The 461373-nt window shown below is 60.3% G+C and carries 395 protein-coding genes, 6 tRNA genes, 44 pseudogenes and 1 other annotated feature (2 of these 446 only partly in view); of the genes and pseudogenes, 242 read left to right on the top strand and 203 right to left on the bottom strand.

The genetic code is table 11. From position 1 onward, the window contains the following. The 11 genes in view from B0G80_RS08190 to B0G80_RS08140 are tightly spaced (at most 55 nt apart) and all read left to right on the top strand, a layout consistent with a single transcriptional unit that may run on beyond the window. On the top strand, positions 1-706 hold the 3' end of the coding sequence (locus tag B0G80_RS08190; protein WP_116117653.1) for a phage tail length tape measure family protein. The gene continues 2132 nt to the left of window position 1, outside the view; 706 of the gene's 2838 nt are visible here — the last part of the coding sequence; its start codon lies beyond the left edge, outside the window; it ends in the stop codon at positions 704-706. 20 nt (positions 707-726) lie between these two features. After that, positions 727-2988: a DUF456 domain-containing protein gene (locus tag B0G80_RS08185; protein WP_147309843.1), complete on the top strand. Its 2262-nt coding sequence runs from the start codon at positions 727-729 to the stop codon at positions 2986-2988. After that, complete coding sequence (locus tag B0G80_RS08180; protein ID WP_116117651.1) at positions 2985-4463, top strand: hypothetical protein; 1479 nt, start codon at positions 2985-2987, stop codon at positions 4461-4463. Before B0G80_RS08185 ends, B0G80_RS08180 begins: the two co-directional genes overlap by 4 nt. Positions 4464-4484: 21 nt before the next feature. Then, positions 4485-5363 (top strand): hypothetical protein, encoded by an 879-nt coding sequence (locus tag B0G80_RS08175; protein WP_116117650.1) that lies wholly within the window; start codon positions 4485-4487, stop codon positions 5361-5363. Next, positions 5360-7258, top strand: a complete 1899-nt coding sequence (locus B0G80_RS08170; protein WP_116117649.1) for a glycosyl hydrolase family 28-related protein — start codon at positions 5360-5362, stop codon at positions 7256-7258. The genes B0G80_RS08175 and B0G80_RS08170 overlap by 4 nt, the downstream gene beginning before the upstream one ends. 8 nt (positions 7259-7266) lie before the next feature. Continuing rightward, positions 7267-7512, top strand: coding sequence for a hypothetical protein (locus B0G80_RS08165; protein ID WP_116117648.1), 246 nt, complete (start codon positions 7267-7269; stop codon positions 7510-7512). 48 nt (positions 7513-7560) lie between these two features. After that, positions 7561-8172: a lysozyme gene (locus B0G80_RS08160; RefSeq protein ID WP_116117647.1), complete on the top strand. Its 612-nt coding sequence runs from the start codon at positions 7561-7563 to the stop codon at positions 8170-8172. Then, a complete protein-coding gene (locus B0G80_RS08155) occupies positions 8169-8573 on the top strand; it encodes a hypothetical protein (RefSeq protein WP_116117646.1) in 405 nt (134 codons plus the stop codon). The genes B0G80_RS08160 and B0G80_RS08155 overlap by 4 nt, the downstream gene beginning before the upstream one ends. A gap of 53 nt (positions 8574-8626) precedes the next feature. Then, a complete protein-coding gene (locus B0G80_RS08150; RefSeq protein ID WP_116117645.1) occupies positions 8627-8968 on the top strand; it encodes a phage holin family protein in 342 nt (113 codons plus the stop codon). Further along, complete coding sequence (locus B0G80_RS08145; RefSeq protein ID WP_116117644.1) at positions 8965-9387, top strand: hypothetical protein; 423 nt, start codon at positions 8965-8967, stop codon at positions 9385-9387. The genes B0G80_RS08150 and B0G80_RS08145 overlap by 4 nt, the downstream gene beginning before the upstream one ends. A 55-nt stretch (positions 9388-9442) precedes the next feature. Next, entirely contained in the window at positions 9443-9658 is a 216-nt protein-coding gene (locus B0G80_RS08140; protein ID WP_147309842.1) for a hypothetical protein, read from the top strand. Between the two features lie 363 nt (positions 9659-10021). Here B0G80_RS08140 and B0G80_RS08135 read toward each other — a convergent pair whose 3' ends face one another. Next, complete coding sequence (locus B0G80_RS08135) at positions 10022-10630, bottom strand: hypothetical protein (protein WP_147309841.1); 609 nt, start codon at positions 10628-10630, stop codon at positions 10022-10024. A 108-nt stretch (positions 10631-10738) separates the two neighbouring features. Here B0G80_RS08135 and B0G80_RS08130 point away from each other — a divergent pair, with 108 nt between their 5' ends. Together B0G80_RS08130 and B0G80_RS08125 are read left to right on the top strand one after the other, a co-directional pair. Further along, positions 10739-11530: a DNA adenine methylase gene (locus tag B0G80_RS08130; RefSeq protein WP_116117641.1), complete on the top strand. Its 792-nt coding sequence runs from the start codon at positions 10739-10741 to the stop codon at positions 11528-11530. A 239-nt stretch (positions 11531-11769) separates the two neighbouring features. Continuing rightward, positions 11770-12813, top strand: coding sequence for an acyltransferase (locus B0G80_RS08125; RefSeq protein ID WP_116117640.1), 1044 nt, complete (start codon positions 11770-11772; stop codon positions 12811-12813). A 92-nt stretch (positions 12814-12905) separates the two neighbouring features. On the opposite strand, the gene B0G80_RS08120 is transcribed toward B0G80_RS08125, so the two are convergent. Both B0G80_RS08120 and B0G80_RS45745 read right to left on the bottom strand, forming a co-directional pair. Beyond that, on the bottom strand, positions 12906-13274 hold the full coding sequence (locus B0G80_RS08120; protein WP_116117639.1) for a hypothetical protein: 369 nt from the start codon (positions 13272-13274) through the stop codon (positions 12906-12908). Next, on the bottom strand, positions 13267-13428 hold the full coding sequence (locus B0G80_RS45745; protein ID WP_171991629.1) for a hypothetical protein: 162 nt from the start codon (positions 13426-13428) through the stop codon (positions 13267-13269). The genes B0G80_RS08120 and B0G80_RS45745 overlap by 8 nt, the downstream gene beginning before the upstream one ends. 380 nt (positions 13429-13808) lie before the next feature. On the opposite strand from B0G80_RS45745, the gene B0G80_RS08115 reads away from it, so the two are divergent. The 4 genes from B0G80_RS08115 to B0G80_RS08100 all read left to right on the top strand — a co-directional run bounded on the left by B0G80_RS08115 (position 13809) and on the right by B0G80_RS08100 (position 18276). After that, positions 13809-14135 (top strand): hypothetical protein, encoded by a 327-nt coding sequence (locus B0G80_RS08115; protein ID WP_116117638.1) that lies wholly within the window; start codon positions 13809-13811, stop codon positions 14133-14135. A 488-nt stretch (positions 14136-14623) separates the two neighbouring features. Then, complete coding sequence (locus tag B0G80_RS08110; protein ID WP_116117637.1) at positions 14624-15340, top strand: hypothetical protein; 717 nt, start codon at positions 14624-14626, stop codon at positions 15338-15340. After that, positions 15337-16950: a hypothetical protein gene (locus tag B0G80_RS08105; RefSeq protein ID WP_220377453.1), complete on the top strand. Its 1614-nt coding sequence runs from the start codon at positions 15337-15339 to the stop codon at positions 16948-16950. Before B0G80_RS08110 ends, B0G80_RS08105 begins: the two co-directional genes overlap by 4 nt. A gap of 456 nt (positions 16951-17406) precedes the next feature. Continuing rightward, entirely contained in the window at positions 17407-18276 is an 870-nt protein-coding gene (locus B0G80_RS08100) for a TIR domain-containing protein (protein ID WP_116117636.1), read from the top strand. Between the two features lie 842 nt (positions 18277-19118). Here the strand turns inward: B0G80_RS08100 and B0G80_RS45195 are convergent. The 4 genes from B0G80_RS45195 to B0G80_RS08080 all read right to left on the bottom strand — a co-directional run bounded on the left by B0G80_RS45195 (position 19119) and on the right by B0G80_RS08080 (position 24522). Beyond that, positions 19119-20045, bottom strand: a complete 927-nt coding sequence (locus B0G80_RS45195) for a hypothetical protein (protein ID WP_147309840.1) — start codon at positions 20043-20045, stop codon at positions 19119-19121. Between the two features lie 408 nt (positions 20046-20453). Next, a complete protein-coding gene (locus B0G80_RS08090; protein ID WP_116117634.1) occupies positions 20454-21728 on the bottom strand; it encodes a YiiX/YebB-like N1pC/P60 family cysteine hydrolase in 1275 nt (424 codons plus the stop codon). A 490-nt stretch (positions 21729-22218) separates the two neighbouring features. Then, positions 22219-23517: a lysophospholipid transporter LplT gene (gene lplT / locus B0G80_RS08085; protein WP_106279524.1), complete on the bottom strand. Its 1299-nt coding sequence runs from the start codon at positions 23515-23517 to the stop codon at positions 22219-22221. A 201-nt stretch (positions 23518-23718) separates the two neighbouring features. Continuing rightward, positions 23719-24522, bottom strand: a complete 804-nt coding sequence (locus B0G80_RS08080) for an inositol monophosphatase family protein (protein WP_106279526.1) — start codon at positions 24520-24522, stop codon at positions 23719-23721. Between the two features lie 407 nt (positions 24523-24929). Between B0G80_RS08080 and B0G80_RS08075 the strand changes: the two genes are divergently transcribed. Both B0G80_RS08075 and cysE read left to right on the top strand, forming a co-directional pair. Then, positions 24930-25748, top strand: coding sequence for an RNA methyltransferase (locus B0G80_RS08075; protein ID WP_116119572.1), 819 nt, complete (start codon positions 24930-24932; stop codon positions 25746-25748). Between the two features lie 208 nt (positions 25749-25956). Next, positions 25957-26790, top strand: coding sequence for a serine O-acetyltransferase (gene cysE, locus B0G80_RS08070; protein WP_116117633.1), 834 nt, complete (start codon positions 25957-25959; stop codon positions 26788-26790). A gap of 172 nt (positions 26791-26962) precedes the next feature. On the opposite strand, the gene B0G80_RS08065 is transcribed toward cysE, so the two are convergent. The 4 genes from B0G80_RS08065 to B0G80_RS08050 form a co-directional block, all read right to left on the bottom strand. Then, positions 26963-27760 (bottom strand): UDP-2,3-diacylglucosamine diphosphatase, encoded by a 798-nt coding sequence (locus B0G80_RS08065; protein ID WP_106279530.1) that lies wholly within the window; start codon positions 27758-27760, stop codon positions 26963-26965. 46 nt (positions 27761-27806) lie between these two features. Beyond that, positions 27807-28301, bottom strand: coding sequence for a peptidylprolyl isomerase (locus B0G80_RS08060; RefSeq protein WP_106279532.1), 495 nt, complete (start codon positions 28299-28301; stop codon positions 27807-27809). A gap of 143 nt (positions 28302-28444) precedes the next feature. Next, positions 28445-29026: a peptidylprolyl isomerase gene (locus tag B0G80_RS08055; protein WP_116117632.1), complete on the bottom strand. Its 582-nt coding sequence runs from the start codon at positions 29024-29026 to the stop codon at positions 28445-28447. Positions 29027-29074: 48 nt separating this feature from the next. Then, positions 29075-29839 (bottom strand): tetratricopeptide repeat protein, encoded by a 765-nt coding sequence (locus B0G80_RS08050; RefSeq protein ID WP_116117631.1) that lies wholly within the window; start codon positions 29837-29839, stop codon positions 29075-29077. A gap of 239 nt (positions 29840-30078) precedes the next feature. Between B0G80_RS08050 and cysS the strand changes: the two genes are divergently transcribed. The 6 genes from cysS to B0G80_RS08020 all read left to right on the top strand — a co-directional run bounded on the left by cysS (position 30079) and on the right by B0G80_RS08020 (position 37071). After that, a complete protein-coding gene (cysS, locus tag B0G80_RS08045) occupies positions 30079-31476 on the top strand; it encodes a cysteine--tRNA ligase (protein ID WP_106279538.1) in 1398 nt (465 codons plus the stop codon). A 47-nt stretch (positions 31477-31523) separates the two neighbouring features. Then, a complete protein-coding gene (locus tag B0G80_RS08040) occupies positions 31524-32573 on the top strand; it encodes a DNA-3-methyladenine glycosylase (protein WP_116117630.1) in 1050 nt (349 codons plus the stop codon). 124 nt (positions 32574-32697) lie between these two features. Further along, positions 32698-33669 (top strand): acetyl-CoA carboxylase carboxyltransferase subunit alpha, encoded by a 972-nt coding sequence (locus B0G80_RS08035; protein ID WP_074283028.1) that lies wholly within the window; start codon positions 32698-32700, stop codon positions 33667-33669. A 48-nt stretch (positions 33670-33717) separates the two neighbouring features. Next, positions 33718-35151, top strand: a complete 1434-nt coding sequence (gene tilS, locus B0G80_RS08030; RefSeq protein WP_116117629.1) for a tRNA lysidine(34) synthetase TilS — start codon at positions 33718-33720, stop codon at positions 35149-35151. Positions 35152-35535: 384 nt separating this feature from the next. Then, positions 35536-36786, top strand: a complete 1251-nt coding sequence (locus B0G80_RS08025; RefSeq protein WP_106279546.1) for an aspartate kinase — start codon at positions 35536-35538, stop codon at positions 36784-36786. A gap of 191 nt (positions 36787-36977) precedes the next feature. Beyond that, positions 36978-37071: transfer RNA gene (locus tag B0G80_RS08020), tRNA-Ser, on the top strand. Between the two features lie 537 nt (positions 37072-37608). On the opposite strand, the gene B0G80_RS08015 is transcribed toward B0G80_RS08020, so the two are convergent. The 8 genes and pseudogenes from B0G80_RS08015 to B0G80_RS07980 form a co-directional block, all read right to left on the bottom strand. Continuing rightward, on the bottom strand, positions 37609-37896 hold the full coding sequence (locus B0G80_RS08015) for a PAAR domain-containing protein (RefSeq protein WP_116117628.1): 288 nt from the start codon (positions 37894-37896) through the stop codon (positions 37609-37611). 9 nt (positions 37897-37905) lie between these two features. After that, positions 37906-38946 (bottom strand): T6SS immunity protein Tli4 family protein, encoded by a 1041-nt coding sequence (locus tag B0G80_RS08010; protein WP_116117627.1) that lies wholly within the window; start codon positions 38944-38946, stop codon positions 37906-37908. A gap of 11 nt (positions 38947-38957) precedes the next feature. After that, on the bottom strand, positions 38958-40895 hold the full coding sequence (locus B0G80_RS08005) for an alpha/beta hydrolase (protein ID WP_116117626.1): 1938 nt from the start codon (positions 40893-40895) through the stop codon (positions 38958-38960). A gap of 10 nt (positions 40896-40905) precedes the next feature. Next, complete coding sequence (locus B0G80_RS08000; RefSeq protein WP_116117625.1) at positions 40906-43596, bottom strand: type VI secretion system Vgr family protein; 2691 nt, start codon at positions 43594-43596, stop codon at positions 40906-40908. Between the two features lie 468 nt (positions 43597-44064). Next, positions 44065-44976, bottom strand: coding sequence for an amidohydrolase (locus tag B0G80_RS07995; RefSeq protein ID WP_116117624.1), 912 nt, complete (start codon positions 44974-44976; stop codon positions 44065-44067). Between the two features lie 157 nt (positions 44977-45133). After that, positions 45134-46318: a porin gene (locus tag B0G80_RS07990; protein WP_116117623.1), complete on the bottom strand. Its 1185-nt coding sequence runs from the start codon at positions 46316-46318 to the stop codon at positions 45134-45136. 63 nt (positions 46319-46381) lie between these two features. Then, entirely contained in the window at positions 46382-48697 is a 2316-nt protein-coding gene (locus B0G80_RS07985; protein ID WP_258878860.1) for a glycoside hydrolase family 31 protein, read from the bottom strand. A gap of 23 nt (positions 48698-48720) precedes the next feature. Continuing rightward, positions 48721-49509, bottom strand: a pseudogene (locus B0G80_RS07980) (MFS transporter); the annotation flags it as partial. A 688-nt stretch (positions 49510-50197) separates the two neighbouring features. On the opposite strand from B0G80_RS07980, the gene B0G80_RS07975 reads away from it, so the two are divergent. Next, on the top strand, positions 50198-50545 hold the full coding sequence (locus B0G80_RS07975) for a hypothetical protein (protein ID WP_106279555.1): 348 nt from the start codon (positions 50198-50200) through the stop codon (positions 50543-50545). A gap of 160 nt (positions 50546-50705) precedes the next feature. Here B0G80_RS07975 and fabI read toward each other — a convergent pair whose 3' ends face one another. After that, positions 50706-51497: an enoyl-ACP reductase FabI gene (gene fabI / locus B0G80_RS07970; RefSeq protein ID WP_116117621.1), complete on the bottom strand. Its 792-nt coding sequence runs from the start codon at positions 51495-51497 to the stop codon at positions 50706-50708. Between the two features lie 246 nt (positions 51498-51743). On the opposite strand from fabI, the gene B0G80_RS07965 reads away from it, so the two are divergent. From B0G80_RS07965 to B0G80_RS07945, 5 genes are all read left to right on the top strand, one after another. Continuing rightward, the gene (locus B0G80_RS07965) at positions 51744-53585 is read left to right on the top strand and encodes an extracellular solute-binding protein (protein ID WP_258878955.1); all 1842 of its coding nucleotides are present in this window, start codon (positions 51744-51746) and stop codon (positions 53583-53585) included. 35 nt (positions 53586-53620) lie between these two features. Beyond that, a complete protein-coding gene (locus B0G80_RS07960; RefSeq protein WP_106279561.1) occupies positions 53621-54658 on the top strand; it encodes a microcin C ABC transporter permease YejB in 1038 nt (345 codons plus the stop codon). After that, a complete protein-coding gene (locus B0G80_RS07955; protein WP_116117619.1) occupies positions 54658-55764 on the top strand; it encodes an ABC transporter permease in 1107 nt (368 codons plus the stop codon). Before B0G80_RS07960 ends, B0G80_RS07955 begins: the two co-directional genes overlap by 1 nt. Further along, positions 55761-57395 carry an ABC transporter ATP-binding protein gene (locus tag B0G80_RS07950; RefSeq protein WP_116117618.1) on the top strand — a complete coding sequence of 545 codons (1635 nt, stop codon included), beginning with the start codon at positions 55761-55763 and terminating at the stop codon, positions 57393-57395. Before B0G80_RS07955 ends, B0G80_RS07950 begins: the two co-directional genes overlap by 4 nt. Positions 57396-57532: 137 nt before the next feature. Continuing rightward, on the top strand, positions 57533-58198 hold the full coding sequence (locus tag B0G80_RS07945; RefSeq protein WP_116117617.1) for a C40 family peptidase: 666 nt from the start codon (positions 57533-57535) through the stop codon (positions 58196-58198). A 112-nt stretch (positions 58199-58310) separates the two neighbouring features. On the opposite strand, the gene B0G80_RS07940 is transcribed toward B0G80_RS07945, so the two are convergent. Then, the gene (locus tag B0G80_RS07940; RefSeq protein ID WP_116117616.1) at positions 58311-59261 is read right to left on the bottom strand and encodes a patatin-like phospholipase family protein; all 951 of its coding nucleotides are present in this window, start codon (positions 59259-59261) and stop codon (positions 58311-58313) included. Between the two features lie 406 nt (positions 59262-59667). Between B0G80_RS07940 and gltX the strand changes: the two genes are divergently transcribed. The 7 genes from gltX (at position 59668) to B0G80_RS07905 (ending at position 62593) form a co-directional block, all read left to right on the top strand. Next, positions 59668-61077 (top strand): glutamate--tRNA ligase, encoded by a 1410-nt coding sequence (gltX, locus tag B0G80_RS07935; RefSeq protein WP_116117615.1) that lies wholly within the window; start codon positions 59668-59670, stop codon positions 61075-61077. A gap of 122 nt (positions 61078-61199) precedes the next feature. Further along, positions 61200-61275: transfer RNA gene (locus tag B0G80_RS07930), tRNA-Ala, on the top strand. 155 nt (positions 61276-61430) lie between these two features. Beyond that, a tRNA-Glu gene (locus tag B0G80_RS07925) sits at positions 61431-61506 on the top strand. A gap of 95 nt (positions 61507-61601) precedes the next feature. Beyond that, a tRNA-Asp gene (locus B0G80_RS07920) sits at positions 61602-61678 on the top strand. Positions 61679-61739: 61 nt separating this feature from the next. Beyond that, positions 61740-61815: transfer RNA gene (locus B0G80_RS07915), tRNA-Glu, on the top strand. 94 nt (positions 61816-61909) lie between these two features. Next, positions 61910-61986 (top strand) — tRNA-Asp (locus B0G80_RS07910). Between the two features lie 142 nt (positions 61987-62128). Next, positions 62129-62593 carry a GNAT family N-acetyltransferase gene (locus tag B0G80_RS07905; RefSeq protein ID WP_106279573.1) on the top strand — a complete coding sequence of 155 codons (465 nt, stop codon included), beginning with the start codon at positions 62129-62131 and terminating at the stop codon, positions 62591-62593. Positions 62594-62629: 36 nt separating this feature from the next. On the opposite strand, the gene B0G80_RS07900 is transcribed toward B0G80_RS07905, so the two are convergent. Further along, the gene (locus tag B0G80_RS07900) at positions 62630-63529 is read right to left on the bottom strand and encodes a helix-turn-helix domain-containing protein (RefSeq protein WP_116117614.1); all 900 of its coding nucleotides are present in this window, start codon (positions 63527-63529) and stop codon (positions 62630-62632) included. A gap of 174 nt (positions 63530-63703) precedes the next feature. Between B0G80_RS07900 and rraA the strand changes: the two genes are divergently transcribed. Both rraA and B0G80_RS07890 read left to right on the top strand, forming a co-directional pair. Beyond that, positions 63704-64198 (top strand): ribonuclease E activity regulator RraA, encoded by a 495-nt coding sequence (gene rraA / locus B0G80_RS07895; protein ID WP_116117613.1) that lies wholly within the window; start codon positions 63704-63706, stop codon positions 64196-64198. 100 nt (positions 64199-64298) lie between these two features. After that, positions 64299-64700 carry a gamma-glutamylcyclotransferase gene (locus B0G80_RS07890; RefSeq protein ID WP_116117612.1) on the top strand — a complete coding sequence of 134 codons (402 nt, stop codon included), beginning with the start codon at positions 64299-64301 and terminating at the stop codon, positions 64698-64700. Between the two features lie 217 nt (positions 64701-64917). Here B0G80_RS07890 and aceB read toward each other — a convergent pair whose 3' ends face one another. Both aceB and B0G80_RS07880 read right to left on the bottom strand, forming a co-directional pair. Further along, positions 64918-66528, bottom strand: a complete 1611-nt coding sequence (aceB, locus tag B0G80_RS07885) for a malate synthase A (protein WP_116117611.1) — start codon at positions 66526-66528, stop codon at positions 64918-64920. 82 nt (positions 66529-66610) lie between these two features. Further along, a complete protein-coding gene (locus B0G80_RS07880; protein ID WP_116117610.1) occupies positions 66611-67426 on the bottom strand; it encodes a haloacid dehalogenase type II in 816 nt (271 codons plus the stop codon). A gap of 151 nt (positions 67427-67577) precedes the next feature. Here B0G80_RS07880 and B0G80_RS07875 point away from each other — a divergent pair, with 151 nt between their 5' ends. Both B0G80_RS07875 and B0G80_RS07870 read left to right on the top strand, forming a co-directional pair. Beyond that, positions 67578-68480: a LysR family transcriptional regulator gene (locus B0G80_RS07875; RefSeq protein ID WP_106279585.1), complete on the top strand. Its 903-nt coding sequence runs from the start codon at positions 67578-67580 to the stop codon at positions 68478-68480. A 191-nt stretch (positions 68481-68671) separates the two neighbouring features. Further along, complete coding sequence (locus tag B0G80_RS07870) at positions 68672-69106, top strand: universal stress protein (protein ID WP_012433480.1); 435 nt, start codon at positions 68672-68674, stop codon at positions 69104-69106. Positions 69107-69352: 246 nt separating this feature from the next. On the opposite strand, the gene aceA is transcribed toward B0G80_RS07870, so the two are convergent. The 3 genes from aceA to B0G80_RS07850 form a co-directional block, all read right to left on the bottom strand. Then, positions 69353-70657 (bottom strand): isocitrate lyase, encoded by a 1305-nt coding sequence (aceA, locus tag B0G80_RS07865; protein WP_106279587.1) that lies wholly within the window; start codon positions 70655-70657, stop codon positions 69353-69355. Positions 70658-71118: 461 nt separating this feature from the next. Next, positions 71119-72759 (bottom strand): DEAD/DEAH box helicase, encoded by a 1641-nt coding sequence (locus tag B0G80_RS07855; RefSeq protein ID WP_116117608.1) that lies wholly within the window; start codon positions 72757-72759, stop codon positions 71119-71121. Between the two features lie 533 nt (positions 72760-73292). After that, entirely contained in the window at positions 73293-73562 is a 270-nt protein-coding gene (locus B0G80_RS07850) for an acyl-CoA-binding protein (RefSeq protein ID WP_116117607.1), read from the bottom strand. A gap of 399 nt (positions 73563-73961) precedes the next feature. Here B0G80_RS07850 and tsaB point away from each other — a divergent pair, with 399 nt between their 5' ends. The 4 genes from tsaB to B0G80_RS07830 are packed head-to-tail and all read left to right on the top strand — an operon-like array spanning position 73962 to position 77497. After that, on the top strand, positions 73962-74783 hold the full coding sequence (tsaB, locus tag B0G80_RS07845) for a tRNA (adenosine(37)-N6)-threonylcarbamoyltransferase complex dimerization subunit type 1 TsaB (protein WP_116117606.1): 822 nt from the start codon (positions 73962-73964) through the stop codon (positions 74781-74783). Further along, positions 74780-75274: a ribosomal protein S18-alanine N-acetyltransferase gene (gene rimI / locus B0G80_RS07840; protein ID WP_012433475.1), complete on the top strand. Its 495-nt coding sequence runs from the start codon at positions 74780-74782 to the stop codon at positions 75272-75274. Before tsaB ends, rimI begins: the two co-directional genes overlap by 4 nt. After that, positions 75261-76475, top strand: a complete 1215-nt coding sequence (locus B0G80_RS07835; protein ID WP_116117605.1) for a uracil-DNA glycosylase family protein — start codon at positions 75261-75263, stop codon at positions 76473-76475. The genes rimI and B0G80_RS07835 overlap by 14 nt, the downstream gene beginning before the upstream one ends. Continuing rightward, complete coding sequence (locus tag B0G80_RS07830; RefSeq protein ID WP_116119571.1) at positions 76472-77497, top strand: DUF1853 family protein; 1026 nt, start codon at positions 76472-76474, stop codon at positions 77495-77497. Before B0G80_RS07835 ends, B0G80_RS07830 begins: the two co-directional genes overlap by 4 nt. 7 nt (positions 77498-77504) lie before the next feature. Here the strand turns inward: B0G80_RS07830 and thiD are convergent, their stop codons facing one another. After that, the gene (gene thiD, locus B0G80_RS07825; protein ID WP_116117604.1) at positions 77505-78311 is read right to left on the bottom strand and encodes a bifunctional hydroxymethylpyrimidine kinase/phosphomethylpyrimidine kinase; all 807 of its coding nucleotides are present in this window, start codon (positions 78309-78311) and stop codon (positions 77505-77507) included. Between the two features lie 59 nt (positions 78312-78370). Then, entirely contained in the window at positions 78371-79678 is a 1308-nt protein-coding gene (lplT, locus tag B0G80_RS07820; protein WP_106279598.1) for a lysophospholipid transporter LplT, read from the bottom strand. A gap of 221 nt (positions 79679-79899) precedes the next feature. Here lplT (B0G80_RS07820) and alr point away from each other — a divergent pair, with 221 nt between their 5' ends. From alr to B0G80_RS07805, 3 genes are all read left to right on the top strand, one after another. Then, positions 79900-80970 (top strand): alanine racemase, encoded by a 1071-nt coding sequence (gene alr / locus B0G80_RS07815; protein ID WP_106279600.1) that lies wholly within the window; start codon positions 79900-79902, stop codon positions 80968-80970. A 102-nt stretch (positions 80971-81072) separates the two neighbouring features. Then, a complete protein-coding gene (gene radA, locus B0G80_RS07810) occupies positions 81073-82449 on the top strand; it encodes a DNA repair protein RadA (RefSeq protein ID WP_116117603.1) in 1377 nt (458 codons plus the stop codon). Positions 82450-82592: 143 nt separating this feature from the next. After that, entirely contained in the window at positions 82593-82871 is a 279-nt protein-coding gene (locus B0G80_RS07805; protein WP_116117602.1) for a DUF2866 domain-containing protein, read from the top strand. A 208-nt stretch (positions 82872-83079) separates the two neighbouring features. On the opposite strand, the gene B0G80_RS07800 is transcribed toward B0G80_RS07805, so the two are convergent. After that, entirely contained in the window at positions 83080-84381 is a 1302-nt protein-coding gene (locus B0G80_RS07800) for a CaiB/BaiF CoA-transferase family protein (protein WP_258878859.1), read from the bottom strand. Then, the gene (locus B0G80_RS07795; protein ID WP_116117601.1) at positions 84356-86308 is read right to left on the bottom strand and encodes an ATP-binding cassette domain-containing protein; all 1953 of its coding nucleotides are present in this window, start codon (positions 86306-86308) and stop codon (positions 84356-84358) included. The genes B0G80_RS07800 and B0G80_RS07795 overlap by 26 nt, the downstream gene beginning before the upstream one ends. 134 nt (positions 86309-86442) lie before the next feature. Between B0G80_RS07795 and B0G80_RS07790 the strand changes: the two genes are divergently transcribed. After that, positions 86443-86922 carry a glutathione peroxidase gene (locus B0G80_RS07790; RefSeq protein WP_106279607.1) on the top strand — a complete coding sequence of 160 codons (480 nt, stop codon included), beginning with the start codon at positions 86443-86445 and terminating at the stop codon, positions 86920-86922. 11 nt (positions 86923-86933) lie between these two features. On the opposite strand, the gene cls is transcribed toward B0G80_RS07790, so the two are convergent. From cls to dapC, 6 genes are all read right to left on the bottom strand, one after another. Continuing rightward, the gene (cls, locus tag B0G80_RS07785) at positions 86934-88385 is read right to left on the bottom strand and encodes a cardiolipin synthase (protein ID WP_106279609.1); all 1452 of its coding nucleotides are present in this window, start codon (positions 88383-88385) and stop codon (positions 86934-86936) included. A gap of 388 nt (positions 88386-88773) precedes the next feature. Further along, a complete protein-coding gene (gene prmB, locus B0G80_RS07780; protein WP_116117600.1) occupies positions 88774-89658 on the bottom strand; it encodes a 50S ribosomal protein L3 N(5)-glutamine methyltransferase in 885 nt (294 codons plus the stop codon). A gap of 16 nt (positions 89659-89674) precedes the next feature. Beyond that, complete coding sequence (gene dapE / locus B0G80_RS07775; RefSeq protein ID WP_116117599.1) at positions 89675-90814, bottom strand: succinyl-diaminopimelate desuccinylase; 1140 nt, start codon at positions 90812-90814, stop codon at positions 89675-89677. A 212-nt stretch (positions 90815-91026) separates the two neighbouring features. Next, positions 91027-91392 (bottom strand): ArsC family reductase, encoded by a 366-nt coding sequence (locus B0G80_RS07770; RefSeq protein WP_012433461.1) that lies wholly within the window; start codon positions 91390-91392, stop codon positions 91027-91029. Continuing rightward, positions 91392-92219 (bottom strand): 2,3,4,5-tetrahydropyridine-2,6-dicarboxylate N-succinyltransferase, encoded by an 828-nt coding sequence (gene dapD / locus B0G80_RS07765; RefSeq protein WP_012433460.1) that lies wholly within the window; start codon positions 92217-92219, stop codon positions 91392-91394. The genes B0G80_RS07770 and dapD overlap by 1 nt, the downstream gene beginning before the upstream one ends. 70 nt (positions 92220-92289) lie before the next feature. After that, complete coding sequence (gene dapC, locus B0G80_RS07760) at positions 92290-93507, bottom strand: succinyldiaminopimelate transaminase (RefSeq protein WP_116117598.1); 1218 nt, start codon at positions 93505-93507, stop codon at positions 92290-92292. Positions 93508-94035: 528 nt separating this feature from the next. On the opposite strand from dapC, the gene B0G80_RS07750 reads away from it, so the two are divergent. The 5 genes from B0G80_RS07750 (at position 94036) to def (ending at position 102883) form a co-directional block, all read left to right on the top strand. Next, the gene (locus B0G80_RS07750; protein WP_116117596.1) at positions 94036-95031 is read left to right on the top strand and encodes a DMT family transporter; all 996 of its coding nucleotides are present in this window, start codon (positions 94036-94038) and stop codon (positions 95029-95031) included. 148 nt (positions 95032-95179) lie between these two features. Next, positions 95180-98698, top strand: a complete 3519-nt coding sequence (smc, locus tag B0G80_RS07745) for a chromosome segregation protein SMC (protein ID WP_116119569.1) — start codon at positions 95180-95182, stop codon at positions 98696-98698. 116 nt (positions 98699-98814) lie between these two features. Then, the gene (locus B0G80_RS07740) at positions 98815-100095 is read left to right on the top strand and encodes a cell division protein ZipA C-terminal FtsZ-binding domain-containing protein (RefSeq protein ID WP_116117595.1); all 1281 of its coding nucleotides are present in this window, start codon (positions 98815-98817) and stop codon (positions 100093-100095) included. A gap of 191 nt (positions 100096-100286) precedes the next feature. Next, positions 100287-102353 (top strand): NAD-dependent DNA ligase LigA, encoded by a 2067-nt coding sequence (gene ligA / locus B0G80_RS07735; protein ID WP_116117594.1) that lies wholly within the window; start codon positions 100287-100289, stop codon positions 102351-102353. Then, entirely contained in the window at positions 102350-102883 is a 534-nt protein-coding gene (gene def / locus B0G80_RS07730) for a peptide deformylase (RefSeq protein WP_012433453.1), read from the top strand. Before ligA ends, def begins: the two co-directional genes overlap by 4 nt. 124 nt (positions 102884-103007) lie before the next feature. Here def and B0G80_RS48010 read toward each other — a convergent pair whose 3' ends face one another. The 3 genes from B0G80_RS48010 to map are packed head-to-tail and all read right to left on the bottom strand — an operon-like array spanning position 103008 to position 108707. Beyond that, positions 103008-105281 (bottom strand): pseudouridine synthase, encoded by a 2274-nt coding sequence (locus B0G80_RS48010; protein WP_116117593.1) that lies wholly within the window; start codon positions 105279-105281, stop codon positions 103008-103010. Between the two features lie 6 nt (positions 105282-105287). Further along, positions 105288-107867 carry a [protein-PII] uridylyltransferase gene (locus B0G80_RS07720; RefSeq protein WP_116117592.1) on the bottom strand — a complete coding sequence of 860 codons (2580 nt, stop codon included), beginning with the start codon at positions 107865-107867 and terminating at the stop codon, positions 105288-105290. Positions 107868-107897: 30 nt separating this feature from the next. Further along, on the bottom strand, positions 107898-108707 hold the full coding sequence (gene map, locus B0G80_RS07715) for a type I methionyl aminopeptidase (protein ID WP_116117591.1): 810 nt from the start codon (positions 108705-108707) through the stop codon (positions 107898-107900). Between the two features lie 473 nt (positions 108708-109180). Between map and rpsB the strand changes: the two genes are divergently transcribed. From rpsB to B0G80_RS07635, 16 genes are all read left to right on the top strand, one after another. After that, the gene (rpsB, locus tag B0G80_RS07710) at positions 109181-109933 is read left to right on the top strand and encodes a 30S ribosomal protein S2 (RefSeq protein WP_012433448.1); all 753 of its coding nucleotides are present in this window, start codon (positions 109181-109183) and stop codon (positions 109931-109933) included. 205 nt (positions 109934-110138) lie between these two features. Then, the gene (gene tsf, locus B0G80_RS07705) at positions 110139-111020 is read left to right on the top strand and encodes a translation elongation factor Ts (protein ID WP_116117590.1); all 882 of its coding nucleotides are present in this window, start codon (positions 110139-110141) and stop codon (positions 111018-111020) included. Positions 111021-111241: 221 nt separating this feature from the next. After that, a complete protein-coding gene (gene pyrH / locus B0G80_RS07700) occupies positions 111242-111955 on the top strand; it encodes a UMP kinase (protein ID WP_012433446.1) in 714 nt (237 codons plus the stop codon). 100 nt (positions 111956-112055) lie between these two features. Beyond that, a complete protein-coding gene (gene frr, locus B0G80_RS07695; protein ID WP_116117589.1) occupies positions 112056-112616 on the top strand; it encodes a ribosome recycling factor in 561 nt (186 codons plus the stop codon). Positions 112617-112679: 63 nt separating this feature from the next. Then, positions 112680-113462 carry a polyprenyl diphosphate synthase gene (gene uppS / locus B0G80_RS07690; RefSeq protein ID WP_116117588.1) on the top strand — a complete coding sequence of 261 codons (783 nt, stop codon included), beginning with the start codon at positions 112680-112682 and terminating at the stop codon, positions 113460-113462. Beyond that, a complete protein-coding gene (locus tag B0G80_RS07685) occupies positions 113456-114277 on the top strand; it encodes a CDP-archaeol synthase (RefSeq protein WP_116117587.1) in 822 nt (273 codons plus the stop codon). The genes uppS and B0G80_RS07685 overlap by 7 nt, the downstream gene beginning before the upstream one ends. Positions 114278-114287: 10 nt before the next feature. Beyond that, positions 114288-115493 carry a 1-deoxy-D-xylulose-5-phosphate reductoisomerase gene (locus B0G80_RS07680; RefSeq protein WP_106279639.1) on the top strand — a complete coding sequence of 402 codons (1206 nt, stop codon included), beginning with the start codon at positions 114288-114290 and terminating at the stop codon, positions 115491-115493. Between the two features lie 7 nt (positions 115494-115500). Then, the gene (gene rseP, locus B0G80_RS07675; RefSeq protein ID WP_116119568.1) at positions 115501-116886 is read left to right on the top strand and encodes an RIP metalloprotease RseP; all 1386 of its coding nucleotides are present in this window, start codon (positions 115501-115503) and stop codon (positions 116884-116886) included. Between the two features lie 67 nt (positions 116887-116953). Next, entirely contained in the window at positions 116954-119257 is a 2304-nt protein-coding gene (gene bamA, locus B0G80_RS07670; RefSeq protein WP_106279641.1) for an outer membrane protein assembly factor BamA, read from the top strand. A gap of 61 nt (positions 119258-119318) precedes the next feature. Further along, positions 119319-119840 (top strand): OmpH family outer membrane protein, encoded by a 522-nt coding sequence (locus B0G80_RS07665; protein WP_181196514.1) that lies wholly within the window; start codon positions 119319-119321, stop codon positions 119838-119840. A 74-nt stretch (positions 119841-119914) separates the two neighbouring features. After that, the gene (gene lpxD / locus B0G80_RS07660) at positions 119915-121015 is read left to right on the top strand and encodes a UDP-3-O-(3-hydroxymyristoyl)glucosamine N-acyltransferase (RefSeq protein WP_116117586.1); all 1101 of its coding nucleotides are present in this window, start codon (positions 119915-119917) and stop codon (positions 121013-121015) included. A gap of 228 nt (positions 121016-121243) precedes the next feature. Next, entirely contained in the window at positions 121244-121708 is a 465-nt protein-coding gene (gene fabZ / locus B0G80_RS07655) for a 3-hydroxyacyl-ACP dehydratase FabZ (RefSeq protein ID WP_012433437.1), read from the top strand. 118 nt (positions 121709-121826) lie between these two features. Then, positions 121827-122615: an acyl-ACP--UDP-N-acetylglucosamine O-acyltransferase gene (gene lpxA, locus B0G80_RS07650; RefSeq protein WP_106279797.1), complete on the top strand. Its 789-nt coding sequence runs from the start codon at positions 121827-121829 to the stop codon at positions 122613-122615. A 3-nt stretch (positions 122616-122618) separates the two neighbouring features. After that, positions 122619-123788 carry a lipid-A-disaccharide synthase gene (gene lpxB / locus B0G80_RS07645; protein WP_106279647.1) on the top strand — a complete coding sequence of 390 codons (1170 nt, stop codon included), beginning with the start codon at positions 122619-122621 and terminating at the stop codon, positions 123786-123788. Then, the gene (gene rnhB, locus B0G80_RS07640) at positions 123785-124531 is read left to right on the top strand and encodes a ribonuclease HII (protein WP_116117585.1); all 747 of its coding nucleotides are present in this window, start codon (positions 123785-123787) and stop codon (positions 124529-124531) included. Before lpxB ends, rnhB begins: the two co-directional genes overlap by 4 nt. A 74-nt stretch (positions 124532-124605) precedes the next feature. Then, positions 124606-125391, top strand: coding sequence for an RNA methyltransferase (locus B0G80_RS07635; RefSeq protein WP_116119567.1), 786 nt, complete (start codon positions 124606-124608; stop codon positions 125389-125391). 154 nt (positions 125392-125545) lie between these two features. Here B0G80_RS07635 and B0G80_RS07630 read toward each other — a convergent pair whose 3' ends face one another. After that, positions 125546-126361 (bottom strand): pyruvate, water dikinase regulatory protein, encoded by an 816-nt coding sequence (locus B0G80_RS07630; RefSeq protein WP_012433432.1) that lies wholly within the window; start codon positions 126359-126361, stop codon positions 125546-125548. Positions 126362-126905: 544 nt separating this feature from the next. On the opposite strand from B0G80_RS07630, the gene ppsA reads away from it, so the two are divergent. From ppsA to B0G80_RS07615, 3 genes are all read left to right on the top strand, one after another. After that, the gene (gene ppsA / locus B0G80_RS07625) at positions 126906-129311 is read left to right on the top strand and encodes a phosphoenolpyruvate synthase (RefSeq protein WP_116117584.1); all 2406 of its coding nucleotides are present in this window, start codon (positions 126906-126908) and stop codon (positions 129309-129311) included. Between the two features lie 166 nt (positions 129312-129477). Then, positions 129478-129933: an NfeD family protein gene (locus B0G80_RS07620; protein WP_116117583.1), complete on the top strand. Its 456-nt coding sequence runs from the start codon at positions 129478-129480 to the stop codon at positions 129931-129933. Positions 129934-129994: 61 nt separating this feature from the next. Beyond that, positions 129995-130927, top strand: coding sequence for an SPFH domain-containing protein (locus B0G80_RS07615; RefSeq protein ID WP_106279656.1), 933 nt, complete (start codon positions 129995-129997; stop codon positions 130925-130927). A gap of 317 nt (positions 130928-131244) precedes the next feature. Here B0G80_RS07615 and smpB read toward each other — a convergent pair whose 3' ends face one another. Beyond that, a complete protein-coding gene (smpB, locus tag B0G80_RS07610; protein ID WP_012433428.1) occupies positions 131245-131691 on the bottom strand; it encodes an SsrA-binding protein SmpB in 447 nt (148 codons plus the stop codon). A 100-nt stretch (positions 131692-131791) separates the two neighbouring features. Between smpB and B0G80_RS07600 the strand changes: the two genes are divergently transcribed. Next, positions 131792-132229 carry a type II toxin-antitoxin system RatA family toxin gene (locus B0G80_RS07600; RefSeq protein WP_106279658.1) on the top strand — a complete coding sequence of 146 codons (438 nt, stop codon included), beginning with the start codon at positions 131792-131794 and terminating at the stop codon, positions 132227-132229. Further along, positions 132226-132558, top strand: a complete 333-nt coding sequence (locus B0G80_RS07595; RefSeq protein ID WP_116117582.1) for an RnfH family protein — start codon at positions 132226-132228, stop codon at positions 132556-132558. The genes B0G80_RS07600 and B0G80_RS07595 overlap by 4 nt, the downstream gene beginning before the upstream one ends. A 43-nt stretch (positions 132559-132601) precedes the next feature. Here B0G80_RS07595 and B0G80_RS07590 read toward each other — a convergent pair whose 3' ends face one another. Next, positions 132602-133579: a DMT family transporter gene (locus B0G80_RS07590; protein WP_116119566.1), complete on the bottom strand. Its 978-nt coding sequence runs from the start codon at positions 133577-133579 to the stop codon at positions 132602-132604. Between the two features lie 271 nt (positions 133580-133850). Here B0G80_RS07590 and guaB point away from each other — a divergent pair, with 271 nt between their 5' ends. From guaB to B0G80_RS07570, 4 genes are all read left to right on the top strand, one after another. Next, positions 133851-135311, top strand: coding sequence for an IMP dehydrogenase (guaB, locus tag B0G80_RS07585; protein WP_106279664.1), 1461 nt, complete (start codon positions 133851-133853; stop codon positions 135309-135311). Between the two features lie 6 nt (positions 135312-135317). Beyond that, the gene (locus B0G80_RS07580) at positions 135318-136055 is read left to right on the top strand and encodes a hypothetical protein (RefSeq protein ID WP_116117581.1); all 738 of its coding nucleotides are present in this window, start codon (positions 135318-135320) and stop codon (positions 136053-136055) included. Between the two features lie 193 nt (positions 136056-136248). Beyond that, positions 136249-137832: a glutamine-hydrolyzing GMP synthase gene (guaA, locus tag B0G80_RS07575; protein WP_116117580.1), complete on the top strand. Its 1584-nt coding sequence runs from the start codon at positions 136249-136251 to the stop codon at positions 137830-137832. Between the two features lie 222 nt (positions 137833-138054). Continuing rightward, a complete protein-coding gene (locus tag B0G80_RS07570; protein WP_116117579.1) occupies positions 138055-139359 on the top strand; it encodes a site-specific integrase in 1305 nt (434 codons plus the stop codon). A 682-nt stretch (positions 139360-140041) separates the two neighbouring features. On the opposite strand, the gene B0G80_RS07565 is transcribed toward B0G80_RS07570, so the two are convergent. Continuing rightward, the gene (locus B0G80_RS07565) at positions 140042-140503 is read right to left on the bottom strand and encodes a porin (RefSeq protein ID WP_309568747.1); all 462 of its coding nucleotides are present in this window, start codon (positions 140501-140503) and stop codon (positions 140042-140044) included. Between the two features lie 2145 nt (positions 140504-142648). Here B0G80_RS07565 and ltrA (B0G80_RS07560) point away from each other — a divergent pair. Together ltrA (B0G80_RS07560) and B0G80_RS07555 are read left to right on the top strand one after the other, a co-directional pair. Further along, the gene (gene ltrA / locus B0G80_RS07560; RefSeq protein WP_116119565.1) at positions 142649-143953 is read left to right on the top strand and encodes a group II intron reverse transcriptase/maturase; all 1305 of its coding nucleotides are present in this window, start codon (positions 142649-142651) and stop codon (positions 143951-143953) included. 265 nt (positions 143954-144218) lie between these two features. Beyond that, on the top strand, positions 144219-145469 hold the full coding sequence (locus B0G80_RS07555) for an IS256 family transposase (RefSeq protein WP_116117577.1): 1251 nt from the start codon (positions 144219-144221) through the stop codon (positions 145467-145469). A 26-nt stretch (positions 145470-145495) separates the two neighbouring features. Here the strand turns inward: B0G80_RS07555 and B0G80_RS46755 are convergent. The 3 genes and pseudogenes from B0G80_RS46755 to B0G80_RS07540 form a co-directional block, all read right to left on the bottom strand. After that, positions 145496-145612 (bottom strand): annotated as a pseudogene (locus tag B0G80_RS46755) (IclR family transcriptional regulator); the annotation flags it as partial. Between the two features lie 5 nt (positions 145613-145617). Then, complete coding sequence (locus tag B0G80_RS07545; RefSeq protein ID WP_116117576.1) at positions 145618-146208, bottom strand: dimethylsulfonioproprionate lyase family protein; 591 nt, start codon at positions 146206-146208, stop codon at positions 145618-145620. 11 nt (positions 146209-146219) lie between these two features. Beyond that, a complete protein-coding gene (locus tag B0G80_RS07540) occupies positions 146220-147152 on the bottom strand; it encodes a DMT family transporter (protein ID WP_116117575.1) in 933 nt (310 codons plus the stop codon). Positions 147153-147432: 280 nt separating this feature from the next. On the opposite strand from B0G80_RS07540, the gene B0G80_RS07535 reads away from it, so the two are divergent. The 4 genes from B0G80_RS07535 to hutG all read left to right on the top strand — a co-directional run bounded on the left by B0G80_RS07535 (position 147433) and on the right by hutG (position 152145). Further along, positions 147433-148326: an N-formylglutamate amidohydrolase gene (locus B0G80_RS07535; RefSeq protein WP_181919927.1), complete on the top strand. Its 894-nt coding sequence runs from the start codon at positions 147433-147435 to the stop codon at positions 148324-148326. A 69-nt stretch (positions 148327-148395) separates the two neighbouring features. Continuing rightward, positions 148396-149397 carry a LysR family transcriptional regulator gene (locus B0G80_RS07530; RefSeq protein ID WP_116117573.1) on the top strand — a complete coding sequence of 334 codons (1002 nt, stop codon included), beginning with the start codon at positions 148396-148398 and terminating at the stop codon, positions 149395-149397. Between the two features lie 177 nt (positions 149398-149574). Then, positions 149575-151188, top strand: coding sequence for an L-glutamate gamma-semialdehyde dehydrogenase (gene pruA / locus B0G80_RS07525; protein WP_116117572.1), 1614 nt, complete (start codon positions 149575-149577; stop codon positions 151186-151188). Between the two features lie 153 nt (positions 151189-151341). Further along, positions 151342-152145 (top strand): N-formylglutamate deformylase, encoded by an 804-nt coding sequence (gene hutG, locus B0G80_RS07520; protein ID WP_116117571.1) that lies wholly within the window; start codon positions 151342-151344, stop codon positions 152143-152145. Between the two features lie 84 nt (positions 152146-152229). Here the strand turns inward: hutG and B0G80_RS07515 are convergent, their stop codons facing one another. From B0G80_RS07515 to B0G80_RS07500, 4 genes are read right to left on the bottom strand one after another with little or no spacing between them, the layout of a single operon-like run. Next, positions 152230-153159, bottom strand: coding sequence for an electron transfer flavoprotein subunit alpha/FixB family protein (locus B0G80_RS07515; protein WP_116117570.1), 930 nt, complete (start codon positions 153157-153159; stop codon positions 152230-152232). Next, the gene (locus tag B0G80_RS07510; RefSeq protein ID WP_116117569.1) at positions 153159-153908 is read right to left on the bottom strand and encodes an electron transfer flavoprotein subunit beta/FixA family protein; all 750 of its coding nucleotides are present in this window, start codon (positions 153906-153908) and stop codon (positions 153159-153161) included. The genes B0G80_RS07515 and B0G80_RS07510 overlap by 1 nt, the downstream gene beginning before the upstream one ends. Continuing rightward, on the bottom strand, positions 153905-154561 hold the full coding sequence (locus B0G80_RS07505; RefSeq protein WP_220377451.1) for a HutD family protein: 657 nt from the start codon (positions 154559-154561) through the stop codon (positions 153905-153907). The genes B0G80_RS07510 and B0G80_RS07505 overlap by 4 nt, the downstream gene beginning before the upstream one ends. Continuing rightward, positions 154548-155735, bottom strand: a complete 1188-nt coding sequence (locus tag B0G80_RS07500; RefSeq protein WP_116117567.1) for an FAD-binding oxidoreductase — start codon at positions 155733-155735, stop codon at positions 154548-154550. The genes B0G80_RS07505 and B0G80_RS07500 overlap by 14 nt, the downstream gene beginning before the upstream one ends. Positions 155736-156054: 319 nt before the next feature. Between B0G80_RS07500 and B0G80_RS07495 the strand changes: the two genes are divergently transcribed. Next, positions 156055-157728 carry an electron transfer flavoprotein-ubiquinone oxidoreductase gene (locus B0G80_RS07495; RefSeq protein WP_116117566.1) on the top strand — a complete coding sequence of 558 codons (1674 nt, stop codon included), beginning with the start codon at positions 156055-156057 and terminating at the stop codon, positions 157726-157728. 37 nt (positions 157729-157765) lie between these two features. On the opposite strand, the gene betI is transcribed toward B0G80_RS07495, so the two are convergent. Further along, positions 157766-158431, bottom strand: coding sequence for a transcriptional regulator BetI (betI, locus tag B0G80_RS07490; RefSeq protein WP_116117565.1), 666 nt, complete (start codon positions 158429-158431; stop codon positions 157766-157768). Between the two features lie 494 nt (positions 158432-158925). Here betI and B0G80_RS07485 point away from each other — a divergent pair, with 494 nt between their 5' ends. The 7 genes from B0G80_RS07485 to B0G80_RS07455 all read left to right on the top strand — a co-directional run bounded on the left by B0G80_RS07485 (position 158926) and on the right by B0G80_RS07455 (position 169691). After that, entirely contained in the window at positions 158926-160002 is a 1077-nt protein-coding gene (locus B0G80_RS07485) for an ABC transporter ATP-binding protein (protein WP_116117564.1), read from the top strand. A 147-nt stretch (positions 160003-160149) separates the two neighbouring features. Continuing rightward, entirely contained in the window at positions 160150-161424 is a 1275-nt protein-coding gene (locus tag B0G80_RS07480; protein WP_116117563.1) for an ABC transporter permease, read from the top strand. A gap of 5 nt (positions 161425-161429) precedes the next feature. Next, on the top strand, positions 161430-162269 hold the full coding sequence (locus B0G80_RS07475; RefSeq protein ID WP_116119564.1) for an ABC transporter permease: 840 nt from the start codon (positions 161430-161432) through the stop codon (positions 162267-162269). Between the two features lie 58 nt (positions 162270-162327). Beyond that, positions 162328-166089, top strand: a complete 3762-nt coding sequence (putA, locus tag B0G80_RS07470; RefSeq protein WP_258878858.1) for a bifunctional proline dehydrogenase/L-glutamate gamma-semialdehyde dehydrogenase PutA — start codon at positions 162328-162330, stop codon at positions 166087-166089. Positions 166090-166269: 180 nt separating this feature from the next. Then, a complete protein-coding gene (locus tag B0G80_RS07465) occupies positions 166270-167349 on the top strand; it encodes an ABC transporter substrate-binding protein (protein WP_116117562.1) in 1080 nt (359 codons plus the stop codon). A 273-nt stretch (positions 167350-167622) separates the two neighbouring features. Beyond that, a complete protein-coding gene (locus B0G80_RS07460) occupies positions 167623-168675 on the top strand; it encodes a proline racemase family protein (protein ID WP_116117561.1) in 1053 nt (350 codons plus the stop codon). Positions 168676-168722: 47 nt separating this feature from the next. Continuing rightward, positions 168723-169691 (top strand): Ldh family oxidoreductase, encoded by a 969-nt coding sequence (locus B0G80_RS07455; protein ID WP_116117560.1) that lies wholly within the window; start codon positions 168723-168725, stop codon positions 169689-169691. 40 nt (positions 169692-169731) lie between these two features. Here B0G80_RS07455 and B0G80_RS07450 read toward each other — a convergent pair whose 3' ends face one another. Beyond that, the gene (locus B0G80_RS07450) at positions 169732-170931 is read right to left on the bottom strand and encodes a Xaa-Pro peptidase family protein (protein ID WP_258878954.1); all 1200 of its coding nucleotides are present in this window, start codon (positions 170929-170931) and stop codon (positions 169732-169734) included. A gap of 292 nt (positions 170932-171223) precedes the next feature. After that, entirely contained in the window at positions 171224-172147 is a 924-nt protein-coding gene (locus B0G80_RS07445) for a LysR substrate-binding domain-containing protein (RefSeq protein ID WP_116117558.1), read from the bottom strand. A 271-nt stretch (positions 172148-172418) separates the two neighbouring features. Between B0G80_RS07445 and B0G80_RS07440 the strand changes: the two genes are divergently transcribed. Further along, positions 172419-173681: an SRPBCC family protein gene (locus tag B0G80_RS07440; protein ID WP_116119562.1), complete on the top strand. Its 1263-nt coding sequence runs from the start codon at positions 172419-172421 to the stop codon at positions 173679-173681. Positions 173682-173688: 7 nt separating this feature from the next. Next, complete coding sequence (locus B0G80_RS07435; protein WP_116117557.1) at positions 173689-174828, top strand: hybrid-cluster NAD(P)-dependent oxidoreductase; 1140 nt, start codon at positions 173689-173691, stop codon at positions 174826-174828. A 340-nt stretch (positions 174829-175168) separates the two neighbouring features. Here the strand turns inward: B0G80_RS07435 and B0G80_RS07430 are convergent, their stop codons facing one another. Next, positions 175169-176113 carry a LysR family transcriptional regulator gene (locus B0G80_RS07430; RefSeq protein WP_116117556.1) on the bottom strand — a complete coding sequence of 315 codons (945 nt, stop codon included), beginning with the start codon at positions 176111-176113 and terminating at the stop codon, positions 175169-175171. 107 nt (positions 176114-176220) lie between these two features. Here B0G80_RS07430 and B0G80_RS07425 point away from each other — a divergent pair, with 107 nt between their 5' ends. Continuing rightward, entirely contained in the window at positions 176221-177732 is a 1512-nt protein-coding gene (locus tag B0G80_RS07425; protein WP_116117555.1) for a CoA-acylating methylmalonate-semialdehyde dehydrogenase, read from the top strand. 249 nt (positions 177733-177981) lie between these two features. On the opposite strand, the pseudogene B0G80_RS07420 reads toward B0G80_RS07425, so the two are convergent. Together B0G80_RS07420 and B0G80_RS07415 are read right to left on the bottom strand one after the other, a co-directional pair. Beyond that, a pseudogene (locus B0G80_RS07420) lies at positions 177982-178711 on the bottom strand (IS6 family transposase). A 257-nt stretch (positions 178712-178968) separates the two neighbouring features. After that, positions 178969-179430 (bottom strand): Lrp/AsnC family transcriptional regulator, encoded by a 462-nt coding sequence (locus tag B0G80_RS07415; RefSeq protein ID WP_374954966.1) that lies wholly within the window; start codon positions 179428-179430, stop codon positions 178969-178971. Positions 179431-179623: 193 nt separating this feature from the next. On the opposite strand from B0G80_RS07415, the gene B0G80_RS07410 reads away from it, so the two are divergent. From B0G80_RS07410 to B0G80_RS07380, 7 genes are all read left to right on the top strand, one after another. Then, a complete protein-coding gene (locus B0G80_RS07410; RefSeq protein WP_116117554.1) occupies positions 179624-180463 on the top strand; it encodes a transporter substrate-binding domain-containing protein in 840 nt (279 codons plus the stop codon). Positions 180464-180508: 45 nt separating this feature from the next. Then, on the top strand, positions 180509-182038 hold the full coding sequence (locus B0G80_RS07405) for an amino acid ABC transporter permease/ATP-binding protein (RefSeq protein WP_116117553.1): 1530 nt from the start codon (positions 180509-180511) through the stop codon (positions 182036-182038). Beyond that, the gene (locus B0G80_RS07400) at positions 181999-183234 is read left to right on the top strand and encodes a Xaa-Pro peptidase family protein (RefSeq protein WP_309568746.1); all 1236 of its coding nucleotides are present in this window, start codon (positions 181999-182001) and stop codon (positions 183232-183234) included. The genes B0G80_RS07405 and B0G80_RS07400 overlap by 40 nt, the downstream gene beginning before the upstream one ends. A gap of 23 nt (positions 183235-183257) precedes the next feature. Continuing rightward, on the top strand, positions 183258-184388 hold the full coding sequence (locus B0G80_RS07395; protein WP_116117551.1) for a Xaa-Pro peptidase family protein: 1131 nt from the start codon (positions 183258-183260) through the stop codon (positions 184386-184388). Between the two features lie 562 nt (positions 184389-184950). Continuing rightward, positions 184951-186186, top strand: a complete 1236-nt coding sequence (locus B0G80_RS07390; RefSeq protein ID WP_116117550.1) for a diaminopropionate ammonia-lyase — start codon at positions 184951-184953, stop codon at positions 186184-186186. An 11-nt stretch (positions 186187-186197) separates the two neighbouring features. Next, complete coding sequence (locus tag B0G80_RS07385; protein WP_116119561.1) at positions 186198-187385, top strand: M20 aminoacylase family protein; 1188 nt, start codon at positions 186198-186200, stop codon at positions 187383-187385. Between the two features lie 42 nt (positions 187386-187427). Beyond that, positions 187428-188849 carry a M20 family metallopeptidase gene (locus tag B0G80_RS07380; protein WP_116119560.1) on the top strand — a complete coding sequence of 474 codons (1422 nt, stop codon included), beginning with the start codon at positions 187428-187430 and terminating at the stop codon, positions 188847-188849. 321 nt (positions 188850-189170) lie between these two features. Here the strand turns inward: B0G80_RS07380 and B0G80_RS07375 are convergent, their stop codons facing one another. The 4 genes from B0G80_RS07375 to B0G80_RS07355 all read right to left on the bottom strand — a co-directional run bounded on the left by B0G80_RS07375 (position 189171) and on the right by B0G80_RS07355 (position 193257). Beyond that, positions 189171-190226 (bottom strand): carbon-nitrogen hydrolase family protein, encoded by a 1056-nt coding sequence (locus tag B0G80_RS07375; protein ID WP_116117549.1) that lies wholly within the window; start codon positions 190224-190226, stop codon positions 189171-189173. Positions 190227-190417: 191 nt separating this feature from the next. Further along, positions 190418-191332: a molybdopterin-dependent oxidoreductase gene (locus B0G80_RS07370; protein WP_258878857.1), complete on the bottom strand. Its 915-nt coding sequence runs from the start codon at positions 191330-191332 to the stop codon at positions 190418-190420. A 288-nt stretch (positions 191333-191620) separates the two neighbouring features. Further along, positions 191621-192259, bottom strand: coding sequence for an FMN-binding negative transcriptional regulator (locus B0G80_RS07365; protein WP_116117547.1), 639 nt, complete (start codon positions 192257-192259; stop codon positions 191621-191623). 302 nt (positions 192260-192561) lie between these two features. Further along, positions 192562-193257, bottom strand: a complete 696-nt coding sequence (locus B0G80_RS07355; protein ID WP_116117545.1) for a B3/4 domain-containing protein — start codon at positions 193255-193257, stop codon at positions 192562-192564. A 44-nt stretch (positions 193258-193301) separates the two neighbouring features. Here B0G80_RS07355 and B0G80_RS07350 point away from each other — a divergent pair, with 44 nt between their 5' ends. Next, positions 193302-193919: an XRE family transcriptional regulator gene (locus tag B0G80_RS07350; protein WP_116117544.1), complete on the top strand. Its 618-nt coding sequence runs from the start codon at positions 193302-193304 to the stop codon at positions 193917-193919. A 211-nt stretch (positions 193920-194130) separates the two neighbouring features. Beyond that, positions 194131-194523, top strand: a complete 393-nt coding sequence (locus tag B0G80_RS07345; RefSeq protein WP_116117543.1) for a tautomerase family protein — start codon at positions 194131-194133, stop codon at positions 194521-194523. Between the two features lie 947 nt (positions 194524-195470). Here B0G80_RS07345 and B0G80_RS45740 read toward each other — a convergent pair. Next, positions 195471-195659 (bottom strand): hypothetical protein, encoded by a 189-nt coding sequence (locus B0G80_RS45740; RefSeq protein ID WP_181920027.1) that lies wholly within the window; start codon positions 195657-195659, stop codon positions 195471-195473. Between B0G80_RS45740 and B0G80_RS07340 the strand changes: the two genes are divergently transcribed. Continuing rightward, complete coding sequence (locus B0G80_RS07340; protein ID WP_408967982.1) at positions 195589-196554, top strand: alpha/beta fold hydrolase; 966 nt, start codon at positions 195589-195591, stop codon at positions 196552-196554. The two genes, B0G80_RS45740 and B0G80_RS07340, sit on opposite strands and share 71 nt — an antisense overlap. Before the next feature lie 217 nt (positions 196555-196771). Beyond that, positions 196772-197186, top strand: a pseudogene (locus B0G80_RS07335) (VOC family protein). Between the two features lie 417 nt (positions 197187-197603). Here the strand turns inward: B0G80_RS07335 and hmpA are convergent. The 4 genes and pseudogenes from hmpA to B0G80_RS46750 form a co-directional block, all read right to left on the bottom strand. Continuing rightward, on the bottom strand, positions 197604-198788 hold the full coding sequence (gene hmpA, locus B0G80_RS07330) for an NO-inducible flavohemoprotein (protein ID WP_116117541.1): 1185 nt from the start codon (positions 198786-198788) through the stop codon (positions 197604-197606). 337 nt (positions 198789-199125) lie between these two features. Beyond that, entirely contained in the window at positions 199126-200358 is a 1233-nt protein-coding gene (locus tag B0G80_RS07325) for a YbfB/YjiJ family MFS transporter (protein ID WP_116117540.1), read from the bottom strand. 414 nt (positions 200359-200772) lie between these two features. Next, positions 200773-201465: a substrate-binding domain-containing protein gene (locus B0G80_RS07320; protein ID WP_258878953.1), complete on the bottom strand. Its 693-nt coding sequence runs from the start codon at positions 201463-201465 to the stop codon at positions 200773-200775. Between the two features lie 60 nt (positions 201466-201525). Beyond that, positions 201526-201666: pseudogene (locus B0G80_RS46750) on the bottom strand (LysR family transcriptional regulator); the annotation flags it as partial. A gap of 232 nt (positions 201667-201898) precedes the next feature. Between B0G80_RS46750 and B0G80_RS07310 the strand changes: the two are divergent. Further along, positions 201899-203077, top strand: a complete 1179-nt coding sequence (locus B0G80_RS07310; RefSeq protein WP_116119559.1) for a PLP-dependent transferase — start codon at positions 201899-201901, stop codon at positions 203075-203077. A gap of 166 nt (positions 203078-203243) precedes the next feature. Here B0G80_RS07310 and B0G80_RS07305 read toward each other — a convergent pair whose 3' ends face one another. Next, positions 203244-204314, bottom strand: a complete 1071-nt coding sequence (locus B0G80_RS07305; protein ID WP_116117537.1) for a nitronate monooxygenase family protein — start codon at positions 204312-204314, stop codon at positions 203244-203246. Positions 204315-204406: 92 nt separating this feature from the next. On the opposite strand from B0G80_RS07305, the gene B0G80_RS07300 reads away from it, so the two are divergent. Then, complete coding sequence (locus tag B0G80_RS07300) at positions 204407-205276, top strand: LysR substrate-binding domain-containing protein (protein ID WP_116117536.1); 870 nt, start codon at positions 204407-204409, stop codon at positions 205274-205276. A 147-nt stretch (positions 205277-205423) separates the two neighbouring features. Here B0G80_RS07300 and B0G80_RS07295 read toward each other — a convergent pair whose 3' ends face one another. Both B0G80_RS07295 and B0G80_RS07290 read right to left on the bottom strand, forming a co-directional pair. Beyond that, the gene (locus tag B0G80_RS07295) at positions 205424-206932 is read right to left on the bottom strand and encodes a tannase/feruloyl esterase family alpha/beta hydrolase (protein ID WP_181919926.1); all 1509 of its coding nucleotides are present in this window, start codon (positions 206930-206932) and stop codon (positions 205424-205426) included. 649 nt (positions 206933-207581) lie between these two features. After that, positions 207582-208259: an MOSC domain-containing protein gene (locus tag B0G80_RS07290; protein WP_116117534.1), complete on the bottom strand. Its 678-nt coding sequence runs from the start codon at positions 208257-208259 to the stop codon at positions 207582-207584. Positions 208260-208371: 112 nt separating this feature from the next. Between B0G80_RS07290 and B0G80_RS07285 the strand changes: the two genes are divergently transcribed. Beyond that, positions 208372-209331 carry a LysR family transcriptional regulator gene (locus B0G80_RS07285; RefSeq protein ID WP_116117533.1) on the top strand — a complete coding sequence of 320 codons (960 nt, stop codon included), beginning with the start codon at positions 208372-208374 and terminating at the stop codon, positions 209329-209331. A 45-nt stretch (positions 209332-209376) separates the two neighbouring features. Here the strand turns inward: B0G80_RS07285 and B0G80_RS07280 are convergent, their stop codons facing one another. From B0G80_RS07280 to B0G80_RS07265, 4 genes are read right to left on the bottom strand one after another with little or no spacing between them, the layout of a single operon-like run. Then, positions 209377-210402 (bottom strand): nitronate monooxygenase family protein, encoded by a 1026-nt coding sequence (locus B0G80_RS07280; protein ID WP_116117532.1) that lies wholly within the window; start codon positions 210400-210402, stop codon positions 209377-209379. A gap of 4 nt (positions 210403-210406) precedes the next feature. Next, complete coding sequence (locus tag B0G80_RS07275) at positions 210407-210961, bottom strand: cytochrome b (protein WP_116117531.1); 555 nt, start codon at positions 210959-210961, stop codon at positions 210407-210409. Between the two features lie 40 nt (positions 210962-211001). Next, the gene (actP, locus tag B0G80_RS07270; RefSeq protein WP_116117530.1) at positions 211002-212675 is read right to left on the bottom strand and encodes a cation/acetate symporter ActP; all 1674 of its coding nucleotides are present in this window, start codon (positions 212673-212675) and stop codon (positions 211002-211004) included. Further along, complete coding sequence (locus B0G80_RS07265) at positions 212672-212983, bottom strand: DUF485 domain-containing protein (protein ID WP_116117529.1); 312 nt, start codon at positions 212981-212983, stop codon at positions 212672-212674. The genes actP and B0G80_RS07265 overlap by 4 nt, the downstream gene beginning before the upstream one ends. Positions 212984-213387: 404 nt before the next feature. Between B0G80_RS07265 and B0G80_RS07260 the strand changes: the two genes are divergently transcribed. The 3 genes from B0G80_RS07260 to B0G80_RS07250 all read left to right on the top strand — a co-directional run bounded on the left by B0G80_RS07260 (position 213388) and on the right by B0G80_RS07250 (position 215432). Next, positions 213388-213969 (top strand): superoxide dismutase, encoded by a 582-nt coding sequence (locus tag B0G80_RS07260; RefSeq protein ID WP_116117528.1) that lies wholly within the window; start codon positions 213388-213390, stop codon positions 213967-213969. A 100-nt stretch (positions 213970-214069) separates the two neighbouring features. Beyond that, positions 214070-214966 (top strand): S9 family peptidase, encoded by an 897-nt coding sequence (locus B0G80_RS07255; protein ID WP_116117527.1) that lies wholly within the window; start codon positions 214070-214072, stop codon positions 214964-214966. 226 nt (positions 214967-215192) lie between these two features. Beyond that, positions 215193-215432 (top strand): hypothetical protein, encoded by a 240-nt coding sequence (locus tag B0G80_RS07250; protein ID WP_116117526.1) that lies wholly within the window; start codon positions 215193-215195, stop codon positions 215430-215432. Positions 215433-215471: 39 nt separating this feature from the next. Here the strand turns inward: B0G80_RS07250 and mdeB are convergent. The 7 genes and pseudogenes from mdeB to B0G80_RS07205 all read right to left on the bottom strand — a co-directional run. Further along, positions 215472-217930: pseudogene (mdeB, locus tag B0G80_RS07245) on the bottom strand (alpha-ketoglutarate dehydrogenase); the annotation flags it as partial. Between the two features lie 194 nt (positions 217931-218124). Further along, positions 218125-220041: a bifunctional diguanylate cyclase/phosphodiesterase gene (locus B0G80_RS07240; protein ID WP_116119558.1), complete on the bottom strand. Its 1917-nt coding sequence runs from the start codon at positions 220039-220041 to the stop codon at positions 218125-218127. Positions 220042-220374: 333 nt separating this feature from the next. After that, positions 220375-221385, bottom strand: coding sequence for a site-specific integrase (locus tag B0G80_RS07235; RefSeq protein ID WP_309568744.1), 1011 nt, complete (start codon positions 221383-221385; stop codon positions 220375-220377). Continuing rightward, complete coding sequence (locus tag B0G80_RS07230; protein WP_220377449.1) at positions 221382-222413, bottom strand: tyrosine-type recombinase/integrase; 1032 nt, start codon at positions 222411-222413, stop codon at positions 221382-221384. The genes B0G80_RS07235 and B0G80_RS07230 overlap by 4 nt, the downstream gene beginning before the upstream one ends. Positions 222414-222782: 369 nt before the next feature. Further along, positions 222783-223808, bottom strand: coding sequence for an IS110 family transposase (locus tag B0G80_RS07225; RefSeq protein WP_116117525.1), 1026 nt, complete (start codon positions 223806-223808; stop codon positions 222783-222785). Between the two features lie 613 nt (positions 223809-224421). Continuing rightward, the gene (locus B0G80_RS07215; protein ID WP_116117524.1) at positions 224422-225438 is read right to left on the bottom strand and encodes an IS110 family transposase; all 1017 of its coding nucleotides are present in this window, start codon (positions 225436-225438) and stop codon (positions 224422-224424) included. Between the two features lie 183 nt (positions 225439-225621). Then, positions 225622-226863 (bottom strand): site-specific integrase, encoded by a 1242-nt coding sequence (locus tag B0G80_RS07205; protein WP_116117523.1) that lies wholly within the window; start codon positions 226861-226863, stop codon positions 225622-225624. Positions 226864-227418: 555 nt separating this feature from the next. Between B0G80_RS07205 and B0G80_RS07195 the strand changes: the two genes are divergently transcribed. Beyond that, complete coding sequence (locus B0G80_RS07195; RefSeq protein WP_116117521.1) at positions 227419-228960, top strand: IS3 family transposase; 1542 nt, start codon at positions 227419-227421, stop codon at positions 228958-228960. A 340-nt stretch (positions 228961-229300) separates the two neighbouring features. On the opposite strand, the pseudogene B0G80_RS07190 reads toward B0G80_RS07195, so the two are convergent. The 9 genes and pseudogenes from B0G80_RS07190 to B0G80_RS07155 all read right to left on the bottom strand — a co-directional run bounded on the left by B0G80_RS07190 (position 229301) and on the right by B0G80_RS07155 (position 236864). Then, positions 229301-230399 (bottom strand): annotated as a pseudogene (locus B0G80_RS07190) (IS5 family transposase). A 76-nt stretch (positions 230400-230475) separates the two neighbouring features. Continuing rightward, positions 230476-231132 (bottom strand): aminotransferase class I/II-fold pyridoxal phosphate-dependent enzyme, encoded by a 657-nt coding sequence (locus B0G80_RS07185; RefSeq protein ID WP_258878856.1) that lies wholly within the window; start codon positions 231130-231132, stop codon positions 230476-230478. Next, positions 231119-231223, bottom strand: a pseudogene (locus B0G80_RS48005) (hypothetical protein); the annotation flags it as partial. The gene B0G80_RS07185 and the pseudogene B0G80_RS48005, both read right to left, overlap by 14 nt. Then, positions 231217-231537, bottom strand: coding sequence for a hypothetical protein (locus B0G80_RS46745; protein WP_258878855.1), 321 nt, complete (start codon positions 231535-231537; stop codon positions 231217-231219). The gene B0G80_RS46745 and the pseudogene B0G80_RS48005, both read right to left, overlap by 7 nt. A gap of 18 nt (positions 231538-231555) precedes the next feature. Then, positions 231556-233139, bottom strand: coding sequence for a class I tRNA ligase family protein (locus tag B0G80_RS07175; protein WP_116117518.1), 1584 nt, complete (start codon positions 233137-233139; stop codon positions 231556-231558). Between the two features lies 1 nt (position 233140). Beyond that, positions 233141-233443 carry a cupin domain-containing protein gene (locus B0G80_RS07170; RefSeq protein WP_258878854.1) on the bottom strand — a complete coding sequence of 101 codons (303 nt, stop codon included), beginning with the start codon at positions 233441-233443 and terminating at the stop codon, positions 233141-233143. Positions 233444-233492: 49 nt separating this feature from the next. After that, entirely contained in the window at positions 233493-234272 is a 780-nt protein-coding gene (locus B0G80_RS07165) for a phytanoyl-CoA dioxygenase family protein (RefSeq protein ID WP_116117516.1), read from the bottom strand. A 40-nt stretch (positions 234273-234312) separates the two neighbouring features. Continuing rightward, entirely contained in the window at positions 234313-235542 is a 1230-nt protein-coding gene (locus B0G80_RS07160) for an MFS transporter (RefSeq protein ID WP_116117515.1), read from the bottom strand. After that, the gene (locus B0G80_RS07155; RefSeq protein WP_258878952.1) at positions 235539-236864 is read right to left on the bottom strand and encodes a lysine N(6)-hydroxylase/L-ornithine N(5)-oxygenase family protein; all 1326 of its coding nucleotides are present in this window, start codon (positions 236862-236864) and stop codon (positions 235539-235541) included. The genes B0G80_RS07160 and B0G80_RS07155 overlap by 4 nt, the downstream gene beginning before the upstream one ends. Before the next feature lie 441 nt (positions 236865-237305). Between B0G80_RS07155 and B0G80_RS46740 the strand changes: the two genes are divergently transcribed. After that, positions 237306-237857, top strand: coding sequence for an ATP-binding protein (locus tag B0G80_RS46740; RefSeq protein WP_258878853.1), 552 nt, complete (start codon positions 237306-237308; stop codon positions 237855-237857). Positions 237858-237872: 15 nt separating this feature from the next. Here the strand turns inward: B0G80_RS46740 and B0G80_RS46735 are convergent. The 3 genes and pseudogenes from B0G80_RS46735 to B0G80_RS07135 form a co-directional block, all read right to left on the bottom strand. Next, positions 237873-238019: pseudogene (locus tag B0G80_RS46735) on the bottom strand (adenylyl-sulfate kinase); the annotation flags it as partial. 189 nt (positions 238020-238208) lie between these two features. After that, the gene (locus B0G80_RS07140) at positions 238209-238664 is read right to left on the bottom strand and encodes a hypothetical protein (protein ID WP_147309839.1); all 456 of its coding nucleotides are present in this window, start codon (positions 238662-238664) and stop codon (positions 238209-238211) included. A 6-nt stretch (positions 238665-238670) separates the two neighbouring features. Beyond that, positions 238671-240152, bottom strand: coding sequence for a glycosyltransferase (locus B0G80_RS07135; RefSeq protein WP_116119556.1), 1482 nt, complete (start codon positions 240150-240152; stop codon positions 238671-238673). Between the two features lie 164 nt (positions 240153-240316). Here B0G80_RS07135 and B0G80_RS07130 point away from each other — a divergent pair, with 164 nt between their 5' ends. Then, positions 240317-241048 (top strand): IS5 family transposase, encoded by a 732-nt coding sequence (locus B0G80_RS07130; RefSeq protein ID WP_408967697.1) that lies wholly within the window; start codon positions 240317-240319, stop codon positions 241046-241048. On the opposite strand, the gene B0G80_RS07125 is transcribed toward B0G80_RS07130, so the two are convergent. The 14 genes and pseudogenes from B0G80_RS07125 to B0G80_RS07065 all read right to left on the bottom strand — a co-directional run bounded on the left by B0G80_RS07125 (position 241032) and on the right by B0G80_RS07065 (position 258370). After that, positions 241032-241670, bottom strand: a complete 639-nt coding sequence (locus B0G80_RS07125; protein ID WP_116117512.1) for an HAD-IA family hydrolase — start codon at positions 241668-241670, stop codon at positions 241032-241034. The genes B0G80_RS07130 and B0G80_RS07125 overlap by 17 nt on opposite strands. 90 nt (positions 241671-241760) lie before the next feature. Beyond that, positions 241761-243008: an aminotransferase class III-fold pyridoxal phosphate-dependent enzyme gene (locus B0G80_RS07120; RefSeq protein ID WP_116117511.1), complete on the bottom strand. Its 1248-nt coding sequence runs from the start codon at positions 243006-243008 to the stop codon at positions 241761-241763. Between the two features lie 13 nt (positions 243009-243021). Then, a complete protein-coding gene (locus tag B0G80_RS07115; RefSeq protein WP_258878852.1) occupies positions 243022-244383 on the bottom strand; it encodes a GMC oxidoreductase in 1362 nt (453 codons plus the stop codon). Positions 244384-244508: 125 nt separating this feature from the next. Then, on the bottom strand, positions 244509-244784 hold the full coding sequence (locus B0G80_RS46365; protein ID WP_220377448.1) for a hypothetical protein: 276 nt from the start codon (positions 244782-244784) through the stop codon (positions 244509-244511). Further along, positions 244781-245944 (bottom strand): hypothetical protein, encoded by a 1164-nt coding sequence (locus B0G80_RS07110; RefSeq protein WP_220377447.1) that lies wholly within the window; start codon positions 245942-245944, stop codon positions 244781-244783. Before B0G80_RS07110 ends, B0G80_RS46365 begins: the two co-directional genes overlap by 4 nt. 10 nt (positions 245945-245954) lie before the next feature. Then, positions 245955-247295 (bottom strand): MFS transporter, encoded by a 1341-nt coding sequence (locus tag B0G80_RS07105; protein WP_116117510.1) that lies wholly within the window; start codon positions 247293-247295, stop codon positions 245955-245957. Beyond that, entirely contained in the window at positions 247292-248272 is a 981-nt protein-coding gene (locus B0G80_RS07100; RefSeq protein ID WP_116117509.1) for a sulfotransferase, read from the bottom strand. The genes B0G80_RS07105 and B0G80_RS07100 overlap by 4 nt, the downstream gene beginning before the upstream one ends. 241 nt (positions 248273-248513) lie before the next feature. Further along, a pseudogene (locus B0G80_RS45735) lies at positions 248514-249125 on the bottom strand (IS6 family transposase); the annotation flags it as partial. Between the two features lie 1049 nt (positions 249126-250174). Continuing rightward, positions 250175-251309, bottom strand: a pseudogene (locus B0G80_RS07090) (IS3 family transposase). A gap of 127 nt (positions 251310-251436) precedes the next feature. After that, positions 251437-252608, bottom strand: a protein-coding gene (locus tag B0G80_RS07085; RefSeq protein WP_408967696.1) for an IS3 family transposase whose coding sequence is annotated in 2 segments (ribosomal slippage) — positions 251437-252377 and positions 252377-252608 — 1173 coding nt in all. Because the reading frame shifts where the segments join, the coding sequence is not laid out codon by codon here. Then, positions 252265-252381: a sequence feature (AL1L pseudoknot), on the bottom strand. (Overlaps the previous gene by 117 nt.) A 115-nt stretch (positions 252609-252723) precedes the next feature. After that, positions 252724-253568: pseudogene (locus tag B0G80_RS07080) on the bottom strand (IS30 family transposase); the annotation flags it as partial. Positions 253569-253800: 232 nt separating this feature from the next. Continuing rightward, positions 253801-255522 carry a nodulation protein NodU gene (nodU, locus tag B0G80_RS07075; protein ID WP_116117506.1) on the bottom strand — a complete coding sequence of 574 codons (1722 nt, stop codon included), beginning with the start codon at positions 255520-255522 and terminating at the stop codon, positions 253801-253803. A 13-nt stretch (positions 255523-255535) separates the two neighbouring features. Further along, positions 255536-256165 carry a nodulation methyltransferase NodS gene (nodS, locus tag B0G80_RS07070; protein ID WP_116117505.1) on the bottom strand — a complete coding sequence of 210 codons (630 nt, stop codon included), beginning with the start codon at positions 256163-256165 and terminating at the stop codon, positions 255536-255538. 192 nt (positions 256166-256357) lie between these two features. Continuing rightward, the gene (locus B0G80_RS07065; protein ID WP_116117504.1) at positions 256358-258370 is read right to left on the bottom strand and encodes a carbamoyltransferase; all 2013 of its coding nucleotides are present in this window, start codon (positions 258368-258370) and stop codon (positions 256358-256360) included. Between the two features lie 491 nt (positions 258371-258861). On the opposite strand from B0G80_RS07065, the gene B0G80_RS07050 reads away from it, so the two are divergent. Further along, positions 258862-259809 (top strand): LysR family transcriptional regulator, encoded by a 948-nt coding sequence (locus B0G80_RS07050; RefSeq protein ID WP_116117503.1) that lies wholly within the window; start codon positions 258862-258864, stop codon positions 259807-259809. 58 nt (positions 259810-259867) lie between these two features. On the opposite strand, the pseudogene B0G80_RS07045 reads toward B0G80_RS07050, so the two are convergent. The 5 genes and pseudogenes from B0G80_RS07045 to B0G80_RS07025 all read right to left on the bottom strand — a co-directional run. After that, positions 259868-259984 (bottom strand): annotated as a pseudogene (locus B0G80_RS07045) (IS3 family transposase); the annotation flags it as partial. 213 nt (positions 259985-260197) lie between these two features. Next, on the bottom strand, positions 260198-260494 hold the full coding sequence (locus B0G80_RS07040; RefSeq protein ID WP_116117502.1) for a hypothetical protein: 297 nt from the start codon (positions 260492-260494) through the stop codon (positions 260198-260200). A 1-nt stretch (position 260495) separates the two neighbouring features. After that, positions 260496-261869, bottom strand: coding sequence for a carboxyl transferase domain-containing protein (locus tag B0G80_RS07035; protein WP_116117501.1), 1374 nt, complete (start codon positions 261867-261869; stop codon positions 260496-260498). An 85-nt stretch (positions 261870-261954) separates the two neighbouring features. Beyond that, positions 261955-263295, bottom strand: coding sequence for an amidase family protein (locus B0G80_RS07030; RefSeq protein WP_116117500.1), 1341 nt, complete (start codon positions 263293-263295; stop codon positions 261955-261957). Between the two features lie 36 nt (positions 263296-263331). Continuing rightward, positions 263332-265020, bottom strand: coding sequence for an NAD(P)/FAD-dependent oxidoreductase (locus B0G80_RS07025; protein ID WP_116117499.1), 1689 nt, complete (start codon positions 265018-265020; stop codon positions 263332-263334). Positions 265021-265551: 531 nt separating this feature from the next. Between B0G80_RS07025 and B0G80_RS07020 the strand changes: the two genes are divergently transcribed. Continuing rightward, positions 265552-266118, top strand: a complete 567-nt coding sequence (locus tag B0G80_RS07020; RefSeq protein WP_220377446.1) for a hypothetical protein — start codon at positions 265552-265554, stop codon at positions 266116-266118. 332 nt (positions 266119-266450) lie between these two features. Next, positions 266451-267346: pseudogene (locus tag B0G80_RS48000) on the top strand (LysR family transcriptional regulator). Positions 267347-267443: 97 nt separating this feature from the next. On the opposite strand, the gene B0G80_RS45185 reads toward B0G80_RS48000, so the two are convergent. The 4 genes from B0G80_RS45185 to B0G80_RS06990 form a co-directional block, all read right to left on the bottom strand. Then, the gene (locus B0G80_RS45185; protein ID WP_147309837.1) at positions 267444-267785 is read right to left on the bottom strand and encodes a hypothetical protein; all 342 of its coding nucleotides are present in this window, start codon (positions 267783-267785) and stop codon (positions 267444-267446) included. Beyond that, a complete protein-coding gene (locus tag B0G80_RS07005) occupies positions 267757-268095 on the bottom strand; it encodes a hypothetical protein (protein ID WP_147309836.1) in 339 nt (112 codons plus the stop codon). The genes B0G80_RS45185 and B0G80_RS07005 overlap by 29 nt, the downstream gene beginning before the upstream one ends. Positions 268096-268421: 326 nt before the next feature. Further along, positions 268422-269648, bottom strand: a complete 1227-nt coding sequence (locus tag B0G80_RS06995) for an ATP-grasp domain-containing protein (protein WP_116117495.1) — start codon at positions 269646-269648, stop codon at positions 268422-268424. Positions 269649-269659: 11 nt separating this feature from the next. After that, the gene (locus tag B0G80_RS06990; protein ID WP_116117494.1) at positions 269660-270358 is read right to left on the bottom strand and encodes a hypothetical protein; all 699 of its coding nucleotides are present in this window, start codon (positions 270356-270358) and stop codon (positions 269660-269662) included. Positions 270359-270766: 408 nt separating this feature from the next. On the opposite strand from B0G80_RS06990, the gene B0G80_RS45725 reads away from it, so the two are divergent. The 3 genes and pseudogenes from B0G80_RS45725 to B0G80_RS06975 all read left to right on the top strand — a co-directional run. Further along, entirely contained in the window at positions 270767-270937 is a 171-nt protein-coding gene (locus B0G80_RS45725; protein WP_181919924.1) for a hypothetical protein, read from the top strand. 75 nt (positions 270938-271012) lie between these two features. After that, positions 271013-271945 (top strand): LysR family transcriptional regulator, encoded by a 933-nt coding sequence (locus B0G80_RS06980; RefSeq protein WP_116117492.1) that lies wholly within the window; start codon positions 271013-271015, stop codon positions 271943-271945. A 288-nt stretch (positions 271946-272233) separates the two neighbouring features. Then, positions 272234-272728 (top strand): annotated as a pseudogene (locus B0G80_RS06975) (IS30 family transposase); the annotation flags it as partial. 31 nt (positions 272729-272759) lie between these two features. Here the strand turns inward: B0G80_RS06975 and B0G80_RS06970 are convergent. The 13 genes and pseudogenes from B0G80_RS06970 to B0G80_RS06915 all read right to left on the bottom strand — a co-directional run. Continuing rightward, a pseudogene (locus B0G80_RS06970) lies at positions 272760-273567 on the bottom strand (DDE-type integrase/transposase/recombinase); the annotation flags it as partial. Positions 273568-273842: 275 nt separating this feature from the next. Then, positions 273843-274328, bottom strand: a complete 486-nt coding sequence (locus B0G80_RS06965) for a hypothetical protein (protein WP_116117491.1) — start codon at positions 274326-274328, stop codon at positions 273843-273845. A 77-nt stretch (positions 274329-274405) separates the two neighbouring features. Then, positions 274406-274705, bottom strand: a complete 300-nt coding sequence (locus tag B0G80_RS06960) for a ferredoxin family protein (RefSeq protein ID WP_116117490.1) — start codon at positions 274703-274705, stop codon at positions 274406-274408. Continuing rightward, positions 274702-274874: pseudogene (locus tag B0G80_RS46730) on the bottom strand (FAD-dependent oxidoreductase); the annotation flags it as partial. The gene B0G80_RS06960 and the pseudogene B0G80_RS46730, both read right to left, overlap by 4 nt. Further along, a pseudogene (locus B0G80_RS06950) lies at positions 274875-274973 on the bottom strand (nitrogen fixation protein FixA); the annotation flags it as partial. A gap of 14 nt (positions 274974-274987) precedes the next feature. Next, entirely contained in the window at positions 274988-275326 is a 339-nt protein-coding gene (nifW, locus tag B0G80_RS06945; RefSeq protein ID WP_116117489.1) for a nitrogenase-stabilizing/protective protein NifW, read from the bottom strand. Between the two features lie 42 nt (positions 275327-275368). Beyond that, positions 275369-276505, bottom strand: coding sequence for a homocitrate synthase (gene nifV / locus B0G80_RS06940; RefSeq protein WP_116117488.1), 1137 nt, complete (start codon positions 276503-276505; stop codon positions 275369-275371). 568 nt (positions 276506-277073) lie between these two features. Next, positions 277074-277256 carry a hypothetical protein gene (locus B0G80_RS06935; protein WP_258878850.1) on the bottom strand — a complete coding sequence of 61 codons (183 nt, stop codon included), beginning with the start codon at positions 277254-277256 and terminating at the stop codon, positions 277074-277076. Between the two features lie 126 nt (positions 277257-277382). Then, positions 277383-278243 (bottom strand): homoserine O-succinyltransferase, encoded by an 861-nt coding sequence (locus B0G80_RS06930; RefSeq protein ID WP_258878849.1) that lies wholly within the window; start codon positions 278241-278243, stop codon positions 277383-277385. Positions 278244-278259: 16 nt separating this feature from the next. Then, the gene (locus tag B0G80_RS46725; RefSeq protein WP_258878848.1) at positions 278260-278919 is read right to left on the bottom strand and encodes a glycosyltransferase family 2 protein; all 660 of its coding nucleotides are present in this window, start codon (positions 278917-278919) and stop codon (positions 278260-278262) included. 82 nt (positions 278920-279001) lie between these two features. Beyond that, positions 279002-279382: pseudogene (locus B0G80_RS46720) on the bottom strand (glycosyltransferase); the annotation flags it as partial. Further along, a complete protein-coding gene (gene nodB, locus B0G80_RS06920) occupies positions 279366-280058 on the bottom strand; it encodes a chitooligosaccharide deacetylase NodB (RefSeq protein WP_116117486.1) in 693 nt (230 codons plus the stop codon). The pseudogene B0G80_RS46720 and the gene nodB, both read right to left, overlap by 17 nt. Then, the gene (locus tag B0G80_RS06915) at positions 280055-280636 is read right to left on the bottom strand and encodes a NodA family N-acyltransferase (protein WP_309568769.1); all 582 of its coding nucleotides are present in this window, start codon (positions 280634-280636) and stop codon (positions 280055-280057) included. The genes nodB and B0G80_RS06915 overlap by 4 nt, the downstream gene beginning before the upstream one ends. A gap of 1188 nt (positions 280637-281824) precedes the next feature. On the opposite strand from B0G80_RS06915, the pseudogene B0G80_RS06905 reads away from it, so the two are divergent. The 5 genes and pseudogenes from B0G80_RS06905 to B0G80_RS06885 form a co-directional block, all read left to right on the top strand. Next, positions 281825-282286, top strand: a pseudogene (locus B0G80_RS06905) (LysR family transcriptional regulator); the annotation flags it as partial. 34 nt (positions 282287-282320) lie between these two features. Further along, positions 282321-283343: an IS30 family transposase gene (locus B0G80_RS06900; protein ID WP_116117484.1), complete on the top strand. Its 1023-nt coding sequence runs from the start codon at positions 282321-282323 to the stop codon at positions 283341-283343. Between the two features lie 43 nt (positions 283344-283386). After that, a complete protein-coding gene (ltrA, locus tag B0G80_RS06895) occupies positions 283387-284724 on the top strand; it encodes a group II intron reverse transcriptase/maturase (RefSeq protein ID WP_258878847.1) in 1338 nt (445 codons plus the stop codon). Beyond that, complete coding sequence (locus B0G80_RS06890; protein ID WP_258878846.1) at positions 284715-285881, top strand: IS110 family transposase; 1167 nt, start codon at positions 284715-284717, stop codon at positions 285879-285881. The genes ltrA (B0G80_RS06895) and B0G80_RS06890 overlap by 10 nt, the downstream gene beginning before the upstream one ends. 315 nt (positions 285882-286196) lie before the next feature. Continuing rightward, positions 286197-286505, top strand: a complete 309-nt coding sequence (locus tag B0G80_RS06885) for a transposase (protein ID WP_116117482.1) — start codon at positions 286197-286199, stop codon at positions 286503-286505. Between the two features lie 20 nt (positions 286506-286525). Here B0G80_RS06885 and B0G80_RS06880 read toward each other — a convergent pair. Continuing rightward, positions 286526-287724, bottom strand: a protein-coding gene (locus tag B0G80_RS06880) for an IS3 family transposase (protein ID WP_116119551.1) whose coding sequence is annotated in 2 segments (ribosomal slippage) — positions 286526-287409 and positions 287409-287724 — 1200 coding nt in all. Because the reading frame shifts where the segments join, the coding sequence is not laid out codon by codon here. Positions 287725-287996: 272 nt separating this feature from the next. On the opposite strand from B0G80_RS06880, the pseudogene B0G80_RS06870 reads away from it, so the two are divergent. The 5 genes and pseudogenes from B0G80_RS06870 to B0G80_RS06845 all read left to right on the top strand — a co-directional run bounded on the left by B0G80_RS06870 (position 287997) and on the right by B0G80_RS06845 (position 292652). Next, positions 287997-289184, top strand: a pseudogene (locus B0G80_RS06870) (IS701 family transposase). A gap of 1149 nt (positions 289185-290333) precedes the next feature. Next, positions 290334-290792 (top strand): hypothetical protein, encoded by a 459-nt coding sequence (locus B0G80_RS46715; RefSeq protein ID WP_258878845.1) that lies wholly within the window; start codon positions 290334-290336, stop codon positions 290790-290792. 79 nt (positions 290793-290871) lie between these two features. Continuing rightward, a pseudogene (locus B0G80_RS47780) lies at positions 290872-291012 on the top strand (ATP-binding protein); the annotation flags it as partial. Positions 291013-291352: 340 nt separating this feature from the next. Continuing rightward, positions 291353-291973, top strand: coding sequence for a helix-turn-helix domain-containing protein (locus tag B0G80_RS06850; protein ID WP_258878844.1), 621 nt, complete (start codon positions 291353-291355; stop codon positions 291971-291973). A gap of 358 nt (positions 291974-292331) precedes the next feature. Beyond that, positions 292332-292652 (top strand): hypothetical protein, encoded by a 321-nt coding sequence (locus B0G80_RS06845; protein WP_116117480.1) that lies wholly within the window; start codon positions 292332-292334, stop codon positions 292650-292652. Between the two features lie 29 nt (positions 292653-292681). On the opposite strand, the pseudogene B0G80_RS47995 reads toward B0G80_RS06845, so the two are convergent. Beyond that, positions 292682-292855 (bottom strand): annotated as a pseudogene (locus B0G80_RS47995) (hypothetical protein); the annotation flags it as partial. Positions 292856-292870: 15 nt separating this feature from the next. Next, on the bottom strand, positions 292871-293224 hold the full coding sequence (locus B0G80_RS06835) for a reverse transcriptase domain-containing protein (RefSeq protein WP_116117479.1): 354 nt from the start codon (positions 293222-293224) through the stop codon (positions 292871-292873). A gap of 163 nt (positions 293225-293387) precedes the next feature. Between B0G80_RS06835 and nifA the strand changes: the two genes are divergently transcribed. Then, positions 293388-295265 carry a nif-specific transcriptional activator NifA gene (gene nifA, locus B0G80_RS06830; RefSeq protein ID WP_258878843.1) on the top strand — a complete coding sequence of 626 codons (1878 nt, stop codon included), beginning with the start codon at positions 293388-293390 and terminating at the stop codon, positions 295263-295265. A 637-nt stretch (positions 295266-295902) separates the two neighbouring features. On the opposite strand, the pseudogene B0G80_RS06825 reads toward nifA, so the two are convergent. The 14 genes and pseudogenes from B0G80_RS06825 to B0G80_RS06765 form a co-directional block, all read right to left on the bottom strand. Beyond that, positions 295903-296876: pseudogene (locus B0G80_RS06825) on the bottom strand (IS5 family transposase). 104 nt (positions 296877-296980) lie between these two features. Then, positions 296981-297718 carry an IclR family transcriptional regulator gene (locus B0G80_RS06820; RefSeq protein WP_116117477.1) on the bottom strand — a complete coding sequence of 246 codons (738 nt, stop codon included), beginning with the start codon at positions 297716-297718 and terminating at the stop codon, positions 296981-296983. Positions 297719-297729: 11 nt separating this feature from the next. Continuing rightward, positions 297730-298209 carry a hypothetical protein gene (locus tag B0G80_RS06815; RefSeq protein ID WP_116117476.1) on the bottom strand — a complete coding sequence of 160 codons (480 nt, stop codon included), beginning with the start codon at positions 298207-298209 and terminating at the stop codon, positions 297730-297732. Beyond that, on the bottom strand, positions 298206-298532 hold the full coding sequence (locus B0G80_RS06810) for a ferredoxin (RefSeq protein ID WP_116117475.1): 327 nt from the start codon (positions 298530-298532) through the stop codon (positions 298206-298208). Before B0G80_RS06810 ends, B0G80_RS06815 begins: the two co-directional genes overlap by 4 nt. A 10-nt stretch (positions 298533-298542) precedes the next feature. After that, positions 298543-298842: a ferredoxin family protein gene (locus B0G80_RS06805; RefSeq protein ID WP_018423212.1), complete on the bottom strand. Its 300-nt coding sequence runs from the start codon at positions 298840-298842 to the stop codon at positions 298543-298545. Then, on the bottom strand, positions 298839-300149 hold the full coding sequence (locus B0G80_RS06800) for an FAD-dependent oxidoreductase (RefSeq protein ID WP_116117474.1): 1311 nt from the start codon (positions 300147-300149) through the stop codon (positions 298839-298841). Before B0G80_RS06800 ends, B0G80_RS06805 begins: the two co-directional genes overlap by 4 nt. A gap of 11 nt (positions 300150-300160) precedes the next feature. Continuing rightward, a complete protein-coding gene (locus B0G80_RS06795) occupies positions 300161-301264 on the bottom strand; it encodes an electron transfer flavoprotein subunit alpha/FixB family protein (protein ID WP_116117473.1) in 1104 nt (367 codons plus the stop codon). Then, positions 301261-302109, bottom strand: a complete 849-nt coding sequence (locus B0G80_RS06790) for an electron transfer flavoprotein subunit beta/FixA family protein (RefSeq protein ID WP_116119549.1) — start codon at positions 302107-302109, stop codon at positions 301261-301263. The genes B0G80_RS06795 and B0G80_RS06790 overlap by 4 nt, the downstream gene beginning before the upstream one ends. A 34-nt stretch (positions 302110-302143) precedes the next feature. Then, on the bottom strand, positions 302144-302482 hold the full coding sequence (gene nifW, locus B0G80_RS06785; protein ID WP_116117472.1) for a nitrogenase stabilizing/protective protein NifW: 339 nt from the start codon (positions 302480-302482) through the stop codon (positions 302144-302146). 5 nt (positions 302483-302487) lie between these two features. Continuing rightward, positions 302488-302640, bottom strand: a complete 153-nt coding sequence (locus B0G80_RS45720) for a hypothetical protein (RefSeq protein ID WP_181919923.1) — start codon at positions 302638-302640, stop codon at positions 302488-302490. Continuing rightward, a complete protein-coding gene (gene nifV, locus B0G80_RS06780) occupies positions 302637-303773 on the bottom strand; it encodes a homocitrate synthase (protein ID WP_116117471.1) in 1137 nt (378 codons plus the stop codon). Before nifV (B0G80_RS06780) ends, B0G80_RS45720 begins: the two co-directional genes overlap by 4 nt. Positions 303774-304169: 396 nt before the next feature. Continuing rightward, positions 304170-304320: pseudogene (locus B0G80_RS46705) on the bottom strand (2Fe-2S ferredoxin); the annotation flags it as partial. Positions 304321-304343: 23 nt separating this feature from the next. Continuing rightward, positions 304344-304718: an iron-sulfur cluster insertion protein ErpA gene (gene erpA / locus B0G80_RS06770; protein WP_102630859.1), complete on the bottom strand. Its 375-nt coding sequence runs from the start codon at positions 304716-304718 to the stop codon at positions 304344-304346. Positions 304719-304909: 191 nt separating this feature from the next. After that, positions 304910-305606: pseudogene (locus tag B0G80_RS06765) on the bottom strand (aminotransferase class V-fold PLP-dependent enzyme); the annotation flags it as partial. A gap of 210 nt (positions 305607-305816) precedes the next feature. Between B0G80_RS06765 and B0G80_RS47990 the strand changes: the two are divergent. The 18 genes and pseudogenes from B0G80_RS47990 (at position 305817) to B0G80_RS06680 (ending at position 316627) form a co-directional block, all read left to right on the top strand. Next, positions 305817-307093, top strand: a pseudogene (locus B0G80_RS47990) (sigma 54-interacting transcriptional regulator). Between the two features lie 254 nt (positions 307094-307347). Next, a complete protein-coding gene (nifB, locus tag B0G80_RS06755) occupies positions 307348-308943 on the top strand; it encodes a nitrogenase cofactor biosynthesis protein NifB (protein WP_116117470.1) in 1596 nt (531 codons plus the stop codon). Between the two features lie 41 nt (positions 308944-308984). Beyond that, positions 308985-309179 carry a 4Fe-4S binding protein gene (locus tag B0G80_RS06750; RefSeq protein ID WP_090811334.1) on the top strand — a complete coding sequence of 65 codons (195 nt, stop codon included), beginning with the start codon at positions 308985-308987 and terminating at the stop codon, positions 309177-309179. Between the two features lie 50 nt (positions 309180-309229). After that, positions 309230-309637 (top strand): iron-sulfur cluster assembly accessory protein, encoded by a 408-nt coding sequence (locus tag B0G80_RS06745; protein ID WP_116117469.1) that lies wholly within the window; start codon positions 309230-309232, stop codon positions 309635-309637. A gap of 15 nt (positions 309638-309652) precedes the next feature. After that, positions 309653-310234, top strand: coding sequence for a hypothetical protein (locus B0G80_RS06740; protein ID WP_116117468.1), 582 nt, complete (start codon positions 309653-309655; stop codon positions 310232-310234). Further along, positions 310231-310923, top strand: coding sequence for a 4Fe4S-binding leucine-rich repeat protein (locus B0G80_RS06735; RefSeq protein WP_116117467.1), 693 nt, complete (start codon positions 310231-310233; stop codon positions 310921-310923). Before B0G80_RS06740 ends, B0G80_RS06735 begins: the two co-directional genes overlap by 4 nt. Beyond that, the gene (locus tag B0G80_RS06730; protein WP_116117466.1) at positions 310916-311296 is read left to right on the top strand and encodes a nitrogen fixation protein NifZ; all 381 of its coding nucleotides are present in this window, start codon (positions 310916-310918) and stop codon (positions 311294-311296) included. Before B0G80_RS06735 ends, B0G80_RS06730 begins: the two co-directional genes overlap by 8 nt. Beyond that, positions 311293-311568 carry a nitrogen fixation protein NifZ gene (locus tag B0G80_RS06725; RefSeq protein ID WP_116117465.1) on the top strand — a complete coding sequence of 92 codons (276 nt, stop codon included), beginning with the start codon at positions 311293-311295 and terminating at the stop codon, positions 311566-311568. Before B0G80_RS06730 ends, B0G80_RS06725 begins: the two co-directional genes overlap by 4 nt. After that, on the top strand, positions 311565-311777 hold the full coding sequence (locus B0G80_RS47765) for a hypothetical protein (RefSeq protein WP_309568741.1): 213 nt from the start codon (positions 311565-311567) through the stop codon (positions 311775-311777). The genes B0G80_RS06725 and B0G80_RS47765 overlap by 4 nt, the downstream gene beginning before the upstream one ends. 35 nt (positions 311778-311812) lie before the next feature. Next, positions 311813-311935 carry a hypothetical protein gene (locus tag B0G80_RS47760; protein WP_309568740.1) on the top strand — a complete coding sequence of 41 codons (123 nt, stop codon included), beginning with the start codon at positions 311813-311815 and terminating at the stop codon, positions 311933-311935. A gap of 23 nt (positions 311936-311958) precedes the next feature. After that, positions 311959-313103: pseudogene (locus B0G80_RS06715) on the top strand (cysteine desulfurase family protein). A gap of 41 nt (positions 313104-313144) precedes the next feature. After that, entirely contained in the window at positions 313145-313363 is a 219-nt protein-coding gene (nifT, locus tag B0G80_RS06710; protein WP_116117464.1) for a putative nitrogen fixation protein NifT, read from the top strand. A 1-nt stretch (position 313364) separates the two neighbouring features. Next, positions 313365-313643 (top strand): hypothetical protein, encoded by a 279-nt coding sequence (locus B0G80_RS06705; protein ID WP_116117463.1) that lies wholly within the window; start codon positions 313365-313367, stop codon positions 313641-313643. Further along, positions 313630-314793, top strand: coding sequence for a DegT/DnrJ/EryC1/StrS aminotransferase family protein (locus B0G80_RS06700; RefSeq protein ID WP_116117462.1), 1164 nt, complete (start codon positions 313630-313632; stop codon positions 314791-314793). Before B0G80_RS06705 ends, B0G80_RS06700 begins: the two co-directional genes overlap by 14 nt. A 10-nt stretch (positions 314794-314803) precedes the next feature. Then, the gene (locus tag B0G80_RS06695) at positions 314804-315646 is read left to right on the top strand and encodes an SIR2 family protein (protein WP_116117461.1); all 843 of its coding nucleotides are present in this window, start codon (positions 314804-314806) and stop codon (positions 315644-315646) included. Between the two features lie 55 nt (positions 315647-315701). Further along, positions 315702-315989 (top strand): annotated as a pseudogene (locus tag B0G80_RS06690) (2Fe-2S iron-sulfur cluster-binding protein); the annotation flags it as partial. A gap of 16 nt (positions 315990-316005) precedes the next feature. Continuing rightward, complete coding sequence (locus B0G80_RS47985; RefSeq protein WP_116117460.1) at positions 316006-316209, top strand: FAD-dependent oxidoreductase; 204 nt, start codon at positions 316006-316008, stop codon at positions 316207-316209. A gap of 46 nt (positions 316210-316255) precedes the next feature. Beyond that, positions 316256-316627, top strand: coding sequence for a hypothetical protein (locus B0G80_RS06680; RefSeq protein ID WP_116117459.1), 372 nt, complete (start codon positions 316256-316258; stop codon positions 316625-316627). Here B0G80_RS06680 and B0G80_RS06675 read toward each other — a convergent pair. The 4 genes and pseudogenes from B0G80_RS06675 to B0G80_RS06660 all read right to left on the bottom strand — a co-directional run bounded on the left by B0G80_RS06675 (position 316613) and on the right by B0G80_RS06660 (position 318522). Further along, positions 316613-316963 (bottom strand): hypothetical protein, encoded by a 351-nt coding sequence (locus tag B0G80_RS06675; RefSeq protein ID WP_147309835.1) that lies wholly within the window; start codon positions 316961-316963, stop codon positions 316613-316615. The genes B0G80_RS06680 and B0G80_RS06675 overlap by 15 nt on opposite strands. A gap of 24 nt (positions 316964-316987) precedes the next feature. Beyond that, a complete protein-coding gene (locus tag B0G80_RS06670) occupies positions 316988-317224 on the bottom strand; it encodes a zinc ribbon domain-containing protein (RefSeq protein WP_105512117.1) in 237 nt (78 codons plus the stop codon). A gap of 18 nt (positions 317225-317242) precedes the next feature. Then, complete coding sequence (locus B0G80_RS06665) at positions 317243-317692, bottom strand: hypothetical protein (RefSeq protein WP_116117457.1); 450 nt, start codon at positions 317690-317692, stop codon at positions 317243-317245. A 157-nt stretch (positions 317693-317849) separates the two neighbouring features. Beyond that, positions 317850-318522, bottom strand: a pseudogene (locus B0G80_RS06660) (OmpW/AlkL family protein). Positions 318523-318707: 185 nt separating this feature from the next. Between B0G80_RS06660 and B0G80_RS06655 the strand changes: the two are divergent. The 7 genes and pseudogenes from B0G80_RS06655 to B0G80_RS46695 form a co-directional block, all read left to right on the top strand. Continuing rightward, a pseudogene (locus B0G80_RS06655) lies at positions 318708-319019 on the top strand (oxygen-independent coproporphyrinogen III oxidase); the annotation flags it as partial. 478 nt (positions 319020-319497) lie between these two features. After that, positions 319498-320394 (top strand): ubiquinol oxidase subunit II, encoded by an 897-nt coding sequence (gene cyoA, locus B0G80_RS06650; RefSeq protein WP_116117456.1) that lies wholly within the window; start codon positions 319498-319500, stop codon positions 320392-320394. A gap of 3 nt (positions 320395-320397) precedes the next feature. Further along, on the top strand, positions 320398-322404 hold the full coding sequence (gene cyoB / locus B0G80_RS06645) for a cytochrome o ubiquinol oxidase subunit I (protein WP_116117455.1): 2007 nt from the start codon (positions 320398-320400) through the stop codon (positions 322402-322404). Between the two features lie 3 nt (positions 322405-322407). Then, entirely contained in the window at positions 322408-323016 is a 609-nt protein-coding gene (gene cyoC / locus B0G80_RS06640) for a cytochrome o ubiquinol oxidase subunit III (protein ID WP_116117454.1), read from the top strand. Further along, a complete protein-coding gene (gene cyoD / locus B0G80_RS06635; RefSeq protein WP_116117453.1) occupies positions 323017-323349 on the top strand; it encodes a cytochrome o ubiquinol oxidase subunit IV in 333 nt (110 codons plus the stop codon). A gap of 105 nt (positions 323350-323454) precedes the next feature. After that, positions 323455-324537, top strand: coding sequence for a fatty acid desaturase (locus B0G80_RS06630; protein WP_258878842.1), 1083 nt, complete (start codon positions 323455-323457; stop codon positions 324535-324537). A gap of 59 nt (positions 324538-324596) precedes the next feature. Continuing rightward, positions 324597-324857, top strand: a pseudogene (locus B0G80_RS46695) (transposase); the annotation flags it as partial. Positions 324858-324954: 97 nt separating this feature from the next. On the opposite strand, the gene B0G80_RS06620 reads toward B0G80_RS46695, so the two are convergent. From B0G80_RS06620 to B0G80_RS06610, 3 genes are all read right to left on the bottom strand, one after another. Then, entirely contained in the window at positions 324955-325518 is a 564-nt protein-coding gene (locus tag B0G80_RS06620) for an ankyrin repeat domain-containing protein (protein ID WP_116119548.1), read from the bottom strand. Between the two features lie 76 nt (positions 325519-325594). Further along, positions 325595-326203, bottom strand: a complete 609-nt coding sequence (locus B0G80_RS06615; protein WP_116117450.1) for a hypothetical protein — start codon at positions 326201-326203, stop codon at positions 325595-325597. 36 nt (positions 326204-326239) lie between these two features. Beyond that, positions 326240-326659: a group II truncated hemoglobin gene (locus B0G80_RS06610; protein WP_116117449.1), complete on the bottom strand. Its 420-nt coding sequence runs from the start codon at positions 326657-326659 to the stop codon at positions 326240-326242. A gap of 377 nt (positions 326660-327036) precedes the next feature. Here B0G80_RS06610 and nifH point away from each other — a divergent pair, with 377 nt between their 5' ends. The 13 genes and pseudogenes from nifH to B0G80_RS06540 all read left to right on the top strand — a co-directional run bounded on the left by nifH (position 327037) and on the right by B0G80_RS06540 (position 338436). Next, complete coding sequence (gene nifH, locus B0G80_RS06605) at positions 327037-327918, top strand: nitrogenase iron protein (RefSeq protein WP_116117448.1); 882 nt, start codon at positions 327037-327039, stop codon at positions 327916-327918. Between the two features lie 103 nt (positions 327919-328021). Then, positions 328022-329485 carry a nitrogenase molybdenum-iron protein alpha chain gene (gene nifD, locus B0G80_RS06600; protein ID WP_116117447.1) on the top strand — a complete coding sequence of 488 codons (1464 nt, stop codon included), beginning with the start codon at positions 328022-328024 and terminating at the stop codon, positions 329483-329485. A gap of 62 nt (positions 329486-329547) precedes the next feature. Next, a complete protein-coding gene (gene nifK, locus B0G80_RS06595; RefSeq protein ID WP_116117446.1) occupies positions 329548-331107 on the top strand; it encodes a nitrogenase molybdenum-iron protein subunit beta in 1560 nt (519 codons plus the stop codon). Between the two features lie 16 nt (positions 331108-331123). Next, positions 331124-331473, top strand: a pseudogene (locus B0G80_RS06590) (hypothetical protein). Positions 331474-332072: 599 nt separating this feature from the next. After that, positions 332073-333590, top strand: a complete 1518-nt coding sequence (nifE, locus tag B0G80_RS06580; protein ID WP_258878841.1) for a nitrogenase iron-molybdenum cofactor biosynthesis protein NifE — start codon at positions 332073-332075, stop codon at positions 333588-333590. A 49-nt stretch (positions 333591-333639) separates the two neighbouring features. Beyond that, positions 333640-335031, top strand: coding sequence for a nitrogenase iron-molybdenum cofactor biosynthesis protein NifN (gene nifN / locus B0G80_RS06575; protein WP_116117445.1), 1392 nt, complete (start codon positions 333640-333642; stop codon positions 335029-335031). A gap of 22 nt (positions 335032-335053) precedes the next feature. Beyond that, positions 335054-335467 (top strand): nitrogen fixation protein NifX, encoded by a 414-nt coding sequence (gene nifX / locus B0G80_RS06570; RefSeq protein ID WP_105512104.1) that lies wholly within the window; start codon positions 335054-335056, stop codon positions 335465-335467. After that, a complete protein-coding gene (locus B0G80_RS06565) occupies positions 335460-335945 on the top strand; it encodes a NifX-associated nitrogen fixation protein (RefSeq protein WP_116117444.1) in 486 nt (161 codons plus the stop codon). Before nifX ends, B0G80_RS06565 begins: the two co-directional genes overlap by 8 nt. A gap of 24 nt (positions 335946-335969) precedes the next feature. Beyond that, the gene (locus tag B0G80_RS06560; protein WP_105512102.1) at positions 335970-336170 is read left to right on the top strand and encodes a CCE_0567 family metalloprotein; all 201 of its coding nucleotides are present in this window, start codon (positions 335970-335972) and stop codon (positions 336168-336170) included. A gap of 25 nt (positions 336171-336195) precedes the next feature. Further along, positions 336196-336513, top strand: a complete 318-nt coding sequence (gene fdxB / locus B0G80_RS06555; RefSeq protein ID WP_116117443.1) for a ferredoxin III, nif-specific — start codon at positions 336196-336198, stop codon at positions 336511-336513. 4 nt (positions 336514-336517) lie between these two features. Further along, positions 336518-337078, top strand: coding sequence for a nitrogen fixation protein NifQ (locus tag B0G80_RS06550; RefSeq protein ID WP_116119547.1), 561 nt, complete (start codon positions 336518-336520; stop codon positions 337076-337078). A 312-nt stretch (positions 337079-337390) separates the two neighbouring features. After that, positions 337391-337879, top strand: a complete 489-nt coding sequence (locus tag B0G80_RS06545; protein ID WP_309568739.1) for a hypothetical protein — start codon at positions 337391-337393, stop codon at positions 337877-337879. A 53-nt stretch (positions 337880-337932) separates the two neighbouring features. Then, positions 337933-338436, top strand: coding sequence for a DUF2325 domain-containing protein (locus tag B0G80_RS06540; protein ID WP_258878840.1), 504 nt, complete (start codon positions 337933-337935; stop codon positions 338434-338436). Between the two features lie 408 nt (positions 338437-338844). On the opposite strand, the gene B0G80_RS06535 is transcribed toward B0G80_RS06540, so the two are convergent. From B0G80_RS06535 to B0G80_RS06520, 4 genes are all read right to left on the bottom strand, one after another. Then, positions 338845-339633, bottom strand: coding sequence for an ABC transporter permease (locus B0G80_RS06535; RefSeq protein WP_116117441.1), 789 nt, complete (start codon positions 339631-339633; stop codon positions 338845-338847). 3 nt (positions 339634-339636) lie between these two features. After that, positions 339637-340551, bottom strand: a complete 915-nt coding sequence (nodI, locus tag B0G80_RS06530) for a nodulation factor ABC transporter ATP-binding protein NodI (RefSeq protein ID WP_116117440.1) — start codon at positions 340549-340551, stop codon at positions 339637-339639. Positions 340552-340823: 272 nt separating this feature from the next. Continuing rightward, positions 340824-342182 (bottom strand): chitooligosaccharide synthase NodC, encoded by a 1359-nt coding sequence (gene nodC / locus B0G80_RS06525; protein WP_116117439.1) that lies wholly within the window; start codon positions 342180-342182, stop codon positions 340824-340826. A 54-nt stretch (positions 342183-342236) separates the two neighbouring features. Beyond that, positions 342237-342713: a polysaccharide deacetylase family protein gene (locus B0G80_RS06520; protein WP_258878839.1), complete on the bottom strand. Its 477-nt coding sequence runs from the start codon at positions 342711-342713 to the stop codon at positions 342237-342239. Between the two features lie 1202 nt (positions 342714-343915). Between B0G80_RS06520 and B0G80_RS47980 the strand changes: the two are divergent. The 3 genes and pseudogenes from B0G80_RS47980 to tnpC (B0G80_RS46690) all read left to right on the top strand — a co-directional run. Then, a pseudogene (locus tag B0G80_RS47980) lies at positions 343916-344110 on the top strand (reverse transcriptase N-terminal domain-containing protein); the annotation flags it as partial. A gap of 110 nt (positions 344111-344220) precedes the next feature. Further along, positions 344221-344541: a reverse transcriptase domain-containing protein gene (locus tag B0G80_RS47975; RefSeq protein WP_408967695.1), complete on the top strand. Its 321-nt coding sequence runs from the start codon at positions 344221-344223 to the stop codon at positions 344539-344541. Between the two features lie 135 nt (positions 344542-344676). After that, positions 344677-345764 (top strand): annotated as a pseudogene (gene tnpC, locus B0G80_RS46690) (IS66 family transposase). Here tnpC (B0G80_RS46690) and B0G80_RS46355 read toward each other — a convergent pair. From B0G80_RS46355 to B0G80_RS06490, 3 genes are read right to left on the bottom strand one after another with little or no spacing between them, the layout of a single operon-like run. After that, positions 345678-346550, bottom strand: a complete 873-nt coding sequence (locus B0G80_RS46355) for a helix-turn-helix domain-containing protein (RefSeq protein ID WP_258878838.1) — start codon at positions 346548-346550, stop codon at positions 345678-345680. The pseudogene tnpC (B0G80_RS46690) and the gene B0G80_RS46355 overlap by 87 nt on opposite strands. A gap of 6 nt (positions 346551-346556) precedes the next feature. Next, on the bottom strand, positions 346557-347756 hold the full coding sequence (locus B0G80_RS46685; protein WP_258878837.1) for a recombinase family protein: 1200 nt from the start codon (positions 347754-347756) through the stop codon (positions 346557-346559). Further along, positions 347743-347943, bottom strand: a complete 201-nt coding sequence (locus tag B0G80_RS06490) for a hypothetical protein (RefSeq protein WP_116117435.1) — start codon at positions 347941-347943, stop codon at positions 347743-347745. The genes B0G80_RS46685 and B0G80_RS06490 overlap by 14 nt, the downstream gene beginning before the upstream one ends. 375 nt (positions 347944-348318) lie before the next feature. On the opposite strand from B0G80_RS06490, the gene B0G80_RS06485 reads away from it, so the two are divergent. Together B0G80_RS06485 and B0G80_RS46680 are read left to right on the top strand one after the other, a co-directional pair. Further along, the gene (locus tag B0G80_RS06485) at positions 348319-348447 is read left to right on the top strand and encodes a transposase domain-containing protein (protein ID WP_116117434.1); all 129 of its coding nucleotides are present in this window, start codon (positions 348319-348321) and stop codon (positions 348445-348447) included. Between the two features lie 1389 nt (positions 348448-349836). Next, positions 349837-350010 (top strand): annotated as a pseudogene (locus B0G80_RS46680) (IS5/IS1182 family transposase); the annotation flags it as partial. Here B0G80_RS46680 and B0G80_RS06470 read toward each other — a convergent pair. Together B0G80_RS06470 and B0G80_RS06465 are read right to left on the bottom strand one after the other, a co-directional pair. Beyond that, positions 349967-350707, bottom strand: coding sequence for a GntR family transcriptional regulator (locus tag B0G80_RS06470; protein WP_116117431.1), 741 nt, complete (start codon positions 350705-350707; stop codon positions 349967-349969). The pseudogene B0G80_RS46680 and the gene B0G80_RS06470 sit on opposite strands and share 44 nt — an antisense overlap. 247 nt (positions 350708-350954) lie before the next feature. Continuing rightward, entirely contained in the window at positions 350955-352568 is a 1614-nt protein-coding gene (locus B0G80_RS06465; RefSeq protein ID WP_258878836.1) for a pyridoxal-phosphate dependent enzyme, read from the bottom strand. Positions 352569-353464: 896 nt separating this feature from the next. Here B0G80_RS06465 and B0G80_RS06460 point away from each other — a divergent pair. The 7 genes and pseudogenes from B0G80_RS06460 to B0G80_RS06430 all read left to right on the top strand — a co-directional run bounded on the left by B0G80_RS06460 (position 353465) and on the right by B0G80_RS06430 (position 359963). After that, on the top strand, positions 353465-353923 hold the full coding sequence (locus B0G80_RS06460) for a ParB N-terminal domain-containing protein (RefSeq protein WP_181919919.1): 459 nt from the start codon (positions 353465-353467) through the stop codon (positions 353921-353923). A gap of 725 nt (positions 353924-354648) precedes the next feature. Further along, a complete protein-coding gene (locus B0G80_RS06455; RefSeq protein ID WP_258878835.1) occupies positions 354649-356031 on the top strand; it encodes a PLP-dependent cysteine synthase family protein in 1383 nt (460 codons plus the stop codon). Positions 356032-356152: 121 nt separating this feature from the next. Further along, positions 356153-356452, top strand: coding sequence for a hypothetical protein (locus B0G80_RS06450; protein ID WP_116117428.1), 300 nt, complete (start codon positions 356153-356155; stop codon positions 356450-356452). Positions 356453-356580: 128 nt separating this feature from the next. After that, positions 356581-357357: an ABC transporter substrate-binding protein gene (locus B0G80_RS06445; RefSeq protein WP_116117427.1), complete on the top strand. Its 777-nt coding sequence runs from the start codon at positions 356581-356583 to the stop codon at positions 357355-357357. A 64-nt stretch (positions 357358-357421) separates the two neighbouring features. After that, a pseudogene (locus B0G80_RS06440) lies at positions 357422-357886 on the top strand (ABC transporter permease); the annotation flags it as partial. Between the two features lie 58 nt (positions 357887-357944). Next, positions 357945-358727 carry an ATP-binding cassette domain-containing protein gene (locus B0G80_RS06435; protein WP_116117426.1) on the top strand — a complete coding sequence of 261 codons (783 nt, stop codon included), beginning with the start codon at positions 357945-357947 and terminating at the stop codon, positions 358725-358727. A gap of 84 nt (positions 358728-358811) precedes the next feature. Next, on the top strand, positions 358812-359963 hold the full coding sequence (locus B0G80_RS06430) for an IS110 family transposase (RefSeq protein ID WP_116117425.1): 1152 nt from the start codon (positions 358812-358814) through the stop codon (positions 359961-359963). A 430-nt stretch (positions 359964-360393) separates the two neighbouring features. Here the strand turns inward: B0G80_RS06430 and B0G80_RS06425 are convergent. The 3 genes and pseudogenes from B0G80_RS06425 to B0G80_RS06415 all read right to left on the bottom strand — a co-directional run. Further along, a pseudogene (locus B0G80_RS06425) lies at positions 360394-360519 on the bottom strand (IS5/IS1182 family transposase); the annotation flags it as partial. 229 nt (positions 360520-360748) lie between these two features. Then, positions 360749-362137 carry an MATE family efflux transporter gene (locus tag B0G80_RS06420; protein ID WP_258878834.1) on the bottom strand — a complete coding sequence of 463 codons (1389 nt, stop codon included), beginning with the start codon at positions 362135-362137 and terminating at the stop codon, positions 360749-360751. Between the two features lie 840 nt (positions 362138-362977). Then, positions 362978-363222: pseudogene (locus B0G80_RS06415) on the bottom strand (transposase); the annotation flags it as partial. Between B0G80_RS06415 and B0G80_RS06410 the strand changes: the two are divergent. The 6 genes and pseudogenes from B0G80_RS06410 to B0G80_RS46345 form a co-directional block, all read left to right on the top strand. Beyond that, positions 363210-363815: pseudogene (locus B0G80_RS06410) on the top strand (transposase); the annotation flags it as partial. The pseudogenes B0G80_RS06415 and B0G80_RS06410 overlap by 13 nt on opposite strands. After that, positions 363791-364147 carry an IS66 family insertion sequence element accessory protein TnpB gene (gene tnpB, locus B0G80_RS06405; protein WP_090812713.1) on the top strand — a complete coding sequence of 119 codons (357 nt, stop codon included), beginning with the start codon at positions 363791-363793 and terminating at the stop codon, positions 364145-364147. The pseudogene B0G80_RS06410 and the gene tnpB (B0G80_RS06405), both read left to right, overlap by 25 nt. A gap of 30 nt (positions 364148-364177) precedes the next feature. After that, entirely contained in the window at positions 364178-365758 is a 1581-nt protein-coding gene (gene tnpC, locus B0G80_RS06400; RefSeq protein WP_116117423.1) for an IS66 family transposase, read from the top strand. After that, positions 365671-366027 carry a type VI secretion system-associated FHA domain protein gene (locus tag B0G80_RS47970; RefSeq protein WP_408967975.1) on the top strand — a complete coding sequence of 119 codons (357 nt, stop codon included), beginning with the start codon at positions 365671-365673 and terminating at the stop codon, positions 366025-366027. Before tnpC (B0G80_RS06400) ends, B0G80_RS47970 begins: the two co-directional genes overlap by 88 nt. Next, on the top strand, positions 366021-366617 hold the full coding sequence (locus tag B0G80_RS47965; RefSeq protein WP_220377444.1) for a PP2C family serine/threonine-protein phosphatase: 597 nt from the start codon (positions 366021-366023) through the stop codon (positions 366615-366617). The genes B0G80_RS47970 and B0G80_RS47965 overlap by 7 nt, the downstream gene beginning before the upstream one ends. Then, positions 366553-366816 carry a hypothetical protein gene (locus B0G80_RS46345; protein ID WP_220377479.1) on the top strand — a complete coding sequence of 88 codons (264 nt, stop codon included), beginning with the start codon at positions 366553-366555 and terminating at the stop codon, positions 366814-366816. Before B0G80_RS47965 ends, B0G80_RS46345 begins: the two co-directional genes overlap by 65 nt. On the opposite strand, the gene istB is transcribed toward B0G80_RS46345, so the two are convergent. From istB to B0G80_RS06355, 8 genes are all read right to left on the bottom strand, one after another. Beyond that, positions 366813-367583: an IS21-like element helper ATPase IstB gene (istB, locus tag B0G80_RS06390; RefSeq protein WP_116117422.1), complete on the bottom strand. Its 771-nt coding sequence runs from the start codon at positions 367581-367583 to the stop codon at positions 366813-366815. The genes B0G80_RS46345 and istB overlap by 4 nt on opposite strands. Beyond that, positions 367580-369214, bottom strand: coding sequence for an IS21 family transposase (istA, locus tag B0G80_RS06385; RefSeq protein WP_116116776.1), 1635 nt, complete (start codon positions 369212-369214; stop codon positions 367580-367582). The genes istB and istA overlap by 4 nt, the downstream gene beginning before the upstream one ends. 454 nt (positions 369215-369668) lie before the next feature. Further along, positions 369669-371123, bottom strand: a complete 1455-nt coding sequence (locus B0G80_RS06380) for an MmgE/PrpD family protein (protein ID WP_116117421.1) — start codon at positions 371121-371123, stop codon at positions 369669-369671. A gap of 77 nt (positions 371124-371200) precedes the next feature. After that, positions 371201-372055 carry an ectoine/hydroxyectoine ABC transporter substrate-binding protein EhuB gene (ehuB, locus tag B0G80_RS06375; RefSeq protein WP_116117420.1) on the bottom strand — a complete coding sequence of 285 codons (855 nt, stop codon included), beginning with the start codon at positions 372053-372055 and terminating at the stop codon, positions 371201-371203. Positions 372056-372389: 334 nt separating this feature from the next. After that, a complete protein-coding gene (locus tag B0G80_RS06370; protein ID WP_243856931.1) occupies positions 372390-373091 on the bottom strand; it encodes a GntR family transcriptional regulator in 702 nt (233 codons plus the stop codon). Between the two features lie 188 nt (positions 373092-373279). Beyond that, the gene (locus B0G80_RS06365; protein ID WP_258878833.1) at positions 373280-374449 is read right to left on the bottom strand and encodes a pyridoxal-phosphate dependent enzyme; all 1170 of its coding nucleotides are present in this window, start codon (positions 374447-374449) and stop codon (positions 373280-373282) included. 3 nt (positions 374450-374452) lie between these two features. Next, on the bottom strand, positions 374453-375481 hold the full coding sequence (locus tag B0G80_RS06360; protein ID WP_116117419.1) for a succinylglutamate desuccinylase/aspartoacylase family protein: 1029 nt from the start codon (positions 375479-375481) through the stop codon (positions 374453-374455). Between the two features lie 20 nt (positions 375482-375501). Then, positions 375502-376698: a M24 family metallopeptidase gene (locus B0G80_RS06355; protein WP_116117418.1), complete on the bottom strand. Its 1197-nt coding sequence runs from the start codon at positions 376696-376698 to the stop codon at positions 375502-375504. 218 nt (positions 376699-376916) lie between these two features. On the opposite strand from B0G80_RS06355, the gene B0G80_RS06350 reads away from it, so the two are divergent. The 15 genes and pseudogenes from B0G80_RS06350 (at position 376917) to B0G80_RS06275 (ending at position 392673) form a co-directional block, all read left to right on the top strand. Further along, positions 376917-377804 (top strand): transporter substrate-binding domain-containing protein, encoded by an 888-nt coding sequence (locus B0G80_RS06350; protein WP_116117417.1) that lies wholly within the window; start codon positions 376917-376919, stop codon positions 377802-377804. A gap of 28 nt (positions 377805-377832) precedes the next feature. Further along, positions 377833-378483, top strand: a complete 651-nt coding sequence (locus tag B0G80_RS06345) for an amino acid ABC transporter permease (RefSeq protein WP_106285449.1) — start codon at positions 377833-377835, stop codon at positions 378481-378483. Continuing rightward, positions 378480-379145, top strand: a complete 666-nt coding sequence (locus B0G80_RS06340; RefSeq protein WP_116117416.1) for an amino acid ABC transporter permease — start codon at positions 378480-378482, stop codon at positions 379143-379145. Before B0G80_RS06345 ends, B0G80_RS06340 begins: the two co-directional genes overlap by 4 nt. Before the next feature lie 63 nt (positions 379146-379208). After that, positions 379209-379985 (top strand): amino acid ABC transporter ATP-binding protein, encoded by a 777-nt coding sequence (locus B0G80_RS06335; RefSeq protein WP_258878950.1) that lies wholly within the window; start codon positions 379209-379211, stop codon positions 379983-379985. 217 nt (positions 379986-380202) lie between these two features. Next, positions 380203-381348, top strand: a complete 1146-nt coding sequence (locus B0G80_RS06330; RefSeq protein WP_116117414.1) for a porin — start codon at positions 380203-380205, stop codon at positions 381346-381348. 483 nt (positions 381349-381831) lie between these two features. Further along, positions 381832-382644 carry an Asp/Glu/hydantoin racemase gene (locus B0G80_RS06325; RefSeq protein WP_116117413.1) on the top strand — a complete coding sequence of 271 codons (813 nt, stop codon included), beginning with the start codon at positions 381832-381834 and terminating at the stop codon, positions 382642-382644. Positions 382645-382764: 120 nt separating this feature from the next. Further along, on the top strand, positions 382765-383652 hold the full coding sequence (gene ehuB, locus B0G80_RS06320; protein ID WP_116117412.1) for an ectoine/hydroxyectoine ABC transporter substrate-binding protein EhuB: 888 nt from the start codon (positions 382765-382767) through the stop codon (positions 383650-383652). 345 nt (positions 383653-383997) lie between these two features. Then, on the top strand, positions 383998-385179 hold the full coding sequence (locus B0G80_RS06315) for a PLP-dependent aspartate aminotransferase family protein (protein ID WP_220377443.1): 1182 nt from the start codon (positions 383998-384000) through the stop codon (positions 385177-385179). A 534-nt stretch (positions 385180-385713) separates the two neighbouring features. After that, entirely contained in the window at positions 385714-387132 is a 1419-nt protein-coding gene (locus B0G80_RS06310) for an MmgE/PrpD family protein (protein ID WP_116117411.1), read from the top strand. Positions 387133-387256: 124 nt separating this feature from the next. Further along, positions 387257-388033 carry a hypothetical protein gene (locus B0G80_RS06305; protein ID WP_258878832.1) on the top strand — a complete coding sequence of 259 codons (777 nt, stop codon included), beginning with the start codon at positions 387257-387259 and terminating at the stop codon, positions 388031-388033. 249 nt (positions 388034-388282) lie between these two features. Continuing rightward, the gene (locus tag B0G80_RS06300; protein WP_116117410.1) at positions 388283-389050 is read left to right on the top strand and encodes an ABC transporter substrate-binding protein; all 768 of its coding nucleotides are present in this window, start codon (positions 388283-388285) and stop codon (positions 389048-389050) included. 318 nt (positions 389051-389368) lie between these two features. Further along, positions 389369-389542, top strand: a pseudogene (locus B0G80_RS06295) (transposase); the annotation flags it as partial. 688 nt (positions 389543-390230) lie between these two features. Beyond that, entirely contained in the window at positions 390231-391001 is a 771-nt protein-coding gene (locus B0G80_RS06285; protein WP_116117408.1) for an ABC transporter substrate-binding protein, read from the top strand. Positions 391002-391251: 250 nt separating this feature from the next. After that, positions 391252-391947, top strand: a complete 696-nt coding sequence (locus tag B0G80_RS06280; RefSeq protein ID WP_116117407.1) for a hypothetical protein — start codon at positions 391252-391254, stop codon at positions 391945-391947. Positions 391948-392211: 264 nt separating this feature from the next. Next, a pseudogene (locus tag B0G80_RS06275) lies at positions 392212-392673 on the top strand (hypothetical protein). 180 nt (positions 392674-392853) lie between these two features. Here B0G80_RS06275 and B0G80_RS45715 read toward each other — a convergent pair. Further along, a complete protein-coding gene (locus tag B0G80_RS45715) occupies positions 392854-393147 on the bottom strand; it encodes a hypothetical protein (RefSeq protein ID WP_181919918.1) in 294 nt (97 codons plus the stop codon). A gap of 299 nt (positions 393148-393446) precedes the next feature. On the opposite strand from B0G80_RS45715, the gene B0G80_RS06265 reads away from it, so the two are divergent. From B0G80_RS06265 to B0G80_RS06245, 4 genes and pseudogenes are all read left to right on the top strand, one after another. Continuing rightward, positions 393447-394631, top strand: a complete 1185-nt coding sequence (locus B0G80_RS06265) for an EAL domain-containing protein (RefSeq protein WP_181919917.1) — start codon at positions 393447-393449, stop codon at positions 394629-394631. Between the two features lie 25 nt (positions 394632-394656). Beyond that, positions 394657-394854: pseudogene (locus B0G80_RS06260) on the top strand (LysR family transcriptional regulator); the annotation flags it as partial. 681 nt (positions 394855-395535) lie between these two features. Next, entirely contained in the window at positions 395536-396723 is a 1188-nt protein-coding gene (locus B0G80_RS06250; protein ID WP_181919916.1) for an EAL domain-containing protein, read from the top strand. 281 nt (positions 396724-397004) lie between these two features. Further along, positions 397005-397214: a hypothetical protein gene (locus B0G80_RS06245; RefSeq protein WP_116117404.1), complete on the top strand. Its 210-nt coding sequence runs from the start codon at positions 397005-397007 to the stop codon at positions 397212-397214. A 129-nt stretch (positions 397215-397343) separates the two neighbouring features. Here B0G80_RS06245 and B0G80_RS06240 read toward each other — a convergent pair. Next, a pseudogene (locus tag B0G80_RS06240) lies at positions 397344-397730 on the bottom strand (IS21 family transposase); the annotation flags it as partial. Positions 397731-397904: 174 nt separating this feature from the next. Here B0G80_RS06240 and B0G80_RS45710 point away from each other — a divergent pair. Beyond that, positions 397905-398345, top strand: a complete 441-nt coding sequence (locus B0G80_RS45710; protein WP_181919915.1) for a hypothetical protein — start codon at positions 397905-397907, stop codon at positions 398343-398345. Between the two features lie 275 nt (positions 398346-398620). Here the strand turns inward: B0G80_RS45710 and B0G80_RS47960 are convergent, their stop codons facing one another. Both B0G80_RS47960 and B0G80_RS06225 read right to left on the bottom strand, forming a co-directional pair. After that, complete coding sequence (locus B0G80_RS47960; protein WP_181919914.1) at positions 398621-398977, bottom strand: DUF5372 family protein; 357 nt, start codon at positions 398975-398977, stop codon at positions 398621-398623. A 78-nt stretch (positions 398978-399055) separates the two neighbouring features. After that, the gene (locus tag B0G80_RS06225; RefSeq protein WP_220377442.1) at positions 399056-400489 is read right to left on the bottom strand and encodes a glycerophosphodiester phosphodiesterase family protein; all 1434 of its coding nucleotides are present in this window, start codon (positions 400487-400489) and stop codon (positions 399056-399058) included. 538 nt (positions 400490-401027) lie between these two features. Here B0G80_RS06225 and B0G80_RS06220 point away from each other — a divergent pair. Then, the gene (locus B0G80_RS06220) at positions 401028-402140 is read left to right on the top strand and encodes an IS110 family transposase (RefSeq protein WP_116117401.1); all 1113 of its coding nucleotides are present in this window, start codon (positions 401028-401030) and stop codon (positions 402138-402140) included. A gap of 370 nt (positions 402141-402510) precedes the next feature. Here the strand turns inward: B0G80_RS06220 and B0G80_RS46665 are convergent, their stop codons facing one another. The 3 genes from B0G80_RS46665 to B0G80_RS06205 all read right to left on the bottom strand — a co-directional run bounded on the left by B0G80_RS46665 (position 402511) and on the right by B0G80_RS06205 (position 405159). Continuing rightward, positions 402511-402855: a hypothetical protein gene (locus B0G80_RS46665; RefSeq protein ID WP_258878975.1), complete on the bottom strand. Its 345-nt coding sequence runs from the start codon at positions 402853-402855 to the stop codon at positions 402511-402513. Between the two features lie 550 nt (positions 402856-403405). Further along, the gene (locus tag B0G80_RS06210) at positions 403406-403945 is read right to left on the bottom strand and encodes a LacI family DNA-binding transcriptional regulator (RefSeq protein WP_116117400.1); all 540 of its coding nucleotides are present in this window, start codon (positions 403943-403945) and stop codon (positions 403406-403408) included. A gap of 14 nt (positions 403946-403959) precedes the next feature. Beyond that, positions 403960-405159, bottom strand: coding sequence for a hypothetical protein (locus B0G80_RS06205; protein WP_181919913.1), 1200 nt, complete (start codon positions 405157-405159; stop codon positions 403960-403962). A 224-nt stretch (positions 405160-405383) separates the two neighbouring features. Between B0G80_RS06205 and B0G80_RS06200 the strand changes: the two genes are divergently transcribed. The 12 genes from B0G80_RS06200 (at position 405384) to B0G80_RS06145 (ending at position 418440) form a co-directional block, all read left to right on the top strand. After that, positions 405384-408194: a TonB-dependent receptor gene (locus B0G80_RS06200; RefSeq protein WP_116117398.1), complete on the top strand. Its 2811-nt coding sequence runs from the start codon at positions 405384-405386 to the stop codon at positions 408192-408194. Between the two features lie 59 nt (positions 408195-408253). Further along, positions 408254-408991, top strand: coding sequence for a MotA/TolQ/ExbB proton channel family protein (locus B0G80_RS06195; protein ID WP_116117397.1), 738 nt, complete (start codon positions 408254-408256; stop codon positions 408989-408991). Between the two features lie 2 nt (positions 408992-408993). Beyond that, positions 408994-409392 (top strand): biopolymer transporter ExbD, encoded by a 399-nt coding sequence (locus B0G80_RS06190; protein WP_116117396.1) that lies wholly within the window; start codon positions 408994-408996, stop codon positions 409390-409392. A 9-nt stretch (positions 409393-409401) separates the two neighbouring features. Next, on the top strand, positions 409402-410109 hold the full coding sequence (locus B0G80_RS06185) for an energy transducer TonB (protein ID WP_116117395.1): 708 nt from the start codon (positions 409402-409404) through the stop codon (positions 410107-410109). Positions 410110-410155: 46 nt separating this feature from the next. Beyond that, positions 410156-410878: a DUF1868 domain-containing protein gene (locus tag B0G80_RS06180; RefSeq protein ID WP_181919912.1), complete on the top strand. Its 723-nt coding sequence runs from the start codon at positions 410156-410158 to the stop codon at positions 410876-410878. A gap of 44 nt (positions 410879-410922) precedes the next feature. Continuing rightward, entirely contained in the window at positions 410923-412239 is a 1317-nt protein-coding gene (locus B0G80_RS06175; protein WP_116117393.1) for an extracellular solute-binding protein, read from the top strand. A gap of 97 nt (positions 412240-412336) precedes the next feature. Further along, positions 412337-413182 (top strand): carbohydrate ABC transporter permease, encoded by an 846-nt coding sequence (locus B0G80_RS06170; RefSeq protein ID WP_116117392.1) that lies wholly within the window; start codon positions 412337-412339, stop codon positions 413180-413182. 2 nt (positions 413183-413184) lie between these two features. Then, on the top strand, positions 413185-414102 hold the full coding sequence (locus B0G80_RS06165; RefSeq protein WP_116117391.1) for an ABC transporter permease subunit: 918 nt from the start codon (positions 413185-413187) through the stop codon (positions 414100-414102). Further along, positions 414099-415229: an ABC transporter ATP-binding protein gene (locus B0G80_RS06160; RefSeq protein WP_116117390.1), complete on the top strand. Its 1131-nt coding sequence runs from the start codon at positions 414099-414101 to the stop codon at positions 415227-415229. The genes B0G80_RS06165 and B0G80_RS06160 overlap by 4 nt, the downstream gene beginning before the upstream one ends. An 85-nt stretch (positions 415230-415314) precedes the next feature. After that, positions 415315-416091 carry an inositol monophosphatase family protein gene (locus B0G80_RS06155; RefSeq protein ID WP_116117389.1) on the top strand — a complete coding sequence of 259 codons (777 nt, stop codon included), beginning with the start codon at positions 415315-415317 and terminating at the stop codon, positions 416089-416091. Positions 416092-416171: 80 nt separating this feature from the next. After that, entirely contained in the window at positions 416172-417341 is a 1170-nt protein-coding gene (locus tag B0G80_RS06150; protein ID WP_258878831.1) for an ROK family transcriptional regulator, read from the top strand. A gap of 184 nt (positions 417342-417525) precedes the next feature. Next, positions 417526-418440: an HTH-type transcriptional regulator ArgP gene (locus tag B0G80_RS06145; protein WP_116119539.1), complete on the top strand. Its 915-nt coding sequence runs from the start codon at positions 417526-417528 to the stop codon at positions 418438-418440. Between the two features lie 259 nt (positions 418441-418699). Here the strand turns inward: B0G80_RS06145 and B0G80_RS06140 are convergent, their stop codons facing one another. The 4 genes from B0G80_RS06140 to B0G80_RS06125 all read right to left on the bottom strand — a co-directional run bounded on the left by B0G80_RS06140 (position 418700) and on the right by B0G80_RS06125 (position 422300). Then, complete coding sequence (locus tag B0G80_RS06140) at positions 418700-419938, bottom strand: sodium:solute symporter (protein WP_116117388.1); 1239 nt, start codon at positions 419936-419938, stop codon at positions 418700-418702. Continuing rightward, positions 419925-420878 carry a fatty acid desaturase gene (locus B0G80_RS06135; protein ID WP_116117387.1) on the bottom strand — a complete coding sequence of 318 codons (954 nt, stop codon included), beginning with the start codon at positions 420876-420878 and terminating at the stop codon, positions 419925-419927. The genes B0G80_RS06140 and B0G80_RS06135 overlap by 14 nt, the downstream gene beginning before the upstream one ends. Before the next feature lie 635 nt (positions 420879-421513). Continuing rightward, complete coding sequence (locus B0G80_RS06130; RefSeq protein WP_258878830.1) at positions 421514-421771, bottom strand: hypothetical protein; 258 nt, start codon at positions 421769-421771, stop codon at positions 421514-421516. Positions 421772-421862: 91 nt separating this feature from the next. Beyond that, on the bottom strand, positions 421863-422300 hold the full coding sequence (locus B0G80_RS06125) for a helix-turn-helix domain-containing protein (protein ID WP_116117385.1): 438 nt from the start codon (positions 422298-422300) through the stop codon (positions 421863-421865). Between the two features lie 133 nt (positions 422301-422433). On the opposite strand from B0G80_RS06125, the gene B0G80_RS06120 reads away from it, so the two are divergent. The 11 genes from B0G80_RS06120 (at position 422434) to B0G80_RS06070 (ending at position 431498) form a co-directional block, all read left to right on the top strand. Next, positions 422434-422694 (top strand): helix-turn-helix domain-containing protein, encoded by a 261-nt coding sequence (locus B0G80_RS06120; RefSeq protein ID WP_116117384.1) that lies wholly within the window; start codon positions 422434-422436, stop codon positions 422692-422694. Positions 422695-422760: 66 nt separating this feature from the next. Further along, positions 422761-423639, top strand: a complete 879-nt coding sequence (locus B0G80_RS06115) for a ParA family protein (protein WP_116117383.1) — start codon at positions 422761-422763, stop codon at positions 423637-423639. Next, on the top strand, positions 423636-425408 hold the full coding sequence (locus B0G80_RS06110) for a ParB N-terminal domain-containing protein (protein ID WP_116117382.1): 1773 nt from the start codon (positions 423636-423638) through the stop codon (positions 425406-425408). The genes B0G80_RS06115 and B0G80_RS06110 overlap by 4 nt, the downstream gene beginning before the upstream one ends. Further along, positions 425408-426058: a hypothetical protein gene (locus B0G80_RS06105; RefSeq protein ID WP_116117381.1), complete on the top strand. Its 651-nt coding sequence runs from the start codon at positions 425408-425410 to the stop codon at positions 426056-426058. Before B0G80_RS06110 ends, B0G80_RS06105 begins: the two co-directional genes overlap by 1 nt. Further along, positions 426051-426542: a hypothetical protein gene (locus B0G80_RS06100; RefSeq protein ID WP_116117380.1), complete on the top strand. Its 492-nt coding sequence runs from the start codon at positions 426051-426053 to the stop codon at positions 426540-426542. The genes B0G80_RS06105 and B0G80_RS06100 overlap by 8 nt, the downstream gene beginning before the upstream one ends. 164 nt (positions 426543-426706) lie before the next feature. Then, positions 426707-428146 carry a hypothetical protein gene (locus tag B0G80_RS06095; protein ID WP_258878829.1) on the top strand — a complete coding sequence of 480 codons (1440 nt, stop codon included), beginning with the start codon at positions 426707-426709 and terminating at the stop codon, positions 428144-428146. 170 nt (positions 428147-428316) lie between these two features. Then, complete coding sequence (locus B0G80_RS06090; protein ID WP_116117378.1) at positions 428317-429390, top strand: PFL_4669 family integrating conjugative element protein; 1074 nt, start codon at positions 428317-428319, stop codon at positions 429388-429390. A 133-nt stretch (positions 429391-429523) separates the two neighbouring features. Next, positions 429524-429895, top strand: a complete 372-nt coding sequence (locus B0G80_RS06085) for a hypothetical protein (protein ID WP_258878828.1) — start codon at positions 429524-429526, stop codon at positions 429893-429895. 131 nt (positions 429896-430026) lie between these two features. Continuing rightward, on the top strand, positions 430027-430596 hold the full coding sequence (locus tag B0G80_RS06080; protein WP_102630931.1) for a single-stranded DNA-binding protein: 570 nt from the start codon (positions 430027-430029) through the stop codon (positions 430594-430596). An 83-nt stretch (positions 430597-430679) separates the two neighbouring features. Beyond that, a complete protein-coding gene (locus B0G80_RS06075; RefSeq protein WP_244201167.1) occupies positions 430680-430946 on the top strand; it encodes a hypothetical protein in 267 nt (88 codons plus the stop codon). Between the two features lie 249 nt (positions 430947-431195). Further along, on the top strand, positions 431196-431498 hold the full coding sequence (locus B0G80_RS06070) for an HU family DNA-binding protein (protein WP_258878827.1): 303 nt from the start codon (positions 431196-431198) through the stop codon (positions 431496-431498). 54 nt (positions 431499-431552) lie between these two features. On the opposite strand, the gene B0G80_RS06065 is transcribed toward B0G80_RS06070, so the two are convergent. From B0G80_RS06065 to B0G80_RS06055, 3 genes are all read right to left on the bottom strand, one after another. After that, positions 431553-432782, bottom strand: coding sequence for a hypothetical protein (locus B0G80_RS06065; RefSeq protein WP_116117375.1), 1230 nt, complete (start codon positions 432780-432782; stop codon positions 431553-431555). Continuing rightward, positions 432783-433655, bottom strand: a complete 873-nt coding sequence (locus B0G80_RS06060; RefSeq protein ID WP_116117374.1) for a hypothetical protein — start codon at positions 433653-433655, stop codon at positions 432783-432785. Positions 433656-433935: 280 nt separating this feature from the next. Next, entirely contained in the window at positions 433936-435120 is a 1185-nt protein-coding gene (locus B0G80_RS06055) for a conjugal transfer protein TraB (protein ID WP_258878826.1), read from the bottom strand. Positions 435121-435754: 634 nt separating this feature from the next. Here B0G80_RS06055 and B0G80_RS06050 point away from each other — a divergent pair. Continuing rightward, positions 435755-438169, top strand: a complete 2415-nt coding sequence (locus tag B0G80_RS06050; RefSeq protein WP_116117372.1) for an AAA family ATPase — start codon at positions 435755-435757, stop codon at positions 438167-438169. Positions 438170-438316: 147 nt separating this feature from the next. Further along, the gene (locus B0G80_RS06045) at positions 438317-442159 is read left to right on the top strand and encodes a hypothetical protein (protein WP_116117371.1); all 3843 of its coding nucleotides are present in this window, start codon (positions 438317-438319) and stop codon (positions 442157-442159) included. 600 nt (positions 442160-442759) lie between these two features. Here B0G80_RS06045 and B0G80_RS06035 read toward each other — a convergent pair. Next, a complete protein-coding gene (locus tag B0G80_RS06035) occupies positions 442760-443110 on the bottom strand; it encodes a DUF3085 domain-containing protein (RefSeq protein ID WP_102631016.1) in 351 nt (116 codons plus the stop codon). 160 nt (positions 443111-443270) lie between these two features. Here B0G80_RS06035 and tnpA point away from each other — a divergent pair, with 160 nt between their 5' ends. From tnpA to tnpC (B0G80_RS06020), 3 genes are read left to right on the top strand one after another with little or no spacing between them, the layout of a single operon-like run. Continuing rightward, entirely contained in the window at positions 443271-443663 is a 393-nt protein-coding gene (gene tnpA / locus B0G80_RS06030; RefSeq protein ID WP_258878825.1) for an IS66-like element accessory protein TnpA, read from the top strand. Continuing rightward, positions 443660-444004, top strand: a complete 345-nt coding sequence (gene tnpB / locus B0G80_RS06025; RefSeq protein WP_116117369.1) for an IS66 family insertion sequence element accessory protein TnpB — start codon at positions 443660-443662, stop codon at positions 444002-444004. The genes tnpA and tnpB (B0G80_RS06025) overlap by 4 nt, the downstream gene beginning before the upstream one ends. Before the next feature lie 30 nt (positions 444005-444034). Beyond that, positions 444035-445588 carry an IS66 family transposase gene (tnpC, locus tag B0G80_RS06020; protein ID WP_116117368.1) on the top strand — a complete coding sequence of 518 codons (1554 nt, stop codon included), beginning with the start codon at positions 444035-444037 and terminating at the stop codon, positions 445586-445588. Between the two features lie 44 nt (positions 445589-445632). On the opposite strand, the gene B0G80_RS06015 is transcribed toward tnpC (B0G80_RS06020), so the two are convergent. The 8 genes from B0G80_RS06015 to B0G80_RS05980 all read right to left on the bottom strand — a co-directional run bounded on the left by B0G80_RS06015 (position 445633) and on the right by B0G80_RS05980 (position 453699). Beyond that, a complete protein-coding gene (locus B0G80_RS06015) occupies positions 445633-447954 on the bottom strand; it encodes an SNF2-related protein (RefSeq protein ID WP_116117367.1) in 2322 nt (773 codons plus the stop codon). 120 nt (positions 447955-448074) lie between these two features. Continuing rightward, positions 448075-448686, bottom strand: a complete 612-nt coding sequence (locus tag B0G80_RS06010; protein WP_116117366.1) for a hypothetical protein — start codon at positions 448684-448686, stop codon at positions 448075-448077. A 291-nt stretch (positions 448687-448977) separates the two neighbouring features. Next, positions 448978-449259, bottom strand: a complete 282-nt coding sequence (locus B0G80_RS06005) for a hypothetical protein (protein ID WP_258878824.1) — start codon at positions 449257-449259, stop codon at positions 448978-448980. A 98-nt stretch (positions 449260-449357) separates the two neighbouring features. Next, entirely contained in the window at positions 449358-450506 is a 1149-nt protein-coding gene (locus tag B0G80_RS06000; RefSeq protein ID WP_258878823.1) for a DUF6094 domain-containing protein, read from the bottom strand. Positions 450507-450560: 54 nt separating this feature from the next. Beyond that, a complete protein-coding gene (locus B0G80_RS05995) occupies positions 450561-451121 on the bottom strand; it encodes a DUF3275 family protein (RefSeq protein ID WP_116117365.1) in 561 nt (186 codons plus the stop codon). 281 nt (positions 451122-451402) lie between these two features. Continuing rightward, positions 451403-451987: a hypothetical protein gene (locus tag B0G80_RS05990; protein WP_116117364.1), complete on the bottom strand. Its 585-nt coding sequence runs from the start codon at positions 451985-451987 to the stop codon at positions 451403-451405. A 90-nt stretch (positions 451988-452077) separates the two neighbouring features. Then, on the bottom strand, positions 452078-452497 hold the full coding sequence (locus tag B0G80_RS05985) for an antirestriction protein (RefSeq protein ID WP_116117363.1): 420 nt from the start codon (positions 452495-452497) through the stop codon (positions 452078-452080). A gap of 515 nt (positions 452498-453012) precedes the next feature. Beyond that, positions 453013-453699: a DUF3577 domain-containing protein gene (locus B0G80_RS05980; RefSeq protein WP_116117362.1), complete on the bottom strand. Its 687-nt coding sequence runs from the start codon at positions 453697-453699 to the stop codon at positions 453013-453015. On the opposite strand from B0G80_RS05980, the gene B0G80_RS45175 reads away from it, so the two are divergent. Beyond that, positions 453698-454114, top strand: coding sequence for a hypothetical protein (locus B0G80_RS45175; protein ID WP_147309834.1), 417 nt, complete (start codon positions 453698-453700; stop codon positions 454112-454114). The two genes, B0G80_RS05980 and B0G80_RS45175, sit on opposite strands and share 2 nt — an antisense overlap. Here B0G80_RS45175 and B0G80_RS05975 read toward each other — a convergent pair. Then, positions 454107-454331 carry a helix-turn-helix domain-containing protein gene (locus tag B0G80_RS05975; RefSeq protein ID WP_116119537.1) on the bottom strand — a complete coding sequence of 75 codons (225 nt, stop codon included), beginning with the start codon at positions 454329-454331 and terminating at the stop codon, positions 454107-454109. The genes B0G80_RS45175 and B0G80_RS05975 overlap by 8 nt on opposite strands. 194 nt (positions 454332-454525) lie before the next feature. On the opposite strand from B0G80_RS05975, the gene B0G80_RS05970 reads away from it, so the two are divergent. Beyond that, positions 454526-454945 carry an ACT domain-containing protein gene (locus tag B0G80_RS05970; RefSeq protein WP_116117361.1) on the top strand — a complete coding sequence of 140 codons (420 nt, stop codon included), beginning with the start codon at positions 454526-454528 and terminating at the stop codon, positions 454943-454945. Positions 454946-454999: 54 nt separating this feature from the next. Here B0G80_RS05970 and B0G80_RS05965 read toward each other — a convergent pair whose 3' ends face one another. The 6 genes from B0G80_RS05965 to B0G80_RS05940 form a co-directional block, all read right to left on the bottom strand. After that, the gene (locus B0G80_RS05965; RefSeq protein WP_116117360.1) at positions 455000-455830 is read right to left on the bottom strand and encodes a nucleotidyl transferase AbiEii/AbiGii toxin family protein; all 831 of its coding nucleotides are present in this window, start codon (positions 455828-455830) and stop codon (positions 455000-455002) included. Positions 455831-455861: 31 nt separating this feature from the next. Next, positions 455862-456887, bottom strand: a complete 1026-nt coding sequence (locus tag B0G80_RS05960) for a type IV toxin-antitoxin system AbiEi family antitoxin (protein WP_116117359.1) — start codon at positions 456885-456887, stop codon at positions 455862-455864. Positions 456888-457029: 142 nt separating this feature from the next. Continuing rightward, positions 457030-457506 carry a TrbG/VirB9 family P-type conjugative transfer protein gene (locus B0G80_RS05955; RefSeq protein WP_116117358.1) on the bottom strand — a complete coding sequence of 159 codons (477 nt, stop codon included), beginning with the start codon at positions 457504-457506 and terminating at the stop codon, positions 457030-457032. Next, the gene (locus B0G80_RS05950; RefSeq protein WP_116117357.1) at positions 457503-458837 is read right to left on the bottom strand and encodes a TrbI/VirB10 family protein; all 1335 of its coding nucleotides are present in this window, start codon (positions 458835-458837) and stop codon (positions 457503-457505) included. The genes B0G80_RS05955 and B0G80_RS05950 overlap by 4 nt, the downstream gene beginning before the upstream one ends. Before the next feature lie 2 nt (positions 458838-458839). Beyond that, entirely contained in the window at positions 458840-459820 is a 981-nt protein-coding gene (locus B0G80_RS05945) for a TrbG/VirB9 family P-type conjugative transfer protein (RefSeq protein ID WP_258878822.1), read from the bottom strand. 41 nt (positions 459821-459861) lie between these two features. Next, positions 459862-460608, bottom strand: a complete 747-nt coding sequence (locus tag B0G80_RS05940; RefSeq protein WP_116117355.1) for a VirB8/TrbF family protein — start codon at positions 460606-460608, stop codon at positions 459862-459864. Positions 460609-460683: 75 nt separating this feature from the next. Between B0G80_RS05940 and B0G80_RS05935 the strand changes: the two genes are divergently transcribed. Further along, complete coding sequence (locus B0G80_RS05935; RefSeq protein WP_116117354.1) at positions 460684-460950, top strand: hypothetical protein; 267 nt, start codon at positions 460684-460686, stop codon at positions 460948-460950. 2 nt (positions 460951-460952) lie between these two features. Here B0G80_RS05935 and B0G80_RS05930 read toward each other — a convergent pair whose 3' ends face one another. After that, on the bottom strand, positions 460953-461373 hold the end of the coding sequence (locus B0G80_RS05930; protein ID WP_116117353.1) for a type IV secretion system protein. It continues 608 nt past the right edge of the window; the window shows 421 of its 1029 coding nt (coding positions 609-1029); its start codon lies beyond the right edge, outside the window; the stop codon is at positions 460953-460955.

The following is a 461373-nucleotide window of genomic DNA, read 5'->3' as shown; positions in this document are numbered from 1 at the left end:
GCAGTACAAGGGCGGTGCGCTGTCGATCACCGACTATTACACGCTGGATCGCAATCTGCTCGCCCAGGCCGCGACCGATCATATCGACGCCGCGAACCGGGAAGCTGCGCTGATCGCGCAGGGCATGAACAACCGGAACTTGAGTGCCGTGCAGCGCGCACAGCTTGCCAATCAGGAACGCAAGGTTCTTGCTGACGGCGGCAAGGCCGTCGAGGAATTCTTCCAGAAGGTAGCGCAGTCGGCCGCGCAGGAAGACGAGGTGTGGGACAAATACGGCAAGTCCCAGCTCGATGCGATGCAGAAGCAGATCGACTCGGCGAACCAGCAGGGGCAGTCGCTGCAGGATCAGATCGACACCTTCGGCATGACGAAGGCCGCGATCGATGGCCTGAAGGCATCGCGTGCTGACGACACTGTGGCCGCGCTCGAGCAGGGGCGTGCGATGCGCTGCTGCAGGGCAATCTCGCCGACACGAAGTCGTGGGACGAAGCGATCGCGAAAGCAAAGTCACTTTCGACTGCGCTGCATGGGGTTGCGAGCGATCAGGCGACGCTCGACGATCTGGCGCAGGCAAAGAAACAGCAGGACGATCTGGTTAAGAGCTGGCAGAGCACGATTGATGGCATCGGGACCGATTTCCACAACGGTTTCCTGCAAATGCTCACGGACGGCAAAAACGGTTGGTCGAGCTTCACGAAGTCTCTGAAAAACACCTTTGAGACGACGGTGGTTGATGAGCTGTACAAGTCGTTTGCAAAGCCTTTCGTCGTCAGCGTGATCGCGCAGATTGCTGGCATTGCCGGCGGCAGCGGCGTGCAGAACTCGATCCTGCAGAACAACGGGATGGGCGGAAGCAGCACGCTGAACAATCTGCTGTCGAATCCGTACGGCACGTACAACAACCTGTCGAACGGCTATAACACCTTGATGGGGTGGATTCAGGGATACGGTGGGGCATCCACGGCGCTCGGTGCATCGGCGATCGCCGGTGCGGGCACGGGCGCATTGTCGGGTGGCGGCGTCCTGTTGGGTGGATTGGGTGGTGGCATAGGTGGAGACGCGGCCGCGAGTGCTGGCGGCTATGCGTCCGCGCTCGGCTCCAATGCCTATGGATTCACCGCAGGCGAGGCGGGCAGCGGTCTTGGTGGCACGCTTGGATCATCTGCCGGGCTGATGTACGGCGGCGCCGGCCTGCTGGGCGGTCTGGCTGGGGGCGCCCTGTTCGGGAATAAGGGGTATTCGAACCTTGGTGGATCCCTCGGCGCGATGGGCGGTCTGGCAATCGGGGCGTCGTCGGCGGTGGCTGGCACCGCAATCGGTGCGTCACTGGGCTCACTGGCCGGGCCGATCGGCGCCGTTGTCGGGATGGTATTGGGATCGCTGGTCGGCTCTTTCATCGGTGGCGGGGAGACTCGCTATGGCGCTGACTATACGATCGACAGTAACGACAACATCACCAAGGTGCGCGGCCCGTCTGGCGGAGATCCGGCTGCAACGGATGTTCAGGCCTCGATCAAAAACACGTATGACTCGATCAAGTCGCTGGCCTCGCAACTGGGCGGGTCGATCGACGGGTTGGGGCAGTATTCCGCGACATATGAAATCAGCCCGCAGAAAGGCAATTCGTTCGTGGCGGCTGGCTTCGGCGATCTGAACACCGACGTCAACCGTCAGGATCTGAATGGCGTCAAGGATTCCACGACGGTGCTGAACGACTTCAGCCTGCAGTTGCAGCGCTCCGTTGTCGACTCCCTGCAAAAGGCGAATCTGGACACGCCGTATGCCGCCGTGCTGCAGGGCGTCGATGCGTCGAAGCTGTCGGCCGATGACATCACCTCGTTGCTGAGTGAGCTTAACTCGTTGAAGACGCTTTTCGATTCCATCCAGAAGATGGGCGACGACTTCAACAATCTCAAGAACGCTTCGGTCGATGCGCAAACGGCGGTGCTGAATCTGTCCGGTGGCGTGGACTCCTTCAATACGAGCGCGACGTACTTCTATCAGCATTTCACGTCGGCAGCCCAGCAGGCCGATGATGCGTCGAAGGCCGTGACGGATCAGTTGGCCGCGCTCGGCTATAGCGGTATTCACACGCGGGATCAGTTCCGGGATCTTGTCGAGTCTCTCGACTTGTCGACGGCGGCAGGCCAGCAGGCTTACGCATCACTGCTTGCGCTGGCGCCTGCATTCGACAATGTTGTTAGCTCCTACGAATCCGCGGTGGCCTCTGCATACAGCACCCAGTCGCAGGCGCTGCAATCGTTCAAGGATCAGGTCGACCAGTTTCGCCAGTCGCTCACAACTGGCGATCTGTCAAGCGCGTCGCCGGAGCAGGAATACGCAGAAACGCGCCAGCGCTTCGAGGATATGTATGGCAAGGCGATCGGCGGGGACGCCACCGCGCAGGCCGGCCTCACCTCGGCCGCACAGGATTTCCTTAATGCGTCGAAGGCGTACAACGCGAGTTCGGGCCAGTATCAATCCGACCTTGCGGAAGTCATTCAGTCGATGGACTACGCCAGCTCTTCAGCGGACGCCCAGCTCGATCAGTTGAAAGAGATGGTAAAGGGCATCGTCGACGTGAACACGTCGGTGCAGACCGTGGCCCAGGCGATCGCAAGTCTGCAGGCATGGACGTCGGTCAACGGCTCGCATGCGTCCGGTCTTTACCGCGTGCCGTTCGACGGTTATATCGCCGAACTGCACGCGGGCGAACGGGTGCTTACCGCGAATGAAGCACGATCGCTGGATGCGCGCTCGCCCGCCATGCAGGCGGTCGATTTCACGCGATACCAGTCGAGCGCCAACGATCCACTGCTGCAGGAGCTGAAGGCATTGCGGGAGCAGAACGCGAAGCAGGCGGAAGCAATCGCAAAGTTACTTGCCGCACAGCTCCAGCAGGCCGACGCGATCGCGCGCGACGGGTCGGAAAAAATGGACCAACAGACTGCGGTGCTGCAACAGCAAAGGAGGCCAGGCCAGCAATGATCATCGCAATGGAGGCAGATGCATATCACCTGCCGACCGGGCAGGTGCATACCTGGTATTTGTCGGAGGCCGGCTTCATGACGCGGCCTGACGACGTGCCGCCGAACGTCTATTTCGAGCCGGTTATCAAAACAGCGCCCACGCTTGACCGGCTGCTGTTCGATGGGGCGGCGACGTTTGGTGCGACAAAGGTGACCGTCGGCAATGTGCTGCTGGTGAATCAGGATGGTCATCTCGATGATCTGGCCACCGACTATGCGTTCTCCGGGCGGCGTTTCGCCGTCCGGATGGGCGAGCTCACCGTGCCGTACTCGCAGTGGGCGGTGGTGATGACCGGCACGCTGTCGGACGTTTCAGTGCAGGACACCGGGCTCTCGGTCGTGATTGAGGACAGGCTCGCCGACCTGACGATCGCCAATCGTCCCAAATATCTTGGCAATAACGTGCTGCCATCGGGAATAGAAGGCACGAAGGATGATCTGAAAGGGCAGTTCAAGCCGCGTGTCTATGGGTCAGTGCTGAACGCCACGCCAAAGTGCGTGAACACGTCGAAGCTGATCTATCAGGTCAGCGACGCAGCGTGCGCCGTGACTGCTGTGTATGACAACGGCGTCGCGCTCACGCGTGGCGCGGACTATGCGAGCACGGACGACATGCAGGCAACGGCGCCAGCGCCCGGGCAATTCCGCTGCACAGTTGGCTTCTTCCGGCTCGGCAGTGCGCCCGCTGGCACGGTCACCTGCGACGCACAGGGCGTGCGCACCAGTGCCGCAGATCTGCTCGTCGCCATCGCGCGTGACGCAGGTGTGCCCGACGCGGACATTGTGATGACGGATGTCGCCGCGCTTGATGCATTGAACAGCGCGGTGACTGGCGTTTGGGCTGATGCGGATGCGACGCCGCAATCGTTGATGGACACGATCGCGGGCTCAATCGGCGCGTGGTACGGATTCGACCGTTTGAGCCGTCTGCGTATGGGGCGGCTCGACGCGCCAGCGGGCACGCCAGTCGTCGCGTGGGGCCAGGAAACGCAGATGGCGCTGACCGTCCGTGCTGCGGGCGTGCCGGCGTGGAGCGTCGCTGTGAACTATGCGCGCAACTACACAACACAGACTGACGTTGCTGCGGCGTCAGCGCGGACGGTAGCGTGGCTCGCGCAGGAATACCGAACGTCGACCAGCGAAGACCCGGCAATCAAGGTGCCGTGGCCGCACGCGGACGAGCTGAGCTTCGATACAGGGCTCGCGAATGAACTGGACGCCGTTGCGGAATCACAGCGGCGTCTTGCTTTATACGGCGTGCGGCGTCTCACGCTCGACATCGACGTGCCCGTAACCGAGCTTGGCGAAGTGGATCTGGGGGACGTCGTGGCACTCGATACCCCGCGCTTTGGACTGCACGGCCGGCTCTTTCGCGTGATCGGGGTCAATACTGGTTTCACTCACGGCCGCGCTGCGCTCGTGCTGTGGGGCTGAACCGTAACAAGGGACAAGCGCATGGCAAAACTCATGCTGGGGTTTCCGAACCAGACGGACGCCGGGGTGCTTTCGGGTGGCGCATGGCAGGTGCCGCTCACGAACCTGCAGGACCCACGTCTGTCACGTGTGACTCGTAGCACAACAGCGCTGATGGCTGATACGCAGTTCGATGTGGACCTGAAGGTGTCGCGCAAGGTGTCGATGTTCGCGATGATTCGGCACAACCTGACACTCAATGGACGCTATCGGATCCGCGTGTCGCGCGATCCGGATTTCAACACGTCCGTGTTTGACTCAACGCTCAGCTCTCCGCTTTATGGCTCAGTGTGGCGGCAGGCATGGCCACGGCTCTACAGCCCGTCGATGCTTGACTGGGAAGATCCGAACTGGTGGGACGGGCGGCTACCGGAGGACCAGCGCAAGAGCTATCCCGCGCTGATTCTATGCGTGATAAAGACGCCTGTCTTCGGCCGCTACGTCCGATTCGAATTCTCTGACGAGGGCAATCCAGATGGGTATCTCGAATTCGGCCGTGTGTTCGTGTCGCAGGCGTGGTCGCCGACGAATAACGCGAGCTACAACCCGCAGCTTGGCTGGGAGTTCGATACCACGATGGATAGGGCAGTCGACGGGACGCCGTATTTCGAGCGGCGCAACGGCCGGCGCGTGCAGAAATTCTCGCTCGACTGGCTCTCCGACGACGAAGCGTACGGCCGGGTGTTCGAAACACAGCGGGCAGCAGGCATCGACCAGGAGCTGCTGTTTGTGTGGGACAGCGACGACGCGATCAATCTGCTGCGGCACTCCTTTCTTGCCCGCATGCGGCAGATCAATCCGCTACAGCTTTCGTTCCTCAACAACCATACCAATGCCTTCGAGCTCGAGGAAATTCGATGAGCAAAGTAACTTTCCCCCTGACCGGACATCAGTACTCCGACGACGGCAGTACCGATCGTGACATGCTTGACGGCGGGCATACAGAGTATCTGTTGCCGATGCTGCAAGAAACGGTTGAGACCGCCCAGTCAGCGGTTGATGCGCGGGCCTCGGCGTTGGAGTCAGCAAGTCAGGCTAGCGATCATGCGCAAGCCACCGCCCATGATGCAGCGATGGTAGCGCAAGATCGTCAGGCTGCTGAAGCGGCAGCTGCAGCAGCTCATGCGGACGCGGCGACTGTCAGCATTCCACTGCTGACCGGCAACGCGGGTCGCGTGCTTGGTGTTGCAGGGGACGGAGCATCGATGGTGTGGGAGGACATGAGTCCGTACACCAGAGACGCGGAGCTGGCTGACCCTGCCAGGGGCGTCAAAATGGTCGCACACGCCGTGGACGATCGGGACCTGGCAGACCCAGAAAAAGGCGTATCGATGGTTGCGCACGCTGCCGACGATCGCCTGATCGCAGCACCGAGCGGCGCATCATTGGTCGGCTTTAAAGGTGCATTGGCCGGCTCGGTTGCGCGAACGGTGGCAGATGATCTCAATGACGGGTTCGCTAACCCGAAGCGCTTCGGCGCAAAAGGTAACGGCAGCGCTGACGACACGGCAGCAATTCAATCGGCGATCGATGTACTGGCCGCAGCTGGTGGCGGTGTGATCCGTTTCCCCAACGGCAATTATTTCTGCAACGTCGTGCTCAAGGATGGCGTGCATCTGGTCACTGGTGCGGAGCATTTCGGTTATCTGGCTCAGGTAGGTGGTCCGATTGCCGGAGTCACACTGTCGCAAGCAGCGCCAGGTTTTGTGGTTGACACTCCGGCCACCCTGAAGCGGGGCGTACTGAGCGTTAAGGGCATCAACCTTCAGGGTCTAGGTGCAGCCTATGCCGGTGGAGGTGTGCGCTTCCAGGGAACCAGGTGGGGAGCGATCAAGTGCTGCTCGGCCAATGGTTTCGCCGATCAGGCCTTTCTCCATAGCAACGGCTGGGGAGTGGTATTCGAAGATCTGCTGGCCACCAACTGTCTCCTCAATCCGACTCGCACTGGTGTTGTTGGGGTTCTGGAGACGCATGGCACGGATGACTTTATCAATAGAGTCGAGATGGCCGGGCAGTCTGCCGCCACTGTGACCGACGCTAATCTTTTTCGGGCAGCGATTGCTGTCTATGGCGCTAACAGCTTCTTGAGCAATGCTGTTGGGGAGCAAGCGGATCGTGGGATCTACATCGGCCCTCAGTCCGGAGCTGGCCATCGTATGGCGTTGTGTCGCGGTGATAGTAACGGTGGCGTGGGATTCTGGATTGATGGCAATGTGATCGGCTCGGTTTGTACGGCCTATAACAATAGCTTGGCAGGTTCAGGCCTTTACTCTGGCTTCTATGCCAGCGCAACATCGAGTGGCTGCAAGTTCTCTTCCTGTAGATCGGATGGTCACGACGCGACGATCCCGCAGAAGTACGGCTATGAGGACTATGTCAGCAATTCGAACGCCAACGTCCGCAACAGCTACATTGATTGCGGCGGCTTCTACAACACCTCGGGCCTGTTTCTGACGCAGGGATTTCTCGGCTCCGGTGTGGTCAATCCGCCTCAAGCCATCCGCCCAGCCGATGGAACAACGATAGTCGATGTGACAGGCACGAGCCTCGTGGTATTCGCAGGCTATGGCACGGCGACGACTGTGACCAATTTCACGGGGGGCGCGGAAGGGGACACGATCCGCGTGCTCGGTGATGCGCAGGTCACGATCGCCAATGGCTCGGGTATCAACACGCCCACCGGTGCGGCTGTGGCCCTTGCGGATAAGACGATGTACACGTTCACACAATACAACGGCGTCTGGTACATGGGATAGGAAATGTAATGCGTTCAATTGAAGCCGCAATCATGGAGGCGATCCCGCAGGACAAGTGTCTGCACGTCATTTTTGGGATGCTTATTTTTGCGATCGGGCACTTCGTCACCTGGCAGGTCGGTATTGCCTGTGTGGCAGCGGTCGGAATTCTCAAAGAGGTGCTGGATCACTTCACCGGCGGAGACGTATCCGTCTGGGATGTCATTGCAACCCTGACAGGCGGATTGATCGGGCTCGTCTGTTTCGCCAGATAGTCCGCCGACAAATCAGATTTTTTTCGACCACCTTCGGGTGGTTTTTTTATGGCCGTTCCGATCCCGTATCGGCGCGGCCTTTTTCATTGGGGGCTGCACTTGAACGAGGACCTGAAATATTCCGACCAGGGCATGTCGCTCACGGAGAACGCAGAGACGCTTGTCCTGTTCGCGTATCCGGATCCAGCGTCGCCGCTCGCCAAGGCCCTGCAGGCGCGGGGGCTATGGCAGCGGGTGCTCGCTGGTGGGGCGATTCCACCCGATCTCGGCTCCCTGAACGGTGCGCCGTGGACGGGCGGCTGGGGTCATACCGGCCCGGACGTCAGGCCCGGCATGGTGATCACGCGCGACATGGCCGTCGACTGGTTGCGCGCGGACGTGCGCGGAGCCGAAGCCGTGGTGAAGCGCGACGTCAAAGTTGCTTTGAACCAGGAGGAATACGACGCGCTCGTCGACCTCGTGTTCAACATTGGCAGCGGCAATTTCGACGCATCGACGCTTTTGCGCAAGCTGAATACCGGCGATACAGACGGCGCAATTGCCGAATTCGCGCGTTGGAATCTGGCGGGCGGCAAGGTGCTTGGGGGGCTGGTCAAGCGGCGCGAAGCAGAGCGCGTGCTGTTCCGGCTCGGCGCAAATCACGCGAGGGCCGCCGCATGAAAGACGATGCCCTTGCGAGATTCATCTATGCATACCTCGCGGTCTATATCGCTATTGCTGCATTTACCGCGCCGTGCTCGGCGACGTCGGTGATGCTCACGCGTGATGGCTTCTGGGGGTACGCGGTGACGGTGGGGACTGCTGCACTTGCCCTTGTAGCGGCCGCCGACGTCGCGATCAACGACTGGTTGCCGGAACGATACATATTCCACTGGGCTCGGGCCCGCCGGCACTGGTTGTACGCGATAGCGGCGGCCTGTTATGTGACGCCGTTGTTCGCGGCGAGTGCGTACTTCGTCAATGCGGCGCAGGTCTTTTTTTACGTGGGCATGGCGCTGTTCGGGCTGGTGCTCGGTTATCGCGAAACACAGGCAAAACGGGGGATAACGTGCGCCGATTGATTCAATGGGGTTGGGGAGCGTGCGCGCTGCTCTGGGCAGCAGCGGCTTACGCGATGGTGCGGCAGACCGAGACGGCCCTCGCTGATGGCCTGGCGGGCATTCAGGGCGCGTCGCTTGTGCTGGCGATCCTGCTGGCACTCATTGGCGGGACGGCCAGTACGTTCCAGCGATTCGCCTCGAGCGATCCACCGGCGCGGTCGGCTCTGGTCGAGATCGGCAGTGTCATCACCGCGTCGATCGTTGCCGGTCTGTCCGCTTTCTTTTTTTGCGAGTGGCGAGAGTGGTCAGCGCCGCTCACCGCACTCGTGATCACACTGGCGAGCTGGGGCGGAAAGCGCGTGCTGGATCAGGCGCTTGATGCCGGCCTTCGCCGCATTCAGAGAGAAAAACCATGACGGACATTGTTGGCCGTATTGCGCTTGTCGTTGTCGGCCTGATCAGCGTGGTGCTGGCGATCGCGTGCACGGTGGAGTTTTTCGAGTTGCGCAGTGCACGCTCGGACTTTGTGAAGGCACAGCAGAAGGCGCAGGCGGACGATCAGTCGATAGGCACGCTTCGCTCGCAGCTCGCGACGTCGCAGGCGGATCTGGCTGCAGCGGCGTCGGGTGTGCAGGCCTGTTCGGCATCGATCACGCAGGCGGCTTCCGAGGCATTTACTGTTCGGGCGGCAGCAGCAGCGGCGCAAGCGGAGGCGGCGACGCAGGCGCAGTTATACCAGCGTCAGATCAACGCACTTTCCCAACGGATTCAGGATCCATCCAACCAGTCGGAGACATGCGATGCGGCATTCGATCGTTTGCGCGGCGCTCTGTAGCGCGCTGCTCGTTGTGCCCGGTTGCGGCACATCGCCGCCGGCACCAATTTCGCCGGTGGTCCACACCGAAACCATACAGGCAAAAATCGAGGTGCCAGTTCCGTGCATCGACTCGGTGCCGGATGCGCCTGGTTTCCTGTTCGATACCGAGTTGCTCGCACCGCCCAACGGTTCGGCTGTTGACAGGGTCTGGCGGGATCATCTTCAACGCAAGCAATGGCAGGGGCAACTTGAGGCGCTGCTGGTCGCGTGCGTTGGTGCGAAGAAATAAAAAAGAAGCCCGCCGGCGGACCACCGGCAGGCTCAAGGCATTTGAGGGATGGAATTCGCCACCAACGTTCCCTCAAACGGTCCGAGGCGCAGTGAGTGTAGGGCCCTGGCAGAACGTTCAGCACAGGAAGTGCGGGACAGGACAAACCAATGGCGGAAGAGGCCAACAAAAAAATGGGCCGCTGTGATGCACGAGCCGAAGCATCCGGGGATCAGCCGTCTGCATCGGCGATTCCAGGAGAGTTGTCGTACGCGTAACTAGTAACAGCGGGACGGGACCACGTATTGGCGGGATGGTCAACAACAAGATAACCCATCTGAGACTGATGGGCTAAAACGTCAGGGACGACCGAATGTGCCGTGACTAATGGCAGACGGGCGCTTGCATTGAACGAGCGTTCGCCTGCGCCGCCAAAATCGTTTGGTAACCGTTGATTTCCTCCAGAGCATTCTGGTAGACCGCATCGGCAACGTTATATAGCCCAATTTGACGGTCGCAACCTAGCCCAAGTACGGCCGTGGCCCGGCAGTCCCTCAAAGCGCCCGCTGCAGAGTTTCGTTTCTGCATTGCGTCTAACAGGTTGGCTCCCAATGCTTGCATGTCGAAGCCCCGAGTCATCGCTGCAATGCGCTGCTCCGAATCCGAATGCTGTTGAGAAGATACGCAGTCCATATGAAACTGAGCCTGAACGTGGGAGGCGACGACGATCGCCAAACAAGTTGCGCCTTGCATTACGAACTTCGACATTTTTAACATGGCGATGACCTTAGACGTAACGAGGCGCCTCACGCTTGCAGCGCCGCTTGGCGAGCGTATATGTGTAGGCGTCAGCGGGGAAAAATTGACGGAACTGGACAACGTTTTGTCGTTGAGCGGGGTCATTCGCTCAAGTTTGAAAAGCGAAGAAAAGTAACTTTGACCGGGCTTCGCCGCGCGGGAAAAGACAGGGCGACCGGGGGCATGTTGCCGCATGTCCCCGGCCACCTTTCCACTGCACCAGCCAGTGAATTAGCCAAAGGCCCTGACACCTACCGGTAGGCGGGCCGAATTCTAACCGAAAAAGAAAAGGCGATTCCAAATATGGCAAACCCTATCGTTCCCTGGATCGGCGGCAAGCGCCGTCTTGCAGACCATCTGATTCCGCGGTTCCCAAAGCATGAGTGCTATGTCGAGGTGTTCGCGGGCGGTGCGGCACTGTACTTTCTCCGGCCGCCGGCAGCCGTCGAAGTTATCAACGATATCAACGGCGATCTGATCAATCTATATCGCGTCGTGCAGCACCACCTCGAGGAGTTCGTGCGCCAGTTCAAATGGGCACTCACGAGCCGACAGGTGTTCAGATGGTTGCAGGAGACGATCCCGGAAACCCTCACCGATATCCAGCGCGCAGCCCGCTTCTATTACCTGCAGCACAACTGTTTCGGCGCAAGGATTGAGGGTCAATCATTCGGGACGGCCACCACTACGCCGCCCGGTCTGAACCTGCTGCGGCTCGAAGAGACGCTGTCGGCTGCGCACCTTCGGCTTTCCAACACATTCGTCGAGCACTTGGATTGGAAGACGTGCATTGACCGATACGATCGGCCGCATACGCTGTTCTATCTGGATCCGCCGTACTGGGAGACCGAAGGCTACGGTTTGCCGTTTCCCTATGAGGAGTACGTCGCCATGGCGGCTCGACTGCGCAACTTGAAAGGCAAAGCGATCATCAGCCTGAATGATCATCCGGCGATCCGTCAGGCCTTCGAGGGGTTCCACATCGAAACTGTCGACATCAAATACACCGTTGGCGGTGGCGGGAAGGAGGCAGCGCGCACGGAGGTGATCATTTTCAGTTGGGACGATGCGGCGGATCCAGCTGGCTTGTTTTGATTGAGGACACGCCGTATGCAGGGGCGCTCGTGCACGTCCCAGTGATGCCGTCGAGCGTTGCCTTTTCGCTTGGTGGCGCCACTCGCCGGGCTTGCCGCGCGGGTTGATTTCGGTCAAAACGATGTCTTTATAAGCCGTGTCTTACCAGTCCTTGCCGCTGGGCAAGATCATGCATCTGATGCCCGTGCTCATCTTCGCCAGTCGCGGAGGGCACAGGCCCAACGCACGACGGCGATGAAATGAAAAAAATCGAACAGATTCAATATCTGCGGGCTCTCGCAGCTCTCCTTGTGGTCGCATACCACGCGCCGGCCACGATCGCAGGGTTCAGTGACTCGCTTCCCCAATTGAGCGTTGGAGCGTTCGGGGTCGACATATTCTTCGTTATCAGTGGGTTCATCATGGGATCGCTCGGCGAAACCGGCCAAGGAGGGAGAGTCGATTTTCTTCTCAAACGGATCGTCAGGATTGTTCCAATGTATTGGCTGGTCACGCTGGTGACCGTTGGATTAGCGTTCATTGCGCCTCATCTCATGCGTTCAACGGTGGTTGATATCTCCAGCATTGTCAAGAGCCTTCTGTTTATCCCTCATTTCTCGCTCGGCCATCCCGGCAGTATTTGGCCGATCGTAGTTCCCGGATGGACATTGAGTTATGAGATGTTTTTTTATGCGGTTTTCGCGCTTGTTATATCTGGTACTCAAATATCGAGAGCGACACTTTTGTCCGTGGTGTTCGTCGCTTTGATTATTGGCGGGCTAGCTATTCGTCCTTCAGACCCGATTGCGCTAACGTACACAAGCACCCTGCTATTTGAGTTTGTAATGGGCCTTTGGATTGCGATTGCTTATCGGCGAGGCGTGCTCCCATCGCACAGACTTGCCTGCGTACTCGTTGTCGTCGCGGTCCTGCTGCTTTGGGGTAGCGGCACTGCGTACCGTGGCATCAACAAGGGAGTTCCGGCTGCCGCGATCGTGCTCGGGTCGCTCGTCATCCTGAATCGTTCTAGATGGCCGCTGCTCGGGTTAATTGGCGACGCCTCTTACTCAATTTATCTGATGCAATTTTTCTCGTTTGGGGTAACCAGAGCGCTTTGGGTGGCATCCGGAATCGGGTCGTCCGAGCCGTTGTACGGTGTGTTTTATGTTGCGTTTTCCTCTGTGGGATGCATTGTCACGGGCGTGGCAACGTATTGGTTTGTAGAGCGCCCGATTACAGCGTATTTGGGTGGAATAGTTCGCCGCCGCAGTATGCATCAGTTGCGCCTGCCGAGCAGTGGTTAGCAGGGCGACGGTCCGCTGCGCACCGATATGAGACATTCCCACGAAGCATTGCAAGCCCGCCTTGAGCGGGCTTCGTATGCAAGGCTTTCTCGTTACTTCGAGAGCTTCTTTCGGAGCAAGTCGGTCATCTTCGCCTTGGCTCGAACAACGAATTGGTCTTCCGTTTCGTCGGGCAATGGGATTCCGAGAGACTGGCTCAGTTCGTCCGTAAAGTCTTCACTTTGCACGATTTCTTTCACGCCTTGAGCAAAGCTTTGCTCGGTTTCCTTCCCCCCAAAAATCGCAGCGGCGTCGCTGATTCCCGCAATGGTGGAGGTCAGGTTGCTTTTCAGTGCAAGTGCCGTACTCTGAAGCGCAGTCGCTCCCTGTTGAGATTTTAAAAACTCTTTGAAGCTCTTCTTCTCGCCGTCTTCGATAGCGAGTTTTTCAGTGATAGGCAGATTCGGCTTGAAGTTAGGCATTGGCTTTTCCGTCCTTGTTTGCTTTGAAGAAAGCGCGGAACATTGCTTCGAAGGTATCTACCACTGCCTTGATAATTGCTTCCTTGGCAGACTCTGGGAGCTTGTTCCAAAGTCCCATAATCATGCTGAAAAGCTTTGCTAGAAACTCGAACATCGTCTATATCCCCGTGTATGGTGCACTCACATTCTAGCGGCTTTGCTGTGGCGAGGGCGACGTGTCATCAAACACGGCGAATGACCGAAACCCGTTCAAGTTCCGCCACACGTCGCCGTCGAGCATGCGTCGCCTCCTGGCCGATTGTCGCCGGATGAACGCGATCGAACTGGACTGCGTTGGTCGGCTGAAGCGCTGAACGGGGAGGTTTCGTAAGCTACGGATCTGCTACAGCATGGGTAGCCATCTATATCTGACGGGCCTTGCGCCTGTCATTCCGCCCCCTGAACTATGGACGATTTCAAGCGGCCGAAGCGGCGCCTGGTTATACTATATCGTCGGGAAAACCGATTTACGATATCTCTTATGGGGAGCATACAATGGGACGTTGGACGCAGAATCAGGCCGAGGCAGTACACATTTCGCGCATTTCACAGGAGCTGCCGATTGTGGGCATTGTCCGAGTCTTCTTTAAGAACGGACAGACGGTCGAAGGTGCACTTCGCGGCATGCACACTGGGAACAATGCGGGGGAGGGAGGTGTTTGGCGGTACAGGGCAGGCATCGAACTCGAAACCTTGAAAAGGCAAAAACTCGACGTCGATCTTCTCGATGTGTCCTCCGTCGTGAGCGCTTGGGATGATCTCTCCGAGGAATATGAGCGCAACGGCCTGATCAAAATCATCGATTTGCCGAAGAACGGCTAATCAACGGACGAGAATGGAGACGTTGACGTGGCTACCTCGCGACGCGGCGAGTGGTTAAAATGGATGGTCAATTAATCCACCCTTTTGAATTTAAAAGAAAATAGACGGCCTGCAAAGCCGTTTCGGCCGCTGAATCTCACTAACCTTCGTGCCCGCAAAGCAACTTTGGACGTCCCAGTTCGACCCACTACAGCCTCTCAACTGGGCACGAGCGCAACGGCCGCTTTGTACTGCATCAGCGCCGCCGGCGTGCCCTCAGCAAAGCTGAGCGTAACGCACATCGTTAGTTCCCCCCGTCTCCCCCATCGACCCAATATAGATAGTCCGTCCGGCTTTCATCGATACTGGTGGGACTGGCAGCGCTATGCCACAGAGCAACACATTTTGGCAGGATCGGACGACCTAAGCGTGAGTGTATTAGATTAGAATCAGCTGCCTGCAGGTGTGCAAATCCAGTCGTGTGAAACGGGCATCCCCAAAAACCAAGAATGAAAATTGATCAATATTATCAGAGGCTTAATAAGAAATCGCAGGCTATTTTTACTGCGACGCTTGAGCGGCCTGAGGTACTTGCTAAGGGACACAGCGCCGCGCTTGACTTATACCGCTTGAGATCCTGTATCGACGGCGACGAAGCTACGATGCTTGACGTTGTATGTACCCAATTTGAAACGAGTTGCTTAGCCCTGACATACGGCTTGTACCGATCAGCGTTTACATCGCTTCGGCTAGCACTCGAATTTGGACTGGGCGCATTGCATTTCTCAACGAACAAACTAGCATATCGCGAATGGCGCAATGGACTCACGGAGGCCGACATAAAATGGGCAACAATCAATAGTGAAGATTCTGGCGTATTTTCACAGCGATTTGCTTCGGCTTTTTTCCCCGCGTTAAACGAGCACATGGGAGATTACAGGAAACGTGCCGCCCAAGTTTATCGGAAATTATCGGAGTATGTGCACGGGAATAACGCTACGTGGAAGGCAACTGGCCTTGCACTTTCATACAATTCGGTCTTGCATGATTCGTTCCTTGCGCATCTGAAGGAGGTTAGCGAGATTATTATCTTTGGTATTTGTTGTCGCTTTCTGAGTGAGTTAACTCCCGCTCAGCTTGAGGAAATTGAGCCGATTTTGATACCAACATTCGCGTATATAGAACCTATCCGAACTCTTCTCGGCGGCCCGAAGGATAGCAAATGAACGAATTTTATCTCAGAACAGAAAGCATTAAAGCAGATGAGATTTTTGATCTATTTGTTGCCGGCAAAGAAGATCTCAATATCATCAAAGCACTTCGTTCACCAGAGCCGTGTATTCTAGAGGGCTCCCGAGGCACTGGAAAATCATTCTTGATGCGAATTGCGCAGCAAGAAATTGATGCAAGTGAAAATACTTGTGTGCCGGTTTTTCTGTCATTCAATGTCAGCTCACTAATAAATACGGACGACGCGCATCAATTTTATCATTGGATGCTGGCGAAATCGCTTAGGGCCTTGCTGAACGCCTTGAAGAAAAAAGGTTTCGCAGTTTCAACATTTAGTGCAGGGCTCCTGAGCAGAGATGAAATGGACGACGGGGAGGCCATCGAGAGAAATCTTGAGAAACTCGTTAAGGAATTTGAGGCGTCCTACAAGAGCGGTGCCTCGGTGAATATTGACGCGTTGCCAGATATCGAAGAAGTGAAAGAGGCAATTCAAGAAATCTGCGTCGATAATGGCATTAGTCGAGTTTATTTTTTCTTCGACGAAGCCGCTCACGTTTTTCGCCCGGAGCAGCAGCGACAATTTTTCAGCCTATTCAAGGATCTACGCTCCCCCTATATTACATGCAATGCGGCCATATACCCCGGGGTAACGTATTTTGGCGACTCCTTTGAGCCGATACACGATTGCCTTTACAAAGTTATTGAGCGCGATATTCGCGACCCCGGATATATTCAGTATTTCAAAGAGATGGCGTTGAAGCAAGCTGACCAGGCCGTGCGCGATGCCATCATTAATAATGCTGATCTTTTCGCGACACTAGCTTTTTCCGGGGGCGGAAATCCTCGGATGATATTGAAAACCATTCAGGATTTGCCAAAATTCAATAGCTCGAATGTGGATCAGATGCTAAAGGATTTTTATCGAACAAAAATCTGGGCGGAACATACTGCGCTAGGGGAAAAGTATAAGGGCCACAAAAGCCTCATCGATTGGGGACGGGATTTTCTGGAAAGAACGGTTATTCCTACACTTCAGTCATACAACGAAACGCGCAAACAAAAGCGTAGTGAAGAGTCCAGTATCTATTTCTGGATTCACAAGGATGCCCCGGAAACGGTAAAGGAGGCCTTGCGTCTATTGACGTACACTGGGATCATTCGAAAAACAGACGCAAGCATTCGCGCGACGCGTTCAGAATTAGGTGCGCGGTATGAGGTGAAATATGGATGTCTACTGTCGCTCTTTGCCAACCCGCATAGTGAGTCAAAGGACTTCTACCAGACATTATCGGTTAAAAAATATGTCGAATTCGGAAAGAGCCACTCGGCTTACTCATCGATATCAGAGCTATCATCCGCTATTGAGGACGATGAAAAATTCGTTACCTCAGTCCAGGCGATGATGCATCGTCCAATTTCCGTCTTGTCCATGCTGAGCAAGTGGCAAATAGAAAAATTGCAACAAGCCAAAATCCATTCTGTGGAAGATTTGTATAGAAAAACGGAAGCTGATCTCATTGAGCATATTTACGGAGTGGGTCCCGCACGTGCCCGAGTAATAAAGAATGCGGTTGCTGCTGAGTTGCTTGAGTATTTATCCGGCTAGAACGGAAATAAGCCGTTCATCGAAAGACTTTACGCTAACATCTGTATTCGTCTGTGGGCACGGCGGATTTGCCTGGCGGTTTCCGCTAGACGGTGGACGTCTGCTGCAGAGGCCCGTTCACCGTGCCTCAGTCTTTCGCAAGTGGCGCTTAGCCGCGCCATTCGATCAGGGCTCCGGTAGCTCGCTTGAATCACGACGGACGGCCGGTCGATACGTCCTACGCAATTAAGGATTCCACAGTGCGCCGTACAAGGGCGACCCGCAAATGTCCATCGACTCCTCGAAACCCGACATTCGGGTGTCCGCGGGAAGGTGCGGGCGAACGGCTGAACCTTGCCGGTCCGCGTCACTCATTCTCACCGACGCGCGATCGCTTTTGGTAACGCAACGTAAGGCGCTATGCGAAAATCGCATTCGTCAGCTAACTAACCCATATCGGATGGATCGGACGCACGCATGTACAACTTGCTCGTAACAGGTAACAACGAAGGTTGGAGCGGCGAGCCTTGGCTCATCGAAACCAGCAGATGCGTCAGGGAATACACCGACACCGAAATCACGAAGCGATTCGGCGAGCTTGATGCCACCGCCGTCAACGAGCTTCAACGCTTGCCGTGTATTTTCGCTTTCGAGGCGTCTTGGAAACAGGCACCAAAGTTCGGGGTTATTCGCAACATCACGCGTCGCCAGGACCAAGTACGCATCGAGTACGAAATAAGGGACGTCAGCCCATTCCTGTCAGCGGATGACCTGCAGTCGTTGGCGTTCGACTTGGACATTTCCAAGTGGGAGTTGAACAGGTCCCATTGGGCGGTGAAGGACGTCAATCTGGCCAAGGAGCTCAGGAACCGCGGAATCAACCTGCCTGCGTGGGCTCGTGACGTTACCAAGGCCGTGGATATTTCGACTCACTCGTTCCATGTGGCGCTGTCGTTCCCTGGCGAAGTGCGGCCCGTGGTTGAACAGATCGCTCAAGAGTTGGAGCGGTTGATTGGCCCGAACTCTTACTTCTACGATAACAACTATGTGTCCCAGCTTGCACGGCCGTCGCTTGACACCCTGCTTCAGGACATTTACAGAAACCGCTCTAAACTGATCGTGGTTTTCATCGGCGGCGACTATCAGTTGAAAGATTGGTGTGGCATAGAGTTTCGAGCGATCAAAGAAATCATCATGGAACGCGACCACAAAAAGATCATGTTCGTAAAAATGGACGATGGGTCAGTCGATGGCGTCTTCAAAACCGACGGCTACGTAGATAGCCAACGGTTCAGTCCGCAGGAAATCGCCCATTTTATTCAAGAGCGGGTTGAGCTATTTTCGTAGCGGACAGCGCGCAAACATTGGTCGACGACCCGACTAACATCATCTGCACAAGAAGGTCCGTTGTCTGGGTGAAAGCGACGTTCAAATGTCCGCGCAATGCCGTGGATGAGCGGCCGTTCATGGCCCGATTGTTGCCGGATCATGGCGCGAGGCGCGGCTGCAGCGTAACGCGCTGGTGCTCTTGCAGGGGAAATCTTGTTTGCTACAGATTCGCTACAGCAATAGTAGAAACCTATATCTGACAGGCCTTGCGCCTGTCATTCCACCCCCTGAACTACAGCGTAGCTTACACAAGAACGCAACGGACGCGTGGACGGGCGACGAAGCCCGGGGTGACTATCTGCTGTCGTTATCGAAGTAGGCGCCTAGTTGAGGCAACTGCTGTACCACTGAATCTGCGCGACGGCAGGCTGGGCCTGCAGAGTGGCCGTTTGTGGGACCGAGAGCGGCCGATGCTGTTGAAAAAGTCGTTGACGTCTCCCGCATAAGGTTTTTAGGGGTCGTCTTACCCTCAGCCGGCATTCGCGAGCGGTTTGTAGACCGATCTGAGAGGTCGATTTTTTCACCGCCGAGTTGAAAAAGCAGGGCAGCGACTTTTTCAATAGCATCGGTCAGCAAGAGTCATTAGCGGGCAAACTGCGAGCGTCCGCTAGCGATTCGGTTTGGGGAAGAGTGCATAGAGAGCGCGGCTTTTTATGTTGAAGTATCATTTCACTCTATGAATCCCTCTTGGCACCAACTTCTTATCGCGATCTAGGGGCTTCCCTGACGTGGTCGGGCGGCCGCAGCTAGGACGATTAGAGACCAGCAGTGTGTGTGCTTGCTTAGTCGAGAACAGTCGACTATTTTTTGCTTTTCGCAATCAGCTCGACAACCTTTTCCATCAAGTCCAGCTCATTCTTTTCGAGCTTACGTGATTCGATGATTTCGGTTGAAGCCCCTTTTTCAAGCCCTCCTACTCGAGAGAAGAAAGAATTATTTTTTACCAGCTCCATCGCATCAAGCGACGCTCCGTTCGCGGAAATAATATTGATTAAGGCTAGCGTCTCTTCTCTATTCCTTTTTACAGCTTCGTAGTATCTAAATTCGTCCATTGCAGAACGATATTGCCGCAAAAAGAAAAACGCGATCAGTTCTATAAAAAACAATATACCGATTCTTGGAATCGCGAATGCCATATCTTGTTCGATTGATTTCTGCTCCGCGAAGCCAGGCGGCAGATCGGACGTAAGAGTATAAAAGAAAAATAGGCCTGAAAAGGCAACCCCGACACCCACAAGGAGATAAACGCCTGCTCTTGCGTAGATGCTCTGGGATAGGCGTCGAGAGCTAAATGAATAGTAGGCAAAGAGCTTTATCGCCGAAGCTTCAGATAGCTCGGAAGCTGACATCATGTCCGATAACGCTCGAATCTCGGCCGTTCGTATTTCTTCATCGACAACAGACGCACGGGACAGGTCTTTCGATTCTACCTGTCGCTGCGCACGATTTCGCCGGATCCATTCTAGAGGTAGTGCGCCGAATATTAGGCGAAAGATTATTGGGGATATGATTAATAGGCCTGACGCCAGCAAATATGACCTTCGAACGTAAAGAATTTCTGCAAGCGGCGCACGATGTGCTGCAGCATCAAAAATAATAGTTGTAGATATTATGATTGCGCCGCACAAATACAGATACGTTTCGATCAGGCGGTTGATGCGTTCGCGTGCCCTTGCCGAAATAATGGCATCACGGCTGCCTGCATCGAGTCTATTCTCCGGGCTCATGATGTCCAATCTCCGTAAGCATAGGCGCAAAGCGATTCTAGCGCTTCGTTCATGCAATGTAACGTCGCGTGAAGCAACGTGGCCTTGATGGACTGCTTGCGACGTCGGAATTCGTCCCGTACTCGCTCCCATGGTTGCGTGCTACTCATTAAGGTAGTGGTCGACTGAATGACGACGGGTGACCAGATGCAGTTAGGTTGCAATGAAAAGCCGATGCTTGAGCTACGCGCGCGGCTGACCGCTCAGGGGCGACAAGGGAAATTTGCGGCGAGGCCGAGCTGGTGATGGGCGGGAGCTGGCCGAACTTCCGGGTTCGGCCACGAGCAGTCAACCGCATTCGACCGCCGAGCGTCGGTGAAGCGAGCAATTTCGGCCGTACGATACTCAACCGCAAGCACGACTGCGCGGTTAGAAAGGCTTCATCGATTCGTCGACGGAACGGATGCGAAAACAGTCGTCACAGAGGCGAAGCGTCCCCGGCCCAGCCGCCGGCATGCTCACCAAGGCGTAATCGCGGACCGGATCATCCGCACAGACACTGCACACATCCAAACTTCCCGTTGCCCTAATCGCCGCTTCCGCCATTGTGGCCTGCATGGGATTCCATTCGCGTAGCGAAGCAAACCACTCAGGCGTGTGCGGACGGAGCAGTTTGGCAGGCGCGGACTCAAGCAGTCCCCTGCGCTCAAGCCAAGTAGTTGCCGCATTAATGCGCCGACCGTGAAGCTGCGTCAGGAGGTTATACAGCTCTACCTGTAGGGCGAAGTACTGGCGGGGATGCAACGTGTTCACGGTCACGTAGCCAGCGTGGTTCAGAACAAAACGGTTTTGGCATAACTTTTCGTCTGCCAGCAGCTCTTCGCAGTATCTCTGTTTTCGTTCCGCCGAACCATCATGCCCCTCCATCGAAGCGACGTCATACTGCCAAGAATTTCTTTCGAATTCCTCGCGCCACAATTCCAGATACCCCGACGATCGCAGGGCATTCACAAGGTCAGCGTCTCCCTCCGGATGTTCAACCAAGAACGCATCGATGTCGTTGAGCGACTCAATCTCAGAGGACAGCTTGCGGGCCTCGCGAAGCAAGGCGTTGGTTGAGTCGCGCATTGCCTGAACGTTGTCAATATTCTCACGCCAGTCAGCCTCTTCTTCTGAACTGAGGTTTCGAAGCACATTAGGCACCTCCACGAGGGCTGCGCTCTTCAGCAACTCTCCGGGGTGACAAAAGTCGGCATCCGATACTAGGTGCATGCCGGCATAACGATAGGCCTGCGCGACCAAACGCGAACAGAACTGCCTCCGGCCGGCCACGAAACCAGCCAACACGCTCTTGGCGGCCTTGGGTATGGAGTATCGAGTCCCTACCGCAGCTCTGGCGAAAGAGATAACGGAGTGCAATTGGTCAGTGGTCAGCGGCGTCGCCGGTCGAAGCACATGACCAGCGCAGCCTGGCTCAAGAATGAGCCGCTCAAGGTTGCGTGCGTGCACACCGTCGCCGGTGGAATCGATCACACTCGACTTACCCACACAAATCATGGCATGAGAGATGTCCGCGCCGGTAACTGCACGGATCGCTTTGCTCATCCGGTCGGGCGTCGTCGTCAGGACAACATCGCCGGGCTGGATAAGGCCGGCGACGAACACGTTGGGCCGCAGTTCCGATTCATTCACTTCACAAGTCATATTGGGCATCGATTCGGTGCAGGTATTGAACGATAACCGCTTTTCGAGTCCGGTCCCACCCCCATTTAAGCCGGGCGACTGAACACGTTTAGCCAACTGCGTCGGGCGCTGCTCGAATGACTCCTTCGCCCCGAACAGGTGGCGCTCAGGAGCGTTACGCGAGCGGCGGAATTGAGTCGACAGCGGGCGGACAGGAATTTGGCGGGCGTAGTCGATGGCGTAGGCCGTCGCGCAACGCCTTATCTGGCGCGGGGGAGATACTGCTGCATCATCGGCGTGTGCTGTGCGACGTCGTTCGCCGCTGCGGTTTGAATGCCCATCCTCGGTATCTTCTTGCGTTAGCTGTTCAGGGCGTGAGTTTAACCTGACGGGACGGCGCGCGGACCTGGCCGGATGGCCAATCTGCGCTGCAAATCCGCATTCCCGCCAAACGCCGCGGCGAGCAGCCGACGCGAGCCGCACCGCACCGTGCCTCAGCCGCATGAAGGCTTCATTCTTCCACCATCGCCCGTATATCCACCGTGCGTTCGTTCACCGCGCTGCGCCGCTTGGCCAGCCACATCATGAAAGTGATGAACGTGCCGAACACAACGATGATCCACTGCGCCGGCATCTTCGCCGTAAGCAGCAGCGCGTAGACGCCGAGCATCAGCAGCACCGCGAGGTTCTGGTTGAAATTCTGCACGGCGATCGAATGCCCTGCGGACAGCAGCGTCGCGCCGCGATGCTGAAGGATCGCGTTCATTGGCACGATGAAAAACCCCGACAGCGCGCCGAGCAGAATCATCAGCGGATAGGCGAGCAGAATGTAAAACGGCATGACGTACGTGCCGATGCGAATGCCTGAACCGGGCGGGAACAGATCCTTGTTGTAGAACGCCATGGCGATCGCCACCGCGCCGGTCAGAATGCCGACCGGCAACACGCGCAGCGACTTGCGCAACGGAATTAGCGCAGCGGCCGCCGCCGCGCCGACTGCGATGCCGAGACCCGTGACGCCCTGCATGACCGCCGCCTTCGAGAGCGACAGCCCGAGATTCACGTTGGCCCATTTGAGCACCAGCAATTGCAGCGTGACCGCGCCGCCCCACATCAGGGTCGTCACCCACAGCGCGATCTGCGCGAGTTTGTCGGCCCACAGCACGTTGAAGCAATGATAGAAATCGCCGACCAGTTTCTTCGGTTCGCTCAGGCGGCTTTCATAACGCGCGCCAGTGTCGGGAATGAAGATGTTGATCGCGGCGGCGATCGCATAGGTCACCATCGTCGCGAACATGGCGAGATCGGCGGAGGAGCGGATCAGCGGCAGATGCGCATGCGCGACGAATTTGTCGGCGAAGGTGCTGATCAGCGCGCCGCCCACCATCGTGCCGACGATGGTCGACAGCACGGTGGCCGATTCGAGCCAAGCATTCGCCTTGACGAGTTTTTCCGCGGGCAGCAGTTCGGTGAGGATGCCGTACTTGGCCGGCGAATACGCGGCCGCGCCGAAGCCGACCACGCCGTAGGCAATCATCGGATGAACGCCCGCGATCATCATCAGGCAGCCGCTCGCCTTCAAAGCGTTGGAGATGAACATGACATGCCGCTTTTGCATCGAGTCGGCGAAAGCGCCGACGAACGGTGCAAGCAGCACGTACGAAACAGTGAAGAAAATCTGCAGCAGCGGCGTGACCCAGGCGGCCGAGCGAATCACGGAGAGCAGCGCGATGGCCGCGATCAACAGTGCATTGTCCGCCAGCGACGAAATAAACTGCGCCGCGATGATTGTGTAGAAGCCTTTTTTCATGAAGCGGATCGGAAGCTGCGCAAGACGGCGGGCGCAAGGCAGGGCGCAGCGAAAGACGCGCGAAACGCAGCCGGCAATGACCTGCGCCGGCGCGGCATTCCGCTTTGTAGCACGAACGCCCGCTGCATGCAGGCGCGCCAACAAAAAAGCGGCCGAAGCCGCTTTTTCATGTCCCGCTTGCCGGCGCCGCCCTCGTAGGGCTTACGCCGCTTGCTGACGCGTGCGGCTGTAGCGCGACAGGATCGGGATCATCTGCGCGTAGACCTTCGCGTTGCCCGCGACGATTTCGCCGACGTGCAGGAAATCCGAATCGCCGGTGTAGTTGCCGACCAGGCCACCCGCTTCCGTGATCAGCAGGCTGCCGGCGGCGACGTCCCACGCATTCAGGCCTTGCTCGAAGAAGCCGTCCATGCGGCCGGCGGCGACGTTTGCCAGATCGAGCGCGGCGGCGCCCGGACGGCGCAGGCCGGCGCACGCTTCGGTCATTTCAGCGAACTGGCGGCCGTACGCTTCCAGGCCGTCCCTTTCGCGGAACGGGAAGCCGGTGCCGATCAGGCCATCGGCCAGACGGTCGCGCTTGGCCACGCGGATGCGGCGATCGTTGAGGAACGCGCCACGGCCGCGCGAGGCGGTGAACAGGTCGTTGCGGGTCGGGTCGTAGACCACGGCCTGCGTCACGATGCCCTTGTGCGCGAGCGCGATCGACACGCAGTAGTACGGAAAACCGTGGATGAAATTGGTGGTGCCGTCGAGCGGATCGATGATCCACTGGTATTCGGATTCGTTATCCGACTTGCCGGATTCTTCGGCGAGGATGGCGTGATCGGGGTAGGCGGTCTTGAGCGTGTCGATGATCGCCGCTTCAGACGCTTTGTCGACCTCCGTGACGAAATCGTTGTGCTGTTTCTTGCTGACCTGGACGAGATCGAGATCGAGCGACGCGCGGGTGATGATCTGTGACGCGCGGCGCGCGGCCTTCACAGCGATATTGAGCATGGGATGCATGAGACTGGATCCTTGTGCCGGGGCAGCGCGGCTGCTGGCCGGAAAATGAGCGCTAACCTGCGCTAATTGGGCGCCCTCTAAGAGGCGCGGAAACAGCACGGAACGCTCGCCCGGTACAACCGGTGCGCATTCCGCCGACGGAGACGAATTGGATAAGAACGAGGCGTTCATGCAGTGCCAGACGGCAAAGCGGACGCGAATTCCGGCATTTTACCTGAGTCCGGACGCCGCGGCAGTGTTTGCGGGGCGGCGGTCGATTTGCCCGCGTTCTGCACGGCTCGGTCCGGCGTTCGCGAGCGCTTCGCCGCACATATCTGCATGCGCATCTGCGTTCATACCTGTGTTCGTTTCAGACCGGCCGCGGCGTTGGCGCTACCATACGCGTCTTTAGCCAGCCGAATTCCATCGTGGACCATACCCACCATTCCTCCGATCCCGCCGTAGCCGAACTGCGCGGCGGCTTCACCTCGACGCGCTTCGTGCTGGTCGAGCCGAGCCATCCGGGCAACGTCGGCGCTGCGGCACGCGCGCTGAAAACCATGGGTTTCTCGCGGCTCGTGCTGGTGTCGCCGCGCGTGCTGCACGTGCAAAGCGACCCGGAAGCCATCGCCATGGCGAGCGGAGCCGACGACGTGCTGGCGTCCGCGCACGTCGTGCCGACCCTCGCCGACGCCCTGAGCGGCGTGCACTGGTCGATTGCGCTGACGGCGCGGCTGCGAGAATATGGGCCGCCGCAGTGGACGCCGCGTGCCGCCGCCGGTATCGCGCGTGAACAGGCGGTGCATGGCGAGATCGCGCTGGTGTTCGGCAACGAGCGCACGGGTTTGTCGAACGAGGACGTCGAGCGATGCAGCGCGCTGGCGCATATTCCCGCCAATCCTGCTTACAGCTCGCTCAACCTCGCGCAGGCCGTGCAGGTGTTGGCGTATGAACTGCGCACGATGTATCTGTCGGCCGACAGCGGCCCGGCCGTGCCTCAGGCGGCGGAGGAGGGCGAACCCGTCGGCGCGCGCGCCGCCAGCGACGAAATCGAGAGCATGTTCACGCATCTGGAAAGCGCGCTCGTCGCGCTCGATTTTCTCGACCCGGCCAATCCGAAGAAGCTGATGTCGCGCCTGCGCCGCCTGTTTGCGCGCTCGGGTCTCGAACGCGAGGAAGTGAATATCGTGCGCGGCATCGCCAAACACATTCTGTTGAAGAGCAAGCCCAAGGACGACGCCTCCTGAAGGCCGTGTGTCATACCTGACCTGAATGCCTCCCCGTTAGCCGGCGACGACCCCGCCGGCAGCGTGGGCTTCCGGCAGGTTTTCCGCAATCCCCCTACAATCCTCAAAACGTTCTAAGCAAAGCTGCCGCCGTGCTATGCGGCGAGCCACGCCGTCGTGCGCGCCAGCTCTCGCGTGCGGCTCTTTCTCCCACAACACAGTCCCTGCCATGTTCACGAGACTTCGCGAAGACATCGCCACGATCCGCGAGCGCGATCCCGCCGCCCGCAGCGCCTGGGAAGTCCTCACGTGTTATCCCGGCCTGCACGCGCTCTTGCTGCACCGGCTCGCGCATGCGTGCTGGAGGGCCAGGCGCCGCTGGCTAGCGCGTTTCGTCTCGCAGATGGCGCGCTTCATGACCGGCATCGAAATTCATCCGGGCGCGACGCTCGGGCGGCGCGTGTTCATCGATCACGGCATGGGCGTGGTGATCGGCGAGACGGCGCAGATCGGCGACGACTGCACGATCTATCAGGGCGTCACGCTTGGCGGCACGTCGCTCACGCGCGGCGCGAAGCGGCACCCAACGCTCGAGCGCGGTGTGATCGTCGGCGCGGGCGCGAAGGTGCTCGGCGGTTTCACGATCGGCGCGGACGCGAAGATCGGATCGAACGCGGTGGTGACCAAGCCCGTGCCGGCACGTGGCACGGCGGTGGGTAACCCGGCGCGGATCATCGTGCCGGCGGCCGCCACTGTGGCTCCGGAAGCGGCCAATGCCGGTGCCGAGGGCGCCGCGCGCGAGGGCAAACGCTCCGCCGCAAGCAGCGGCTTCTGCGCATACGGCATCACGCCGAACGCCGACGATCCGGTGTCGCTGGCGATTCATGGGCTGATTGATCACGCCGCCACGCAAGCCAAGCGCATCGACGAAATCGTCGACGCGCTGGAGCGGCTGGGTACGAGTCTCGAAGGACTGCAAGGCGCCGATGCGGCGTTGCTCGATCTGAGGCGATTGTCGGCCGCGATTGCAGGGAAAGTGGACGCGGTGGCAGCGGAGCGGTGAAGTTATTCGCGCGCGCCGCCCATGCCGGCGCTATTGGCCGGCCGCTACCAGCAACGCTGCATGCGGCGCAGAGCGAGAGCAGCCACAACGCCGGCACGCGTGGCGTGGAACAGCGCGGAACTACCTTGCGCACGTGACCCGTCGGCACGGGTGCAATCAACTGCCGCCACACTCAACCCAACGGCAACGCCCGAATCCCTTCAGCATCGATACGCAAATACCCACCACGGCGTTCGCCGTGGTCGAGATCCCAATCCGGCAGGACCCAGCGCGTGCCGCCCGGCTCGCGATGCCGCGCCGGCCGGTGCGTGTGCCCATGAATGAGGGTCGCCGTTTTCGACGACTTGAATAACGCGGCCACGGCCGCCGCCGTCACATCGTATTTCGGCGAAACCGGCCGCGCGCGGCCTTGCTCGCTTTTCGAGCGCATGTTTTCGGCGAGCTTCTGACGCCAGCGCAACGGCCACGCGAGAAACAGCATCTGCGCAAAACGGTTACGCGCAAAACGCCGGAACACTTGATAGCCGCGATCGGCCGTGCATAAGCCATCGCCATGCGCGAGCGCGATACGTGTGCCGAACGCGGTGATCACGAACGGATCGGGCAGCCAGATCGCGCCGGCCGCTTTCATGAAGCGCTTGCCCAGCAGAAAATCGCGGTTGCCGTGCATGATGTAGAGCGCGATGCCGCGTTCCGACAACGTATGCAGCAGCGCCGCCATGCGCGCGACGAACGGCTCGGCGAGCATGTCGTCGCCGATCCAGTACTCGAACAGATCGCCAAGTATGAACACCGAATCGGCCTGCTCGGCCGTGAAGCGGATGAAATGCTCGAACGCGGCGACCGTATGCGGGATCGCCTCGCTCAGATGAATATCGGAGAGGAAAAAAAACGGGCGTGCGGCGTGCGGGCGTTTGCCCTCGCCAGGCACGCCCGCGGCGACGCTTCGCAGCGGCGTTTCTTGCAGCATTGAAGGTGCCTGATATCAGTTCGAACGAATCGATGCTCGCTACGACTTAGTCGACGATCACAGCCTTTTCGATCACCACGTCGTCCGCCGGCACGTCCTGATGGAAGCCCTTCGAACCCGTCTTGACCTTCTTGATCTTCTCGACGATGTCGAGGCCTTCGACGACCTTACCGAACACGGCGTAGCCCCAGCCCTGCGGCGTCGGCGACGAGTGGTTCAGGAAGTCGTTGTCGTTCACGTTGATGAAGAATTGCGCCGTGGCCGAGTGCGGGTCGTTCGTGCGCGCCATGGCGACCGAGCCGTTGACGTTCTTCAGACCGTTGTTCGCTTCATTCGGGATCGGCTCGCCCGTCGGCTTCTGCTTCATGCCGGGTTCGAAGCCGCCGCCCTGGATCATGAAGCCGTCGATCACGCGGTGGAACACCGTGTTGTCGTAGTGGCCGGCCTTCACGTAGTTGAGGAAGTTCTCAACCGACTTCGGCGCCTTTTCAGCGTCCAGTTCGAGTTTGATGACGCCGTGGTTCGTATGCAGTTCAACCATGATGGAATCCTTTGATGAACAGGGTGGGTAAAAGGCGCGGCGAGTCGTCATGCGTTGACGTTGAGCCGCGCCGGGGCGTGGATTGAGCGCTGACGCTTTTCTCATGCGCGCGCCTGACTGCGGCGCGCGTCCTGGTCCTGCAATTACTTGCCGACGACCGTGGCCGACTCGATCACGACCGGCTTTTGCGGCACGTCGCTCATCGGGCCGCGCGAGGTGGTGGGCGTGCCTTCGATCTTCTTCACGACGTCCATGCCGCCCGTGACTTTGCCGAACACCGCATAGCCGTTGCCGTCCGGATTCGGATAGTCGAGGCCGGCATTGTCCACCGTGTTGATGAAGAATTGCGCGGTGGCCGAATTCGGGTCGCTGGTGCGCGCCATGGCGAGCGTGCCCATCATGTTCTTCAGACCGTTACGACTTTCGAGCGGAATTGGCGCGCGAGTGGGCTTCTCCGCGAAGCTCTGCGTGTAGCCGCCGCCCTGAATCATGAAACCACGAATCACACGATGGAAAATCGTGCCGCTGTACTGGCCGGACTTCACATAGTCGAGGAAGTTGGCGACCGTCTTGGGCGCTTTCTCAGGATACAACTCGACGCGGATGTCGCCTTCCGATGTCTTGAAGAGGACGGACGGATGCGCGGCTTGCGAACCGGACTGGGCAAATGCGGGAGCGTTTGCGATCAGGGCGGCGCTGCCGAGCGCCAACATCAACCATTTCATGAAGATCCTCAGGGTTGGAAAAAACGTATTACGCGAAACGTGATGGCTTTACTTCGACGGCGCCATGTAGGGCGGCATGGCGAGCGAGCCGTTCGCACCGCCGTACTGGAAGCTCGGCGTTTGCGTCATGTTCGAGGTGGCGCGGGCGGTGTAGTCGTCTTCGGTGCTAACGGCCTGTTTCGCCTTGGCCGCGGTCTTGACCGGCGAGATGACTTTCTGAATGTCCGCGAGCCGCTGCGTGGTGGTGGGACTCACCTTGCCCAGGCTCTGCGCGTGGCGATAGGCCTCATTGGCCATGCGCAGATACAGGTCGCCGAGATTCTCGTAGGCGAGGCCGTAGCCCGGGTTGACCTTGGTGGCCGTTTCGAGCGCGACGCGCGCTTCGGCGTATTGACCGTGCTTCGCGTAAAGCGCAGCGAGGTTGTTGTAGGGCTCGGGCAACTCAGGGTAGGTCTGCGTGAGTTCGGTGAACGCGACGATAGCTTCGTCGTCGCGATTCAGGTGGGCGAGCACCGTGCCGCGCTTGAACTTCGCTTGCGCGTCGCGCGGATTCGAGGCGATGCGCGCGTCGAGCTGGGTCAGCGAGGCGGCCCAGTTTTTCTGCGCGATCGATGCGTCAATTTCCGGCGTGTTGTCGCGCACGGCGGGGCCCTGCGGCAGCGTGGCGGTTTTCTGCGCAAAGGCGGCCGCGGCCGGCATGGCCGCAAGGGCGAGCGCCACGGTGACGCGCAAGGTGAGGGCCCGCGTGGCGCCACCGAAGGCCGTCGCGGCGAGGGTCGCAGCGCTGCGCGCGCGGCCGCTTGAAGGTTTCATAGGCTCAGGTCTGGATGTTATACTCCGACCCATTCTAACAAAAGGTCTGCGCGTTCCGTCGAACCGCAAACTGTCTTTTCGCCACTCGTGGTCGTCTCCGCCTTGATCGCAGCCTGACCGCCGCACCAGGTGCACCGGTTTTGCTGTATGCGACGCGCCCGCCGTCCGGTTCTTGACTGGCGGGGCACGCCGCGCATGAAACACATTGCGGATTTCTTTCGGCCCACGCACCGTTCTCTATGGAATCACTGCGCATCTACAACACGCTCGCGCGTGACAAGCAAACTTTCGTGCCGCTGCAAGAAGGCGTCGTGCGAATGTACGTCTGCGGGATGACCGTGTACGACTATTGTCACGTCGGTCATGCGCGCGTGATGGTCGTGTTCGACATCGTGCAGCGCTGGTTGCGCACGCTCGGCTACGACGTGACCTACGTGCGCAATATCACGGATATTGATGACAAGATCATCCGGCGCGCAGTGGAGAACGGTGAGACCATCAAGGCGCTGACCGATCGCTTCATCAACGCATTGCACGAAGACGCGGACGCACTCGGCATCCAGCGGCCCGACATCGAACCGCGCGCCACGGATTTCATTCCGCAGATGCTCGGCATGATCGAGCAGCTCGAAGCGAACGGCTACGCGTATCAGGCGAGCGACGGCGACGTGAACTATGCGGTGCGCAAGTTCGCGAACTACGGCAAGCTGTCGGGCAAGTCGCTCGAAGATCTGCGCGCGGGTGAACGCGTCGCGGCGAACGACGCGAAGCAGGACCCGCTCGACTTCGTCTTGTGGAAACAGGCCAAGCCGGAAGAGCCGGCGGATACAGGCTGGGATTCGAAGTATGGGCGCGGCCGTCCCGGCTGGCATATCGAATGCTCGGCAATGGGCTGCACATTGCTCGGCGAACATTTCGACATTCACGGCGGCGGGCAGGACCTGCAGTTTCCGCACCATGAAAACGAAATAGCGCAAAGTGAAGCCGCTACCGGTCAAACCTTCGTCAATTTCTGGATGCACAACGGCTACGTACAGATCGACAATGAGAAGATGTCGAAGTCGTTGAACAACTTCTTTACGATCCGCGAAGTATTGGCGCAGTACGATGCCGAGGTCGTGCGTTTCTTTATCGCACGCGCGCATTACCGCTCGCCGTTGAATTACAGCGACGTGCATATCGACGACGCCCGCAACGCTCTCGCGCGTTTGTACACCGCGCTGAAAGACGTCACGCCGGACGCCGCCGAGCTCGACTGGAACGAAGCGCATGCGCTTCGTTTCCAGGCAGCAATGAATGACGACTTCAACACACCGGTTGCAGTGTCGGTGTTGTTCGAGTTGGCAACAGAAGTGAATCGCACGCGCGACCCCGCGCTGGCCCGTCAATTGCGCTCGCTGGGCGCGGTGATCGGACTGCTCGGCCGCGAGCCGCGTGCATACCTGCAGCAGGCAGCGGGGGCTGCAGCTGAGGGCGCGCTCGAGCCCGCCGCGATCGAAGCGAAGATCGCGGCGCGCGTGGCCGCCAAACAGGCGAAGGACTATGCGGCAGCAGACCGGATCCGGGCCGAATTGCTCGAGGCCGGCGTTGCACTTGAAGACAAACCCGGCGGGTTGACCGAGTGGCGGCGCGTGTGAGCGCACCCCGACTTACCCTTTGATCGACTCGCCAGGCAGGAGGCAGGATGGCAACGGCCACGAAGACGCCGGCTAAACGAGCCGCGTCTCAAACAAACGCGGCAGCCGCGGCAAAGTCGACACGCACGTCGGCTCGCACGGGCAGCGGCGTGGTAAGGAAAGCATCGTCGAAAGCCGCCGGGGTGGTGGCCAAGACCGCAGCGGGCGCAGCGAAAAAGACCACCGTGCAGCGTGCGCTCAACGGCGCGTCGGCGCACGCGCCTGTCGCGAAGCGCGCGAAGCCGCAGCGTGCGAAGAGCAACGGCGCCTTGTCGGCGGAACTGGCCGGTGACGTGCAGGAACTCGCCCGCATCAAGGTCGAGGGGCACGAAGGCGAAGTGGTGCGCAAGACGCGCGCGTCCGCAACCGCGGGCGGCGAAGCGGCGAGCGCGAGCGAAGCCGCGGTGCCGGTGCAGATCGCTGGCCTCACGCCTGAAGTCACGCGTCCGGCCTATTGGGACAAGGCGTGTGCCGACCTCGTCAAGCGCGATCGCATTCTGAAGAAACTGATTCCGAAGTTCGGCCCGGTGCATCTGCTGAGTCGCGGCGATCCGTTTGTCACGCTCGCGCGTTCGGTGGTCGGGCAGCAGATTTCGGTCGCGTCCGCACAGGCCGCCTGGGCGAAGGTCGAGGCCGCGTGTCCCAAGCTCGTGCCGCAGCAGTTCATCAAGCTCGGTCTTGAAAAGCTGACCACGTGCGGGCTGTCCAGGCGCAAAGCCGAATACGTGCTCGATCTCGCGCAGCATTTCGTTTCGGGCGCGCTGCACGTCGGCAAATGGACGTCGATGGAAGACGAGGCTGTGATTGCCGAACTCACGCAGATTCGCGGCATCGGCCGCTGGACCGCGGAGATGTTCCTGATCTTCAACCTGTCACGCCCCGACGTCCTGCCTCTCGACGATTTGGGCCTGATTCGTGCGATCAGCGTCAACTACTTCAGTGGCGAACCGGTCACACGCAGCGAAGCGCGCGAGGTCGCCGCCAACTGGGAGCCGTGGCGCACCGTCGCCACCTGGTATATGTGGCGTAGTCTTGACCCGTTGCCGGTCGACTACTGAAAAAGAAGAAATGGGACTATTTCAAAAGCTATCAAAAGTTAAAGATTGATAGTTGCGAGATGGTTTTGACATCGGCGCGCGCGGTTAGAATACGCGCTGCCGGTAAGTCCAAGGATTACAAACAATGAAGACCACGTTTCTGGATTTCGAACAGCCGATCGCTGAACTCGAAGCGAAGATCGAAGAATTGCGCTTCGTGCAGGACGATTCGGCCGTCGATATTTCGGAAGAGATCGAGCGGCTGTCCAAGAAGAGTCAACAGCTCACCAAAGATCTGTACGCGAACCTCACGCCGTGGCAGGTTTCGCAAATCGCCCGTCATCCGCAACGCCCGTACACGTTCGACTACGTGAGCGAGCTGTTCACCGACTTCCACGAATTGCACGGCGACCGCAACTATGCGGACGACCTGTCGATCGTCGGCGGCCTCGCGCGTTTCAACGGCCAGGCGTGCATGGTGATCGGCCATCAGAAGGGCCGCGATACCAAAGAGCGCGCGCTGCGCAACTTCGGCATGCCGCGTCCGGAAGGCTATCGCAAGGCCGAACGTCTGATGCGTCTCGCCGAAAAATTCGGCTTGCCGATTTTCACGTTCATCGACACGCCGGGCGCGTATCCGGGCATCGGCGCGGAAGAGCGCGGGCAGTCAGAAGCGATCGGCCGCAATCTTTACGTCATGGCCGAGCTGAAGACGCCGCTGATCGCGACGATCATCGGCGAGGGCGGTTCGGGCGGCGCGTTGGCCATTGCAGTCGGCGACAGCGTGCTGATGCTGCAATTCTCGACCTATTCGGTGATCTCGCCTGAAGGCTGCGCGTCGATTCTGTGGAAGAGCGCCGCGAAAGCGCCGGAAGCCGCGGAAGCGCTCGGCTTGACCGCGCATCGTCTGAAGGCGCTCGGCCTGATCGACAAGATCGTCAACGAGCCGCTGGGCGGCGCGCATCGCGATCCGAAAGGCATGGCCGCGATGCTGCGCCGTGCGCTCGCCGATTCACTGCGCCAGTTCCAGGGCATGAGCATCAACGACCTGCGTCAACGCCGTTTCGAACGGCTGATGTCGTACGGCAAATTCAAGGAAACGACGCCGGGTGCCTAAGCCCGCGCGCGTTTTCTTTCGTCCTTCAGCGCTTGATGCGCTAGCGACGTGACCTCCACCGCCGAAACACCCGCCGACCGCCTCGTTCTCGAGGCGGTCGGCTTTTCTTTGTCTGCGCTTCCCGCTAGCGCGCGTGTTGCGATTGCCTTCAGTGGCGGGGTGGATTCGAGTGTGCTGCTCGACGCCGCGGTGCGTGTCGCGGGCGCGTCGCGTTGCATCGCGCTGCATGTGCATCATGGGCTTAGCGCGCATGCCGATGCATGGCTCGCGCACTGCGAGGCGTTTGCGCTGGAGCGTGGTGTCGAGTTCGCGGCAGAGCGCGTCGAGGTGTCGCGTGATGCGGGCGTGAGCGTCGAAGCCGCCGCACGCGATGCGCGTTATCGCGCGCTGGACGAGATGTGCGCGTCGCATGGTGTAGCCACGCTGTGGCTCGCGCAGCATGCGGACGATCAGGCTGAGACTGTGTTGTTGCAATTGCTGCGCGGCGCCGGTCTCGCCGGTCTTGCCGCGATGGCGCCCGAGTATTTGCCGGCGAATGCGTCGGCAACGCGCGTGCGGCCTTTGCTTCATCTACTGCGCGCACAGCTCGAGCAATACGCGTGCGAGCGTGCGTTGCGTTGGATCGACGATGAATCGAATGCCGATACACGCTACGCCCGCAATGCGTTGCGCCACGAAGTGACGCCGGCCCTGGCCGTGCATTTTCCGGGCTTTCGCGACGCGCTTGCGCGCACGGCGGCGCACGCGGCGTCGGCGCAGCGTTTGCTCGATACGCTTGCGCGCATCGATATGGAAGAAGCGTCACGCGACGAAGGGCGCGCGCTATCGCACGATGCATTGCTCGCGCTTGACGACGACCGCGCGCTCAATCTTCTGCGTTACTGGATGCGCACGTTGGGCTTCGTCGCCGCATCGAGCGCGCGTCTCGGCGATGCGCTGCGTCAGTTGCGTGAAATCGGCGCGGCGGGCGAGGGCCATGGTCTGCGCATCGATCACGCGGGACATGCGTTGCGCAGCTATCGCGGTGTGATCTATTGGGAAGCGGGAGACAGTAGCGAGCCCGCCGACGAAACCGCGCTCGCCGCGCGCGCGGTCAGCGAGCTCGCGTGGCAGGGCGAGTCGATCTGGCGGTTGCCGCAATGGCGCGGCACGTTCGTATTCGCCGACGCCGCGGTCGGTGACGCCGACGCGACGATTCCCGTGAGCGTTTTGCAGCGTGCGGTGTTGAGCGCGCGTCCGCGCAGCGGCGGCGAACGCATGCGCACGAGCGACGCGCCTGGCGCACCGAGCCGCACGTTGAAAAATCTGTTCCAGGAGCGCGGCATTCCCGCATGGAAGCGCGATGTGCCGCTGCTTTACATCGGCGATGAGCTGCTGTTCGTGCCCGGGCTCGGGATCAATCGCGCTACGTTGCCGCAGCCGATCGACGAGGCCGAATCGCGCGTCAGGATCGTCTGGCGCGAGGATCTGCTGATCGCCTGACCGGCCGGTCGGACACCTCGATTGTCCGTGCGGCGAATCCGGAAATAGGGCGCAAATCCGCATGAAACAGGCCTTTGCGGCGCGTATTCAGCGCGATCGGATGGCCTTTCCGGCTTGTCTTTTTGCGCTCGATCGGGTACGTTAACTTGTTTGCCCGACCCGATTTCGCCTTCGCTTTTGTTGAATTAGTCGGTTTGCGATCGTGATCCGTCGTTTCCGGTAAGCCATCAGCGATCATTCCCGGGCAAATCCGCGCGTGCTGCACGCGTGCTGCATTTACGCCGCCACACACTCTGCCGTCGTTCACAAGACGTTGCGCTTCTGTGCTTTTGTGCGGTCGTCTCCAGCGCGCCAGCGCGGTTTCTCCTCCAGTTCAGAACGACAATGGCACTCATCGTACACAAATACGGCGGCACCTCGATGGGCTCGGTCGAGCGCATCAAGAACGTCGCCAAGCGCGTCGCGAAATGGCACAAGGCTGGCCACAAGATGGTCGTCGTGCCGTCGGCGATGTCCGGCGAAACCAACCGCTTGCTCGGTCTCGCGAAGGAAATCACGGGTCAGCCGAGCCCGCGCGAACTCGACATGATTGCCGCCACGGGCGAGCAGGTCAGCTCGGGTCTGCTCGCCATCGCGCTGCAGGAAGCCGGGGTCGACGCGGTCAGCTACGCCGGCTGGCAAGTGCCGGTCAAAACGGATAGCGCGTTCACGAAAGCGCGCATCAGCGAAATCGACGGCGAGCGCGTGCTGCGCGATCTCGACGCGGGCAAGGTGGTGGTGATCACCGGCTTCCAGGGTATCGATCCTGACGGCAACATCACCACGCTCGGCCGCGGCGGTTCGGATACGTCGGCGGTCGCGGTCGCGGCCGCGTTGAAAGCCGATGAATGCCTGATTTACACGGACGTCGACGGGGTCTACACGACCGACCCGCGCGTGGTGGAAGAAGCGCGCCGGCTCGATCGCGTCACGTTCGAAGAAATGCTGGAAATGGCAAGCCTGGGTTCGAAGGTGCTGCAGATCCGCTCGGTGGAATTCGCCGGCAAATATCAGGTGAAGACACGTGTGTTGTCGAGCCTGACCGATCCGCTGATACCGCTCGACGCTGAAATGAAGTCGGGCACCCTGATTACTTTTGAAGAAGACGAGACCATGGAAAAAGCAGTCATCTCGGGCATCGCGTTTCAGCGCGACGAAGCTCGTATCGCCGTGATGGGTGTGCCCGACAAGCCGGGCATCGCGTATCAGATTCTCGGCCCGGTGGCGGACGCGAATATCGACGTCGACATGATCATCCAGAACCAGAGCGTGGAAGGCAAAACGGCGTTCACGTTCACGGTCGGCCGTGGCGACTATCAACGCGCCATGGACATCCTCACGAACCAGGTGAAGGGTCACGTGCAGGCCGAGCAGGTGCTGGGGGATCCGAAGGTGTCGAAGGTCTCGGTGGTGGGCGTCGGCATGCGCTCGCATGTGGGTATCGCGAGCACGATGTTCCGCACGCTGTCGGAAGAGGGCATCAACATCCAGATGATCTCGACCTCCGAAATCAAGATCTCGGTGCTGATCGACGAGAAGTACATGGAGCTTGCCGTGCGCGCGCTGCATAAAGCGTTCGAACTGGATCAGGCGTAAGTGGTTTTGAATAGACAGGGCGTGCAGGAGCGCCCCGTTTGTTTTGTGCGAACGCGGTGGCTTGGGTGAGTAAATTGCGTCGCCAATGACGAAACTGGCACAAAAACTGTCCGCCAGACATTGACCTTCGCGGTTCGGCCCGCTATTATCTTGGCTTCGTCGCGCTGACTCCCTGCGCGACCGAAAGTTTGGGAGACGTGGCCGAGAGGTCGAAGGCACTCCCCTGCTAAGGGAGCATCTGGGCCAAAACCTGGATCGAGGGTTCGAATCCCTCCGTCTCCGCCAGAAGTGGTAGAGAGAACCCCGCAGAGTCTAGGCTCTGCGGGGTTTTTTGTTTGGAGCTGACTCGCAAATCAACTATCAAATGCGAGCGACCAAGCGATGCGCCTTCCCGGTGAGTCTCATGGACCTCCATGGGTTCCAGTGGCAAGAACAACTGGTCGGCGCAGTACTCCGTGACGATCACGCATTTTGCCCGGTTATGCTTCAGGGTCGGCAGTCCCATTTGCATTGACCAGCACGAACTGTTTCGGCGCTTACGGCCCATCCGCAGCGATCTTGTCGTCGCTACAATGACGATGCTCAATCGTTGCCGAGGCGAGGGAGTTGCCTTTGCGACGCAGATCAATCGTCGGCACGATGCCCGTCTCTGCCGGGAACGCGCCTCGGAACATCAACACGTTGGAATGCATTTCAGCGACGCGCAACCCGCCATGGTTGCCACGATCGCCAGCAGCAGCATCAGACTGAATATGCGCTTCATCATTAAGTCCCCCTCCTTAGTATTCGTTATCGGTTCGCTGCGTCAGCGTGCAGCGGCGCCTACACGTCAACGTAAGACGTCGTTTGCGACGGCACAAGGCGCGGATGCGGCGTGCACAGACAGACACACAGATCATCGCTCAGTGCCGCCTGCCGGCCGTCTGGTCCTGTCGTGGAAATGCGCGCGCCTTCGCACTTGATCAACCCAACGGTCTTGCAGACCGGGCACAGGACGGGATCGGTCTCATACGCCTGCTCGCGCCCGCCGAGCAGGTCGTTACCGTCACCACCCTGCACGATACCTCCCACCGTCGTTTTGTCGCCTTTCACAATGTCGTAACGCCGCATAGTACGCTCCTACACTGCACCCGGTCGCTGCCGGAGGCTATTCAGCAGGGCGTCCCATACCTGCAGCGCTCCCGCCTCATCGACCGGCGACGTTGCCTGGTCCGGCGGGAGGTCGCTCCGTGAAGACGTGCCGAGCAGCAGTTCAACCGAAGTATGCGGTTGTGCAAGCGTGGCAGGATTGCCAGGTGCCAGCAGATAGAAACGGTAGACCGTAATCGGGCCGTCCTGAAGCGCAAACAGGACCTCTTCGGCGTCCATGCCGGCCACCACGCGCTTGCCCTTGCGCAGAATGCGATAGCTGCCAGGCATTCGATCGAGTTGTGCGCGAAGCTCGGACAGATTCCTGGTGAGCGGTTGACCTTGATCCTGCTCGACCGCATCTCGCATCTTGATCAGGAGCAGTGCAGGTCGGCCCGGCATCAGTGCAAACGACTGGCTGACTTCTTCAGTGTATGTCGACGATCCGGTGACGATCCCGCCGTCGAAGCAAAACCCCGACTCCGTCGGCACTGTCCAGTTGTCTCGCGCCTTGATGCGTCTGTAGGTGTCGTTGTAGATATTCTCGGAGTTACCAAGAGCGGACGCGCCCATGAGGCCGACGGTATGAAAGAGTGTGTGATCCGCTAAGAGGTAGCCATCCGTTTTAAAAGGCATCTCGACTTTCGCCACGCCTTCCTGGTAGATAAAAAAACGCGAATCATTGACCGGCGAAAAAGCCTTCTCCAGCCAAGCTTTTCCGGTTTTCTCATCCAGGTTGACGGGGTTATAGCGTTGCTTCGTACGCAACTCGTTCTCCCGGGCATCGACTTTGGTGCGATAGGCATCAAGTGAGACATTATGAGTTGTTTCGAGTTTGTCTCCCCTGTACGCGTAATGTTGATTCGAAATCTCGCTCGACGCGGGCCGGTCGAATACGAGGCGGCCGATGCACCACGGGCGCATTTTGGACAGCAGTGGATTGTTCATCATTGGTTCCACGGAAAGCGCAAGAGAGCAGGTGCAAAGACCCGCCAGCAGAATGAGGGGGCGAAAGAGGCGAACCATTAACATGTTCCCGGCACCTAGATGTCGTTGACCATCTGGACCACACTGTAAAGTATCGCCCAGTGCGTCCATGGGTGCGCATAACTGGTCATGTGCTGGTATCCGCCCTGCACGAAGGCCATCTGAACTCCTTTGGCCGGGTCGCCAGGCACATCCGGCTTCAACCCGCGCGCCTGCGCATCGGCCGACCATACCGGCACCGTACCGTCGCCGCGGATGATTCCTGTCTTCGTTGCCACCTGCGACCAGTCCGTCTTGGCGTTCACATCCGGCAACGTGTTTGTCTTCTGGACGGTGAACGTAACGCTCAGTTTGCGTTGCTCCAGAAACACGCGGATCTCGCCCTTGCCCGAGTCGTGCAGCAACGTTGCGGCCTGAAGTTCAGGCGCCTGCACGTCCGATGGCACATCCCCGGTCCAGATTGCGTTACCCCACGTCAACAGATTCTTCGTCGGGTCTCCTTTTTCGATGCCGGGCTTGCTCTTGTCGCTGCCCTCTGTCGTCGTGCTCGACTGTGGTGACCTGAAGTCGAGGCCACCCTCGCCGTAGGCTACATATGTCTTGCCATGGTAATGATTCTTCAAATGGCTCTGGTTTTTTACAACCGTCTCCATCGTCGATCGATAATAATCCGATAGGCTCGTCTGAAGCCCGCCTGCCGCGAGCCGCGTCTTGACGATCCCAGCGGGATCGAGCTGTTTGTCGGGCGGTTGCAAACCGTACCACTTGGGATTCACATACAAATCGTTATACGGATCGCCGTGCTCCGGGAACTGCATGACCACCTGTCCGCCGGGCCGCGCAAAAATCCACCACGGCGCGCCATTGTGATAATCCGGCATCGGCGTGAGCTCCATCGGTCCCGGCGCGTTCGTCATCACCGCCATGAACTCGTCCGCATCGCGCCCCAGCAGACTGCCATTGATGAAACCATTCATACCGCCTTCGGGACTGCCGCCTGTCTTGAAACGCTTGGCCGCCAGAGGAGCACCTGTGGCCGGTTGACATCCATGAAATACGCCGTGCGCAAGACCTTCGAGCCCATGGTTCAGCACCGCGAAGCGCGCCACCAGTCCACCCATCGAGTGCGTCAGAATAATGGCCTTGCCCGTATCGTTTTCCTTGCAGATCTCGGTCACGCCCATCAGCCGTGCCGTCTTCTTTGTCTGGGGATCGGGGACGTCCAGACCATTCACCACATCACGCCCCGAGAGGTCGTTCGACTGCAGCCAGTTGTATCCGATCGCGTAGACGCGATAGCGATACTTGGCGAATTTCTTGAATTCCGCGGAGTCGGGTGCGATCACCTGGCCTTTTCCTGCTGCAGCAATGGCGCCGTAGGTCTTCGGATCGGTGCCCAGCACGGGATGGAGTGCCCATTTCTCGCCCTCGGGATCGGGATTGATCCACGCGCCTTCTGGCTTGCCGAGCAGCATTGGGTTGTTCAACTGTTGCTCGAGCCAAAGCAGGACAGGTTGATAGCCGGTCCGATAGACCGAACCCCAGCCGCGGCGTCGCGCCTCCTTCTCGGTAATTGGGTCTTTCTCTCCAAGGTCGACGATCGGACCGAGCGGCGTCACCATGACGCTCTCGGGATCGAAAAGTGTTTCGCGCGACGACGCGCTGCGAAACCATCCCGCGATGAGCGAACACAACGCGCCGAGTGATGCACCTATCGTGTCTGTATTTGGTGCGGACCATGCCGCGTCGCCACTGTCCTTGGCGGCCAGTGGCGAGCCCATCACGCCCGGTATAAAAATCACGGGAATGATGGGGCGCAGATCGTGCAAGGTCTCCTTGGCGCGGGTGTCGTCGGCCGGCGTCAAGGGCGCCTGGGCGGAAGAGTGGCCGTCCTCATCAGTCTGCGACGCGAGGCGGACGACTTCCTGTTCGGCATCGTCGTCGCCGGACGTCTGGCCCGGTGTACCCGAATTGTCGGGCTGATTTTCGCTCATGGATTCTCGCTTATGCGTTGCTCGTGCCAGGCCGCAGCGCCCGGATCACCACCGTTTCGATATCGTTGCTTTTCTGCTCGACCGTATGGCCGAGCTCGTCCGTGACCCCGCTCAGGCGTGTGCCGTCCCCACGCACGATCTCGTAAGGGTGGTTCTTGAGCGGGTCGCCGGTGATCCTGTCGCGCAAGAGATACTTGTCGTTGAACGCCGGCTTCTCGAGGCTATTCATATGCTCGGCCACCGAACTCGGACCCTGCCGGCTGAACGACGCCGACTTGATCGTGCGTGCACCGCGCGTGCCGTCCTCAATTCCTTGCGGGGTAATACGGATATATGAGCCGCCGCACTTGAGCATCAACTCGGTCTTCGCATCGATCTCGATGCTGCCGTTGTTGCTCTTGAGCGTCAGTCCGAGTTCGGACAGTAATCGCAGCTGATCGGTGAGCGCCTGGATGTCGATCGCGCCTTTCCCGGCGATCAGTTTCATACCGGCGCGTTGGACGAACACGCTGATTTTTTCTGCGACGCTCGCAACCAGCGATTTGCCCACGGCCAAGTACGTGTCCTTGCCGCTGACGAAATTCAGATGGTCGTCCGCGACCATCTGCGCCGACGCGTGCGTGGTAAAACCCATGCTCTCCGGACTCGATCCGAGCATGACGGGTTTGGCAAACGCATTGGCGTTTCCTGTCCCACCGCCTGCCGTATTGCCGCCTTTGGTCACGCCCGCCTTGCTGTGCTGGGTCGCCTTCGCGAACTGTGAAAGCGCTTCGCGGCCAGGCTTCATATCCTCGGCCTTGGCGGTCGAACTTGCGGAGGACAACGACTCGACCAGCAGATCCGCGCGCGCCAGGATCTCGCGCGGCGCGGTGGTATCAAGCGGCTGACCGTCGGCGCTGATTTGATGTGTGCTGAAATAGAGTCCCTCGCCCGCATGGACGGCGCCTGCATTGTCGGTGCGCAGGGTGAACCCGCTGCCGGTGTACGCGCCGCGTGAATTACCGTCCTGGACGATCTGGTAGCCGAGATGGAGACCGCTCATGCCGTGGCTGCTCATGATCCGCATGCGAGGCTGCCCCGTGGAATCATCCATGACGTGCTGGTTATAGCCGCCGCCACCGCCGTATTCCCGGGACTGATAGCCGGAAAGCAGGCCGTTCGAATGCCACTGCGGTTTCGCCGCGCCGTTGTACACGCGATGAAGCGCAATCGGGCGGTCGATGTCATTGCCGATGTGACCGATCAGGAGTTCTTCGCCCGCGCGCGGCATGTGGACGCCACCATATCCATCGCCGGTATCGGACTGCGCCACACGCACCCAGCACGATGCGCGCTCGTCACCTTCATTGAGCCGGTCCCAGATGAATAGCACCTTCACCCGGTTCAGTTCATCGGTGTAGCACTCCTGGCCTTTCGGTCCGGCCACAATCGCCGATTCCAGTTTCGCTTCGGGCTTGCGATGTTCGAACGAGCTCCGGTACGGCACCGTCGTGCGCTGCGCTTCGACAGCGACCCGGTAGAACCCGGTGGAGCCGTCCGCGTGGCTCGCGCTGAAAATCTGACCAGGGTCGCCGGTGCGGGCCTGTGCGAGCTGATGATTCAGGCTGTGTGGGTAGTTCGCTTCGTGCCCGGCGAGCGGAAGATTGTTCTCGATGATCCACTCGACCTCGATACTCGCGAATTCGTTCTGGTCCGCGGCGTCGTGGTCATGCTCGGGATGACCGGTCAGTGTGAAGCGTCGGCCCGCGTCCATCGCGCGCAGGCTACCCACGCCGTGAAAGCGCTTGGCCTGCGACTCCCATTCCTCCATGCGAATCTTCGACAGGTGATCGCCACGGTCCTGCTCCGGGTACGTATAGCCACCGGTGTATTCGTAGACTTCGGTTTGCGCGGGCAGCGCACCTTGATTCGCCATGGCCGGTACCGACGTGCCTTTGGGGCTGGAAGGCGTCGACGGGCTTTTGTAGTCGAAGGTGCGCGTCGACAGCAGCGCGGACTGTAGCGTCCGCGTGCCTGACCACTGGGTGAGCGCATCGGCCTCACTGCTCACGCCGGCACGATAGAACCCGACCGTTGCAGGTGAGAGCGGTTCGAGCGTCTCGAGGCGATCGGTGATGACCAGCGTGTGTGATTTGCCGTCCGCCGCCTGCTGCCAGATGCCATACAGGCCCTCGGATTCGAGAAGCCGGTGCACGAAGTTCCAGTCGGTCTCGTCCTGCCGACAGTAGGAACGCTTCGGCAGCGGCTTCGAGAGCGCGAACCGGTACATCCCGTTTGCCTGCGGATGCTGGTTGAATACGTCCGAGACGATTTCGTCCGCTGCCTTGTCCTGCCAGTGTCGCTGGTCACGCCGGAACTTCAGAAAGTGCATCCACGAGGAAAATCCCAACTGGTAACTTGTGAGATTTCCGTCGGCTCCCAGCCGACGCGCTGTATGTATATAGCCATGGTGGGCCAGGTAAGACCGATCGGCCTGCTGGATCCAGAGCGTAACGGTCTGGGCGATCAGCGTTTTGAGCTGGACGTCGCCCTGGGTCGACACGCAGTCGAGCAGAAAGGAGAAGTCACGACCGATCCGCGAGCACCCGGTGACACGGTGGGGCAGCAAGACGTTATTGCCGGCCGGTGTATCCAGTTTCAGAAGGCGGTCCTGCTGCAACAGTCCACCCGTAATCGCCCCGATTATGTCCTGCGTGCCCATGCCGCCTCTCGATCTGATTATTTCTCTTTCCCGCGTGATTTTACTTCGAAAGCAATCTGATAATGATCAGAAATTGAAAAGCAGAAATCGATTTAATGCGAAATGGATATTGGGATGAATATCGAATCCCAAAACATTGATGCGGCGTGGGCCGCAGACCGATAGCCACGAATTGAGCGCGCGTCGCTAGGCGTACGACGCTCGCTCAACCGTCGGCAAACCTGACAGGTCAAGGCCTCACAGGCTCACGTTGATGCGCCGGTCCCAGTGGGCTTGTTCGGACAACTTTCCCACGCATGCCGAGAGTCCCTATCGTCGTTGTACAGATTGGCGGTGGACCGGTACTTGTGTCCGAGCAGTGCTTGCGTGTCCATACCTTGGTCCCTCTTGGAACGGATCAGTACGACGACGGACCGCTTCACCCTCGTTCGCAGCGGTACGCGCAGTCCGTTCTCCCGCAACCAACATTTAGCTCAGCTTGTAAATCGCCGCGGCCGTGTCATGGAGGAGTCTTCGCTGCTCCGAAACACTGAATTCCGCTATCACCTCAAAGTACGCGCGATACAGTTTTTCGAAGCTGCAGGCCAGCTTGCTTATCGGCATATGACTGGCAAACATGCATCGATCGGGGCCGAAGACTTCAATGGTTTCCAGTATCCAGGGCCGGACCTGAGCGACCGTCCAATGAATGCCGAAGATGCACTCCAGCCCGAATATTTTCACTGCCACATTGGGACACGCGCTCACCGCTTTCATTTCACGTTTCCACGCCGCCTGGCCTTCGCTGGTCAGGTCAACTGGCCAGCCCATGACGGGCAGCACGAACTGAGTGTCGGGAAACGCAGTCGCCAGCGCAGCAAGTTCGGGCAGTTGCGGCGCGAACATTTCCAGTTCGCAAATCACGCCACGTCCCCGTAGCGACGCGAGTCCGCGTCGCCATGCCTGGTCCGACATGAGGTCCGGCCTTGGCGCATAGCGAAGCAGCGGGTTCGCCGGATGCCAGCCCAGATGCTGGCGAACGCAACGGATCCGTCGCGCTGACGAATACACGTCTAGCGTGGCTGGCAGATCAGGACTCGAAAAATCGACCAGAGCGATGATGCCGTCAGGGCGTCGTGTCGCGTCCGCCAGTTCCTGTGCCCAGCCTGCCTCGCCCACCGGATCGGTCGAAATGAATTCCGCCCAGACTGTGCCGACGACATTTAACGCGCTCGTGTCGCACGCGTAGTCGTCGGGTAAGTAGATGCGGGGGAGCGCACCGTAGTCGCCGACGAGCGCTTCGAAGCCTTCGCTGCGCGTCGCGAACACGGGGTAATGGAAGCGTCGGGCGTCGTAGAAGTGTTGGTGACAGTCAAGGATCGGCAGGGCGGCGCAGTCCATCGTCCAGGTCTCCGTACGAGAGCCGGCACTGAAGCACAGTGCCTGTCCAGCGAGGTTAGCACGAGTCGCTTCTGCATCCCGCGAAGTCCCTCGGCGTGTTCCTGCAGCCGATTCTCTTCGCGGGTTCACCGTTGCTCATTGTCCCTTCAGGTCGCCCTCAAAACGCGTGCCTCAACCCCACCATCCCGACAAACTGCGAAGGCCCCGATGACGGCGTCGTATTCTGCGAATCCCCGACCACGGCCACCGCGTCGGTGATGCTCGTGGCGCCGCCCGCCGCGATCAGCGTCTTGCCGCGCGCGAGCTGATACGCTTCCAGCGCGTACAACGTAGTGCGCGCCGAGAGGTTATAGGTCTGCTCCAGCGAAATCTGGTGATAGCGCGCCGGATCGCTCATGCCATTCGCCTTGCTTGCGCGCGTATAGCTGTAGCCGGCGCCGACGATCACCGCCGGCGTGATCCGATACGTCGAAATCACGCCGTACGTATTGAACACCGCTTCGCCGGCAAATAGCGAACCGGAGCCCGGCGCATACTGCACGTTCGAATAGTTGACGCCGACCATCAGGTCCCGCAGGTTATAACGAGCGGCCGCGGCGAACAGTTGCGCGCTGCGTGCCGTCGCATAACCGCTATTCACCGGCGAGTTGATCGCGAAGGTGCCGAGCGCCGCGCTCGTCGCAATGTCTTTCAGCTTGACATAGCCCGCCGCGACCGCGAACGGCTTGTAGTCGTAGCGAAACGCCGCGCTGAAATTGCTGCCGTTGGCCACGCTGCCCGGCACGCCGCCCAAGCCGTATTGCGCGCTAAATTGCAGGCCGGCGATGTTCGGCGATAGATAGGTTACCGAATTATTGAAGCGCAGCGTGGTGTCGAGCGCATCGACATCGCCTGGGTGCGCGCCGGTCGCGCCGGTCAGCACGCCGGTCGGCCCGAGTGCGCCGACCATCTGGAAGTAGGGGGTGTATTGACGGCCGAGCGTGAAGGTCCCGTACCGGTCGTTGCTCAGCCCGACATAGGCCTGCCGATTGAATAGGAAACCCGCGCTGCTCTGCGCGCCCGTCAGCGAGTTGAAGCCGCTCTCCAGCCGGAAAATCGCTTTCGTGCCGCCGCCGATGTCTTCCGAACCGAGCAAGCCGAACTTGCTCGCCTGCAGGTTGCCCTGACTCATGTAGAAATTGGCGTGACCGCGCTGATTGCTGACATAGGTGAACGCGTTATCGACGACACCGTACAACGTGACGCTGCTTTGCGCCGCCGCGTCGCTCGACAGCGCGGCGCCCGCGAACGGCAGGCACGAGAGGACGAGTGCGCGCGTACGCGCACGCTTGAATGAGTTCATCGCTTGCAGGTCTCCGGATTAGATGAGCGGCCTGAGTGCTTCAGGCCGGTAATGCGGGCTTGTTTAGTGGGCCAGGGAAATCGTCAGGCATCGCCAGCCGTCGGCGGTGTGATCGGCCACGAGTGCGCCGCCGATGCATTCGACCGCGCGCGCTTCGTCCGTCGGCACAAAGATCCGGACTTCGCGCTGCGGCTGCGGCATCCAGCCTTCGCGTTCGACTGAAACGCGCAAGGTGCTCGCGTCGCCGGCCAACGTGATGTGCCAGCGGCCTTGCGCGCCTTCGCGCCAGGCTTCGCTCTCGCCGTCGTCTTCGACGCAGCCGCCGCGCGTGGTGCCAACGCCGGCATGCGGTACGGCGATGAACGCGCGTTCGTCGGCGGGGCGGCCGAAGTGTTGTTCAGCGACGTTCAATGGAATCACGCTGCCCTCGCGCAGCAGGATCACCGGCTGCTCGAACGGCGCGGGCAGGTTCACGGTCTGGCCGCCGTCGAACGTTTCGCCGCCCCAGTACGCCACCCAGCGCGAGCCGGACGGCAGATACACGTCACGCGTCGACTGGCCCGCGTCGACCACCGGCGCGACCAGCATCGAGGAACCGAGCATCATGTCGTCGCCGTCGACGAGGCAGCGCGGGTCGTGGGGAAACTCGGCGAACATCGGGCGCAAGACGGGTTCGTAGGCACTGTGCGACTGCCAGAGCAACTCGTACAGGTAAGGAATGAAGCGGTAGCGCAGCTTGATCAGTGCGGCAACCTGCTGCGTGACTTCAGGGTACATCCACGGTTCGTTGACGGTGCCGTCGTCGTTCCACGAATGAATGCTGAAGCGCGGCAGGAAGATGCCGAACGCGACCCAGCGCGCGAACAGTTCCGGGCCCGGCGCCGGGCCGGAGAATCCGCCGATGTCGTGGCCGCTGTTGGAGATGCCGGACATGGCGAGGCCGAGGCCCATCTTCAGATTGAAGCGCAGCGTTTCCCACGACGTGTAATTGTCGCCGGACCAGGTCTGCACATAGCGATGCATGCCGACGCCGCCCGAACGCGACACGAGAAAGGGCCGCTTCTCAGGCGCGTGCTCGCGCTGCGCGTCGTGCGACGCGCGCATCATCAATTGCGTTTGCAGCACCTTGGCCTCGCGCGCCGGATACGCCGCGCCGAAGCCGCGTGCGATCGCGTCGGGCGACCAGATCTCGAATTCGTTGTTGTCGTTCCACGTGGCCGCGATGCCGTGCTTCAGGAGACTGTCTTTGACGCGCGCCTTCCACCAGTCGATGGTGTCGGGATTGGTGAAATCCAGATACGCGCCCACTTCGTCCCAGAACTGCACCCAGGCAGGATTGCCGTCGCGCGACTCGATCAGCAGGCCGGCTCGGGCAACGTCTTCGAATGCGGGATGGTCTTGCAGCAGGCAAGGTTTGATGTTCGCGCACAGACGCACGCCGTGGTCGAGATAGCTCTGCACGAAGCCGTCGATATCTGGAAACTTCTCGTGATTCCAGTTGAACACGTAGCGCTTCGCGCCAATCGACGTATAGCCCGACGACAGATGGAACGAATCGCACAGCACGTCGTGTTCGCCGCATCGTTCGATGAATTCGCCCATGCGTTGCTGCGCGTCGGGCGCATCGGTGTAGCTCATCGTCGAGCCGGAATAGCCGAGTCCCCACTTCGGCATCCACGCCGGCCGTCCGGTCAGCCATGTAAAACGACGCACCGCGTGCAGGGGCGTGCCCGCCGACGCGATGAAGTAATAGTCGAGATCGCCATGCTCGGCGACGAAGTGGCGGTAGTGGCCGTGATAGTTGTCCAGTTCGCGGCCCATGTCGAAGCGGCAATCGGCGAGCGTGTCGTAGAAAAGTCCGAAGCCCGTCGACGTCTGCGGCTGCCAGGTCACGTAGAACGGGATGTGCTTGTAGAGCGGATCGGTGGTGCGCGCGCTGTAGCCCATGGCGTCGATATTGCGCATCTCGTAGCTCTGCTGCGCGCGATCCAGCGAACCGGCGCGCTCGCCGAGGCCGACATACATTTCGTCCCGGCGCCGCTCGATGTAGTGATACACGCGCTCGTCCCACCAGCCGAAGTTATACGCCTGCGTCTTGCGATCGCTCATCACGCGCTGCCATGCGTCGTCGTGCAGGATGTCCCAGGCGCAGAAACCGCCGTCGAGCGTGACCGTCAGGCGGATGCGCGCCGTTTCGATCACCACCTGTTGCGCGTCGCTCGACACCTCGAATGGCGGCGGCGTGAAGCCGCTCAGGTCGCGCCGCTCGCGCCCTTCGAGCGCGACGTCGTCTTCGCCCGGCGCAATCGACCAGGTGCGCGGCCCGTGCAGTTCGCCGTCAGGCAGCACGAGCACGCGGATGATGTCTTCGGCGAGCACGAAGAGTTCGATCCGGCACTGCGCATCGCGATCTGCTTCAGATCCATATGGCGTTGCGTGGCGAGATACAGGGGAATCCAGAAGCTGAATGTCTGCCAGGCCGGTTCGGCGAAAAAACGCGCCTGGGCGATCGCCCAGAAGCGGCGCGTGCGCAGCACTTCGCGGATGCTGCGCCGCTGCGGCGCGCCCGGCGTTTGGCCGCCGACGATCGTCTCGCGTTCCGCCTCGCTGATTCGGGCGTGCTCAGTCGGCGATCGGTACAGCAGATACCAGGCAGCGGCCCAGACGAAGCCGAGTGCGCCGGTCACGGCAAAGGCGCTTTGCCAGCCGTATCACAACGAGAGAAACACGACAAGCGGGGGAGCGAGCAGCGAACCGAGTGAGGTGCCCGCATTGAAGTAGCCTACCGCGACGGACTTCTCGCGATTGGGAAACCATTCGGCGACCACCTTCATGCCGGCCGGAATGGCGACGGCCTCGGTCAGGCCCATGAGTCCGCGCAAAGCCGCGAGCGAAAGCCAGCCGCTCGCGAAGCCGTGCAGCACGCCTGTCAGCGACCACAGGCAGGCGAATAGCGCAAAGCCGAGCCGCAACCCGATCAGATCGATGATCAGCCCGCAGATGGGCTGCATGATCGTGTAGCCGACCTGAAAGGCGCCCACCACGTACGAGTATTGCTGCGTGCTCATGTGCAGCAACTTCATCAACTCCGGCGCCATCACGCCGAGTGCGTTGCGCGACAGGTAGTTGACGATCGTCCCGAGACACACGAGCGCGATGATCCACCAGCGCAAACCAATGATTGTTTTCAAAATCTGTCTCCATACGCGAAGTGTTCGGTGGCTGGCCGCTGGGAAAGCGGCTATGCGCGAATTCGAACATTTATCTTCGTTTAGTGTCAGTCATCGTATCACTGATATTGCTGCAGAATACTAGGGAAAACCATGCATTAAGCTCGAGTTATGCAGGGAATTGTCAATGAAACACGTCTTTGGGTGATGCGCGACCAGGTGGATGTCGGACGACCGGCTACTTCTTGATTTTTCTGCCAATGTTCTTTCGAACATCGAATGTTCGTTTTGCGCGTGGGGCGCAAATGCCGGATCGCTGGGCGTGTTTGCGGTGGCGACCGTGTGTTGATGCCGTCAACTTGTCTTGAGGTAGGAGCCGGCTCGACTGGCGTCTCGAAATCGGCAGCACGCGAACCGTGCCAGGCGGATCGGAATGCCTCTGTGTCGAGGAAGGGCAGGGCATTGAGGAATAGTAATTCGATATCCTACGGAATTCGTCCGCGCTGCGAACAGAGCCGCCGCCTCACGTTGCGCCCGCTCGATTACAACGCCACCACCTTTTCACCAAAAGCATGTCCGATGTAACGAGACGTAACCGCGCGGCGATGCGTGCGATGTTATGCATCAGTTATTACAAAGTTGAAATACGCGGTGCGGCGCCTTGCGCTATATTTCCGCCAACAACACATTCTTCTAAAAAGGGTGATCGATGAAGTCCGCTCGTCTTGTTCCACTTTTGATCGGGGTTTTCGCACTGGGTGCGTCGGGTGCCGCAATGGCCGGCGGTGTCAACATCGGCGTCAACATCGGTATTCCCGCGCCAGTCTACGTTGCGCCGGCACCGGTGTACGCACCGCCTCCGCCGCCTCCTCCGCCGGTCATCTATCAACCGGCACCCGTGTACTACGGCGGCCCGGCGGTCGTGATCGGCTGGCATGGCGACCGCTACTGGGATGGCCGCCGCTACTGGGGGCGCGACGACTGGTACCGTCATCATCCCCCGGGCCATTACAACTACGGCCGTGACCATTACGACAATCATCGCGGCTGGCACTAAGCGTTCGGGCCGCGGTTGACCGGATCGCGAGGTCAAAGAAAAACCGCCCAGGTGGGCGGTTTCTTCATTGGGCTTCTGTTCTGTCATAAGCTCTGCCACCAGCCCGTAAAACGCAGCGACGAGTACGAAGCGTCACGCGTTCACGCGGAACCTTCGTCGTTCATTCCGCCACGGCGGCCATGCCGCCCACCACCGCGCTAAACCCGCTATCGACGTGCACGATTTCCGCCGTCACACCGGCCGCCAGATCCGATAACAGGAACGCCGCCGTATTCCCGACCTGTTCGATCGTCACGTTGCGCTTGAGCGGCGCGTTCTGTTCGACGAACTCGAGAATCTTGCCGAAGCCCTTGATACCGCTCGCGGCCAGGGTCTTGATCGGACCCGCCGAAATACCGTTGACGCGCACACCTTTCGCGCCGAGCGAGACCGCCAGATAACGCACGCTCGCTTCGAGCGAAGCCTTGGCGAGGCCCATCGTGTTGTAATTTGGAATCGCGCGCTCGGCGCCGAGGTAGCTGAGCGTGAGCAGTGACGCGTCCGGCGTGAACATGGATTGCCCGGCCTTGGCGAGCGCCGGAAAGCTGTACGCGGAGATGTCGTGCGCGATGCGGAAATTTTCGCGCGTCATACCGTCGAGGAAATCGCCGGCAATCGCTTCGCGCGGTGCAAAGCCGATCGAATGGACGAGGCCGTCGAGGCCGTCCCAGCGTTGCCTGAGCGAGACGAAGAGGGCGTCGATCTGGGCGTCGTCGGCGACGTCGCAGGGGAATATGAGATCGCTGCCGAACTCGTGGGCGAATTCGGTGATGCGGTCCTTGAAGCGCTCGCCGACATAGGTGAACGCCAACTCGGCGCCTTCACGCTTGCAGGCTTGCGCGATGCCGTAGGCAATCGAACGATTCGACAGCAAGCCGGTCAGCAGGATACGTTTGCCAGCGAGGAAGCCCATGAAATCTCCTGATCGGATCGGCGCACCGCGCACGTCGACACCATGCGCAACGGACGTGCGGATCGCGCGGGTTTATTGGGTAGAATTCTCTCACATTGCACTTGCCCACTGACCATCAAGGCCCCCATGACAACTGGCTCGCGACGGGTTCCAACGCCTCGTGCACTTCGGTGCAGCGTGATTCACCAACCCTCGCGTAACGGCCTTGCGTTTGCGCCGCGTTCCTGGCGCTCCGTCTGCGCCGCGATGATGTGCGGCGTGCTGGCCGTGGCCGGTCTGCTGGTGGCGCCACGGGCGCACGCGGTCTACGCGATCGCGCAATACGGCGCACCGAAATATCCGGCGGATTTCAAGCACTTCGACTACGTCAATCCCGATGCGCCGAAGGGCGGCACGCTGGTGCTCGCCAATCCGAGCCGCCTCACCAGCTTCGACAAATTCAATCCGTTCACACTGCGCGGCAATACGGCGCCCGGTGTCGACCTGATTTTCGAAAGCCTCACCGTCGGCAGCAGCGATGAAGTGGCAACCGCCTACGGGCTGCTCGCCGACGACATCAACGTCGCGCCGGATGGCTTGTCGGTGACGTTCCACATCAATCCGCGCGCACGCTTTTCGAACGGCGATGCGGTCACCGCCGACGACGTCAAGTTCTCACTCGACACGCTCAAAAGCCCACAGGCCGCGCCGCAATTCGCGTCAATCTTCGGCGAAATCACGCGCGCGGTGGTGGTCGATCCGCATACGATCCGCTTCGAGTTTCACCAGCGGAATCGCGAGTTGCCCTTGCTTGCGGGCGGCATACCGGTGTTCTCGCGCAAGTGGGGATTGAAGCCGGACGGCAGCCGCATTCCATTCGACCAGCTTGCGTTCGAAAAACCGATCGGCAGCGGGCCTTATCTGATCGAGCAATACGACAACGGCCGCACGATTACCTACCGGCGCGACCCGAATTACTGGGGCGCGGCGCTGCCGGTGCGCGTCGGCATGAATAACTTCGATCGCGTCGTCTACAAGCTGTATTTGGATAACACGGCGCGCCTGGAGGCGTTCAAGGCGGGCGAGTACGACGCACTGGTCGAGTACGTCGCGCGCAATTGGGTGCGGCGCGACGTCGGCAAGAAATTCGATAGCGGCGAGCTGATCAAGCAGGTGTTCCCGCAACATAACGGCACCGGCATGCAGGGCTTTATGCTGAATACGCGCCGGCCGCTGTTTCAGGACGTTCGCGTGCGCAAGGCACTCGATCTCGCGCTCGACTTTCAATGGCTCAATCGCCAGTTGTTCTTCAATCAGTACACGCGTATCGACAGTTTCTTCGCCAACACCGATCTGCAGGCGAAGGGTCTGCCTTCTCCGGGCGAGTTGGCCTTGCTCGAGCCGTGGCGCGCGAAGCTCGACCCGGCGGTGTTCGGTCCGCCGCCGAAGCAGCCGGATACCGATCCGCCCGGCTCGCTGCGTGCCAATCTGCTGGAAGCGCGCGCGCTGTTGCAGCAGGCCGGCTGGACCTATCGCGACGGCGCATTGCGCAACGCCAAGGGCGAGCCGTTCCGCTTCGAGATTCTCGACGACTCCGGCTCGTCTGCGCAGATGGAGCCGATCGTCGCCACCTTCATCCGCAATCTGCAGAAGCTGGGCATCCAGGCCACGTTTCGCGTGTCGGATTTCGCGGTCTATCAGAAGCGTCTGGACGCCTTCGATTTCGACACCACCACGATCCGCATGCCGGACGTGCAAGTGCCCGGCTCCGAGCAGATCGAACGATTCGGCAGCAAGGCCGCCGATACGCACGGGTCGAATAACATGATCGGGCTGAAGTCACCCGTAGTGGATGCGATCCTGAGTGCGCTCGTGCATGCGCAAACGCGCGAGCAACTGGTCGACGCCACGCATGCGCTCGACCGTGTGCTGATGCATGGCTACTATGTCGTGCCGCATTGGTACAGCGCCACGCACCGCGTGGCGTTCAAGCGCGGTCTTGCGTGGCCCAAAACGCTGCCCTTGTACTATACGGCGGAAGGCTGGATTACGTCGATGTGGTGGTTCGCGCAGCCACCATCGCAGCCGCAGCCGCCGGCGCAACCTTAAGCGCGCCAACGCGTCATTTATTCGGAAACGCCGCCATGTGGAGCTACATCCTCAAACGCCTCCTGCTGATGATCCCGACCTTGCTCGGCGTGCTGACGCTGACCTTTGTCGTGATCCAGTTCGTTCCCGGTGGCCCGGTCGAGCAGATGCAGCACGAGTTGCGCAAAGGCGCGGAAGGCGGCGCGCCGTTCGGTCTGCGCGCGCACAACGGCGTCGACGCGCAGCAGATCGCGCAACTCAAAGCGCTCTACGGGTTCGACAAACCGCCGCTCGAACGCTACGTGCTGATGCTCAAGCGCTTCTCGACTTTCGATCTCGGCCAAAGTTATTTCCGCCATCAAAGCGTGTGGTCGCTGATCGTGTCCAAACTGCCGGTGTCGATCAGCATCGGCTTATGGACGTTCTTTCTGACGTATTTGATATCGGTGCCGCTCGGCATTGCGAAGGCGGTGCGCAACGGCTCGCGCTTCGATGTCGCGACAAGCCTCGTGGTGCTGGTCGGCTACGCGATTCCGGGCTTCGTGCTAGGCGTATTGCTGCTCGTGCTGTTCGGCGGCGGCACGTTCCTGCAACTGTTCCCGCTGCGCAATCTCACTTCGGACAACTGGGCGCAATTGAGCGTGGCCGGCAAGATTCTCGACTATCTGTGGCATATCGCGTTGCCGATCACGGCCTCGGTGGTGGGCAGTTTCGCCGTCGTTACCATGCTGACGAAAAACGCTTTCCTCGACGAGATCCGCAAGCAATACGTGCTCACCGCGCGTGCCAAAGGTTTGTCGGAAAAGCGCGTGCTGTGGAAACACGTGTTTCGCAATGCGCTGTTGCCGCTGATCGTCGGCTTTCCGGCCGCGTTTATCGGCGCGTTCTTTACCGGCAGTCTGCTGATCGAAACGCTGTTTTCGCTCGACGGCCTCGGGCTGCTGTCGTACGAATCGGTGGTGCGGCGCGACTATCCGGTCGTGCTCGGCACGCTGTATCTGTTCACGCTCATCGGACTCGCGACCAAGCTGATTTCCGATCTTTGCTATGTGTGGGTCGATCCCCGCATCCAATTCGAACAACTGGAGCGCTGATGAATCGAGCCCGTCTTTCCGCCGATGCGTCGGCGCGCTCCGAACCGGCGCGCGCGTTCGTCTCGCCTTCGCCGGCGCGCCGTGTGTGGCAGCGTTTTCGCCAGCAGCGTCTGGGCTACTGGAGCCTGATCGTGTTCGTCGTGGCATTCGCGGCGAGCCTCGCCGGACCGCTGTGGTCGAACGACAAACCGCTCGTGGTGCGCTACGACGGCAGCCTGTATTTTCCAATGTTCAAGACTTACGCCGAGACCACCTTCGGCGGCGACTTCCCGACGCCGGCCGATTATCTCGACCCGTACATCAAGCATCGTTTCGACGCGCCGGGCAATTTCGCCGTTTATCCGCCGAATCGCTACTACTACGACACGCTGAATTACTTTTCGAAAGCGCCGAATCCGGCGCCGCCGTCGCGCGAGAACTGGCTCGGCACCGACGACCGCGGCCGCGACCTGTTTGCGCGTTTGCTGTACGGCTTCCGGGTGTCGGTGGAATTCGGGCTGGTGCTGACGCTGATCGGCACGATACTGGGCATCGCCGCGGGCGCCGTGCAGGGTTATTTCGGAGGACGTACCGATATCATCGGGCAGCGTTTGATCGAAATCTGGAGCGCGATGCCCGAGCTTTATCTGCTGATCATCTTTTCGTCGATCTTCGAGCCGGGCTTCATTCTGCTGATCGTACTGCTCTCGTTGTTCGGCTGGATCGGTTTGTCCGATTACGTGCGCGCCGAATTCCTGCGCAATCGTCACCAGGACTACGTGCGGGCGGCACGCGCGATGGGGCTGTCGAACTGGCAGATCATGTGGCGGCATGTGCTGCCCAATAGCCTCACGCCGGTGATCACGTTCCTTCCGTTTCGCATGAGCGGCGCCATTCTCGCCCTGACGAGCCTCGACTTTCTCGGCCTGGGCGTGCCGTCGCCGACACCGAGCCTCGGCGAACTGCTCGCGCAAGGCAAGGCGAATCTCGACGCGTGGTGGATTTCGCTGTCCACCTTCGGTGTGCTGGTGGCGATGCTGTTGCTATTGACCTTCATGGGCGACGCGCTGCGCAACGCACTCGATACCCGTATCTCCGATGCGATGCGCGCCGGAGGCAATCAATGAGCACGAATTTGCAAAACAACGCAACGTCGGCCACGACACCGCCACTGCTCGAACTGGATCATCTGCACGTGCGTTTCGGCGACACCGTCGCGGTGAGCGACGTGACGCTCGCGATCCAGCGCGGCGAGCGCGTGGCATTGGTCGGTGAATCGGGTTCGGGCAAGAGCGTGACCGCGCTGTCGATCCTGCGGCTGCTGAGCGACGCGCAGGTGAGCGGCTCGATCCGTTTCAATGGCGAGGATCTGCTCGGCAAAACCGAGCGCGAGATGCGCGGCCTGCGCGGCTCGGACATCGCGATGATCTTCCAGGAGCCGATGACCGCGCTCAATCCGCTCTACACGGTCGGCGACCAGATCGCGGAAACCATCGTCGTGCATGACGGCGTGAGCGCAAACGAGGCGCGCAAGCGCGCCGTGGCGCTGCTGGGACGCACGGGTATCGCCGAGCCGGGCAAGCGCATGAACAGCTATCCGCATCAGCTTTCAGGCGGCCAGCGCCAGCGCGCGATGATCGCGATGGCGCTGGCGTGCCGTCCGCGCCTCCTGCTCGCCGACGAGCCGACCACCGCGCTCGACGTGACGGTCCGCGCGCAGATCGTCGACCTGCTGCTGGAATTGCAACGCGACGAAGCGGAAAAACGTGGCATGGCCGTGCTGCTGATCACGCACGACCTGAATCTGGTGCGCCATTTCGCGCAGCGCATCGCGGTGATGGAGAAGGGCGTGCTGGTGGAGAGCGGGCCGGTCGAACAGGTGTTCGGGTCGCCGCAGCATCCGTACACGCAACGTCTGCTGGCGAGCCGCCCGGAACGCACGGTGGTGCCGGTGCTGCCGATTTCGCCGGTGCTGCTCGAAGCGCGCGGAATCTCGGTCGACTTCAAAACGAAGCTGCCCGGCTTCAGCGGCTGGTTCCGCTCGGGGCGGTTTCGCGCGGTCGCGGACGCGAACGTGTCGGTGCGCCAGGGTGAGACGCTCGGGATCGTCGGCGAATCGGGTTCGGGCAAGTCGACGCTCGCGATGGCCTTGCTCGGCCTGCAACGCACCGTGCACGGCGAGATCGAGTTTCAGGGCAGGGCGCTCGACAGCTATCGTGGCGCCGAGCAGACCGCCTTACGGTCGAACATGCAGGTTGTCTTCCAGGATCCGTTTAGTTCGCTTTCGCCGCGGCAGACCATCGAGCGGATCGTCGGCGAAGGGCTCGCGCTGCACCGGCCGGCCATGACGCCGCAAGCACGCCGCGACAAGGTGATCTCGGTGCTGCGTGAGGTCGGCCTCGACCGCACGGTGCTGCAACGCTATCCGCACGAATTCTCCGGCGGGCAGCGTCAGCGGATCGCGATTGCGCGTGCGCTGGTGCTCGAACCACGCATTCTGATCCTCGACGAACCGACCTCCGCGCTCGATGTCTCCATTCAACAGCAGGTGCTGAAACTGCTCGCCGGGTTGCAACGGAAGTACAACCTCGGTTTCGTTTTTATTAGCCACGATTTAGCGGTGATCGGGGCAATGGCGCATCGTGTCGCGGTCATGCAAAACGGTTCGATTGTCGAAAGCGGCGAGGTTGAGGAGATTTTTGCGGCACCCGCCCACCCGTACACCCGAAAGCTGCTGAAAGCAGCGCTGGACCATTGATTTACCGCTTTTTCACCAATTGGGTGTGCCTCTCGATTGTATTTTTCTATTTGTTTTGACATGTGAATACTTACTGGCTAGTATCGACCAAACTTTTTTACGTAGACCCCTGATTTTTAGGCAAAAAATACCGACCAATGCAGCACAGAAACCTAACCCAGGCTTGCACGCGCGTCGTCGCCGGGATGTTCATTGGCGTCTTGATGGCCGCAGCTCCCGGCGCGTTCGCCGACGAAGTAAGCAGTTTCAATCAGAATGCCTCATATTCGACCCTCAGCGGGTCGAATTCTTTGTCCACTCCTGCCTCGCAAGCCACCGCTCCCGCTAGCGACAGCGGCGCCAAATCGTTCCTCTCCGGCATGGCCGGCAAAGCGGGCGATGTGGTTGTCGGTGCGCTGAATATGATCGGCGTGCGCTACCGTTGGGGTGGCAACACCCCGGATTCGGGGCTCGATTGCAGCGGCTTCGTGCGCTACGTATTCCAGGACACGCTCGGTATGGCGCTGCCGCGCCGCGCCGAGGAAATGAGCCGTGTCGGTGAAAAGGTTCGCGTGAGCGACCTGAAGCCGGGCGATCTGGTGTTCTTCAACACCATGCGCCGCACGTTCTCCCACGTCGGCATCTATATCGGCGACAACAAGTTCGTGCATTCGCCCTCCACGGGCAGCACGATTCGTGTCGACGACATGGATGACGGCTACTGGGAAAAGCGCTTCACCGGCGCGCGTCGTATCGAGGCCTCGTATCAGGAAGGCGAGGATCTGCGCAAGCGCGTGAACGCAACAATCGGCGGCAATCAGTAAGATCGCGCCTGCGGTTCCCGCATAAAAAAGCCTGCTTCGAACGAAGCAGGCTTTTTTGCGTTTGAGCGCGGACGAGGCCGCCACAGGGCTGCGGAGGTCCGCGCAGCTCCGCTTACGCTGCGGCCCGTCTCGCCGCCGCCAGCTTGCGCTGCAATTCCGGCATCATCTTCGCCACCGCTTCCTCGCCGGCCAGAATCGCCGCGTTGCGCTGCGAGAAATCGCTGCCGCTCATGGCGGCCAGATTGGGGCGGATCACGACGTCGGCGTATTTGTCGAGTTCATAAGCCTTGATCGTCTGGCCCATGATGGTGAAGGTCTGCATCAGCACGTCGAATGAACTGGCCGTCAGGCCGCTTTCCGGGCGCTGCGAGATATCCACCGCGATCACGAAATCCGCGCCCATCTTGCGCGCGAACGACGCCGGCACCGGACTCACCAGGCCGCCGTCCACATACTCGTGGCCGCCGATCCTCACCGGCTCGAAAATCGACGGCACGCTGCACGACGCACGCACCGCGATACCGGTATTGCCCCGCTGGAACAGGATCGGCTGGCCGGTTTTCAGATCGGTGGCGACCACGCCGAGCGGCTTGGCCATCTTCTCGATCGGTCGGTTGTTGAGCGTCGTGTTCAGGTAGTTCTGCAGCGCGACGCCTTGCAGAAAGCCGCGCGTGCGAAACGGCATGGCCCAGTCGCTGATCGACGCTTCGTCCATGGTTAATGCGAGCTTGTTCAGCGCGAAGCCGTTCATTCCCGACGCGTACAGCGCGCCCACCACCGATCCGGCGCTGGTGCCGGCCACCAGATCGACCTGAATATTGCGCGCCTCGAGCCCCTTGATCACGCCGATGTGCGCGAAGCCGCGCGCGGCACCGCCGCCCAGCGCGAGCGCGACGCGCAGCGGCCGCTGCGGCTTGTCGAGTGGCGGCGTCGGCGTAACGGGTGTGACGGCGACGGGCGTGGTGCCGGTATTGCCGCCGGTCGTGGTGCAGGCGGCCAGCACCGCGGAGGCGGCGGCCAGTGAAAAGTTGCGGCGGGCGAGGCTAGGCGATGAGGGCTTCAACGAGTTCTCCAGCAACGGCGCGGGCGACGCAGTCGGCGTCGCCGGTGGCCGCGATCAGGCGGATAGTCAGACGGACGGGATCGCCGGCGGCGATTCCATGCGCCGTGGATCTATCTCCGGCCGCAGCGCGCGCACATCATAAAGCAAAGCCCCGCACGCGCGGCGGCGCGGTAATGAAACGTTGCAGAGGAAGCCCTTTGACGCTACGCCGCGCGGCACGCACGCGCCACCTGGCCGTTCGGACGAGGGCAGGTAAGACGTCTCTCGAAGGTATAATTCGGCTCTCGCATTTAATTCCTTCGTGCCCATGCGCGGCGCTGTTTTGCCGAATGGGCGCGCTCCGCTGCCGCGCTTCGCGGGCGATGTCCGCCCCGAGCGCCGGCGCCCGTCTTCCGAGTAACCGCTAATGACCACCTCTGTTCGTACCCGTTTCGCACCGAGTCCCACCGGCTTCATCCACCTCGGCAACATTCGCTCCGCGCTTTATCCGTGGGCGTTCGCGCGCAAGATGAAAGGGACCTTCGTGCTGCGGATCGAGGACACCGACGTGGAGCGCTCCACCTCCGAATCCGTCGATGCCATTCTCGAAGGCATGGCGTGGCTCGGCCTCGATTTCGACGAAGGCCCGTTCTACCAGATGCAGCGCATGGACCGTTACCGCGAAGTGCTCAAGCAGATGCAGGACGCCGGGCTGGTCTACCCGTGCTACATGTCGACGGAAGAACTCGACGCACTGCGCGAGCGTCAACGCGAAGCCGGCGAAAAGCCGCGTTATGACGGCACGTGGCGTCCGGAGCCGGGCAAGGTGCTGCCGCAGCCGCCGGCGGGCGTGCAGCCGGTGCTGCGCTTCCGTAACCCGCTTACCGGCGTCGTGGCGTGGGACGACGCCGTGAAGGGCCGCATCGAGATCTCGAACGAAGAACTCGACGATCTCGTGATCGCGCGCCCGGACGGCACGCCGACCTACAACTTCTGCGTGGTGGTGGACGATCTGGACATGCGCATCACGCACGTGATTCGCGGCGACGACCACGTCAACAATACGCCGCGGCAGATCAACATTCTGCGCGCGCTCGGCGGCGAGCCGCCGGTCTACGCGCATTTGCCCACCGTGCTAAACGAGCAGGGCGAGAAGATGAGCAAGCGCCACGGCGCGATGAGCGTGGTGGGTTATCGCGACGCCGGTTTCCTGCCGGAGGCGGTGGTCAACTATCTGGCGCGTCTCGGCTGGTCGCATGGCGACGCGGAAATCTTCTCGCGCGAGCAGTTCGTCGAGTGGTTCGATCTGGAGCATCTGGGCAAGTCCCCGGCGCAGTACGACCACGACAAGCTGGCCTGGCTGAATGCGCACTACATCAAGGAAGCGGATAACGCACGTCTCGCCGAGCTGGCCAAGCCGTTCTTCATCGAACTGGGTATCGACGAGGCCGCGCTCGCGCAAGGTGCCGATCTGGTGGCCGTGGTCGGCTTGCTGAAGGACCGTGCGTCGACGGTGAAGGAAATCGCTGAGAACGCCGCGATGTTCTATCGCACGCCGACGCCGGATGCTGAGTCCGTCGCGCAGCACGTGACCGACGCAGTGCGCCCGGCGCTCGCCGATCTGGCCGCCGCGCTCAAGACCGTGGAATGGACCAAGGAAGCGATCGCCGCCGCATTGAAAGCAACGCTTGGCGCGCACAAGCTGAAGATGCCGCAACTGGCGATGCCGGTGCGTCTACTGGTGGCAGGCACCACCCATACGCCGTCGATCGACAGCGTGCTGATGCTGTTCGGGCGTGACGTCGTCGTGGGCCGTATCGAAAAAGCGCTGGTCTGAGCGCGTTCGCGCGTGCCTTGAGCGGGTTTGCATGCGGCTTTGGAAAAAAGTCGCATGCAATTGCTCAAAGGGTATTTACAAAGCGCAAATTGGCCTCTAGAATCTCGTTTCTGTTCTGCAAGGGGGGTATAGCTCAGCTGGGAGAGCGCTTGCATGGCATGCAAGAGGTCAGCGGTTCGATCCCGCTTACCTCCACCATCAGAGCAGAGTGAAGTTGTTCCGAAGTGTGGAACCTGTAGCAAAAAAGACTTCACAAACAGCGGTAACGTAGTTAGAATATCGGTCTTTGCTGCTGGCGAAACAGAAGTTAGCGTGAGTTAGCAGCAAGATAAAGACAAATCTGAAAAGATTATGTCCCCTTCGTCTAGAGGCCTAGGACATCACCCTTTCACGGTGAGTACAGGGGTTCGAATCCCCTAGGGGACGCCAAACATCAGCGTCGCTTTAGTGTTCGATTTATTCGAGTAGTAAGGCACAGCTTGCAGAGAGAAAACCAACGCTCGCAAGTCATTGATAGGCAAACTGGAGCGGTAGTTCAGTTGGTTAGAATACCGGCCTGTCACGCCGGGGGTCGCGGGTTCGAGTCCCGTCCGCTCCGCCAGACAAAGCCCGTTCATACGAACTTGAACGGGCTTTTTCATTAAAGGTGTAAGCAGTACGTTGTCCCCTTCGTCTAGAGGCCTAGGACATCACCCTTTCACGGTGAGTACAGGGGTTCGAATCCCCTAGGGGACGCCAGCAAATCGGCGTCGTTCGGTTGGAAGTTTGAACGGTGCAGCGGTAACGCAGCGGTGAATGAGCCAGTCTCATCAGCCGCGGTGCAAGAAAATCTGGAGCGGTAGTTCAGTTGGTTAGAATACCGGCCTGTCACGCCGGGGGTCGCGGGTTCGAGTCCCGTCCGCTCCGCCAGATTTGAGAAAGCCCACTTCGAAAGAAGTGGGCTTTTTTTATTCCACTGTCCGGCGCGCCTGGGTATGCTCGGGACAAACAGCCATTGCCAGCGTGCGCGGCCTGTTTTACCGTTGACCCGACTCTCCCTTGTCGCCCCGCCATGTTCGATCCCACCGAAGCTCCGTTACCGTTTCATCTGCGCAAAGCCAGCATGGACGATTTCGAGTTCGCCGAGGCGCTGACACGCAACAACATGGGCGGCTACTACCACCGCCATCATCTCGTCTGGCGTGGCGATCTGTTTCTCGGCAGCTGGCGCGAGTCGGAGAATTTCATTCTCGAAATGGACGGCACGCCGATCGGCGTGTTGCGCATCACGCAAGAGGGCGATTCGCTGCATATCCGCGACGTACAGATTGCCGAAGGCCATCGCCGGCTCGGCGCCGGCACGTATCTGCTCGATGTCTCGCATCAATGGGCCCGCGAGCGCGGCCTGCGCGAGTTGCAATTGCGTGTGTTCGTCGATAACCCTGCGGCCCGCCTCTATCAGCGCAAAGGCTACAAGCTGGCCGGGCCGCGTCTTGCGCAACTGGGTGCGATTCGCCATCTGGCGCGACGGGTTTGAGGCGAGGCGTGTGACGCCGCGGTTTTACACACTCACTCAACGCTCCGCATCGCTCTCTGCATCCGCGCGATCCCGCGCCGTCTCGTCGTCCACGTCTGTCTCGCCGTGCTCGCCATGCGCCGCCCGATGTTCCGAGCCACGCTCGATAAACGCGCGCGGACTTTCTCCGAAGGCACGGCGGAACATCGCAGAGAACGCGCTCTGACTTTGATAGCCGAGTTCCAATGCGACATGCGAAAGCGGCCGCCCCTGGCTCAAAAGCGGGATCGCGCGCGCCAGAATCGCCTGCTGGCGCCACTGCGAAAAACTTACGCCCAGCTCCTGACGAAACAGCCGCGCAATGGTGCGCGTGCTGGCGCCCACGCTGGACGCCCATTGTTCGAGCGACTCGCCATGCGTCGGGTCGGCAATCACGGCTTCGCACAGCGCGCGCAGACGCTTTTCGTTAGGCATCGGCACGGAGAGCGGCAGCGGCTCCGAGCGAGTCAGTTCGTCGAGTGCGAGGGCGCCCAGCAACCGCTCGCGCGTAGCCGAGATGCCGGGCGTGTCGAGCGCGGCAATCACTTCGCGCAGCAGATCCGAGACTTCGACCACGCGTGGCGTATCGAGGCCGGCCGGCACCGTGCTTTCGGTGATGTAGAGCGTGCGCAGGAACGCGTCCTCGACGGCGACCACTTCGTGCGTCACGTGCGGCGGCACCCAGATTGCCCGCGAGGGCGGCACCATCCACGTCGTGCCGGTCGTCGCGACCCGCAGCACGCCGCGCGACGCATAAGCCACCTGCGCCCATGCATGCGTGTGACGTGCGATGCGCCAGCCCGAGGGCATCTGCCGCGAACGCACACGGATCGGATGCGTTTCGTTCGGCTGGAACTCGGGCGGAATATCGGCGAAGCGTACGAGGCTCGACAGGTTTGAGTCGGCGGACGAAGTCATGGTGAAGATCGATCCCGATAACGGAACGCGGGCAGCGCGCTCTCCAGGTACGCCGAAAGCGCCGCTAGGCAAACCCCCGTGCGGGCGGACAAACCGCCGCGGGCTTCTCATTGTAGGTGTTGCAAAGGACAGGGCGTTGCATAATGTCCCGATTACGGACCCGAGGAGAACGCCATGAGCTTTGCCACCGCGGACCTGTGCGACGCGCACGAGGACCAGCTGGCGCTCGGCACGTTGCGTGTGCTCGAGCCGGTCTTCCACCTGTTCGGCCGCGCCGAGTGTTTCAGCGGTGAGGCGGTGACGCTGAAGGTATTCGAGGACAACGCGCTCGTGCGGGCCACGCTCGAAGAGAAGGGCGCGGGCCGTGTGCTGGTGATCGACGGCGGCGGCAGCCTGCGTTGCGCGCTGGTCGGCGGCAACCTCGCGCAGATCGCGGAACAGAACGGCTGGGCGGGCATTGTCCTGAACGGCTGTGTGCGCGATGCGCTCGAACTCAACGAGGTGAACGTCGGCATTGCGGCTTTGACCACTTCACCACGGCGCGGCCGGAAGCTCGGCGCCGGTGAGCGCGACGTGGCGGTGCAATTGCCCGGCGCGCTCGTGCGTCCCGGCGAATGGATCTACGTGGATATCGACGGCGTGCTCGTGGCGAGCGCGGCGCTGAACTGAACCCAGCCCGGACTCGAGCTCGAACAGAGCCGGAAACAGAACTGGAAACAGAACTGGAAACAGAACCCACCCAAACCTGATTCAAGGAGAGCAAACGACGATGCAGACCGTCTTTGTATACGGCACATTGCGCGCCGGTGAAGTGAACGACATCCGCCACGCCGCGGCGCGCAACGAGATCGCCGCGCCCAACCTGCTCGGCACGGCCACGGTGCGTGGCCACCTATTCGACTTCGGCTCGTATCCAGGCCTCGTGGTCGACGAAGCCGGCGTCGACGTGATCGGCGACGTCTACGAAATCGACGACGAACTGGTCGCCGTGCTCGACGAAATCGAGGCGGTCTATCCGGGCGTCGAGGATCGTTTCCTTGCGCGCGAAGTGATGGTGAAAGTCGACGGCAACGTCGTCAACTGCCGCTTTTATCCGGTTGCGCCGAATGTGGTGAAGGGCTTGCCTGAAATCAAATCGGGCGACTGGATCGAGCACCGCAGCACGCGCTGACCAGGCGGCGCTACGGGCGCATAAAAAAACGGCCCGGCAGGCATACGCCTGTCGGGCCGTCCGGTCGGTCAGCCTTGCGACTCAAGCCACTTCACGCCGCGTGCTAAAGACGCGCGAAAGCGGGCCTGTTACTGCATCGTCCGTTGTCAATGCATCGGAGTGCATTTGAATATTTGAATGACTGCGCCCGATGCATCCACGAGGCCTGACGCCAGCCTCAAATTTCCTCGTACAGCGGCAGCGTGAGGAAGTCGGTGAACTGTTCCGACGTCGACATTTCTTCGAAGATCTGCGCAGCGCGCTCATACGGCCTGGTGTCGCCGCCCACGGCCTGCTTTACCTTCTCGAGTTCCTGCGCCGCCAACTCGCGCACCAATGCCGCCGTCACCTTGCGGCCGTCTTCGAGCTTGCCCTTCGGCGAGCGAATCCATTGCCACACCTGCGAGCGCGAGATTTCCGCGGTGGCGGCGTCTTCCATCAGATTGTGAATCGGCACGCAGCCATTGCCCGCGAGCCACGCGCCCAGGTAATGAATGCCGACGTTGATGTTGTTGCGCAGACCGCCTTCGGTGATCGGCGCTTCCGGACGGAAGTCCGTCAGGTCGGTGGCCGTGACGAGCACGTCGTCGCGTTGCTTGCCGATCTGGTTCGGCTTGTCGCCGAGCACCTTGACGAACTCTTCCATCGCGATCGGCACGAGGCCCGGATGCGCGACCCAGCCGCCGTCGTAGCCGTCGCCGGCATCGCGCGCCTTGTCCGAACGCACGCCGCCCATCGCCTTTTCGTTCGCGGCCGGATCGTTCTTGATCGGAATCAGCGCACTCATGCCGCCGATCGCCGGCGCATTGCGGCGATGGCATGTCTTCAGCAACAGCAGCGCGTAGGCGCGCATGAACGGCGACGTCATCGTGATCTGCGAGCGATCGGCCAGACAGAAGTCGCGGTCGGCCTTGAACTTCTTGATCGCCGAGAAGATGTAGTCCCAACGGCCGGCGTTCAGACCCGAGCTGTGTTCGCGCAGCTCGTACAGGATCTCGTCCATTTCGAAGGCGGCGACGATCGTTTCGATCAGCACCGTCGCGCGAATCGTGCCACGCGGCACGCCAACCGCTTCCTGCGCGGCAACGAAAATGTCGTTCCACAGACGCGCTTCGAGGTGGCTTTCCATCTTCGGTAGATAGAAGTACGGGCCCGAGCCGCGCGCCACCAGTTCCTTCGCGTTGTGCACCATGAAGAGCGCGAAATCGAAGATGCCGCCGGACACGCGCTTGCCGTCCACCATCACGTGCTTCTCGTCGAGATGCCAGCCGCGCGGACGCACGATCAGCGTGGCGACCTTGTCGTTCAGCGTGTACGACTTGCCGTTCTGTTCCATCGAAATCGTGCGGCGCACCGCGTCCTTCAGATTGATATGGCCGGTGATCTGGTTATCCCAGCTCGGCGCATTCGAATCCTCGAAGTCGGTCATGTACGAATCCGCGCCCGAATTCAGCGCGTTGATGATCATCTTGCGTTCGACCGGACCGGTGATTTCCACGCGACGGCATTGCAGATCCTGCGGCAGCGGCGCGATTTTCCAGTCGCCTTCACGCACGCTTTTCGTTTCGGCGAGGAAGTCGGGACGCTCGCCGGCGTCGAGGCGCCTGGTGCGTTCCGCGCGCGCCTGCAACAGCTGCTGGCGGCGCGGCTCGAACGTGCGATGCAGCGCGGCGACGAGTTCGAGCGCTTCGCGCGTGAGGATCGCGTCATAGCCCGGCTTGAGGTCAGCCGTGATTTCCATGCCCTGCGGCAACTGCGACGATGAATGCGAGGACTGCGGGCTTGCCATGTTTTCTCCTTGGTCGGTCAGATTGCAAAGGTGCAAATGTTGAGATGCGGTAGTTGTGCGTCGCGTTAGCCAGCAGTAACCGTCATGCGCCAGGGCTGTGGCGCGTGCGGCTGCCGCCGGCGCCGCTGCTGCGGCCGGGCGACGCGGGGTTCTTCAGAAAAGCGAGCAGATCGGCCATGCCTCCGCCCGCGCCATGCGGCGTGACGCCCAGTTCTTCGGCTGGGGCGTTCTGCCGGTTGAGCCAGAAAGTGGTGAAGCCGAACCACGTCGCGCCTGCCACATCCCAGCCGTTCGACGACACGAAGACGATCTCGCGCGGTAGCGCGTCGAAGGCTTGCGTGCCGAGCGCGTAAGCGGCGGGCGAGGGTTTGTAGGCGCGCACCGCGTCGACGGAGAGAACGCGGTCGAACAGGCGCGTCATGCCGGCGCTCTTCACGGCGATGTCGAGCATTTGCGGATTGCCGTTCGAGAGAATCGCGAGGCGTGGAGGCGTGGCGGATTCACCGCCCGCGCGCGCCGCTGAGTCGGCGGAAGCTTCGCGCAACTGGCGCAGCGCGGGCACGGCATCGGGGAAAGCGGACAGGCACGCGTATTCGTCCATCAGACGCTTCTCGGCCGTGCGGCCCAGCGTGAGCTGAAGTTTTTTCGCGGCGAAGCGCAACGCGTCGAGCGTGATGTCCCAGAACGGCCGGTAATGCGCGCCGGGTGCGTCCGCGGAATCGGCGAGCGTGCGCAACTGCGTGTATTCGATCTGTTTTTGCCGCCACAACTGCGAGAGCGCGTCGCCGCGGCCGGGGAACATCTGCTCCGCGGCGGCGATCACCGAATGCACGTCGAAGAGCGTGCCGTAGGCGTCGAAAATCACTGCTTTAGGGGAGAGTGTCGTTGTGGCCGACATTGCCGTGCACTCCTGTCAGAGGTCAGGACGGATTGTATTAGTGATGTCGGACGCTAAAAAAGAGGCTAAACATCACTTGATCTTTTACTTTCATCCACCTAATCTGACGCGCACCGACCACTTTCCCGCCTAGACGCGGCTCCCATCGCTCATGGACCGTTTCAAGCAGATCGAGACCTTCGTGACCGTCGCGGCCAAAGGCAGCCTGTCCGCCGCGGCTTCGGCCGAAGGCGTCGCGCCGGCCATCATTGGCCGCCGCATCGACGCGCTCGAAGAGCGCCTCGGCGTCAAATTGCTGGTGCGCACCACGCGCAAGATCACGCTGACGTTCGAAGGCTCGGCCTTTCTCGAAGACTGCCAACGCATCATTCACGAGATGCAAAACGCCGAAGCCAGCGTGTCGGCCGGTGGCGTCAAGGCGAGCGGCCATTTGCGGCTGTCCGCGCCCGCGGGCTTCGGGCGGCGGCACGTCGCGCCGCTGGTGCCGGCCTTCACGGTCGCGCATCCGGACGTGTCGATCACGCTCGACCTGTCCGATCGCCTCGTCGATCTGGTCAACGAGGGTTTCGACTGTGCGGTGCGTCTCGGGGAGTTGCCGGATTCGTCGCTGGTGTCGCTCAAGCTCGGCGAGAACCGCCGTGTGTGCGTGGCGTCGCCGTCGTATCTGAGCCGGCGCGGCGCGCCGCACAGCCTCGCCGATCTCGCGCATCACAACTGTCTCGCGCTCGGCGCGAGCGCCAACCAGCAGCGCGGCTGGATGTTCCAGCAGGGCGACAAGGTCGTGTCGATCAAGGTGTCCGGCACGATGGAATGCTCGGACGGCGCGGTGCTGCACGAATGGTGTCTCGAAGGCTACGGACTCGCGTGGCGCTCGTGGTGGGAAGTCGGCACGGACATCGCGGCCGGGCGGCTCGTCAGCGTGCTGGACGAGTTCGCCGCGCCGCCCATCGGCATTCACGCGGTGTTTCCGCAGCGCCGTCATTTGCCGTTGCGCGTGCGACTGTTTCTGGACTTTCTCAAGCATACGTATGGGCACCCTGACTACTGGGGTTGAACATGCGGAAGGCCGGGTGCGCGGCGGATGCTGCTGGCGCCGCCGCGAACACGGGGTTTCCGATATGCGGACAGACCCTCGACAGATTCATGTGCTCAATTCCGCGACCTACAATCGATTGAAGCGGCTTGTAAGCCGAGCCTCGTTGGACGCTGATGCCGCGCTCCGCGCAGCCGGCGACGGAGGGCATCATGTTCAGGCACATCCTGGTTCCGACCGACGGTTCCGACCTGTCGCGCAAGGCAATCGACGGCGCCATCGATCTCGCGCAAGCCGTCAATGCCCACGTGACCGCCTACGCGTGTCTGCCGCAATACCCGTACTCGCCGTTCTCCGACGTCGTGGTCGAACCGCCCTCGGAATTCCTGCAGCGCAGCGAGCGCGAAGCGCGCGTGCATCTGCGCGAGGTGGAGATGGCCGCGCGCCGTGTCGGCGTCACGGTCGACAGCAGGACCAGCGTGCATCCCGCGCCGTATCTCGGCATCATCGAAGCGGCGGAGCAGGGCGGCTGCGATGTGATCTTCATGGCCTCGCACGGCCGCCGCGGTTTGGGCAGCCTGCTGATCGGCAGCGAAACGCAACGGGTGCTCACGCATACCAAGATTCCGGTGATCGTGTATCGCTGAAATCGCGGGCGAAAAAAACGCGCCGGCGGTGAGGCCGGCGCGCGCTGTGTTCGCCGCACAATCCGTTGTGCTGGCTTTCTCTCCACTGCTGCTGCGAGCTCTCCAAGTTCCGCTGCGAGACTTTGGCCGTCGGGTGCGATTCGACTTCAGCCCCGACGGCCTTGCTCCTCCCTGTGACGACGGCTCTCTGACGGCGCCGCTTTTCGTCTATCTGCCTTGTTCCAGCGATCAGACCGCGTGCTTGCTTTACGCGACCTTCTTGTCGAAGAACTGTTCGTCTTCCGTCGAACCGTGCAGCGCGGTCGTCGATGCTTCGCGCTCGACCGTTTGCGTCACGGCATCGAAGTAGCCGGTGCCGACTTCGCGTTGATGCTTGACTGCGGTGAAGCCCTTTTCGGCCGCAGCGAATTCAGCCTGCTGCATTTCGACGAAGGCCGTCATCTGGTTGCGGGCATAGCCGTGCGCGAGGTTGAACATCGAGTAGTTCAGCGCGTGGAAGCCGGCCAGCGTGATGAACTGGAACTTGTAGCCCATCGCGCCGAGTTCGCGCTGGAACTTGGCGATGGTCGCGTCGTCCAGGTTCTTCTTCCAGTTGAACGACGGCGAGCAGTTGTACGACAGCAGTTGATCCGGGTACTCCTTGTGGATCGCGTCGGCGAATTTCTTCGCGAACTCGAGGTCCGGCTTGCCGGTTTCGCACCAGATCATGTCGGCGTACGGCGCGTAGGCGAGGCCACGCGAGATCGCCTGTTCAAGACCCGGCTTGGTGCGGTAGAAGCCTTCCACCGTGCGCTCGCCCGTCAGGAACGGCTTGTCGTTGTCGTCGATGTCCGACGTGATCAGGTCGGCGGCTTCCGCATCGGTGCGCGCCAGCAGCACGGTCGGCGTGCCGGAGACATCGGCGGCCAGACGCGCGGCCGTCAGTTTGGCGATGTTTTCACGCGTCGGCACGAGCACCTTGCCGCCCATGTGACCGCACTTCTTCACCGAAGCCAGTTGATCTTCGAAGTGCACGCCCGCAGCGCCTGCTTCGATCATCGCCTTCATCAGTTCGAATGCGTTCAGCACGCCGCCGAAGCCGGCTTCCGCGTCCGCCACGATCGGCTGGAAATAATCGACGTAGCCTTCGTCGCCCGGATTCTTGCCTTCCGACCACTGGATCTGGTCGGCGCGCGTCAGCGTGTTGTTGATGCGCTTCACGACGAGCGGCACCGAGTTCGCCGGGTACAGCGACTGGTCCGGGTACATTTCACCGGCGACGTTCGCGTCGCCCGCCACTTGCCAGCCCGACAGATAGATCGCCTTGAGGCCGGCCTTGACCTGCTGCATGGCCTGATTGCCGGTCAGCGCGCCGAGCGAGTTCACGAACGGCTCGTTGTTCACGCTCTCCCAGAGCTTTTCCGCACCGCGCTTGGCGAGCGTGTGCTCGACTTGCACCGAACCGCGCAGGCGGATCACGTCTTCCGCCGTGTAGCTGCGCTTCACGCCTTTCCAGCGCGGATCGGTTTCCCATTGCTGTTGGAGTTGCTTGACTTGTTCTTGACGGGACATGGTGTGCTCCTTGGTTGCCTGTATGGATGGGGTGACTCTTTTCTTCGTCGAAGCGGCCGGCCGGTTGAGGCGTTTCGTTTCGTGAAGTCTTGTATAAGAGTCTAGGCAAATCAATGGTCGCGCAACAGCCGCCCGGACGGCCTTTTTGAATATTTATTTGTATTTAAAATCAATGCATTGCGACGCGCGTTTCGCATTAAGAAACGACTTTTCCCATCTTGCAATAGGCGCTCTTGTGCCGTGCAGCACGATTTTTTACGACGCAAAAAAATTTTCCACATCGTGAAATTTGGGGTGCGCCGACTGACGGGCGAAAAAAAACCGGCGCCTGAGCACCGGTTTCTTCCGACTGACGAACGGCGAGAAGCCGTCCGGGTCTTTTTTCAAGCTGACTGCTGACAGTACCGGATGAGCGCCGCAACGGGCCGAAGCCTTGATGCAGAGTACGCCCGTCTCAGTACTTAGCTGCCGCGACGCGCCGTGCGCGGGCCGTCGCTGCGGCGTGCGCCGTAGCCGCCGTCGCGCGAACCGCCGTAGCCTTCACGCGAACCGCCGCCGAAGCCGCCTTCGCGCGAGCCGCCGCCAGCCGACTTACCGGCCCAGCCGCCGCCGGTGCCGCTACCGCTGCGCGCACCGCCGCCGTTACCGGCCGGCTTGCCCGAACCGCTGCCGAAGCGACGGCCACCGCCGTTGCCACCGCCCGGACGGCCGCGGCCGCCAAAGCCCGGACGGCCGTTGCCCGACGGAGCCGACTTGCGCGGCTCGAAACCTTCGACGACGCTGACCGGCAGCGGGGTACGCACGAAACGCTCGATGCGCTTGAGCGCGCCTTGCTCGGCGTGGTGCACGAGGCTCACCGCGATGCCCGAGCGGCCAGCACGGCCGGTACGGCCGATACGGTGCACGTAGTCTTCAGCGAACTTCGGCAGGTCGTAGTTGAACACGTGCGTGATGCCCGGGATGTCGATGCCACGAGCGGCGACGTCCGTTGCCACCAGTACGCGGACACGGCGCTCGCGCAGTGCCTTGATCGTGCGGTTACGCGCGCCTTGCGGCAGATCGCCGTGCAAAGCTGCCGATTCGAAACCGGCATCGGCCAGACGACCTGCAAGCTGGTCGGCGTCCATCTTGGTTGCCATGAACACGATAGCCTGGTCGAGGCCCTCGTCGCGCAGCAGATGGTCGAGCAGACGATCCTTGTGATCGCGGTCATCCACGTAATGGACGGTTTGCGCGATGTTCGTGCGCTGTTCCAGGCGCTGAACGATCTCGATACGCTCCGGATCCTTCAGCAGGCGACCCGTCAGCGAGCTGATCTTGCCGTCGAGCGTGGCCGAGAACAACATGGTTTGACGCGAAGCCGGCGTAGCGGCGACGATCGTTTCGATGTCTTCGATGAAGCCCATGTCGAGCATGCGGTCGGCTTCGTCGAGCACGAGGATCTGCAGTTGCGACAGATCGATACGGCCGCGTTCCAGGTGGTCGATCAGACGGCCCGGCGTGGCAACCAGGATTTCCGGGTTCTTGGCCAGCAGCATCAGCTGTTGACCATAAGCGACGCCGCCCAGAATGCTGACGGTGCGCAGACGCTTCAGGTGCTTGCCGTACGTGGCGGCGGCGGTGGTGACCTGCATGGCGAGTTCGCGGGTCGGCGTCAGAACCAGCATGGTCGGACGGGCAACCGGTTGCGGACGACGCGTGCGGGCGCCGTCAGCCGGACGCGGTTCGCGCGGCTGGCTGGCTTGTGCTTTTTGCAGTTGCGAGAAACGTTCGATGGCGGGCAGCATGAACGCGGCGGTCTTGCCCGAACCGGTCGGGCTCGAGACCATCAGATCGCGGCCGGCGATGCCAGCCGGGATTGCGCGTTGCTGAACCGGAGTCGGGTTTTGATAGCCAGCGGCGGTCAGCGCGGAGACGACATCCGCGGAGAGACCGAGCGACGCGAACGACGGGCCGGTCGGCACTGCGGCTTCTGCTGCGACGGCTTCCGGAGCGACAGCAACGGCTGCGGCTTGTGCGGGTGCTGCGTCACGGCTTTCGAGACCGAGGGCTTGATCGGCGATGGCGTTCAACGGGCTGCTGGGGGTATTGCTCGAAGTCATGAGAATCCTTGGTAAATCCTTGGTACACACGGAATTAAAACGTCGGCGCCAATCGGCATACCCAAGTCGTCGGATTCAGCGAGCAAAGAAGCAGCGAGCAAATCGAAAAACGGGGGCAGCTCGCGGCAATGAAGGCGAGCTTTTCGTTAGAAGCTGTATCGGATGCGACATGCCAACACGGCGTGCCGCCAGCCTGGGACATGATCGCCCCGGAGGGGCTAGGCAGGAGGGGACAGGTTCTAAACTGGATTGGAGCTAAACGCTACGAGGCGCTGCGCCGCAAAGGCCGCTAGAGGAAAGCCGGGCAAAGCAGTGAAGCGCAGGCAGCATTGTATAGCCTTTTGCTGCACTGCGCCACTATTAGGAATTTTCCTGGCGGAAAAGTTTGTGCCGGGGTGCTGTTCGGGCAGATCGTCAGGCGGCTGCGCCGGCCGGCTATCGTCGTGCCGGCGCGGTTCAGGGCGATTCGCCGTTGGCCGGGGGCGGAGCAGGCAATCGTTCGCGTGAAGTCGCCTGGCATCGATCGGGACCAGTCAGGCCGACGCGCCGCTCTTGAGTGATTCGACGAGCGCGACGTATTGCTGCTTCGCGGCGTCTTGCGCGGTGCCTTTGAGCGCGGCCCACGCGTCGTACTTGTATTTGCCGACGATGTCGGTAAAGCCCGGCTTGTCGCCCTGAACGTCGCCGCGGGTGGCCTGTTTGTAGAGCGCGTAGAGGCGCAGCAGCGTGAGATTGCCCGGACGCTCAGGCAGTTGCTGGACGTCTTCGTGGGCTTGGGTGAACTGGGTGTCGATGTCGGTCATTGTCGTTTGCCCGCCAGGCGGGATCGGGATTGAACTCGGCTGACGATCATAACAACTGGATGCCCCGGCAGGGGCCGAGGGCTCACTCCAAACACCGGCCGGCGATCCGGCGCAAGACGGACAGGCTCGTGCGTGAGGCGAAGCCGGGTTGGCGCAAACCGGGCCGCTGCTGGGCACAAGCCATATGCGCCTCCCGCGAGGTAAACCGCTTTCGCGCGACCCAAACCACTTGGCGCGCGGCAAATCATCTTCGCGCGACCCAAACGACTTGGCGCGAGGCAAACCACTTCGCGCGACCCAAGCCAACCTCGCGCGCGGGCAGCCACCTTTGCGCGACCCGAGCACCTCGGCACATGCCAAACCACATTTGCGCGCGCCGTGCCGATTACAATACGGTCCATGACTCAAACTGTGCTCCTCGCCCTCGATACCTCGACCGAATTCTGCTCGGTAGCGCTTCTGTCCGCCGCCGGCAACGCGGCCGGCGCGACGCCTGAAGAGGCTCGCGCCGAACCGCAACTGTGGGTGCGCCACGAGCAAACCGGCGCGGTTTCCAGCACGCGCCTGCTCCCCGCCATCCGCGAACTTTTCGACGAAGCCGGCCTGACACTGGCGGACTGCGACGCCATCGCCTTCGGTTCCGGTCCCGGCTCGTTCACCGGGTTGCGTACGGCAACCGGTGTCGCCCAAGGCCTCGCGTTTGGCCTGAATCTGCCGGTCGTGCCGGTCAGCACGCTGCTCGCCTGTGCCGAGAGCGCCCGCCTGCGCGATCCGTCGGCGACGCGCGTGCTCGCCGCGCTCGACGCCCGCATGGACGAAATTTATTGGGCCGATTACGCGTGGGACGACGCGCAAGGTGAATGGCGCACGCTGCAGGCGGCTTCGCTCGATGCGCCGGACAGGCTCGTTTTGCCCGACGTCGCCTTCACGCTGGCGGGCAATGCCGCCGCGGCGTTCGGCGCGCGACTACCCGCGGTCGCCGCGGCGCGCAGCGTCGACAGTGAAGCGTTGCCGCATGCCGTGCCGCTCGCGCACGCCGCGCTGCGTGCGTTGCGGGCGGGCCGCACGGTGCCGGCCGACCAGGCCGCGCCGGAATACGTGCGCGACAAGGTCGCCCAGACCACCGCCGAGCGGGTCGCCGAGAAAGCTGAAAAAGCCGCCAGGGCCGAGCAGGCCGCCCGACTCGCGCACGACACAGCGCAAGGCGAGGGCCGGCGATGAGTGGCGTGTTGCTCGCGGACCGCTACATGTCGCCGATGACTGAAGGCGATCTGGACGAAGTCGCCGCCATCGAAAAAATCGCATATGAGTTTCCCTGGAGCCGGGGCAATTTTGGCGACTCGCTGCGCAACGGCTATTTCGGCGTCTGTCTGCGCCATGTCACGGGCACCCTGATCGGCTATTGCGTGCTGATGCCGGTCGTCGACGAAATGCATCTGCTCAATCTGTGCGTGACGCCGGCGGCGCAAGGCGCCGGCGCCGGGCTCGCGCTGCTGCGCGAAGCCGTGCGCATTACCCGCGCTGAAAAACTCGAGGGGCTGTTGCTGGAAGTGCGGCCGTCGAATCATCGGGCGATCCGGCTTTATGAGCGCTTCGGCTTCGCTTCGATCGGCCGGCGCAAAAACTATTATCCGGCGCGGCATCGCAGCCGGGAGGACGCCATCGTGATGCGTTTCTCGTTTGCCACGGAGGGCGCAGATGGCGCTGCATGAATCGGTTCTGGAAGAGTTCGGACTCACGCCGTTGTGGGTACGTCGGGGCATGGCGGCGGAGCAGCAGCCGGTTGCTGAGCCGCAGGCGCAAGCCGCGGCCGTGGTCGGGCAGCGCGCGGCTGTGCCGGATGCGCGTCGTGATGATGCGCGTGGGGCGTCGCCAGGGCTGCCGCCCGTTGCTCCCACGCAGGAAACCTCGCAGCCCGCGGTGCGCGCCGCCGACGTTCAGCAAGCCAACGTCCCGCCGGCGCCAGGCGAACGCGGCACGTCCGGACGTCCGGATCAGGCATCATCCGCGGCCGGGGCACGCGAACGGTTCGCTGATCGCCAGCCGACCGCTGAAACACGCTCAGGCGAGTCGCCGCGTTCCATGCAGAGCGGTGCGCAAGCCGAATCTCAAAGGCTGCCTTCACAAGACCCGATGCAAGGCCGGATGCAAGCGTCGGTCGAGGCAAGCCAGCCGCAAGCACCGCAGTCGGCACGGCCCCAGCAACCCCGCAGCCCCGAGCCGCCGGCATTCGACGCGCCGCCCGACGACGATTTCGCCTGGTTCGACGATCTGCCGACCCAAGCTCCCGCGGACGCACGCCACGAAGCCCCTGCGGCGCCGGCAATCCACACGCTCGACTGGGACGCGCTAAGCGAGCGCGTCGCGGCCTGCCAGCTTTGCCGTCTGTGCGAGAAGCGCACGAACACGGTGTTCGGCGTCGGCGATCGCGGCGCCGACTGGATGCTGATCGGCGAAGCGCCGGGTGAGAACGAGGATCGTCTGGGCGAACCGTTCGTCGGCCAGGCCGGCAAGCTGCTCGACAACATGCTGCGTTCGCTGACGCTCGCGCGCGACACCAACGTCTATATCGCCAACGTGATCAAGTGCCGGCCGCCCGGCAACCGTAATCCCGAAGCGGACGAAGTCGCGCGTTGCGAGCCGTATCTGCAACGTCAGGTCGCGCTGGTCAAGCCGAAGCTGATCGTCGCGCTCGGCCGCTTCGCGGCGCAGAGTTTGCTGAAGACCGAGGCGAGCATTTCGTCGCTGCGCGGCCGCGTGCACGAATACGAAGGCGTGCCTGTGATCGTCACCTATCACCCGGCGTATCTGTTGCGCAGCCTGCCCGATAAGGCGAAAGCCTGGGCCGACCTGTGCCTCGCGCGCGACACGTGGCGGGCGGCCGGCGGCACACCGTCGAACGCGTCGAAGTGACGGCCAGCGAGGGTCCGGCGCTCGGTTCCGCCACGACGCCCGGCATCGATGCCGCGAGCCGCGATGCGCTGCTCGACACCTTGCGCGACGCCGCCGTGCGTGATCTCGCCTGGCTGCTGCTGAGCGCCGATCTGTTGCGCCCGCAACCACCGGTCGGCGCGCTGGCGAATCCCTTCGACACGCTGCAGGAAGCACAGGCGACCCTCGACTGGCTGCGCGCGCTCGACGCCGCGCCTGAACCCCTGCATCAAGAACTCGCGGCGACGCGCATCACGCGCCTCGGCCGCTACGCCGAAGGGCTGGTCGGCTGGTTCCTGCAGCATGGGCCGGCGGCGCGGCTGGTGGCGGCGGGCGTGCCGCTACGGCGCGGGGGCGTCACACTCGGCGAATGCGATTTTCTGGTGCAGACGCGGCAGGGCACGCGGCTTCATTGGGAGCTGGCCGTGAAGTGCTATCTGCATGCCGGCGATGGGCGCGCGCAGTTATCCTCTCGGTTATCCGCGCAGTTATCCGACTACGTCGGCCCGAATCTGAAAGACCGCTTCGATCTGAAACTCGCGCATGTGCTGAATCATCAATTGCCGTTGAGCGCGCGTGAGGAGTTCGCCTCGGTCGGCTACGCGGGTCCGTGGACGCCGCAGATGTTCATCAAAGGTTGGCTGTTTTATCGGCATGGCGAAACGTCCGTCGACCCGGTCGAACTTGATCCGGCACATGGTCGCGGCTGGTGGGTGACGCGCAGTGATTGGCCGGCGTTCGCGGCGGCGCATGCGGAGAAATGGCGGACATTGCCGCGGTTGGAGTGGCTGGCGCCGCGACGCCATGCGCTTCTTGAGGTGCGGACCGCGAACCTCGCATTCGTCGATGCCAAGACGCTCGCCGGGCAAACGTTGCATCAGCACGGACCGGCGATGGTGGGCGCGTTCGTCGAGGACAGCGTAGGCAATCTGATCGAGCGCTCGCGCGGCTTTATCGTGCCCGACGAGTGGCCCGAGTTGGCGCGACACTACGCGCGGCAGTAGCGGCGCTTCACCACCACCGATAAAAATGATGCACCGGCCCCACGCCACCGCCGACGTCGAGCCGATCGCTCGCCTGCAGCGCGCCGGTCAAATACTGCTTGGCATCGGCGACGGCGCTCGCGAGATCGCCTCGCTGCGGAATCAGCGCCGCAATCGCCGATGACAGCGTGCAGCCCGTCCCATGCGTATTCTTCACCGGCACTCGCGGGCCGCCTAAACGAAGCGTGCCGCTTTCCTGCACCAGCCAGTCCGGACTATCCGTGGCGCTCAAATGGCCGCCCTTCATCAGCACCGCGCGTGCGCCGAGCGAGCGCAGCGCTTCGCCTTGCTCGACCATGCCGGCTTCGTCGGTCGCGGCTTGCACGCCGAGCAGCGCGGCCGCTTCCGGCAGATTGGGCGTCAGCAGATCGGCGAGCGGCAGCAATTCATCGCGCACCGCCGCGACCGCGTCCGGCAGCAGCAGCGCGTGGTTGCTCTTCGAAATCATCACCGTGTCGAGCACGATGTGCTTCGGTTTGTGACGGCGCAATGCATCGGCGACCGCGCGCGCGATCGGCGCGTTCGCCAGCATGCCGATCTTCACGGCGTCGATGCGGATGTCGTCGAACACCGCATCGAGTTGCGCGGTAATGAAGCCGGGGTCCAGCGCGTGAATCGCGGTGACGCCGCGCGTGTTTTGCGCGGTGAGCGCGGTGATCACGCTCGCGCCGTACGCGCCGAGTGCCGAGAAAGCCTTGAGGTCGGCTTGAATGCCGGCGCCGCCGCCGGAATCGGAACCGGCGATCGTCAGCACATTGGGAATCGGTTGAGTCATGGCAAAGCGAGGAAGGAGGAAGGCGCGGGCCGCGACGTGAGCGGACGACCCGCCGCGAATCAGTGCTTGACTTCGCCGATCAGCGCGACTGAGTCGAACGCGCGCTGGTTGGCCTGGTGGCGCCGCATCACGAACCACATCATCACGCAGACGAAGGTGCCGAATAGCACGATCACCGCCGTGACCGGCACGTCGAGCCACACGAGCACGGCGTAGAGGCACAGCATGACGAGCACGGAGAGGTTTTCGTTGAAGTTCTGCACGGCGATCGAGTGACCGGCCGACAGCAGCACGTGCCCGCGATGCTGGAGCAGCGCGTTCATCGGCACGACGAAAAAGCCCGACAGGCCGCCGACGATCATCAGGAAAATATACGCGACGATCAGATAGCCCGGTAAGTGCACGCGGCCGAAATAAATGCCCCAGTGGGCAGGGAACAGGTCGCGCGTATAGAACGCCATCAGCATCACGGCAATGCCCATCATGATGCCGACCGGCAACACCGACAACGACTTCTTCAATGGCACTCGCGAGGCCGCGAAGATCGCGCCGGCCGCCACGCCCACGGCCACCACTGCCTGCAGAATGGCCGCTTCGGACAGCGACATGTTCAACGACACCTCAGCCCACTTCAGCACGATGAATTGCAGCGTCGCGCCCGCGCCCCAGAACAGCGTGGTCACGGCGAGCGAAATCTGGCCGAGCTTGTCACGCCACAGCACGAGGAAACAGTCGGCGAAATCGGTGACGAGTTTGATCGGGCCGCGTTCCTGTTTCGGATAGCGCGCGCCGGTGTCGGGAATGCGCAGATTGAACAGCGCCGCGATAACGTAGATGGCCATGATGACCAGCATCGCGGCTTCGGCGGGCGTGTTGACGGACGGTATGTGGTGCCGCAGGATCGGCGCGGCAATGTGCGGGCTGATGAGCGCCCCGCCGAGCACCGTGCCGAGAATGATCGAGCCGACGGTCGTGCCTTCGATCCAGCCGTTCGCCGCGACCAGCCGGTCAGGCGGCAACAGCTCGGTGAGAATGCCGTATTTGGCGGGCGAGTAGGCCGCCGCGCCGAAGCCGACGATTCCATACGCGAGCAGCGGATGCGCGCCCACCAGCATCGTGATGCAACCGACGACCTTGATGGTATTGGTGATGAACATCACGCGTCCTTTCGGACGGGAATCGGCGAAGGCGCCCACGAACGCGGCGAGAACGACGTACGACAGCACAAAGAACAGCTTGAGCAGCGGCGTCATCCAGTTCGGGGCGTGAAGATCTTTCAGCAGTGCGATAGCAGCGATCAGAAGCGCATTGTCGGCCAGCGACGAAAAAAACTGCGCGGCCATGATGGTGTAAAAACCTTTTTTCATCTGATGCGATGCTGTCCTCGCTGCGGTCTGTCCGCCCCGGCCGCTGGTTGAGCGTCCGGGCTTATGCCGTTCGTCGAAATGGGTTGTGCGCACGGCTTTATATCATGAAAATAGATGCATTCGGACTAGCAGAATCCTTGATCGCACCGCCCAGCGGGCTACGGAGCGCTGAAAACGCACTGTAAGCCGCTGATTCGCAAGCGTCTTTACGAAAATATCCCATGCCGCGCCCGCTCTCAGCCACGATTCACACCTCCGCTCTCGCCAATAATCTCGCCGTTGCCCGGCGCTATGCACCGAAATCCAAAATCTGGGCCGTCGTCAAGGCCAACGCATACGGGCACGGCCTTGCGCGCGTTTTTCCGGGCCTGCGCGCAACCGACGGCTTTGGGTTGCTGGACCTCGAAGAAGCCGTGAAGTTGCGTGAATTGGGTTGGGCCGGCCCAATTCTTCTGCTCGAAGGCTTTTTTCGTCCGACCGATATCGACGTAATCGACCGCTACAGCCTGACCACCGCGCTGCATTCGGACGAACAGTTGCGCATGCTCGAAATGGCGCGCCTGTCCAAACCGGTCAATATCCAGTTGAAGATGAACACCGGCATGAATCGCCTCGGTTACACGCCGGAGAAATTCCGCGCCGCCTGGGAACGGGCGCGCGCTGCCCAGGGCGTCGGTCAGATCACGTTGATGACCCATTTCTCGGACGCCGACGGCGATCGCGGCGTGGACTATCAGGTGCAGGCGTTCGAGCGCGGCGCGCAAGGCATTGCCGGCGCGCGCAGCCTCGCCAATTCGGCGGCCACGCTGTGGCATCCTGCCACGCATTTCGACTGGGTGCGCCCGGGCATCATCATGTACGGCGCATCGCCGTCCGGCGTCACGGCGGCGATCGAAGGCACCGGCCTGCAGCCCGCCATGACGCTCGCCTCGGAACTGATCGCCGTGCAGACACTTGCCGAAGGCCATACGGTCGGCTACGGCTCGTCTTTCAAGGCGCGCGGGTCGATGCGCATCGGCGTGGTGGCGTGCGGCTACGCGGACGGCTATCCGCGCGTCGCGCCGGAAGGCACGCCGGTGATCGTCGACGGCGTGCGCACGCGGGTCGTCGGGCGCGTCTCGATGGACATGCTCACCGTCGACCTGACGCCGGTGCCGACCGCCAACGTCGGCTCGCGCGTCGAGCTGTGGGGCACCTCGCTGCCGATCGACGACGTCGCGCAGGCGTGCGGCACCATCGGCTATGAGTTGATGTGCGCGGTGGCGCCGCGCGTGCCGGTGCGGGCGGAGTAAGGCACGCAAACCCGGCACGCAAACCAGGCACGCAACCCGGCGCGCGCCCGGCCCCGCAGCAAGCGTTTCAATCCCAAAGAACAGCAACACAGGCAATAACGCGTGGCAAAACCCAAAACGTTGTACATCTGCAGTGAATGCGGCGGGCAATCGCCGAAATGGGCCGGGCAGTGCCCGTCGTGCAATGCATGGAACACGCTGGTCGAGTCGGTGGCGGAGGCGCCGTCCACGCACCGCTTCCAGTCGCTCGCGAAGAGCGCGCCCGTGCGCCGTCTTGCCGATATCGATGCATCCGACGTGCCGCGCTTTTCCACCGGCGTGAGCGAGTTCGACCGCGTGCTCGGCGGCGGGCTGGTGCCGGGCGGCGTGGTGCTGATCGGCGGCGATCCGGGCATCGGCAAATCGACGCTGTTGCTGCAATCGCTCGCGGAAATCGCCGCCGACAAACGCGCGCTCTATATCAGCGGCGAAGAGTCGGCCGCGCAGATTGCGTTGCGCGCGCAACGGCTTTCGTTGCTGGAGCCCGGCTCGAAGGCGAGCGAGCTACAATTGCTGGCGGAAATCCAGCTCGAAAAAATTCAGGCGACGATCGCCGAGCAGCGGCCCGATGTCGCGGTGATCGACTCGATCCAGACGGTCTATTCCGACGCGCTGACATCCGCACCGGGCTCGGTCGCCCAGGTGCGCGAGTGCGCGGCGCAACTCACGCGCATTGCCAAGCAGTCGGGCACCACCATCATCATGGTCGGCCACGTGACCAAGGAAGGCGCGCTGGCCGGGCCGCGTGTGCTCGAGCACATCGTCGACACGGTGCTGTACTTCGAAGGCGACACGCATTCCTCCTATCGTCTGGTGCGCGCGATCAAGAACCGCTTCGGCGCGGTCAACGAACTCGGCGTGTTCGCCATGACCGAGCGCGGCTTGCGCGGCGTGGCCAATCCGTCAGCGCTGTTTCTGTCGCAGCACGAACAGTCGGTGCCGGGTTCCTGCGTGCTGGTGACGCAGGAGGGCACGCGGCCGCTGCTGGTCGAAGTGCAGGCCCTCGTGGACTCGGCCAACGCGCCGAACCCGCGGCGCCTCGCCGTCGGCCTGGAGCAGAACCGGCTCGCGATGCTGCTGGCGGTGCTGCACCGGCATGCCGGCATCGCGTGTTTCGATCAGGACGTGTTCCTGAACGCCGTGGGCGGCGTGAAGATCACCGAGCCCGCCGCCGACCTGGCCGTGCTGCTCGCGATTCACTCGTCCATGCGCAACAAGCCGCTGCCCAAGGGGCTGGTGGTGTTCGGGGAAGTGGGCCTCGCTGGCGAGATCCGGCCGTCGCCGCGCGGTCAGGAGCGTCTGAAGGAAGCCGCCAAGCTGGGCTTTTCGGTTGCGGTGATTCCCAAGGCCAATGCGCCGAAACAGCCGATCGAAGGCTTACAGGTCGTTGCGGTCGAACGGATCGAACAGGCAATCGACCGGATCCGCACGCTTGAATAGACCGGGGTTCGGGCGCCTGGCGGCGCCCGACGTTCTGTAATGACCGGTAAATATCTCCATATTGGCTGTAACCTACCCGACATTCCTTTTTCCTAAGCTGCAAGGGTATGCATCCCTTCTGATGCCCGAAAAAGGATCGCGCCTTGAAACAGTCATATGAAACCGTAGCCGAACAGCCGATACAGGTGCGCGGCTGCCGCGTCTCCGCGCCCATTCGCCAGCCATGGGGCGGCGCTTGCCGGATCGTCGAGTGGATCGACACCGAAGGGCAGATTTCCCGGCGGGTGGTGGCCGAAGATGCCACGGCCGCCGAAGTCCGCGCGACGATCAATCGTCATGTGGAAGGCCGCAAGCACGTGCTGTACGACGACGAAAAGACGCCGCGTCAGACTTTGCCGCGGCAGGCGGTAGCGCGGCGCTGAGGGCTTGCGCGGCGCGGATCTGCGGGTGCGGGGGTGATGATCGGTTTTGTGCCCCGGTTGCCGGTCGTGCCACTTGAGGCCAATGCCGCAAACGGTGCGACGAAGCCAACGCCGCTAACGCGGCTAGTGAGGCCGATCAGCCTAACGGAGCGAACGCGCTCCGTATCAAGCGCCGTGTTATCGACGAGCCTAGGCTGGCCCGCGCGCGCTACCTGATCAACCTGTCTTCCTCGTCGGCACCGTCTGCGCTCGCCGCCTCGTAAGCCTGTGGATTGAACAGCGGATGGCGCGCGGCTTCCGCTGCCGTCAGCACCGGCGAGACGCAGCAGTCGAGCGACTCCAGTAGCAAAACCCATTCTTCCAGCGGACGCTTGCCGATCACCTCGGCGAGTTCTTGCGTGAGCGCGGCGGCGTCCGGGCCGCCGATCGCCTGGCCGAGACTCCAATGGCGCGTGGCCCATTCAGGCCGGTCGAGCGCCATGCAGAGCGTTTCCCAGAACTTCAGTTCGAGCGCGCCGACCGCGAGCCAGCGGTTATCGAGCGTGCGGTACAGGTTGTAGCAAGGCACGCCGCCGTTCAGCAGGCCGGCGCCGGCGGCAGGTGCCGCACCATCGTTGGTGAGCGCGACCTGCGCCACCACGTTGTGCGCGTAGGTGACGTGCGTCATGGAGACATCGACGAAGCGGCCTTCGCCGCCGCGCGACACATGCCATAGCGCCGCGAGAATCTGCGTGACCGCGCTGAGGGCGCCGCCGAGCAGGTCGGCAATCTGGAAATTTGGCAGGATCGGGGCGCCGTCACGGCCCGCCAGTTGATCGAGCACGCCCGCGTAGCCGATGTAGTTCAGATCATGGCCGGCATGGTCGACGAACGGACCGCTCGCGCCGTATCCGCTGACTGCGCAGTAAACCAGCCGGGGATTGAGCGCGCGCAGTGTTTCGTAGCCGAGGCCCAGCCGCTCCATCACACCCGGCCGGAAACTCTCGATCAGGACGTCGGCTTCGGCGGCGAGCGCGCACAGCACGTTGCGTCCCGCCTCGGACTTGAGGTCAAGGCGCGTTTCGCGCTTGCCGCGATTCACGAGCCGGTAAAACGCGCCGGGCCGCCCAGCCACGCGATCGCTCGACGACTGCATCATCGTGCGAGTGGGATCGCCCGCGCCGGGCGCTTCGATCTTCAGCACGTCGGCGCCCAGTTCGGCGAGCCGCAACGCGGCAACCGGGCCCGGCAGCAGGCGCGTGAGGTCGAGCACGCGCAAGCCCTGTAACGCGGGCGGCGCGGAGGCGGCCGGCGAAGTGGCCGAACCCGCTGCCCGTGGAGTGGCCGAAGACTTGGCCGAAGCGGCAGTCGAAGCGGCAGCCGAAGACGCAGCCGAAGCCGCCGCCGACGCCCCACCCGACGCCCCAGGCGTTGAGACGGATGAATTCCCGGATGACAAAGCCAAGCTCCCGTCGATGCCGGCGCGGACCTGAAACAGCGTGCCGTCAGCCGATTTGTTCGAGTTCCTCATGAGTCTCGAGCCATTCGGCTTCGAGCGCTTCGAGGCGCGCGTTCACATCTGCCTGACGGCGGATCGCCTCCGTCAGTTTGCTTTTCTGCTCGGGCTCGTAACTTGCCGGGTCGACGACGAACGCATCGAGCGTCGCCTTCTCCGCGTTGAGCGCGTCCATTTCCTTTTCGATCTTCGTGATCCGGCTTTGCAGCGGCTTTTTCAGATGCGCAAGCTTCTGGCGCGTTTCCGCCTCGAGGCGTCGCTGTTCCTTGCGGTTCACGCCGTTATCAGCGCTGTCGCCGCCATTGCCGCCGCTCGCCGCTGCATTCGCCTTGAGCGCCGCGCGCTGTTCGGCTGCGTGTTGAAGCAGCCAGTCGCGGTAGTCGTCGAGATCGCCGTCGAATTCCTGCAAACGATGCTTCGCGACCAGCATGAACTGGTCCGTCGTGGCGCGCAGCAGATGCCGGTCGTGCGACACGAGGATCAGCGTGCCTTCGAACTGCGCGAGCGCCATGGTCAGCGCGTGACGCGTTTCGAGATCCAGATGGTTGGTCGGTTCGTCGAGCAGCAGCAGGTTCGGCTTTTGCCAGATGATCGGCGCGAGCGCGAGGCGGGCTTTTTCGCCGCCGGAGAAAGGCGCGATCTTCGAGGTCGCCATCTCGCCGGAAAAATTGAAGCTGCCGAGGAAGTCGCGCAATTCCTGTTCGCGCGTGTCCGGTGCCAGACGTGCGAGGTGCTGCAACGGCGTGTCGTCCGGGCGCAGCGTTTCGAGCTGATGCTGCGCGAAGTAGCCGATGCGCAGCCCCTTGCCTTCGCGCACGTGGCCGCCGAGCGCCTCGAGCGTGCCCGCCAGCGTCTTGATCAGCGTGGACTTGCCTTGGCCGTTCGCGCCGAGCAGCCCGATGCGCTGACCATTCTGGATCGACAGCATGACGTGATCGACGATGGGAATCTCGACCGCGGGCTCGCCTTCGCTGCGGTAGCCGCAGCGCACGTCTTCCATCACCATCATCGGGTTCGGCGCGGAATCGGGCGTGCGGAATTCGAACGTGAATGGCGAGGACGCATGCGCCGGCGCGATCAGCTCCATCTTTTCCAGCGCCTTGACACGGCTCTGCGCCTGGCGCGCCTTGGTGGCCTGCGCCTTGAAGCGATTGATGTAGCTCTGCAAATGCTCGACCGTGCGCTGCTGCTTTTCGTACGCACTCTGCTGCAACGCGATCTGCTGCGCGCGCAGCACTTCGAATTGCGAGTAGTTGCCGCCGTAGCGCTTGATCTGCTGCTGTTCCAGATGCAGCGTCACATTGCAGACCGAATCGAGGAATTCGCGGTCGTGCGAGATCACGATCAGCGTGCCCGGATAACGGGCCAGCCAGTCTTCCAGCCAGACGATCGCGTCGAGATCCAGGTGGTTGGTCGGTTCGTCGAGCAGCAGCAGATCGGAGCGGCACATCAGCGCCTGAGCCAGATTCAGGCGCATGCGCCAGCCGCCCGAGAAACTGCTGACGGGCTCGCGAGTCTGGTCGAGCGTGAAGCCGAGGCCGAGCAGCAGGGCTTCGGCGCGCGCCGGCGCGGTGTAGCCGTCGGCGTCGGCGAACGCGGCGTGCGCTTCGCCTTCGGCCGCGCCGTCATGCGCCGCGGAGGCGGCGGCAATCGCCGCTTCGATCGCGCGCAAGGCGGCGTCGCCGTCCAGCGTGTAGGCGAGGGCGGTCTTGTCCGCGGCGGGCGTTTCCTGCGCGACGTGGGCGATCTGCCAGTTCGGCGGGATCGAAAAATCGCCGCCGTCAGCGTGCAGTTCGCCGAGCAGCACGGCGAACAGCGTCGACTTGCCCGCGCCGTTCGCCCCCACCAGGCCGGCCTTCTCGCCAGGGTTGAGGGTGAACGTGGTGTTGTCGAAGAGCGGCTTGGTGCCGCGCGCGAGGCTGAACTGGTTAAAGCGGATCACGAAGAGGCCGGCTGAAGAAAACCGCTATTTTAGACTGCCGGGCCCGACACCGGGCGCTCAACCGGGATCGGCCATTCGGCCGACTGTGCCGGCGAGACTTTTGGCATAGACTGACGGCTTTCACGGGGGAGCATATGACATCGATTTATTCGTTTTCGGCACGCACGTTGGGCGGCGAGGAAGTCAGCCTTGGGCAGTACGAAGGCAAGGTTTTGCTGATCGTCAACACGGCGAGCGAATGCGGGTTCACGCCGCAGTACGCGGGCTTGCAGAATCTGTACGACACCTACGCCGCACGCGGACTCACGGTGCTCGGGTTTCCCTGCAACCAGTTCGGCAAGCAGGAGCCGGGCGACGCCGCGCAGATCGGCAGCTTCTGCGAAAAGAATTACGGCGTCACGTTCCCGATGTTCGACAAGGTCGACGTGAACGGTGCGAACGCACATCCGCTGTTCAGTTATCTGACGGGCGAGGCGCCGGGACTGCTCGGCCTGGAAGCGATCAAGTGGAATTTCACCAAGTTCCTGATCGGCCGCGACGGCAACGTGGTGAAACGCTACGCGCCGCTGACGAAGCCCGAGGCGATCACCGAAGACATCGAAAAGCTGCTGTGAGGCGGAGGCCGCTACAGGATCGGCGAAAAGAGACGCGCCACATGCATTAACACGCGTTTCAAAGCGGTTGCCTTGCGGTATTCGTTGCGGTCGATTTCGCGCGATTCGGCGAAGTCGGCCAGCAGCATCGTTTCGACCTCTTTGGCGAAGGCGCGGTCCACGGTCAGTACCATGATCTCGAAGTTCAGCCGGAACGAGCGGTTGTCGAGATTCGCGCTGCCGATTGCCGCGGCCACGCTGTCGATCAGCACGACCTTCTGATGCAGGAAGCCCGGCTGGTAGCGGAAGATCCGGATCCCCGCGCGCAACGAGTCGTACGCATAGAGTTTCGAGGCGGCAAACACGACCAGGTGATCGCGCCGGCTCGGAATCAGAATGCGCACGTCCACACCGCGCAGCGCCGCGAGCCGCAACGCCGCGAACACGGATTCGTCGGGGATCAGGTAGGGCGAGGTGATCCAGACCCGTTCGCGCGCCGCGTTGATCGCTTCGACGAAAAAGAGCGAGCAGGTCTCCTGCTTGTCCGCGGGACCGCTTGGCACGACGAGGCAGTGCATGCCTTGCCCCGCTGCGGGGTCGGCGACCGGAAAGGGCGGCAGGTCGAACTCGGGCAACTGCTGCGTGGCCCAATGCCAGTCTTCCGTGAACACGAACTGGATGCTGGCGACCGCCGGCCCGCGCACCTCGATATGGGTGTCGCGCCACGGCGAGAGCGGCGGCTTGCCGCCGAGATATTCAACCCCCACGTTATGTCCGCCGACAAACGCGCGTTCGCCATCCACCGAAACGATCTTGCGGTGATTGCGGAAGTTCAGTTGCAGGCGGTTGACGAAGCGGCGATTGGTGGCGAACGGATGCGTCTCCACACCGCCCGCGCGCAGCGCCGCCACATAGCGGTGCGGCAGATCGAAGCTGCCGATGCTGTCGTACAGGAAGTAGACGCGCACGCCTTGTTGCGCTTTCGCGATCAGCGCGTCTTTGAGCATCTCGCCGAGCGCATCGTCGCGCACGATGAAGAACTGCACGATCACGTAGCGGCGCGCGTGCTCGATAGCGTCGAAGATCGCCTCGAAGGTCGCCGCGCCGTTCACCAGCGTGCGCACCGAGTTGCCAGGCAGAAACGGCATGCCGCCGAGGCGCGTGAGCGAATGCACGAGCCGGCCGCCGAGTTCCAGCGTCGGCAGTCCCGCTGACGAAGCACGCGTGTCCCATTCCGGCGGATGCGCGCGCGTGCGCAGCAGTTCGTTTTCGACGCGGCGCGCGTCCGCGTAGCCGGCGAACTTGCTGCGGCCGAGGAACAGATACGGCACCAGCGTCAGATAAGGCATCGCGACCAGCGACACGGCCCACGCAATCGCGCCTTGCGAAGTGCGCGTGTTGAGAATCGCGTGACATGCCGCGGCCACACCGAGAATGTGGCAGAGGGCGACCAGCGTGCCGATGTGAAGCAGGTCGAATTGCATAGGCGGCGTTGGGTTGGCGAAGCGCTGCCTGGGCCGGCTCGATGAGCGCCGGGCAGCTGACCGCGCCCATCTTACCGAACGCGCGTGCGTTGGGGGGAATGGTCGAGCCACGGTCAGGCTTGGAGGGCGAGTGCGCGAATGCGCTGTGGTCGACGTGGCAAAAGATTTTTTGCGTGTGCCTGGCCGGAAGCGCGCGAGTTGGGCTTTGGGGAGCTTGGTCGAGTTTTCGCCTCAAAGGGAGCGCTCGTGAGGGTGGCCTCACGGGGACCGCGACACTCTGGGATCGGGCGCGATTGCGAACGCCCGGAAAAGCGGCTTCGCCCAGACGCAGTGCGCACGGCAAGACAACCCCGCTGCGCGCACCGCATCCCGAAGAAGCGATAAGACCTCAAACCGGCAAATCAGCCGCCTGGATGAGGAACACGTTGTCGTCGCCGGCACTGGTCGAGAGCCAGACGAGATCGAGGCCGCCGAACGCCGCTTCCGCGTGCTGCCGCTCGTTGCCGATTTCGACGACCAGCACGCCTTCGTCGGTCAGCCAGTTGCGCGCCTCGGCAATGATCCGGCGCACGATGTCCATGCCGTCGACGCCGCCCGCCAGCGCCATGTCCGGCTCATGCTTGTATTCGGCCGGCAGATTCTGCATCGACGCCGCGTTCACGTACGGCGGGTTGCTGATGATCACATCGTAGCGGCGCTCCGCGAGCGGCGCGTACAGATCGCCTTCGAACAGGGCGACGCGGTCGTCTAGCTTGTAGTCCGTGACGTTGCGCGCGGCGACTTCCAGCGCGGGCGCCGACAGATCCACGGCGTCGATATCCGCATTCGGGAACGCGTGGGCGGCGAGAATCGCGAGGCAGCCGGAACCTGTGCACAACTCCAGCACGGCGCTCACCTGCTCGGGGTCTTCCACGTAGGGCTGCAAACCATCCTGCAGCAGTTCGCCGATGAACGAACGCGGCACGATCACGCGCTCGTCCACGTGGAAGCGGAAGCCGTGCATCCAGGCTTCCTGCGTGATGTAGGCGGCCGGCACGCGTTCGGTGGCGCGGCGCTCGATCACGTTCAGCACGGCGTCGATTTCAGCCGCGGTCAAGCGCGCGTCGAGGAACGGGTCCAGTAGATCGAGCGGCAGATGCAGCGTGTGCAGGACCAGATAAACGGCTTCGTCGTAGGCATTGGCCGAGCCGTGGCCGAACGAGAGTTCGGCCTGGTTGAAGCGCGAGACCGCGAAACGCAGCAGGTCGCGAACGGTGGAAAACGGGAGCGTCATCGCAATAGTCCTTGGTTCAGGCGATCAGTTGTTCGAGCACGCGGCGATACACGTTCTTCAGCGGCTCGATGTGTGCGACTTCGATATGTTCGTCGATCTTGTGGATGCTGGCGTTCAGCGGGCCGAACTCGATCACCTGCTTGCAGATGCGCGCAATGAAGCGGCCGTCCGAGGTGCCGCCGGTGGTCGACAGTTCCGTGCTCACGCCGGTTTCGTCCTTGATCGCCTTGGCGAGCGCGTTCGACAGATCGCCGCGCGGCGTGAGGAACGGCAGCCCGCTCACGGTCCACTGCAAATCGTAGTCGAGATCGTGCTTGTCGAGGATCGCGTGCACGCGGGCCTGCAGACCTTCCACGGTGCTCGCCGTCGAGAAGCGGAAGTTGAACATCACGTCCGCATGGCCCGGAATCACGTTGGTGGCGCCGGTGCCGCTGTGAATGTTCGACACCTGCCACGTGGTGGGCGGGAAATATTCGTTGCCGTCGTCCCAGCGTTCGGCGACGAGTTCGGCCAAGGCGGGCGCGAGCAGATGCACGGGATTCTTCGCCAGATGCGGATAGGCGATATGACCTTGCACGCCCTTGACGATCAGCTTGCCCGACATCGAACCGCGCCGGCCGTTCTTCACCATGTCGCCGAACTGCGCGCTCGAAGTCGGTTCGCCGACGACGCAATAGTCCATGCGCTCGCCGCGCGCCTGCAACGCCTCGACGACCTTCACGGTGCCGTCGGTGGCGGGGCCTTCTTCGTCGCTCGTGATCAGGAAGGCGATCGAGCCGCGATGCGCCGGATGCGCGGCGACGAACTCCTCGCTCGCGACCACGAAGCCCGCGATCGACGCTTTCATGTCCGCCGCGCCACGGCCATAGAGCTTGCCGTCACGATGGGTCGGCTCGAACGGCGCCGAGCGCCATTGTTCGAGCGGGCCGGTCGGCACCACGTCTGTGTGGCCGGCGAACGCGAGCAGCTTGCCCGCGGTGCCGTCGACGCCGCGTTTGACGGCCCACAGGTTGGTCACGCCGTTCGATTCGATGGTCTCGTGCTCGAAGCCGAGCGCGGACAGGCGCTCGATCAGGAGGCGCTGGCAATGCTGGTCGTCGGGCGTGACAGACGCGCGCGCGATCAGTTGTTCGGTAAGGGCGAGGGTGCCGGACATGGATTCGATACAGCCACTTTGAAATGAAAAAATGCCGGCTGGCGGTTGAACACCGCAGCCGGCAACAGCTTTTTGAGTCACGCGGCCGAGGCCGCGTTTTACCGCGTGTTGCGTTCGGCGCGCGCGCCGAGACTGCGTACGAGCCGGCTAGCCACTCCGACGTTCAGCTTCGCGCGCCGATCAGACGAACCGCGCCGCTCTCACGCGAACACTCACGCGAACAGCGCCGTGTACTCGTCCGCGGAAAAACCGAGCGACTTGACGCGCCCGTTGACCACCAGCACCGGCCGCTTGATCACCGACGGCTTGTGGATCATCAACGCGATCGCACCCGACTGCGTGTCCGCGGCCGCTTTCATGTCGTCGGACAGCGCGCGCCACGTGGTGCCGCGCCGGTTCAGCAAGGCGTCGAGCTTCACGTCTTTCAGCCAGTCCTGCACGAGCGGTTCGGTCACGCCGTGTTTCTTGAAGTCGTGGAACTCGAACTCGACGCCGTGCTCTTCCAGCCACACGCGGGCCTTCTTCACGGTGTCGCAGTTCGGGATGCCGTAGACGACGGTTTTCGTGCCGCGCGCCATCAGTCGCCTCGCAGCAGCTCGTTCAGGCCGACCTTCGCGCGCGTCTTGGCGTCGACCTTCTTGACGATCACGGCGCAGTACAGGCTGTGCGTGCCGTCTTTCGACGGCAGGTTGCCCGCCACCACCACCGAGCCCGCCGGAATGCGGCCGTACGTGACTTCACCGGTTTCGCGGTCGTAAATCTTGGTGCTCTGGCCGAGGTACACGCCCATCGAGATCACCGAGTTTTCTTCGACGATCACGCCTTCCACCACTTCCGAACGCGCGCCGATAAAGCAGTTGTCTTCGATGATGACGGGGTTGGCCTGCAGCGGCTCCAGCACGCCGCCGATGCCGACGCCACCCGACAGGTGCACGTTCTTGCCGATCTGCGCGCACGAACCGACGGTGGCCCACGTGTCGACCATCGAGCCTTCGTCCACGTACGCGCCGATGTTGGTGTACGACGGCATCAGCACGACGTTCTTCGCGATGAACGAGCCGCGGCGCGCGATGGCGGGCGGCACCACGCGGAAGCCGCCGGCGGCGAAGTCTTCAGCGGTGTAGTTGGCGAACTTCGAGGGCACCTTGTCGTAGAACTGGCTGTAGCCGCCAGCCGGCATCGGCGCGTTGTCTTCCAGGCGGAACGACAGCAGCACGGCTTTCTTCAGCCACTGATTGACGACCCAGTCGCCGTCCTTCTTTTCCGCGACGCGGAGCAGGCCCTTGTCCAGTTGCTCGATGGCATGGGCGACGGCTTCGCGCACGTCGGCCGGAGCGGCCTTCGGCGACAGTTCGGCGCGGTTTTCCCAGGCGGTGTCAATGATCTGCTGAAGTTGTTGCGACATATGCGTGCTTTATCGAAGAGTTGAAGTCTGAAGAAGGGATGCGGTGCGCGGGGTGGCGATCGACGAAAACTCAACCCGCCAGCGCACGGCAAAAGTCGACGATTCGCTGCGCGCCCTGCGTGCATTCGTCGACGCCGGCGACGAGCGCCATGCGCACGAAATTGCGGCCGGGGTTCACGCCGTGCGCAGTGCGCGCGAGGAACGAGCCCGGCAGAACCGTCACATTATAGTCGGCGTAGAGGCGCTGGGCGAACTCGGTGTCCGTGAGGCCCGTGCGCGAGACGTCCGCCCACAGGTAGAACGCGGCGTCCGGCAGGCGCACGTCGAGCACCTCGGCGAGCATCGGCGTAACGGTGGAAAACTTTTGCACGTACTTCGCGCGGTTCTCGCGCACGTGCGCTTCGTCGTTCCAGGCCACGATGCTGGCACTCTGGAACACCGTCGACAAGGCCGCGCCGTGGTATGTCCGGTATAGCAGGAAATCCTTGAGAATCGCCGCGTCGCCCGCGACGAAGCCCGAGCGCATGCCCGGCACGTTCGAGCGCTTGGACAGGCTCGACAGCATGACGAGCCGCTCGAAACCGCGGCCGAGCTTGTGCGCCGCTTCCAGGCCGCCGAGCGGCGGGTTGGCTTCGTCGAAATAGATTTCGGAGTAGCACTCGTCCGAGGCGATCACGAAGCCGTAGCGGTCCGACAGCGCGAACAGTTCGCGCCAGTCGTCGAGCGTGAGCACCGCGCCGGTCGGATTGCCGGGCGAGCAGACGTAGAGCAGTTGTGTGCGTGCCCAGATGTCGGCCGGCACCGCGGAATAGTCGCAGGCGAAGTTGCGCGCCGGGTCGCTATTCACGAAGTACGGTTGCGCGCCGGCCAGGATCGCGGCGCCTTCGTAGATTTGGTAGAACGGGTTCGGACAGAGTACGATCGCAGGCTCGCCGTCAGCATTCCTTTTCGGGTCGAGCACGGTCTGGGCGAGCGCGAACAACGCCTCGCGCGAACCCGACACCGGCAGCACCTGGGTGGCCGGATCGACCGGCGGCAGGTTGTAGCGCCGCGTGACCCACTTCGCGATCGACTCGCGCAGTGCGGGCGAGCCGATCGTGGCCGGATACGACGACAAGCCGCCGAGCGAAGCCACCACGGCGTCACGGATCAATTCGGGCGTGGGATGTTTCGGCTCGCCGATGCCGAAGCTGATATGCGCGAGACCGGCGCTCGGCGTGACGTCCGCGAAAAGCGTGCGCAGCTTTTCGAACGGGTAGGGCTGAAGGGAGTCGAGTAGCGGATTCACTGGGCGGATCGAGCCTGATCGAAGATGAGCGAGAGACGGCTGCGGAAAAGCATGCAGCAAAAAGCGGGGCACGCGCCGGCGGCGGTAAAAACGCACAAAACACGCTGAACGGCCGGCAGCAGCGGCGGGCGAATGATTATAGCGTGGCGAGGCCGGCATGGCGGGCATACGGCGGGGCGTGGCGGTTTTGCGGGTAAGCATGGCACGGCGGCGTCGCGCAGGCGATCCACGGTAGCGCGGTGAAGGCAAGTGAAGCGTTGAGCAGATGAAGAACATCGCGCCGTTGAGCAACGGCGCAACCCGCCAGGCGGCGCAGGCAATGCGCTGCAGCGGGAACGACGCGAGCCGCCGACGGTTCGTGCAAGAAGAAGCAGGAGCAGCAATGTACGCAGCAGTTTTGGAGACATCCGGACACAACAGGCGCAGGAGCGCCGCGGTCCACGGAAGGAAAGCCCCCAGCGCCTCCGCAACGGGCATCGCGATCCGCGACAGACACACCCCGAGCACCTCCGCAAGGAGCACCGCACCATGACCAGCTGGCTTCGCAACGGTTGGCCGACGCTCGCGATCATGCTGGGCGCATCGGTGTGGGGGATGATCTGGTATCCCTTGCGCATGCTGAACGCGCTGGGCGTGACCGGCACGGCGGCCAGCGCGTTGACGAGCGGCGCCGGCTGCCTGTTCGTGCTGCTGGTGCGTTATCGCGCGCTCAAGACCGTGCGCTGGCACTGGCTGCTGCCGGCGCTCGCGCTGGCTGCGGGCATCACCAACCTCGGCTTTGTGTGGGGCTCGATTCACGGCCAGGTGATGCGCGTGCTGCTGCTGTTCTATCTCACCCCGGCGTGGACCGCGCTCTTCGCGCACTTCATCCTGCATGAACGCTTGACCTGGGCGGGCGCGGGCCTCGCCGCGCTGTCGCTGGCCGGCGCGATGACCATGCTGTGGTCGCCGCAACTCGGCGTCCCCGTGCCCGGCAATCTCGCCGAATGGGCGGGCCTCGCGGGCGGCATGGGCTTCGCCATGAGCAACGTGCTGATTCTCAAGACGAGCCGCGTGCTGCCGGACATGAAACCGGAAATGCGCACCGCGACGATCTTCGGCGGTGCGGCGTTATTCAGCGCCTGTGCTTCCCTGTTCGAGGCAATGCCCGCGCCGCCCACCGGCGCGCATCTCGGCACGGCGGCCTGGCTGGTGCTCGGGCTCGGCTTTCTGCTGGCATCGAACAATATGCTGGTGCAGTACGGTCTCGCGCGCGTGCCGGCCAACCGGGCCTCGATCATCATGCTGTTCGAGATCGTGGTCACGGCGCTGTCCGCGTGGCTCTTCGCCGGCGAGACGCCCGGCCCGCGCGAGTGGGCGGGCGGCGTGTGCATCGTGCTGGCTTCGGCGCTGTCCAGCTGGGTGCATCGGACCAAGGCCATGCCGCCCGATCCGGCCATTCAGGAGGTCAGTCTCGCTGACGGACGCGACGCAGGACCCGACGACCTTAAGGACGGCAAAAACCGCCCACGCGCGATGGTATGATTGCCCCTCATTAGCCGGCGCATGCCTCAATGCATGAAGCCGGCACCCGAGGCGCGAGGGTTCGCGGGCCGTGTCGCTCTGTCGGCGAACGGCTGGCGCGGCCTTCACGAGCCACCTATTTTTTCCCTTTTCAAACAGCGAAATCGCCGTGCGTCTGACCTCGATCAAACTCGCTGGCTTCAAGTCATTCGTCGATCCCACGCATTTCCAGGTCCCGGGCCAGCTAGTCGGCGTGGTGGGACCGAACGGGTGCGGCAAGTCCAACATCATCGACGCCGTGCGCTGGGTGCTCGGCGAATCGCGCGCCTCCGAACTGCGCGGCGAGTCGATGCAGGACGTGATCTTCAATGGCTCGACCGCGCGCAAGCCGGGTAGCCGCGCCAGCGTCGAACTGGTGTTCGACAACGCCGACGGCCGCGCCGCCGGCCAGTGGGGCCAGTATGCCGAAATCGCCGTGAAGCGCGTGCTTACGCGCGACGGCACCTCGAGCTACTACATCAACAATCTGCCGGCGCGCCGCCGCGACATTCAGGACATCTTCCTCGGCACCGGCCTCGGGCCGCGCGCGTACGCGATCATCGGGCAGGGCATGATCGCGCGCCTGATCGAGGCGAAGCCGGAAGAGCTGCGCGTGTTTCTCGAAGAAGCCGCGGGCGTGTCCAAGTACAAGGAACGCCGCCGCGAAACCGAGAACCGTCTGCACGACACGCGCGAGAATCTGACGCGGGTCGAAGATATCGTCCGCGAACTCAGTTCGAATCTGGAGAAGCTCGAAGCGCAGGCCGTGGTCGCCACGCGTTACAAGGAACTGCAGACCGACGGCGAAGAGAAGCAGCGGCTGTTGTGGCTGTTGCGCAAGAACGAAGCCGGCAGCGAGCAGGAACGCCAGCAACGCGCGATCGAACAGGCCCAGATCGATCTCGAAGCGCATACCGCCAGACTGCGCGAAGTCGAAGCGCAACTCGAAACGCTGCGCGTCGCGCATTATTCCGCCAGCGACGCGATGCAAGGCGCGCAAGGCGCGCTCTACGAGGCGAATTCGGAAGTCAGCCGGCTCGAAGCCGAGATCAAGTTCATCGTCGAATCGCGCAATCGCGTGCAGGCGCAGATCGCCGCGCTGAACGCGCAGCGTGAGCAGTGGCAATCGCAGGCGCAAAAAGCGCAAGACGATCTCGAAGACGCCGAGGAACAACTGGCCGTCGCCGAAGAAAAAGCCGCGCTCGCCGAAGACGAAGCCGCCGCCAGGCACGACGCGATGCCCGCGCTCGAAGCGCGCTGGCGCGATGCGCAAACGGAGTTGAATGCCGAACGCGGTGGTATCGCGCAGACCGAACAGGCGCTCAAGCTCGAAGCCGCGCATCAGCGCAATGCCGATCAGCAATTGCAGCAACTGCAGGCGCGTCACGAGCGGTTGAAGTCGGAAGCGGGCGGTCTCGACGCCCCCGACGAAGCGCAGCTCGAAGACCTGCGCATGCAACTCGCCGAGCACGAGGAAATCCTGCACGACGCGCAAACGCGTCTGGCCGACGCGCAGGAAACGCTGCCGCGCCTCGATGGCGAACGCCGCACCGCGCAGGAACGCGTGCAGGCGGAAAGCGCCCAGATTCATCAGCTCGACGCGCGCCTGGCCGCGCTCAAGCAGTTGCAGGAAAACGTCCAGACCGAAGGCAAGATCCAGCCGTGGCTCGAGAAGCACGAGTTGGGCAGCTTGCCGCGTCTGTGGAAGAAGCTGCATGTCGAAGCCGGTTGGGAAGCCGCCCTCGAAGCCGTGCTGCGCGAGCGGCTCGCCGCGCTGGAAGTGTCGAACCTCGATTGGGTCAAGGCCTTCGCCACCGACGCGCCGCCCGCCAAGCTCGCCTTCTATGCGCCGCCCGTCGCCGGCCAGCCCGCCGCCACGCCGCCCGCATTGCGGCCGTTGCTGTCGCTGGTGCGGATCGACGACGCGGGCATCCGCGCGGTGCTGAACGACTGGCTTGGCCTCGCGTTCGTCGCCGACGATCTGCAGCAGGCGCTCGCCATGCGCTCGCAACTGCCGGAAGGCGGTTCGTTCGTCGTCAAGGCGGGGCATGTGGTGACGCGCGTCGGCGTGCAACTGTATGCCGCCGATTCCGAGCAGGCCGGCATGCTGGCCCGTCAGCAGGAAATCGAAAATCTGGCGCGCCAGGTTCGCGCGCAAGCCTTGCTCGCCGACGAAGCGAAGGCCGCCGCGATCCGCGCCGAAGCCGCTCACACGCAAGCCGCCCAGCTGTTGACCGATGTGCGTCAACAGGCCGAGCGCGCCACGCAGCGCGTGCACGCGCTGCAAATGGACGTGCTCAAACTTACCCAGGCGCACGAGCGTTACACCCAGCGCAGCACGCAGATTCGCGAGGAACTCGCGGAGATCACCGCGCAGATCGAAGAGCAGCGCGCCATGCGCGCGGAGTCGGAAGCGAACTTCGAGCGTCACGATGGCGAACTCGCCGAATTGCAGGCGCGTTTCGAAGACCATCAACTCGCTTTCGAAGCGCTCGACGAGCAACTTACCGCCGCGCGCGCTCAGGCGCGCGATCTCGACCGTGCCGCCACCGACGCGCGCTTCGCGGCGCGCAACATGGCGAACCGCATCGACGAATTGAAGCGCAGCATTCAGGTCGCGCACGAGCAGAGCGAGCGTGTGGCGGCGTCGTTGGAAGATGCGCGCGCCGAGCTGGAAACCATCAACGAGCAGACCGCACACACCGGCTTGCAGGACGCGCTCGATATTCGCGCCGTCAAGGAAGAGGCGCTGCATGCCGCGCGCCTCGAACTGGACGATCTCACCGCCAAGCTGCGTGCCGCCGACGAAACGCGTCTGACCGCCGAGCGCGCGCTGCAGCCGCTGCGCGACCGCATCAACGAATTGCAGTTGAAGGAACAGGCGGCGCGCCTGAACGGCGAGCAGTTTATCGAGCAACTGGCCGCAGCCGGTGTCGACGAGGCCGAACTGCAGGCCAAGCTCACGCTGGACATGAAGCCGTCGTACCTGCAGGGCGAAGTCACGCGCATCAACAACGCCATCACCGCGTTGGGCCCGGTCAACATGGCCGCGCTCGACGAACTGAAGGCGGCGACCGAGCGCAAGTCGTTCCTCGACTCGCAATCCACCGACCTGAACAGCGCGATCGAAACGCTCGAAGACGCCATCCGCAAGATCGACGCCGAAACGCGCACGCTCCTGCAAGGCACCTTCGACCAGGTGAACCAGCATTTCGGCGAACTGTTCCCGCGTCTGTTCGGCGGCGGCCAGGCGAAGCTGATCATGACCGGCGACGAAATTCTCGACGCCGGCGTGCAGGTGATGGCGCAACCGCCGGGCAAGAAGAATTCGACCATTCATCTGCTGTCGGGCGGCGAAAAAGCACTGACGGCGACCGCGCTGGTGTTTGCGATGTTCCAGTTGAATCCGGCGCCGTTCTGTCTGCTGGACGAAGTGGACGCGCCGCTCGACGACGCCAACACGGAACGTTTCGCGAACCTCGTGCGGGCGATGTCGGACAAGACCCAGTTCCTGTTCATCTCGCACAACAAGATCGCGATGGAAATGGCGCAGCAGTTGATCGGCGTGACCATGCAGGAGCAGGGCGTGTCGCGGATCGTTGCCGTCGACATGGAATCGGCCGCGGGTTTCGCCCAGAATATCGTTTGAGTTTGATTTGAATTGAGCCTCGCGGGTGTCCGCGTTCAGCGCAGCGGCCGGTGGTCGCGCGACACGTGGAGCGGGCGCAGAGCCGCGCAGATAAAAGAATTGCTGATGGAGCATGCATGGACGAGTTGACACTCGGTTTGATCGGCGCGGGTGCCGTGGTGGTCGGGGGCGTGGTCGTGTACAACGCGTGGCAGAGCGCGAAGGTGCGCCGGAAGATGCCGCGGCCGATGCCGGCCGACACCGCCGAAAATCTCGCGCGGGACGATCAGGAGGAACAGAGCCCGTTCATCGAACCGGCCCGGCCGACCACGCGCCGTGAGCCCGTAGTGGGCGCCGAGGCGGCGGAACCAGGCACGGCGGCGCGCGTCGAACCAACGTTCGGCGGCCAGGCAGCCGGTACGGCGCCGCTCGACACGGCGGCCGATATTCAGGCCGAGACGACCACGCCGAACGGCTATCCGGAAGCCGAGGGCGTGGCCGAAGCCGAACGCGACGCAAGCGCCGAGACCGCGCAAGCCCGCCAGTCCGGCGAACCCGTGGAACCGATTCTGCCGGCCGCCACGACGATTTCGTCGGCGCCGCCGGCTATTGTCGATCGGCGCATCGACTGCATCGTGCCGATCCGTTTAAACGGTCCGGTCGCGGGCGACAAGGTGATTCCGCTCGCGCAGCGTCTGCGCCGCGCGGGCAGCAAGCCGGTGCATATCGAAGGCAAGCTCGAAGGCGGCGCGTGGGAACTGCTGCAAAACGGCGCGCGCTATGAAGAGCTGCGCGCGGCCGCGCAACTGGCCAATCGCAGCGGCGCCCTCAACGAACTGGAGTTTTCCGAGTTCGTGACCGGCGTGCAGCAGTTTGCCGACGCGCTGGATGCGTCGCCGGAATTCCCGGACATGCTCGAAACGGTCGCGATGGCGCGCGAGCTCGACGGCTTTGCCGCGCAATGCGACGCGCAGTTGTCGATCAACGTACTCTCCGATGGTGCGCCGTGGTCCGCTAACTACGTGCAGGCGGTCGCGTCGCAAGACGGCCTGCTGCTTTCGCGCGACGGCACGCGGTTCGTCAAGCTCGACTCGAAGCAAAGCCCGGTGTTTATGCTGCAATTCGGCGACACCAACTTTTTGCGCGATGACCTCACCTACAAGGGCGGCCAGATGATCACGCTGGTGCTCGACGTGCCGGTGGCCGATGAAGACATTCTGCCGTTCCGTCTGATGTGCGACTACGCGAAATCGTTGGCCGAGCGCATCGGCGGGCGGGTGGTCGACGACGGCCGCCGTCCGCTGCCGGAAACCGCGCTGCTCGCGATCGAAAAGCAGTTGATGACGCTTTACGCGAAGCTCGAGCAGGCGGGCATTCCGGCGGGTTCGCCGGCCACGCGGCGGTTGTTCAGCCAGTAAATTTTTTTACGTCTTACCGCTGTCTCCGACGGCCGCACAATGTGCGGCCGTCGTCGTTTCAGGCCGCGGCTCCGCGTGCGCATTTCGACCCGACGCGCAACGCGCCTAAACTGGCCATTCGGCCGATGTAAAGGGGCACGCTTCCTGCGATAATCCAATGTCTGAACTTCACTGAAGAACCTTCCGACAGCATGGCCCGAACCTCCGCCTCACATCCCGCAACCAACGCCCCGGCCGAGCGCGCCGCGTGGCTGCGCGCGGAACTCGAACGCGCCAACTACGCGTACTACGTGCTCGACCAGCCGGATTTGCCTGACGCGGAATACGACAAGCTGTTCAAGGAACTGGAGAGTATCGAGACGGAGCATCCGGACCTGATCGTGCCGGATTCGCCCACCCAGCGCGTGGGCGGCGAGGCGGCGAGCGGCTTCGAGCCGGTCGTGCACGACCAGCCCATGCTGTCGCTGAACAATGGTTTCGCCGACGAAGACATCGTCGCGTTCGACAAGCGCGTTGGCGACGCGCTCGGCAAGAACGCGAGCGAGCCGCCGGTGCCGGTCGACTACGCGGCCGAGCTGAAATTCGACGGCCTCGCCATCTCATTGCGCTACGTCGACGGCGCGTTCGTGCAAGCCTCCACGCGCGGCGACGGCACGACCGGCGAGAACGTCACCGGGAACGTTCGCACGATTCGCTCCATTCCGCTCAAGCTCAAGGGCAAGCGTGTCCCGCACGTGCTCGACGTGCGTGGCGAAGTGCTGATGTTCAAGCGCGATTTCGAGCGTCTGAACGAACGGCAGCGGGCAGCGGAACAGAAGGAATTCGCCAATCCGCGAAACGCCGCAGCGGGCAGTCTGCGGCAGCTCGACTCGAAGATCACCGCGCAACGGCCGCTGTCGTTTTTCGCTTATGGCATCGGCGTGCTCGAAGGCATGGAGATGCCGGCCACGCATAGCGAACTGCTCGACTGGTACAAAGAACTCGGCTTGCCGGTGAATAGTGAGCGAGCCGTGGTGCAGGGCGCCGAGGGCTTGCTGGGCTTTTTCCACGGCGTCGGCGAGAAACGCGAGAAGCTGCCGTACGATATCGACGGTGTGGTCTACAAGGTCAACCGTCGCGATGAACAGGACGCGCTCGGCTTCGTGTCGCGCGCGCCGCGCTTCGCGCTGGCGCACAAATTCCCCGCGCAGGAGGCGCTGACCAAACTCGTCGCGATCGACGTGCAGGTCGGCCGGACCGGCGCGATCACGCCGGTGGCGCGGCTGGAGCCGGTGTTCGTCGGCGGCGCGACGGTGACGAATGCCACGCTGCACAATGAAGACGAAGTGCGCCGCAAGGATATCCGCATCGGCGACACGGTGATCGTGCGGCGTGCCGGCGACGTGATTCCCGAAGTGGTGAGCGCGCTGCTCGACCGGCGTCCCCCCGACGCCCGCGAATTCGTGATGCCCACGCAATGTCCGGTGTGCGGCTCGAATATCGAGCGCTTGCCGGACGAGGCAATCGCGCGTTGTACCGGCGGCTTGTTCTGTCCCGCGCAGCGCAAGCAGGCGCTCTGGCATTTCGCGCAGCGGCGCGCGCTGGATATCGACGGCCTCGGCGAAAAGATCATCGACCAACTGGTCGACCAGAACCTCGTGCGTACGCCGGCCGATCTGTTCAACATCGGTTTTGCCACGCTCGCCGAACTCGACCGCTTTGCCGAAAAGTCCGCGCAGAACCTGCTCGATTCGCTCGAAAAAGCCCGGCACACCACGTTGGCGCGCTTCATCTACGCGCTCGGCATCCGGCATGTGGGCGAATCCACGGCGAAAGATCTCGCCAAGCACTTTGGCTCACTGGATCCGATCATGGACGCCTCGGTCGAAGCCTTGCTCGAGGTCAACGACGTGGGGCCGGTGGTCGCCGAGTCGATTCATCAGTTCTTCGCCGAGGAGCACAACCGCACGGTGGTCGAGCAGTTGCGGGCGCCGGGCAAGGTCACGTGGCCCGAAGGCCCGCCGGCGCCGAAAGCGCCTGTGGGCGTGCTGGCCGGCAAGACGGTCGTGCTGACCGGCACCTTGCCGAGTCTTGCCCGCGAAGAGGCGAAGGAAATGCTGGAAGCGGCCGGCGCGAAAGTGGCCGGCTCCGTATCGAAGAAAACGGACTATGTGGTGGCGGGCGCCGATGCTGGCAGCAAGTTGGCGAAGGCTGAGGAACTCGGCGTGCCCGTACTCGACGAAGATGGTATGCGTAAGCTCCTGGAGGGGCAGTTATGATCCGCGAAATTCTCAAGATGGGCGATCCGCGCCTTTTGCGCATTGCCGATCCGGTCGATCACTTCGACACGCCCGAGCTGCACGAGCTCGTCAAAGACATGTTCGAGACCATGCACGACGCGAACGGCGCGGGCCTTGCCGCGCCGCAGATCGGCGTGAATCTGCAGGTGGTGATCTTCGGCTTCGGGCACAACGAGCGCTATCCGGACGCGCCGCCGGTGCCGGAAACGGTGCTGATCAATCCGACCATCACGCCGGTCTCGCTGGATATGGAGGAGGGCTGGGAGGGCTGCCTGTCGGTGCCGGGACTGCGTGGCGCGGTAAGCCGCTTTTCGATGATCAAGTATCACGGCTTCGATCAATACGGCAAGCCGATCGACCGTGTCGCCGAGGGCTTTCACGCACGCGTCGTGCAGCACGAGTGCGACCACCTGATCGGCAAGCTGTATCCGATGCGGATCAACGACTTCGCGAAGTTCGGCTTCACGGAAGTGCTATTTCCGGATATGGATCCGAATAGCGACGATTGAGGCGGCTTGTGCTGCTTCGGGCACTGCGGCGCTGGCGTATTCGGCTTGACGCAGCGCAGGGATAAAAAAAACCCCACGCGATTGCGTGGGGTTTTTTGTTGAGGCGTCGGTCAGGCGCGCGGCTTTAGAACGACTCGTCCGGCGACAGATAACGCCATTGGCCCGGCGGCAGGGCGCCCAGCATCACACGGCCCATGCGCACGCGCTTCAGGCCGATCACTTCGAGGCCGACCAGTTCGCACATGCGGCGAATCTGGCGCTTCTTGCCTTCGCGCAGCACGAAGCGCAATTGCTCGCCGTTCTGCCAGTTCACTTGCGCGGGCTTCAGCGGCACGTCGTCGAGCGAGAGGCCGCGGCACAGCAACTCCAGACTTTCCGGCGGGAAGTGGCTTTCGACGTCGGTGGTGTGCTCGCCAAATGCGACGCGCACCAGATACTCCTTGTCGATCTCGGAATGACCGCCGATCAGTTGCTTGGCGATCCGGCCGTCTTGCGTCAGCACCAGCAGGCCCGTCGAATCGATGTCCAGGCGGCCGGCCGGCGCAAGCTGGCGCAAATGCGCGACCGAGAAGCGGATGTCCGATTGATCGCCTTCCCAGCGATTCTCCGGCGTGACCAGCGTGATGGCCGGCTGATAGCCGTCTTCCGCCTGACCTGAGACCAGGCCCACCGGCTTATGGATCAGCACCGTCACCTGGCTCGATTGCGCGGCCTCGGCGGCGGGGTCGAATTCGATGCGCTGGTCCGGTCGGACCTTGGTGCCCAACGTGTCGATGCGCTCACCGTCCACCAGCACCCAGCCTTTTTCGATCCACTCATCGGCTTCGCGGCGTGAGCACATGCCGAGTTCGGACATCAGCTTGGACAGGCGCAGCATGCCTGGCGCGTCTTCGTAGTCGCGACGCGGGGTGCGCGGAGCAGCATCGATTTCGCTGGCGCGCTCGGCTCGGGCCGCGCCACGCGGCTTGTCGGCGCGCGCGGGACGGTCGTCGCCGAAGCGGCGGCCGGCGGCCGGCAGCGTCTTGTCGAACCTGCGGGCCGGGCGCTCGCCACGCTCGCTGCGTTCACTGCGCTCAGCGCTGCGCGCAGGACGGTCACCGAATTCGCGTTTGGCCGGGGCGCGTTCGTCACGCTCGTCACGCGGAGCGCGTGCCGGGCGGTCTGTGCGGTCGCTGAAGCCGGTTTTGACGGGCGTGGCGAAGCTGCGTTCGCCACGGTCGGATGCACCGCGCTCGCCTTCGAAACGGCGCGGCGCGCTTTCGCTGCGCGGCCCGCGCTCGCCGCCTCGGCGGTCTTGCGGAGCACCACGGTCGCTGCTGAAACGCGGGCGATCGGATGCATCGCGTTCACGGCGTTCCGGACGCTCTCCACGCGGAGCGCCTTCCGACGGACGGCCCGCGCCCGGACGTGCTCCGCTGAACGGACGGCGCTCGCCGTCGTCGCGGCGCGGAGCGCGATCGCCGAAGCTGCGCGGCGGGCGTTCGCCGCGATCCGTGCTGCCTTCGAAGCGGCGGGGCGCGCGTTCGGGTCGATCACCGGTTTCACGACGTGGCGCGCCGTCACCGCGGTCCGCGGCGCCTTCGAAACGGCGCGGGGCGCGTTCGCCGCGATCGGAACTGCCTTCAAAGCGACGCGGAGTGCGTTTGGCTCGATCGCCCGCGCCTTCAAATCGGCGCGGCGCGCGTTCCGAGCGGTCGCCACCGCCTTCGAACCTGCGTGGAGCCCGCTCAGCGCGATCGCCCGCACCTTCGAAACGGCGCGGCGCGCCGCCGGTACGGTCACTACCGCCTTCAAACCGACGCGGAGCGCCTTGGCCGCGCTCGCCGTCCGCCCGGCGCGGCGCGCGTTCGCCGCGATCCGCACCGCCTTCAAACCGGCGCGGCGCGCGTTCCGCATCATCCCGACGCGGAGCACGATCGCCGCCACCTTCAAACCTTCGTGGACCCCGTTCACCGTCAGCCCTGCGCGGCGCACGTTCGCTACGATCGCCGCCACCCTCAAACCGGCGCGGCGCACGCTCACCATCATCGCGACGCGGAGCACGATTGCCGCCGCCTTCGAACCGACGCGGCGCACCACTCGCGCCCTCGCGGCGCGGCGGTCGATCCGACGCCGCGCGCGGCGCGCCACCGGCGTCCCGCTCGCGCGAAAACGACCCTTCAGCCCTGGCGGGACGCGCAGGACGCGCGCCGGCACCGGCCGGCTTGCCAGCGCCCGCCGGCCGCTTACCGCCGCCGGCCGCGCCGGCGCGTTCATCCCGCGCCCCGCCGGGAGCCGGTGTCGCCGGCCTGGGTCCCGCCGGGCGCGTCGGCTTACGCGCCGACGTGCTGCCGGTACGGACAGGGGCGCGTTCGGACGAAGCCGGCCGCGGGTGCTTGGCTGTTAATTTGACTCGCATGAAATCTCACACTGCGATCGCGCGCAGCAGTTCGGTCTCGACCTGAATTTGCAGGCGGCTGTCCGACAGACCGTGTCCATCCAGCAGGAACACGTCTTCGACGCGTTCGCCGAGCGTATTGATCCGCGCCGAAGCGACGCCGACCCGATGCTCGGCCAGCACACGCGCGATCGAATAAAGAAGGCCTGGCCGGTCGTTCGCCGACACGGACAGGATGTAGTATTGGCCGCGCTCGTCGGCCCGAAGATCGACGCGCGGGGTAACAGGGAAGGTCCGCGACAGCCGCGACAAACGGCCTTTCGACGGCCCGGGGAGCAGGGTGCCGTCACCGGTGAGGCGGGCGGTCAGTTCCTGTTCGACCAGATTGGCAATATCGCGATAATGCACGTCTTCTTCGGTATGCGCGACGAGGAAATTATCGAGCGCGTACCCGTGCCGAGTCGTGCTGACCCGCGCATCGAGCACCGACAGGCCGTTGCGGTCGAAATACGCGCAAATGCCGGCAAACAGATCCGGCTGGTCCTTCACGTACACCAGCACCTGGAGCGCCTCGCCGATCGGCGACGGGCGGGCCCGCACGATCGGCGTGGGCGTTTCCACGTGGCGGTACAGCACGCGTGTTTGCCACGCGATATCCGCCGCGTCGTGGCGCAGAAAATAACCGATGTCGAGCTTGTCCCACAACGCCTTCTGCGCGCCTTCCGGCACGGTTTCGAGGCGCAGCAGCGCGAGCGCTTCTTCCTGACGCGACTTCAGCTCCGAATGCGCATCCGGCCGCGCGCCGCCCAGCACGGCGAGCGTGGCGCGGTACAGGTCTTCCAGCAGCTTGCCTTTCCACGTGTTCCAGACTTTGGGGCTGGTGCCGCGAATATCGGCCACGGTCAGCAGATAGAGCGCCGTAAGGCGCCGCTCGGTGCCGACCAGTTCGGCGAACCGCTTGATGACCTCCGGGTCGCTCGTGTCCTGCTTTTGCGCGACCTGGCTCATGGTCAGATGTTGCTGAACCAGCCACACGACCAGTTCGCCGTCCTCGCCCTCGATGCCGTGATTGCGGCAGAAGCGCCGCGCGTCGGCCATGCCGAGCGTGGAATGGTCGCCGCCGCGGCCTTTGGCGATGTCGTGAAACAGCGCCGCGACGTACAGCACCCACGGCCGGTCGAAGTTGGCGATCAACTGGCTGCAGAAGGGATATTCGTGCGCGTGTTCGGCCACCGCGAAGCGCCGCAGATTGCGCAGCACCATTAGGATGTGTTGGTCGACGGTGTAGACGTGATACAGGTCGTGCTGCATCTGTCCGACAATGCGCCGGAAGTTCAGCAGGTAACGCCCCAGCACGCTGGTCTGGTTCATCAAACGCAGCGCGTGGGTGATGCCGGCCGGCTGCTTCAGGATGTCCATGAAGAGACGGCCGTTTTCCGGATCGCGGCGCCAGTGCTGGTCCATCACGTCACGGGCGTTGTAAATTGCGCGCAGCGTGCGCGCCGACAGGCCCTTTACGCCGGGCGTCTGTTCGTACAGCAGGAAGGCCTCGAGGATGGCGTTCGGCTCGCGCTGGAACACGTCGTCGCTGGCGATTTCCAGCATGCCCTGCTTTTCGACAAAGCGGTCCGACAGCACGCGCGTAATGCCGCTCGTGCTGGGGAAAAGCTGCGCTTCGATGTTCTGGATCAGGATCGTGGCGAGCTGCGTGACCGCCTTGGCGGACCAGTAATAGCGGCGCATCAGTTGTTCGCTCGCGCGCTTGGTCGCGGTCGGCTTGTAGCCGAAGCTCTCGGCCACCGCCGTTTGCAGGTCGAACACCATGATGTCCTGACGACGCCCGGCAATCACATGCAGCCGGGCGCGCAGCGCCTTCAGGAAACTCTCGTTGCGGCGAAGCTCGCGCGCCTCGCGCTCGGTGATCAGGCCGCGTGCTTCGAGTTCACGCCAGCTGCTGCCGAAACCGGCCGCCTGGGTGATCCACAGGATCAGTTGCAGATCGCGCAGGCCGCCCGGGCTTTCCTTGATATTGGGTTCGAGCGAGTAGGGCGTGTCCTGGAATTTCGCATGGCGCTGGCGCATTTCCAGCACTTTGGCCTGGAAGAAGGCTTTCGGGTCGAGCGCTTCGCGGTAACGCTTCGCGAAGTCGTCGAACAGCTCAGCGCTGCCGGTAATGCGCCGTGCCTCGAGCAGCGAGGTGCGCACCGTGACGTCGTTGGCGGCTTCTTCGAGGCATTGCGACACGCTGCGCACGCTGCTGCCGAGTTCCAGCCCCAAATCCCATGCGAGGCTGATAAAGCGTTCGATATGTGGTTCGAGATGCCCGATCGGCGCGTCGGGCAGCAGGACCAGAATGTCGATATCGGAATGCGGCGCCAATTCGCCGCGCCCGTAGCCGCCTACCGCCACTAGCGCCAGTTCGGGCGGCAGTTCGCAGGTGTTCCAGGCCGCGCGCAGGGAGTCGTCGGTGGCGCGCGCCAACGAAGCCATCAACGCGTCGACGTTGGTGGCCGTCCTGAAGCGTTCCAGCAGTTGGGCTTTGGCCACTTTGTACTCCGCCTTGAGCGACGTGGCAGGGGATTGGGCGACGGCTGGAACACTACTCATTGGCAGGGAGGCGCAGAGATGGAAAGTCGGTCAAGCCGTGGCCGCGACGACCGGCGGGCGCGCGGGCGTGCCGGCGGAGACGGTCAGCACGTCGTAGCCGGTTTCGGTGACGAGGATCGTATGTTCCCACTGCGCCGACAGGCTGCGGTCCTTGGTCTTGACGGTCCACTGGTCCGGCATGGTGCGAATGTCGCGACGGCCGGCGTTGATCATCGGTTCGATCGTGAAGATCATGCCGGTTTGCAGTTCGAGCCCGGTGCCGGGACGGCCGTAGTGCAGGATCTGCGGGTCTTCGTGGAATACCGTGCCGATGCCGTGGCCGCAGTATTCGCGCACCACGCTGTAGCCGTGGCTTTCCGCATGTTTCTGGATCGCGTAACCGATATCGCCGAGATGCGCGCCCGGGCGCACCTGGTCGATGCCGAGCCACATGCATTCGAAGGTGGTCTGCACGAGCCTCTTGGCCATGATCGAGCCCTCGCCGACGATGAACATGCGGCTGGTGTCGCCGAAATAGCCTTCCTTGATGACGGTGACGTCGATATTGAGAGCGTCGCCGTTCTTCAGCGTCTTGTCGCCTGGAATGCCGTGGCAGATCACGTCGTTGACGGAAATGCAGGTGGCCTTCGGATAGGGCGGGTAGCCGGGCGGCTGATAGTTCAGCGGCGCCGGAACCGTGCCCTGTTCCTTCAGCATGTATTCGTGACACAGACGGTCGAGTTCGCCGGTCGTGATGCCGGCGGTGACGAACGGAGTAATGTAGTCGAGCACTTCGCTTGCCAGTTTGCAGGCGACGCGCATTTGCGCGATATCGTGTTCGTTTTTGAGCGTAATAGCCATGAGTCGGGCCTGAAATGCGATTTATTGCAGGATTATCGCACCATATTCCGGCCGCCGCAGGCTTTTGCGGCCGGACCGGCGGCTTTCACAAACTCGCGTGCGGGCTCGTTCAAAGCGGCCGGCGCTCGCGCGGGTGCAACCCGCAGGCCATCAACGGGGCTACCGGGCAGGTTGAGTCGTGCAATAGTCGCGTGCTATAATCTTTGGCTAAGTCGATCTCTGTCTTGCAATATTTGTCCATGTGGGCAAAAAAGCGGCACGATTGGCTTCTCATAGCGCCGGTTGCCTGCACTGTGAGGTCATGCAGAAGCGAAAGCAGAGCATAAGAAGGCAACGAAAAGGCAACAAAAGGCAGTACAAGGCAGCAGACTCGCAAGCCGGCGCACCCAGGGTGTCCGTCGCGTTCAGCCAGAGAGATGGCGGCGCGGCCGATACGGCAGCCGGCTTAAGACCCAACCCTCGCGGAGATTTTCATGGCAGTTACCATGCGTCAAATGCTGGAAGCCGGTGTCCACTTCGGTCACCAAACGCGCTTCTGGAACCCGAAGATGGCCCCCTTCATTTTCGGGCATCGCAACAAGATTCACATTATCAACCTCGAAAAGACGCTGCCGATGTACAACGACGCGCTGAAGTACGCGCGTCAACTGGCAGCCAATCGCGGCACGATCCTGTTCGTCGGCACGAAGCGCCAATCGCGCGACACGATCGCTGAAGAAGCACAACGCGCTGGCATGCCGTTCGTCAACGCACGCTGGCTCGGCGGCATGCTGACCAACTTCAAGACGCTGAAGGTTTCGATCAAGCGCCTGAAGGACATGGAAGCAGCGCTGGAAGCCGGTGAAACCGAACGCATGAGCAAGAAGGAAGCGCTCCTGTTCGAACGCGAAATGGCCAAGCTGGTCAAGTCGATCGGCGGCGTGAAAGACATGGGCGGCATTCCGGACGCGATTTTCGTGGTCGACGTCGGCTACCACAAGATTGCCGTGACCGAAGCGAACAAGCTCGGCATTCCGGTCATCGCCGTGGTCGACACGAACCACTCGCCGGAAGGCATCGACTACGTGATCCCGGGTAACGACGACGCCTCGAAGGCTGTCGCTCTGTACACGGCTGGCGTGGCTGACGCGATCGTCGAAGGCCGTGCGAACGCGGTCAACGAAGTGGTGCAAGCTGCACGTGGTGGCGACGGCGACGAGTTCGTCGAGGTCAACTCGGAAGCGTAAAGCTGCCCCGTGTCCGGCAAAAAAGGGGGCTTTCTACAGGCCCCCTTTTTTTAAGCCGCGACATTGTAGTGGGGCGCTGCCGGCAATGTCCGACGCAGCGCTCAACGCGTCCTCCGTAAAAAATACGGTAAACGCTGAAACGAATTCTTGCCGCCGGCATCGAAGTGCGGGCGGTGTGTGACAGACGGAACTCAAGGAGCAAATGATGGCGGCAATTACCGCAAGCATGGTTGCAGAACTGCGCGCAAAGACCGACGCGCCGATGATGGAATGCAAGAAGGCGCTGACGGAAGCCGACGGCGACATGGCGCGCGCTGAAGAGCTGCTGCGCGTGAAGCTGGGCAACAAGGCCAGCAAGGCTGCATCGCGCGTGACGGCTGAAGGCGTGGTTGCGTCGTTCATCGGCGGCAACGCGGGTTCGCTGGTCGAGCTGAACTGCGAAACCGACTTCGTTTCGAAGAACGACGACTTCCTGGGTTTCTCGAAGAAAGTCGCTGAACTGGTCGCCACGCAAAATCCGGCTGACGTCGCAGCGCTGGCGGCACTCCCGATGGACGGCTCGACGGTCGACGCAGTGCGCCTGGCACTGGTCGGCAAGATCGGTGAAAACCTGTCGATCCGCCGTTTCGTGCGCTTCGAAACGTCGAACAAGCTGGCAGCGTACCTGCACGGCACGCGTATCGGCGTGCTGGTCGAGTACACCGGCGCGGACGAGCAGGTCGGCAAGGACGTCGCGATGCACATCGCCGCGATGAAGCCGGTTTCGCTGTCGTCGGACGACGTGCCGGCGGACCTGATCGCCAAGGAGCGCAGCATTGCTGAGCAGAAGGCCGCCGAATCGGGCAAGCCGGCTGAAATCGTCGCCAAAATGGTCGACGGCAGCGTGCAGAAGTACCTGAAGGAAGTGTCGCTGCTGAACCAGACGTTCGTTAAGAACGACAAGCAGACGATCGAGCAGATGCTGAAGGCCGGCAACTCGAGCGTGCAGAAGTTCGCGCTGTTCGTGGTCGGCGAAGGCATCGAGAAGAAGCAGGACGACTTCGCAGCTGAAGTGGCCGCTCAAGTCGCTGCTGCAAAGCAACAATAAGTCTTACCTAAGCAGCAACTGTTGTATCGTTGGACCCGCGGCGGAGCAAGACTTTGCCGCGGTCGGCAGCGCCGCAAGGCTGCGCGCGGGTTGACCCTCGCCGCGCAGCCGCCACTGGCGAACCCAGGGTTCGTCAATTTGGCGACGCTTGCCCGAATCAGCATTTCACCCCTACATTAGTCCCTTGTTGTTGCCCTGTTCTGCGCGATCTGGATACCCCTATGCCCACTGCCTATAAACGCGTCCTGCTCAAACTCTCCGGTGAAGCTCTGATGGGCGACGATGCCTTCGGCATCAATCGCGCGACCATCGAACGAATGGTGGCGGACGTGGCCGAAGTGGTCCGTCTCGGAACGCAGCTGGCCGTGGTGATCGGCGGCGGCAATATCTTCCGCGGCGTCGCGGGCGGCGCGGCGGGTATGGATCGCGCGACGGCCGACTACATGGGTATGCTGGCCACCATGATGAACGCGCTGGCGCTGCAGGATGCCATGCGCCACGCCGGCATCGAGGCGCGCGTGCAATCGGCGCTGCGCATGGACCAGGTGGTCGAGCCATACATCCGGCCCCGCGCGATTCGCCAGCTCGAAGAAGGCAAAGTCGTGATTTTCGCGGCCGGCACCGGCAACCCGTTCTTCACGACCGACACGGCCGCCGCGTTGCGCGGCTCGGAAATCGGCGCGGAAGTCGTGCTGAAAGCAACCAAGGTAGACGGCGTGTATTCCGCCGACCCGAAGAAAGACCCGAGCGCGACGCGTTACACCACGATCAGCTTCGACGAGGCGATCGGCCGCAATCTGCAGGTGATGGACGCCACGGCATTCGCGCTGTGCCGCGACCAGAAACTGCCGATCCGGGTGTTTTCGATCGTCAAACCGGGCGCGCTCAAGCGCATCGTACAAGGCGACGACGAGGGTACCCTCGTCCACGTGTAAACTCTCGTTCACATAACGTGGGCTTTAGCGCGAGCCCGGGCCGCCGCATCTTGCGCGCGCTGGCCGGCTCGCACCGTTTTGAAGGTTCGGAGGTTTAAAAATGTCTGTGGCTGATATCAGGAAGGGCGCTGAACAAAAGATGCAGCGTTCCATCGACGCGTTCAAGAACGACCTGTCGAAGATCCGCACGGGCCGTGCACACACGGGCCTGCTCGATCACATCCAGTGCGATTACTACGGTTCGCCGGTGCCCATTTCGCAGGTCGCGAATCTGACGCTGATCGACGCACGCACGATCGGCGTGCAGCCGTGGGAAAAGAAGATGGTGCAGGTCGTCGAAAAGGCGATCCGCGAATCGGACCTGGGTCTGAACCCGGCCACGCAAGGCGACGTGATCCGCGTGCCGATGCCCGCGCTGACCGAAGATCGCCGCCGCGAACTGACCAAAGTGGTCAAGAGCGAAGCGGAAACGGCCAAGGTCGCGGTGCGCAACCTGCGCCGCGACGCCAATGAGCAACTGAAAAAGCTCGTGAAAGACAAGGAAATTTCGGAAGACGACGAACGTCGTGCAGGCGACGACGTGCAGAAGCTGACGGACAAGTTCGTCGCCGAAATCGACAAGCTCGTCGTGACGAAAGAAGCCGAGATCATGACGGTCTGAGGCCGGCCGCTCAGCTGCTCACGTTCTCCACTTCTTTTATTTGCAGTCACTGTCCCGACGGCCATGACCTATACCAGCTCAACCGTGCGCGTGCCTGATGTCGCCGCGGTGCCGCGACATATCGCGATCATCATGGACGGCAACGGCCGTTGGGCCACCCAGCGGCGCTTGCCGCGCGTGGCGGGCCATACGCGCGGCGTCGACGCGGTGCGTGCGGCCGTCGAGGCGTGCGCCCGTCAGGGTGTCGAATATCTGACGCTGTTCGCTTTCAGTTCGGAAAACTGGCGCCGTCCGAACGAGGAAGTCTCGTTCCTGATGCGCCTGTTCGTGACCGCGCTGGAGCGCGAGATCGGCAAGCTGCATGCGAATGGCATCCGCTTGCGCGTGGTGGGCGACCTGGCCCGCTTCGATACGCGCATCCGCGACCTGATCAAGCGCGCGGAGACCAAGACCGCGCGCAATTCCCGTCTCACACTTACGATTGCCGCGAATTACGGCGGCCGCTGGGACATCATGCAGGCCACCCGCAAGCTCGCCGAACAGTCGGCGCTGGCGGGCAAGGCGGTGGAGGTGACCGAAGATTCGTTCGCCGAACACCTCTCCATGGCTTATGCGCCGGAGCCGGACCTCTTCATCCGCACCGGCGGCGAGCGCCGCGTCAGCAACTTCCTGCTGTGGCAACTCGCCTACACCGAGTTCTACTTCACCGACACGTTCTGGCCGGATTTCGACGGCGACGCGCTCGGCCACGCCATCGCTTCGTACGCGGAGCGCGAACGCCGCTTCGGCCGCACCAGTGCTCAACTCGAGCCGCAATCGCAAAACGTCGATTCGCTTCCATGCTAAAAACCCGTGTCATCACGGCGATCATCCTGCTGGCAGTGTTCCTGCCGGTCACGTTGTTCGCGCCGGTGGGCGCGTTCGGCGCGCTGATCGCTTTTGTCGTCGTGTTCGCCGCGTGGGAGTGGGCGCGCCTGCTCAAGCTGGGCGGCGCGGGCCCGGTCATTTACGCCCTGATCGCCGCAGTGGCGCTGGTGGCCAGCACGCGTCTCGGTACCGGCATCGAACAAGCCAGACCGCTCTTTGAAGCGGCCGCTATTTTCTGGGTGATCGCCGGCCCGTTCGTGCTGCTGCGCAAGCCCACGCTCGCGCAGGGCGCCTGGCGTTCCTTCCTGTTTCTTGCCGGCATTGTGGTATTCGTCGCGTGCTGGCATGCTCTCGTCGCCGCGCGCATGCAGGGTGTGCCGTTCGTGCTGTCGCTGCTGCTATTGGTATGGCTGGCCGATATCGGCGCATACTTCTCCGGAAAAGCGTTTGGAAAACACAAGCTGGCGCCTGCCATCAGTCCGGGTAAGACCTGGGAGGGCGCGATCGGCGGCTGGCTGGTGGTGATGATCGTCGCGGCGGCGGCGGTCTTTTTGCATGCGTTCGAGCCGACCCTGTATTCTGCGCTGCTGGCGCATTGGGGCGCCGTGCGCACGCTGCTCGCGCTGACCTTGCTGGTGGCATTCAGCGTGGTGGGCGACCTGTTCGAATCGATGATGAAACGCCAGGCCGGTGTGAAAGATTCAAGCGGCCTGTTGCCGGGGCACGGTGGCGTGCTCGACCGCATCGATGCCTTGTTGCCGGTGCTGCCGCTTGCCATGCTGCTGCTCGGCTAGAGAAAGAGATATGCAAAAACGTCTGACATTGCTCGGTTCCACGGGCTCGATTGGAGACAGCACGCTCGACGTCGTCGCGCGTCATCCCGAGCGCTTTTCGGTTTATGCGCTGAGCGCGCATCGCAACGGCGACAAGCTCGTCGAGCAATGCCTGCGCTTTCAGCCCGAAGTCGCGGTGGTCGGCGACGCCGATACGGCTGCCAGCGTCGCGGCGAAATTGCGCGAAGCGGGTTGCAAGACCGAGGTCACGTATGGACCGCAAGCGCTCGTCGACGTGTCGAAGAGCGACGGCTGCGATACGGTGGTCGCGGCGATCGTCGGCGCGGCCGGCCTGGCACCGAGTCTTGCCGCAGCGCGCGCGGGCAAACGCATCCTGCTCGCCAACAAGGAAGCGCTGGTCATGTCCGGCGCGATCTTCATGGACGCGGTGCGCGACAACGGCGCCGTGCTGCTGCCGGTCGACAGCGAACACAACGCGATTTTCCAGTGCCTGCCGCGCGAGGCCGCGCTGCACGGCGGCGTCTCCAAGATCATTCTGACCGCGTCGGGCGGCCCATTTCGCACTCGCGAACCGGCCACCCTCGTCGACGTCACGCCGGACGAAGCCTGTAAGCATCCGAACTGGGTCATGGGCCGCAAGATTTCGGTCGACTCGGCCACCATGATGAACAAGGGCCTCGAAGTGATCGAGGCACACTGGCTGTTCGATCTGCCGGGCGAGCGCATCGAGGTGCTGATTCACCCGCAAAGCGTGATTCACTCGATGGTGTCCTACGCCGACGGCTCGGTGCTCGCCCAACTGGGCAATCCCGACATGCGCACGCCGATCGCGCATGCGCTGGCGTTTCCGGATCGCGTCGATTCGGGCGTGGCGCAACTCGATCTGCTGCAGGTCGCGTCCCTCTCGTTCGAAAAGCCGGATTACACGCGCTTTCCGTGTCTTGCTCTCGCAGTGAAGGCACTGGCCGAGGGCGGCCTGGCGAGCGCGGCGCTGAACGCCGCGAATGAAATCGCGGTTGAAGCGTTCCTCGCGCGCCAGATCGGTTTCATGGCGATCGCCCAGGTGGTCGACGCGGTGCTCAGCGCATTGCCGAACCGCAGCGCGCATGCGCTCGAAGACGTGATCGAAGCGGATGCCGCCGCGCGTCGCGCCGCTGCTGAATTCATCGCGCGTCTGCCCGACGGCGCCCGTCGCACGGAACGCGCCGTCCAGTGAGGCGCTCATGAACCTGCTGATCGAACTGGTCGCCTTCGCGGTCGCGATTGGCGTACTCGTGGTCGTCCACGAATACGGGCATTACAGCGTGGCGCGCCTGTGCGGCGTCCAGGTGCTGCGCTTTTCGATCGGCTTCGGCAAGCCGCTGTTCCAGTGGGTGAGTCCGAAGACGGGCACCGAATGGACCATTGCCGCGCTGCCGCTCGGCGGCTACGTGAAGATGCTCGACGAGCGCGAAACGGGCGCTGAGCCGATTCCCGCCGACGCCTTGCCGCATGCGTTCAACCGGCAATCCGTGTGGCGGCGTTTTGCGATTGTCGCGGCCGGTCCGGTCGCGAACTTCCTGCTGGCCATCGTGCTGTTCGCACTCGTCTTCGCCACTGGCGTGACGGAGCCGGCGGCGGTGATCGCGGCGCCCGCGCCGAATACGCCCGCGGCTGTTGCCGGTTTCGACGGTGGTGAAACGATCGTTGCCGTGCGTGCCGAGAACGCCGGCGAATCCGAGCCGGTGCGCTCATGGTCGGATCTCCGCTGGAAGCTGCTGGGTGCGGCATTCGATCACAAGCGCGTCGTGCTGAGCGCGAAAGATGCGCACGGTACGTCGGATTTTCAGCTCGATCTGCGCGGCCTCAGCGAAAAAGATGTCGACGACGACTTCATGTCGCATCTCGGTTTCGAGCCGGGCGGTGGCAAGCTGACGGTGGCGGGCGTGCAACCGGGCAGCGCGGCGCAAAAGGCCGGCCTCGTTGCCGGCGATCGTCTGCGTGCCGTCGACGGTATTCCGACCGATAACGCCACGGCCTTCATCGCTTATGTAAAATCGCACGCCGGCAAAGCGGTGACGCTGCAGGTCGAGCGCGGCGGTAAGGCGGCGGGCAAGCTCGAAAACGTGAACATCGTGCCGCAGGCACAGCGCGATGAAACGACCGGGCAGCAGATCGGCCGCATCGGCGCGGAACTGGCCACGCAGGTGCCGTCGATCGACGTGCATTACGGTCCGGTTGAAAGCTTGCAGTTGGGCGCGCGCCGCACGTGGGATCTCGCGGTTTACTCGGTGCGCATGTTCGGCAGGATGATCGTAGGCGAGGCATCGCTGAAAAATCTTTCCGGTCCGGTGACGATCGCGGATTACGCAGGAAAGAGCGCACGTCTAGGTCCTTCTGCATTCCTGTCGTTCCTGGCCCTTGTCAGTATTAGTCTTGGTGTACTGAACCTGTTACCAATTCCGGTATTGGACGGGGGGCATCTGTTATATTATTTGGTTGAAGCTATTACCGGTAAAGTTGTCTCCGATCGCTGGCAACTCGTTTTTCAGAGGGCGGGTCTCGCCTGCATCGTCGCGTTGTCGGCGATCGCGCTGTTCAACGATCTGGCTCGTTTAATCCATTTTTAAAGTGTTCGGCGGCGTTCACGATGGCGACCGCCCGACCTGATGCAGCTATACACACTGGGGAAGCACGTTGTTTAAACCTCATCGCTTTGTTCCAAAGACGGTTATAGCCGCGGCGTTCGCCGCGCATGGGCTGGTTGCTCACGCAACGACGCCCTTCGTGGTGCAAGACATCCGGATCGAGGGATTGCAACGCGTCGAACCTGGTACCGTGTTTGCCTACCTGCCCATCAAGCAAGGCGACACCTTCAGCGACGACAAGGCATCGGAAGCCATCCGCGCTTTGTATGCCACGGGCTTCTTCAACGACGTCAAGATCGCGACCGAAGGCAACGTCGTCATCGTGCAGGTGCTGGAACGTCCGGCCATCGGCACGATCGACTTCGCCGGCATTCATGAGTTCGACAAGGAAAACCTGACCAAGGCGCTGCGCGCCGTGGGTTTGTCGCAAGGCCGTTATTACGACAAGGCGTTGGTCGACAAGGCTGAGCAGGAACTGAAGCGTCAGTATCTGACGCGCGGCTACTACGCCGCTGAAGTCACCACCACGATCACGCCGATCGACCGCAATCGCGTGTCGGTGCTGTTCTCGGTGGCCGAAGGTCCGAGCGCGAAGATCCGCCAGATCAACTTCATCGGCAACAAGGCGTTCAGCACGGGCACGCTGCGCGACGAAATGCAGTTGTCCACGCCGAACTGGTTCTCGTGGTACACGAAGAACGACCTGTACGCGAAAGACAAGCTGACCGGCGACCTCGAAAACGTTCGCTCGTATTATCTGAATCGCGGCTATCTCGAGTTCAACATCGAGTCGACCCAGGTGTCGATCACGCCGGACAAGAAGGACATGTATCTGACGGTCACGCTGCACGAAGGCGAGCCGTACACGATTTCGAATATCAAGCTGGCGGGCAATCTGCTCGATCGCGAGCCGGAGCTGGCCAAGCTCATCAAGATCAAACCGGGCGACCGCTTCTCGGCTGAAAAGCTGCAGGCCACCACCAAGGCTATCGTCGACAAGCTGGGCGAATACGGCTATGCGTTCGCCACGGTCAACGCGCAGCCGCAGATCGATCAGGCCAACCACAAGGTCGACCTGACGCTGCAGGTGGATCCGAGCCGCCGCGTCTACGTGCGCCGCATCAACGTGGTCGGCAATACGCGTACGCGTGACGAAGTGGTGCGCCGCGAAATGCGCCAGCTCGAAAGCTCGTGGTTCGATTCGAACCGCCTCGCGCTGTCGAAAGACCGGATCAACCGTCTCGGCTACTTTACCGATGTCGACGTGACCACGGTGCCCGTGGAAGGCACGCCGGACCAGGTCGATGTGGACGTCAAGGTGGCCGAAAAACCGACGGGCGCGATCACGCTGGGTGCGGGCTTCTCGTCGACCGACAAGGTGGTGCTCTCGGCCGGCGTGTCGCAAGACAACGTGTTCGGTTCGGGCACGAGTCTCTCGGTGAACATCAATACCGCCAAGACGTACCGTACGTTGACGGTCACGCAGGTCGACCCGTACTTCACGGTCGACGGCATCAAGCGCATTACCGACGTCTATTACCGTACGTACCAGCCGCTGTACTACTCCACGGATTCGAGCTTCAAGATCGTCACGATCGGTGGCGACCTGAAGTTCGGTATTCCGTTCTCGGAAGTCGACACGGTGTACTTCGGTGCCGGCCTCGAGCAGAACCAGCTGGATATCGACGCGAACACGCCGCAGAGCTACATCGACTACGTGCATGAATTCGGCCGCGTGTCGAACAACGTGCCGATCACCGTGGGCTGGTCGCGCGACGCGCGTGACAGCGCGCTGGTGCCGAGCCGCGGCTACTTCACGCAGGCAAACGCCGAATACGGTACGCCGATCGGCGGCACGCAGTACTACAAGGCCGACATCAACGCGCAGTACTATTATTCGTTCTCGCGCGGGTTCGTGCTGGGCTTCAACTTCCAGGGCGGTTACGGAAACGGCCTCGGCGGCAAGCCTTATCCGATTTTCAAGAACTACTATGCGGGCGGTATTGGTTCGGTGCGGGGCTACGAGCCGAGCTCGCTGGGTCCGCGCGACGCCAAGACGAACGACCCGATCGGCGGCTCGAAGCTGCTGGTGGGTAACATCGAATTGACGTTCCCGCTGCCGGGCACGGGCTACGACCGCACGTTGCGCGTCTTCACGTTCCTCGACGCCGGTAACGTGTGGGGTACGGAAGGCAACAGTATCGGCGCCAACGGCCTGCGTTACGGCTACGGTGTCGGTCTGGCGTGGATCTCGCCGATCGGCCCGCTCAAGCTCAGCCTGGGCTTCCCGCTCACGAAGCATACCGGCGACCAGTATCAGAAATTCCAGTTCCAGATCGGGACGGCATTCTGATCGGGCGGCGGAAGGCGCCCGGCGGCCGGCCCGGCCAAACTACAGTATCGAGAGGATGACTTTGCTAACCGGTATGTTTTCGAAACGTGTGGCGTGCGCGCTGGCGCTGGCAATGACCCTGGGTGTCGGGGTCGCGCATGGGCAGGAGGCCAGGATCGCGGCGGTGAATTCCGACCGCATCCTGCGCGAATCCGCTGCCGCGAAGGCCGCGCAGGTCAAGCTCGAGGCCGAGTTCGCCAAGCGTGACAAGGACCTGGCCGACATGGCGCAGAAGCTGAAGTCGATGTCCGATTCGCTCGACAAGAGCGGTGCGTCCATGTCGCCCGCCGACCGCGCGCAGAAGCAGCGCGATCTGTCGCAACTGGACACGGACTTTCAGCGCAAGCAACGCGAGTTTCGTGAGGATCTGAACCAGCGCCGCAACGAAGAACTGGCGGCGGTGCTCGACCGCGCCAACAAGGTGATCAAACAGATCGCCGAAGCGCAGCATTACGATCTGATCGTCCAGGAAGCGGTGTACGTGAGCCCGCGCATCGATATTACCGATCAGGTGCTCAAGGCTCTGGCGGCGTCGGGCAACTGAGCGTGGCTGCCGGGCTTAACGGCCCCGGCAGCGGATCTGACAAGTCGGACCGAATACCAGGAGACAGGATAGGCATGGCATTTACGCTCGAGGACATCGTCCAGCGGTTCGGCGGTGAAGTAGTCGGAGACGGTTCGCAGCGCGTCGGCAGTCTCGCGCCGCTCGACCAGGCAGGCCCGGACCAGCTGGCGTTCCTCGCCAATCCGAAGTACCTGTCGCAGGTCGAAACGACCCGTGCGGGCGCGGTGTTGATTAACGCCGACGACCTCGCCAAGCTCGCTTCCCGCGAGAATCGTAACTTCATCGTCACGCCGAATCCGTACGCTTACTTCGCGCGCGTCGCGCAAACTTTCATCGACCTCGCTGCGCCCAAGGCGGCGCCCGGCGTGCACCCGAGCGCGACCATCGACCCGTCGGCGCAGATCGCCGCGAGCGCGGTGATCGGCCCGCACGTCACGGTGGAAGCGGGTGCGGTGATCGGCGACAACGTGCGGCTCGACGCCAATGTCGTGATCGGCCGTGGCACGCGCATCGGCGCGGGCTCGCATCTTTATCCCAATGTCGCGGTGTACCACGGTTGCAAGCTCGCCGAGCGCGTGATCGTGCACGCGGGTGCGGTGATCGGCTCGGACGGTTTCGGCTTCGCGCCGGATTTCGTCGGCGAGGGTGAGGCGCGTACCGGCAGCTGGGTGAAGATTCCGCAGGTCGGCGGTGTGTCCATCGCGGCCGACGTCGAAATCGGCGCGAACACCACTATCGACCGTGGCGCCATGGCGGACACGATCATCGAAGAGTGCGTGAAGATCGACAATCTGGTGCAGATCGGTCACAACTGCAAGGTGGGCGCTTATACGGTGATTGCCGGCTGCGCGGGCATCGCGGGCAGCACGACCATTGGCCGCCATTGCATGATCGGCGGCGCGGTCGGGATTGCCGGACATGTCACGCTGGCCGACTATGTGATCGTCACGGCGAAGTCGGGCGTCTCGAAGTCGCTGCTCAAGCCTGGTATGTACACCAGTGCCTTCCCGGCCGTGAACCATGCAGACTGGAACAAGAGCGCGGCGTTGCTGCGCAATATCGACAAACTTCGCGATCGAATCAAGGCGCTTGAAAACGCCGCGGCTGAGAAGCAGGACGCCTCAGCAAGCAGTTCCGCGGGCAGCAAAGCCTGAACCTCAGGGCAACTCGCAGGGCAATTGACTCAGCAGACTCAGCATTTCGCCGGGCAACCCGCCGGCACCGCGTAAAATGGCGGGCAAGCAACAGGAAGCAAGGTCGGTTGCCGTGACCGGGTGGCGCGGCCGCCGGGTCACGGCGAGCGCCGGCAGCACGCTTTACCAATCCACCTGCACCAGCATCCGCAGTCATCACCGCGCAGTCAATGCGTGAGCAGAAACACCATGAGCACCGAAAAAATCAATCTCGACATTCATAAGATTCTCACGCTGCTGCCGCATCGTTACCCGATCCTGTTGGTCGACCGGGTGCTCGAACTCGAGCCGCACAAGTGCATCAAAGCGTTGAAGAACGTGTCGATCAACGAACCGTATTTTCAGGGCCACTTCCCGACGCGTCCGGTGATGCCGGGCGTGCTGATTCTCGAAGCACTCGCGCAAACGGCGGCTCTGCTGACGTTTTCGGAAGAGCCGAGCGACCCGTCGAACACGCTGTATCTGTTCGTCGGCATCGACAACGCGCGCTTCAAGCGCGTGGTGGAACCGGGCGATCAGCTGATCCTGAACTGCACGTTCGAGCGTCACATGCGCGGCATCTGGAAGTTCAAGGCGCGCGCCGAAGTGGATGGCGTGGTCGCGGCGGAAGCCGACCTGATGTGCGCGGTGCGGCACACGGACAAAGACGCTTAAACGCACTTAGGCGCGAGGCGCTTAAGCCAGCGTCCGGGCGATCGGTGGCGTCATGCGCGCGCCGGCCTCCCGCCAGATGCCCATCCAGACAACGCAACAGAATCAGAAGCGAGGACGCATGAGCAGGATTCATCCCACTGCGATCGTCGAACCGGGCGCACAACTCGACGAATCCGTCGAAGTCGGACCGTATGCCGTGATCGGCGCACATGTGACGATCGGCGCACGGACCACGGTCGGTTCGCACAGCGTGATCGAAGGTCACACCACCCTCGGCGAAGACAACCGGATCGGTCACTACGCATCGGTCGGCGGCCGTCCGCAGGACATGAAGTACAAGGACGAGCCGACCCGGCTCGTGGTCGGCAACCGCAACACGATCCGCGAATTCACCACGATCCACACCGGCACGATGCAGGACGCGGGCGTCACCACGCTCGGCGACGACAACTGGATCATGGCGTACGTGCACATCGGGCACGATTGCCACGTCGGCAGCAACGTCATTCTGTCGAGCAACGCGCAGATGGCCGGACATGTCACGATCGGCGACCACGCGATCGTCGGCGGCATGTCGGGCGTGCATCAGTTCGTGCGCATTGGTGCGCACTCCATGCTGGGCGGCGCTTCGGCGCTGGTGCAGGACATTCCGCCGTTCGTGATCGCCGCCGGTAACAAGGCCGAGCCGCACGGCATCAACGTCGAAGGACTGCGCCGCCGCGGTTTCTCGCCGGACGCGATCTCTGCGCTACGCGCGGCATATCGCGTGCTGTACAAGAACGGCCTGTCGCTCGAAGAAGCGAAGGTGCAGTTGCGCGAGCTCGCGACCGCGGGCGGCGATGGCGATGCGCCGGTGCAGACGCTGCTCGCGTTCGTCGAAGCGTCGCAACGCGGCATCATCCGCTAACCGATGGCACTGCAACCCAGTCCATTGCGCGTCGCGATGGTGGCCGGCGAGCCGTCCGGCGACCTGCTGGCGGCCTCGCTGCTCGACGGCCTCACGAGCCGTCTGCCCGCCGGCACCCAGTACTACGGGATCGGCGGCCCACGCATGATCGCCACGGGCTTCGACGCCCACTTTCCGATGGAAAAGCTCTCGGTGCGCGGCTATGTCGAGGCGCTGAAGCATATTCCCGGCATTCTCGGCATTCGCAACGAACTGAAGCGGCAGTTGCTGGCAGAGCCGCCGTCGGTGTTCGTGGGCGTTGATGCGCCCGATTTCAATTTTGGGCTCGAGCATCCGTTGCGCGAGGCCGGGATCCCAACCGTTCACTTCGTGTGTCCGTCCATCTGGGCGTGGCGCGGCGGCCGCATCAAGAAGATCGCCAAGGCGGTCGACCACATGCTGTGCGTGTTCCCGTTCGAGACGGCGCTGCTGGAAAAAGCCGGTGTCGCGGCCTCGTACGTGGGCCATCCGCTCGCTGACGAAATTCCGCTCGTACCGGACACGCTGGGCGCACGCCGGGCACTGGGTCTTGCGGAAGACGGCCCGATCATCGCGGTCCTGCCGGGTAGCCGGCGCTCGGAGATCGATTTGATCGGCCCGACGTTCTTCGCCGCGATGGAGATGATGCAGCATCAGGAGCCGAGTCTGCGCTTCGTGATGCCGGCGGCCACGCCGGCGCTGCGGGAAATGCTGCGGCCGCTGGTCGATTCGCACCCCGGCCTCGCGCTGACGATTACCGACGGCCAGGCGCAACTCGCCATGACCGCGGCCGACGCGATCCTCGTGAAGAGCGGCACCGTGACGCTCGAAGCCGCGCTGCTGAAAAAGCCGATGGTGATCTCATACAAGGTGCCCTGGCTGACCGGCCAGATCATGCGCCGCCAGGGCTATCTGCCGTATGTCGGGCTGCCGAACATCCTGGCGGGGCGCTTCGTGGTGCCGGAGATCCTGCAGCACTTCGCCACGCCCCAGGCGCTGGCCGAAGCCACGCTGAAACAGTTGCGCGACGAGACCAACCGGCGCACGCTGACGGAAATCTTCACGGAGATGCATCACGTGCTGAAGCAGAACACCGCGCAGCGTGCGGCGGAAGTCGTGGCGAGCGTCATCGAAAAGCGGAAGGGGCGGCCGTGACCCTGTCACGCGCGCCGCACCGTAAAACCGTCGCCGGAGCGGCGGCGCAGCAGGTCGGCCTGAACTTCGAGACGCCGGATGACATCGTCTGCGGCGTCGACGAAGCAGGGCGCGGCCCATTGGCCGGCCCGGTCGTGGCCGCGGCGGTGATTTTCGACCCGTCCAGGCCGATGATTCGCGGCCTCGACGACTCCAAAGTATTGACCGCGAAAAAGCGCGACGAACTGTACGACAAGATCGTCGACCGGGCGCTCGCTTACTGCATTGCGTCGGCAACCGTCGAAGAAATCGATTCGCTGAATATCCTGCATGCCACCATGCTCGCCATGAAGCGCGCCGTGGAGGGCCTGTCGGTCGTGCCGACGCTCGTCAAGGTCGACGGCAATCGCTGTCCCACGCTGAGCGTGCGTAGTGAAGCCGTGATCGGCGGCGACGCGCTCGTCAAAAGCATTTCGGCGGCGTCGATTCTCGCCAAGGTCACGCGCGACCGGATGCTGCTCGAATTGCACCAGACGCATCCCGTCTACGGCTTCAACGCGCATGCCGGTTACGGCACGCCACAGCATCTCAAGGCGCTGCGCGAGCATGGGCCTTGCGAGCATCATCGGCGTTCATTCGCACCGGTGCGTGAGGCGCATCTGCGCCTGGGCACCGGCGTGCCGCTGCCGGCGGGCGAAGTGATTGTCGTGTCTGAAGTGATGTTCGACGACGACGCCTTCGGCGAACGCGGCAGCGCCGCCTGAGCTTCACACGAGCGCCTCATGAGCGCTGCGTGCGACCCACTCTTTCCTCATTCTCACTGTTTTCTTCGCTGCCTGTGAAAGCCATCACCTCGCGGGACAATCCGCTCTACAAGCGCCTGAAGGCACTGGCCGGCTCGACGCATCAACAGCGCAAGAGCGGCCACGCGCTGCTCGAAGGGTTTCATCTCGCGAGCGCCTATCTCGATGTCGCCGGGCAACCGGAAATGTGCATCGTCACCGACGGCGCGCTGCGCCACGACGAAGCGCAGGCGATCGTTTCGCGCATCGAAGATCATCGTGTCATGACGCTGCCGGACGCATTGTTCGGGCAGTTGTCGAATGTCGTGCACGGTGTAGGCATTCTGCTACTGGTTGAAAAGCTCGATACGCCGCTGCCCGACACGGTCGCGCAAACCTGCCTCGTGCTCGACGGCGTACAGGACGCGGGCAACGTCGGCTCGATTCTGCGCAGCGCGGCGGCCGCCGGCATTCAGCAGGTGTTCTGCGCGCCGGGTACGGCGTACGCGTGGTCGTCGAAAGTCTTGCGCTCGGGCATGGGCGCCCATTTCCTGCTGCAGATTCACGAGAACGTGGAAGCGCAAACGCTGATTGAGCGCCTCGCGCTGCCGATCGTGATTACAGATTCGCACGGCGCCGAGGCGATCTACGATTGCGACCTGAGCGGACCGCTCGCGTGGGTGTTCGGCAACGAAGGCGCGGGCGTCTCGCAAATCTGGCGCGACAAGGTTTCGTTGCGGGTGACGATTCCCCAGCCGGGCGGCATGGAGTCGCTGAATGTGGCGGCCGCGGCGGCCGTGTGCGTGTTCGAGCAGTGCCGCCAGCAGCGCGGTCGTAGCTAGAGCAGCAGACCTGCGCTCCCGCGTTCGTCCGCGCTGGAGGCTGTTTCATGCCGCGGGGCTCTGATCGTGCCTATGCCGTGGCTCGACAACACGCATGGTCTCGCGCGTGTCCATGTTCAAGGCCGCCGGGCTTGCGCGACCCGTGCGCACAGGCTCAATAAGAAGGTCTATCCAGCTTGATTTCCTGCAGGATCGTCGTCGCGATCTCTTCGATCGACTTGTGCGTCGACGACAACCACTTGATCCCTTCACGCCGCATCATCGCTTCGGCTTCGTTGATCTCATAACGGCAATTCTCCGGCGCGGCGTACTTGCTGCCGGGCCGGCGCTCATTGCGAATCTCCGAAAGCCGCTGCGGATCGATCGACAAACCGAACATCTTCTGCCGATGCGCCAGCAACGGCGTCGGCAATTTGCCGCGTTCGAAATCTTCCGGAATCAACGGATAGTTGGCGGCCTTCACGCCATACTGCATGGCCAGATAGAGGCTCGTCGGCGTCTTGCCGCTGCGCGACACGCCGACCAGAATCACGTCGGCGTCCGCCAGATTGCGGTTCGATTGACCGTCGTCGTGAGCGAGCGAGAAGTTGATCGCCTCGATCCGGTTCTTGTACTCCTCGGTGTCGGCGTTCTGGTGGCCGCGGCCCATCGCGTGGCTCGACTTCAGTTCCAGTTCCTGTTCGAGCGGCTCGACGAAAGTCTGAAACATGTCCAGCACCAGCGCATTCGAGCCTTTGACGATCTGATTCGACGCGCTGTCCACCAGCGTGGTGAAGACGATCGGACGGCGGCCGTCCTGCACGATCGCTTCGTTGATCTTTTCGAGCGTGGCGTAGGCCTTCTCGGTCGAGTCGACAAAGGGCACGCGAACCAGGCGGAATTTCTGGTCGAACTGGGAGAGGATCGAATGCGCGAAGGTTTCGGCAGTGATCCCGGTACCGTCGGAGACGATGAATACGGTGGGCGGCATCAGTGGGGCAGGGAACGTGAGCGGAAAAAAGCGCTCGAAAGAAACATCGCTGTGCGGACGACGCTGCCCGGTGGCTAACCGGAGATTGCAGCAGCGTCCGACCAGCGCGCCGTGGGCACCGCAACTGCGCCCGGATGGCGGCGGGGCCTCGCAAAAGCCCGCTGGCCGGTCCGGGGCGCGATTCGAGGCGCAATTCTCGTCCGACTGTCACATTTCGAGAGTCGGCACGGTAGAATAGCGGCAACCTGTTGGATAAGCAATTGCGGGCGATTGGCGGCTAACTTGCCGCGAACGGTCGTTCAACACCTCGCTTTTGGTCGGTATTTCTGGTCGCCAAGCGGCAGTCAACGCAAGGGATCGATCGGTAAAATCGTCCATTCGCGTGCTTCGTCGCATATCGGGCGCAAGCCGCGCTCGGCCATTTTGCAACAAGCGATTGCTTCTCCAACAGGTTGTGCAAGACGCGAGGTTACGCTCCCAATGGGCGTCTCGCGTTCGAGCCCACTTGCACAGCCGTGAATTTCTTTCACACTTAGGGGCTTGTATGACTAACGCAGTTACCGTCGCAAAGGATAAGGCGTATGTAGTTCCGTTCGAGCAGTTGCGGATGACCGACGTGGAAATCGTCGGTGGCAAGAACGCGTCGCTTGGCGAGATGATCAGTCAGCTCGCTGAAGCAGGCGTGCGCGTGCCGACCGGTTTCGCCACCACGGCGCTGGCTTTCCGCGACTTCCTGCATCACAACAATCTGACCGAACGCATCGCCAAACGTCTCGAAACGCTCGACGTCGACGACGTGAAGTCGCTCGCGGAAGCGGGCAAGGAGATCCGTCAATGGATCGTCGACGCGCCATTCCAGCCGCAACTCGAGGCGGATATCCGCGCGGGCTTCGACACCCTGCAAAACAGCTCGCCTGAAGAGCTGTCGTTCGCCGTGCGTTCGTCGGCCACGGCGGAAGACTTGCCGGACGCATCGTTTGCGGGTCAGCAGGAAAGCTACCTCAACGTAGTCGGCATCGAAGAGGTGCTCGACCGCATGAAGCACGTGTTCGCGTCGCTGTACAACGACCGCGCTATCTCCTATCGCGTCCACAAGGGCTTCACTCACGCTGAAGTTGCATTGTCGGCGGGTGTGCAGCGCATGGTGCGCTCGGACGTCGGCGCAGCCGGCGTGATGTTCACGCTGGATACCGAATCGGGCTTCAAGGACGCTGTCTTCATCACGTCGAGCTATGGCCTCGGCGAGACCGTGGTGCAAGGCGCGGTGAATCCGGACGAGTTCTACGTCTACAAGACCACGCTCGCGCAAGGCAAGTATCCGATCATCCGCCGCTCGATCGGCTCGAAGCTGATCAAGATGGAATTCACCAAGGCGGGCGAAGAAGGCCGCGTGAAGACCGTCGACGTGGCGCACGAGCAGCGCAACCGCTTCTCGATCACGGACGAAGACGTGATCGAACTGGCCAAATACGCCGTCATCATCGAAAAGCACTACGAGCGTCCGATGGACATCGAGTGGGGTAAGGACGGCCGCGACGGCAAGATCTTCATTCTGCAGGCGCGCCCGGAAACGGTGAAGAGCCAGGCGGCGGGCAAGGCCGAGCAGCGCTTCAAGCTGAAGGGCCAATCGAACGTGCTGGCCACCGGCCGCGCGATCGGCCAGAAGATCGGTGCGGGTCCGGTGCGCGTAATTCACGATCCGTCGGAAATGGACCGTGTGCAGCCGGGCGACGTGCTGGTCGCCGACATGACCGACCCGAACTGGGAGCCGGTCATGAAGCGTGCTTCGGCAATCGTCACGAATCGTGGCGGCCGCACCTGCCACGCGGCGATTATTGCGCGTGAACTGGGCGTGCCGGCGGTGGTCGGCTGCGGCGACGCGACCGACGTGCTGAAGGAAGGCGCGCTCGTCACCGTATCGTGCGCGGAAGGCGACGAAGGCAGAATCTACGACGGCCTGCTCGAAACCGAAATCACCGAAGTGCAGCGCGGCGAACTGCCGCCGATTCCGGTGAAGATCATGATGAACGTGGGCAATCCGCAACTGGCCTTCGACTTCTCGCAATTGCCGAACGCAGGCGTGGGTCTCGCGCGTCTCGAGTTCATCATCAACAACAACATCGGCGTTCACCCGAAGGCGATTCTCGAGTACCCGAACATCGATCAGGACCTGAAGAAGGCCGTGGAAAGCGTTGCTCGCGGTCACGCATCGCCGCGCGCGTTCTACGTCGACAAGCTGACCGAAGGTATCGCCACGATCGCGGCGGCGTTCTATCCGAAGCCCGTGATCGTGCGTCTGTCGGACTTCAAGTCGAACGAGTACAAGAAGCTGATCGGCGGTTCGCGCTACGAGCCGGACGAAGAAAACCCGATGCTGGGTTTCCGCGGCGCGTCGCGCTACATCGCGGACGACTTCGCCGAAGCGTTCCAGATGGAATGCATCGCGCTGAAGAAGGTGCGCGAAGAAATGGGCCTCGACAACGTCGAGATCATGGTGCCGTTCGTGCGTACGCTGAAGCAGGCGGAGCGCGTGGTCGGGCTGCTGGGCAAGTACGGCCTGAAGCGCGGCGAGAATGGCCTGCGCCTGATCATGATGTGCGAAGTGCCGTCGAACGCGATTCTTGCCGAAGAATTCCTGCAATTCTTCGACGGCTTCTCGATCGGTTCGAACGACCTGACGCAACTCACGCTCGGCCTCGACCGCGACTCCGGCATGGAACTGCTGGCGGTGGATTTCGATGAACGCGATCCGGCGGTCAAGTTCCTGTTGAAGCGCGCGATCGACACGTGTCTGCGCCTGGACAAGTATGTCGGTATTTGCGGCCAGGGCCCGTCGGATCATCCGGACTTTGCGCAGTGGCTGACCGATGAAGGCATCAAGTCGATCTCGCTGAACCCTGACACGATCGTCGAGACGTGGCAGCAACTGGCCAAGTCGGCGAAGCAGTAAGGCGAACGGCATGCCGCTTCCTAAGCGGCATGCATAACGTGCGATGCGGTAGGTCAAACGCGCGTCGAATGCACGTGAAACCGTGCTGTATCGCCCGTTGAACGCGCTCGCTTCGTGCTATAAACACCCCGGTAGATCCGGGGTGTTTTGCTTTGTGGAGGTCGACGTGGCGCCAGGTGGATTGTTCTGGTGGATCGGGGCGGGTGTGCTGGTCGTGCTGGAGTTGCTCAGCGGCACCTTCTATCTGCTGATGATCGCATTGGGCTGCGTCGCGGCCGCCATTGCGCACCTTGCGGGCGCCGCAGCCGACGTGCAGTTTGCGGTCGCGGCCGTGGTGGCGCTGGCGGCGGTGCTGCTGCTCAGGCGTTCGCGGTTCGGCCGCAGAACGCGCAAGGAGGCGTCGCGCAACCCGGACGTCAATCTCGACATCGGTCAAACGCTCGCCGTGCCGGCGTGGCACGAGCGGCGGGCACGCGTCGATTATCGCGGCGCGGCATGGGACGTCGAACTGGCCGCGGGCGAGCCGGAAGACGCGCCGCTCTACGAAATCACGGAGCTGCGCGGCAGTTGCCTCGTCGTCGTGGCGGCGCGTCATTCAAACACCCGGGCCACCACGGCCTGAGCACCAACACGTCATACGCGCATCACACACAACTATTCGAACTACGGACCGGAGGGCAGTAATGGATTCGACCATTGTCGGGGCGGTGCTTCTGATCATCGTGATCGTACTGGCGGCGCAGACTATCAAGATCGTGCCGCAGCAGCATGCGTGGGTGCTGGAGCGGCTCGGCCGCTATCACCGTACGCTGACGCCGGGCTTGAGCTTCGCGTTTCCGTTCGTCGACCGGATCGCCTACAAGCACATCCTCAAGGAAATTCCGCTCGAAGTGCCGAGCCAGGTCTGTATCACGCGCGACAACACGCAGTTGCAGGTGGACGGCGTGCTGTACTTTCAGGTCACCGATCCCATGAAGGCGTCCTACGGGTCGAGCAACTTCGTGTTCGCGATCACGCAGCTGTCGCAAACCACGCTGCGCTCGGTGATCGGCAAGCTCGAACTCGACAAGACTTTCGAGGAACGCGACTTCATCAACCACAGCATCGTGTCGTCGCTCGATCAAGCTGCGACGAACTGGGGTGTGAAGGTGCTGCGCTACGAAATCAAGGATCTGACGCCGCCCAAGGAAATTCTCCACGCAATGCAGGCGCAAATCACCGCCGAGCGCGAGAAGCGCGCGCTGATTGCGGCATCGGAAGGGCGTAAGCAGGAGCAGATCAATATTGCGTCCGGCGGGCGCGAAGCGGCCATCCAGAAGTCCGAAGGCGAGCGGCAGGCGGCGATCAATCAGGCGCAAGGTCAGGCGTCGGCGATTCTGGCCGTGGCCGAAGCCAACTCGCAGGCGATTCAGAAGATCGCGGCGGCCATTCAATCGAACGGCGGGATGGAAGCGGTGAACCTCAAGGTGGCCGAGCAATATGTGAACGCGTTCGGCAATCTGGCGAAGCAGGGCACCACGCTGATCGTGCCCGGCAATCTCGCGGACATGAGTTCGATGATCGCGTCGGCGCTGACGATTGTGAATAAAGGGAAGGGCGTGACCGAGGTGCGTTGAACAGGCCGGCAGCGCTCAACGCGCCGGCAGCGGGGAGCTGATGGGCTAGGCGCAATGTCGTGAATGTCCTGACCATGCTCGTGTGCGTCGAGCGCGTGACTGCGCAGGCTGTACCGAAAGCACCGAAAGCGTTGCTCGGCGCGTTTGCCGGCTTGCAAAAAGAAATGGCCCGCGGACTATGCGGGCCATTTGCCTTTTAGCGCTTGTGAGGCGCGCTTCCTTGCCACCCGCGAGTCAGTCGCAGCGAATGTTGGCAGACGAAACGCGGCAAAACAGCACACCGCCTGCCATCACCGTCGATCAAACCACACCAGCCATCAAGTCGGTGAGCGCATCAACCGCGCCTTTTCACGCTCCCAATCGCGCTTTTTCTCGGTCTCGCGCTTGTCGTGCTGCTTCTTACCCTTGGCAAGACCGATCTCGCATTTGACGCGGCCGCCCTTGTAGTGAAAATTCAGCGGCACAAGCGTGTAGCCGCGCTGCTCGACCTTGCCGATCAGTTTGCTGATCTCTTCGCTGTGCAACAGCAGCTTGCGCGTGCGTACCGGATCGGGATTGATGTGGGTCGAGGCTTCGGGCAGCGGGCTGATGTGCGTGCCGATCAGGAACAGTTCGTTATTCTTGATAACGACGTACCCTTCCTTGATCTGGCCGCGCCCGGCGCGCAGCGCCTTGACCTCCCATCCTTCGAGCACGAGCCCTGCTTCATAGCGTTCTTCGACCGAGTAGTCGTAGAAGGCTTTTCTGTTGTCGATAATGCTCATGAATGGAAAGTGCCCAACTCGTTTAAAATCACGATTTTAGCAAAGCGGGGCAAGGAAAGCCCGCTGCGCTCGTCCACCCTTGCCACGCGCTGTTCAATTTATGGCAGATGTCCAGAAAACCGTGTTGATCCGCCACTCGGCGGAACAGATGTTCGACCTCGTCACCGACGTCGACGATTACCCCAACTTCCTGCCGTGGTGCGGGGGAGTCGAAATCCGCCGCCGGGACGAAACCGGCATGGAGGCGAAGATCGATATCAACTTCAAGGGCATCAAGCAGCATTTCGCCACGCGTAACAGCATGGAGCGGCCCACGCGCATTGATATGGAGTTCGCGGACGGCCCGTTTCGCAAGTTCACGGGCTTCTGGCGTTTTACGCCATTGCGCGCCGATGCCTGCAAGATCGAATTCGCGTTGCACTACGAATTCACCAATATCATTCTCGAGAAAATCATTGGCCCGGTGTTCAACCACATCGCCAATACCTTCGTCGAATCGTTCGTGAAGCGCGCCGATCAGCGCTACGGTAAGGCATGAGCGGGCGCTTGTCGATTGAAGTCTGCTACGCGTCGCCGAGCGAGCAGGCATTGATTGCCGTTGAGCTGCCCGCCGGCGCCACGCTGCAGCAGGCGCTGGACGCGAGCGGTATCTTGCGGCGGTTCCCGCAGATCGATCTCGGCACGGAGAAAGTGGGCGTGTTCGGCAAGCTCAAGCCGCTCGACGCGGTGCTGGCCGACCATGACCGGGTGGAGATTTACCGGCCGCTGCTGGTTGATCCCAAGGTGTCGCGCCAGCGGCGCGTTGAAAAGACCCGCAAGGCGGGCTCGATCGAAGGGCGTCGCTGGCAGAACAAGGATTCGCGGTAAGCGGATCTTGCGTGGGCGCAGAAGGGCGAGCACGGCCTGCGCCTCAAGGCGCCGACGCCTGCGGCTTGTCCTTGATCCGGGCAACCCCGGACGTATCGTCGTCCGCATGCTGGCGCACAGACCAGCACACGCCGGCCACCAGCAGCAGAATCGCCGCCAGTTCGAGCGGGCGCGGCAATCGCTGGTCATAAATGAACGCGTAAAGCAGCGCGAACAGCGTCTCGAACACGATCATCTGACCCGAGAGCGTCAGCGGCAGCCGTTTGGATGCGGCATTCCACAGCCCGTTGCCGAGCCACGATGCGCCGATCGCGAGCCCCAGATTCAGCATCCAGAAGGTGTGCCAGCGTCCGTCGGCCAGTTCGCCATGCGGGCCGCCCGCCGGCAGCACGGCGATGACGAGCCACAGCGCGGCGCCGAGCGCGCCCGTCACCACGCCCCACAAGACTGACCACTCGTTGCCGCTGAAATGCGTCTGGCGCTGCAGATAGCGGGCGTTTTCGACGGCGAACCACGTCCAGCATCCCAACGCGCCGACCGCGCAGGCCAGCCCGATCAGCTTGGTGATGACGCTGACCGGCATGCTGTCCGCTACAGTAAACACATCGATGTTGATGCAGGCGATGCCCGCCATCACCATCGCGAGCGGCCAGGCGAGGCGCGCGAGCGGCACGGCGCCGTGATCGCGCCGGCCCAGCAGCGTCACCGTGACGGGCAGCACGCCGACGATCAGCGATGCCGGCGCGATGCCGATCAGGTGCACGGCCGCCGTCAGCAGCAGGTAATAGAGGAGGTTGCCGGCCAAGGCCAGCTTCACCAGCGCGCCGAGATCTTCGCGGGTCAGGCGTTTGATCAGCGAGCGCGCCATGGGCAGTGCGGCGGCCACCGACACGATGCCGTACATCGTGTAGCGGCCCGCGCTCAGAAGCAGCGGCGAAAAGTCCGGCAGCACGCGCGGCACCAGAAAAACCATGCCCCATAAGGCCCCGGCCATTACTCCATACGCCACACCGCGCTGCATCGACTGCCCCTGCAAAAAAACTGAACTGGTCGGCAGAATAGCCGGTTGGCGGCACGGGCGTCTTGTTCGATCCTGCAATTCGAGCCCGCCGGCACCCGTTGCGCCCGAACGCGCAAACGAAACCCGATCGAACCCGAGGCGAACAGCCAAGCGAAATCCAGGGGCCCGATGGCGTGAAAAAAAATCGCCCGAATTCGCTAAGCTGCTGTTCGTGCAGTGAAAACCAGGGAGGTATCGCGTATAATTCGCTTTTGCGCCTATAGGATTTGCCATGCGTCTGATCCAAACAGCACTCACGTTCGATGACGTGCTCCTCGTCCCGGCTTTCTCCGACGTTCTGCCGCGCGACACCAGCCTCAAGACCCGGCTGACCCGCAACATTTCCCTGAATATGCCGCTCGTGTCCGCCGCCATGGACACCGTCACGGAAGCACGCCTCGCCATTGCGATGGCGCAAATGGGTGGTGTGGGCATCATCCACAAGAATCTCACCGCAGCCGAGCAGGCGCGTGAAGTGGCCAAGGTCAAGCGTTTCGAATCGGGCGTGGTGCGCGATCCGATCACGGTGCCGCCGCAAATGAAAGTGCGCGACGTGATCGCATTGTCGCAGCAGCATGGCATTTCGGGCTTCCCGGTCGTCGAAGGCGCGCAACTCATCGGTATCGTGACGAACCGCGACCTGCGTTTCGAAGAGCGTCTGGACGAGCCGGTGCGCAACATCATGACGCCGCGCGAGCGCCTCGTCACCGTCAAGGAAGGCACGCCGCTCGCCGAAGCCAAGGCGCTGATGCACAGCCATCGCCTCGAGCGCGTGCTGGTCATCAACGACGCATTCGAACTGCGCGGCCTGATGACCGTCAAGGACATCACCAAGCAGACCGAACACCCGGACGCGTGTAAAGACGAACACGGCAAGCTGCGCGCGGGCGCGGCGGTCGGTGTGGGAGCTGACAATGAAGAGCGCGTCGAACTGCTGGTGCAGGCGGGCGTCGACGTGATCGTCGTCGATACCGCGCACGGCCACAGCCAGGGCGTGCTCGAGCGCGTCAAGTGGGTCAAGCAGAACTTCCCGCACGTCGAGGTGATCGGCGGCAACATCGCCACCGCGGCGGCCGCCAAGGCGCTCGTCGAATACGGCGCGGACGGCGTGAAGGTCGGTATCGGCCCGGGCTCGATCTGCACGACGCGGATCGTCGCCGGCGTGGGCGTGCCACAGGTCACCGCAATCTCGAACGTGTCCGAGGCGCTGAAGGGCACGGGCGTGCCGGTCATCGCCGACGGCGGCGTGCGCTTCTCGGGCGACGTCAGCAAGGCGCTGGCCGCCGGCGCGAATGCCGTGATGATGGGCAGCATGTTCGCCGGCACCGAAGAAGCGCCGGGCGACGTGTTCCTGTATCAGGGTCGCCAGTACAAGTCTTACCGTGGCATGGGCTCGGTCGGCGCGATGAAGGACGGCGCCGCGGACCGCTACTTCCAGGACAACTCCGCGAACATCGACAAGCTGGTGCCGGAAGGTATCGAAGGCCGCGTCGCCTACAAGGGCTCGGTCAACGCGATTCTGTTCCAGCTGATCGGCGGCGTGCGCGCCAGCATGGGCTACTGCGGCTGCCGCACCATCACCGAGATGAACGACAAGGCCGAGTTCGTGCAGATCACGGGCGCGGGCCTGCGCGAGTCGCATGTGCATGACGTGCAAATCACCAAGGAAGCGCCCAACTACCACGTGGACTAAACGCCAATGAAGCCATTGCTGCGCGCTGTACTCATCCTCGATGCCTTGTTGCTGCTTGCGTTCGGCCTGCTGTTTCTGCTGACGCCGTGGACTTCGCTGTACAACGCGCTGCTTCTGGTGCAAACCCAGCCGGCTCTGGTCGGCCAGGGGTTTGGCGTGGCGCTGATCGGGCTGGCATGGCTGGCCTTTCACGCGTCGATCGACGGCGCGCTTACCACCACTGTCGCCAAGGTGGTCGGGCACGTGAACTGGCTGACCGGCGTGCTGATGCTGATCTGGCTGCTCGGTCTGCATACGCCGGCGCTGACCGGTTTCGGGCAGATCGTCGCGGTGCTGACCGGTGTGGTGCTGCTGGTAGTCGGTCTGGGCGGCGTGCGTCTGGCGGGCGCGGTGCGGCGGCGTGAAAGAGTGCGGCTCGCTGAAGCCGCCGCTGCCGAGCGCGCCGAGAAGCAGGCTGCCAAAGACGCCGCGAAAGACGCCGCCAACCGGCGCGAGCCGGGTCGCGTCACGGCGGGCTTTCCGGTCTATCACGCCGAGCCGGTCGTGGAGCCTGTCGTGCCGGTTACGCGGCCTGTCAGTGCCACGAGTCCGGTTGCAGGGGCACCGTTTCATCCGGTCGTCGACGAAGCCGGTCTGACGCCCTCCGAACGCGCAGCGCGGGCTGAAGCCGCCGCCGCGCGCGACGAAGCCCGCAATGGCGCCGCTGACGCGCCTGGCGCGCCCCGGCCGCCGTTTCATGGCTGACGCGCTGCGCGCTACGCCATCCGCTGAGGCACCCGGATTTCGTTTGCGTGCGCCGTGGGCAAGCACCTGCGGCGCAGCCCGCTGCATCGTTACGTTTCATGCTCGATCGTCCCCACGTGGACCGCTTTGAATTCAACGCCGCGCATCGCGCGCGGCATTCCGTATCCGCTCACTTTTGACTCCGTCCGCTGCCATGCATGACAAGATCCTGATCCTCGACTTCGGTTCGCAAGTCACCCAACTGATTGCACGTCGCGTTCGCGAAGCCAACGTGTATTCGGAAATTCATCCCTACGACGTCGATGCATCGTTCATTCGCGACTTCGCGCCGAAGGGCGTGATCCTGTCCGGCGGCCCGAGCTCGGTCACCGAAACGGATACGCCGCGCGTGCCGCAAGCCGTGTTCGAACTCGGCGTGCCGGTGCTCGGCATCTGCTACGGCATGCAGGCCATGGCCGAGCAGCTGGGTGGCAAGGTCGATATCGGCCACCTGCGTGAGTTCGGTTATGCCGAAGTGCGCGCGCGCAATCACACGAGCCTGCTCGAAGGCATCAGCGACTTCACCACGCCGGAAGGTCACGGCATGCTGAAGGTGTGGATGAGCCACGGCGACAAGGTGCTGGAAATGCCGCCGGGCTTCGCATTGATGGCGTCGACGGAATCGTGTCCGATTGCGGCCATGGCCGACGAAAAGCGCCATTTCTACGGCCTGCAGTGGCATCCGGAAGTCACGCACACCGTGCAGGGCCGCGCCATGCTCGAACGCTTCGTGCTGCAGATTTGCGGCGCGCGGCCCGACTGGGAAATGGGCAACTATATCGACGAAGCCGTCGCGAAGATTCGCGAGCAGGTCGGCAACGAGCACGTGATTCTGGGGCTCTCGGGCGGCGTGGATTCGTCGGTGGCCGCGGCGCTGCTGCATCGCGCGATCGGCGATCAGCTGACCTGCGTGTTCGTCGATCACGGCCTGTTGCGTTTGAACGAAGCCGAGCAGGTGATGGCGACCTTCGCCGATCACCTGGGCGTGAAGGTGATTCATGTGGACGCCAGCGATGTGTTCCTGCGCAAGCTGGCCGGTGTGACCGATCCGGAGGCGAAGCGCAAGATCATCGGCGCGGAATTCGTCGAAGTCTTCCAGGCCGAAGCCGGACGACTGACCGATGCGAAATGGCTGGCTCAGGGCACGATCTATCCGGACGTGATCGAATCGGCCGGCAAGGGCAAGAAGGGCGCGCAGACCATCAAGAGCCACCACAACGTGGGCGGCCTGCCTGAGACGCTGAATCTGAAGCTGCTCGAACCGCTGCGCGAACTGTTCAAGGACGAAGTGCGCGAACTCGGCGTTAAGCTCGGTTTGCCGCCGGCCATGGTGTATCGCCATCCGTTCCCGGGCCCGGGTCTGGGCGTGCGGATTCTCGGCGAAGTGAAGCGCGATTTCGCGGACCTGCTGCGCCGCGCGGACGCGATTTTCGTCGAGACGCTGCGCACCTTCATCGACAAGGAAACCGGCAAGTCCTGGTACGATCTGACGAGCCAGGCGTTCGCGGTGTTTCTGCCGGTGAAGAGCGTCGGCGTGATGGGCGACGGGCGAACTTACGAGTACGTCGTTGCGCTGCGTGCCGTGCAGACGCTGGACTTCATGACCGCGCATTGGGCGCATCTGCCGCATGAACTGCTGGGGCATGTGTCGAACCGGATCATCAACGAAGTGCGCGGGATTAACCGGGTGGTGTATGACATCTCGGGGAAGCCGCCGGCTACGATTGAGTGGGAGTAATTCAGGATGGTCTGCAGCAGTCTGCAGACATCTGGACTTTCTCTCTTTTCCCTATGGAATCAAGGGTTTATTGCCCAATGCGGTCTAAAGGGGACTGACAACAGCTGGGCGCTATCGACGGTATGTTTGACGGTATAGCATCTTGCTCTGCGGACGATCCAACGCGATACCGTCACGATGCGTGACGGTATCAGATGACGGTATCAGTTCACGGAGTATTGCATGCTTACCGACCTCGAATTGCGGGCGCTCAAGCCTGCCGGCAGGATCTACAAGGTGGCCGACCAGCGCGGCCTGTACGTGGCGGTCACGCTGTCGGGCGTGGTCAGCTTCCGGTTCGACTATCGGCTGAATGGCCGACGCGAGACGCTGGTCATTGGCCGCTATGATCCCAAGCTCCCCGCAAGGGGCGTACGCGAGGAGCAGGAATTGGGCTTCGGTATGTCGCTCAGTCTTGCTGAAGCGAGGCTGCTTCTCGAACGGGCCCGCCGGATAGTCGAGCAGGGCATCAGTCCATCCCGGGCCAAGGTCGAGAAGCGCGTTGAAGCCGCCGAGGCGCTAACGTTCGGCAAGTGGGCCGAGAAGTACTTTGCCGAAGCGAGCCTCGCAGCGTCGACCCGCGCAATGCGGAAGTCCGTCTACGACCGGAACCTCGCGACGGAATTCGGGCGCCTGAAACTCGAAGAGATCACGCCGTCGCGCCTGATGGCCAGATGCGAGAAGATCAAGGAACGGGGCGCTGCCGCTCCCGCCGTGCAGGCGCGCGAAATCGTTCTGCAGGTTTATCGGTTCGTCCAGGCGCGAGGGCTGAAGGTGGACAATCCGGCTGAAGATATCCGGCCTTCGGCTATCGCCACCTTCAAGCCGCGTGACCGAGCACTGACGCCAGCCGAAATTCACGTGTTTTTCAAGGCACTGGAGCGCACGCCCACGCTGCCTACGCTGCGTCTGGCCGTCAGGTTCATGCTGCTGACAATGGTGCGCAAGTCGGAATTCATCCAGGCCACATGGGATGAGGTCGACTTCAATGCGGCGCTCTGGACGGTTCCGAAGGAGCGGATGAAGGCCGGGCGCGCGCACAATGTCTATCTGAGCCAGCAAGCCCTCGATATACTGGTCACCTTCAAGACGTGTTTCGGGGCGAGCTCGTACCTGCATCCCGGTCGTTACGAGACGGAATTGCCGATAAGTGCCGCCACCCTGAATCGCGTGATCGACGCTGCCGTCAAGCTGATTCGGGAGAGCGGAGGGGAGGACTTCGAGTCTTTCTCCGTGCACGACCTGCGAAGAACGGCCAGCACGCATCTGCATGAAGCCGGATTCAACAGCGACTGGATAGAAAAATGTCTGGCGCACGAGCAGCGCGGCGTGCGTGCGGTGTACAACAAGGCCGAATACGCCGACCAGAGGCGGTCGATGCTACAGGCGTGGGCGGATATGCTTGAGGGATGGACCAGAACAGATCCTGCGGCGGATAGTGCTGCTCAAGTACAGTCCGCCGCACGTGGTTTGAGTCTGACCGCGTAGAGGTGTCGGTCTGTGTCGAGGCGGGCTTGGCGCTGACTCAGCCGAAACCAGAGGAGACAAGATTGTCGGTCGCGGAATGATTGAGGGGAGTGCAGGGCGAGTACATTTCTCGACCTCGAACTTTCGATGTACTCGGAAACGTGCTCGTCTGCTCCCGGATTGCCTTGTTCCACTATGGATGGTAATGGACCAAACGCTCCGCGCGTTCTGCAACTCAATCGTTTCGTTCGGATTCCTTTGTACATATTTGGGCAATCGTTCGATTCCCAGGAGAGGACCTGGACTTCACATCTATGTATTTGATATCTAATGTTATTTGTCTGGCGTTGGTCTCCCCGTGTACTCATCGATGTACTCATTCGCCGCCAGCTTAAAAAATCTAATATGTAGGTGTGGCGCAAATGCGACGACAGATCGACCATCAGTAGGTGTGAACGCCGTCGTTTAGTGTCGGATTTAGACCAGCGTTCACAAGCAAAGCTCGTCGAAGGCAAAACTCAACGCGATACCGGCGAGCTTTAGCTCGATACGGTGAAAAAATGGCACCCGCAATGCGGGTGCCTATCTCCGAGGAGCACAACTCCTGTTCTGCGTTTCGGTTGCGATGGACTTGGGAACCAGTGGTCCACCGCCTTACTACGGAATCCAGCGTTCAGCCAATTCCTGACAAGGTCTGAGCCACTTAGAACTTGTGACGCAGGCCGACGCGCGCGACCACCTGATTGCGATTCGACGATACGTCATCGGCCACCGGCACAAAGGCGAAGTCGAGGGCGCTGCCAGTACGGTCACCACCGACATGCTGATACGCACTCTGTACATATACGTCCGTGCGTTTTGACAGTGAGTAATCAGCCATCAGCCCCGCAGTTTCGTAATTCGGCTTTAGCTTTCCAGTGGTGGCATTGAAACCGCTCAGGGTGTACGTATACATCGCGCCGACGAAGAAGGCTGGCGTGAACTGGTACTTGCCGTTGATTTCGAAATTCTGGTAACGCAGGTTGGAAAGCGTGCCCGAGGCTGGCGTAATCTTGCCGACGTATCCGGAAGACACCGGATTGGCGACGAAGGTACCTGTCGCGAAAAAACCTGATGGCACCGGTACGCCCATAGTGGGCGAAAGGCGGGCAAAGTGCCCGCCCAACAGGCCTGCGAGGGCCGAAAAGCAATGGCTTAAGCTCGGCCTCATGACTTGGCGACGTTCAAGTCGCTGACACGTCGCCGATTTAGTGGCTTGGTCAGCTTAGCCTTAATGCACGAGGAGCGATGTGAGGCGTTCGCCGCCTATATCGTAGCCAGCCGTTGAGTCTTTCTCGACTTCGGGAGCCGAGCCGGCTTTCCACGGTAGGTTGGCCGACGTGCTGGCTATACTGCAATGAAACTATTGCAGTTGCCTTAATTCGGCAGGAAACGGACGAAATCATGTACAAAGGAGGTCTTTGACTTTCCACATCCAACCGTCCTTGGATATCGTACGTGTGATGATGACCACAAACGTCAACGTTTCGCTTGCCCGCACTCAGTTCGGCCCTCAGATCGGCTGGTGTGGGCAAGTGAAACGCTGTCCAGCCATTGGCTGTGATAAGGGCGTTGGTTCGGTCGCGGGGGTCGCACCGACTTTCCTCCACCAGACGTCGACTGTCCTCAATCTGTTGCTGCTCGCCACAGCGGCTGCTGGCCGCTTTGCGGCCGGAATCTTCGCAAGAGAAACGGCCGCCAAGCGACGCGACAGTCTGTTGGGTTTCTATTCGTGGCTCTTCAGGTCCTCAAGAGACTGTTCCAGCGTTTCGGCTGCGTCGAGGTGCAACTGGATCGATGACGCATCCAGGGCGACGCCTGACGGCATGCCCAAGACCGCGAGCGAATCCCTGTCGGGATCCGCCATTTCTCAGGCGGTAGGTACGATTACCCGACGTTCTGCGAGACACCATCGCCCCGGGTTAACACAAGCAGGCATAGGGTGCCTCGTGCCGACACAACAGCGAAAAGAAGCCGCCGGTCGGCCGCGGGTGCGGTACAAACGCGAAGGCCGGATCTCCCTGGGTGAATGTAGGATCAGTCAGCGTACCGTCAGGCTGGCGGACCAGCAGTGCGCGACCAGGTGCAGGGGAGCGCCTTCCGTCTCGACGACGAGCCAGCCGCGCACGGGCTGGGTGCCCGCATGAGTCGCGGTCCACGCGTCGACGGCATCGTGGCAGTTAGGGGTAATCGTCCGAATCGTGCGAAATCTGGCGGTAGTCGCGCGGAGCGCCGCTCGCAGCGAGGATCGCCGGCTTTCGGGCTTTCGCATAATCAGCCTCTTCGCAAGCCATTGATCAATATGGATTTTTAGATGGAGACCGCCAGAATTCGCACGAAAAGTACGACAACCCCGAGATGTCGAAGACGTTGTTGGTTCAGGCGGGATCCGATTCGATACCGCAGCCGGCGGATTGGGAAAAGCGTCGACTACCGAACCGGGGAGAGAAAGATGCCTGTCGGAGTCTCGGCTTTACTGACCACTCCGGATCATCGCAAGCCTGTACTTGCCATCTTTGGCTTCGACACCGTGAGGGTCGCGCGTAAAGCCTCCGAAGCGAGCGTATCGGGGTGCCCTCAAATCCGCAGCGCACCTGCCTTACCCACGGACTATATATCCCACGCCGCTCCCCAGCGCATGCAGCGACACGTACCTGACTCGATTGCAACGCTGCGCTGGCGAATTGCTGCGGACATCTCCAGACGATTACAGAGGTGCCCGTATTGCTGCGTTACTCCCATGTTTTTGTGACACAGTGTGCGTCCAGCCAAGGCTGGCGTGTTCAGCAGGAGATATACCTGCCGGGGTAGAAGTCAGAAGCTCCGTAGCTTGGATAGCAGGGTGGCGGGAAACCAAGACTCTGAAGCCTATCGACGTCCGTCTCCTTGGGGGACGTGCGAGTCATCGGGCCGTAATGAAGATGAACGTGGATGTGGCCTCGAAAATAATAGACCCGAAGGCCGAGCCCTCACTGTGTAGGCGAAGGCAGCATGGGTAGCCGAAATCTGACCGATACGGCTACTTCACTTCGGCGGGGTGTAAGCGACGGCACGATGACAAGGACACGCTAAGCAACTGGAGAAGCCCTCCTCGCCCCGATGAGAAATCGTCGGAGCAAGGTAGGTCCTATAACCGGAGAACCCGGGAAATGGATCGAAGGCGAGAGGGTGGCGGACGGGTCCGTAGTAGCTGTGAAGTTGGGTAACGCTGACGGAGCGAAGGGGCCCTGCTGTTTGTAATGTCCTCAACAACATGGGAGGCAAGGACGAGATGACAAAGACGTCCGTTAGTTTGCAGGACCTGAGGCGAGGGCTATACGTCAAGGCGAAGGCTGAACCGTCCTGGCGTTTCTGGGGTTTGTACGTTCATCTCTGCAAGACGGAGGTACTACGCGAAGCTTACGAGATGGCCAGATTAAACAACGGAGCACCGGGTATTGACGGCGTGACGTTCGAAGTCATCGAGGCGCAGGGCGTGGAGGCGTTCCTGGAGCAGATAAAGGGCGAACTGGTTGAGCGTACCTACCGGCCACTGCCGGCACGGAGGAAGGAAATACCGAAGGACGGGGGGAAATTCCGCGTCCTATCGATACCCGCCATCCGTGATCGAGTGGTCCAGGGTGCGCTCAAGCTGATACTGGAACCGATCTTCGAGGCAGATTTCCAGCCGGGGTCGTATGGCTATCGTCCCAAGAGGACCGCACATGAAGCGGTGCAGCGAGTGGCGACGGCGATCGTGCAGGCGAAAACACTGGTCATAGATCTGGATCTACGCGCCTACTTTGACACCGTGCGGCATCACCTGCTGCTCGACAAGGTGGCGAGGCGGATCAATGATCGGGATGTCATGCATCTGCTAAAGCTGATGCTGACGGCATCGGGCAAACAAGGCGTTCCGCAGGGCGGGGTGATTTCGCCGCTACTCAGCAATATCTACCTCACAGAGGTGGATCAAATGCTGGAGCGAGCGAAAGAAACCACGCGCAATGGGACGTACACCTACGTCGAGTATGCCCGTTTTGCTGACGATCTTGTCGTGCTTATCTATGGTCATCCGCGTCATGCGTGGTTGCTCGGGGCCGTAACCCGACGCCTTCGGGAAGAATTTGTCAAACTACAGGTCGAAGTCAACGAAGAGAAAAGCCGCACTGTGAATCTGGCATGTGGAGAGAGCTTCGGCTTTCTGGGGTTCGACTTCCGTCGCGTCCGAAGCATCCGGAACAAGGTGCGGCGACCGCAGTACACGCCCAAGCTGAAGAAGCGAACGGCGTTACTGCGAAAGCTCAAGGATGTGTTCAGGCGATATAAGTCACAGCCAGTGGGTCGGGTTGTCGAATTGATCAACCCGGTGCTACGCGGCTGGGTGAACTACTTCGCTATTGGAAATTCCAGTGAGTGCTTCAGCTTCGTGAAAGACTGGGTGGAAAAGAAGATCCGGCGCCACATGCAGCGATCCCGGCAGCAACATGGCTTCGGCTGGAAGACGTGGAGTAAGCGGTGGCTGTATGGCGAACTGAAGCTATTCAATGGCTACAAGGTTCGCTACCAGACAGCGTCGAAAGCGTCCCCAGCATGATAGGTCCCATAAACGTTGACATGAAGCAAACAGGAGAGCGTAGTGCCGGAAAACGGCCCGCTGCGTTCGATGAGGCGGGAGCTGGAAACGTGGCCATGGCAGCCGGATTGAGGCCCACTGCGAAAGCGGAGGAACTGCCACCGGAGCCTAACGTGCGCGCGCCAGTTCTCGACCCTACAGTATTGGGCGGAACGCTACGCCGAGGGTGTAAAAATTTTTGTGTAAACGGTCATTTGGCAGGAGACTGTCAGCAACAGGAGCACAGATGACCGTGGCGAAACGCAACAAAAGAGAGAAACCCGATCCTGAACTCGTCAAGCTGGCAGACGGCCTGCTGGCGAACTACCAGAAGCCGGAAGATCTGATAGGCGAGAACGGGTTGCTCAAGCAGCTCACGAAGATGCTGGTGGAGCGAGCGCTTGAGACGGAGATGTCCGAGCACCTGGGCCATGGCAAGAGCGAAGCGGTGACCAATGCCACTGGCAACACCCGTAATGGGCATAGCGCGAAGACGTTGCAGGGGGAGTTTGGCGAGTTGCCGCTCAATATTCCGCGCGACCGTCAGGGCGCATTCGAGCCGAAGCTGGTGGAGCGTCATCAGACGCGTTGGACGGGCTTCGACGACAGGATCATTTCGTTGTACGCGCGGGGTCTGAGCGTGCGCGAGATCCAGGGTCATCTGGAAGAGATGTACGGTACGGAGGTGTCGCCCACGCTCATCTCGGCGGTCACCGACGCCGTCAGCGAGGAGGTGAAGGTCTGGCAAGCCCGTGCGCTCGACGCGCTTTACCCGATCGTCTATCTCGACTGCATCCACGTCAAGGTGCGCGACAGCGGCGCGGTGCGCACCAAGGCAGTGTACCTGGCCATCGGCGTGAACATGGCCGGTCACAAGGAGGTCCTGGGACTGTGGATTGCCCAGACCGAGGGGGCAAAGTTCTGGCTGCAAGTGGTCACTGAGCTGAAGACGCGCGGCGTGCAGGACATTTTTATCGCCTGCGTCGATGGGCTCAAAGGTTTCCCTGAAGCCATTGAAGCGGTCTACCCGAAGGCGGCCGTGCAACTGTGCATCGTGCATATGGTGCGCAACAGCCTGAACTTCGTGCCGTGGAAAATGCAGCAGGAAGTCGCCGCCGATCTGAAGACGATCTACACTTCATCGACCGTAGAGCTGGCCGAACAGATGCTCGGCGTCTTCGAGGCCAGGTGGGACAAGGACTACCCTTCCATCGGGCAGAGCTGGCGGCGCAACTGGGCACGCGTGATCCCGTTCTTCGATTACCCACCGGAGATCAGGAAGGTGATTTACACCACGAATGCCATAGAATCGATCAACATGAGCCTGCGCAAGGTGATCAAGACCCGCAGCTCGTTCCCGACCGATGAGGCCGTCACCAAGCTGTTTTACCTGGCCCTGAACAACATTAGCAAGAAGTGGACGATGCCGATCCGCGACTGGAAGGCCGCACTGAACCGTTTCACGATCCAGTTCGAAGAGCGGCTGGTGCCGGGTTAAACCTCAACCCGTTTACACAAAATTCGGGACACCCCCGCTACGCCGATCGCGGGATAACCTCGCCGTTGCACGGGCGCGGCCATTGCGGTCCTGCCCGGCGCGAAGACTTCGTTGATCGTCGCGTAGCCGCGTTCCCGCGCAGCACGTTCTAGACCAGCAGGCACCAGAATGCAAAAAACGGTAGGTTCCTCGATCTCATCGCATGAGAGATGTTGGACCTGTTGTACAGCCCACCGCCAATTCCAGGTTCAAACCAGTCACCGTTTCCCTGTTTGAATTCCCCCGCCGTCAGAAGAACATAGGCCTCCTCCGGGACGTGCTGATGGTCCGGGTACCGGGTGTTCGGCGCCAGCAACGAAAAGCCAAGCTGAACGTCGTAACGACTTTCCATTCCGCCGGGGCCGACTATCATTCCGTTCACGTGGTTTTCGACATAGTTCTCGCTTCCGTTCAGCCCCGTCGTTCGGCGCTGCCATCCAATGAACGGTTCGAGTTCCTTGACGGATCGTGCTGCGCAGGCCAAGGGCGTCTCATCTGCCGGCACAGATGCAAGCGCGCGGTCGAGGTAGATGCACGCAGGGTAGATTGTCAGATTTCTTTTCCCATCATCGCTCTCTGTTGCCAGACGCCTGAACACCTTGCAGGACAGTTCCCGTGCAGCTTGCGGTAAAGCCTGGTTCTGAAAAAGAACGTGCGCAACGTTGATGAAATCCTGCAGGGTCTTCTGTCGTGCGTACATGGCTCGTCCAGTCAGTCAAAGCTGACGGTGGATGGCGCTATAAGCGCGGCTTCTTGCCGTGCGCCCGCCTGGCGACCGAACTCAAGGAGCGCAATGCTTCCTAAAATCATGAATACGGCTATGAGTTCGAGCGGGCCGACGCGTTCGCCCGCACTCCAGCCGATCAGCAGCGCGACGACTGGCGTGACGTACACAGCGCTCGCGGCGGCTACTGCCCCGAGTTTCTCGAGCAGGTAGTAATAGAGCAGAAAAGAGGCGCCGGTGCCGAGCAGTCCCAGACCAAAAGCAAGTCCCGTCGCGGCCTTCCAGTCTTGCAGAATTCGGCTCATACCGTGCAGATCCGTCAGGCTAACGAGAATCAGCAACGCCAGTCCCATCTGCCAAGTGACGATTGCCAGCGGAGGAACGCTAGTCCCAGACAGATACCGGCGCACATAAATGTAGGATAGACCGAACACAATCGATCCGGCCAGCATCCACGCTACCCCGATCGCGCTGATCGCAGCATCGGGGCCCGTGCTCGTCCATGGTCGCGAGATGAGAGCGATACCGAGGATTCCTGATAGCACGCCGGATGCCATCATTCGGTTCATGCGTTCATTGCGCAGAAAGACGCCCGACGCAATCGACGTGAAGAGCGCTGGTGATCCGCCGAGAACGCCCGCGATGCTGGATGGCAGAAGCGCAGTGCCTTGCGCCATCGCAAAGTATGAGAACGCCGTCGCAAAAGCCGCCATGATGGTGAAGTGATGGAGGTATCTGAGCTGGGCGAGACGGACGACTCTTTTGCGCCAGGCAAGTATCGCGAGCGGCGCGAACCCGAAAAAGACGCGCAACAGGGAAATCTGTCCCGCAGTTACGAGTCCTGACGCCCACTTCATGTAGATGAAGTTCGAGCCCCAAAAAACTCCGAGAAGTGCGAAGGCAGCGTAAATCCGAATCACGGTCTTTCCCTGCTGCGGTTATGCTTCTCGGAGAGGATGTCGCGCGACGAGCGGTCGCTCTGGCTTCCCTTGGAGGTGCCGGCATCAAGCGCCTGCCGCAACGTAGAAGCTGCGCGGGAGTGTATTCGCGAGCCGCGACGTGCCAATCGAATTTCATGCAGTTTATAGTTAGCGCAAAGCGGGCTTGTGCAATTCCGCAGGAGAGCGGGAAATGCTAAGTTTCAGGTGCCCTGGTGTAATCGCGAGAGGGCTTTTGCGCCTATAAGCCATGGAAACTGATATGCCGAACCCCGGTTGCGACACCCTGCTTCGTGGCGATTCGCCTGTCCTTGTCGTGACGCCCCACACGGGTACCCTGATTCCCCAGGAGTTGCGCAAGCACGCTGGCTGGGTGCCTGTCGAGGGCCGGCTGGCCGATCCTGCCGGACTTCTGTTTCATGACGCCGCGCGCCGCTGCGGCATCACCTTGATTTCCGCCCGGTATCATCCATGCGTGATTGATTTCATGGTGTCCGCGGATGGTCCTCCGTTGTCTGTTGGAGTGGATCGTGGAGGGCTGTGTCGAACGCACACGTCACGCGGAGAGTCTCTATATGAGCCGGATATGCCGCTGACTACCGCCGAGGTGAATGAGCGCGTCGAACGAATTTGGCGACCATTTCATCTGGCCGTCGCAGAAGAAATTCGGCGCCTTCGCGCGCTGCATGACCATATTCTGCTGCTTGTGCCGCATGCGAGCTGCTGGCTTTCGCCATTTCGCGAGGAGTCCGCCGGCCGCGACTGCAACGTCGGAACCGACAACGGTAAAGCCTGCGACCGGAAACTCGTCGGCGCGCTGACGGAATCCGCCAAGGCCCAAGGACGCTCGTGGGTGGTTAACGGAAACATCGCCGATGGCTTTACCGCGGAGCACTATGGAAACCCCGCATCCGGCATTCATGTGTTGAACTTGGAGATTTCGGGCCAATGGAGAGTCGATTGCGCATCCGAGGCTGACCGGGCGCTGGCGGGACCGGCGGATGGCGGTGCATTGCGAGCGTCGCGGGACCGAAACACGAGCCTCGTCGACACCGCCATGGCGCCGCTGCTTGAGACCTTCGAAAATGTTCTGCGAGGTCTGCCCGCGGCCGTCCGGACGGAGGCTGACCGGCATACCGGTGCCCATCAGTTGTAGAGTTCCCGTTGCGAGGAAATCGCCTCGCTGAACATCGTGCTACATTCAGTCACCCATGAACCGCCGGAAATGAAAGAGCGCTTTCCTGAACAGTTTCCCGACTGGGACTTGCTCGCAAGCTGGGTCGCGGTCGTGGAAGCAGGGTCGATCTCCGACGCAGCAATCAGGCTCGCCATCTCGCAAGCCGGCGTGTCCCATCGCATCAAGGTGCTGGAAACGCTGCTCGATACCACCTTGCTCGACCGGGCGACCCGTCCCGCCCGCCCCACTTCGGCGGGGCAAAGGCTCTTTGAACACGCCACCGTGCTACTGCAGGGCGCGAGCCAGATGGTGGAGAGCGTGCGCAGCGTCACGCGCGCGAAACGGGTGGTCGTAAGGCTGGGTTGCGTCGACTCTTTCGCGGCCACGATGGGCCCGATCGTCATTCGCGCGCTTGCGGGCACGTCGCATCAGATCCGTCTGTGGTCGGGCATTGGTCCGGTGCTCGAGGCCCAGCTGGAAGCACGGCAGGTCGACATCGCAGTGACCACGTCTGGCCAGACGGGCGCGCCGGGAATCATCCGGCAAAGGCTTTTTTCCGAACCCTACCTGGTCGTCCTGCCGCGCAACTTCGAGATCGACCGCTACGGTACCCTGACTGACCTCTCATCGCATCTCCAGTTGATCCGCTATAGCGCGAGGTCGGTCATCGGCCAGCACGTCGATGGGTATCTGGCCGCGAACGCGGAGAGTATCGAACGCACGTACGAGCTCGATGCGACGGACCCGTTACTGAGTCTGGTCGCAGCCGGACTCGGTTTTGCGCTGACCACGCCCATGTGCCTGTGGCAGTCGCGTCAGTATCTGAACGATGTCCGCGTCGTGCCGCTGACGTCGTTTTCGCGGCACGGCCGCCCCTACCAGACACTCAGCCGGTCGTTCTACCTCGCGTTTCGCGAGAACGAACTTGGCCGGCTGCCCGTCGACATGTATGACATGCTGAGACTTGCGTTTCAGCGGCAGGTGGGGCGAGACATTGCGGCCGCGCTTTCGCTCGCGCCCGAAGACGTCTACACGATGGACGGGGCCTGATCCGGAATCCGCTGCACAAACGCCGCCGATTCTATACATAAGAGACATTGACTTAATCAACTCACGCACAAAGACGGGCTAGTCTGGTACCTGAACCGACCGGCCTCGGCTTTCCGCCTTCGAGGACACACTCGCGTCGGCCGGCCATACGTCCCATCGTTTTTGAAGGAGCAGGGGTTGAACTCAAGTCCAAATTTCCCATTTCCGGCCAATGAGCCCGAGGTGCACTTCGGTGCCGGCTCCGAGGCCGCCGAGCAGCTTACCGAGGCATTGAGCGTACGCGACGTCGTCGAGATCCCGACCGTCATCGGTGGTAAACGTTATTTCTCCAATGACGTCGTAGAGGTCCGCGCACCGCATGACCATTCGCGTCTGCTCGCACGTATTCACCGTCCGACCAACGCGCAGATCGGCGAGGCGATCGCCAATGCGAAGTCAGTTTCGCGCGAATGGGCGGCGCTGTCGTACGCGAGCCGCGCGACGATCCTGCATCGCGCGGCTGACATCATTGCAACGCGCCAGCGCATGCGCATCAACGCAGCGACCGTGCTCGGGCAGAGCAAGACCATCGATCAGGCGGAGCCGGACTCGGCATGCGAACTGATCGACTTTCTGCGCTTCAACGCATTCAACGCCCAACGCGTGTATGCCGAGCAGCCGCTGTCGGTCTCGACGGCTGTCAATCGCACGGACTGGCGTCCACTCGAAGGCTTCGTGTATGCCGTGTCGCCGTTTAACTTTACTGCGATCGGCGGCAATCTGACGACCGCGCCTGCGATCATGGGTAACACGGTGCTGTGGAAGCCGTCCGAGAAATCGGCACTCGCCAACTGGATTTTCTACGAAGCGCTCGAAGAAGCTGGTCTGCCCGCTGGCGTCATCAACTTCGTGCCGGGCGATGCGGAACTGACCACCCGCGCCGTGCTGGATTCGCCCGATCTTGCGGGCATCCACTTCACCGGATCGTCGGCAGTGTTCCAGTCGCTGTGGAAGGGTGTCGCCTCGAAGGTCGGTGCGTTCCGCACGATTCCGCGCCTGGTCGGCGAGACTGGCGGCAAGGACTTCGTGCTTGCGCATCCGTCGGCGCATCCGGCGGAACTGGCGATCGCGCTGATCCGCGGCGCGTTCGAGTATCAAGGCCAGAAGTGCAGCGCCGCATCGCGCGCGTACATCCCGCAGAGCTTATGGCCAGCCGTGCGCGAACAGCTCGTCGAACGCCTCGCGCAGCTGAAGGTGGGCGATCCGGCCGATCTGGGCAAGACGTTCATGGGTGCGGTGATCTCGCAGGCGTCGCATGCGAAACTGACCGCCGTCCTGAACGCCGCGAAGGACGACAGCAAGGTTACGATCGTCGCGGGCGGCAAGACGTGGTCAGAGCCGGGCTTCTTCGTCGCGCCGACGGTGCTCGAAGTCAGCGATCCGGAGCACGCATTGATGACCCAGGAACTCTTTGGCCCAGTGCTGTCGGTGTTCGTCTACGCGGACAATGCGTGGTCCGAGACGCTGGCGCTGATCGACGCGACAAGCCCGTACGCGCTGACCGGCTCGATCTTCTGCACCGATCGCTTCGCACTGCATGAAGCTGAAGCCGCGCTGGTCAATGCAGCCGGCAACCTGTACCTGAACGACAAGCCGACGGGCGCGATGATCGGCCAGCAGCCATTCGGCGGCGGCCGCGCGAGCGGCACCAACGACAAAGCCGGTTCGTACCTGAATCTGCTGCGCTGGACGTCGCCGCGGGTCGTGAAGGAAACCTATTTGCCGCCGCGCGAGTGGTCTTTCGGCAGCTAAGCTAACCTGGGCAGAAAGCCGCGCGGATCGTCGATTCGCGCGGTTTTTTTATTCAGTCGTCAGAATGGCGGTGGCTGGCAGGCTCCGTGCGAACCCACCGATCCCAAGCGGTCAGTCGCGCCATGCGCAAGTCTATAGTGGAGAATTCCAGACATGACCGACTCACGGGTGTTTGATTTCAAGGCGGGCTCCTTGCCATTGCTGGTTTCCATTCCGCATCTGGGCAGCATCATCCCGGACGACCTGCTGGACGGATGCACGGATGCCGCACGCACCGTCGCTGACACGGACTGGCACCTCGACCAGCTCTACGACTTCGCCGCGCAAGCCGGCGCTTCCGTCCTGAGTGCGCGCGTCTCTCGATACGTCATAGATCTGAACCGTCCGCCTTCCGGCGAGAGTCTCTATCCCGGGCAGACCACTACCGGGCTGTGCCCTTGCGAAACGTTTCGTGGTGAGCCGATATACGCCGATGGGAAAGTGCCCTCGTCCGAAGAGATAGCGGCACGGCTTCAGGCATTCCATGCGCCTTATCACGCGAAGCTACGCGAGACGCTCAGAGAGCTGAGGGCCGAGCATGGGCAGGTTCTGCTTTGGGAAGCGCATTCGATTGCGAGCGTGCTGCCCCGTCTCTTCGATGGCAAGCTTCCCGACCTGAACCTGGGCACGAACTCCGGCAAGTCGTGCGCGCCGCAGGTTCTGGATGCGGTGACGGCAACCCTGAGCCGGCAGCCATTTTCATGGGTGGCCAATGGCCGGTTCAAGGGCGGCTATATCACGCGCGAATATGGGCGGCCGGAAGAGGGAATCCACGCTATCCAGCTCGAGATGTGTCAGTCGAGCTACATGAACGAGGACGCGCCGTTCGACTATCGGCCAGACATCGCGGCAAGCATAAAGCCAGTCGTGGAGCAGATGATGTCGGCGGCGCTGGAAGCCATGCGACGTCTGTCCTGATAGAGACGAGAGTAGATGCAAGAAAGCCGTCACCGCAGATCAGCGGTGACGGTGGCCAGGTGATGCCGCCGGCCCTCGGGTTAATCAGAGTGATTGAGTGAGTTGCGGCACCGCTTCGAACAGGTCGGCAACCAGACCGTAATCCGCCACGCTGAAGATTGGCGCTTCGGCGTCCTTGTTCACCGCGACGATGACCTTCGAATCCTTCATGCCTGCGAGGTGCTGGATCGCGCCGGAGATGCCGACGGCGACGTAAAGCTGCGGCGCGACAATCTTGCCGGTCTGCCCGACCTGCCAGTCGTTCGGAGCAAACCCGGAATCGACCGCGGCACGCGACGCACCGACGGCAGCGCCCAGCTTCTGGGCGAGCGGATCGAGCAGGGCGAAGTTCTCCGCGCTCCCCATGCCGCGACCACCCGAGACGACGATGCGAGCGGACGTCAGCTCCGGCCGCTCACTGGTCGACACTTCTCTGCGGACGAACCGCACGCGCGCCTTGGTCGCGGTCGCCTCCCTCTTTTCGACAGACGCTGAGCCGCCTGTCGCTGGCGCGGCCTCGAACGCGGTCGTCCGGATTGTCGCGACCTTGACTGCGTCGTCGCACTGCACAGTGGCAATTGCATTGCCGGCGTAGAACGGCCGGTCGAATGTATCCGCCGAGTGGATCGCGATCACATCGGAAATCTGGGATGCATCGAGCCTGGCCGCGACGCGCGGCGCCACGTTCTTGCCGGCCGCAGTCGCAGGAAAAAGGAGGTGGGAGTACGACGGCGCGAGCGTAAGGACCTGTGCCGCAACGTTCTCGGCCAGACCGTCAGCCAGCTCGGGTGCGTCGATCAGGATCACCTTGTCCACGCCTGCGATCTGACTCGCTGCATGAGCAGCCGTCCCCGCGCTGTGACCGGCAACGAGTACATGGACGCCGTTGTTCAATTGACGTGCTGCAGCAACGGCGTGCAAGGTCGAAGCCTTGATCTGCGCGTTGTCGTGTTCTGCGATGACGAGAGTGGCCATTAGATTACCTTCGCTTCGTTTTTCAGTTTGTCGATGAGCGCAGCCACATCGGCGACGCGCACGCCGGCCTGGCGAACGGCTGGCTCCACCACCTTCAGCGTCTTGAGGCGGGGAGCCGGATCGACGCCGAGATCGGCAGGGCTGACCGTGTCGATCGGCTTCTTCTTCCCCTTCATGATGTTGGGAAGCGTCACGTAACGGGGTTCGTTCAATCGCAGATCGGTCGTGACGATGGCGGGCAACTGCAATTCAATCACTTCGAGTCCGCCATCCACTTCGCGCGTCACCGTCGCTGTTTCGGCTCCGATTTCGATATGGCTGGCGAATGTTGCCTGTGGCCAGTCCAGAAGCGCGGCGAGCAGCTGGCCGGTCTGGCCAGCGTCATCGTCGATGGCCTGCTTGCCGAGAATCACGAGTTGCGGCTGTTCGCGTTCGACCGCTGCTTTCAGTAGTTTGGCCACGGCAAGCGGCTGCAACTCCACGTCGGTCTGGATGTGAAAGCCGCGATCTGCGCCGATTGCGAGCGCGGTACGCAGCGTTTCCACACTCTGCGCCGGGCCGCAGGTGAGCGCGACGACCTCGCTCGCCTTGCCCGCTTCCTTGAGGCGCGTGGCCGCTTCCACGGCAATTTCGTCGAACGGATTCATCGACATCTTCACGTTGACTATGTCAACGCCGGTTTGGTCCGCTTTCACGCGGACCTTCACGTTGTAGTCGACAACGCGTTTAACTGCTGCAAAGACCTTCATGTGACATTTCCTTCATTCCGAAGATTTAATTGAGCCAGTGACTCGATCAGGACCAGTGCAACGGCGGCGCCCGAAGCTGACGGAAACAACGGCGTCTGCACGGCATCCGTCAGCGGCGCAACCAGCAAGTCCGGTCCGTCGATGTGCCGTGTGATCACGCAGCCTGACGCTAGCGGCGTCGCCGTGGTCCCGTCTTCTGTTCGCCAGTCGCAGGTTCCTCTCAACGGCAACACGAGCGCAAAACTGCCGGTCGGTACGAGGGTGGTTTCATGCAACGGGACAACGCGCGAGCGAAAGCGCTCGCGCGCCACCATCGTGTTGAGCGCGATGACCGGACCGCCTCGCAGCGTTGCCTGCCAGTCAATCGCGCCGTCATATTCGACAGCACGACCCGGCTCCAGCGTGATGTGGTTTCCGGCATGTCGTAGATCGACCCCCGCGCCCTGGACCACGAGCGACAGCCGGTCCATATCGGGAAAACGTGAGTACGGACCATCGCGCTCCACCACAGCGAGGCTGATGCGCCAGGCACCGTCGGCGCCCTCAGCGAGAGAGCGGGTTCGACCGCCGCCGTTACGCCACGGCTGCAACGCGTACGATGCAAGCGGCCGGATCGTGAGACCGGCCGGCACGCGCGCTTCAGGAGACGGCACCAAGTCCATATTTGCCGGTCAGAAGCTCGCCCGCCGCAAAGCGCTCGATCGAATACGGCTTCAGCGAGACGTCCGTCGTCACGCCGAGCGCGCTTTGCGCCAGGATCTTGCCGACCGTAGGCGAAAGCTTGAAGCCGTGACCCGAGAAGCCGTAGCCGACCGTCAGTCCCTCGATGCCCGGTAGCGGTCCGAGCACCGGGTTCCAGTCCGGCGTCACGTCGTAGACGCCCGTCCACGACGACGCGATGCCCGCCGCTTCGTAGGCTGGGAAGCGCTCGGCGACCTGCGCCCCGACATCGACGACGTAGTCCATCGGAATGTCGCCCTGTTCGGTGTCCGCGGTGCTGAGCTTCTCGCCGACCACGCCTTCGCTCACCAGCATCTGGTTGCCACCGTAGCTGCGGTAGTAGAGCATGCCTTCGGACGCCAGATCCTTGAACACCGGCATCTTGAACGTGTACGCGGCGCCGGCGCAATCGAGCGCGAGGACCGCATGGCGTTCCGGCGCGATGGGCAGCGTCTTGCCGGTCCAGCCGGCGAGCTCCGGCGTCCAGATGTTCTGTGTGCTGATGACGGTCGAGCACGCGAAGTCGCCCGCGCTGGTCGACACGCCGACCACCTTGCCGTTTTCGATCAGCAGCTTGTTCACGGTGGCGTTCTCGCGGATGGTTACGCCGCCGCGCCGCGCCGCGCGCGCGAAGCTGGTCGCCGTCAGATACGCGTCCGCGAAGCCGGCTTCCGGCTCGTAGCCGATCAACGCAGCGTCGCTGAACTCCGCGATCGGCAGGAGTTCCTTCGCCTGGCGCGCATCGAGCAATTCGAGCGGGATGCCTTGCTCCTTCTGCTGGTGGAGCGATGCGCGCAAAGGCTCGAGCTTGTCGCCGTCGGCCGCGACAATCATATAGCCGCACTTGACGAGCCCGCACGATGCTTCGTCGTCGCCGAGATAGGCGGCGAAGTCGTTGAACACCGACCACGACTTGCGCGCGAGTTCGACGTTTTCCTTCACCGAATAGTGCGTGCGCAGGATGCCCGACGACTGCGAGGTCGTACCCGCTCCGATCGTGGCGCGATCGAGCACCAGTACGTTCCGCGCGCCGAGCTTCTGCAGGTGAAACGCGACCGAACTGCCGATCACGCCCGCTCCGATCACCACCACATCATAGGTATTCACGATTCCGCTTCCTTTTTGGGTTCCCCATCGTGAGCGCAGTGTGAGGTCTCCCAATTCAAACCCCACCAATATCAACGAGCGCGATGTTTAGCAAAAGTGTGGTTCGTGCAGTTGTGCTTCATGGACGAGGTTCCTCGGGTTTGTACCGAGGGTTCGTCCGCAGGCTTAGGGAGGGCGCGCACGAAGCTGTCGCCCGCCCGGCAGCATCAATCCAACAGCCGCTTGTTTGCAGCATCAATGCGGTTGATAACGCCGCAAGTTTTTTTGTCGCGAACTACGATGCGCTGCGAAATGTTTTGACCACATGGGGTTTGGACACATGAACACAGGCACTCTAGCGGGCGACGCAATCGACCGCGAGTCGATGGAATATGACGTCGTGATCGTCGGCGGCGGCCCGGCTGGCCTGTCCGCGGCGATCCGCCTGAAGCAGCTGGCGGCCGACAAGGGCGTCGAGCTTGGCGTCTGCGTGCTGGAAAAGGGCTCGGAGATCGGGGCGCACATCCTCTCGGGCGCGGTGATGGATCCGCGCGCGTTGAATGAACTGATTCCCGACTGGAAGGAAAAAGGCGCGCCTCTGGACGTCGAAGTGACCGAGGACCGCTTCCTCTTTCTGTCGGAGAACACTGCGAAGGCGGTGCCGAACTGGGCACTGCCGGACAACTTCAAGAACCACGGCAACTACGTGATCAGCCTCGCGAATGTCACGCGCTGGCTGGGCCAGCAGGCGGAAGCGCTGGGCGTCGAAATCTTTCCCGGCTTTCCCGCCGCTGAAGTGCTGTACAACGACGACGGTTCGGTAAAAGGCGTCGCCACGGGCAATCTCGGCATCGGCAAGGACGGCCAGCCGACTGAAAACTTCCAGCTCGGCATGGAACTGCACGCCAAGTACACGCTCTTCTGCGAAGGCGCGCGCGGGCATCTCGGGCGTCAGCTGAACGAGAAGTTCAGGCTGCGCGACGGCGTCGATCCGCAGGTCTACGGCATCGGCATCAAGGAACTGTGGGAGATCGATCCGTCGAAACACAAGCCGGGGCTCGTCATGCACACGGCCGGCTGGCCTTTGCAGACGGACACGTACGGCGGCTCGTTCCTCTATCACATGGACAACAACCAGGTGGTGGTCGGCTTTGTGGTCGGCCTCGGCTATACGAATCCGTATCTCTCGCCGTTCGAGGAATTCCAGCGCTACAAGACGCATCCGGCGATCCGTCATTTTCTGGAAGGCGGCAAGCGCGTGTCGTACGGCGCGCGCGCGATCACTGCGGGCGGCCTGATGTCGCTGCCGAAACTCGTATTCCCCGGCGGCGCACTGGTTGGCGACGACGCGGGCTTCCTGAACGCATCGCGTATCAAGGGCTCGCATGCGGCGATCAAGACCGGCATGCTCGCCGCCGATGCTGCTTTTGAAGCCGTGCAGGCAGGCCGCACGAGCGACGAACTCACGGCGTATCCCAAGTCTTTCAAGACTTCGTGGCTGCACACGGAGCTTCACAAGGCCCGCAACTTCAAGCAGTGGATGAGCAAGGGCCTGTACCTCGGCACGTTGATGGTGGGCATCGAGCAGAAGGTGCTCGGCGGCAATGTGCCGTGGACGCTGCACCATCAGCATTCCGATCATGAGATGCTCAAGCCCGCGTCGCAATGCACGCCGATCACATACCCGAAGCCGGACGGCAAGCTGACCTTCGACCGGTTGTCTTCAGTGTTCATATCGAACACGAATCACGAAGAGAACCAGCCGGCTCACTTGACGCTCAAAGACCCCACGGTGCCCGTGAACGTGAACTGGCAGACGTATGCGGGTCCGGAGTCGCGTTACTGCCCGGCGGCCGTTTATGAGTTCGTGAAGAACGACGACGGCAGCGAACGCCTCGTGATCAACGCGCAGAACTGCGTGCACTGCAAGACCTGCGACATCAAGGACCCGACGCAGAACGTCGTGTGGGTGACGCCTGAAGGCGGTGGCGGTCCGAACTACTCAAACATGTAGAGCGGGGACGACATCGCGCCTGACAAGACGATGCTCACTAATGCGTCGAAGGCGACGAAGCCGCACGCTTCATGTTCGACTTCCAGACCCAGTGAGTGGCGTTGTCGATCATGCCATGGAAGATTCCAATCACTTCATCCATCGAAATGCTGGCAGCGACCTTGTGCTCGATCCATAACCCATGCACAAGCGCCATGGCCTGGATTGCGTGTATGCGCGCCATCGCCGGATCACAGCCGGCCTGCTTCAGGTCGAACAGGAAGTTCGACCGCAGACGGCGCGAAAACGCGGCGCACAACCTCTGGACTTCCGCTTCGTGCGCGGACGAGCTCCACATATGCGGCCATACGTTCGCGGCGCCTGGACTCATGACTTCCTGGTTGAAGCACATGTCCGCCGTGAATTTCATGCGCTCGACAGGGTCGGTGATGGTGCGCCGGCCACTCGTCAACCGTTCGCGCATCCGTCGGATCAGATACATGAACGTCTTGTACACGAGATTGCTTTTGTTCTCGAAGTGGTGGTGCACGAGGCCGACCGATACACCGGCGTAGTCGCTCACCTTGCGAATCGTGAGGTTTTCGAGCCCGACCTCTCCGACCACCGCCAGCGTGGCGTCGAGCAGTCTCGCTCGCATTCCCTCGTATTGCCAGCCGTCTTCCTTCCGGGAGTTGGCCGTTGCGACCTCAGACGGCGTTTGCATTTAAAGATCCTGAATTTGAGTCACCGAGCGTCACGCAGGTGGCCGGGCGGCCAACCGACGCGTCTCACGCAGCCATCTTACCTGGAGCGATTGATTTGAACAAACGTTTACAGAACCACGGTTGACCAAGGTCCTGTATTGCTGAACATCCGTTCATCTTGTATCGGCAAAATCGGTGCGTTGAGTTAGTCCGTTTCGGCGATACGCTGGGAGTATGGGTAAAAAGCGCCGTGAAAAATTATTTTTGACACATCTCGGGCTTCGCTATAGTAGGGAAAACGCGAAATGAATTGAACAGATGTTCAGGATACGATGCTGTATCCGAGAGGTTAAGCGGGAGCTCGACTGATCGTGTGTTCAGTTGGCTAGCGCAGAATGACGCCGTACGCGGCATGTCGAGACTGCATTCGGCCCGGGCGCCGCGAGACGCTTTGGTAACAGTGCGGTGAGCGAAAGGTTGCGAACGATTTAAGAGCTTTTCTTGAGGAACGGTGATGTCGACAATTGTCTCTTTCAAAAACGTCCAGAAGACGTACGACGGCGAAACTCTGGTAGTGAAAAACCTGAACCTTGACATCAAGGAAGGTGAATTTCTCACGATGCTGGGGCCGTCCGGTTCGGGAAAGACCACTTGCCTGATGATGCTGGCGGGATTCGAAACGGCGACTCACGGAGAGATCCTGCTGCAGGGGCGCCCGATCAACCGCATCCCGCCCGAGCGTCGAAATATCGGCATGGTGTTTCAGAGCTATGCGCTCTTTCCTCATAAGTCCGTGGCCGAGAACCTCGCCTTCCCGCTGAAAGTGCGCAAGGTCAGCAAATCCGACATCGAAAAGAAGGTCAGGAGCGCATTGAAGATGGTGAACATGGAGAAGTTCGCCAATCGCATGCCGGCTCAGTTGTCAGGAGGGCAGCAGCAGCGCATCGCCGTTGCGCGGGCGCTGGTGTTCGAGCCCGCGCTCGTGTTGATGGACGAGCCGCTTGGCGCGCTCGACAAGCAGCTACGCGAACAGATGCAGTACGAGATCAAGCAGATCCATGCGCAAAGCGGTCTGACGGTCGTGTATGTCACGCACGATCAGAGCGAAGCGATGACGATGTCCGACCGCATCGCCGTCTTCAACAACGGGATCATCCAGCAACTCGCTACGCCATCGAAGCTGTATGAGCAGCCGGAAAACGTGTTTGTAGCGCGCTTCATTGGCGAGAGCAATGAACTGAAGGGCATCATCGCCGAGGTCGAGCAGCAGCGGTGCACCGTCAAGCTCAACGGTGGTCATACCATCAAGGCAAGTACCGGCGTGGCCATTCGGGCTTCCGACAACGCGTGCGTGTCGCTGCGACCGGAACGCGTAGCGATCGGCGAGTCAGCCAAGGGCTGCGACAACGTGTTCAGTGGCGGTGTGAAAGACCTGATCTATTACGGCGATCATCTTCGTCTGGTCATGCAGATCTGCGGCAAGGACGACTTCATCGTCAAGCTTCCGAATGACGGCGTCGCCCGCACGCTGCGAGTCGGGGATTCAGTGAACATCGGCTGGATGGCCGACGCATGCAGGGCATTGCAATAGGAACCGGGTCTGTGAGGACATGACGCCAGCATCATCCGACGCCTGTCGACCTCTAGCCCAGCCTGGCCATCAGGCTGTACTGGTCTCTGATGTCATCCAGAGACTCCGCGCCAACCAGACAAGGCGGATTTTCTGCCGTACTGCAAAATGATCCTTCCCACTGATATGACCGTCCCCGCGGGTGACGCCCCTCCAGCGATTGCCGACGACCTGCGAGGGCTTAAGGCCCGACTGCGCCGGGCGGAACGCACGGGGCGCGCGAAGGCCTTTCTGCTCGTCTTTCCGCTGCTGGCATTCTTGCTCGTCACGTTTCTGGTTCCAATCGGAAGCCTGTTGCTCAAGAGCTTTCGGGACCCGACGATTTCAAACGAACTGCCGCACGCGGCTGCGCTGCTTCGCAATTGGGATCCGGCCTCGGGCGAGTTGCCGGGCGATGCAGTCTTCACTGCATTCGGCAACGATCTCACGGCGGCAAAGGGAAATGACGGCGTGAGCCGCGTTGCGTCGCGGCTAAATTACGACGAAGCAGGGTTGCGCAGCCTCATCATGAAAACGTCGCGACACCTTGGCGATGATCAGTCAGGCTCCTGGCACAGCCGCCTGACGACGATCGATTCGCGCTGGGACGACCTTGCCGTCTGGAGCACGTTGAAATACGCGGCCTCTCCGTGGACATTGGACTATTACCTGAAAGCCTTCGACTTCAAGCGGGACGCGTCCGGCGCGATCGTCCGTCAGGGCGAGGGGCAACGCCTGTACGTCGATGTCTTTGTCCGCACAGCGTGGGTAAGCGTATTCGTCAGTTTTCTATGCCTGCTGTTTGGTTACCCGGTCGCTTACTTCCTTGCCAATATTCCCGCGCGCTACGGCAATCTGTTCATGATCATGGTCCTGCTGCCTTTCTGGACCTCGATCCTCGTGAGAACGACTGCGTGGGTTGTCGTGCTGCAGACGCATGGGGTCGTGAACGATCTGCTCGTTCAGCTCGGCATTAGCAGAATGGCGCTGATCTACAACCGGTTCGGCGTACTGGTCTCGATGACGCACATCCTGTTGCCCTACGCCATCCTGTCGTTGTACAGCGTGATGAAGGGCGTCCCGGCGGTCTACGTGAAGGCCGCACGCTCGCTCGGAGCAGGGCCGATTCGCTCGTTTTTCCAGGCCTATTTTCCACAAACGCTGCCTGGCGTCGGAGCGGCCGGAATGCTGACGTTCATTCTGGCGGTGGGCTACTACATTACGCCCGCGATCGTGGGCGGACCCGATGATCAGCTTGCCAGCTACTACATCGCCAATCACGTGAACGCCACGCTCAACTGGGGACTGGCGAGTGCACTGGCTTCAGTCCTCCTCGTGGGCGTATTGCTCATCTACGGCATTTTCGTGCGCATCACCGGCGGTGCCGGCGTGAAACTGGGGTAATGCACATGTTCAACTTTCCTGCTTACGTGACCGTTTGGGGAAGAGTCGGGCGCGTCTCATTTGTCGCGCTTTCGCTCACGGTGCTGCTATTCCTCGTGCTGCCGATTCTCGTGGTCATGCCGCTGTCTTTCAACTCGCAGCCTTACTTTACCTATCCGCTTCCCGGACTGAGCCTGCGCTGGTATCAGGAGTTCTTCGGGAGCTCGGACTGGATGCTGGCGCTGAAGAACACCATGATCACTGGCGTCGTATCGACCGTCATTGCAACCCTGCTCGGTGTGACTGCTTCGCTGGGATTGACCAGTAGCCGCATCCGGGGAAAGCAGTTGATTACTGCCGTCCTTATCTCGCCGATGATCGTGCCGCTGATCATCACCGCAGTGGGCGTCTACTTCGCCTTCAGTCCGCTCGGCCTCACTGGCAGCCTGGTCGGTCTCATCCTGTCGCACGCTGCGCTGGGCGCGCCGTTCGTCGTGGTTACCGTTACGGCGACGCTGGCGGGCTTCAATGAAACGCTGAGCCGGGCAGGCCGCAGTCTGGGCGCCTCTCCGTTGCGCGTGTTCCTGCAGGTGAAGCTGCCGATCATCGCCCCCGGCGTCGTATCGGGAGCGCTGTTCGCGTTCGCGACTTCCTTCGACGAAATTGTCGTCGCGCTTTTCCTGACCGGTCCGGACCAGCGCACTATTCCGCGGCAAATGTGGGCGGGCATTCGCGAGCAACTCAGCCCAACGATTCTTGCGGTCGCCTGTCTGCTGGTGGTGATCTCGACGCTGCTGCTGTTGACGCTCGAAGCGCTGCGTCGTCGCACGGAGCGACTTCGCGGCAGCAGCAGTCATGTTGCCTGAATTCATGTTGCCGAATACAGCCGTCATTTCTTCTACGCCTCTTACCGTTCAATCGATCATGCTGTCCAAAATTCAGGAAATGCAGGCGCAGACATCCGATCTGTCGATTCTTCGTCAACGGATACGGGATGCATCCGGCCTCCCGGAAGACGTCGTCGTTCGGGAGTTGATCAACACGGCGTACCTGGATCCCGATACGCTTACCCGTGTGCAGGCTTTGGCTTCGCGCCTTGCCCAGGGCGTACGCGATACGCGCATCAACGCGGGAGGGGTGGACCTCCTCACCCAGGAGTTTTCACTCGATAGCCGCGAAGGTATTGCGCTGATGTGTCTTGCGGAGGCGATGCTGCGTATCCCCGACACGCCCACGCGAAACCAGCTGATCCGCGACAAGATCGTCGATGCGGATTGGCGTGCCCACCTCGGGAAGTCACCCTCGCTTTTCGTCAACGCGACTGCATGGGGACTGCTTGTCACCGGTAAGCTGCTCAAGCAGCCCGACGAAAAATCCCTGTCGGAGGCATTGACGCGCGTAGTCCGCAAAGGCGGCGAAGCAGTAGTGCGATCGGGCGTCGCCTATGCAATGCGCTTGCTGGGCAAACAGTTCGTCACCGGCCAGACGATCGAAGAAGCGATCCGTCTGGCAAAAACGCGGGAAGGACAGGGCTACCGCTTCTCCTACGACATGCTCGGCGAGGCGGCGCTGACTGAAGAAGACGCCGAGACCTATTTTCAGTCCTACCGCCACGCAATCGAAGCGATTGGCAAGGACGCGTCGCTACGCGGCGAGATTGACGGACCAGGCGTATCGGTGAAGATTTCCGGCCTGCACGCGCGCTATGAGCTGTCGCAGCGCGCGCGGGTCATGGAGGAGCTTTATCCGCGATTGCTGAGCCTCGCGCAACTGGCGAAGAAATACGGCATTGGTTTCCACCTCGATCAGGAAGAGTCGGCGCGCTTCGATCTGACGCTGGAAATGCTTGAGCGGCTGTCGTACGAGCCGAGTCTCATGGGATGGAATGGCATCGGCATTTCACTGCAGGCCTATCAGAAGCGCGGACGGTTTGTCGCCGACTGGATGATTGCGCTCGCGCGCGCGACGGGTCGCCGCTTCAATGTCCGGCTGGTCAAGGGCGCTTACTGGGACACCGAAATCAAACTCGCCCAGGATGCCGGTAGCGACGGCTACCCTGTTTTCACGCGAAAGGTCCATTCGGACGTCAGCTACATCGCCTGTGCAAAAATTCTGATCGCCGCTCCGGACGCGATTTTCCCGCAGTTTGCGACACACAATGCGTTTTCGATCGCTGCGGTGCACACGCTGGCAGGCGATGGCGAATACGAATTCCAGTGTCTGCACGGCATGGGCGAAAGCGTCTATGACCAGATCGTCGGATCGGGCAAGCTGGGCAGATGGTGCCGCGTGTACGCGCCCGTCGGCCCGCATGCAACGTTGCTGGCCTACCTGGTACGCAGGCTGCTGGAAAACGGCGCCAACTCTTCGTTCGTCAACCAGGTGGTCGATCCATCGGTGAGTATCGCCGACATCGTCGCCAGTCCGATCGACAAGGCCGCTCGCACCCAAGGGCGGATGCACGAGGGCATTCCGAGCCCGCGAAGTGTTCTGCCAGGACGTCTGAACGCCGCGTCGCTCGACCTCGCGACATCGAGCGAATTCAGCGTGGCGATTGCTGAGCTCCGTGCCGTGCGGATAAACGTACGCTCCATCGTCGGGGGCGAGCTGATTTCCGGCGCCGGAGCGACCAGCCTTGTCTATAGCGCTGCAGATTCAAGCGAAGTGATAGGCAGCATCGAAGCCTGCCGTCCCGCGACGGTCGAAGACGCATTGCAAAAAGCAGGCGGCGCTACGGATTGGAAAAGCAGCACCCCGGAGTCGCGGGCAGACATACTGGATGCAGTCGCGAACGGTTTTGAGGAACGCGGACCGGCGCTTGCGGCGCTGCTCGTGAAGGAAACCGGCGCAACAATGTCCGAAGCGGCCGAAGAAGTGCGCAGCGCAGTCAATCTGTGCCGGCTCCATGCATACGAACTGCGCGACGAACGCTGGTTGAAGACCAGCGAGCCGCTCGGCGTGATCGCGTCGATCACTTCCGCATTCAATCCGCTAATGGCCCTGGTTGGGCAGGTCGCGCCTGCGCTTGCAGCGGGCAACGCGGTCATCGCAAAGCCGGCAGCGTGTGGCTCGATGGTCGCGTTCGAGACGGTTAGAACCTTCCTGAGATCCGGTGTGCCTCCCGGCGCGTTGCAACTGCTTGCCGGTGGCGAAGACGACGTGAGTCGTGCTCTGATGATCGACCGGCGTGTCCAGGCTGTCCTCTTCACCGGCGATCAGGACCTGGCGGCGAAGATCGCGGCGCACGCAGCCAGTCTGCCCGACGCACCGAAGCTTCTGTTCACGCTACGCAGTGCCAACGCGATGATCGTGGACAGTTCGGCCCTTCCGGAGCAGGTCATTTTCGACGCGACTGTGTCGGCTTTCAGGTCCGCCGGACAAGCGGCGATGTCGTTGCGAATTCTGTGCTTGCAGGATTCGACTGCCGAGAAAACGCTGAGAATGCTCAAGGGCATCCTGAGCGAGCGGGCGACAGGCAACCCGCTTGACGTATCCACTGACATCGGACCGGTCGCGACCCCGGAGGTAAGACAAAAGGCAGAAGCCTATCTCGAGCGCTTGCGACGCGCAGGCTTTGCGATTACCCGCGGCAGGCCGGTGAGTGGCGACAGGAGTGGAAACTACGTATGCCCGGCGATCGTCGATCTTGGCACGACCGGGAACCTCGCGGCGATTGCAGCGGATGTGAGCGGTCCGATCCTCCACGTCGTTCGTTATCGCACGGGCCAACTGGACGAATTACTCGAACAGCTCAACCGTATTGGATGCGGTGCAATCGGACTGCATACGCGGATCAACGAAGCAGCGGGCAAGCTGCTATCGAGGACGACGGCAAGCAGCGTGTGCGTGAATCGCGCGATGCATTCCACCTTCGTCGGTATGCAACCTTCAGCCGGAGCTGGAGCGGCGGGAACGGGCCCGATGCTGGCTGGTCCGCTCACGTTGTCCGCCCTGACTAAAGCCGGCGCGCGTCAGCTTTCTTCTGAGGAGGGACCGTTCGCACGCTGCGACCGTTTCGACAGCAAGTTCTACGAGTTTCCAGTTGAGTCGGGCAAGGATCGTTTCATTGCGCGTCGCAACGCGCTGGCGGCAGAAAAGGCCCGCCGCACAAAGGCCGTCGAAGACCTGTTCGCGCTTGTCTGCGCCGGAGCAGGAGATCGTCCGAACACAGACGAGGTGGCCGGCGTTCGCGACTCGCTCATCCGCCTGATCGCGTTGTCTGATCCGCTTGCTCTGCCCGCGCTATCCGGTGAGGAAAACACACTTGAATTCCTGCCCCGGGGAACCGCCCTATGTGTCGCAGGCGAGCCCGACGAAAGGGTCTTCCAGGCGATGATCGCCAGCGCGTTCGGCAACAAGGTTGTGCTTCCCGCAGACGATGTAGCGACAGCCGTGAGGCGCGTGCTTGGCGAGCACTGCGTCATCGCGGCAACGTCCGATCTGCAAAACCTCCTGGAGACTGAACAGCCGGGAGCCCGGCCTGACGTCGTGCTGGTTTCGCGAAAGGCGCGCGTAGCGCCAGCTTTTTCGGCAGCCTGCATCAGACAGCGCATTGCACTGCTCAAAACCGATTTTTCCGAGGGTTGCGATCTCACCGGGCTTGTCCGTGAGCGGATCACCACGGTGAACGCGAGCGCGGCAGGAGGTAATACCCAGTTGATGGTGTTGAGTGAGGGAGAACAGTGACGGGACGCGTAACGCGCACTGGCTCATCGGCGGGCGATTACACGTCTGCCCGGAGATTCCGGATGATCAGCTCCGCGTGGCAGCGAAAAGAAGTGAGGTCGTAGCAGCACAAGTGGTCTTTTTAAATCCTAAATTGAATGGCGATACGGTGCCATCAGACGACGAGAAGGAACATAGAGAATGAAACTGCACACGAAATTGATCGCGCGGATCGCAGCCCTGGTTGCAATAGGTGCGGTAAGCGCCTCCGCTTACGCCAGTGATATCGTCTTCGCGACGTGGGGCGGCTCGTACCAGGATTCGCAAGTGGAACTGGCGGCGAAACCGTTCGCCGCGAAATCGGGAACGGACGTCAAGACCGATACCTACAACGGCGGCATCGCGCAGATCCGCAGTCAGGTGCAAACGAAGAACGTCACGTGGGACGTCGTCGACATGCAACTCGCCGACGCAACGCGCGCATGCGACGAGGGATTGCTGGAGAAGATCGATCCGGCGTCGCTGCCGCCCGGTGCAAAAACGGGCGCAGCGGCGAAGGCCGACTTCCTGCAGGGCGGTCTGTCCGACTGTATGATCGGCAACGTGGGCTGGTCCACGATGATCACGTACAACAAGGACGCATTCAAGAATGGCGAGCCGACCAGGATCGCCGATTTCTTCGATCTCAAGCGTTTTCCGGGCAAGCGCGGTCTGAGGAAGTCGCCGGAGGGTGCGCTCGAGTGGGCGCTGCTGGCTGACGGCGTCAAGTCGGCGGACATCTATAAGGTGTTGGCGACCCCCGAAGGCCTGAATCGCGCGTTCAAGAAACTCGACACCATCAAGTCGTCGATCGTCTGGTGGGAAGCCGGTGCTCAACCGCCGCAACTGCTCGCCGACCGCGAGGTCTCGATGACCAGCGCCTATCCGAACCGGATCTGGGTTGCGGTTGTTCAGAACAACAAGCCATTTGGCTTCCTGTGGGATGGCGAGGTCATGAACATCGAAGGTCTCGCGATCGTCAAGGGCACGAAGAACCTGAAGGCAGCGCAGGACTTCGTCAAGTATTCGACGACGACCGAATCGCTTGCCAAGCTCGCGACGGCGACGGCTCTGGGACCCATGCGCAAATCGTCGATTGCGATGGTCGATCCGAAGGTAACGCCGTACCTTCCGACCAACCCCGCAAACCAGAAGGACGCAGTGAACATCGATATCAACTTCTGGGCGGATCACGCCGACGATCTGAACCAGAGATTCGCGGTTTGGCTGGGCACGAAGTAATACTGCTCGTGCGCTCTGCGCGAACGGCTTGAGGTATCTCCAAGGTGGAAGTTGAGGCGTGCGAATCCGTACGCCTCTTTTTTGGCAGGACCTAACCGTAGAGGCACGCTACGGGTGTTGCACGAAACTGATATCGAATACTGGCCGCCGGTGTTCCAGGCCAGGCGTCGAGACGCTTCCAATGTTGACCGGACGCCAATCATGCCAGGCTGAGCGACGGTGCTATCCGTCATGGCAGAGCCCCTGGCGCTTCGCTGAAGTGACGAGAAAACCATGACGTTCAAACGGATCTTTCACGCTGTAGAAACTCACTCGGGCGAGCCCATGCGGGTTATCACCGGCGGCGTTCCGCATATTCCCGGCAATACAGTGTACGAGCAGATGAAGTGGCTGGAGGTGAATGACGACCAGATTCGCATGTTGATGCTGCGGGAGCCGAGGGGCTATCCGCCGTTGTGCTGCAATCTCATCGTTCCCACCAGGCATCCGGATGCCGCGGCCGGCTACATCATCATGGAGCAGGTCGAGTATCCGGTCATGAGCGGAGGCAATACGATTTCTGTCGCGACAGTGCTGCTCGAAACGGGCATGATTCCGATGCAGGAGCCTGTGACCGAATTCCAGCTCGAGGCGCCCGCGGGGCTGATTGGAATCCGGGCGGAATGCGCGAACGGAAGAGTGACGCAGGTAACGTTCAGGAACGTTCCGGCCTTTGCAGCACATATCGAGAAAGTCATCGATGTGCCACATCTGGGAAACGTCACGGTTGACGTCGGATGGGGCGGCATGTTTTATGTGATCGCCGACGTGCGTCAGTTCAAAGGGCTTGAATTGATCCCGGAGCACGGCCGTGAAATTACGCGCGTGTCGGCGCTTGTTCTGAAGGCGGCACAGGAGCAACTGCCCGTCGCGCATCCGCATTATCCGGGCTATGGGATCACGATCGCCCAACTCTCAGGTCCGACCAGCAATCCGGACGCGGACTGGAGAAACGCCGTAACCGTCGCTAGCGGGGCAATTGATTTTGCCAACCCTGCAACCTGGACGGGAGCGATCGATCGCTGCCCGTGCGGCACGGGCACGTCGGCCAAGATGGCAACACTGCATGCGAAAGGCCAGTTGGACATAAACCAGCCGTTCCGTCACGAGGGCGTTCTGGGGACGGTCTACACCGGACGGCTCGTGGACCAGGTGAATGTCGGAGACATTCCGGCGGTGGTGCCGACCATCTCCGGGCGCTCATGGATCTACGGCTTTAACACATACGTGCTCGACCCAGACGATCCTTTCCCGAATGGTTTCACGATGGGCGACATGTGGGCCTGAAGCGCAGCACGCAATCCGCATGGCGGCAGGCATAGACGGTGGTGACGATGCGATACGAACCTGAAGACGCACAACGAATCGCGTACGGAGCGCTCAAAGCGGTTGGAGCGGGCGACGCAGTCGCGCGGTCGCTCGCCGCGGCGGTGATTTCTGCCGAGTTGGCGGGTAGCAAGGCTGTCGGTTTTGCGCATCTTCCGGACTATCTGGACGGCTTTGCAAAGGGGCGGATCTCGAAGAATGCAGAGCCGGATGTCGACGCTACAGTCCCCGCGGCCATAAAAATCGACGCGAAGCAGGGCATCGCCCAACTTGCGTTCGATCGCATCTGCGAAGACCTGGTGATGCGGACGACGGATTACGGCGTTGCTGTTCTATCCATCGCTAACAGTTTCACTGTCGGAGAGCTCGGGTATTACACGAGGCGTTGCGCCGAACGCGGACTTGTCGCTCTTGCTACCTGTAACGCCACTGCGCAGATGACGACGCTGGAGTCTGGCAAAGCCGTCTACGGAACCAACCCTCTTTCATTCGCTGCGCCGATGGCGCGGGGCCGGCAGCCACTGGTCATCGATCAGGCCTCCAGCGCGACAGCGTTCGTTAGCGTGCGCAAAGCGGCGGAGAGCGGGGAGTCGATTCCCGAAGGATGGGCGGTCGATCAGAACGGCCACCCCACCACTGATGCCAGAGAAGCGGTGAAAGGACTACTGCTCGCGTTCGGTGGCGCGCGAGGCGCGAATATCGCCATGATCATGGAGATACTCGCGGCCGGAATGACGGGCGCCAACTGGTCGATGGACGCACCTCACTATGCGCTTGGCAGCGAGAGTCCCGGAGTCGGTCTGTTTCTCGTCGCATTCAGACCGGAGGCACTGGTGGCGGGATTCACGGAACGTCTCTCAGCGCATATCGACAGGCTTGCGCAGTCCGGCGTGCGCATCCCTGGCAGCCATATCAAGGTTCATGAGGTAGACGTTCCTGCGGACGTTATGGATCGCGTGCGGGCGTACATCAAATAGGCGTAGGCGACCATTACGGTGCGCCTGCACATTCCAACAGTCAAAGCCAGTCGGTCTCAAACTGGAACGTCGATAGCGGCGTGCAGCCATGGTCCGTGAGTAGCACCTGCTGCTCGAGCTTTACTCCTTCCTTACCGCCTTCATCGCCGATATAACTTTCGATACAGAGAGTCATTCCGGCCTCGAACATGCCGTCATAGCCCCGGTCCTCGAAGTACGAGATGGATGGGTACTCGTCGACCATGCCGATGCCGTGTGCGAGGCAACTGTACCGGTTTTTGAAGAACGTGTCCGGCATTGCCCAGCTTCGTTCGGCGAATTCATTGAACGTCATGCCCGGCTTGATGAGTGCCATGTTGGTATGCAGCTGCTCGTAGGCTGCCGCGTAAAGCCGCCGCTGCTCATCGGTCGGTCGGACGTGGCCGACCGTCCAGGTTCGCGAGATGTCCGCACAGTATCCAAAGGGGCCGACCAGATCTGTGTCGAACGCAATCAGTTCGCCTTTCTGCATTAACCTCGGGCCGCACTCCTGCATCCACGGATTCGTACGGCTGCCCGACGCCAGCAGCCGCGTCTCGATCCACTCGCCGCCGAGTCTGATGTTTTCGAAGTGCAGGTGCGCCCACAGTTCCTGCTCACTCATGCCCGGCCGCAAAGCTTCGTGCATTCGCTGAATGCCTCGTTCGCAAACGTCGATCGCGGCTTTCATCACCACGAGTTCATCGTCGGATTTGATGGTTCGAGCCACTTCCATGAGAGCCTGACCATCCACAACGCTGATACCTTCCTCGCCGAGGGCATGCAAACCTTCTGGATCAAGGCGATCGACTGCGATCCGCCGTTCCGATGGAGCGTGTTGACGCAGCAGATCCGCAATTTCGCGCGCCCACTGCTTTGCCTTCGCGGCGGCTTCGGGTCCAGCGTTGAAATAGTTCCAGCACACCGCGCTGCGGATTTCCGCATCGACCGGCATGTCGTTCCAGACATGCTCGCAGTTGTGAAATTCGAAGCCGATCACTGGTCCATAAGCAAACACGAGCACGTAACGCGTGGGATTGCGGCCCGTCCAGATTTGCATGTTGGACGTGTCTGTCGCGTACCGGATATTCACCGGGTCGTACATGACGATTGCCGGTAGGCGACTCTTTCTTAGCTGGCGACGCACGCGCTCCAGCCGATAGTGACGGACGCGATCAAGCAACCCTGGCGGCAGGCAGCCCGGAACGGCGGACTCGGGCATCGCGCCGTGAAGCGAGGAAATCCCCGGCATAAATTATTCTCCTGTTGTGATCCGTGGGGCGATCGAGTCATGGCGCAACGAGCCGGAAACTCATTGAATGTGCGAGGGCGGGGCCGATCAGATGCGTTGCGGCTCTGGTTTTGAATGAGCCGGTTGGACCGGCGTCGGCATGCTTCTCCAAGGCAGTATCGGAACGACGAAAAAGTCGGTCAACGGCCTGTATTTTCCTTCTCGCATGACTTTAAGTTATCCAAGGAATGCCGCATGCATGCCTTGCGAGTTCAGCGCTTCATTAGCGAACCGCCGGGTCTCCGCGAAGCCAGTCGGTCAGTTGCGTGATCACCGGCGAGATGGTCCGGCCGTGGGGCACAACCACAAAGTATGAATCTGCTGGCTTGAAGGTGGCAACGTCGAGTCGAACGAGTTCTCCAGATGCCAACAGGTCTTCTACCAGTCGGCTCCATCCAAGTGCAATGCCTTGTCCATATTTGGCCGCCTGCACGGCGTCGGTGTAAAGGCTGCAGCGGAGCACCTTGTTGAGGCGCGGCGGACGGTGGCCGACCGCACGGAACCACTCTGTCCAGTCCATCCAGCCCTCTGTGGTCGAGTCAGACTCGACGAGCGCCATGCTGGCAAGCTGCTCGAGTGACTCCGGCGCATCGTTCTCTTTAAGGAATGCGGGGGAGCAAACCGGAAAGATCTCGACGTCGAAGAGCAGTGTCGAGGTCCCGTCCGACCATTGCCCGTCTCCATAACGTACGGCAACGTCGACTTCGACATGCCGCAGGTCCGCAGTGAACATCTGCGTTGTCAGGCGCAGTTGAAGTGGCGGCTTCAGCTTTTTAAGATTGGCCAGTCGCGGAAGAAGCCGGAACTGCGAAAAAGCTGCGGTTGATGCCAGCACCAGTTCGCGCTGCTCGGCTGTCGCGAGGCGATCGAACACGCCCGCGATCTTCTGCATGGACTCCGCAACCACAAGATACAAGGCCTCACCCTCGGCGGTCAGCTCAATGGAACGATGCCCACGATGGAACAGACGCACGCCCAGCGTTTCTTCCAGGAACCTGATCTGACGACTGACCGCCGATTGGGTAACGCCAAGTTCAGCCGCGGCAAGCGTGAAGCTGCCCAGACGAGCCACCGCCTCGAACTCCACCAAAGCCGTAAGCGACGGAACAATTCTGCGGTAGCCCTTCGTTCCTCTGGAACTTTTCATCCTATGTCTCTGTTCGATGCTGTAGTCGTAAGAAGGTGGGCATCTGCCAAGGTTTGGACAGCCCCATGTGACAGGCACTCCCGTGCAGCGAAGCCAGGGTTTACATGTGTTCCCGGGCTTGCGCGAGCGCGTCGCCCGAGCTTAGATTTTCGCATGACTTAAAGGAATAGGAGGAGGCAAATAAAGCGCATTGACGGTGCATATTGGCGATCCAATACTCAATGCAATGCTGCACGAAGCGCTGCGGCGCATACCGACGAAGAGACCGACCATGTCATCCGTAATCAAGATCAAAACTCATCGCGAACTGCTCGACAGCCGGCAACCGGGACACGGCATGCCAGGGGAGTTGTTCGGTCGCCAGGACGTGTTCGAGACCGATGTCGAGGTCTTCTTTCACAAGCTCTGGATTCTTGTCGGCGTGACGGCCGATGTGCCGGAGCCGGGCGACGTCCATACCGTCGACATTGGCAAGGCATCGATCATCGTTGTTCGCGACGACGACGAAAACATTCGCGCCTATCGGAACGTGTGCCGCCATCGCGGCTCGCGCATCATGAAGAAAGCGGGCAAGGCAACCGTAGGCATGCTCGTGTGTCCGTATCACCAGTGGACGTACGATCTCGACGGAAGCCTGCGCCACAGTTCGCACATGGGCCAAGATTTCGACCCGGGTTGTCACAGCCTTATTCCGGTTCATCTGAAGACCGTTGGAGCGCACGTCTTCGTCTGCCTCGCCGATGAACCGCCGGAGGATTTCTCGAAGCTGGAAACGGTCATGGCGCCGCGCTTCGCTCCGTACGATCTCACGCGCACAAAGGTCGCGCATGAGCTGGAGATCATCGAAAACGGCAACTGGAAGCTCGTGATGGAAAATAACCGCGAGTGCTATCACTGCGCGGGCACGCATCCCGAACTCGTGAACTCGTTCCAGCCGGAGGATTTTGGTTTCTGTCCGGACGGCCAGGGTGAGGACGCCCTGAAAGCTTACGACGACTACGTGACGCGCAACGCGGCCACTCAGCAAGCATGGGAAAAAGACGGTTGGATCTGCGAGCGGTTCGAGTCGGTGGATGAAAGCGTTCATACGAACTTCCGTACGCAGCGGCTGGTGATCGCTGGAGCGAATGAGTCGCAAACGATGGACACGAAAGTGGCCTGCACGAAGTTGCTAGGCAACGTTTCCCGTCGGGACCTCGGCGACGTGCACATGTGGGGGCACCACTCGTGGACGCATGTGATGAGCGACCATGCTGTGATCGCCTACATCGTGCCGCTTGCGCCTGACAAGACGCGGGTTCGCACCGTATGGCTCGTTCACGAAGACGCGGTTGAGGGTGTCGATTACGATCTGCAGAAGTTGACCGAAGTGTGGAATGCCACGACCAATCAGGATGCCGAACTTGTTGCGAACGCTCATAATGGGACGCAGGATCCGGCTTACCGGCCTGGGCCGTTCTCACAGTTCACTGAAGCGCCGCTGGACGAATTCTCGCGCTGGTACGACGCGCGCCTGAAACGGAGCGGGGTCTGAGAACGATATGGACATCGCCGTGGATACTTGCGTCCCTGAACAGGGATCCGAATTGGCAGACCGCTTCAGTCTTGCCTCGACATGGGAACGTGCTGATGCGCAGTGGCCAAGCCACGAGCAACGAACGCTGGTTTGCTGCCGCGTGCTGGCCGAGACGCACGACGTCCGCACATTCGTATTTGCAGCCGAACAGGGAAGACCGTTCGCCTTCGAGCCGGGGCAGTTCGTGACGGTCACCGCGGAGATCGAAGGTAAGCCGGTCAGTCGGTGCTACACCATATCGTCGCCGCCAACCCGCCCTTACACGCTCTCGATAACTGTCAAGCGGGCGCCGGGTGGCGTCATGTCGAACTGGCTACATGACAACATGACCGAAGGCATGTCGCTGTCTGCTTACGGCCCCTCTGGCGTCTTCACGCCTTCGGCCGGGCCATCGGAAAAAACGCTCTATCTGTCGGCCGGGTCCGGCGTCACGCCGCTGATGGCGATGACGCGTGCGGCATTCGACCTCGGACAGGATCGCGATACAGTCTTTGTTCACAGTGCCAGAACGCCCGAGGACATCATCTTTGCCAAAGAGCTTGCTGCGCTCGAACAGATGTCGAAGACGCTCCGCGTGATCCACATCTGTGAAGCGCAGAGTGAAAAAGGCGACTGGCGCGGTCCTCTGGGACGACTCAGTCTCGATCTGCTGAAGGAGCGCGTGCCCGACTATCAGGATCGGGAGGTTTTTACGTGCGGTCCGGCGGGTTATATGGACGCAGTCAGAAAGACACTCCTCGACGGAAGCCACAACCCTTCACGGTATCACCAGGAAAGCTTCAATTTCGCGGAGACCGTCGAAGTTGTCGAAGCCGCTCCAGGGGAAACGGCTAGCGCTCAGTCCTGCTTTACTGTGCGTCTGGCACGTTCCGGGAAGACTTTCACGATGGACGCATCGCAGACCGTGCTTGCTGCCGCGCGCAAGGCGGGTGTGCCGTTGCCTTCGTCCTGCAGCCAGGGCATATGCGGCACCTGCAAGACCACGCTGCTCGAGGGAACCGTTGACATGAAGCACAACGGAGGGATTCGCCCGCGTGAGATCGACAAAGGTCTTCGACTGATGTGTTGCAGTAAGCCTACATCCGATATTGTGCTGGATCTGTAGCGGCACACACACCCGACTGCCTCATTTGGATTGAACAGATGGCTGAGCGCTATCTGCGCAGCACGTGTTGATGTGTGATAATTCCGCGAGCCGTGGTCAGTAATTGTGATAACAGAAAAGTGCCGGTGATAGATGGCGGAGAAGTGCAGACACAGACTCTTCGCGAAGCGCTGACGTATTGTCGGCGCCGGTCTGTCGATGGCCGAACATTCGCCTATGCTGTTGTGGGCGGGTCAGCCGACGCGCGTTCCGAAAAGGTTGGTGCAGGCGGCCGTCCTCCGCCAATTTTTAGCCTCCTCCAGAGAATCAATGAACGCCGTTGCCGTTATTGTTGACGCCGCTATTGGACTGAAAAGCCCCCAGCAAACGTTTCACGAAGATACTTGACGAACAGTGCGACGGCACGCGGCACGTGAGGCGCGTAGGGTCGTACGACATAGAGCTGTTCGGCGAAGGCCCCAACGGGGCGCCAATCCGGCAAAAGGACGACGAGTTTGCCTGCTCGAATGGCCGTCTCGGCGGTAAAGTCAGGGAGGAGTGCGATGCCCATATCATCAAGCGCGGCGTCTCGCAAAGCCTCGCTGTTGTTGGCTGAAAACTGCCCGTTTACCGTGACCGTGACTGGTCCGGCATCTGATTTGCGTGCCGTCCTGCGGTCAAATGACCAGATTCCTGCGCCTAGCGCACGGGGGTAAAACAGGCAACTGTGAGACGCCAGGTCCGCGGGGGATTCTGGAAGGCCTCGCCGCTTGACGTAAGCCCGCGTCGCAACGATCACAGAGCGTGTTTCGCACAGTTTCCAGGCGACATGTGTCTCCGGTACCTGTGCGCTATGCCTGATTGCGAGATCGAATCCTTCAGTGGCAATCGAACTGAGTCGGTCGGACACTTCGAGTTGCAGGCGGACTTGAGGATTCGCCCGCAGAAAGTCCGACACTTTCGGCACTAGTTGCTGTCGGGCAAATGCCACAGGCGCTGTCACCCGGATTAATCCGCGTGCCACGCCGGCCATTTCCCGGACCGTCGCGAAACTGGTCGCGATGTGTTCGTACTCTCCCCGTATGTTTTCAACGAGCCGCTGTCCGGCTTCGGTGAAGCGCACGCTACGCGTAGTTCGCTGTACCAGTGAAACGCCCGCGACCCGTTCCAGCTCCGCGATGCGCTGGCTCATCGCCGCCTTGCTTACCCCGAGGCGAGCCGCGGCGGCAGTATAGCTTCCTTGTTCCGCAAGCACAGTCAACCAGTGCAAATGCATCCAGAGACCCTCGACCTTTTCGATATCCATGTGTGTATTGTTCACTATTCAAAACAGTCATTTCAATCTTAGCGCCTTTGCAGGGTCAATGGTTCTTCATACACTGCTTCACCGAAACCAAAACTAGAGGAGTCGACATGCAAGCGTTTAACGATACGACCGATGTGGCCCATTTCATTCACGGTGAAGTAGTCCGTGGGTCGGGGCAGCGAACCCAGCCCATCTTCAATCCTGCGACGGGCGAGCATCCGCGTCAGTTGTTGTTAGGCGAGGTGGCCGATGTCGGCACGGCGGTCGCAAGTGCGAAGGCCGCCTTTCCAAAGTGGAGCAACACGCCCCCGATCCGCCGTGCCCGCGTGATGCTGCGTTTCCTCGAACTGATGAACAGGCATAGCAACGAACTGGCCGCGATCATCACAGCCGAACACGGCAAAGTATTTTCCGACGCACAGGGCGAGGTGGCACGCGGCATCGACGTGATCGAATTTTCCTGCGGTATTCCGCAATTGCTCAAGGGTGACTATACCGAACAGGTTTCGACGGGAATGGACAACTGGACGGTTCGTCAGGCTCTCGGCGTTGTAGCCGGCATTACACCGTTCAACTTCCCGTGCATGGTGCCGTGCTGGATGTTCCCGGTTGCGATTGCCGCCGGTAACGCTTTCATCCTGAAGCCGAGCGAACGTGACCCATCCGCTTCGTTGTTTATGGCGAAGTTGCTGAAGGAAGCAGGACTGCCCGATGGCATTTTCAATGTGGTTCAAGGCGATAAGGTCGTCGTCGATGCGCTGCTCGCCCATCCGGACGTCAAGGCTGTGAGTTTCGTAGGTTCCACTCCGATCGCAAACTATATCTACGAGACCGGCGCAAGGAATGGCAAGCGCGTACAGGCACTCGGCGGTGCAAAAAACCATATGGTGGTGATGCCCGATGCGGACCTCGACCAGGCTGTCGATGCGCTGGTGGGCGCCGGATATGGGTCAGCCGGAGAACGCTGCATGGCGATTTCGGTCGCGGTTCTGGTCGGTGACGTCGCCGACAAGATCATTCCGCGCCTGGCCGAACGCGCACGCAACCTGGTGGTGAAGAACGGCATGGAGCCCGACGCCGAAATGGGCCCTATCGTCACACGTCAGGCACTGGAGCGCATCGAGGACTACATCGCGACGGGCGTCGACGAAGGCGCGAAGCTGGTGGTCGACGGTCGCGGTCTCAAGGTCGAGGGACATGAGGACGGCTTCTTCACCGGCGGCACGCTGTTCGACAACGTCACGCCTGACATGCGCATCTACAAGGAAGAGATCTTCGGACCGGTTCTCGCGTGCGTTCGCGTCAACGATTTCACTGAGGCCGTCGATCTGATCAATGCGCACGAGTTCGGCAACGGCGTCGCATGCTATACGCGCGACGGTCATATCGCACGCGAATTTGGCCGTCGGATCGAGGTAGGCATGGTCGGCATCAACGTGCCAATTCCGGTTCCGATGGCCTGGCATGGGTTCGGCGGCTGGAAGCGCAGCCTGTTCGGCGATACGCACGCGTACGGTGAAGAAGGCGTCCGGTTCTATACGAAGCAAAAGTCCATCATGCAACGCTGGCCGGAAAGCATCGAAAAGGGCGCTGAGTTCGCGATGCCGACAGCGAAGTAAGGCCGACGCGCATTGTTTTAGTCAGTCACGCGCCGCGCGATGTTACTGCGTGGCGCTTTTTTTGCCCGTTTCCAGGCGGTTAGATCATTTCCGCCGATGTGTGGTGCCCGTCGCGAGCGGAGGCCACGAGTTGCTTCAGCTAACCGATATCGCACCGAACTGGGTAGGGCTGGCTGATATGCCAGAACGTGACAGCTTTGCCTTGGCGGATATCGGCTGAATCGGAGTGAAAGTGTATTGGTATCCTAATCACCTGGCATTGATGCAGGCTTCGTCCACACTCCAGCGTTGCCATGCCGCCAAGCGCGCCTTGACTTCGATACGATGACACGAGGCATTCATCCGGTGTCTGGGCAACGCGAAGTGCTGGCGGATCGGTCCGAAGCTGGAAAGAAATGCCTGCGTGTGCTTGGGGTCGCGAAAGCCGCACATCTGGCGTTCTCGTCGGCGGGCGGGCTGGTGGCTATTTTCTGCGCGGTTGTTAACGCGCTGCCGCCTTGACGAATACATGCCTGACGTGAGCGAGCTTCGGGATCTCTGCCTTCGCGGCAGGATAGCTGCGCAACTGGTCGGTCACGATCTTGCACGGCATCGGGTTTGAACGCAGCACGCGCCTGAAGAAGCTCTTTGCCACCGCCTTGTCGCGCCGCTTCTGGACCAGCACGTCAAGCCCGGCACCATGCTCGTCGACCGCGCGCCACAACAGATAGGGCTCGCCACGCAGCGTCACGAACATCTCATCCAGATGCCAGATGCTGCCGGGCTTGGGGCGGGCGGCCCTGGCCTGACGGGCAAACACCGCGCCGAATTTCTCGCACCAGCAGCGGATCGTCTCGTAGGTCACGACGACGCCCCGTTCGAACAGCAGTTGCTCGATGTCGCGCAGGCTCAGGCTGAATCTGAAATACCAGCGAACCGCGCAGCTGATGACGACGGCGGGAAAACGGTGGCCGTGATAGAGCGATTTCGTCTTTTTCATCGCAACTTCTTACCCAACCCGGCGGCTATATGATTATCAATGCCACGCCAGCACGTCACGCCATGCTCGTGAGGCAGTGACTCTCAGTCTGCCAGTTTTTCGCATGCGGCCGCTAGATTCATCGATGCGCGTACAGGCCTTCTGACAGACCAGAAGTTGAGTATCTCGTGTCCAACTAGCGTAAAGCCGGGGCTGCCACGTAGGTGACAGACGGCAGGACGAATGGCTGGACTTATTGGCTCGCTCAACCACGACGCCTACATGACGGGAACATTGAGGGTTATCTTGACGCGCTCCATCGCAACGAAAGTACGGAAGCTCTTGACGTTTCCTTCAGCGAAGAACAACGAGCGAGTCAAAGCCGTGTACTCAGCCATATCACGACAGCAAAGAATCAAGATGAAGTCGACGTCGCCGGTGACGTAGTAGCACTGTTGGACCTGTTCGCACGCTTCGAATCGGGCTCGCATCTCGTCTAACAACTCGATGGCTTCATTCTCGGCGGACACGTGCGCGATGACCGTGATCCGTGTCCCCAAAGCGTCGGGGTTTAAGACACTGCGATCCGACGCGATCACCCCCGTACCCCGCAAGCGTTGCAGACGCCGCGCGACGGACGGCACTGAGAGATTGATCTGCTGGCCTATTTCTCGGTGGGGAGTCTGGTTGTTGCGCTGCACAATCTCCAGAATCTTTAGATCGAAGTCGTCCAGTTCCAAACTAGATCGGCGGGTAGGCATGAGAAATTTTCTCAATTAACTGGCAAAAATAGATAACTTTTAAATTCTACGGCGAAATAAACTTTCTTCATCAAGCGTTATATCACACCTGTTGGCTGAAGATGAATCCTCGCTCCAGCTCATCGTGTACCGGCAGCGCTTGCTTTTCCACGCGACACACATGGAGTCCAGCATGAAGAATCGTTCGTCCGCAGGCTTACTGAAACTGGCTGCATTTGCCGCAGCGTCTGCCCTGGCATGCGGCGCCGCGAACGCCGCGGCTACGCTGACTCCCGGCGTGCTGTCGGTAGGCAGCGACATGACGCTGCCGCCTCACACCTATCTCGATCACGGCAAACCGGCCGGCTTTGATCCGGAGTTTGTCGGCAAGGTCGCCTCTTACATGAACGACACGACGAAGTTTGTCGACACGCGATTTGCGAATCTGATTTTGGGCGTTACGGGCGGGCGTTACGACATCGTTGCATCGGCCCTGTACGTCACGCCGGAGCGCACCAAGGTCGTCGACTTCGTGCCGTACTTTATGACCGGCGGTTCTATCATGGTTAGCTCAACGGGTGGGCTGAACCCCAAGACCGTCGGCGATCTGTGCGGAAAGCGAATCGGCTCGATCAAGGGCGCAGCATGGATCAAATACATCAATGCCGCGTCAGATAAGGCTTGCGTTGCTCAAGGCAAACCAGCCGTTCAGGTGCGCGAGTACGAAACATCCGCTGAGACGGCTCAAGCCATCCTTTCGCAAGGCATCGACGCACAGTACGAAGACGTGTCGATCGCGGGCCTCATCGTCGACAAGTCCGGCGGCCGTTTAAAGATCACGTCGAACGGTCCGCTCGATCCCGTCGTATGTGGACTCGCGATGAAGAAAGGCAACACAGAACTCAAGTCTCAAATCGAATCTGCAATCGCTCAGATGAAGGCAAAGGGCGAATATCAGGCGCTTCTGAAGAAATACAACGTTGCCGCGCCGACCGAGGCCGAAATCGCCAAGGCGATGGGAACCGCACAGTAATAAGGTTCCTTAACAGCAATCGGCTGACTTTGTAGGAGACACCCCATGATTTTCGACTGGCACTACGCTCTCTCGCTGTTGACGCTCGCAGACTTTTGGAACGCCGTATGGTTGGTCATCAAACTGAGTCTGGCCGCATGGCTCATCAGCATTGTGGCAGGCTTCCTGCTCGCTCTCGGAAAGCAGTCCACGTGGCGGCCACTCTCATGGGCGTGTCGCAGCTACGTCTGGTTTTTCCGCAGCCTGCCTTTGCTCGTGCTGCTGATTTTCGTCTACAACCTTCCGCAGATTTTTCCATGGACGGGCTCGTTTCTCTCCAATGCGTTTTGGGCCGGGCTGATAGCCATGTCACTCAGCGAGACCGCATACGTAGCGGAAATCCACCGGGGCGGTCTTGCCGGCGTTCATAAGGGTCAGCTTGAGGCTGGAAAAGCACTCGGGATTGGCTACATCGGTCTCCAACGGCTCGTCGTTCTGCCGCAGGCGTTCCGTGTCGCCCTTCCGGCCCTCATCAACGAGTACATCAGCATGGTCAAGCTGACGTCGCTGGTGTCTGTTATCTCGCTTGAGGAAATTTTGCTCGTCGGCGAGCGCTTGTATACCCAGAACTTCAAAGTTCTGGAAACGATGCTCGCTGTGGCGGTCTATTACGTTCTCATCGTAACGGTCTTCGGGTATCTCCTAAGTTATGTCGAGAAACACCTCGATTTCACGCGCCGAAGCGGAGACGTTCATACCGGAGACGCGGCCGTCGCGGAAAAGGTAGTCCCGATCGTTGTGCCTGACCGCAAGCCAACGACCGCTATCGAGGCAGCGAATATCCATAAACATTACGGCAGCCACCATGTCCTGAAAGGGATCAACCTGAAGGTGATGACGGGCGAAGTGATCTCTGTCATCGGGCCATCCGGATCGGGCAAAACGTCGCTGATTCGAACGCTGAACGGACTCGAATTGATCGACGACGGTGAAGTAAGACTCAACACCAAGCCGTTCCTCTCGAATCACAAAAGCTCCCATCAGTCGCGTGCCGCTTATCACGAAGGCATTCTGCACATCGGCATGGTGTTCCAGAGCTTTAATCTCTTTCCTCACCGGACCGTCCTGGAGAACGTTACCTTGGCCCCGCAATATCATTCCCGACTCAAGGGTGAGATGCTGGAGCGCCATGGTCTGAAGTTGCTCAACAAGGTGGGCATGGGGGCGCATGCGTACAAGTATCCGCACCAACTCTCCGGAGGCCAACAGCAACGAGTTGCCATTGCGCGCGCGCTGGCCATGGAGCCGTCCATCGTGCTGTTCGACGAGCCGACGTCGGCGCTTGATCCTGAACTGGTTGGTGAAGTATTGCGTGTCATCGAAGACCTTGCTCGGGAAGGCATGACGATGATTATCGTCACGCACGAAATCGACTTCGCAATGAAAGTGTCCGATCGAATTCTCTTCATGGAGGGTGGCGTCGTCGCCCACGATATGACGCCCGCGCAGTACCAGGCCATGCCGCGTGATTCTCGCGTGGCCCGCTTCTTGACGGGATGCCGGGAAGAGCACGAGCACGTCACGGCAACGGCTTGATAACGGACCTCTCACCTTCGACAGGAACAAAAACGATGACCTCTTTGCCATTCCCGGTAAGCGAGTTTGATGCTCGCCTAGAACGAACGCAGGCGTCTATGCGCAAAGCGGAACTGGATGCGCTCGTGCTAACGACGCCTGCGAATTTTCGTTACTTCACAGGTCTGGACAGTCAGTTCTGGGAAAGCCCCACCCGTCCCTGGTTTCTCGTGATTCCAGCCAGCGGCCCGACCATCGCGATTGTCCCGGCCATTGCTGAAGTTGTCGTGAAGCAGTGTGTAGCGGGCAGCGTGAGGACGTGGCCCTCGCCTCGGCCCGAAGACGAGGGCGTATCGCTTCTCGCGTCCGTCGTGAACGACCTGGCCCGCCGCTTCGGAAAGGTTGGATTCGAGCTAGGTCGTGAGTTCGCCTTGCGAATGCCGGTACTCGATTTTCTGCGGCTGCGCGACTTGTTGACGTCTGAGGCGGTTGACGGGTCGCCTTGCATTTGGGAAGTGCGCAACATCAAGTCACGTGCCGAAATCGAGAAAATCCGTCAGGCCGGTCAGATCGTCAGCCGCTCCTTCGCATCGGTCCCGGAATTTGCGAAGCTGGGGGTGACTGAAGCGCAGGCATCTCGGGATCTGACGGTGGATATTCTCTTGCGTGGTGCCCACACGGTGCCGTACGTGGCGTGTGCATCGGGGCCCGGCGGATACGATCAAATCATCGCACGCGGAAGCCGGCGTGAGTTGAGGGACGGCGATGTGCTGATTATCGACGTCGGCGCGACCATCGATGGATATTTTTGCGATTTCGATCGCAACTACGCCGTCGGAAAAATCTCGGACGATGCTCGTCGAGTTCACGATGCAGTCTGGGTCGCAACTGAAGTTGGGATCAACGCCGCGAGAGCCGGCACAAAGGTCCGGGATCTTTGGAAGGCGATGATGGAAGTCCTCGAAGGGGCTGGTATGCGCGGCAACAGCGTCGGACGGCTCGGTCACGGACTTGGCCTTCAGGTCACCGAGCCTCCGTCAAACAGTGCGGCGGACGAAGCAGTGCTGGAGCCTGGCATGGTCATCACCATCGAGCCTGGTATGGAGTACGAGCCAGGAAAGATGATTGTCCATGAAGAGAACATCACCATTACAGAGGACGGTTTTGCCGACGTCCTGACCGTTCGGGCCCCGCGAGAGATGTGGGCCATCAATTGAGCATTTAGACCGTAGGACGAACCATGACGGACCTTGCTTTCACTATCGACGAATACCGCAACCGACTTGAATTAATTCAACGAGAACTTCGCGCGCAGCAGATCGACGTCGCAATTCTGGACGAGCCGGAGATGATGGGCTGGCTTTCCGGCTACTGGACGACCGAAAACCTTTGGCGCGCGTGTGCAGTTCCGGCTGTCGGCGAGCCGGTTTTGCTCGTGAGGAAATTGGACATGGCACCCGCGAAGGAGCGGAGCTGGTTCAAACACATTGTTGGCTTTCTTGATTGGGACGATCCACTGCCGCTTTTGGTGGGAACTGCCCGAACGCTGAATTTCGCACTTGAGCGTGTGGCGGTTGATTTTCAATCGCACTCATTTACCGTTGCGCGGATGAGGGACCTGCGCGAGCTTCTTCCGCGCGCAGAGATCTGCGATTTGAACCGCTCACTGTGGGATCTGCGCCGCTGCAAGTCCGAAGAAGAAATTACACTGATGCGGCGAGCTTCCGCGCTTGTCGACCAGGCGCTGAAGCACACGGTTTCTTCGATCGGTGAGGGTGTCCTACCTCGCATCGTTGCAGCCGAGACGGCAGCACAGGTTTATAAGCTCGGGTTCGACGACGGATTCATTGGCCCGATTACGGTCGCTGCAGGATGGGATTCGTTGCATGGATTCATGCCCGAGCGGCCTTTGAAAGCCGGAGACCTGGTTCATATCGAGCTTTTGCCGCGCCTGCGGGGCTACTCCGCTCGCATCATGCGTTGTGTCGCTGTGGGCGGTGCCAGCTCTGAACAGAAGCGCATAACGGCGTTGCTTGCCGAGATTCAGGATCGGCAGATCGAAGCAATGCGGCCGGGAGCGATTGCATCCGAGATAGACAGCATTGTTCGACGGGGAGTGATCGAGGCCGGCCTGCGTGAAACCTACGAGAACATCACTGGATACACGCTCGGCTTGACCCCGATCACCAGCCAGCGGACCAGCGATCTTCATCGTTGCTTCAATCCGAAAGCTGATTGGAAACTCGAAGCGGGCATGGTGTTTCATGTCTATACCTCAGCGGCAGGGATCGCGCTAAGTGAGACGGTAGTCGTCAGGAACGATGGTGGAGAACGATTGACGCGTTCGCCCCGCGTTCTTTTCGAACGATGAGAAACAGGCGGCGCCAGGCCTGAAGACTGGCGCGACCCTTCTTCCCGGATCTGAGGTTTGCTCAGACTGCTGACTCTCATTTAAAGCGTCGGTATATCAAGCTCAACCTTTCTCCGCGAACGCGTGCTTCGTGGCATCGGGCAAATCGATCTGCTCGCTTTGTTTTTCAACCTACAGATTCGCGACGACCCTCATATCGTGGTGAAGCTCGTGTGAAGAAATGGGGCCGCGTAACGGTTATATGACCACAGTTCACACAGCTTTTACGTCACCTGTGGGACGGCCGCAGCCCCGGAGATTGAACCCTCGCGCCGAGCCCGCCCCGTGGCGCTTTGGAATCTCGCTGTCGCTGTATTTGTGTGGGCAGCATGCGATCAAATGAGTCGAGAGTGATCAAAGCCGATGACGATAAAAATTTGCATTTGAGCTCCGTTAATAGAGACGTAATTGCCAGGGTGATGAAATATTATTGTGACTGACACGTGTCGCCTATTGAAGCAATTTTGGCTGTCACGGAAGAATCGCGTGCCAGTTCGGCACCTCACATGGAGTAAAGATAGCGATGCTGATCAAAAATCCCCAAGCGTCCCGCCGCGCCTATCCGGACGACCTGCGCGCAGTGATGAATATCAAGTCAGCGCAGGAAAGCGGTATCTGGCTCTCACACTGGAATCAGATAAACCGGTCGGTCACGCCGTTGTGGGATCTTCCGGACGCAGCAGAAGCTTTCGGGATTGCACAACTGTGTCTCAAAGACGAGTCGGTGCGGTCGCCTCTTGGCAGCTTCAAGGCGCTTGGCGCTCCCGTGGCGTTGATGCGCCTTATCGCTCGGCTGTGGAGCTCAGAAGCGATGTTCGATCCACGAGTATTGATCAATGGCGGCTATTCCGGCCTGCTTGAAGGTCTCACTGTGATCAGTGCGACCGACGGTAATCACGGAAAGTCCCTTGCGGCGGCGGCTCAAGCAATTGGGTGCCGCTGCGTGATCGTGTTGCACGCCAATGTCAGCGTTGAGCGTGAAAAGTCGATTGCTGCATACAACGCCGAGATCATCCGGATTTCGGGCAACTACGACGAATCAGTGGAACATGCAGCGCATCTCGCCCAGACAAACGGCTGGCATGTCGTGTCCGACACTTCCTATGAAGGGTACGAAGCGATCCCGCGCGATGTCATGCAAGGCTATGGCGTCATTCCTGACGAAGTTGTCGCACAGTTGGAAAGCTCACCATCGAAGGCTCCTTTCACACACGTGTTCCTGCAGGGCGGCGTTGGCGGCCTCGCGGCTGGCATTGCGACGTATTTCTGGGAGCACTACGGTGTGCAACGCCCAACTTTCATCGTGGTTGAGCCTCAACAGGCGGATTGCCTCTATCAGAGCGCAATCGAAGGCTACGCGACTACGGCCACCGGCTCGGTCGACTCCGTGATGGCGGGTTTGGCCTGTGGTGAAGCTTCTCCACTCGCATGGAAGTTCCTTGAACCATGCGTCGACCATTTCATGACGATTTCAGACGATGACGCGGTGAAGGCGATGCAAACACTGGCACGAGGCACTGAAAGGGATGCGCCGCTGGTTGTCGGCGAATCCGGCGCTGCGGGATACGCCGGCGTGACAGTGTTGGCGCAAAACCCGGAGCAAGCTCGCGAGGTGGGCATGACGTCCGAATCGCGGGTGCTGGTGATCAGTACGGAAGGTGCCACGGCACCGACCACCTACTCCGAACTTGTTGGAGAATCCGCTCAATCGGTGCTGGCGCGGCAGCAGGAGTGGCTGCAGGGCTGCGCTGTACGGTGACAGTGATGAATATGACTGTTGAACTGGATCACGCGTTCGGCCGTCCGTTGCAGGAAAGCTTGCGCAGTTGGCGACACCACCTCCATCGGAACCCGGAGACGGGCTTTGAGGAGGTCCGGACCTCCGACTATGTCGCACGGATTCTTTCCGCGCTCGGCCTCGAAGTACATCGCAATATCGGTGGCACGGGGTTGGTTGCCAACTTTAAGGTCGGCAACAGTCATCGAGCCATCGGCGTGCGTGCCGACATGGACGCACTGGAGATCGCCGAAAACGCACCTGGTCGGACTTACGCCTCGTGCTCGCCGGGCAAAATGCACGCGTGCGGTCACGACGGGCACATGGCCATGGTTCTAGGGGCCGCGCGGCTGCTAGCTGAAAGTAAGGATTTCGATGGCACGGTCCGGTTCATCTTTCAACCCGGCGAAGAACACGGTCGCGGTGCGAAAGCAATGATGGCGGATGGACTGTTCGAGCGCTTCCCGGTCGAAGCGATCTTCGGCGCGCACAATATGCCAGGCATGCCTGCAGGCAGTTTTGCGACCCGCCGAGGCGGAATTATGGCGAGCGAGGACAATTTCGTCATCGTCGTCCGGGGGCGAGGCACGCATGCCGCGCGTCCGCATATGGGCGTCGATCCGATCGTCGTCGCGTCTCAGATCGTGCTTGCGCTGCAGACGGTTGTCTCGCGCAATCTTGACCCGAGTCTTTCTGCCGTTATCTCTTGCACCGAGTTCATAACAGATGGACTTCGCAATGTGGTTCCATCGACAGTGACGATCAAGGGGGACACGCGTAGCTATCTCCCTGAAGTGCAGCGCATGCTTGAAACCCGGATGCGTGAGATTAGCGAAGGTATCTGCCGCACGAACGGTATCGAGTGCGACTTCAGCTATACGCATGAGTTCGCCCCGACCGTCAACAGCGCAGAGTTCGTAGACACAGCGGTAACCGCAGCCGCAAACGTAGTCGGTTCAGAAAAGGTCGACGCTAACGTCCAACCGATGATGATCTCCGAGGACTTCGGCGCCTTCCTTCAGGTTGTGCCGGGGAACTTCATTTTCATCGGTAACGGCGATGAGTCGCAGCGCGGCAATGTTCCATTACACAACGCGGCTTACGATTTCAACGACGACATTCTGGAGCTGGGTGCTCGCTACTTCGCAGAAGTCGCCCGGGTGGCGCTTGCTGGCAGGTAGGCACCCAGCGTATTCCGCACAACCGTGACTTGGGACGAGGACATGATGAACGAGACAGGTGACCGGCAAACAGCCATCAGGCTGGCAGAGGCGGTTTTCGACTCCGGCGATTTCCTGGCCGACCTTGACCGACGCGTACACTACCGGACGGAAAGCCAGGATTCTGCCAAGGCGGGGACTTTGCTGTCATATCTCACCGATGAGATTGCCCCCACGCTGCAAAGGCTGGAGTTCGAGACGCGGTGCCTGCGCAATCCTTCTGGCGCGGACGCGCCAATTCTGCTCGCCTCGCGGTGGGAGAGCGAATCACTGCCTACAATCGTCACGTACGCGCATGGAGATGTAGTGCGGGGCCAGGATGCACAATGGCGCTCCGGATTGGAGCCGTGGCGCATCGTGGTGGAAGATGATCGCTGGTACGGTCGGGGGATCGCGGACAACAAAGGGCAGCACTCGATCAACCTGGCCGCACTGGCGGCAGTGATCAAGGCCCGCAGAGGCAAGCTCGGCTACAACGTGAAAGTGATCTTCGAGACCGGTGAGGAGATTGATTCGCCGGGCCTTGACGCGCTGTGCGCTTCCGAACGAAAGTTTCTCGCCGGCGACCTGTTCATCGCGTCCGATGGTCCGCGCGTGTCCGCCGAGCGGCCGACGGTCTTCCTGGGATCGCGAGGCGAACTGAACTTTGAACTGACGGTGGCCCTGCGCGAAGGGGGGCATCACTCAGGGAACTGGGGCGGAATCCTTCGAAATGCTGCAACTGTGCTGGCGAGCGCAATTTCATCAATCATCGATAACAACGGCCGACTTCTGGTTAAGGAGCTGCTGCCTCCGCCCATACCGGACGCCGTGCGCGATGCAATTGCGAGTATTGAGATTGGCAAAGACGGTAACGCGCCGTATATAGATCCTGCCTGGGGGCAGCCCGGCTTAACAATCGCGGAACGGGTTCTCGCATGGAACACAATCGAAGTTCTGGCATTTACCGCGGGTAACCCCGAGGCTCCGGTCGGCTCCATTCCCCCGACTGCCAAGGCTTACTGTCAGATGCGGTTTGTCGTTGGAACGGACTGGAAGAACGCCGGACAACACCTTACGAATCACTTGAAGGAATGCGGGATCAGCGACGTACTGGTGACGGTGACGTCGGTATCGAAGGCGACTCGTCTCGACGTCAGGCATCCCTGGGTCAATTGGGCCATGACATCGATCGAGCGCACCACTGGCAAGCGTCCGGCGCTTATACCTAATCTTGGTGGAACCGTGCCTAACGCTGTATTCGCGCAGACGCTTGGCTTGCCCACCATATGGATTCCGCATTCGTATCCTGCCTGTTCGCAGCATGCGCCGAATGAACACCTCCTCGCCTCGGTCGCGCGTGAAGCCCTCGCATTAATGGCAGGCGTGTGGTGGGATCTCGGCGAAGGCGCGGCAGCGTCGATAGCATCAACCATCAGGCGCTGAACCGATCGACAGCCGGACGAATCATTGCACGTCCCTGAGCGAAGAACGGCAGATCTACATCGTTTCGCTACCGCCTGGACGTCAAGCGACCCACGACAACAAGGCCTATAAGTCTCGGTCCAGAGTGCGGCGAGTTCGGAGCGGAGCAGCCGTCAGTTGGTCCCCGCGACAGGCAGGCAGCAGAAGCGGCCCCGCGGCCCGATGTCGTCGCCCGTTGTTCACGCCTACGACCTGAAACTGGCGCAGCCCATGTGCGTGCGAGCGCAGTCGAGCAGGGATGATGAGGCGGAAGCTTTTGCCCCGGGGAGGCACACGAATTGATTAACGCTCCGCCCACTCACCAGCCCCATCGAAAGCCGATATTTCAGCAATTGGCGGTACGGTGCGCTCCATAGCTCGCTTGTCCTTGAATGTGGCAGGCCTCAGCCGTCGACGATCGATCACAAGGTCGAAGACATCAAACCGGTTGTAGTAGCCGACGATGTCATGAAATTGCTTTGGCTCGACACACTGTTCCAGGTCGAAGGTCGCGTAAGCAATACCTTCTTCGGTTCGCAATGTGTCGCCAATCACGGCGCCGGTTGGGTCGAGGAATTGTGTCGCTGCCCGGGGCGTCGTCTCGAGCACCTCGCGTGCCTGCTTGTCGCCGTTCGAATGGAGCGCGTCGAGCATTGTGTCGTCCATGAATCCTGCGTTCAGAATCCCGAAGGCCTTTGCCTCGAACGAGTGACCGCCTGCACGGATCCGATTTGCCGCGAGGTTGTCGAAGTTCGTGCCGGAGCCGGGCGGGCGTGTCGGCCAGATAGCGGGCCATGCGGAAATATGAATCTGCTCGCCCTGCGCCGCGAGGGAGTACCGGGCGAGGGGATTTGTGTTCTCGCCACAGATGAGCGCGCCGATCTTGCCAATTCTGGTGTTGCTGACCTTCAGCCCGAAGCCGTCGCCGGGTGCCCAGACCATCTTCTCGTAGAACGTCGGAACGAGCTTGCGATGATGATTGATGATTTGACCATCATCGCCGATGAGGATGATGGAGTTCCACAGGCAGCCCACGCTGACGTCGGTGGCTTCGCTAAAGCCCATCGAAACGAAAACGCTGCATCGCTTCGCCGCAGCCCGGATCTGCGCGATTTCCGGACCGTCGACGTGGATGCTGTTCCCGACCATGCGCTTGAACCACTCGTGGTTGTAAATCGGCGCCCACAGCGCTGCCCATACAGGAAACCCAGGGATGAAGGATTCAGGAAACGAAATCAGTTCGGCACCGTTTCTGCTTGCTTCCTCGATAAGGGATAGTGCCTTTTGCACCGTGGCAGGTGCGTTCATGTAAACGGAGGCGGCATGTGCGGCTGCGACTTTTACGGTTGGAAGTGTCATGTTGTGCTCGATAGTGGCTCAATGGAAAACTCGTATCTGCGGTCTGGAGACCGTGCGTACCTGGACCTTCATAAAGGTAGGGATGCTTAATAAATCAGGCTTTCTCCGATCATGTATTGTGGGCGTCGAACCCTGCCGACGCCCAATCCGGTCTCGACCCTAACCTTCGAGTGCCATTTCGGGACTGCAAGTCATCCCGCTATCGCAAGTTCGATGGAATGAATGGCGTTACGCGCGTGCGCTTGGGGTTGCCCTTGGCAGTTGGCATCGAAGCAGCGGCAGGACAGCGTGTGTTTTCCCGGTCCAAGCGACACGGGGATCGAGAACGATTGCCACCCGAATCCCTCGCGAGTGTCAACCCCCGCCGCAAGCCAGTTCCGTCCACCGTCGACGCTGACCTCGACGCGCGACACACCGGCTTCCGCCCACGCCCATCCAGTGATGCGAAACTCATGGTTGGCTCGCATCATGGCGTCAGCGCCTGGCGAGACAATCACGCACTCCGGCGCAATCTCCCAGACCGGTTTCGTTCCCGTCGCGGTGATGTCGTTATAGAACCGGGTTGTATACGGTCCGGGCGCGCGAGTGCTCGACACCGATATCCGCCCGACCCACTTCACCGAGTTCGTTCCATACCAACCTGGAACGACGAGCCGCACCGGTCCGCCCCTGTCCGACGTGAGCGGCTTTCCGTTCATCGACACCGCCAGCAGGACCTCCGGCGAAAGCGCCTTCGCCAGCGGGAGATCTTTTACGAATGGTTCGTCTTTCAGACCGGCGAACTCGCCCCATTCGAGACCTTGAGTCCAGACGAACGCCGCTTCAGGCAGAAGATCGCAACTGTCAAGGACGTCGCGCAACCGCGCGCCGCACCACACAACATTGCCCACACGCCGTTTGGGTTCCTTCGGTGTCAGCGGACTGCCGGCGCACTCATGCACGGAGACAATTTCATGTTGCGGCAATCGCAGAATGTCCGCCAGCGTGAGGGTTCTTTCACGGGCCACCAGGCCACGTATGTGAAGGCGCCAGGTCTCAGGTCGAACGCTTGCCAGCGCCATGTGCGTAACGATAAACAGCGTGTCGTCGTCTGTAACGTAGGACATAAGGTCGGCGACTCCACGCTCGGGATACCGCAACGCGTATCCCTCGCGAGTGAGCGTCACCTCTCCGGACTCCGTTACTTTTGTCTCGAGCATCGCTATCCTCGCCAGTCCGCGTCTTGTGTGTCAGTTGCCGAAACGGGCGTCGACCCGCACATCCCTGGGCATCAAGATTACATTGCCGGTGGAATCCCGAAAACAGGCGAATCCGCACGGTGGCGTGCATTTTTGCAACACGCGATGACCGCAACTCGTGTGACCGGGCATGCGCGCGACGCAAGGGCGCCAGCGCTACTCCGGTCTTCCTGTAGCGTGAGCGAGCATTGCGTCGCCGATTTCGTGGTTTCCGAGCTGCACGAGCGCATCGCCAGCGCCTTGCGCGTCACGCCTTACTTCGTCTTGCCCAAGTTTGCTTTTGCCGACGAGGCGGGTGATCTCGATCTCGAGTCCGATCAGACGTTGAAGTAATTCGTCGAGGTAGTCTGCCGGCGCGTCGCTCATCTTCCACGGGACTGGCTGCGACGCTTCATGTGCGCGAGTGAGTCTGGCAACCACGCTCCGTACAAATTTTTTGTCGTCGCGGAAGCGCACACGTCCGTGTGCGTGAACAACAATGTAGTTCCACGTCGGCACTTGCCGGTGCGATTCCTGTTTGGTCGGATACCAGTTTGGCGAGATATAGGCGTCTCCTGCCTGGAACACGACGAGAACTTCATCGCCGTTCAGGACGTTGTGCCATAGGGGATTCGCTCGCGAGATATGCGCGTTTAGCACGCCAAGTTCCCCTTCGTTGGCTGCGAGGTCAAACGGGATGTGGTTCGCATCGAGTCCGTTGCTGCCGTGCGTGAACAGGGTGCCAAGCGAGCGTTTGACAATGTGTTCATGCAGAACGCGGGTTCGGGACTCGGCGAAGTGGGAGGGTAGATACATGTCGGCTCGGTCTGTGGATGTGGGCGCAGAAAGAGAATGAATCCATCTTTTCACGCGAACGTTTACGGGTATTGCGGCGTTCCGGGAGGTATGGCCCGCCATTGGCAACGCCAATCGCAGCATCGGGGCGCGGGCCAGGAGGAGCACGCGCGATTCCCGGCAATTCTCCGATGGTGGACATCTTTTGCCCTTGCTGTGCACGGCGGCATCCACAGTGAAGAGGGCGGCGCCCCTCCTGGCGAGTGCGACGACCTGCGTGGCTTCGGGCGGCAGCAGGAAACCGGCGCCCGCTCCGGTTTCCGCTAGTCGGAGCCGAAGCCGATCAATCTCGAATCGATCATTGCACCTGGCATCATAAGATTAAGTCCGTCGGTCAATCGAGCGCCTGCTTCATGCAGTGCTTCCAATGGCATGGCCGGCAGGCTTTCAAGAATAAACCACATCTGTTTTGCATCGGAATCCAGCCTGGTTCTGGTGCCCTGACGCCAGTTCCAGCGCCGGCATGTGACGCCGTGATCGTCGCGCCAAACGACTTCTCCTGCGTCAACCATTTCGTGGACGGGCGCACCGTCCTTTACGGTGTCGAAATGCTCCGTTCCGTTGGCAATCACGAGCCTCGGCATGCCGATGTAGGCGGCAAAATTTTCGCCGCCGACGGGAACGGCGTATTCAATGCTGACGGCGTTGTACAGGTCGACTACCGGGTTCACGCCTGGAACGCTGCCGTCGCGCATCGCTCGTTTTCGCAAGGCATCAGCCGAACATGGCGTCCGTTGTGGCTTGGCTCCGAACCTCCTGAACAACTCCGCCCAGGCCGACAGATGAGTTTCTTTCCATCCTGAGTCGTTGGCAGTCAATGCCTGGCAAGCTCGTACCAAAGCTTTGGCGCCGACGCTCGGGTCGACGATCCGGGTGGGCTCAACGCTGATGCTGAGCGCGCGAAACCCGGGCGCGAGGCTCGCAATGGCCGGATCGATTGACGGAAGAACTCTGAACATTGGAAACTGCACCAGTGACTATTCTTGTCCTATAATGCCGAACAATGACCAAAAAAGTCAATATATCGACCGACTCGGGAGCAAACGTCGAGGCCGTCAGTGCGGCGGTTGCCGCCCGGATCAAAGGGTACCGAAAGGAGCGCAAGCTCTCGCTCGATGAGCTTTCGCGGCGCGCTGGCGTTAGCAAAGGCATGCTGGTCGAGATTGAGAAATGCGCTGCCAATCCAAGCATTGCGATCCTGTGCAGGATTTCGGCGGCGTTGGGTGTGTCGGTGGCGGACATCGTCGACGTAGCTAGCGCGCCGTCGATGCGTCTGATCGCGGACACGGACATCCCGACTTTGTGGACCGGCCCCAAGGGCGGGTCGGCGCGTCTGCTTGCAGGCACGAGCGGGCCGAACATGATTGAATTGTGGCGCTGGGAAATGCAGCCTGGAGAGCGGTTTGAGTCGCCCGGACATCCGCAGGGAACGTTCGAGCTATTTCATGTGGAGCATGGGCGACTCACGATGACGGTAGGGGATGCGGAGCTTGCCGTCTCTGCCGGTTCGTCGGCAGCGGCGAAGACAGATGCACCCCATTGCTACGCGAATAATGACGCGGCAAAGCTGATATTCACGATGGTGGTTGCCGAGCTTCATCAACTGGCGACGTTGCTTTGATTGAGCGTGATAACCCTGCGTGCAAATTTGCTTCGATCGTACGCGCGACGCAACGGGAGCCGACGACAAGCGATGCGGTCAGCCGCTCGTGATGCGGTGTTGACAGATCAGTCGACCTTCTCGTAGGCATTGTTCCCGAAACACGGCACACCGGGCCTGTCCCGATGCCGGGGTGCCGCCGTGAAGCTGTCTTTTTCAAGGAGAAATTCCCATGCCGATGCTGAAATTCGACCTCATCCAGGGCCGCACCGACGAACAGGTGCGCAACCTTCTCGATGCAACGCACGAGGCGATGGTACAGGCCTTCAATGTACCGGTTTCCGACCGATACCAATGCGTCACGCAGCATCGCCCTGGAGAATTGGTCTTAGAGGATACGGGGCTCGGCTACAGGCGTTCAAAAGACGTCGTATTGCTGACGGCGGTGAGCCGGAAGCGCTCCGAAGCGCAGAAAATTGAGTTCTACCGGTTGCTCGTCGAGAACCTGCAAACGCAGTGCGGTATCTCGCCGGACGACGTGATCGTTTCGATTGTCGAAAACGACGACGCTGACTGGTCTTTCGGCAGGGGGCGCGCGCAGTTCATTACCAAGGAACTGACGTGATGCCGGCCAGCTTTGATGCCGCGCGGCGGCCGCTCGTTGACACGTAAAGGCCGATGAAACCCTTCTTGATGTAACCAGGGAGGGCGCGTCTTTATGATCCGCTGACGGGCAATCTGATACCCGACAAAGCAAGAACAACGATCAAGACAGGCTGTCCGGGGCGTTGCTCGCGCAGCGGCGACGGCGCACCATTTCTTCTGAAGCGTTGAGCTATTGCGGCAATGCGTTCCAGTATCAGCTCGAGAATCGAGCGGGCAAAGAGATAGCACGCTCGAAATGAGATTGCTCAACCAACTGTTTCTTGCGCGCGAGCCGGCAAACTTCCTTTCCGCTCAGCCTTTCATGTGCGGTGTTATCGCATGGAACTCGCGATGCAGCAACGCGCGGCTGCGCGGGTACGATCCTGCGCTCAGCGCTCCAATGCCTCCTTGATAAGCCGCTGCTTTTCGCCGGCCAGGCGGCCGCTCAGATTGGAGTTTCCAGGGAACGTGCGCTCTTGGGAGCGGCCATAGCCGATGCCAGTTATAGCGGACTGCGAAGTTTTCCAGCCTCCCGTTCGTGCCGAAGCGCGACGGCTAGATCTCGATTCATCGAGACGCGTTCGGCCATTGCTCTTCAACGTATCGTCCCGATTTATCGAATACTCTTGTTGACTTCGAATTTTCACTGTAATTGAAAAGGTGCAACCTGCCGAATGATTGGACGCAACGCGCCGGTGTCTGCTTGCGGCAGCCCAGGCGAACCAGGACAGGAGTGCACCGGCGGTAGATGATCTTGCGTGGGGCGAACCCGGCTTGGCAGTCGCCGAACTGGTCTTCGCCTTGAGCACCATCGAAGATTCGTCCGTCCAGAGATACGGTTGGTAGCGTTCCGGATGCCAGCGTGTAGCCACGCGCACTCGCCTTGCGAGTAATTCTGTAACGCACACTCGGCATCAGATTGTCCTGTTAAAACGGACACTGTGTCGAACGATCGACGGCTTCTGTACAAACCCGCAGGCCCCTATACTCGGGTTTGCGTTCGCTGTACTCGTCATGCGGGTTGTAAATTTCACGGGAGCCGATGATGAAGAAGAGTTTTTTGACGTTGATCACATCGCTAGCCGCATCGTCTGCGGTTGCGGCAAACGACAACACCCATTTATCCGCGCACAGTAGTGCTGCGCGTTATCCGACCACATATCGAACGGTGAAGGTCGACGGCCTCGATATTTTCTATCGCGAAGCTGGCCCAAACGATGCGCCGACGATATTGCTGCTGCACGGCTTTCCGTCCTCATCACGCATGTTCGAACCGCTCTTCGCGCGGCTGGCGGATCGATATCACCTCGTTGCACTGGATTATCCAGGCTTCGGTCATAGCTCCGCACCTTCCCAGACGGACTTTGCCTACACATTCGATCACATTGCTTCGGTGACCAATGACTTCGTCGAAGCGCTCGGGCTCAGGCGTTATGTGCTGTATATGCAGGACTATGGCGGTCCGATCGGCTTCCGGCTTGCGATGGCGCATCCGGAGCGGGTCGCCGGGTTGGTCGTGCAAAATGCGGTCGCGCATGAGGACGGGCTTGGCCCTCTGTGGGAGAAGCGCCGTGCGTTCTGGGCTGACCGCGAAGCCAACGAAGCCGCCCTGCAGGGCAACTTCCTTTCTCTGGAGGCGACGAAACAACGTCATCTGGGATCGACGCCTAATCCCGAGCGGTATGACCCGGATCTGTGGGCCGACGAGTACGCGTTTCTGAATCGACCGGGTCAGAAGGAAATACAGACGGAGCTCTTCTATGATTACCGGACGAACGTCGCGTCCTATCCGGCATGGCAGGACTGGATGAGGAGGGCGCAACCGGCGGCGCTCGTCGTGTGGGGGCGCTACGACCCGTCGTTTCAGGTCGCGGAAGCGGCAGCCTACGCCCGGGATCTTCCGAAAGCTGATATTCATGTGATCGACGCCGGTCATTTCGCGTTGGACGAACAGCCCGACGCGATTGCAGCACTCGTTCACGGCTTCATGCGACGCCTGCCCCGGGGTTGAGGACATTCGAACACCATACCGGTCGGCGGGAAGTTGTGTTGTGTAGCGCGTCCGGGCGGAATCATGTGCGAGCCGGCGGACGTTTGGGCATTTTTCGCGTCGGCGGCTGGCGCCGGACTACGGTGGCACGACGGACAGCGAGGAAAAGTCGGATAGGTCGGTCATGGTGATCGGTCAAACAGATCGAATGCGTAAACACGCGTGAGGAGAAGGGTGCATGAGCAACGCCCCGTTGACTGGCGGTATCGACCATCGGGTTGACCGTCCCTGATCTTGCGATCGCACGTGATTTTTATTGAATGTCTCGGCTGGCGCCAGGTAGGCGAGCGTCCGAGTATCCCGCGGTTTTCGTGTCGGACGGTGCGATGACATTGACGTTGTGGGAAGTCAAGAACCGGACTTCGCTAGCTGAATTCGATCGCAAGACCAACATCGGGCTTCACCATCTTGCGCTTCGTCTCGCGAGTGAAGATGCCCTTGTGAGAGTGTTTTGGAAAGTATCCCAGTGGCCTGGAGTGCGAGTCGAATTTTCACCCAAGGCGCTCGGAGCCGGACCGAAGCGCCATGCAATGGTGCACGAGCCTGGCGGCATTCGGGTGGAGTTCGACTACGACCCGCGTCTGGTCCAGTGAGTCGTAAATCCGGTTTATGCCTGATCTTGCTGCGCGAGGAGGAGGTACGGCGCGGACAGGTTTCGGACTCGTGCAGACAGGCTGCTATGGCCTCACGACAACTGCATCGTCCCATGTGTTGTTGACTGGTGCGGGTGCATCCAGGTAAGACACATCGAGAGGGCCGCACAACCGGTGCTTTGAGTCCATTCCCACGCCACTTCGACGGCCTGTCGTACGACCAGCAGTTTTCGCCGAGACGGTATTGTTCCTTATCCGACTCAATAGATCGCCCCGGCGAAAGCGAGCCGGCTCCGGCGCCCTGACCCGGCGGGACTCTGGCGAGCACGACGCCGGATAGCGAGTTCCTGTCCGCGGGCGCGAGTCTCCTGCAGACCGAATACAGCGAGAGCAGGAGTCGACTCTATTATTTCGTTGTCAATCCAGCGCCTCTGCCGGGCCGAAGAATTCGTATCGGCAACGCTCGTCGGGCTGCCCCAGATCGCGCAGCGTTCGCTTCACGAAACCCATGAACGGCTTCGGGCCGAGGAAATACGCATTGAACGCCTGATCGGCCGGAAGCCACTGACGCAACTGCTCGAAAGTGGGCCGGCCGACTGCGTCAGGCGTGCGTTTGTCTTCCGAATCGACATGCTCGTAGACAACATACGCCTGCAGTTGAGGGTAACGTGCGGTCCAATCGTCGAGCAGGCCGCCGAAGGCGTGAACCCGTTCATTGCGCGCGTAGTGGATGAAAACAACTGGCCGCCCGGATGTCAAAGCAGTCTCGGCTATCGCCAGAGTTGGCGTAATGCCGACGCCGCCGCTGATCAGGGCTACAGGAGCGCTGCCATCCAGAAGGGTAAATTCGCCTGCCGGAGGAAACAGGTCCACGGTGCTGCCTTCCAATACGTGGTCGTGCAGGTAGTTCGACGCCTTGCCGCCATGCTCGCGTTTGACACTTATGCGGTAGCCGTGACCGTTCGGTGCGGCAGACAGTGAGTAATTTCGGCGAATTTCCTCGCCGGCGATAGTCAGACGCAGCCCAATGTACTGGCCTGGAGCGAAGTCCGCGACGCGCTCGCCATCAACGGGCTCCAGGTAAAATGAAGTGATCTCTGCGCTCTCCGGGACCTTGCGTACGACGCGGAACGGTCGAGCGCCCCGCCATCCTCCCGGCGCCATCGCGAGTCTGTCATAAACCTGACTCTCCTCGGCAACGAGGAGATCGGCGAGTTGCTGATAGGCCGCGCCCCAAGCCTCAATGACAGAGCCGGTGGCGATTTCCGGGCCGAGTACATCGCTGATCGCCCGCAGCAGGCATGCACCCACGATCGGATAGTGCTCGGGCTGAACTTGCAGGGCCACGTGCTTGTTGACGATCTGTGCCGCGAGTGGTCCTAGGGCTTCGAGCTGATCAATGTGGCGGGCATACTGCAATACTCCGTTGGCTAGTGCGCGCTGCTGCACGCCGCTTGTCTGGTGCGCCTGATTGAAGAGGGGGCGCACCTGTGGGTTTTCGGCGAGCAGAAGCTTGTAGAAATGGGAGGTGAGCATCTCCCCGCCCGTTTCCAGCAGCGGGACGGTCGATTTGATGATATCGCGTTGAGCGTTTGTCAGCATGGAAAAGCCACTCCTCGATGGGCTGGTCCCGGGTGCCGTTTTCAAGGCGCTCAGAGTTGCCAGCCACAGATCATTCGGGCGGTCGTCGCACTTATGCGGCGACTCGCGCGGGACTCCTCGAACGATAGGGGAGACGGCACCTTACGTAAAATGCCAATTGATGATGCTTCGTTTCACTGTCAGTGATTCTCCCCGGCGCAACAGGGCACGTTGTGACACGGATGTTTCGCGATGACGTGAAGTCGCAGCTCGCCGCCGCGTCGATATCTGTTGCCGGCAACCGCGCAAACAGATCGTCCACCCGGTCACGATCCCAGAGCCCGTCCATGTGAAATGATCAATGGATATGGGCGGGACCGACGCCGATCGCCAGGATTGCCGCGAGGATCAGCGTGGCCATTGCTGTAAAGAGTGATCCAGTGAAGGTGTGGCTATTGGTGTACAGCGCATTGGCCACCAGTGGCCCGACGATCTGGCCGATCCCGTAGGCTGCTGTCATGCCGGCGAGCATGTTGAAACGTACCGCATGTGCGACACGCCGCGCAGCCGGCATCGCGATGGTCACGGTTCCCATGAATGTGCCGCCTACGAGTAAGGCGCTTGTGAGGTACAACAGCGCGGAATGATCCAGTGCCGGGAGCACGACGCCGATCGCCTGTACGACAAGATTGAGTACGAGGCTAAAACGCGTGCCATACCGGACCTGCAGCGTGTGCCAAAGAAAGCACGACGGCACCGCGCCAAGACCAAAGACGGCCCAGACCTGTATCGGATTCACCGAGCCCAAGGCTCCCTTGATCAGGAGAGGAAGATAAGTTGCGGTGATGATGTATCCGAACCCGGCAAGGCCGTAAATGACAATCAGGCGGACCGCGTCGAGTATGGAGCTATTGTCCTCGCGTGCGCCGCTGCCATCGCGGCCAAAATGCAACTCGGGCCTCGGCTGGGTTCCCAGGGCGGGCATCGCGACGAGCACCATGACCAAGCTGCTGATTGCCAGGACGAGCCATATCATCGAACTGTCAAGCCCGGTGGCATGGCCTGCCGCGATCAGTTCCGCGGACAGGACAATACCCGCGCCGACACCGGAATACAAAAGCGGCGCGCCGTGGGCGTGCCCCATGTGCTGAAGCAGCCAGAGTGACGCAGCAATCATCGAAATCGCACTGACAATGCCAGCGAGTCCACGAATCACGACGATAGCCCACGGACCGTGAACCCAGGCCAACGCACCCATGCAGATGATACTGATGATGGCGGTTGCGATGGACAGACCGCGCGCGTCGGAAGGTCGGGCACGTGCCACCAGCAGCGCGCCAGCCAGGTAACCTGCATAGTTTGCGGATGCGGCCAAGGTTCCGCTATGAACGGTCAGGATCTGGTCACTGATCATCAACGGGTAGAGGCCGGTAAAGGCGAAGCGCCCGAATCCCATGCCGATAGCCAGGACTGCAGCAGCGGCGAGCGATGGGCCCAATGCATAGCGTTGGGCAAATATTGATGACGAGGCATTCACGCTGTTTCTCCCGGGATGCTGAAGGTCACCGGATCCATTTGTTGAATCTTCCATTTAACATTCGCAATATCGAGCGATGCTTCGCGCCGACGGCGATAGGAACGCTCGTGTTCGCGTGAACAACTGAACGCGTCTGTCGTGAGCGAGGTTCGCCTCGTCGGCTACCAACCATGAATGTCCAAAGCGCCGCTTTTTGGTTCTTAAAGAGGAAATTATACTATCACAATATTCTCAAAACGAGAATGCGAAAGGCGATCGGATTCACCCGCCGCCTTGCCTAAGGAGTCGCTGTTGTTGCTTGGTCCACACGCAACGCGGGGTAGGGGCTGACTTGGATCGGTCAATCGTGCCGTCGTGTTATGCGCGTTCCGCGAGATACGGAGCATCGCGACCGACGTTGATTTTCCATCGGCATCCCGGCGGCGGGGCCGAACAGTGGCGGGTCGATGTCCGCATTGACGACATCGCCTAAAATGGAAACTCCGCCGCAAAAGTTTCCTTGAGAAAGGCGAGCACGATTTTGATTCGTGGCAGCCGGCTCAGATATTGATGCGTGCTCACCCAGACATCACGGTTTACCTGGATAAGCTGAGGCAGCACGGGTACGAGACCGAAGCGTTCAGCGCGCGCGAACGCCGGCAACATGACTATCCCGGCGCCAGCGACGGCCGCGAACATCTGCGCGAGCATGCTGCTCGAATAGAAAGCGATCGCCGGCCCGGTGATCGCTTCATCGAGCCACCGCACGGCGTCCAATTGGATCAGATCGTCGATGTAACCGACGAACGCGTGATTGCGCAATGCATCAACCGAAATCGGTGTTTCGTGCCGCCCGAGATAATCGGCGCTCGCATATAGATGCAATGGAAAACGTCCGATCCGCGACACTTCGAGATTGAGGCCATGCGGCTCGAAGAAGCTGAGAAAGATATCGGCTTCGCGCTGTGAGATGCGCACGTCGTGAGACGACGTCACGAGTTCGATAGTTATGCTTGGCTGTACCTGCTTGAAGCGGGCGAACTGCTCGCTCAGATAAAGCGACGCAATCCCTTCCATTGTCGCAACGCGCACGTGCCCGGCGGGAGCGGGAGTGCCGTTTTCCAGCGTGTCAGTGAGCGAGAGCAGGTTCGCTTCGATCGCTTCAACATGAGCCAGTATCATGCGCCCGTGTGCATTGAGGCGACAACCATGACGGTCTCGCTCAAAGAGTGGCGTTTCCATTGCGAATTCGAGTGCAGAAACTCGGCGGCCAACGGTGGCGTGGTCCATGCCAAGACTACGGCCTGCGTTCGAAAAGCTGCCGGCGCGCGCGACGGCCAGAAAAACGCGCAGATCGTCCCAGCTCAGCCGATTGATATTCACGAGTCTTTCCAAAGAAGAGCCTGTGAGTATTGTGGCTGTGCAAATTTGCACTGGCCAGTGATTCTTTTCCGGGTGGTGAAGCGCGATTCCTGCGCGTACAGTGCGACATCAAGATTGCGGCACCTTGCGGTCATGCGGATACGATCGCGTTGCCGCAGTCTTTCGGGGCCGCGCGTTCAACTGTCGCAAACGAAGAAGTTCGTTCGCATTTTTTCTGACTGCGGGGATGCCCATGGCTAAAGATATCAGTACCAAGCTCATTCACGACAACTACGTTCCGCCTGCAGGCTACAAGGCGGTTCCGCCGGGCGTATTCAAGGGCTCGACAGTACTGTTTCCCAACGCGGCCACGGTGCGCGAGAGAGTTAAGGCATTTGGCTTGCGCGACGGATACAGTTACGGCCTTTACGGAACGCCGACGACGTACACGCTCGAGCAGCGTCTGTGCGCGCTGGAAGGCGCGCGTCACTGCCTGCTGGGGCCTAGCGGACAGGCAGCCATCGCACTCGTCAATCTTGGCCTCCTTTCGGTCGGGGATGAGTTATTGCTTCCGTCGAATGTATACGGGCCCGCGTTGCGACACGCACGTACTACATTGCCCCCGCTAGGCATCACGCACCAGTGTTACGACCCAATGGACCCCGCCGACCTGGAGCGCAAGCTGACTTCAAGGACGAAGCTCGTCTGGGTGGAGGCACCGGGCTCTATCACCATGGAGTTCCCTGATCTTCGTAAGCTGATAGCGATCGCGAAAAACAAAGGCGCAGTTGTTGCGCTTGATAACACGTGGGGGGCGGGCATCGCGTTCAAGCCTTTCGAGCTCGGAGTCGACATCAGCATCCACGCCTTGACGAAATATCCTTCGGGCGGCGCCGATGTATTGATGGGATCGGTGACAACTAACGATGATGCACTGCATGACCGGCTTCGGATCGCATACCTGGATTTGGGCATGGGTGTAGGCGCCAATGACGTCGAGCTCGTGCTGCGTGGTCTTCCGACGATGGAGGCGCGATATCATCTGCATGATGCAACCGCTCGCGATCTTGCGTCATGGCTGGCCGCGCAACCCGCCATCCTAAAGGTTCTCCACCCGGCGCTTGAAGGGAGTCCGGGCCACGAACACTGGGCGACACATTGCAGCCTTGCGGCGGGACTCTTTTCCGTTCTCGTCGACGACGCCTATACATCATCGCACGTCGATTCATTCTGCGACCAGCTAGGCCTTTTCGGAATTGGGCTATCCTGGGGCGGGCCGATGAGCCTTGTGATGCCCTATGACCTTCCGAGCATCCGCGACGGTGCGGGACGTTATGCAGGTCATCTGGTGCGCTTTTCGATTGGTCTGGAAAGCGCGGACGACTTGCGGGAAGATCTTGCCCGGGCGCTGCGTGGATCTTTTGGCGGTTGACGGCTAGACGCTACGATTCCACCTGACAGCCTACTTGCCGGCCCCGCGCAGCGAACGCTTTTTTGCGATGGAGCTAAATCTTGCTGTCGACGATCCGCGCACGAATGCGCGGATCGTCGACAGCAGGGACAAAAGTCAAGTCGCGGCATACGGATCGAAAGTGGCGTTACCCGATCGCACTCTGCCACTCCTCGACCAGTGTGCGTACCAGTTCGCCGGCGGGCAGTTCACGAGCCAGTGGTGCCCCCTGTCCCGCCCATTGTGCAGCGAACTCATGATTGCCGAGTTTGGCGGCGGCGGCATGGAGCCGTTTCGCTGCATCGTAGGCGACTGGATAGTCGGCGGGTATGGGGCTGCCGATAGCACTGCCGTGGGTGATCAGGCGATTGACCATGCCACGCGCTGGGCGCCCTGATAGGGCCGTCGTAAGTCGAGTCGTCTTTGCTCGCTCATGCTTCAGATTTGTCCGATAATTTTCGTTCGCCGCGGATTCCGGGCAAAGAATGAATGCAGTTCCGAGTTGTACTGCTGCCGCTCCGAGATCCAGTGCGGCCTGGATGCTTCGACCGTCCATGATTCCCCCAGCGGCAATTACCGGCAGCTTTGTCTGGCGGACCAGGATGCGTACGAGCACCGCTGTGCTGAGGCCCTCATCGACAGCGTCGGGATCAAACATCCCCCGGTGACCTCCGGCTTCGATTCCCTGGGCTACGATGGCGTCGATGCCAGCTTGCTCAACCAAAGTGGCTTCTGCTTCGTTGGTCACGCTCGCGATCGTAACGATGCCTGCCTTGCGCAGGGCGTCGATGCAATCGGGCGGGGGAAGTCCAAAGTGGAAGCTGACGACGGCGGGTCGTTGTTTGAGCAACATATTGAACGTTTCTTCATCGCCAACGAATGTCTTGTAGATCTCGTCAAGGGACGCCGGCACATCGATCCCGCTTTCCGCAAATAGAGGCGCGAGATGCTGTAGCCAGGCCGATTCGCGCGCCACATCTCGCTGGGCAGCCCCGTGGCAAAAGACGTTCACGTTGAATGGCAGGTTCGTCAGTGCCCGCGTCTCTTCTATCATCTTGCGCGCTTGTGCAGTCGTGCTCGCGCCCAGGCCGAGTGAGCCTAGTCCTCCGGCATTGGACACTGCCGCCGCTAGTCGAGGGGTGGCCACGCCGGCCATGGGTGCCTGAATGATTGGGTACTGAACGCCGAGTCGAGCGGTGAAGTCGCTGGACAAACTCATGAAATATCTCCTTTCAAGAATACATGCGCGGAGTCTGATTGAATCCCGAAAATAGAATATAATCCTTAAATAATTCCTCAATAGAGAATAGCATGGATTTGGAGTCGCTCAAGATATTCTGTGTCGTAGCAGCGGAGCTGAGCATCACGCGCGCCGCCGCACGTCTAGGGCGTGTTCAGTCCAACGTAACGACGCGCATTCAGCAGTTGGAAGCAGACGTAGGGGTCGAATTGTTCGTTCGGACCGGAAAACGCATGAGCCTGTCTACGGCGGGCGAATGCTTCCTCGGCTATGCGCAGCGGCTTCTGGCGCTGGAGGAAGAGGCGCGTCACGTGGTGACGGGCGGACTGGACGGAGGGGCATTGCGCATTGGATGCATGGAAAGTACTGCTGCCAGTCGCCTCCCCGTCCTTTTGGCGGGCTATCACACACGCTTTCCGGCGACCCGCCTGGAAGTAACGACCGGGCCTTCGCGGCAGTTGCTCGAGCAGGTCCGCACCGGCCGCCTCGATTGTGCCTTTCTCGCTCTGCCCCCCGGTATCGGCGATGACGTCACACTGGAGGATATGGGGCTATTGGCCAAAAGCGTGTGGCGGGAAGAATTGCTGTTGCTGTTGCCTCCCGGCGAATCGTCGGTGCGTCGGGCGGCCGATGTCCGGGCGCGATCGCTGGCAGCATTTTCGCAGGGCTGCACGTATCGCGCTATCGCGGAAGAGCGGTTGGGCATAGCCGACACGACCGACTGGAACGTACAGGAGATGGGCTCGTACCACGCAATGATTGCATGCGTGTCCGCCGGTGCGTGCGTTGCGTTGCTGCCCAAAAGTGTCCTTGAGCTGGCCAAAGCGCCGCAGTCTCTTAAGACGCTGCATGCGGGCTACGCGGAAACCTGCCTGATCTGGCGCAACGACTACGATGTGCCAGCATTCCAGAATCTTGCCGGGCAGCTCCGAAGAATCTGAAGATTGACTGAAACACCGTCATGGCACGACACGCGTTGACATCGTTTGAGATGGACGCTGACACACACGTCGTGCACAACGATATGAATGGATGCAGATACCGACCGAGAGGTGCGAACCCGACCCGGTCGGGTCGAGCTACGCCGTTTAAGTTCCAACTGGTACGCACGAGAAATTCTGAGCCTGATTGGGATCGCCGGAGCCGATGTACTTTGGATACTTTCCGAGTTGACAGATGGGGCGCGACAGCGTGACGTTACCGGATGAATCCACGTTGGAGGCCGTGAGCTCGCTGGGGGGCACGCCTTTTTCCACCCAGTTGCGCAATTGCCCAATCATATCCGCCTGCACGGGACCTTTCATGGTAGGTCCCGTGTACCCGCAATGACCTACTCCTGGGAAAAGCCGCATCTGTGTGTTAGCTCCGGAAGCGCCGGCCAATGATGCAATCTGTTGGTACCAGTTGGCTGTTGCATCAACGGACAGCGCTGCATCGTCGGTGCCCTGGTAAAAGAGGACTTTTTTCCCCTTCTTGAGAAAGGACGCTACTGCGGCAGGGTCCACCTCGAGATGATATGGTGCGGCGGCGGTCACGAGTCGTTGCCAGTCGGTGTCAACATTGAATGCGGCGGGATCATATGACGTTCCCTTGTATACGACGTACTTTGCAATCGCCGCGCCAACCGATGCCATTGCCTGGTACATGTTCAGGCCGTTATAGCCCAGCTGCTGTGGTCCGAAGCCGAGCTTATAGGCCACGGTTGTACCGTCCGCCAGCACCATGTCCGAGTAGAGCGTTTTGATCGCCTTAAGCTGGTCTGGTGACCAGCTCGAAATGGTAGTTGGATCGAACTTGCACGCCGACGGGTTACTGACGATGCCGTCGGTGACGCCGTCCAGAGAGTCGCACTGCGAAATGTATGCGTTGTTTATCTTTGTCCAGTCGTCATTGGACATTGCCGTTGACGCGACCTGGGACTCGGCACGGATGAGAAAGCCAAGGAAAGGAAGGGCGGGCGCCTGAGAGATGACACCATCATAATTGTCGGGATACGTCTCGGCCGCCACCGCGGCTTCGACGCCTCCCCTTGAACAACCGACGAAGTACTTGTAGGAAGGATCCATCTTGTAGTAGCTCTTGACTACTGCCCTCCCGAATGCATAAGTATCGCCGATAGCGGCATAGGAATAGTCCGTTAGCGCCTGATTGTCGGTCAAGCCGGCACCGGTGCCCGTCGGATCGCTTCGCCCACCGTTGGAGCCGATAAAGACGGATCCATCCTGCAGCGGCTGGCGGCTATTCCATAGCGCGTTGCCATTCGGCAAGCTTCCGTCGAGCCCGCCGCCACCGCCATGAATCAGATCGCCGGTCCACGTGGTCGGCAGATAGGCCTCCATCTGAAATCCGTTCGGGTTGCCGTTTGCGTTTGCGATCACTGAACAGTATTCCGGCGCCACACCGCTGGCGGCGACAATAGATGCTGCTGTGACGGTGGCCGGACCAAAGGATGAGCCTACCAATCCTGAGCAGGCCGATCTCTGCGCAGTGGTCGGGAACGACGAGGTGGTGGTACTGCCTCCGCATCCCGATACAACGAGGGCGGCCACCATCCCCGCAGCGCCGATTGCGATTGCTCCGTTATGTGTAAATTTCATTGATCTACCCTCCATGGTCGCCCGTTCGTCAGTTGAATGGCAAATGCAGAGTGCGCAGAGAATGAGCTGATTGCTGGCTCGTCTCGGTGCATGCTGCAATGATCTTTTGCCGATGTTTTCTCATCGGCTGCCAACATGGTTGCGATCCGAAATAAAAAGGTGAAATTCTTTGTTTTGATTCGTTCCATCTCGGCCGGTGATGTAGTCGCGCGAAAGGAGGGCAATTCGGCCTGGAATCTGTGCGGCGAGAGTAAATGACGAACGTAACGACACGTAACGACTAACGAGGAGCACGCGCCGGCGATCCGAGCGTTCAGAGCCTCCCGTGCCCGCGAGCGCTATGTCGCGTGGACGCTCGTGTGAAAGCGATCGAACAATCGTGCGGACGACGGCGGTTGAGTGCGTGGTCCTGCTCTCCCATGAAGTCAATGAGAGCAACGCGCTTTAGGCGTACCCGTACTACGACAATGTTCCGATATGATTGTGACGCGAGGGATAAGCGGGTGATGCGCTGATGTTGTTGAGCGACAGACGAGGGTTTCCCGCGCCTGGTTTGCATACGACTTTGAGCCGGAAGGATTTTTCAGCGCGTCAAGTGGCTGCGTCCGTGCGTTGACTGTAGTGGCAGTTCTCCAGCGTCTTCGAATTTTCAGGACGGGGGACAGGATTGTGCTGAAAGCCACCTCATCCGCTCACTGAGACGCCGCTTCCAATCGGGAGCGAGGCCCGGGACGTTGGCCAGGATTCTGAGATCTTCAATGGTGGGGCGGTGGGCCAATTGCACCTGCCAGAAACGATCGATAGAGACCTGGTCCGTCTGACGTTCCAGAAGTGTCATCTGATCGCCTGCTCGAACGACGCCTGGACTGATGACCCGATAGTACCAACCCGTGATGCGGGTCTGCATCACATAGACGGACATACGGTCGACGCCGAAGCGATGATTGATCTTCCAGCAGGGACTGCGGGGCTGAGAAACCTGCAGCACTGCCGTGCCGGCTGCGAACACGTCGCCAATGTGCACGCTGCATTCCGACAGCCCGTACGCCGAAAGATTTTCTCCAAGGCTGCCGGGAACCAGTGCATTTGCGCGCTCCGCGAAAGCGTCTGCGAGCCGTGCATAGTTTTCGGCGGCGTATTGATGGACTGCCTTTTCAGGGCCGCCGTGCACCCTTGAGTCGGCGTGCTCATCCCCGACTAAGCCGTCTACCTCAATGCGTGCGTGGCCGTGAATCTGTCGTTTGAAAATGCCGCTCCGGTGTCCTTCGAGGTCAAGGGCGCCAGTTCCTCCTGCAAAGAGGCATTCAATCGTCGAGCTAAGCGTCATGGTCGCGGTTGCTGCCGTTAGGTGTTTACGCCACTGTGCCGTGCCCCGGAGACCCAGTAAAGTGATAATAAGAGATGAAATGAATCACTCTCGGTGATGATTAGGTGGTGTCATGGAACTGCGTCATTTGAAGATCTTCTGCGCGGTAGCGGAGTGCGGCAGTTTCACCGCCGCCGCCATGAAGGTGCACACTGTCCAGTCCAACGTCACCATGCGAGTCAAGGAACTCGAGCAGGAGCTCAATCAGCAGCTGTTCATCCGTAACAAGGGCGGCGTGTTGCTTACATCCGCGGGGCGGACCTTTTTGGGTTACGCGCGCCGTATCCTTCAGTTGGCCGATGAGAGTCGAGCTGCGATGCTGGATACGTCGACGCCTGGAGGACAGCTTCGTCTCGGGTCTATGGAAACGACGGCCGCGATACGTCTGCCGCAGGTGTTGACGAAGTATCGGCAGAGGTACCCGCAGGTGCAACTGTCGTTGGTAACCGGTACGACCGTCGAGCTGATCAAGGCCATCGAGAATCATGAGCTTGACGGCGCGTTCGTGGGCGGGATTCACCAGAACCTGACGCTGCTCCAGGAGGAGGTGTTCGAGGAGGAGCTCGTTCTAGCCAGCAGCTCAGAGATCGATTCGTTGACTGCGCTGATCCACACTATGCCTGCTCAGACTGTGCTGGTTTTTCGCACGGGGTGCTTCTATCGATCTACGCTTGAGAACTGGTTCTATCAGGCGGGTCTGATGCCGAAGGAGATCCTGGAGCTGGGGACCTTGGACGGTATTCTTTCGTGTGTGGCTGCGGGCATGGGCGTTACCTTGCTGCCCAAGGCAATCGTGGAGCGCTATGGGTCGAGGCAGGAGATCAGATATCACCGATTGCCGACCGAATTCGCCATCGTCAAGACGGTTTTCATTCGCAGGAACGACACCTTCGCTAGTCCAGCACTGACCGCGTTCATCGATCTGGCGCGCTGTCAGCTCACGCCGCCAAACGGCGACATTAAATCCGGTCTCGACGAAAGCATTTCACTCGATCACATGGTTGCCGGCACGATCGAGACCGGTGTTCACTAGATTTCCGGAATGATCCGCCAGCCGAAGGGCGGCCGGCGGTATTCATTAGTTGGCGCCCCCTGCGACGATGAGTTGCCGTATCGACGAGGGCAGCGATTGACAGGCGGCCTCGTCGTTCGCAGTTTCCCGGGAAACGGATATATGGGGCAATCCCTCGGTGAGCTCGGCGACTCGATCGGCCGCGGGAACGACGGCACTGATTTTTCCCACACCCTGTCCGGCATAAAGGGACAGTTTCTGTGCCATGCGCGGCTTGTCGATCGCTCGGGCGCCGCCCCCGATGAAACGAAGCAGATTCCACTTGTTGCGATTGGGAATCACCCGGTGGGGCGTGCCGTACTTCCAGCCGAACGAGTAGCCCGTCCGATATTCGGTATCGTCGACCGTGGAATCAACGATTTTCTGCTTGTAGAGAGGATGAGCGTTCGACTCCTCGCTGGCGACGAATGCGGTACCGACCAGCACGCCGGATGCCCCTAATCCCATCGCAGCTGCCACATCGGCGCGACTCACGATGCCCCCTGCCGCAAGCACGGGGCGTCCTTGCGCAACGTCGATAATCGAGGGCAGCAGAGAAAGCAGCCCGATGGTGCCGCGATTGAGGTGTCCGCCGCTCTCGCTGCCTTGCGCAACGATGATGTCTGCTCCGCGCTGGATCGCCAACCGGGCGAGCTGGACGGAGCCAACCTGCACCATTACTGCCAGGCCGGCATCTTTGGCGCGGGGAATCATGTCGGCGTAGTCCTCTGCATAGAACAGCGAGAGCATCCTCGGTCTTTCTTCGAGAATGACCCGGAACTGCGCTTCGAATACATCCGGGCCGCCGAAGGAGGGAACGAGGTTGACGCCGAAAGGCCGTTCCGTTAGTTGCCGGGTCTCACGTATCCATTGACGCAGGACACGCGGCGGTAACCGGAGGCCGCCGAGCGTGCCCATGCCCCCTGCGTTCGCGACCGCGGCGACCAGCTTCGGCCCCGAGATTGCTGCCATGCCTGCGAGAAAGATTGGGTATCGCACGCCGCATAGCCGGGTCACATCGTTTCCGAGAAACCCGTTTTCAATGTTTCGCATGATTTCAAAGCTCCACGTGTTTGCCAAGCATGCGTTTCAGCACATCGTTCCGAAGAGCGAAGTGATTCTTGAGCGCGCCGAAGATATGCAGGCTCAGGCCCGCGAGAAAGGCTGTCGAACCGAATCTGAAAAGGAATTCGATAACTCGATGTGCTTGCGCGTTGGGCCCGATGACTGCCGGTATCGCGATTCCCCACGGCAGCGGCATCGCCGTTCCAGCGGTCGACCACGACAGCCATGCGGCGACGGGCAGCAATACCATTGCCAACGCCAGTGCGACCGCGACCGATCTGCTGACGATGACTTCGATAGGGTTGGGGGTGCCTAGAGGCAGGGGATGGTAGGAAGAAATTCTCGCCCAGAATCGATAGACTGATCCCAGAAAAAGCAGAACGCCCAGCAAATTCCGGATCTTTATCAAATTCATCGCAGGTGCGGCATCGACCGGGAACGAGACGGCGATGCTCAATGCAACGATTGAAACGAGCAACGCTGCTACCAACCAATGCAGTACCACAGTGAGAGGCGAGAACCCGAGGCCGTTATCTCGCAATTGCATGCTTGTCTCCTTGAATGATGCTCGGGGTGGGCAACGCGAGCTAGTGACTCGTTGCGCCAGATGCACCGAGCCCTGTTTGCGCTCGAACGAACTGTTCTTCGAAGCTGGCCCGTTCCCTGATGGCGCGAGGACTGCCGTCCGTAACAGAGCCTAACCAACTGAAGCAGAATGCGATGCTCATTGAGATGGCGGCCGGATAGTCGTACGGAAAAATCGCGTGAGCGTTGCCGAGCACTTTGACCCAGACGGCCGGCGAGAGAACGACGAGGGCAACGGAACTTGCCAGTCCGGCAAGACCCCCTAGCAGCGCACCACGAGTCGTGAGTCCCTTCCAGTACATGGAGAGTGCGAGGATCGGGAAATTCACGGAGGCCGCGATCGTGAACGCAAGCGCGACGAGGAACGCGATGTTTTGTCCCTTGAACAGGATGCCCAGCACCACCGCTATCACGCCGATGCAAACCGCTGCGATCTTCGACACACGTCGTTCGTCCGCTTGGCTGGCACGGTTCTTTTTGAGGACTGTCCCGTAAAGGTCGTGCGAAATGGCGGAAGTGCCGGCCATGGTCAGTCCCGCGACAACCGCGAGAATGGTCGCGAATGCGACGGCTGACAGGAAGCCGAGAAACAGGTCTCCGCCGAGTGCTTTGGCGAGATACATCACCGGCATATTGTTGCCGCCGATAAGTTTTCCGCCCAGGCGACCGGCCTCGTAGAAGGCCGGATTCCGGCCTACGATCACGATTGCAGCAAGGCCGAGTATCACGATGACGAGGAAGAAGAAACCGATCAGCCCGGTCGCGACAAAGACCGACTTCCTTGCTTCGCGGGCATCTCGAACGGTAAAGAACCTCATCAGGATGTGCGGCAAACCCGCCGTTCCGAAAACCAGTGCGAAAGAAAGGGAAAGCATCGCGATCGGATCCGACACATGCTTGCTCGGCAGCATAATACCTGCTCCGCTCGCGTGCGTTGCCACTGCGCTCTCGAACAATGCGTCAAAGGAAAAGCCGAATTTGCTGAGTGCGAGCACTGCGAGCAACGTCCCCCCGAACAACATGAAGGTCGCCTTGATGATCTGAACCCATGTCGTGGCGACCATGCCACCGAAGGTTACATAGACCGCCATCAGCAACCCGACGCAAATCACCGCGTAGTTGTAAGGAAGGCCGAACAACAACTCGATCAGTTGGCCTGCGCCAACCATTTGAACCACGAGATAGAAGCAGACGACGGTCAGCGAACCGATTGCCGTCAGCGAGCGGATCCGATTCTGGTCGAGTCGATAGGACGCGATATCGGCTATCGTCACGCGCCCCAGGTTCCGGATGCGTTCTGCAAACAGGAAGAGAAGTAACGGCCACGCGATGAAGAAGCTGACCACGTAGATCATGCCATCATAACCGTTAAAGAAAATCATGCTGGTCACGCCAAGCAACGCCGCGGCCGACATGTAGTCGCCAGCTAGCGCGAGCCCGTTCTGGAACCCGGTGATTCCGCCGCCCGCAGTGTAGAAATCGTCCATCGACTGCGTTTTTGATGACGCCCACCAGGTGATCCCCAGTGTCCCCACGACGAATATCAGAAACATCACGATCGCAGGAATGTTGATCGCGTGCGCTCTAACCCCATGCACAGTCTCAAACGCCGCATAGCCTGTCGTAGACAGGCAAAGGATCGTTGCGGAAAGAAGGAACTGCCGCGCGCGGTTCATTTCTGCTCTCCCGCCAGAATCCGCGCGGTAATTCCGTCGAATTCACCATTGGCGCGACGGACGTACAAACCGGTGAGAAGCCAGGTCCCGACGATTAGCGTTACGCCGATCACCCATCCGGTACTCACAATGCTTGTGCTGGAAATCTTGGTGGCGAGGAGATAGGGCGCGTATGTGGCGACAAGAATGAAGGCGTAGTAGGGGATGATCGTCGCTGCGGTGAGACAAGCCACGAATCGTCTGCGGCGCCTGACGAGGATATCGAACAGGGGGGCCTGCGCGACCCCGGAACATGTAGTTGTCGCCATTTGGCTGCTCCATTTGCGTGTGGTTGTCGGTGCTTGCTGCAGCCCATGATATTCGGTTGGCGTGGGATGGCAGCGCTGTGTGGATTAGACGATATGCCGGCCATTTTTACGCATCAAATAACGATTCGTGATGGTGACGATCGCTTTTGATGAACTACTGCCAATTCGCGATCGATGTCCGGGATGACGATGCCGTACCAGGAGGAAACTCGGTGTTGCGCCGGGACGGATGACCGGGATGATGATTCACTGTCAGTGAAGTTACCCATCATGAATCGTCGTTTTACAGCAGGGGCTGCGGCGCATATTGTCAAACAAGCCGGCTCGGTTTGGCAGCCCGTGCGCGAACCGTTTCGCTGGCGCGGAAGCCGGATACATTTTTCCTGCACACAAAAAGAAACCCAATGGAACACAAACTTCCCCCACTCCCCTATGCGAAGGATGCGCTGGCCCCTCACATGTCGGAGGAGACATTCGATTACCACTATGGTAAGCATCACCAGGCGTATGTCACAAATCTGAACAAACTGATCCAGGGCACCGAGTTCGAGAATCTGGCGCTGGAAGAGATAGTCAGAACATCATCGGGTGGCATGTTCAATAACGCCGCTCAAGTATGGAATCACACGTTCTTCTGGAACAGCCTATCGCCGCAGGGTGGCGGGGAGCCGGGCGGTGCACTTGCGGATGCGATCAAGGGCCGGTGGAACTCGCTGGAGGCATTCAAGCGTGGGTTCGCAAGCGCAGCAGTCTCGAACTTCGGTTCCGGGTGGACCTGGCTTGTGAAAAGAGCCGACGGCTCACTGGACATTGTGTCGACCAGCAACGCTGCCACGCCGATCACGAGCGATGTGCGGCCCCTCCTTACGATCGACGTGTGGGAACACGCCTACTACATCGATCATCGCAACGCGCGGCAGTCTTACGTCGAGGCCTTCCTCGACAATCTGATCAATTGGCCATTCGCGGAGGCCAACTTCGCTTGATGGTTCTAGAGAATATCGGCCGTCCTGGCGACGGTGTTCCGATTTGCTTGTCTGATAACGACGGTCCATTAAAAAAGACTCGCTTCATGGAGAGGTACCTATGTACGGATTGAGAAGAGCCCTGACGTGCTCGTTGTTTGTCGCCGGCCTGAGCGCTGCCGCTGTGGGTCATGCAGCAGAGACGGCGATCAGTTTCACCGTCGATGGTCAGAAGATATCCGGGACGCTCGAACTTCCCGAAAATGTACAAACGCCGCCGGTCATATTGATGCTGCACGGCTTTACCGGTACTCGCAACGAGTGGTCGTCGCCATTAGTCAAAGACGGGTTGTTTGGTCGCGGCGCGAAAGCTCTATCCGAAAAGGGCGTGGCGAGCCTGCGTATTGATTTTCGTGGTAGCGGCGAGAGCGATGGCAAGTTTGAAGATATGACTGTTGACAGTGAGATCAAGGATGCACTGGCAGCGCTGGACTTTCTATCGTCGCGGCATGACATCGACAGCCGGCGGATCTCCGTTGTCGGCATGAGCCTGGGCGGCGCGGTAGCGACCGCGGTCGCCGGTCGGACGACGCATCCGCTCAGATCGGTTGTACTCTGGAATCCCGGCATCAATTTGCCTGCCGCATTTACTTCCATCTATGGTGAAGACGTCATGAAAGGCGGGTTGGGTAGCGGCGATCAGGCAATTGCCGTAACCATGAGAGGGGGCGGGAAAACCGTCAAGTTAAAATCCGCATTCTTCAAGAGCCTCTACACGACGGTTCCTGCGGCAGAAATCGAAAAATATCGTGGTCCGTTGCTGCTGGCGATAGGTACGAAGGATACGATCGTATTTCCGCAGCCTCTTGCGGCGGAGGGGCTCCTGAGCTATCACCACGGACCACATGTACTCTGGACGAGACCGGTGGATCACGGATTTGACGTCGAGCAAAGTGCCAAGACAGTCGACGCACTTATCGAAGAAACGACTGATTTCGTATTAGAGCACTCGAAGTAGGCTGGCGAAGTGGTCGAATCGCCTGTTCCTCGCTCGAAGGTGGGCGAGAGGATCCTGGTCTACGGCTGACGGCTCGGTGAGACGCATTGAGGCTGTCTGGGGGAAAAGCACGGATGAGCGGGAACTGGCTACTCGCCGTACTTGCTCCTGTCGCCCGCGCAATACATGGCAATCGGCACAGCGGGCTACACGGGCACGGGGCGGTCGACCAGCTTCCTCAGCCAGCTTGAACGGGTGCACCGAAATCTCGATCTCGGATCTGAAGCAGGTCGTGCACACGCTGGATGCGCCGCTCGGCCAGTTTTTCATATCAGAAGGCAAGCCGCGGGGTCACGTGGGGCGGGAGGTGAGGGCTGGAGCGCCTCGCCGCTTCGGCACCGTGAGGGATGGTCTCGTCGAAGAATTCCTGTCACCGAACGTTGGTGGGGCGTTCGAAATGTTCCTCGGCGGCACATCGTGGCGCTGATCGAAGCGGCGATGCCTGATAGCTTTGCTTTAGATAACGCTATGAGGCCCAGGGTGGAGGTGTGCCGGGAACCTTCTTGTAGCGCCTCAGCGCTTCCTTTAGCACCGCAGCGTCTATTTTTCCAACGTCGTGGAGCGCATGCAATGACGCAATAACAATGGAATCTCTGTCAACCTCAAAAAATTCACGAAGTGCCTGCCTTGTGTCGCTCCTTCCAAAACCGTCGGTTCCCAGCGTCACATACTTGCCGGGTACAATCGCCCGAATCAGTTCCGGCACAGCGCGAACATAGTCAGTTGCGGCAACGACGACGGACGCCTCTGTTCCGAGCAATCGAGAAACGAGAGATTCACTGGGGTTACCCAGGCGGGACGCGCGCTCCGCGAGAATTCCGTCCCGATGCAGCTGCGTGAAACTGGTAACGCTCCAAACTGAGACTGGAATTTTCCAGTCGCTCTCGAGACGCTCTGCTGCTGCGAGTACCTCACGCAAGATCGCACCGGACCCGAGAAGCTGTACGATTGGCTGAGCGCCATAATCTCGAGGCAGCTCGTACATTCCGTTTATGATTCCGTTGCGCAATTCGAGTGGATCGAGTTTAGGAGCGGACGGCTGGCTGTAGTTTTCACTAGTTACTGTGACGTAGTAGAAGACGTCATGCTGGTCCTCGACCATCTCCTTCATACCGGCATCGATGATCGTCGCGACCTCGTATGCGAAAGCCGGGTCATATGCGCGGCAATTTGGTATCGTCGACGCGGCCAGATGACTGCTCCCGTCCTGATGCTGTAAGCCTTCGCCGCCAAGCGTTGTTTTACCTGAGGTGGCACCGATCAGGAAACCTCGGGCCCGTTGGTCCGCCGCTGCCCAAATCAGATCCCCGATGCGCTGAAATCCGAACATCGAATAGTAGATGTAGAACGGCAGCATCACCACGTCGTGGACGCTATAGGCCGTGGCGGCCGCGATCCAGGAGGATACGGCGCCGGCTTCAGAGATACCTTCCTCGAGAATCTGCCCTGTGGCTGTTTCACGGTAGTAGAGCATGGATCCGAGATCTTCGGGCTCATAGAGTTGGCCGTGCGGCGAATAGATTCCCACTTGGCGAAACATGTTTGCCATGCCGAAAGTCCGGGCCTCGTCAGCAACGATGGGCACTAGACATGGCCCTATTGCCTTGTCTTTCAGCAAATTCGACAGAATCCGGATGAGCGCGAGGGTCGTGGACATTCCTCTTTCGTTGAGTTCGAACGCAAAATCGCCGTAGGTGGATATGGCGGGCAGCCTGGGCGGCTCGGAAGCGCTTCGGCGCCGACGCGGCAGGTATCCACCGAGTGTTGCCCGGCGCGTCTGCATATAGCGCATCTCCGCACTGTCTTCCGACGGACGATAGAACCTGAGCTCGGATACATCCTCATCGGACAATGGCAACGAAAAGCGGGTGCGGAATGACTTCAGGTCATCAATCTCGAGCTTCTTCTGCTGATGAGTTGTCATGCGCCCTTGGCCGGCGGTTCCCATGCCGAAACCTTTCATCGTCTTCGCCAGAATCACCGTTGGTTGTCCGGTATGGGCGATCGCTTGGGCGTATGCTGCATGAAGCTTGCGCGGATCATGTCCTCCGCGCTTCAGCCGGTCGATCTCGTCATCGCTCAAATGCGCCGCAAGTGAGCGCAGTTCGGGTGTCTGCCCGAAGAAGTGCTCCCGATTATAGGCACCGCTGTTTGCCGAGAAGGTTTGAAACTGACCGTCGACAGTCCTGGAGAAGGCGTCGAGCAGGGCGCCGTTAGTGTCTCGAGCAAAGAGCGCGTCCCAGTCGCTGCCCCACAGAACCTTGATGACATTCCATCCAGCTCCTCTGAATACCGCTTCCAGCTCGTCAATGATACGGCTGTTGCCGCGGACCGGACCATCGAGTCTCTGGAGGTTAAGTTGATGACGAAAACGAGGTTGTCGAGATGCTCTCGTGCGGCCAGCGACAGTGCACCAATGGCCTCCGGTTCGTCCATTTCGCCGTCGCCGAAGAATCCCCACACGCGCTTGTCCGAGGCAGGTGCCAGCGATCGATGTTGCAGGTACCGGATGAACCGCGCCTGGTAAATTGCATTGTTGGGGCCGATTCCCATGGATCCGGTTGGGAACTGCCAGAAATCGGGCATCAGCCATGGGTGAGGGTACGAGCACAGTCCGTTCCCGCCAATTTCTTGCCGGTAATGCTCGAGGCGCTGCTCGGAGAGAAAGCCTTCGAGATAGGCACGTGCATATACGCCGGGGGCAGAGTGTGCTTGAAAATAGACAAGATCTCCGCCACCATCGGCGGCGGGCCCTCGAAAGAAGTGATTGAAGCCAACCTCGAACAAATCGACTGCAGACGCGTAACTTGCAATGTGCCCCCCGAGTTCGCCATAGGCTTTGTTCGCCCGTACAACCATCGCGAGAGCGTTCCAGCGCAAGGCCGCGGAAAGACGCTCCTCCAGAGCGGCATCGCCAGGATACGGTGTAAGCGTCTCGCCGCGGCCGTTCTGGCGTGCTGATTGAGGTTTTGGGTAGTTTGGTATCCACACCGAAGCGCCCCCCTGCTGCTGGATGCGCCGGTGCATCAAGATTCACGAGGCCGGCGTGCTGCGGCTCCATCCCACGGCCGCAGCAGCGGCGAGGAGTCCTGCCTCCAGCCACCTGGCCAGCATCCGCCTCATCTCGTCGACTCAACGTCAATACCCGCGATCGATTGGGCGCGGGCCGGTCGGCCCAGAAGGAATCCCTGAGCGTTCGTGCATCCGCAAGCTCGCACAAACTCGAATTGCTCCTTCGTTTCAACACCCTCCGCAGTGGTCGGCATACCGATTTCGCGCGTCAATGCCACTATGCCCCGAACTACCGCTGCACACTTCTTTGTATGCAAAGCTTCCTTCACGAACGACCCATCGATCTTGAGCCGGTCAAAAGAGAAACGGATGAGTGTCGACATTGTCGAAAACCCGGTGCCAAAATCGTCGAGTACCAGCCCGATTCCCATGTGCCGAAGCGCTGCAAGATTATGACGGGTGGTGACATCGTCAGCGAGGAAAACACTCTCGGTTACCTCGATGTTCAATCGATGTGCAGGAAAATTGGTTGCGCGAAGAATTGCAAACACGGTTTGTGCGAACGAATCCTCGCGCAATTGCACGGACGACACATTCACGGATACGGTTGCTGCGTCCCGCCACCTTAACGCGTCGACGCATGACTGCCGCAATACCCACTCGCCAAGCGCCACGATAAGACCTGTACGCTCAGCAATAGGAATGAAAGCAGCGGGCGACAACTCGCCACGGACCGGATGCCTCCAGCGGAGAAGCGCCTCGCGGCCAGAGACCGTGCCATCCTTGATCGCGACGATTGGTTGGTACTCCACTCGCAAGCCTGAGAACGATTGCAGCGCTCCCTCAAGGTCGCTTCGCAGCAAACTCAGACTTTCGTCGAAAGCGTGCTCGCATGGGTCAAAAACAGCGAATGCTCTTTTACCGCCGCGTTTCACCGCATACAGCGCACGGTCGGCACAGATCAGAAGGTCAGGGCCTGTACTTGCGTGCTCGGGGTACAACGATATCCCGACGCTGGCGCCAATATGCACAGTGGCTTCAGGCGATACGAAAGGCCGGGACAGTCGATGGACGATTCTCTCTGCCATTGAGCTGGCGATGTTTTTCGAGAAAACCCCGTCACAGATAACGACAAACTCATCGCCCGCCAAACGCCCAACCAGTTCCTCGTCCGCGAACATCTCACGAAGGCGGCCCGCCGCTTCCTGCAGTATACGGTCCCCTGCGGCATGACCGAGGCTATCGTTAATGGCTTTGAAGCCATCGAGGTCAATCAGAAGCAACGCAAAGGCTTGAGGGGGAGGGGATGAATTCGCTTCGGTTCGATCGAGCAGCAACTGATTAATGCGCGCGCGATTGGGCATCCCTGTAAGGCTGTCGTGATGAGCAAGATATTGGCTGTGCTCGCGTGCTTTAAGTAAACTGATCGTTTCGCGATTGCTGCGCAGTGCAACCGAAACGAAGCCCGCGGCGCAAAAGGGCGCTTGAAAGAGTAAAACCAGTTTGCCCGAGCCGGGCGACAATGCGGCTCCCAACCCTAAGAAGCCGAGAATGAACGAAATCTGGATCATCGCGAGGCGGGGCGTGCCGGCATTGCGTCCCGCCAGGCCACCGATGACGCCGACCGCACACACGTTGCCGAGCAGGAAGAGAGTCGGATCGCCACTGATATTGCACAGAAAGGCACCCACGCCGAACAGCGTGCTCCAGAGGATGCTCGCGAGAAGGAAAGACGACGTGAGGGTCGGCTGACCAGATGCCCGGCGCCGGCGACACAAGTAGATCAATATCAGGCGGACTGCCAACAACGCTACGACGGCACCGGCCCAACACGCATACAAGCTCGTCGGATGTCGGTAGTAGGCGGTCGCTACGACACTGACTTCGCAGATCGCCGCGAAAACGATTTCTCGCGTGCGCGTAAATAGATTGGCCAGCAGTACCTGTCGGTTGTCCAAGCTCAGATCTGGCGAAGAGGTGATCACCCACCTGAAGAACGCTGACCCTGGTTCGCTAAAAGACATATCAAAGGCACCTCCCGCTTTTGTCTGAACAAATGGCATTATGCCCAACTTTGGGGCGGTTTTCGGTTTTTTTTGCGAAACGACGCTATCGATCACAATAATACGGTCCTCGGACCACCCCAGGGCGACGGCCCGTTGGCGCAGCGCGTATTGGCGCTTGGTGCTCTCGGTGTTCTCGAACACCTGGCGCAATGTGGATTGCCGGTAATTCCGAGATCGGAATTACCGGCATAATTCCGTGTAAAAAGTTATGGCCGAGCATTTATGAATGATGTAATTGAAGTTCTTATTTGCAAGGTACTGTCGCAGCATGCGGCGGCACAATGCTCGGCATTATTCTGGCCCGTTACAATCCATTGAGGAAGGCCAGCAGTTGATCATCAGGTCGGTAAATTCCCGCTTACCGTCATGGGGTGTGGCTTTCTCCAGCATTTTCTTCTTTAATTCGAGGTCCGCATCTAAATAAATTTGTGTGGTTTCGGGGGACTCGTGACCAAGCCACAGGGCAATCATGGTGCCGTCGAAACCCGCTCGCAGCATTTCCATCGCCGAGGTGTGTCGAAGCTGGTGGAAAGTCACGCGCTTTTTTCGCAGGGAGGGACAGGTCTTGCGGGCCGTCTCAATATGTTTCGTCAGAATGTAACTCACGCCATCGGCGCTTAGACGACCACCACGCGCATTGGGAAACACGATGTCGCTGTCTGCTTTGGCAGTCTCCTGCAGCCAGTTCTTGACGATCGCACGGGTCTGCTCGGTGAGGGGTATGCAACGGGACTTTCGACCTTTACCCGCTACCCGAACATGGGCGCCCGTGCCCAAGGTCACGTCCTGTCGCTTGAGTCCTGTCATTTCAGACAAGCGCATGCCGGTTTGCACCGACGTCAGGAGCAGCGCGTGATCCCGACGACCACTCCACGTCCTCGTATCGGGCGCGGCCAGTAACGCATCGACCTCTGGTCGTGTCAGAAATCCGACCTGAGTGCGGGTATAGCATTTGGCGGGAATAGCGAGTGCCCGTTGAATCTGCTCGGATCGAGAAGGTACTTCAAAGGCCGCATAGTGAAAGAAGGAGCGGATGGCGGCGAGGCGAACATTGCGGCTGCGCGCGCTGATACCACGTTGCTTTTCCAAGTCGTCGAGAAACGCGCAGATAAGTGGTGCATCGATATCTTCGAACAACAAACTGGCCGGCTGCTTGTGTCGTCTCTTTTGTATGAATTTCAGTAGCAACCGGAACGTGTCACGATAAGATTCGATCGTGTGTGAACTGACTTGCTTTTGCTGCATGAGTCGCTGGGTGAAGAAGGCCTGCAGAAGGGTGGAAAAGCGGGCGGTCGATTTCACGATGGGTTCTCCCAGTGATGTTCGAGCAGTTTTGCCGCCAGCCCCATCAGCTCCGGACACAAGCTGAGGTACCAGTAGGTATCGCTCGGATGAACGTGCCCCAGATAAGCGGATAAAAGCGGTAAGCGGCGCTCAACATCTTCGCCATTGCGGTACCATTGCACTAGGGTCTCTGTGGCAAATCGGTGGCGAAAATCATGTAAACGCGGACCGTGGGTAGCGGTGGGGCTGCGCAAACCGATTTGGCGCGACAACGCATGGAACGTTCTGTACACGTCCGCGCGATGCAATGGATTAAGCGTGCTTGACACAAACAGGTGGAGCGCGGAGCGTCCAGCAAGAAAACGCTCACGACGTTTTACGTAATCAGCAAGCACTTGCCGGGTTGACTCATGCAGTGGCACCATCCGCATTTTTCCGAATTTCCCCCGAACCGTCACAATGCCTTCCTCCAGGTCAACATCTTCCCGTGTCAAATCGAGCGCTTCACCGAGGCGTAATCCCGACACACTCAGCAGACCGAAGAAACAATAGTATGTCCACGGACGCAGGCCCACTCCACCGGAGAGAGTCAATGCGGCTTGAAGTAAAGCCTCAATTTCTTTGCTGCTGTAAAGGTAGGGCTTCGCTCGGCGCGGGCGGTACGGCATCAAGGCGCACGGCGGAATCTCCGTGTGTGGATCGAAGGCACTGTAGTACTGGGCAAATCCACGGACATAACCTAATCGTGCTGCCCAAGTTGCCAGCTGAGCGTGCTTTGGTTGCTGTGCCCACTGGAGCACGCGGCGTAGGGTGATGTGAACAGCCCGCCGCCTTTCCATAAACGTGACACCCATTAGCCGGCCGGAGTCAAGGTACAAATCTATCCATCCCCGGATGACCATGACGATGGCGTTTTCATCGTCATGGTCATCCGGCGAAATTCCTTTCGTCATCCAGTCACGGCCACCTGCAATGTCGGTATCGCATCCGTTTTCTCGAGCTGGTTGCGAACCGGATCGCACCAGACACCCATCGGGTTCAAGCATGCCGTGATGGAACTCACGTCTGCCCTGGCGGCTGTTGCCGCCCCAGAGAAACTACAAGGGCTTCCCCGTTGAGCGCAAGCTCAATCGCGGTTCGCGTTAATACATGCTGCAATGCCACGTCGGCGCGCGTGAGAAGGTGAAGGACTGCTGTACTACAACCGGTCATGTTGGGCCGCTGGCCCGGACCCTGATGAAAGACGCGCGCAAGGACCTCATTCGTTGGGCGGGATAGGAATCCCCGTTTCTCTGACAGGTATGCCTTGTGCGGGGTCCAACCCGCTTCACATCACCGCTGGCAGTGCAAAGTGATCGTCTATCCGCTCATGATGACTTTCGTTGGTCGTCGGTGTTTGGTGAGGCGCGACGACTTCACGCTGCGGCCGGTTCGTGCTTGAAATCGTCGCCGTAATTTAGCATTGCCCAAGCCATTCTCGCATTCTTGGCCGCGATCGCGACTGCCGCACGCCAGTAGCCGCGGCGTTCCACTAGGCTGCGTACCCAGCGGCTGAACCGGTCCTGCTTCTCGCCGAGACTGGCGATCACGGCGCGCGCCCCGAGCACCAGCAGGCTGCGCAGGTAGGCGTCGCCTGCCTTCGTGATGCTGCCCAGCCGCGCCTTGCCGCCGCTGCTGTGCTGGCCGGGCGTCAGGCCAAGCCATGCAGCCACCTGGCGACCGTTCCTGAAATCATGTCGGGCACCGATGCTCGCAAGCAATGCACTTGCGGTGGTCGGACCGATGCCGCGCAGTAGCATGAGTCGCTTGCTGCGTTCGTCCTCACGCGCGATCTCCCTGATCGCTCGGTCGTATTCGGCCAGCCGGTCCTCGATGCTACCGGCGTGCTCGAGCAGATCGCTGATGCATCGGCTGGTCCAGCCGGGCAAGGCATCCAGATGGGCCGGGATCTCTCTTCGCAAGCGTTCCGGACTTTGCGGCAACACTACGCCGAATTCGGAGAGCAGGCCACGTATCCGGTTGTACATCGCGGTCCGTTCCTCGATAAAACCCTGCCGCGTCCGATGCAGGCACAGCGTGGCCTGCTGGTGCTCGTCCTTCAGCGGCACGAAACGCATGCTCGGACGAGTCACCGCTTCGCAGATGGCTGCTGCATCGGCTGCGTCGTTCTTGCCACGCTTGCCTGACATCCGGTACGGCGCCACCAGTTTCGGCGCCATCAGCTTCACCGTGTGGCCGTACTGCTGGAACATCCGCGCCCAGTGGTGCGCACCCGAGCAAGCTTCCATGCCGATGAGACAGGGCGGCAACTGGGCGATCAGCGCGACCAGTTGATCGCGTGAGACACGCGGTTTGATCAATACCGCCTTGCCGGCTTCATCCACTCCGTGAACCGCGAAGACGTTCTTGGCAAGATCGATTCCGACAGTGACAATAGGCATGGACTTCCCCTCTTGTGGGTGTTGATGAACGTTCGAAACTTCATCATGGCACGTTGATGCCGATTGCGGCTTCCGCCGCAGCCTCGGGACGGGGAAGTCCCTTTCATTCGTTGGTGCCAGACAAGGTCCAAAGGGTTTCGCAAAACCGTGGCTGTTGCCTGCGCAACGCCAGTCAAGGATGGTTCATCGCCTGGGCGACCCGGTCATCTGCAAACAGCGGGTGGTGCAAAGGGAGGACCCAATCAAAGCCATGGATTGTCACCAGTCACGTTACCGGGCTCGTTCCCCTTGCACCACCTTCTAGCCAAAGCAGCGGGTTATCTCAAATGGCTTGTGCTCCCGAAGCATGTGGTAGCAGGCACGCGCCAGTTTGTGCGCCAGTGCCTTGATTGCCACAATCCCGTTTCGCGCGCGTTTCTTGCGTTGGTGCCAGACAAGGTCCAAAGGGTTTCGCAAAACCGTGGCTGTTGCCTGCGCAACGCCAGTCAAGGATGGTTCATCGCCTGGGCGACCCGGTCATCTGCAAACAGCGGGTGGTGCAAAGGGAGGACCCAATCAAAGCCATGGATTGTCACCAGTCACGTTACCGGGCTCGTTCCCCTTGCACCACCTTCTAGCCAAAGCAGCGGGTTATCTCAAATGGCTTGTGCTCCCGAAGCATGTGGTAGCAGGCACGCGCCAGTTTGTGCGCCAGTGCCTTGATTGCCACAATCCCGTTTCGCGCGCGTTTCTTGCGCTCGTAAAAGCGTCTGGCTTCCGGGCACGAGCGGATCGCGAAATTGGCCGCCTCGACAAACGCCCACGCCAGATACTTGTTGCCGTTCTTCGTGTTGCCTTCGCCTTTCTTCCTGCTGTTGCTTTCACGCCGGCTGTCCACGCAGCGGCAGTACGAACTGAAATTGCCCACCTTGGTGAAACGGGAGATGGTTCCGGTTTCCAGCATGATCGTGGTTGCGAGAACCGGACCAATGCCCGGCACCGTGTTCAGCAACGCGTAATCCGGGCGCAGTTTCACCCGCTCCATGAGTCGCTTCTCGACGATCCCGATTTCCTCCTGCAAGGTTTGCATGACCGCGAGATTGGCTTGCATCGCGAGCGTCACGTCAGGTGCAAAACCGAATCCGTTCACCTGCATCTCATCCAGGCGCTTAACCCGCTCACCTTGCATCTGCCCACCGGTATGGCGTGAGAACAGGTTCTCGATCGCGAGGATCTGCGCCGTACGGCACTGCACCAGTTGGATCCGCTTGCGTGCGAGGTCCCGCACTGGACGTTCTTCTGCAGGATAAATGTAGCCTTCAGGCAATAGTCCCAGACGCAGCAGTTGTGCGAGATGGGCGGCATCGGTGAAGTCACCACTGTATTTCAGTCCCTCGTACTGCCTGATTGCCGCGGGGTTGGCCAGATGCACCCGGTAGCCATCGTTCATCAGCTGATCCACAAGCCAGTACCAGTTATACGTTGCTTCGATGACCACTCCGACCAGGTCTTCGCGGTGCGGCGCCAGGGCCGCCCGGATCTGCACCGGATCGTTCGGCAACCGTCGCTGGTAGACAACCCGGTCAGCGTCATCGCTGACAACGACCACACTGTTGTTCGAGTGCAGGTCGATTCCACTAAACTTGTTCATGCCGGCCTCCTGTGCGTCACGTCGGTGTTCGCACCCTGACTCTACGCCGGCCGTTCGATTCGAACGGAGGGAGGTCGGCTATATGATTATCAAAGTCCTGCAAAGCGTTGCCGGCAAGAAGCAGCTTGAATCCCAGGCCGCGGCGCAACGCTAAGTAGCTCTGAACCGCTTCGCGCAATGTGTTCATTGCATACCTCCCGGCCAGGGCAAGCCCAGCGTGCGTAAGGCAGCAAGGTCGATCTTCGCATAGATCGCCGTTGTTTCTGGATGACGATGGCGCAACAGCTCGCCAACCTCTGCCAGGGAAGCACCCTGGCGCAATAGATCGCAGGCCAGTCGATGTCGAAACTGATGCGCACCCTTGCGAGGCGTATCAATCCCCGCTCGTTCCAGCGCGCGAACAACGATAGATCCGATGGCTTCCTGCCCCTTGAACTCCCCCACCGGCGCCACGCTACGCAGAAATACAGCGCGGCTGGTACTGTGTGGTCGCCCCTTCTGCAGGTAGTCGGCGATCGCCTCACCCACATCGGTCGGTAGCGGCATGGGGCATCCTCTTGCGCCTTTACCGTGCACATAGAGACTTCCACTATCCCAATCGATGTCATCCAGTTTGAGCGCGACGATTTCGCCCGCGCGCAAACCCAGTCGCGCCAGCAGCAATAAAACTGCATAATCACGGGAGCCCACGGCGCTTTGACGGTTGCAAGATGCGAGCGCTGCTTGCGCATGCTCCACCGCGATCGCACGAGGGACTGTTGACATCGACCAGTTGGCAACAGTAGGTACAGCGGCAGAGAGATCACACTTGACGGCGCCGCAGTAAAGCAAATAGCGGAGGAAAGATCGCAGCGCAGTGACCATCATTTTTGCCCGCGCCAGATGCAGCAACTTTACCTGCTCCTGCACAAATGCGATGACATTAGCGGCGCGAAGCGAAGTGAGTTGCATCTTTTTACGGTCAGGGAAACAGGCCGTCAAAAAGACTCGGGCAAAACGCGCATAGATATCGACCGTCTCGGCCGAAAGTACACGTTCCTGCTGCAAGTACACTGTGTACTCGTCCAATACTTTCCGATAGGGTGTCACCTTGATGGCAACGGTCGGCAACTCTGCGATGGCACCCTGTTGGCGCAGAAAATCCAGCATCCGCTTTAATACGTAGGTGTCGCTTGATCTGGGACGTCGATGACGAGCCCGATAACGAAGATAGCGCGGTATATGCTCGTCCGTAATCGCTGGTAAAGCAGCGTGTGTTTGCTTGAGCCAACGGCTAAAATCAGCAACCAATCGGGTTTGCACGTGGCTCGACTCAGGAGTAAATCCTTGGTCGTCGAGTGTTTTAGTAAAGGAACTGATGTAGGGCGCGAGCGGCCCCTCTAGCACACACTTCAACGACCACGACCGACTATAAGACGGCTCCATGATGATCTCCACCTTTCAATCAAGATTGCCTTAAGAGGAGTCAGGATAATGCCGACTTCGCTGGGACGAAATCGCTACGAGTGCGATAAAAATCAAACTACTCGGTCATATTTTTTTGCGCGGAATTATGCCGGATATACAGATAGGCGTTGCGCTTCAGATGACTCGCCTGGACCTTCTGGTGAGGATCGCTCTTCATGCTGTTGCCTCCTGGCGCCCATATAGAAGCATTGAAGCCAGAATCATCGTCGCCTCCTGATGCAGCTTGAAAGGGACGATCTCTGCCTCACCCGGCGGCGGTTGCCGCCGTATAACCGTGGTCGCGCACTGCCCCCATGCCTGCATCCACGCTCTCATGCCGCTGCGCATTAACAGCACGAGGCCCTGGCCGCGAGGAATCTCGCACGGCACCCCAAGTGTCTGTTGTCTCAGATCTTCATAACGCGACATCAGTCCGTCATTGCACAGCGCTCGGTCCGGCAATGACACAGACGGTATCGTCACGGTTTTTTTGGGGGGGTGCGGCGGAAAACTTGGACTACCTGGAGGTAGTTCATGTACTCGTACGACGACCGCATGCGAGCGGTTCGGCTCTATTTGAAGTTGGGAAAACGCATTGGCGCGACCATCCGCCAGCTGGGATATCCGACGAAGAATTCTCTGAAGTCGTGGCATCTTGAATACGAACGATGTCATGACTTACGCATCGGCTATGTTCGTTCCAAGCCGGTATATTCGGCCGAACAGAAGAAGGTGGCCGTCGATCATTACTTAGACCATGACCGTTGTGTTGCTGCAACCTTGAGGGCCTTGGGTTATCCGAGTCGCGGGACGCTGGCCGCCTGGATCGAAGAGCTGCATCCCGAGATCGGAAAGCGCATTGTCGTCAGAGCAACTGGCAGCGTTCCGAAATCTGCGGAGATCAAGCAGGCGGCAGTCATTGAACTGTGCACCAGAGAGGAAAGCGCGCGCCTGGTTGCCCAGAAAGCAGGCGTGAGCAGGCCGACGCTTTACAATTGGAAGAACCAGTTACTCGGTCGTGAAGCCCCAGCATCCATGAAACGCCAGAAGAAGCCAGCACCGGACCATGAGCGTGCGAAACTGGAGCAGCAGGTCCATTCGCTTCGACGCGACATCCCGCAACTGCAGCTTGAGCACGACATCTTGAAGAAGGCGAACGAACTGATAAAAAATGGGATGGGCGTCACCCCGCAGCTCCTGAGCAACCGGGAGAAAACGATGCTGGTTGATGCCCTGAAACAGACATACGCGTTACCAGAGCTGTTAGCGGTATTGGCGTTAGCTCGCAGTTCCTACTTCTATCACCGTGCGCGTCTGCTCGTGGCTGACAAGTATGCTCGCGCGCGTCGCGTCATCGCAGACACCTTCGAGCTCAATCACCGTTGTTATGGCTATCGCCGGATGCGCGCGGCTCTGGGCAGGCAGCAGGTGTTTATTTCGGAGAAGGTGGTGCGACGCTTAATGAGGCAGGAAGGGCTGGCGGCGGCCACGACCAGACGACGTCGCTACCGCTCCTACGGCGGAGAAATAGGCCCCGCGCCGGAGAACCTCATAAATCGAGACTTCCGTACAGCAGCCCCGAATGAAAAATGGCTCACCGACCTTACCGAATTCCAGATCCCAGCCGGCAAGGTGTATCTGTCTCCGCTGATCGACTGCTTCGATGGTCTTGTCGTGAGCTGGACAATCGGCACACGGCCAGATGCCGAACTTGTGAATACCATGCTCGATGCGGGTATCGAGACGATAGCCAGCGGCGATACACGGCCTGTGGTCCATTCCGATCGCGGTGCGCACTATCGCTGGCCAGGATGGCTGTCAAGGATGCGCGATGCCAGGCTAGTTCGCTCGATGTCACGCAAAGGATGCTCGCCCGATAACGCGGCCTGCGAAGGTTTCTTCGGTCGGCTCAAAACAGAGTGGTTCCATCCTCGGGACTGGCGAGCTACGACTGTGGAGCAATTCATTGCGACGCTTGACTCTTATATCCGCTGGTATAACGCAAAGCGGATCAAAATCTCGCTCGGCTCTCTCAGCCCGCTCGAATACCGGGAGAGTCTAGGAATGGCAGCATAAAACCCAGTCCAAGTTTTCCGCCGCACCCCCTCGGCCTACGCTTGTACAACTCGCACCGACTATCCGTAGTAGTTGGCATTCTCTAGCCACGCCGCTTAAAGCGCGTCGATCTCAGAAGGCTCGCATGCGCATCGTCTATCTGAGCCAAGCCGCGCTCGATCAAACGCGGCTGGAGATAACTGAAGCTTAACAGGCTGCTGAAGTACACCCGAGTGAAAACGGCCTTACTCCAACTACGCGACTGCCGACGCAGGTTTTTCGCATTGTGCAAGTTGAATGCGAATTCAACGTTCTTTTACGCGTTTTGAGGCCAATTCCTGGCCTCATTTCCGCGTTTACGTCACGATGGACGGACTTGTGCCAGAGATCGCAGGCGCACGAGGTTGTAGGCGGCCATGTTCAACACGAACATCTGATCCACCTTCTTCAACCCGCGCACCATCGCCTGGCGCATGCGCCCCACGGTCTTCGCCCATCCGAAGACTTGCTCGATCAGCTTGCGCTTTTGCTGAGAAATGGCGTAGCCCAGACTCGAGGCAATCATGTCGGACACCGCCGAGCGCCGCCCGAGGTATTTTGCGCTACGTGCGGTGTGACCTTCATCTCGTCGCAGGCCTCGATGAATTCCTGTGCGTCGTAACCCTTGTCCGCACCCAGCGTGATCTCTACGCCCGCATCCTTTACCGCTTGCCGCGCGTCGTTGATCATGATCTTGGCCGCTTCACGCTCGGCATGCCCGTCAGCGTGTGTCACGCGCGCGTTGACCACCAGGCCGTGCCGGTTATCGGTCAGCGTATGGCCCATGTACCGCAATTCGCTGGCCGTCTTGCCTTTGCGCTAGAGCCGCGCATCGGGATCGGTCCTGGACTGATGCGTCTCGTTGCTGCGCTTGCTGCCTTTGAAGTCGTCCGCGCTGCCGCCGTCGTTGTCCTGATCGTCACCGTCCTTGCGAACGAAGCTCTTGTGCCCCGCCCATGCCTGGATCAGCGTGCCGTCGACGCTGAAGTGTTCGCCCGAGAGCAGATCCTTCTTCCCAGCGATGCTCACCACTTCGTTGAAGAATTCAATGACCGCATCGTGCTTGATCATCGCTCGCGATTCTTCGTGAAGACCGTGGGTACCCACACCTCGTCATCCATTGCCAGGCCGATGAACCAGCGAAAAAGCAGGTTATATTGAACCTGCTCCATCAGTTGCCGCTCCGACCGGATGCTGTAGAGAACCTGGATCACCATGGCTCGCAGCAGCTTCTCCGGCGCGATGCTCGGCCGCCCGCCCTTTATGTCCGCTTCGTACATCCCGGCGAACAGTCGATCCATCTTCGCCAGCGCTTCGTTCGCCATCACGCGGATCGACCGCAACGGATCCGACTTCGGGACGAAGTCGTCCAGCTTTCGCAGGGAAAACAGACTCTCGGTGAACGTGTCGGCGCCGCGCATGATCTCCAGTGGGCAAGTGAGGGGTCTTATATCAACGCATCAGGGGCCTTTCGCGATGACGTAAGGCGCCGGTACTTCAACAACCTGCTAAGCGTACACGGGCTGCACCGCGCGGTCCATGGTGCTTTCCTTCGACGAGTTTCACATTGTGCCTCCGGCGCACCTCGCCGACCAATTCGGCGGATTCGATGCCTTCGGCAAGCGAGACCCAGAACGAAAATCCACCACTCGGAATCTCGTAATCCGGTTTGCAGAATCGGCAGGCCTGTAACAGCCTATGCATTGCGTCACGCTTACTCCGGTAGTGCGTCCTTAGGTGTTCGACGTGAGCGTCCAAAGACGGCGACTGCAATAAGGCGAGCGCCATATTGCTGACAATGGGACTCACACCTCCATCGCATTTCAGGTGGGCCAGGCGGTCGACAATTTCCGGCTCGGCCAGCACGCAGCCTACGCGAAGCCCGGGGCCGGAGATTTTGGAGAAGCTATGCACATTGATGATGTTGCCACCCGCCTGCAGAACCTCGGGTGACGCGCCATCATAGGGCAACTCGCTATAAACCAGGTCCTGCACTAGCCGCACGCCGTTGCGTGACAGTAGAGCCTCCACTTCGACCATATGCCGGTGTGCAAAGTATCGTCCAGTCGGATTGGAACGCCGGAGTGGTGTGGTACAACTTGGCTCGCCCCTTTGCGTGCAGCAATGCTTGTTCGAGCAGATCGAGGTCGACACCCGAGGAATCCGCACCTACTTGAACCACCGTCGCGCCCGCAATAGAGAAAATGCGCAACGCGCCGAGATAGGACGGGTCTTCGGTCAGCACGACGTCTCCTGGGTCGATAAAAGCATCGGCGAGCAGTTGCAGGGCTTGTGAAGCGCCGTCGTCAGAATGACATTGCCACGCGCCATCCGGTACCTTTGGCCAAGCTGTCCGCGCAGTTCGGGAAGGCCATAGGCGTCGGTGTTCTGCGTTAGGTCGGAGGGGCTGACGCCCGTCTCGACGGTAAGCGGGTGCGGCCATTGCAGGCGGGCGAACGTCAAAGGATCGGGAAGCCCATAGGCGAAGTTGACTGTGTCCTTGCCTGAGGTGTAGTCGAATACCCCATAACTGAGCGAAGTGCGACTGCGCATCGACATGACTGGCTCCATCGTTGGTTACGCGGCATCGACGGCGCGCTGGAAGCGCGATTGATATTGGCGGATGAACGAGTCGGCAATCGGCATTCCGAACGGCGGAAATTCGGCCGTTGCTCTGGGAGGCGTAGCCGATAGCGTGGCGTTTGCGCCGAGTGCCGGTGTCCAATTCTCGCCAAAGAACACGTTTCCATAGCGTTCGGCCAGCACTGGCATCACGGGATGGAGCATGCTCAGAAAGACGGATACGTGCACCGGCCGCCACGTTTCCGGGCTCGTGCCGAAGCCCGTCGCGACGAAGTATTCGTCAATCAGATCGAGGGCGTTCCAGAAGCGTACCTGGTCCATCGCGGTGATATAACGTTGGACTATGTCGTCGTGGGCCGGCGTAAGACCGCTTCCATCGACATTCGCCGAGTGCAGTGAATCGCGGCGGAGGGCGCTTTCCCACGCAAGGATGTGCGAAGCCGACCGGATCAGTTCGCCGATCTGGAAATCGTTATTGTTGGTGCCGAACGGCTTGGCAATCCGAGCGAGCGCATAGCGCAATACACTCGGGTCGACCTGCCGGGATACTTCATCTGCCCAGAGTGCATGGTCGCGGCTGGTCGAGAATTTCTCGCCCTCCAATTTGTAAAAGTCCTGGATCGAATGATTTGCCGGAAGCGGATAGCCGCGCGCAAGCAGACTGCCAGTCACGCCGATGGTGTAGTAGAAGCGGTTATCTTGGCCCATGAAAAACAGGAGGCGTGTATCGGGGTCGCGCATCACGGTGTCGTAGTTGACCCCGTCGCGCGCGCACTGCAGGCGGATCCCCGTCTCGAAACACCAAAGCCCTTCGAACCACGTCATCAACGTTTGTCCCGCAATCTTCGCGGGCGCTTCAAGTGTCACACCCCGGTCGAAAATGCGCGACATAGGCAGCGGCCGCAATTCGTTACGCAACCATGCACGCGCTTTACGCTGGATCGTTCGATCCCATTCACTCCCCTTGATCGCATCGTCAAGCATGGCTGCCATGCGACGGATGTCGAAAACCGCCTGTTCGATGGGGCGAAGCGATAGCGGTTTGCCGCACGACGTGTGGACTGGCGCTCGCAACTTCGAGTGCTGTTGCGCCAAACCGCAGTTTTCGCACAAGTTGCTGTCGGTGGACGCATCGCACGCGGGGCAGCGGCCGACGGCAAGCGAATCGGCCACGAACTGGTCACAGTTTTCGCAGTAGAGTTGATGGCCATCACGCACATCAATGTAGCCTGCAGCTTCCAGTTCGCGAAAGATCTTCAGACTGTTCTGCTTGTGCGTAGCGTCGGTTGTTCTGACGAAGACATCGGGCTCGATGTGCATTGCCCGCAAGCAATCCATTATCTCGTCAATATGCAACTGCGCGACTTCGTCAATCGGACGACTGAGCTTGCGCGCCTTCACTACCGTATAGGTGCCATGCTCGTCCGCACCTGTGACGTGGTAGGCGCGGTGACCTCTCATGCGTTGAAAGCGAACGAAAAGATCGGTGAGCAGATAGACCCCGCCAATATGGCCGAGATGCAGCTTGCCGTTCGGGCAGGGCGGTGCGGGGCAAACGAAAAAAGTGCGTGTGGTCACGTTAGTCCCACCATATCGATAGAAATTTCAGGCTCGCTGCCGGATCGGCATTGCGAATCGCGTGCTCCTGGTTCGGCTCGATATAGAGCAGCGTTGAATCTGCGACTGGCTGCGCCTGACCATTCACCTCGAATACTCCCTTGCCTGAAATCAGTACCCACAGTTCATGCTCGGAATGGGAGTGCAGATTGACAGCGCCCGCCGGCACGACCTCAACAATCGACGTGCCAAACGCTTTTGTCAGGCCAGCGGGCAGATGTTCGAGCAGCCGGCAAACAAGAACGCCGTATTCCGGCCGCATCATGGATGGGTCAATCTGCTTTGTGTACACGCACATCCTCCGGTGAATTACATTAGGTGCGATAGAAAATGCCATTTGGTGGCTTCAGATCGTGGATATCCGATTCCTTTCCTTCGGGTGGGTTGTAGGCACGCTTCAGTTTGTTGTATTCCGTACGCGTGGGGCCGCCAGTTGAGGCGCGCTGGAACACCAGATAGAGCACGCGGCGCGGACGGTTACTTTTGTTGGGCTGCGAATAGTGCGGCGCGTAGTCGTCGAAGACGAAGATGTCGCCGGCCTTCCAGGGCATGGGTTCCCACTTGAACGTCTCGGCCACCTCCGGATGAATCACGCCGCCGGCGTCCATCGGAAACACACCTTTCTGATGGTTGCCCGGACTGAAGAACAGGCCGCCGTTGTCCGGACCGGAATCGTCGATGCCGATGGCGAGCACGGCATGCACCATGCGTTCAGGAATGTTGTGCGGGATGTGATAGATGTCCTGATGCGGACGATAGCCGCCGCTGTCCGGGTACTTGAAGATGAGCAGTTCTTTGAGCATGCGGGTATCTTCATCGAGAAGCGATTCGACAGCCGTCTGGATACGCTTGTCGGCCAGCAACAGGTCGCGCAGCTCGTCGTTGAAGTCCAAAAAGTTCTCTATCTTTGAAACGATCCTGCGGTCATCCTCGGTCTTCTCGAACCACATCATCCATTTGTTTTCGCTGATTTCCCAGCGCGAGACATCGTTGACCAGAGCAGAAATCTTTTCGCGGGTGACCGGATCGAAAAAGCCCTCCACTTTTAGATATCCATCTTCGTGCCACTTGGATTTTTGCGTTTCATTCAGCATACGAACCACCTCGTTAAAGAACGGAGTTTTCAAGGAGAAGTCAGGCGGCGAAATGCACCTTCATGCGCATGACGCCGAGTAGCACCACATTGGCGAGTACGGCGCCTAGCATTGCATCGGCGCCGAAAACGTGAATCAGGGCGCCACATAGGAAAGGGCATCCGAACAGACCGATGAGATAGGCAAGCGTAAAGATTTGCGAAGTCACGGGCACCGAAACGCCGTGGTCTCCGGCGAGGTTCACGGTCATGCCGTTCAGGGTCGAGTAGGTCAGTCCGTAGCCCGTGGCGAACAGCGCGGTAGCGACGATATAAAGCGTAGTGCTGCCGTGGTTCAACAGGAACAGTACGAGCGAGGCGCCGGTCAGCAAAAACAATACGAGCGCCAGTCGGTCGGGCTTGATACGTCCCATGGTTCTCGCGAGCGACAAGCGCAGTGCCACGCTGGTTGTCGTGAACGTCAGGAAGAACAGGTCTGGCCTGAGGTTACGCGAGACGGCATAGGGTGTCTGGTAAGTCGCCAGCCCGGCGAAGACACAGGCTGCCAGTGCGATCATTGCGATCGGCACTGCTGTTCGTGCCGTGAGCAGGGCCAACGTGTCAGTCGCGGTAATGGCCACGCGCGTCATCGGCAAACAGGACCCATCCCTCATCGCCTCGCTGGCGATCTTGACGCAGACTGCCGCCACCGCGCATGCCGCGGCGAACAGAAGGTAGGCCGGCACGATCGAGCCGGTATGTTGGGCGATCAGGCGGCTCAAAGGCGCCGCCATGCCTAATCCGGCCATTTGCGTGCCGGAGACGAAGGTCAGGTACTGGATACGTGCGTTGGGGCACAGATGATGGATGATTTGCAGCGGCGCGAGTATGAAGAACACGGACCACCCAGCGCCCAACAGCAAACCGCCTGCATAGACGGCACGAATGTTTATTGGCGCAGCGGCTAAGCAAAGCATGCTGCCTGCCATGACGAGCGAGGCCAGGGCGATGGTCGGCATGACAACGATACGCTGGGCTATGCGCCCAGCTACGCAGCAGCAGATCATGGTCGAGACCATGCCGCTCGAAATCACGGCGCCGGCGACATCGCTCTTCATGCCTAGGGATTGCAGGTACTCGGGCAGGAGAAAACTCGTCCCGTACGAAGCGGCGATCACCAGTGACGCGATCAGAAACGGAATGAACGCCCGTAATTGCAGGGATGCCGGCAAGTGCTCGGGGTGCGAGATCGCACGCTTGCCAGTCGATAGATAAATGGAGGAGTCAGTCATCCGCTTACGCCACTGCCGGCCGGCGCGAGGGCCTGAGGCGCGTCACACAGTATTGATCCTGCTTCAGTCTCCTGATCCTCAAGGCTGTCGAGCAGTTGCCGGTCCGGAACATCCGGATAGAAGGCAAGACCCAGCAGACTGTTGATGATGCGACTGTTCCTGTACGCGACCAGCGAAAGATTGACGCTTTGCAGGCCATGCTGCACGCGGCTTTGGTTTTGCAGATACACGGGACCGGGCATTGGCGCATCGAAGCGCACGGCGTAATCGAGATCGAGCGTTGGCAGACCGTCTTCAAGGCTTGCGCCGTCGAGCAGCTTCTGAACGAATGGTAAATGGCGCGGCTGAAAACCGGTTGCCAGGATGATTCTGTCCGCGCTTATGCCGTTGCGCTGCGACGTGACGCGCGAGGTCAACCCGATGTGCCAGCGACCGCTGCGGCGGGTGATCTCGTCCATTGTCACCGAAGACAACAGACGAAAGCAGTCGGCTAGCGTGCCATGGACGCTGCGTTCGTACAACGCTTCATAGAGCCGGTTGCACAGGCTGGCGGAGATGCCGTCGCTGGTGAGCTTTTCGCTTTCGACAATGGCCCTGCGCTGCTGGATCGGCAGCGTGTGAAAGCGTTGGCTATAACTGGGCACGTATGCTTCATTGACAAATGCGTTGTCGTCCATCGCAAACAGATTGGCGCGCGACGTCGCCCAAGTGATCTTGTCGGGACCTGACTCGGTCAGCATGTGCTCGACGACTTCCGCGCCGCTCTGCCCGCCGCCCACCACCAGCACATGTTCGTCTTCGCTGAACGGTTTCCGGTTAAGGTAGTCGTCTACGTGATAGACCGTCTCGCCAACCACCTGTCGCGCACATGCCGGCACCTTGGGTTCGACGCCGACCCCGACCACTACCGCGCGCGCATGATATGTGCGCGCGGTAGTGGTCACGCAATAGCCCTTATTGCAAGGCCTGATATCGATCACCTCTTCGCCGAATCGAAGCGTGTCCAGGCATTGCGCGACCCATTGGTAATAGTGGGTGAACTCACGTCGCGACGTGCTGTTTCCACCTTTATTCACGAAGCTGTACAGACGTCGATGTACAGCGAGATAGTTGAGAAAGGAATATGGGCTTGTGGGATTCACCAAGGTCACACAATCCTTGAGCGGCGACACCTGGAGTTGACTTTGGGGCAGCATGAGCCCCGGATGCCAGGAGAATTCTATGCGCTTCTCAAAGAAGAGCGCTCGCAAACCGGTGGGCTGAATGAGCGCTGCGAGGCTTAAATTGAAGGGTCCGATACCAATACCGATGACGTCTAGCATGTCCATAGGAGGGTTGTTCCGTCGTTAGAGGGGAATTGGCCAGCCGATATGATGCAGCGCAATTCCCGTGGACCAAGATTGAGGCGGTCGTACCGGCGTACTGCGTAGCCGATGCCTGCTGCAGGAAAACGAAAACCGTAGATGACGATCGCTTTTCTTCCCAATGGGATTCTGACCAGCACTATGCTGGGTTTGACATTACCTCGGGCCGCGTGAGTGAATCATACGGGGAATTGAGAAGCTGAACACTTTGAACATACGCAAACCTTGCGGTTCGTCAATTGTCTAGGCGGCATTGTCGCATTCAGACGCCGGATCACCTGCAGTCCAAAGAGAGTTGTCACATTGCTCAGTGGTTCAGATAGCATCCGGGACTCAGAACATCGAATCGGTCTATCGTGGCCATCGCCTTCCGGCGACCGTCATCAATCGCGTCGTGCGATGGTACTGCCGGTTTCAGTTGCACTGAACCGCCCCGGGGCGGTTCATCTTCTGCTGGACGATTGGGGAATAGCTCCGCTCAACGCAATAGTCCGAAACGATTTGCTCGAGATAATTGATGACCGTGCTGCCGGCAAGGACACGATCGTGGCCAGCCAGCTACCGATCGAACACTGGGATGGTTGGATCGACGACGAGACCATCGCCGACGCAATTGACCGCCTCATGCAGCGTCATCACCGCATCAAACTGACGGGCGAATCTCTGAGAAAGCATCGCCGAAGCCCAGCGTGCTGGAACCAGAACTCGACCAAAACTAGAGAGGAAATCTACAATCGACATCGCGCAACGCCCGACCTCGCCGAATCGGTCACGTTCCCGAAATCGGCGGTCACGTTCGCCGAAATGCGCAACTGCTCGGTTACGCGTGGAAATCGCGCTCGCGCAGCCGTGGAATCCCTGCTCGGTTTGCCGTGGAATCAGTGTTCGGTTTCGCGTGGAATACGCACCCACGGCGTGGCGAGGGGATTCGCGAAAGGATGTCTTCGGTGATATGCATGGCACGACAACCGGCAAGCCAGCATTGGCCATCGGCACTGCAACCTCTGCAATCCTTCGCACGTTTTCGGCCCGATCGGCTTCGGAGAAGCATAAAATCCGCGTTGAGGACGGCTCGCAAATCGTCTCCGTCCAATACACAGACGCGCTAACCATACTGCCAGCACAGCTGTTGCATCGTGTGGGAAACAGTCGACTTCCCTGCACGGGATATATCCGTTAGCCAGAATACGACGGGAGGTGGGCCGCCATTGCCGCAGTTGAATCCGCATCGCGCGAACGATAGTCGAGACTGCATCACGATGGACGAACAGTCGACTACGAATACACACCCCGCGCTGTCGGTCAGTTTGCGAATCGGAGACTGCTGCAATGAAGTTGCGAGTGCAGCGAGTGTGGATCTTTCCACGGACTGAAGCCAAGCTTCAGGAGATCTTCCGCAGAGGCTCCGGTCGTTCGCCTCACGGCCGATACTGCGGCACAATTGCTGCCCCAGCGTTGACGGATGACCATCGCACGAGCTTCGTGCATAAGTTGCTGTAATTCGAAATAACGATATTCGGGCGCGACGAAACAGGTTCCCGCTTTCACCAGCGTCGAACCGAGCGGACAGAGCGAACTCGTGGCGACGATTCTGTCAGCCGTCGTCACGATGAACAAAAGGCCAGTCTTCACACCATTTAAATAATTTTGATCCAAATTATCCGAAAAATTTTCCCGCTCATGCGGAGGAATAGAGCCGGCGAAGGTCTCGATCATCGAATGGTGCTCACTCCTTGCAATGATCAGGGAAGCATGCATTTTTCTCTATCCCTGTGAGGTGATCGTCGGAGCGTGGTCGTCGACACGTTCCTCGGCTTCATGTGTGCAACAACGCCAGTTGTGCTCTGCAAAACTGAACAGAGCCGATTGAATCGCGTCATACCATTTGGGAATTTGCGAGATTTGCGTGCTGGAGCGCAGGCAGTTTTCACGCGCGGTTCTGCCCATCTCCTCGAAATCACTGTAAGCGGTCGCAAGTCGATGCATCATGTCTGCAGCTTTGGCTTCGATATTTGGCTCGTCAAGGACAATTCCATTCAGCCCATTTGCGACCTGCCTTTTTAGACCAAATGCCGACGACACTACAATAGGTCTGCCCCGGAACAGAGCCTCCGTCGTTGTCAGTCCGAAGCCCTCTTCGCGAGATAACTGAAATATTCCGTGGGCGTTCTGTTGCAGCCGGCCGACAATTTCGGCATTTGCGTCGTTGTTCTTCATCGAGATGCATGCCAGATAGACGCGTTGCTGCACTTCCCCTGGTAAGTTGGAGCATAGTGTTGCGCAATTTTCGAAATACACCCGTCCTTCAGGATCATCAGCGACGTCCAGAGGATCAGGTCCTGCGATCACGAGGCGTATATCGTTTTCCCCATCGGGCGCGGCGCTCACAAAGCAGTGGAAAGCAGTGATGATCCGGTCAATACCTTTAAGTGCATCCCATCTGGATACATGCAGGAAATAGCGCGAGCCGAGGATGTCCTGAATGGAAGCGGTGAGCCCGAATTCACGACGATTGAACGAAACCGAATTTTCCAGCGCCTGATCTGCCGGCCCTTCATAGTTTCGGTTCTTGGTGGAGAAGGGACTGATCGACGGCTGGATAATATCGATGGGGTGAGGGGTATCAAACGCATATTCGCTGTCGCTCAGGACGATGCGCTGAAATGGACGGAGGTGTTCCCCCAAAAGCTCCCATATCCGGTCAACCGTCGGGGTGCGTTCTGGATAGCCAATGTGGCATCGCCAGATAGCCGGGTGCGGATGAGAATGCAGAAAATGTGACGCTGCACAAAGTGGCTGTGGATCATGGATAACCAGGCAGTCATCGGGTGCGATGATCCTCTCCAGCTCCGTCGCACCTTGCCTCGATGCCTCGAGGTAATGTGGCAACAGGTCATCCAGCGCCGCTGTGGTGGTGTCATGAAGAGAATTGTGAATGCCTTTGGTGAACTGAAAAAACTGCTCCTGCTTCGGTTTAAAGATGAGCCAGCGCACATCGAAACCGAGTTCACGTAGGAGGCATATATGGTGAGGAAGCATTTCGGCGACTCCACCGCCGAACGCGGTGGAGTTAACGTGCCAGATACAACGATGGGCTATCCTGTCACGCATTACGCTGGACGAACGCAACAGTTCATCGAGAAGCTGCCCATAGTCTTCCCGCTGTGCGACGTAGTGCTCAAGTACCGAGCCTTGTACCAGCACCTCATCAAATAGCGGTGTGCGGGGACTCGTTGATACTTTCATTTCGTGGTTGTCCTTTCGGTCTGGAAAGTGGGGCCAGCGGCAGGTTAGAGGGTGTTAGGAACTTTGAGTTAGACCTGGTATCTTGGCGGAATGAAAAACCCTGGCCGTACGCAACGGATGTATCGGATGAAGAGTGGTACTTCGCCGCTCCGTACCTGACCTTGATGAACAAGGACGCACCGCAGCGCCGCTACGAACTGCGTGAGATGTTCAACGCGCTGCGGTGGATCGTACGCGCGGGTGCACCGTGGCGTTTGTTGCCCAATGACTTTCCACCCTGGGAACGGGTCTACCAGCAGACGCAACGCTGGATTCGGGCCGGCTGTTTCGGGGCCATGGTGAATGACCTGCGTTCGATCATCCGGATCGCCCAGGAGCGTCGTGGTCAACCCAGCGCGGTCATTCTCGACGGGCGGACCCTGCAGTCGACCTGCGAGAGTAAACCTCGCGCCGGTTACGACGGCTACAAACGCAAACGTGGCAGCAAGGTCCACATGGCGGTTGATACCTTGGGGCAATTGCTTGCTGTGGATGTTACGCCGGCCAACGAACAGGAACATGCGCAGGCCGGAGAACTGGCGCGTCAGGTCCAGCAGGCCACCGGCCAGACGGTCAAGGTGGCGTTCGCCGATCAGGGATATCCCGGCGAAGAGCCTGCGCAGGCAGCACTCGACGAAGGAATCGAGCTTCAGGTAATCAAGCTGCCGGAGGCGAAAAATGGCTTCGTGCTGTTGTCGCGCCGCTGGGTGGTCGAGCGCAGAATCGGCTGGATCAACCGCGCCCGCCGACTGGCCAGAGACTACGAGCGATTGCCCGAAACCTTGGCTAGCCTGCGCTTCGTCGTATTCTCCGTACTTATGCTCGTCCACTTTGCAGCCCTTAACAAAAGTTCCTAACACGGTCTACAAAGGTCATCTCGTGAAAATTCTCTATCCAGCCCTTGATGTCGGGGTGGCCGCTGGCGTCTGGTCCCACACCTATGCAGTCACAACCTGCGGTGGTTGCCGCTGCAATTCCGGTTCGGGAATCCTCAAAAACCAGGCATCTATCCGGAGCGACGCGCAACATGTGCAACAGCATTTGATAAGGTTCCGGATTTGGCTTTCCCTGCCTCACGTCCTCAGCTGCAATCATGATTCTTGGGCGGGAGATCCCAGCCGCCTTGAGGCGGGCAAGGGCCGAAGCCCGTGCCGAAGAGGTGACGACAGATCGCCGTCCGGCGGTGATCGAGCTATAGAACTCGGCGGCGCCCTGGATCGGTTGGAGCAAATTCATCGCCTGGACCTCATAGTCCGCAATGCGAGCTGCTTCACGTTCGGACGAGAGACTGGGCGCAATCGCCGCCACCAACTCGATATCCCGGCGTGCGGACGATGTCCTCAACACATACTCCGGGCAGAGCCGTTTCTCCCACGCCCATCGACGGAGTGCGTTTTCAATTACAGCATCCGAATCTACAAGGACGCCGTCCAGATCGAAGGCTACGTGATCGTAATTATCGAGATCGACTTCATTCATCGCATGATCCATAGATATCGAATTAATAAAGGAAATTGGCGATTCCAACTTTCGTTGCGACTTCCACAGTTTTCGCCGCTCAGTATCACGTCACCCCCAATAATGCTTGTTGGACAGACATGCTTTGTCTGTGGTGCGGAACGCCTCCATGCAGTATTCGACAATGGATGTGTCATTGACCTGTGCCGCCATATCCTCGTCTCTGCGGTAGTCTGCGAGTGCCCGCTCCAGTGCCGGTTGCAAAGCCTCGAAAAATGCGTCATTCATAGACACATTGCTCATGTATGTTGCCGGGTAGCCGACGTAAATGCCGTGATGCAGACATGTTTGGGCGAAGGCTTTTCCATGCTTTTTCGACGGCAGGATGATATCGAACATGGTGTCGCTTCCCAGAACGCGCGCAGGTATTTCGCTCCGCTCGAGCGAGGTCTGGAATAACCTCTTGAGCGCAGCGCCGCTGTCGGCGAGACGGGCCACAATTCCTGCTTCTTCAAAGATTTCCTGTGTCAGGTTGCCCGCCACGAAGGCCCGGTTCTCGCGCAGGTAGGTATTGCCAAGATATGCGGTGTCGGCACCCGTCATAGCATCGGCGGTGCCGACGACTGCAGAAAGGCCGATGCCTTGCGCGATCCCCTTGGCCAATGTGATGAGATCGGCTTTCACACCATGTTTCTGGCAGTAGCCACCCGAGGCGTAACGAAGCCCGCACAGGACTTCATCGACGATCAGCAGTGCTCCATGCAGTCTTGCCAGCCTGGAGATTTCATGAAGAAACTCCGCAGGAAAGATCGAAGGCTCCGGCGTGAAGAAGATGCCTGCGACTTGCCCGTCGTAAATGGCCAGTTGCTGCTTCAGGAGATCGACGTCATATCGGAAATCCTGGATGTGTTGGTCCCTGGCGGGCGGATTGTCCGACCAGGGGTGTTGCTGAAAGATGTCGTGCCATCCGTGGAAGCCGGCCGTCAAGATGACCGGCCGCCCAGTTCGGTGCCTGGCGATCCGAACTGCCGCTTCCGTTGCACAGGACCCCGTCCGCAGAAAGAACACTCGGGGCGTGTCTGGGAACATCTTCGAGATTTTTCCGGCCAGTATCTGGCGTTGCTGGCTCACCGGCGATGGAAGAATGTCGGTTTGCTGCTCCATCGCCTGCGCGAGCCTTGCCTTGAATACTGTGTCATTGCTGCCGAGAGGCGAAGCCCCGCTGCAGGACGTCATGTCTAAAAAGATCCTGCCATTGATATCTTCGGCCATCGCACCATTGGCGGAGCGGAATATGATGGACGATCGGGTTTGACGTTCCCATTCAGCCAGATGTCCGGACGCTTCAGGGTTGAGCATCTTCAAGTCCCCTTTACTCGAGTGAGAGGGCCATTCGCCTCGCGTTGGCCATGATCGTGTGTGTCGGATTGCTGTTTCCAGCGAAATTCATCACGGAGCCATCCATGACATGGACGTTCGTGAATCCATGAACCCTGCCGAGGCGGTCCACGACTGAAGTTCTGGGATGGCGTCCTGCGCGCATCGTGCCGTGCAAGTGGGAACTGCCTTTTGAGTGCGCAAAAGCGCGCTCGATGTGCAACGCGCCAAGGTGTCGCAGAACGTCATCCGCGCGGTCAGCGAGAAAGCCGATCCGCGCACGGTCATTGGCAGAGGTTCTGTGTTCGAAACGAATGTAAGGGATGCCATATCGGTCAACGGCCTCGTCAAGCACGATGCGATTGTGTGACCACGGCTCTTCACCGGCTATGTAGTGCAGGCGAACAAGGCCGACGTTCTCATCCGGCGTTGGAAAATTAGCTTCATAGATGAGACCGCCGAATTTGCATGGCACGTCACTGTGCTCATAGAACTCGTCGGTATAGACGGTCGCATGGGGTCCCCAGTGCGCAGCCAAAGCATTGGAGCCGTAATCAGCCGGCTCCATGTGCCCGACAGAGTAGCCGCTAATCTTGAATGAGAGGCCCCGCCCGACGAGGCCGGATTCGTTGCCTATTCCCCTCGTGGCATGCCCACTCTTCGACCGGAGCATCAATGCCGCTGTTTGTATCGCGTTTGCGCAGACGATGACCCTTTCGACCGGGATCCGGATCAGTTCCGATGAGAGCGGCACATAGCACTCGATAGCTTCGGCCTGATTGTCGTTCAGGAGCTCGATCCGGTTGACAAAACAGCCGTACAGGACCGAGATTGTTCCAGGCAGGGCGGAGTCATCCAGAATGTTTCTTGCAAGCACGGATGCTTTTGCATCCGTAGGGCACACTAGTTCATCGCAAGCTGAACAAACGATGCACCCCTTGCTGGTCCCAGGTGGTCGGATTGCCAGTGGGATATGCCGTGATTTTATGCCGAGTTCCTGCATCGCACTGGATAACATCAGCCCACGAGGGCTGGCTAGATGTGCTGAAAATCCATTCGCATCACTGATCTCCAGCAGATGCTCGATCTCCGAGTAGTGGGGTTCGAGATCTTGGAGAGCGATGGGCCAATCAATCTCCATGTCAGTCGTGAGGTATCGGGAGGCCGATAGATCTGCCTGCCGGTATCTGAGCGTGATTGCGTTGTAGAACTGCATTCCGCCGCCGACGCAACATGCTGTCCAAGGATAGCCGTCGGGGAGGCCATTGGACGAAGTGAGTGCCTTGCTGTAGGCCGCCTGATGCGGTCCATACAAGGCACCGGGGGAAACCATGCCTCCATATTCCAGGACGGCCACGCGCCATCCTTTCTCTGCGAGTGTTCGAGCGACGATCGATCCGGATGGCCCGGAGCCGACGATAACCGCATCGAATGTTGTGTAATCACAAGAGGCCGCTGCAATGTGTCTGATAGCTGTCACGATCAACACTCTTCTTTTGGGTGCGGAGTGGCGGGCCAGCAAGCCGTGTCTGCGACGGCGGCCAGGAGTTGCTTCGTACGGGCCACGTAGCGGGGTATCGCGATGCCTGCTGGGTCGGTGGCTGGATGGCGATAGCTGACGAACAGGCCGTCGCAGGTACGCATGATCTGGAGGCACACCTCGTCCCGATCGGTGCAGCGGCAACGCAGGGCGACGACTCGCCACGTGTTCCAGTTGCGCACGCCGCGGGTACGACGAAGATCGATGTACGAGATCATGACGGGACCGCGAAGGGGCTGGCCAAGCCGTTCCGCCACTCGGGCAATGGGTACCCGGGAGGGGTCCTTGACCCCGTCGAGGCCGGAGACCGCGGAACGCACCGCTTCAGCGAAGGAGTCGGTGCACTGAGCGGGAAGCCGACCGGTCCCACACCCGCGTACCATCCGATGGAAGACCGCCTGGCGCCCGTCTGGGTATGCAAGGGGACCATGGTGCGAAATTCATTCGCGCCGGTGATTTCGTGGCCGACCTTGGCAAGGCAGGCGAGCGGTTTGGAGGAGGAGTCACCCCCGGCGGCGCAGCAGATTCGATCGAAGGCGTGCGCGGAGGATGCGTCGAGAAGCTCCGTGAGTCCGGCCGGCTGGGCGGCGGGGTTGCCACTCACGTCGCTAACCGGTACAGGGAACTCAGGCAGGCCGCCGCCCGCCTCGTTGAGGAACGGCCGCCAGCGGAAGATGGATTCGTGGTCGATGGTCAGTGCGTTGGCGGTGGTCCGTTCGGCCGCCGCGAAATCGAGGTAGCTAACGTTGGGGGGACGGGGAAATTGGATGGGCTTGCCGTTGGAGGCGGCGAGTGCTACTGCATACAGAGCGTGAATCTCATACGCGATCCCGAGAATGGAGTAACCGCCGATCAGGATGCGGTGGGCGGCGAGACAGACGGTGGTCGCTTCTGGGCGGCTGATGTTGGCGCAGATATATCCGGGCCGGCCGAGGGGGCTGACTTCGCCGTCGAACAGTTCCTCCAGATACCGCGCCAGTTCCCAGTCGTCGGTGAGGTCCCCCGCCGCACTGGTGCGGATACTCACGCCTCCGGCCGATGGCGTAATGCGGTTCAGGCGGCCGCCCGGTGTGGAGCGAGAGGGAGAAGTGAGGTGGCTGCGCAGGGCTTCGTGGCGATTCGTCCAGTCGCGCAGGGCCGTGGCGAAGGTGTCCGCATCGATTCCGGCGAGCATATCGAAGGCGCAGCCCAGCCAGGACGGCGGCAGTGAACCTTCACCGGCCGCCTCGAGTGCGTACGTGATGTGAGCTTCCTGGACGTGGGACGCACGCCGCAGGTCGGCTACCCAGGTGGCCTCGGAAATGCGCGGAGCGCAGGCCCGCCAGACGGTGAGACGACCCGGCGACAGACTGAGTGATGGCATGTCAGTGAATTTCATGACAGACGTCTCATCTGCGAGGAACGGAAACGGTGGGAGCAGAAGTCGGCTCGGCGTATGCCTCCGCGAGCTGCGGTGTCCGCACTGCCCGCAGCGGGGACGTCACAATCCACCCGGTGGCTGTCGCGATCAGGGCACCGCTGAGCAGTAGCGTCGTCCGGGCGCCAAGCCACGTTCCACAGGCGCCGCCCAGCAGGGCGCCCACGGGGGCGAGGCCCCAGACGGCGGTGCGGATACTCGCGTTCACCCGGCCGTGCAGCGCAGGGGGTGCCAGGGCGTAACGGATCGGTACTTGGTGGACGTTATAAATCTGCTGACCGGTCCACAGAAGGAACTGCGACAGCCCTACCGCCAGCCACCCCGACACCTGGAAAACCGGGGTGAGCGCCGCGCCGACGGCGCTGGTGAGGAGCGCCGCGACCAGCACGCGACCTAGGCCCAGTGCCCGCGCAGCCGGACGGGCGAGCAACGTGCCGACGACACCTCCCGCGGCAGCGATGCCCGTGACTGTGCCGGTTGCGGCGGCGGTCAGTCGCAGCCCTTCGGTCAGGTACAGCAGGAAGACAGCGGAGTAGGCGCTGTAGCAAAAGATGAGTGTGCCGGTGGCGAGGGTGACCGCGCGCAGCCGGGACGTGCGCAGCACGAACAGGGCGCCCTCCGCCGCTTCCGAGAGGACGCGGCCGATGACGCCGCGGGTCCTCACGACCGCCCGGTGGTCATCGTGCTCCAATGTAGCCGGCATGCCCCTCGCTGGCCTCATCGCCACGTACGGCAGCAGCGCCGTCGCCAGCAGGAACGAAGCCGCATCCGCGAGTATCGCGATGGGTGCGGACAAGGTGGTGATCAGCCAGCCCGCGAGCGGTAGGCCAAGCATCAGTGCCGCCGACTGTCCCAACTCCAGCCTGCTTTGGGCCTGTACCAGTTGCGGGAGCCGCACGACGGTTGGCAGACAAGCTAGGAACGCCACGTCGGCGATCACCGTGGCCGCACCCACAAGGGTGGCGACCATGTACAACTGGGGCATGCCGACGTGTCCGGACAGGGAATCGACCAGCGGCACGGTGGCCACGGTGAGTGCCATCGCCGCGTTCGCCGTCATCAGGAGGATCCGATGCGGGAACCGGTCGACGAGGACTCCGGCGAGCAGGCCCAGCAGCAGGTACGGGGCTCGTCCGCAGGCGAGCAGTACCCCGGTTTCGAACGGGCCCGCGTTGTGCAGCTCGATCGCGGTTAGGGGCAGGGCTAGGAGCGTCACCTGCGAGCCGACGAGCGAGACCGTCTGGCCCGCGAGAAGAAAGTGGAAGCTGCGGGGCAGGCGCCGTCGGGGCGCGTTGTGTGCCTCCTGCGTCATCGCGCGCTCCCGGGATCCGGCATCGACGAGTCGTAGCCGAGGTGTTCCAATTCCTTCCCGGCGATCCGCTCGAACTCTTCGATCTCCCCGGGCGTGAGGTCCTGCAGGTACCGTCCGCTACGTCCGGTGGACAGTGGTTTAGCCGCGGCTTCCGCTGAGGGATGGCCCCAAGGCTTGTCGAACAGCGCGTGCTCTTGCTCCGCGTGGTGCAGGAGCGCCTCATCCCATGGCAGGCCGAGGTGCTCCAGTATCCGCTCGATGGTCTTGCGGGGGTGGGTGACTAGATCCTCGTACCGCACTTCCAGATAGCGGCCGTCAGGCGCAGTCTGGCGGGACCGGGTGACGACCTGCAGCCAACCGTGCGCTGCCTCCGCGACAGTCCGGTAGCCCCAGTCGGGGACGGTCTTGAGGTGGGAAGCAGCTAGGTCGCGGCCGTCGCGAATGATGTGGATGAAATGGGCTTGCGGCCAGATCGCGGCGTATATGCCGATGTCCTGAATCCTGCGTTGAAGCTTCATGCCCCATCGTCCGGCTCCCGTCTGTTTGCGCCGGAATTCACCGATGGAGTCGATGAGCCGACAGCGGTCCTCCAGGCCAGACAGATCGGTTCCGCGTTCTGCTATCAGGTTCGTCACCAGGTTTCGCAGGTCGTCACGACCAAGACCGAAACGGTCGCACTGCATAACGAAATGTGCGCCGTCGTACCACTCAGCGTCAATGGTGTCCTTCGTCGCACCGGCGATCCGTGAGTCGTGGACGTCGATCATGTCGCACACTGCGAGGATATGCGGGCCCAGGTCGGCGGGTTCGGTGAAATCGAGTTCCGGGCCGACGACGAGGTCGCGGTGCGAGTCGAGCAGGACGCTGAGCAGCGTGGTGCCGGAGCGGTTCTCGCCCCCGAGCAGGACCGGGTTAGAGGTAGAGGGCAGGGTGACAGGAGGGCAATCGGACGTAGGCAGAGCGGCGAAATCGGACATGACATTTCCTGTTCAGGGATGGACGTTGTTGAATAGATCCGGCTGGCGCGCCCATGTCGAGGTTTTGCACGCAACAGAGGGGCGCATGCCGTTGAAAGCAATTCGGTTTGCTGCGTAGATTCTCGAATCCGGTTCCATTAAAAGCACTCTGACGGTATTGGCGGCGCTATCACGTTAAAGCGTTTGCGACGCATTGTTGGAGAGAACACGGATTTGCCTAGAAAGCGGGACGGACTATCTATATCGGACCGAAGCTGTATAAAAAGGCCTGTGTGCGTTTGGGGTCCCGGAAGCCACGCATGCGTCGCTCGCGTTCACGCGTCGGCTGATGACTATTTCCGGTCCGGTTATTGACCCGAGCGCTGGCTTTGACGAAGACGTGCATCACGAGAGCGAGTTCGGAAATCCCGGCTTTCGCCGTCGGATAGCTGTGCAACGGGTCGGTCCCGATCTTGCGCGGTGCCTGAACGCACGAGGCAAGCACGCATTTGAAAAACCGCTTCGCTGCAGCCTTATCGCGGCGCTTCGGTAGCAGAATATTGAGTTCGGCACGATGCTGATCGACGGTGCGCCGCAACAGGTAAGGCGTACCACGCAACGTCACAAACACTTCGTCAAGGTGCCATGCGGTGCCGGTCCTGCGACGCGCAGCCTTGAGGCGGTGCGCGAAACCCTTGTCGAATTTGTCGCAACAGCGTCGGACAGTTTCGTAACTGGCAATCACGCCGCGCTCGCACAGCAGTTTTTCTATATCACTCAAGCTGAGCAGAAACCTGAAATACCAGCGCACCGCGCAATTGATGACGGTCGCCGCAAAGCGATGTCCGTAATAAAGCGATCTTGTATTCTTCATCACGCGATCGTCCTCGACGAGCTCCGCAACGTGACAGTGCCCTTGGCTCAGTTGTTCGTCCGTGCCAACGTCCAAAACGTAAAGGTACTTCCCGGCCCCCGATTGTTCTAGGCGACCCTCCGCTGCCGCGCTTGATCTAACGACCAAAGCTAGAGATGCCCCGACAGCCATTCGGATTCTTTTCAGCAATGCGGGGTCTTTCCTTCGCCACTGTTCATACGCCAAACGATGAATCCGATAGACCTCAAACTTGGAAGCGGTGGAACGTCGGATAACTAACGTCTCTTCTCTTGTAGGTAAACGTGCATTATGTGAAGTGATGTCTACAAGACTGTTCATTGTGTAAGCCGGTCCCATTATCTATGTCCTCAATTTCACTTTAAGACTTTTCCTGTCGAAGCGGCCGATGTGTTGCCCGCGCCAGTCGCGGCACGCTGAGCGGCCAGCCCCATTGAGGGGCCTCCTGCTCCGTGCACATCGAGATCTCCCCGCTGCCGCAATGGCCTGACCCCGGCAATTAGCATTCAGAGAACGTTTCTGATATATCCTCCGGCCGTCCGCTCGCGAACATCTTCAGAGCAACGTCGGTGCCAATCGGCAACTTGTTTAGAGCTTTAGTTCACGTCTCACTCCGGAAATGTTGCACTGCGTTGTTTATCTAGAATTCCTATTGACGGCGCAGCGAGGACACCTCGCCCGTACTCCATTGTGGCAGGCGCAACTACAAGCGCCCTTGATGAACATCAACGTGCGCGTCCGAGTGCTGGCTAGTTGCGGCACAGCGGCCTCTCGCCTATCCGTCATCCCAAGATAACGGAGGTCGGCCGTCTGAAGGAGCAATTGGACGATGCTCCTGGGGCTAACACCATCGATCTCATTTGTGTACTTGCCAAAATTAGCCATGTCACCGGAATAATCGCGCTATTCATGCGTGATGCGGTCGGGCGAATTCGCCGTTTGTGTACCGTTGAGCAATAAGTCGATGAAAAGAGGTGGCCTCGCTCGTTCGGACAGTTTTCTGAGATTTTTAAGTGGAACGTCCGGGGCGGTCATGCTGCCAATTTGATCGCAGGCAGCGTCGCGAAGTATGCCTCATCCGGCGTGCGGTCTTCCAGACTCGAATGAGGCCGTCTCTGGTTGTACAGATTGATGTAATCGCCGATTGAGCGCCGGGCGTGGCCGACCGATTCATAGGCTTTCAGATACACCTCTTCATATTTCACGCTTCGCCACACGCGCTCGACGAACACGTTGTCTCGCCAGGCACCTTTGCCGTCCATGGACAGGCGGATGCCCCGGCTGAGCACGGCCTCGGTGAACGCTGTCGCGGTGAACTGGCTGCCCTGTCGGTGTTGACGATCTCAGGTTGCCCGTACTTCGCGAACGCTTCTTCCAACGCATCGACCGCGTGCATCGCCTCCATCGTGATCGCCACCCGGTGGGCCAGTACCTTTCGGCTGGCCCAGTCCACCACGGCGGTCAGATACACAAAGCCGCGCGCCATCGGGATATAGCTCGTATCGAGTGCCCAGGCCAGGTTTGCCCGATCGATCTTCATGCCCCGCAGCGGATACGGCCAGATCTTGTGCTTCGCATTGCGTCGGCTCGTGTTCGGCTTGCAGTACAGCGCCTCGATACCCATACGCTTCATCAGCGTGCGCACGCGCCTGCGGCCAATCTCGTGTCCCTCGCGAAGCAGCAGTCGCGCCAGCATCCGCGCTCCGGCAAACGGAAACTCCATATGCAGTTCATCGATCCGGCGCATCAGCAACTGGTCTGCCTCGCTCACCGGTTGCGCCCGGTAATACACGCTCGATCTTGCGATACCAACGAGCCGCACTTGCTGCGAGACCGGCAATGCGTGCGTACGATCGATCATCGCTTTGCGCTCAGCAATCCCGCCTTGTTGAGCGCGCCGCTTAAAAAATCGTTTTCCAGCGTGAGCTGGCCGATCTTCGCATGTAGCTCCTTCAAATCGACTTGCGGCTCGCTCGACGCCGTGCCGCCTGCGCCAAATACGTCGGCGGCACGTTCCTGCAACTGCCGCTTCCATTCGGTGATCTGGTTCGGGTGCACATCGAACTGCTGCGCCAGTTCGGCTAGCGTCCGCTCACCCTTGATCGCCGCCATCGCCACTTTCGCCTTGAACGGGGCTGAGTGCGTCCGTCGGGTTCTCTTCGTCATCTTCAAGGTTCCTTTGTCGGCATTATCGCCGGCTCAGGCCCCGAGCGTTTCACTTATCCGGCTGTCCGAATTTGCGCGGCCACCTCTATGAACCGCCCCGGGTTTCCCGGAGGCTGTTTTGCTTGAGTCACGCCGCGATGGCGGACCCAGCGAGTTTTGAATAATAAGCGGCTTCTGCCTCGGCAGGTGGAATGTTGCCGATGGGGCCGAAGAGCCGACGATTGTTGAACCAGTCAACCCATTCGAGCGTCGCCATTTCGACGGCCTGCGGATTGCGCCACGGTCCGAGGCGATGGATCACCTCTGCCTTGTACAAGCCGTTGATCGTTTCAGCCAGTGCGTTATCGTAGGAGTCGCCCACGCTGCCCACTGACGGTTCGATGCCAGCCTCGACCAGCCGATCCGTATAGCGGATTGATACGTATTGCACGCCGCGGTCGCTGTGATGGATCAGCCCGTCCTGCTGCACCGGCTGTCGCTCGTACAAGGCCTGCTCCAGTGCGTCCAGAACGAAGTCCGTGCGCGCCGAACTCGACACGCGCCAGCCGACAATGCGTCGGGCGAACACGTCGACGATGAACGCGACATAGACGAAGCCCTGCCAGCTCGATACATAGGTAAAATCTGACACCCACAGCGCATTGGGCCGTTCAGCCGTGAATTGCCGCTTCACGAGATCCTTCGGGCACGGCGAACCATCGCTCACTGTCGTGCGTACCGTCTTGCCCCGCACCACACCGCGCAGGCCCATCTGCTTCATCAGCCGCTCGACCGTGCAGCGCGCCACGACAATGCCTTCCCGCTTCAATTGCGTCCAGACCTTGTCCACACCATAGACCTGGAAGTTTTCTTCCCATACGCGCCGGATCTCATCCTTGAGCATCCTGTCGCGCCGCGCCCGCGGCGGCGCCAGGCCAGGATCGGCGCGGCGGCCCACGTGCTTGTAGTACGTCGACGGTGCGATCGGCAGCACCCTGCAGATCGGCTCGACTCCGTAGACGTGCCGATGATCATCGATGAACGTGATCATCACTTCGGTCGGCGGTCGAGCTCCGCCTGTGCGAAATATGCTGACGCCTTGCGCAGGATTTCATTGACCTGCCGAAGCTCACGCACTTCCCGCTCCAGTTCCTTGATCCGATCCTGCTCCTGCGTACTCGTGCCCGGGCGCAAACCCCGATCCCGCTCTTCCTTGCGCACCCAGCTACGCAGCGTCTCGCCCGAGCAACCCAGCTTCGCTGCGATCGAGGCGATCACTTTCCATTGCGATTCGTGGTCGCCCTGATGTTCCAGCACCATTCGCACAGCCCGCTCACGAACTTCCGGCTAGTACCTTGGGGACTTCTTCTTGGTGTTTTCCATAGCTCCATTTTCTCAAGAAGTGGAGCCTCCGGAAATCCCGGGGCGGTTCACTATAAAGTTCTTGCGGCAACTTGCCGGCATGCCTGATGAGTGCATTGATCACCGTCTTGCTATCTTGACCAGCATGACGAAGCGTGTCTGGCGCTCGACGAGCGTCGCGATCTGGCTGCTGCCGCTACCACACAGCAGATCACCTTCCCAGTGGCCCGGTACCGCCCGGTCCCCAACGGTCGCGGGGCGTCGCTGATGGTACCGTGTCCCGAATCCTGCCGTGATCATCCGTCTTCCGCGTATGATGGAGCGAACGGCGCATTGCCCGGGTGCGCCGCAGGTGTTCCTGCAACTCCTTCATCAGGGCGCCACGGGCCCGGATGAAGAGACTGCGATAGATGGTCTCGTGGGACACGTGGTAGTCCCCGTCGTCTGGGTACGCACGGCTGAGCCATCCGGCAATCTGCTGCGGTGACCACTGCAACTGGAGCTTGCCTGCCACGATGCACGCCAGCGTCCGGTGTTCAACCAGTTTACAGGCTTTGGGACGCCGCGCACGATCCCAGGCAAGCCCATCGGCGTGGCTTGCCCGATCGGCGTGGCTTGCCCGGTAGCCATCCGGTCCACTGTTGCGTTTGATCTCCCGGCAGATGGTGGAGGGAGCGCGTGAAAGCCGCCTCGCAACAGATTGGCTCGAGTCGCCAGCAGCGAGTGCCCGCGATATCTCTTCGCGTTCGGCAAGGGTCAGAGCCAGCTGAGAGGCGGACGATGATGGGGCGAATCAGTTGCACCAATTCCTGGAAGACTGGATCTTGAACGCGAAAGGGGATGCGCCGCCTCCTGCAATTGTGATCCGCGCCTGGGTCGGGGCGAACGGTAAGGTTGCGGATGTCGCCTTCCATTCACTGGGAGATCCGGAGGCTAACGCGTTGCTGCGGCGACTGCTGACGAGTCATCTGATTACCGAGCCCCCGCCACCCGATATGCGTCAGCCGTTGCGCTTGAGACTGCGCCTGAAAGCGACTACAGACAACGCGGCGAGCTTGGCCTGTCTGGTGGTGCACTGCATACCTACATTGTGAGCGTTGCGCCTTGTGCGTGCGGCATACATCGTAGTACTGCTCACTGAGCTCCAAGGTTAGCAATCTTCAATCGCCGACGTAGGAAACAGTGTTTCGTCGACTGACGGCGACAGACCGGTCCTGGTCAGTAACAAACCATCGCACCACACACGTTCGACGCGTCCCCACGCACAGGCTGAAGCAGCGTCCGGGAAGAAACCTCGTCCGTGATAGTTGGCGCTCGTGTTGCAGAGCAACGGAATACCCGTCAGCTTTTCGTATTCGACGAGAAGTTGCGCCACCGGATGCTCGGAACTTCTTGAAATGGTCTGCAATCGGGCAGATCCGTCGAGATGCACGACGGCAGGGATTTTTTCTCGCCATTCCGCGCGCGTCTGATGATCGAACAACATATAGGAATCAGGGCTCCCCGGGCTAAAAATGGTCGGCGCACGATCCTCAAGGCAAATTGGCGCCACGGGACGGAAGTGCTCTCGAAACTTGATGTCGTTGAGATGATCCTTCATTGTGGGCAAAGTCGCGGCGGCCAGAATGCTTCTGCCCCCCAATGCTCGTGGTCCGAGCTCGGCTCGGCCGGCAAGGAAAATGACGGGCTTGCGACTGGCGAGTATGCTGGCGAGTTCTGCAATGGAGCAAGTAGACGCCGTCCATCCGGGCGGTACTTGGCAACCTTTTAAGGCCGGTCCGCTATATACCGACCACTCCAGCGGCACGAAGCCCTTCTCATCTGCCAGCGCGCAACAAGCGGCGCCAATCGCAGACCCGCTATCGTTGGGAAACGGCGGCACCCAGATTGCGTCGAACAAACCGCTCCCGCGCAGGGCGCTGTTCCATTTGATATTGAGTCCGCATCCGCCAGCGATGCACAAATTTTTCGGCCCCGCAATCGAATGGCGCTGCAGCGCGATACCCATTTCATGAACGAGAAGACGCTCGAGGAATACATGGAACGAGGCGAGTACGTCTTCGGGCGGCCTGGCTTCTAGTCGCAGCGCGCTTGCTTCGAAGAACTCTCCCACAGCCGCTAGTGACGCGTCCGCGCTGTGGATGTTCTCGCGATAAGCTTGCGCACACTCCGTGTCGCCAGCAAAGCGTGCCTGATAAAGCCCGCGAAATACCTCAACGATATCTTCGTCAACCGAGCCTAGCGCGATGTAAGCCATCAGCTTGCCGGCCACACCCAGATCCCACCGGGCCCCGCCCGGCTTCTTATAAGGACCAAAGTGATGACCCGCCGCAGCGTAGATGTGACCTATCACGGGGAACAGGCAGTCAACATGGCGGGCCTGGTGGCGTTCTACATGATAGAGGCGTGGGACGATGCCACCATCCCACACCAAACAGAATGCAGGTTGCCCGCTTTGGGCAAAGGGACTGGTGCAGTACGCGGAGGCCACATGGCCTGACACGTGAGGATAGCTTTTATAGGGAAAGGACTGGCCGCCGACAAGCAGTCCGGAGCCGTCGAGCGAAGCGAGAAGATCATCGGCTCGGCGTTCGGCATAAGGGGCCCCTTTCAGGCTGACGGGATTCGACCCACTGAGGACACGAAACTGCGACTCGACTACTCCGTCCCAGCCGTCGATGACAAACTGGTCGATATCATGCGCAGTGAAACCATGCTCGGCCAATGCGGTCGCGATCGCGTCGAGGTCGTCGATCGCCTGATACCGCGGATTGTTGTCTCGCTTTTCCTGCTCCACGCAAAAAACCAGTTTTCCATCCTCGACAAGGGCGATCGCTCCGTCGTGCGTCAATTTGATCCCACAGATGCGCATAATATCTCCCGGCCTAACGCTGGTAAGTTGGTCCACACGAAGGCGAAGCCGCGTTCCGAAAACTGGCGAGCAGGCAGTCTTCATTCAACGACTGACCGACGCACCTGAAACGATCGATTTCAACCAGCTCTTCTTCCAGGATGGCTATGACCGTCTCGGCTCCGGCAATGTGGCCCCATCGCCGGCAATTGGCGTCACGTGCCGATCCGAAAACCAGCTGTCCACCGGGCGCAAGCATCCGTGCTAAATTGCGGACAGCCGCGCGCACCTCGGCGCTGCCGTCGAGGTAATAGAGAACCTCCGCCACCACGACCAGATCGAACTGTTGCTCAGTCGAAAAATGCTGGACATCGGCGACGATCCAATTGATGTGTGGTGGGTCCATCATCCGTTCGCGTGTCCTAGCGATTGCGTGTGGCACGATATCGATCACGGTGAGCCGTTGGCAGTGCGGTGCCAATTTTTCCGTGAAGGCTCCGCCTGCGCATCCGACTTCGAGCGCATTTGTGACGGATCCCTGCGCAAGTGCCATCCGAAGCATTTGACTGTGGCGCTCGTGCTCAAAGGGATTGCTGTCGAGCCGCCATGGATCGTCTGCGTCCAGTTCCCGACGCAGCAATTCGAAGTTCGTTTGATGTGTCAATTCCGCCTACCTTTATGGTGCGCCGCTGCAAGTGTCCGGACCTTGGGCCGGGGCTGGTGCTCCGTTGTAAACCGGCGTGTTGGTACAAGAACTGCACGGCGGCCAAACGCTATTGTTTAACGTACTAGAAAAATAGCTCGCGAGTGCTGTTACCTAGTTTCATATCTTCAGCCACTCATTGGAAGGGCGTCGTTACCATGACAACGCCCGTGAGGGATGTAGCCGAACCCGACGCTGCTCCCACAATCCGCGCAGCTCCTTGACGAGGGCTTCACGTCGAGTCTGCTCAGGCGTAATCGTATCGAGAAGATGTTCGAGCACGGCTTCGCCTTCGATCCGCATCAGCAGATCGAACAACTCATGTGAAATACGCACACTGTCATAGTTGGAGCCGCCGGTGCGAATTTCGCACACCGTCTCCTGACGATCCCGCGCTGTGTGAGCGCGGACTCGATAGAGCGATGCATAGGGCGGCAGTGAAACCGCGAGCGCAGTCCAATGTTCCTGCGTTGCGAGCCGCTTTTTGACGAGGAACGGCCCGACCACAAGTCCATCCAGCTCTGTCGTCAGAAATGTGGCAATTGCGTCTGCAACCGAATCTACGATCGGCTCAGCGTTGTTATTAAAGGAAGTATTGAGCAGAATTGGGATTCCTGTCCGCTTCTTGAACGCATTAATAACCTCCCAGTAGGCGGGATTGGTCTTGCGCGATACTGTTTGCAGCCGCGCTGTACCGTCAATGTGCGTGATGGCGCCGAGCAAGGCACGCTTGGAGTCGCGCACGCGAACTACAAAATTCATAAAAGGGAATTCGCGGGTGCCCTCTGGGAGGTCAAAAAATTCGTGCGCATCGTCCTCGAGCACTGATGGCGCGAACGGTCGGTAACCCTCGCGCTTCTTGACCATGGCGTTGATCCGGTCCTTGTTTGCGGCAGGCCTGGGATCCGCAAGAATGCTGCGGTTGCCAAGCGCGCGCGGCCCGAACTCCGAACGACCCTGCACCCAGCCGATCACGGCGCCATTGGCCATCCAGTCCGCTGCTCTGCCTGCCACGTCATCACTGCGTTCGACGTCGAGGTGTCCGGCCCACGCATTCAATTCTTGCTCCACGACCAGATCGCTCCCAAGATCGGGCCCCCAATAAACCTCCTGCAATCGCTCACGCGGCGCGGGCCGACCGAAGTCGTTTGACATCATAAGGGCCGCGCCTAATGCGCAACCGGCGTCATGCGCTGCGGGCTGCACGAAGATGTCTTCGAAAAGTCCCGAATACAGCAGCTTACCGTTCATGGTGCAGTTATGAGCTACTCCTCCGGCTATACACAGCCGCTTCATACCGGTGACCTCGCGATGATGGCGGAGAATGTGAAACACGATCCGCTCCAGCGCTTCCTGCAATGAAGCACCCACATCTCGATGCTGCTGTGTGAATGGCATTCCCTTTCGCCGGACCTCGATGCTGCGGAACAACGTCGGACCGATGCGGTCCAGGTAGACGCGGTACTCACCGTTGGCGGAGAGTTGATAGAATTGCTCGAAGAGCCCGCGATAGGGAGCGGGATCCCCATAAGGTGCAAGCCCCATGACCTTGTATTCGTCGAACAAGCCGTATCCGAGATACCGGATTGTTTCGAGATAAAACAGCCCTAGAGAATTATGCTCTGCGAAAGTCGCGAGTTGCGTGATTTCGGTTCCAGATCCGACCGCCAAGAGCCCCGAGAGGAAATCACCGCCGCCATCGACCGCGAGGATCAGACTTTGTTCGAATCCAGACATCGCAAACGCGCTCACGGCATGCGCCAGATGGTGACTCACGAATGAGACTCGCGAAGGATCGACCTCGGTACCGAATTCCCGCATTAGTAAGTTACGCAGAAACAGCTTGGCATCCACTGGAATGGAGATGTTCGGCTGGGACAGGAACAGGCGTTCGAGCATGACGTTGCAATAGGCCTCAGTAGCGTAAAACGCGATATGGTCGATATCGCTGAGCTGAATCCCTGCGGATGCGAGGCAGTATTGAATTGAACTGCTCGGGAACTTGTTAGAGTGCTTGATCCGGTTGAGGCGCTCCTCTTCGACGGCCGCTATTACGCGTCCGTCCCGGACAAGCACCGCAGCGCCGTCGTGCAGAAATGTGTTCGGCAGTTCGAGTGAATTTTCATGAACGTTGTCTAGCCCGCCGCTCACTCCTAAGCACAGCATGTTTCTCTCCTTCATCGTGGTAGGAAGGCCCTACTGGCAGGACTCGAACCCCTACCACCTAAGTAAGGTAGGATATCGCTCGCCGCTGCGAACACCGGTCAGACGTCACCAGCCCCAAAGAATCTCGCCGCAATTCATGAAAATTCTGTACCGTTTGCTCCAGTGTCGCGTTTCCTGGCGCTGAAGGATGGCGCGACCAGAAGCTGAAGTGCTGGAACCCCGAGGAAATCCCAAATCGTTGCCAAGCATGCGGCGGGTCCGCGAAGAAGGCTCCCGATGCATGTGATTGATCGACAACTGCTGCAACGTCATTTCCTCGGCTTCGCTGAGTTCTACGACACACTTCATCCGCTACCCCCGGCACCACAAAGGCGCCAGCAAGGTTGGCGAAATTCAGTTGGATTTACCAGGAACACTATCCTCCATGCCGTACAATTCGTAAAATCGATTGTTTTGATGGAACACATCCACACTATGGATAAGTTGGGATCATGCGTTTCAAGGGCCTCGATCTGAATCTCCTCGTTGCGCTCGATGCGCTGATGACCGAGCGTAACCTCACTGCGGCGGCACGCAGCATCCACCTGAGCCAGCCGGCCATGAGCGCGGCCGTCGCCCGGCTACGCGCCTATTTCTGCGATGAACTGTTTACGATGAGGGGCCGGGAACTTGTCCCAACACCGCGTGCAGAAGGGCTCGCCGCTCCAATCCGCGAGGCTCTGGTGCACATCCAGCTCTCCGTTATTTCCCGGGACGTCTTCAACCCGGCCAAATCGGATCGCCGCTTCAGGATCATCCTTTCCGATTTCATGGCAGTCGTATTTTTTCGAAAGATCGTGGAGCGTATTGCACGGGAAGCTCCCGCCATCGGCTTCGAATTGCTGCCACTTGCCGATGACCCCGATGAGGTTCTCCGGCGCGGCGAAGCCGATTTTCTTATCTTGCCGGAATTGTTCATGTCGAGCGCGCATCCTAAAGCGAAGCTGTTCGAGGAGACACTCGTGTGCGTAGGCTGCCGCACGAACAAGCAGCTATCAGGGCAGCTTACATTCGAGAAATACATGTCGATGGGGCACGTTTCGGTCAGGTTCGGACGTACGCGGCGGCCCTCCATCGAGGAGTGGTTTTTGCTTGAGCACGGTCTCAAGAGACGGGACGAGGTCATCGTGCAAAGCTTTGGCATGATCCCGCCTATGCTATTAAACACTGACCGTATAGGGACGATGCCCTTAAGGCTGGCCAAGCATTTCGAAAAAACGATGCCTCTGCGGATCGTCGAGCTTCCGCTACCACTTCCCGCATTCACCGAGGCCATCCAATGGTCTGCCCTTCACAGCAGTGATCCGGCAAGCAACTGGATGCGGGAGATAATATTGCAGGAGGCGGCACGCATGGTTGCTCCGCGTGAGACCACGCGAAGACCGATCCACCCAGGTTAGAAAATGCGATCTTTCAGCAAGGTTTTTGCGGCATGAATTTGTGGGGTTTCGAAGGTTTTGTGGCGATATAACGTATATCGCCACACCAGGCCTGATTCGGCGCGGTGACGGCAAACGCCTGATCGAGCAGGTTCGGCGCGACCGGCAAGCCGTGTGTCAATCTGGTTGTTGCCTGAATGGCGCCGCGGTGATGGACGACGCTGCAACTGCGCGATCGCTGCGTGCTGAAGATCATCGTTAATGGCGTCTATTGGTCACTGTACGCGTGCGGTGCGCCACGGGGCTTGTCGCCGGTCGACGCTGGCGGCCGTTATGTGATACAGGTTTCTCGGGCGGTTGTGAGTGATCGCGATGGTTCGGCAGCCTGCCACCACTCCGTGCGCCGAACTCACGACTTAACGCCGGACTTCCATGGCCAGCGGGCGCTGGTTTCAACATTTTCTCGGTCCCTCTGGATCTGCTCGCCGTTGAGCCTGGCTTCGCTGGAGACCGCAGCTTGGTTCGTCGAGATTCGGTCGGCTTCAGTCGATGCCGCATGCACCTCCTCGCTAGCCCTCAACAACGGCAGGCCGACGCCAAACCGCGAAACTTCGCCCTTTAACGCGGCGATATCCGCCCGCAATGTCTCCGCGTTACCGACAAGCAGACTGCGCTGGACTGTGGAAGTGAGGCGCTTGCGATTCAACTCAGGCGCCAGCTTCACTCCCTACAGGGAACAAATACTTGGTAATTTGTTCCCGAGTCTGTTCTATTTCGATGACATCAGTGATCAGCCCATTAATTTTCAACAATTCTGGGTTTTCAATTTCATCGGTCAGTTTTCGCATTATGGATCTGGTGGTCTCATCAGATTCAGACATTACTTTCTTCATCGTATCCGGGCTGAAAACGCCGATCTGGGCCTGCGGATACGCCAGTACTGCCACAGGGTCAAATCCAGGGCCACACATGGCGTACACGCCTCCCGTATACGCTTTTCTGGCAACGAGCAATAACTTTGGTACCTTGCATCGAACATGTGCTCTGAATAATTCCGCTGCGGCCGAAAATATGCCACTATTTTCAGCTTCTCTGCCGATCATGAATCCTGGAATATCGGCAATGAATATGATTGGTATGTTGGTTTTGGCGGCAATATTTATCATTTTTACCATTTTTGAGGCGGATTTTCGATAAATTGCACCTCCATTATGTCGGGGATTGTTGGCGATAATTGCAGCGAAGTTTCCTTTGATGCTCGCGTAGGCGGTCAACACTTCCTCCGCGTATTCGGCGCTTATTTCCGTAAAGCTGTCTTTGTCGATAAAGGAATGCAGCAAATGATGCATATCATAGGGTACGCGATGATCTGATGGAATTATTTTTTCAAAATCAGCCGCAACGGGTTCTTCATATTCAAGGTCATGGGGTGCCTTGCCTTTGAAACTTCCGTGCAGTAATTTTCTTATGCACTGGAATAAACCTTCTTCATCTTTGAATACCAGTTGAACCGAGCCCGAGCCCTTGCTGTGAACGTCTGTTCCACCTAGCGAATAGAGATCGGACTCCTGGGCCAGCATTGCCTTCACCATATCCGGACGGCCCATACATAGAGCGCCTTTCTCAGTCATCAACACTAGGTCTGCGAGCATCAACGGTAGAGCAAGTGGACCTGAGGTCGGACCGAGTATGGCGGAAATTAGCAGATTCCCTTCTGCAAATTCGGCGAGGGATGCACTGACCCTGCCCATTCCAAATGGGGATAAAAGTAATCTGGCCATGTCCGGCGAGAGCACTTTCGTGGTGTCGAAACTGCCTGTCCCTCCTACCTTGTCCTGAATGTAGATTAAGGGGGCGCCTTTATCCCGGGCCTGAGTTACTGTGCTGATGATCTGCTCGGCAGTGCGCCACTGTCCGCCTCCCTGAAATTCGCAGTCTCCTCCGCGATTCATGACCAGAAACGTTTTTGCCGAATTTATGGTACCTTCGCCGCAGATGAAATGACTTTTTGCGGCAGGTTGATGGTCAACAAAACTATTTGCGTCAAAGAGCACGTTTATTCTTTTCAACGAGATTTGCATTAGCTATCTGCCTCCTGGCAATGCCTATGAATGTTTGCTGTTATCGGTGCCGTGCGTCTGTGCGGGGTGAATAGCAGCCTCATTTTCAGGAAGCCAAAATGTTTTCTATAGACGTTGCTGCGGCCAGAAGACGGCGGTCCTGACCCCGCGCGGCGTCAATACTCAACCCCACCGGTAATGCATCATCGGGAGCAACTGGAAGGGTAATAGAAGGTATCGCAGCGTTGCTGGCCAAGTCGGTGTTACGTATCACTTCGGCAAACAGTCCCGGCCTGCTGGCATCGCTCAGATGAGGGACGCTACGCGGAACTGTCGGGTACGCGATAAAATCGATGCATTGAGTGCTGAACAGCGAGTCTATTTGTAGACGTAAGACGCCTATATTCTGGATTGCTGATGAATAATCTGCGGCAGATATAAGCTGTCCGCCAAGATTTGCGTGAATGATGTTGCGGACAATTTTGTCGCGAATGTTATCAAATACGGCATTTATCCTGTTTCCCCATCCTAGGGAAAGCAAGGCGCGGGGAAAGTCCGTGAAGAACTCATAAACCGGAATCGTGAAGGTTCCGGTTCCATTCAGCTCAGCAACAACCGCGTCATCCAGTTCAACACACTGGAAACCAGCGCAGGTCAATCGCCTGACGGCATGCCGGCAATACTTTCGGACATCATCCTCCAAGTCAGTCCACATGGAGGCCGGAAGGCCTATTCGGCCGCGAGTATTTTTCTGTTTTGTCGGAAGGTGGCTATCGGGGGACAGCAGATCATATAGAAGCAATGCATCTTTCGCCGTCCGCGTCAGAAGGCCCGGCGAATCCTTCGTGCGAGAAACTGGAATGATTCCGGCCGAAGACCAGCGACCACTTGTGGGCCTGAAGCCGGTGATACCACAGAAGGCGGCCGGTATCCTTACGGAGCCGCCGGTGTCCGTTCCGATCGCCATCGGAACGATACCGGCTGCCACAGCAGCGGCACAGCCGCCACTGCTGCCACCAGCCAAATGTCCTGGAGCCGCTGGATTTCCCACCGTTCCCCATTGAGGATTGACCGATGTGATACCAAAGCTGAGTTCATGCATGTTGTTCTTGCCGGCAACGACAGCACCGAGCGATCTCAGCTTTCTGACAACAAGCGCATCGCGCGTGGCTATACAACCTTCCATCCCCGGTGTCCCGGCGGTGATAGGGAGCCCCTTAACACAAATATTGTCCTTTAAGGAAAAAGGAATGCCGTAGAGCGGTGCGCCTTTCAGGGCATCATTCGCATTAGCGAAATGAGCGTCCGGGCCGCAAGCACGGATGAAGCAGTTGAGCTTTTTCAGATGCGAATCAGCGCTGAGTGCACGCTCCCGGATTTCAGCCGCTGAAAGTGCACCGGTACGTATGCCAACGCAAAGCGATTCCACAGTGTTTTTCGAATACATAAAATTTCCGCGAGTAGGAGGCCATCGTGTGCGATATTAGTAACGGTAAGCACTGCGGATTTCGTCAAGAGGATTGCCCGGTAAAAGATTTCCTCCTGCGCTGCGTATGACGGCGCAGGCGCTGTTCACAGCCGTCTGCACAGCTCCCTCAATCCACCCCCCGGTGAAAGAGCAGCCACATCCTGCCAGATAAAGGCCGGAATCCCATGCGGGATCATTCGCGGTCTTGAACTGAAAGAAGAGACGCTGCGAGTAAACATCTTCACCCGGATAGTTGAGCTTAAAGGCACCCGAAGAATGCGGATCGGTCAGCCAGTCATGGTGCAGGACGCTACGTTCATAGTCATCATCGGCGGGAACCAGGTGGCGCGCAAGTTCTGGATGGAATGTAGCAAGGTCGTCAACAAAACACTCACACCGCTGTTTTTTGTCGGGAACACTCAGTAGCTTGTGAGCGTCATCCTCCCAAGTGTAACTAAGCAGAACCACACCCTGACCATCTGGCTTATCGGGTTCGTAATCAAGGCAATATACTCCTCTCGCAAAACTGTCAGACTGGATGGTGACTGGCAGGTCTCTAGTGATCCAGAACTTGTCGCGGGTGAGCATGAACAGCTTTGAGGAGCCCGTAAGATGCGTTTCCCTGACGGCTCGTGAGACGTCGCGGCTGAGAAACGTCTCGTCGTCGGTCAGGCAATGGACCATCTGCATTGCCCTGTTGTTGCTGGTGACGATCACTCGGTCGAAAACCAATGCCTCGTCTTCATCAGTTAGCAGCTTTATCTTTCCATTTTCTTTGTAGATGCGACCCACGCTATTGAAGCGAACCCGTTCAGCAACGGAGCACCCTGCGATCTCCGCTCCCGCCAGGCGCTCCGCCAGTGTAGAGATTCCGCAGGAAATCAGGCGTTGATCATCCAGATATCCGTTAACGACTAAGCGCAGTATTTCGGTGAATCCGGCTTGATAAACAGGTAGGAAGCCGCCGGATCCTATTCCCAAAGAGCCAAACAGCTCAAAGTCATAAGGCCTTTCCCAAGGGACACCTCCGGGGGGGCGGGGGCCAGTAAAAATCGCGACAATGGCGGCATAGAAAGAACTGTCACGGAACACATCGAGCCACGTTTGCCATGCCGCACGCGCTTCCTGAAAGCGATGTGACTTCAACATGACCGTGATTTCTGCCGGCGCTACAAGAGATGTGCCATTGATCACGCAGCCGTCCTGTAAAAAGGCCCTCCAACCTTCATGAACGAGCCTGAACAAAGGCGGCGGCGAATCCCCCGCCGGCCAGGTATGGCGAGTGCCGCGATAATGCAATTCGGTATCAACCACTCCTGGATCGGGGAAAGACGCGGTCGTGGAAATGCCGTGTTTGTTCAAATAATGGAAAAGACCGGTTGCACTCGGAGGGACCCGCATTGCGCCCATTTCAGCAATAAGGTGCGGGTACCGCGGATCAAATACTTTTGACCATATTCTTCCTCCAATGCGATCGCGGGCCTCAAAGACCGTAACGTCGTTTACGCCTGCCCGCATCAGTTCAGTGGCCGCCACAAGACCGCTGATACCGGCCCCCACGATGGCAACGCGGGGAGTTGGGGTGCGTGATGAAAAGGAGCCGATTCCCCCTTCAGACTCGCAGAGCTGGAGGAACGGCGCGTAGTCATACAATAGGTCAACAGTCGGTGATGGACTTAGTGAAGATGCGACGTGATTCTTCATGGATTTTCTCCTTTATGGCAATGCATCCACCTGAGGAACAATGATGGCTGGAAATAGCGCAGGGGCCTTCGACAGAAGAGATCGAGGTTATTCATTCCGTTGCCGATAGCTGTGTTGCTCGTCGGCAGCAAAATGCTATTCATCGTGAATATTTATTGATACGACGATATCAAATCGGCTGCGGGCTATCAAACAAATTAAATTGATGTTTGTAGCAAGCTAACGTGAGGGTAGCTTGGTCAGCCATGACTCACTACTGATAAAGAGAGTTGGTTGATTTGTGAGGAGATCTTTCGGATGTGCGCAAGCTATTTCGTCCGTCCTGAACAATCCGTTTGGCGTGCTGCCGGCTTCACACTGTCGCATCGGCGGCAATGCGGCGGTTAAGAAAAGCAGCAAGAACGAAGACGCAAAGAAGCCGCAGCTTCCTGACGATCATCCGAATTAGTAAGGACTTTCCCGATTGCCGCGGCTCCAGTTTTTCTGGACACAGATTTGGGGTAAAACGTGGGTCCCAAACTGGAGTTGTTGATGTTGAAGAAAACAGATACAAACGGGGTTGCGCCAGAGGCGCTGGAAGGAGCGCGTAGCGCGACTGGAAGCGCCTCTGGCGCCGCCGAAGTCAAGCGTTGGTCGACCGGTCGCAAACGCGGCGTGGTGCTTCGGTTGCTGCGTGGCGAGCCCGTTGACGCCGTGTCCCGTGAAGTCGGTGTGACGATCGCCGAGCTCGAGCAATGGCGTGAGCTGGCATTGGCCGGCATGGAGGCCGGCCTGAAGGCGCGCACAAGCGATCCCCTGGAAGCCCGGCTCAATAACGCCGTGCGGCGAGTGGGCGAGCTGTCCATGGAAAACGAGATCCTGCGCAAGGAACGTGAACTGCAGGCCCGCCGCCCTTTGACCGCTCGGAGATCGTCGACATGGGCCGCGCGATCTCCGTTAGTGCGAGCAAGCCCTTTGGATTGCAACGGGCTTGCCAGGTGCTCGGATTCCCCCGCTCGACGATCTATGCTGTCCGCGCTCGGACGGCGGACGGCGTCGTGCAGATCATCCCGGCGCGCCGCGGCCCGAAACCGAAGATGCCCGATGCTGATCTGCTGAAGGCTATTCGTGACGATCTGGCGGCCTCGCCATTCATCGGCGAAGGGCATCGCAAGGTCTGGGCACGGTTGCCGGCCGCCGACCACGCACGTCGCAACCGCGCCGCGCCAGGTGTGGTGCTGGGACATGACCTATTTGCCGGCAACGGTCACAGGGCGATGGTAGGGGTCAATATGTAGGAGTTGGCGGACCGGGTCATTCAGTAGTACGACAATGACTTCTCGTTCGCACTTATCGCGTATTCGATGTGGATTGCCATAGCTTTGTAGTACGGTAATTAACTTGCACAATCGATTTTTTCGATATGTTATCCATAAATAAAATACTTGGACATGCGCTTCAAAGGCCTCGATCTCAATCTTCTCGTTGCACTGGATGCGCTGCTGACACAGCGCAATCTGACGGTTGCTGCGCGCGAAATTAATCTGAGCCAACCTGCCATGAGCGCAGCTGTTTGCCCGGTTGCGAGACTATTTCCGCGACGACCTGTTCGTAATGAGGGGCCGTGAGTTCGACCCGATAGCGCGAGGGATGGAACTCGCCGGAGCGGTTCGGGAAGCTCTATCGCACATCCAGCCTTCGATCATATCGTGGGACGTGTTTCAACCGGCCAAATCGAATCGCCGGTTCAGGCTCTGCCTTTCCGACTTCATGACGCTCAACTATTTCCAGAACATCATAAAGAGCGCGGCGCGCGAGGCTCCTTCGGTCAGTTCGAATTGCTTTTCCCTGAGGACGAGCCTGGTGAGTTGCTTCGGCGTGGCGACGCCGATTTTCTGATCCTGCCGGATCTGGTGGTGGATACTCGCCCTAAAGCGTCGCTTTTTGAAGAGAAGCTCGTGTGTGTCGGCTGTCCGACGAACAAACAGTTGTCGCGGCGGCTTGCGCTGGAAAAGTACATGTCTATGGGACACGTAACAGTGCGGTTCCGGCGTGCGCGCAGGTCCTCGATCGACGCGAATAAACCGCCTTTGGCTGCATGAATGAGGCGACAACTTGACGCGTACCGCTGGTCCCGCCGATGCTGTCGCGATACCAACCGTATCGCAACACTCCCTTTGAGATTGGCCTGGAATTTCGCGGAAGTGGTCCCTCTGCGGATCGTCGAGGTAACGCTGCCGCTTTCCTCGTTCACTGAAACAATCCAATGGCCTGCGCTGATAATGGTGATCCCACAAGTATCTGGATGCGCGAGCTTCTACTTCAGGAGGCGCAACGCTGTGTCTGATATCGGTCGCGTGCGGGATACAGGTCGGGACCGAGCTGCTTTCCATAAGTCGCTGCTGCGGCTAACGGGGAAGGGCAGGCGGCACGATCTTCGCGAGCTAGTAGCGAAAATTGCGCAGCGTCGCGCGGATTGCTGTCGGGATTTCGTCCTCCGATGCACCGCGATAGCGGAAGCGCGCGAGGATAGTTTCGTATCCGCCAGCGCCGTTGAAGAAATGATGTCGTTTCGGGAAAACGGCGTCATAAAGTGCCGGGATTCCTTGGGGCAATTGTGCATCGACGAATACCTTGCTGACTGGCTCTGGCAGCACCAGGAATCCACCGCGTCGCCTCCAACTATCTCGAGATGGAACGGGTCCATTGATCAACGCAAGCCCGCGCAGGCTGGCCTTTGCAAACACGAGCAGCGCATCATTCAACGGCCCGGGGTCGAGCATCACCGAGCCGAGTGATTTGCCCCACGAGAATTCGAGGCAAGTTTTGACATAGCGGGACGCGTGCGATCAGAAAAGCGCCGCTCAGCATGAAGCCGTCAACGTGATAAATCAGCCCGTCGATGTACTTTTCGCATTCGTATTCGACCGGTGAACGCGTCGGCCACAACACATCGAACTGCGTGCGCGTGTCGACGCGCCGTACGCCTATGCTTGCGGCACGGGTACTTGGCTTCACGATGACCGGAAAACGCATCGCTACGATCGGCTCGGAGTTGCGAAGGGCCACATCGTCCCACGCGGCAAAGCGCAGCACACGCAGGCCGCCGCGACAGCATATTTTTTCATCACGGCATTGTCGCGAAAGCGCACGACTGTATGGGGCCGGTCGCCCGGAATTCTGAACGACTTGCGGAGCCGCGCGGCCGCGAGCAGGTCGAATTCCGAGACCGCTATCAGCCTGTCGACGCTGCCGAGCGCCGCGCGCAGCTTTGCCGCACCGTTCGGTATGCAGGCATATGCGTCGTTGTGCACGGCATGATCGATGCGGTGTAGGAGGCAGCGAACTCGTCGGACCAACGGTTGAGCACGACTATGCGATTACCCGCGGAGGATCGGTTGATTCTCATGTGGGGAAATTTTTCAGCTACCGTTATCGACGTGATCGAATTTTAGCGCTTTCAGCGCTTCGGCGAGGCGCAAATCGAGCGTTGGGCGATCGGCGGCGGTAAACAGCACATGTCCGACGCGGGCGCGAAAGTCCGTCAGTTTTAGCGCTGTACCGCCGATGTGCGAAAGAACCTCGACCTCTTCAAAGCCGGGCATCGCGCGTACGCGTTCGACCGCAGCGGCGCCGGCGAAGCGCCCAGTTACGGGCGTGAAGAACCGCACACCGCTCATGCACGTCGCAAGCCTTGCATCACAGAGGGGCGTTGGGTCGGTATCCCCGAGATGACTGCGTATCATCACTTCTGGCAAGGAGATGGACTTGCTGAGTTCAACCAGCCGGTAGATGCGATCATCTCCGAGCCGTGCGGCGATCTCGATGAGCACGGGGCCGTCGCGCGTCATGCGCGCCTCTGCATGGAAAACGCCGAGGTTGAGGCCGATTTGCGCGGCGACCTTCTCGACGTAAGCGACCAGCGCTGTTCGATGCTCTGGCGCCAACGCCGCTTCGACAATGTGCCCCATCGCGACGAAATGCGGCTCGGCACTCAGCAGCTTTTCTGCCACCGCAAGCACGCGCGGCCCATGTCGGCCGACGTAACCTTCGATGCTGTACTCCGGACCGTCCAGATATTGCTCAAGTAGTAACACGTGGCCGATTTCGCGGCCCATATCTACAACGCGGTGGCGCATGGCGCGCTCGACCGCGAGTTGCAGCTCGACAAGAGAGTTGACGCGCGTCACGTGCTGGCTACCGCAGCCGTCCACAGGCTTAACAACGGCTGGAAAGCCGACCTGCGAGGCGGCCGTCACGATGTCACGGCGATCTGCTATTCGGGCGAATCGGGGCCCCGCCAGTCCCGCAGTTGCGAGGCATGAGCGGCTGCGGTACTTGTCGCGAGTGAGCGCTGCCGCTTCGAGCGGCAGATGCGGGAGACCGAGCCGAGCGGCCGCTTCCGCCGCTACGTCGACCGAGTATTCGAACCCAGGTACGATTCCATCGGCGCCAATGGCGCGTGCGGCGGCTGCGACGGCGCTCGACGAATCGGTGTCCACCACCGCGAACGACGTGACGGCCGCCCGCAGGTCACGCGGCACGACGCGCTCGGCGGAAAACACGTGTGCAGCGACACCAAGGCGCGCAGCGGCGGCGACAAGCGCCGTGCCGGACGAGGCCGGTTCAATCACTATGACGGCGGTCATGGGGACGCTCCTTATACAGCAACAGTTTCGCGTCGGGGCATGGTGGCCACAAGTAGCTCGTCGAAGTATTCGTGGAGCAGTTCGACGAAGTGGCGCAAATAGGTTTCAGCCTGTTCGATTCCGCCCCAGCCGTCGATTGCCCGCTGCAGACCGACCCACTTCACATCATCGTGACCGTGAGATCCGTCGTGCTGAATGTGGTCGAGCGAACGCTTCACTAGATCGTGCCCGAACGCGCGCGCTCCCGCTTCGGTGATGCTCTTGTTATAGCGATGCGAATACCATTCGACAAACCAGTTCCACACCATTGTCGGCAGCGGACCGTCGCGGCTAATGCTCAAATAAAGATAACCAATTAGCTTGTCGGTGCTATGAAAAGGTGCGATGCAGTCGACCTCGGCTGCAGACAGGCCGAATTTTTCGATATCACGCAGAAATAGCCCCTCGTTCCCATATTCTTCTACGAGGTATTGCGCGAGAATCTGCGCGAGCGTGTTGTCCTTGAAGCCGATTTTGTACAGCGCGAACGCGTCGACCTCATTGTTAAGGCGGATTCGCAACACTGTTTCGATGAGGTGGCGGCGATAGTATTCACTGTCGATCCAGTCGCCACGATGGAAGGCGGCGGTCTCCGGGGAAGTAGCGAACATCTGGGCGACTGCGTCTTGAGCAACTCGCTCAAGACGGGCTCGATCGTTGCGTGTATTCATATAACCATCCAGATGGAATGAAAAAAACAAGGCGCGCCGGTTGCTGTTTATGCCTGAGCCGGACGAACCAAGGACACGGCTGCCTTACAATATGCAATGAGTCCTTTGGGGGAGTCTGAGAATTCCCATGCTATTGGGGGGCTAAGCCGCGCTGCAGTCGCTTTGCGGTGAGAGGGCGTACTGTCGGGCGCTCCTGGAGGATTTTTGATCAGGGTGGCCTTTGCGAGCGGATTCGTGCCAAACGTTGCGGAACGCTCTCTCCTCGAATGTTTTTTTACCGACTGAAGCGAGCTGGTTCGATCTTCTCGTGTACCGCCGCCACATGGAAACTCCTTCTAGAGAGAGGGCTGGACCATGGCCACGGGCGCTAACACCGCAAAGCGGAGTGGTAGCTAGGTTGTGCTAATCGTGCTGTATGCCATCGTCGCGGGCAACGACACGGTACGTCATTGGACCGCGCATGTGGATGCGACGGTGGACGTCGGCGCGATAGCACTCGCGAATGTCACGGATGCATTCAGCAACGCGTATCTGGTTTGCTATCCGTTCAATTCCCCCTCATCTATGCTGTCTGCGTGAGTGACGGAAGGATATTAACCCCAGCTGTATGCGTGGTATAACCTAATAATCTTTATGTTTGCATGAGGGAAATTGATGATCCGCGATCTCGACAGCACGCTGCTGCGTACGTTCGTGACGGTGGTAGAAGCCGGTAGCGTGAGCAATGCTGCGGTGGCACTCCATCGCACCCAGGCTGCTGTGAGCATGGCCCTTCGGCGTCTCGAAGACGAGGTCGGCCAACGCCTGCTCGAACGTTCACCGCGCGGCGTGAAGCCGACCTCGGCGGGCAGCGTGCTACTGCCCTATGCACACAAGGTGCTTGAAATTGGCCTCGCGGCCCGTTCCGCACTGACTATCGGTGACGTCTCAGGTACGGTGAGGGTCGGCATTCTGGAAGACATCGCAACGAGTCACCTCCGCCATGCATTGCGGCAATTCTCAGCATCGTTTCCCGATGTCTCGCTGGAGATAGTCGTTGATGCGAGCCCGGCGTTATCGCAGCGGCTCGCAAGCAACACACTTGATTTCGCGATCGGCGATCCTGCGCTGATCCACGCGGAGCCGCTCGTTACCTGGAGGCATCCGTTTCGCTGGGCCGCCGCACGTTCCCGCAATGCCGACCTGCGTGATGGCCCCCTGCCGATCATCGCATTCGACGGAGCATGTCGATGGCAGGAGAACTTCTTTGCGACGTTGCTTGACGCCGGCATCGCGTGGCGCGTTGCCTGCACGAGCACGAGCCTGTCAGCGATCCAGTCGGCCGTTGAGGCCGGACTCGGCATTGCTTTACTGCTCGACTGGCACGTGCGCCGCGATACTATGCGCGCGATCGATCCGCATGCTGTCGGGCTGCCGATGCCGCCTGTGGCTGAATTCGGTCTATTTAGCCACACGAATTCGAACGACCGCACGTCCGCAGCAACCGCACTGCAGAGCTTCCTCTTTCGTTCGCTGCAACTCTGTTTGTCTGAAGACGGCGCACTCGGCAGAGAACACACCACCATGCCGCTACGTTTTCCCAACTGATCTACGTCGTGCCGTGAGTTGCGTCGAAGGGGCGATCTTTCGACGCGTCGAGACCCGCAGAATAGTTGCGCTGAACAGCCTTGATCCTAGCGCAGGCGGCCAGTCGGAGATTTGTTGCGAGATCAAGAAGCCTGTGGGCGAACTTTGGCCAATGTCAATGAAAAATCCAGATCAAATTTATTGACATTGTTTTCACGATTGCTGATGCCGCAGATAAATCGTGCACCAAAACAGCAATGACTGGTCAATTGGCCGGATTAGGCGATCTACCTGGATTTTTTACCACACATGGCTATCGGCTTAAACCGATCAGCCATCGGGACGTTGGTGGACAGATCAAGCCGCTTTACGATGCTCGTGCACTTACCTCGCGAGAAAGGCTATGGGCTAATTCCACTCACGAAAAACGGGCCTGCGCTGGCCGGCTATGGAGCTGTCACGATGGCCAACGCACTCAAGAAGACCGTGGCGGACTTGCCTGCTCAGTTGTGGCGATCATTGACCTGGGATCGTGGCAAGGAGCTGTCCGATCGCGCCCGCTTCACGATCGAGTCCGGCGTGAAGGTGTTCTTCGCTGACCCGCACAGCCCATGGCAGCGTGGTACGAACGAAAACACCAATGGCCTTTTACGACAATACTTTCCAAAGGGCACAGACCTGTCCCGGTGGAGTGCTCGCGAGATCCAGGCCGTCGCTAACACATGGAATACCAGGCCCCGGAAAACACTCGGCTGGAAGACGCCTGCGGAGGCCTTGGACGAATACCTAAAATCTGTTCAATAATCTAGTGTTGCGACGACCGGTTGAATCCGCCCTGACTGCCGCGATCCGTGTGCTGTATCAGACCGACCGGTGGTCGGTGCGACGCGACAGCACGAAACAGTGCTTGCATTACCAGCCGTTTTGTCATGCGCTCGCTCATCGCGTAGCCGACGACCTCTCCGCTAAACAGATCCTTGAGGCCGGCCAGATACAGCCATCCCTCATCAGTCGCGATACAACGTGATGCCGCCACACCAGGCCTGATTCGGCCCGCTCACCTTGAAGTCCTGGTTCAACAGGTTCGGTGCGACTGGCAGGTTATGCGTCGAATTGGTCGTCGCCTTGAACTTGCGCTTTTGCTTACATCGCAGGCCGAGCTTCGCCCGCAAACGCTTGAGGCGGTGAACACCAATCTGGATGCGGTGGTTCGCCAGATCCTTCTGTAGCCGTTCCGGGACAAAGGTTTCTCGCGTCCGCTCGTGCTGATGGACACGCCCAGGAACCGGCACATTGAACGCACTGGATATTGCTGTCGCATCTGTTCAATTACGCCGTACTTCACCGTGACTCCTTCGCGAAGTACGTTGCGAACTTTTTTAACAGATCGCGCTCCATTTTTACTTCGGCCAATTCCCGCTTGACCCGCCCCGGCTTGGCCTCGGCCTCTTTCAGTGGTCTTTGATGCTGCCTAATATTCTCCAGCTTGCCGTCCTTTGCAGCACGAACCCAGTTTGCTAACGTCTTCATCGAAATTGACAATCGATACGCGGATTCGAAGACGCTGAGGCCATCGGCTATTACCAGCTTTACTGCTTCTTCACGAAATTCCTTCTGTACACAGCCTTGGGGATTCGGTTCATCAATGGCCCCACTCCTCAACTTTACGGAATGTTGGCGTCCACTTTTTTCAGCCGACTTCAGCGACAATTGTGCCGATTTCGCGGATTGCTTCGGGTCAGAATGAAGATCTGGCTGTCTAGGTGGCCCAGTGTGCGCGCCCGCGCGAAGTGTGCAGTGAGCGTCAGCTTTGACTACTGAAGCGATACTGAAACGATCGCCATGAACTGCAATGGAGGTCTACCATAGCCATGCGGGGGACATATTGTCAATCGGTCAGTTGATCTTCCTGCGGCGATTATCGGGACGCGGACTGTGCGAGCAAGGCTTCCACGACGTCCACGCCTATGCAATCGATCGGGTCCAGCCTGCGCAGCTTGCCGATCAGCTTCAGTGCAGCGGCGCGCTCACTGCGCCGCACGCTAATGAACGCGAGCGCCTTCAGTGTGAAGAGCCAGAAGCGGCCCGGACCAGGAATGGTGAAGTCGGCGTCGCCCGGCTGTACCGCACACCAGTCGCTGTCGAGCGACGCCTGCCGGGCGGCGACCGCCAAAGCCTTGGTCGCGACCTCCTGCGCCTCGCCAAGTTCACCCCGGTTCGCATGGAACTTATACAGCAGATAGTAGGGTGGCAGGCAGCGCGGGTACGACAGGACCGCAGTCCACAACGCGGCGACCACATCGTCATTGCTGCCGCCGTGGGTTCTTTCGATCAACTGTAGCATGGGGGAGGGGACATTGCCGCAGAACAGATCAGTCGATTCGATGCCAGCAATGAGATTCATCAATTTACTCCGATATGGTGAGGCGTCCGGCCGCTTTTGCGGCGCGCGGAAGCCGGTGTGACGATGGATGTGTTTGTCTACCCGAACTTGAACTGGATGCGATGCCGGCCGTGCGGATACACCCATTCGAGGTTGTGATGGGCCGTGCACAGAATGCGGCAACTACAGCATTCCAGGCAGCCATCGGTAATCAGCGTGACCGAGCCGTTGCTCTCCTTCCGATAACAGGAGACCGGGCACACGAACGTGCAGTTTTTTTCGGCACAGTCGTTCGCGCAGACTTCAATGTTTTTGATGTGGGCGTGCCACCGCCCGACGTCCACGCGGTAGCGGTTCTGAAACAGCTTTTCCTCGATATTGACAGTGACCGTTTTCATCGGAAGGCTCTCCGAATTTGTATGCGTCGCCGACCAGCTCGGTCAGCGAGCGATTTTTGCGGAGACTGGTCATGATCTCGTGCTTTTTGGTCTTCCTGTCGACGCCATTTGCCGTAATCATGGTGCAGGCCACTTGAGCGACGAGATCAGGGTATGTTGTAAAGAACTGTATCGCCGAAATACCCTGGCGCATGATGGTGTTGGAGACAGGGTGAACCCGGACCTGCGCGGAGTCCGGGACCTGCTTGATGCAGACGACAATATGCATTGAGATACTCCAGGTCAGGCGTCGCCGCGTGTCGGCAGCGATGCGCGCAGGTCGTCAACCGAGACGAGCCGCCGACCGTCCGCTTCCAAAAAAACTTTGAATACCTTTTGCTCCGCGGGCGTGGATACAACGAAGTCGTTGTCGGTCTTCTGCAGTAAGCATCGACAGACGGCGAGCACGGCCGTCGCGTTGTTACACGGCAGTTCTTTCTGTTGCTCGATGCACTGAAAGAAGCGCTTGAGGATGTGCAGGCGGCTCACGTTCACCACTTTCTCGTCGAATGCGATGTCGAAGAATCGCGGGAAATCCTCGGCCGACGGCAGGTGACGCAGTTGTTCGATAACTTCTAGCATGTCGTTACTTCTATTGGACAAGTTTGGCCGCCATAACCACACTCACGACACTTTCACCCGCGTACTGCGGGTTTGGGTCAGGAAGCGACGCAAATCGCTTGCATTCGGCGCCTGCTTGTGCTGCGTGGCGAAAGAGCGGATGCGCGCAAGCAGGAGCGGGATGAGCCGCTCCGGCACCCTCACGCCCAGGGCGTCGAAGGCCTCACGCACACTTTGAGATCCAGAATGTTTCCCGAGTATCGTCGACCGTTGCCGGCCGAGCTCTGCCGGATCGAATCCCTCGTAGGTCGTGGGGTGCTTCGCGAGGCCGTCGGTGTGAATGCCCGACTCGTGAGTAAAGATGCTCCTACCGATGATGCTCTTGTTGAAGGAAACTGCGCGGCCTGAGGCTTGTTCGACCAGCGACGAAATGTCGGGCAGCGCTCTGGTGTCGACGCCAGTGTCTCGTCGCAGCAGGTGCCGCGCGCCCATCACGACTTCTTCCAGCGCTGCATTGCCGGCGCGCTCACCCAACCCGTTGACGGTCGTGCTCGCATGGGTCGCGCCGGCCCGAAGGGCGGCCAGTGTGTTGGCTGTGGCGAGCCCGAAATCGTCGTGCGCATGGATTTCGATCTCCAGATCGACGGCAACGCGCAGCGCTGCAATGGCGTAGAAGGTCTTAAAGGGGTCCAGGATACCGACAGTGTCCGCAAAGCGCACGCGCTGGGCGCCGTGCTGCTGCGCGCATTGAGCCACTTCTATGAGAAATGAGGGATCCGCGCGCGAGGCGTCTTCCATGCCGAGGGAAATCCTGGGATGATTTTTTGCTGCCTCGCCGACGACGCGCGCGATCTGCGCCAGTACCCAACTGCGCGACTGCCGCAGCTTGTGTCGCAAATGAATATCCGAAACGGGAACCGAGAGATGAACGATATCGGCATCGCAGCGCAATGCCGCGGTGAGATCCTCGTTGGTGAGGCGCCCCCAAACCATCAGGCGGGCGTCGAGGTTCAGGTCGACGATCGCCGCGATGCACGCCATTTCGTCTTCACCCATGGCAGGAATTCCGATTTCTAGTTCGGCCACGCCGGCTTGCGACAGTGCGGCGGCAATTGCGCATTTTTCCTCAGGGCGAAACGCGACGCCGGCGGTCTGCTCGCCGTCGCGAAGCGTCGTGTCATTGATGATCGGATTGAGCATGTCAAGTCTCTTGAGTTATCGCCGATGAATTGCAAGCGTTGTGCCAAGCGAGCATCTACAGTCGGAGCACAATTTGCGAGGTGTTGACCGCCACTATGTCGGGTTATGGCCGTGCATCGTCCGATTGTTCGTGTCGCGAATGTTATTTTCCGGACAATTCAGCCGCGCTGGAGCTGGCTCGATCGGTTCCATCCGCCGGCGGATGGAAAGTCGAACCTGTTCTCTTGATGCATACTCGAAATAATTAGGTGAACAAAGCAATTTGACCATGAGCCGGTCGAGATGGAATGGACACCACCATCCCTCCGGAGAAGTGGGCACGCTTGAGGGTCCCCGGACCGAACGACATCAATGTGCCGAAGTGGGTTTGCGACACAAGCACTTGAGGAACAGAGGCCCCAGATGGACGCTACGACATATGAACTCGATATTGCAAAACGGGTGTTCCCGGCAGATTCGACTACAGCAACATCACCTCGTCCTGACGAGGTGCAGTAGGGACATGTCGGCGATTCACGAGTCAGTTCGAAAATGACCTTGACAACTTTCTGTTCGTAGAAGGGCACCCCTATCGCGTCCCGAACAATAGATAATTGCAGGCGTGCGTTTCCTGGTAGCCGTGATGGACAAAAAAATCGGCATGACACCGCTTTCCCATCAGGCGGCCCTGCATGTCCACCATGCAGACGAGCACGGTGTCTATGGCGCCAGAGGCCACTGCGTGCTTCAATTCATCGAATTTCATGCTCATGTTTTCAGCCATCGATCAAGAAGAAGGTGTCATTTCAATTAGCTGCACGGGAGGCCCTTGGGGCGGCGGCGGGGCCGAGGTGGTTCCAATCCCTATGGGCGTGCGCCGGCGGGCGGCGGGCGGCCATCATCGATCGATGCCGATCCTGCCCGGATCGGATGGGGTGGTTTGAAAAATCTGGGTCATCCAGTTTCCGAACAACAGATGTGCGTGACTACGCCACTGGTTTTTTGGCGGCAAGGTTTCGCAGTCGTCGGGGAAATAGTTTCTCGGAAGATGGATGTCTCTGCCCGCGTTTCGATCGCGGAAGTACTCGTCGGCCAGCGTGTGTGAGTCGTACTCGATGTGGTTGAAGATGTGGAGTGCGTGATGTTTGGAGTCGTTGAGCAGACAGAGGCCGGTTTCCGCCGAGTCAATGAGCACGGAGACGCCGCTGTCGGCCGGAATGTCGGTGTGCCGCATTTCCGTCCAGCGTGACACCGGGATATCAAAATCGTCGGAAAAACCCTTCAGGTACGGCGAGTCGATTTTCAGGCCGTGATGCCTGAATACACCAAAGGCTTTTTCATTCAGCGCGTGTTTGGGCATGCCATGAAAATAATGCATTGCCGCCTGCGCCCCCCAGCAGATGTTGAAGCAGCTATGGACGTTGGTTTGCGTCCAGCTGAAGATGCTGGCGAGCTCGTCCCAATAACTGACTTCCTCAAAAGGGATCGTTTCGACCGGCGCCCCGGTAATGACGAATCCGTCGAATTTCTGCGCCTTGACGTCCATCCAGTCGTGGTAGAACGACATGAGATGTTTGGTCGGCGTGTTCTTGGGCGCGTGGTTGGTGATCTTGACGAGCGTCAATTCGACCTGCAATGGTGTGGCGCCGAGCAGGCGGGCAATCTGGATTTCCGTATTGATCTTGTTCGGCATGAGATTCAGCAAGCCAACGCGCAGCGGCCGGTGATGCTGATATACCGTGCTCTCTTCGTCAACCACCGTGACGCCTTCCGTCTCAAGTGCGGACATTGATGGGTGTGTGAAGAGAAGAGCCAAGAAATCGAACCTCGCGAGCGCGAACCGATGCCACGCTACAGCGGATCATGGTGAATGATGCGATTATCAGGGCAGTCCACCACGGCACTGTCGCTGTCAATGTGAGCTGCGCGAGCCCCGCTAGAAGCGATAAGGCGAGAAATAGCGAGCCCAGATTCAGGCCGATCACGTCCAGCGTAAGGTAGCGATCGAGACAGGGCAGCAGGCGCAGCGCAAGCAGAGTGTCCCGATACGTGCTGCGCGCCCAGCGCAGTTGTTGGCGCAGATACGTCCCCAGTCTGTCTGGAACGACTGTCGCCACAATGGCGTCCGGAACGTACTCGGTCCGGTAACCTGCCGTCAGCATGAGAATCGTGAGATGGCGGTCCTCGCCGAAGTCGCTCGGTTTTCCCCGAAAAAACTGTGTCTCGTACTGATCTAATAGCAAAAGAAGCACGGACCGTCGGTATATGGTACACGGACCGCAGCAGCACATAACAGCGCCGAAGCGAGCCTGTGCGGCGCGTTCTTCGTTGCAAGCCAACCAGTACTCCATATCGATCAGACGGGTCAGCCAGGTATCGTTGCGGTTGCTGGCCGTCAACTGCCCCATGGCGGCGCCGATCGTCGTGTCTCGCATTGTCAATACGAGCTTCTTGACGACATCGGGGCGCCAGCGTGGTGTCCGAGTCGACGTTGAGTACCAGTTGCCCGGATGAAGAGCGTATCGCGGCGATCTGTGCCTTGCGCTTTCCCATATTTTGGGGAAGCGTAATGAAGTTGAATCTCGGATCGCGTGTGTACGCATCGTATACCGGCCTCACGGCGTCGAGATTCGCAGAACCATCGTCAACCACATAGACCCGCAGTTTTCCAGCGTAGTCCTGGTTTGCAAGGGACTCCAGGCACGCCGAGAGCGTGCGCGGGTTTTCGTTGAAGCAGGGAAAGATGACATCCACGCCCGGCAGAGCGTTGGAGTCGACCAGGCCGTCCGACAGCGATGACACGTTGGTCGGCTGAGCATAAAGCGCCTGCGTGCTTTTATAGACAGTCGAGAGCAGCGCATAAAACGAGACAGCTACAGTGCTAGTTGCAGCGAGCATGCTCATAGGGTGTCTGGTTCGTCCGGTGAGGTTGAGGAAGCGATCGGATTGCAAACCCCCGGTCATGCAATGCTGGAATCATGAGGGAAAGCGCCGTGAGGGTCTGCTCGCGCAGACCAGCGTGAGTGCATCCTCCCAACTCATCGGGAGGGCATCCGTCGTGCAAGAGCACAATTGCACCCGGCCGGACAGAGGCCAGCACTGCGCTGACAATCGCGTCCACGCCGGGACGAGACCAGTCTCGCGGGTCTACCGACCAGTGGAGGGGCGCCAGATCAGCGCTCGCTGACGTAGTGAGCACTGCTTGGGTCCACATGCCATACGGGGCACGCATATACCGCAGCGAAGCCTGGGGGCTCGCCATCCTGATGACCCTGCTTGCCGTTAGTATTTCCTGTTGTACTTCGGTGGGTTCGCATCTGGACAGGTCCGGATGAGTCATCGTGTGGTTTGCGACCTCGTGCCCTTCTGCGATCATTCGTCGGATTAGCTTCGGCTGGTCCTCTACGTACGCACCGATGACGCAGAACGTTGCTGGCACCCGGTGTTCCGCCAGCACATCGAGGACGTCCGGTGTGCAAAGCGGATTGGGGCCGTCGTCAAACGTCAAATAAACGCTGCGACGTCCGGTGGTGTCAGCGCACTCGCTACGCGCTTCGGATAAGCAGTGCCTCACAGCTCTGGCCCGTTCCGATCAATTATCGTTCCGGTCGGCCAATCGCTCATTGACCGTCCAATCGGTAAGACGACAATGAGTACGTCCTCGATGCGCGTGGGCGGCTTGTCGAGATGCACTTCTCGAAGGGTCGACCTCACGCGAACTCCAGACACAATAGTCGCCAGACCGTGTCGGCCGAGGAGCCTTGCAATATGTTGCCGCAACGCGTGTCGAACCGTGCCGAAGCCGAATGGAACGCCAAGTTCCTGCAACACGGGATACATCACGCGCATTAAATGAGGGATTCCGAGTCCCTCAAGATCCGGACGTACTGCGTACAATCCTAGTTCGGCCACTAGTAGATCGACCGCGCCAACCTTGATGAAACGACGCAGTGCGCCGATATGAGCCGCTACGCCGCGCGCGTCGTAGCCGATTGCACGGACCTCTGGCCTCGCACCAGCCCAACTGTGATTGCCTTCGAATGGTTTTGCATTAAACGCCCCGGTCGGTCCGTAGGTCTTTCGGAAGAATTCGGACAGTTCGATGTGGTCGGCGAGTCGCAACTCATTTTCCCAAGCCAGCCTCCACCGCACCTGAGAGCGCAGGGAGACAGGTCCTCCAGCTGTGGACACAGACAAATTCACGACTGTCTCCTATGCGCCGTCCGGCCTTTGAGGGTAGACCTGACGCACGCGAAGGGCTTGCTGGGAAAGCGGTGCGATTTCAAGAAATCATCTGCACTCTGGAACAGTTCTAGGGTGAAGCCCGAAGAAAAGAGCATTTCCGTCAATGCTTCATGGACCGATCGAACCTCATCCACGATGGAGATTACATCGAGTGCGCGTGCCTTTCGCACCTGATCAACCAAAGACTTCCCCCGCATCTTCCGCACGGTCTGACTGCGATTGACTCGAGATCCATTTGGCCGGGTCGCTGAAGCATTTGGCCCCTGCAATCGGCTGCTACCGATTCGTCGCGAAGCCAAGGCGAAGTCGAGGGTTGGCTCAACTGTACGAAGGTAAGCGGCCGATATAGAAAGGATTTGGAGAACTATGCGAAGGTTTGCCAGTAGTAAGCGCCTACGCGACCTGCCAGGCACTTGTCGCGTCGTGTCGGCGCGATCCAGCCTGCCCATGCCGCCGAAGACCGTGGCCGCATTGGAGATGCGCCTCGGTTGATGCTCGGCGTACACTCGAGGATTTTTCTCGGAGTCAGGGCAAAGATCGACAACCATCTTGATATGCCTAAATTCTATTTCTCCGGCCCGACGTATTGCTACGGTATTCATGAGAGCGTCCACGAGAAATTGACTTGAAATTTGGTGCCGTATCTGCCGAGAACGTTCAGCGAGTTCGGCATCGGCGTTTCCTTCGTGCAGGTGATGAAGCGTCGCCAGGGTGCTTCATGTTCCCACCGTTATGGCCGCCCGTCGGGCCGTACACGTCGTTGTTGCGCCATGCGTGAGCCAGTCACAGACCGACTGCCCGCTCACGCCGAGTTGCTCGGCGGTGAGCTTGCGCTTGATCCTGTGTCCGAGCAGCGACAGGGCCGCGCTCGCGTGTCCCGATGCATGTGATTGATCGACAACTGCTGCAACGTCATTTCCTCGGCTTCGCTGAGTTCTACGACACACTTCATCCGCTACCCCCGGCACCACAAAGGCGCCAGCAAGGTTGGCGAAATTCAGTTGGATTTACCAGGAACACTATCCTCCATGCCGTACAATTCGTAAAATCGATTGTTTTGATGGAACACATCCACACTATGGATAAGTTGGGATCATGCGTTTCAAGGGCCTCGATCTGAATCTCCTCGTTGCGCTCGATGCGCTGATGACCGAGCGTAACCTCACTGCGGCGGCACGCAGCATCCACCTGAGCCAGCCGGCCATGAGCGCGGCCGTCGCCCGGCTACGCGCCTATTTCTGCGATGAACTGTTTACGATGAGGGGCCGGGAACTTGTCCCAACACCGCGTGCAGAAGGGCTCGCCGCTCCAATCCGCGAGGCTCTGGTGCACATCCAGCTCTCCGTTATTTCCCGGGACGTCTTCAACCCGGCCAAATCGGATCGCCGCTTCAGGATCATCCTTTCCGATTTCATGGCAGTCGTATTTTTTCGAAAGATCGTGGAGCGTATTGCACGGGAAGCTCCCGCCATCGGCTTCGAATTGCTGCCACTTGCCGATGACCCCGATGAGGTTCTCCGGCGCGGCGAAGCCGATTTTCTTAGGCGGCCTCAAATCTGAAGCGCAACACCGTTTCGTATAAGGTGTTGCGCTGCATGAAAGAACTCAGTACCAGCAACTTCAACCTGAAGAGCGTCTCATCATTGCAAGCCTGCATCGGCAGGGTTCGAGTATGCGGGCCATGGCCCGCATACTCGGGCGCTCGCCAGCCACCGTTAGCCGTGAACTGACGCGAAACAGCTCTCCTGCAGGCTACGCATCGGTGCCGGCTGAAGCGCTCAGCGCCGCACGCCGCGGCGCGGGCCGCCGTCCCACAAAGCTTGGCCTGCAAAGCGTCTGCTGGCGTATCGTTCTCACCCTGCTCGAGTGGAAATGGTCACCCCAGCAGATATCGGGCACACTGAAGCGCATGTATCCGACCGACCCGACCCAGCAGGTTTCGCACGAAACCATCTACACGGCCATCTATGCCCAGCCGCGTGGCGAACTGCGCCGTCAGCTCATTGCCTGCCTGCGCCATGGCCACAGCACGCGTATGCCGCGTACACGGGGCACTGACCGGCGTGGACAGATTCCCGACATGGTCAGCATTCATGTGCGGCCGCCCGAAATCGAAGACCGGCTGCTGCCTGGACACTGGGAAGGCGACTTCATCAAGGGCGCTGGCAACCAGTCCTCAGTCGGCGTGCTGGTCGAACGGACCAGCCGCCTTGTGCTGCTCGCAAAGATGGAAGACGCTACCGCAGCTTCAGCGCTGGCGGGCTTCTCTGCCAAACTCAATTCGATTGTCGCGCCGCTGCGCCAGAGCTTCACCTACGACCAGGGCAAAGAAATGTCGCGCCACAAAGAACTCGCTGCCGCAACCGGTGTGAACGTGTACTTCTGCGACCCGCACAGTCCCTGGCAACGCGGCACTTGCGAAAACACCAACGGGCTGCTGCGACAGTATCTGCCCAAAGGCACCGACCTCTCGGTCTACAGTCAGGACGAACTCGACGCCATCGCCGACAGTCTGAACAGTCGACCTCGTGCCACTCACAACTTCCATTCACCATTCGAGGTCTTCGCCGCCACCCTCGCATCAACAAGCCAACCTCAAGGCTCTAAACATTAATCCCGCTGTTGCGCTTCACCCTTGAAACCGCCAGGTGAAAGCCTTGCAACGTCTGCTGACCCGCTCGCATGGCGGAAAGATGCTCGCCGTCAAGCGGGTGACGGAGAATCGTGGCAAGAGAACGCCGGGGGTGGACGGCAGGGTCTGGTTATCACCGGCGGCCAGATGGAAAGGAATGTTGTCGCTACGTCATCGAGGCTATCGAGCGATGCCGTTGCGGCGTGTCTACATTCCCAAGAGTAATGGAAAAAAGCGTCCGTTAGGAATCCCATGTATGCGGTGCCGTGCGATGCAGGCCTTATGGAAGCTCGCTCTGGAACCCGTCGCGGAGACCCTGGCAGACGCCAATTCCTACGGCTTTCGACCCGAACGCTCGACCGCCGACGCCATCGAACAGTGCTTCAACGTTTTGGCCAAGCGTGTTTCGCCAGAATGGATTCTGGAGGGTGATATTCGAGGCTGTTTCGACAACTTCAGTCACCCCTGGTTTCTGGAAAACATACCGATGGATAAGGTGGTTCTGCGCAAGTGGCTTCGAGCCGGATACATCGATGAGGGAATCCTGTTCGAGTCGCCGGCGGGTACACCCCAAGGGGGTATCATCTCGCCCGTGATCGCGAATATGGCGTTGGATGGGCTTGAAGCAGCAGTTCATGCAAGTGTAGGAACATCCACACTTGTCCGCAGAAAGGCTCAGCTCAACGTCGTCCGCTATGCCGATGACTTTGTGGTGACTGGCGTGTCGAAAGACGTGCTGGAATCTCGGGTGCTTCCGGCAGTCAGGCAGTTCATGGCGACTCGGGGTCTGGAACTCTCGGAAGAGAAAACCCGGATCACGAACATAGCGGCGGGTTTCGATTTCCTCGGCCAGAACGTGCGCAAGTACGACGGCAAGTTGCTGATCAAGCCAGCGAACAAGAGCATCAAGTCGCTGCTTGACAAGGTCAGGGGAATCATCAAGGACAACGCGAGCGCGACGCAGGAAGCGTTGATACGCCAGCTTAACCCTGTGATCCGGGGATGGGCCCAGTATCACCGTCACGTCGTGTCGAAAGTGACCTTCTCCTCAATCGACTCACACATCTGGCAACGGCTCTGGAAATGGGCGAAGCGTCGCCACCCCATGAAAGGAGCCCGGTGGGTCAGGCAACGGTACTTCCGGAGCACTGGATACCGGTCCTGGGATTTTGCGACAAAGGGTTTAACCGAGGGTGACACCTGCGGACTACAACTCTTCCGCGCAGCGACGGTCGCGATCCAGCGACACGTCAAAATCCGGGGACTGGCCAATCCGTTTGATCCGGCATGGACCACCTACTTTGCCCGCCGTCGAATCACGAAACGTTCCGCCGGTCTGCCCGGTGCCACCCAATGGTGCTGAAGGAATGGCTTGAGCCGGATGCGGGGCGACCCGCACGTCCGGTTCTTAGGGGGCGGTGGCGCAGCGATGCGCTGCCGCTACCCGACAAGGACAGCATCTCAATTGCCATATGCGAACCCGGTCGGGAACCTGCGCGGTTTGCCGGCACCATCCGGCATGACGTGCCGACGCTGCTCAAGGTTTTGCGCAAGTACGGCGAAGCCGCACAGGTCAGCGTGGTGTACGAGGCAGGGCCAACCGGTTATGGCCTGTATCGCGAGCTCGCCGCTCATGGCTACGAATGCCAGGTGATCGCCCCCTCGCTGACGCCACACCGCGGCGGGGACCGGATCAAGAACGACCGTCGCGACTGCCTGCGCCTGGCCGAACTGTCGCGAGCCGGTGAACTCAAGGCAATCTGGATACCGGATGCTGCGCACGAAGCACTGCGCAACCTGTGGCGTGCCCGCGAAGATGCCGTGAACATGCGACTCAAGGCCCGTCAGCAACTCAAGGCATTCCTGCTGCGCCAGGGACGCGTCTACCCGGGCAAGACAGCGTGGAGCCGCATGCATCTGCGCTGGCTCGCCAATCAACGGTTTGAGCAAAGCGCCGATCAACTCGCGTTTGCCGAATACCAGCATGCCGTCGAGGACACCCACGCTCGCGTGGAGCGACTGAGCGGTGCACTGGAGCACAGCGCACTAACTGAACAGGTCGCATCGGTAGTAGCTGCACTACGCGCCCTGCGCGGCATCGATACGGTCAGTGCCATCGGACTGGTAGCCGAGATCGGTGATATCGGGCGTTTTGCCACTGCCCGCCAGCTCATGGGCTACCTCGGGCTGGTCCCCTCGGAGCATTCCAGCGGTGGCACTGTGCGACGCGGTGCGATTACCAAGACCGGCAACGCGCACGCACGTCGCCTGCTTACCGAATCGGCGTGGAACTACCGGTTCGCACCGCGCGTGAGCAACGAGCTGCGCACGCGTCAGCGAGCGCTCGCGCAGCCGATCCGCGAACACGCCTGGAAGGCACAGGTTCGCCTGTGCGCGAGGTTCCAGCGACTGCGTAGCCGCGGCGTCCAGGCCAACAAGGTATGCGTCGCCGTGGCGCGCGAACTGGCCGGCTTCGTCTGGGAGATCGCCCGCATGGCGCCGTCTATTGCGACGCACTGAACGGCAGCACGGCATCAGATAAAAGGGTAATCCGGCGATGCGGTACGGCTCACGATAGGAAGAATCCTCGTCGACATTATGTACAGAAGGCCTGCGGGCAACCTGCGTCACTAGAGCGAGGCAGCTTCCCTGACGGATCGATGCACGGTGGTAACCAACCCACGGATATCAGTCTGATCCATCGTCGCTGCAACGGACTTGTGCCGCATCGTCCGATTACCCTTGGGATTCACAATTGCTTCTCTATTGACATGCAGCGACCATATCAGATGTCGCCTCTGAATTTTCTTAATTTGAAGAACTCAGAGGTGCAGGTTGAATGCCAAACAGACGTATTCTGTCGAATTCAGGGAGCAGGCGCTGGCAAAGATCCTGCAACGAGGCAACCGGTCCGTAGGAGCGGTTGCCGCGGAACTGAACATGAACGTATTAACCTTGAGGAAGTGGATCCGCGTGTCTAACGCCGCAAACCGCAACCCGGGGCCAGTCGATGCATGGCGTCCGGAAGACTGGTCTTTGGAAGAGCGCCTGCTGGCCTTGCAGCAAAGCCATGGACTGAGCGACGAGGCGCTGAACGCGTGGTGCCGTGAACGAGGTCTGTTTGCCCTGGAGTTGACCCTGTAGTTCAGGACACTCGGACACCGTTAAGTTGATGATGCAGCGGTTCGCCGGAACTCCCGGGGTGAACGGTACTTCAGTGCCTTATGCGGGCGGCGTTCGTTGTAATGTTCAAAGGCGCCGGCGAGATGCGAGAGCGCTGTTGGCACGTCAGGCTTGTGCATAAAGGCTATGTAATCGTGCTTGATTGTCTTCACGAACGACTGGGCCATGCCGTTGCTCTGCGGCGAACGAACGGGTGTAGTCAACGGCTGCAGACCCAGTTCGCGAGCGAAACTGCGCGTGCGATGGTCAATGTAGGCAGAGCCATTGTCCGATAGCCATTCGATGGGTGCGCCTGCCTGCGCCGTACCGAAGCGTTGCTCGACCGCTGCGAGCATCACATCCCGCACGACATCGCCGCTATGGCCGCCGGTCGTCGCTGCCCAGCTGATGGCTTCCCGGTCATGGCAGTCCAGCGCAAACGTCACGCGCAACGGCGAGCCGTCATCACAACGGAACTCGAAGCCGTCCGAGCACCAGCGGACGTTACTCCGGTCAACGGCAATGCGTCCATCGTGTCGGCGCGTATCGCGACGTTGGCCAAGGCGCCGTAGCAGCAACTGATGGTCGCGCATGACGCGATAGACCCGCTTGGCGTTCACGCACGGGGCACCAGTCATTTCGTGGCTACGGCGCAGCAGTGCCCAGACTCTCCGGTACCCATAGGTCGGCAAGGCGGCCACATGCTCGTGGATTGCAGCGACCAGTTCCGAATCGTCGGTATGCCGGGCGCGACGGCCATCCTCCCAGTCCGGGGAGCGGGTTTTTCTGACTGCCAGAGCAGAGCGCGCCACGCCGAGAACATCGCAGACCGTTTTCATTGGTCGTCCCCGGGCAGTAAGGGCGAGCGCGCAATCCAGTTTTTTGAGCGGCCATATTCGACTGCTTCCTTCAGGATTTCTGCCTCCTGCGTCTTCTTGCCAAGTAGACGCTGCAGTTCCCTGATTTCCTTCATCGCCGTGGCTAACTGCGAGGCAGGCACCACGGCTTCTCCAGCTCTCACCGCTGCCAGGCTGCCGTCCTGATATTGCTTGCGCCACGCAAAGACCTGGTTTGGGTTGACCCCGTGTCGCCGGGCAACCGCTGAAACCGTTGCTCCCGGCTCCATGGTTTCCTGCACGATGGCCACTCTCTCTTGTACCGAACGCCGACGACGGCGCTCCGGTTCGGTCAGAACTTCAATGCTTTCCACGATTTGCCTAGGCTTGAAACCAGTCACAAGACTCCCTCTTATTTTAAGGGGTGTCACGTGTCCTGAAAATCAAGGGGCTACTCCACTTCCGACGTCCCCTTTCCCGGGCAGAAGATCACCTCATAATCCCGGGAAGGGGCGCCATACCGCATTAACAAGTTTTAACTAAAGTTCAACCCAACCTAATTTCCTAGCGTGCCTAACACTACAGCCGTAGTTATTTTTTCATATACTAAGTTAGTATTACTACTCTGTACAGGACTATGAGAGAGAGCGCGAAAGCGTGGGAACATGAAATCGATCTGTTACATGAAAGACTGGCTGGCCTGTTCAGGCGCGCCGAGCCGCGACAGCGTTCGCTGGCTTATCTAAAGGGTCTGCTGGGCACAGTCGAACGCAAGAACGGCTGGCAGCTCGCAGAATGGATTGGCGAAGCCACGCCCGATGGTGTGCAGCACCTTCTCGAAAGGGCGCAGTGGGATGCCGACGCGGCGCGGGACATACTGCGCGAATACGTCGTTGAGCAACTCGGCGAGCGTGAGGCGGTACTCATTGTGGATGAGACGGGCTCCCTCAAGAAGGGCGAGTATTCCGCCGGTGTGCAGCGCCAGTACAGCGGCACGGCAGGCCGTATCGAGAACAGCCAGATTGGTGTGTTTCTGTGCTACGCCGGCAACGGAGGTAGCGCATTTATCGACCGGGAACTGTACATGCCGCAGGGCTGGATCGATGATCGCAGTCGCTGCCGGGCGGCGGGCGTGCCCGACACCGTGGAATTCGCAACAAAGCCCCAACTTGCGCGCCGGATGCTGGAACGGACGCTGGATGCGGGGGTGCCCTGTGGCTGGGTCACCGGCGACGAGGTGTACGGCGGTGACCGTCCCCTGCGGCTGTGGCTCGAGTCGCGCACGCAACCATTTGTGCTGGCGGTCAAAAAGAACGAACCGCTGTGGTAGCAAGGCCCGACCTCGATACGTGCCGACAAGGTTGCGCAAGCCTTGCCTCCACAGGCCTGGCGCCGCCTCTCAGCAGGAATCGGCGCAAAAGGCGAGCGTCTGTATGACTGGGCACTCACGCCGTTATGGCGCCTGCAACCGGGCGCCGAAGAGCGTCGCTTTGGCCACTACCTGCTGGTGCGGCGCAGTCGCGATGAGACCCGCGAGCACGCGTATTACGTCGTTTATGCGCCCCGCAGCAAGGTTACCCGTCAGACGCTGGTCAACGTCGCCGGCAGGCGATGGGAAATCGAAGTCGGATTCGAGGCGGCCAAGGGCGAATGCGGCCTCGATCAATACGAGATTCGTCGCTGGCAGGGCTGGTACCGTCACATCACACTGGCATTGCTGGCGCACGCGGTGCTTGCTGCCCTGAGGGCACAGGCCAAAAAAAAGCAGCTGAAGGTTCACTGCCGTTCAGCGTTCAGGAAATCCGCCGGCTACTGTGTCGACTGATATGGCGAACGCTCCACTCCATTGAGCATGTGATGTCGCGGTCAATGTGGCGGCGTCGACATCAATACCGCGCCCAGCAATGTCACTACCGGCGACGCGGTGGCGTGCCTCCGGCGTATCTAGTGGGTAGCCGCGTTCCCTCTCAGAAACGCGGCCCCCGAAGAACTGTACGTGCAAGTTTCCCTGCATACAGCTCGAGCACAGTATTAAGCGCCATACTGGCGCCGGTCTCGCCATTGCAACACAAGCCCTTCGCAAACGTCACATCGTTGATTCGCCTCATTGCCTAGGCGAAGGGCGCTGAACCGAAAACAGACCGGTCACTCACAAGCTGCCCTTCGTTGAGTCTCAAATGCTGGTTTGCGACAACTGCACCACGCGGAAGTCTGCACCCTTTCAGGTTGGGGCAAATCTCGAACCCCTGTACGACCCATTACGGATCGTCATTCGCTTTCTCCGCGTTCTCATGCCCGCTTCCCCAACAGCTTCCCTTGCGGGTCACCTGCCCCCGCTCCGATACATTGGAGCAAGGGCGGGAAATCGGGATTACCACGTTCCCAATCCTGCCGGCCCGACTGTTCCCGGACCTATCCGTTTAGCGCCCGCCTATTCCCCGATGGCACTTTGGCGACGTGCCCCAAGCCGTAGGGAAACAACCGGCCATCCACCTTTTGGTTAGAGCCTGTCAGCAGCTTTGGCTCTGCGTACTTAACGAGGATTCGACGACGGTTCACTTACGTTGCGCATGCGGAATTTGCCTGGCCCCCACACCGCACCGCTGCTGGCAGTGTCGATCCCTTCCCGGTCACCCGGGTGAACCGCCCATAGGGAGGGTACGTTGTCCCCGAAGCTTCGAACCCGACCGTTACCAGTCGCGCACGTCCGGGTAGGCAACTACTGGTCGCACAGCAGGTCACAACTCCAACCTCCGAGTTCCGGGATTGAACGTGACAAGGCAGAATCGAGCTTTGCCATCCATTGCTGCATGCCGAATAACGCTCGGCGGACGGCGACACGTGTCGCACACGGCTGTAGTACTAACAAATCTTAGGTCAAGCTTGACCTAAAGTTCGAGTTGTTTGAGTACCGCCAAGTCCTTGTTCGTATGCGGCAGGCGATTCCGACCGCGACATCGCGCGCGTCGGGTTGATGGGCCGCAAGAAGCTCACCGCCGTGAGGCGTGTCGCCCTGGAGCTCGACTGGCTCGATCCAGCGCAGCCGCTGCCGGAAGACACCGTGATCGCCGGACGCTTCGGCCGCACACCACACCTGCCGAGCATCTGCGTGTCGACGCTCGATCCCTTTCGCGAGCGGATTGCTCGCTGGTTCGAGTCCGACGTCCAGGGCACGACGATCCACCGTGTCCTCAAGCGCAACCAGGACTACACCGGCAGCTATTCCGCGGTGCGCCTAGACAGCGTCAGCAGCACGGCCGGTTGGCCAAAACAATTGTCGCTGCCCGACTCATTTAGAACCTGCGAGAAGAGCTCCAGCAGAGCACCACCGCGCCCTTCTCAAAGCTCTTGCAATCGCTGTGGGAAACAAAGTATGTTGCCAACATGGCGTCCTCCTGTAGTGGCGATCGGCCACGAAAGACATCATCATTAAGCGGAGAGACAGGGGCTAGATCTGCCGCATTCACGGCCTCATGGGGCTGACACTTCGCGTAAAAATAGACCCTGCATTTAACCTTGACTTCAGCGAGTGGGGCGAGGCATTCGCCGGCGACCGCATCCTCGGTGCCGCTACGCTCGACCGTCTACGCCACGGCGCCTACCGCATCGTGCTTGACGGCGATAGCTTCCGGGCACCCAAACCGATGCCCGAACCCGATCAAACTCGCGGGGGACACTTGTCGCCCCGACGGATCGGTCTGCTTTCCTTGATCTGGATCATGGTTTGCCTCGATTCGGTTGTGCGACAGTTAGCCGCGTAATTTCGAGATGACAAAGACGGGTTTGTGAAACAAACTTGGACATCGATTGAGTAAGGAGAGTCACATGGCAATTGCGCACAATCGCCTTACCGCACCACAGACCGACACGTTTCGGCCTTCGAAAACGGCTTCGCGGACGAAGCCCGTGGGTTCGAGTGGCACGTCATGCAAGACCTGCACGATGCGTCCGTTTTGCGCGATCAACCCCGATGAGCTCGCCTGCGACCGGCAAATGGACGACCTCGTTCTCAGCTATCGCCATGTGAGAAAAGGCGAAGCATTACACCGCGCGGGCGATTCATTCTGCAAAGTCTATGCGGTTCGCACGGGATCGTTCAAGAAGCTCTCGCTGCTTCCGGACGGGCGGGACCAGGTCACCGGGTTTTACGTTGCCGGAGAGCCGATGGGCTTGGACGGCATCGCTACCGGCCACTATGCAAGCGACGCCATCGCCCTTGAAGACAGCAGCGTATGCGTGATGCCGTTCGATCTGCTCGAGTTGCTGAGCCGGGAAGTCAAAGCGGTGCAGGGTCACGTCTACCGAATGCTCAGCGCGGAACTCGTGCGGCAAGGCGGCTTCAGTACGCTGCTCCGCACGATGGCGGCCGACGAGCGGGTTGCGTCGTTTCTTCTGGATCTCTCGCGGCGTTGGCGGGCACGCGCCTATTCGCCGACCGAATTCATCTTGCAAATGACGCGCGAGGAGACCGGCAGCTTTCTCGGGTTGAAGTTGGAGACGGTCAGCCGGATATTGTCGAGGTTCCAGAGGTTGAGGCTCATCACCGTGAACGGCAAAGAAATCCGCATCCTCGACTTCGCCGGATTGAAGAAGGTCGCTCGTCTTTCTGCCTAAGGTAAGAAGCGGCTTCCAACGCGGACAGGTTTCGGTTGTTTCATGAATCACATCGCTTGTCCAATCCGTTCGTGACTCCCCCAGAATCCGCCGAATGGAAATAGTCCACGTGTATTCGCTCCATGATTCGGGTCAGACAAGTGCGCAGAGCCGGGGCGGCGATGCGATTGAGTCGCCTCCTGATCGCTCTGCGCGTGCCTGATGTCTTACTTGACCCAAATCAAGGCGCAGGCAGACGGTGTTCGATACGCTTGCGTCCCTTTCAAAGACGAGAAATAGGGTTCGCCGGGAAGCCATGCCGAATCACACGTTGGATGTCGAAATCGGACCACTTGTATCAGGGCCGATACTGGAGTGCATGCGGCAGACGATCGTAAGGGACACTGCCATGCAGATGGCGGCGCGCCGGTGCCTGCTTGGAAGCCGGATGCGTCATATCGGCGTGCTGGGCGAGCAGGATACGCTGATCGGGCCGCTTGGCTTGTCCGGAGCCGACCGCTGGCCGGCAAGCCCGTTCCTGGTCCAACCAGAGGCGGATCAGTTGTCCTCGGCCCGACAGGGTGTTCACCATTTTCAAACCATAGCGGTCTTAGTAGCGTTCCCATGCCGGGTCGAAGGGATGGGCTTCGCCACGGAGTTGCGTATGTCGCCGGATTGGGACGTCGGATGCTTTGCGTAGCCTCAATCGTCCTGGGTTCCCTTCTGCCGTTAGTTCACCAGTATCGCGGCCAATACCCTGTACCGCCGCGTTCTTTCACGATGGAAGTGTCGCCCTCTGATCCGTCGTGCGCCCTTGCACGGATGCCGCCCGCAGCACCACTTCCACGACGCCTGCCAGAAGGCAGTGTCGACTGCGTTGTAGACTTCTTTCGAGACCCCGTATCGATGATAGTTCGATCAGCCATCGATGATCGGGTTGAGCAGGCCGATGAGATTGACCTGTTTGGCCGATGCATGGTCCATGATGACTGCGCGCACTTTCGTCAGAAACGTTTGAACATTCTTTTTCGATGGCTTGGTGAGTAGCTTGCCGTTCGGATTTTTTCGAATGTTTGGCCTGAGGAAGTCGAACCCTTGCGAGATGTGCGTGATCCTGGTCTTTTCCGGGGAGAGCCTCAGTCCGCGCTCGTGCAGAAAGACCTCGACCAGTGGCTTGACCTCGTTTTCCAGCAACTCTTTCGAGTAACCGGTGATCACAAAGTCATCGACATAGCGAAGCAGACTGAGGTAGCAATCAATGATGGACGACACCTGTAATCGGCTGCTCCTGGAGTAGACAAATCGCGGTTGATTTGAGCGACATCAATGGGACTCGCGTTCTTGGCGGAATCCGCGCGGCGAGATGGCAAAAGGAGAAAATAAGTAAACCAAGGCACTATAGTTTCACGGTCCCGCCATGAAAAGGCGTTATCTCTTGAAGTCAGCCCGTGAAATTGGGCGCGAGATCGAGGATGATATGCAACACAATATTCGTAAATCCGAACAAGGTGACAGGGAGCATGGTCACAACAGCGGAGACGTCGTCATGCTGCATATCGCTTCCGTACGCGAAAGGCCTAGCTCAAAGTCCGAGACGGACCACGCGGTCCCTATTGTGCAGTGGTACGAGAGCGCGCTTGCCGGCATCTTGGAAATATCGAAGGTACTTACCGCTTCCTGCCGGCTCGAAGTCATGTTGGCCAACGTCGTCGATCTCCTGCAATCGTTTGTGCAGATACGGCTCGGTATCGTCTCTCTCTTCGACGATGATGGCGTACCGGACATTACCGTCGGCGCCGGCTGGAGCGAAGGCAGCGATGAGCACTACCGGATGCGCCTGCCGCAGAAGGCAATTGACCAGATCATGTCGACGGACAGGCCGCTCGTCGCCGAGAACGTTGCGGTGCATTCGGGCTTCAGTGCCGCCGACATGGGCGTGCTCGGTGCTTCCGAAAACATGCGAGTGTCGTTCATCGGCGTTCCTATTCGCATCGACGCGAAGGTCGTGGGCACGCTGACCATCGACCGCATCCTGGACAATGGCTCGAACTTCCGGCTCGATTGCGACGTGCGGCTGCTTACCATGATCGCCAACCTGGTGGGGCAGACGGTGAAGCTGCATCGCTTATTCAAGAGCGACCGCGAGCGACTGATGGCGGGGAGGGACGGTCTGCAAAAGCAATTGTCCGAGCTCAACTACCCTGCGCAGGAGCGTAAGAAGTTTCAGGTCGAGGGGATCATTGGTGACAGCCCGGCGCTGCGCGGCCTGCTCGAGAAGATCGCGGTGGTAGCCAAATCGAACAGCACAGTTCTGTTGCGCGGCGAATCCGGTACCGGGAAGGAGCTGGTCGCCAAGGCCCTTCACGAGCTGTCGCCACGAGCCAAGCGGCCCTTCATCAAGCTCAATTGCGCGGCGCTCCCTGAGACGGTGCTGGAATCCGAATTGTTCGGTCATGAGAAGGGTGCCTTTACCAGCGCCTTCAATTCGCGCAAGGGGCGCTTCGAGCTCGCCGACAAGGGGACGCTGTTTCTGGACGAGATCGGCGAGATCTCGGCCTCGTTCCAGGCAAAGCTGCTGCGCGTCCTGCAGGAGCAAGAATTCGAGCGCGTCGGCAGCAACCAGACCATTAAGGTCGATGTTCGCGTGGTTGCCGCCACGAATAAGAACCTGGAAGACGCGGTGGCAAGGAACGAGTTCCGCGCCGACCTTTATTATCGCATTAGCGTGGTTCCCTTGCTGCTGCCGCCGTTGCGTGAAAGGCGCAGTGATATTCCGCTCCTCGCCGTTGAGTTTCTCAAGAATTTCAACAGCGAGAACGGCCGTACGCTGACCTTCGATGCGAGTGCGATTGAAGTATTGATGAACTGCGGTTTTCCCGGCAATGTCCGCGAGCTCGATAATTGCGTGCAGCGGAGCGCGACCCTGGCGCCGGGACTATCGATTGTGAGAAACGACTTTGCCTGCTGCCACGGCGAGTGCCTTTCCGCGATGCTGTGGAAAAGCGGATCGGACGAGATGGCGCTGCAGCCCGGGCCGATCGGACCAGTGCAAGTGAAGCCGGGTACGCCCCCGGCTGAGGCTGCTACGTGGGGCGCAGTTGCGGTCCCGCCTGTCGGCAGCGAGCGGGCTCCGCTAGAGCCTGGCGGCGCAGCCCTCGGAAGTGGTGCGAAGATGACCAACCGCGAGCGTCTCATCGCCGCCATGGAAAGATCCGGCTGGGTGCAGGCAAGGGCGGCGCGGCTGCTTGGACTGACGCCTCGCCAGATTGGCTACGCGCTGAGGAAATACGGTGTCGAGATCAAGCGTTTCTGAAAGCACTGTCGGACTTGCGGCGTGTCGGGGCCGCGACATCGCGACTGATGCGAATAGCTCGGCAAGTCAAGCCAGGGTTTGCCGCGGACCTTGGCATGATCACGATCGGAAGCGGCCCCGCGTCGGCGCCAATTCGGTAATCGTCGAGAACAGCCCGGCCGACCTCAGGGGCGGTCGGTATCTCGACTAAGGTGGTGCGAACGCGGCGCTGTCATCGCCGGTTCGTCGGCCATGTCGCGCTCGACCATCAGCTCACACCGGATGCGGTCAGCGACACAAGCGGTGCTGTTCGATCGCGTTGAATTTCTGGAGGCGCGCCCGGGTCATATCAGCGAGGCGACTCTGTCGCGCGCAAACAAGATTGCGCGCCGTCTGGGCGCTGTGGGCAGATGAAGGGGAGTTCCGGGCAGAAGACACATCTGCCGCTGCGGTTGCGTAGTCAGCCCGGCTGATAGCAGGACAAAACGCTGACAACACGAGAAGAGTCGACCGATTGCTTAGGGCTACGCTGAAGAAGCCGCCGTTTTCGGCGACGGTTTGCTGCTGGATTTCGGAATGCGAGATCAGCGACGCGATTGGTTCGATTTTCTTGCCCCGAAGGGCCTTGCAAGTGGGTCTCTCGACCCACTTTGGCCCCTCATGGACGCACCTGTGCCATGAGCCGCTCGCGGCTCATGTAGATGTTGCTCAACGCCAGTGCGGTGAAGGCGCGCGTGCGTTCTTCGCCAGGCCGCGATAGCGCACCTTGCCGAAACCCCACAGCCGCTTGACCACCGCAAAGACGTGCTCGACCCGCGCACGTATCTTCGACTTGTTGCGGTTCTTCGAGCGTCTGGTGTCATCGATCTCGCCACTTCGCCTGCGCACACGCTGATTGGTAAAGTCTTTCGCTTGCGGTGCCTTGCCGGCGATGAGTTCCTTCTGGCTCGCAACCCGCTGTCACCGTACACACGCCGCTCGGCGCCATGCAGCAGAGCCGGCAGCGGATGCTTGTCATGCACGTTCGCAGCCGTCACTACCGCGCTGTGTGCCAGTCCCGTCTGGCTATCCACACCGATGTGCAGCTTCATGCCGAAGTACCACTGCTGGCCCTTCCTCGTCTGATGCATTTCGGGGTCTCGCGCCTTGTCCGCATTCTTTGTGGAACTGGGCGCACCGATGATGGTGGCATCCACAATCGTGCCGGTGCCTACCTTCAGTCCGCGCCCTTGCAGTACCTCGCCGACCCTGGCGAACAATTGCTCGCCGAGCTTGTTGCGCTCCAGCAGCCGGCGAAACTTCAACAGCGTCGTGCCATCGGGAACGCGTTCGCGCCCCAGGTCAATCCCAACGAATCGCCGCAATGCGGTGCTGTCCAGCAGCGCTTCCTCGCAGGCTTCATCCGCAAGGTTGAACCAGTGCTGCACAAAGTGCATGCGCAGCATGCGCTCCAGACCAACTGGCGGGCGACCGCCTTGCCCCTTCGGATCGTGTGGCTCGACAACCTCGCACAACTGCGTCCACGGTAATCTGCTCCATCGTCTCAAGGAACACATCACGTTTGGTTGGGCGACGAGACTGTTCGAATCCGGCGCCTTGATCGGGCCCCATCGCAAGGGTGGGTTGTTTCATCCGCATTTAACGTCTTACCGCCCATTGGCGTTGACCTTTTTCAGAGTAGCCTTAAGACATTGAGTAAAAGCGATTAACTACCCAAGTTCGTTCCGCACGCATCACTAGCCATCTGCCTGGCCCGGCTTGATTCCGCCAAGGCATCGTGTGAGAGTTCGCCCGGAATTCCTCACTATTTCCGCCCAAGCGGGGTCCAGTCTCTCGCGGGGCATGGTCAGCGTAATGACACCGGCGAGTTGCCCGGACGGGCCGAACACTGGCGCGGCGATACCTGCCAGTTGCGGATCGCGGTCTCCTGGCAGCGCGATGACCTGCTGGCGGCGGATCTGTTGACCGAGTACCTCGTCGCCCTCGTGACAGTAGGCTTGCAACACCCGGCCTCCTGTGCCACGATCCAGCGGCAGTAGCTCGCCGGCGCGGATGTGATCTCGCACAGGCTGCGGCGAGTCGACGCGATACAGGCATAGCCGTTGCGCACCTTGACGTACGTGAAACGCGGCGCTTTCACGGGTTGCGGCCACCAGTTCCTGCAGCACGGGCATCACCAGCGACTCGCTGGAGGACGATCGCGCATAGACGGCATGCAGCCTCGCGACGCCGGACCCCAGCACGTAGCAGCCATCGGCGCGGCGCACCACGAGATGCGCATGTTCCAGCGACGCGAGCAGACGCAGCACGGTGCTCTTGTACAGGCGCGTGCGTTCCGCGAGCGCGCTCAACGACAGCACGGGCGTGCCGTTGCCGAAGGCAGCCAGCAGGTTCAGCGCACGGTCGACCGCTGCTACGCCGCCAGCTGCCGGATTGTCGTCGGCCAACGATGCGATGGCGGGCTGTTTGGACATTGTGCTTCTCCTCAGACGGACCGTTGCAGCAACGCTTCCACTACGCCGAAGCCGAGGTGATCCGCCGGATCGAGCTGCCGTAGTTGTGTGATCAACTGTGTGGCGGTTTCGCGTTCGCCGCGCCGCAGGCCGATGAAGGCGAGGGCCTTTAGCGTGAACAGCCAGAAGCGGGCGGGACCGGGCGCGTGGAAGTTCGCGTCGCCGGCTTGTACCATCTGCCAGTCCTCATTCAACCCGGCGGCATGCGCAGCTGCTCTTAGTCCCAGATGGGCCGCGTGCTCTGCCTCATCGAGTTCGCAGCGTCCGGCATGGAACTTGTAGAGCAGATGATAGGCGGCAAGGCTTTGCGGAGAGGTCAGCGTGACGCTCCACAGGACTGCGACGATCTGCTCGGCCGGCGCGCCGTGCAGGCCGTCGATGGTGCGCCGCACGGCGGCCGGCACCTCGCCGCCGAACAGTTCGGTCGACTCGACCCCGGTCAGCAGGTTCACCAGATCGTCTCCGCGGCGATAAGGCGCTGCACCGGTTCGCCGCCTTCGAGGTGACGCGTGAAGTTTTTCTCCACGTCGGCCATCGTCACGCCGCTGTGTAGCACCGCGTCGGGATAGATGAGCACCGACGCGCCCTGATCGCACGGGCCGAGACAGCCCGAATACGCGATCGCGACGGTATCGGGCGCCTGGCGTTTCTGCTGGTCCGCCCAGAATGCCTTCAGCAGCGCGGTCGAGCCCTTGCCGCCTGCGCAGGCGACGCGCGGATGCTGCGGCGGCCAATTCTGGGTGCAAGCAAACACATGTCGTTCTGCTCTGGCCATGACGTGTTCCTCAACCGAACTTGAACAGGATGCCGTGACCACCGCGCGGGTAGTCCCACTCGATATTCTGGTGGTCGGTACAGAGGATGCGGCAGCTGCCGCATTCGAGGCAGCCGTCGGTGATCAGCGTCACCGCGCCGTTGCCTTCGGCCTTGTAACATGAGGCGGGGCAGACGAAGGTGCAACTCTTCGCGCTGCATTCGCTCTGGCAGACGTCGGCATCCTTGATGTGGACGTGCGGCCGTCCTGCATCGACGCGGTAACGGTTCTGGAACAGCTTTTCCTCTACGTTGACGGGTAGGGTGCTCATCGGAAGGCCCTCAGGAGTTTGTAGGCATCACTCACGATGCCGGAAAGCGAACGGGCTGTGCGGAAGCTCGAAAAAATCTCGCGCTCCTTGCTTTTCTTGTCCTTACCGTCGACCGTGACCATCGTGCGCGCGGCGCGCGCCACGAGGTCGGGGTAGGTCGTGAAGAACTGCGGATTCTGGTGCAGCACGGCCGGCATGTCGCGGTACTTGTGCAGGTCTTTCATCACGAAGCTCTGATCGAGCGCGGCCTTGTAGGCCTTGAGCGTGCCGGCGCGGTAGCCTTGGCCCGCGGCTTTCGCGTGGATCACCGTTTCGGCGGCGAGGCGTCCTGTGGTCATCGCAAGATTCGATCCTTCTCGGTGCGCGGCGTTCACGAAACCGCCTGAATCGCCAACGATCATCCAGCCGTTGCCGTAGACCTGCGGGATTGCGTGAAAACCGCCTTCGGGAATCAGATGCGCGCAATACTCCTTCATCTCGCCGCCCGCAATCAGCGGTGCGATCGACGGGTGCTGCTTCATCTTTTCGAGGAGCACATAGGGGCTCGTGCGGTTGGGGTTTTTCTTGAAGTCGCTCAGCATACAGCCCACGCCTATGGTGAGCGATTCCTTGTTGGTATAGAGGAAGCCAGTGCCCATCATGCCGTCGGTGATCCGGCCGACCATCTCGATCACGACGCCGTCGTCCTCGCCGACGTTGAAGCGCTGGCGGATCGTCTCCTCTGGCATGAAGAGAATCTCCTTGACGGCGAGCGCAACGTTGCCGGCCCCGATCTCTCCATGAAAGCCCGCCTTGCGCGCGAGCGTCGAATTCACGCCGTCGGCGAGCACCACCACGTCGGCATAGACATCGCCGTGCTCGCGGTCGCACTGCACGCCGACCACCAGGTCGCCGTCCATGATCAGTTCCTTCACCGTGGTCTCGCAGAGCAGCAGTGCGCCGGCTTCGCGCACTTTCGATGAAAACCACCTGTCGAACTGCGCGCGGATGATCGTGTAGCGGTTGTAGGGCGGCTTGTTGTAATCCTCGCTGCGCACATGTGTACCGACAAACGACGTATCGTCGAGCATCCACATCCGCTGCTCGATGACGTGGCGCTCCAGCGGCGCATCGTCGCGGAAGTCCGGGATGATATCTTCGAGCGCCTTCGCGTACAGGATCGCACCCTGAACGTTTTTGCTGCCCGGATATTCGCCGCGCTCGATCTGCAGCACTTCCAGACCTGCCTTGGCCATCGTGTAAGCGGCAGCGTTGCCGGACGGACCGGCGCCGACCACAATCACATCGAACTGTGAAGGTTTTCTCATCGTGATTCTCCTCAGGCAGCCTGCTCGCGGCGCCGGGTCAAATGCTCCACAAAAGCCTGCTTCAGCGCGGGCAACACTTGCAACGCATTGCCGACAATCCCGTAGTGTGCGAAATCGAAGATGGGTGCGTTCGGGTCGGTGTTGATCGCCACGATCACGTCTGCGCTTTCCATGCCCACGCGGTGCTGGATCGCCCCGGATATGCCCGCGGCGATGTAGAGTTTGGGCCGCACCGTCTTGCCGGTCTGTCCCACCTGGCGCTCCCCCTCGACCCAGCCGGCCTGCACGCATGGCCGGGTCGCACCCACTTCGCCGCCGAGCACGTTCGCCAGTTCGAACGCCAGCTGGAAGTTTTCCGGGCTCTTCAACCCCTTGCCGCCGCTCACGATCACATCGGCATAGGGCAGGTTGATCCGGTTGCTGCTCGCATCCGGGATAAAGTCGAGCAGCCTCGTGACGATGTCCGTCTCGACCATCCCCAGCGTTCCATGGACGATATTGCCGGTGCGTTCGGCGTCGCGCAGCGGCATCGGCATCACGCGCGGGCGCACCGTCGCCATCTGCGGACGGTACGCGAGCGTCATGATCGTGCACAACAGCGAGCCGCCGAAGGTGGGGCGCGTCGCCGCCAGCGCCCGCGACGCGGGATCGATGTTGAGTTCGGTGCAATCGGCGGTCAGCCCGGTCAGCAGGGTCGTCGCTACGGAGCCGGCGAGGTCGCGGCCCATCGACGTCGCGCCCAGCAGCAGGATCTCGGGCTGATGCCGGTTGACGAGGTCGGTCAGCCCTTTCGTGAACGGCTCGTTGCGATAGCCTTGCAAGACCGGGTCGTGGACGATGTACGCATCGTCCGCGCCGTAAGTGAAGGCTTCTGCGGCGAACTGTTCGAGCGGTTCATTCGCGCCGCCGAGCACCGCGATGCCCACTCGGCTGCCGAGCGTGTCGGCCAATTTGCGCGCTTCACCGAGCAGTTCCCACGAGACGCTGTGCACGTGTCCACGGTCGTGCTCGATAAAGACCCAGACGCCTTTGTAGGCCTTCAGGTGTTTCGGCAGTTCGAGGTTGCGTCCTGCGCGGCCGGCGGGTTTCTTCGCGGGGGCGGCGGGTGCGTTCATGAACCCTCCTTCATCAGCAGGTCAGCTTCCAGGGTAGGATGGCGCGTGAAGATCTTTTGCAGCAGGTTCACCGACACGTCGCAAAGACTCGATGCGTCGAGGTCGAGCATCTCCGCTTTCTCGCTGCGCGGCGTCGGTCCAAAGACTTTGCTGACCACTGTCGGCGAGCCCTTCAGGCCGATCTTGCTGAGATCTTCGATGCAGGCCTGTTCGCAGTTCCATTTGTGCACCGGATAGCCGGCCGCATGAATCATCGCGGGCAGCGTCGCAAAGCGCAGTTCGTTGGTGTTCTCCAGCATTGTGATCAGGCACGGCAGCGCCGTCCTGAGCACGTGCACGCCTCCCTCGGCGCGGCGCTCGACGGTGATCATGCGCGCATCGAGAGCGGTCTCGACGATGCGCGACACGTAGGTCAGCAGTTGCAGCCCGAGGCGTTTGGCGATACCGGGGCCGACTTGCGCGGTGTCGCCGTCGATCGTCTGCTTGCCAGTGAACACGATGTCCACCGCCTGCTCCTTCGCGATCTGCTGGATACCCGCTGCCAGCGCGTACGACGTAGCGAGCGTATCCGCGCCAGCGAATGCACGGTCGGTGAGCAGCACGGCGTCGTCCGCGCCGAAGCTGATGCACTTGCGCAGCGCTTCCTCGGCCTGCGGCGGGCCCATGCAAAGCAACGTGACCTTGCCGCCGAAGCGGTCCTTCAGTCGCAGCGCCTCTTCGAGTGAAAACAGGTCATACGGGTTGACGATCGCCGGAACACCCTGGCGCATGATCGTGTTGGTGACCGGATGAACGCGGATCTGCGTCGAGTCCGGGACCTGCTTGATGCAGACGACAATGTGCATGGTCTTAACGATGTGCATGGTCTTGCTCCACCTGTCAGGCAAGGGTGCGCGCGGGCAGCGACGCGCGCAGACTGTCGAGTGAAACGTGCTGCCGCCCATTTGTGTTCCGGAACACCTTGAACACTTTTTCCTGCGCCGGCGTGGAGGTGACGAAGTCGCCGTAAGCCTTCAGCAGCAGCGCGTGATATGACGCGAACAGTGCGGGTTCGTCGCCTTCCGGCAGCGCGTCCTGTTGCTGGATGTACTGAAAGAAGCGCTTGAGGATGTGCAGTCGACTCACGTTGACGACCTTCTGGTCGAACGGGATGCCGAAGAACTGCAGGAAGTCCTCGGCTGAGGACAGCGCCTTGAGTTGCTGGACCAAGCTTTCCATCGCGTTTACTCCTTGCAAGCGGATGAGGATAGATGTGGGCAGAACGTCGGCTCGGCGAAGTACTTGTCGCAGGCGCCGCTGGTGGCGCACGGCGGCGTCGTGCCCGACTGATCGGGTTGCGCGACGCGCTTCGTGAAGCGGACCACAGCGCCGTTCATGACAATTCTCCGACGGTGTAGCGCAACTCGATCAGGAAGCGATACAGGTCGGCGGCGCTGGGCGCTTGCTTGTGCTGGGTGGCATGGTGGCGGATACGGGTCAGCAGCAGCACGAGCAGCTTTTCACTAACGGGCAGGCCGAGCGCGTCATAAGCTTGGCGCACGCTTTGCGAACCCGAATGCTTGCCGAGCACGACCGAGCGTTCGCGACCGAGTTCGGCGGGATCGAAGCTCTCGTAGGTCGATGCATTCTTCGCGAGCCCGTCTGTGTGGATGCCGGACTCGTGCATGAATACGCTGGCGCCGACAATGCTTTTGTTCAGCGCGACCGGGCGTCCTGAAGCCCGTTCGACAAGCCGAGAGATGCTCAACAGCGCGGTCGTGTCGACGCCGGTGTTGCGACCCATGATATGCCGCACGCCCATTACGATCTCCTCCAGCGCGGCATTTCCGGCGCGTTCGCCGAGACCATTGACAGTGGTGTTGGCGTGGGTTGCGCCGGCGCGCAGTGCGGCAAGGGTGTTCGCGGTCGCGAGCCCGAGGTCGTTGTGCGCGTGGATTTCGATTTCCAGATCGACCGCGTCGTGCAATCGCGCAATCGCTTCATAGGTCGAAAAAGGATCGAGGACGCCGAGCGTGTCCGCAAAGCGGATGCGTTGCGCACCGCACTGTTGCGCGTGCCGGGCCACGTCGTCGAGGAACGAGGGGTCCGCGCGCGAGGCATCCTCCGCGCCCAGCGAAACCTTGCGGCCGCTTTTGACGGCGGCGCTGATTACGCGATTCACCTGCGCGAGCACCCATGAGCGCGGCTGGTGCAATTTGTGTTGAAGGTGGATATCGGAGACGGGAATCGACAGGTGAATGATGTCGGGATTGCAGCGCAAGGCCGACGCCAGGTCCGCGTCGGTGAGACGGCCCCAGACCATCAGATCGGCGTCGAGATTCAGCGCGACGATGTTCCGGATGCAATCGATTTCCTCGGCACCCATTGCGGGGATACCGATTTCCAGTTCGGGTACCCCGGCGCTTGACAGCGCCTCGGCAATCGCGCATTTTTCGGCAACCGTGAATGCGACGCCAGCGGTCTGTTCGCCGTCGCGCAGTGTGGTGTCGTTGATGATCGGATTCGACACGGAAAGTTGTCCTTTAGGCATTTGATCATACGGTTTGCAAGTACTGGGCCATGCACGGTTAGTGCGAATAGTCGCTTGCTGTGGGGCTTTCCGGTGTTCGCTGGCGCTGTGATGAAGCGGTTCCAACGAAGACCTGTCGCGAATGTCCTGTTTCGAACAACCAGGTGTAGCGATCAACGCGGCGCTGCAGAAAGCGATGCGCGATGCGATGGGCGTGGTCAGCCAGGATGTGCGGATGCGGTCGGCGCGATGCAAACGCTGTAGGGATTGGCTATCCATAGCGACCGCGACGCGGGAAGATAAACACAGGCGGCGGCTATCCGCGCGGCTATGCGCTCGCGGCGATTGACCGCTATGGCGCTTGAACAGGCCGCACAGCGCTAAGGACGCATGCCCTCAATGCTCACGCGCGAGGTCGCGCGTATGTGGCGGCAGTTCGATCGTCAGGTCGGCGTCGCAGCTTCACGCAGCACGCGAGACGCGATTGCACGTCAACGCCCCACGCATTGTCGAACTGGTTGTTCTCCTCGTCGTCGGGAGGCGCCAGTCAGTGAGATTTTCATGATTGCCTCACACGGAAAACGAATTGCCGCAGCCACAGGCGCTCTGCGCATTGGGGTTGTGAATGACGAAGCGCGAACCTTCCAGGCCGTCTTCGTAGTCGACGCGCGCGCCGGGCAGGTATTGCTGGCTCATCGAATCGACCAGCAACGTGACGCCGTCCGTGACGGTCTGCATGTCGTCGTCCGCCACCTGGTCGTCGAACGCGAAGCCGTACTGCAAGCCCGAACAGCCGCCGCCGGACACGTACAGCCGCAGCTTCAGGTTGGGATTGCCTTCTTCCTCGATCAGCGAGGCCACTTTCGCAGCGGCCTGAGGCGTCAATTCGAGCAGGCCGGGCATGACGCCGGGTGTGGCGGAAGCCGGTTGGGTGAGCGTTTCCATGGAGGTTCCTCTCAGGCTTGAATGGACTCACTTCGGATTAGACGAGCAGGTCGGTTGCTCGGCGAGTTACAGGTCGTCGGCTGCTGCGCCTCGAACCGTCTGGCGCGAGCGAAAGTCAGACACGCCGCCTTGATCGCGTCCTCGGCGAGAACCGAGCATTGGATCTCGACCGGCGGCAATGGCAGTTCCTCGACGATCTGATGCGTGTACAACGTCCCCGAGCGCATGCTGCGCTCGGGGACGCCGCCGTGCATGTGGCACGCGATCCGCATGCGCGGCCGGAGCTCCGCGTACAGCGCGCCAATGCCTTTGGGGCCGTCGATCTAGTGAGCCGAGAGCGACATCAGATCGACCGGCAAAGCGGCGAGATCGATAGGCACCTTGCTGGCGGCCTGCGCGGCACACGTGCGGCAGGATGCCCCGGGCGCGGCAGAGCGCGCCGATTGCGGCGAGGTCCACGAGACCGCTTTCTTGCACCGGCAACACTGTGACCTCCAAGCCATCGCGATCAAGTTCGAGCATCGCGCCGAGCACCGACTGGTGCTCGGTCGTGAGCGTCACTAGGGGATTGCCTTTGGCGCGATGAAGGTGCGCGGCACCCTTGGTCGCGAGGTTATTCGATTCCGTCGCTCCGGAGGTCCAGACAATCTCGTGCGGGTCCCCGTTGACGAACGAGCTGACCTGCTCGCGGGCCAGTTCCACCGTTTTTTCGCCGACCCAGCCGTAGGCATGCGAACGGCTGGCCGAATTGCCGTACATCTCGGTCCGGTAAGGCAGCATGCGTCTGATCACGCGCCGATCGACCGGCGTGGTGGCGACGTGACCCAGATGCACCGGGTTGGCGCCGCGCGGATGGAGGCCGGTACTGACGCGTTGGAAATCCGACATCGCAGGCTCCTGAAAGCGGGGTAATGCGACCTTCAGGGCAACTTCCATACCAGTGGACTTCCACGCTCTCGTGGCCTCTTTAAGCTGGGCCGCTGTTGTTTTGCTGTTGTTTTTGTGTCGATGCGCCCGACGAGTGAGGATTGCCGCCGTTCTTTTTGTCGGATTTGTCGTTACGCGCGCGGGATTCACATGCGCGATGGCTGAAAAGCGTTGGACGGCGTCTGCGAGGTGAGCAAGACGCTGGTTTCGTCGCTCGATGTGGCGAAAGCCTTCCGCGAGCCCCTGAACTATCTTGTGCAGACGATGGGGTGGCGGCGCGCCTATGTGGTGCTGGCCGAACCGGACGGGCAACTGCGCGGCCTGAGCGTTACGGGTCTTTCGCGTGACGAGCAGCAGCGTCTTCAGTTCCGGCCCTGCGAAGGCACCGTCGGCCGCGCGTGAAGGAGCGGCATTGGGTGATCGTGCCCAACGTGAACGATGAACCGGCGCTCCTGTTTGCATGGGTGGCGTGGTCCAGATAGCAGCGAGTCGTTCGTCGGGGCAATTGCGCGGCGTTGATGGAGTGCCTGCGGGAAAGCGAGCTGTTCGGCCACGAGAACGGTGCGTTCACCGGCGCGCAGGGGCCAAGAAAGAGCCGCTTCGAACTGGCGCACGGCGGTACGCTGTTCCTTGACGAGATTGGCGATATCGCGCCGTCGTTTCCGGCCTAGCTGTTGCGCGTGCTGCAGGAGCGCGAGTTCGAGCGTGTCGGCGGCATGACGCCGGTGAAGGTGGATGTGCGTCTGATTCTCGCGACCAATCGCAACCTTGAACGGATGGCGACGGCCGGCGAGTTGCGCTCGGATCTCTACTACTGTATCAACGTGGTCAGTATCGAGTTGCCGCCCCTGCGTGAGCGGCGAGAAGATATTCCGGCCAAGGCACAGCTTCTTGCCCGTTTCAACCGTGAAAACGCGCAGTCCATCCGCTTCGACACGGAAGCGATGCGGGTGCTGATGAGATCCTACTGGCCGGGCAAGGTTCGTGAACTGAAGAACTGTGTCGAACGCACGGCGACCATGACACGTGACGGCGTGATCTACCGTTTCAAGTTCCCGTCTCAGGAGGATCATTGTCTGACGAAGGTGCTGCACTACGTCGAGCGCGAGGATGTGGTTCGTCCCGCGCCTCTGGGAGAAATGCCGATCGCTGAGGTGCCGTCGTCGCAGCCGCCGTACGGGCATCATGATCCGGATATGGCGTCGGCACCGGCTGTCTGGCCTAGCAGCGCGGCCACTGAGGCTGCCGCTGATCTGGATCCAGTGGCGGACGACCACACGTTCGCGACATCGTAAGCCGGGAAGCCAGAGGGTGAACGCGAACGATTGATCTGGTCGACGGAACGCAGCGGCTCGTTCCAGGCGAAGGCGGCGCGCTTCCTGGGGATCACGCCCCGGCAGATAGGCTATGCGCTGCATACATCCTCTATTGAGGTTCACCGGTTCTGACCAGGATAGAGAATGCTTCGCCTACCCAGCTTGTGCGGGTCCATCTCGCTGGTTCGGCACATGCGTTCCGGGTCGTGTGAGATTTGTCGCAACATCGACACGACGCAACGAAATTGGAGGGATACGTCGCGCGCCGGGATCATACAGAACTGTGAAATATCCCCTAACACGTTGATCCTTGGCTTTCTTGTCGGGTGGCATGGATCTGGCTTTATGGCTTGCGCGCGGCCGCCGTCGGTTGCGAGGAGATATCCATGCAAGCGAGTTCAAATGCGAGCGACTTGCCCGCAGCGGCTTATATCGGCATCGGGCAGATTAAAGCTCTCGGCGTGAAGATCGAAGACCCGTCCACCGGTGGCGGCTGCGGCACGCACGGTGGCGAGGGTAAGGCCAGTTGCGGCGCGTCGGGCAGTCTCGACGACTTGCCGCCGGACATCTGGGAGAAGGTCAAGAATCACCCGTGCTACTCGGAAGAAGCCCATCATCACTATGCGCGCATGCATGTGGCGGTGGCGCCGGCTTGCAACGTCCAGTGCAACTACTGCAACCGCAAATACGACTGCTCGAACGAGTCGCGTCCCGGCGTGGTCTCTCAGAAGCTAACGCCGCAACAGGCAGTGAAGAAGGTCGTGGCCATCGCAAGCGAGATGCCGCAGATGACGGTGCTTGGCATTGCCGGTCCTGGTGATTCGCTGGCGAGCCCGAAGAAGACCTTCGAGACGGTCCGGATGCTGCAGGAACAGGCGCCGGACATCAAGCTGTGCCTGTCGACCAATGGCTTGGCGTTGCCCGACCTTGTGGACGCAATCTGCAAGTACAACATCGACCACGTGACAATTACCATCAACATGGTCGACCCGGCGGTGGGCGAGAAAATCTATCCGTGGATTTTCTGGGAGCACAAGCGCGTGACCGGTTACGAAGCAGCCCGCATCCTTCATGACCGGCAGATGAAGGGTCTCGAGATGCTCACCGCACGCGGCGTGCTGACCAAGATCAACTCTGTGCTGATTCCCGGCATCAACGACGAGCACCTGATCGAGGTCAGCCGCGAGGTGAAGAAACGCGGCGCGTTCCTGCATAACATCATGCCGCTGATCTCGGAGCCCGAACACGGCACTCACTTTGGCCTGAGCGGCCAGCGGGGGCCGACTGCGCAGGAACTCAAGGCGGTGCAGGACGCCTGCATGGGCGGCGCCAACCTGATGCGTCATTGCCGCCAGTGCCGCGCGGATGCGGTTGGCCTGCTGGGCGAGGACCGCAGCGAGGATTTCACGCTCGACAAGATCGAGCAGATGGAAGTGGTCTACGACCTCGACCGCCGCCGTGAATACCAGCAGCGCGTCGAAGCGGAGCGTCAGGCGCAGCACGACGCGAAGCAGGAAGCGCTGGCTGTCTCTCGCGAGATCGACGTCGCCGACGACATGAAGGTGCTGGTCGCGGTCGCAACGAAGGGCGGCGGCCGGATCAACGAGCACTTCGGCCACGTCACGGAGTTTCAGATCTTCGAGGTCTCGGCAGCCGAAGCGCTGATCGTCGGCCATCGCCGGGTGGACCTGTATTGCCGGGGCGGTTACGGCGACGACGAGCAACTACCGTTGGTCGTGCGCGCGCTCCACGACTGCCACGCGGTGCTGGTCGCGAAGATCGGCGCCTGCCCGAAAGACGAACTGGCGCAAGCGGGCATCGAGCCGGTCGATCAGTACGTCGCCGAATTTATCGAAAAAGCGGTGCTTGCTTGGTTCAACGACTACCGCAGTCGCATCGCCAGCGGCGCCATCGTGCACCGGGACCGCGGCGATGCTTCGATCCGCCAGGGTGCTTACACCTCGTCAGCCTCAGCGGCGTGACAACCCCACACCTTTCCAGACAGGACAACAGGAGAGCCTCCATGCCTCTGAAGATTATCGCGTCCACCTGTACGGGATGCTCGGCCTGCGAACCGGAATGCCCCAATGTCGCGATCAGCGACAAAGGCGGCGTGTTCGCGATCGACCCCAAGAAATGTACCGAATGCGAAGGCCACTTCGACGACCCGCAGTGCGTCGCCGTGTGTCCCGTGGACGGCTGCATCGTTCAGGTTTGAGTCTGGCTCGTGGCCGGGCCGGCCATTCATCCATCAGGAGACTACGCATCATGCTGTCCAACGTAACTGTTACGAGCGCCGCCGAGAAGTTCATGCGTCGTATCGTGCGCTTTTCGGGCCTGCCGGCTGGCGCTGGCTTTCGTCTGGTGGTGAGCGCCGGCGGCTGTTCCGGCTATACCGCGAAATTCACCGCCGAGCCGGCGCTGCAACCAGGCGAACAGGAACTCGACATCAACGGCCTGCGCGTATTCCTGCCGGCTGAGAGCCGGCTAATGCTCGAAGGCATAACGATCGATTTCGCCGACACGCCAACCCAGTCCGGCCTGATCTTCTTCAATCCGAACCAGGCCGCTTGTGGTTGCAGCAGCAGTGCGGAGTCGGCGCCGCCGGGCGTGGCGACCATCGATGTCAGCGCGATTGGCCGCGGGCGGCCGCCGCTGCCGCGTCAGATCTCCTGAAGAGGAGCGATGGCGATGGAGTCCGGCGACCGTGCCCTCGACGACGCAATGACCGCGTTTGCGCAGAGCGCGATTGGCGGCGGCTTGCCGTCGGGCGTCAATGCGTTGATCGCCGAGGCGGGTCGGTTGCGCGAGCGCCCCGACGAGGCGCTCGCGCTGTTGCAACGCGCCCGCGCCGCCGCGCCGCGCCATCCGGTGCCGTTGATCGCGCTGTACCGCTTTTACTTCTACGGCCATCAATTGGCGCAGGCGCGTGCGATCGGCGAAGACGCGCTGGCGGTCGCCCGCACCGCGCTGGCCTCAGATTTCGGCGACGAACCGCTTGCGGCCGCGATCGTGACCACGCGTTATGACGCGGCCGCGCGTTTTTATCTGTTCACGCTGAAGGGCCTCGCGTACCTCAACATGCGTCTCGGCGACTTTGAAGAAGCGCGCATGCGACTGCGCGAATTGCGCCGGCTCGATCCCGAAGACCGGGTGGGGGGCGCGCTGCTTTCGCAAGTCTTGGCTCGTCATGAGACCGGCGTCGGGTCCGACGATGCAATGGATGTGCTGAGTGCGTATCCGACGCGCGGCTGGACGGGGACGCAACCATGAGCGTACAGATCGCGCGTGTACCAGGCGGCGACATTGCACCGCGTCGCTGGCAGGGCGGCCCGCTCGACTGCGCCGGCTGCGGGTATGTGCGGTTCCGCGAGTTGCCGGCGGAGCACGGTTGCGGGCCAGGTCACGCGTGCATGCAGGATGCGTACGCGCGCCGCATCGAGCGCTTCTTTCACTGGCACCCTGAACTGGCCAACGAGCAGCTTGCGCATCCGTACTTCGAGGTGCGGATTCGCGTGGCGCAGCGCCTGTCGTCTGCTGCATTGGTCGGCATGCGGGGCGATTCCGACTACGGGGTGCGCGAATGGGTGGCGCAGCGTCTGCCGCTCGCGCGGCTGCCGCAGATGATCGGCGACCCTGATCGCGGAGTCCGGATGCGGCTGGCCGAGCGTCTTGAGATGCCCGCGCTGCTGCGTATTGCCGACGACAGCGAGGCCGAGGTGCGCCGCATCGTCGCCGAGCGTCTGTCCGCGACGCTGCTATCGCGCCTCGCGTTCGATCGCGATTGGCGAGTGCGCTGGGAAGTCGCGCGGCGCGCCGCTGGCGAAATCGTGGCGTCGCTGGTGGATGACGCGGACGAAGAGGTGCGCGCGCTCGCGCGGCAGCGCCGGCCGTCGGGCGAGGTCGCGAACCTGATGACCACCGGACAGACGCAACGATCAGCAGGAGTGAAGCATGGCTGACATCAACCGCGACGACGACCTGCTCGAGGTCGCGTTTCCCCCGCGCTTCAACTACGGCGAGCGCGTGATCGCACGCGCGGTGATCCGCAACGACGGCACCTACAACGGCAAGGACATCGGCGAAGTGCTGGTGAACAAGCGCGAGATCGGCTACGTCACCAGCATCGACACCTTCCTTCAGCAGTTCTATATCTACGCGGTGGATTTCGTCGAGAGCGGCCACCGTGTCGGCATGCGCGCGAAAGAGCTATGCACGCTCGACAACCTGCCGGACGACGTGCTGCAAGGCTTGGGCGAGCGGGCCGAAGCGCTGCACAAGATCGGCACGCGGGTCCAGCCGGAAACGTGGCAACCGCAGGAGCCGTCAGCATGAGTATCGAACCGGTTCAGCCTGCTTATCAGTGGGGCATGCGCGTGATCGCGCTGGATGACCTGTGCAACGACGGCAGCTTTCCGGAGCGCGGCCAGGACGATTGTCTGGCCGAGGCGGGTACGGTCGGCGAAATCGTCAACGTCGGGCAGGTGGTTGAGAGCGGCGAGCCGGTGTATCTGGTGGAGTTCGGCCACTGTGTCGTCGGATGCACGGAGAATGAAATTGCGCCCGCACCCGCCGGCCTGCTACCCGAAGAAGGAGCCATGTCATGACGGTTCAGGCGAGCGCGCCAGAAGCGGCGCCGCCGCGCGACGGTTTGCGCGCGGGCCGCCCGTTCGACCTGACCCAGCGCCAGATCGAGCAAGCGTTGCGCGAGCGTACCCGCTACCGCTATGTGGTGCCGCGCGTGCTGCGCGATGGGCAGGGTTCCGTGTCGAGAGCCCGTGCTGCTCCCGCAATGTCGACGCGAATGGCGGGCTGATCGACATAGCCTGGCTCACGCGCGATGAAGACGGTATGTGGCACCTGAGTGCGCGCGATCATGCGTCGCACCGATGGATGCCCCAGCATGAGAGCACCGGTCTGACCGAGCTGCTGGACACGCTGTGCATCGATCGCGAATGCGTGTTCTGGCCGTGAAGCAAACTAACGGAGCCGGGGCGATGATCTATCTCGACCACAACGCGACCATGCCGCCAGCCTCCGCCGTGGCGCAGGCGATGCTGTCCATCCTGACGGACGCGTGGGGCAACGCGTCGTCGCAGCATGCCGTCGGGCAGCAGGCGAAGGGCGCGCTCGCTGCGGCCCGCGCGACGATCGCGCGAGCGCTCGGTTGCAAGCCCGCAGAGTTGATCTTCACCAGCGGCGCCATCGAAGCCAATCACCTGGCCGTGTGCGGGCTGCACGCGGCGGCGTCGGGGGGGCGGCACCGTGGCGTATTCAGCGCGATCGAACATGCAGCGCACCTGAAGCTGGCGCGTGCGCTGGCTGCACGCGCCGTCGCGGTCGACTACATCGCCGTGCGGCCCGACGGGACGCTGGACCTCGACAGTGCCGCCGCGCTGATTGGACCTGACGTCGGGGTGGAATCGCTGATGGCGGCCAACAACGAGACGGGCGTATTGATGCCGGTCGCCGAAGTACGCGATCTCGTGCATTCGGCCGGCGCGCGCCTCCATCTCGATGCGCCGCAGTTCATCGGCAGGCTGCCGTTCCATTTCGCGCAGAGCGGGATCGATGCGGTGTCGCTGTCGGCGCACAAGCTGCGCGGGCCGAAGGGCATCGGTACGCTGCTCGTGCGCCACGGCGTGACGCTGGTGCCGCAGGTACAGGGCAGCCAGGAACGGCATCGACGCGGCGGCACCGAGAACCTGCCGGCCATCGCCGGCTTTGCAGCGGCGCTCGAGCGTATCAGCGACGTAGCGAGCGAAGCGGCGCGCGTGGCCGCGCTGCGTGACGCAGTGGAGCAGGGGCTGCGGTGCGCACTGCCGGCCATCAACGTGTTTTCGGCGCAGGCATCGCGTCTGCCCGGCACCAGCTACCTGCGTTTCGGCGAGGTTCCCGCCGAGGTCGTTTTGCAGCGCATCGAGCTGCTGGGCGTTGCCGCGTCGTCAGGCTCGGCATGCTCGTCTGGCGGCAGCGAGCCGTCGCACGTCCTTGTCGCGATGGATGTGCCGCGCGATGAGGCGCTGGCGGCGGTGCGGCTGTCGCTCGCGAAACCACTACGGCGCAGGACATTGAGTACGTGCTCGCCTATCTGCCGCCGTTGCTTCGTCCACTGCTGGAGGAAGCAGCGCATCCCGCTTGAACCTGGTTTGAACCTGTCATCAATCGCCGGAGTCCGCAACCATGAAAGTCATGATCCGCAAGGACAGCAAGGGCGCGCTGAGCGCCTATGTGCCAAAGAAGGACCTGGAGGAGCCCATTGTCGCGATGGCGCAGCCCGGGATGTGGGGCGGTCTCGTCACGCTCGCAAACGGCTGGCAACTCGAATTGCCCCCGATGGCCGACGATACGCCACTGCCCATCACGGTCGAAGCGCGACGCATTGCTGGCGTGGAGGAGTGAGATGAGCCTGAACGCCGAGCAATTGGACTTCGCGGCGGACCTGCTCCGCACGGCACCGACGCTACGCGACGCCGCCACGCAATGGCACGAACGTTATCCCGAGGTGCGCACAATGCATGTCAGCGCAACGGTGATGCGCGACGAGACAGCAGCGCTCCGGTTCGGTGCGCGCAGTGTCTATTTCGCGATGTCGGCCGGGCATTGCAGGTTCATCACGCAGCGGCCTGAAGAGGCCGATGCGTTGATCCTGACCGAGGACGAGGCGCATGGAAATCGATGAGATCGCGCTGAGCGAACCGGCTTGCGCGGCGCGCGAGATCGATCTCGTCAACGCGGTGCTGCAATCCTCGCGGTGGAGCGACGGGCCGATGCTTGATTCGTTCGAGCGCGCGTTTGCGGGCTGGGTTGGCCGGGAGCATGCGGTCGCGGTCGCGAGCGGCACGCTCGCCACCTGGATTGCGTTGCGCGCGACGGGGATCGGCCCGGGAGACGAGGTGGTCTGCGCGTCGCACACCTGGCATCAGGTGGCGCAGGCGATCACGCTGGCGGGAGCCATGCCGGTGTTCGCCGACATCGACTACTGGAGCGGTTGTCTGAGCGCCGAAAAAGCCGCGCAGAAGATCGGCCCTCGCACGCGCGCGATCCTCGCCGGCAATACCAACGGTCACCCGGCCGCGTGGGCGCTGCTGCGCGAACTGGCCGACGCGCAGCGCTTGCGGCTGATCGAAGACAGTACCGAGGCGTTGGGCTCCCGCTACCGGGGCCGCAACGTCGGCAGTTTCGGCGACGTATCAGTGTTCGACTTCTCCAGCCCGTCCGCGCTGTGCACAGGAGCGGGCGGCATGCTCGTCACCGACGATGACGAACTCGTCCATGAACTGCGCTATCTGCGCGAGCGGCGCGTCACGGACCGCGCGTCCGTCTCGGTCGGCTCGCGGGTGCCGCTGCAGGCGGGCATCAGTGATCTGACCGCCGCGCTCGGTCTCGCGCAACTGGCCGAACTCGACACGCGCCTCGCGCAGCGAAAGCAGGTCGAGACCTGGTATCACGAAGAGATGCAAAGCTTCGAAGGGATCAAGCCGGCCTACGTGGCCGAGGACGTCGAAGAAGTGCACTGGATGCTCTATGTTGTGCATTTGGGCAAGCGTTTTACGCAGAGAGCGCGCGCTCAGATGATCGACGACATGAAATCTTGCGGCATTGAGACGGTGGCCTACAGCCATCCGCTGCATCAGCAGTTCCACTACATGAACGCGGGCGATGCGATCGGCCGCAAGAGCGGCCTGTTGCCCGACACTGAGCGCATCGGCGATCGCGCGCTGGCGCTGCCGCTGCACACACTACTCGACACCGACCAGGTCAAGTACATCGTCAAGACGCTGAAAGACACCGCGACCAACGTGGGCGCCGGCGCTGCCATTTATCTGTGAGGCGCACTCCATGACCGTTTCAGTCCAGACCATCGCCGAACGCCTGTGTGCGGGCGGCGTCATTCCGTACCTGGGACCGGCGCTGCTCGCGCTGTGCCCCGATACGGCCGCCCCTGCCACGCCGCTCGCACTCGCCGAAATCATCACGGCCAAGGTCAGCGTGCAGCACAAGATCCGCACCCGGCTGACCCGGGCGGCGCAGTTCATCGAAAACTTCAAGCATCGCAAGTCGCTGGTGAGCGTCATGAATGAGGCCTTCGCCATGACGTCGACGCCGTCGGCACTGCATTGCGCGTTGGCGGCGATCGGCGCCGGGCTGGTTGTCGACAGCTGGTACGACGACACCTTCGCCTGCGCGCTGGCGCAGGCGCGGCCGCAGGGCGGCTGGGCGCAGTTGCAGGGGCTGTCGCAGGCCGAGCATTTCGGCCATTGGTTCGCGGCCTATAGCGCAGACGGCGCGTTGCTGGATGCCGTGCCGGCCTCGGGCGCGCTGCTCTACAAGCCGATTGGCGGCCATGCGCCGGCCTCTAACTACCTAGTCTCTGACAGCGACTTCGTGGAAGTCATGACCGAGATCGATATCCAGACGCCCATTCCGCCCGCCGTGCAGGCGTGGCGCCGCGGTCGAAGTTTTTTGTTTCTGGGCTGCCGTTTCGACGACCAGCTCACACGCAGCTTCGCGCGCCAGATCATGAAGCGCTCCTCCGACATGCACTGGGCCGTGCTGCCCGACGAACCGACGCGTATGGAGGCGCGCTTTCTCGAAGAGCAGGGCATCACGTGCATCGCGATGCCGCTGGGCGGGTTCGCCGAAGCGTTGGTGGATGCCTTGCAACCCGCACTGGCCGCGTGAAGCGTGGCCGCTAGCCAGCGTTCTTCATCCGTAGCCTTCTATCAAGATCGCCATCATGACCACACTGACCGTACTGCCTTCGGGCAAGACCTACGACGTTGCCGTCGGCGCGACCCTGCTGCAGGCACTGCTCGCCGTAGGCGAGAGCATCGAGCACAAGTGCAACGGCAAGGCCGACTGCGGATCGTGCCGCCTGTTCGTACAAGAAGGGCGCAAGAGCCTGCCGAAGATCCAGCGGCTCGAAAATGACAAGCTCGATACGCTCGTCGGCATCGGCTCCAAGTCGCGCCTCGCCTGTCAAGTCGTGCTGGCCGAAGAGCCGGTGACCATCGAACTGCTGACTTCGTCTGAGCGGCGAGATGACCGCGGTCGAATCGCTGGTGGTCGACGTGGCCATCGTCGGCGCGGGTCTATGCGGCGTCGCGCTGGCGCGCGCACTGCACGCTCAGGACGTTTCCGTCGTTGTCATCGAAGCGCGCGAGCGCGTGGGCGGCCGTGCTGACGCAACATTGCTAAGCCACCGGTCAGACGCTGGGTCTAGGTCCGGCCTGGTTCTGGCCTGATGCCGAGCCGCGCATCGGCGCGCTGCTCGACGAACTCGAACTGGGTATGCCGAGCGTGCGGCAGCACGACCCCGGCGATGCACTTTGGCTCACCGACCCGAACCGCGAACCGCAGCGCCGCGAGGGGCCGCTTGAGACGCATGCCGGGGCGCGCCGCATCGCAGGCGGGACGGCGCGTCTGGTCGATACGCAGGCTGCCGCGCTTCCGGCAGCCTGCGTGCGGACCAGCAGCGCGTTGCTGATGCTGCGTGACCGCCGGGCGGTACTCGCGTTGCTGCAGCGGCTGGGGGCGGAGCATGTCAGGTTCGATCCGCTGCTGCCCGCGATGCTTGCTGACGCGCTCGCGGCCACACCGATCCTGCTGAGCGCGGAGCTGGCGTTCAACAACACGTCGTGCGCGTTGTCAGAACTTCCCTGACGAGCACCAGCCTGACGCGGCGCTGCTACGTGCGATCGCGCTCGAATTGAACTCGCGTCTCGTGCATGCCTGTCCGGACATCGATCCTGCGGCGGTGCCGGTACGACCCGCAGCGCCGCTATCGAAACCAGCGCGCGGCTGACGATCATCGAGCAGGCCGGCACGGCCGCGATGTTCCTGACCGAAGGCGTGGATCCGGGTAGCGTCGAGATACGGGCAGATGCCCTTCGCGCGTTCCGGCAGGCAGTCGGTGGTGGCCTGTTCCAGCGTGCCGGCCACATGACGACGGTGAGTCTGAGTGCCATCGGGTAGGCGCCCCTCGAAGTTCACATGCATCGACAGCGCGATTCCCCGTTCGGCTTAGCGCAGCAGCTTGCAGCGCTCGGCCGGCGAATAGTTGCTGAGGTGCCCTTCGCGGGCCGCCTGACGCCGCGCGAAGGAGATGATCGCGCGGCTCTTGCCGGGCGAGGCCGGCGCGCTGACCTGCTTGTCCAGCGCGGTGCCGCCGCATTGCGGGCAGACGGGCGTGTGGCCGGCGCGCACCAGCGTTTCGAATGCGTGGCCGCAGGCCGCGCAGCGGTAGTCGTACAGGGGCATGGTGATCCGATCTCCGTTTCAGGTGGATGGGGCGCAGCGGATCGCGCGTTGGTGCGAGCTGTGTTCTGTCATTGCGGCGCAGTCTTCGAGCAGCATGTCCGGGGCCGGTGCGTGCGCGCCGAGCCCGATCCAGGTGTACACCAGGGCCGCGTTGGAGCCGACCATGCGGCGCTCGTCGCATTGCATCAGCGACCGGCGGAACAGCAGCGGCTCGGCCAGCAACAGCGCCAGCGCTACATTGGCGTCGACCGTTTCCGGCACCACTTCACTCGACTTGATGCGCGGTGCCGCGCGTTTGAACCACTCGCTGATCGGCCGCGGCGCCATGAAGGCCCTGTAGCGCGCGGCGGTCCAAGGCCAGCTCAGTAGGTTGCACACGTCGAGCGTGTAGCCGGCCATGCGCAGCAGGGCTTTCTGGCGCGCATTGCCGGAGCAGCCGGGTTTTTGTAGATGGTGATGTGGGCCCATTGCCGGGGTTCTCAGGTTTGACGCAGCAGTTGCAGGCAGTCGAGGCTGGCCGCCATGTCGATGGCAGTGAAGTCGTCCTGGTAATGCACAGCCGGATCGGCGCCCAGTCCGAGCAGCGTGCGCACTTAACAACGGAACGGAACACTCACTGCGCTCGCTAGAACTTCATCCCAACGCCTGGCCCCAGTACTAGCGGGTCGATGTCCAGTGGGCCCAACGAACTGCCGCCGACCGAGGCATCCGTGTGCATTCAGATCTTCTTGATATCCGCGTTGAGAAAGACGGTCTTCGTGATCTGCACGTCGGCGCCAGCATGCACCGCCGGACCGAAGCTGCCGCGTGACACCTCGGGTGCCTTCTGGGCCCGCGCTCGGGCCGTCGTTGTAGAAGTACGTGTAGTTGACCCCCGCGCCGACATACGGTCGGATCATGCCAGCATGGTTGAGGTGATATTGCAGCAGTGTCGGTGGTAGCACGTTCACGCCACCCAGATCGCAAAGACCAGACGTCACGTGTTGCCGCGAGGTACCGAGAATCAGCTCGACGCCGATCGCGTCGCGGATCATATAGATCAGGTTCAACTCTGGCACGAGTGCGTTATTGACACCCATGCCGAGCGACGACAACGTGCCGCTCGCGTGTACTTCCGGCTCGATCGAGATGGCACGCAAACGCACGAGTAAGTCACCGGCGTGGGTCCCGTCCGCCGGCACCGCGCCTGCCATCGTGCTTCCGTTCGCGCTTACGTCATTCGCGTATGCCCGTACTTCGGACAAACCGGTAGCGCACAGGCTTGCCACGATCATCACGGCGTTAATCATGTGCTTCATCGCTTTGCCCTTGTTGACGTATGCGGGGAATTGTCGACGCGCAAATCAGGGTGGCCCTTGCGCAGGATCAACCGGTCCCGAGCCCGAAGTCAAGATGCGACATCGGGTGACGCGTCGGAATGTCGAGATAGCGGGAGCCTTGAGGCCGGACTATTGGCCTTCACCCGCATCGTCCGGTACCCAGCCGGCTGCCGGTCGAACGCGGAATTGTCCTATCGCCTGACGATGCGTTGCGTCGGGAGGTGATCATGACGCTCATGTGCGGCGTGCCGTTGAATTTCGCGGCGATCTCGCTAGCGCATCAGATCGACTTCGTCCGCTATTTCTCAAGTGAGCTTACTGCCCTGGAACCATATCGGGAGGCGGGACTGGTGAGCATCGATGGAAACGGCATCTCGATTGCCCCAAAAGGCCGGTTCTTCGTGCGTGCGGTGGCCATGGTGTTCGACGGTTATCTGGAGCGACCCTCGAGCGCGTCCTGGTCAAAACTGATCTAGCGGCACGACCGCCGGTGGCTGGCGCAAACAACGCGACGGACCGTGTTCGTCGAACTCCGAAATAGCAACGCCAGGGTGCGTATTCGCTGATCCGGATCAGATTGTCCCGCGCATCGAGAATGCTGCGAGCGTTGCATTACCCGCAAACCGCACCGTCAGCAAGGTGTTCCCCTGTTCACACGGACGCCGTAAAGTCTGTCCTTCGTTCCGCGCCACGTGCCCCGTTACGACCCTCGATTGCCAGATCGAGGCCATCCCTTGCAGCCTGGCTCTGCTTCAGTTCAGCCATGAAGACATGGGCAATCGCCTGATTTTGCCCGCGCACTGCGTCAGTGCACCGCACCCGGCCGCTTCGTTCATCCTTGATCGGCATCAATCACAAAGCTGGCCGGTTGTTGGACCATGACGCTGCGAGTGTGATGCCGCATGCGTCAAGCCAGCTTCAGGTCAAAAGTGCCACAATCCGGACTTAACCACTATGACAGACAGAAAAGCCTTAAGGAAACGGGCGATAGCCATCGTCACAACATTGAGCGCCTCTCTATCGGGATGCGATCTGACTGTGCTTGATCCAAAAGGGAGCGTGGGCGCGGCCGAGAAGTCGCTGATCGCCACCGCCACGTGGGCGATGCTGATCGTCGTGATCCCGGTGATCCTGCTGACGTTGTTCTTCGCGTGGCGCTACCGTGCGTCGGACCGTCACGCGGTCTATGCGCCCAAATGGGCGCACTCGACGGCGATCGAGATCGCCGTCTGGACGATCCCCACCCTGATCATCCTGTACCTCGGTATCCTGACGTGGCGCACCACGCATGAGCTCGACCCGTACCGGCCGCTGCAGTCGAGCGTCAAGCCGATCGATGTCGAGGTGGTCGCGCTCGACTGGAAGTGGCTCTTCATCTACCCGGACCTCGGCATTGCGTCGGTGAACCAGCTCGCCGTGCCAGTCGATACGCCGGTGAATTTCCGGATCACGTCGGACTCGGTGATGAACTCATTCTTCATCCCGCAGCTCGGCACCCAGGTGTATGCAATGGTCGGCATGCAGACCCGTCTGCACCTGATTGCGGATGCACCGGGACATTTCGAAGGCATGTCCGCCAACTTCAGCGGCAAGGGATTCGCCGACATGAAATTCCGCACGCTCGCGACGAGCCCCACCGACTTCGACGCATGGGTGCGGAAGGTCAAGGCTTCGCCGGAACGCCTGAGCATGGACGAATACGCCGAAGTCGCGAAGCCGAGCGAGAAGCAGTCGGTACGCTACTTCTCATCGATCGACCAGCACCTGTTCCGTAACATCGTTGCCCGATACAACAACGGCAACGTCACGGCCTTCCGCGATGCCGCATGTCGTACACAGACCACGGAGTAAGCCATGTTTGGAAAACTCACGCCCGGCGCGATTCCGTTCGATCAGCCGATCATCATGGGCGCGGCCGCGTTCATGGCGCTCATCGTGCTGGCGGTCATCGCCACGCTCACGAAGCTCTGCCGCTGGAAGTGGCTCTGGACCGAGTGGCTGACAAGCGTCGATCACAAGAAGATCGGCATCATGTACATCATCGTCGCGGTGCTGATGCTCATGCGCGGTTTTGTCGACGCCGTAATGATGCGGCTTCAGCTCGCGATCGCGTTTCACGGCCCCGGTTACTTGCCGCCGCACCACTACGACCAGATATTCACCGCGCACGGTGTCATCATGATTTTCTTCATGGCTATGGCGCTGATGGTCGGCCTCTTCAATCTTGTCGTGCCGCTGCAGATCGGCGCGCGCGACGTCGCCTTCCCGTTCCTGAATTCGCTGAGCTTCTGGATGACGGCGATCAGCGCGATCCTGATCAATCTGTCGCTCGTGATCGGCGAGTTCGCGCAGGTCGGCTGGCTCGCGTATCCACCGCTGTCGGAGCTGCAGTTCAGTCCCGGCGTCGGGGTCGACTACTACATCTGGAGTCTGCAGCTCTCCGGCGTCGGTACGCTGATTACCGCGATCAACTTCTTCGTGACGATCGTCAAGCTGCGCGCGCCCGGCATGACGCTGATGAAGATGCCGGTGTTCACGTGGACCGCGCTGTGCTCGAACGTGCTGATCATGGCAACGTTCCCGATCCTAACCGTGACGCTCGCACTGCTCGGCCTCGACCGCTACGCAGGCATGCACTTTTTCACAAACGAGCTCGGCGGCAACGCGATGGTGTACCTGAACCTGATCTGGGCGTGGGGCCACCCGGAGGTGTACATCCTCGTGCTGCCCGCGTTCGGCATCTACTCGGAAGTGATCGCGACCTTCGCGAAGAAACCGCTGTTTGGCTACAGAACGATGGTCTACGCGTCGTGCGCGATCACGGTGCTCGCATTCCTCGTGTGGGCGCACCACTTCTTCACGATGGGTTCCGGCGCGGACGTCAACGCGTTCTTCGGCATTATGACGATGGTCATCGCGATCCCCACCGGCGTGAAAATCTTCAACTGGCTGTTCACGATGTACCGCGGTCGCATCGAGTTCACCGCACCCGTGCTGTGGACGATCGGCTTCATGGTCACGTTCACGATCGGCGGCATGACGGGCGTGATGATGGCGATCCCGGGCGTGGACTTCGTGCTGCACAACAGCCTGTTCCTGATCGCGCACTTTCACAACGCGATCATAGGCGGCGTCGTGTTCGGCTATCTCGCAGGCTTCCATTACTGGTTCCCGAAGGCGTTCGGCTTCAAGCTTAACGAGAAGCTCGGCAAGCGGGCGTTCTGGTGCTGGTTCGTCGGCTTCTACGTGTCGTTCGTGCCGCTCTACGTGCTCGGCTTCATGGGCATGACCCGGCGCCTGAATCACTACGACAATCCGACCTGGCATCCCTGGCTGTTCGTCGCGGCATGCGGCGTGGTGCTGATCGCACTCGGTGTCGTGCACCAGATCGCCCAGGTCGTCGTGAGCGTGATCCATCGCAACGAGCCGGAATACGGCGACCTGACGGGCGACCCGTGGAACGGCCGCACGCTCGAATGGGCCACCGCGTCGCCGCCCGCTGTCTACAACTTCGCGCGCATACCGGTCGTCCACCAGCTCGACGCGTTCGCGCACATGAAGGAGAGCGGCGCAGCAAATACCGCACTGGCGCATTACGAGGACATCCACCTACCGTCGAACACCGCGGACGGGTTCCTGATCGGCGCATTCAGCCTCGTGCTCGGCTTTGCCGGCGTCTGGCACATCACGTGGCTCGCCGTGCTGGCCTTCGTCGCGATCGTCGCCGCGCTGATCGCGCGTAGCTTCCGCGACGACCATGGCTACGTGATTCCGGCCTCGCGCGTGCGCGAAATCGAAGCACGACGCGGCAGCGCACCCACCCCGGCCGACCTTGAATTGCCCGAATCTGCGGAGACCTAACCCATGACGCAATCTGCATTACTCGTCCATCACGGCAGGTCAAGCGCTGACCACGGCCCAACGCCCACCGTGTTCGGCTTCTGGCTGTACCTGATGACCGACTGCATGCTGTTCGCGTCGCTGTTCGCCGTGTTCGCCGTGATGGCGCATCAGTTCGCGGGTGGCGCGTCCGGACGGGACCTGTTCGACATCCCGGGTGTCGCACTTGAAACCGGCGCGCTGCTGCTGAGCAGCACCACCTACGGCTTCGCGGTGCTCGGCGCGCAGCGCCAGGGGCGTGGTGCCGTGATCGGCTGGCTCCTCGTGACGTTCGTGCTTGGCGCGCTGTTCCTCGCGTTCGAGCTGCGCGAGTTCTCGCACCTGGTCGCCAACGGTGCTGGGCCCAGTCGCAGCGCCTTCCTGTCGTCGTTCTTCACGCTGGTTGGCACCCACGGCCTGCACGTGACAGCCGGCCTCGTCTGGATGGCCGTGCTCGTCGTGCAGGTCGTCCGCTCGCCTGAACTGTCCGGTCGCGACCTCACGAGTCTGACATGCCTGAGCCTCTTCTGGCACTTCCTCGACATCGTGTGGATCTGCGTGTTTTCGTTTGTCTATCTCGGGAGCATGCTCTAAATGGTCCATTCACACTCGGCGTCCACGACCGCCTTGCGTGGTGACGTCGCCGGTTATATCACCGGTTTCGTGCTCGCCGTGCTGCTGACGGCTGGCTCATTCTCGATCGTCGCGCAACGGTTGCTGCCGGCCGGCTCCGCGATTATGGCGCTCGCGTTGCTGGCGTTCGTGCAGATCGTCGTGCAACTGGTGACGTTCCTGCATCTCGACCTGTCGCGCGGCCAGCGCTGGAACGTGCTGGCGTTATGCTACACCGCGCTCGCCGCGCTGTTCCTGATCTTCGGCACGATCTGGGTGATGCACAATGTCAGCATGAACATGATGTCGCGCTGACTCCCCACCAGCGCGAAACGGTCTGGTCACATCATCGCGGACACGGCATGCAGCCGTCGACCGCGTGCGTAGTGTTGTGCTGCACCGTTCTACCGGTCTTTCTTCATGAACAGCCCGAATCACCCTGTTCCCGCCAATGAGCCATTGCCCCATCGCAAGGCCATCCGCTCGTGGCTGACACCGTTCGCCGAACGCCGCACCGCCTACGCGCTTCTGCTGCTCGTGTTCGACTACGTTTTACTATTGTGTGCGCTCGCCGCGAGCGTGTTCGCACACGGGTTCGTGCTGAAGACCGTATTCGGATGCATGGCGGGCTTCGTCATCGGACGGCTCTTCGTCATCGGTCACGACGCATGTCATGAGAGCCTGACCCGGCACCGCACGCTCAACCGCTGGTTGGGCCGGATCGCCTTCCTGCCGTCGCTCACGCCGTACAGCCTGTGGCAAGTGGGTCACAACGCGGTGCATCACGGCTACACGAACCTGAAAGGCGTCGATTTTGTGTGGGCACCGCTGACGATCCAGGAATATCGCGCCTTGAGTGGGCCACGGCGCGCACTGGAACGTATCTATCGCAGCGGCTGGGCGCCTGGTCTCTACTACATGATCGAAATTTGGTGGACGAAGATGTTTTTCCCGTCGTGTGCCGCAATGCCGACGCGGCGCCCGGTATTCTTCTGTGACTGCACGCTGGTATCGGTGTTCGCACTGCTATGGATCGGCGCGCTCGCGTGGATCGCTCGCGCGACGCAGCGGGGGGTGATCCCGTCAATCGCATGCGGGTTCGGGGTGCCGTTGCTGTTCTGGTGCGCGATGGTGGGTTTCGTCGTGTACGCGCACCACACGCCTCCGCAAATCCGCTGGTACGACGATCGCGCGAAATGGGGGCGTTCGGATCCGTTCGTATCCACGACGGTGCACTTGACCTTTCGCTGGCGTTTTGGCGCGCTGTTTCATCACATCATGGAGCACACCGCGCATCACGTCGACATGAGTCTCCCTCTATACGGGCTCGTCGGTGCTCAACGAATGCTCGAAGCGATGCTTCCGGAACGGATCGTCGTGCAGCGGTTTTCGTGGCGTCGGTACTTCGACACCGCACGAGGCTGCAAACTATACGATTTTTCGACTGATCAGTGGACCGATTTCGCTGGTCGCGCGACGCACGTCCCTCTTAAGACTCGCTAACAAAGCCTGTCATCCGAAAGCAAGGGGTATAGTTTGACGTTGGATGACAAGACAAAAGAATCGGCGAAGAGTTATGGCCAACGCTCGAAGCCTTGCTGCCAGAGCGACGGGTATCCCCCCGGGGCCGACGCCCGCGTGTTGATGAACGCGCTGCTGCATTGAATGGCATCCTGTTCGTGCTGTTCACCGGCATACCGTGGGAAGACTTGCCGCCGGAGATGGACTTCGGTAGCGGTATGACCTGCTCGCGAAGGTTGCGGGAATGGCAGGACTATGGCGTGCGGGCTCGCCTGCATGCGGCGATGCTGGCGCGGTCGCGAGGAAACACGCGTTGGCCATTCATCTTGCGATCTCCTGTCGACGATGCCGGCCGTACCGGGTTCGCTGCCGATGGCTCGTCGACCGATGGCTCACATCTCAGAGGAGGACCGGTGCTGTGGTGATACGTTGCGTGCCCGTTCCTTCCATCTGTCGGGCCGTGCGCAGCAGTTGCAGCCCGAGGTCGGCTGCCATGTCGAGCGCGCTGCGGCCATCCGGTGCGCACAGTTCTGCGTTCGCCCCATGCGCAAGCAGCATCTGCAGGACGTCGAGGCGACCGCTCGCGGCTGCCTGCATCAGGCATGTGATGTCGTCGTCGTTCACATGGTCGATCGGCGCGCCGGCGTCGATCAGCCGCAGGATCGTCGCGGGGCCGCCGTGCAGGCACGCGAACCAGAGCGCATGGTTGCCGTCGTCATCGAGCGCGTCGGCGCGTGCGCCGAGTGCGAGCAACGCCTCGACCACCGCGTCCTCGCCATGCTGCGCGGCGCGCATCAACGGGGTTTCGCCGTTCACGCAGCGCGAATGCAGATCAGGGAAGCCGTGGTACGCCAGCCAAGTGGAAAGTGCGACGGGCACGATCGTTTCGAGTTGTGCATCGGCGTTCCGGACAACGCGCGAGGCCAGGCGTTCGCGGAGGACGAAAGCAGTGTCGGTGTGCATGATCATGGTCGCGTTCGGGTGCAAGGGAACATCGGTTGGCGCAGCCGCGCGGGTGGCAGCTGTCGGGACCCGCGCCTCAGACGGGCCGGTTCTCGTTGGGGTTGCGCACCGGCCCCATCAATTCAAGTCCTTCGCTGTAGGTGATCGTGTCGAAGGTCACGTCGAACTTGATGGCCGCGTCCGCTACCGCATCCAGCTTGCCGCCTGAGTCCTTTTTCTTCAATTCGTTCTTCTCGAGGTACAGCAGTTCGAGCATCTCGTTGTAGACGGTGGACTCGAGAATCGGCAGCACATAGAACATCGCGCCCTTGTACGGCACCTGATATCGCTTGCTCAGGTCGATGTTGTCGCAAAACAGAAAGTACTTGCCATCCGCCGAGAGCGTGTCGCTGAGCACCTCGGCCACGTCCTTCAGATGCTCGAAGCTCAACAGATACCCGGCGAAGAACGGCAAATGCTTATGGCCGATCGTCGCGCATGCCATCACCTGATCGCAGGTCAGCTCCGGCGGCCGCGCTTCGTCGGCGAGCTTTGTGGCAAACCGCAGCGCAAGTTCGCCGCGGAAGCCGACCCGGTCGAACATGTTCGTCAGCCCCTTGAGAACGGGGTTGAGCAGACGGCCTTCATGTTCGAGACGGGCGAACGCGGTGTCGTCGATCTCCTTGTGCGCGAGCGTTTCGGTCATCACAGATCCTTGGGTTAAACAGCGTTGAAGAGGGATTCACGTCTGCGTATTGCGCATCCGGTCGGCGATTTTGAAAAAGGCCTGCATCAGGTCATCGCGTAGCACCGGATCGACACCCGTCTCGTCGAACGCGGCGCGCATGCAAGCTAGCCACGCATCCCGTTCGGCGGTGCCGATCGCGAATGCGGCATGACGCATGCGCAGCCGTGGTTGGCCGCGCTGTGCCGAGTACCGTTTGTCGGCGCCGAGCCATTCGCACAGATACAGCACCAGCACGGCCTTCGTCGAAGACAGGTCCGGGTGATGCATCGCGCGAATGCGCTGCGCGTCGGCCCGCGTATCCATGTGCTGATAGAACGCATCGACCAGGCGGATGACGGCGGTCTCGCCGCCTAGACGGTCGAAGTGCGTCTCGCGCGGCACGGGTCGCGAAGGTTGGGTGGCTGGTGTGTCCATGGCGCGATCAATGCAATAACCGAACCAGGCCGCAACCCGGCGATTGTCCGGCTGCACGCAGGCCAATACGACAGAAATCGCACGACAAACGCGCCCGAATGGTTTCATTGGCGACGAAGTTCGCGTGGTTTGTCGCGAAATCGACAAGACAGAAGAGGAGTCCGCAAAAGTCCCGAGCCAACCGCCAGCGCGGCGGGGCGGACGCGCCGCAGTACCGCTGGTGACGTGGCACAGAAGCTGCATTTGGAGTCCAGCGCGGACACAGGTCCGGCCGACGCGTGACTCGATATAAGAAGACCCATACAGGCACGACAGGCTGACATGGTCGCGGTTACGCAACCCTGGTTTCAACCCTTCTTCCTGAATGGAGAAATGCAATGTCTAAACTTCGGCAAATCGCTTTCTACGGTAAAGGCGGTATCGGCAAGTCGACCACCTCGCAGAACACCCTGGCAGCCCTGACTGAACTCGGGCAGAAGATCCTGATCGTCGGCTGCGATCCCAAGGCGGACTCTACCCGCCTGATCCTGCATGCAAAGGCGCAGGACACCATCCTGTCGCTAGCGGCCGAAGCCGGCTCGGTGGAGGACCTCGAACTCGAGGACGTGATGAAGATCGGTTATCGCAACATCCGTTGCGTGGAGTCCGGCGGTCCGGAACCGGGCGTGGGCTGCGCGGGCCGTGGCGTCATCACGTCGATCAACTTCCTCGAAGAAAACGGCGCCTATGACGGCGTGGACTACGTGTCGTACGACGTGCTCGGCGACGTGGTGTGCGGCGGTTTCGCAATGCCGATTCGTGAGAACAAGGCGCAGGAAATATACATTGTGATGTCCGGCGAAATGATGGCCATGTATGCGGCCAACAACATTTCAAAGGGCATTCTGAAGTACGCGAACAGCGGCGGTGTGCGGATCGGCGGGCTCGTGTGCAACGAGCGTCAGACCGACAAGGAACTCGAACTCGCCGAAGCGCTGGCGAAGATGCTCGGTTCGAAGCTGATCCACTTCGTACCGCGCGATAACATTGTGCAGCACGCCGAGCTGCGCCGCATGACGGTGATCGAGTTCGCGCCCGAATCCAAACAGGCGGAAGAGTATCGCCAGCTCGCCACCAAGGTGCACAACAACGCGGGCACCGGCACGATCCCGACGCCGATCACGATGGATCAACTGGAAGACCTGTTAATGGAGCACGGAATCATGACGTCCATCGACGAATCGCAAGTCGGCAAGCCTGCAGCGGAACTGACCGCCTAAGCGAGCGCCGCTGCGCTCGGCCCGGTGTTCTTCTTCACGCGATGAACCGGGCCGTGCCGGCTACCCGCTGCCAGGCTTGATACTCACCCTATGGAGCATTCTCATGAGCGTCACTGTTGAAGAGCGCAAGGCCGCGAACAAGGCCCTGATCGATGAAGTGCTGAAGGCCTATCCGGAGAAGATGGCCAAACGGCGGGCCAAGCATTTGGGCACCTTCGAGGACGGCAAGCCCGACTGTGGCGTGAAATCAAACATCAAGTCATTGCCGGGCGTGATGACGATTCGCGGTTGCGCGTACGCCGGCTCGAAGGGCGTGGTCTGGGGGCCCATCAAGGACATGATCCACATCAGTCATGGTCCGGTCGGTTGCGGCCAGTACTCGTGGGCCGCGCGTCGCAACTACTACATCGGCACTACCGGTATCGACACCTTCGTGACGATGCAGTTCACGTCGGACTTCCAGGAAAAGGACATCGTCTTCGGCGGCGACAAGAAGCTCGACAAGATCATCGACGAGATTCAGCAACTGTTTCCGCTGAACAAGGGCATCTCGATCCAGAGTGAATGTCCGATCGGCCTGATTGGCGACGACATCGAGGCCGTCTCGAAGAAGAAGAGTGCGCACTATGAAGGGCACACCATTTTGCCGGTGCGCTGCGAAGGTTTTCGCGGCGTCAGCCAGTCGCTGGGCCACCATCTGGCTAACGATGCGATTAGAGACTGGATATTCGACAAGGCCGATCCGGACAAGCGGCCCGAATTTGTTTCGACGCCTTATGATGTTGCGATCATCGGCGATTACAACATCGGCGGCGATGCCTGGTCGAGCCGGATTCTGCTCGAAGAGATCGGCCTGCGCGTGATCGCGCAATGGTCGGGCGACGGCTCGATCGCCGAGCTCGAGAATACGCCCAAGGCCAAGCTCAATTTGCTGCATTGCTACCGCTCGATGAACTATATCAGCCGGCACATGGAAGAGAAGTACTGCATTCCTTGGACGGAATACAACTTCTTCGGCCCGTCGATGATCGAGAAGAGCCTGCGCGAGATCGCCAGCCACTTCGATGACAGCATCAAAGCCAACACGGAGAGGGTGATCGCCAAGTATCGTCCCCTGGTCGATGCGGTGAACGCGAAGTTCAGAGCGCGCCTGCAGGATAAGACCGTGATGCTGTTCGTTGGCGGCCTGCGTCCGCGCCACGTGATCGGCGCCTACGAAGACCTCGGCATGAACGTGGTCGGCACCGGCTACGAATTCGGCCACAACGACGACTATCAGCGCACCACGCACTACGTGAAGGACGGCACACTGATTTACGACGACGTGACCGGCTACGAGTTTGAGAGGTTCGTCGAACAGGTCCAGCCCGATCTGGTCGGCTCCGGCATCAAGGAAAAGTACGTGTTCCAGAAGATGGGCGTGCCGTTTCGCCAGATGCACAGCTGGGACTATTCCGGTCCATATCACGGCTACGATGGCTACGCCATTTTCGCGCGCGACATGGACATGGCCATTTCCAGCCCGGTGTGGGGGCTCGCCAAGGCGCCCTGGAAGAAAAACGCCTAAGCACCGATCACCGGACTGATCACCGGCCGGCAGGCCATTGAATTGAATATCAGGAGCATCCCGTGCCCCAATCCGCAGACCACATTCTCGATCAGGAACTCCTGTTCCGTGAGCCCGAGTACCAGAAAATTTTCCGCGCGAAAAAGGAACACTTCGAGTTCAACCATTCAGACGAGCAGGTCAAGCAGATCGTCGAGTGGACCAAGAGCGAAGACTACCGGCAAAAGAACTTTGCACGCGACTCGCTCACCATCAATCCGGCCAAGGCCTGCCAGCCGCTCGGCGCAGTGTACGTGGCCAACGGTTTTCACAAGACGCTCAGTTTTGTGCATGGCTCGCAGGGCTGTGTAGCGTTTTACCGCTCGCACTTCTCGCGTCACTTCAAGGAGCCGACCTCGTGCGTCAGCTCGTCGATGACCGAGGACGCGGCGGTGTTCGGCGGCATGAACAACATGATCGACGGCCTCGCAAATGCGTACAACCTGTACAAGCCCGACATGATCGCGGTCTCCACGACCTGCATGGCGGAAGTGATCGGCGATGACCTCGACGCGCTCATCAAGAGCAGCAAGCAGAAGGGCAGCGTGCCGGAAGACTACGACGTGCCGTTCGCGCATACGCCGGCCTTCGTCGGTAGCCACGTGACCGGCTACGACAACGCGCTCCTCGGTATCCTCAAACACTTCTGGGACGGCAAGGCCGGCACAGCGACGCCGCTTGAGCGCGTGCCCGACGACAGCGTCAACTTCATCGGCGGCTTCGACGGCTACGTGGTCGGCAACATGAAGGAGATCCGCCGCATCTTCGATCTGTTCGGCGTGACGGTGAACATCATCTGCGACCCTTCCGAAACGTGGAATACGCCGACCGACGGCGAGTTCCGGATGTACGAAGGCGGCACGACCAAGGAGGAGGTCGAGCGCGCGTTGAACGCGAAGGCGACCTTCGTGTTCCAGGAATACTGCTGCGAGAAAACCAGCAAGTTCATTGGCGAGCATGGCCAGGAAGTCGTGGTGCTGAACTCACCGGTTGGCGTCGCGGGCACCGATCAGTTCCTGATGGAAATCTCGCGCGTGACCGGCAAGCCGATTCCGGCGCAACTGGAGAAGGAGCGAGGCCAGCTCGTCGATGCGATGGCCGACAGCCAGGCTCACCTGCACGGCAAGCGCTTTGCGCTCTTCGGCGACCCGGACCAGATGCTGGGCTACACGCAGTTCCTGCTGGAACTCGGCGCCGAGCCGGCTCACGTGCTGGCGACCAACGGCAACGAAACCTGGGCTGCGAAGGTGCAGGCGCTGTTCGACGCGTCGCCCTACGGCGCCGGCTGCAAGGTGTATCCGAAACGCGATCTGTGGCACATGCGCTCACTGCTGTTTACCGAGCCGGTGGATTTCCTGATCGGCAACACCTACGGCAAATATCTCGAGCGCGATACCAAAACGCCGCTGATACGCATGGTGTTCCCGATCTTCGATCGCCACCATTACCATCGCTTCCCGACCTGGGGCTATGAAGGTGGGTTGCGGGTGCTGGTCACGCTGCTGGACGAGTTCTTCGAAGCGCTCGACGCCAACACGATCGACGTGGCGAAGACCGACTACAGCTACGACATCATTCGCTGACGAGGAGAGCGCGGCCATGGCAGACACAGCAGATGCATCGGGCGCGGCAGATGCAGTTCTGGTCAAGATGACGCAGGACGGCCGTAACGTCGAGGTCATCAGCGGCCAGGTTTGCCTGGCCGGCGTGGGCGAGGCCGACCACCTCGTCCCGCTGCTCGAACACCCGAACCGGCAGATGATCGCCCAAGTGCTGCCCGGGGCCCCGCGCATGTGGCCGGCCGGTTGCCATTGACGCACGAGGAGATTGCGATTGCACAGGGTGCGATGTCGGCGGCTCCGTGGCAGTTCGACGCGAGCCCGGCGGGTATCGCGCCGCGGTTACCTCGCGCGGTGTGGGCGAAGATTGCGGCGGAGGATGTCGAGTAGCGGGGCACCGCTGAAAACGAAATTGCTGCGCTGTGTGTAGCTAGCCTGCGTGACGAAACCTCAGCGAGGGAGAGGGGCATGATCTATGTAGTCGCGCAGTCTGACTCAGTGCCGCTGCGTGCTTGGTTCGCCTACGACGACTTTGAGCGCGAGGTGGCGGCGTCCGACCCGTTGAGCCTCGCGGAGATCAATGACGAGGTAACGCCGCGCGAACTGCTCGCGCTGGTCGACGACGTTTCCGATGCGAACGGACGGGCAGAGTACCTGTCGATCTGTGCGGTGGGACTACGCGAAAGCTCCACGGATGCGCCACGCGCTGACTGCTTACCTGGCGGTTCGCGAACCCTTGGGGCCGGATGCGTTGCTGGAGGCGCGCGCGAATGCGATCGCACGGTTCCTGCTCCGTACGGAACGGCAAGGCAGGCAGTGAGCGTGTGTTGTGGTTCTCTGTGTCGCGAACCGTCTGTCGCAGACCGTTCAAACCCGCCATTGCGATGCGCGCGAGCGACTGCTTCAGCGCCAATTGGCACATTTTCAAGACGTTTTCCGGTGGTATGGAACTTGCCACTAGAGAAACGTCCATCCATCAGGAGCACGTCATGTCTGCTTCGCTCAATGCCCAAATCGCCGAAGTTTTCGACGAGCCGGGTTGCGACAAGAATCAAGGCAAGAGCGAGAAGGAACGCAAAAGGGGCTGCACGAAGCAGCTTTCGCCGGGTTCGGCCGCAGGCGGGTGCGCGTTCGACGGCGCGAAGATCGCTTTGCAGCCGGTGGTGGACGTCGCACACCTCGTGCACGGGCCGATTGCCTGTGAAGGTAACTCGTGGGACAACCGGCACGCCGCTTCGTCCGGTTCGCAACTCTATCGCACCGGCTTCACCACCGATATTAACGAACTCGACGTGGTGTACGGCGGCGAGAAGCGCCTGTTCAGGAGCGTGCGCGAAATCATCGAGAAATACGATCCGCCCGCAGTGTTCGTCTACCAGACCTGCGTCACTGCGCTGATCGGCGACGACATCGAGGCAGTCTGCAAGCGCGCCACCGAACAATTTGGCAAGCCGGTGATTCCGGTCATTTCCCCCGGTTTCGCCGGGCCGAAGAATCTGGGCAACAAGCTTGGCGGCGAGGCGATCCTCAACTATGTGATCGGCACGCGCGAGCCCGAGTACACGACGCCGTATGACATCAACGTCATTGGCGAATACAACCTGTCGGGCGAACTCTGGCAGACCAAGCCGCTGCTCGACGCGCTGGGCATCCGTATCCTCTCGTGCATCTCCGGCGACGGGCGCTACGACGAGATCGCAAGTTCGCATCGCGCCAAGGTCAACATGATGGTCTGCTCGAAGTCGATGATCAACATCGCGACAAAGATGCAGCGGCGCTACGGCATCCCTTACTTCGAGGGCTCGTTCTATGGGATCGGCGACATGAGCGACACGCTGCGCCATATCGCCAGCCTGCTCGTGCAGCAGGGCGCGCCGGACGATCTGCTCGAGCGGACCGAGCGCCTGATCGCCGCCGAGGAAGCGCGCGCGTGGGAGCGCATCGCGCACTACAAAGCGCGCCTTACCGGCAAGCGGGTATTGCTCATCACAGGTGGCGTGAAGTCTTGGTCGGTGGTTTCCGCGCTGCAGGAAGCAGGGCTCGAAATCGTCGGCACCAGCGTCAAGAAGAGCACTAAGGAAGACAAGGACAAGATCAAGGAGATCATGGGTGACGACGCCCACATGATCGACGGTATGACGCCGCGCGAGATGTACGCGATGCTCAGGGACGCGCGGGCCGACATCATGCTGTCGGGTGGCCGCTCACAGTTCGTCGCACTGAAGGCCCGCATACCGTGGCTCGACATCAATCAGGAACGCCACCACCCTTATGGCGGCTACGAAGGGATCGTCGAGCTGGTGCATGAGATCGACCGCGCGATCTACAACCCGGTGTGGCAACAGGTGCGGATCCCTGCTCCGTGGGGCGACGACGGGGGAGCGCTGGGTGTGGTCCAAGCGCAAGCCGCGCGCCCGCTGTCGAGCGCCGCGCACCGGGGAGCGCTCGGTGTGGTCCAAGCGCAAGCCACGCGCCCGCCGTCGAGCGCCCCGGGGTGGGGGCGATGAGCCTCGAACCCGGTATACCGACCTGACGCCCCGAACTCGAGAACATGCCATGGCCGATGTCGTCGAATCTATGAAAGCCTGTGCGGTCAATCCGCTCAAGATGAGCCAGCCGCTGGGCGCGAGCCTCGCGTTCCTTGGGCTCGATGCCTGCATGCCCGTGATGCACGGCTCGCAGGGCTGCACGTCGTTCGGCCTCGTGCTGCTGGTGCGCCACTTCAGGGAGGCGATCCCGCTGCAGACGACAGCCATGGACGAAGTCACCGCGGTGCTCGGCGGCTACGAGAACATCGAGGCCGCGCTGCTCAACATCCTCAAGCGCGCTGCGCCGAAGGTCATCGCTATCTGTTCAACAGGTCTGACCGAGACCGAGGGCGACGACGTGGACGGCTATCTCGTTACCGTGCGCAAGCGCAAGCCCGAACTCAACGACACTGAGATCGTCTATGTGTCGACCCCCGACTATGTCGGCGCATTCGAAGACGGCTACCGGCATGCGATTACCGGCATCGTCAACGCGCTGGTCAAGGCGTTGCCAACGGTGGCCAATCAGGTGACGCTGCTGCCCGGGAGCCATCTGTCGCCTGGCGACATCGACGAACTGCGCGAGATCATCGAAGCGTTCGGCTTCGATGTCATTGTGCTGCCCGACATTTCCGGCTCGCTCGACGGCCATATCGCGCCGGACTGGCGCGGCACCACACTGGGCGGTACCACGCTCGCGGAGATCCGGGCCGCGGGTGCATCGGCATTTACGATCGGCGTGGGCGAGCAGACGCGCGACGGCGCGGAGGCATTGCATGCTATCGCCGGCACACCGTTCGAAGTGTTCGGGCGGCTCACCGGACTGGAACCCAACGATCGTCTGCTGCAATTGCTCGCGCAGCGCTCCGGACGACCCGTTCCCGCGAAATACCGGCGTCAGCGCAGCCAATTGCTCGATGCGATGCTAGACGGCCATTTCTACACTGGAGGCATCAAGATCGCGATCGGCGCAGAGCCCGATCTGCTGTTCGCGGTCGGCAGCATGCTGCATGAGATGGGCGCGCAGTTGCACTGCTGCATCAGCACGACGCGATCGCCCGCGCACGCGCTGCTGCCCGCTGATCAGGTCGTGATCGGCGATCTCGAAGACATGGAGCGCGCCGCGGCGGACTGCGACCTGCTAATCACCCATTCGCACGGCAGGCGGATGGCCGAGCACCTGCAAAAGCCGCTCTTGCGGATCGGTTTTCCGGTCTTTGACCGGGTTGGAAATGCACATCGACGCTACGTCGGCTACCGCGGCACGATGAACCTGATCTTTGAGATCGCCAACCTGATGATCGAGCAGATTCCGCATCATGATCCGGGCGACTGGCCGCTGCCGCAGGCCGCTATCGATCTGGCCGCGCGCGACCCGGCGCGAAAAGCGAACATTCCTGTCGTCGCGGCCGGTGCTTGACCCACCTAAAGGAGCACACAGCATGAAGATCGCGTTCGCCACCCAGGACAGGCAGTTCGTTGATGCGCATTTTGGCTGGGCGAGGAGCATCGTCACCTACAACGTCACACCGGATGGCTACCAGTTCGTCGAGGCGTTCGACTTTGGTGGCAAGCTCGAAGAGGACGGCGACGAGGACAAGCTCGCGCCCAAGCTCGAAGCCGTCAAGGATTGCGCGATCCTGTACGTCGCCGCAATCGGCGGCTCGGCCGCGGCGCGAGTGGTTGCGCTGAAGATTCACCCGATCAAGGTGCCGCGGCCCGAGTCCATCGAGGAGATTCTCGGCAAGTTGCAACAGGTGCTGAAGGGCACGCCGCCGCCGTGGCTGCGCAAGGCGCTGGCGAAGGATGGCGAACGTGTATACGACTTTGAAGACGATGAGGTATCCCATGACTGAATCATCCGCAATTCCGTCCAGGGCCAGCGACGAAATGCTGCTGGTCGCACCGTTCGTGCAGCAGCTCGTCAGGCAGTTGCGCGCGCAGGACACCCACGGCGTGTGGGACGGAAAGACCGACCTGCAACTGCTCAAGCCGTACATCCACACGCCGGAGGAACGCCGCGCGATTCCGATCATGGGCGACCCCGACCCCGAAACGCTGTGGCGGCTCGAGCTTTTCTATAGCGCGATTGCGGTGGCGATCGAGCGTGAGACCGGTCAAATGGTGTCGCCGATGATGAAGATGAGCCACGAAGGCTTCGGCCGCATGGTGTTGCTCGCGGGGCGGCTCGTTGTCGTCAACAAGCAGTTGCGCGACGTACACCGGTTCGGCTTCGCTTCGCTGGAGAAGCTCGCCGAGGCGGGCGCAAAGCTTCTCGACGAAGCGGTTGAGGTGATCCGGATGTACCCCGCGGTCGCACAGTACGGCGCCTGAAGGAATCGTGAGGGGACCGAGACGATGAGCACCGATGCCGATGAACTCAAGGCGCACCTGAAGAAACTCAACGCGCAAGCGACCCGGGCGAAGTTGGACCTGCACGACCTCTCAGAGGAACTCCCGACCAACTGGGAGAACATTCTCGCTGTCGCCCAGCGCTGCCATGACGCCCACGCCGCGCTGATGGCAGCCCGCAAGGCTGCCGCTGCGGCAGCGGCCTGAACCAGCGAAGCCACGGAACTACATCATGAGCGATACCTTCAGCGTTACGCTGCCGAGCGGCGCCACCTGGACGCCGACCTTCGTCGACAGGCTCGACGAAGAAAAATGCATTGGTTGCGGACGTTGTTTCCGTGTCTGTCCGCGTGGCGTACTGCAACTCGTCGGGCTTAACGAGGACGGCGCGCACATCGCACTGGACGGCGACGACGAAGACGACGACGAGTACGAGAAGAAGGTGATGACTATCGTGCATCGGGACCTGTGCGTCGGCTGCACCGCGTGCGCGAAGATCTGCCCGAAAAAGTGTTACACGCACGCGGCGGCCGTTCTCTCTGAGCGATGACGTGATGAACGCCTATACAACCCTGATGGCGTGCGCGGTGGATGCGGGCGATCCCACCGTGCTGGCACTGGCCGGCGTGCTGTCGAGCGGGTTCGAGCACCACGGCGTCGATGTGCTGCCGATGCGCGGACTGGACGCCGACCAGACGCGCGCGATGCTCGCGCGCTGGTTCCCGGGTGCCGGGCCGGCGCTCGGTCTTAGGTGTGCGTTGTCGCCCGCCACGATGCCGCGTGACGACGAACTCGAAGATCTGGTGACGTTGCTCAATCACTATGCCGATCCGCGCGCCGGCCCGGCAGACGAGGCGAACTGCGTCGCCCATGCCTTGGCCTGTGCGAGCCTCGGACAAAACCACCTTTGGCAAGACCTGCTTCTGCCGTCGCGGCGCGTGCTGTCCGCGTTGATTAGCCACTGGTTTCCGCGGCTGGCCGCGAAGAATACGCATGACATGAAGTGGAAGAAGTTCTTCTACAAGCAACTGTGCGAGCGCGAGGGCCTGTTCCGCTGCAAGGCGCCGAGTTGTGGCGTCTGTTCGGACCATGCGCTTTGTTTTGGAGCGGAGTAGGCAAAAATGCCCGGCTCGGGCCCCCGTTGAGCAGGTGCGTCGCCGGTCCGCTTTGCCAGGCTTCTTCGGTAGATTCACAGTGAGAAGGCGCGGGACGTGCGTGAGCATGCTCATCGTTATGGATTCAGGCATTCAACCGAGCAATCGAACCACAAACCTTACACATCTATGGATTTGTTCCGATCTGCTGCGTCCCCGGGGCCCCGCGCTCGCTGTACACCGTGCACCCGGGCTTGCCGTCTGTCGCTGCAATGCCCCGTTGCGGAGTCGCAGCAGCAAGGGCCGCGCGCCCGGGCATTGCCGCCCGCCTGCGTGCCCGCGCTGCTGCAACCGCCGCACCCGTTACTCGCGATCTGCGACGAAGCGCGGTTGCGCGATCTGACGCTGTACCATTTGCAGCGGCTCAGGCTTATGCCGCTGTTTGCACGCGTCGGTCACCGCTTCGATTGTGTCGCGTCGCGGGTGGCCAACTTCGTGGTCGAGCCCTGCGGCGTGCTGCTGTATTGCGGCGAGCGGCATGCGCATCTGCAGGCGGACTCCGGGCCGCCGTTGCTGCTTGACGAAGAGGGCCGAGAACCATGGCTGGTTCAACTTTGGCACGCGTTCGACGACGTGGGTTTCCCGCCCGCGCTGCGCGCCGAGTTCCGGGGCGGGGCGGAGGCGCTGTCCGAGCATCGGCTGGCGCCGCACGCTCGTCATGCCGGCCGGACGCGCTACACATACGACACGGTGCGTAGCTGGTTTCTTACCCCGGCAGCGGGCGAACGGCTTGCGGGCCATGCCACGAGGCGCTCGCCATGAGACCCATGCCGCCTGCCGTTGCCGTACCGGTGCGATCCGAAGAGCAGCGCGTCATGAATCAGAACCGTGGCACATGCCTTCCCGACAGCAGTGCGAGCCTGTCGCTGGAGCGCGCGCGGGCACATGTCGCGAGCCTGCAGCACGAGTTGTTCGCGGTTGAGCAGGCGCTGCTCGACGACCGCGCATTGACGCGCGCATTGAGCGGGCGTCGATGGGTTTATGTGGGCGGGCGGCCAAGCATCAACGCCGTGCTGCGTGCGCTGGTGGATGCGGCGGGAGGCGAGTTCGTTCATCACACCGGGACCATCGACGACGATGGCCGTGCCGAAGGCTTCGAGGCTTTGCTGTCAGGCGCCTACCGGGTGCTGTGCCCATTGGATCTGATCGACCCGGACTCGCTGGTCGCGCTGCGGCGGTTGTGCGTGCGTCACCGCACGCCGTGGTCCGCCTTGCGTTCGTCGAGCGTGACGAGCTTCATTGCGGGCGTGTTGCGGGCTCAGCCTGCCCAGCCGCGCGGCGTGGTCGCAGCGTCGCGCGGCTGCCTGAGGCACGGCTGACGTCGTCATGACTTTAAATGCCGCGAGATGTGGGCGCAAAACTTGCCTTTGACGTGGTCTTTCCACAAGAGGGCCTGTCATGTCGAATTCCGCATAACGCTACGGCCTTCTCCTCAACGTCGAGAACCCCGACGGCGACGCGCGCGATGCGCTGACGCAAGCGGTGCGTAACGCGCCGGCCGCCCGAACGTTCGGCTACCACGAGGTGTGGCTCGCCGAGCATAACTACAGGTCGTACGCGAACAGCAGCGCGCCGGCGCTGCTGTTCGCCCACATCGCGGCTCGTTTCCGTTGCCATATCGGGCTGCGGAGATATTGTCGGCGCATGAGTCGCGTGCGCGGATGCACGAAGCGTTCGCGTTGATACGACATGGTGTTTTCCCACTCATTCGTACTGGCCATAGCAGATTAAGACATGAGGCGTCGACGTAACAGCGCCACTGACAGGAAGAACGGCAACACCGTGCAAATGCAGAGAGCGCCAATATGCAGGGCAACATAGCTCACCGGGCGTCCGAGCATCGGGGGACGGATAAGGTCGACGGAATGTGCCAGCGGTAAGAAGCGCGCTACGTCACAAAAAACGGCAGGTAGCTTACTGATCGGGAAGATCACGCCGCTCAGGAGCACCATGGGCGTGAGAACGAGCGTTTGATAGAACACGAAGTAATCGTGACTGGGTGCAAGCGCCGCGAGGATCATCGCCAGACTCGCGAAGGCGAGGCCAGTCAGGGCGATGGCAGGCGATGCGTAGAGAATGGATGACCACGCTGCATAACCCAGCATGGTGGCTACCACCATGACGGCAATGCCGGCAAAAAAAGCCCTGGTGGCGGCCCATGCCAGTTCACCGAGAACGATATCGCCGAGCGTGAGCTGTGTACAGAGGATCGCTTCCCACATGCGCTGAACATGCATGCGAGAGAAAGCTGCGTAAATCGTTTCGAAGGTCGCGGCGGTCATTGCGCTCGTCGCGACCATACCCGCCGCGAGAAACGCGATATAAGATGCGCCATCGACGCGACCTACCATTATCCCGAAACCAAAGCCGAGGCCGAACAGATAAATCATAGGATCGGCAAGATTACCGAGAATCGAGGCAAACGCGACTTTTTTCCATGCCAGATAGTTGTGGCGCCACACTGCAACCCAGTTCCACAGGTTCGCGGGCAGGGCCGCTGCATAAAACTCTCTCATCGTTCACTCCTTCATCCCGCGCCCGGTTAGCTGCAAAAAGGCATCCTCGAGATTTGCTGGACGCTGTAAAAGGCGCAGCGCCGTGCGCCCGCGCAACTCTATGCACACCCGTTCCGGATCGGACACATAGCAGAAGAGGGTCTCACCACTGACCTCGATGCGCTGCGCGTGCGGCGCGATCAACGTGCGCAGCTCATGCGGATTGCCTCCGTGGATCTCGATCACGTGGCTCCCGATCTGTTCTGCGATCAGCGCGCGAGGCCCGCCTTCGGCGATCTTTCGACCCTCCGCCAGCACACACAGTCGGTCGCACAACCGCTCGGCCTCTTCCATGAAATGGGTGGTCAAGAGGATCGTGGTGCCGCGCGCCAGCAGGGAACGCAGCCGTTCCCAGATCAGGTGGCGAGCATGCGGGTCGAGACCCGTTGTTGGCTCGTCCATGACCAACAACTGTGGATCGTTGATCAGCGCGCGAGCCAGCATTAGCCGCCGCTTCATGCCGCCGGATAGCTCGGTGACGCGCGCATTGACCTTGCTTTCCAGGCGGGCGAATTCGAGCAGCGATGGCACGACCGCTTCAATTTCACGTGTGCTCATGCCAAAGTAGCGGCCAAACACCAGAAGGTTCTCGCGCACGGTGAACCCGGGCTCGAGGTTGTCGAATTGCGGCACTACGCCAATGCGCATACGTGCCGAGCGAGCGCGAGCCGGCACTGGCTCCCCGAGCACGATGATCTTGCCTGCGTCGGGCGGCGCCATGCCGAGAACCATACGCACCGTCGTGCTCTTGCCCGCGCCATTTGGCCCTAGCAGGCCGAAGCACTCTCCAGGCGCGACGCTGAACGATAATCCGTCGACTACGATCTTGTTGCCATATGACTTCCTTACGCTAGCGAAGCTGATTGCTGCCTTGGACATGGGGATAAGAAGGAAAATTACGCGCTCGTCTTGGAGAAAAAGGAAGCCGTTCTGCTGCCGCGGCCCGATTGAAAACGCCCTGTCCGATAGAAGATCCTTACCTGCTGCGGAATAGTTACTCACAATGGAGTACCAAGACTCCGGTGAATGCACTCGCGTTGGGAAGGCGCCAATTGAGCCATTGCGTGAGACGATCGCACTCGAGCGGGCCGCTGCCGATGGTACGCGGTTCTGGGTTGGCGCAAGGGTCGAGGTCCTATATGTACGATTAACTAATTGCCATCGAATGCTTCGTCAGACGTTGCTAACGTTGAGGACTCACACCCGTGATCCGGTCGACGGTGCGGAGTCGCAACTCTTGACGCTGAAGTCATGTTCGGCTTCGTAACCGGATCCGGAGTATCGGGCTGTTTTTCTCGAACGTTCGATACGTTGCCTGAAGAGCCACGGGACAGCCAATCGCTATTGCTCAATGTGCACAGCGCATAGGCTTTCAGCGGGAGCAAGAGAAAGAGGTTAATGGGTGTGTGAAGAGAAAAGCCAAGAAATCGAATCTGGCGAGCGCGAACCGATGCCACGCTACAGCGGATCATCGTCAATGATGCGATTATCAGGGCAGTCCACCACGGCACTGTCGCTGTCAATGCGAGCTGCGCGAGCGCCGCTAGAAGCGATAAGGCGAGAAATAGCGATCCCACATTCAGTCCGATTACGTCCAGCGTAAGATAGCGATCGAGACAGGGCAGCAGGCGCAGCGAAAGCAACGTGTCCCGATACGTGCTGCGCGCCCAGCGCAGTTGTTGGCGCAGATACGCCCCCAGTCTGTCCGGAACGACTGTCGCCGCAATGGCGTCCGGAACGTACTCGGTCCGGTAACCTGCCGTCAGCATGAGAATCGTGAGATGGCGGTCCTCGCCGAAGTCGCTCGGTTTCCCGCGAAAAAACTGCGTCTCGTACTGGTCTAATAGCAAAAGAAGCACGGACCGTCGGTACATGGTACACGGACCGCAGCAACACATAACAGCGCCGAAGCGAGCCTGTGCCGCGCGTTCTTCGTTGCAAGCCAACCAGTACTCCATATCGATCAGGCGGGTCAGCCAAGTGTCGCTCCGGTTGCTGGCCGTCAACTGCCCCATGGCGGCGCCTATCGTCGTGTCTCGCATTGTCAATACGAGCTTCTTGACGACATCGGGCGCCAGCGTCGTGTCCGAGTCGACGTTGAGTACCAGTTCCCCGGATGAAGAGCGTATCGCGGCGATCTGTGCCTTGCGCTTTCCCATATTTTGGGGAAGCGTAATGAAGTTGAATCTCGGGTCGCGCGCGTGCGCATCGTATACCGGCCTCACGGCGTCGAGATTGCCAGAGCCGTCGTCGACCACATAGACCCGCAGTTTTCCGGCGTAGTCCTGGTTTGCAATGGACTCCAGGCACGCCGAGAGCGTGCCCGGTTGCTCGTTAAAGCACGGCACGATGACGTCAACGTCCGGCAGAAAGTTAGAGTCGGCGGCATTGGGAGACTTCGCCGGACCACTCGTCGGTAGGCCATGGAGGGCCTGTGCGCTTTTGTAAACCGTCGAGAGTAGTGCATACAACAAAATCGGGGCAGTGCTGATTGTGGCAATAGCATTCATAGATGTCGGTTTGTTCAGTGTGGTTGGGGTAGCGAGCTGATTACAAATCCGCACTCATGCAGTGCTGGAATCAGGCGGGAAAGCGCCATGAGGGTCTGGTCGCGCAGCCCAGCATGACCGCACCGTCCTGACTCGCCGGGAGGACATCCGTCGTGCAAGAACACAATTGCACCAAGCCGGACAGAGGCCAACTCCGCCTTCCGCTTCAGCGATCGCTTCGTCCGTCCATGTTCCGTAAGGGGCATGCAAATGCCGAACTGTGCCCGGGGACACGCCATCCGGATGAGTCATCGTGCGATTGGCAATCTCGTGTCCCTCAGCGATCATTCGCTGGATCAGTTCCGGCTGGTCCTCCACGTACGCGCCGATGACGTAGAACGTTGGTGGCACCCGGTGTTCTGCCGGCACATCGAGGACGTCCGGTGTGCAAGGTGGAATAGGACCATCGTCAAACGTCAAGAGGACGTCGCGACGTCCGGCGCGATCGTGGCACTCGCCGCGCGCCTCGGATATGCAATCGAGGACCTTCACAGATCTGGCACGTTTCGCTCAATTATCGCGCCAGTGGGCCGCTCCACGTCGATCGTCCCGTCCAGAAGGCCTCGACGGGCACGGTTTCGCTAAACTTAGCTGGCGTGTCGAGAGATACATCCAAAGGTGTGGGCATCATGGAGATATGCCTAAATCGGTCGTACTGCTTAGGTTTATAAATATCAAGTATTCGATCAATGACTTCGATTTCCATTTCCGCAACGACGGGTCTCACTGTGCAACAGAAAGGTCGATTTGTAAAATTGATTGTGTTGATGCTTTGCATCTATAACGTGGATACGTTGACAAATGCGTTTTTAAATAAGCAGGTGAAGTGGGGGACAGATTTTGCCAAACCCAAATGATCGTTGGGCGCGTATGCAGTTCGAGATGCTCCGAATTGGTCGTTGGCTTAACTTGCGCTTTTACTTGCATCGCGGGTCGAGCTTTGCCCGCAAACGCTTGATTCTTTTTTAGATATGATGGCCTTCAGGGAAACGCGGCGAGGGGTTCATCCGATAATCGGACGACCTTCACTGAGCGGCGGAGACAGTCATGGACAAGGTCAAGCTTTACGTCGGACTCGACGTGCACGTGCGACCTGAAAGTCGCTTGAGTTTCTGTTTCACTGGAGAAGGTATGAGCTGATGAAACCGGTTGTTCCATCAACCGTTCCCTACCTGGACATGCTGAGCCGGTAACAGCTTGGTGTGAAGCTCTGGGGACAACATAGCCGCCGGGTAACCGGTCCGCCGAACCGCGAGGGGAAGCGGAGTCTGCCAGCACGAAGGCGGATAGGAGCAAGGGATGAGCGGGTACGACCAACGTATGTGAACTTCTGATAAACGTCGTCACGAGTAACAAGCCAAACGTGCTGACAGGCTTGAACCAAACGGTACGCGGTGTGGAGTGGCCCTCGTGAACTGGGCCACCATGGACAACAAGCCGCCGGCGAATAGGAAGGGTCCGCCCAGCTCGGAAACTCATGCGGAACAGGGTAAGCCCATCGCGGCGCCGGCGACGGCAGGCGGACCGCAAGGAACGCTGTTGGTGCGGTGGGTAGAGGATCGTGGAGAAAGCGAACGCCCGGCTGTAATGGACGGGATACGGGCTGAAACATCGCCCGACGCGAAAGCGGGCTGACTTCCGCGTGGTCATTCATGGCGAGAGAACTTGATTAATCGTTATACGAGGGGAAGCAGATGACGGCAACTGGGGGCACTGCGCAAGCAGGGGCAATCGGGGCTGGTGCACCCTCGCGCCCCACCGAGATGTGGCTTCAGGCTGATTGGCCTCGCATTAAGGATGAGGTGAAGCGACTCCAGGTGCGTATCGCCAAGGCAACCAAGGAAGGCAGATGGGGCAAGGTCAAAGCCTTGCAGCGTCTGCTGACCCGCTCGCACAGCGGCAAGATGCTAGCCGTGAAGCGAGTGACTGAGAATCGCGGCAAGAGAACGCGGGTATCGATGGCAAGCTCTGGTCGACCCCGGCGGCCAGATGGAAAGGGATGGAAGCGATGCAACACCACGGCTATCGTGCGTTGCCGCTTCGTCGCGTCTACATCCCAAAGAGCAATGGCAAGAAGCGTCCGCTCGGAATTCCCCGCATGCTGTGCAGAGCAATGCAGGCACTATGGAAGCTCGCTCTGGAACCCGTCGCGGAGACCCTGGCAGATGCCAATTCCTACGGCTTTCGGCCCGAACGCTCGACCGCCGACGCCATCGAACAGTGCTTCAACGTTCTGGCCAAGCGTATCAGATTGCACAGCGAACCGGGCGCGCTTCGGCGTGAGTTCCGAGCGCCTGGCCGACCAGGCCGAACTGTTTGATGCTCCTACGGATATCCCGGTGCCGCCTGTGCCCGACGTGGTACCTGTGGCGGGCCACACTTGCAAACGGCGTCCTGCTTTGCCGAGGACTTGCCCCGCACATGCATCGAATAGGATCTTAGCGATGAACAGAAGATGGCGTTCGATACGCTCGAACGGATCGGCGAAGAGCGCAGCGAGACACTGCATTACAAGCCGTCCAGGCTCACTGTCATTGAGCACATCCGCTTCAAATACGTGGCGAAGAAGGATGGCGAGTCGACCATCGTGACAGCAAGCGCGCAGCGCTCGCCGCTCGCCAAGAGTAATGCCAGCGCGAGCCTGCTCGCCAATGTGCTGGTCAACACCTATGTCGATCATCTGCCGTTGAATCGCCAGGAAATGCGCTACGCACGCCGTGGCGTGTACTTGCCACGCGCCACACTGTGCGAATGGAAGGTGGCATTGGCCTTTTGCTCTCGGTACTGTTGCCCGGGTTGCGCGCCCATCAGTTGAAGGCGCCGCGAATGCACATAGACGACACGACGCTGCCTTTGCTTGAGCGAGGCCGCCCATCAACGCGTACAGCGCGATTATGGGGCTACCTTGGCGCGGGACAGCGCAAGGAGAACGGTGTCTGGGTCAACCACCCGCCGGCGGTCGTGTTCGAGTTCGCGGAGTCCCGGGCCGGCGCACATCCGCTGCTGCACCTGAATAAATACATGGCTATCTGCAAGTCGAGCTTATAGCGGCCACGGCGCGCTTTACGAGCGGAGGCGATATCGATCGACATCGAATGCTGGGCTCATTGTCGCCGACGGTTCTTCGAGATTGCCAAGGGTCAGAAAGACCCGGGGCTCGCGACGCAAGCCCTACAGTGGATCGCCAGGCTGTATGCGATTGACTCTCGGGTTAAAGACCAAACGCAGGACATCAAACATGCGGCCCGGCAAACTGAAGCGTTGCCCGTGCTCGTGCAGTTTCGTCGATGGCTAGACGCAAACAGAATTGGTTTGCCCCCGCAGGCGCCGCTCGCGAAGGCCTTCGGATATACGTTACGGCATTGGGAGGCGCTGATCCGATATACGGAGAACGGGGTCCTGTTGCCAGACGACAATGCGCTTGAGCGCCAGATCAGGCCCATTGCGATGGGGCGTTCATTGTGCACCTCCTTCCGAAACCTCGATAAATATTGGGAGTTGTCCTTCAACGTCGTTGCGACACGGGCGATGTTTGCCCATTAACGCCGCTGCAACAGCTTCGCTATGTAAGTCGCTTGTGCGAATTTGCCATGGGGCGTCGGGCATCACCTGCTCGGCAGGAAGAACCCGGTCCGTAATCAAGCGGCGGATCGCATGATTGGTTACACCGAGCAGTTTCGCCGCTTCGGACATCGTCACCCAATCGCCATCCTTAGTCGCCGACTTGTAGGCGTGGATGTCGCGCACATGCCGTACGGATCTAACCCGATGCGCGGTCCAGGTCTTGCCTTGACCCGTCCGAACTCCCATCCGGTTCAGCGACGCTGCGATGTCCTGATCAGACCACCGGCATACCATGCTGCGGATAATTGCGAGCGCTTCGTCCGATGTGCTGCAGCCGTGTTCGCCAGTCTTGGGCTTGCGGATGCGCAACTGTGAATGCTGACCGCCTTGCCAGTGAATCGTTAGAATAACTTCACGCGTCGTCTCATCCACGTCCGCAACAATATCGACGATCAGCGCCCGAACTAGTTGCTGGCGCATGCGCATCGTGACACCCGGCGCATTCCAGGCAGCGTCGAGGTCCTCGGCAAGCTTGGTGAAGTCAGGAGCAGGGCGAGTTGGCATTGGTGTACGTGCCGTCTCCAGGCGTGCCAGGCAGCCCTGTACACGACGCAACGCCGCTTCCCAATTCTTCTCTAACTGCGCGGCAATCAGACGGTTGTCAGGGTCGCAGGCGGCGTAGCGTCGCTCTGCCAGCGTGGCTTCGTACTGAGCCTGCTGAAGGTCGAGTTCAATGATCCGCCACTGCTCACTCAGGGTGTCCATGTGCATTTACTCGGCCTGCAAGGCCGCCTCGATTGCCATTGGCTCCACGACACGCATCAGCTCCTTTGCGATCGCGGCGTCTATGCGAGAGCCGCCGAAGCTCATGCACTTCGGTGGCAGGTCAAATCGATAGCAGCGGTAGACGGGTCGCGGGGTGCGTCCAGTATAGGCCACCGACAAGCGGCGTCCGCAGCGCGCGCATCCAAGCAGACTGGCCAGCAAGGCCTGCCCACCACGTCCCGATTTTACGTCGCCAGCCTTGCCGTAGGCGTTGGCGGCGAGCAGCTTCTGGTTGCGCTCGAATTCTGCCCAGTCAATGTAGCCTTCGTGATGCTCCTTGAGCAGAACCTCCCACTCCACGAATGGCTTGGGGTGCTTGTAGCTCTTGTGTGCCCGGCCTTCAACGATGGTCGTCTGCTTCGCGCTCTTACCATAAGCATAGACTCCCGCATAGAACGGATTCTTGAGCACTGAGATCACGTTGCGATAACGTATTAGCGTCCAGTCGAAGTGCGTCAGGGTCGTGCGATCGGTCGGACGCGGGAAGTGGATCTGTTCGGCCCGTAGCGACAGAAAGGCTTGCCGCGCGCTACCCGGTTCGCGAAAACGGGTAAAGATCAGGCGTATCACTTCCTGCAGTCGCTGGTTCGGATCGAGACCCAGACCGACATCACGATGCCAGAGGTAGCCAATTGGCACGCTGATACGTAATTCACCGCGCTGAGCCTTTGCACGTGCGGCATCCAGCATACGCGTTCGAAGCACATTGAGCTCGAACTCACTGATGCTCCCCTTCATGCCGAGCAATAGCCGGTCGTTCGGCCGGCAGGGATCGTAGACGCCATCAAGGTCGATGACCCTCGCCTCGACGAGACCACACAGTTCGAGCAGATGGTGCCAGTCACGCCCGTTACGGGCAAGACGTGATGCGTCCAGGCAAAGGACAGCTCCGATTTCACCGGCACAGAGCAATGCCACCAGGCGCTCAAAGCCGGGCCGCGCCACCGCCCCGCTCGCCGATCGGCCCATATCATCGTCGATCACCTCGATATCGCGAAACCCGCGACGCTTTGCCTCGTCAACGAGTTCGTACTGGCGACGCTTGCTCTCGAGGTTCATCTGGACCTGAGCCTGCGTCGACTGCCGAACATATACTACCGCCTTGCGCTTGAGAAGATGCGCCGGAAGACGATCAGCGTTCGTCATCGTCACACTCCTTCCCGGTGACGCCGGCCGCTTGTATCAGCAGGCTTGCAAGATTCGTGATTGCCCTTGCGCGCTGCGCCGCGGTCATTCCCTGAAGCTCGGCGTTGTCGAACCTCATGCTCATCTGGCGCGGCGTCACCACTGGCGATTGCGTTCGTGCTGGAACGCCCTTTGGCAGCTTGTCCATTGCGTTTCTCCCGGACGACGTTGGAACCGTCCGGCGAGTTTGCTCGCAAGCGCCGATCAACAAGCAGCCGATGCAGCTCGCATAACACCGCCACGGTGACCCTTGGCTCGCCGAACTCCATGGCTGAACACAGGGCGCGATCCAGCATCCACGCCGCCACTACCTTGACTAAGCCAGCGTCGGCTTCGACATGCACCACGCCGCCGCTGCGTTGCTCGACGTCTCGAACCTTGACGCGGCGACCATACAGAGGATGCCAACGATAATGGACTTCGACTTCTTGCCCGATATGGGCAGAATGACCGCGAACTTGCTCTCGGAAGGTCGAACTGTTTGTTCGCGGGGTCTCCACGAGGTGCTCTTGCAGCCGAAACGATGTACTCACTCATCGGAACGGCTCGCCTGAACGGTATAGAACCCTACGTGTGGCTTGAGCGGACGCTTGAGCAATTGCCGTCGTATCCAGTCAATCGCGTGCACGAACTGTTGCCGCTCGCCCGTTAAAACCCATCCAACCCTTGAACATTCTCGACTCGCTGCGGCAGGCGCGTAGCGCCGAGCTCTATCGCCCCTATCTTGCTATCGGAAAAAGCTTGATGACCCGACACATTCTCGAAATACGTCAACGACTGCATCTTAGGATGGTCGTTAACTACATCGGCGATAATCAACTTGGACCGCCGGCGCAAGGCACCATAGTCGAACTTCGTTAGATACAGGCTGTAATTCAGGATTGTCCTCCTATCGACCTGTCCGAGGAAATTAGACCATCACACTCAATGCAGCAATCATCCCAGAAACTTCGGGTGCTCAGCCTCACGTCGAGCCGACACCGCCGACGAGAACACAGCGTGAAGACTTCTTCATCGGCGACACAGTCGGCTTCACCGACAAGCACCTAAGCGAGCGCGTCGGAGTGGTCGTGAGGCTGAATGCCAAGACCGCATCGGTCGCCGTTAATGACGCCGATGGCCACTGGCGCGTTTTGTACTCTCTACTGCGAAAGATCGTCGACATCTAGCCTGCAGAGCTAGCCTAACCTGTTCCGCTGATGGGTACGAAGCAACTCGCCCACCGGCGCAGCGAACGGCCCGCCCACTCTCGCAGCAAACCGCATTCCGTTTGCGCCGACGCGCCGAACCAGTTGTGCCCGGGACACCGCGTATTTGCCGACGACGATCGGTGGGCAGTACTTTTATCTGTACCTGTTTCTGGCTGTATTCGAAAGATCGTCTGCTGACAGGGCTATGCGGAGGAAAGCAGCGCGCTGGCCAGCGAGGTTCTCAGGGACCTCTGCCCGCGCGAAGCGATACAGCCTGACCGGGTGATTCTGCATTCGGATAACCGCGGCCCGATGAAAGGCGCGGCGATGCTCGCCACACTCCAAGCGCTGGGTGTGATGCGGGCGTTGAGTCGCCCGGGCGTGAGCAACGACAATCCTTCTCCGAGTCGCTATTCAGGACCCTGAAGTACCGGTCCGCTTACCCGCTCAAGGCGTTCGATACGTGTTCGCCGCGCGCATCCGGGTGGGCGCGCTGGTGCGCTGGTACAACGACGAACATCGTCACAGGGCGGTCCGGTTCGTGACGCCGGCGCAGCGTCACGCCAGCCTTGATCAAGACATTCTCGATCGACGCGCGGCGCGGCGGCGCTCTACGAGACCGCCCGGCAGCAATCCGCTTCGATGGAAGGACGGACACGCAACCGGCGGCGTGTAGATGCCGTCATCTGAACCCGGATAGCATTGACAACCACGGTGTCGCCGCGCAACGCCCTAACCACGAGAGAAAGGCCACCTCAAAATTTATTCGTTGAAGCGACAACTAGCTTGAAAATTTCAGTCGTGCCGCCAGAATGCCGTCGCAGTCAAACGCGTTTGGTCGAGACAACGTTCCTCATAAGGTCCATGCCGACAAGGGCTATGTCTACCCTCGTTGCTGGCAGGCCGGCTTCGGCAAGCTGTATATCCGGTTCGAGCGAAGGCTCGATACCCACGTGGAATTGCTCTCATTCGCTTGCGCCATCATCTGCTTGAGTTTTTTCGATCATTTTTGTTGGAGACACTAAATGCCAGACGATCAAACGGGGATTCCGAGACTCCAAAGAACGTGAGCGATGGGTTGTCTGTCATTAGCTGATATGCGCGTCGCAGAGTCGGGAATCCGTCAGAGATTCCGAATGTAACTTTCGCCTCATCCGACGCAGGCCATGCGTGTACAAGCAATCTTACCTCGTCGAACTGTACTCCTTGCCCACGCAGCACTTCGCCAACCGACTTTCCCTCAAGTTCGTCAACAATTTTATCGCCAAAACAAAGTGGCACGTAAAGAACGTCATGAATGATCGGCATTCCGTCGACCGTTATCATACTTTTCACACAGTGCATAGTTTCGTTTGGCGTGTCAAACTCGAGTAAAATCGGATTAGCGATTTTCCCTTGTGTCACCGAGGCTGCCGTAACCGATCGCGCAAGAGTATATCGTGATTCATCTTTGAAACTTGAAAATAAAAAGTCAATATCAAAAACAAATCGTCGACTCTCTCGCACAAAAGTTCCACGCCCGGGCACCGTGTCCACGACGCCGGCGGACTGGAGATCGCACAATGCGCGTGCTATCGTTATCAAACTTACGCCAAATTCTTTTGCAAGTTCGGAAGCTGACGGCAAACGATCCCCCATCTCATATTGATGCTCCGCAACTCGCCGCTTTATCTCTTTTCGAATCCTTTCGTGCAATGCCCCAGCTATCGTCGTTCCAGGCATTCAGCTGTCCCCCAGAATGCGCAATACGGACCGCGAGTGCGGTCAAGGTCGGCCACTCCATTCGCGGAACACCTAGTCAACCATGCAGGAAGAATGAGGCGCTCTGTCGCATCCATGTGACGTGGCACTTCACGCGGCAAACCAATTAGAATTTCAACATTTACTAAAGACTCGTTCATTTAACATGTCTCTTCTGCTACTGGCGACCTGTCGGGCGCCGAATTCGACGAAATAGCGCGCATTTCTCTCACCCAACCTTATATTCGAGAATGTTTTGAATACCAATTGGGCCGCAGTATGTACCGCCTGTGTCTTGGAAGCCAGAGCTAAGATAAGCGCTTCTGGCTAGCACGTTGCGCGCATTGACGGCAAGCATGAGTCGGTCGATGGATGGTCGGTTCGACGCGATCCACCGAGCAGCCAGTTTGGTTGCTGCCTTACCGTATCCATTGCCTTGATATGATCGACCGATACGCAGGCTGTGCAACGTCACGACGTTTGACGGTGCCCAATCCGGCAACGCGGCCTTTTCACGGAGGACAAAAAAACCAACTATTTCGTTCCGGGCCGCAATTGAAAACGGGTGCTCGAACTCGAGGTTTCGGCTGGTCTTTAGCTCCGAAAACACCACGTACAACGGATCCACAAACTGACTTTGCTCATGCTCCAGTGCGAGATGGGCGACGGTGCCCCCGTCAAAGCGAGATAATGCTATCAGCCTCGTTTCCCCTGCTTCGATGACAGCAGTAGTAGCCTCTCGAGACACTCCCTCTGGAGTACATCTGCCTGCGTGCAGGAACGTCGACTGTTGGCGGGACTCGCTACAGATCGGAGACGACTTTTCAATAAGGCCAGAAAGAACCTCATCGAGGGTTCGCCTCCCCCAAGCGTAGCGCGACCAGCCACTCAATTTCTGTGTTGGCACCACAACCGTTGGTTCTTGCCGAATTTGCTCGGACCAGCCGCCTATGGATGAGAGCCTGTTCTTTTCATTGTCGTAGACGGTTTCGACATAGCGGCTCCCCTCGTCGGGGAAAATCGCCAAGACCTTCTTGCCAGGGTTCTTACGTGCCCACCAATCGGCCACTTTATATGCTGCACCACTGGTTGGGCCCATGAACAGAGCGTGTTCACGATGTAATCGACGAGTTGCATCAAGCACCTCTGCGGCCGTCAGCCAATGAACCTCATCAAACTGACGGTGATCTAAGCTGGCAGGAACAATTTCGCCGCCTAGCCCGCTGCCATCCTCTAGATCTCCACCGGGCTGCCCAAACAAAACAGAATTTGGAGTATCGATACCAATGACATGCAATTCATGGAATTGTTCTCTTAGAAATCTAGCTGTACCGCACATTGACCAATCTGATTCAATGGCAACTACCAAACAGTCAAGCTTTCCCACTCTGTCGATTAGCAAGTCCGCGAATTTCCTATCAGCGAGTGAATTGACCGAGTCGGAGTATTGTGACGGCCAAAATCCGTCGGGGAGCTCCTTCAGATACTGGGCCAGCCTGTTTAACCGGGCCTGCAGAAGTCGCCCGCGGGTCGCTGGTTCATTGACAATGTCTACATGCGCACCAAGCTCGATAAGGCGCCTTTTAAGATGTGGATCAATCGTCCAGTCGCTTATCAATATGAGTTTGTAACCATATTTCTCAGCCAACATCGCCAACGCCAGACCGAAAGTACCAGAAGGAGACTCGCAGATGGTGGTGCACGGCTTCAACAGTCCCTGCTCCGCGGCCCATTCCAGCATGAACCGTGTCGGCAAAAGTTTCATAAAGAAAAAACCGGCGCCGGATAGGTTGTCGCTCAACTCAACGATTCGAGGATTTTCAAAATCCTCCTGATTGTGCACTAGAGTTCCATTAGACATTTCTTTCCCAGAGTACGCTCATTCAGTATTAAAGTCAAAATATAGCCGATCGTGCTTTTCCGAAAGGAGTTTTTTGGATTCCACTCGCTTATAAATCAAGCATCAATCAAGAATCGCTCCACAATGGGCAATCTGTAATCCGGCCGCACCGTGCCGAATGCCAATTTTATAAAAGTCGTGCAGTTGCGCCTTGGGACGTAATTTTTCGCTAAGCCGAATGCTTACCGTCGAATCGCGACCAAGTAACGTACTATCGGACAGTTCGACCGCCGTGCGTAACAGAGCTCGGAGCAAGCGAAACGTTCGAACTCCATAGGACGGTGGCAAAGCATAGAAACCACACCACAATGGATCAAACCAATCTCCTCTTCAAAGTCCCGTGGAGCAACTCCTGCGATATCCAATGGCTTTGCCCGTTTCCGTATTCTGTGGAGGCGAAGTACGCCCTCGCTTTGGGCGCGCCGCGACGCTTTAAGGCGTGAATCGGCCGTATCTCGCACGGACGAGAGTCGGTGACCGGTCGCCACGGCACGCTTCAGTAAGTTGAGAGTCGCAAGAGGCGCGCCATGTACCGAGCGGCTAGCAGGAAACCCAAGCTGGGCTCCGTAACGTCGCAAATGCGACGAAGCAGACAGAGGACGTGGCGGTTGTCCGACAATCATCCCGACAAGGCTTCCGATCAACCTCGATGGCGATGGCGTTTCGCGCCACAGATATATACCGTATGTATGAGCGGATGTGCCGCGTGCCCCAAACGGACGCGAGCCGCTTACGGAGTGCACCGGTCGAATACTGCCATCCATGCGACTCCATAGCGGTACCGGCCCAACGCTGCAACAGCGATGCTGATTATAAGGTTTCTTAATATGGCACGATACATGCAGCCGTTATCCGAGAACACATTACTAACCGAGGTGAAGCCATTGTCGTCCGCAAAATTAATTTCTAGTTACACCGTAGTCAAAGTGCCTGTGACGCAACTTCGACCAAGCGAGAACATTAATCCCGGCCGTGCTAGCACGCTAACCAAAATGATCGCCGAAAGCGGGCGGTGGACCGAGCCCATTCTGGTCGAACACCGCCATCTTGTTGTCATGGATGGCCATCATCGCCATTTTTGCGCCAAGGCACTAGGCCTATCGTATATTCCGTGCATCCTGCTTTCCTACGATGATCCAAATTTGGACGTGACCTACTGGTCCGATCCTGCGCCCGTTGCTGTCGACCAAATCATCCAGGCTGGCCTCTCCGGGAATCTGATGAGCTTCAAGACCACTCGACACAGGTTAAAGATCACACTGCCAAGCTGCTCAATCGAGCTAGATGACCTGAGATGAGCGACCACCCATGATCCAAGAATACTTTGTCGACAGACCGGAACCCCTATTCAGCAAGTGGATGCGCGATTTGCTGAACGGCCAATCCGAACCAAGGCTTGGGTCGACGGGTTCCAACCGCCGTTGCGTATCGTATATCCAGACCAACCCACCAAAAACTACCTCCAATAGCGGAACGAATTGCGCGAAAGCTATAGGAACAGTCACGTCCAGTTTGCGCCTAAGGCATGCAAGTCCAATTCGTTCCTGCGAGCAGCCGCAGTGGCTGGCGCCGGGGCTGACGCCTCTTCGACCGAGGGAGATAATTTCGGCCGTTGTGAACTTGACTTCCGCGGAGCGTATGTCAATGACCGGTCCTGCAAAGTCCAATTATGAAAATAGTCTCCGCATATGTCATAAAGTGACGATTCACGTCGACCGCATCGGAGATGCTAAACGCATTCCCGTATTGACCGGCAAGCTTGGAACTGCCCGTTCGTTTGAATCCGTCCCGAAGGCGAACCAAGCTCGCGGTTTGGAATGTCCGCGGATTAACGGCCTGACGCCCGGTGGCATCGACATCGGCAAGGGATGCCAGATGTGCTTGTTCATGAACTCGGGACGGAGCGAAACACCCAACTGCAGTGACCCAAACCGCGCATACCGAGTCGTCAGATCAAAGCTTTCTGCAGTACCACCTGCTCCCGGTCCTACTGTAGCCAGGACGACCACTTCTCGACCCGTGTGTGATCTGTGCCTTCGATGTGACCGACGTCGGGAATCTTGGAGGCAGTCGATTCGCAGAGGTTCTTGATGGCATGGTTCGGAAACTTGGTTTGGTGGCGGTTTCGTGCCTGTTCTGCGGCGAAGAAGCGAGCGGTGCCGCCATAAGACGCATCACTTTCTTGCCGGACGCAGTTGTCTGGAATCCGACATCATTCCGTGGCGCGGGCTGGCAATCTGGGGTGGCGTTGCCCCGAGCGATCTCGTCAGCTTCACGACACCGCCGACTATCAATGGATTCGAATGAAAATTCGTTTCACCAGATTCTCGTACTAAAAAAGGATAACCGCTTTCCGGCATCCGGTCGGATGGCATTTAGTAGTCGACAAAAACTTCCTCAAAGGGAGGATAAACAGATGATCGTTAATAGCATCCTTGATACTATCGGAAACACGCCGCTGCTGTTCATCTCTTTACGCGGCGGTGAGATCGATCTCTATCTCAAACTGGAAATGTTTAACCCAACTGGCTCTATGAAGGACCGCATGGCGCTAAGCATGATCAACAGCCGCCCAAATGAGGCCGTTGTTGACATTGTGGAATCCTCATCAGGAAATACGGCGAGTGCGTTGGCCATGATCTCAGCGGTACGCGGAATCAACTTCACCGCATTGATGGACTCCCATGCTAGCCCCGATAAGATCCTTACCGTGCGTGCATTGGGCAGCAACGTCCGGACGGTTGGCAGTGGCGATGGTGCCCTAGCCACGGACGTACGTGACCGAGAAGCTATGCGAATGTCGGCGGAAGAGGACGCCTACTGGACTGAACAACACAACAATCCGGCTAACTCTGCCGGTTACGTCGGGCTAGCCGCTGAATTGCTCGACGATCTCGGCCCAACAATTTCGCATCTTGTGTGTGCAATCGGTACCGGTGGGTCGCTTTGCGGTACTGCGCGTCACCTGAGGCGGCATATTCCTAGCATCCAAGTAATTGGTGTTGAACCAGCTGGAAGTGTCATTTTTGGCGGTCAGGGTGCGCAATACCACCAATCGGGCACTGGCACGCCTGAAGGCGCGGAAGTGGGCGTGGTGATTGACTACAACGTAATAGATTCGGGTCGAAAAGTGAGAGACGACATGGCCTTCTCGATTTGCCATCATTTGGCCCAGCGGCATGGCTTACTGGTCGGCGGATCGACCGGGGGGGCGATCTACGAGGCGCTTAGCGTGGCTCGCGAAGCACCGATAGGATCGCGCATCGTAACACTAGCGTGCGACAGTGGCACGAAGTACTTGGACACTATTTTCAATCAGGATTGGCTGTCAACTCACGATATTCAAATAATCGACGTTGAGAAGCACTTTGCAGATCTTTTCGCGGACGCGCCATCTTCACCGTAGTCCTAAACTGCAATAGCCTAGACTAAATCTGACAGTGGTCGGTTTCTGGTGCTGTTGCGCGTGGGCGCGGAGGACGTAGTCCGAAGTGGCGACGCGCGCGGCGAACCGCAAGGAGTCCACCATGACTCAAGAACAGAAAGTCATCCGCGCCAAGGTCGGCATGCTCGAACTGGCGTGGCAACTGGGCAATGTCAGTAAGGCATGCCGGGTATGGGTGTTGGGTTGTCGGCTTGTATCATGCCCGCCGCCTGCATTCGACGTTGAACTACATCAGTTCCACGATGTTCGAGAAGAATTGGGCCGCTACTTAGCAAGGAGAAGTGGCCTAAATTCCTCGCCTAAGGGGTTCGTGAAACAGGGGCAGGGTCATATGTCGGTTGTTTCAGAGGTCCGCTCCAGTTTGCAAAAGAGAATCACCTGACTTCGGACAAGAAATCCCGAATTTCCACTTGTCACAGAAATAACTCCGCCCTACGCTGTCTGTGCCAAGCTAGGCCAAACGATACACAGCCGCAATTATTCCTCGCGAATTCAACCAGGGAGACAATGATGAAAAAAGCATTTTTATTGATATTGATGACGATTTCAATTATTTCGATTCATGTGTATGCCAATAACTGGTCGACGATCCGGTTTGGTGTTGATCCGACCTATCCGCCATTCGAATCGAAAAATGCGACCGGTCGACTGGTGGGATATGAAATCGATATTGGTAACGAAATATGTGCTCGCTTGCATGCCAAATGTGTCTGGGAAGAAAACGACTTCGATGGAATGATCCCGGCGCTGAAGGCCCGGAAATTCGATGCCATTTTGTCGGGAATGTCGATTACGCGTCAACGTGCCGAACAGATCGCATTCACCGATAAGTTCTGGAACTCGTCCCTTCGACTGGTAGCCAGGAAGGGCTCGAAAATATCGCCGACACCAGAGTCGTTAGCAGGCGAGTCTGTGGGCGTTCAGCAGGGAACGGTTGGAGAAACGTACGCGAAGAAGTACTGGGCACCAAAGGGCGTGAGGGCGATATCGTATCAGAACCAGGATCTGGTTTACGAGGATCTGACCTTGGGCCGGCTCGACGCCGTTCTGATAGGTGATATCCAAGCCGAAATTGGCTTTCTACGAACGCCGTTTGGCGCAGGGTATGGATTCGCTGGCGACAAGATCGTCGATCCAACAAGCGGGAGAGGTAATGCCATTGGATTGCGTAAAGAAGATGGCGACCTGAGAGACAGGATCAATCACGCGCTCACCGACATGTTGAAGGACGGCACATACGCGAGAATCGAGAAGAAGTACTTCGCGTTCGACGTTTACGGCAATTAACCGCATAGCGATGCGCGAAAGTCCACCATTATCGCGCATCGTTGATAATATCGGATAACGAAATATGTATTTTCATGACTTTGGCCCGCTTTTGTGGGCGGGGACAGCCGAGACGATGAAGCTCGCAATGCTCTCGCTTTGCGTCTCACTTGTGCTAGGGCTTGCGGGCGCAGCTGCGAAACTGTCGGGGAGCCGGGCGCTCGCGGCGGTTGGCACTTGCTACACGACCCTGATTCGCGCAGTCCCTGACCTCGTGCTGATGTTGCTGCTTTTCTACGCGATGCAGATCTTGCTCAACCACTGCACTGACCTGCTAGGCTGGGAGCAGATTGACATTGACCCGTTCATGGCCGGCGTCATGACGCTTGGCTTCATCTACGGCGCGTATTTTACCGAGACGTTCCGCGGTGCGTTCCTGACAGTGCCGCGTGGCCAGCTGGACGCGGGCTTTGCATATGGGATGAGCGGTTGGCGCGTGTTCCGCCGCATCCTGTTCCCGCAGATGATGCGCTTCGCGTTACCAGGAATCACGTTGGCTTAGCTATCTCGCTCCCCGCGGCCGCTAATGAATCTGGAAGGGCATTCGCATGTATAAACTTATCGTTGAGGATGTGCACAAAAAGTTCGGTGACAACGAGGTGTTGAAAGGCGTCTCCCTGAAGGCAAAGGCCGGCGGGGTGATCAGCATCATCGGATCGAGCGGTTCAGGGAAGAGTACTTTACTTCGTTGTATCAACTTTCTCGAGCATCCATGCTCGGGTCAGATCACCCTCGGCGGCGAGATGATCCGGACGACACACGACAGGAGGGGTACGCTACGGGTGGGCAATCAGAAACAGCTTCAGAAAATGCGCACGAAGCTCGCAATGGTATGCCAGCACTTCAATCTATGGGCACATATGACGGTAGTGGAGAATGTGATGGAGGCACCGAAATGTGTACTAAGGCTCAACAAGGACAAGGCATTGGAACGGGCCAGCAAGTATTTGTCTAAGGTCGACCTGCCGGTGCGCGTTGAGGCGATGTATCCGTCACAATTGTCTGGCGGCCAGCAGCAGCGGGTCGCGATCGCTCGTGCGCTAGCGATGGAACCGGAGGTGATGCTGTTCGACGAGCCGACTTCCGCGCTCGATCCGGAGCTGGTCGGCGAAGTGCTTAAAGCGATGCAGGCACTTGCGGAGGAGGGACGTACGATGATTGTCGTCACGCACGAAATGGCCTTCGCGCGGAACGTTTCGAATCATGCCATTTTCTTGGATCAGGGGAAGATTGAGGAAGAGGGCGATCCGCGGGAGATTCTTGTTGCTCCGAAGAGCACGCGCTTGCAGCAGTTTCTGTCGGGTGGCTCAGGTAGTGCAAGGGCCTGTTAGATGCTATGTGGGAGGGCGGCGACAGTAAGCCCGACTGGAGTAAAACGGGAGTTGCACACTCGTTTTCTCCGAAGGAGCACGCAAATGGATGCGCCTGACACAGCCCTCCGTGGGCAGAATACGACGGCAGGTGGCCGCCTGTACATGGCATTTGAACTGGGCGAGAAGAACTGGAAGCTTTCATTGGGTGATGGCCAGCGCGCACCCAGCCGCTGTACGGTCGCCGCCGGTGATACCACGGCGGTTCTCACCGCCATCGCCAACGCCAGGGCGCGTTGCCATCTCGGCGCCGACGCACCCGTCTACAGCTGTTATGAAGCAGGCCGCGACGGCTTCTGGCTGCACCGTTGGCTGACTGAACAGGGCATCGTCAATCTCGTGGTCGATTCGGCCAGCATCGAGGTGAACCGCCGTGCGCGTTGCGCCAAGACAGACCGGCTTGACAGCGACAAGCTGCTGTCGATGCTCATGCGCTATTACGCGGGCGAGCGGCGCGTGTGGGCGGTGGCACGCATCCCCACACCCGAGCAGGAGGACGACCGCCGCCTGCACCGCGAACTCGAACGCCTGCGGAAAGAGCGTACAGCGCACACCGACCGGATCCGTTCCCTGCTGGTACTGCACAACCTTCGGGTCAGGTCTGTTGGCGGTCGCATCTGGGCCCACTGGTGGACCCGTCAGCGCGAGCTGCTGGCGCCCGGTCTGCGCGACGAGATTGAGCGCGAATGTGAGCGGCTCGCGCTGGTGCGCCAGCAAATCCGCCTGCTCGAAGTGCAGCAGGACCGGCAGGTGCGCAGCGGCGCACATCCCGCCATGGCGCTGCTCGCACAGCTTGCTGGCATCGGTTCAGGCAGCGCGTGGACCCTGGTCAGGGAACTGTTCGGCTGGCGGCAGTTTCGCAACCGTCGCGAACTGGCCGGCTGTCTGGGCCTGACGCCCACGCCGTATGCCAGCGGCACCAGCGAGGTTGAACTCGGTATCAGCAAGGCGGGCAACTGGCGATGTCGCTGGCTGATGGTGGAGCTCGCTTGGAGCTGGCTGCGCCTGCGGCCCGGCAGCCAGCTCAGCCACTGGTTCAACGAGCGCTTTGCCGGTACCGGCAAGCGGATGCGGCGCATCGGTATCGTCGCGCTCGCACGCCGTCTGGCAATCGCCCTGTGGCGTTATCTCGAGTACGGCGAGATCCCCGTCGGCGCGATACTCATGCCGCGCGACGTCAACACCGTGAGGGCCTGAATGATTGAATGACGTCGGATGCAGCAACAGCATGTCAAGGTCAACGCGCCCGAAACACGCTCGGGCTACCCACTGCGGGTGGCCGTTTCCCTAGATGGGGCGCGTCGGTAACAGGGTAGCTCCAGCGCTCCGCGCATGCGGCATAAGGTGACCGGCCTGTCAGGTCGGCACGGATAGAAGGTCGACCCGGCACTGACCGGTCAACAGATACCCTGACCTGAATGACATTGACATGTCAGGCTTCAACAGGGCTTACGCGATGAGCGTCGGTACCGTCCTTCACCCATCGGTCTCTACCGCCAGTCTGCGTCTGGTCATGGTAAGTGACCGCGCAGGCTGGCGGTAGAGACCGAACAAGGAGGCTTACTTCGCATGACAGAATGTTTATCATCAACCGGGCTTGACTTTCAGTTCCCCATAGAAGAGCGTGTTAGGAACTTTGAAGTACTTGCACGGCGTGGACGAGCATGAGCATTGCGAAGACGACGAAATGAAGCCCGGCGAGAGTTTCAGGTAGCCGCTCATAGTCACGTGCGAGACGGCGGAAGCGGTTGAGCCGAGGGTGTAAAAAGTTTTGTGTAAACGGTCATTTGGCAGGAGACTGCCAGCAACAGGAGCATAGATGACCGTACCGCAACTTCAAATCCACCGGGTCCTGCATTCCAAAAACATGCTCAAGCAACTTCACCCCCATGTGGGCGGGCTACGTTGGCTGGGCGTACTGTATGTTTCTTCTATTCGCCAACGCTGCTGGAGCGATCGCCAAACTGCATGGCAGCATGACGTCATAAAGTACATTGAGAAATAATTCGTTGTAGGTGCCTTCGAACTGACTTACCGCCACCGACAGCAACCAGTGACATAACTAGTGCGCTCGGTAGCAGACCAAGAAAAACGCCGCACCAGACCCCCGGTCCTGAGACCAGGTCCACGCCACCTAGCCGAAGCCGATGCGTCGAGAACCCGTCTCCCAGAATCGCAACACCTATCCACAGGCTAATTATCTGCATAAACATGGGAAACGCATTAATACCAAGCGCACGCAAAACCGCGGCGGCACCAGTTTGAACGCAGTCGACGAAAATCACTAATGACAGGAAGATCAGAATTTTATTTGAGGCCGCCAAAACTTTCTCGTCGTCCGTATTAAGTCGGAAGACAGCGGCTCCAAAAAGCATATATAAAATGCCAAGTGAAAATCCGACTGCGATCGTGATGAAGATCGCTGTTCTTGCTTTGTGGAGCGCTCCAATTGGTCCTTCGAGCCCGAATGCGTGACTGACCTTGACAGAAACTAAAACTGCGAGGGAAAAGATCACCGTATAGCCGACGTTATAGAGATTGGAGACGATTTGATGCGCACCCAGCTGGTCGGCACTGAACTTGCCTATCAATATGGCCATGTATCCGAACGCTGTAACTTCGGAAAGCGTCGAAAATGCAACGGGGAGGCCAGTTCTCAGGAGAGCCATCAACTCAGATGGTTCTCGAGACAAAACAAAATCAAATCGGAATAGGGAAAACCGTCTATCGAATAGAAACAGAAGTGTAGCGGCTATGCACATAATATAGAAGGCAATGGTGGTCGATAGTGCACAGCCAGTTAGGCCAAGGTGGAAGTGAGGGCTGTCGACCAAGGCCAGAGATAGGGCCACTTTTGCTATCAAACCGACACCCTGCAGTAGCGAAATATATATTGTGGCCCGGACCGAGTTCGCGATGCAGGCGATAACGCGAAAGAGAGCAGACGGCAAAGCACTAAACGTGAGAGTGTCAAGATAATCTTGAGTTGCGGCTACTAAATAAGACGATTGATTTGACCAATGATGGATTGTCGAAAAGTACTTCAAAACAAAAAAGACGAATATAGCAACAAAAAATCCCGACGCAAAGCCATAGTAAGCGATGTGTTTTAGTGTTGCTGCGGACTTCTCCGCTATAACCCTCGTGGCGTTTATGGTGATCGAAGAAAAAAACGCGGTCATGGTTACAATAAGCGGACCGTAAATCGCATTCCCCAGTGCCAGGCCACCGAGTAGATCTGGCCTGCTGTTGCCGACGATAAGGGCGTCGGCAACAGAGTAGGCAACTACAAGCAGTTGCCCAACCCAGATTGAAAAGAAGAAGGAGAGATCGCGCTTCAAATTGAATGAAAATGATTCACGTTCGGACACTTGAAATCTCCGGTGCCAAGAAACCCTGTACCGTGAACGCACATGCAAGGCGCTGTTCTGCGATCGGTTTCCGGCGGTCGTACTGCTTTCTGAGCGACAACTCGTTCGTGCTGGATCAAACGTTTCCGACTGAGCGCCCATCCTTCTTCACAAAATTTCGAACGACAGGTCGCAGAGAAGTGCCCGGCTAAATGCAAACGAATTCCAATGTGCAGCTCCGACACCGGCTGCCAGCAGAGACAGGCAACAACCGGGCCAACTGCGAAAAAATTCAACAAAGTTTTCCGCTTGCATACAAATTGTTGGCTAGAGCACGGTGGGGCACCCGGCTAAGCACCATTGTGTCGCGAGCTCGACAAAGCCCATATCTGCGGCAAGGCTGTCCAGTTCGCGACATATCGGTAGGGGTCTGAACGTGCCGCCTTATCTACAGCCCGTATCTGCGCTACGTGCTCGCAACGTTGAGGACCTCAGGATCAGGTCCGTTCTCAATATCCAAGCTCAAGGCGCTGTCCGGTCTCCGTCGCCGGTGGAATTCGGCAGGAAGCCGTCCGACTTATCCATGGCTCCATTCAGCGAGAGTTGGCGCCTCCACCAAATCCGCGACGGTTCACAGCTGCCGTCGGATAGCTCGGCGGTGCCTCCGTAGCACATGCGACAAATGTGCATGGTTTGTCGCAAAGGCCACCACTCGCAATCAAGAAAGGTCTCCACATGACTGACCTGGCTGGAGTTTGGTCATCCTTATGCTCATGGCACAGAAGCGGCACAAGGATGGACCGCGCAGCAATTCGCGATACTAATTGAGTGGCAGTTTCAAGGTGAAGCGCAACACAGAGCTATCGGATAAAGCGCCTCGAGCGCACGGCCTGCCAGACCTTCACCTCGTCACTGACGGCGTCGGTGACCGCCGAGATCAGCGTCGGCGAGACCTCCGTGCCATACATTTCTTTCAGATGCCCCTGGATCTCGCGCACGCTCAGGCCACGCGCATACAGCGAAACGATCTTGTCGTCGAAGCCCGTCCAGCGCGTCTGATGGCGCTCCACCGGCTTCGGCTCGAACGCCCCCTGACGTTCGTGGGGAGAAGCTCTATCTCTCTCCAGTGCTTGACCTTTACAACGGTGAGATCGTTGCGTACCAAATGGCACGACGTTACGACGATAAAGGCAAGCGTGCGCTCGTTGAGGAAGCGCTGCGTTCTGGCGTGTCGGTTGCCCGCCTGGCGCAGGAGCACGGGATCAACGCCAACCTGCTACGCAAGTGGATCACGAAGTACCTGCTGGAGCGCGAGAAAGGCATCTCGCCGGCATCGCAGGATGATGCTACCGGCGAACAGGAACGTCCACATGCCCCGGAGGAAATCGTACTGGAGGGCGCGCTCGCGGTGATTGATGGCGCGCCCATTGACATCCCGGGTTCGCGCAAACGCTCCCCACCTGTCGCCTCGCCCACGGCATTCGTGCCTGTCGTTGCAGCACCACCAGCACTGCCAACCGCACCGCCGTCGCCGTCGCCGTCGCCGTCACCGTCACCGTCGCCATCGCTGACGCTCGCACTGCATGTGCGACTGTCCAACGGCGTCGAGTTTGATCTCGGCGAGGCGAGCATCGACGAACTGACCGCCGTGGTCCAGATGCTGGGGAGGATGCCGTGTTCCGGTTCGACGAAGGCCTGAAGGTCTACCTGCATCGGGAACCCGTCGACTTCCGGTATGGCATGAACAGCCTGTCGATTCTCGTGGAGCAGGCCATGCATTTGAACCCGATGGATTCCTCGCTCTATGTGTTTACCAACCGGAGATGCGATCGCATCAAGATCCTGGGCTGGCAGGGCAACGGTTTCTGGCTCATGCTCAAGAGACTCGAGGCAAACGATCGCTTCGTGTGGCCTGACAGCGCGAACCGGGTCGCGACACTGAGCGTCGAGCAGTTGCACTGGCTTATCGAGGGCATCGACATTGCCGCAGTCCAGCGACATCCCAGTCGAAATTATGCACGCGTGAGCTGAACACGTCACCGGCGTGCCGGTCTAAGCGGTATGCCGATCAACGTGATCATCGACGCCGACGAACTCAAGGCACTGCTCGCGATGCGAGAGGCCTATGGTTCGCTTCAGCGCGATCATGAGGAGGTTCGCAGCGCACTGCGCCTCGTGACAGCTGAGCGCGATCTCGCCGAGGAACGACTGCGCGCTTACCGTCGCGAACTGTTTGGCGCGAAAAGCGAAGCGCGCGCCTCGGACCAGTTCGGCCTGTTCAACGAAGCCGAAGCGCTCGGCGCGAACGCCACTCCCGCGCAGGAAGATACCCCCGGAACCGAGGTCGCGGCCCACAAGCGCAAGAAACGCGGCCACCGCAAGCCTCTCGATCCCAATCTGCCGCGTGATGTCGTGCGACACGAACTCCCTGAGGCAGAGCGCTTCTGCGATCACGACGGACACGCGCTCGTCGAGATCGGCGTCGAGATCAGTGAGCAGCTCAATGTCATTCCCGAGCAGTTGCGAGTCACCCAGCATCAGCGTATCAAGTACGCCTGCCCATGTTGCGATCTCGGCATCAAGGTTACGCCGGCACCGCCCCGTATCATCCCGCGTGGGCTGCTGAGTGAATCGGCGCTCGCGTGGATCGCCACCGGCAAGTACCAGTTCGGCATGCCGCTCTATCGCCAGGCCGGTCTGCTGCGTCGCTTCGGCGGCGACATCTCGTCGAACACGATTGCCGCGAGCATGGTCCGCGTCGGTCTTGCGACGCAACCCGTCATCAACCTGATGCGCGATGCGCTGCTCGATGCCGAACTGATCTACGGCGACGAGACGACGTTCCAGGTCCTGAAGGAGCAAGGGCGAAAGCCGCAAACGAAAAGCTATCTGTGGGCGCAGATGACCGGTTCGGGCATCCCCATCCGTTGCTTCACCTATACGCCAGGTCGTGGCGCCAGGCTGGCTGACAGGCTGTTTGCCGGTGTCCGTAAAGGTGCCGCCCTGATGACCGATGGATACGAACCCTACAACGGCATCGCTGAACAGTACCAGCTCGTGCACCTCGGATGCTGGACGCACGCAAGACGGTACTTTGTGAAGGCGGAAGACAATGTCCCCAAAGCAGCGCGCCCGCCCGATCTGCTCGCGACACGCTTCATCAGCCTGATCGGAAAACTGTTCGCGGCCGAAGCGCGAAGCCAGACGTGGACGGCTGGGCGACGACAGCGATTGCGACGACGATACAGCGCGTGCGTACTCGATGTTATCGAAAAGCTGATGCTTGAGCACTCGCCTGGCGTCGTCCCCAACAGTCTGCTCGGCAAGGCGCTGACCTATCTGCACGGGCAATGGCCGAAGCTGATCCGTTACGTTGAAGACGGCAACTGGCCCATATCGAACAACCCTTGCGAAAATTCCATTCGCCCGTTCTGCCTGGGACGCCGCGGCTGGTTGTTTGCTGACACCGTCGATGGCGCAAACGCGAGCGCCAATCTCTACTCACTGGTCGAAACCTGCAAGGCGAACAGCATTGATCCGTATCGCTATCTCACCTGGCTGTTACAGCGTCTCCCGCTGGCACAGACCGTCGACGACTACGACGCGCTCTTGCCCTGGAAGATGCCCATCGATCTCCGCTGACTGAGCCCTGTACCACATCTCATGAGAACCGCGCCCTTACTCTGAGGGGCGTCGTCAATGGATCGCGTACGCAGCGTCGCTGGTACGAGCGGCTTATCTCGCACATGAATGAGAACCGGGCTTGGGGGCGGTACCGCAGCCTGCATCGATCTATGCTGGATGCGGTGGAGGACGATTTCAACACTGTGTTCGGTAACGCATTCCTGGCGGCCTATGACGCGGAAGTCGAGCTGTATCGGCAACGACGCAAAGAGTCAGCCCAATGCTGAAGTTGACCACCGCACAATGCTCCCATGCTGGTGAGCGGGCCACAAATGAAGACGTCCTTGGGGTACGCATCCGCGAGCACGACGCATGCTTCATGCTTAGCGATGGCGTGGGCGGCGAGACGGGGGAAGGACATGCTGCCAAGTTGGCCATCCGTGGTGCGCTACGCCAGTTCGAAAGCAGCTTGGGATCTTCACTGGATGCATTGGTGCAGAGCAGTCTGGCCGCGGCACATGTGTCCATCGTTGCAGTCCAGGCGCGCCATCCGGAGCGATCTCGCATGGCGGCTACCATGGTCGGCCTATTCATTGATCGCCTGCGGGGTCTGGCCCAATGGATCCATGTCGGCGACGGCCGCCTATATCGTTTTCGACGCGGAGTCTTGTTGGAGCGTACGATGGACCATAGCCTGGTTGCACAACTTGCCGCCGCTGGGTTGCCGCATGACGGTGTGAATCCCAAACCTTCTGAGCCAGGCGCTCGGTCGGGCCGATCCAGCACCCTCGCAGCCGCCATCGGTACAACGCTTGCAAGATGGCGATGCCTATCTACTATGTACCGACGGTTTCTCGCATGGCTTGCAGGATCATGATCTGGAGAGCCTATTGCAACTGGCGGGCAGTATGCAGGACTGGATCACTTTGCTCAGTCGCCGCATCGACCAGCAAGGCGCACGAGAGAATTATTCTGCGATTGCGGCGTGGGTTGGGGCCCGGATGGTCACTTCAAACTCCCCCACTTGTGGTCGCGCAAACTCCTCCACCCGGCAGCAGGACAAGATTGTTTTTTAGCTCGCTTTGGTTTTGCGCGCAAGAGTTTCAGCAGCCTCCTTCAGCCGGTAACTTCGGCCGTCGAATTCAAGCGAGTGACAGTGGTGCATGAGTCGGTCGAGAATGGTGCTGCTCATGGTGTTATCGCCGAGGTAGGCGCCCCAGTCCTGAACGACGCGGTTGGACGTGACCATGGTGCTGCGGCGTAGTTTGTATCGGTGATGGACGAGGGTCTGCAGCAGCGCACCAGCGGCATCTGGAATCGATCGCGACAGGAACAGGTCGTCCAGAACTAGCAGATCGCAGTCGAGAATGGTGCGCAGGCGTTTCTCCTGCTGCTCGGGCTCGCTGAGATTGAAGCGGGCGAAGAAGTCGTCGGTTTCGAGATACTGTACTTTGTAGCCTTGCATCACCGCCTGATTCGCGACGGCCTTCGCGATGTGCGATTTGCCAGTGCCGGGTTTGCCGATGAGAAGTGCGTTCTCGCCAGCAGAAACGAACTTCAGCGTTCGCAACTCCAGACAGGCCTGCCGAGGGAGTTTTGGATTGAATGTCCAGTCAAACTCGGCGAACGTGAGCTTCTCGTCGAGGCCCGACTGTTTATGCCGACGATCGATCAGCCGGGACTGACGACGATCCAGTTCGTCCTGCAGAATGATCGAGAAGGTTTCGATGAACGGTTGATTTGCCGCCTGTGCCTGCAGTATGCGGGTCTCCAGCGTGTCGCGCACGCCGGACAGGTGGAGCTGTTTGAGCGAACGCTCGATTTCTGGCATCGACATGGTCATTCGTTGGTCTCTCCGTTGTTCAACGACAATGGGTTGAGTTGCTGTCGTGCGCCGAGGCTGAACAGCTCACCGTATTCGGCAGCTGGACGGATTAGCGCGTGATTCTGGGTAAGAGGCAAAGCGACCTGGGGCGCCTGATCAAGCTGTTCCAGTGCCTGCTCGAACAGTCGCTCGACCAGCTTGCGAACCTGTTTGTAGGATTGGAGGCGGTACTGCAGTGCCTGGCTGCAGGCTTGCTCAACGATGCGGGCCGGGTATCTCTTTGCCAGACCGACGATGCCCCACATGCCCCGCTGGCCAACGCGTCCCTGGGCTTCAAACATTCGCTGGCAAAGTGCCTTCGTTTGCGGACCGATGTCGCCTGCGGCTGAGAGCAGGAAGGCGGTTTGCCGGGACGGATTGAACGGACGCTCGTCCTCGGGCAGTAGCAATTGACCGGGCTCCGTGAAACGCGGGTGGATGCGTAACAGCGCTTGTGTCTGTCGATCTCGAACTTCAATGGTTGAATCGAAGACGCGCACCAGCACCGTGCTGCCGATTGCGGCGGGACGGGCTGCGTACCAGCTATGGTCGATCCGGACGGTCGTATCGTCGGAGACAGTGCGAACGACCTGCTTGAAGTAACGGAATGCAGTCAGCGGCAATGCTCGGAGGTGCGGCTTCTCCTCCTCGAACATCGACTCGACCTGGCGGCGAGCGCGCCCATGCAGGCGCTTTGACGCCCAGTTCGCCTCCCAGCGCACAAGGAACGCGTTCTGCTCTTCGATAGAATCGAAACTCCGGCCGCGCAGCGCGGTGCCTTGCGTATGCTGGATCGCGTTCTCAACCGTACCCTTCCGGTTCGGATCGCGGACGCGTGCAGGATCGGCGATCACGCCATAGTGATCGAGCATCGCAGCGTAAAGATGATTGATCTCCGGCTCGTACAGGTCCGGTGTGATAACCCCTTCCTTGAGGTTATCGAGGACGACGTAATGAACACAACCACCGAAATAGCGGAACGCTTCTTCGTGCAGTCGCGCCCACACCTCCTGCCCGGATTTCCAGACAACCCGCCGGAAACTGTGGCGCGAATAACGCAACGTCATCACAAATAGCCGCGGTCGCCGATAACGTCCAGTCTTTGGATCGCGGGTCGGAGCGCCCTCGCCATAGTCGACCTGGGCCTCCTCGCCGGGCAGGAAATCGAGCCGGTCGAATTGCTCGGGATCGACGTGTCGCAGCGCGCGCACGAACCGTTTGACGCTCTCGTAACTCGCAGCGAACGAAAACTCGTCGACCAGATCCTGGTAAATTGCCTGAGCGTTTCGCTGCAGGCGGACCTGCTCTTCGATCCATTGCCGGTGAGGCTCGCACAACGAGCGGGCAAAATCGAAGTTATGTGTCCCGGCCGGTGCGACCTCAAAAGCCGGTGGTCGCGGGGGTGGAGGAGTTTGATCTGGTGGCCTCGAGCCGATGGTCACCGCAGTGGGGGAATTTGCGGACGCGCTTGCGCGTGCAGCGAAGATCGCCATGTAACGGCGGATCGTCTTGCGGTCGATTCCAGTGATCCGATGAATCTCGCGCTGGCTCTTGTTGAGTTCCAGCAACGTGAACACCGTACTTTGCTGATGCGGCTTCAAGACGTTCAACTCCCACCTCCCGGGCTGGCCAAGGAGGTAAAAATAACGTCCGGCTACGCGGTGCGATCGGCGACGTCGGTCTGCTCAGATCGGACCGCAAGGTGGGGGAGTTTGAAGTGACCACGCCCGGAGGAATTTGGGTGACCGCCCGGGGGTTGGGGACCCGCAATGCGTGACGTTAGTCCGAATAGCCAAATGATTGCGCGTGACTTCCCAATTTGGTGTCTGTACTATCACATAAATTGGATCGAACCGACAACCTGACAGGCACTCCGCACCGCGATAACCAGGAGCGAAAGGCCGCCTGAAATCTAAACGTTGAGGCGACAACTACCTTGAAGATTTCCGGTCGGCGTTTCCGGAGGAATGACGCAATGCCTATCGTCGAGTTGATGGTTTGCGATCGTCCTACAAGCGTCAATCAACTGATCGAGGAAAAACGCGAACAAAGATAGGTGGCGACCTATGAGGCGCGAAGCAGGTCGGTGAGGTCATTGAGCGCGTGCAGTTCATCGAGATGCATTATTTTCTCTACAACCTGTGATCCCCGTTGATCTAGCGACGTCCCCTTCACGTTACTAAGGAATTTTGCTACAACGTCTGCGTCGCTTAGAGGCCTCTGCCATTCGCCCGGCGCCCAACGAACGTTCGCCGAATAGGACTTACCGTCTTTCATATACGCGGTAACGGTCGACATGCATTGTTCTTTCTCGCCCCAGAACGCTTCTTCAGCCACCGGGTCAATTCCTACGTCCATCTTCGACATCGATGCAGTGATTTGAGCATCATTGAAGACGTCTGGCGAATACCAATCGCGGCCGGGTTCGATGGAGTGAAGTGCCATAGCAGCCACGTATTCCACCGAGAACTGAGCATCGAGCGCAGTTTTCGGCGCCCTGTCAGAGAACCACTCGACAATTCTTTCGAAGCAACGAATTTCAAGCTTTTCAACGTCATCTGGATCGATGTCATTGGCCTTTGTTATTTGAGACACCGCATCGATCGTCGTGTGAAGGAAAGCACAACTCGGAAACTTCTTCAGCATTACCTTTCTTGTCCGCCAATCCTCGCCCAGAGCCAAAGAAAACTGAGCTGGGTCGAATCGGTCCGATCCGATAACGCGTGCAAAGCCTCGCTCGGAATCACTCAACATGGCGAACGGACCGATGATACCTTGACGGGCGCAGAGCGCGGCATCGACACCACCCAACGCCATCTGGCCGTAGTTTGCTTTCAAGGCGTGCGCCGGTCGACCGTATTGGACATACCAGAGTGGTATGTTGGTGTTCGCGGCAGCATGCCCCAAGGCAGAGCGGAACTGCTCTTCCGTTCCTCCGGAGACCACCATGGCGGCAGCACCAGCCGCCACCCCATGCCACGCGTGATAAACGGCAAACCGTCGGTACGCTTCTGGGCTCGCGCGCGTCGCATCATGAACGCGAAGGCCCGCCTCATAGCCAGCCACAATACCGGCGAGCAGTTGCCTCGGCGTTGCCTTCAGTCGCTCAGCTACGGCCAATGCCGCAGGAATGACCGTTGCACTCGGATGACCGCTCGCAGTGTCCTCGTAGTCAAGAACGTCGGAAAGCCACCCGTTAATCTTCGCGGCGAGCGACGGATGGAACTGCAAAGAGGTTCCGGGGATACAGCATCCGCCACCTGCACTTCCGCAGTCGTAGGCGGCCAATATCTCTCTGCCTAATGCGGTTTGGGTTCCAGCGATAATGCACCCGACCGTATCAAGCGTAATGAGTTTGGCCATGTGAACGACGTCGGCGGGAATTTCTTCGTAAGTCAATTCTGCGAGAAACCGCGCCAGTACGCCGGCGTCGTGGTGAATCGGCTTGCTGGGAAAAAGGATGTGGTCGACGCGCGACGGGGATTCGCTTTGATGGGGCTGGCGGTCTGGCGCTTCCATAACTTGCCTTATAGATTGGAAGGGGAGGCCGTGGGCCAGCCTCCGAACGTTTGGATCAGGTGCTTGTTCGCCCACGCTTACTTGCACAGATCTGCCGCAGTCAGGTTCTCCGGCGGGAGATCCGTCTCCGAGAAGCCATACTGCTTGAGAATTTCCAGCATCTTGCCGCTTTTCCGAAGCTTCTTGAGTTCGGCGTTGTACGCATCACGGAAGTCGGCATCGGCCGGCCTGAAAGCAAGCGCCGGATAACCGTAGAGCGTTCTCCCGTCTGCGCTTACCGGCTGCGCGAATGGCAACGCACGCTCAATGTTGCCGGACGCTTTTGCCCAAACGCTGACGGTCGCTGCGGTTTCGACGACGGCGTCTGCACGGCCGGTCGTCAGCGCGGCAAGTTCAGTATCGTTGTCCGTGAAGGCACTTATTCGCTCTTTCGGGATGCCTGCGTCGATTGCATGCTGATACTCAACGTTTCCTCTGCCCGTTGACAGCGTTACGGACTTGTCCTTTGCAATGTCAGCGTAACTATGCAGGTTTTTTGGATTCCCTTTGTGAACCAGCAATGCGTCGCTCATCTGAATGTCGGGGTTTCCGAAAGCAACCAGCTTGCATCGCTCCGGCTTGATATACAGGCCGGCAGCAATGACGTCAAACCGCTTGGACAACAGGCCCGGTATGAGCGCCCCGAAGTCAGTCACGACCGCGTCGATCTTCGTGATTCCAAGCGGAGCAAATGCCGCCTTGAGGATATCGACGGTCTGTCCTTTCACGTCTCGATTTGCGTCAACGTATCCCCAAGGAGCCTGATTGAAGATGCCGACCCGTATCGTTCCTGTCTCTTTGGCCTTACTCAGAACTCCCTGAGCATGCACTGCTTGTGCGCCAAAAAGCGCCGCAACAACCGCGACCGTATTAAAAACCTTTCTCAGTCTCATGCCAGCGTCTCCTCAGTGTAGTCCTTGTGATGGTATATCAAGCATAGCTGGTATAACAGGTTTCGTCAAACGCAAGGGTTGTCGTTCGGCGGTCCTGCCAAGCCGTACGTAGCGCCTGCTTTTTTGAACGTCCCAAACAGTGGGGATAGCGCTGTGGGCGTCGCATCCGGTTGCGAAGGAGGTCCTGAGTTCAAGCATCAGGTGTGTTCGCTGGTCTCTCGATAAGGCCCGTAACAGGCGCATTGAGAGGTGGATTAGACGCGACGCTAAGGGCTGAGTTTGCACCGCTTACAGCTCGGTCGGATTCACGGCGTGCGACCGTCGGTACACCGTTTCAAGTGAATTCAATCCTGCACGCAAGCCGGTCAAACGGCGCCTGCAACACGCCATAGACTGTGACGTTGGGATCGCTCGTGACCATCTTGTAGAGCCGACGTAGTGTGGGGTAGCCATTAGGCACCGCGAATAATTCCTCGACGGCACCCGACGCCGGAGCGGCGTCGATGACGACGTGTGTCTTGACTACGTGGATCGAGTGCCGCTCCAAGACGTCTACGACGAAGTGGCCAGCAAATTCTTCGATGATCTGGTCACTCAAATCGGTGGAAAGATAGGTAGTGTCGTAGACTAGCGGTGCGTCGTCCGCCCATATCGTCTTTCGAACGCACAGCATGACACGGTCGGACGGTTCCAACGAAGCCATGGTCGGGTCAAGTATCTTCTCTCGCGTCACTGATATTGGACGAATGCTTGTGTCGTCGAGAAAGGGCTGCTTTACATCAAGCTGCCGCATTAACCTACGCTGCTTCTTGACGTAAGTTCCTTTGCCTGGTATTGACACGATTGCGCCGGCGGCCTGGAGATCGCGCAACGCACGTTTGACCGTAATGGTGCTAACGCCGAACTCTTCACTGAACATTGCCGTCGAGGGGATTGGCACATCCGGGTCATACGTTCCCGCCGTGATGCGGCTGCGAATCTCCTCCCGAACCGTTTCGTGAAGAGACAGCGAGGACTGCAGTTGGGATTTGTTCACTTTTTCTCCGTTCTTGCCTTCGATCGCCGCGGCTAGAGCAGCCGCAGCGTATCCGGTATCCCTAGTATACATGCTTGATACGGAGTCGGCGCGTGCGCTCAGCTTGGGACGCGGCGGCGCGTGCATGTTCTGCAAGGCAGGCGTGGGCGAATGATCAGCATCGACTAGTCCTTGCTTTCTCGCTGGACCTAAACCGTGATGGGTCTCAGCGCAGTTGTAAAGCTGGCAGGTTCCTTATAGCCATGCGATGTAGAAACGAGAACAACACGCGAGCTCGCGCCAATGTTGCCGTTCTCAACGAGTTGACGCAGTCCAGATAGCGGTGCGACGCTCGACAGTTCAAGGTAAAGCCCTTCGCGCGCCAAGGCCCGCTGATCCTCCAGCGCGTCCTCGTCCCTGACTGAGATCGCGGACGAGCCGCTCTCGTCGAGCGCCCGTAGCGTTTGATGGGTAACCGTGTTGCCACCAATGGAGCCCATTGCTGTATCACCCGAATAATTGCTTATCACCATGCCGCGTCCATGGTGCGCATGCGCTACACGAGGGTATGGTTCAACCGCATGGACTTTGGGAGTTGCCGCAAGCAGTCCTGCAGTCTGCAGGTCGCGGTAGCCTTTGGTGATGCCCCACAGCAAGTCGCCACGAGCTGTTGGCACGACAATGTCGGTGGGCGGCGCGTCGGATAGCTGCAGATAAAGTTCCAAAGCTATAGTCCTGTACCCGTCCACTCCGAACGGATTGCTGCCGACCGGTGGAGTCATGTAGTTCGTGGCCGGATACCAGTCTCCATTCCGGGCATGCCGTTTGATAAGCGTCCATCGGTCATCCGCGCTTTTCGTCGCGACGATTTCGGCGCCGTACATCTCGATTGCGCGGCGCCAATTCAAGCTGATGTCCGGTGTGGTTACCACAACGCACCGGAGGCCGGCCCGGCACGCGTAGGCGGCAACTGACGCCGCGGCGTTGCCGCTTGAAGCAACTGCGATGGTCTTGGCGCCTATGTCGAGTGCGCGTTGCACGATCAACGCGGCCATCCGGTCCTTGTGGGAGCCCGTTGGATTGGTGAATTCGTTTTTCGAGTGCAGGGCGCGTATGTCCAGCTCCGCGGCGACTCGCGGCAACGACGACAAAGGGGTCACGCCCTCGCCAAGGCCGGACGTGCCGGGATAGCATAGCCAGTCCCCGAGAGTCTCGAACCTGACTTCACGCGGAAGCGTCGTGTACCGAGGTGCCACGCTCGCGGGATTGCCGCTCGCGAGGCAGGAGGGACAGCCCTCAAAGTAATCGGCCACTGGATGCAAAGCATCGCAACGTATGCATTGCATGCCTCCGATGTTCGCGTTGAGAATGCTCTCCACCGCTCACCGCCGGATATCTGGTGAGGGTTCGACGTCTTCCAGGAGGCCACAAAGGCAGTCTCCGCGAACCGTCAGAGCTAGGTGGCGCTTAAAGGCAACCATTCCGCGACGGACGAACACAATCTCTGTCGGCGGGCTATGCGGCGCTTCAATAGAGTGCAGCAAGCCTGCGAGCTGTCCTTCATCTACCTCGTCGCCGATGTCGACCATGGGCTCGAAGATCCCGTCGCTGTCCGCATAGAGAAACAGGTCCATGTTGTCCCCGTTCATCAACCTTACCGGTCCGGGGGCTGGCACCTCGCAAGAAGGCAACATGCCGAGGTGCTTCAAAAGACGCAAGACACCCTGTTCTGCAAGATCCGACCCAGCCCTTCTTAGCGTCGCGGCCCCTCCTAATTCCGCCGTGATCACGGGCACCCCTAGTTGCGCAGCAGCAGCTGGGAGGGTCGTATTGCCGCCGCCACCGGTGCCGTCAGTGAACTCGGCGAAGGGCACTCCAAAGACGTCGAGCAGATCATGCAGTTTCCTGTTTTCGGATAACGTCTTACCGCCTCGAACCAGGGCGCAGGGAACGTAGTCGAGCGAGCGCCCGCCCGAGTGCAAATCGACGACCAGGTCGGCCATCGGAAGTAAGACTTCGGTGACGTAGTGAGCGATCATCTCAGTCGCCGTCCCGTGCGCGTGCCCCGGATAAACGCGGTTTAGATTGCCTTCGTCGATCGGAGATACCCTTCGGCCGGCCCGTACGGCGGGGAAATTGAGGGAAGGCAGCATGATCACTCTGCCTCTCAGGTCATGCAGTTGCAGCTGTCGGGACAGTCGCATCAACGCAACCTGGCCTTCGTACTCGTCACCGTGGGTACCTGCTATGAGCACCGCGGTGGGGCCGTCCCCATTCTTAAGGACAATAATCGGGATTGGAATCCATCCGTAAGCGGACGTATCCGTCGATATAGGAAGGCGCAGGCAGTCGACCTGCTTTCCATCCTTGCTGTAGTCAACAGGAGACCAAATGCGTGTAGTACCTGACATATGCGACCTTCGGAAGGAGATCAACGGATCACCGGAAGATTTTCCGGCGACTGGGCGCAAATGAATTCGACACCGGATTCAGTCACGAAGACGACTTCCTCGAACTGGAAAACTGCGCCATCGCGCTCGAGCTTGGGTTCAATATGGAGAACCATGCCTGGTTGAATTAGAGTCGTATCCGCTCTGGATAACGAAGGTGGTTCGGTCACGTCCAGTCCGCCTCCGTGGCCGATACGGGAAACGGCGCTATAGACCGTTCCGAGATCTGCTTCGCTCCACATATTCTCGAACCGTTTATAAACGTCCGAGCACCTCATGCCGGGGCGGATTGAGTTAATAAGGTCGAGCGTGAGAGAACGCACCGCCGCATAGGTATTACGCTCCCAATCGGCCGGCTCACCGGCGCGCGCGATACGGTTGCGGTCGGCCGGGTATCCGCCATAGGTGGCGCGGAAATCGGTCCAAACGTAATGGCCTTCCTGAAGCTTGCGCTGTTTGGCCGTGCGCGTGTAGTCGAAGTCACCACGTGAAAAAAGCATCGCGATAGGGTCAGCGCTTTCTGCGCCATTCAGATAGATCTGCGCCTGCATCAGGTAATACAGCTCATACTCGGGCATACCGATGTACGCCTGCTGGATGATGTGGTCCCAGGCGGTATTAACGATCTCGTAAGCAACCCGATTCAGCTCCGCTTCGGACCTCGACTTGATGAGCCTGACCTTCCAGATCGCTCCTGTGGCGCTTGTAACAGTCCCGCTGGAATCCAGCGCGCTAAGCGCCTCAAGCAAACCGAGTGAACCCCGGCCAAACATGTCCTGTCCGTAGTCGACGGCGATGCGGACGTGCTTGCCACCGGTCGCTGCCTTTATCCAGTCCGAGACCGAGGCCACCGCCTCATCAAGGTAGCCGTTGTAATAGACGGCGCTAAAAACGCGCGGTCTCATCTCGACCGTCCTGGCTTCTCCGAGGCTGCCAAAGATGGCGATGTCCTGCATCGAGACCACAGCAAAGATGGGACGAGCCTTATGGTCCCAGGACAGCTCCTGGTAGTCCGTGAAGTAGTCCACGTTCTTTTTGTCCGTCAGAACGATGATGTCGAGATTTGCCTCGCTCATTTCACGTCGGATGTTGGCAAGTCGCTGACGAAGCTCGTCCATGGGCACTGCAGGGGCAGGGGTACGAAACACGCTGGGAATGTTTAGTTGCGGCGCGGTCATTCTTTGTCTCCGAAAAAAAGGCGGGCGGAAGCCCAGCTATCACATACGGCTCAGATCAAGTCTTCGTCCTGGCAGCCGGTAGCGGCGTCAAGGATGCACAACACATTGCTGCACATCGAGCTCTTCGGGAAAACACTGCCAGCGCGCGACTTTTGTTTGCTTGACGTACCTAGCATACCAAGTATACTTCATCCGTCAACTAGGAAGAAGAGGCAAGCATGAATCTAGGGGGGACTGGCAGGGGGACGGCGGTACGTCTGGCCGTTGCAATGGCGTTGACGTGCGACGGCGTCTCACGCGCAAACGCCCAGTCGATCGACCGAAAAGTGCTGCGGGACGGCAAAATTACGATTGGTATTCACAACCAGGCGCTGTGGGGCTATAAAAATACAGACGGCAGCGTTGGTCTCGGCCCGGATATCATCCGCGCTGTGCTCGGCCCAATGGGGGTAAAGCAGATTGATTTCGTGGTCATGGACTTCGACGCTCTTATCCCCAGCTTGCTGTCCAGGCGAATCGACGCCGTCGCCTCGGGTCTCGCAATCACGCCGCAGCGCTGTCAACAGGTCGTTTTTTCAAACCCAGACCTGGCGATTGGCGACGCGGTGTTGGTCAGAAAGGGCACTCTCCTAAATGTTCATAAATTCGCCGACGTCGCAAAGAATCCGGCAGTCTGCATGGCCGGCGGACGCGGGAGTTCCGTGACCGAGCAAGCCGTTTCAGCGGGCATTCCAAAAGATCGGATTGTCTTGCTCAAAGACCTGGAATCGTCGGTCGGTGCGTTGCTCGCCGGTCGAATCGATGCCGATGCCGAATTAAGTGCGACAGTGATCAACGTCCTCAGGGATCCCAAGGTGAGCGATAAGCTAGAGCGAGCTACGCCGTTCACAGGGCTGGTCGCAAATGGCCGTCCAGTGGCGAACTATGCCGCGATCGCATTTCGACCAGAAGACGTTCAACTCCGCGATGTCTACAACAGCGGACTTACGAAGCGAAGGGTCGATGGGACCGTCAAGCATGTATTTGCAAAATATGGTTTCAGTGAAGCTGAGGTCGCGCCGGAGGACGTGACGGCGAAAAAGATCTGCGGCGCTAGCTATCGGTGAAACCGCACTTTTTTGACGGGAGGCCAGAATGACATTTCCAGAAGTTATGCTCGCGATTTACAAGGGCTTCGGCGTTACTGCGACGGTAACGATTTTCGCGCTCCTGTACGCCATTCCCTTTGCGCTTGTGGGTGGAGTCTTGCAGCATTTTTCCACGGGATTTCTTCGAAAGACTGTAACTGCGGTAATTGAATTATGGAGAAGCTCACCGGTGATCGTGCTTCTCTATGCGTTCTATTACTCATTGCCGGCTTTTGGCATCTTTTTATCGGGTATCACAGTGGGCGCACTTGTTCTAGGAATGAACTCTGGCGCCTACAGCAGCCAGGCTGTCAGAGCTGCGTTGCAGTCCCTGAGCCGGGGACAATGCGAAGCCGGTCTGGCTCTCGGATTGAACCGCTTCGATGTCCTGCGATTAGTCGAACTGCCTCAGGCTATCCGCGCAATGATTCCAACGTTCATCAACGACCTCATCCAATTGATGAAGGGCACTGCACTCGTATCCCTGATTACGCTGAGCGACATGACATTTCGCGCTAAGGAGATATCACAGTTGAGTTACAACCCACTGCTTATTTATTCGAGCCTGCTTTTAGCCTATCTGATCATTTGTTATCCGGTGACAATTTTCGGTCGCTACCTCGAAAGATTTTTTGGGACCGCACGGAGTCGGACATGACTTTCGATTTTGCCTTCGCTTTGCGGATCGTCCCGCTAGTATTAATGGGTATCGGCAATACGGTTTTGGTCGCCATTTTAAGCTTCATCGGCGCTCTTTTCCTCGGTTTTTTCTGGGAGATGCTGAGGCGATCGCATAAAGTGGTTCGGCCGGCAGCGCAATTTATCATTGATGCAATCCGATCAACGCCTGCGTTAGTTCAGCTCTATTTCCTTTTCTTCGTGCTCCCCTCGTATGGCATCGTGTTGCCAGCGATGTTTGTTGGCATCTTCGGGCTGAGTTTCTACTACTCAGGATATATGGCCGAGGTTTTCAAAGCGGGTATCGATGCGGTGCCAATCGGACAAAGCGAGGGAGCCAAGAGTCTCGGGCTTGCCTGGTTGGACGCGTTGTACTTCGTGATTGCGCCGCAGATGATCCGCAACGTCGCGGCACCGTTGGGGGCGTATGCCATTGCAATTCTCAAATCGACGCCTTACCTGGCTGTCATCGCCGTTCCAGAAATGCTTGGCAGTGCTATGGACGTCGCCTCGGACACATACCGATATGCCGAACCCATGCTTGTTGCTGGAATTCTCTTTTTGTTGCTTGCATTCATCGCAGTCTGGCTCGTTGCGAAGGTGGAGCGATATTTCGGGATTACCGTTCGGAACCACGGATAAAACCGGTCGCAGGCATATTGCCGGACCAGAGTCGTAATGGAGAGAGACATGGCATCTGAAGTGATGCAGCCGAAAACGCATTCTTTCGCACCAGAAAGAAGCGAAGGCGTAGCCGTACGTATGGAAGGCGTATCGAAGTGGTACGGAAGATTCCAGGTACTACGAGACGTCAATCTGGATGTGAGCTTCGGAGAAAAAATCGTCATTTGCGGCCCCTCAGGATCAGGCAAATCGACGCTGATACGCTGCATTAATCAGTTGGAGACGCACCAGCAAGGCCACATTTTCGTCGATTGCAACGAAATGCACGCGAAGATGAGGGGCCTGCCTAGCCTTCGACGCGAAGTCGGAATGGTGTTTCAGCAGTTCAATCTGTTCCCGCATCTGAAAGTTATCGATAATTGCACGCTGGCTTTGATGCGCACACGCAAGATGAAACGGTCGGAAGCGGAGGACGTCGCCATGATGAATCTCACGCGCGTTCGAATCGCCGACCAGGCGAAGAAACATCCCAGCCAACTGTCGGGCGGTCAGCAGCAGCGTGTGGCCATTGCCCGAGCACTGTGCATGAAACCCAAAATCATGCTTTTCGATGAGCCCACCTCGGCACTCGACCCCGAGATGATCAAGGAGGTTCTTGACGTCATGATCAACCTGGCCAACGACGGCATGACGATGATCTGTGTAACCCACGAAATGGGTTTCGCCCGGCAGGTCGCAGACCGGGTCGTCTTTATGGACAGTGGCCAGATTCTCGAATGCGCGGCGCCCGAGGCGTTCTTCGGCGCGCCCGAACATGCCAGAGCGCAGAAGTTTCTCAGCCAGTTGTCGCATGCATAAAGGAGCGTTCCAGTTTGTCCATGTTGTGTTGGTACGAGAGCATGTGACATTTGGTCTGGAGTTGCATTAATCCTTGAGCACTGAAGAGCCTGCTATGGGCGCACTCGTGATGCGCCCAGGGAGGGAGGCTCGCTCCATGCGTCCTCGGCCGAACAATGTTTGCAGCGTTGCATGAGCTTAGAACTACTAAGAGGCGAAGTACTACTTTGGGGTCTAGATGAAAAAGAAACTTCTTGCGGCATCGATTTCGGCCGGTCTGGCGATATCTGCACATGCACAAAGCTCAGTCACCCTATACGGGCTCTTCGACGAAGGGTTTGACTTCACCAACAACTCGTCCGGCAGCAAAGCGTATGAGTTACAAAGTGGCTATGTCCAAGGTAGTCGCTGGGGCCTGAAAGGCGTCGAAGATCTGGGAGGACAACTGAAGGCGGTGTTTCAGATAGAGAACGGGTTCGACGTGAACACCGGCCGTCTGGGCCAGGGCGGCCTGATGTTTGGGCGACAAGCGTTCGTGGGGCTCTCCAGTCCAACGCTGGGTAAGGTGACGCTTGGGCGTCAATACGATTCTGTAGTCGACTATTTCGCCAACACCACAGCGAATGGTTCATGGGCGGGCTATCTTTTCTCCCACCCTTACGACAATGACAACGCCGATGGCACGTTCCGAGTCAACAACACGGTCAAGTACACCAGCCTGGTCTACGGCGGCTTCCAGTTCGGCGGAACATACAGCTTTTCGAATGACGTCAACTTCGCGAACAACCGTCAGTACAGTATCGGAGCCCAATATTCCACTGACAGCCTTCTGATCGCGGCTTCATATTCCCAGGCGAACAATCCCTCAGCAACGGCATACGGCGCCGTCAATAACGGCGGAGACGAGAACTTCGTCGCAGACCGGGTTCGCATCTTCGGTGTCGGTATCAACTACACGATCGGGAGTGCAACGCTGGGCGTTGCTTACTCAAACACGGATGTCAAGAATCCGGTGTCGTCGGGTTACGTTGGCCCTATCGCCCCGACCGGCGGGAGCGCATCGAGCCTGCGGTTCCAAAACATTGAGCTGAACGCCAAGTATCAGTTCACGCCCGCATTCTATCTTGGAGCGATGTACACCTATACCCGCGCGACACTGCACACGGCCGCCGGTGAGAGTAATCCCAACTACCAGACAATCGGTTTCATGGCTGATTACTTTCTTTCGAAGCGGACTGACGTCTACCTCCAGGGTGCCTACCAGCACGTCGGTGGTGATACGACCGGTTCTGTCTTAGACGTTGCATACGTACCGGGCGCGAATGGTGTCTCGTCGACTCAGAATCAGCTAGTGGTCCGCGCCGCAATACGCCATAAGTTCTGAAAGTCTTCGTGGCTCGATGTGGCGCATGCTCGACTGTTAGCCGCCGCGGCTGTTCTCGAACGCCTGCGGTGGCTAGTCGAAGATGAAGCTTTGTGCGGACATGCTTGTGCGGACGTGCGCTAGCGGCCGAGCGCCGGGAAGCGCGTGAGCGACAGGAGGCGACTGCCCATGAGGTGCTCGCTTTCCAATCACCAACGACGACGCGAACGCGCTGTTCGGGTTGACATTCCTGGTATGCTAGGTAGAGTTTATAGTGCGTGCTCGGAGCCTTTGATAGTGCGAAGGAGTCGCAAGCCCGGGCAACGCACCGTGTTCGTGAAGGCACGAATCGATGCGAGGCATCGTCGGAGCTGCTTGCACGATGCGCTCCGGTACGACGGCGCGATATGGATCCTTCGAAAACTCTTTCCACGCGGACGACGACTCGGACCAAACATCACTTGCGTCTTTCAGTTACATGGTTCTCTATTGTGAGCAGACATCATGCTTGAAACACACGAAAAATCCGGCGGCATGTCTTGGACCGCTATTCCCTACCGGACGGACGCAGGATTCGGCGCACGGGCGCAGATTGGTATGGTTGTGATCGACTGCGATCAAACGCTGTCCCACGAAGCACGTGCCATGTTGGCAATCCCCGGTGTGGCGCTTTTTGAAAGCCGGATATCGTCGTCGCCGGACGAGGAGAGTCAACCGCTATCGGAAGACCTTCTGGCGGACACGTTCGACGGCATCGAGGTGGCACTTCGCCAAATCAACTCCCGGCGCGCTTCAGATGTGGTGGCGCTTGGTTGTACGTCAGCAGCGATGGTAATCGGTCCCGAGAACCTGAAGCGTTGCGTACGCGCTATTCACCCGAAGGCGGAGGTGACGGATCCTTTCACCGGGATCCTTTCAGGTCTGCGTGCTTTTGGCTCTGCTCGGGTTGGCTTTATATCGCCATACCCGAAAGAAGTCGCCAATATTGCGATTGAAAAAATTGAAGAGGCGGGATTTCAGGTGAGTGCGGTGGGCGAGTTTGACGATGGCCATGGCACCGTCAGAGATGATGCACCGTTTATCTCGCCGGATAGCATCGCAGATGCGGTGCGGCAGATTGTCAGAAGTTCGGACGTGGACACTATCGTTATCTCGTGCACGCAGATGCGGGCAGCCACCATCATCGAGGATCTGGAAACGGAGACCGGCAAGGCGATTGTCACATCCAATCAGGCGCTATGTTGGCATGCGCTGCGTCTTTCGGGGTGTGAGGACATTGTACCCGGCTGGGGGCGCTTGTTCCGGACCGCCATTTGATGAAGGGCGACCGGGGTCGGGACGCCGCGGCTGGCAGTCCACGTCTGTCAGTAATTCGCGGACTTCAATAGATCATTCGAAGGTATTCCATTGTTTGGAATCGACAGGAGTTGGATAAACATGAAGACAATAGACTTGAAGCGGCGCATGGTAATGCTCGGATTGGCATTCGCAGTTGCGACAACGACGATGGTGCCCTCTGCTAACGCGCAGACGCTGAAAAAAAAGGTATCTGAAGAGGGCGAGCTCACGATCGGGATTGCAAACACGTGGCCTTGGGGAGTGACCAGTAAGTCAGGTGAAGTTTCGGGCATCTATCCTGACGTGATTAAAGCAGTGGTCAGTACGATGGGGGTTAAGAAAGTTGATTTCGTCGTCATGGACTGGGGCGCTCTCATCCCCAGTCTTCTGGCAAGAAGGATCGACGTTGTCGCCGCAGGCCTGTACATTACGCCGGCGCGGTGTGAGCAAGTTATATTTTCCGATCCGGTCGACTCCAGTGGCGTCACTGCTATCGTGAAGAAGGGCAATCCCTTGGATCTCCATGGGTTTGATGGAATCGCAAAGAATGCTCAGATTCGAGTAGGCGATATTCGTGGCGACTCCACAACGGCCGATGCGGTCGCGGCGGGTATTTCAAAAGAACGCATTCAGATGTATCAGGACAATACCGCTGGTATCGCCGCTCTGCAGGGAGGCCGGATTGATGCCTTGTTGCTGTCCAGCGGAACCGTGGCCGGGCTCCTCAAAGACCCCAGCCTCGGTGGACTGGAGCGTGCTGTGCCATTCAAAGGACTCGTCGTGAATGGACGAGAGAAGAAGGACTCTGGCGGGATTGCCTTTCGGCCTGAAGACACTGAGTTTCGTGATCTGTTCAACAAAAGCCTGGCACAGAACGAATCCAACGGTGCCATCAAAAAAATCATGCTGAGCTATGGCCTCACGGCGGAAGACGTAGCTCCGAAGGGCCTCACGGCGAAGGATTTCTGCGGGCAGTTCTACCGATAGTGTGGCCGGTTTCCGCCAGCTTTAGCAGTGGTCGATCTGCAAACGTTAGTAAGCAAGTTCGCCGGTTGCAGATCGAGACTAACGGCCGTCGCATCGTGATTGCAATCGCCCGCCAGTGCGGCAACCAGGCGCGGCACGCGGGCAACGCGACTACTCTTGAGAAACCGTGTCCGCTGCGGGCGACAAATTTCGCGAATTGCGATTTCCTGGAACGTGGACACGCCGTCAGAAACCGGTGCGCGACCTGCTCGATGTCTTCGCAAGGTGCCTGGTTGTTCGTCTAGTCTCCACAGTCCGCTCGAGGAGCGGTGCACTAATTTTCTCTTGACGCATGTAGGAAGTGAAATGACTGACCAGGTTTTTGAACCGTCGACAATGTGTGTGCATAGGGAACTGGCGCAGATAGAAGGCTTCCGGAGCTTTTCCACGCCAGTGTACCGCGCATCAACGATTGTTTTCCCGGACGCACAAAGCTACCGTGAACGCGGCCTTCGATTCCCAGATGGATACAGCTACGGTCTCATGGGAACCCCGACAACTCGGGCGCTCGAGGGCCAGCTCACGCAACTCGCGGGCGGCGTTAGGTCCGTCCTGGTACCATCTGGGCAAGCTGCAATAACCGTAGTGATGCTGACCCTGCTGTCCCAGGGCGACCATGTTCTTATTCCCGATAACATCTATCCGCCCGTCAAGCAGTTCGCGCAGGAGGTTCTATCGCGCTATGGTGTGGCGTTTGATGTTTACGATCCCATGAACTTGCAGTCGCTTTGTGATTTGGTAAAAAGCGGCCAGACCAAACTTATTTGGATGGAGGCACCCGGTTCCACCACGATGGAGGTCTGCGACATGCGGTCCATCGTGCGAGTTGCAAAGGAATGCGGCGCGTGGACAGCTTGCGACAACACATGGGCAACCTCGCTTTTCTGCAAGCCTTTATCCTTTGGCGTCGACATCGTCGCTGAAGCGCTAACGAAGTATGTAGGCGGACATTCGGACTTGCTGCTCGGCGCGCTGAGTTTTGCATCGATGGATGTTTACGTGAAAGTGCGCGAGCAACTGGCGAACCTGGGGGTAGGCGTGTCGCCAGATGACTGCTCTCTTGCCTTGCGCGGCATCGAAACCATGCCTGTGCGTCTGGCACATGTAGGGTCGATCGCGCTCGACTTCGCCCAATGGCTAAGGAGCCACCGCAGCGTCGCTCGCGTCATTCACCCCGCGTTTCCCGAGTCTCCGGGGCACGAGTTCTGGCGGCGAGACTTCCGTGGAAGTACGGGCGTCTTTACGATTGAGCTTCGGTCGCGAGACGCCTCTCTTGTCGACCGCGCACTTGGTTCTCTTGAGCTGTTCGCCATTGGCGCCTCATGGGGGGGGACTCGTAGCCTCCTGGCGCCAATGTCGCTTGATGGTTTACGCAACTACGGGTCTGACAATCCGGATGCGATCTACTTGCGCATCAGCATCGGACTAGAAAGCCCCGTGGACCTTTGGCGCGACATTGAGCGGATGTTGGCATTCCTGTCGTCCTGATTAATCGAAAAAAATCGCCCCGGACCCCACGGTAGTGGTTTGGACGAGCTAGGGAAGTTACCGACGCGCACCATGGCATAGCTTAAAGACGCAGATTTTGGTGGGGCCACGCAACGTTGCTACACGGCATGGGCTCCTGTAAACCGCAGGGCAGCTTCGGCGCGCGTCGAACCAAGAGTGGGTTTCCCGGGACTAGGCGAAAAGAGAGCGAGCCGAGCGAAGCGGTGGGACGGTTCTCATTCGACATCTTAAGTATTTGCTGCACTCTGCGAATTACTGTAACTAGCCGATGTCGTCATACCTCGCCGTTTCGATGTCTGGACTGGAAGCCATCTTCGAAACCAAAAAAAGCGCGGTTCGGAACCTTCAACGCCCTTCCGACGACGCGGGGTGGCTGTTTCATCGCCGGCCGCGTCACTAACTGAGCTCCAACGCTGTTATTGACAGCGATATGGTCCGTGGTATGGTATAGTTGGCATACTAGGCATATTCAAATAGCTCTTGCGCAGGCGTTATCAACGGAGAATCAACGAAATGTCCACAGCTTCAACCGCTTCAACGGTTTCGACAGTCGGCGTGCTGGCCCGCTATGTGTGCAACTTGAAGGCGGCCGACATTTCCGGCGCGAACAAGCACCGCGCCGCACTGTGCGTCCTCGACACCTTGGCCGCTGCTGCCGCCGCGCTCCATTCGCCGAGTGTGGTCGCGGCGCGTGAGGCCACCATCGATCTGTTCGGGAAGGGAGATGTGCCCATCTGGTTTGACGGCAGACGTACAACCGCGGCCGGTGCGATTTTTGCCAACAGTTCTGCTGCGGCTTTCCTGGATATGGACGATGGGCAGATCGAGGCTTGGGGACATCCGGCCGCAGCGGTAATTCCCGTGGTCCTGGCTCTTGCCGCCGAGACCGGAGCGTCCGCAGACGACGTCCTGGCTGCAATCGTTGTCGGCTACGAGGTCGGAACCCGGATAAAGGCCGCACGTGGCAGTCACGGGCAGCCACTTGAGCACGGCCAGACCGGCGTCTGGACCGGCTTCTGTGTGGCCGCTGCGGCCGGCTGGCTACTCAAGCTTTCTCCTGAACAGCTGGCAAACGGCCTGGCGTTGTCGGGCGTTTATAGCCCTAATCTGATCGCTACGGGATACACCCGCCAATTCGGGGGAGATGTACAGGAAGGGCTCCCTTGGAGCACCGTGGCGGGCTATTCCTCGTTGATCTTGGGCAAGCTGGGGCATATCGGCTTTGCCGACATTCTCGATCACTTACCCTTTTACAACTCCCGGCGCATCCTCAGAGGGTTAGGCGAGGAGGAGATGAAGATCAACGGGAACTATTTCAAGCCGTACGCGACATGCCGACACTTCCACGGCGCGCTCAAGGCACTTGAAACGTTGGTCTCCCAACATGACATTAAGCCGGCTGAAATTACCGCAATCAGGGTCAACATATTCGAATATGCGCTGAAGCTGTCCAACAAGACGCGCCCAGAAAATCTCTCCGATATCCAGTACAGCATTCCCTTCAGCATCGCTGTCATGGCTATGTTGGGCGCCGAAGCGCTCATGCCAATCGACGAGTCGTTGATCGGTCGAGAAGATATTTGCGCGCTTGCCGAAAAGGTTGAAATCGTCCCGAACGCCGAATTCAGCGCCCAACATGCCTACGCGTATCAACACCTGCCGCAGCCGGACGAAGGATCACATCCGGACTTTGAGTTCAATAGCGTAGACGTCGTAACCACCAGAGGAACGTACTCGTCGCCCAAGGTAACGCCTCCCTATGGCCCGGACGCGCCGATGTCGGTGGATGAACTGAAGGGCAAGTTCCGGATGGCAACGCGCTATGTACTGGATCACAGGGAGCAAGAAGACTTGCTCCATGCTTTCGCAAGTCTCCTGAACGGCGAAATCGCGACATTGCTCGAGGTGACGGCCAGACCGGTGGCCAAATAGGCCTTTAACGGCGTGGTCTGAAAGATAAGTGCGGCGGGTGCCATGGAGCTCGCCGCTCAATTTAGTTTGAGATAGCTAGATTCTGGCCATGAGAAAAGTGGTTGTTGAATCAGCGACTCAGCGCATGGATCAAGTGAAAATGTCCCGACACGAGTCCAATAATAGCGAGATAGAAACAGCGAATTTCGATGAGAAGAGGCCGTCTTTGGGGGTCATCATGCTGGATCCCGACGGCTCACCCGATAAACGGTCGGAAAACGCTGATAACGCCGTCGTGATGCCGTTCATGGTGGACGACCCGGCATTGTGGCCAGTGCCGCTGCGCAAGACCGTCGCCGAGGGTGCGGATGCTGTATCCAACAAGGTTCCGACTCCCGAGGCCGCCCGTGGCATCCTTCAAGCGGCTCGGCGGCTCGATGGACACACCGACCTCATTATCGGCAATTGCGGCTATATGTGGGCCTCCCGCAAACACCTTTACGGACAGACGTCGACGCCCCTGCTAACCAGCGCGCTTGAGTTTCTCGATCTTGCCCTGCGCATAACCAATCAGCCGGTCGGAATTATCACTTGGGACGCCACGCCACTCGTGCCTCTACTCGCTGATCAACCCGGCTTTGAACGTCTTCGCTGCGTGAGTATCTGCGACCTACCGGATTGGGCGAGCTGGGGCTCAGATCCATGGGCCAACCAAGAGCCGTGCAGATGGAGCAAGGAGCGCATGGCTCAACAGTTAGCTGAGCGTTTGATCAAGGCGTTCGGCAAAGACGGGGTGTTGAATGATGTCGGCGTTTTGCTGCTGGAATGCACATTGGTCCCGGACTTCCGGAAGACCATCCGTACGGTGACTTCGATTCCAGTGCTCGACCTTCTGCATTTCGCCAAAGCAGCTCTCGAGTAGTCTCACACGGAGGATCTGGTGCAGTCGGCAGCGATCAGGTCCAGCTCGTCTGAGTCAGAGGCAGTTTGATCACAGCCGATATTGCAGTCGGCATCTTTTATTATAAATGACGGAGACACTGATATGAGAAGTACCCCTGTTCAAGTCCCTGCGTGGCTCACATTGCGCCAAAAGCACTTCCAAAACGCAGCCTGTTTTAAGTGAATCAGGTTAACCAAGCCATAAATATCGATCCATAAAGGAGCCGAGATGAAACATCTGGTGACCTACACCGTACTTTGCTTGCTGACGTCTTCTGCGTTTGCCACAGATACTCTGCGCTTCGGCATTGAGGCAGACTATCCGCCGTTTGAATATAAGCTACCGAGCGGGGAATTGACAGGCTTCGATATTGATATCGGGAATGCCGTTTGCGCGCGACTGCAGTTAAAATGCATGTGGGTTGAAAATTCGTTCGATGGGCTCATTCCGGCCTTGATGGCGAAGAAGTTCGACGCTATCAATTCGGGTATGTGGGACACCCCACAGCGCGAAAAAGCAATTGATTTTACATCCGTCATTTACGCGACCCCGATGCGTCTGGTGGCTCGCGCGGACAGTCATATCTTACCGAACGCAGAATCGCTCAAAGGCAAGCGCGTCGGGGTTCAGCAAGGCGGAACTCAGCAACTCTATGCAGAAGCGAAGTGGGCACCGAGTGGCGCAGTCATCGTCACATATCCGAGTCAAAGCGCGGTGTTCTCGGACTTGGCAGGTGGCCGAATTGATGCTGCTTTGCAATCACAACAAAGCGCGGAGGATGGTTTCCTGAAAACGCCTGAAGGCAAAGGGTATACCTTTGTTGGTCCAGGTCTGCTCGATGAGAAGATAAGTGGTCGTGGAGTGGCTTTCGGCGTCCGCAAGCAAGATCAGGTACTGAAAGTCCGTCTCAATGAGGCGATTGCCTCGTTGAAAAAGGATGGAACGCTCGATAAGATTGCAAAAAAGTACTTTCAATATCAGGTTGTCACGCCCTGACCGTCGTGCCATGGCTCGCGTGACTTCGCCCGGACTTCTCAAGTCTCCAAAGCACCGTTCTAAGAGCGAGATCTTACGGAAGCACGGGCGTGCCTGCGAGCAAACGTTAGACAGGTGAGGCGTCGGTCATTGATGATGCGTTGAGTTGAAATTTGTTTCGCCGGCTTCGCAGCGGGAGCTATCGCCACAGCCCAGCTGAAGTCGATCTTGCACGAATTCGGTGAAATGAATCAGTTAGAATAACGAAATATCCATCGGCGGATCAAGCTAGCCTGCTAGCGTGGCGTGGATGATCGGGCGCGTTTTGGCCGCGTGAACTCCGGGTTGACTGGCTATTGTCGGGGGTTGATGCTCCCGATCCAGCGCAAGAGTGTCGACCCGCTGGCGGCGCATCTGGAACCTCAGCGCGTGAGCGCACGGCATCAATCGCTTCATCACTTCGTCTCGAAGTCGGAATGGTCCGACGCGGAGTTATTTTGTTACGTCGCGCGCAGAATGGCAGGTCATTGCGCGATTGCCCCGTGTGCGACAAGGGCCACATGGTCCGCATCGAAGGCGGTGTGCCTGGCACCCTCTCTCCACCTGATCCCAGCCATGGACACTGGCCGGCATCAGCACCAGCCCCCAGCACGTTGGTCTTCCCCATGCAGCTGACGCAAACCGACTCGTTCTTTGCCGTCTGCGCACCATCACAATGTCGCGAAACTCCGCACTATCTGCTCGCTGACCCTCCCATTCTCACTGTCTTCGCGCGACCGGTTGTGCCAGACCACCCACATTTGGCATGCGATGGCCACCCCTCGGGTACCGCAAATCACCGCGCCGTTCATTCAATGCCCACCATAGAAGTGAACGCTTGCGGAGCGGGTTAGCACAAGCGATTTTTATTTATCGCTCGCGGACCGATCTCGCCGGCTCCCAACATCCATCTGACGCCTCGACCGCTAAACAAAAAATCCTCTGCAACATGTGGCGCGATACCTATGACGCGTTGGAAATACGGTTGACGAATGGTTGATATACCTAGTATTCTGCATTACAAGCACGCACAAGCTTTGACCTAGGTCGATTAGCGCACCGTGCGATGCAATTCCAATGCGTCGGGTAAGACCGTCTGCCGTTTGACCCGAAAGCTGGCCTGAATGTCCTGATATCTGGCCTATTCAATAGTGAGGCGGTAATGAAAGCAGTTGTCCTGCTCCTGCTGGCGTCAGTGATCTCCGTTTGTTCTTATGCAAATGATGTGTCAACCCTTCGATTCGGGGTGGATCCCACATATCCGCCATTCGAGTCCAAGGATGCAAGCGGCAAGCTGGCGGGGTTCGAGATCGACCTCGGTAACGAAATTTGCACTCGCATCCACGCGAAGTGCGTCTGGGTTGAAAATGACTTCGATGGAATGATCCCTGGGCTCAAAGCACGAAAGTTCGATGCAATCATGTCTGGAATGACCGTAACCGCCCAACGCGCAGAACAGATTTCATTTAGCGACAAGCTCTGGAACTCGTCACTTCGCCTTGTGGCGAAAAAAGGCTCCACTGTATTGCCAACGCCCGAGGCACTGCGTGGAAAGTCCGTTGGCGTCCAGCAAGGTACGATTGGAGAAACTTACGCGAAGAAGAATTGGGCGCCGAAAGGAGTGGCAGTCGTCCCATATCAGAATCAGAATCTCGTCTACGATGACTTGACGGTGGGGCGCCTTGACGCGGTGCTGATTGGGGACATTCAGGCGCAACTCGGCTTCCTGGGAACGCCTCGTGGTGCCGGCTATGGATTTGTTGGCGGCAAAATTGGCGACCCGTCCAGCTCGAAGGGGAATGCGATCGGTTTGCGCAAAGACGACGCAGCGCTCAGACAGAAAATCAACCAGACGATCGCTGATCTGAGAAAGGACGGAACCTACGAGCGAATCGAGAAGAAATACTTTGCCTTCGATGTCTATGGAGAATGATGCGACCAGCGGCGATCGTGAATCTGCGACCGGAGTCATTTCGGTTCGAAGGCGATTCCGATCACCGCGGCGCGGGGCGCTTTGAATTCCGCTGAGTGCAAAGAACAGCCGGTCAGAAAACCTATGCGCGTTCGTGACTGACGTATGCGTTCGGCGGCCAGGATGCCGGAGGCCAAGCTTTCGATGAAACATACAGACATCTCAGGAGAGCCGTTGCCTAAGCGGCGGTGGATTGAATCGGAGTGGGCACATGAATTGGCTGGGAATTCTTCATCTTGAAACTGAGGACGCGGTATTGGAATCGTCAGTCGAACTTGAAGCGCGTCACGCTGTGATGCCGTTCAGCGTAGGGGATCCATCGTTTTGGACGGTGCCATTCCTCAACGAGATAGCGACCGGTGCGGAGCCACAGGGGAACAAGGTGCCGACTGACGCGGCCAGCCGTGGGATCGTGGATGCGGCGCGACGGCTCGACGGTAAGGTTCAACTAATCATCGGTAACTGCGGGTTCATGTGGGCGTCACGTAACGTCCTTTACCGGACGACGTCGGCTGCAACGATTACTAGCGGGCTCGAGTTCCTCGACGTGGCCTTGCGCATCACCGGGCGTTCCGTTGGCATCATCACCTGGGACGTTCAAGCACTTAACAAGTTGTTGAGTGGCCATCCCGAGCTCGAACGTATTCGCCTGTTGGCTGTTGGCGACTTACCAGAGTGGCAGAAGTCATGGACCTATCGAGAACCTGCCGATTGGACGAAGGAACGCATGGCCGACGAACTTGCAGAGCGATTGTCGGAAGCGTTCGGCGAGGGCGGAGTGCTTCGTGACATAAGCGTACTGATATTTGAATGCACGCTCGTACCGGACTTCCGCAACGTCATTCGTCGATTCACGGCCGTCCCCATTTTTGATCTTCTTCAGTTTGCGAAGGCCGCCTTGGAGTAGGTTGACACAGCATTCCGGCCCGTCGAAGTTTGAGGCGTGCTGGCGCAGAACGCCAGGCGCTGTTGTGAGCCTTGCTGGCACGAATTCCGGACCGGCAACGCTTGCCAAATGACCTACCTCACGCGGGCCAAAAACTTTCGCGTTCTCGCCGACTTCGGATTCGCGATAAGGTTGTCCGTCTGAAAGCCTTGCCAAGTGCACTTCTGATGCTAGAAATGACTGTCTACGTACGTCCGAACTTGCGTTCGCTGCCCGCAGCCGCGCGTGCAGCGCAGATTGACGTCCAGAAGCACCGCAAGCGCGCACGGTGAGAAGGCCTACTTCGACGCGCTCCAGATCCCGTCGGTGGCCGACACCGATCCGGAAGTCGCGTGGGCCGGCAAGACCGAAGAGCAGTGCAAGGCCGAAGGCATCAAGTACGCCAAGGCGTGTTCCCGTGGGTGGCATCGGGCCGCGCGATCTCGAATGGCCGCGACGAGGGTTTCACGAAGCTGATCCTCGACGAGAAACCCATCGCGTGATCGGCGGCCGCATCATGGGCCTGATGCGGGCGAGCCCATCAGCGAAGTGTGCCTCGCGGTCGGGATGGACGCGGACGCGGAAGACATCGGCAAGACGATCCATGCGCATCCGACGCTCGGCGAATCGATCGGCATGGCCGCCGAACTGTACGAAGGCGTTTGTACCGATTTGCCGCCGAAGCGCGAAAAGGCAGGTCCGAAGTAAACGTTGGTCCTCGGGGTCTGTCAATCACGTGTAGCAGCGAGCCAGTCACTATCTTTGATCTTCAGGATCGCCGTACTGTGACCTTCACAAAGGATGAGGAAGTTATGACGATTGTGGGAATGTCATTGAGAAATATGGTGGAGGACTGGCTGGCGCCCGACCCGAAGAGAGGGTTTCGGGTCAGCCACTACGGACGATCCAGCAGGGGACGTTATGTTTGCGTCGTCGCAGATAACGGCGGCGGGTCAAAGGCGATGTTCTTTTTTCGACACCGAAACGGAAAATGGTGCATTTTCCCACCCGATCCAGAGAGACCTGCCATGCGCATCGCTGAAGTTTCGTATGCCCGGGACTGACGGCGAAACCAGGCTCCAGGCTGAACATTCGGAGCATGGTCGGCGCAACCGGCAATGCGCCAGGGACTTTCTTCGTGTGCTGTGGGTGAGCGCCGTTGATGGCGATCAGTTTTTCCACGTCCCGATTCGTGGTTGCGTGGCCGGTTCGCTGCGATCATCGAACACGTGCCGGCCGGGAACCGGTGAATGCGTGTTCCGCGCCACGCGTGGCTACGCGGCGTGCAATGAAAAGTACGTGTGGACGTTTAGCATACCGAGGTGATTATGGCATCCAAAAATCCTGCTCACGAGCTGCCCAGATCCGCGTCGATCCGGCCTGCCGGGCGGGAGGGCGATGATAGTAAGTGCAACGCGTGCAAGGAGAGATTCGATGATCAGCGACAGACGGAAGATCGTCCACGTTCTTACCAGTGGTCGATGCCCACACGAACCGACGCGCAGGCGGAGCCTGCCGGATCGGTCGGGGAGCTCTGCGTCGTCGCCACGATCGTAAATCTGCGCGAGATTGAGCAGGTGTATGGCGAGACGACTGCACTTGGCGTGCGGCATGCCGTCTATGAGCGGGCCCGGGCGCTCTCACGATCAGGGAGGGCTACCGTTGCAACAACCGGTGCGCATATCGTTTTTATCTTCGACCTGTCCTACCTGTCCTACAAGGGCAGCGCGTCGGAGCAGTTATGCGGGCCCCTCATCGAGCACCGGGTAGTCAAGGTACTTGGCGCGCACGCCGTACCACTGGGAGACGCGGCCATCATGCCTGTCGTACGCGCGTCAGCGATGCGCTCCGGGTATCAACCATTTCAGGATTTCATCGATGCGGCAAACCTGGCGACTGCGGGCCATCACTGGTGTGAGCGGTACAGGGCCGATATGGTGGTGGCTGCTGCCGTCTTCGCGGCACTCGAGGAGAAAAGGCTCGATTTCGATCGGGAACCCGTTTGCGCCGCCGGCGATTCGCAGGATGTAACGTACTACGAGGTACTGCTTTGCGAGATAAGGAACGGCCAGCGCATCCGTATCGGTAGTCTCGTGGGGGCCGTTGAGCGCCTGGGGATGGTGAGGCGGCTCGACGAATGGGTGGTCGACTCGACGATCGCCGCATTGCGCCGCAATCCTGCGCTGCGACTCGGATGTAATGTGTCCGCGCGTAGCGCCACACTCGATGCGTGGTGGACACCGATCGCCTCACAGTTGCATGCAGACAGATGCCTTGCTTCGAGGCTGACGATCGAGATTACGGAAACAGCCGCAATGACGTCGACGACAGAGGCACGGAACTTCGTCAGGACGTTCCAGGCTCTCGGCTGCCAGATGGCACTGGATGACCTGGGCAAAGGCCACAACAGTCTGATCGCCCTGATCGGGCTTGGCGTCGATATCGTCAAGATCGACCTGCGTTGCCTCCAACAGGAAGGCGGCACCCGAAGTCCCCTGGGTCTGCGTCCGCTTATCCAGTTCGCGAAGACTTACGCGGCGAGCGTCATCGTCGAAGGCATCGAGACTGAGGACGACGCGCAACAGGCGCGGGAGTGCGGGGCGACCTGCCTTCAGGGCTATCTCTATTCAGGTCCTTCGCCAAACACTGGTGCGGAACGTGGATGAAACGGTGTTCATGAAAGTGGGCGCGATGTTGAACATGATGGAGCTGGAGACGTTTGCTGCGGTGGTCGAACATCGCAGTTTCACGCAGGCGGCGGTCGCGCTGAATATCTCCTCTGCTGCAGCGACGCGCCGCGTCAAGCGGCTCGAACAGTCGATCGGGGCGCTGCTGCTGCTCCGCGAACCGACGGTGATACCGACGAAAGCGGGCGAAGACCTTCACAAACGATGAGGAAGTTATGACGATTGTGGGAATGTCATTGAGAAATATGGTGGAGGACTGGTTGGCGCCCGACCCGAAGAGAGGATTTCGGGTCAGCCGTTACGGACGATCCAGCAGGGGGCGCTATGTTTGTGTCGTCGCAGACAATGGGGCGGGCTCAAGGGCAATGTTCTTTTTTCGCCACCGGACCGGTCATGGTGCATCTTCCCGCCACAGCCAGAAAGACCCGCCATGCAGGTTGCGGGGAATTGTGTTGAACACGAAAGCGTAAATCAATAGGCCGACGGAGCTGTTACCCGGACTATGCTCCGCTTCCCTTATCGTTGCCTCCTTGGAAGGGTGCAATGGTTAAACCGATACCCGATGATGTCTTGTGGTCACTAATTCAACTATCTTTGCCGCCGATCAAGCGGCAGCGCGCTTGATAACCCGCATGTGCACCTTTGTGCTGCGGCGCAGTGCTAAAGAACCTTCTGTCCGTGCACGTCCCGGAGTGATTCGACGAGCAGTGAGCGGTAGAACAGCCTGCGTGCACGAGCTTGCCTTCCGTCACGCATCGCGGCCTACGGTGCCGCGATGAGCAATCGCCTTCGGCTCGTCCGCCGGCCAACGGAGGTCAGATCGCTTTCGATAGCGGAGGAGGAAAATGTGCAGGGCACATGCGAGGCAGCGAACGAAAGTCCGGTGTCCGAGAGCACCGCACGCAGGAATTCACTGTGCATCGTGGCGTCAATCCGTAACCTCGCGCACATTGAAAGCGCTTACGGCACCGCAACCGCGCTGACCGTCAGGCATGTTGTATGCGGACGCGCTCGCGATTTCTGTACGCGGGAGTCGGGCATCATGACGCGCAGCGGAGAGCAGATTGTCGTTCTGATTGACCGTGCTGTTCCTGAAGACGTGGTGAAGGCTCACGCAGTTTGCAGCGACCATCGCATGCTCGAAACGGTCGTCGCGGCGCTCGGTGACGCGCCGGTGTGCACGTCGATGGGCCCGATCCGCGCAGCCATCGGTGCATCGATCCCGACCTGCGACGGCACACCGTTCGACCCCGAAAGCGAAGCATCCGCGGAGATGCGCGTGGGCACCAGGAAGTGGCGGACCGGATACGCGCGGGACATGGAGATTGCCGGGGAACTGCTAGGCGCGATGGAACGCGACGAGTTGTGCTTCCGCTACGAGAAGGTCTGCAGCGCGACGGACAGGGAGAGCGTCAGCTATTGGGAGGCGTTGTTGTGCAGGACCGGAAATGGGGTGCCGGTCAATGCAGGCAAGTGGGTTCCCGCGCTCGAACGGCTCGGACTGGTGAGCCGCCTCGACAGATGGGTCGTGACGGCCGTGATCGATACGTTGCGCGCGTATCCGGGCATGTCGTTAGGCTGTAACGTGTCGATCCAGAGTGCGACGCTCGGCGGCTGGTGGTCGACGGTCATCGAAACGCTTGCCGGGGAGCCTCAGGTCGCGGCACGGCTCGTCATCGAGTTGACGGAAAGCGCGCCGCTGACCGACATCGACGCAGTCGCGGACTTCGTCCGGGCGCTGCAACAGCTCGGATGTCGCGTCGCGCTCGATGACATCGGTGCGGGCTACAGCTTCGTGAGGAGTCTTATGGAACTGGGCGTGGACATTGCAAAGGTGGATGGTGGATATCTGCACCAGGCCCGCGCGAACGGGGCCGCGAGAGCGCATTTGAGTGCACTGATCCGTCTGGCGCAGACATGCGCTTCCCACGTGGTGATCGAACGTGTCGAGGACGAGGAAGACCTGCACGTCTCCCAGGCCTGTGGCGCGCATTGGGTTCAGGGATATCTCTTCGAGCCCATCTTCGCCGCCGGTTTGGCACAATCCGCGTCTGAGCCCGAACGGGACTGATGCGCGAGATGGAAGGTCCTGCGGGAGAAAGGAGAAGTCATGAGCGACATCTATCAGTGCAAACCTGGAAGTGGCGTGCCGGTCGTCACACAGCCCATCCCTGGCACGCGGACCTGCAGGCCCGCCTGCAATTTTCTTCTTCCGCGACAAGGACCGCGCTTGATGCGTCTTCCCGCCTGAGTCCGAACGTCCGTGATGGAGTGTTTCGCGCAAGTGGAGCGCGATAGAGGATCGACCGGCCATCAAAGCCGGGCAAGTCCGGGATTGAGTGGAGTACAGAAATGTTTGAGAAATCGAAGCCGCTAACGCCCGAGTACGCCCGCGAGCTGGAAGTATGGACGTGCGCCTGGTACGACGAAGCCGTTGCAGCGAATTTCGTGCGCCGGCCGTATCACCCTGACGCGACGATCATCAAACGTCTTCAGGACTTCTTCCACGCCGGCCTGACGCCGGCTGAAGCCGCAGTGGCATGCTTCGGAAGGAATCACTGAACGGTGTCGTCATCGCGTCCCCGCTCGGCAAGGATGGTCCTGCGGAAGGCAGACAACGATCCGCAGACGCAATGAATGCCCAGCCCGTTACACGCGTGTATTAACCACTGGAATCGGGCAACAACTTTCAGCGAAGGTGTAGCCCAACGTCGCAACGAACGCCGCGAGCATGCCGAGTTTGTGCCCCGGCTTACGAAATTCAATCCAGTCCATCTGCATCTGATGTCCCGGCTCTGTCTCGAATCTGACCACCGGGTCGGGGCGCGCAGCGGGTCGAAGCTTCTGCAGATACTCCTGCACCCGGCGTAACCCGCCCGTGTAGCCGCGCTCCTCAATCTCCCGCTTGAGCACCGTCGCCGGAATCCAGTCCGGCTTCGCTGCTTCGACCCGGCCCTGCAGATAGGTCTTGAAGGGCGCAAGCTTGCCGACGACTGGCTGACGGGTCCTACGCTGCGGCGGACCCGATTCCAGATACTTCCTGACTGTGTTGACTGCCATGCCGGTCTCGACCGCGATGTCCCGGAGGCTGTTTCCCTAGCGACGCAGAATCTCGATTTCCATGTACTCCTCGTAGCTGATCACGGGCCGCCCAAAAGGAGCAACCCTACAACGAGGTGTATCAATTCCTAACTGCGTTGCTGTATCAATTTACAACTGCGCGCGACATCTGCTGGCAGAGCCTCCCCCGGTATGGCCGAAAGCATCACCTCATACTGCGCGACGACGGTGCGCGAAAGCGTTGGCGATCTGGCATCGGCTCTCGTTATCCCGCCGTTTTTTTTCACCGAAGGCACGTTCGATCGTTCTTGGATGCACATCGAGACCAAATTCAATGCGAACCAGTCTTGCCAGTTCGCGTGCCCGAATTGGCCCTCCGGCGACAAGCCATGTCTTGAGAAACGCCAACACGTCACCCTGGATCTTGTGTGGACCATGTGGCCCTCGCTTCCTCGGCACCAGTCCCGCGATCCCACCTTCCTCGAAGTCCGTCCGGGCCTGAAAAAGGTCGGTCGGGAGACGCCGTATTCGTCGGAAACAGACGTCACCGATGCCTTCTCGACGGAGACGCGGCGCAACATCTCGTACTTCACCTGCAAGGCGTCGTGCGGGTCAAAAAAACTCCCTTCCTGAAACTTGGGGTCCAGGACGTTCTCCGGCATCGGATTCAACGCGCCGTCCTCTGCGAGAACGTCGATCTTCGAACGCTTGAGTTCACTGGGTGGGGGCACATTCAGCTCCAGATGATCAAAAGACTTTATGTAATTGAATTATGTCGAGCTTGAAGTTTCGTCAAGGTCAATCGCTGTTGACGAAAACGATAGAGATAGGTGTGAATGCGAGACTTCATCCACGTCACGCCGAGCATGTGCGGCTTTGATTACTTTACATATGCGGTGAAATTAGGCTTACAGGTAATTGGCGCTATCAGCTCGCCAGTGCGAGGAGAGGCGTGTCACGAGGCAATCAAGCTCCATCAAGTCCGCTACCGTGAACAGCGCACGTTCTTGCTCCATGCTGACTTCAGGATCAGGCTCGCTCATATCGGTCCACTTCGGAAGAACGGAGCAGAAGCTCTTGTCGTCGATGCGCAGCAAGAGACGCTTGCCGGAGCGGTTATAGCGCTCGCCAACGCAGACGAGCTGCCGGCCACCTAATGGATGGAAGGGATGAATTATGCGGACAAGCTGCGCCGAGGTAGCAACAAGGCCTGCATCCCGAGCTATGTTACAAACGCCTGGAGCGAGGCCGTTTAGTCTGACCACTGGGGTTCACCCCTGCCGCCCTCATTGGTATCGAGTTCCGCCGGAGAGCTGCTTGTCTTCGATTGCCCTTCAGGCTAGCTAATAGTATCTTCTCGTGTCGCGAAGTCCAGAACGGCTTGTGGCAGCTGCGGCAGCGGATGGATCGTCTGTAGTGATCGACGTAAAACCGTTCTCGAGTTGTAGCTGAACGATGGGGCGTCTATCCACTATTTCATTACCGAAATGCGTAGTATGTGTCAGGTAGTCGTCGAGGCTCGCGCAGCAGGTACCATTGCTGCGGATGTACCATTTGCCGTCGTTCGAGTCTTGGCGGTACTCCTTCACCGGACTGAAGGCTCCCATGGCTTTGCGCCCGGCACGGACATGCTTCACCAGATCAAAGGTGGGATCGCCGTTTTCAGGGTTCTTGTTGCCGACTTCCACCCAAGCAAAGTTACTCTGCTTACTGGCCTCCTCCAACCAGGAAGTCACCAAACATTTGTGATAGTAGGCCCAGGCTAGTCCACAGCTCTGATCCTTGTGCAGGCTGCTAATGGTGTCTTCGTCGCTAGCGTAAATCATGGGCACGAAGGCTACGCCTTTCGTGTATTCGTGGATATTCCGCGGCTCGGCTGCCACTAACGTGGCAAAGAACTTGAGAACCACCATTTTCTGCATACTTCGCGTGATGGCTATATCTGCCGCACGAGAAACTGCATCCCGGCTCTTGAGGTCTAGTATTACCAGCATGTGAGGGTAGTCTTTTTTTACGCTGTCCAAGGCCGACTCAAGAGAGAGGGCACTGAATCCCGTCCCTTCGAATTGCTTATCCCGCAACATGATTCTGTTGAGATCTCTATCGTAAAGCGAAAAAACCTCGGCATTCCACCCTTTGCCTGTATAGATATCAAAATTTGAGCCGGCAGCAACGCGTCCGACGTTATAATCATGGAACAGGTATGGCGTTCCCTCGCTGCTTTGCTTGACATCGAGTTCAATGGCCTCGATACCGTTCTCATAGGTACTTCGAATCGAGCAAAGCGAATTCTCGGGACAACCACTGCTAACGACGCCACGGTGAGCGACAATACCTACTGTCCTCTCCATTTCGCCAGAACCGGTATAGGGGTTCTTGAACGCTTCGAGAATATGCTCCGGATTATAGTTCGCTCGACCATCTGCCAAGGCGGCGCCAGTCAGCGCTGTATATGTCAAAAAGGCGGTGCCGAGCAGCCGACCGCTCCATTGCATTGAATAACATTTCATCGCGATATCTTCCTTGGTTGTCTGGTTGAAGCTGTCTTTTGGAAACGGAGAAGTCGGGAACCCGTCGCCGATGCACTCTAGTTTTCTGCCGACGCGCTCGAAATGGATCGATGCGCGGTAGACGTCGACAGGGTACGCAACAAATGTACCAGCGACGAAATGGCTAAAGTCCTGGCTGATCGCAACACGCAGACGCAGGCGGGCCGGGCTGGCACCAGTGTGGTTGCGACAAAATGTGCGATTTGTCGGAGAGTCGACGTCGCGCACTGACCACGCGAGAGGGGTGCTCTTCTATAAGCAGAAAGTTGCCAAGGTAATTTCCAAACTGACTTGTGAATCGTCGGCATGTCCCTCCTGGAGTAATCGTACTTTTTCGTGAAAATATAACGGTTTCGCCTGAAAGCCTTTTCTGAAAAGGCTTTGCGGACGACTCAGGCGCCCGCCGACGGACTCGGAAAGCTGCTGCGGCAACATACGACTGGCTGCGAGTTCCGGTTGAAGCGATCTGGTGGGGGCAATGGAATGGGTAAGCGGGCGAGACCAGCCGCGTCGAGGAGGGAGGGCGAGGCAGTTTGGTGTTGTCATGGATGTGTTTCCGCAGGTTGAGGACGAACGGGATCACGGCGCGCTGCGCCGGACATGAAGCATGGGCCTCAACCGTCAGATCAATTACCGCAATAGACATAATGGTCGCTGCTGATTGAACACCGCAGGGGCCCGTCTCGGGTATCGTGGGTTGCGCACCGAAGTGTGCCGAGCCACATACGCCTGGGTGGGCCAGGCGCAGAACTTCAGGAGACGGGCCATGGACAAGGTTATCAAGTTTTTTGTCGGTCTGGACGTGCACAAGGACAGCATCTCAATTGCCATATGCGAACCCGGTCGGGAACCTGCGCGGTTTGCCGGCACCATCCGGCATGACGTGCCGACGCTGCTCAAGGTTTTGCGCAAGTACGGCGAAGCCGCACAGGTCAGCATGGTGTACGAGGCAGGGCCAACCGGTTATGGCCTGTATCGCGAGCTCGCCGCTCATGGCTACGAATGCCAGGTGATCGCCCCCTCGCTGACGCCACACCGCGGCGGGGACCGGATCAAGAACGACCGTCGCGACTGCCTGCGCCTGGCCGAACTGTCGCGAGCCGGTGAACTCAAGGCAATCTGGATACCGGATGCTGCGCACGAAGCACTGCGCAACCTGTGGCGTGCCCGCGAAGATGCCGTGAACATGCGACTCAAGGCCCGTCAGCAACTCAAGGCATTCCTGCTGCGCCAGGGACGCGTCTACCCGGGCAAGACAGCGTGGAGCCGCATGCATCTGCGCTGGCTCGCCAATCAACGGTTTGAGCAAAGCGCCGATCAACTCGCGTTTGCCGAATACCAGCATGCCGTCGAGGACACCCACGCTCGCGTGGAGCGACTGAGCGGTGCACTGGAGCACAGCGCACTAACTGAACAGGTCGCATCGGTAGTAGCTGCACTACGCGCCCTGCGCGGCATCGATACGGTCAGTGCCATCGGACTGGTAGCCGAGATCGGTGATATCGGGCGTTTTGCCACTGCCCGCCAGCTCATGGGCTACCTCGGGCTGGTCCCCTCGGAGCATTCCAGCGGTGGCACTGTGCGACGCGGTGCGATTACCAAGACCGGCAACGCGCACGCACGTCGCCTGCTTACCGAATCGGCGTGGAACTACCGGTTCGCACCGCGCGTGAGCAACGAGCTGCGCACGCGTCAGCGAGCGCTCGCGCAGCCGATCCGCGAACACGCCTGGAAGGCACAGGTTCGCCTGTGCGCGAGGTTCCAGCGACTGCGTAGCCGCGGCGTCCAGGCCAACAAGGTATGCGTCGCCGTGGCGCGCGAACTGGCCGGCTTCGTCTGGGAGATCGCCCGCATGGCGCCGTCTATTGCGACGCACTGAACGGCAGCACGGCATCAGATAAAAGGGTAATCCGGCGATGCGGTACGGCTCACGATAGGAAGAATCCTCGTCGACATTATGTACAGAAGGCCTGCGGGCAACCTGCGTCACTAGAGCGAGGCAGCTTCCCTGACGGATCGATGCACGGTGGTAACCAACCCACGGATATCAGTCTGATCCATCGTCGCTGCAACGGACTTGTGCCGCATCGTCCGATTACCCTTGGGATTCACAATTGCTTCTCTATTGACATGCAGCGACCATATCAGTGTCGTAGATTGATCATCGTGTAGGCCATGATCTTGAATGCGTAGTGCAACTGAATGAAACGATCGAAGCGAAGTAGCAGGCGACGAAACCTATCTTCCCATTAGAACACGCGCTCAATGGTACGAACCCGCTCTTTAAAAATGGCCAGATCGAACAACGCCTTGCGACCTCGCTTTATGCGTTTCCTGCCGCTCGGGTTCGGATTGATGTTGGGCACCATCCCGCGGTTGAAGATCGCCTTGCGGTTGGCGCGACAATCGTAGACGCCGTCCAGGCTGACCACGGTGTCACGCGGGTCCAGCCTGGCTTCACGGTCAATCCGCATCACCTGCGGCAACGCGTCATGCAGCAGGGGCGACTCGTTGCGATTGCCTGGCGCCGACACGAACGGGGCGAGCACATTGCAGTTCCGGTCACAGAAGACCACTAGCTTGACACCCTTCATGTGCTTGTGGCCGCGGAAGCCAATATTTTCGCCGCCGTCGGGGTCCCGTCGCCATTGATGACGCTGGTGTCCGACAACTGGTCGTGGCTAGTCCGCACCACTGACGCGAGGAAGACAGCGTCGAAACATTCGCTGCCCGCCATCGCCGAAAGGCCCGATAGATGCGTGTAGTGAACTTCAGGTCGGCCTTCCGATCCTTCTCGATCGGCAGTTCCTTCCACTTTCTAAGTTCTCTCTTGATGACGCTGCCCTCGCCAAACCAACCTCCCGGCGGTACCCCCGAGAATGTGCAGCCTTTGCCGTTCATGCTGTAGATGGCGAGCTTTATCGGACCGGCCGATACACTTATCCAATGTTCAGAAGATGCAAGACGGTGTGCGACGAACGCGCCCATCAACGGAGGCTGCATGGGACCGCGACAAGGTAAGGTCTTGATCATTCGATGTAGGGGATCGGTACCGGCCGCACCGCGAAACTGAAGCATACAACCGGTCAGCGTCGGATCTTAGGTCAATTCTGCGCGCCGGGCTTGTGCTTATCTTGCTTTCATTCATTCATTTTCTCCGTTCCCGGGGACTTGCCGATAGCGTTGCATTGTCATCTGGATGACAGACACCATCGCGCGCGAGAGGCTAGGGAGGATGCTGCGGCCATACGCGACGAACGGAATGTGCATTTTCGCAAGATACCGCAGCCGTGGGTCATTTAGTTTCGTGCGTGCGACCACCATGCCATCGACGCGGCGTTCTTCAGTCATCCGCTCGTAGGTACGGAGTTCGTCGGCGTTAGAGGCCGAGGCAATGATCAGATACATGTCGGCGCGTTCGAGGCCCCTATTCATGCCGGACACGATGTCGAGGAAGTATGGATCTCCAAGGTCATGCGCCATGAGCGGGTAAATGATGCCAATTGCCTCGGCGCGCCCGGTTGCCAGGTGCCGGGCGACCGGATTGGGGCGGTAGCCAGCGCTAGCCGCAACTGCAATGACTCGCTCACGGGTCCGCTCGCTCACCTCCGGGTAGCCATTGAGCGCGCGGCTGACCGTGGTTCGCGATACCCCAAGCTTGTGAGCAAGGTCTTTCAGATTCATCGCGGGTCCTGGTTCTACCGCTTCCCCACCAACCTGTCAGGGCCTCCGACCCCGTAGCGCGAAGCGTCAATTTGCAACCGGCCATTGTCAAGTACATGGACGGGCATCGGGTCCGAGATCTCCCCGAGGAACTGGCCGTTTTTGCTGAATTTCAGAAACGCCATGAAGTGCAACGTACCGTCCGGTGCGTGCACCACCCGGCCGGAATACAGCGAGCCCTCTGCATCGCCAACCAGAAAGTCCTCCTCGACCAGCTTCCACTCACCAAGCGGATGATTGGCGATCAGATAGTGGGTGCCTGTCATCGGTTCGGACATGCGCTCGCTGCAATACGTAGGCTCGATATGGTTCTTCGCAGTGCAGAACAGGCAGTACCAGCGGCCCTGATGCTCGAAGATCTGCGGTACTTCCATTTGCCCGAACACCTTCGAACGGAACAGCGGGGGGCGCAGTGACCAGTGTTCGAGATCGTGCGACACCGCATGTCCGAGCACGCCGCGTCCAATAGCCGGACCAACAGGCTCTCGCGCAGTGAACACCATGTGCCACCCGTCGTCGTTCGGGACGGCGAAGATCCAGGGATCGCGGAAGGCCTGGTCGTGCCACATAGCCGTATCGAGCGGTTCGTACCACGAGGGATCGATGTCCAGTATCGGATTGTGCGCGAGCCGGTCCCAAGTGTGCAGATCGTCGGATACAGCCGCACCGATGCGCTGCACCAGACCGCGACCCGCATGGTTCGTGCCCGTATAAAACATCATCCAGCGCTGCTGTGGCGTGCGGACGATCGATCCAGTCCAGGTGGTGTAGTCGTCCCATGCGGGCGAGCGCGCTGGATGTAGCGCGGTCCCGCGTTCCGTCCAGTTGATCAGATCGGTGGAAACCGCGTGACCAATCGACACGTTCCAGTGCCGCTGCTCGGGGTCACCGATTGCCTTCGGGGCATTGAGAAAAAACATGTGGGTGAGTCTGCCTTCCTGTGCAAACCAGAAGTCCCACACCCAACGATCCTCAAGGCGAAATGCCATCGCTGCTGTCCTTATCTGGGCGACACGGTCGGTTGTTTCGATGTGGACCGTGCCGGGTTGCGCGCTGTCTGGCGCGAATATCGACGCCCGGTCGTCTACCGATGGTTGGGCACGGTGGCCGGCCCGCGAATAATACACATTATGGTTATATTTGGCCATGAAGTCATCGAAATATTGAGGATTCACTCTCTCTGACTCTACCGCATCCACCCATACAAGCCGAGATTTTGCGCGCGTTCCGAGCATAATGGCTAGCTGAGAACTGTTTTCCCACGCGTGTCACGATTAATACACATATGGAGTATTAATATTCGTTCGGCCGTGCTGGGCTATGTCTGGCCGGCCCGGAGCAGCGAAGGCTCGTCGAAGTTTCGCGACTGACCATACACATGACACATTCGGGAAGAACCATGTTCGATCAGCAAGTCGGCCGCCGTTACTGGCGCCTTTCTGCGATTGCGTTCGCGACAGCGGCAGCGTGGTCATCGCTGGCCTGTGCCGCGACGCAGGTTCCGGCGGACGACGCGGGCGCTACCACGACCGGTGAACAGGCTACGGATAAAAACCACCAGGTCCAGCGCTTCGGTCATGTCGACGTCACGCGCAAGCGCGGCGCGAACAGTGCGGCCGTTGCAACAAAGCAGACGCAGGACCGGGTGATGGATGTTTTGACGAAGGAGCAGATAGAAACCTTGCCGGATGCGACCGTCACCGACGTGGTGAAGCGTGTCGCCGGCGTATCAGTAAGCTTTAACCCGGACAACGTTAACGGTCGCGATGAGGCGCAGTTTGTCGCGATACGCGGTTTGGACGCGAGCTACAACAATATTTCGTTCGACGGTGCGCCGATGGCCTCGACCGACCAGACGAGCCGTGGCGTACGCACGAACATGCTGCCGTCGTCGCTCGTCAAACAGGTGGAGGTTTTCAAAACCTGGCAGCCAGACCAAGACCCGAATGCGGTGGGTGGGTCGGTGAACATCGTCACGCGCAGCGCGTTCGACAATGGCGGCAAGCCGTATTTCAGCGCGACGGGAGCACTCGGTCATGCCGACGGAACAGGCAAGGTTCTCTCGGGGGCCGAAGGCCTTGCGCGCAAGGCGGATATGGCGTGGAGCGCGACCTTTGGTCCGACCAACGCGCTCGGCCTTGTGATCGCAGCGAACTACGAGAAGCAGAACACGTATTCGCTGGGCCACATGACCACGGACAACATCTTCTACAACTTCTACAATGCGAACGGCTCGCTCGCGAACCCGGCGGGGACGGGTGGTCCGAACCTCGGCAACGGCATTCCAGTACCGCAGCAGTTCAAATACTGGCAGTACCATAAGAATCTCGAGCGGCAGGGTGTCGATGCGAAGCTCGAAGCGAAGTTCACACCGGACGTCTACGGTTTCGTCTCGCTCGGCTACAACGTCGAGAATATGCATGAGTTGCGCGATGAGAACATCATCGACGTGGGGCGCACTACGGGGGTCTCTAACAACCCTGTAATTAACCAGACGGCGACCTCGGGCCAGTTCGCGCTTGGCGAGGCGGAAGCGGGCGTGCAGCAAAGCAAGATCGACCGTACTGTCCAGAACGTCCAGGGTGGTCTCGACTGGCGCCTGGGCGATGATCGGATGTTGTCGTTCCGCTCTTCGTTCTCGAAGGCAAGCCAGTGGAATCCACAGACGGCTGCGAAGTACATCTATGGCAACCTGAAGTACGGTGCGTCCGGCACGCAGCCGTCTATAGTCGGCTTGCCGGGCATGGCGACGACCTACGACACATCCGGATTTGATCCCGCTGTGACTGTCGTGAATCCCTCCGGCTTTGTGAACCCCGCAAACTGGCAGGCTCTCTACTGGCGTACCGACAACATCCAGATTGACGACAGGGTAGGCGATCTGAAGCTCGATTTCCGCCAGAACATGGACCCCGATTCGCGCGGACTGGGCTATGCCATTGGCGTCAATTATCGCAGCCTCGGCCACAACTATAACGAAGCGTTCAACGCTTACTTTCCGACGGGCAGCGGAATCACGATGGCAGGCGTCGGCGGTCCGTCGGGGACGACGCTGCCGTACAGTAACGGACTGCCGTTCATGACCATCGACCTGAACAAGGCCTTGCAGCAACTGCAAGCCAATAGCAACCTTGTTGCGGCAAACGTCAACAACCTCGCGAGCAGTCTGCAGAACAACTACTCGCACACGGAGCAGACGGCGGCAGGCTACGCGATGGCATCATGGCGCACGGACCGTCTGAGCGCGATGATCGGGCTGCGCCAGGACGACACGCGTCTGTCGACGACAGGTAATGTGCGCAATACGGTGGGAGGCACGACCACATGGCAGTCCGTTACCAACGATTCGAAGTACAACTTCACGTTACCGGCGGCGTCGCTGGTTTTTGACGCGACGCCCGCAGTGCGTCTGAAGGTCGCTGCCAGTAAGACCATCGGGCGGCCGACCTATGACGATTACGCGCCCAACACGTCAATCTCCGAGGGCTCCGACGGATCGCTGACTGTCGTTACTGGCAACCCGAACATCAAGCCGCGCGAATCGACGAACCTCGATCTCTCGGCGGAATGGTATCTGCCGCACTCGGGCCTCGTCTCGCTCGCAGCATTTCACAAGCAGATCAAGAACGAGATCTACAACCTGACGAGTCAGGGGGCGCTGTTCTACGATGGCTTGACCCGTACAGCATCGATCACGCAGCCACTCAACTCGTCGAGCTCGAAGCTCGACGGCATCGAACTGAACTTCGTGCAGAGCTCGCTCGGCTGGCTCACGCCGTACCTGCAGGGCTTCGGCTTCAGCGGCAATCTCACGGTGTTGAGCGGCCGCCTGAACGCGATCACGTCGTCGGGCAGTACGCGCACGATTCACCGCCTCGTCAACCAGCCCGACCAGATCCGCAACTTCAGCGTGTTTTACAACTATCGCAAGTTCGGCATCACGGCCGCGTACAACTGGATCGGCACGAGCCTGCGTGCGGTCGATGCCAGCCTGCCGCGTCAGGACGTGTACTGGCAGGCACGCAAGGAAATCGATCTGCAGGCGCGCTACGACATCGGCTCGGGCTGGCAGACGTTCTTCGAGGTCGCGAACCTGACCGGATCGCCCGTGGTCGCCGTCACCGGCCAGAACCACAATCTGCTGAAGGACAAGTTCTCCATTGGCCGGACCTTCTGGCTCGGTCTGACCTATACCCCGAAGCATCTTTGACCATCGGCCAGGCCCCGCAACGGACTGGCCATGTACCGAATTTTTTTCAAGGACTCGACATGAACATGTTGCAGCAATTTCTCAGCCTGAGCACGCAGTCGGCGGGCATCATCCCGGTCCTCGCGCTGCTTTTTCTCGTAGTGCTGGCCGTCGCGATCGAGCGCGCGGCGTTCTTCGCGAAGGCGGCCCCCTCGGGTGCAGAAATCGATCATCGCCTGAACACGCTCGACTTTGGCGACGACCGCTCGGTGAATGAAGTCGCGACACGCTACCGTCCCACGGTCTACGGCGCGACGTTGCAGGCCGTCGTCGAGGCACGCTCGCTGAATCCCGACGAGATGGACCGCTATATCGACGAGGCGATCGTACGCACGTTACCGCAACTCGACAGGCACCTGTGGATGCTCGATACAGCCGTGACGCTCGGACCGCTGATCGGTCTGCTCGGCACGATCATCGGCATCACCGAATCGTTCAACGTGCTTGGCGCCGCAGGGCCGAGCGCAGGTGCCGTGACGGGCGGCATCGGCCATGCGCTGATCGCGACGGGCTGCGGTCTGCTGGTGGCGATTGTCGGTGTTGCGGCGAACGGCTACTTCGCCAAGCGGGTGCGGCTTGCGATACTGCGCCTTGATCTGATCAAGCTCACAAGCGTCAAGCGCACCCATCTGGTGGGCAGAAACACGGCGGGTACTGCTGGCATCGCGGGCACCGCCGACACGCGTGAGCGTCAGGGGCAAGTGGCGAGCGTACGGGCGATGCCGCGCACGATGGCATCCGATACGTCGGGAGCGTGATCATGAGCCGCACTCGTTACCTCGAGTCGCACGAACCGCGCATCGAGATCGTGCCGATGATCGACATCATGATGTTCCTGCTGATTTTCTTCATGGTCACGATGCTGAAGATGATCGATGCGAGTGGCGTCAAGATCAACGTGCCGCACGCAGCATCGGCTGCGCCGCTGCCAAAGGCGACGCTCACGATCACGGTGAAGAAGGACGGCAGCCTGTTCTTCGAAGGCAAACCCGTGTCCGCTGACGTGATGACGCAGACCATCCGTGGACGTGCTCACGATGCGAAGGTCGACGTGCTCATCGCGGGCGACAAGGATGTGGTGCTGCAGGATCTGCTGCACGTGATGGACCTCGCGCACGCGGCGGGTGTCGACGATGTCGGCGTCGCGGCCGTGCGCTGAGGTTCAGTCATGAAGACACTTGTTTTGCGAGCGCTCGCGCCACCCGAACTCAAACCCGGTATGCGTTGGCCCGCTGCGTTTGCGATTGCGCTCGTCATTGAAGGTGGGCTGATTGCGATATTGGGGCGCGTTCCGGTGCAACCCGTTGCCGAACCGCCGCCGCCACCGAAGGTGATGAAGGTCGTGACGATCACTGACGCGCCCGTCGATCCCACACCGCCGCAGCCGGCTAGGAAGGCGCCACCCGAACCGCCCAAGCCCGCGCCTGTGCCGCACCGTCCCACGCCGATGCGGCACGTAGCGCCGACACACAGCGCGATGCCTGCGCCAGCCGTGATACGCGCGCCCGTCGCCACCCAGGCGCCCGCCACTGTGCCACAGGCGGCGCCCGCCGTTGCGCCGGACATCGCGAAGCCAACGCGTGAGGCACCGCCTGCCGCATCGCAGGCGCCAAAGGTCCGCAAAGGCATTGTGCCCCTCGTGAGGGTCGAGCCGGATTATCCGCCGCGAGCGATGGCCAGCAACATCGAAGGGTCGGTGATCGCGCACGTCACGATCACGCGGGACGGGAGCGTGAACGCTGTGAGCATCGTGCACTCGGATCCGCCGAAGGTCTTCGATCAGGCTGCGATCAACGCGCTGATGCGCTGGAAGTTTTCTCCCGGCGACGCCGATGTGGTCGGCGAAGTCGAACTGCGTTTTTCGCTGAGCGAATGACGTACTGAACTGACATCAACAAGCAAGACAAATGCAAACAGCAGGCATGAACACTATCGACGTCCCTGAAGTACCGTCCATCTCGCTGGACCATATCGGAAAGAAGTTCGATTCGAATGGCAACGTGTTGCGTTATCCCGGCAATACGCTGGTGTGCCACGTGCCTCTTTTCACACCGCTATCCGATGCGCTCGTTGCTGTGCGCGACACGATGAAGTCGAGTCCGTTTGTATCCTCGCTGAGCTTTCTGCCGCCGCAGAGCTATCACATGACCGTGTTCGAGGGCGTCGCAGATCTGGAGCGCGGTAACGACCGCTGGCCAACCGATCTGCCGCATGACGCGAGCGTTCCCGAGTGCACGCGTCACTTCGCTGCGAAGCTCGAATCATTCGATCTGGGATGCACGTTGCCGCTGCGTCTCAGGGTGGCCGATCGTGCGAACCAGACGCACGTTGGCTGCATGAAGCTCGTACCCGTCGATGCGGCGGAAGAGCGCAAGCTGCGCGATCTGCGCACGCGGCTCGCCGAGTGCCTGTTGCTCAGGACGGCATGGCACGATCACTATGAGTTTCATATCACGCTGTCGTATCTGGTCCGTCCCATGACGCCCCACGTCACTCGTGCGTGCCTCGATCTCGTCGGCGGCTTCTATGAACGTGTGGGCAAGCTGCTCGATATCATCGAACTGGGCGCGCCCGAGTTCTGCGTGTTCGACAACATGTATGCATTCGACAACCAGTTCTTCCTGCGCCGGATCGCATCGCAATGAGCGGCAGTCACCCATCCCTTCCCCTTCCCGAACGGGAGCGCGCAATGATACGCATGCCAGGCGTCGTCGTGGCTGTGCTGTTCGTGCTCGGTGCGTCGCCGTCGATGGCGACGACCATCCAGTTCTGGTACGGCCATACGGGGACTGCGGCGGCCGCGATCCAGACCATGTGCAACGAGTTCAATGCGTCGTCTCCTGTGGACAAGGTGCACTGCGTGTCACAGGGCGCGTACGAGCAGACGATGCGCAAGACGGTCGCGGCGTACCGCGCGGGCAGGCAGCCGGCGCTCGTCGAGATTTACGACGTTGGCACGGCGGACATGATGCTGAGCGACGCTATCTATCCGATGGACGAGATGACGGCGATCGTAGGCAAGCGGATTGATACATCCATCTATGCCGATGTGGTGCGACGGTATTACGCATCGTCGGACGGGCGGCTCTACTCGCAGCCGTTCGGCGTGTCGACGCTCGTGCTGTACGCGAACGCTGCGCGGCTCGCCGAAGTCGGCGTGACGAGTACGCCTTCGACGTGGGAAGCGTTCGAGGACACGGCGCGCAAGCTGCAGGCCGCAGGCGCCAGTTGTCCCGCTGTCAGCGACTTTTCGCCGTGGAAACTGTTCGAGCAGCCGGCGGCCGTGCAGGGCGTGCCGCTCGCGAGCGGTGCCAACGGACGTCAAGGGCTGTCCGCGCGCTATGTGTTCGCGGGCGGTCCGATGAACCGCTGGATGCGCGACGTGCTGCGCTGGCGCAAAGCAGGGTTGCTGCTCGATGCGGCCGACACGCGTACGGGCAGCCAGGCGATCGCTTTCGCGAATGGTGAGTGTGCGATGTCGATCGATTCGACGGGTGCGATGGGCGTCGTCACGAGCATCGCCAAGGTGCGCCCGCTCGTGGGCATGATGCCCGTCTATGCAGGCGCGGCGCGGTACCACACGGTGATTGGCGGCAGTTCGATCTGGGCGATGAAAGGCCAGGACCTGGCCAGCTATCGCGTCGCCGCAGCGTTTTTGGCCTTTCTGCGCGAGCCGCGCAATCAGATCGCTTTTGCGCTGAAGACCGGCTATTTGCCCATTACGCGGGCCGCGCAGGCGATGTTATCCGCGACGTCCGATCAGCGGGACGTCGGGCGGCTGCCGATCGCAGCAGGCGTGATGTCGCTAAACGCGCCGGGAAACGAAAACAGTCTGGGTGAGCGGCTCGGCTTCTTTTCGCAGTTCCGCTCGATCTGGTTCGAAGAAGTGCAGCACGCGTTTCACGGTGACAAGCCGATGGACGATGCGCTGCTCGATGCACAGACGCGCGGCAATGCGTTGCTGGAACGCTTTGAGGCGACCTATAGGGACAAACGCCTGCCCTGACGAAACGCGAGCGCGCTTGCCGCGGACTGCCCGACACGCAAACTTTCCATTCCCAATGAAACCAAGCGCCAAATTCCCAGGTTGCCGGATACCGCTGATGCTCGCGCTGCCGCAGCTTCTGCTGGTGGCTCTGTTTTTCTACTGGCCGGCCTGCAAGGCTGTCTGGTGGTCCTTCAATCTCGTGCGGCCGTTCGGCAACGGCTCGATCTTCGTCGGACTCGACAACTATGTTCGCATTCTCTCGGACGTCACCTTCTACGCGTCACTGCGGGTAACGGCTTTATTCGCGGTGGCGGGCGTTGGTTCTGGCGTGCTGATCGCGCTCGTTCTCGCCGGCTTCGCGGATCTGAACCTGCGCGGTAGCGCAGTATTCCGCAATCTGCTGATCTGGCCGTATGCGATTGCGGGAGCGGTGCTGGGCGTGATCATGCGCTTCATCGCGAATCCTGTCGTCGGACCGCTTGCTTACCTCAACATCGTTCACCCCGGACTGTGGACACCGCAGTCCAACGGAAGTGAAGCGATTGCCATGATCACGCTCGCGTTCGCGTGGACCCAGGTGCCGTTCAATTTCGTGATCTTCGTTGCCGCGCTACGCTCGATCCCGCAGGACTATCTGGCCGCTGCCGCCGTCGACGGCGCCGGGCCCGTGCGGCGCTTCTTCGATATCAAGCTGCCCATGCTCAAACCTTTCATCCTGTTCGTGACCGTCGCCAGCATGATCGAGGCGATGACGAACAGCTTCGGCATCGTCGATACGCTGACGGCGGGCGGTCCCGCAGGGGCGACCAATATCATCGCCTACAAGATCTACTCGGACGGCTTCGTCGGGCTTGATCTTTCCGGTTCGTCGACGCTTTCCGTGATCCTCATGTTCTTCATCATCGCGATGACGTTCGTGCAGTTCCGCATCTTCGAACGCAAACTCGATGGGGGAAACTAGTCATGGTCGAACGTCATCCCGGTCTCAGGCTTGTTGCCTATGCGGTGCTGCTGCTCGGCGTCGCGCTCGCGCTCGCGCCAATCTATCTGGCGATCTGCGCCGCCTCCGTGTCGAATGCATCGCTGCTGGGCGAGGGGATCGCGCTTCTACCCGGCGACCACCTGATCGACAACCTGCACGAGGTCGCGCGCCGTATCGACATCGGGCGCATGCTGTTGAACAGCTTCGTCGTGTCGTCGGTCGTCGTGATCGGCAAGCTCGCGTTGTCGTCGATCACCGCCTATACAGTTGTGTACTTCCGCTCGCGGTTCAGGCACGTGATCTTCTTCGGCGTGTTGGCGACCCTGTTGCTGCCGGTCGAGGTTCGTATCGTGCCGACCTACGCGGTTGCCTCCGATCTCTTCGAGCCGCTGAAGACGATCCTCGAAGCCACCCATCTCGATACCATACTGGCCACGCTGACGGGGCTGCGCTTCACGGCATCACTGAACCTGCTGGATACCTACGCTGGCCTCACATTGCCATTGGTCGCGTCGGCCACGGGGACGTTCCTCTTCAGGCAGTTCTATCAGACCGTGCCCGCGGAGCTGTCCGAGGCGGCGCGGCTGGACGGTGCGGGGCCCCTGCGCTTCTTCTTCGACATCCTCCTGCCGCTCTCGAAGACCAATTTCGCGGCACTGGGCACGATTGTATTCATCTCAACGTGGAAGGATTATATGTGGCCGCTGCTGATGACAAGCCGGCAGGACATGCGCACGATCGTGCTTGGTGCTGCGAGCTTCGTGCCGACGGAAGCAAGCCAGGCACCCGAGTGGAGTCTGATGATGGCCGCTGCGCTGGTCGGCATCGCGCCGCCGCTGGTGGTGATTGCGCTGATGCAGCGCTGGTTTGTCAAAGGTGTCACGGGAGTCGGCAAATGATGAGTGATCGCGCGAACAGTCGGGCGGCCGGTATCGCGGTCGCGGGGGTGACGAAGGGGTATGACGGTCACACGATAATGGCGGACCTGAACGTCGTTTTCGAGCCGGGCGAGCTGACGGTCGTACTCGGTCCATCGGGATGCGGCAAGTCGACGTTGCTGCGCATCGTGGCCGGGCTGGAGCCCGTCACGCATGGACGCATCTTGATAGGCGGGGAAGATGTCACGCTGCGCCCGCCGGGCGAGCGCGGCTGTTCGATGGTGTTCCAGCATTACGCACTCTATCCCCACATGAGTGTCTCGGACAACATCGGTTACGCTCTAACGCTCGCGGGATTGCCGCGCACGGAGCGCCAGCGGCGTATTGCCGATGCGGCCAGCATGCTGGGGCTGACGGAGCTGCTAAAGCGGCGCCCGGATCAGCTTTCCGGCGGTCAGCGCCAGCGGGTGGCGATCGCCCGCGCGATTGCCCGTCAGCCCGCGATCCTGTTGTTCGACGAGGCATTGTCGAACCTCGACGCGAAGCTGCGGCACGAGATGCGTATGGAATTGCGGCGGTTACATAAGGAGATCGGCGGAACGACGATTTTCGTTACACACGACCAGACTGAAGCGATGACGCTCGCCGATCGCATCGTCGTGATGAATCGCGGATGCATCGAACAGATTGGCACACCAGGCGACATCTATCATCGGCCACGCACGCCGTTCGTCGCGAGCTTTATCGGCAGTCCGCCGATGAATCTGCTCGAAGCGACGCGCGCGCCGGACGGCGGTGCGGTGTTGCCGGATGGGACGGCGCTGCCGCTTGTAGAACGGGCGTTGCCAGGCGACAACGAGGCGGGCGGTGCTCGCATCCTCGTCGGCATCCGCCCCGAAGCGTTTGTGGTGCGGCACGACGCGAGCGGTCTGCAGTGCACGCTTGAAGCGATTGAGGACCTGGGCAGTCATCGGCTGCTGTATTGCCGGCTTGGACGGCAGCGGATCATCGCGACACAGCGGGACGCCGCTGACTACCGGACGGGCGACCGGCTGTCTCTCGGTTATCGGCCTGAACATGTGACACTGTTCGATGCCGCGATGGGCGCGGGTCTGACGATGCCGGGCTTCGCGGAGGCGACGGCGTGAGGCGACGCGGTCACGCCGCAGTGGGTGGCGCGAGCTTCTGATAGCCGTGCGTCGCAACGGCATCTTATCTATCTTATGGAATAGTGTGTTGAGCAATCTGGAGAGCCGTCTGCAGACGGCGATATCGATCATCGAAGAAGCGGGAACGACGGCGCTTGCGTTTTTCAAAGAACGCCAAGCGCTCGCCGCCAGCAGCAAGGGGCCGATGGATTTTGTCAGCGAGGCCGATATGTCCGTCGAGCAGTGGATCAGGGAACATATCGCCAGTGCATGGCCAGATGACGCTGTCGTGGGCGAGGAACTGGGTGGCGAGATGGCGTCGCAGTTCTGGATCGTCGATCCCATCGACGGGACGGCCAATTTCCTGCGCGGCTCTCCCCTATGGGGGATCGCGCTTGCGTTCGTGGCGGACGGCGAGCCGGAAGTCGGCGTCATTCATTACCCGGTGCTGCACATGACGCTTGCTGCGGCGACGGGGGAGGGCATGATCGTCAATGGTCAACCCTTTGCGCGCAGCGTGCCGTTCCCTGATATACGCGTCGCGGCGATCGGCACTAACGTGCACTGGGACACGGCCGAAACGGCGATGCTCGAAGCGGGAATGAAGCAGCATCAATGGGCTGTGACGGGCTACCGCTGCGCGACCATCGGTTTGGGGTTCGCGGCGCTAGGATATGTCGACGGCTACTTCGAGTGCCACACGAGTTTCTGGGATCTGGCTGCGGGTGCGGTGCTGTGCCGCGAGGCCGGTCTGCAGGTCGCGTTCGACGGCGAGCGCGTGCGTCACGGCATGCGGATCGCGGTCGGTACGTCGCCGCTGATGGACGCTGTGCGGCCCTTCTGGTCGGCGCTCGCGGCGTAGCCGATGCCACGATGACAGGGGTTCAGTAGCGGACCTGTCTGCTACCATTTTCGATTTCATGTATAGGCGGAGCGTGACATATGATCCAGGTTTCCCAGGAGTTGGTGTCTGCGGATCCTGAAACAGGCTCGACGCGACAGCGAGGCCGGATTGGTCCGCTGATTGCAAGTGAGCGGCTTATTCTCGACCTCGTTCGCCGCTCGGGTGCAATCACGCGTGCAGCGATTTCGGCCCAGACCGAACTGGCACAGCAGTCGGTGCATCGGCTCATCGAGCAACTGACTGAACGCGGTCTGCTACGGACCGGCGAGACGATCAGGAATGGGCGCGGCCAACCGAGCCCGCGCATCGAACTGGTTCGTGAAGCGGCGTACTCGCTCGGCGTCTCGATTAACACGGATTCCATGTCGGTGTGTCTCGCCGATCTCGGCTGCCACATTCTCGAAGAGGTGCAACTGCGCACGGCACCCACGAGCCGCAATGCGTCGCTCGCGGCGATCAATGATGTGATCGACCGAATGCTTATGCGCAACCATGTGTCGCGCGACCGGCTGATCGGCGTCGGATTCGCAATTACCGGCTATTTCGTCGCCGACGACCGGCAGGTGAATGCGCCCGAGCCGCTTCAGGACTGGTCGCTTGTCGACCTTGCGCCGATTCTTGAGCGCGCGTTCGGACTGCCTGTGTGGATCGACAACAACGCGACGACGGCCGCGATTGGCGAAAGCCTGCTCGGGGCGGGACGCTGGGCGAAGAGCTTCTTTTATCTATCGTTCAATTACGGCTTTGGAGGCGGCGTTGTCATCAACGGAAAGCCTTATTTTGGTGCGCACGGCAACGCGGGCGAAATGACGCTGTGCACACCCGAGGAAGCCGAAAACCGTCCTGCCTTGCGCTATCTGATCGACGAGTTGCGCGCCAACGGTATCGATATCGATTCTGTCGAGGACTTGAGGATGCGCTTTGATCCGGCCTGGCCCGGCGTCGAAGCATGGGTTACGCGCACCTTACCCGTGCTGGACAGAACGGTCAACGCCATTGCCGGCCTGTTCGACCCGGAGGCCATCGTGTTTGGCGGGCAGTTGCCCGCGGCGCTCGGCCGGATGCTGATTGACCGCGCGCGCTTCTGGGGTGCACATCGATACGGCGTTGGGCCGCCGAGGCCAAAGCTGGTGCTGTCAGAGGCGAACGGTGATGCGGCGGCAAACGGCGCTGCGCTAGTGCTGCTTAAAAACAGCTTCTTCGAATAGCCACGATCGGCGGAGACTGCTGTGGACTCGGCATTGGACGCGTGGAGTGAGCTCGCAGTGTTCCCGGCTGTGGATGACTCCGTGACCCTGTGTAAGCCGCGGACCTTACCAATGAAGCGACATTATGTACGTTGGCGCTGGTGCTGGGAACCGTTACCGAGGAGTGAGGGTGAAAGTGGGCGCGATGTTGAACATGATGGAGCTGGAGACGTTTGCTGCGGTGGTCGAACATCGCAGCTTCACGCAGGCGGCGGTCGCGCTGAATATCTCCTCCGCTGCAGTGACGCGCCGCGTGAAGCGGCTCGAACAGTCGATCGGGGCGTTGCTCCTGATCCGCGAACCGACGGTGATGCCGACGAAAGCGGGCGAAGACGTGTTTCGTCATTTCATGACGGTCCGGCTGCAGGAGGATGACCTGCTGCGGCGTGTCACGCCGGGGAGGGCGGCGACAACAGCGCTTGCCCTTGCCGTCAACGCCGATTCGCTTGCCACCTGGTTTGAGCCGGTCACGCGTGAGCTGGCGCAACACCATGTGGCGCTTGAGATCGTCGTGGACGATCAGGACCATACGCTGGAGGCGCTGGCGCGCGGCGACGTCAAGGGCTTCCTGTCCACGCAACCGGAACCGGTTGTCGACCGTTTCGTGGCGGAACCGGTCGGACAGATGCGCTATCAGTGTGTCGCCACACCCGGATTCGCCCGCGAACATTTCGCCGGTGGTCTGACCTTGCCGGGCGTGCTCGCGGCCACCGCCATCCTGTTTGACCGCAAGGACGCCCTGCACGATGTGTTTTTCGGGTTGCATTTCGGTGTGACGGTCGGCCGGTACCCCCGACACTATTTTCCTTCGCCGGCGGCCTTGCTCAATGCGATCCTGGACGAGCTCGGTTACGGGCTGGTCCCCGCCATGCAGGCCGGGCCGCTGATCAGTGGCGGCAGACTGGTGGCGCTCGCCCCCGGGCACGACCTGATGATCGATCTTTACTGGCATCACTGGGAGCAGGAGCCCGAGCCGCTCGCGACGATCAGTGAACTGGTCATGGCAGCGGCGCGGCGGAGCCTGGTGCAGCCGGTCCCGGGGGAAGCGCGCGCGAGTTGACGGAGCATTGCGACGCGCCGACGCGATGCTTGCCGTCGACTCTTTTTCACGGAGGCAGTACACAAGAACATGGTGGTCGCGGCGCCGCCTGCGACTCGCGTGATCCAGGCGGTGATCGCGTCACTGTGAAAGTTGCGATCACCGGCGACGTTGTGGGCCTCGCCGTGCTGGCTTGACGACCGTTTGATGGTGCCGGTTGGTCGCTACATGGCTAACGCGCAGGAGCACGATCGGGGCGCGTTCGGGTCGCCAGGCGATTCTATGACCGCGCGCGCCCGAGTAACGGCGCGAACTGCCATGCGACCGGCACACAGGTGGAGGCGAGCAGCCCCGCCGGAAGCGGGAGCCAGCCGGGCAGATTGCCGATACCGGTCCAGTTCATTGCCGAAACGAGCAGGGAAACGATGGCGCCAGACAGCAACATCGCTGATGCACAGCGCGGGGGGATCTGTCGACCACTCTCGTGGAAGAGGAACAGCAACCCGACGGCCGCAACATAGACCATGTTCAGTGAAACGATGGTCGACACAATCGCCTGACCATCCGTCGCGATTGCGCAGCCAATGGCGATGATCAGCAGGCGCGATGCGTAGCCGTAGCGACCGTCTCCGGCATGCAGCCCCTCAAGTGCCGATGACATCGCGCGCGCGATCGCGGTCCCTGATCCGAGAGCAGCAAGCAGGATGACGCCGATGCAAACAGATCCCATCGCCCGACCCGTTTGCAGCATGATCCACGGGATCGCGCTCGCGGTGTCCGTCAGGCCGGACAGCTTGCCGGCATGAAGCGCTGCGACGACTGTTGCGGCCGGGAGAAACCCGGTCACCATGAGGAAGAGGCTCGCAAGTACGCAGCCGAGCCACGCATCTCGTGGTCGGCGCGCTGAGACGACAAACTGTTGATAGTCCGATCCCGTGATGACCAGAAAGCCGACCGCTGCAATGGTGACCAGGGTGTCGGCTCTTGGCGCAGTGCGTATCTCCCCAATGAAGCACGGCCACGCATGGAGGTACACGGTCAGGCCGTGCGATGCGACAAGCGCATGCAGAAGCGCAAGGTTCATGGCCAGCAGGCAGCACGCGAAGAGCGTTGCGGCCAAGCCGAGTTCGATGGAGGACATGACCAGCAGCGCCGCGACGATCACCGCCAGTGCATGGGTTGCCGGCAGTCCCGTCGCGACAAGCACGGCGATACCGCCATGGATCTGGGCGGCCAGCACGCCGGACATCCAGACGAGCGAGAGGAGCGCGACGAGCTTGCGCACGACGGTACCATAGCGCTCGCCCAACACGTCCCAGATGAGTTCGCGTCCCCGCCAGAGCGTTGGTGCGGCCAGCGCGAGCGCGAGCATGCCCAGCGCGGTGACGATCGCATACAGGCTGCCCGCCATACCGGCATGGAGTGCGATTTCGCCGGAACCGAGCAGGAATGCCACACCGTAGCTTGCCGAGACAAGCAGCGCAGCCACGTGGACCGCCCCGAGATTACGCTGCAACATTTTCGCCTCCATGATCTTCCCATTCACGCACGAGTGCATCAGGGCCGCGAAAATACGCGTGGCAGACTCTGGCCGCGCCGGCGAAGGCAGGCAATGCCAGCAACTCGCGCTGTGCGTGTGCGAGGCGGTGATAGGGAATCGACGGCATCAGGTGATGCGTGAGGTGGTAGCCGTTTTTGTGCGGATGAATGATCCCCCGCCATAGGCAGCTGGAAGAAACGTCGCGCGTGTAGCTGAAGATCCCGCCTGGCTCCAGACCAAAGTGGTCGCACAGCTCACGAAACGTCGTGATCGCGTGAAAGACGGTGGCTCTCGCCAGCATCCATATGCCGAAGAAAAGGGCCGCCGCATGAACGCCGTATACAAGCGTCACGGCACCCAGTACGGCGGCCCACCATCCGGCCATGCCGAAGCGCTGCATCCAGCTGAGCCTCGACAGATGCAGGTGTCCGAACGTCGAGCTCAACCAGGCCGCCGGCGCGAGCAGAACCTTGAAAAACGGCTGCCACCAGCGGTCGCCGGGATTCGGACGAACGGCGATGTAGTCAGGATCGCGCGCCGGGTCGCCCAGCCACGCATGATGGCGGGCGTGGAGCTCACGATAGAGCGCAAGACTGTTGAAGAGCGCCGGTGCGATGAAGAGGTGCGCGAGAACATCATTGAGACGACATGAGCGGGCAAGATTGCGGTGCGCCGCATCGTGCAGCAGGTTGCCGAGCGCACGCTGCCGGTTACCCACCCATGCAACGATCGCGGGCGACGACCACCATCCAAGGCGATGCAGGATCAGCATGGCGGCGGTGATGCTCAGCCAGTCGAATACGAGATCGACGACGACATGGATTACGTCGGGCGATGTCACGGCACGGTGAATCATGTTCCAATCTGGAAACGCGGAGCGGATCAGGTCCTGGTCCTGGATCACGGCGCGACTAGTCATGGATACCTCGCATGGGTCACTTCGCAAGGAAGACAATCACGTCGCCCGCAGCGGATGCGAAGTGCGCGGCAGGCGGACGGGCGAAAACACAACTGAGTTTTGATCTTACGAAAGGAGCGGGCGGTCGATCGCGCGTTGCGCAAATATTCATGCAGTTGCGTTTTCGGCAGCAGCATGCGCGATGGGTCTCCGTCCTTGCCGGCTGTTTCCAGCGGCAAGGAAATGAACGGCGCGGGTGTGATCGGGCAGACACGTGTGCGTTACGTTTCCGGAGTATTGGGCGCGGGTTAATGCCTGGCAAAACTGCGTAACCTCACGCGATATGACGCAGTGAGCTTTGAAGGAGAACTGAACAGACAGGCGGTCGGGTGACGTTGTAGCGTCAATTTGCGTGCTGCGTCGTCACGTGCCTCGTATGGAATCCGCGGTGACGCGGTGCTTCCCGGTGACGATGGTCGTAGGCGGTGTTACTGGCAACCGCTGTAATGGTGTCAACAGGATTCCGTCGTGTGGACTTCGCGAATCAAGGCACCATCACGGGATGATGCCGTATCCCGCGCGGAGAATTGATCAAGGGGCCGCAGGATTTTCACGAATCAGCGTGCTGGCCGGAGCCAGGAACGGAACGTACGCGGCTATGATGGTCCGCCGTCATCGACCGGTTCCGTCGAGAGGCGGATCTGCAACCCGATGGGTACCTGCTGTGCAATGACGAGTTCGAGACGGATATGTATGTCGGGCGCCGACGGGATTTTTGCGGCGTGCTCGCCACGCGCAAGCAGGGCATCCTTCTCGATCTCGCTTGCCAGTTGATCGAGCTCCTTGCTGATTTCTTCCCGGCGTCCCATTCCATTCTCCCGACCGATGGCGATATCGCAGGCGTTTTCACGCATGCGCTAAAAGGCGTTACGTCGGAAGATTAATGTTCGCCCGATGTTGACGGGCGCCATTGCAGAATTGTTCCCGCTGCTGACCTGGGCGCAATCATCGTGTCAGGCGACTGATGCGTGAATCCTTCAGGATCTGCTCGGCACTCTCGCCCAGCAACTGGCACTGCTCGTAGAGCAGGCCAATGAGTCGCGCCTTTTTCTTCGCATCGAGTGGTGCCTCAAGACGCTGTTCGATCCGTTCGACGGAGACCAGCACGCCGTCGAGCGTCTTCTGGTCGAGCCGGTACCCCACATCCCGGTCGAGAATCATGTTGCCGTCGCCTGACATCAGCCAGACGGGATCGACTGAAAACCGCTCGTATAGCCCACGCAGCAGTTCGATCGGGATCGCACGGTCCCCGCGCTCGTAATTGGCATAGGCGCGCAGAGACAGCCCGAGCTGCCGGGCCATCTTGTCTTGCGACAGGCCGAGATGCTCGCGCACCTGCGCGACCCGCTGATGAGAGTCTTCGTGATCAGTGGTGCTTGACATGTCTGTCTGGCATTCCTAGAGTGATCCTGTGCCTTGATTATAGGTACATTCGAGTAATAGACAATCCTGGACGTACCCGAACGAAATGAGCTCTCGCTGGACGGGTGGTGCGTCGAGGTGCCGTGGAGGGAAAGTGACGAGCAGGCGCTTCTACACGCTGGAAGAGATCGCGCGCGAGCTGCATATCGCGCCGGCGACAGCACGCAACCGCCTGACGCTTGGGCTGCCGATGCCGCCGTCAATCCGTGTGGGGCGTCGTCGTCTGTTCCCCGCGGTCGAGTATGAAAAGTGGATCGCCTCGCAACTGACGCACTCCGGTGGAAACGAGGCCGCCGGAGACGCCACCGAGGACGGCAATCGCGATTCATACGGGCAGTCTCACGATCCGACGTAGCGACCATATTCTTTTTCACTAACTGAATTTTCACTCAAGCGATGACGCTGTACTGGATCTCCCACCGTGCCGGTAGTTATCTCCTTCGTCTCCACCAAAGGCGGCGTCGGTAAGACGACCGTCGCCGCCAATCTTGGCGGCCTGCTCGCAGCCTTCGGCCTGAAGGTTCTCGCGATCGATGCAGATGTCCAGCCGAGTCTAAGCAAGTTCTTTCCCGTCCATTACCGTTCATCGCAAGGTCTGACAGCAGTCGTGACTTCGGGCAGCAATCCGTCGGCCGACTGTATCAGTCGCACGATTTTCTCCAATCTCGATCTGGTCTATTCCGATACGCCCGATGCTGCACTGCAGGCGTGGCTCAATCGCCGTGAGGATCGCCTGATGATCCTACGCCGGGCAATGCGCAGTCCGCTCGTCAACCCTTATGACGTCGTGCTGATCGACACACAAGGCGCGGTCGGCGAACTGCAGAAGTCGGCGGCGATGGCGGCAGACGTGATGGTGTCGCCCGTCAAGCCGGATGCGCTGAGCGCCGGCGAGTTCACCACGGGCACGATCGCGATGCTCGACGAGCTGAACCGGCTGGCCGATTTCGGCGCATCGTTCCGTTCGGGCGACCTGTTTGCGCTGATCAACGCGCACGAGCGCACCACCAACGCGCGCGCGCTCGCGGCCGTGCTGCGTCAGCGGTTCATCGGACACGCGAAGGTCAGGGTGCTCGACACCGTGATCCCGTCAGCCGCCGCGTACGCGGCAGCGGCGAGCGCACGCGTCCCGGTACACGACTTCGACCGTCGCCGGCGGTTCGGGAATTCCGCGTGGAACGTCATGCACCGTCTCGCATGGGAGCTGTTTCCGTCGCTTGCGAACGTTTATGCCGGTGCGCCGCCATGTTCGACGGGCGACACCGGAACCGGCGGCGTCCGGCGGGGGGCGGTCGCATGAACGTGTCGGACAAGCCGCTCAGTGAGGCGCGCGAAGCGCTCGCTGCCCAGCGCCTGGATGTGCCCCCGCCGGGCGCTCAGACGCCCGAACCGCAGCTCACGTCGGTGATCCGGCTGAAGATCACGGATGTGATGGTCTATGAGCGCAATCCGCGGCGCGCGTCGCACGAGCGCATCGTCGAACTCAAGGAGTCGATCCGGGCGAACGGCATCGAGCAGATCGTGACGGTGACCCGCCGTCCAGGCGAGACGCGTTACGTGGTGGCGAAGGGCGGCAATTCGCGCGTGACAGCAGCGACGGCTCTTCTCGACGAAACCCGCGACGAACGCTTCCTTTACTACGACTTTATCTACGTGCCGTATCCCGGTGAGGCGAAGCTGCTGGCGGCGCACCTGCGCGAGAATGACCAGCGCGCCGACCTCTGCTTCTGGGACAAGGCGTATGGCTATCTTGCGCTCAAGGCCGATCTCGAAGCCGAACGTAGCGAGATACTGTCGTTACGTGAGTTCTCCCGGCTGCTTGAACAGGAAGGGGCACCGGTGAGCCATGTGCTGCTCTCGCTCTTCCAGTTCGCGCTCGACCGTCTCTCCGCCCTCGGACCCGCCACGGCGTATCTGAGCCGGCGCGCGCTTGTCGATGTGATCCAGCCGGGCATCGGCATGCTGCTGCGGCTCACGAGACGCCTCGGCTTCGACGATCAGTGGTTGCAGGAGCGGGTGATCGACCCGCAACTGACCGGCATCGCCGCCCGCTGCAATCCGGACAACCCGGATGCGGGCGGCACGCTGGCGCAGCCTGCGCCATTTGATGCTGCGCAGCTGGTCGACGGATTGAGACAACGGCTGGCAGGCGAGCTCGGCGTGCCGCGCGACGCCATGGACCGGATGTGTCATCTGCTGGAGCGCACACCGAACGCTGCCGGTGATGAGTTACGTGAAGTCGGTGGCATGCCGGGTGAGCGACGTGAATTTTCATCGATCGCATCCGATCTCGACGCGAATCGTGCAGCGGCCACACCGGATCCTTCAGCCTCGTCCGGACCAGATGCCGGCGAGCAGCCTCGCGCCACGCCGGCCGCGGATGGAACCGTGCCACGCCCGACCGGTGTCGGGCAACGGCGTGGCGAGTCAGTCGTGTCGACGGATGGTCCGCGACGTGCACCGGATAACCCATCCACGGTGGCGGCTGACGACGTTCACCGGGACAGCGCGCTGCATGCTGCGTCTTCTTCAAACCAGGGTGAGCTTTTCCGGGAAACGGTGCTGACTTTCGCACGAACCTGCGGTCTCGATGGCTGCGTACGCGATGCACCCGCATTGCCCTACGGATTCATGGTCGAGCCCCCGCCGCCGGACAGACCGCGCTTCTCGCCCGGTGTCGCGCCTGGGTTGTCGCCTGGCGTCGGCGCGCAGCGTGACGAGGAGATGCTCAACCGGTATCTCGGCTGGTGGTGGCTCGTGAGCCTGTCACGGCAAAACACCGCAACGGGTATCGCACGCGTTCCCTCCGGGAGTCTCTTCGCACAGATGGCCCGCGATGACGAGACGTGGAACCGCACCTGTGACGCGAGCGTCGGCGAGCCGTTGCTCGCCGACCGCATGGACGTGATGTTCGACGTGATGCTCAATCCGGATCACCCGATCGGTCAATGGTGGGACGAGGTCATTCGCGTGGCGCGCGCATTCCGGGCGGCGTACCCCGACCGCTTTGCACCGACGCGGTGGCCCGAACCCGGTGCGGACGAGCGGCTTCAGCGAGGAGGGGCGTGATGGGCAGCGTCTTCCTGCGGCTGGAGAGCGAAGCGCTCGAGCACTTCGTGCTACTCGAGCTGATTGCGTGTGCTTGCATGACAGATCGGTACGTCATCGCAGGACATGAGGATAACGAAGTTTCATGTGGAACAGTGTCGCCGCGTCAGACATCGCTGACAGATCGGCTACCGGGCGCGATCAGGCGTGTGCTTAGTGATGCCCGTTCGCCGCCGCTCGTGCGCGGTCTGCTGACCTCTGGTGCATTGCGTGTCTTTGTGGATGGCGGTGCGTTGCAGCGCCGCTGCGAACTGATCGAACGGCAGTGGCGCGATCAGGACCTGTTGCGCGCCTTTGTGGAGCGGCAGGCCAGTATTCCGATGATCCGAACGTTTTTCCGCACCGCCACGCGCGCAACGATTGCACGGCTGCGCACCGAACTCAATGTCGCCGCGCCGACCAAACCGCGCGCGCTGTCGCGCTCCGGAATGGATCTGCTGTTCGATGCGTGGGCCAGTCTGAAAGACATCGGCGACCTGCGCGAACGCTATCTGGTGCTGCATGAGCAATGCGACGGGCAATGGTCGCTCGCGACGCTTTTCGCGGCGCTCGACGCGGACACCGGAGACGTTGCCCCACCTTCTTCCCATCAGGAGTCTGACCATGTATGACATGCGACTTGATCCGCAGGGCAACCTGCTGCCCGGCAAGACCTGGGATGATTCACCCGGACTGCCGCCTGCCGAAGCCGAAATGGTGCTCTCGATGCTCGATGTGCCGATCGCGATAGACCGCTGTTTCGTCGAGATCTGTGGCGACCTCGCCGCGGCCGCCATGCTCACGGAACTGTCGACGGTTGAGAGCGAGACGGGACGTCACCATGACTGGCTTCAGGTCGCGGTCGACGAGTTCGCGCGCAGACTGGCGCTCACTGGGTCGCAGCAGCGCGCCGCGCGGCGACTGCTCCGGTCGAAAGGCCTGATCGCGCATCGTCGGCGCAAGACGCTGCTGGCGGATGAGTTCCGTATCCTCTGGCCGGCTGTGCTCGCGCTGCTTCAGCGCAACGCGGAGGAGCGCACCGCGCATATTGTCTGGCCCCCCGTACGTCCCGATCAACTGCAACAGATCAACCAGCCGGAGGAGGTCCACTCATGATGCCCGGTTGCCATCCCTATATCACCGAGTTCGAAACGATGTGGGCCCTGCTCAGGCCGTACCGTCCCATCGCTTTCGGAACGCGCATGGCCCGCATCACCGGACATCCGAAGCAGGCGCTGCTGCTCTCGCAGCTCGTGTACTGGACGCGACGCGGACGCGATGTGGAGGTCAACGGCGGCTGGGTCCACAAGACCCGCGAACACTGGCTGATCGAGACAGGCCTGTCGCGTGAAGAGCAGGAAAATGCACGGCGGCGCATGCGGGACCTGAACCTGCTGGCGGAATGGCGTGGTGGCCAGCCTGCGCGCATGCATTACCGGCTGGAGGTGGAAGCCATATCGGCCGCCGTTCGCGCGACCTGTTCAATGGCCGTGCAGCTCCCGGCATCGATCGAAGCGATGCGGGCGGACCCGTTCGCGGGTGACGCGTTGCTGGGGCCGACTGTCGCGTACCGACGCGTTTTTGTTGATCTCGTCGGCAACGTGAATGCCGCGCTGCTGCTCTCGCGCATGGTGCAGTTGCAGCGCCGCGAGGCCGACCGGCAATGTACCTGGTTCACGCACACGGCGGGAGAGTGGCAACGCACGCTGGGACTTAACCGGCGTCAGCTCGATAACGCGAGAGCGCGGCTTGTGCGCCAGGGGCTGATTCGCGAGTTCATGCGCCAGTGCACGGGCCGGCGTATTTTCACCCAGGTCAATGCGGGCGAACTGAAGCGCCAGCTTGAACGCCTGGTGTCGCGCGGCGATATGCGCGAGCGGCTCGCGACGCGCAAGCGCCTGCTCGCGCAGAGTCTGCATGAAGAAGACGCGCGAGCGGCCGCAGCGACGCTACCGGCTGTTACCCCGGGTAACACCCGGCCTTCCGCCATTGAAGTTCATGCGCCACACGTGCGTGCCTGGGCGGTGGAGCGCCCGAAGTCGCCAACCGGAAGTCTCCGGCTGTATGTGGATCCGCCTGCAGTGCCGCTGCAGTTGGCGGGTTTGATCCATTACCGATGGCGGGAAACGGGCATTCCAGACGCGCGCGTATACGGAAGGATTACATACAGGACTACAACGACCGCTGGCCCAGCGATCTCGACCGGCAACAGGGCAAACGCGGTTGTGGTGGGAATCGATCCTCGCGCCGATTCTGCTTCGCCGATCTTGCCATTGCCTGCGGCAGACGACACCAGCGTGCTCGTTTGGCCCACCATGCTGCCGGTCGACGATCGCGCACTCATCGCCTCGCACCTCGCACGGGTTCCTGCGACCGACCGCCAGATGTTGCTCGACGAGATGGCGGCAGGCCACCGGCGCCAGCCGGTGCAATTGCCCGTGGCGTACATCGCAGGGCTCGTGCGCCGCTACATCGGCGGCGAGTTCGTCCCCACCAGGGCGCACCTCGAGCGCGCGGCACGCAGGCGGGCGACCGGCGGGGAGGGCACGAACGCTGGGTCGGTGCTTCCAGGCGATGCGATGGAGCCGGGCGCGTCAACGCCTGAGACGGCCCGCCGGAATCTCGCGGCCATTCGCGATGCACTGCGCGAACGGATCGCACATCGGCCTGCGCGTCATTCGGCCTGCGGGGCGGCCAGTCAGGCGGACGCCCATGCGTGACCGGATCCATCGCGTTTGCGAAGCACATGCGCGTACCGGCCCGTGTTTTCCCACCGCGCGCGCTGTCACCGCAGTTAACACGCAACTGTGCGGGGCCGCCTGCTGTTACCCGGGGTAACAGCGCTGGCGTTTCCCTCACCGTTCAATGAATAGCTGTTTGGGAGTCTCTTATGGACACACCGTCCCCCTCTTCGTCTCACACCACTGATCCGTCTGTTGACGCCTTCGCGCACTCCACGTCGTCCCCGTTTGCCGACGGTTATGACGTTAATACTGAACGCGCCGTCCTTGCACACCTGATTGCCGACGGTGATCCCGACCCTGCCGATCCGCTGTTCGGCCGCTACCAAGTGCTTCTCGAACGCGAGGAAGCGCTGAATCGCATGCGCGAAACTCACACGCTGCGACAGGGCAGCGATCCACTGGTACGCCCCCACGAGGCCCAGGAGATCAGCCGCATTGGTCAGCTCGGTAGCGACGGTGCGGACCGCATGCGGCTGCACACGCGCGACGCGATGCGGCTGTTTCTTGGCCGGGCTGTTGCGCCAGGGGTGCCGGGACATGCGATGGCGGGCGGCCGCCGCGTGGCTGCGTCGCTGCGCGCGTTGTGGTCGCTGTCGGGCAACGACAATCCGTACGCGGACTGGAAGCTCATCGAGATCGCGGATCGCATCTCCGGCATCCGGCGCGCGAACGAGCTCGAGCAGCAGCATGCCCGTCAGTTGCTGGATGCCGCGCGTGAAAAAGGCCTCGAGTATTCGGTGCTGCAATCGCGCGAACCCGCTCAGGTGTCGCTCGGTTTTCGCTCACCGTACGGCTACATGATCGTGATGCTGCTCGTCGAGCTGGACTGGCTGGTGCGCCTCGTGCGTTCCGCGGTGTTGCGCGACCTGATGTCCTCGACAGAGGGCTTCCGGCGCATCGGCTCAGCCAGGCACCGGTGCCTGTCCGTGTTTCATTTCGCGGTGCACTGCCAGCGCGTGCTCACGCGCGCCGAACTGCTGCCGCTTTCGCGCATCGACTTCCTGCGGAATGCGGATGCTGCCGCACGCCAACGCGTTGAAGCGGCGCGCGCGCTGCTCGGTGTCTTGCCGCGGGACGTCTTTACAGGCGCGCGTGAGCCACGTCACAGCCGGCGGCGCGTGAGCCGCCTGTCGGATGCGGAACTGCGTCTGCTCGACAGTGTGCCGCTGTCCGGGAACGACGCGCTCGCGCAAGCTGCAACAGACACCCTGGTGCAATGATGCGAGGACTGCGGCAATGACTGACCGACTTTCGGATCTGGATCGACGTTCAAAGGCCTTTAAGGGTAAGGGAGCCGGCAGCCCTGAGCCAGCGATGGCGCTACCTGTATCACGGATCGCGGGCGATGCCGGGATGCGCGTGCTGCTGCGCTCGTACGAGCACTGGCTCGAGGACACTGTGACGGAAATGCAGACGCTGGCCCTGGAGAGCACGACCACCGGGCTCGACGTGTCGCTGCGCTGCGTGCGCATTGCACTGGCGAGCGGCGCGACGCGCCATCGTCTCGACTGGTTCGTCCGCGGTGAGCCGCATGCTATCGCCTGGCCGCGCGCGAAGCAATGTTTCAATCGCATTCCGGCGCCGCTGCGCGCGTACCTGCAGCAGTGCGACGCGCGCGCGAAGGAGCTCAACGCACTGGAGTCGGTTTTCCGCTATGCGGCGAGCCAGATCACGATGTACCTGGAACACGGCACCGTCAAGGTTCGAAGGATCGACGGCACCTGAGACAGGTGCGTGGTCCCGTCGCGTTGCGACCGGCGGAGTCATCAGGCTGACGCAGAGCAGCCATTCAAAAAAGCAGGCAATGGACAGCGCGTTCGTATCACAGGGGCAATCCTTGATGAACGGAGTCCGCAATGGGCATCTACGCAGAACTGGTCGGCAACGTGCTGGTGTCGCCGACGATGAAGCAGGTCAACACCGCCAGCGGTGCGCGGCGCATCGTCGAGCTGCGGGTTATGTCCGCCAGTTACCGGCGGCTTGAGGACGGCACGCTGGAACAGCGCGAAGGTCGGACCTTCCCCGTCGACGTGACGGTGTGGAACGAGCGCCTGACCGAGCGCGTGATGCAGCACATCCGCACGGGCGCGAGCGTCGTCGTGCGCGGCGACTTCTACGTGAGTGCGTGGATCAATCGCGAGAACGAGGCCGACGCGGGCGCCCATATCGACGCCGAATCCATTGCCCTGAACCTCGTACGCATCGATCAGGTGGTGTACCGCCCGCGCCAGATGCGCGGGTCCGATGTCCCGGTACAGGACGAAGGCGCCGGTGAGCCAGCCGGTCCAGCCGATGGCGAAGCGGAAGAGTCCACGTCGGGCGAGGAACCAGGAACGCCGCCGGATCACGCAGACTCCGATGCGGCTACTTCTGGCCAGCCTGCAGGCCGGCGTTCGCGTCGGGCGGCGCGAGCCACGGCCGAATAGCTTGCACCTTCGTCGATGTCATGCGCGCGCGCACCTTTCGCCGTGCATGACTTCTACGCTGGAATATGGCGGAGGACGCGGAAATGATCGACGTCAGTTCGCCGGCCATGCCGGACGTTGAGGAACTGCGGATGTTGCGGGCGCTGGTGTATGAGGGCGTAGCGCTCGCGCGCCACGGGCCGTACGTTGCGCGGTTTCACAAATGGATCGTCCAGGTCTCGCGCGAGGGCCGCTGCAGCGCGGGTTGCCTTGCGCCGGTCACGGTCGAGATCCGTCACCCCCATGGCGACTTACTCGAGCGCACCTGCCTGGTGGTTGACGACCGCGCCGACCGCGAGACAGGACGATGAGGGTGCTAGCGTCATCGCTGGATCGATGTCTTTGGCTCTGGAGATTGCCGCGTTGAGGCAGGTGGCAGTGACCGTCCATATGCGACGCTGTGGCTATTGGCTTACCATATCGAGTCCGTCGAATTGGCGAGAGAGGGCAAGAGAGGGCTTATGCGGTCGACTGTCTTCGGGGTAGGGCACGCGGATTGGTTTGCTTTGCGGCCGTCCGCGTAGCCGACCACGCCATATCGTGCCGTCTTAATTTTTGCATTGACAGAAGGAAAATCCATGAACAAGCAGGAACTGATTGATGCCGTCGCGTCAGCAACGGGCTCGAGCAAGGCCATCGCGGGCGACGCCCTTGATGCTTTTATCGGCGCGATCACGGAGGCGGTGGTCAAGGGTGACACCGTGCAACTAATCGGATTTGGCTCGTTCAGTCAGGGCAAGCGTGCGGCGCGCAAGGGCCGCAATCCGGCGACCGGTGAGGAGATCAGCATCGCTGCTGCGAAAACGGTGAAGTTCACCGCAGGCAAGGGGTTCAAAGACGCGGTCAACGGCGGCGGGCGGTAGGAGCGTTATCCCATACCGAGGTTACCTGGACGGCGGTTGCTTCGCCGGGTCCTGCTATCGGATATGCGGCGCGAGCACGTTGCCGACGAATGCGGAGGCTGCACCCGGCCCGAACTGTTCGAGAAGTCGCGCGTTGAGTGCATCGCGGGAAGTGCCGTTCACGCAGACCGCATCGGCGAGCGTCGCATAGGCATCGAGCACATCTGCCGCCGTGATCTCGTATCCGGCGTCGGCGTCGATCCAGCGCAGTGCGGCCATGCCGCAGGTGATCGCGAACGTCGGCTGCCGCTGCACGAACTCCGGTGCTGCCCGAATCAGGGTGCGCGGATCGGTCGGGCTGGTCTGGATGAGCGACGTCGCGAGATCGAAGAGCCCCGCGTCCTTCGCGGACGCAAACCATTTGCCTTCCGAGCCCGGCTCGCTTTCGATCAGGTCCTGCAGGATTGCTGCCTGCGATCGCCCGGGATACTTCCTCGCGATCGCACGGAAGGTCGCGAGATACGTCCCAGATCGGTTGGCCGCGATCGCATACCGCTGGTAGGCGTCGTCCATCATGCCGCAGGTGAGCAGGATCGTCTCGCAGGCGACGGCGATCGCGCTTTCCGGTGCATGGGCGTTACGCGACTGCTCGGCGTAACGCAGCGCCTCTTCGGGGCGGCCGAGTGCCACGAGCGCCTTTGCACCCCATTGCCGGTACCCCCACCATGTCATGCGCGCAGAGTTGACCAGTGCGAGCAGTTCGTCGAATCGGTGCGCGACGTAAAGCGCACTCATGCACGCGGTAGTGCCGACAAAAAATCCACCCTGGCCGTCGGGGCCGATTACATGCGCCGTGATGGGCAGCAGCCTGTCCGCCCATGCGGATGCCATACTCGGCGTCACAGCAAGCTCTCCCCACACATCGGCGAGGCGTTCGATATACGGCATCTGGTCTTCCTGCAACGCCTCAAAGAGACGTTCCAGCCATGCCTGTCTGATTGTGGAATCAACTTTTGCTGCGGCAATCAGGGGAGCCAGTGCATCGATGGTCCGATTGACTGCGGTGCCCATCGCGCCGGACGAACTGTCGACCTGTTCCAGTGCCGGAGACAGTTTTTCGAGCAGGAGCACCGCGCCTTCGGCGGCAAGGATGACATCGGAGCGCGCCACCTGCCGGATCTCGACGACCGCTTCCTTCAGCCGCTGGATCGGCAGCGCTGATTTCCAGCCGAAGGCGTTACGCCGGAAACGGGCGGCAAAGGTCCATCGATGTGAGCTCGTGTGTGACATCCCGGTTTTCAGCATTCAGCGCGTTTTCATGTAGTGCCGGTAGAGCGCATCATGCAGATCACGCAGATCGCGGCGGCTTTCGATCAATTCGTGGTGACGGCCCTCGCGTTCGAGCGCGAGCAGCCGAAGCACCAGTCTAGCCGCACGTTCGGGCTCGGTATCACGGCACGGTTGCGCCTGCTTCAGCAGTGGTGCGAGGCTGGTTTTCTGGATCAGTACCCAGGCGGGAAACCACGCGAGGTCGGCGACATCGCCGCTTCCTTCAAAGGACGCATCGAATGCCTTGCGCAGCGTATCCAGCAAACTGTTCTCAAGATGGCGGAGCAGGCCATCGAAACGGACGGGTGCAAGCCATGCGAGTTCGGCCAGAAGCGGCCAGGCGGCCTCAAGACCATCGAGCCGGTATCGGCATTCGGCCATCCACATCAGCGGTGCGGGAATGCGCCGCCACGATTCGATGTGCGTGACGGCGTCTTCGGCGGCTTTCCAGCCGCCCGCATCCAGGTAGAGCGCGGCGCCGTGTGCATTGGGCTGGGCCGCACGGAACGCCAGACCCGCGGCGCGTTGCGCGAGTTCGTTCCAGAACGGCGCAAGCCAGGCGATGGCGGCCCGTTCGCCCATCAGCTGGTTCGCCAAGGGCCGGATGTGGGTCAGTAGCGTCTCTCGCGCGTCAAGCGCGGCGTCATGGTTCGCGAAGGGTAGGCTGCAACGTGCTTGGAGGGCGGTCACGAGCGTGTCAAGCGCCACGAGCGCCGCATCGTCCGGATATTCATGCCCGAGGATCTGTAGCGCACGGCGGGCACCGGAGGCATCGTGGAGTTGCAATGCCGACAGGACATCGTTGCGCAGCATCACATCACGGCTGTCGTCAAAAATATCAAGTTGCATGGGTCGGACTCAAAAGAGCTGGTCGCCAGGACTCACAAGGTTATGCCACTTCACTACGCTTCTCAACGGGCGTCCGTCTTCAAGGATGGACTCGATAACGGCGCGTTGGCCGCTCGCCTCGGCAACCACGCGCACCATCCTGTTCCGGTAGCGCATCAGCGCACCGATCGACGGGCAAACGGGGCGCTTTCGTCTTCGGTCTGCTTTCGGCATTGCTGCATCAGGACAGCGGGAGCGGGAACGTGGCGAATTATCCCACGCCTGCCCAGACCAACGGCGGCTACCGGTTCACCGCACGCAGCAATGGCACACCGGACAGTCGGGCGATTGCGGCGACGCCTTGGCGCTGGATCTGTGCGAGCGCGAGGTCGGAATCGAACCAGCTGTTGGACAGGCTGACGAGCACATCGGGCGAATGCAGCAGGATGCGCCAGTGCGGCCACCACAACAGGTCTTCGTAGCAGATCGAGAAGGCCACGCTCTTGCCTGCGACCATGACGTACGGCTGGCTGAGACTTCCGCGGATCGCGCTGATGGCCGCACCGGGGCGCCACAGTGCCGCCGGCACCGGCTGGCGACTATCCAGGCGGCCGTGGTCCGCGCCAACGACGACAGCGCTGTCGGTATACCGGAGCGGCGTACCGGACGCGGCCAGGTCCATGCCGACGATCAATGTTCGCCTGGCCGCGGCGAACACCTTGATATCGTCACGCCACCAGTAGCCCATCGCCGGGCGCCACAGCCCCACGATTTCCTCGGGAAGGACCGCAACGGTGCCGCCTTCGCTGAACGCACGCTGTGCGATCGTCTGGACCTGTTGCGTCCGGGCATAGAGCGACGCGTAGCTGGACTGATCGAACCGGCCAAGGCGTGTGTCGAGTGCTGTCCACCGGGACGGTACAACTGGCGCGCTCGCCATACTGCGCGCGAGAAGGGATAGGATCACCAGCAGCATTGCAACATGTCGGGCGAAGCGACCGCGTGAGACGGAGGCTGCGCACGCAGTGGCGGTTATGCCGAGCACCAGGCCTGGCGCCTTCCAACCGGGAAACAGGGTGCTGGCGACATATGCCGGCGATAACCACCCAATGATCCCAAGTGGTGGTACGGTCACGAGCACCGTCGCGACGGCGGCGCACAAGGCGTGGCGTGCGGCGCTCGCGTCCGACTCAGGTTTGAGCACGGCCCACGGTGTTGCCAGCACGCACGCCTGCGCGATCCAGAACAAGAAGCCGAGCATCAGCGCTTCGGGGCGCGTCAGACCTCCATAGCCGGAAAAGAAGCGCATGCTCACGAGGGGAATATCCCTTGCGCCAGCTAGGTAATAGCCGGTCCAGATCGCGAGTGCCGAGGTACGTCCACGCACGCGTGACCATACGGCCGGCAGGAGCAGCAGGAGCACCTGCCAGTGCCCCGGGTACCATGTGGACAGCGCCACCAGCGCGCCGGTGGCGAACAACGCCACGCATGCGAGGCCGCGTGGGAGAGACTGGACAGGAGCCCGCGTCGATGGAAGAAGTGGAGGCAGCGCAAACATGGGTCTAGAGGGAGGCAGAAGTTAGCGGCACGGTCGATGCCGGCCGGGCTTTCCCAGTGATGCGCGCGCTGCATTGTCGAGCATAGGACAGCTTTTTCGTTCGCGCTACGTCGAGAGATCAGCGTCGGGAGAAAAGACACCAACACAAAAAGCTCTTCGCGGAATAGCGGGGAACGCAGAGAGAACTGTCGGCCAGAAGGCGACCTTCGCCCGACGCGTTGCGAGGAAATTCAGACGGCAGCTCCACCGGGCGGATTCAACCGGTGGATGGCCGACGGTGGAGGAGCCAAGCGGCCGCGCCCCGTTTCCCCTCAGCCAACTCACACGGTCAGCTTGTTTCTTACTTCGTTCGTCGGAGGAGCTAAAAGGTAGACCACGCTGACCATCGGCAAAACTACCGGTTTTCACCGCCAATTGTGCTTGTGGTCGTCCATCCGGCACACCCTCTACACTGTGTCCAATCGCCGGAGTTTACGCGGCATAATAGGCTGTTGCATCCCCTCCAGGCCGGGGAAACCCGGCGTAGCCGGACAAAAACGGAAAAAAGAGACCAAGAGTCGGCATGATCGAGAAAATTGACGTCAACCATTTCGGATGCTTTTCCGATTTCACGTGGAACGCTGAGGTTCGCGATCCTAGCAATAACATCGCCAGGTTCAAGAAAATGAACATTATTTATGGCCGCAACTATTCAGGCAAGACCACCCTGTCAAGAATAGTGCGGGCACTTGAAACCGGATCCGTTTCGCCCCGGTACGCTGAGCCGTCTTTCACGATAACCTTGTCGACTGGAACCGTGACCAGCGGAACCGTCTCGCTCCAAAACCACGACGTTCGCGTCTACAACAAGGACTTTGTCGACGAACATCTGGCCTTCCTCCGTGACGAGCAGGGGCACATATCCCCGTTCGCGGTCCTAGGCCAGGAGAACAAGGAGATCGAGTCCGAAATCGAGCGCCTGGAAGCCGAGCTTGGGAGTGTCGAGAAACAGATTGGCCTGCGATACAACTATCAGGAAAAGAAAAAGGAGTACGCTGAGAAGCAGAAGCAGGTGACGAAAGCTCGGGAAGAACTCGAGAGCAAACTCATTGACAAGGCAAACAAAAAGCCTACCGGCGTCAAGCACAATCCGCTCTACAAGGACGTCAACTACGATGTTCGGAAATTGAAAGCGGACATCCAGGTGATCCGGGACGGCGGCATTTCGCCGCTCGATGAAAGCGAGCGCAGCGCCAAGGTCAGTCTTCTCGGAGAAACGGCTCTGCCCGACATCAGGAAGCGCCTGTCGTTCGACCCTGCGCTGTCGGCACTTGCGAGGACCGCGAACGATCTTCTAACGAAAAAGATCAAGCCCAGCGCGCCAATACAGGACCTGCTGAACGACGCCCTCCTGCAGACTTGGGTTAGGTCCGGTGTGGGACTTCATCGGGAACGGCGTACTACATGCGGATTCTGCGGCAACCCATTGCCCGCAGACCTGTGGGAAAAACTCGGCAACCACTTCAACAAAGACTCGCTTGCGCTCGAAAAAGAGATCGATTCTCTCCTTCAAAAAATCGTACGGGAAAAAGATAACATCAGGAATTTCGCAACCGTGGAGCGGAGCGGACTGTATTCGAGCTTTCAGCCTAAACTCGATGTGCTGAAAAGCAGTCTTGAAGCAGCACATCAGATTTACGAGGCAAGCCTCGCTACGCTGGAATGTGAGCTGGGGGTCCGTAAGAAGGACATCTTCTCAGAGCGTGCTGCGGTTTCGATCTCGAACAACAGCGAGACGATGCACGATATCATGGCTTCGATCAATGAGCTGATCAGCAAGAGCAACGAAACGACGGCGTCGCTCGCGGAGAAACAGAAAGCTGCGCGCGATGATGTGCGTCTCAGCGAAGTTTCCCAATTCATCCTCGACATTGACCTGGCCGGCGAAGATGAAAAGATTAAGAAACTCGGAACATTGGTAACCACGGCCAAGGAGGTGCTTGACGAGATTTTGGCTGAAGGGAATAAACGCACCGACCGGATCAAGGAACTGAAGACGCAGCTTCGCGATGAAAGGCGCGGTGCCGAAAAAGTGAACCAGTATCTCGGACACTTTCTTGGTCACGGCGGACTGCGCCTATCAGCGGTTGAAGAAACCGACAGCGCCACCTATCGTTTCGAGATCAAGAGAGGAGATTCCTCTGCGTACAACTTAAGCGAAGGTGAATGCAGTCTCGTTGCATTCTGCTATTTCCTCGCTAGGCTGGAAGATGTCGAGACGAAGGGAAAGAAATTGATCCTTTACATAGACGATCCGATTTCAAGCCTCGACAGTAACCACATTTTCTTTATTTACAGTCTGATCGAAAACTATCTCGCACGACCCATCGAACTGACAAACGGAGAGCCAGTGCTTGATGCCAACGGCAAGCCCGAGTACCGGTACGAGCAGATGTTCATCTCCACACACAATCTAGAGTTCCTGAAGTACCTGAAAAGACTCACCAAACCAGCGAAAGATCACGAGCATTTCCTTCTCACCCGGAAGGAGCGATCGAGTGCAATCGGCCTGATGCCCAACTACTTGCGCAATTATGTGACCGAGCTCAATTTTCTGTTTGGCGAGATCTATTGCTGCTCGGATCAGGGTAATGCTGCGCGTCATTATCACAGCTTCTACAATTTTGGGAACAACCTCCGGAAATTCCTTGAGGCCTTCCTCTTCTTCAAGTATCCGTTCTTCAACAGTGAGCGTAGCGATTACGACAAACGCGTCAAGATGTTTTTTTCGGACGGAACAAATTCCGAAGCGTTCGTGCAACGGCTTACCAATGAATTTTCCCATCTCGGAGAGTTCATCGATCGTGGCACCCAGCCGGTCGATAGCGCGGAGATAGCGACGGTCGCAAAGTTTGTGCTGAAAAAGATCAGAGACAACGACAAGGAACAGTTCGACCACTTCCTTCTCAGCATTGAGAAAACCGATCCGTTTTGTTGATATCGTAGCGTGAGTATGAACGAGGTAGCCACTAGTCCGACGCCGTTTCTGTGGCGTGCCGGTGTGCCGCTGGATAAGGCGCGCCTAGGTGGACCCAAACATTTTCGCAATAGATCTCAAGAAGAGGCGTCACCCCAGGTGAAAGGTATGTCAATTGAGCTAACTGGACCGAGAAAATATAAGTTCCAAGACCATGTGTGCGTGCTGCTCTCGATACTTGCAGCGACCGATGTGGATATGTCATTGGAAGTTGAACCCCAAGACGGTGAAGATGCGCTGATTGCCTTGCGCAAGGGTGGAGAGACGCATTTTATTGAAATTCAAGTCAAAGGTGCGGAAGGGCATATCAAGGCGGAGAGCCTTGCAGACTGGCTGGCCCACTTCCCAGCCCGACGTGCTGATGACTCACTGCTTGAAAGGCTTGTCAACGACGGGCAGCGAAGCGTGCTATTTGTCGCAAGTGGTCGGTGTGACGATGCCACTGTGGTTCACACCATTCCGCTGTCGGTTCACACCACCTCGCTAGACCCAGGAAAGGTCAAGCGAGAAACGGAAGCGGGGATTCGAGCTGCGCTCCAAGCCTACGCCGAAGCGACCTCTTCCACGGACAAAGACCTAGCGAAGAGTCGCCGCGCACACATTGGAACGCAGCTTCCACTCATACCACGGGACGCATTGAAAAATGCGCTTCAACGGGTGTTGATTTCAGAGCAGCTAGATGACGCTGAGGTTCTGAGGCGCAGTAGAGAGGCGTTAAAGTCTCTGCATCAAGTGGTGCCGGATCAAGTCGAGGATGTCCTGAGCCAAATCGAATCCATCGTCTTTCGTGAGAAGCGATCCAAGAACGATCTGCTTCCTGAAATTGCAAAGGTCATCGCCTCTGGAAAGGCCGGGGACCCGTTGGTTGGCGCGTCGTATGTGCAGCGCCGCGAAGAAGCAGCGCTGCTGGACGGGCTATCTCGCAAATATGCGATTTTGATTACTGGTGCTCCACGCGTAGGGAAGAGCTCCTGCGCGCGCAGCATTGCGGCCACCCTGCAGAGGCAGGGCTATAGCGTCCGGGTCTGCGATAATTTGGGCGAAGCGGAGCGCTTCTTGACAGAGCCGGTCATCGGGTCTCGTGTCGCGTTGGTCGACGACCCACTCGGTGGGGCTCACGCCGCTGAGAACGCAGACCGCGAACTTAATTTGCTCGAGCGGCTAATCCCTAAGCTCACCAATGGTCGAAGACTCATCGTCGCGCAGGCCCAGGATCGACTATTGGAAGTTGCGCGGTTAGAGTCGGTAGAAAAGATTGTTACGGCCGGCCTATCGTGGGTACCTATGGGGATTGGCGACACCGGATTTCTGACTGCAGTTTGGATAGATGCTGCTACCGCGTATTCGGTGCCAGCGGATCTCACGAATCAAGTCGTCGATGCGATCACATCGGCGGACATGGATCTCGAGCCAGGATGTCTGGTGCATTTGGCCGCCAACTACAGCCGACTAGAGGGAGGTGCAAAGATCAACGACCTCGTCCGCTTCGCGCGCCAGGACTCGAAGTCCCTCGGGAGCGCTTTGCGGAAGGAGAAGCTGGCGCCGCTATTGAACGCATTGGCGGTCGCTTCGACGCAAGAGTTGCACGTGGCTGAGACGGAGCTGGCATTCATCCTAGACAGCGAGCGTGTTGATCGCCCTGGTGAGTCGGACGTTGTAGGCACCATGCTCACCTTTGGCGGGGAGGATACAGTGAGGGTGAGCCCTCCACCGAGCTATGTTCCTGTCCCCATCCTATCCCAGGAAGCGATAGATTCTCTGGAGCACCTTGAGCTGCGCCGAATAGTGGCTGATAAAGGGCGAAGGTACACGTTCAGTCATCCCTTTTATCGGGCCAGCGCCGAGTCGCTGTTGGACGCCGCTACCCACAGGTCGACGGCGGCGGCCATATCGTTAGTTGGCCGAGCCCTATTCACTATCTCTCCGGACGCTGCCAGAGCTGCAGCGACAAACCTGGTATGGATCTATCAGAACCTTGGCACACAGGCGGGGCAAGAAGGGATCATAGCGCTTGCTATCAAAGGTTTGCGCTCGATTTTTCCTGTGGTACGAGATCTCTGCTTCCAGTTCCTCGTGAGAAGGTTGTCTGCCCTGCCGGTCGAGCAGCAGGAGGGAATTTCGAGTTGGGTGCGAAAGGTAAATTCAACTGAGCTCTCCTATGTTGAATGGGAAGACGATCAGCCACGAATACCGGCAGCGACGTTTTCAGGGGCTTTGGAAGTCGATCCATTCCCTCAAGGCATTGCTTACCGAGATGTCGAGGGAACTCTTGCATTGCTTAACAGCGAGCGACCCGTTGTCATCTCGAATGAAGTCGCTGCCGGGGCACTTATGTACCTTGAAGAGCATCCGGACGCCATGACGGAGCAGATGGCGGCACGACTACTCAGCTACGACGTCTCACTGATTCGGTCGCTGGCGGCGAAAACGTGGTTGAGTCGTCCTCGAAGTGACGATGCAGCAATCATCGAGCGCATCTTCAGTGAGGAGCATCCAGCGGTCGCGGAAGCCGTCTACCTAGGGGTTATTGCGGCGTGGCCATCGTGTAATGAAGAACGACGTAGGATGCTGACAAGGTCTATGCAAACTATGGCGGCGTCGCCAGTTTCTGCCGTCGTTCTCATCGAGCAGCTCGTTGTCATTGCTCGTAAAGAGTACGGTGGCGAAACGACCCCGTGGGAGTTATTCGAAGCGGTTATGCCCGTCGTATTAAGAGAGCTTCCATTTGGTGCCTCTTTCAGGGATGAGCGTCTGTACGATGTAATGGACTCTGCTGTTGAGAACATTTCGCAGTCCAGTCTGCTGGAAATAATCGACCGCTGGATTGAGTTGGTCGAGGAATTTGCCTCTGGCGGCGTTCCGAGCGACTACTTACTTGGTGTCTCAGACATTCTTGTACTTGGTGTCGATAGCAAATCAGGGGAGCGAGATAAGAGAATCGAGCGACTTCTCGCGCTTCCCGGTACGGCTTGTCGAATCCGAATCGTTTCTGATCTTGTTGACTCGTGGAATCAGTTGTCAGAACGTGAGCGGTCTTTATTGCTTAATCATCTGACGGTAGGTTCGTCGGACAGCGTGTGGCTACAGGCGGCGGCATTGACGCGTTCGACAGTACCGGCAGAGATCCAGAGCCTTGTGCTGCCCAGCGGGATAGACATCAGTTCAGCACCTAATGAAGTCATCGCGAGGATTCCTTCTCAGTTGTTGAACGCATGTCTGAACGTGTTCACAGGCTACAATCCGGTCATCTATTACGTAGGTGCCCAAGGGGCACGACGTTCGGCGTGGAACGCCATCGCGCGCGCGATTGCTTGCATGCCGACGCATCCGATGTTCGAGGCGTGCTGGGAGTGGCTGGCGACCACGGAGGAACCGACCGTGTTGGCGAAGGTGGCTACGGAGCTTGGGGCGGATTACTCTGAGCGCGTTGCACGTCTTCTGTTGGAGCGTAAAAGGCGAACCTCAGGTGAGTTCATGCTTGAGGTGTGGGATGCGCTATTCGAGTTGCCGGTTAGCGATGAAGTGAAGTCCGATTGGATTGCGCGCATGGCTGACATCGCCCCAAATGCCTTGGACTCTCTGTACGAGTACAAAAGCTGGATCCCCGAGTCGCATCATAAGGAGTTCCTTTCTCACTTCAAAGAAGACATCGGCATTGTGATGCGACTGCATAAGCTTCGCGAAGCGCTGCACGATAGCCGGCGTGACATACCTATATCTAAGGATCTTTCGTCCCTGATTGTCGAGAGTCTACATCGTCTCATAGACGAGACGCCACCCAGACATTGGTCTACGTACGATGTGGTGACGAACTTATTGGGGGCTTTCAATATTGAGGATGAGCCGCTAGCTAAAGTGATCAAAGAGAGGCGCTCAAAAGGGATCGAAGAAGCTCATGAGCGACCTGAGCGAGTAGTGCCTGAGCTCGCACAATGGGAGGGTAGGTGCTAATTTTCGGCCACGGTGGACAGGCGGTGAGTCATTTCATCGCCGTAGTACCCGCAGTTGCCTGTCAAGCGAATGTAACGTTCAAGCGGACAACAAGCACGCGTATCTACAAAGTCAGCGGTCCCGTTCAGACCTTGCATCGACAAGTTGAATTCGCAATCGTAGATCATGCGTTCGCTGCGACGGGCTGTGGCTGACAGCAACTCTCGTTAAGGCTCATTCGCCTGCCCGCACACCCTGTCATCCACTCACAACCTCCGCTCGATGGCAGGAATGGAATAGCTCCCAAGCCGGTAGCGACTATTCGCTAACACCTATAGCGGTCGTTCCCGAAGGGCGCCCCATTGAACGACCGGTATCCATATCTGAGCGGTCACGTTTGCGCCGGCACGCCAATGTCCGCAAAGGCCGAGTCCAGTCTCGCAATGCGAGTCGACGAACGTCCGTTGTACCTTGGAAGCCGCCCTAAATGTCGCGCTGGGTCGACGGGCCGCAGTGGCTCGATCAGCGGCATCCACGGAAATCCGCGATGAACCGAAAAAAAAGCGCCCGGTCCCGGAAGGGATCAGGCGCTTTGAATGGGAGCGAAAAGGAGGCAGACCTTTAGGACCGCGAGGCGACAGCGTTGATGTAGAGGTAGCCGGTATCGGCTTCGATCTGGAGATCGAAGCCTTCGACGATCACGCGGTCGAAGACCGCATCGTTGCGATCGAGATACTCGACGAAATCATCGCCGCCGAATTCTGCCCGGGCGCGCTCCCACCAGTCGTCGAATGGCACCGTATCGGGATCGCATTCGACAGTCCACGCGATGATGCTGCGTCGGCCGTTTTTCATTTCGCCTCTCTCCGAGAGCATGTAGACGCCGTGATCCTTGACCAGCACGATTCGGCATTGCTGTGTGCGGGCTTCGCAGATGACGGGGCGCAGATCCGCTGCAACGAAGTGGATCATGATGAATTCCTCCATGAGGGGATGGGTTACTAGTTCAGGTTCCGACTATTCCTGACTCACCAGTTGCCGCGCGGTAAGCACCTCACGACGACCGTCGTAGACGACGGCGAGGACCGACATCAAAGTGGTGCCCATCATTTTCGATTTGATGGACATCACTGTGACAGAGCCGAAAGCTAGGCCGGGTAGCCGCAAGGGACGCCCGAACTATGATCGCGAGTTTCGACGCCGGCTTGCGGCCGCAGCATGTGAGCCTGGTGCGTCGGTCGCGAAGCTGGCGCGGGACAATGGCATCAATGCAAACATGCTGTTCACCTGGCGGCGTCGCTATCGCGCGCAATTGCAGGCCGAAACGACGTCGCTGATTCCAGTGGCGGTGATTCATGAGACGCCGCCGCAGCGCCTGGCGATGCCTCCGAATGGAGGTGACGTCGGCAATCCGACTCCGCGAGACGGGACGATCGAGATCCGGTTCGGTGGCGTGGTCGTCAGGGTCAACGGCGGCGTCGATGCCGACACGCTACGTATCGTACTGGGGAGCGTGCGATCGTGATCTCTCTGCCCACGGGTACACGCGTCTGGCTGGCGGCCGGCGTCACAGACATGCGCTGCGGATTCCAGGGGCTGGCGGCGAAGGTACAGACGGCGCTCGAGGACAATCCGCTGGGCGGCAACGTGTTCATCTTCCGGGGGCGCCGGGGCGATCTCGTGAAGGTCATGTGGGCAACCGAGGACGGGCTCTGGCTCCTGGCGAAGCGGCTGGAGCGTGGCCGCTTCATCTGGCCGCAGGCCGATGGCGGCAAGGTTCATCTGACGGCGGCGCAATTGTCGATGTTGCTCGAAGGCATCGATTGGCGGCAGCCGCGTCGTACGGCTGCGCTGTCGATGTTGTAAACCGCGAGGAAGGCTCGTAAACTGCGCCACATGTCGAACGGCGCCGAACTTCCCGACGATGTTGAAACCCTGCGGGCCTTGCTGGTCGAGGCCCGTGCCCAGCTTGCCGAGCGCGATCTGGAGATCGAGCAGCTCAAGGCGCAGATCGACAAGCTCAAGCGCATGCAGTTCGGCCGCAAGTCCGAGCAGCTGGAACGGGAGGTTGCGCGGCTCGAAACCGCGCTTGAGGATTTGACCGGTGAGCGTGGTGTCACTGATGTGCGACGCGCCCGCCAATCAAGCGCGAGCACGCCTGTGGGCGACGCATCGCCGAAAGAAGCGCTGCCACCGCATCTGCCGCGCGAAGAACGCGTACTGGACGCTGACGCGAGCTGCCCCAAATGCGGCAGCACCATGCAGCCGCTCGGAGAGGACGTGTCCGAGCAGCTCGCCCGCGTCGCGGCAATGTTCAAGGTGATTCGCACGATCCGGCGCAAGACGGTCTGTCCGTGCGGCCACCACTTCTCGCAGTCGCCCATGCCCGGCCTGCCGATCACGCGCAGCATCGCCCATCCGAGCCTGCTGGCCGACATCCTCGTCTCGAAGTACGCTGACCACGCCCCGTTGTACCGGCAGTCGCAGATTGCCGCGCGCGACGGCGTGAAGCTCGATCCGGCCAGCATGGGGCGCTGGGTTGGCCAGTGTGAGGCCCTTTGCGAGCCGCTGACTGAGGCGCTGCGCCGCCACACGATGGCACCGTCGAAGCTGCACGCGGACGACACGCCGATCCCGGTGCTCGCGCCGGGCAACAAGAAGACGAAGACTGGGCGACTGTGGGTGTATGTGCGCGATGACACCCGCTCGGGTTCGACCGAACCGGCTGCGGTGTGGTTTGCTTACTCGCCCGACCGCAAAGGCATCCACCCCCAGACCCATCTCGCCGGATTCGAGGGTATCCTGCAGGCCGACGCCTACAGCGGCTTCAACGAACTGTACGAGAGCGGCAAGATCCGTGAAGCTGCATGCTGGGATCACGCGAGACGGTACATCTACGACGTACACGCCCGAACGCCTACCGAGGCGACCCGGGAGGTGCTCGAACTTATCGGCGAACTTTACGGCATCGAGGCCGACATCCGCGGCAAACCAGCTGCAGAACGGCTGCGCGTGAGGCAAGAGAAAAGCGTGCCGCTGCTCGCGACCATCAAAACGTGGATGACGGACAAACTCGCCACGCTGTCGAAGAAATCCGATCTGGCCAAAGCAATCCGTTACTCGCTTAACCAGTGGGACGCCCTCGCGCTGTACTGCGACGAGGGCGGTGCCGAAATCAGCAATGCACTGGCCGAAAACGCACTGCGCTGTGTGAGTCTGGGTCGCAAGAACTTCCTGTTCGCCGGCTCCGATAGCGGGGGCGAACGGGCTGCTGCGATGTACGGTCTGATCGGCACATGCAAGCTCAACGGGATCAACCCGCGCGCCTACCTCGAATACGTCCTGACCCATATCGCTGACCATCCCATTAACCGCATCGACGAACTGTTGCCCTGGAACGTGGCTACGAAGCTGGCTCGGCAGGCTGGCCCAGCGGCGTCTGCCGATTGATTGCTAGCCAGTGAAAATCATGTAGCCAGATTCCCCATCATGCCTCACGCGAACGCCGCGTTGCGGACGGCCGTCGCGAGGTGCTTACGCCGCGCGAGCGCAACTTCGATGCTCTCTCCGCCCTGATTGAGGATGTCGAGACCGGACTCGGGCATGTCGCCGGAGGTAGACTGCGAGACGGCAATCTTCTGTCCAATCAGCTTCAGACACCGCATCTGCGTTGTGGCCTCGTAAGCGAGAAATCGCACGGTGACGTCATGCGTCTGACCGATACGCCAGCTCCGGCGTGCAGCCTGTTGAAGCGTGTAGGTGTTAAAGCCCGACTGAAGAAATGCAATCGTCGGGAATTCAAGGAGATCGAGTCCGGTTTTGACCAGCTCGGGGTTCGTGATGATGACTTCGGCGCCACGCTCCAGCTGGTCGGCGACCCAGTCCTCACGCTTTTCCGCAGGCACACTCGCACGAAGCACGGATGCCCTGACACCGACCGCATCGAGAAGATTCTTCAGTCGCACCGACGTGTCGCGCGTGCCCGTATACGTCGTATAGACCAGCGTGCGCCGGCGGTTCAGCAGTTCGCCGCGCACGAGTCGCAGCAGCGCTTCTTCCTTGGGACCGGGTTGATCGTCGCGCAGCAATGCAGGCACGCTGGCCAGGATCCGCTTCGTGCGAGGGTGACGCACGATTTCAGGACGGAAACAACATTCCGGCCACGCGAGCAACGCATTGAGCACCACGCCCAGCAGACTCTTGTCGCCGCAGCGTAACGCGGCGCGCAATTCTGATGTCAGTGTCGATTCGAGCGTGCGATAGGCGGCCGCCATTTCCTCAGTCAACGCGACCGGCAGCAAGGATTCGTCGTAGGGAGGGAGAACGTTCTGGCCGATCTGTGAGAGCTTCAGGAAGGCTGTATACGGCACGACGTACCGCATGATGCCCTTGGGGCCGAAGCCCGGACCTTTCACCGTCGAAACGCTCTTGCGGTCGCCTTTCGCCGTGCGGTGCGAGCCTTCGTCGACCTGCTTGTGAATGTCGATGAGCACGCCATGCTCGCGCATGAACGCCATTGTGGCGGCCGCCATTGAGCCGTTGCTGTTGTAGTTAAACCCGTCGTCGATCAGCATGGTCGGGTTCAGGCGATAGAGCAGGTGATAGACGTCGTCGGCATAGCCGCCCATCAACGTCCCCGTGAGCAGCAACGTTTTCGACGCCTTCCGGGCGAGCACACCCATTGCCTGGCCCTGGGCGGAGTTTTCGTTCTTGTATTCGTGGCCTTCATCGGCGATAAGCAGACCGAAGTAGCCCTGCGGAAAATACCGTTTAACGAACTCTGAGGCTTGATAGCCGCCCTGTCCGAACGAGATTTTGGTATGGGCGAGCGCGCGTTCCATACGCTTGGCCTGTCGGTCCGAGAACACGAGTTCACCGCTGTCGTCCATCAGGTTGATGAACTCGTACAAGTTATCCTGCAGCATGTCGGCGAGCATCGATTCGCCAAACCGGGAGAGCAGGCGTTCGGCGGTTTTCTCGCCGACGGTCGGCATCTGAAGCAGTGCTCCCTTCACCAGCTCGCGCATCGACCGCGTGCCCTGGCCTTTCGGTGCCAGGGTCCACAGGCGTTCGCCGCAACTGCACGCGCGACGCTTCTCGTTGAGCGCGGGCCGAGCCTGGGTAGGTGTCAGCGGATTGCCGTCTTCGTCGCACACGAACTCGCCGCAGGAAGGGCAGCAGGCAAACACGCGCGTGATTGCGTCAGTCTCCATATCGAGCGTTGCGACGCGGCGCGCGAAGGCAGGCTTCCAGTCGAACCCCATGCGCATGCGCACGCGGCCGAGAATGAAAAACTCGGGTACCGTTGGCCTCGAACGCATGACACGGAGCTGTAGGAGCTTGCGCAGTGTGTCCGGACCATTGAGGATCCAGACGCGTGCGCCCGGCACCGTCGTTCTGATTTCGCGGCGCCACTTGTAGACGAGATGGGGCGGCGCGATGACGAGCGTGCGCGGATAGCCGCAATGGTGGAGCAGGACGGCAACGCCGATGCCCATCAGTGTCTTACCGGTACCCATTTCGGCATTGATGACGCCGCCCGGTGCGTGTTGCGTCAACAGTGTCGTGATCGCGTGAATGACTTCCCGTTGGGCCGGGAACGGTTGTCGTGACAGTTCGTCGAGCAGTGCGTCCCATCGTGAGGGGCGCTGCCCATCGTAGATCGACGGGTTTTGCTGGCGGACGGCGTCGAGCAGTCCGGCGCCGAAGTTCGAGATGAAGTCCGGCAGGGCGATCACGTCGCCGGCGTTGTCGTCGGCTGTGAGGTCGTCGTGTTCGGCATCGCCGTCGACGACGGCGGATTGCAGATCTTCCATGATGTGTCTCCAGAAGACGCGGGCTACGTAACCCCAAGACGGGGCGCAGGTCCCGCCGGTGGGGAAAATTGAAGGAGGGCTGCTCATGACTTCAGGGGCGGTCGGCTCAGCGCAGGCGGGTTAGTCGATTGCGAGCGCACCGCTGCGGACGAAGCTGGAAACTGCTTCAGTGAACGGATCAGGGAGCGCGATCCGGAATGCGTCGAGGCGTCCGACGGGTGCATAGGGTGTCTCGCCGAGCCTGCTGACCAGACGGTCACCGAGTTCGGTGAGGACCAGGGAGCGCCAGTGCGGCAGCAGCGGTATCGGACTGAGCTGTTCAATCAGCGACCACACGCGTGCTTCCAGCGACGCCTCGTCGTGCGCCTGCGTCTCACGGTCAACCAGCAGCCATGCCGAGCCGGTGGCTTTTGACGGTGTCAGCAGCGACTCCTCGTAGATCCACGTATGCACGAGGTTGCCGAAGAGGTTGTCCTTCGACAGACGACCGCTGTATTTGTCCAGCCGCCGCGGATCGCCGATAGGTACGGCGGCGATCGTCTGGCTGCTGTCGGGAGTGATGAGCGTGATCTGACGGATGCCGCCCTCCTGGACGCCCAGATGTAGTGAGGCGTAAAGCTGCTGAACGGCGCCATCGCGACCGAATACGGACACGAAGGCGAGCTCGCCATCGGGTGCGCGCACGCAGGCATCGATGAAGATGTCCTGCAGTTCCTTGATGGGAGATAGCATGGGGTGCTCCAGCGTGAATGCCCGGCGCACCCACCGGGCGCTGACCCGGGTGGGTTAAGGAAAATTCCGGGGCGTCCGCAAGGGAGCCGCCGCCGCGCAGACGAGGGCGCCGGAAAGAAGCGGCTGGGGTACGGCTGAAGGTGTCGCGTCACGGGCGACAACGGGTCTGCTTACCGGCAGACCAGCGGGAAAACGTGCAGCGCGAAGCGCTTTCCTTGAGCGTCCTGGTGAACGGTCGGAGAAAGCGCCCTGGAGACAGGGCGCACAAAGGTGTAGAAGGAACGGCCGCGGTCAGCGGCCAGTCAGCGTTCCGAGCAAGGCGCGAAGTTCGCGGACCTGTCCGGCCGTGAGGGTCATCGACACCAGGGCTTCGGGATGCCAGGTCTCGATCGCTGCTGCCTGAGGCAATCGTTCGTCGACGAGTCGTGCGAACGCGAGGAGTTGGTGTGCGGCTGCGTGCAGTCGCACAGCACGGACCGAGACGTCGGCGGCCGGCCATGCCGTGACGCCCGTCGCGTCGAAACTGAGGGCCTGTCCGTCGAGTTCCTCATAGTCGTCGTAGAGCAGCGGCATGTTCGGCGCGTCATCCCAGAACGACGACGACCCGGTGCGTGTGGTCGAGGCTATAGCCGACCAGGTAAGCAGGCAGTGGCTGGTTCGTGGGGCTTGTATCAGTCATGATTCGGGCGTCCTTGCAGGGGCGGAACCTGCCCCTGCGGGGCAAGGCCCCGCAGGGTTGAAGACGTGACCCGCACTAGCGGATCGTGACAACTCGGCTCGCGCATCAGGATCGTGGTGCGGATGTCGCCCTTGTCCGTTTCCTCGATCTGGACTTCCTGCTCTTTCTGCTTGATGGTGTCGCCGCGGATGAGCAGGCGTGTGCCGTCAATGCCGGTAACCACACCGGTAATGTGGCCGGCCGCAAGCGCGAGGGCGAGGTGCCAGTCGGACAGGTCGCGCAGGGGACGGCGAGGCGTGACCGCCTTTGCTGCGAACATCGCAGCGAACTGCGGCCAGAGCGTGGCGTGCTGCAGGCGTTGCAGTTCGTGCTCGAGCTGCGGCGCATCGATCCGCGTGGACATGAAGACCTGTTCACTGGCGGCCAATGGAATGCAGTACGGCTGTGCCGTCCAGGTCTCAGGCTGTTCAGGTGGCAGTTCGCCGTCGTTGATGCGGGCGAGACGTGCGGCGAGTGCAGTGTCGACACCATCCGCCCGACGCTTGACGCCGAAGAGAACGAGCTGTTTGAACGTCTGGTCGGGGGCGAGAAAAACTTCGACGCGTGTGAAATTACGGGCGATCATCGTGGCGAACTCGCGGTCCATCACGTAGTACGGCACGATCAGCACGAGCACGCCACCGAACGCGAGCCAGGGAACCGCCTTCAGATAGAAGAGCTTCTCCAGACGGTCCGGCTGACGCTCGCCAGTCTGGGCCTTGTCCGATACGACGTCCCCATACGGCGGGTTCAGGAACAGGAGTCCCATGCTGCGGGCAGTGATGAACATGTCCTGGATGTCGGTGTGTGCCACGGTCTCCAGGACATCCTTCGCGTGCCATGCACGCTCGCGGTCATACTCGACGCCAAATGCGCGGATCGCATCAGGTGTTGCGGACTGCCTTCCGAGTGCGTCCTTTAGCTCGTGCAGCGCGGCGCCTTCGCCGCAACATGGATCGAGCAACCGTACGGGGCGGTCTGGATCGGCTAGCGCGAGCGCCGGGATGATCCGTCCGAGCGTGACGGCATCGGTCGGGAAGTAGCCGTTTTTCACGAAATTTCGGGCGAGGCGGGGAAAGATCAAAGCCATGTCGATCTCCAACGAATCGTGGCGTGCCGTCCGCCGGAAGGCCCGGCACGCCGCAAGTGGAAGGAATCAGGCTTTCAGCCACGTTTGGCTGGAGGCCTGGAAGGCGTAACCGAATGCGCGAAGCTGGTCGCGTTGCTGACGGAACACGCCGCGGTCAACGGTTGGATCGAGCTTCACTGGCTGGCCGGCGACAATCGCATCGGCCAGCTCGGTTCCGAACAGGTCGGGCAGATACAGCTCACCAGAATCGCCTTCGGTTTGTACGGGGGATGGCCCCTGGTCGGCATGGGCGGGAGTTGCGGCACTGGGTATGCGTTCCTCGTCGGCCGGATCCGGCTCGGTCGAGGACGGTGCCTGACCGGTCTCGCTGAACGGCTCATCGTTGTCGAGCTGCACATCGGCGAGCCTCGCGCGGATCTCGACGGTGACCTTGCCGTACCACACGTAGCTGTGCGGATAGATCCTGTCGATCAGGAAGGTACCGGTATAGGCGCCGGGCTCAAACTGCTCGAGCACCTTGTCCTTGACCTTGAATTCGCCGACAGACGTGGTCAGTTCGCCGACCTGGAACGGGCCGTTGCTGCCCTTGATGGTGCGCACGTCGAGCGTGCCGGAAAGAGAGATCATGATGCCTCCACGTGGTGAGGCGGAACCATCCCTCGCGGGCATGTAGTCCCGCCGGTTTGGAAAGTCGTATGCGAATTGATTCCGTCTGGCCGTACGCCGGGCAGGCAGCGGCGCAGACAGGAAGGCGCCGGAAAAACTGCAGCTATCGCCTCACGTGGTGACGTACGGTTCTGCAGGTGGCGCGGTGCGTCTATCCCGAGGCGGGTGCGATGCCCCGCGGGGAATCCACCGTTGATTCGGCGCAGGCGAAAGAATGACGTGATGCGGCAACAGGGCTCTGGTCACACGCGCCGTTGTGAGCGAAGGTCGCGACCGATGACGGTACGCACCGAGCTGATAATGAAGACTGTCCAGTCGGCGAAATACCGTCCGTCGAAAACGATCGCTCCCGCGTTCAGCATGAGCTGGATCGGCATCGTGATCCTGCCGGTAGGCGTCTGCCCGTCGCGTCCGGCCACGTGCTCCATGTCGGGGAAGAAACGATAACCCTCGAACGGATCGAGGAATTCGAGCTTGAGGTCGCGGGCCTCGACGGTGTGGCAATAACGCAGCCGGCCGATCAGCGGTCCATCAAACCCTGTAACGAGCGGGGACCCAAGCAGATCGTCGCGTCCGTTGAAGAGCCCGAGGTAGAGCCCGTCGGGAAGATCGACGCTCTGCGCCGTATAGCGCGGCAATGTGCGCCCGTCGCGGCACTGGAAGGCCTGCTGCGACGGATCACCGTCATCATCGGGCTGGTCGGCGGCATGAAGCTGGGATGCTGGTCTGTGGAAGCGGTTCGCGCGTGCCAGTGACCCGTGGCGCGTGCTCGTATCGAAGCCACTGATGGCGAGACAGGAAGGGGTGATGGAAGTGCAGAATGACATCGTTGTCTCCGGGAATATTGCGGAGACGCGCCCTGCGGGCTGCGTTCCGCAAGGCGTGAAGAGTAGGCTGGGCGTCAGTCCATCCGCCCATCAATCGACTGCCGCGAAGATCTCGCGCGCCTCAGGGTGAGACGGAACGAAGGCGAGCAGCCTGTGATAGAGCTCTGTGAAATGGGGGTCTTCTGTCGACCACGCCATGGCGTTCAGTGCGAAGAGGCTGGCAACAATACCGGCGGCGTCACTGCTCATTTCGCCATCGTATCCGTTGCCGTCGCAGGTGATGGGCAGCAGACCATCCAGACGGGGCGTCATGTAGAACGCGCCGTTGGACAGCTCGACGTAGTCCCAGAATCCGCCGTGGTAGGTCGGGCACAACGACGACATTGCGGTGTAAACAGCGAATTCGGCGCGGATCATATGCTTGCCGAAGTATCGCGGCAGGATTTCCATACGACGGTCCTCGGGCACGATGGTGGCCACGATGCCGTGTGTTTCAGTGGTCTGGTTCATGACATCCTCCGGAAAAGGAGCGGAGGTTGGCTGCCCGGGCGGGGAGCGCATTCCCCGCGAGGGTTGAACAAATGAACTACCTGAGAGCGGGGAAGCGAGCTATTCCGGACCCGGCATCATGGCGACGCGGGTACAGCCGTGCAGACAATGGCACCGGAAGAGGGCTGTGAAGGTGTCGCCTGACGCGGCGACAGACGGACCTGCAACTGGCAGGTCGGCAGTGAACACGTCATGCGTCATTGGCCCTCATTGGCCCTCATTGGCCCTGGTGGGCAGTGAGGGCCAATGACGCATGACGCCTGGCAGTTAATGCCTGCCAGGCGCGTGTCTGGGCCGGAATGATCGGTCCGGCGCAAACGGCACGGCGTAGTGGGGCCGCCGTGGACCCGGTCGACGATCTGCGGGACGGTACCGGCTTTCCGGAGCGGGCTCGGGGAGTGTCGCTCTGGAAAACCGGCAGTCCGGTAATGCGCGAGAGGAAGCCCCCGCACGAGGCGGGGACCGAGGGGCGCCGGTCATTCGGCGCTGGCGGACGGACGACGGGCGCTCCCGTTCGCATGACGGCGCAGCGGCGGATAGCGGTTGCTGCGCGCGTCGGTGCGTTCGGCCGTGCGTTCAGCCGCTGCTGCATCGTTGCTTGACGCTCCGATGTCGCGGCTGTTGGCCGGTTCGTCCGCAGAAGGCGTATCGCGGTGATCGCTATCGCCCGTCGACGGTTCATGCCCGTTGACGGTCTCCGCGGAAGTGTCGGTGCCTGCTTCAGCGTCGTCGTCTTCGCGGTCGCTTTCGTCACGGTAGACTTCCTGGCCGTCGACCTTGATCCAGAAGAGCTTGAGCAAGCGCCCCTTGAGGACAGCACCGGTCTCACCCGCGCGGTTGCCGGTACGCTCGAACGTACGGATGTAATGGTCACCAGCGCGGAAGGAGACGAGGACTTTCACGTCAGGATCGTTGGCGTCGTTCATCACGGCGCGCACAGATTCCTTCGCCTTCTCGCCCGAGACGATCAGGTCCAGCGGAAGATATACGACGCCATTCTCGACGTTCGGATCGCCGTGAAACGCGGAGATGGCGCAGGCGAGGAAGGGCTTGGCCTTGCTGCGGCCATTGCCTTTGGCCGTAACATCGCGGACACGGGACAGATACCCAAGGCCGCACAGATGAAGGTCGAAATACTTGCGGGGTTCGACAGACTGATTCATGACGATTCTCCAGAACGAAAAAGGGGAATCGCCACGGCCCGTGTCGGGGAATGACAATTCCCCAGACGGGCAAGAAAGGAAAGCTTCCGGTCAAAAGACCTGCGGTGGTCCAGACAGTGGGACGAAGCGAACCGCGAAAGGTGTCGCACGAGCGACGGTACTGCAAAAGACGCTGGACGCGCTCCAGCGGGCAACTTCAATCGCGAATCATAGTCGGCGCTACCGAAAAATCAAGGCGGTTTGGCCGATCATTTCTGTTCGCTATTCAAATGAATTTGACGGGATTGAACTTGATCTCCCGATGCGTCACGATCTCTCACAAGCGAAGATCTGGCAGGTCGACGGATGTGCCGACGCTCTGATTGCAGAAAGTGGGTGGGATTGCATAGCAGGCCAATCATGCAATGTCACGTGAGCTCATCAAAATCCAGCATGGAAGCGGGAGAAACGCCGAGTGTGGCGGCAAGCACGCAGATGTTATAGAGGGCGATATTGCGCTGGCCCCGTTCGATCCCGCCAACATACGACCGGGCGAGGCCACTTTCGAGCGCAAGGCGCTCCTGTGACCAGCCGCGCGCCTTGCGAAGCTCGACCAGGCGTTTCCCAAACAGGGTAAGGGGGTCGTACTGCATCGACATCTCAATCGGAAAGATATCGAAGCGTACGTATTTGACCTGTTTGAGGCCACGCTCTATCATGACACGCACTATGAGTGACAATTTTGCATGTCGGTCGCTATAGTTTTTGATATTCGACGTGGGTACGGGTCGCGATGCCGCGGCCGGTGAACCTGCCCGATTGACCCTCTTCTTGTACAGGGAGCGCAGTGAGCCAACCCGTCTCGGATCTCGCACAGCTGCTGGCGTCCATGCAGCCAGAGTTGAATGAAGGCGCCTATGTTTTTTCGTCCGTGCTGGCAGGCAGGGACGTGTCGCAGCTCGCTCCCCTGGCGACGTTTCGTGAGCGCGAGGGGCTGACCGTCATCATCGATGAATCGACGGCGCTGCGCGAAGGGTTACCTGTTCTTTTCCGGGCGGCCTGGATCACGCTGAACGTCCATTCCGACCTGGAGGCTGTGGGACTCACGGCTGCAGTGGCTGACGCGCTGACCAGGGCCCGCATCAGTTGCAACGTCGTTGCTGCCGCATTTCACGATCACATTTTTGTGCCCGTGGAGCGCGCGAGGGATGCGCTTGCTCAGTTGACGGACCTCCAGGCGCGAGCAGGACAGGGCGTGCCGGGTTAGCCGGCACTGGTCGGGAATGTTTCCTGCCCGGGTCGGCCAAGTCCCGCTTCCTCGCTAAACTGCCGCGACAAATTCCTGGCGGAACGCGTCAAAGAGCTGACTGATCCGTTCAGCCGTATCGCCGCCGGGAATCCGTGCGCGGCTTGCCATCATGTGCGTCAGTATCAGGGGCGACGGATCGTCCGGCGCAATGACCGCGAGGATCTGATCGCGCACTTGCGGCGTGACGATACCCGCCATGTCGCGGCCGAGGAGGGCCGCGCCGCCGATATCGGGATCGTGCTCGTGCCGTTCGATCAGGTCGAAGGCGTCGTCGGCATACAGCCTCTCGAGATTTCCTGCCTCGCCGTACCACGCCAGCAGGAAAAGCAGATCGGTTGCGTCCTTGCGATCGACCGTGTGCCGATCTTTCCAGGCGATGATCTTGAGCATTGCCTGGGCCGGAAGGGAAGCGACGGGCACCACGAGATCGGCGTCCATGCGTACCGGCACAGCGGCCTGCAGCGCCTGCTCGAAGCCGGCGACGTTCATGCGGATGACCTGATCGGGCGGCCAGGCGATTTCGCCGCCATCGTCTGCGATGCGCCCGAACGGTACGATATCGAGCCAGGTTCTGGCGCCGGTCTCAGGCGCCTGGTAGTGCAGCCGGTGGGCTGCGTTACCTCGCTGCTCGAAGTGGCCGGACGTGAGCAGCGCCGTTCTCAGTGTGTCATGGCCGGCCCAGCTTTCGATGGAAATGCCGATGTCAACGTCTGCAGTGGCCCGTGTCGGTTCGATATCGTGGACGTGGGTCAGCACGACGTCGCGTGCGCTCGCCCCACCGACAAACCACTGGATGCTCTTTTCGGAAGCAGCGGCAGCCACTTCACGCAAAAGGGCCACCATTTCGGCTGGAAAAGGGCGATGGGGGCGAGGCTCAAGCGGGGAGATATTGTTCACGCACTAACCGGGCCGTTTCGAGATTGCGCGAGTCGCCACTCGCCACGAGATCAGCGTAGACGAGCAGGGGCGGCGCGATGTTCTGCGGAAGTCCAGCCGCAGACTGGAGCGGGATTGGGGACCTCAGGAATTCAATGTTGCCGTCGCGATCGGGCCGCAGGCGGGCCTTCGCGATCCACTCCCTCGGGACCTCGCTGGCACAGTATACGGTGAATGTGGCGGGTTTCAGGTATTGCGTGAGGATGGCTGCTGCCGGCTCTCCACCAAACTGGCATCGGTCGGGAAGCTCGGGAACGCTTCTCCACCAGTCGGGGATGTCGGTGCGGAAGTGGCCGAGCTGAAGTGATCCACGCAACAGTGTCGGGTACAACGTGGTCCATTCATCGATGAGCCGGCCTGCGTCGGCGAACTGCATACCGTGCCCGCCGGGCTGCTCGATGAGGTCGCGCCGGGCCAGCATGCCGTGAATGGCATTCTGGACCGTTCCGTGGCTGACGCCGGCAACCTGTGCGATATCGCGGTAGGTTTTTTCCAGCAGCGAAGGGACCGCGAGCAGGGCGAGCGCGACGCGCAGTGTCGATCTGGTCCAGGTCTGTCTGCGTGCCTGCGGGCTGCTATCCGAGCGTGCGCGCCCAGACACGAGAATGACGCTATCCCCTAGAAGAAGACTGGCGTTGCCGGCCAGGTCGAGCGCATCAACCTGCATGTCGCGGCACGCGTTAATCATGTTAGGCGATAGATACGATGTCACGAGCAGGAGCCGGTCACCGTCGCCCGGCGCGGCCTGCGCGCGGACAGCGGCCAAGGTGCCGTAGCGGTCGATCGTCCGCTTGACATGCGCGAGGCGTTTGTAGCGGCGGGTGCCCAGATGGAACTCCAGTACTGCATCCGCGCCGGATCGGGGTGGCGCCTTGCGCAGATGGACAGCAACGCCGGTCGCATCGCCGAACGCGGTGGCGGCAGCTTCCAGCAGAGGAGGCAGATCGTGGTCGGCCGGATGCATGGCAAAGTCTGCGGTTGTCCAAGTTTATTCATTGTACACGTACCGTGGACGGCAGAACGCTTTGGATGCGATCGGTTTTGTCCGAAAAATAGTGTTGTCCACGTAACGTGGACAGTCAGAATTTTTGGGCAAAAGACTCTTTCTACTGGGATGGATCGTCGCGAGGATTGACGCTGCCGGCAGGGGCGCCTTTTACCGCCTGGGTTGAAGTAACCGGCGTTTGCTCAGATGGTCGAGCTAGCCCGAAGTGAGCCATCCGGGGCGGACCGACCGGCGCCGTTCGTACCGCACGGGCTTCCCCGCCCGCGGAGCGAAATACCAGCGCGGTGTCCATCCGGTCGACGACGACATAAGGCGGGTCGGGCCGCCAGCGCACGAGTACCAGGCCGTCTGGCATGTCGGCGAAGATGGCCGGCACGTGTTCCGGTCCGTCGAACTGCAGATAGATTTTTTGGCCGTCGTCGAACACCTGGTACGGTCGTACTTCGGAGGCGCCGCTCAGACGCCAGTCGAAATCATAGACCGGCCCAGTAGTGGGCGGCGACTCGGCGCAGGCCGTATGGAGCACGCAGCCGAAGATCAGCAAGGCTGCAGAAAGAGCGGTGGTGGAATGTTTCATTGATTGCAACTCCCATCAGTGACGTTGGGCGGCAGCATCATGTCCCGCTGTGTGATGAATGTGATGCGTTGACCGGGCTCCAGCTTCAGGGTCGGCTGGATGTTCATGTTGCGCTGGAGAATGGTCTGGGTCGTTTGTGACAGGGACTGTGCTGCCGCTTCCGACAGATCGGTCGACGCGCCTCCGTTGACGTTGATCGTGGTGCCGCTCTGTTGACTCTGGTTGTGGCCGATCCAGGCGGCGACGCCGGCGATCAGGAAGGTCGACCCGAAGATCCTGAAGAAGTGGTTATTGACCTCGGCGGTGACACCCGCCTCGCCGTCGGGATCGTTGCCGGTCAGTCCATCGAGACGCATGGTCGCGTGCCGGAAAATCATCCGGGTGGCAGCCATGAGCATCAGATCCTGTCCGATCGCGACATCGTTGTTTGTCCGACCGAGAATCCGCGTGCCCTTCGGGATCAGCTTGCACCTGCCATCGATACTGTCGTAGATGTCGCGGTCGACCATCGCGCGGAAGGTACCGGGCATGTCGCTTTTCGCGCCCTGCAGGATCACCGTGGGAATCGGTGTGCCGCCCATCACCATGTACGGCGAATCGATGGAGACTGGAACCAGCGGCTTCGCATCGCCAGTCGCGTCGCCCTGTTGTCTGACCCAGTCGGCGTTGCGCCGGTCGGTGGCGCTCGACACATTGACGGGGGTGAGACCTGACGCGGTCGTCTCCGAGGAACCACCCGGTGATGGGCTGCGTGGTGCTGCCTGCAAGCCGGAAAGGTGCGCGAGGCTGCCCGCGATGCGGTCGGGCGACAGCCCGTTCCCCGCGGACGGGTTGCCGTTGTCTCCACCCGTGTCCTCGTAAGCCACGAGCGACTGGCTCTGCATGGCGTCGATCTGCCGTTGAAGCGCGAGTCGATCGGCGTCGCGATCGGGGGTGCCTGGGCCAGCCGTCCGGTAGTTTCGGGGCAGCGGACCGGCATCGTCTCCGGGCACGCCCTTGGGGATGCCGTCGAGCGGTGTGCCGCCGAGCGGGGCGCTGGCTGCCGACGCGGCATCGCCCGCGCGTGCCAGCGCCAGGTTCCGCTGGTCTTCGAGGCGCTTGCGAATCGCATCCGGTGAGGCCTTCGGCTGCCGCGCATCCGCCTCAATCTGCTCGCGCTCGCGCCGCTCTGCCGCGGTTTCTCGCGGATGGGACAACGCGTGCACCAGGACGATCGCGAGCAGTGCGGAGCACAGCGCGACGAGCAGCGTTTTCGCGAGGTTCCGGCGGATGCGTGTGAGCCTGGCTGGCTCAGGCGTGAGCGGGGTGCCGCTTTTTTCCGGGGCGGCCATGTTCACGGTTTCCCGTAAATGTTCTTCATGCGGGCCGAATCACAGCCGAACAGACCGCAGCCTTTGCCCCGACCGTTAAAGACGCGTACTTCCTCTTTGCCGCGTTTGAGCAGCAGGCCGTATGGGGCGATTTGCTGCACCTCGAATAGGTCGTTGCCGAGCGGCACGAAGCTGGCGATCTCAGCATGGCCCTTGTCGTCCATCAGCAGGATCGCGGGCAGGTCGGCGTGATGGGGAAACTGCAGATACGTGAACCTTCCATCGTCAAAAACGGTCACTGGCGTGAACGGTGCATCTCCCTCCACGCGATAGTCGAAGTTCGCCTGGTCGAGTGCGATGCGCGGACCGCCTGAGCGTGCATCGACAGTCGACGCCGCCTGCGCGCTTCCGTTCGCCTGTGCGCCCGTGCTTAGCGCAGGAGCGTTGCCCGGGTACTCGATGCCGAAGGGCGAGACCTGTGCCGCTGTCATTTGCGCATCGGTATCGAGGTAGTGCCAGGAGACGCGGTGATAGACCGTCCCATTGTCCGATGAGCGCAGGTCCAGTTCGTAGCGCCGGCGCGACGTGATGATCGTCGCGGCATTGTCGAGCCTGGGCAGGCGCGCCTTGATGAACACGTCGCGCTTGGTGAGCGCCGTATGCTCGAGCCAGCGCTTGCCCGTATCGGACAGGTAGACACCGGTGACTTCCTCGTCGGGGCCGAACACCAGGTGCGTTTCCTCGTTGGTGCGCACAAGTACGGGATAGAGGTAGTCCGGGTCATAGTCGTAGACGACGAGCGACGAATCGTCGGGCGCCGGATATGGACCGTTGATGTGCGCACGGGACGCCGGCGCGTGTCGGGCGCGGGGCCCCGGCGTCGGGATGCGAACGGTATTCTCCGCGGGCTGCGTCGGGACTGTCGTTACCATACTTGCGGGCAGCGGCGTGGACGGCGCAGGCGATGGTGCTGCGCCCTGGGCCCGGGCCGTCACGGCGCACATCGCAAGGAGCACCGTGACGCACGCAGTCGAAAGAAGAAGCTTCATTGCGTGGCTCCGGGATTGACACCCAGATAGGGTGTAAGGCTGAAGTGGGTGATACGAAGCCCGATCGGGTTGTCCTTCTCTTCGCCGGATTTCAGCGTTTCAGGCGCGAGAAGGAAGCTGACCGTGAGCAGCATCTGTTTCGGGCGGGACGGCTTGCCGTTCACGCTCTCGATCAAGGTGAAGATCAGGTAGGCGACCTGTCCATCGGGTGAGAACGAGGTGGAGTTCTCGATGAATTCGCGGGTGAGGCCGGGCGTCTGCACGACGCGCTGCGCGACCGGATCGGTCGCGGTAATGTACGTTTCCAGCTCTTGCGTGGCGGCGCCCGACGTCCAGCCGAATGCGGCCGGGATCTGGCGCGTGAGCGTGTCCTGGCTGTCCGCTTCGATCGTGAAGACGCGCGACGCCCATTTCACGAGGAAGTAGCGCTTGTTCGCCGCGGTGACCGAGTAGGTTTCGGCGTATCGGTCCGAGACCCATACGGCGCCACTCTTCTCGTCGTGTTCGACAAAATACGGACGCGGGCCGCTGTGCACACTCTGCACGATCAGTGCAGCGCATTCACCGGCAGCAATCAGCGCGAACGCGGCGGCCACCTTGATTGCGAGCCGCTTTTCCCAGAGGGGTCGCTGGAAGGCGGCGAACCAGGCCGCGACCGCCTCGCCCGTATTAGGCGGCGACGGAAGGTCAGCGGCGGGTGCCTGGGTGCGGGAAGACACGCGGAAGTGCAAGCGTTTGCGCATGACTCAACCCTTTCGGGAAACGCATGCCCACGGTGCTACACTGGGCCCCAGTTCACCTGCTGCAAGGGTGCAGCCATGGCCAAGCTCAAGATCATTCTGCTGTATTGCGTACTGCCGATCCTGCTGTTCGCGGCATTCGTCCTGTATCAGGTCGGTGCGCAGCATTTCGGCGTGGCGATGATGCTGGCGGGAGCAGTTGTGTTTCTCGCTTGGGCTGTGCTCGGCCGAACACCCCGCGACCGTGAGCAATCGCGCGAAGCCGATGAACAGCACTACCGGGACGCCGATGCGTCCTGGAATGCGTACTATGCGAATCAACACAACGAGCGTCATCATCATTAAGCTCATTTCAGAATATTGGGCGTCAACTTGTTCCCAACGACGCCCTTGCCAAAGCCCCGCAAACCACCACCAGCGCCGCCCGAGACGAGCGATTTGGCGATGTCCGGCACCTGCCACATCATGAAAGCTCCCACACCGCAGACGAGCGCGAGCGCGAGCATCGCGAGGTAGTTCGTCGCGTAATAGGCGTCGCTGTTCGTGCCGCTTTGCGTCGCCGTCTGCTGCACGAGCCCCTGAATACCGGGCAGCACGCCGCTGTAGACGATCGCCATCATCAACCACGCCACGACCTTAAAGAGGCCTGCCGAAATCGTGAAGCGTAGCCATCCATCGAAGAGGAATTCGCCGGCAGGCAGCACGTACCAGGGGATGAGGACTGGTCCAAGGCAAAACGCAATGTCGAGCAGGAATGATCCGAACTGC

Source organism: Paraburkholderia sp. BL6669N2, assembly GCF_003387275.1.
Taxonomy (GTDB): domain Bacteria; phylum Pseudomonadota; class Gammaproteobacteria; order Burkholderiales; family Burkholderiaceae; genus Paraburkholderia.
Note: the sequence above shows the minus strand (reverse complement) of the source record. Positions and strands in the feature narration are given on the sequence as shown.

Bases quoted from the DNA above. Each gene is read 5' to 3' on its own strand.
- B0G80_RS06065 (WP_116117375.1), bottom strand. From the start codon at position 432,782: ATGCTGAAAACCGGGATGTCACACACGAGCTCACATCGATGGACCTTT.
- cyoB (WP_116117455.1), top strand. From the start codon at position 320,398: ATGTTTGGAAAACTCACGCCCGGCGCGATTCCGTTCGATCAGCCGATC.
- B0G80_RS06135 (WP_116117387.1), bottom strand. From the start codon at position 420,878: ATGACTAGTCGCGCCGTGATCCAGGACCAGGACCTGATCCGCTCCGCG.
- B0G80_RS06795 (WP_116117473.1), bottom strand. From the start codon at position 301,264: ATGAACGCACCCGCCGCCCCCGCGAAGAAACCCGCCGGCCGCGCAGGA.
- B0G80_RS06160 (WP_116117390.1), top strand. From the start codon at position 414,099: ATGATGAGTGATCGCGCGAACAGTCGGGCGGCCGGTATCGCGGTCGCG.
- B0G80_RS07240 (WP_116119558.1), bottom strand. From the start codon at position 220,041: ATGTCTTTTAGCGAACCAGGGTCAGCGTTCTTCAGGTGGGTGATCACC.
- lplT (WP_106279598.1), bottom strand. From the start codon at position 79,678: ATGAAAAAAGGTTTTTACACCATCATGGCCGCGCAGTTTTTTTCGTCG.
- B0G80_RS07800 (WP_258878859.1), bottom strand. From the start codon at position 84,381: ATGAGGAACTCGAACAAATCGGCTGACGGCACGCTGTTTCAGGTCCGC.
- B0G80_RS08175 (WP_116117650.1), top strand. From the start codon at position 4,485: ATGGCAAAACTCATGCTGGGGTTTCCGAACCAGACGGACGCCGGGGTG.
- B0G80_RS07475 (WP_116119564.1), top strand. From the start codon at position 161,430: ATGTTCAACTTTCCTGCTTACGTGACCGTTTGGGGAAGAGTCGGGCGC.
- B0G80_RS07580 (WP_116117581.1), top strand. From the start codon at position 135,318: ATGAAGCCATTGCTGCGCGCTGTACTCATCCTCGATGCCTTGTTGCTG.
- nodI (WP_116117440.1), bottom strand. From the start codon at position 340,551: ATGTCCAAGGCAGCAATCAGCTTCGCTAGCGTAAGGAAGTCATATGGC.
- B0G80_RS07025 (WP_116117499.1), bottom strand. From the start codon at position 265,020: ATGAAGAATCACGTCGCATCTTCACTAAGTCCATCACCGACTGTTGAC.
- B0G80_RS06610 (WP_116117449.1), bottom strand. From the start codon at position 326,659: ATGGACACACCAGCCACCCAACCTTCGCGACCCGTGCCGCGCGAGACG.
- lpxA (WP_106279797.1), top strand. From the start codon at position 121,827: ATGAGCAGGATTCATCCCACTGCGATCGTCGAACCGGGCGCACAACTC.
- B0G80_RS06630 (WP_258878842.1), top strand. From the start codon at position 323,455: ATGAACAGCCCGAATCACCCTGTTCCCGCCAATGAGCCATTGCCCCAT.
- B0G80_RS45710 (WP_181919915.1), top strand. From the start codon at position 397,905: ATGGCCGAAAGCATCACCTCATACTGCGCGACGACGGTGCGCGAAAGC.
- B0G80_RS07450 (WP_258878954.1), bottom strand. From the start codon at position 170,931: ATGCCCGAGTCCGCCGTTCCGGGCTGCCTGCCGCCAGGGTTGCTTGAT.
- guaA (WP_116117580.1), top strand. From the start codon at position 136,249: ATGCATGACAAGATCCTGATCCTCGACTTCGGTTCGCAAGTCACCCAA.
- B0G80_RS06050 (WP_116117372.1), top strand. From the start codon at position 435,755: ATGATCGAGAAAATTGACGTCAACCATTTCGGATGCTTTTCCGATTTC.
- actP (WP_116117530.1), bottom strand. From the start codon at position 212,675: ATGAACCGCGCGCGGCAGTTCCTTCTTTCCGCAACGATCCTTTGCCTG.
- B0G80_RS07405 (WP_116117553.1), top strand. From the start codon at position 180,509: ATGATTTTCGACTGGCACTACGCTCTCTCGCTGTTGACGCTCGCAGAC.
- B0G80_RS07100 (WP_116117509.1), bottom strand. From the start codon at position 248,272: ATGTCCGATTTCGCCGCTCTGCCTACGTCCGATTGCCCTCCTGTCACC.
- B0G80_RS06485 (WP_116117434.1), top strand. From the start codon at position 348,319: ATGTACTCACTCATCGGAACGGCTCGCCTGAACGGTATAGAACCCTAC.
- ligA (WP_116117594.1), top strand. From the start codon at position 100,287: ATGGCCCGAACCTCCGCCTCACATCCCGCAACCAACGCCCCGGCCGAG.
- B0G80_RS07120 (WP_116117511.1), bottom strand. From the start codon at position 243,008: ATGCTCAACCCTGAAGCGTCCGGACATCTGGCTGAATGGGAACGTCAA.
- rimI (WP_012433475.1), top strand. From the start codon at position 74,780: ATGAGTGGCGTGTTGCTCGCGGACCGCTACATGTCGCCGATGACTGAA.
- B0G80_RS07375 (WP_116117549.1), bottom strand. From the start codon at position 190,226: ATGACACTTCCAACCGTAAAAGTCGCAGCCGCACATGCCGCCTCCGTT.
- B0G80_RS08110 (WP_116117637.1), top strand. From the start codon at position 14,624: ATGAAAATTGATCAATATTATCAGAGGCTTAATAAGAAATCGCAGGCT.
- B0G80_RS07595 (WP_116117582.1), top strand. From the start codon at position 132,226: ATGAGCGGGCGCTTGTCGATTGAAGTCTGCTACGCGTCGCCGAGCGAG.
- B0G80_RS07615 (WP_106279656.1), top strand. From the start codon at position 129,995: ATGGATTCGACCATTGTCGGGGCGGTGCTTCTGATCATCGTGATCGTA.
- B0G80_RS07955 (WP_116117619.1), top strand. From the start codon at position 54,658: ATGAATCGAGCCCGTCTTTCCGCCGATGCGTCGGCGCGCTCCGAACCG.
- B0G80_RS08135 (WP_147309841.1), bottom strand. From the start codon at position 10,630: ATGCGGCAACATGCCCCCGGTCGCCCTGTCTTTTCCCGCGCGGCGAAG.
- B0G80_RS07990 (WP_116117623.1), bottom strand. From the start codon at position 46,318: ATGAACTCATTCAAGCGTGCGCGTACGCGCGCACTCGTCCTCTCGTGC.
- B0G80_RS08090 (WP_116117634.1), bottom strand. From the start codon at position 21,728: ATGACTTGTGAAGTGAATGAATCGGAACTGCGGCCCAACGTGTTCGTC.
- thiD (WP_116117604.1), bottom strand. From the start codon at position 78,311: ATGACTCAACCGATTCCCAATGTGCTGACGATCGCCGGTTCCGATTCC.
- B0G80_RS46355 (WP_258878838.1), bottom strand. From the start codon at position 346,550: ATGGACACCCTGAGTGAGCAGTGGCGGATCATTGAACTCGACCTTCAG.
- nifX (WP_105512104.1), top strand. From the start codon at position 335,054: ATGAAGATCGCGTTCGCCACCCAGGACAGGCAGTTCGTTGATGCGCAT.
- B0G80_RS06085 (WP_258878828.1), top strand. From the start codon at position 429,524: ATGCGCGTGCTGCTGCGCTCGTACGAGCACTGGCTCGAGGACACTGTG.
- nifW (WP_116117472.1), bottom strand. From the start codon at position 302,482: ATGGAAAGCTTGGTCCAGCAACTCAAGGCGCTGTCCTCAGCCGAGGAC.
- B0G80_RS06100 (WP_116117380.1), top strand. From the start codon at position 426,051: ATGTATGACATGCGACTTGATCCGCAGGGCAACCTGCTGCCCGGCAAG.
- B0G80_RS06075 (WP_244201167.1), top strand. From the start codon at position 430,680: ATGATCGACGTCAGTTCGCCGGCCATGCCGGACGTTGAGGAACTGCGG.
- B0G80_RS07480 (WP_116117563.1), top strand. From the start codon at position 160,150: ATGATCCTTCCCACTGATATGACCGTCCCCGCGGGTGACGCCCCTCCA.
- B0G80_RS06195 (WP_116117397.1), top strand. From the start codon at position 408,254: ATGAACATGTTGCAGCAATTTCTCAGCCTGAGCACGCAGTCGGCGGGC.
- B0G80_RS07900 (WP_116117614.1), bottom strand. From the start codon at position 63,529: ATGACTTCGTCCGCCGACTCAAACCTGTCGAGCCTCGTACGCTTCGCC.
- B0G80_RS06470 (WP_116117431.1), bottom strand. From the start codon at position 350,707: ATGCCTGGAACGACGATAGCTGGGGCATTGCACGAAAGGATTCGAAAA.
- ehuB (WP_116117412.1), top strand. From the start codon at position 382,765: ATGAAGACAATAGACTTGAAGCGGCGCATGGTAATGCTCGGATTGGCA.
- B0G80_RS06890 (WP_258878846.1), top strand. From the start codon at position 284,715: ATGGTGCTGAAGGAATGGCTTGAGCCGGATGCGGGGCGACCCGCACGT.
- B0G80_RS06060 (WP_116117374.1), bottom strand. From the start codon at position 433,655: ATGCAACTTGATATTTTTGACGACAGCCGTGATGTGATGCTGCGCAAC.
- B0G80_RS08145 (WP_116117644.1), top strand. From the start codon at position 8,965: ATGACGGACATTGTTGGCCGTATTGCGCTTGTCGTTGTCGGCCTGATC.
- B0G80_RS05975 (WP_116119537.1), bottom strand. From the start codon at position 454,331: ATGCAGTACGACCCCCTTACCCTGTTTGGGAAACGCCTGGTCGAGCTT.
- aceB (WP_116117611.1), bottom strand. From the start codon at position 66,528: ATGGCAAGCCCGCAGTCCTCGCATTCATCGTCGCAGTTGCCGCAGGGC.
- B0G80_RS07950 (WP_116117618.1), top strand. From the start codon at position 55,761: ATGAGCACGAATTTGCAAAACAACGCAACGTCGGCCACGACACCGCCA.
- B0G80_RS07230 (WP_220377449.1), bottom strand. From the start codon at position 222,413: ATGCTTGAACCCGATGGGTGTCTGGTGCGATCCGGTTCGCAACCAGCT.
- B0G80_RS06110 (WP_116117382.1), top strand. From the start codon at position 423,636: ATGAACGTGTCGGACAAGCCGCTCAGTGAGGCGCGCGAAGCGCTCGCT.
- def (WP_012433453.1), top strand. From the start codon at position 102,350: ATGATCCGCGAAATTCTCAAGATGGGCGATCCGCGCCTTTTGCGCATT.
- nifV (WP_116117488.1), bottom strand. From the start codon at position 276,505: ATGCTCAATCCGATCATCAATGACACGACGCTTCGCGACGGCGAGCAG.
- B0G80_RS07880 (WP_116117610.1), bottom strand. From the start codon at position 67,426: ATGTCGGCCACAACGACACTCTCCCCTAAAGCAGTGATTTTCGACGCC.
- B0G80_RS07435 (WP_116117557.1), top strand. From the start codon at position 173,689: ATGGACATCGCCGTGGATACTTGCGTCCCTGAACAGGGATCCGAATTG.
- B0G80_RS06430 (WP_116117425.1), top strand. From the start codon at position 358,812: ATGGATGCGCCTGACACAGCCCTCCGTGGGCAGAATACGACGGCAGGT.
- B0G80_RS47765 (WP_309568741.1), top strand. From the start codon at position 311,565: ATGACGGTTCAGGCGAGCGCGCCAGAAGCGGCGCCGCCGCGCGACGGT.
- B0G80_RS06810 (WP_116117475.1), bottom strand. From the start codon at position 298,532: ATGGCCAGAGCAGAACGACATGTGTTTGCTTGCACCCAGAATTGGCCG.
- rseP (WP_116119568.1), top strand. From the start codon at position 115,501: ATGAACCTGCTGATCGAACTGGTCGCCTTCGCGGTCGCGATTGGCGTA.
- B0G80_RS06435 (WP_116117426.1), top strand. From the start codon at position 357,945: ATGTATAAACTTATCGTTGAGGATGTGCACAAAAAGTTCGGTGACAAC.
- B0G80_RS07385 (WP_116119561.1), top strand. From the start codon at position 186,198: ATGACTGTTGAACTGGATCACGCGTTCGGCCGTCCGTTGCAGGAAAGC.
- rraA (WP_116117613.1), top strand. From the start codon at position 63,704: ATGAGCTTTGCCACCGCGGACCTGTGCGACGCGCACGAGGACCAGCTG.
- B0G80_RS07260 (WP_116117528.1), top strand. From the start codon at position 213,388: ATGGAACACAAACTTCCCCCACTCCCCTATGCGAAGGATGCGCTGGCC.
- B0G80_RS46740 (WP_258878853.1), top strand. From the start codon at position 237,306: ATGGTACTGCCGGTTTCAGTTGCACTGAACCGCCCCGGGGCGGTTCAT.
- aceA (WP_106279587.1), bottom strand. From the start codon at position 70,657: ATGTCCCGTCAAGAACAAGTCAAGCAACTCCAACAGCAATGGGAAACC.
- lpxB (WP_106279647.1), top strand. From the start codon at position 122,619: ATGGCACTGCAACCCAGTCCATTGCGCGTCGCGATGGTGGCCGGCGAG.
- B0G80_RS06165 (WP_116117391.1), top strand. From the start codon at position 413,185: ATGGTCGAACGTCATCCCGGTCTCAGGCTTGTTGCCTATGCGGTGCTG.
- B0G80_RS08150 (WP_116117645.1), top strand. From the start codon at position 8,627: ATGGTGCGGCAGACCGAGACGGCCCTCGCTGATGGCCTGGCGGGCATT.
- B0G80_RS07510 (WP_116117569.1), bottom strand. From the start codon at position 153,908: ATGAAGGTCTTTGCAGCAGTTAAACGCGTTGTCGACTACAACGTGAAG.
- B0G80_RS07215 (WP_116117524.1), bottom strand. From the start codon at position 225,438: ATGAACAAGTTTAGTGGAATCGACCTGCACTCGAACAACAGTGTGGTC.
- B0G80_RS45175 (WP_147309834.1), top strand. From the start codon at position 453,698: ATGACGATTCTCCAGAACGAAAAAGGGGAATCGCCACGGCCCGTGTCG.
- B0G80_RS07020 (WP_220377446.1), top strand. From the start codon at position 265,552: ATGTTGAAGAAAACAGATACAAACGGGGTTGCGCCAGAGGCGCTGGAA.
- B0G80_RS07355 (WP_116117545.1), bottom strand. From the start codon at position 193,257: ATGTTCAGAGTTCTTCCGTCAATCGATCCGGCCATTGCGAGCCTCGCG.
- B0G80_RS06005 (WP_258878824.1), bottom strand. From the start codon at position 449,259: ATGCCGCTGCTCTACGACGACTATGAGGAACTCGACGGACAGGCCCTC.
- B0G80_RS07110 (WP_220377447.1), bottom strand. From the start codon at position 245,944: ATGAAATTCACTGACATGCCATCACTCAGTCTGTCGCCGGGTCGTCTC.
- B0G80_RS07160 (WP_116117515.1), bottom strand. From the start codon at position 235,542: ATGACTGACTCCTCCATTTATCTATCGACTGGCAAGCGTGCGATCTCG.
- B0G80_RS08100 (WP_116117636.1), top strand. From the start codon at position 17,407: ATGTACAACTTGCTCGTAACAGGTAACAACGAAGGTTGGAGCGGCGAG.
- B0G80_RS06090 (WP_116117378.1), top strand. From the start codon at position 428,317: ATGGACACACCGTCCCCCTCTTCGTCTCACACCACTGATCCGTCTGTT.
- B0G80_RS07750 (WP_116117596.1), top strand. From the start codon at position 94,036: ATGACCAGCTGGCTTCGCAACGGTTGGCCGACGCTCGCGATCATGCTG.
- B0G80_RS07995 (WP_116117624.1), bottom strand. From the start codon at position 44,976: ATGGACTGCGCCGCCCTGCCGATCCTTGACTGTCACCAACACTTCTAC.
- B0G80_RS08105 (WP_220377453.1), top strand. From the start codon at position 15,337: ATGAACGAATTTTATCTCAGAACAGAAAGCATTAAAGCAGATGAGATT.
- B0G80_RS07370 (WP_258878857.1), bottom strand. From the start codon at position 191,332: ATGTCCTACGTTACAGACGACGACACGCTGTTTATCGTTACGCACATG.
- B0G80_RS08080 (WP_106279526.1), bottom strand. From the start codon at position 24,522: ATGCATCCCATGCTCAATATCGCTGTGAAGGCCGCGCGCCGCGCGTCA.
- B0G80_RS07855 (WP_116117608.1), bottom strand. From the start codon at position 72,759: ATGACTTCGAGCAATACCCCCAGCAGCCCGTTGAACGCCATCGCCGAT.
- B0G80_RS06140 (WP_116117388.1), bottom strand. From the start codon at position 419,938: ATGTTGCAGCGTAATCTCGGGGCGGTCCACGTGGCTGCGCTGCTTGTC.
- B0G80_RS46665 (WP_258878975.1), bottom strand. From the start codon at position 402,855: ATGAAGGGTGTCAAGCTAGTGGTCTTCTGTGACCGGAACTGCAATGTG.
- B0G80_RS06730 (WP_116117466.1), top strand. From the start codon at position 310,916: ATGGCTGACATCAACCGCGACGACGACCTGCTCGAGGTCGCGTTTCCC.
- B0G80_RS07965 (WP_258878955.1), top strand. From the start codon at position 51,744: ATGATGTGCGGCGTGCTGGCCGTGGCCGGTCTGCTGGTGGCGCCACGG.
- rpsB (WP_012433448.1), top strand. From the start codon at position 109,181: ATGGCAGTTACCATGCGTCAAATGCTGGAAGCCGGTGTCCACTTCGGT.
- B0G80_RS07555 (WP_116117577.1), top strand. From the start codon at position 144,219: ATGACCGTGGCGAAACGCAACAAAAGAGAGAAACCCGATCCTGAACTC.
- B0G80_RS06735 (WP_116117467.1), top strand. From the start codon at position 310,231: ATGAGCGTACAGATCGCGCGTGTACCAGGCGGCGACATTGCACCGCGT.
- pyrH (WP_012433446.1), top strand. From the start codon at position 111,242: ATGCCCACTGCCTATAAACGCGTCCTGCTCAAACTCTCCGGTGAAGCT.
- B0G80_RS07135 (WP_116119556.1), bottom strand. From the start codon at position 240,152: ATGAAAGTATCAACGAGTCCCCGCACACCGCTATTTGATGAGGTGCTG.
- B0G80_RS07425 (WP_116117555.1), top strand. From the start codon at position 176,221: ATGCAAGCGTTTAACGATACGACCGATGTGGCCCATTTCATTCACGGT.
- B0G80_RS07905 (WP_106279573.1), top strand. From the start codon at position 62,129: ATGTTCGATCCCACCGAAGCTCCGTTACCGTTTCATCTGCGCAAAGCC.
- B0G80_RS06325 (WP_116117413.1), top strand. From the start codon at position 381,832: ATGCTTGAAACACACGAAAAATCCGGCGGCATGTCTTGGACCGCTATT.
- B0G80_RS07300 (WP_116117536.1), top strand. From the start codon at position 204,407: ATGGATTTGGAGTCGCTCAAGATATTCTGTGTCGTAGCAGCGGAGCTG.
- nifD (WP_116117447.1), top strand. From the start codon at position 328,022: ATGAGCGTCACTGTTGAAGAGCGCAAGGCCGCGAACAAGGCCCTGATC.
- B0G80_RS06700 (WP_116117462.1), top strand. From the start codon at position 313,630: ATGGAAATCGATGAGATCGCGCTGAGCGAACCGGCTTGCGCGGCGCGC.
- B0G80_RS06080 (WP_102630931.1), top strand. From the start codon at position 430,027: ATGGGCATCTACGCAGAACTGGTCGGCAACGTGCTGGTGTCGCCGACG.
- nifE (WP_258878841.1), top strand. From the start codon at position 332,073: ATGTCTGCTTCGCTCAATGCCCAAATCGCCGAAGTTTTCGACGAGCCG.
- B0G80_RS06340 (WP_116117416.1), top strand. From the start codon at position 378,480: ATGACTTTCGATTTTGCCTTCGCTTTGCGGATCGTCCCGCTAGTATTA.
- B0G80_RS07225 (WP_116117525.1), bottom strand. From the start codon at position 223,808: ATGCCTATTGTCACTGTCGGAATCGATCTTGCCAAGAACGTCTTCGCG.
- B0G80_RS07600 (WP_106279658.1), top strand. From the start codon at position 131,792: ATGGCAGATGTCCAGAAAACCGTGTTGATCCGCCACTCGGCGGAACAG.
- B0G80_RS07285 (WP_116117533.1), top strand. From the start codon at position 208,372: ATGGAACTGCGTCATTTGAAGATCTTCTGCGCGGTAGCGGAGTGCGGC.
- B0G80_RS06175 (WP_116117393.1), top strand. From the start codon at position 410,923: ATGATACGCATGCCAGGCGTCGTCGTGGCTGTGCTGTTCGTGCTCGGT.
- B0G80_RS06125 (WP_116117385.1), bottom strand. From the start codon at position 422,300: ATGTCAAGCACCACTGATCACGAAGACTCTCATCAGCGGGTCGCGCAG.
- B0G80_RS07720 (WP_116117592.1), bottom strand. From the start codon at position 107,867: ATGAGTAGTGTTCCAGCCGTCGCCCAATCCCCTGCCACGTCGCTCAAG.
- B0G80_RS07390 (WP_116117550.1), top strand. From the start codon at position 184,951: ATGCTGATCAAAAATCCCCAAGCGTCCCGCCGCGCCTATCCGGACGAC.
- B0G80_RS07280 (WP_116117532.1), bottom strand. From the start codon at position 210,402: ATGCGAAACATTGAAAACGGGTTTCTCGGAAACGATGTGACCCGGCTA.
- B0G80_RS07460 (WP_116117561.1), top strand. From the start codon at position 167,623: ATGACGTTCAAACGGATCTTTCACGCTGTAGAAACTCACTCGGGCGAG.
- B0G80_RS06145 (WP_116119539.1), top strand. From the start codon at position 417,526: ATGTTGAACATGATGGAGCTGGAGACGTTTGCTGCGGTGGTCGAACAT.
- B0G80_RS06745 (WP_116117469.1), top strand. From the start codon at position 309,230: ATGCTGTCCAACGTAACTGTTACGAGCGCCGCCGAGAAGTTCATGCGT.
- B0G80_RS08165 (WP_116117648.1), top strand. From the start codon at position 7,267: ATGCGTTCAATTGAAGCCGCAATCATGGAGGCGATCCCGCAGGACAAG.
- B0G80_RS07130 (WP_408967697.1), top strand. From the start codon at position 240,317: ATGAACAAGGACGCACCGCAGCGCCGCTACGAACTGCGTGAGATGTTC.
- B0G80_RS07445 (WP_116117558.1), bottom strand. From the start codon at position 172,147: ATGAAAAGTTCCAGAGGAACGAAGGGCTACCGCAGAATTGTTCCGTCG.
- B0G80_RS06675 (WP_147309835.1), bottom strand. From the start codon at position 316,963: ATGCATGTGAACTTCGAGGGGCGCCTACCCGATGGCACTCAGACTCAC.
- cyoD (WP_116117453.1), top strand. From the start codon at position 323,017: ATGGTCCATTCACACTCGGCGTCCACGACCGCCTTGCGTGGTGACGTC.
- tsf (WP_116117590.1), top strand. From the start codon at position 110,139: ATGGCGGCAATTACCGCAAGCATGGTTGCAGAACTGCGCGCAAAGACC.
- B0G80_RS06285 (WP_116117408.1), top strand. From the start codon at position 390,231: ATGAAAGCAGTTGTCCTGCTCCTGCTGGCGTCAGTGATCTCCGTTTGT.
- B0G80_RS07395 (WP_116117551.1), top strand. From the start codon at position 183,258: ATGACGGACCTTGCTTTCACTATCGACGAATACCGCAACCGACTTGAA.
- B0G80_RS06010 (WP_116117366.1), bottom strand. From the start codon at position 448,686: ATGCTATCTCCCATCAAGGAACTGCAGGACATCTTCATCGATGCCTGC.
- B0G80_RS07195 (WP_116117521.1), top strand. From the start codon at position 227,419: ATGTACTCGTACGACGACCGCATGCGAGCGGTTCGGCTCTATTTGAAG.
- B0G80_RS47985 (WP_116117460.1), top strand. From the start codon at position 316,006: ATGACCGCGGTCGAATCGCTGGTGGTCGACGTGGCCATCGTCGGCGCG.
- B0G80_RS06565 (WP_116117444.1), top strand. From the start codon at position 335,460: ATGACTGAATCATCCGCAATTCCGTCCAGGGCCAGCGACGAAATGCTG.
- hutG (WP_116117571.1), top strand. From the start codon at position 151,342: ATGACCGACTCACGGGTGTTTGATTTCAAGGCGGGCTCCTTGCCATTG.
- B0G80_RS07325 (WP_116117540.1), bottom strand. From the start codon at position 200,358: ATGGAAGATTCAACAAATGGATCCGGTGACCTTCAGCATCCCGGGAGA.
- lplT (WP_106279524.1), bottom strand. From the start codon at position 23,517: ATGAAAAAAGGCTTCTACACAATCATCGCGGCGCAGTTTATTTCGTCG.
- B0G80_RS05940 (WP_116117355.1), bottom strand. From the start codon at position 460,608: ATGCGCAAACGCTTGCACTTCCGCGTGTCTTCCCGCACCCAGGCACCC.
- B0G80_RS45720 (WP_181919923.1), bottom strand. From the start codon at position 302,640: ATGAACGGCGCTGTGGTCCGCTTCACGAAGCGCGTCGCGCAACCCGAT.
- B0G80_RS06850 (WP_258878844.1), top strand. From the start codon at position 291,353: ATGGACGACCTCGTTCTCAGCTATCGCCATGTGAGAAAAGGCGAAGCA.
- B0G80_RS07275 (WP_116117531.1), bottom strand. From the start codon at position 210,961: ATGCAATTGCGAGATAACGGCCTCGGGTTCTCGCCTCTCACTGTGGTA.
- B0G80_RS46725 (WP_258878848.1), bottom strand. From the start codon at position 278,919: ATGCGAGACACGACGATCGGCGCCGCCATGGGGCAGTTGACGGCCAGC.
- istB (WP_116117422.1), bottom strand. From the start codon at position 367,583: ATGACCATGTCGATGCCAGAAATCGAGCGTTCGCTCAAACAGCTCCAC.
- B0G80_RS46685 (WP_258878837.1), bottom strand. From the start codon at position 347,756: ATGACGAACGCTGATCGTCTTCCGGCGCATCTTCTCAAGCGCAAGGCG.
- B0G80_RS07570 (WP_116117579.1), top strand. From the start codon at position 138,055: ATGCTTACCGACCTCGAATTGCGGGCGCTCAAGCCTGCCGGCAGGATC.
- B0G80_RS08170 (WP_116117649.1), top strand. From the start codon at position 5,360: ATGAGCAAAGTAACTTTCCCCCTGACCGGACATCAGTACTCCGACGAC.
- B0G80_RS06550 (WP_116119547.1), top strand. From the start codon at position 336,518: ATGAACGCCTATACAACCCTGATGGCGTGCGCGGTGGATGCGGGCGAT.
- alr (WP_106279600.1), top strand. From the start codon at position 79,900: ATGCCGCGCCCGCTCTCAGCCACGATTCACACCTCCGCTCTCGCCAAT.
- B0G80_RS08005 (WP_116117626.1), bottom strand. From the start codon at position 40,895: ATGAGCGAAAATCAGCCCGACAATTCGGGTACACCGGGCCAGACGTCC.
- B0G80_RS08155 (WP_116117646.1), top strand. From the start codon at position 8,169: ATGAAAGACGATGCCCTTGCGAGATTCATCTATGCATACCTCGCGGTC.
- cysE (WP_116117633.1), top strand. From the start codon at position 25,957: ATGTTCACGAGACTTCGCGAAGACATCGCCACGATCCGCGAGCGCGAT.
- B0G80_RS06725 (WP_116117465.1), top strand. From the start codon at position 311,293: ATGAGTATCGAACCGGTTCAGCCTGCTTATCAGTGGGGCATGCGCGTG.
- B0G80_RS06820 (WP_116117477.1), bottom strand. From the start codon at position 297,718: ATGTCCAAACAGCCCGCCATCGCATCGTTGGCCGACGACAATCCGGCA.
- nodU (WP_116117506.1), bottom strand. From the start codon at position 255,522: ATGCGCATCTGTGGGATCAAATTGACGCACGACGGAGCGATCGCCCTT.
- B0G80_RS07400 (WP_309568746.1), top strand. From the start codon at position 181,999: ATGCCGGGAAGAGCACGAGCACGTCACGGCAACGGCTTGATAACGGAC.
- B0G80_RS06200 (WP_116117398.1), top strand. From the start codon at position 405,384: ATGTTCGATCAGCAAGTCGGCCGCCGTTACTGGCGCCTTTCTGCGATT.
- B0G80_RS07850 (WP_116117607.1), bottom strand. From the start codon at position 73,562: ATGACCGACATCGACACCCAGTTCACCCAAGCCCACGAAGACGTCCAG.
- cysS (WP_106279538.1), top strand. From the start codon at position 30,079: ATGGAATCACTGCGCATCTACAACACGCTCGCGCGTGACAAGCAAACT.
- B0G80_RS46715 (WP_258878845.1), top strand. From the start codon at position 290,334: ATGGGCCGCAAGAAGCTCACCGCCGTGAGGCGTGTCGCCCTGGAGCTC.
- B0G80_RS06790 (WP_116119549.1), bottom strand. From the start codon at position 302,109: ATGCACATTGTCGTCTGCATCAAGCAGGTCCCGGACTCGACGCAGATC.
- B0G80_RS08050 (WP_116117631.1), bottom strand. From the start codon at position 29,839: ATGAAACCTTCAAGCGGCCGCGCGCGCAGCGCTGCGACCCTCGCCGCG.
- hmpA (WP_116117541.1), bottom strand. From the start codon at position 198,788: ATGCTGACAAACGCTCAACGCGATATCATCAAATCGACCGTCCCGCTG.
- B0G80_RS06695 (WP_116117461.1), top strand. From the start codon at position 314,804: ATGACCGTTTCAGTCCAGACCATCGCCGAACGCCTGTGTGCGGGCGGC.
- B0G80_RS48010 (WP_116117593.1), bottom strand. From the start codon at position 105,281: ATGCGAGTCAAATTAACAGCCAAGCACCCGCGGCCGGCTTCGTCCGAA.
- nifN (WP_116117445.1), top strand. From the start codon at position 333,640: ATGGCCGATGTCGTCGAATCTATGAAAGCCTGTGCGGTCAATCCGCTC.
- B0G80_RS47975 (WP_408967695.1), top strand. From the start codon at position 344,221: ATGGAAGCGATGCAACACCACGGCTATCGTGCGTTGCCGCTTCGTCGC.
- tsaB (WP_116117606.1), top strand. From the start codon at position 73,962: ATGACTCAAACTGTGCTCCTCGCCCTCGATACCTCGACCGAATTCTGC.
- putA (WP_258878858.1), top strand. From the start codon at position 162,328: ATGCTGTCCAAAATTCAGGAAATGCAGGCGCAGACATCCGATCTGTCG.
- B0G80_RS06315 (WP_220377443.1), top strand. From the start codon at position 383,998: ATGACTGACCAGGTTTTTGAACCGTCGACAATGTGTGTGCATAGGGAA.
- B0G80_RS07875 (WP_106279585.1), top strand. From the start codon at position 67,578: ATGGACCGTTTCAAGCAGATCGAGACCTTCGTGACCGTCGCGGCCAAA.
- B0G80_RS08025 (WP_106279546.1), top strand. From the start codon at position 35,536: ATGGCACTCATCGTACACAAATACGGCGGCACCTCGATGGGCTCGGTC.
- B0G80_RS06035 (WP_102631016.1), bottom strand. From the start codon at position 443,110: ATGATCCACTTCGTTGCAGCGGATCTGCGCCCCGTCATCTGCGAAGCC.
- fabI (WP_116117621.1), bottom strand. From the start codon at position 51,497: ATGGGCTTCCTCGCTGGCAAACGTATCCTGCTGACCGGCTTGCTGTCG.
- B0G80_RS07125 (WP_116117512.1), bottom strand. From the start codon at position 241,670: ATGAATGAAGTCGATCTCGATAATTACGATCACGTAGCCTTCGATCTG.
- B0G80_RS07030 (WP_116117500.1), bottom strand. From the start codon at position 263,295: ATGTATTCGAAAAACACTGTGGAATCGCTTTGCGTTGGCATACGTACC.
- B0G80_RS06740 (WP_116117468.1), top strand. From the start codon at position 309,653: ATGGAGTCCGGCGACCGTGCCCTCGACGACGCAATGACCGCGTTTGCG.
- nifB (WP_116117470.1), top strand. From the start codon at position 307,348: ATGCAAGCGAGTTCAAATGCGAGCGACTTGCCCGCAGCGGCTTATATC.
- B0G80_RS06460 (WP_181919919.1), top strand. From the start codon at position 353,465: ATGCAGCCGTTATCCGAGAACACATTACTAACCGAGGTGAAGCCATTG.
- B0G80_RS07485 (WP_116117564.1), top strand. From the start codon at position 158,926: ATGTCGACAATTGTCTCTTTCAAAAACGTCCAGAAGACGTACGACGGC.
- B0G80_RS08065 (WP_106279530.1), bottom strand. From the start codon at position 27,760: ATGCTGCAAGAAACGCCGCTGCGAAGCGTCGCCGCGGGCGTGCCTGGC.
- dapD (WP_012433460.1), bottom strand. From the start codon at position 92,219: ATGTCGCAACAACTTCAGCAGATCATTGACACCGCCTGGGAAAACCGC.
- B0G80_RS06980 (WP_116117492.1), top strand. From the start codon at position 271,013: ATGATCCGCGATCTCGACAGCACGCTGCTGCGTACGTTCGTGACGGTG.
- B0G80_RS07205 (WP_116117523.1), bottom strand. From the start codon at position 226,863: ATGGAGCCGTCTTATAGTCGGTCGTGGTCGTTGAAGTGTGTGCTAGAG.
- erpA (WP_102630859.1), bottom strand. From the start codon at position 304,718: ATGGAAACGCTCACCCAACCGGCTTCCGCCACACCCGGCGTCATGCCC.
- guaB (WP_106279664.1), top strand. From the start codon at position 133,851: ATGCGTCTGATCCAAACAGCACTCACGTTCGATGACGTGCTCCTCGTC.
- B0G80_RS45195 (WP_147309840.1), bottom strand. From the start codon at position 20,045: ATGAGCCCGGAGAATAGACTCGATGCAGGCAGCCGTGATGCCATTATT.
- B0G80_RS06965 (WP_116117491.1), bottom strand. From the start codon at position 274,328: ATGAATCTCATTGCTGGCATCGAATCGACTGATCTGTTCTGCGGCAAT.
- B0G80_RS06335 (WP_258878950.1), top strand. From the start codon at position 379,209: ATGCAGCCGAAAACGCATTCTTTCGCACCAGAAAGAAGCGAAGGCGTA.
- B0G80_RS06560 (WP_105512102.1), top strand. From the start codon at position 335,970: ATGAGCACCGATGCCGATGAACTCAAGGCGCACCTGAAGAAACTCAAC.
- B0G80_RS45745 (WP_171991629.1), bottom strand. From the start codon at position 13,428: ATGTTCGAGTTTCTAGCAAAGCTTTTCAGCATGATTATGGGACTTTGG.
- B0G80_RS05945 (WP_258878822.1), bottom strand. From the start codon at position 459,820: ATGTGCGCCGTGACGGCCCGGGCCCAGGGCGCAGCACCATCGCCTGCG.
- B0G80_RS08120 (WP_116117639.1), bottom strand. From the start codon at position 13,274: ATGCCTAACTTCAAGCCGAATCTGCCTATCACTGAAAAACTCGCTATC.
- cls (WP_106279609.1), bottom strand. From the start codon at position 88,385: ATGCAATTCGACCTGCTTCACATCGGCACGCTGGTCGCCCTCTGCCAC.
- B0G80_RS07345 (WP_116117543.1), top strand. From the start codon at position 194,131: ATGCCGATGCTGAAATTCGACCTCATCCAGGGCCGCACCGACGAACAG.
- B0G80_RS06310 (WP_116117411.1), top strand. From the start codon at position 385,714: ATGTCCACAGCTTCAACCGCTTCAACGGTTTCGACAGTCGGCGTGCTG.
- B0G80_RS06380 (WP_116117421.1), bottom strand. From the start codon at position 371,123: ATGGAAGCGCCAGACCGCCAGCCCCATCAAAGCGAATCCCCGTCGCGC.
- B0G80_RS07105 (WP_116117510.1), bottom strand. From the start codon at position 247,295: ATGACGCAGGAGGCACACAACGCGCCCCGACGGCGCCTGCCCCGCAGC.
- B0G80_RS08180 (WP_116117651.1), top strand. From the start codon at position 2,985: ATGATCATCGCAATGGAGGCAGATGCATATCACCTGCCGACCGGGCAG.
- B0G80_RS06190 (WP_116117396.1), top strand. From the start codon at position 408,994: ATGAGCCGCACTCGTTACCTCGAGTCGCACGAACCGCGCATCGAGATC.
- B0G80_RS07305 (WP_116117537.1), bottom strand. From the start codon at position 204,314: ATGAGTTTGTCCAGCGACTTCACCGCTCGACTCGGCGTTCAGTACCCA.
- B0G80_RS07035 (WP_116117501.1), bottom strand. From the start codon at position 261,869: ATGCAAATCTCGTTGAAAAGAATAAACGTGCTCTTTGACGCAAATAGT.
- B0G80_RS06620 (WP_116119548.1), bottom strand. From the start codon at position 325,518: ATGCACACCGACACTGCTTTCGTCCTCCGCGAACGCCTGGCCTCGCGC.
- B0G80_RS06130 (WP_258878830.1), bottom strand. From the start codon at position 421,771: ATGCGTGAAAACGCCTGCGATATCGCCATCGGTCGGGAGAATGGAATG.
- B0G80_RS07630 (WP_012433432.1), bottom strand. From the start codon at position 126,361: ATGCCGCCCACCGTATTCATCGTCTCCGACGGTACCGGGATCACTGCC.
- B0G80_RS08010 (WP_116117627.1), bottom strand. From the start codon at position 38,946: ATGTTAATGGTTCGCCTCTTTCGCCCCCTCATTCTGCTGGCGGGTCTT.
- B0G80_RS06350 (WP_116117417.1), top strand. From the start codon at position 376,917: ATGAATCTAGGGGGGACTGGCAGGGGGACGGCGGTACGTCTGGCCGTT.
- B0G80_RS07945 (WP_116117617.1), top strand. From the start codon at position 57,533: ATGCAGCACAGAAACCTAACCCAGGCTTGCACGCGCGTCGTCGCCGGG.
- B0G80_RS05950 (WP_116117357.1), bottom strand. From the start codon at position 458,837: ATGGCCGCCCCGGAAAAAAGCGGCACCCCGCTCACGCCTGAGCCAGCC.
- B0G80_RS07340 (WP_408967982.1), top strand. From the start codon at position 195,589: ATGAAGAAGAGTTTTTTGACGTTGATCACATCGCTAGCCGCATCGTCT.
- ppsA (WP_116117584.1), top strand. From the start codon at position 126,906: ATGACTAACGCAGTTACCGTCGCAAAGGATAAGGCGTATGTAGTTCCG.
- B0G80_RS07165 (WP_116117516.1), bottom strand. From the start codon at position 234,272: ATGCTGAATGAAACGCAAAAATCCAAGTGGCACGAAGATGGATATCTA.
- B0G80_RS05965 (WP_116117360.1), bottom strand. From the start codon at position 455,830: ATGGTGGCCCTTTTGCGTGAAGTGGCTGCCGCTGCTTCCGAAAAGAGC.
- B0G80_RS05960 (WP_116117359.1), bottom strand. From the start codon at position 456,887: ATGCATCCGGCCGACCACGATCTGCCTCCTCTGCTGGAAGCTGCCGCC.
- B0G80_RS07065 (WP_116117504.1), bottom strand. From the start codon at position 258,370: ATGCTGTGCTTAGGAGTGAGCGGCGGGCTAGACAACGTTCATGAAAAT.
- B0G80_RS06015 (WP_116117367.1), bottom strand. From the start codon at position 447,954: ATGGAAGATCTGCAATCCGCCGTCGTCGACGGCGATGCCGAACACGAC.
- B0G80_RS08055 (WP_116117632.1), bottom strand. From the start codon at position 29,026: ATGAAATGGTTGATGTTGGCGCTCGGCAGCGCCGCCCTGATCGCAAAC.
- B0G80_RS07835 (WP_116117605.1), top strand. From the start codon at position 75,261: ATGGCGCTGCATGAATCGGTTCTGGAAGAGTTCGGACTCACGCCGTTG.
- B0G80_RS06245 (WP_116117404.1), top strand. From the start codon at position 397,005: ATGTTTGAGAAATCGAAGCCGCTAACGCCCGAGTACGCCCGCGAGCTG.
- B0G80_RS06345 (WP_106285449.1), top strand. From the start codon at position 377,833: ATGACATTTCCAGAAGTTATGCTCGCGATTTACAAGGGCTTCGGCGTT.
- B0G80_RS06170 (WP_116117392.1), top strand. From the start codon at position 412,337: ATGCTCGCGCTGCCGCAGCTTCTGCTGGTGGCTCTGTTTTTCTACTGG.
- ehuB (WP_116117420.1), bottom strand. From the start codon at position 372,055: ATGAGACTGAGAAAGGTTTTTAATACGGTCGCGGTTGTTGCGGCGCTT.
- B0G80_RS06490 (WP_116117435.1), bottom strand. From the start codon at position 347,943: ATGGACAAGCTGCCAAAGGGCGTTCCAGCACGAACGCAATCGCCAGTG.
- B0G80_RS05985 (WP_116117363.1), bottom strand. From the start codon at position 452,497: ATGAACCAGACCACTGAAACACACGGCATCGTGGCCACCATCGTGCCC.
- B0G80_RS07320 (WP_258878953.1), bottom strand. From the start codon at position 201,465: ATGATACTGGCTCATGTTGAAGCGATCGAAGCGAACCTGCTCTCGCTC.
- B0G80_RS08125 (WP_116117640.1), top strand. From the start codon at position 11,770: ATGAAAAAAATCGAACAGATTCAATATCTGCGGGCTCTCGCAGCTCTC.
- B0G80_RS47965 (WP_220377444.1), top strand. From the start codon at position 366,021: ATGCTGAAGTTGACCACCGCACAATGCTCCCATGCTGGTGAGCGGGCC.
- betI (WP_116117565.1), bottom strand. From the start codon at position 158,431: ATGCAAACGCCGTCTGAGGTCGCAACGGCCAACTCCCGGAAGGAAGAC.
- B0G80_RS07870 (WP_012433480.1), top strand. From the start codon at position 68,672: ATGTTCAGGCACATCCTGGTTCCGACCGACGGTTCCGACCTGTCGCGC.
- B0G80_RS08160 (WP_116117647.1), top strand. From the start codon at position 7,561: ATGGCCGTTCCGATCCCGTATCGGCGCGGCCTTTTTCATTGGGGGCTG.
- B0G80_RS06750 (WP_090811334.1), top strand. From the start codon at position 308,985: ATGCCTCTGAAGATTATCGCGTCCACCTGTACGGGATGCTCGGCCTGC.
- nifW (WP_116117489.1), bottom strand. From the start codon at position 275,326: ATGCTAGAAGTTATCGAACAACTGCGTCACCTGCCGTCGGCCGAGGAT.
- cyoA (WP_116117456.1), top strand. From the start codon at position 319,498: ATGACAGACAGAAAAGCCTTAAGGAAACGGGCGATAGCCATCGTCACA.
- B0G80_RS06185 (WP_116117395.1), top strand. From the start codon at position 409,402: ATGAAGACACTTGTTTTGCGAGCGCTCGCGCCACCCGAACTCAAACCC.
- B0G80_RS06670 (WP_105512117.1), bottom strand. From the start codon at position 317,224: ATGCCCCTGTACGACTACCGCTGCGCGGCCTGCGGCCACGCATTCGAA.
- B0G80_RS06995 (WP_116117495.1), bottom strand. From the start codon at position 269,648: ATGACCGCCGTCATAGTGATTGAACCGGCCTCGTCCGGCACGGCGCTT.
- gltX (WP_116117615.1), top strand. From the start codon at position 59,668: ATGACCACCTCTGTTCGTACCCGTTTCGCACCGAGTCCCACCGGCTTC.
- B0G80_RS06935 (WP_258878850.1), bottom strand. From the start codon at position 277,256: ATGAGCATGAAATTCGATGAATTGAAGCACGCAGTGGCCTCTGGCGCC.
- B0G80_RS07350 (WP_116117544.1), top strand. From the start codon at position 193,302: ATGACCAAAAAAGTCAATATATCGACCGACTCGGGAGCAAACGTCGAG.
- B0G80_RS07410 (WP_116117554.1), top strand. From the start codon at position 179,624: ATGAAGAATCGTTCGTCCGCAGGCTTACTGAAACTGGCTGCATTTGCC.
- B0G80_RS07495 (WP_116117566.1), top strand. From the start codon at position 156,055: ATGAACACAGGCACTCTAGCGGGCGACGCAATCGACCGCGAGTCGATG.
- B0G80_RS46365 (WP_220377448.1), bottom strand. From the start codon at position 244,784: ATGATCTCGTACATCGATCTTCGTCGTACCCGCGGCGTGCGCAACTGG.
- smpB (WP_012433428.1), bottom strand. From the start codon at position 131,691: ATGAGCATTATCGACAACAGAAAAGCCTTCTACGACTACTCGGTCGAA.
- B0G80_RS07530 (WP_116117573.1), top strand. From the start codon at position 148,396: ATGAAAGAGCGCTTTCCTGAACAGTTTCCCGACTGGGACTTGCTCGCA.
- B0G80_RS07465 (WP_116117562.1), top strand. From the start codon at position 166,270: ATGAAACTGCACACGAAATTGATCGCGCGGATCGCAGCCCTGGTTGCA.
- B0G80_RS06680 (WP_116117459.1), top strand. From the start codon at position 316,256: ATGCCGAGCGTGCGGCAGCACGACCCCGGCGATGCACTTTGGCTCACC.
- B0G80_RS07960 (WP_106279561.1), top strand. From the start codon at position 53,621: ATGTGGAGCTACATCCTCAAACGCCTCCTGCTGATGATCCCGACCTTG.
- B0G80_RS46745 (WP_258878855.1), bottom strand. From the start codon at position 231,537: ATGTCGATGCGCAGTCGCACTTCGCTCAGTTATGGGGTATTCGACTAC.
- B0G80_RS06105 (WP_116117381.1), top strand. From the start codon at position 425,408: ATGGGCAGCGTCTTCCTGCGGCTGGAGAGCGAAGCGCTCGAGCACTTC.
- B0G80_RS07255 (WP_116117527.1), top strand. From the start codon at position 214,070: ATGTACGGATTGAGAAGAGCCCTGACGTGCTCGTTGTTTGTCGCCGGC.
- B0G80_RS07545 (WP_116117576.1), bottom strand. From the start codon at position 146,208: ATGTACGCACGACAGAAGACCCTGCAGGATTTCATCAACGTTGCGCAC.
- B0G80_RS08060 (WP_106279532.1), bottom strand. From the start codon at position 28,301: ATGGTTGAACTGCATACGAACCACGGCGTCATCAAACTCGAACTGGAC.
- fabZ (WP_012433437.1), top strand. From the start codon at position 121,244: ATGAGCACCGAAAAAATCAATCTCGACATTCATAAGATTCTCACGCTG.
- B0G80_RS06360 (WP_116117419.1), bottom strand. From the start codon at position 375,481: ATGTCAGGTACTACACGCATTTGGTCTCCTGTTGACTACAGCAAGGAT.
- B0G80_RS06330 (WP_116117414.1), top strand. From the start codon at position 380,203: ATGAAAAAGAAACTTCTTGCGGCATCGATTTCGGCCGGTCTGGCGATA.
- B0G80_RS07050 (WP_116117503.1), top strand. From the start codon at position 258,862: ATGCGTTTCAAGGGCCTCGATCTGAATCTCCTCGTTGCGCTCGATGCG.
- B0G80_RS06615 (WP_116117450.1), bottom strand. From the start codon at position 326,203: ATGACCGAAACGCTCGCGCACAAGGAGATCGACGACACCGCGTTCGCC.
- B0G80_RS07455 (WP_116117560.1), top strand. From the start codon at position 168,723: ATGCGATACGAACCTGAAGACGCACAACGAATCGCGTACGGAGCGCTC.
- lpxD (WP_116117586.1), top strand. From the start codon at position 119,915: ATGGCATTTACGCTCGAGGACATCGTCCAGCGGTTCGGCGGTGAAGTA.
- B0G80_RS06450 (WP_116117428.1), top strand. From the start codon at position 356,153: ATGACTCAAGAACAGAAAGTCATCCGCGCCAAGGTCGGCATGCTCGAA.
- B0G80_RS07975 (WP_106279555.1), top strand. From the start codon at position 50,198: ATGAAGTCCGCTCGTCTTGTTCCACTTTTGATCGGGGTTTTCGCACTG.
- B0G80_RS06805 (WP_018423212.1), bottom strand. From the start codon at position 298,842: ATGAGCACCCTACCCGTCAACGTAGAGGAAAAGCTGTTCCAGAACCGT.
- B0G80_RS06960 (WP_116117490.1), bottom strand. From the start codon at position 274,705: ATGAAAACGGTCACTGTCAATATCGAGGAAAAGCTGTTTCAGAACCGC.
- B0G80_RS06445 (WP_116117427.1), top strand. From the start codon at position 356,581: ATGAAAAAAGCATTTTTATTGATATTGATGACGATTTCAATTATTTCG.
- B0G80_RS06355 (WP_116117418.1), bottom strand. From the start codon at position 376,698: ATGACCGCGCCGCAACTAAACATTCCCAGCGTGTTTCGTACCCCTGCC.
- B0G80_RS06280 (WP_116117407.1), top strand. From the start codon at position 391,252: ATGAATTGGCTGGGAATTCTTCATCTTGAAACTGAGGACGCGGTATTG.
- B0G80_RS07265 (WP_116117529.1), bottom strand. From the start codon at position 212,983: ATGGCGACAACTACATGTTCCGGGGTCGCGCAGGCCCCCCTGTTCGAT.
- B0G80_RS07310 (WP_116119559.1), top strand. From the start codon at position 201,899: ATGGCTAAAGATATCAGTACCAAGCTCATTCACGACAACTACGTTCCG.
- B0G80_RS06540 (WP_258878840.1), top strand. From the start codon at position 337,933: ATGAATCAGAACCGTGGCACATGCCTTCCCGACAGCAGTGCGAGCCTG.
- B0G80_RS07170 (WP_258878854.1), bottom strand. From the start codon at position 233,443: ATGATGCGGCCGGAATACGGCGTTCTTGTTTGCCGGCTGCTCGAACAT.
- B0G80_RS07740 (WP_116117595.1), top strand. From the start codon at position 98,815: ATGGACGAGTTGACACTCGGTTTGATCGGCGCGGGTGCCGTGGTGGTC.
- B0G80_RS06220 (WP_116117401.1), top strand. From the start codon at position 401,028: ATGGACAAGGTTATCAAGTTTTTTGTCGGTCTGGACGTGCACAAGGAC.
- B0G80_RS06045 (WP_116117371.1), top strand. From the start codon at position 438,317: ATGTCAATTGAGCTAACTGGACCGAGAAAATATAAGTTCCAAGACCAT.
- prmB (WP_116117600.1), bottom strand. From the start codon at position 89,658: ATGACGCTCCCGTTTTCCACCGTTCGCGACCTGCTGCGTTTCGCGGTC.
- B0G80_RS08115 (WP_116117638.1), top strand. From the start codon at position 13,809: ATGGGACGTTGGACGCAGAATCAGGCCGAGGCAGTACACATTTCGCGC.
- B0G80_RS05995 (WP_116117365.1), bottom strand. From the start codon at position 451,121: ATGATCTCTCTTTCCGGCACGCTCGACGTGCGCACCATCAAGGGCAGC.
- B0G80_RS07380 (WP_116119560.1), top strand. From the start codon at position 187,428: ATGATGAACGAGACAGGTGACCGGCAAACAGCCATCAGGCTGGCAGAG.
- B0G80_RS06265 (WP_181919917.1), top strand. From the start codon at position 393,447: ATGCCCACACGAACCGACGCGCAGGCGGAGCCTGCCGGATCGGTCGGG.
- B0G80_RS47760 (WP_309568740.1), top strand. From the start codon at position 311,813: ATGTGGCACCTGAGTGCGCGCGATCATGCGTCGCACCGATGGATGCCC.
- B0G80_RS06665 (WP_116117457.1), bottom strand. From the start codon at position 317,692: ATGGGCCCACATCACCATCTACAAAAACCCGGCTGCTCCGGCAATGCG.
- B0G80_RS06300 (WP_116117410.1), top strand. From the start codon at position 388,283: ATGAAACATCTGGTGACCTACACCGTACTTTGCTTGCTGACGTCTTCT.
- B0G80_RS06180 (WP_181919912.1), top strand. From the start codon at position 410,156: ATGAACACTATCGACGTCCCTGAAGTACCGTCCATCTCGCTGGACCAT.
- B0G80_RS08040 (WP_116117630.1), top strand. From the start codon at position 31,524: ATGGCAACGGCCACGAAGACGCCGGCTAAACGAGCCGCGTCTCAAACA.
- B0G80_RS06845 (WP_116117480.1), top strand. From the start codon at position 292,332: ATGCGGCAGACGATCGTAAGGGACACTGCCATGCAGATGGCGGCGCGC.
- B0G80_RS07155 (WP_258878952.1), bottom strand. From the start codon at position 236,864: ATGCTAGACGTCATCGGTATTGGTATCGGACCCTTCAATTTAAGCCTC.
- B0G80_RS06150 (WP_258878831.1), top strand. From the start codon at position 416,172: ATGATCCAGGTTTCCCAGGAGTTGGTGTCTGCGGATCCTGAAACAGGC.
- nodC (WP_116117439.1), bottom strand. From the start codon at position 342,182: ATGAATGCTATTGCCACAATCAGCACTGCCCCGATTTTGTTGTATGCA.
- B0G80_RS07790 (WP_106279607.1), top strand. From the start codon at position 86,443: ATGACATCGATTTATTCGTTTTCGGCACGCACGTTGGGCGGCGAGGAA.
- B0G80_RS08130 (WP_116117641.1), top strand. From the start codon at position 10,739: ATGGCAAACCCTATCGTTCCCTGGATCGGCGGCAAGCGCCGTCTTGCA.
- frr (WP_116117589.1), top strand. From the start codon at position 112,056: ATGTCTGTGGCTGATATCAGGAAGGGCGCTGAACAAAAGATGCAGCGT.
- B0G80_RS07680 (WP_106279639.1), top strand. From the start codon at position 114,288: ATGCAAAAACGTCTGACATTGCTCGGTTCCACGGGCTCGATTGGAGAC.
- B0G80_RS08035 (WP_074283028.1), top strand. From the start codon at position 32,698: ATGAAGACCACGTTTCTGGATTTCGAACAGCCGATCGCTGAACTCGAA.
- ltrA (WP_116119565.1), top strand. From the start codon at position 142,649: ATGACAAAGACGTCCGTTAGTTTGCAGGACCTGAGGCGAGGGCTATAC.
- B0G80_RS07440 (WP_116119562.1), top strand. From the start codon at position 172,419: ATGTCATCCGTAATCAAGATCAAAACTCATCGCGAACTGCTCGACAGC.
- B0G80_RS06990 (WP_116117494.1), bottom strand. From the start codon at position 270,358: ATGAATACACGCAACGATCGAGCCCGTCTTGAGCGAGTTGCTCAAGAC.
- B0G80_RS07590 (WP_116119566.1), bottom strand. From the start codon at position 133,579: ATGCAGCGCGGTGTGGCGTATGGAGTAATGGCCGGGGCCTTATGGGGC.
- B0G80_RS07290 (WP_116117534.1), bottom strand. From the start codon at position 208,259: ATGACGCTTAGCTCGACGATTGAATGCCTCTTTGCAGGAGGAACTGGC.
- B0G80_RS05955 (WP_116117358.1), bottom strand. From the start codon at position 457,506: ATGAAACATTCCACCACCGCTCTTTCTGCAGCCTTGCTGATCTTCGGC.
- B0G80_RS07430 (WP_116117556.1), bottom strand. From the start codon at position 176,113: ATGGATATCGAAAAGGTCGAGGGTCTCTGGATGCATTTGCACTGGTTG.
- uppS (WP_116117588.1), top strand. From the start codon at position 112,680: ATGACCTATACCAGCTCAACCGTGCGCGTGCCTGATGTCGCCGCGGTG.
- B0G80_RS06800 (WP_116117474.1), bottom strand. From the start codon at position 300,149: ATGAGAAAACCTTCACAGTTCGATGTGATTGTGGTCGGCGCCGGTCCG.
- cyoC (WP_116117454.1), top strand. From the start codon at position 322,408: ATGACGCAATCTGCATTACTCGTCCATCACGGCAGGTCAAGCGCTGAC.
- B0G80_RS07890 (WP_116117612.1), top strand. From the start codon at position 64,299: ATGCAGACCGTCTTTGTATACGGCACATTGCGCGCCGGTGAAGTGAAC.
- tnpC (WP_116117423.1), top strand. From the start codon at position 364,178: ATGCCGATCAACGTGATCATCGACGCCGACGAACTCAAGGCACTGCTC.
- B0G80_RS07295 (WP_181919926.1), bottom strand. From the start codon at position 206,932: ATGAAATTTACACATAACGGAGCAATCGCAATCGGCGCTGCGGGGATG.
- nifH (WP_116117448.1), top strand. From the start codon at position 327,037: ATGTCTAAACTTCGGCAAATCGCTTTCTACGGTAAAGGCGGTATCGGC.
- map (WP_116117591.1), bottom strand. From the start codon at position 108,707: ATGGCTATTACGCTCAAAAACGAACACGATATCGCGCAAATGCGCGTC.
- B0G80_RS07770 (WP_012433461.1), bottom strand. From the start codon at position 91,392: ATGGCGCGCGGCACGAAAACCGTCGTCTACGGCATCCCGAACTGCGAC.
- B0G80_RS07365 (WP_116117547.1), bottom strand. From the start codon at position 192,259: ATGTATCTACCCTCCCACTTCGCCGAGTCCCGAACCCGCGTTCTGCAT.
- B0G80_RS07515 (WP_116117570.1), bottom strand. From the start codon at position 153,159: ATGGCCACTCTCGTCATCGCAGAACACGACAACGCGCAGATCAAGGCT.
- B0G80_RS08015 (WP_116117628.1), bottom strand. From the start codon at position 37,896: ATGCGGCGTTACGACATTGTGAAAGGCGACAAAACGACGGTGGGAGGT.
- dapE (WP_116117599.1), bottom strand. From the start codon at position 90,814: ATGTCCGGCACCCTCGCCCTTACCGAACAACTGATCGCGCGCGCGTCT.
- B0G80_RS06305 (WP_258878832.1), top strand. From the start codon at position 387,257: ATGGATCAAGTGAAAATGTCCCGACACGAGTCCAATAATAGCGAGATA.
- B0G80_RS05935 (WP_116117354.1), top strand. From the start codon at position 460,684: ATGGCCAAGCTCAAGATCATTCTGCTGTATTGCGTACTGCCGATCCTG.
- B0G80_RS07140 (WP_147309839.1), bottom strand. From the start codon at position 238,664: ATGCATGCTTCCCTGATCATTGCAAGGAGTGAGCACCATTCGATGATC.
- B0G80_RS05990 (WP_116117364.1), bottom strand. From the start codon at position 451,987: ATGTCATTCTGCACTTCCATCACCCCTTCCTGTCTCGCCATCAGTGGC.
- B0G80_RS06210 (WP_116117400.1), bottom strand. From the start codon at position 403,945: ATGAATCTGAAAGACCTTGCTCACAAGCTTGGGGTATCGCGAACCACG.
- fdxB (WP_116117443.1), top strand. From the start codon at position 336,196: ATGAGCGATACCTTCAGCGTTACGCTGCCGAGCGGCGCCACCTGGACG.
- nifT (WP_116117464.1), top strand. From the start codon at position 313,145: ATGAAAGTCATGATCCGCAAGGACAGCAAGGGCGCGCTGAGCGCCTAT.
- B0G80_RS06705 (WP_116117463.1), top strand. From the start codon at position 313,365: ATGAGCCTGAACGCCGAGCAATTGGACTTCGCGGCGGACCTGCTCCGC.
- B0G80_RS05980 (WP_116117362.1), bottom strand. From the start codon at position 453,699: ATGAATCAGTCTGTCGAACCCCGCAAGTATTTCGACCTTCATCTGTGC.
- B0G80_RS06535 (WP_116117441.1), bottom strand. From the start codon at position 339,633: ATGAGAGAGTTTTATGCAGCGGCCCTGCCCGCGAACCTGTGGAACTGG.
- B0G80_RS08000 (WP_116117625.1), bottom strand. From the start codon at position 43,596: ATGGGCACGCAGGACATAATCGGGGCGATTACGGGTGGACTGTTGCAG.
- B0G80_RS07535 (WP_181919927.1), top strand. From the start codon at position 147,433: ATGCCGAACCCCGGTTGCGACACCCTGCTTCGTGGCGATTCGCCTGTC.
- tnpC (WP_116117368.1), top strand. From the start codon at position 444,035: ATGTCGAACGGCGCCGAACTTCCCGACGATGTTGAAACCCTGCGGGCC.
- B0G80_RS07685 (WP_116117587.1), top strand. From the start codon at position 113,456: ATGCTAAAAACCCGTGTCATCACGGCGATCATCCTGCTGGCAGTGTTC.